Genomic DNA, 461,373 nt, shown 5'->3' with positions numbered 1-461,373 from the left:
TCGTTCGGTAGTTGCCAACGGCGGTATTTATAGCTGGAAAGATGGTCGTACTAATGCTGATACGTTCACGGCGGTATTCGACTACGGCCCGGACAACGATAAATCGAAAGGTTTCCAGGTATTGTATTCATCCCGGATGAACAACGAAGCCGGTGGCGTAAAAGAATACTACTACTCAAACGGCGGTATGATCAATCTTGACACCAACAAGATTTCGCCCGAAGGTGGCCTGGAAGAAAAATATGCGAAAGACATGGGCATGAAAGCGAATCTGCTTCCCTCCATGTCGCTTGGCGAAGCCGCAAAAATCGAAACATCGGCCAATACCGGTGGCGACCCAATGACCTCATACCATATGCTCAACTGGATGGAGTGTGTGCGTAGCCGTAAAGAACCGAATGCTCCTGCCCGGGTTGGTTTCAATCACTCGGTGGCAAACATCATGGCTACAATGGCGCTGCACACAGGCAAACGCGTAACCTGGGATGCTACCAAGCAGGATGTGGTGGTGAGCTAGGTTTTAATTTAGTGAAGAGCTTTATTAGTGAAGAATGTAGAGTGAAGAATAAACTAGAGTGTCAGACCTATTCTTTACTTTTCACTCTACATTCTTCACTATCTTAAGATTGCCGCGCCAATCTGGCAATTAAGGCATTTTTTAACCGAACAGAATTCATTATAGAGTTCAATAGCGGCCTGCGAATCGAAAGCGGTCTGTATGCCTAACCCCAGTTCATCCCAAAGTTCAGTGAGTCGGTTGGTTTCGGCTGGCAGTTGCTCCAGTAACCCAATAGCCCGATCCAGAAAAGCGGGTTGCCCCCTATGATGGGCATAGGCCGCCAGCAACGGTACAACGGTATTAATAATGATGTTATTGGCCGAATTCATGCCCAGTGCTGGTGCGGTTTTCTCACTTACCTTACCAAACCGATAATGCATGTGCCAGTAATCGGATGGCGAGACCTGAAGCGATTTCTGTAAAACATGCACATCGCTATTCCCCACAAACAACGAAAATAAACTCGCATGATGCGTCAGTAATCGGGCCAGTTGAGCCAGCCGTAAGGTAGGGAAATTAGCGGGACGGAGCCTCCCCCATTTCCAGGCATAAGCCGCCACCTGTTTATCGACAAGATTATATTTCACAGCCAGAAAACGATACTCCCGTTGTAAGGTCGCAATGTATTCATCGGGTGGCTCCTGGCTGTCCAGCAAGCCCGCCGTTCCAAAAAGCATGGCTTCGGCCTGGGCCAATACATCTCTATGCTTCAATAGCGCTTTCAGCGGAACAGCACGACTTAACTGCGCCATTGGCTCGGCGTTTAGTTTAAACCCCATATTGACAGCCAGTAATCGATAGGCCGCTTCTTCCCAATCGCCATTAGCCTGTTCAACCACCGTCCGAACTCCTGCCGATTTGCGTTCGAGCCGTTGTAACATAGCCTTATCGAGCATGGCAGTCAGCCGCAATGGGTGTACGTTTCGAAACAGACCAGCACACGGAATGGCATCGGCAGAATCGGCCAATAGAGTATACCGGTCAATCAGCATCGGATCGGTAATTGGCTCAAGTTCGAGAGTGGGCAAACGCGTTCCGTCGGGCCGGTCAACGCGTATTCCTGTCGTTACAAAGTCATCTTGCCAGACTATGTGCAGAATAACATTGTCGTAGGCCCGGTCGTCCTGATGCCGGTGCGCCAGCCAGTCTGATGTTCGAACGTGCATTTCCACCGTTCCTCCCCATTCAACCTCATTGATCAATAATCGGGCATTGAAAAAATCAGGGCCCGAATCGAGGTTCCGAAAGCCAGGATGAAGCACCTGAACCGGCTCTCCGTCGGTCGTGAGCAGTTTTTTTGTAGAAAAATATTGGTATTGCCAGAGAAAATACAAAAACGCTTCGGGCACGATAAAAGCATAAAACGGTGGTTACTACTCAGTATCGTTTTCGGCCAGGAGGAATATTCAAAAATAGAAAAACAATGTTTAGATTCCTGTTCGCTACGAAACAATTCTGCACATCGTACTTTTACATAACCCTCCCTGATTGACGTATGTCTGAATTTTTTGAGAAAGTAGTCTGGATTACCGGAGCCTCATCGGGCATTGGCGAAGCACTCGCCATCACATTAGGAAAAGCAAACGCAAAACTGGTGCTTTCGGCCCGACGGGTTGATGAGCTGGAACGGGTAGCCGTTCGAACGGGACTTCCAGCTTCGCACCTGCTGGTTTTACCAATGGACATGATCGCTACCGACAGTTTCTCTACGCAGGTAGACTTAGTAATCAGTCGCTTTGGTCGTATCGATTATGTGTTCCAGAATGCCGGACTTACCCAGCGCAGCGCCGTTATCGATACCGATCTTTCGGTTTATAAGCGGCTGATGGATATCAACTTTTTTGGAACGGTTGCTTTAACAAAAGCTGTCTTGCCAACAATGTTTAGCCAAAGAAGCGGGCATTTTGTGGTCACAAGCAGTGTAGCCGGAAAGATAGGAACCAAACAACGGTCGGGCTATTGTGCCAGCAAACATGCGCTGCATGGCTTTTTCGACTCGCTCCGGGCCGAAACGTATAAAGAGGGTATCCGCACTACTATTGTTTGTCCGGGCTACATTAAAACGCCCATTTCGCTTCATGCCCTACGGGCCGATGGCCAGCTTCATGGTCAGATGGATACCAATCAGGAAGAGGGTATGCCCGTTGATGAATTTGCCAGACGATTGTTACGGGCTGTAGCAGCAAAGAAGGAAGAAGTCTACATCGGGGGCAAGGAAATCTTCGGCATTTACCTCAAACGGTTCCTGCCGGGCTTACTATCCCGAATCCTGCGGAATCGGGAAGGGGCGTAGAGCGTTTATAGTCTATGGTTTATGGCTGCTCCGCATCAAAGCAAGCTAACAGGCGAGCAACCATAAACCATGAACCTATTTCCCACTCACGGCTAGCCCTTTTCCAAACTGGTCCATATAGTCTACCGTTAAGTGGCAAAGCGACTTCATACCTAACACAAAGCAGCTTTCGTCGATCTGAAAATCGGGCGTATGATGCGGGGCCGCTTCTTCCACTTTTTTACCTTTCGTCATTCCACCCAGGAAGTAGAAGAAACCGGGTACTTTTTGCTGGTAGAATGAGAAATCTTCAGCACCGGTCTGAGCAGGAGTGATTTTTACGTTATTTTTTCCGGCTACAGCTTCGAGCGACGGCACCATCTGATCTGTCAGTTTTGGGTCGTTGTAGGTAACCGGATACATTACGTCAATTTTCACATCGGCTTTTGCACCAGCACTTTCGGCAATGTTGGTTGCAATTTCGTTGATCCGGCGGTGAATCGTTTTCTGCATTTCAACATCCAGCGAACGAATTGTACCAATCATGTTCACTTCTTCAGGAATAATATTCTGCCGAATACCGCCATGAATAGCCCCAACCGTAACCACAGCCGCATTTTCGGTTAGGGGTAAATTCCGGCTCACAATGGTCTGCAACCCCATTACGACCTGAGCCGACGTAACAATCGGGTCGACACCCGACCAGGGAGCAGCTCCGTGCGTTTGTTTGCCTTTAATCTTGATCGCATACGAATCGACGGCGGCCATGGTAGCACCAGGACGATACTTGATCGTGCCTACCTCGGTCTGGGAGTTAATGTGCAACCCAAAAATGGCATCGACTTTAGGCGATTCGAGAACGCCTTCTTTCACCATCAGGTAAGCGCCCCCTTCTTCACCTTCCGGAGCGCCTTCTTCGGCAGGCTGGAAAATGAATTTCACGGTGCCTTTCAGATCATTTTTTACGGACGTCAGCACTTCGGCTACGCCCATCAATATGGCTACGTGCGTATCGTGACCACAGGCATGCATAACGCCGGTTTGCTGCCCGTTATACTCCGTACGAACTTCCGACTTGAATGGTAAATCGACGCGCTCCGTTACTGGCAACCCGTCCATGTCGGCCCGTAAGGCAACAACCGGGCCAGGCTTACCGCCTTTCAACAAGCCAACCACACCGGTTTTACCAACACCGGTTTTTACTTCCATCCCCAGCGATTGCAGGTGTGCCGCAATTTTGGCCGCTGTCTGAAACTCGCGGTTGCCCAGTTCCGGATGCTGGTGAAAATCGCGACGCCAGCTAACCACTTTTTTCTCAAGACTTTCGGCGGTTTTATCCATGCGTGCATTTAGCGTTGCCGACTGCGCAACAGCGTGGTAGGTCAGGCAGTTTCCTAGCAGGAAACTGGTAGCATATAATAAAGGCTTGTTCATCAAAATGTTCAATTCAGGTTATAAGATAAGTTATCAGCCAATTTACACAGACTTAAGCATTTACCCAAAAGAGTCACGTATAATAAAGGATCTATAGGTAAACTAAAAAGTAGTTTTTAACTATAAAGTATTTAGTAAAGTAATAAATTTAGTTATATTAATGTAATTATATGCTCAATAGCAATTTTCTATAACTTATATTTAACTATTTTTACAATTCTTTATTTTTTTTATTCTATTATTATTCATCACAACAACTTTTATGAAAAAACTTCTATTTGGAAGTTGGCTGCTGACTGTTTTCTTATGTTTGCCCGCGTTGGCACAGGATGTGACAGTAAAAGGCCGTGTCACTTCATCAGATGATGGCTCTACCCTACCGGGTGTGAGCGTACAAATTAAAGGGACAACGCGAGGTACCTCCACAGATGTAAATGGACAATACCAACTTAGTGTACCTCCTAATGCCCGACTCGTTTTTAGCTTCATTGGCTATACTAGCCAGGAAATTGCAGTTGGTAATCAGTCTACACTCAACGTTTCGTTAGTCGCTGGATCGCAAAGTCTGGATGAAATTGTTGTGACGGCTCAGGGTATCGAGCGCGACAAGCGTTCTCTGGGTTACGCTACGCAGGAAGTAAGTGGTAATATTCTGGCCCAGCGCTCAGAACCAAACTTGCTGAATGCGTTACAGGGAAAACTGGCAGGCGTACAGATCAATACCCAAAGTGGAGCGCCGGGTGCTTCAACCAACATTAATATTCGGGGTATAACCTCCTTCAATGGAAGCAACCAACCCCTAATTGTGGTCGACGGGATTATTTTCAGCAACGACGTCAATAATACCCAAAACACTTTATTTGGTACGCAACCCTCCAACCGTCTGGCCGACATCAACCCCGAAAGTATTGAATCGATCAACGTATTGAAAGGGCCAGCGGCTGCTGTGCTCTATGGGTCAAGAGCATCAGCGGGTGCTATTGTGATTACTACCAAATCAGGTCGGAACAACAACAACAAAACGGAGGTTACTGTCAACTCATCCTACAACGTACAGAACGTATACGGTATTCCTAAATTCCAGAACGACTACGGTCAGGGAACAAATAACCTGTTTAACTCTACTTCCAACCAATCCTGGGGACCACCTTTTGCAGGAGGGCCAACCTCCGTGACAAACACCCAGAGCAATGTAGTTCCTTATCAGGCCTATCCTAACAACGTAAAAGACTTCTATAGACAGGGGAGCATCATCCAGAACTCCGTCAACATTGCATCGGGCGATCAAACCCGGAATTATATTATTGCCATAGGGAATACGTTGCAGAATGGTGTTGTGCAGAACACAAAGTTTAACCGGACTAACATACAATTGGGTGGTGAGTCTAAACTTCAGAATGGGTTACGTATCAGTGGAACAGGCACCTATGTTCAAACCGTATCGGCCGGGATTCCGGGCGGTAATGGAGCCAGTGCTTTCGGTCAGATTACCCGTATTCCTCGCAGCTATGATCTGGCAAATGAGCCTTATCAGGATGCCAATGGAAAAAGCATTTACTTTACGCCATCAACAAATAGCCCTCAATGGAGTGTTAACAATGAGCGGCTCGATGGGCAGGTAGACCGCTTTTTCGGTAATTTCCAGCTAAGTTATGACATCACCAGCTGGCTTAATGTAGCTTACCGCGTTACTGGCGATACCTATACTGACCGTCGTAAGCTGACATTACCAATTGGCGCGGGTCGTGCTCCACTGGGCGAAGTTTCGCAGGACAATTTCTTCCGGAATGAGCTGAACGGCGATCTGTTAATCAATGCCCGTAAAGACAATTTGTTTGTAGAAGGTCTGAACGCAAGTTTGCTGCTCGGTAATAACATCAACCAGCGTAAAACGCAGGAAGTTTTAGCCGATGCGGCTTCGCTGACTATTCCGGGCTTCTACAACGTCAGCAATGGTACGGTATATACAGGCACAGCCGAAAGCACCACACTCCGTCGGCTGGTAGGTTATTACGGACAATTATCGTTGAACTACAACAATTATCTGTTTCTCGAATTGTCGGGGCGTGCCGACCAGTCGTCTACGCTGCCTAAAGCGAACAACACCTATTTTTATCCGTCGGCTTCGGTCAGCTTTGTACCTACCGATGCCTTTAAGTTTGATTCAGATATTTTGTCGTATGCGAAAGTACGGGCCAGTATTGCGCGGGTTGGTCGGGATGCAGACCCCTATTTGCTTAATTCAGTCTATACGACGTCAAGTTATGGGAATAACGTAGCCAGCATTACGTTCCCGCTGCAAATCAGTGGAGCCAGCATTCCTGGCTTTGGTATTAGCAACCGAATTGGCAACAATAACCTGACTCCCGAATTTGTTACGTCCTACGAAGCAGGTATTAACCTGGGTTTCTTCAAAAATCGCCTGAGTATCGACGCCACCTACTTCAATTCGCGCAGTACGAATCAGATCTTTAATGTCGCCATTTCTAACTCGTCGGGTTATGATACTCGTACGACCAATGTTGGTGAACTGCGGAACGAAGGGCTTGAACTCGTACTAAACGCAACTCCCGTACGGGCAGGGGGCTTTAAATGGGATGCTACGCTGAATTTTACCCTCATTCGAAATAAGGTCGTATCCATTGCACCAGGAGTTGTTTCGTCAAATATTTCGGGTAACTCCTTCATCGGCATTGCTCCATCTATTTACGAAGGCTATCCCTATGGTGTAATTGTGGGTACGGCTAACTCCCGCGTTCAAAGCACAGATCCTAATGGTTTGTATTACGACCCGACAGGAAAATATGCAGGGCAGTATCTAATCAACGGTACTACAGGGCTGTTTGCGCCGGGTGTTGCCAATTCTGTGATTTCAAACCCACAACCTCGTTACATTGCTGGTTTAACCAATACCTTTAGCTATAAGGGAATATCGTTGTCGGTTCTGGTCGATACACGTCAGGGCGGTCAGATTTACTCTTTCCCGGCAGTTGATGCCCGCTCGAACGGTACACTTTATGTTACCGGTATCGACCGCGATCAACCGCGTATTTTACCAGGCGTAATTCAGAATTCCGACGGTACGTTCCGGCCTAACAACATTCAGCTACCGGCCCAAACATACTGGGGCTCGCTGGGTGGGCTGGCTTCTGAAGCTGCCGTTTTCGATGCCACCGTCTATCGCCTGCGTGAGGTAGCACTCAACTACACCTTACCCAAAAGCCTGCTGGGTAAAACTCCGTTTGGTTCCATTACAGTAGGCGTTAGTGGGCGCAACCTGTACTTCTACGCACCAAACTTCCCGGCCGATCCAGAAATCAATACACAAGGCGCCGGTAACATTCAGGGACTTGACCTAAACGGACCACCTAATACCCGCAACTTTGGTGGTAACATTCGGCTCACTTTCTAACAACTTCTCATCGACTTACTCATGAAATTCATAATTCCAAAAAGCTACCTGTTGATTCCTGCCTTTCTGGGAATGGGAGCATGTAGCAAGTATTTAGATGTTAACATTACTCCCAATAACCCTACGTCTGTTACACCAGCCGTGTTGTTGCCGGGTGCAGAGGCTGGTTCGGCCTTTGCCAATGCTAACGAACTGAATCGCTTCTCATCCGTTCTGGTACAGCAACTGACCGGAGCAGCTAACAGTCCCGCCACCTACGATATTTACCAAACCAATGGTGCCGATTTCGGGAACCAATGGGCGGGTGAATTATATGATGGCGCGCTGGTCAACTACCAAAAGCTGATCGAATTAGGGGATGCCGTTAATGCCAAAGCCTATTCGGGTATTGCCAAAATTATGAAAGCCTACACATTCAGCATTGCAACCGACGTGTGGGGCGATGTACCTTATTCGCAGGCTCTACAGGGCGAAGCGTTTACAACTCCTCGTCTCGACAAGCAGGAAGATATTTACAAAGGAAATTCATCTTTGGCTATTCAGAGCCTGTTCGATTTAGTTCGTGAAGGCATTCAGGATCTGGATGCTACTTCGGCCGTTAAACCAGGTAACGACGATATCATCTATAAGGGCGATCTAACCAAGTGGAAACAGGCGGGGAATACGTTGTTGTTAAAATTTGCGACAACAATCAGCCGCAAAGAACCCGCACTGGCAACCAGTGTGATCAACGAAGTCCTGACAGGTGGCACCTACATCAAGGCAAACAGTAGCGACATGAATTTTACGTTCGGGGCCAGTGTTGGTAGCCAGGACCCTCGCTATACGTATACGTACGTAAGCACATTCCAGAACGATCTGATTCTGAGCACCCGCTATCTGAACTTACTAAAAAGCCTGAACGACCCGCGTCTGCCCATTTTCTTTACCAAGCCAGGTACTGATTATGTTACCCTCGACAACGGATTTCGCGGTACATTGCCCACTCCTACTGCCAACTGGTCGCGTTATAACAAATATGTTGTTGGCAATTCGGGCGAAGGTCCGGTTCGGTTGGTTACAAACTTCGAGCGGGCTTTTATGCTGGCCGAAGCCGCAATCCGTTTAGGAACTCCCGGTGACCCACAGGCCCTCTATACCGAAGGTATTACGGCTTCCATGACGCTGGCCGGGCTAACAAGTGACCAGATCACAGCCTACCTGAACGCTAATCCAAGCGTGGCAACGCTAAGCGGAACCCCAGAGCAAAAAATCGCCCAGATCATCACTCAGAAATACATTGCATTTACGGGTAATGGACTGGAAATCTGGAATGATTACCGGCGCACAGGTTACCCAACACTTCAGCTTTCTCAAAATGCAGCCGGTATCGATGGCACGTTGCCAGTTCGTGCCGTATACATTAACAACGAAATTCAGAGAAACCCCAATTTTCCAAATCCAGCTCCTCAATCCAACGTTCGTGTTTGGTGGGATGTAGACTAATTGTTAACGATTTCAACCACGTAAGTGATGAAAAATATACTTATTAACCTGTTTCTGCTTGTCTTAGTAGCTGGCAGCAATATCTCCTGTAAAGACGATCTGATTTACAGCGATCTGGTCCGCGATAATCGTCCGGACATCCCAGTAACATTCCCCGGAACCGATACGTTTGGGTTCAATCCATTCATTGTAAGTTCGCTGGCATCGGGCGGTCCTATTCAATTTACGTTGTCGATTCCATCGTCGAGTGGCCGTACGATTAAAGAAATCACCAAAGTTGTTGGTGGGGCCACGAGTATAAACGTGGGCACATTGAATTCGGCTACTTCGACGTCAGCCTATAATCCAGCACCAATTGCGGGTAGTGGCACAACAGCCGTTTTTACGACAACCATTGCCGACTTTAAGAAAAAATATCCGAGCGTGTCGACTACACCGGCTGCGTTACCAAACTATACAGAAATTCAATTCCTGTTTTTGGTAACTCTTGACGACGGTACGCAGATTGTTCCTGAGCCAGTTCGCGTTCGCATTGTGAACTAACTAGCTCTACCCGCAGGTTCAAAAAAGCCCTTCAGACGGATGTTTGAAGGGCTTTTTTTGAACCTGCGGCAGTCTATTTGATAAATCGGATTGAAAACGGATACCGATAATACTCGCCATTATTGGCCTTAATTGCGGCAATGATGGTAAAGATCAGCCATACGGTTCCCACAATCCAAAGCAGAAAAACACCAATCAGCAACAGGAACAGAACGAAGCAGATTGCGGCAGCAATGGCCACTGTAATATTGAAATTAACGGCCTCTTTGCCGTGAAAATCGACAAAGTCCGATTTTTCTTTTTGAATTTGCCATACAATAAGTGGCCCAACAAGGCTACCAACAATTGTAAAGAATCCCGTTAATGCACTCAGGTGGGCGAACATAGCCCACATTCGGGCATCCGATTCGCTGAGAGGAGCAGGAGTTGGCGACGATGGCGGAATGGGGGGCTGGTTTTCCATGATAACGGTTGTTCTGTTTAGACTATGTAAATTGGTATAATTTTTCATCTGACACAAGGTTAATGACTAACTCTCAACAGGTTACCAGACAACCATTTATACCAAGAAGCGAAAGGAGTAAACTGATCCCAATGCCAGTTGACAATTCCCTGCTTTCTTAAACAACACATATTATGGAACAACTGTTAGCAATTATTTGCTCGCTTTATCCAGTTTCTGATTCACTAATAGCTACCCTGGTTATCATGCTTCGGCGCGATAAGTTTCCCCGCAAACACTGGCTCCTGCAACCAGGGCAGGTATCGGATCGATTATATTTTATTGAGCAAGGTGTAGTAAGAGGCTATTATCTGAAGACGCGCTCATCGCAACCCGACGGACGCGAAGTTACTTCATGGTTCATGCGAGAGGACGATTTTGTATTTTCGATCATCAGTTTTTATACACGGCAACCCGCCCGCGAATATATTGAACTGCTGGAAGACAGCATTGTATGGTCAATTTCATATGCACAGTTGCAACAGCTTTATCACGATTTTCCAGAGTTTACTATCATTGGTCGGCTACTAACCGAAAAGTATTATGTCCTTAGCGAAATTCGCGGCCAGAATCTGCGTATGCAAAGTGCAAGCGAACGCTACGAGCAATTATTAATCGACTTTCCTGCCATTTTTCAGCGGGTTCCGCTCAAGTATATTGCTTCTCACCTTGGCATTTCGCCCGAAACACTTAGTCGTTTGCGGGGGCAGGCAACCCATAGCCGCCGAAATTGATATTCGTCAATGTTTTAGCCATAAGGGGGGTGTTGTTTTAGGGGTAATTCACCCAATCTGCTATTGTTATGCTCCCCATTATTTTTGCCGTATTTGGCTTTTGTTTCATTCTTGAACGCCTGATTCCAGGCTGGAAGCTCCCGACCGTCCCAACCTGGACCATTCGTGTACTAGCCATCAATTTTGTTCAACTGATTGTGGTTGTTGTGGCCGGTTTTACGTGGGAAAAGTGGTTATCAAAGCATTCGTCCTTCCAGTTGTGGGCGTATGTTGGCAATGCTGGCGGAGGAATTATTGCATATGTAATCGCCACGTTCATTTTTTACTGGTGGCATCGCTGGCGTCATACTGTCGATTTTTTGTGGACGCATTTCCATCAGATTCATCATAGTCCCCAGCGACTGGAAGTCATAACGTCGTTTTACAAACACCCGCTAGAAATGATTGTCAATTCAATTATCGGCAGTTTGCTGGTTTATACCTTGCTGGGACTAACGCCAGAAGCAGGTGCTATTTATACGCTCTGTACGGCTTTAGGCGAGTTTTTCTACCATACCAACGTAAAAACTCCACAGTGGATCGGCTACATTTTTCAGCGACCGGAGATGCACCGAATTCATCACGAATACGAAAAGCACACATCCAACTACGGCGACATTGTCTGGTGGGACATGCTATTCGGCACCTATCAGAACCCAAAAGAATTTTGCTCGATCTGTGGTTTTGATCAGGAGAAAGAACTACGGCTAGGTGATATGCTACAGTTTAAGGATGTCTACCGGGAATAAACAAATTGGGGAGGCCAATGCACTGGCCTCCCCAATTTGATCAGAGTATGCTTATTTACTTACTCAAGCTCCATTACCCAGTCATCCTGTTCAACAACGGTACCTTCTTTCAGTACGATTTTGACAATTTTACCGGCTCTGGGCGCAGCTACGATACTTTCCATCTTCATCGCTTCGATTACGAAGAGCGGTTGATTCTTTTTCACCTCATCGCCCTCTTTTACCAGAATTCGCGTCAGACGACCCTGCAGAGGTGCACCAACATCCTCAGCCTTATCAACCTTAGCATTCATGGCTTTCTCCACTTTCGACGCTTTGTCGCGAACCTGCACCTGGCGGCTCTGTCCGTTCAGTTCGAACGTGATTGTCCGCATCCCAAACTCGTCGGGTTCAGATTTAAACAGCAACCGTACCAGAATATTTTTCCCCTCTTCAATGTTGATCAGGATTTCTTCATTCTCCTTCAGTCCATAGAAGAATGCCGGAGTTGGAATGATGCTCACATCGCCATATTGCTCATTGGCCTTGTAGTATTCGTCATACACCTTTGGGTACATCTGGAACGACAGATAATCTTCAAAACCAGCATTGAGCGGATACTTCTTCTGAAACACGTCGAAATCGGCGTCGAAGTCAATTGGTTTCAAATGCTCATTGGGACGGTCTGTAATGGGTTTCTCCCCTTTCAAAACTACGCGCTGAATGTCTTCGGGAAACCCTCCAACGGGCTGCCCCAGAATGCCTTTCAGCAGGTCTTTTACCGACTCTGGAAACGACAGCGACTCGCCCCGGTTCAGCACGTCGTCGGCGGTCAGGTTGTTGGCTGTCATGAAAATAGCCATATCGCCCACCACTTTCGACGAAGGCGTTACCTTCACAATATCGCCAAACAATTGGTTCGCTACCGAATAGTTCTTCTTGAGGGTTTCAAATTTGTCGCCCAGCCCCGTGGCAATGGCCTGCGGTTTCAGGTTCGAATACTGCCCACCCGGAATTTCGTTGTCGTAAACTTCGGCACTACCGGCTTTCATACCCGATTCAAACGGATAGTAATATTCACGAACATCTTCCCAGTAGTTCGAATAGGCATTCAGCGATGCCAGATCAACCGGGCACTCGCGCTCATGACCCTGCATCATGGCCACAACGGAGTTGAAGTTTGGCTGCGATGTTAGCCCCGATAACGCGCCCAATGCACAATCGACAATATCGACACCGGCATCAATCGCTTTCAGATAAGTAGCGGCCTGAATTCCGGCTGTATCGTGCGTATGTAAATGAACCGGAATATTTACCGCCTGTTTCAATTCGCGAACCAGCACCTCAGCGGCCATTGGTTTCAGCAAACCAGCCATATCTTTGATGGCCAGTAACTGAGCCCCTTCGTCTTCAAGCTGGCGAGCCAGATCGAGGTAATATTGCAGGTTATACTTCTGCTGCCGGGCTGGGTTGAGCATATCGCCCGTGTAGCAGATAGCCGCTTCGCAAAGCGCATCGGTTCGTTCGCGAACGGCCCGAATGCTCACTTTCATGGCTTCGATCCAGTTCAGCGAATCAAAAATCCGGAAAACATCGATTCCCGTTTCCCACGATTTTTCAACGAATTTCTCGATCAGGTTGTCAGGATAAGCCGAATAACCAACTGCATTCGACCCACGGAACAGCATCTGTAAAAGCATATTCGGCATAGCTTCACGCAGGGCAGCCAACCGTTTCCAGGGACTTTCATACAGGAATCGCATGGCTACATCGAACGTAGCGCCACCCCAGACCTCCATCGAAAACAGTTCGGGGTGATTTTTGGCGAACCCTTCGGCTACTTTTTGCAAATCCTGCGTCCGAACGCGCGTAGCCAGCAGTGACTGGTGACCGTCGCGGAAGGTCGTATCAGTATAGAGTATGCTCTTCTGATCAATCACCCACTTCACAAATTCATCGCGACCCAGTTGCTTTAGTCGGTCACGATTGCCAGCCGGATAAGGTGCATATGTATCGTAGGGCGGCACAATTGGCGTTCTGAAAACCCGTGAGTCGTCTTTTTTCTTAACCTCCGGATTTCCGTTTACAATTACTTCGGACAAATAATTCAGTACACGAGTCGAGCGGTCCTGCGGTTTCCGAAACTTGAACAATTCGGGATGATTTTCGATAAACGAAACCCGCGCTTCGCCCCGCTGGAAAATCGGATGGCTGATTACGTTTAAGAGGAAGCCAATATTGGTTTTAACGCCCCGAATTCGAAACTCCAGCAGCGCCCGTGTTAACCGTTGGCTCGCGCCTTTCAGCGTACGCCCACGCGCCGATACTTTCACGATCATGGAGTCGAAGTAAGGCGAGATTTTCATGCCCGCATAGCTACTTCCCTCATCGAGTCGAATACCAAATCCGGCAGCATTCCGGTAAGCGATGATTGTACCGAAATCGGGTTTGAAGCCATTGGCAGGGTCTTCGGTCGTGATCCGGCATTGAATCGCAAACCCATTGAGTGGCACCTCGTCCTGATGATGGATATAGATTCCATTGTCGGACAGTTTGTAGCCCATCGCGATCAGGATTTGAGTCCGCACAATGTCGATACCCGTTACTTCCTCCGTAATGGTATGCTCAACCTGAATCCGTGGATTTACCTCAATAAAGTAGATATTCTCGTGCTTATCGACCAGAAATTCGACCGTACCCGCATTCGAGTAGTTAACGGCCCGGCCCAATTGCAGCGCATAGTCATATAGTTTCTGCTTGGTCTCCTGACGCAGGCCAAACGAAGGGGCAATTTCAACAACTTTCTGAAAACGCCGTTGCACCGAACAGTCGCGTTCGTAGAGGTGAACGATATTACCATGCTGATCGCCAAGCAATTGCACTTCAATGTGCTTGGGGTCTTCAATGAATTTTTCCAGAAAAATGGTATCGTCGCCGAACGCATTACGAGCTTCATTTTTAGCTTCGGCAAACGCTTTTTCAAAATCTTCGGCCTGCCGAACCACCCGCATTCCGCGTCCGCCACCACCGGCAGCCGCTTTCACCATAACTGGAAACCCGATGCGTTTAGCCTCCGAGAGGGCGAATTCGGGCGTCATATTTTCTTCGCGAGAATCGGGAATAAGCGGAACTGCCGCTTTGGTTGCCAGATTCTTGGCCCGCACTTTATCGCCAAGAGCATCCATAGCTTCGGGCGATGGGCCAACGAAAATAATGCCTTCTTCCCGACACCGCCGGGCCAGTTTCACGTTTTCAGACAGGAACCCATATCCGGGATGAATAGCATCGACCTGATGGCGTTTGGCCAGCAGAATAATGCCTTCTACATCCAGATAAGGTTTGAGCGGATCTTCGTCGCGCCCTATCTGATAGGCTTCGTCGGCTTTGTAGCGGTGGAGTGAGTAGCGGTCTTCATAAGTGTAAACGGCAACAGTCGTAATGCCTAGCTCGGTGGCGGCCCGCATAATACGGATGGCAATTTCGCCCCGGTTGGCGACCAATAGACGTTTGATAGGACGGATGTATTCCTTCATAATTCTCAACAAAAGCAGCTTAAGGCTATGAGATTGTCGAACGACAAAGCAAGATTGTTGAAAATTTTGAAAAACCCTTGCTTCTCTGCATGATCATTGGATAAGACAGATTTTTCAATGAATAGTACAGAAAGAAGCTTGTCTATTTGTCAACCCCTAATAAGTCACCAAAAACAAACATTAGCAACAACAGAATCGACTTACTAGTCAAGGCTTCTCAAGCTGACGGGCCGTTTGATAGACAAGTAGTCCTACGCCAATTTTGTTAGCAATGTCGGCCAGCGAAAACGCCACATGAATCCAGTTCAGATCAAGCGAAGTTGTGGTTAGAATATAACCGATTGGATAAACACCCCAGCCCGTTACGGTAGCCAGCGCCATCAGCCGAAAAGCGTGTCGTTCTTCAGGACGAGACTGACCGGAAACCTCTTTCCAGAGTCGGTATAAGGTTATAGGAATAAGAACGTAAGCGAGTGCGGCCACTGCGCCCCAGATTAATTTAGGTCCTGTCAGAATTTCGTTATCGAAACCAAGTTGTTGCTCGCCAATGTAGCCTGCGAGGATCATAAAAAAATCGGCCAGCAGCATAACCGTTAAAGGTCGCCTGAGGGTTGAAAGCCGAACACCAAGTATAGAAACTGTTTGAATTAACAGCAACGGAGTCGTTACAGCCCAGTCCATATAGCGGTATTGCCCAATGGCGCTATACGACTCACGAATCAGTATCTGCCGGTTATCGGGGTCGGTTAGCGTTGCCAGTTCGGTCAGCATGTCGTGGTAATAGCCCTGAATCAGAAAATACGAAAAGCCAGCAATGGCCGAAATACTAACCGTTAATGAATGCGTCCGGCGGTATTCGGGTCGAATGGTCTCGCGCGCGAGGAGAGCAAATAAGAAATTAGCCAGAAACGCATATAGGGTCACGAGCAGAAGAAAATACGTGACCATTGGCAGCAGGCCAACAATGCCCGCCGTAGGCAAAAAAGTATCGGATAACTTCATAAAAAAAACAGTACTGCCGAATGGATAACCCCAATCGGCAGTACCGCTAAATGGCGAATACGGTTTAGTTCTGCTTGGGCAACGCAGCTTTAGCGTTGGTCATTTCGGTTTTTGCCTGCGTCACCAGTTTCTGGGCATAATTACGCAATGTATCGTTTTTACCGTATTGCAAATACGTAGTAGCCATATCAATAGCGTTCTGGCGATGATCCAGCAGGATGGTAACGAAATTTTTATCGAAGTCGCTGGTCAGTTTATCAGCCGTTCCGCCCTGCTGTAATTTAAGTGCCATAGCCTGCACATTCTTACTCTGCTGCTGTACAAAAGCCTGGTTGGGGCGTGTGGGCTTAAGCTGACGCATGGTTGCGTCGACCAGCGACAGGTCGGTTTGTGTTCCGGTTAACATCGTCTGTGCCATTTTTTTCAGGGTCGAATCTTTTCCATTCGCAATTTCCTGTTTCAACAACTCCTGTTCGCCCTGCAAATGCGCCTTGGCCTGAAATGAATAGTCAAAATCAGGATCGCCGGTTGGTTGCAGTTTCTTAAGCGTCTGCATCATCTGCTGCATGGGCTGCAGCAGTTTTGTTTTGGCCGGATCGATAGTATCCTTAGTTGCCGCAGTAGTGCCTGTAGTTGCCTGCGCACAGGCAAGCATTGAGCTTCCCGACAGGGTTATGGCTAATAACCAGCCAAAAATATTCGTATGTAGGGCCTTCATAGTGTGTTGGAAATTGGTAAGTACAATAAACTAATTAACTAAGCGCTGGCAAGATAAGCAGCTCCAGACTAAAGACAAATGAGTTTACAAATGGTTTAAATTGATTTTACCGGACTGCCCACGGTTGAAACAGAACCGTGTTGGATAGGCATTAGAACCGACATTGCTGGCCATTTTTCATGAATTAAATCGGCAAGCATACGCAATCCATATGCTTCACTTCGCTGATGCCCAACGGCAATTACAGCGATTCCGGTTTCATCGACCACCTTCTGCGTCATTTTCCGGTATTGTCCGGTCAGATAAAGGTTTGCACCCCGGCTATGCGCTTCCCGAATTAACGATTCGTTCATAGCACCTACTACCGCAATTCGGCTAATGGCATGTTGTCTCGTCTGGCAACGTCCCGCTTCGGCCCGATCATATCCGTTAAACAACTGACTAACCGCTTGTAGAACAGCATCGAATTCTTCGGTAACTACATCGACCAGCATTCCAATGGGCCGTTGCGGCAATGCCTTGTCCGTATCCGACTGCTTAAACCCAAGTGGTTCTGGCTGCCCCACAGCTCCCAAAAGGTTCGCCAATAGCAGGTTATAACCCACTGTAAGATTTTCATCGAATGGCAAATGGCTATACAAAACACCCAGATCAGCCGGTATCGACGAAAAATCGACAGCCCAGGGTCGGTGAATCCAGAGGGCGTCAAGCTGGTTGTCAGAAATCCAGGTTGGTAAACCTGACCAGGAGTGGAGCACCAAACCAAGGCGGGCAACGGGTTTCGGCGAAGGGCGATATATTCCACCCTGTTCATTGCCTGGATAGCGCTCCGACAACAGTTGATGTTGCAGAAAGGCAGCTATTTCATCCAGGTCACATGCTTGCTTATTCATACTAAAAAGGCCTTGTCTGGTTTCTCCTGAATGCAATAATCCAGACAAAGACGAAAAATTAATACTCAGATTATCAACCAACTAACTTTAATATCTACGATCATGTTTGATCTTTTTATTAACCGTTTACTCAAAGCGGTTTGATTTTCTCAAAAAGATCATTGTAACTTTGCGTTCTTAAACGTGTTCGCACTGGCGGCCCCTTAATGCCCATGAAGTTCCTCGGATAAAAACCCTACGCAGGTTTTTCTTTTTTCTCTCCTGATTTGCACCCACCTGGGTGGCGATTCCTTTTTTCATCATTCATCTGTTGTCATGAGCCGTTGGGCTATGGCCTAGCCTTTTCTATCCAATGACCAAATTTTTTCGGTTATTTCTGGCCGCATTGCGTGGTACAGAAACCAATTTCACGTCTGGCAGTATTAACCGGGCCATTTTTCTGCTTTCGGTTCCAATGATTCTGGAAATGGTCATGGAGTCGCTGTTTGCCGTAGTGGATGTCTTTTTTGTGGCCAAAATCGGTACCGAAGCCGTTGCCACCGTTGGCCTGACCGAATCAGTATTAACGATTGTGTATTCGATAGCGATTGGCCTCAGTACGGCCGCCACGGCACTGGTAGCCCGGCGTATTGGCGAAACCAATAAAGAGGGAGCCAGTCGCACAATTGGGCAGGTTATTCTGGTATCGATTCTGGTATCAATAGTATTGGGGGTGCCTGGCTTTCTGCTGGCAGAAGATATTCTTCGGCTAATGGGTGGCGACAAGCATCTGATCAGCAATGGAGTAGGCTTTACCCGCCTGATTTTTGCCAGTTCGCCAGCTATTATGTTGCTGTACACCCTGAGTGGTTGCCTTCGGGGAGCGGGCGAAGCGTCAATTGCCATGCGCTCGCTGTGGTTAGCCAATGGTGCCAACATCATACTGTGTCCGGTATTTATTTTTGGCCTTGGCCCATTCCCAGAACTTGGGGTTATGGGGTCGGCACTGGCTACAACAGTAGGCCGAACCTTAGGTGTCGTATACCAGCTTTACTCGCTGACCCGCCCGAAGGGTAATGTACAGGTTCGCCAGACCGATATTATGCCCGACATCGCTATCGTTCGTAACCTGCTCAGTCTGGCCGTTGGCGGTACCAGTCAGTTTCTGGTTGGTTCGGCCAGTTGGATCTTCCTGACACGCATCCTGTCGGAGTTTGGCAGCGACGTTGTTGCGGGTTATACCATTGCTATCCGGATCATCGTCTTTACCATCCTGCCTTCATGGGGAATGGCTAATGCAGCCGCTACACTCGTGGGGCAAAATCTGGGAGCCGGCCAACCCGAACGAGCTGCCACATCGGCCTGGCGGGCTGCGTTCTGCAATATGCTCTTTCTGGTAGCCGTTGGCATCGGTTTCTTCATTGGAGCCGCTGAGATCGTTGGCTTCTTCAACCACAACAGTCGCGTGGTATCGATTGCGGTAGAGTGTTTGCGCGTATTTTGTATTGGCTATGTTTTTATGGCCTATGGTATGGTACTGAGTCAGGCACTGAACGGTGCTGGCGACACCCGGACGCCAACCTTCATCAATATCGTTTGCTTCTGGGTTATCGAAATTCCGCTGGCCTACATACTGGCAACGATGCTCAACTGGGGCCCACAGGGTGTGTTCTGGTCGGTAGCCATTAGCGAATCGCTACTGGCCGTTATCGCGATCTGGGTGTTCCGAAGAGGACGCTGGAAAACCGTGCAGGTATAGTGCAGGGCTACAATTTCGCTTGCCTGACACTCAGAAACTTTTATAAAAATCGAGCCGTTATCTAACATGGGAGAAGAGTGACTGGCTATTGATCGTTGGTTAATTGGTTATTAGTTGTTAGCTAATGACAACACACTAATGGCCAATATTCAACATCTGCGATCTAACAGCCAATCACCCTCCTCCCCAATCCATAATTTATGATCGAAACAAATAAACAGACACCCGGCGGCCCAACTGAAACCGCAGTTCTGGTCGCGCTGGTTACCCAAAAGCAAACCGCCGACCAGACTAAAGAATATCTGGACGAACTAGCGTTTCTGGCAGAGACATCGGGGGTGCAAACGATTAAAACGTTTACCCAAAAACTCGACCGGCCCGATACCCGAACCTTTGTGGGCAAAGGAAAACTGGAAGAGATTCAGACGTTTATTCTTGCCAATCCAGTCGATACCATCATTTTCGACGATGATCTTACTCCGGCGCAGGTTCGGAATCTGGAGGCAGAGTTTAAGGAAATCAAAGTCCTTGACCGTAGTTTGCTTATTCTTAATATTTTCTCGATGCGTGCCCAAACCGCGCAGGCCCGTGTGCAGGTAGAGCTGGCACAATATCAGTATCTCTACCCGCGCCTGACCCGTATGTGGACGCACCTTAGCCGTCAGAAAGGCGGTACGGGTATGCGTGGCCCAGGGGAAAAAGAGCTGGAGACCGACCGCCGAATCGTGAAAGACCGAATCGCGTTTCTGAAAGATAAACTGGCCAAAATCGACAGGCAGAGCATCACCCGCCGGAAAGAACGCGACCGGCTGGTTCGGGTTGCCCTGGTGGGTTATACGAACGTGGGCAAATCGACGCTGATGCGAACGATGGCTAAGGCCGACGTATTTGCCGAAAACAAGTTGTTTGCAACGGTCGATTCAACGGTTCGGAAAGTAACGCTGGGCAATATTCCCTTTCTGCTGACCGATACGGTAGGTTTTATCCGAAAACTGCCCACTACGCTGATCGAATCGTTCAAATCGACCCTCGATGAGGTTCGCGAGGCCGATATTCTGGTGCATGTAGTCGACGTGTCGCACCCGAATTTTGAGGAACAGATTGAGGTAGTTAACACTACACTGGCCGACATTAAAGCTGCCGACAAGCCAATGGTGCTGGTATTCAACAAAATGGATCAGTTTGTTCCAAAAGATGAATGGACCGGGCACAGTAATGAGTCATTGAGTGAAGACGACGAAGATCATGAGCCTCTAGCGATTCCGATAGCCGTTCAGAAGAAAACGGCGCTTGAGTATCTAAAGAAGACCTATCTGACTCAAAAAGCCGACTATGTTGCCTTCATTTCGGCACAAACCGGCGAGAATGTTGGGGAGTTACGCGAAATACTATTTAACCTGGTTAAAGAAAAACATTACCAGATTTACCCGAACTGGTTATACGTTCCGTTAACCGAAACAGCCCAATATGGCGACGGTTTGGCAGGTTGATGAAAATTCGTCAATTTTGTAAATAACAAACCTATAGGGTCTCTGAGATCTTATAGGTTTTTACTTTCTGGTCCCGTAGTTCAACGGATAGAATAGACGTTTCCTAAACGTTTGATATGGGTTCGATTCCCGTCGGGACCACACTTATTATATATAATTAACTAATAATCAGCATATTACTCTTTGCATTTTAGAGAAGGGGACGGTATAGGGGACGATTTAATAGTAAAACTCGCTTTTGTAAGCGGCTTAGAAACTGTGGTAGCCTGATCTCTACCTATACCTGTTCTATAGCGACTTTCGGATTGGGAAAAGGTGGAGAATCATTTTATTTCGACTATTCGCTCTACGTGGAGGTTATACGAACCACTACTGCCTTCTACAATTACTCCCCTTTGAGCATATACAGTGCCCCATATCAGATAGGGATACTTGTAATGCCGTACGGAATCGGCAAAACGAGGCACATTGGGTTGATCAAATACCAAATTATTGAATAGGTTCAAATTCTCGGTTGCCTGCAGATCATTAGGACAAACAAGTAACCAGTCAAGCTTTTCCTTAGGCGGAGGCAGTTGGAGGGAATCTTTGAAGAAAAAGCGGTAAGCCCCATAGTCTGCCCTCACGGAATCAATGTGCATGACATAATCAATAGGCTGGCCTGTATAGCAACAGCTACCGTCTTCACAAGCAAGGTTTTCTTTAGGCTTACACTCAAGGTTGAGCCAGAATACCGCGACTAAAGCAGTACTTCTAAGAAGATTGAATCTCATGGTGTATGGATAATAATATAGTTGCCTTGCAACTAAGTGTATTTTTAAAATAGAGTAACTCTAACTTACCCTATTTCAACTAGTATCAATAAATATATGACTTTAAGTTCATTCAGAAATTATCAGATACTTATTATTTATTATTTACTATTTGGCATACTTGCTCATATTAACTGTAACAGCGGAATGATTCCGGATTAATAATGCCCCAAATTAACCAGGCCTAAAACAGAAAGTGTCCCAAATTAACCGGGGTAGAGGCTAATCGGTTTACAGTCTGAACTTGACTAAACCAACTGATTCAGAACGGGTAATAAGATAATGTGTCCTAAATTAACCGGGTTTGATAATCGAGATCAATAGCCAAAACTGCCCCAAATTAACCGAGGTACCAGAATGATTATTGACCAAAACTGTCCCAAATTAACCGGGTCTACACATAAAAAGTGTCCCAAATTAACCCTTTAAGTATAGTGTTAAATTGGGACACTGGCGGGGCGTCAGAAACGAGCCTTGATTCTAGCCGTGGAACACCGAATGTAGGCGGTATTTTAACACAATCAGAAGGGGAGAAATCCTCCCATGTTTCAGCTCCCTCGCCCGGCTTACTTTGGCAGCCGCTGCGGCCGCTTAAGGCTGCCTGGCAGAGGAGTTTAGCTAAGCCATCGACGAGCGCTGGTTAACGAACAGAGATTACACTCATTTTATAGATGCAATCTTTATAACCAACAAGGAGAAAGTATTACCCCCTCTGCCATATCCACACTATACTTGTAGTAAAGAGAAGCCCCGAATTTGGTAAATTCTCCCTCATATTTTAGCAATTGAGCGCCTGACTGTAACATTGGAAAAGGAGCGTCCTTGTCATCGGGACAAGCAGGAGAGGGAAAAATAAAGATAGGTAGTATGCAATCAATTGAGCGTCTTCGCCGGTTGGTCCAGTGCCCTTCCGTTTTTTTAATGGCTTGTTGAAGCGGTTCGACTAGTGAAGTTGGCACGCCTACCGAGGCAAGAATGTTTTCAACTTTACCCCTTGGCGTAACCGTAAATTTCATTGAACAGAGGGTGATTTCACAGATCGTTGCCATCAAACTGACGGACGTCTTTTGCATCTGCTCACGCGAAATTTTGCCAAACTCCCAGTTAATGAACTGGGACACGCTCATGCTCGAATCCTTGAAAGACAAACTAGCCGTTTGCTGCCCTTTGCCAATGAAGCATACAGCAAACAAAAGAATTACTACGAGTCGGTATCTCATGGGCTTACTACTGATTTTAGCCCACACTACAGTTGTGCAGTATGGGCAGGTTATACGTTGATTAATTGCAGGGAGTTCCTTTTCCGCCCAGAGCAGATGAACTGGCGCGATAACTTAAGCCAGTATTTAAAGCTTGCTGCATGGTCATGCCATATTTATCGGACGCTATCGGATCTAAAGCTGTATTTGCAGCTGTTTGTCCAAATTTACGGACATATAACTCCTTCACGGTAGATAATGCCAGTGCTCGGGCATCATAGCCCAGTCCATTTCCATCAGGTTGAGCAGCTAGATTAGGATAAATCTCCTGAAGTAATCGAGCCATTCCGATTATAGATTGATTAAACATAGAGTTATGGTGCCGGTTGTTGTTATTCGTAAAGTTATCCATACTAGCCCCTGCTAAATTGGTCATTAAACCATGAATAAATTCATGAATAATAATCGCAGCCATATACTCCTGGGAAGAGGATTGTTGCAGAGCTGTATTAATGTAGATGAGGTCTGAATTAGGGACTGGATTATCATCTCTTCCTGAACGAAGGAATTCACCATCATTCCCCTGGCTTTCTAAGTCTTTTAGTCGAAGTGTCACCTTATAGGTAGCACCGGGTGTCCCATACATATCATAAATCAGCCGACCGTAATAGCTTTTGAGTTTATCAGCAGTTATCTTTTCAGAAACCAGTTTAGCACACCCCGTCAACTCATTAGTAATGTCGCTGGCAAAGTACTGATATAAATCAGGTTTGGTACTGTATTGAAGCACATGTTGTAACACCTTATCCCGTACATAGGAATACTCATTGAGGATCGTCACCTCTTCATCAGTAAAAGAAATACCCCGTGATTGCATGACGTTGAAAAACTGTTGCTTAGAGGAAGTCTCGGAAGAGGGAGGCTGTGGGCTGCTGGGATTGGTCGGACTGGCTGGACCACCCGGTGGAGGACTACCGGGTGCAGGGCCTACAGGACCCGAGCAGTGACGACTCACACTGTAAATCACCCCACTGGCGCAACCATAGTAAATATCGGTACACAACGTCGAAATGATGCACATTGACTCTCGCCAGGACGTTGGAGAGGAGTAACTCACACCGCTGAGGGGGTAAAGCCGACAGGCGGGTACTAGTTGCATACTTTGTCCAGGATACTCCCAATACAATTGTGCCTGAGCATCGCCCCCTAAATCAAAATAATCCAGAGCGATCTCATACTTCTGCCCTGCTGTAAGGTAAATACTCCCCTGTTGCCAGCTGGCCGCATGCCCATTCCAGTCGTCGATGAGTAACTGCCCATTTACCCATAACCGGGTGCCATCATCATTATTGGTTTTGAAGGTATAATTTCCACTTACGGGAGCCTCAACCTGCCCCAGCCAGCGAACGGAAAAGCCGTCGGCATTGACAACACCCGGAATGGGGGAGCCACTCCAGGTGAAATTGATCTGGGCATCGGTTCTGGAATTGACCATGTTTTGGGAAAGGTCGGTGCTATTGGTGTAGAAGCCACTTAAGCCACTGCCATTGCCGCAGCCGTTGGGGTTAGTAGTACCGTTTCGAGGGTCGTCTTCGGCAAAACAATTGCTTGAGTTAGCATCGTAACCCGCTGCTACCAGCCAGTGGCGAGGCTTGAAGTTAGACCCATCCTGATAAGCCGCATATAGGGTACCGTTCGAGTAGTGGGCATAGATCGCTTCCCCGTAGAAGTTGAGCAGGAACTGCCCCTCACTGTAGGTACAGCCACTGCTTGGAGGATTAGGGTTGGTGGGTGGATTCGGATTGGTGGTCATATCGCACCCATTGGTAAAGCTGATACTGATCTGATTGCCTGATTGAGTCGCATACCCCGATGTCGTCCGACCCACTCGTCCATCACTAGGGAAGGTGTAACTAGCCACTGTGTTGGGACTCATCGTGCCTCCGAAAACACCCGGTAGTACCACATCCACCGGAGCTGAGCTACTACTGCTGAATTGATACTGCAAGACGCCACTGTTACAATCATAGCTAACAAGCTGAAAGGCTAAGCTGCCACTGGAAGTTGGCGGATTGGGATTGGTGGGCGGATTAGTCGTACCACCCGAACAACTAACCAATACGCTGGCCGAGTTCACTTCATTAGCATCGTTATTTACCTCACGTACCTTGGCATAGTAGGTACCCGATCCACTCAGTGGAAAGCTCTTCGAAAAGGAAGAGGCCGGTAAGTCCGAAGCCGAACTGACAATGGCGCCATCCTTGAAAAGTAAGATACCGACCTGGTTTGAGTTAGTTGTCAGCACACCATTCACCGTCAGGGTCGAGCTGTTACAGTCCACACTCAGGTTGGCGTAGTCGCTGGCTAGTCGAGCCGCCTGTCGGCCATCGAGTTGAATCCACAAAGCGGTTTTCTCGATGAACAGACTCGTTTCGGTGGCCTTAGCCCCTCCCCGTAGCAGCCGGAACTGAGCCCGGCCGGAATTGGTATGACTGGCCGCCTGAGAAAAGTAGCCTTTGAGTGTATAGGAGACCAGCGGATTCGCTTCTGATAACTCCGTTCCAACGAAGTCGGCATAACTGCCACCGGTCTGAACGAACCCCTCCGGCAGCAGCAGTTTGAGCCGAAAGGCATTGGCCCCTGGCAGGATAAACAGTTGCGAAGCGAGGATCTTGATATACTCAGCGGTGATAGTCAGCTCGAGTTCTTCACCGGGTTTAACGATGGATTTGTTGGCCCTTAGGCTAAAGCGGATCGGATCGGTGTCGAAGGCCGGGGTTGTTTGTTGGCGGGGTAAGGGAGGTCTATAGAGTCCCGTTAAGCGGGAGGTGAAGGTTTGGGGGCGATGGGGTGGGTAATGGGCCTGGAGCGAACGGGGCCAGGCCAGCAGGGTCAATAGCCAGAGTAGCGCCAACACAACAGGCACATGATACTTTTTTGTAAAAGTATGCATAACTTGAAGCAGGTTTAATGAGAATTAAGCTGAATAAAGCCCTGCTACTAGTTTGCCGACCGGAGCAGGGCTTTTGCAATTTTAGAGGGGGAAAGGGCCAAAAGTGACCAGGGGGGTAGGGCCTTTCTGCGTGAAATCACCATTTTTCCGGACGAAATCACCCAAAAAGTAGCCATAATAAGCATGCTTTAGTTAGACTAATTAAAAAGATTCTGTTAATAAAGCATTACTTATGAACAGAAGCCAGTATTAAAAGTGTCCCAAATTAACCAGGGTAGCCGGTTAATTTGGGACACTTTTAGTCAATAATCATTCTGGCACCTCGGTTAATTTGGGGCAGTTTCGGCTATTGATCTCGATTATCGAACCCGGTTAATTTGGGACACTTTATCTTACTACTCGTTCTTTATCAGTTGGTTTGGTCGAGTTCGGGCTGTAAACCGATTAGCCTCTACCCCGGTTAATTTGGGACACGTTTAGCCTTCCCTAGTGTAGATATGGCAGAAGGTGTAATACTTTCTCCTTGTTGGTTAGAAAGATTGCATCTATAAAACGAGTGTAATCTCTGTTCGTTAACCAGCGCTTGCCGATGGCCTGGCTCAGTCCCGAAAAAATAAACTCATCCGCCAGGCAGCCTTAAGCGGCCGCAGCGGCTACAAAAGTAAGTCAATAGCCGATCCTCTTTTAATGATACCTATTCATAGCGAGTGTTGCTTTGTCTCAGGCAGGAATAATTTCTGAGATTTTGCCCCTGAAACAAAAATTTCGGTAGATTAGCTAACATATAGGTGATTATATCACAGTAATACAACTATTCCAACTGATTTGGAATCAGCTATATATCACTTATAAGAAAATGGGTTGAGTTAGACGCACAGTATATGAAAGGTTCTCTTTTAAATCGGCCAACTTCAACCCTATTGATAGGCTGTAGCCTAGCCTTAAGCTTACAGGCTTGCCCAGGTCTTCCGCCCGTAAATAATGCTCCCGCTAACTATGCCTATGGAACTCTTGTATGGGATAGTACCACTACACCCACCCGTGTACTGACTCCTTACAGTGTTGGTTATTCTCAACAAATTAAGGTTCGTAGGGATGGCTACGGTGACATTACTCCTGCTAGTGTTTCTTTTTATCGTAATGACACGCTTCAACGACGATATTTTGAACCGTTGGGAGATAGTGCTGAAGTTAAGGAGTTGGATAATAAAAATGTACTTATCAAGTATAGTCTTCCTGGACCTGGTTCGACTTCTACGACGGCCTACATTCACTATAGAGTTGAAACAACAGACAAAGCGACCTCATTAATAGTCAGTGAATTTCTAAAACCTTATTTGAAACAAGCTGATACAGTTCATCATTATTACCGGATGGTGGTTCCTATGCCAATTACATATCCTCTTAATAATTAACTGCTTTTAGACTCCACTTAACATATCGGCAGTGGCTGTTGCAAAAGACTTATGAATAAACGCGCGTTAACCGTCTTGTTTGAACAGCAACAGATTCCAAAGGATATGTATAGCCTAGCGGGAGGCTTACCCAACGACGCTTACTGTCTACAGCAAACCAGTCAGGGCTGGGAAGTCTACTACAGTGAACGAGGCATTAAGTCTGGCTTAGTATTCTTCCCAGACGAAGAAACGGCCTGCTCTTATTTGTACAGCTTAATTCTTTCTGAGGTCAAGAAGTATAAATAATGGAGTTTTGCAACAGCCACTCATTTTATGTTAAGCTGTACTCTGCAAAACTTCTGATTTGATGTTCGCTATCTAGCAAAGCATCAACCAGAATACTATGCGCTTGGGGCAAATCTTTAAAAAAGGATAAGCTGTAAACAGCCCAATAACGAGTCCCATTGCGAATTGACTTGTAAGCCTGTACTGCGTAATGAATCACCTTCTCTTCGTCTCTACTAGCTATATCGTAAACGCTATTTTTAAAAACTCCTCTAAGTATCTCACCGGGATCTCCATAACAGGCTTTCTGATAAAGGATTGGAATCACTGACTCGAGATGGTGTCTTGCTGCATAATTAACGTCGGCTAAAAATACTTCTGCCTCGTACCAAGTCTTGGTGTAATCCCAAAGATTATCGTCTTCATCAGGCATAGGTGGCAAGGCAAGTAGTTCATTGATAACTTGTGATACTGTCCACGACTCTCTTTCTAAATGGATTTGCTTTGTTATTTGAGGCCAATTCTCCTCATCCCATATATTCTGAGCCATCTATTCTGTTGTATAATCACCTATATGTTAGCTAATCTACCGAAATTTCTGTTCCAAGGGCCAAATCTCCGAAAATACTCCTGCCTGAGACAAAGGAACGCTCGCTATGAATAGGCATCATTAAAAGGGAATTCGGCTAGATCAGCCCCTGAAACCCCTACTGCAAGTGGCGAAAAATGACCCTCAGCAGCCCTTAAGATGGTAGACGAATACAAGTTGATCCAGGCCCGTAGAACAATAGGTTGGCATTGGTAAATAACCTGCACAGGAAGAAACACCACGTTTACCCTCCTCGCCCGGCTCACTTTTGCAGCCGCAGCTTCTTCGGCAATAAATAGCGGTTACGTAGCTAGTTGGTTACGTCCTAGCAGCCGAAAACTTATGGCTTATTACTTGGCTGGTAATCTCAGTAATGCCGCCAAGCGGGTAAAGGTCAATAAACTACCGTAAAGTATAGTAAAAGAACGAGATCTACTACCGGCAAGTAGTTGATCACCTTTTATTGCCTTTAACGTATAGTCACATCTTGAACCTTTTCCCGCCGTATGCCTAACGTTTACTGTGTTCGTGCCATGTACGGCCAATACACTAGTCATTTCTTGCAGGGAGCGTATGTTGCTATTGGCTGGCTAAACGGCCAGGACTTGTCCCAGGTAAACGATCGGGAGGAAATTCGGCAGCGCTGTAGGGACGCCAATCCGCAACTGACCAGTAATCTTGTTCTGGGTCAACAAGCCGGTCAGGTATCCCGCTTTCTGTTTGACATTAAACCCGGTGATTATGTCATTACGCCCGCTGCTGATACAAGTATCCTGCATTACGGCCAGGTTGAAGCGAACCCTTATTTCCTGGGAACCGATGCCGACGGATGCCCTTTTACGCAGCGAAAGCGAGTCAGGTGGTCGCCGGGGGTGCTGCGACGTAGTACGCTATCTATTCCCATGCAGAATACGCTTGGCTCCAGCCTGACGGTATTTCAGATAAGTAACGATGCCGAGTTTTTCGAAGCCATTAACCGGAGCGATCTGGCCTCACCAGTCGTCCTGGAGCAAACGCATGACCACACCGAACAGGTCCTAAAGCGCCTGCTTGAACTCGATCCCACTGAATTTGAATTGCTGATCATGCACTTACTGACAGCCATCGGTTTTGAGGCTCAGCATACCGGCCAGCCGCACGACGGCGGAGTTGATGTACGGGGCCTGCTCAACGTGGCCAATATGGCTCGCATTCAGTTAATCGTTCAGGTCAAACGCTACCAGCTCAGTGCGAAGATCAGTGCCAGAGAGGTAAAAGCGTTACGCTCGAGCATACCGGCCGGGGCGCAGGGGGCGTTTGTGACAACCGCTACTTTTCATTCCTCCGCTTTGGATATAGCGACCGAGGCCGGTTTTCCCCGCATCGGTACCGTGAACGGCCGTCAGTTGGTCGACCTGCTCACCGAGCACTGGGCCGACATCCCGGATGAGTTTAAAGAGCGGCTGCACCTGAAAGTAGGCTTGATTCTGGCTTGAGGAAAATGCCAGGCATTGCTTCTAACTAGCACACATGGCAGGTTACTGAATCCGTATTGCATATTGTTGGAAAGAGCTAGAACTTGTTAAAAGAGGAGGTTTTATGATCTGGACAGCTCACCAAACGGGGTAAGGACATAGTTTGTAAACATAAAATGCCCCCTGAATTTTGACAGCGAGTTTTTGGGCTAGGTCAGCGGTTCATAACGCTCTTGCCTTCGAGATTTTACCACCCCTCCCCAAGACAAACAAATGACGTTTGTTTGATTGCCTGACTGTGCGTTAATTGCCTGTCCTAACAGCAATACACCATGCACCTTAAAGCCCTCACACCTACCGAATCTCTTGAAAAAACCTACCGCCTTCAACCAGCTCCCCGCGAACAGATTGAACACTTTAAGGCTCAATTTCTCAAACTCTTTAACCACATTAACGAAAAGGAGAGTGAGGAAAACGTAAAAGATCATTTGATGGACTTTCTGAAAGAAGTCTATTACAAAGATGCTCACGTAGTGGCCCCAAAAGGCAAAACAGATTTTGTCATTCACTTAGGCAAAGACGCGACCACACAGGCAGGCGTCTTATTTGAGATGAAACGCCCCGCCAACAAAGGCGAAATGATTACGCGCCAAAACCTCAACGCTAAAGCCTTTCACGAACTTCTACTATACTACTTTCAGGAACGGGAACGGGCCAAAAACAGCGATATTCGGCACTGTGTCATTACCAACGTGTATGAGTGGTTTATTTTCGACGCGGCACTGATTGACCGTCTATTCTACCGTAACAGCCATTTAGCCAAAGAATACAAAGCCTGGGCATCGGGTCAAAAGGTCAGTAAGAACAATGAGTTGTTTTACAATGAAATTATTAAACCGTTCCTGGCTGAACTAGCTAATAAACCTGATGCTGACGAAATAGCATTCACCTACTTTGACCTACGCAACTTTCAGAAAATTGTAGCCGATGCCGACAAGGTTAATGATAAGGGGCTATTGTCGCTCTATAAAGTTCTTTCGCCTACGCATCTGCTGAAACTGCCAGCGGCAACCGATAGCAATAAACTCAATCCAAAGTTCTACGCCGAACTATTGCACCTCATCGGGTTAGAAGAAATAAAGGAGGGTGGCAAAAAAGTAATTCGCCGTAAAGAAGTGGGCAAGCGGGATGAAGGCTCATTGCTCGAAAACACGATCATTGAACTAGATACGGCCAATAAACTCGCTCATTTACACGACAAAGCACAATACGGCGCAACTAAAGAAGAACAATTGTTCAGTGTTGCGCTGGAACTCTGTATTACGTGGGTCAATCGGGTTCTGTTTCTGAAACTACTGGAATCGCAATTGGTCAAGTATCACAATGGCAACCGTGATTACTCGTTTTTGAATCCTGATGCGCTGACCGATTTTGACGAACTCTATAAACTGTTCTTTCGCGTACTAGCTAAGAAACCACAGGAACGGCAAGCGTCTATACAGGCTAAGTTTGGGCGGGTTCCTTATCTGAATAGCTCCCTGTTTGAGATTACCGAACTGGAAGACGCAACGATTAATATAAACGGTTTAGATGACAGCCTGAACTTACCGTTGTATCCGAAAAGCGTCCTGAAAGATAACCCGGCCTATAAACGCACGAGCGAATTAGGTACGATGACTTACCTGTTTGCCTTTCTGGATGCCTACGATTTTGCGTCTGAAAGTCGGGAAGATATACAGGAGAAAAACCGGACGTTGATTAATGCCAGTGTGTTAGGGTTGATTTTTGAAAAGATTAACGGCTACAAAGATGGTTCGTTCTATACGCCCGGTTTCATCACTGAGTATATGTGCCGCGAAACCATACGAAAAGCCGTAGTGCAGAAGTTCAATGAGGCAAAAGGCTGGATGTGTGAGGACTTTGCCGATCTGGAAAACAAAGACCTCGACCGTGACGAAGCCAACGCCCTTATTAACAACTTACATATCTGTGATCCGGCCGTTGGTTCAGGGCATTTTCTGGTATCGGCCCTAAACGAAATCATTGCCATTAAGTCCGATTTGCGCGTATTGCAGGACGAAACCGGCAAACGGCTCAAAGGCTATACCGTTAGCATTCTGAACGATGAACTATTGGTGCAGGATGAAGACGACGAACCTTTCGTTTATCAGTTACAGGCGGCAACCAGCAAACCAACCGCCGAACGCCAACGCATACAAAAAACGCTGTTTCAGGAAAAACAGACCATCATTGAAAATTGCCTGTTTGGAGTTGATATAAACCCGAACTCGGTTAAAATATGCCGGTTGCGGCTCTGGATTGAGCTACTGAAAAACGCCTACTATACCGACGAATCAGATTTTACGGAACTGGAAACGCTACCCAACATTGATATTAACATCAAGCAGGGTAATAGTTTGTTAAGCAAATTCAGTCTGACCGAAGACCTTAGCGACGTATTCAGGAAACAGAAGTTCAATATTCAGACCTATAAGAATACAGTTAAAGCCTACAAAGACGAACGTAGCAAGGATGCCAAAGCCGAACTATTACGGTTCATTAACGAGATCAAAAACCAGTTCCGCGAAACCGTTATTAACCGCGACCCACGCCGTAAGAAACTGGCTGATTTACGGGGCAAACGGGCCTTGCTCGACATCAATACTGATATTTTCGGCAATGCCATTAAAGACCCAAAACTGGTTGAGGTTGAAAAGAAACGGTTCGATAAGTTGATTGAACAGGCTGAGGCCGACATTGCCGACATTGAAAACAACGCCCTGTATCGGGGCTCGTTTGAATGGCGTTTTGAGTTTCCCGAAGTGCTGGACGAAAAAGGTAACTACATTGGTTTTGACGCTGTTATTGGTAATCCGCCGTATATCCGACAAGAAGAACTAGGTGAATCGAAAGAGCTACTGAAAAAAGACTTTCCAAAGACTTATGCGGGGACGGCTGATTTATACGTCATGTTTATTGAGCATGGATTACGCATTTTGCGGCCAAACGGTCAGTTCGTTTTCATTATTCCTAACAAATGGATGAGAGCGGGGTACGGGTTAAGTCTGCGTAAATGGCTCAAAACCCTGGCAATTGAGCAAATTGCTGACTTTGGCGATCTAGCCGTTTTTGAGGAAGCTACGACCTATCCAAGTATTCTGAGTATACGTAATACGTCGGTAATGGCTTCGTTTCAAGTAGCGCAAATTGATACGTTAACTTATCCTGATGGATTAGCGAATTACATTCTGAGTAATCGTTTTGGGGTCAGCAACGATACATTACAGGATGAAGGTTGGCAACTGACCAATCAGGCCACCCTACAGCTTATGGACAAGCTGCGGGCAACGGGTAAGTCTCTTGGTGACTATGTGAATGGCAAAATTTATTATGGGATTAAGACTGGACTCAATGAAGCCTTTGTGATTGATGCCGCCACGAAAGACAGATTGATTGCTGAAGACCCACGTAGCGCCGAGATAATTAAGCCATTTCTGGCAGGACGAGACATAAAACGGTATCAAACGCCTACTGTTGACAAGTATTTAATACTTCTTGAAAAAGGAATTACCAACCAAAAGCGACAAGGTATAGAGCCGGAGTTATGGTTTAAAAATAATTATTCAGCCATTTATGAATGGTTAAAACCCTTTGAAGCAAAAGCAAAGATTCGATCTGATAAGGGTGAGTACTGGTGGGAGTTACGAGCCTGTGATTATTACAATGAGTTCGAAGTGAACAAAATCACTTTTCCTGACATAGGTATCAGAGTGCAAGCCATCTATGATGAACTGGGTAGTTATTGTGTAAATACAGCCTACTTTATACCAAAAGACGATAAGTACTTATTGGCTTTACTGAACTCGAATACTGTTTTACACTTCTATATTAACCTCTCAACAGCAATTCGCGGAGGGTATTTAAGGTTTTTTAAACAGTACGTTGAGCAAATTCCAATTCCTTCTGCTACAAATGCTCAAAAAGTAAATGCAGAATGTTATGTCGATCAAATTCTAACCGCCAAAGCCGTCGACCCTGCCGCCGATACGTCAGCCCTGGAATCTGAAATTGATAAGTTAGTGTATGAACTGTACGGGTTGACAGATGAAGAAATAGCTATTTTGGAGGGGCGGTAAAACAAGGTAGCAGTTAGTTATTTCCGATTTCGTAGCGCTCAGTTCCGGCTATGTTAGAATAAATTATAAGCTCAATATAGGGTCAAGAGTCTTAATTTAGCAGTTGAATTGGTCATAAGGTATAATGTCGTTCCCAGTTCCTGAACCTGTCTGGATACATCGTATAGTGCATGAACAGAATTTACCTGACATAATACGTCACGGTATGTTTTGCCGCCGTACTATCCCAGCAGACCCCAATTATATATTCATTGGTGATAGCCAATTAACTCAGGATAGGCATGAGTACCCAGTACCATTGGAAAACTACGGCAATTTGGGTGACTACGTGCCGTTCTACTTTGGTCCTTTGTCGCCAATGTTGTTGAACATTAAAACGGGATATAGAGGCATTACAAAACGACCACAGGAAGAAATAATTTACATAAGCTGCAAAGTAGACAGTATAGTAAAGGCCGGACTACGTTTTGTATTTACCGATGGACAGGCTAAAGACAGGCTAACCGTTTTTTATCAATCGCTCGACGATTTGGACAAGATAGATTGGGAGGTTGTCAAAGCAAAATATTGGCATAATATAGAAGACGATTTTGACCGGCAACGACGCAAACAGGCTGAATTTCTTGTTTATGAGCAAGTTACGGCAAACCTGATTGATGCAATTGTTGTTTTCAATAAGGAAAAAGCTGATTTTGTAAACGGATTCTTAAAACAGGAAGGGCGTTCCATTCCCGTGTATATCAACCCAGGTAACAGGTTTTATTACTAATGATTCATTTTATAACAGGCGATCTATTAAGCTCCGATGCTCAGGCACTCGTTAATACCGTTAATACGGTGGGGGTCATGGGGAAAGGTATTGCCTTACAGTTTAAAGAACGTTTTCCGCTCAACTTCAAACGCTATAAAGATGCCTGTAAGACGGGGGAACTTCAGCCGGGGAAATTATTGGTAGTACGGGAAACCTCAATCAATGGTGAGAAGATAATTATCAATTTTCCTACCAAGACCGATTGGAAACAGCGTTCGAGCTACGCATACATTGAGGCCGGTCTACAGGAATTGGTTCGTGTTATTGAACAGGAAACGATTCAACGTATTGCTATTCCGCCGTTAGGATGTGGCAATGGTGGATTAAAGTGGGAGAAAGTACGCCCAATGATGGAACAATACTTAGGTAGTTTACCGATTGAGGTATTTATTTTCGAGCCAAACGAAGCCATTAAACAGGTTTTACAGAAACAGGAAACTAAAAAAACGGTCCAACTCTCGCCCGCACGGGCCATGTTGCTCTATGCGCTGTTTGCGTATGAAAGTATGGGAGAACACGCGAGCCTGTTTGTCGCCAACAAATTAGCCTATTTTCTTCAACGGCTAGGCGAAAATTTGCGGCTCAATTTTAAACCTCATCACTACGGGCCTTATGCCAGTGAAGTAGGGCACGTATTATACAAGTTGAATGGGGTTTACATGATGGGTATGGAGCAAAACGAAATAAAGGCGTTTGAATCGCTCCAGCTACGCTATGATAAATTAGATGAAGTAAGGGATTACGTTAATAACAGCCTACAGCCCGAACAGCGTCAACGGCTCAAGAATCTACTGACGTTAATTACTGGTTTTCAGTCGGCCCTATCGCTGGAAGTATTAGCGTCGGTCGATTTTATTCAGGCACAGGAAGGAATTACATCGGTTGAAGACGTGTTTGCACGTCTACAAAATTGGTCAGACCGTAAGAAACGATTAATCAAGGAACGCCATGTGGCCATAGCCGTAGAACAGTTGAACGCCTATAAACAGCATCCTGCATTTGCTTGATTTGGGACAATAGCTTAAAACTCTACTTCGTGCCACGTTCCTTTCCGGTACTCAATCCCCGCCTGTGTGTTGTCAGTGAGTTTAACCATCTGACTAACGGGAAAGAGCAACATTTGTCTTGACTCACTACGCTGATACTTCTTTACCATTCGTAGCGGATTATTGAATTGATTGGTGTAGGTGTTGCGGTTGTTATGAGCCATGTAATAGCATTGGTTGTCGAGCTCGGCCCTGGCCTGTTTGTCTGTCAGAAACCGCCCTGCTAAGTTGTCGAACGATTGGCGGTCGGTGTTATACAGATTTTTTAGCTGCGTAGCCGAAACAAACCGTTGACGCGGACACGGTGAATCAATAACCAGACATACAACCGAACAGGCAATGCCGCGTCCTCTGGTTGCAGTTAATCAGTAGTTTCTATTGCCCTTTTAGCTGGTTGATTACTGTCATAGGGTAACCCGGATCCGCTTATTACCTTAACGGTTATTTATTACTGACAAATGATAAATTTCGCCAAAAACTAAAAGAATTCACATATCTATTAGAAAACCGAATGTATCTTGCCATATATAGAAGCCAGAATACTATCTTTATACCCGTAATCAACTCGAATGGCAACCTTTAGAAGCGAAATAGGCAGTTTAATCAGGAAGGCTCGAATGGAACAAGGGCTCACCCAAAAAGAATTGGGTGAGAAAATAGGAGTTGGTGAACCTACGGTCAATAAGTATGAAAGCGGTAAGCAAAACCTAACAGTTGAAACTTTAAAAAGAGTAGCGGATGCGTTGGATATGCAGATAAAAGTGACTTTCTATAAATAGAATATTTTTTTGATATAACACTTGCTATAAATAGAAAGTTAGTGTAATATTGTACTATCAATGAGTGGCAGAAAAGCTACATAGTACCTTAAGCAGGTTGTCTAGCGAAGTAAGCAAACTGATTGATAGCCCAAATAAAAACCCCAATGCTGAGAATCCTGGCAGACGACAGCAGAGGGGCGATGTACAACAATCAAACTTTCGTTCTCATGTTTACGGTGCAAAAGTACACCGCCAGCTTCGGCTGCGCAACAAATTGGGGCCAGACGGCTCAAAACACCCCTGCGGGCTCACTTGTCGAGTACGATCGGCAACCCAACAGCGCCCGGCCGCTGATCTCCGCCGAGGAGTTTATTATTCAGTACGCTGACCTCTTCGGGCTTTATCCCGCCGATCTGGCCGCTCAGTTAACCCAGCGCCTACAGGCCCAGCCCGTACACTACAACACGGTGCTTGACGGTATCGCCCTGCTTAGAGCCTTCACGCCCAAAGTTGCCGCTTACCAGGAGACCCATTACGGTTTGCTGCTGCGGGGCGAGGCCATCGTGGGTTTGGTCTGGCTAGCGGCCTACACCGACCGATTGGCTCCCGAAGAATCGACGCTAGTTTGCTATGAGTCGGAAACCCGGCCCCTGATGCAGCAGGCACTGGCGCTGAATGCCGACCGGGTTTTGCTAGCCTCCACCCGCCACTCAAGCGAGCATCATCTCGGCAAGCTCGAAGCGCAGGAAATGAACCGACTGGCTGCGGGGTTAGAGGTGTTTGGCGTAGAGCTACTCGATTACCTATTGTTCTTCGATGATCTGAATATGAGCTACGCCTACTGGAGTCACGGCGAGCGGGGTCTGGATGATGGCGTAACGAAGAGCGAGCTTGACCGGCACTATCTGGATTTTCCTTCTGCAATAACCTTTTCCCTGGCTCATTAAGTCATGCAGGAACTAATCACCATTACCACCGGCGGCCAAGGCTTGCCGGTGGTATCTGCCCGTGAACTGCACGCTTTTTTAGAGGTCAGAACAAAGTTTGCGAGTTGGATCGAACGGCGCATCAATGAGTTTGGCTTTGTGGAAGGTCAGGACTATAGTTCATTAACCACTCTAGAGGTTTTTCCCAAAAATGGGAAAAACCCATTAGGGGGCCGCCCTGAATTGGATTATGCTTTGACGTTGGATATGGCTAAGGAGCTATCAATGGTCGAACGCAACGCCAAAGGCAAACAAGCCAGGCAGTATTTCATCGATGCCGAAAAAAAGCTACGTCAACTAACGGCGTTACCGAGTGATTATATACGTCATCAAGAACAGCGCCTTGCCGATCTGGAGCAGCAACTCAAACAGGTGCTCGATGCCCAGCAGCAGGCCGCCCGCTCGCTGCTCGACGTGCCCCGCTCCACCGAGCCGCTGCCAATCGAAACAACCCGCATCAAGATCCAGCGCATTGTCAATGGCTACTGCCGGGTCAACAACCTCAAACAGCAGGACATCTGGCGACGGGTCTATGACCGACTTTTTTACCTGTATCGGGTAAACATCCGGGCCCATAAGCGATCGGATCGGGAAAGTTGGCTGGACGTGGCCGAACGCAGCGGCCACCTGGAGAAGATCTACGCCATTGTGAGCGCTGAGCTTACCTACCGGGAGGAGTAGCCAACACTCATAGCCTCCTCGTACCCTGCCTGATGGACGGCTTTGCCAGTCAGGCAGGGAGACTATAAGCCATTTCCTGATAGCGCTGCCAGACTATAAGTGAATTCCTGATAGTACCCGCTGCCCCTATAGGGGAATTCCTTATAGTCCTGGCTGGGCTATCCGTCAATTCCTTATAGTATCTGATGGGCAATGCTTTACGGAAAATCTCAAGTCGAAAACAGCCGATAACCCTCCATTTTATGATCGATCATGCCACACGCCAGCGGCTAGCGGCCGGTCTCTGGTTCTTACTGGCGGCTATGACGGTACAACTAGCCGCCGTCCATCGGTCGCCAAAAGCTTACCCCAATCTCAATTTTTCAACCAACCGGGCCGGGTTATTCCGGTCCTTAAAACCCCCTGTTTATGCCCATGGAAAATCAACACGCATCCGCTCCAATCAGTCCGCTCGAATTAAACCAGCGTCAGCTAGCCGCCTGGCAGGAGCTAAAGCAGCAGCTAGTGGCGGCTAACCCGGATGATTCTCGGATCGGCTACTGTGACCGGCGCATTGCCAATATTGAGGCTGAAATCGTTCGGCTGGGTGAGTAAGCCGTAGCTTGTCGGCCCAGGGACGGTAAAGGAATAAGGTCGTCTTTGGGCCGACGGCTCTGGCTGACAGATTGCCCCCAAGTCGGGGGTATACCGGCCAGAAGGCTACCCGATTAGAGCACTAAAAGTGTCCCAAATTAACCGGCTACCCTGGTTAATTTGGGACACTTTTTATGTGTAGACCCGGTTAATTTGGGACAGTTTTAGTCAATAATCGTTCTGGCACCTCGGTTAATTTGGGGCAGTTTCGGCTATTGATCTCGATTATCGAACCCGGTTAATTTGGGACACTTTATCTTACTACTCGTTCTTTATCAGTTGGTTTGGTCGAGTTCGGGCTGTAAACCGATTAGCCTCTACCCCGGTTAATTTGGGACACGTTTAGCCTTCCCTAGTGTAGATATGGCAGAAGGTGTAATACTTTCTCCTTGTTGGTTAGAAAGATTGCATCTATAAAACGAGTGTAATCTCTGTTCGTTAACCAGCGCTTGCCGATGGCCTGGCTCAGTCCCGAAAAAATAAACTCATCTGCCAGGCAGCCTTAAGCGGCCGCAGCGGCTACAAAAGTAAGTCAATAGCCGATCCTCTTTTAATGATACCTATTCATAGCGAGTGTTGCTTTGTCTCAGGCAGGAATAATTTCTGAGATTTTGCCCCTGAAACAGAAATTTCGGTAGATTAGCTAACATATAGGTGATTATACAACAGAATTTACTCCTTAACGACGATGAAAACATGGATCTACCTTGGCATTACCGGATTCCTTTTTCTGGGAACCATCAATTCAACCTTTGGGCAAACCAAATTCGCTTTGTCAATCAGCCTAGCCCCCATTTACACCCATACGGATTATAGTTCGACTCTACCTTTCCCCGACTCAAACACCCAATCACCAAATACAGTCGTTACCGCATCTTCGCATGGACTTAACTATATGTTAGGTCTGTCAGCTCGGTATAACTTTTCTCCAAAATGGTCTGCTTCGACAGGTATCTGGGCCACTCATGGCTTATCGGGTACAACTCATTTTGATATAAATGGCATTGCTGCTCAGATACCTTATCACTACAGTCATCCCTTGACCAATGCCTATAAGGTGCCTTTGTTGGTGAATTATCAGTCGTCTACTGGCCGGCTCTCACCTTATTTTACGATTGGTACTTCACTAGACTTTAGAAGCGTTAGTTACGTTGATTTAGAAGGCAATGGCCAAGAAGTGCCGGTTAAGTTTGGGAAAGCTTTAATAATTACACCCTTGGTTGGAATCGGAGCCATCTATAATCTAAAAAGCCATCTGTCAATTGTTGCTCAGCCAACAATCCAGTACAATGTACAATCTCACCCAACCTATTCGTATTATCATTCTTATCAAATAGGCTTACAAATGCAGATAATGCATCGGTTTTGATAGATTGGGTTAACATAACATTCACTTATACAACATGCGATTCATTGTAATATCATTGTTATTCTTATCATTCGTCACTTTAGGTTGTGATATTGATGGGTATCATAGTCTTGGTTATTTTCCTAGTCGGCTTAGTGCTGAGCAAGAAGTATTAAAGCTTATACTTAGTAAATACGACGAGATTGATAAAGGTTATTATAAAGTAGCTTATCAGTTTCCCGAAGCCGGTAAAGAGTTAAAGTATGCCATCTGGTACGGGAAAGATGTACATGAACTAGGGATCGAAAATGACATTTACAGCGGTATGATTTGTACCTGGAAGAATGTTGACGAGTCAGTGTTGAAAGTCCTAGTATCGGAAAAGAAAGGTATTCAGAAAGCACGGATATCGAAATCATTAATTCACCCAGATTGGGGTAATTGTCCATATTAAACTTTGGATAAAAGACAGTTGAGCAGCCGGTTACACAGATACCCCATTGGCAATTATTTCACATAACATAAGTGTGGTGGCTGTTGCAAAAATCGGTACAGGGTTGAAAAAACAATTTCGGTGGGCTATTTTCGAGACAAAACCTGGCAGTATGGGCCACGTAGGTTGAGCTTAGCAACCCACTCTCAGACTTTTGCAACAGCCACCTCACTTATACAACAGTTTATCATGAGACCTTTTCTACTGATTTCATTGCTGCTTACTTCGTCTCTGCTTCGGGCTCAGGGTAACGTATACAAGATTGAGGGAAAACTAGGAAAGGTTAACCCAACGGCCACGGCTTATGTGCGCTATATCGTGGGGAAGACCGTACATTCCGATTCCGCCCAAATCCAGAATGGGCGATTTCTCATCACTGGAGCAATCGATCAACCCCATTATGCTTGGCTATTTATTGATCGAACAGCGATCCGTTTCTATTTGGAACCCGGTACTATTTCGGTGACCAGTCCTGACTCCATTCAAAATGCGGTGGTTAGTGGATCACCAATGAACAGCGATCATCTGAAAATCAAAAAATTACTCAAATCTACGGATCAGCAGATGGCTATGCTACGCAAGGAGTACCAAGCAGCTACACCAGAGCAGAGAAAAGAGAAGGACTTTGAAGAGCGTTTCGAAAAGCGCAGTGATGCGATCTCAGCTCAGGAGCGTAAACTGAAAGCCCAGTTTATTCAAGAAAACCCTGCGTCTATGCTAAGTCTGTATGTGTTGAAAGACTATACAGATTGGTTTGCTCCAGAATTTTCGGAAGTGGAACCTCTGTTCAGCCGACTTCTAGAGACAGTCAAAACCAGCAAACCAGGCCAAGAGTACGCTAAAACCCTGGCTGTTCTTCAAGCCACTTCGGTTGGGGCAACGGCTCCTGAATTTGTTCAACCTGATACTTTGGGCAGAGCCATCTCTCTAAGTGGCTTCCGGGGGAAATATGTGCTGATTGATTTTTGGGCGAGTTGGTGCGGTCCTTGTCGGGCTGAAAATCCGAATTTAGTCAAGACATTCCAGCAGTATAAGGACAAAAATTTTACCATATTAAGCGTTTCCTTGGATAAGCCCGGGGGTAAAGAAGCTTGGCTAAAAGCTATCCATAAAGACCATCTTGACTGGACTCATGTCTCGGAGTTAAAACAATGGGACTCAGAAATTGTAAAGCAATATGCCATTCAAGTGATTCCTCAAAACGTCTTAATTGGTCCTGACGGAAAAGTTCTTGCCAAAAATATTCGAGGTGAAGCGTTAGGAATAAAATTGGCCGAACTATTGACTAAGAGGCCCTAATAATTGAGAAGTTTAGTTTGAGTTGTAGAAAGTGTAACAAGCTGCTAGCCTAATTCAGTTTGATTTTCAGCTTGTTGCACTTTTCTACTTGTTAGAATCAAAGCAGACTCAGGCTATTCTTCTAATATTTCATTAACATATTCATAGTGGCTGTTGCAAAAATTGGTAGAGGGTTGAAAAAACAATTTCGGTGGGCTATTTTCGAGACAAAACCTGGCAGTATGGGCCACGTAGGTTGAGCTTAGCAACCCACTCTCAGACTTTTGCAACAGCCACGCCACTTATACAACAAATGAAATCTTTGACAACCAAGTACCTGCTTCTGACGACTTCTTTAATTTTATTGTCAGCTTTTTGTCCCTCAAAAGCCCAGACAGTTGAAGCCAAGCAAATCCTGAACTATCATGAGTTGAAGGGACTACTCTCAAAGCATAAAGCAACTGTGGTGAGTATACTTGGTATGGAACGATTTAAAATAACGTCCAGCAAGGAAAGACCTGAAAGCACCATTTACGCTTTTGGAAGAGGCAATGATAGCACACAGATTCTCATTCGGGTACGTAAAAGTGATGAACGTGTTAGTGAGATCGCTTGGGATGAGCGTCCATCAACACTTGGAAACCTAACTCATGAGGCTATTAATGATGGCTTCGTACCAGTAGGTGGCAACAGCCGATACTACAATCGCTTCCAGAAGATGGCTCTTTTTATCAACTATAAGTTGGCAAAGGATAATGGTATTCTCCCCTGCATTTTAAGAACAATTGAGTGAAATTTTTGCCCACTATATAAAGCTTTGTAGTTATAACTTTTACAAGACTTGATGTCTTCATTCCCTTCTTACAAAAGAATCTTTTTTCATATAAAATAAGATTAGTTATAAAACCAAACCTAGAATAATACTAATTCAACCAAGTAGGCTCATTGTAATATTTTTGAATTATAAATATACACTCACCAATACTGTAACGTTACCGTTTTAAATAAACTCTTACCAACGTGAACGCCATCAAGTTATTGGTTGCCTTCCTGCTTTTTATAGGGATAGGCTCTTGTCGTAAAAAGGAAGTTTTTCCTGATTTAGCAAAGCAAATAGAAGGAACCTATGCCATTACTGAAGCAAATCTTACGTATTACAGCTCGGGTAAAACAACGGGTACATATAACCCAAAAGACTCAGCCCAAATAGGCCAAATAACGATTCAAAAGCTTGATGCCCTTAGTGCCAACATCCATACTGTGCTTAGAAAACAAAGTGGAGAAGTCTTCTTCGACGATACCTTTTATTGCGAATTGTCTCGCGACATAAGCAATAAAGGCTTTATCAAATTCACGGCACTTGAAAATAAAGGAGGGGGATATATTGTCAATGACACTCAAGCGGCATATCCCAATTATATCAGTGTAGGTACCTACTCAACATATCAAGGTCAAAAGGCTGGCTTAAGCGGAAGTTTTACGGCAAAACGTTAAGTGTACAACTATAAAAAGTACAAACCTTGTCCATTTATAAAGGTGGATGGTATTTGTACTTTTTATAGTCAGTTTTATAACTATGAATTATGTTATGAGATAAAAATAAGCCTTATAACTATGCTTTTAAAACATATTTCTAGCAAAAGTTTAATTAGAGGACTTTCGGAGTGTGTAACTATCGGGACCTTTAGCAGAGTTAATTCCTACCGTCAAGACAAATTCTTGTTCGGATATTTTAGCTACTGTAGGAAGCGTACCATTACATTTCTGAGCTATGAAGTAATGCTGAGTTTTGGGAGAGAAATGGACAAAGTAAGTCTTGTTGTTAATAGCAAATCCTAAGCTATCACCAGTCAGTTGAATGATAGCCCACGTATTAGGCTTTACTACTATAGGCTTTTTCTGATTAACGCTCGTCCGTATTTCTGTTTCTAAAAGAGCTATTGCATTATAAAAATGAATTTTAGTTGAAGGAACTAACTGAGCATTGGTCACATGTGTAATCAAACAAATCGTACATACTAATATTAGTATCTTATGCATATATCCTGTTGTATAAGTGGCGTGGCTGTTGCAAAAGTCTGAGAGTGGGTTGCTAAGCTCAACCTACGTGGCCCATACTGCCAGGTTTTGTCTCGAAAATAGCCCACCGAAATTGTTTTTTCAACCCTCTACCGATTTTTGCAACAGCCACTGGCAATATGTTAAACTAAAACAAATAACATCAGTTAGTCAATTCTTTTTACAGCTTGACTTTTCCGCTGTAATACATAATGGCGAGGAGCATCATGAAACTGGCCAGGAGCATTAGGGGATGGTATATACACGTTTACTAACTCCCAGCCATTTTTATAAACATAGTTCAGCGCTTCAACGACAGAAGCAAAACGTACCCTTTCATGATCGTTAATGGGCTTCAAAAACTCGCTTGATTTACTAGCATTATAATTCCGGCCGAAGTCAATCCAGACACTAGCTTCCCAATTAGATCGATTAAAGCCAATTAACTCAATGTACTGAATATCCAGACTGTCAACATTAATGCTCCCTACCATAATTTGAGCTTTCGCGGCCCGTTCGCCAACCAACCAGCAGGTTAAAATGGCTAAAAGTATTTTCTTCATTCTCTCGTCACAAACTAGATCTGACCAGTTGTATAATTTTCTATATGATAGCCAAAGTACGAAACGTCAGGCTAACTACCGTCTTTTTAAACGTCCCATTGGAGAAGCAGATTCATGAAAGCTCCCCGTCTCAAGTTTGAGCCTTTTTCTGAGACTGTTCATAGAAGGAGAACAACCAATTAACCAATCAATTTGATACCGGACGGAATCCCCAACCCGTCCAGCGTATTTACCAGGTCGAAAATGGGAAATATAAGGCAAGCCACCTGGGCGCACCACCCCTGGTTAGGCCAGGGCCTTTTCACGAGCCAGCCGTTGGTACTTCGCAACGACCGACTCTTTCCCAGCCTGAAGTTCTTCCAGCAAGCCAGCCTCGACAACGCTGGGCCCATGCTGGCTTCCCCACAATAGGAGTTCCATAAGAATGGGAATCGTATCAACTCCTTTTTCGGTCAGGCGGTAGGTGAACTTCGATTTCTTATCCATAGCCACAGCCTTGCTTAAGAGGCCTTGCGACTCCAGCACCGCCAGGCGGTCGGCCAGCACGTTAGTCGCCATTTTTTCCGCTGACTGTTGAAATTCCCCATAAGTAGACTTCCCCGCAAACACTATATCCCGCAGAATGAGCAGGCTCCATTTATCCCCCAGCACATCGAGTGCTGTGCTGATAGGACAAGTAGACCTCTGTTTAAATGCTTTCATAATAAATAGATTGTGTCATTACTTGCTATTCGCAAGTGAATTAGATTACATTTGCACTTGCAAATAGCAAGTAAATATACACGGATTTTTATTTCATTTTACTATGATTCTAGTAACGGGAGCTACTGGTGGGCTAGGCCACCAAACCATCGACTTTTTGCTCAAAACCACCCCAGCCACAAAAATTGCTGCCCTGGTGCGCAATCTCAGTAAAGCCACCGATCTGATGAAGCAGGGCATTGACGTGCGGCAAGCCGATTATGTTGACTACCCCGCGCTGGTGCAGGCCTTTCAGGGCATCGAGAAGGTGCTGCTGGTTTCGGCCGTGGCCTTTACCGACCGGATGCGCCAGCACCGCAATGTTATCGATGCTGCGGTGCAAGCCGGGGTGAAGCATCTTTTTTACACTAGCATCCAGCGCAGCACTGATTTTGTCATGCCTGAGGTTACCGAAAGCGACCTGGCCACGGAAGCCTACCTCAAAGCGTCTGGCTTGGTGTATACCATTCTCAAAAACGGCTATTACTTTGAAGGTCTTGGATACTTGATTGGTAACGAGGTGCCGGACACCGAGATCCGTTTCCCGGCGGGCGATGGCAAGATCGCTTTCGTTAAGCGGACCGAGCTAGCCGCTGCCACAGCCTCCCTGCTGACCAGCGAAGGACACGACAACCAGGAGTATACTCTGTCGGGGAGTGAAGCCTATTCGTTTGCCGACATCGCCCGTGAATTCTCCTCGTTAGCGGGCAGGCCTATCGCCTACCAAAACAGTGAGCTAGCGCCTTACATCGCTCAGAAAGTAGCCGCTGGCTTCCCTGAAGTCGTGGCCACCTTCTTAGCCCAGTGGGGTGCGGCCGCCAAAGCGGGCATGCTGGCTGGCACGAGCGATACCCTCGAACGTCTACTGGGTCGCAAGCCAACTTCGCTACGGGAGTACCTGCAAACGACTTATTTCTAGGTCGCTAATCGCTGGTAACAACGGGTAATACTGCCTTTACTTATTTATCAGGCGGTTTCCCGCTTTCTAGCCAGCGAGTTCACCCTGCTTCAAGACACCGGCCCGGCACTCATACCCGAACGACCGATCCCATGCGCAATCTGAATTTTGCGAAAACAGGGTCTCACTGATGAGTAGAGTTGATACTAGTTAATTGATCTATACAGTTGCTTTACCGCCCTACTAAATGCCGGTTAATTTGGGACACGTTCGGTCCTGGCTCCCCTTTATGACGAGAGTGACGCCAGTGACAGCAAATCGACAACATTTTTAAAACAGCCGCTAAGCTTAGCCACAGGCTAGTAGCGAAACCGGATTCCGATGAGGGCCTAAATTCGTACCACGCTACGAATTTTAACTCAACCGCCCGGCCCCAATAAAGCAGCTACGAATCAGGCTTAATTACTATTCAGCGGACGGTGGCAAGCTGGCAAAACGGTTTGCCACCGTGTTTTGCCAGCTTGCCACCGTCGCTAAGGCCAGGCAATTTACCGCAGGGTACTACAGGGGCATTCATGGCCCGGAGCAGCGATCTAGAACATGGTCATTTGAGGAGGCCGATACCTTCGATTTACCATAATTCGTCTCCCTCGCTGACTTGCTTAAACGATTCGGGGACATCAAACAATGGCCACTGCTCCGGCCGCGCCAGGTAGACTTCGTAAATGATGTGATTCCGGCCGGGCATTAAAGCATCAGCCTCCTGTTTCAAATGAAGCAGATGGGCCACCACGTACTCGGGCCAGCGGGCCGGATCCTCCCCCTCATCCCCTACCCGAACCGGTTGCCCATACCCCAGAGCGGGGGCATCAGCTACTTCGATGTCGGCATGAAGGGGGGAATAGTGGCTACGGCCGGGGTCGCCGTAGAGTTGAAATCGCAGAAAACGGGCCATAAAAATCCGGGTTGTTTACTGCCTTAAGGTACCCAATTCCGAGCGGATTGCCTAGCCCCCATCCGCATGCTTTTTTGTGGCCCCTGCCGCTGCTCAGCCGCAAACCGAGCGCAACCCCTCCAAGCCTTTCCGTAGTTGGTACGACAGCACCAGACCCGCCCGCAACTGCGCCCCAAAAGCCTCCGCGCTTTGGCCGCTGGCGTCGGCCAACAGCCCCAGCGTGCCCGGTAGCAGCCCCTCCAGGGCCAGTAAATCCGCTTCCCTTACCCGCTCCTGGGCTAGTAGCTGGCTCAACACCCGCCGAAGTTGCCCCACCGTCTCCTGATAAGCGGCCCGCTCTAGCCGCGCCCCCTCCTGCTGACCAAACTGGTCAATCACTTGCATCGCTGATTCACTGATCATGTACATTGTATAGTTTATGTGAGTTAGTTGCTGTTGGGTTTATGTAAGGCCGCCTGCTGGCGTTCGTAACGTTCTTCGAGTACTTCGATCCAGCCGTAGAAGGCATAGACCGATAGCTGATCCGGGGCCGGACAGCCGCTTTCGGATAAACTCGTGTAGAGCCGAAACTGCGACTTCTCCAGGCTCACCAGCCCGTTGCCCGGACCGTCCAGCAGGTTAACCGGCGGCTCCGAACGGAGCACACTTAGCAGCGCCCCCTCCAGGGCCTGAACGGCCGCTTCACTGGCTGACTCATAGTAGGCCGCCAGCGCCAGGGCGTAGCTCTTCTGCCGCTGAAGCTGGTTGTAGTGACCGCTGCCCAGCCGACGGGGATAATACCGTTTGGTTTCGACCAGCAGCCGCTGCTTAATCGAAGCCAGCGAGGACTCGATAACCGAGCCAGCAAGCCCCTGCTGCTTCAGCCTCGTTAGGCGCGCCACCAGCTCATCCTCCGAATAATCCCCAAGCGGGCTGTCATTGATCGCCTGCAGGTAGCAGGCCCATTCCAGTTCGTAGGGGTTGTAACCCTCGGCCAACAGCCGCGCCGAGAGCTGGTAATTGTAGCTTTCTAACTGGTGCTCGGCCTTCAGCCCGTACTGCTCCAGCAGGGCCAGCCGCTCCCCACGGCGGGAAAGTTCCTCGGCCGTGGTGGCCAGCGCCGACTGGAGAATGGCGTACTGCCGCGCTTCCAGGTGCAGCCAGGTAGGCAGCTCTTTAATCGAATCATACAAGCGAAGCGTCAGCGCTTCACTAACCGGTAGGGTAAGCATAGACTAGGGTGATTAAGTTACCAGAAACGATTGCGTTTTTCAACCCGTTCCTGCCAATGCAGGTGACGGCGAATGCCCTCTTTCATGCCCTCGAAATCGATATGGGTTTCCTGACGGGGGGCCTGTTCCCAGGCCGCCAGGAAGGCCGCCTGAAACTGCCGGGGCGTCATGGCGGCCGGAGCCGTGGCCATGGCCTGCTGTACACTCAACTGAGCCCCCGCCTGGCGGCTGCGCTGAAGCGTATCGGCCGTCTGCTGATTCCATTGGATGGCCTGCTGCCAGGAATCCCCCATCGCCGGTTGCCGCCAGGAGGCCATCAGTGCCGCCGTTTCGGTGGCCGTGAAGACCCGGTCCCCCGGTTGGGTGGTAAACAGGGTCGGTTTGTCGAAGACCTGGCTATAGCCTTCCCGGTCGATGAGCAGCTCGGCCCCGGCCTCCCCCGCCAGGGCCAGACCCGAATAGGTATCGCTGGCCAGCTTGCCGTCTTTGTAGGCCGGTAGCGGTTTGGCCAGCACCGCAGCGGCTTCCAGGGCCCCCGTGGCAATAACGAACGCGGTCAGAATGCCCGCCGAAATACCCAGATCGGCGTAGTGGGTGCCGCCACCGGTCGACAGTACCGAGGCTACCCCCATGGCCGTCGACAGGGCAATGTTGAACAGGGCCTGCTCCCGGTCGGCAATCGCCTGCTTGCGGGCTAGTTCGGCTTTGCGTTTGGCGTAGTTCTCCTCAATCTTCTGCTTGGCATCCGCATTGTCCCCCGCCAGCTTTAGCTCGTTGTCGTGCTGGGCTTCTAACTGCTGGCTTTCCCGTTCGTAGTTGCCCGAAACCAGGGCGAAGGTCGTTTCTCCCAGTTTGCTGGCGAAATCAGCCCCCAGCTTCAGTAGTTCATCCCGTTTCTGTTTGGCCTTCTCGATGTTTTTTAGCTCATGATCCGTTTCCAGATCACTCTGCTGCATGCCATTCTCGGCCTGCTCTTTGTTGAACTTCTTTTTGAGCTCCAGTTGCTCAGCGTCCCGCGCCTTTTCCAGTTCGGCAATGGCCTTGTTAGCCGCTTCCATCTCCTGGGCATTGAGCATGGCATAATCCCGATAGTTTTTAAGCTGCTCGATCTTACTATCGTAGAGACCCTTGCTCAGATCACTGTCTTTGTGGTAGGTTTCCTCCGTCACCCGCAGCGATTCCTGCAACTGCGCCAGTTGCAGGGCATAGAGCTGGGCTTCCCCCTCGGTTGGCGTCAGCTTGCCTTTGGCCACATCCAACTGAACCGTACGCTGCTTTTCGGCATAATACCGCTCCAGGGCCTGGAGCTTTTCTTGGTAATCGGCCCCCAGTGTCGCATTGACGGCCTTAACGGCGTCTTTGGTCTGCTCGAGCTCCTCGTTCCAGGCTTTCTGCTCGGCTTTGAGCCGTTTGCGCAGATAATCAGTCTGTTCCTCGGTCAGCCGGGTTTGGGTATCCCGGTAGAGTTGACTTTCCGCCTGCCCTGCTTCCTTCAGAATCGCCAGTTCCCGCTCCAACCCCGCCTGAAGCGCCTTATGCCGCTGCTCGACGTAATCCATCGCCGATAGCCCCCCTTCACCATGCTGCACCTCGATCGCCGACACCTGGGCATCGGTATTGCTTTTGCTCGTCTTCAGATCAAGCTGGAGCTGAGCCCGTTTGTAGTCGGTATCGGCCTTGAGCTTGGCCTGCTGAATGGCCAGGTAGTCTTTGGTCTCCTGTTTGCCGTATTTTTCCAGTAACGCCTGCCGTTCAGCCAGGCCCTCCAGGGTCAGCTTGAGCCGCTGCTCAATAAACGTCTGCTCATCCAGCAACCCATCCTGCCGCTGGTTACTCAGACTGGCCAGCGCTTGCTCCGAACCGGCCTGCGACTTGCCCAGGGCCTCCCGCAGCCGCTTGTCGATTTCGGATTGTTTGACCTGGGGCTTATCATTGGCGGTAGACTGGGTGGCCGTTGTCGGATAGAGGATCTTGTTGAGTTGATCCTTGAGTTTGGTGGCTTCCTTGATGGTAGCCTCCCATTTACTCTTCTCTCCCCGCTGAAACGCTACGGCCGCTTCGGCCTGCTTTTGGGCGATCTTCTTGTTGTAGTCATCGATGAGCAGCAGTTGTTTGGCTTCAAAATCGCCCGAACGTTCAATGAACCCTCGCAGTGCCCCATCGACCTCACCCCCCGCAGCCATCAGCTTCCGGGCCGAGGCAATCGCCTCCTGGGTGTATTGCTTATTCTGGTCGGCCAGTTGCTTGGCCCGCTGCGGGTTGACATTGGCCTCAATGTTGACCCCCATGCCGATGTGCTGAGTTTCTTTGCCGCGCTGAAGCGTGAGTTGATTGGCGTTGATACGACCAATGTTCTTGTAGGCATCGGTTTTCAGCTCAGCAATGACCTGCTTGTTCAGCTCGGCATTCAACTCACGCTGGGCCTGGGCAAAGGCCATCACTTTGGATTTGTTAACATCAAGCGCATTGCCGTACTGATCAAAGCCCGTTGCCGCAGCGGGCACGATCCCCGCCATCTCATTGACAATCCCCTGTAGCTCCTTCTGCTCTTTGGCTGTCAGGCTTGACTTCGATTGGAGTTCGTCATAGCGGGAAAGCAAAGGCGCTAAACTGGATTCGAGACTGTTCACCTTATCGGACTGATCAGCGAACGCCTGCGCGGATAATTGCGTATCACTAAACAGGTTGCGAACCGAGCGGGAAGCGGAAGTAATCAAACCAATGAACTGACCGAGTTTATCCCCGATATCAAGGCTTTTTACCCATTCGACCCCTTCATTGCGAAGCCGGGCCAGATTAGCCGCCAGGCCCTCTACCCGGCGTTCATGATTGGGGTTAAAGGTCTTTTCTAGTTCAGCGGCAAACTTAGGCAGAGCCTCGGAGGCCAACACTTCCCCGTTCTTGAGCATATCCCCTAGCTTGGTGGTGGTTACCCCCAGCGCGCGGGCCATGATGTTGAACGCCCCCGGTATGCGTTCACCCAGTTGCCCCCGCAGCTCTTCGCTCTGAATGGTGCCCTTGGACATCATCTGGGCAATGGCCAGCAGGGCCCCGTCGGTGTCTTCGGTGGACTTCTTGAGCCGGCCCATCGTGCCGACCACCGAGGTAAAAATCTTGTCAGTGGCCTCCCCCTCCAGCCGCGTGCCTTTGCTGGAAGCCGTCAGGTTGGTGTAGCTTTTTTCAACCACCGAGAGGTCCTGGCCCAGATCATCCGAAACCCGCTGGAGCATCGCCTGCCGCTGGGTAAAGACGGCCGTGTCATTGGAGACCACTTTCAGGGCCGAGTCCAGCGAATCGAACTGAAGCGTTACCTCGCCAATTTTTTGCAGGGCCGCTACACCGGTATCCAGCCCGGCCAGCGCCAGCGTCGTACCGACGGCTTTACCGGCCAGACCGCCTACCGCCCCGCCCACCGAGGGGTAATTGCCCACATTGCGGGAATAGACCCGCTGGCCCTGCTCAATCTTGGTCAGCAGGCTGATATTCTTCTGGTACTGCTGATTGAGGGCCACCGCAGCCCGGTTGTTCTGATTGATTTTGCCCGTGGTTCGGTCGTAGGCATTATCCAGCGAGTCGAGCTGTTTTTTGAGATCGGCCGTTTGCTTCTTGAGACCCAGGTAGGAATTTTCGGCGGCTACGATGGTCGATTTCGCCACCTGGAGGGCTTTGCTCTGGGCATCGATGGCGCGGGTCACGGTTTTGACCTCCTGGAGAATGGCTTTTTGCTGCTTCTGGTAGTCTTTCTGGGTGGGGTCCAGGGCCTGATAGCGTTGGAAGAGGCTGGCCAGTTTAGCCGTCAGCTCGGTGACCACCTGCCCGTTGAGTTGCTGGGCCTCGGTCAGGTCTTTTTCGGCTTTGCGGGCTGTTTCCAGTTTGGCACCGACCTGGCCGATTTTCTGGATATAGTCGACAAGCTGGCGATCGGCCCCGTCTTTGGTAACGCTGAGTTTGGCTAAATCCTCCTTGAGGGGAATGAGTTGGCGGGCGGCCTCCTGATAGGCCGCTCGGATGCGCTGCAACCAGGCCAGCGTATGCTGGGCCCAGTCGGCTCCGGCGGCATCGAGGGCCTGGAGTTGGGCGTGATAGCCCTGGAAATCAAAAATGTCTTCGGGTTTGATAATACCGGGCATGGCACAGCGAATGGTTTTGGTGCATGCAGTCGGCCCCGGGGGTAGTGTCAGGGGTAAAGATAAGCAAACGAAGCGAGTTTCGGTAGTGTCATTGAGACCCAAACGGATAGTCTCCGCTCGGGTAGATTGCTCCTATCGGCACAGAATCTGAGCCTACGGTTTATATAGGTATATTTTTACTTGCCAAACTAGTTGAGGGACAGTTTAACTATTATGCCGATGCGAATACAGGGGCAAAGTGTATAAGAAAATCATAGCTCTTTATAAGCTTTACCAAGTCGTAACCTATTAGCGCCTTCAATTACCTCTGTTTCTGTGCTATACGGGTCAAAACTTTTATAAACTGGCACTGTCTAGCCCAGACTAGCAACCTATTATCATCATTGTAATTTTAGGGTGTATTTCCCGGTTAATTTGGGTGTTTTTCGCCGTTTACTTGCGAAGACAATAAGTATCTTTGACTATTATGACTACACACACCTCCCAGGAAGTTACGGCTGAGTTCGAGCCTTTATTTGCTCAATATATCCATGCTGTCCAGGCCCAGTTCAATCATATCCCTCGTCTTCAACAGGAGATTCGAGGGTTAGCCAAGCAATTGGCCATTGAACCCCATACAAGAAAAACCGAGAAATCTTCCCCATAAGAAGGCTCGTTTTAACCGAATAGGTTCTCTTTGGGCTTATCATTGGCTAGCCAATGTCATAAACGACAATTGGGCATTGTTGACAACGAGTCCGATGGTCCCGAAAGAGCTTTGCTCCCAAACGCTCAGATGAGTTAAAAATCGGAGACTATGCCTGATTAATAATTACTTAGCTCCCTTTGTCCGCATAATAAATTGACTTGCAATCTCTCTATCGAGCATAAGTAGTTGTTTGGGCTAGAGGCTATTTTTAGGTGGATTCCTTTGCTGGTCACACCTTACAATTCGTCCTTACACCATGAAAAAGCTCGTCTACCTCTTACTGTTTTCGTTTAGTTTTCCGCTTTGGGCGCAGACTAATTATATTGTCAACACACCCAATTCTACCACTCCTGGCTACAATAATACCTTTGTCGGAGCCTCTTCTGGGGTTAATACCTCGACCATCGCTTCCGATAACACCTTCCTTGGTACGCAAAGCGGGAACTTTAATACAACCGGTCGTGAAAATACTTTTATCGGTAGTGGGGCAGGATTGAGAAATACCACCGGAAACTTAAATACATTCATTGGGGCAAGTAATGGTATTAACACAAATACTGGGCAGCTCAATACATTCCTGGGAGCAGAGGCCGGATCGTCCAATACTACTGGAAGTGGAAATATGTTTGTTGGTGCGTGGACCGGCTTTTGGAGTGCAACTGGCAATGAGAATGCTTTTCTGGGGACCTATACGGGTTACAATAATTTGACGGGTAGCTCTAACACGTTTGTGGGCAATAGCGCCGGATTTAATAACACGAGTGGGAATGCGAATACGTTTATTGGAAGGAACACAGGCACCTTCAGTACAACGGGCTCAAACAATATCTTTGTCGGTTATAACACAGGGTCAAATAATAAAACAGGGTCTGCCAATACCTACTTAGGCACCGGTGCCGGATTTAATAATCAGGACGGGCAAAAAAATGTAATCATTGGCGATTCTGCTGGCTACGAAAACCTTGTCTCCAACAATATGTTTGTCGGTTCGAAAGCAGGCTACAGCAATAAGAATGGGCAGAAAAATACGCTTTTGGGTTATCAAGCTGGTTATTATTCTGTGGCGGATTCCAATACATTTATCGGCTACCAGGCGGGTTATCAAACCACTTCTGGCAAGGGAAATACATTTCTTGGCGTCAATGCTGGGGGAAGTATTTCCGAAGGTTCACATAATACGATCATTGGCACGAAAGCAGGCCCTTCATCGATTGACTCAGATGATAATGTCTACCTTGGCTTCAATTCTGGAGCCCATGATAGCGGCTCTGGCAACACGTTGCTCGGTACGGGATCTGACGCCATTGCTCAGCATTTAACCAATGCTACCGCCATTGGAGCTGGTGCTACGGTTGCCGTCAGTGACGCCGTTATCCTGGGTAATCAGGCCAGCGTTGGTATCGGTACCTCAGCGCCTACGGCTCGACTCGAAGTTAACAGCGGAACCGATAATGAATCGGGTGTTCGATTAAGTCGACTTACTGCTAATAGCCCGGTTCAATTAGCTACAACAGATAAACTGCTCACCGTTGATGCCACCGGCAAGCTAATACTAACCTCAGCAGGGCATTACTCAGTTCGGAGCGTGGCCGACTGGTCGGATAAAGTGTTTATGGCTGGTTATAAGCTACGGCCGTTGGGTGAAGTAGAAAACTATATTCAAACTCATCAACACTTACCGGGTGTACCGTCAGCGGTTGAGGTCGTTGAGCAGGGTATTGATGCCGCCAGGATGGATGCCAAACTGCTGGAGAAGATAGAAGAATTGACGTTGTACAGTATTCAACTGGAAAAGCGGCTTGCGGAAAAAGAACGTATACATCAGCAAGAACTACAGACGATAAAGCAAAAACAGGCTCAACTAGAACGGCAACTCAGGGAGTTATTGAGCCGAAAGTAGCGAACCGATTCTATCATTCGTCGGTGTCCTTGATGGCCAGTCAATGAATGAGTCGATCATTAGTTGGCAGCAGGAATGGGAAAGCTCACTTGGGGCAATATCGTTTTCTATTTTTTGCGCCTGCAAGAAAGCCGCTTTTACAAATGGCTTTCTTGCCATTTTAACGTGCCGTCCTAATCAGATACCCCTTCGTTATGATTTCCCGAATGACCGTCAAATAATCGGTCTTGCTGGTTACACTTAGCTCGGTCAGGGGCCCCAGCCGTTCCTGAATAGCCTGGGGAATCGCCGAAAAATCATTGGGCTTTACCGTGTAGCGAACCAGCACTTCACTTTTTTTATTAGCCGAAACATATACCCTCAAATTCATCTGTAGTATATAATCATCCTCCTCAAAAGACACGTCGTCCACTTCGTGAGACTCGTGCAAGGTGTAACCAAGCAGGGTTAATACCTCTGCCGAATATGAGTTTAAATGCCTCCACTTAGGTATGGTAAAAAACATGGCCTTGTCTGGAGTTACATAGACGATCGCTGGCGCTGTAGTCATGGCTGAGGTTAATTTTTAAATCTAAATGAATCCGTTCAAATTTATCTTTTAAGTAGTCATACCCCTACCTCTTCAATACACCCTGCTATCTTAACAACCCAATCCTGATTATATCTACTGAAGGCCATGAATGAACAACACCTCCCTCCTGTCAATGGGCCCGCCCTGAAAGAGGCAATTGGGGCAATGGAAAATGTTGGTTTTATCGAGTTTGCGGCCTTCCTGATTTATTGCCAGGAATTAAAACTACTTGGCTTTAGAGAAGCTCCCCTTTGGAGTAAACTGGAAGACAACCAAAAACAGAAGTATTTACGAATCGCTGACAAACAATTTGTGAATTGGAAACTGAATGAGTTGGAGGCTTTACAAAGTCAGCTTGAACGCTATGAAAACTGGGTCAACGAAGGGCTCGGCGAGTGAGCAATGACCATAAAATTGCCAAGAAAACGACGCCTGACCTCAAGATGGGCCAGGCGTTCCGTATATCCACACCATTAAATTAGCCCCGGATCGCCTAACGAGACAGGACTAATGCCCTCGACGCCTTTCGGCAAACCAGTTCTACCCACGCCCTGTTTAATTCTCATGGATGCGAAACAACGTAGCCCGCTCCTTGAGCGCCTGGTAAAGCTGATCAATATTTTCGTTGAGGTAATCGATCTCTTGCTGGTAGCGCTCATCCCTGGCTTTCTGTTCCGATCGAAAGCGTTTGAATTGCCTCTCAAGGCGAATAATGGCTATCAGCGAGAAGCCAACCAGCAGGACAAGCATAGAAAGCAGTAATTCCATTACCAGGTACGGTTTAGGCCCGTGAAGGTATAGCCTGGAAGTGTAACTGTCAAGCCGAAAGCGTATCTCGTTGTTGCTGCTTGTGGTGCAGCAGTTCCATGTTGTTATCGACCAGTTCGCTGAGCAGTACCATGTAATGGCGCTCAAAGACCGTCAGCGTCTTGATGCCCATGATTTTGCGAACTGCCTCAGCCTGATAGCCCCGCAGCAAAAACAGCGCCCCGGCCGTCTTGCGACATACTTTTGTGGTGAGTCGGAAGGGGAGATTGAGCCGCTTTTCCAGTATGTGCAGGTTCTGATTAACCCGCTGGTTACTGAGTCTGTCCCACTCACTGACCTGGGCCAGTAGCCGCCTGGCTTCGGGCAGCAAAGGGATATGACAAATGCCCCATTCGGGATAGGCTCCCTTGACCTGCTTGAACTTTAAGCGGCTCCAGACGATCTTTCCCCCAAAGGGAAGCTGATGGATATGGGGCCAGGGGTCACGGGCAAAGGCGATAGCATCGGTGTAATCCAGTCCGGTGTAACAGCACAAAAGCGCCCACTTACGGACCTGATCGAGTAGCGGTGTCAGATCCTCCATTTTTTCTAACTGCTCCAGTTGTTGGGGCGTTAGGCAAACCACCGTTTTAGCCGCTTCCCGAGCGATGGTCAGGCTTTGGAGTTTGTTGTAGGCGATCAACTCATGCTCGACGGCATGGTGCAACATTTCCCGAATAAAGCAGATGTAGCGGGCTGATGTATCCACTGAGAGGGGAATTTCCCGCAGCCACTGGTAATAGGTGCGGGCCCAGCCCATAGTCACCTCATCAATGGTTAGCTCCGGTTTACAAATAAAGGCCAGATACTCTTTCAACTGCTTATGAGCCAGATACCATTTATGGAGCGTTGAGCGGGTTTTACGCTCGGAAAGCGGCATGCGGCTTAACTTGTTGAGATACTCTTCAAAAAAATTGATGAGCCGGGGTGAAACGGACTCCCCGGCATACCAGTAGTGCTGTACTAACTTGGCAGTCGGCTGGATGTCGGAGCGCGTTAGATCGTGCAGGAGCTGTCGATGCTGGGCGCGAATCTCCGAAAGGGTTCGATTGATGGTAAGCGCTTCCGTCTCCTGCCCCTGGAGTTGCTGCTGGTCCTGGTTCCACATCGCAGCCAGCACAAAGACGCCTGACCCGTAGAGGGGGCATGTGGTGGCGTTGACCCGCAGGCGACACTGCAGTTCAGCAAGGCCCTGCTGGCGGGGAGGTAGTTCAAAGAATAGGGCTAATTCGGCGCGTTGCCGTCTGATGGAAAGCGAAGAAGTAAGGTTTGCGTTCATGAAGTAAACCTAGCGCGAAATCAACCATTCTTGCCTCAATCAATTTAATCCCTCCACCGGGAATGGACTACCGACTATGAGGTAAGTCTGCTTCACGAATGGGTCTTTTGTGGCTTACTTGTTCCACAGATTGACCATTTTTCAATCCTTGTTTTCGCGGCCGGTTTTAAGAAAGCATTTGATTATTGGATTGGGAGCGATTATTTTCCCTCATTCTATTCCATAAAAAACCCTGCCATCAAAAGAAGGCAGGGTTTCGGTCGGCGAACACTATCTATTGATAGATCGATATTAGTTACCTTGCCAGGCAACTGATTCCTTATTTTTCTTCTCAACTGCACCTGATTGCCCGTTCCATTCAAGTAGTGAATGGCTTTCGGGCTCCTCTGTAAATAAATTAAAGACGTAAAATCGATGGCGGCAAGCAGGACAAAAGTATGCTTTTAGAGGAAGCCTTTTCATTAGCCCCTTTCGAGGAATACGATCCGGATCGTCATACCCGCAGGAAGGGCACTGCTTGAAAAAGCGAAACTTACGATAGAGTATGATCATCATGATCAGGCCTGCGATGCCACAGCCTAGATAAAACAGTACGGCTCTCATGGTTTAATTAGGGAGATAAGTTAAGTCGCTCCCAAGTTATGCCGACTGACTATCAAATTCACATTTATTAATTTATTGGTCTAGCTACATTAACAATAAAAAATTATCTTTTCTCCTCTTTATAAGAAACATATTTGCCTTTCAATAAATAGACCATAACGGTAATCTTACTGGTAAGATTATTGATTATCATTAACCAACAAAATTTCCATTTTAATAAAATAACTCTTGGCGTTTTTGTTACTGAAACATAATATCAATACATTTATGTATAATAGTTAACTAGGTGAAGAAGGAAAAAGAAAATCTGAAGTTGGAACTAGTGGAGCTTGTTCAGAAATGGGCACAAAGCATAAGTCTGTATGACCAAAATTACCGGGTGCTTACCCTACTAATTGAACGGTATAAGACAGATTCTTACTTCTCTCAGGAGAAAACAAACAATCATTCCTTTGATGAATGTTGCCAATTGCTGTTTCGAATGCAGCACAGCCTGGTTGAACTTGAAAGAGAATGGGACCAGTTTGATAGCCAATTACCTACTCAGGAAGCCCTACTTAACCGGCATATTGCCATCATTCAGGACTTAAATCACCAAATGGAAACAGCAATAAGTCATTTTGGGCTTTATCATTCGTAGCTTCTGAGCACCCATTGGTAGGTACTGAAGCTACGCTAATGGAACGAAAAAGTTCAATTAGGCTATCCTGTAAATGTGGATCAATCTGATCGATGCAACGATAGGCAACTTTAAATACGTACCGCTCCAGAGTATCCTCCATCGCGCTTGTGTTGGGGTGCTCAGGCTGTTCCATAACAAAATGATAAACAGAGTCTTTAATCGATCAACTAGTCAGTATCGATTTCAGTCAAAACTAATTCATTTTTTATGTCTTCTTAATACCAATACAACAAACCCTTTAAAAATGTTACATTAGTAGCAAGCTAATGGTGATTTTAATGAAGATTTACTCTATTACTACACTAAAATTGTTCTTATATAACTTATTATTCAGTATTTCTGCATTTACCCGTATTGGGCTGGATTGCCGGAAGTAACCTTAAAACTTTTGATTAGTACGTAGTAGCCCATTGAGGTGGTCATGTTTATCGGCACATTGACTTTGTCAGATTTGTATAATACTCTTGTTTAAATTGTTCAGGGCTTTTGTAACCCAGCGACGAATGCTTTCTCTCCTGGTTATAATAGACCTCAATATAGTCAAGAGTTCAGTGCGTGTATCATCTACGCTCAGAAACGCTCCGCCTTCAGGCTGCTCCAATGAGTATGCGAGACAATACGTACGTAGATTTTAAATGAGGGCAGCGAATAGTCCCGTGGCGGCCGCAGCGGCTAGGGCTTCTGCCAATTGGTTTCGGCGGCTGCTTTTAACTTCAAATACCGCTGCATCGGCCGGGTCAGCTTGCCTTGGTAACTCCGCTTGCTATGCGGCTCAAAGAGCCACTGACGGGTGAGTTCTTCTAATCGCTCTAACTCCTCCAACCGGCGCATCACTGCCCGAAAGGCCCGATCCTCCTTACTCATCTGCTGGCTCCGGTAAAGTGCGCCCGCAATGCCCCAGCGCGAAACAAAGTAACGACTGCCCAGATACAGCCGTCGGCACCGACGACCCGTGATCGGACACAGGGCATACCAGATCCCACCGCCCCGCCCTAAATTACTCGCCTGCCGAAGCAGTGGAATCACCTGATCGATACGACCGCCAAAATGATCATAACCCAGCCGCAACCAGCCACGGGTGGCCTCCTCGATGGATTCCTCATCGAAGGTGATCTGTAGCTCTATTACCCGAACCGGACAATAGTGCTGGTTGCTCACGAGCCGCCCACGACTGCAGCCGCTGAAATAGCCCTCCTCTTTGAGCCCCTGGAGGTCAATACTGAGCCGATCGTCGAAGGATGGAATTCTCGTTTTCTGCCGGGCCATGGAACCAATACGATTTTTAAAGGCAAACCTAACACGCTAAAGAAACTTTTTCACAAAACTATCGTAACCACCTCTTATACAGCAATATGATAGTTTCTTTATATTAGAATAGCCACTACGCAGAAACCTATTTTTCAGGGGGCTATGAGCCGCTGCTGCTTCCTTTGGATAGGGTCGTTTCTGGCGGCTCTAGCTGACTACCTGTTGAGCTACCCTAAGCCGCTGCTGCTGCCGCTAAAGACGGGGGACAATAATATCCGGCTTACCTCTCGGGGAAGGCACGTCGGCTACAATTCATAGGCAATACGCAAGGCCTGCTCATCAACCGCGCGTTGATAGTAGGTTCGAAAGGGTAAACGGCTTAGCTCATAGGCCATACCATCCCTGCCCAGCGGTAGCGGCCGCAGCAAGCCCGCCCGGCGTAGCTCGGTAAAGAGAACTCCATCGGTCGGCGTGAGCGTACTTTCCTTTAATAAAGGCTGTGAGTACGATTCCTCCCAGGCTAAACCGTACTGCTGGCAGTCGCTGGCCAGCGCAATCAGAAACGTATCACTGCCCAGGTAGGAATTCGACAATAGGATAGCAAAGGGAATCTCCAGATCAAGAAGTTGCTGGAGCTGACTCGGTACATTCATCAGATCGTTTGGGTTGGTATAAGCGGATTAATCAGGTAAGTGAACTGGTAAGACGCTACTGAGAGAAAAACAACCGGGCCCTGCCAGGAAACAGGGATGGTAGTTAATACCCATGGGCAGTGACGGTTGAGGTTGGAGATGAGCGAGCCGCTAGCTGGCGGATGGTCCGGGCGATTAGATAACTACGAACCGTATCAGGTTGCTGCTGTTGCTGAGGTGGCAGAAAACGAGTGACCAATACCGTAAAAGCGGTCGGTTCCATTTGTGCCAGCCGCAGCAGCGTCATTCGAGCCGCAAAATGCACATCGGCGCGCTGGTGAGTAATATCCAAGCCGGTGATAGGGCACAAACGAATTAAGCGCTTCTCGTGCTGAGATCTTTTCTTGGGGGTACGATGAACGTTCCTGGCTAGTTGTCGAACCTTCAAGGCAAGAGTAGCGCTTTGTCGACGGACATCTAGCTTACGCTGCTCTTGCGTCAGGTATCGCTTAGCAAGCTGATCATAAATCGTTCGATTCGTCGTATAAAACTCCTTCAGCGTTTTGGCTGTGATCAACCAGGTGTCTGCCCGCTGGTGCGAAATATCCAGCCCTGTGATTAGGCATAGACGCGGACTGGCAACTTCAGTTTTTACCGGCTCAGAGAGAACCGATCCATCAGGCTCAGGTTGCGCTGATAGGGCAAGCGGTTCGCCTGATTTGAAGCTTACCGGCGGGTCAACCCATAGCGGCTGCAGCGGCTGCCAAAGTAAGCCGGGCGAGGGAGCTGAAACATGGGAGGATTTCTCCCCTTCTGATTGTGTTAAAATACCGCCTACATTCGATGTTCCACGGCTAGAATCAAGGCTCGTTTCTGACGCCCCGCCAGTGTCCCAATTTAACACTATACTTAAAGGGTTAATTTGGGACACTTTGCCATTTTCAGACCCGGTTAATTTGGGACACTTTTTGACGGACTGCACAGCTGTTCCACGGACTGCCGTAAACCCGATTACCCCGGTTAATTTGGGACACTTTCGGTGTAGTCCCGGCTCGGTCACCTCGGTTAATTTGGGACAATTACCCGCTGTCTCAAACTGACGCTGCCAGGCCATCCTGTAGTCATCGATCGTCACCTGTTGCTGGGCTGATAAGCTCGTTAACTGCTGCCACTGCTGATCAATCAGCGTTGCTACCTGATCGGGCCAATCAGCCCCCTGGCGCAACTGAGCCGCCAACTGGCGAAAGCGTCGCTCCATTCGCTGCAAGCCTTTTCGCTGTCGCTCGTATTGCTTGCCTGCTACTGAATCCGGCATGAGCCAGTACCTGGGATTGCGGCCGTTCTGATAAAGGTCTCGCTGGCGAGCACTCAACCGGGCCGTGTTGAGACTGGGCTCATCAAAAAGAATATCCTGGAAGGTAGCCACCAATAGCTTACCTAAAGCCCCATAGAGCTCTGTGTTGAGCAGATCCGCTAGCCAGGTAAGCCGAATATTTTGCTGAGTCAGGTATTCCATCTTGAGAACCTTTACCTCTATACGTAGTACGTTAGGCGCTAGGCCTGGCACCTGCTTTCGGTATTGAGCGCCCTTGTCGTATAACTTGACGACATAGCGTTGGGTGTAGCATTGGTAATAATCAAAGCCCTCCCCCGGCTCTTTGGTAAAGGGCCGGTATTTATAGCCGACGAGATTATTGAGGACTTGCTTAACGGGAAAAGGTAGGACCACATTAACGCCAAACTCAAGGTTATTGAGTCGGGAGGTGAAGGGGTTTATAGCCAATCGAGTCACTAACTCATCGATCGTTGTCGCGAGCTGGGGTAACGAAAAGGTGTCGGCATTGTGCCGCCCCTGGTTGTGGTAGCGGTGCAAGCTACCTTTTAGCTCGCAGCGAATGGTATCGCTTTGCCTGGCCTGCACTAATGTAAAGGTCAATCCCCGATCATTGGCTTGACGGGGCCGATCGATCACAGCACCGGTTCGTTCATCGACAGCCAAGGGGAACAGCAACTGCTGATTCGCCAATAGGTCGTTCGCTGCTACGGACAGGTTGAGTATTTTGATGCCGTCAATCATAGCAAAAATATTGAGGCCAGTTGACCCTTTCGAGTTAGATAAGAATTCCGTAAGTGCTAAAGCTTTCACTCATATCCATTGCTTGGTAGCTATTATTAATAATTAGCTTATACCTTCCGCTGCCAACGTAGTATTCTTGTCGAAGACATCATGTGAGCTTTGGCCTCTTTAGACATCAAACCGTAACAAGTAGGATAGACTAGCCATGCTTATAATAAGATTGTAATCGTAGCAAGAAAGGATCAACGTTTGGTCCTACCATTCTTAACTTCTTTCATTGCTTCTACTACATCCTGCCGACGGTAGCGTACATTACCATGAATAGTTAAACTCTGTAGAATACCCTCAGTTGTTAGTTTGTGGAGCGTTACTAATGAAATGCGTAACAACTTGGCCGTTTCCTTCCGAGTGAGAAAGTCCGGATGTTGAATCTCGTCAACCATTTGAATGGACTTAGTCATTCCGCAACTGTCTAATTCAGAACGAACAGCCTGGCGAACGACTTCGTTAAGCTGCTCAGGAGTAATATTGGCTATTTGGATGATTTGCTGAATCATAGTTTAATTTGAGTAAGATCGACACAAATAAACAAACAAATTACAAATCATTCGTCTTTACTGGAACAAAAACACAATTATTTTTCCAATTTATGCGTACCAATAAGATAATCTCAACAAGCAAGATACTGTAAATCAGAAGAAAAATAAGAAAATCACTTTATTGCATTATTGAAATTAAAATTTCAAATAATACTCACTAGACGGTACTTATCTACCTGATTTGCAAGAAAGGCTTTAAAGGGGGATTCAAAAACGGGCTATCTACAGATAAAATTCTCCACCATCAAATTCGCTTATCGAACTACTTTGATAGCCGAATCCGAAAAGAACGAATGCCCCAATAAACGAATAGCCGTTTCTTCACTCGACACTTTGATATACTTCATGAATGATGTTTCGGTTTTGTGTCCAGTCATCTTCATAATATCAATGGTCGACACACCAGCTTTATAAGCGTTTGTTGCGAACGAACGTCGAGCCGTGTGGGTAGTCACAAGTTCCCACTTCTGGAGGGTTCGGGTAACGCGTACCCCTCCCTGTGTTCGGGCAGTCTGAACCAATTCAGTTAAGCCCGCTAACTTAGCTAGCTCCTTAAGATATTCGTTGAACTTCTGATTAGTTATAACACGGGGCGTTTGATAGTCATACTTAGCTAAAATGGCCATGACTTTCAGGCTAACTGGAATTGATACTTTGGCACCGGTTTTCTTCGTGAATACGGTAAGGATGTGGCCACGGAGTTCACGAATTAAATTTTGGGGGCTCAGTTGGATGAAGTCCGAGAACCGAAGGCCAGTATAACAACCGATGAGAAAGGTATCTCGAATCAAATCAAGTCGGGGCTTTGTACTTAGATCGAGTTCGTATAGCTTTTGTAGATCCTCCTCGTTTAGATAGATCGTTTCAACTTCTTCCTGGATTTTTTTAAAATCTTCATGGCGAAATATTTCATTATCGGTTATACCATCACGGTGAGCGCGCTTGAGAATTATTTTCAAATTCTTAATCAAATTGCCGATAGTGTTAAGAGAGTAATTATTGGCTGTCAGGTGTTTCTTGAACTTCTCATAAAAAACCATCGTAAATGCATCAAAATCAATTCGTTTGGGGTACACTTGTTGAAAGGCAATCAGATGGTTTATCATTGTCCTAAAACTTTTCACCATAGCATCTGAATACCTGCGGTTCGCCGAAGTAAGTTGCTTTCCAGCTTTACAGTCATTAAGAAACTGTTCTGCAAACTCAAAAAACGTAACCATTTTAAGCTGGTCGTTTTCCGGCTTAGTGGGCCTTTTTTTAAACTCTTTGTCAAGATACAAACGTACTTCTTCTACAGTAGGCGCTAAATCTGCTAAACTGAGTTGAGCCAAAACTCGGTTTAACGTTGAGCGATATCTAGCTAGCTGAGCATTTATCACTAGATAGGGCTCCCGATCTTTTCGATTTTTCTGGTCAGTACGAGCGAGTTGAGTAGTTGCATCCCACTGGCTTGGATGGATTGATTCACCTGTCGAGTACTTTAACCGATCATTTTTGTAGCGGTAGAGAAGCATAATAAGAGTCGTTTTATCCCCATTTGGCTCCTTGAGCACAAATCGTGACTTTTCAGATCGAGTCTGCATTTTCCTTGATCGGCCGTTAATTCGTATACTTAATCGCTGAATACAGACGTAAATATATTACCAGGGGACGGTATAGGGGACGGTATTTCTTTATTTCTTTTAACTAATCCGAACTGCCACGAGGAAAATAAGCCATGTAACTATCTATAAATCAGTAGCTTTTAGTACACATAAATAAAATACGATAAATATATTGGTATTCCCGTCGGGACCACATACATTACACACAAAAAACTAAAAATCAGCATATTACATCAAATTGTGCTATATAGGTAAAACATAAGTAAAACTTTCCGCGTCTTACTATATTTCTAGCTAGTTTTAATTTCTTATATTCATACATGTAACCATAAACAGAGTAATAATCCTGGCATAATCTCTTCTACTTCCTCCATTTCTGTTTAAGATTAATAATTTTTTAGTGCGTCAATCAACCGTTCCCTGATCTTTTCCCTAAACTCCTCAGGTTCTAAAACTTCTACGGCTTCTCCTAGCCTGAGTAGCTCAGCTTCAAACTCGTAGTTTGGAATAATATTGAACGTAAAGATCGAATGGTCGTCTACCTTTATTTCTTCCTGGGATGTATGAATAAGCTTTGTTCGGACATACGGTGCAGAAATTGAGGATACTTTGATTTTGATCGTTTGTAAACTTCCTCCTTCCTGAAGGGTAACCCCTACAATGGGTCCGAAATAGGTAGCTGGATCAAAATCAGTGTTATGCCGGTAGGCTTTTCGGCATGGAGTCATTTTATCTACTCTGTCAAGAGCCAAATTGGCGACTTTGGTCCACTCTTTAATCCAGCCGAATACATACCAACGCCCTCTGTATTCCTTTAAATAGTAGGGGTGTGCTTCCAGTCGTAAAGACTCAATTGCTTGAAAGGGTAAGTAGTCAATAATCAATGACTGCTGGTCCCGAATGGCTTCATAAAGTTTAGGGATATGCTCAGAGCCTTTCACGAGTTCGATTTGTTCAAAAGCAATAATTTCCTCACCAGGGTCGTAATAACGCACTTTACCTTCCATTTTCAACAAAATGCGTTCAATATCCCGAAAGTGTGGAACACCTCTGAATTGCCGTAATAAGCTTAAGGCCTCTCCCAAGTGGTTCATATCCTGGGTGTTCAATGCTTTTTTCTCTATGCTGAACGTGGGATCGGAATAGAAATAGCAGCCATTCTTACAGTCAATCGGCGCTTCATAACCCAGCGGTGGATCACTGCGCATTATTCGAATGTCGTCTTGTATCTGGCGCTTCTTAATTCCTTTACTGATGTTATGATGGTCTCTGAGTTCATCAGATACTTTCTGAACAAGCGCTTCTAAAGTCCATTGTCGGAATCGATTCTGGAAACAGTGGTCTAACACCCTGTACCGGAAACTGGCATTTTTATTTGTGGGCATTTTTTTAGGCTTTCTGTAAAAATGCAGAAAGACTGCATTTCATGCAACGAGCTTTGACCTATTCTTAACAATCGTAGGATCAAAGCTCAATATGGCACTTATTACTGAAGAACAACTTAGGGCAAGGGTTCAGAGTCAACCCGTACAAAATCGGTCTGGTGACCGGATTTATAATGTCCACGCTAAAGCGGAAACATTGCTGTCAGAGGCTCGAAGCTACCAGAATTCTACCAAAGCTACTCAGGACACATTCGATATCTTTCTGTCGCATAGCACTAAAGATGCTGAATTGGTGGCCGGTTTAAAACTACTCCTTGAAGATCTAGGCTTTAAGGTCTACGTTGACTGGATCGAAGATCCACAGCTAAGCCGTGCCCATGTAACCAAGAACACAGCCAGGGTCTTGCAGGGGCGAATGCGGCAATGCAAAACGTTGATCTACGCCTTTTCCGAAAACTCTTCAGAATCACGGTGGATGCCCTGGGAGCTGGGGTACTTTGATGGTATCAAAAACAAAGTTGCTGTCATGCCAATCGCTAAAGGCTCCCGTTCAGACGATTTTAAAGGAACGGAATATCTGGGGCTGTACTACTACATCACGATCGATAAAATCCAGAATAGTACGCAGGAGGCTATTTGGGTACACGAGAGCACTAAGGTGTACGTAGCGTTCGACAACTGGTTTAAGTTCAATTCTCAACCCTATCAACATTAACTATAAACAACTAATGAACACGTCACCTGAAATTGAATCCTTTATTCGGGATTATGTAAAGCATTTATCGGAAGGTAATGCCGCTATTTTCGCGGGAGCGGGCCTTTCACGCGGAGCTGGCTTTGTCGACTGGAAAGAACTGCTGCGGGAAATCGCTAAGGACTTAGGTCTGAATATCGATGACGAATACGATCTGATTTCCATCGCCCAGTATCATGTGAATGACCGGGGCCGGGATAAGATTAAAAACAAAATTCTGAGCGAGTTTTCGGACGAGGAAGACTTAACACCCAATCATAAGATCCTGGCTAGGTTACCGATCAATACGTACTGGACAACGAACTACGACCAGTTGCTTGAACGAGCCTTGAAAGAGGAGCACAAGATCGTTGATACGAAGTATACGATTGACCAACTCCTTACCACTCGCCCGCGCCGGGATGCTGTGATCTATAAAATGCATGGCGATGTCAATCACCCTGCCGATGCCGTAATAACGAAAGAAGATTACCAGGTCTACCACTATACCCATGAACCGTTTATTACCCTGCTAAACGGTGATTTGCTATCCAAAAATTTCCTGTTCCTAGGCTTTAGTTTCACTGATCCGAATCTGGAATATGTGCTGAGCCGCGTAAAACTCAGACATGGAAAGCAGGCACGAACGCATTATTGCTTCATCCGAAAGCACCGTGCAAGTGATTCCGACTGCCCAAATGAGGCAACGCTGGCTTATAAGCTACAGAAGCAAAAATTGTTTGTAGATGATTTACGGCGATACCAGATTAAAGCCTTGCTAATCGATGATTATGACGACATCACTGAAATCCTACGGGAAATAGAGACACGTTTTAAGAAACGTACGGTCTTCATTTCGGGCAGTGCTGCTGATTATGGGCGAATGGATCAGCAACAGGCCCAGGGGTTCATTCATAATTTGAGCAAGGCGCTCATCAAAGCTGGCTATCGCATTGTGAATGGCTTTGGTTGGGGTGTAGGCAGTGCGGTTATCAACGGGGCCCTTGAAGCAATCTATGAACGCCCAGATAAGTACACCGACGATCAACTGATTATGCGGCCATTTCCCCAGTTTAAAACGGGCGCTAAGGAATTACCCGAATTGTGGACGGAGTACCGGCAACGAATGATTGCGGAAGCGGGTGTGGCGGTTTACGTGTTCGGTAATAAACTCCAAGACGGTCAACTTATTGACGCACCCGGCGTTCATGAGGAGTTTGAAATAGCCAAAGCACAAGGCGTAACGGCAGTACCCATAGGCTCTACTGGCTTCATGACGGAGCAAATATATAGGGAGGTTGTCAGCGAGTATTCGGCCGCTCTTTTCCAGCAACATTCGGATTTAGCGGCTATGTATTCGGAAATCGGTGATTCTGACCGTAGCGACGCAAAAACGATTCAGTCGGTAATCAATATCATAACTAAACTTCAGGACTAATGGCACGAAAAGTATTTTTCAGTTTTCACTACACGCGTGATTCACACCGGGTAGCTCAAATCCGCAACTGTAACGCGGTATCGCAGCACTTCGAACGGACGCCTTTTCTGGATAGAGCCCAGTGGGAATCCATCAAACGGCAAGGGGTAGCCGCCATTCAGAAATGGATTAACGACAACATGAATGGAACTTCGGTGGTGGTGCTTTGCTTCGGTCTGGAAACCTATAAACGGCCCTGGGTAATTTATGAGCTGGAAAAAGCACATAGGGAGGGCAGGGGCATTGTAGCGATTGATATGAGCGGTATGAACAATATGCTGAATCAGTATGACGGCCCCGGACCTAATCCACTCGTTTATGCAAAGGATGCCTTAGGCAACCGCCTATCATCGCACGCCAAATACATCACTTATCATTGGGGGCGTGATAATGGTAGGCTCTATATCGATAATTGGATTGAAAAGGCGGCTCAACTGGCTGGCCGATGAGTCGGGTAAATAAAAAAGCCCTGGCAAGCTGCCAGGGCTTCAATTATAGCTGTTTCGTTAAAATACGCACACGTAATTACTTATCTGAACGGGCTTGATTTCTTTCACCCCGCTTAGAAAGGTTTGCACATCCACCTGCTTAACGGTGGGCTCCTCAGTTCGAACCGTGTTGTTATGGTGCTTCTGAGGCTTCAAAGACTTTACCAAAGATTCGCCCATAGTCTGCTATTAGTTTATCCTTCTGTTCTAAGAATCGTTTTTGTAGTACAAAAATATAGCTGTTTTGAGAATATCCAAATGCCTGCCATCGGCTATTTTGAGCACCCGTAACCAGTTGCATCATAGCCAGATAGGCCTTGTATCTCCGGTTGTCATCGTCGCTATTCTCGTTAAACATGGTTGCTGCCTGAAAGCCAAAAGTCATATCAGGAAACTGCTTACTCATATCAACAATAATGGCAAGAATTGTACCAGCTACCCGATTTGCCTTACCGACTTTAGTTAAATAACGGTAGACACTAATCGTTTCGTTCCTGATCTTACGCTCTTTGTTTGAGGTAGTTGCGTAAAAATCTACCTTAAAAAGCGTGTCGGAGTACTGCTTTACCTGGACAATTATTTTTCGTCTACAGTTCGAATTGCGAACAAAGAACTTGTAGATGTATTCGTATTGATAATACTTTTCCGGGTCGCTTTGTTTCCTCCAATCGCCGAGTTTGTTTCTGTTTCGTTGGACAAAGCGAAAGGGTAAAGGGCTATCAAACATATAAAAACGCTTCGAACCATAATAAGAACCCAAACGTCTGGGCTTACTCCTCCATAAACGCCAGCGACGTTTGTCTGGTCTTTTTCTTCCCGGCGGTGTTGGCTGCGGCTTTGATCTTTTCCAATAGTACCGAAGCGGGTTCATCGGTAGGGTCTTGCGGGACCAGCTCACCCCGGAAGGCTTTGGCCAGCAGCGCCTGCGGTAGCTTGTCGATTTTCTCTTTCAGCGAAACATACTGCGCTTCGAGCGCATCCGCTTTGGCAAATAAGGCTTCAACACACCGGACAATTTCTTGTTGTTCTTCGAGGGGTGGTAATTGAATAGGTAAGCTAATTAAAGTAGGCTGATTAATCTTTGGCATATTACCTGTTGTTCCAGTTGCTCTTTCTCTTAAATAATTTCTTGATTTACTACAGGAAAGAACAAAATATAAATACTGGGTAAGTATTATGCTTTGATTAGCCCTTACTTTTATCATTAAGTCAGGATATATAAATTCATTGGGTAAATTGTCGTATATTGCTGATACACCTACATAATCGATTGTGTTTCCGCGTTGGATTAGTATGTCGTTAGGTTGCAGCCAAAAATGAGAATCTTTGCTTATAGGTTCATCAAAATATTTATAGTGATTTGGGGAAAATTTTCCTAAAGTTGTAGAACTTAATGTTAATACTTTAAACGGAGTTTCGTAACTAACAGGATTTGCCGAATAGCCATTTTTAGGCTTACTTTCAATTATATCCGCTAACGTAGTTTCTTCCCATCTCTTAATATCTGCCTCCGTCAACTTCCCCGTTACGGCTTGGGTAAGAACGGTTTGGCGGAATTTCTTGAGCAGTTCAGGAATGCGGGCTAAGCTCGTTTTCAGTGTTCCCAAATGCGCAAAGGCCGCATCTAATTTGGCCACAATGCGGGTTTGCTCGGCAAGGGGAGGGAGGGGGAAGGGGAATTCTCTAAGGTATCCTAAACCAACGAATTTTTGAGTGGTTCCTTTAGCCTCTTTTAGCATTTTATCTTTAACCAAAGGGCTATTTAAATAGTAGGCTAAAAAGTTAGCTAATACCTGACTTTTAGGTTTAAATAGAGCTACGTTTTTTATAGCAAATACTGGCTCTGCGGCTACAATTGCTGAATTCCCAATTGTACCAATCATAGAGAATAATAAATCTCCTTTATCGACTTTACTCCTTTTATTAATTTCTAAAAAGTCTTTTTCAGATATATAGTTTATATCATTTACATCAATTTGACCATTCTTTATATTTTTGGAAGTCACCAATTGGTATCCTGATTCAGTATACTTGGGGGAATCGTGAGTTCCATCTCGAACATCAAAAACTTCAGTCAGGGACGTTTCAATCCACCCTTCCGGCAATTCGTTTTCCATTATCCCAGCAGTTCAATAATTTTTTCTAATTCGAGGTGCATGGCTTTTAGCTCGTTGGCAGCTTCGCGGGCTATGTCGAGCGGGTCGTCGTCGTGCGTGCCGTTGGTGTGGCTGTCGTCGGCAATCAGGCCCAGGTCTAGTGAGTCATTCTTTTGGGCAATCTGCTCGCGGGTGAGGCAGCTAAAACGCGGGTCGGTGATGGCGGCTCGCTTAGCCGTGTCAACCGTGCCGTCGTACTGCTCGCTCAGGTCGGCCAGGTCGATGCCACCCGTGTAGGCCCGCACAAAATCGGCAAAGGCCGCGCGCGTAAAAGGCGTACGTTTGCCGTAGCTGGGCATGTTGGTCCGCATGTCGTAGAACCACACCTGCTGGGTGTTGCCCGTTTCGGTACTGCCGCGCTCAAAAAACAGTACGTTGGTTTTTACGCCAGCCGCGTAGAAAATGCCCGTCGGCAGCCGCAGAATGGTGTGCAGGTTGCACTTATCCATCAGGTCGCGCCGGATTTTGCGGCCATCACCATCTTCAAACAGCACATTGTCGGGCAGTACTACGGCGGCACGCGCTCCCCCGCGTTTGTGCAGCGAGCGGTAGATGTGTTGCAGGAAGTTGAGCTGTTTGTTGCTGCTCAAAAACGTCAGGTCGTCGCGCGAGGGGCGTTCGCCACCCTGCTTGGTACCAAACGGCGGGTTGGCTAGCACCCCATCGAAATTCCGAAAACCTTTACCCAGTTCGGAAAGCGTATCGCCCAGGTAAATGGTGCTTTCCATTTCGTGTAGTTTGGCGTTCATCAACGCCAGCCGGTGGACATCCTGCACCAACTCGCAGCCACTGAAGGCGTCGTACTTCTGAAAATGCCGGTCAGCGGCATTGAGATCGTAATAACCGTCGTGTTTCAGGCGCAGGTACTGGTCGGCGGCAATCATAAACCCAAACGTACCAGCCGCTGGGTCGTTCCAGCGTTCACCCAGGCGCGGGGCTACCAGTTCTACCATTACGTTGATCAGTGGGCGCGGGGTAAAGTACTGTCCGGCACCGGATTTTTTTTCCCCGGCATTTTTCTCCAGTAGCTCTTCGTAAATCGTTGCCAGCTTGTCGTGTTCGTGTTCATCGAACCAGTTCAGGTTATCGATGCTGGTCACGAGCGTTTTGAGATTGACGGGTTTGCGCAGTGTGGTAGAGGCATTGGTGTAGATTTCCTTCACCGCTTCGTTGGGCGACTTGGTCGAGATGGTCGCCAGCAGTTCGCGGTAGGTATCGAACAGCTCTTTGTTGTCGGCAATGCGGGTCAGTTTCGACCAGCGGTACTCTTCGGGAATATCACTCTCAAAGGCTTTCAGCTCCGACAGGCGTAGAAACAGAATGTAGGTAAGCTCGTTAAGGTACTGGTGATAGGTAACGCCATCGTCGCGCAGCACGTTACACAGCCCCCAGAGTTTACCAGCAATATCTTCGGCACTCATTTGTTACGCAGTTTGTGGGTATAAGTTTTGATTGATGGTTTGAATAACCTGACCAAGCTGGTTGTTGAAGACCTTGTTGATCACCGAAAAACCGCCCTCATCCTTAAACGGCTCTTCATCGAGGTTTTCGACCTGGAGCACCGTTTCGGCCAGCAGTTGTTTTTCGAATCGATCAATCCACTTGAGTTGTATCCGATTCCAGTTCTGCATGGACCGTACCTTCCCAACCGCTTTTTTGATCCGTTCTTCGTGCGACTCCAACGCGCTCCCAACAGCCAGCGTCCGAATCATCGAGATAATATCGGCACCAATGTCTTCATTCCGGGCTTCTTTCCAGGCCGTCTTCAGGGCTTTCGGGTCATAGCCTTTCTGCGCCAAAGCTATCAATAATTCCTTTAGGGCGCTTCGGGTCAGTTCAGTCGGTCGGGTACAAACAATGTTCAGCGCAGTGATGGTATTCTGATTGTCGCGTAGAAACTGGGCAAAGCTATCGAGGTAATCGGCTGGCTTACTGGCAATCCCGTACCCGGTTTCCATCGCCACAAACTCATCTTCATGATTGGAAAAATAAATCGGATTTCCGGTAAAGGTCAGGCTATCGAGGTATCGCCAGAGGGCGGTAAATCGGGCCACCTGGCTACGGCTCTCGGTCAGCGGCTGCTCCCGAAAAGCCTGGATAAGCGCATCGGGGCTTTTGCCACCTGCTGTGTAGGTGAATTGCTGCACTTGTGGGTCGGTCATATTATGCTTCTTCCGCTGGATTTTGGCAATGATCTGTTCCAACTGCATCTTAGCCCGCTCGTCGGAATCGATTTGCGGCAGTTCGGTAGCAAGTTGATCAAATGTAGTGGCCGGATTTACCACCACCGGTTTCATTTGAGTGTAGTTTTCCAGGGCTTCGTAGAGCCTGACCGCGTCATAAATGCGGAAAGTTTCCTTCTTTATTTCATCGCATCGACGGGTGGCCCGACCCAGCATTTGCTCATACAGAATCCGGGATTTTACCCGGCGCAGAAACACGATGTTACAAATGGCCGGTACATCAATACCCGTGGTGAGCAGATCGACCGTAACGGCAATGGTCGGGAATTTCTCGTTTTTATAGCGGTTCAGTTGTTCCTGTGGATTATAGGATTTGCCCGTAATCTTCTGGATCGCATCGTCGGACACGCTAACGCCAATTTCCCGGAATTCCTCTTTCAGCAGACGAACGACTATATCGGCATGATCGTCGGTAGCGGCAAAAATCAGCGTTTTTTCGTCGCCATCCGGGTCCAGTTGCTGAACCAGTTGCTTCACCACAGTTCGGTTGAAGTTTTCGGTAATCACCTGTTTGTTGAAGCCCACGATGTCGAAATGCAGCTCATCTTCCAGTTCGGCCAGTTCGATCACCTCATTCGTTTCAGGATCGTAGACGGAGGGCTTTTCACCTTTATCCCACTTGATACCCTCCTGGCTCAGCTTCGTTTTGATCAGAAAAGGCGGGTCATGGTCGATCAGATACCCATCGATCACAGCTTCCCGGTAGGAGTAGGTATAAATGGGTTTGCCGAAAATCTCGGTTGTATGCAGGGCAGGGGTAGCCGTTAGCCCAATGGCATAGGCATCGAAATAATCCAGCACCTGCCGGTATTTGCTGACATAGTCCTGCTGATTTTTGAAATTGAGCCCTTCCTCGTCAATTTCCCGGTCGAGCAGGTAACCCCGGTGGGCCTCGTCAATGATGATGCAGTCGTACTGATCGACAGCGGGAATGGCATCGTCGGTATCGTTCTCGAACAACCGTTTAACCATCGACTGTACCGTCGCAAACTGAAGACGGGTGTCGGCCGCTGGAAGTATATGTTTTAGCTCCTTTACGCCGTAGATGTCGGCAAAGGTGTTAAGGTCAACGATCTTGTTGTCTTTAAAGGCATTGATGGCCTGGGTACCCAGTAGCGTCCGATCAACCAGAAACAGGATACGGTTAAACCGATTGGTCTGGATCAGGTGATAGCATAGTCCGATGATCGTTCGGGTTTTGCCGGTACCAGTCGCCATTGCCAGTAACGCTCGTCGGGAATCGGGATTCCGAATGATCTGATTTTCGACGGCCTGGATCGCCTTAATCTGGTAGTTTCTGAGATTAAGCCCGCTTTTACTTTCCAGAAAATCGAGCGGTGAAGCAGCCAGTTTCTGATTGGCTTCCAGAATGTCTTTCTCCCGAAGCTTCACCAATCCCTCCGGTGAATACCAGCCTTGTAAAGGACGTGCCGAATTGGTCGTTTTCCGAACATCCAGAAACCAGATACCACTTTTGGTTTTGATCTGTTCCAGATAGGGTCTGCCATTGGTGGAAAACAGGAACGGCACCCGGTAAGTATCCCACTCGCCTAACAGGGTAGCCCCGTTGGTTGCCTGCACATGTTGAGCATACAGTTTGGTTTGCCGTAGATCGGTAGAGATGTCCTGGGCGTATCGCTTGGCTTCGATCAGGCCATATAGCTCCGTACCCACAAACAGCGCGTAATCCGCCCATAGAGACCCGGCTGGCCATTCAGCAATCGCCCGGTTTTTTCCTTTCTGGGGCAGGGATTTATGGAGTTTAAAATTGAGGGTAGGCGTATCGACTTCCCATCCGGCTTTACGAAGCATCTCATCAATCAACTCGCGGGTCTGAGCCTCGGTCATTTCAATCCGACGGGCAGCCTGTTCGGAACGCTGTTGAATCGCCTGCTGCTGCTGATCGGACAGCCCGTTCGTTTGTCGTTCAGACAGTAGTTCAGACAACCTTTTCTCCAGAGCTTTATAGTCTTCTTCCAGCTTTTTACGTTCGGCCTTATCATCAACAAACTCCGGCTCCCGAAACACCAGCATGTAAATATTCCGGTTTTCCTGCGAATAAGTTTCATAAAACCATTTGGCAACCGTAAAAGCCGCCTGTAGTACCTGGTTGGCGTCGGCGGCTGAGCCCAAATTTTCATGCACAGCCGGATTTCCTTTTTTCTTGATTAGAAATAAAAGGTCTTTAATAGCAAAAGGCAGTAGCTTTTCGTCAACCAGGGTAACAAGCCGATTATGAAAAGAATTGTCATAGGGGAATTCTAGTGCATGTTCCTTAAACAGAAATTCGGTTAATTTTTCGCCAAAAGTACGCAACCGGGTTAGGCAATAGACAGGATCTGGATGGTAATATTGTTCGGCCGTACTGCCAATGTTAAAAAGAATAGGAAACTCCGACTCTAGAAACGTAAAATTGGAAGGCATAAACGGTGGATTACTATGTGGATAATCACTAAAGCTAATGTTACTATAAAGCTGGCCTATAACCTATCCTATCTATTATAGAAATAAAAAAATCTATCATAACCCTTGTCTCCCCTACACTAGATAATAGCCTGGAACTCCCAAATGACATTTTTATAGTAGATTCATTCACTTACTGGTTTTGAAAGCTATGGTGTCTGTGCCGAAATTCGCAGCTACTTCATAAAACCAGCGCAGAAAACCTTACTCCGATGAAATTACTATACACCTTTCTACTCCTGATAGCTATTAGCAGTTCTGGTTTATTCGCCCAATCGTCGCCAAAAGGGAAAAGCAAACTCATTCGAACGCTCATCGTCGATGGCCAGAACAACCACGATCAGTGGCCTAAGATTACGTTTATGATGAAGCGTTATCTGGAAGAAACCGGTAAGTTTTCGGTCGATGTGAAGCGAACCTATTATACCTGGAACGGCGACAACCTGATTGACAAATATAAAATTCCGGGTACGGAGGGTACCAAAGCCCTACCGAAATCAAAAGCCGACTCCAGCTTTCACCCCGATTTCTCAAAATATGATCTGGTCATCTGCAATTTTGGCTGGAATGCCGCCCCCTGGTCCGACGAAACCCAGGCCGATTTCGAAAACTTCATGAAAAAAGGGGGTGGTCTGGTCGTAGTTCATGCAGCCGACAACTCGTTTCCGCTCTGGCCTGCCTACAACCGAATGATTGGCCTCGGTGGCTGGGGCAACCGTACCGAAAAAGATGGGCCTTATGTCTATTACGACAAGGAGGGCAAACTAATTAAAGATACACAACCAGGAAACGCCGGATCGCACGGTGCGCAACAGGAGTTCCTGATTACGGTTCGGGATGAGAATCACCCTATTACCAAAGGTATGCCGCTCACCTGGATGCACACCAAAGACGAGATGTATGACCGGTTGCGCGGCCCCGCCGAGAATATGACCGTGCTGGCAACTGCTTTTTCGTCGAAAGAAAACAAAGGTACCGACCGCAACGAACCGATGCTGATGACGATCAACTACGGAAAAGGCCGGATTTTTCATACGCCAATGGGCCACGTCGATTATTCCGTCGAATGTGTGGGGTTCATTACCTGCCTGCAACGGGGTGCTCAGTGGGCCGCAACCGGCAAAGTCGACATTCCGATTCCTGCCGATTTCCCAACGCCAACGGCTACCAGCAAACGGAGTTTTACCGAGTAGTAAACTACTGCATTCGCTCTAAAAGGTTTTTGAAACCTTTTAGAGCGAATGCTGATCTGGTATTAATAGCTTTCGTTCTGAACCAGATAACCGGGTAAGTTCGACGCGCCATCGATAGCCGTTTGCGGAATGGGGAAAATCCGCTTACGGGGATTGCTATCGGTCTTTTCGGTCCAGGTGCTTTCGTATTTACCAAAACGAATCATATCGGTCCGGCGTAGCATTTCCCAATACAATTCAAAACCACGCTCCCGATACAACAGATCAAGGTTCATGGTTGTCAGTGCAGGTGGTGCCGTGGTGAGCGAACGAGCCGCCCGAACGGTGTTCACATCGGCCAGCGCACTGGCGGCATCATTGCTTTTTCGAAGTTTGGCTTCGGCCCGCATCAGGTACACATCGGCCAGACGAACAATGGAAATGTCGGCATCGCCGAGGTTACGGCCGCTGGTCGATTTCTTGCTGAACTCATATTTCTCGACCCGATAACCAGTGCTGTAATCGCTCCCGGCTACCGTAAAGTTTACCTGCTCCGTAAAGTTCACCGGAACCGTTGGCCTGTTTCGGGTTACGTTGTATAGTTTACCAACCTTGTATTTACCGTCGGGACACTTCAAAAACGCACCGTTAACCCGAAGCAATCCATATTGCTGGCCGCGCAGTATTCCCCGATTGATGTTGAAATCGGCTTCGGCTACGCACGAATCGGCCGGATTCGAATAAATCGACAGGTTTTGCCGATAAAATCGCGGATCGACCGATGGGTCCTGCGGGCTGTAGGCGCTAACCCAGGTCTGGTAATAATCGGGCGTAATGGCCGGACCATCGGTACCGTTAGCCGCCGGATAGGCCGGAATCGGAAACTGATCGCCCGAGAGCGAGAAATAGGCCAGACGGTTGTTTCCGTTGAGCTCAGCTCGCTGATCGACAGCGAAAACCAGCTCTTTATTAGTGTGATTGTCCTGATTGAAAATCGAGAAATAATCCTTCGATAACTGATACTGCCCCGAGTTGATAATTTTATCGCAGTATTCGACCACCTTGTCCATATCGGCCGACTGGAACGTAAACTGGCTGGCATAGCGGTCGCGATACACAGCCGCGTTTAGATACAGCCGGGCCAGCAGCCCCCAGGCAGCGCCTTTGCTCAATCGGCCAGGCCCAACCGTTGGCAGCAGCGTAGGTTCAACCGCCAGCAATTCGCTCAGTATGTAGTTATAGGCTTCTTCTCCGCGCAGAATGGTTGAATTAGCCTGTGGATCATCCTTCACAAATACAACTCCGAACAGATCGAGCATTAGCATATTGTAGTACGCCCGCATACCCCGCGCTTCGGCCAGATACACCGGAGCATTGGCATCTTTCAGCGTAGGAAGCGTGTTGATGGCCGAAACCGAACGTGAAATGCTTTGTACAATAAAATTCCAGGTATTCAGCAGATTAGGATCAGTGCTGGTATAACTGTGCTGGTGCATGGCCAGATAAATACCATTATCGCCCCAGTCGGTCCCCCCTCGATACGGCAGAATAGCTTCGTCGGTCGAAATTTCCTGAATAGCAAAATAGTTGGTATGCAGAAAAATATTGGGCAGCAAGGCATACACAGGAGCAATGTTTCCGTCGGCGATCTGCTTATCCGACAGGCCCGATACCGATGCTTCGTCCAGCACGTTTTCGTCTAGCTTGGTACAACTGTAAGTACCCGACAGACCGATCAGTGCCAGTATAGAGAATACTATTTTTTTCATGTCGTTTTAGAATGTAAGATTCAGTCCGAAGATGATAGAGCGTGCTTTAGGGTAGCTGAGGTAGTCGATACCGTACGACGAAATACCGTTGATGGTTCGGTCGGTGTTTACCTCTGGATCGTAGCCGTCGTATTTGGTAATTACGAACAGATTTTGCCCCGTAACCGACAGCCGGATACCATTGATCCAGCGCCCCATCCCAATTAACTTCGGACTCAGGTTGTAGCCCAGCGATAGGTTATTTAGCCGGAAAAAGCTACCATCTTTCAGGAACCGGGTCGATACCGGTGCCGAGTTATTGACCGACTCCTGCGGGTATTTGATGGCTTCGGCCGTGGTGTTCAGCCCTTTCGACAGGCGCAGCTTATAGAAGTTAGAGTTGGCCGTATTGTCGTACACCTTGTTGCCCGACACACCGTTGAAGTTGACCGCCAGATCGAAGCCTTTATAGGCTACATTTCCGTTGATATTGAACTGCTTTTTGGGCAATGCGCTTCCGGCCGCAATCCGGTCTTTGTCGGTAACCAGTCCATCGCCGTCGACATCGCGATAGGTACTGATGCCCTTCTCATCGAAGCCGGTAAAATCTTTCAGGAAGAATGTACCGATGGGCTGGCCGTTTACGTAGCCGTTGATAGTAGCCGACGTCAGACCCGAGCCCTGCGCTGATCCCGATGTAATAACCGAATAGGGCGAGTTACGGACAACGTTGTCGATAAACGTAATATTACCGCCAATATCGAACCGGAAACCGCTCAGAGCCGCGTAGCGATACATCAGATCGAGTTCAAGGCCCTGGTTAGTAATGCTCATGTTGGGCACATTGGTCCAGTAAGTACTGGCTGGCTGAACCGGATCGGCCGGGATTACTTCCAGCAGAATTTTGTTCGACACTTTCCGGAAATAGTCGATCGACCCCGACAGTGCCCCTTTCAATACCGCAAAGTCGAGACCAATATCTGTCTGCGACGACACTTCCCACTGAATGTCGGGATTGGCCAGACGCGTGTAGGAAATACCAGCCGGGTAGCTGTTGGTGCCATCGAGCGGATAGCTGGTCGTCGACGATACCTGTGCCGTATAAAGCGCCTGCGTAATTTTGGCCGGAATCTCCTGATTACCCGTTTGGCCCCAGCCCGCCCGCAGTTTCAGATCGGTGAACGGTCCCGACTTCAGGAACCCTTCTTCCGACAGTCGCCACCCGGCCGAGAACGACGGGAAAACACCGTATTTGTTGTTCGAACCGAACTTCGACGAGCCATCGGCCCGCACAGTGGCCGTTACGAGGTATTTGTCTTTGTATTGATAGTTGATCCGGCCAAAAAACGACTGCAATTCGTTTCGGATTGCCGATCCCGTTGGGCGGTTATTCGCCAGCGTCAGATCCTGTCCTAAACCCGGATTGTAAATTGGCTCAACGGGTGTAATCGGGAACTTATTGATGCTCCAGTCGCGGGTCTGAATAAAAAACTTCTGATACGAATGCCCCAGCAAAGCCGTCAGGTTATGATCTGACCGGGTCAGTGTATACGTGAAATAGTTCTCGATCAGCGTGTTGCGATTTGTGGTGTAGATCGTTTCCAGACGACCATCCTGTTGCGGCACCGCATTGGCCAGCGATTGCAGGTCGCGGGTCGAGTTCGAATAGTCGACGCCCAGGTTGAGTTTGTAAACCAGATTTTTCAGAATCTTGAACGAAGGCGACACGTTGCCAATAACCCGTGTGGTGGTGGTGATGTCTTTCTCCAGTTTCAGCGTAATCAATGGATTTACACCGCCCTGATATTGATACGGATTGCCGGTCGAATCATAAGCCGGATAGGTGGGATTGGCCGAGATAGCGCCCCCAATCAGGCTTCCAATAGGCGGACGTTTGTTTTCGGTATATGATGCATTCAGGTTTACATCCAGCGTTAGCCGATCGTTCAGCATCCGTTGCGACGCATTGATCCGGCCCGTATAGCGGTCGAGCTGGCTGTTTTTCAGAATGCCCTGCTGATTCTGAACGCCCACCGAACCGTAGTAGGTCAGTTTGTCGGCTCCACCGCTGAACGATAGATTGTGGTTCCAGGTATGTGCGGTTTGGCTAACTTCTTTCTGCCAGTCGGTCGAAGCGCCCTTATCGTCCAGTACGCCACCGACGGCTACAACTTCCTTTCGATACTGATCGGCCGAAAACACCGCCAGTGGCCGCGCCATTTTCGAAATACCCAGGCTCGACGACAACGTCAGCGAAGCCGCGCCCGATTTCCCTTTTTTGGTCGTAATTAGCACGACCCCATTAGCTCCTCTGGCACCATAAATGGCCGTTGCCGACGCATCTTTCAACACATCGATCGACTCAATGTCCTGTGGATTAAGAAAACTCAACGGATTTGTTGCTCCACCTGTGCTGGAGTTATCGAGCGGTAAACCATCGAGCACAAACAGGGGCGTACTGCCGGTTCGAACGCCACCCGGCCCCCGAATGGTAATGGTTTGTGAGCTTCCGGGCTCACCACTTGCCGACGTCACGTTTACGCCCGCCACTTTTCCCTGAATCAGTTGCTCCGGCGAATTTATTATTCCCCGGTTAAACTCGGTTCCTTTGATCGATTTCACGGCACCGGTCATGTCTTTTTTGGTGGTGCTTCCATAACCGATTACGACTACCTGACTCAGTTCGGCTGCCGATGTTTTCAGGGCTACATTAATGGTCGTGCGTGGTTGGCCGTTGCCAGTGTTAACCGGCACTTCCTGCGAATCGAATCCGATAAAGCCGAAAACCAGTACCGCCGAATTGCCATCGGGAATGGCAATCTGGTATTGCCCATTGGCATCGGTTGTGGTTCCACGCTGCGTTCCTTTCAGCACAACGCTACAACCCGCCAACGCTTCGTTGGTGGTGGCATCTGTAACACGCCCGCTAATGATGATATCAGCCACCGTGTTAGAACCTGCAGAATGAGTAGCTATTACTGTTGTTTTTAACGAATTATTGGCCATTGTTCTGAATGATATGGTGGCCAGTAATAAAAACAAGAGTATACCCAAACGCTTCATTAAATGATGAAATAAGTAGTAATGAGGCATACAGATGAGTGTAAGTTTAAGGGTACAAAGTTCAGGATAACGCCTTATTGCGAAGGAGTACCTGCTTAAAATTAAAAATATCTTAACCTGTATATTCTACTTATTTCTATAACAAAACACTTATCCCATAAGCACCACAAGCCAAAACGAAATCAATACCCTAATAATCAACAATATATACAAGAATAAATTTAATTTAACAGACAGAAAACGACTTAAAATGAGCTTAACTTATGCGTAAAAATAGCTACTGGAAATGCTCCGCATTTTCAGTAAACATACTTATGTTCTACAAAATCGTCGATAGGGAATATATGGAATAGTACCGCCTTTAATCATTTTTCCGATGCCAGCATTATCCATTTATTAAGTCTATAGCCCGTTGCCGGTTAAACGTAACAAAAGCTTAATTCAACGGCATCTATTCAATCCGTAAAGCTGTATTAGTTTTACCGCGCTTCCCTGCACAAAAGAGCGATAAAAGCATTTTTTTTATTTTTACCCGACAGGAACCTCAGCAGCTCTTTTTAGTTTCGTTCTCCAGAAAACCTCCTCGATGATTAATCGTTTTTCTTCCCTTTTTCTGTTCATTTTTGTAATCAATCAGTATAGCCAGGCTCAGCCAACTGGATTTTACACAACGGCTCAGGCGCATTCACACAACGACTACGAACAGAACGTTCCGTTCTGGACGGCTTATTATCAGCATTTTGGCTCCATTGAAGCCGATGTTCATGCCCATCAGGGTAAGCTCTACGTTGCCCACGATGCATCGGCTATCGATAGCAGCCGGACGCTGGAGCAGTTGTACCTCCAGCCTATTCTTCAGAAAATACGGGAAAACAACGGCCGGATTTATAAGGATGGCGCTCCGCTCCAACTACTGATCGACCTCAAAACACCAGCCGCTCAAACGCTTCCTTTACTGATAAACGAACTGGCTCGTTACCCATCGGTATTTGGCACGAACGGTCCCGTAAGCGTGGTCGTGAGTGGCAACACGCCTGCTCCCGACCAGTTCGGGCAGTATCCCAACTGGCTGCTGTTCGATGGCCGGCCGAACGTAACCTACACACCCGATCAGCTTCGGCACGTTGGCCTGATCAGCCAGTCGTTTCTGGCGTTTAGCCGCTGGAATGGAAAAGGACTTATTGTCAGAAAAGAGTCGGATAAGCTAAGGGCATTTATTCAGCACGGGCATCAGTTGGGTAAAAAGATCCGGCTCTGGGCTACTCCCGATAATGTCAATACCTGGAAAGCACTGATCAACCTGGGTGTCGACTATATCAATACCGATCAGATTAACGAACTTGCTCACTTTTTGAACGCTCGCCCTAGCGCCGAATTTCAGAATTCATCGTTTCATACGGTTTATAAACCCACGTATCGGAACAACGACGCCCGCAGTCAGGTCCGTCATGTGATTCTGCTGATTGGCGATGGCATGGGACTGGCTCAGATTTATGCCGGACTGACTGCCAACCGGGGCAACCTTAACCTGAGCCAGATGCTGAACATTGGCTTTTCGAAAACCAACGCTGCCGATACCTACATTACCGATTCGGCGGCTGGCGCAACGGCCATGGCTACGGGGCAGAAAACCAACAACCGCGCCATTGGCGTCGATTCGCTCAATCGACCATTGGCCGCTATTCCGGCTCAGATCAGGAAATGGCGCATCAAAAGTGGCTTAATAACGGCTGGCAGTGTGACTGATGCTACGCCTGCGGCTTTCTACGCCCACCAACCCGACCGGGCTTTCGAGCGCGACATTGCAGCCGATTTTCTGGCCACAAAACCCGATATTCTGATTGGCGGTGGCCTTCGGCATTTTCAGGAACAACACCTGCTCGATTCGCTACGGCGCTTTGGCTATGGCACCGGCACCCAGTTTCGCGACCTCAACAAACTGAAAGCGCCGTTTGTGTTGCTCGATGATAGCGCCGTTGTCTCCATCGAAAAAGGCCGCAGCGATTTTCTGACCACGAGCCTGCAAAAAACCATAGCTGAGCTAAAACCCAATCCGGCAGGCTTTTTCATTATGGCCGAAGGTGCGCAGATCGACTACGGTGGCCATGCCAACAACATGGGCTACGTTGCCCGCGAGATGCTCGACTTTGACAAAGCCATTGGCGAAGCGATGCGCTTTGCCGACGCGGATGGGCAAACGCTGGTGATTGTAACCGCCGATCATGAGACGGGCGGCCTCTCGCTGCTCGACGGCGACCTCCGCAAAGGCTACGTCGATGGAAACTTCAGCACCAACGATCATACGGGGGTTATGGTACCGGTGTTCGCCTATGGCCCTCACTCACTCGACTTCCGGGGTATTTACGAGAATACTGAGATTTACCGGAAGATCATGGCCGTTTTGCGGAAATAAAAGTTAGTTGTTCACATCGGTACGCCGAAGCAGAGGCACAGAGATCACACAGGCTTTTGAATACGCTCGTCCGGGATTATATTGCGGATGAGTGCGGGCCACATCTCTGACGCAACGATGGACCAATGCGCGTCGCAGCCGCGAGCCTCAACCATCCGCGATACAATCACGGACGAGCACTTTCGCTTACATCAGCTTAATCCCGGCTTCGCGAAACTTGACATTTAACCGCTGCAACAACTCGCTTCGGACGCTGGCTTCGGTGTAGATGTTACTGATCCAGACCGTAGCTTTCAGTTCAAGCGTATCGGCACTGAGAGCCGTCACCAGCACCTCGGGTGCCATCGATTGTATTGTACCATCTAACTGCCTGGTTTCCTGCTCAATAATTTGCTGGATAGCCTTTAAATCGGCATCGGCCCCTACCTTAAAAATCAGTTCTGTTTTCAGGTAGGTATCGCTGGACGTCCAGTTTACCAATCGATTCGACAATAAGTCGCCGTTTGGAATAATTACCTCCGAGCCCTGCACGGTAATCATCTTGCTCGATCGAATGCCGATGTCGCGAATACGTCCTTTTTTATCGGCCAGTTCCACATAATCACCAATGCGGAATGGCTTTTCGAAGATCAGAATGATTCCCGACACAAAATTGCTGACAATGGTTTGCATACCCAGACCAATACCCACACTGAGTGCTCCCAGCACCACCGTCAGTTTATCGATCGAAATACCCGAAGCCGCCACCGCCAGCAATACGCCCAAAATGACAATCGCCAGTCGAATGAGCGTCAATACCGAACTTACCTGATCGACATCGCCATTAGCTGCCGACGGAAGCTGGCTCTCGCCAAAAAATAAACCAATGTTTTTTTGCAATAAGCTCGACAGATAGACGATGATGGAAAACGACAGAATACTGCTCATTGTGAACGTTATGCTGCCAAATGTACGTGGCTTAGTAAGAATCTGAGCGAAGAAATTGTATACGCCATCGGCTATGCCCAGGTTGATAAAAAACACCAAAAACCATAAGGCAACCGCTAAAAACACCAGCCCCTTTTTAAACGACTGCCGGGTGTGATTTACGTTCACCCGCGAGAAAAGGCCTTCCGAACAGGCACTTATTTTGATCTGCAATTCCAGCGCTTCGAGCAGAATGGCAATCAGTACGCCCAGACCCGTAATCTGAACAAGACCAATAACAGCCGTAATACTGAATGTTTTAGCCAGACTGATACGACCAAAAATATTCAGCAAAATAGCCAATACCTGGAGCACCATATACAGCTTTACAACGGGCCGGATAATGCGTTCACTAACTTTCTGACGTTGCAAACGACCCGAGAAAACGAACCCGATGTAGAGGAAGCCAGCATTAAGCAAGATGAACCAGAGCCGAACAAAAATAGAATCGCCCACCAGCACACCCGTCACAATCAGCAAAATGTACATAACTCCATTCAGCAACCACATACGTCGGTCCTGTTCCGAAAAGCGTTTCCAGAGATGAACCGTTAGAGCAATCAACAGCAGAAATTGTGTAATCTCGATGTATAACGACGGCGATTCGGGCTCAAAGAGTGGCGTCAGATTAAGCAACACGATCAGTGAGGCCACAACTGGCACAGGCCGTAAGTTCTCGAAATTCAGGTCGCCCATCTTCTCTTTAAGAGCAGGCTCCTGCGTCTTTTTATAATTAGTAAACACCCAGACAAAAAAACCAACCGACAACAGCAGCAGCAGAAACCGATTATCCCAGGTCGATGAAAAAAAGTATTTGAGAATTTTATCCTGCCCCTGAAAGCTCGATTTCAGTAACATTCCGACGTTATCGGCGCTAAGTGTTGCCGGGGCTTCCCACAAGTAAGGAGTCTCTTTCTGAAATACAGTCTGGTTCGATTGCTGGAGCTGTTCACTAATTGAGGTTTGCAGATTACTGATCGTGAGCGAAGTACCCGACACATCGGCCAGCAACCGCCCAATTGTATCGAGCCGGGCGCTTGTGCGCGTCCCAGCCTCCTGCAATTGTACCTTAAGATCGCCTAACTGGCCAGCATAAAATTTTTTCTCAGTGGTATCATTACCGGCTACGGTCAACAGCGAATCATTACTCAGTGCCAGCACTTCTTCGAGTTGACGCTGTAAGTCGTTGTTCGATTTGGCCAGAGTAGTCCGCCAGTTAGCTAATTTTTCGAAAGCATCATCGAGTATCAGCCCGTAGTTCGAAAGATTTTTCGCATTAATTGATCTCCGACGTGCCTGCACATCCGTAACTATTGGTGCAATGTTAGCTTTTACGTCGGCCAATCCGGCCCGAATACGGGCAATAGTAAATCCTTTTTTACTAGTTGCCTTAATTTCGGTAATGATCGACTGAGCCCGCTGAATTTTGAATAGTAAGGTATCGGGTATAGCTGGCCCAGATGTTGCGTTCTTAACGCTCGCAGTATCCTGAGCCAGGGCCGAAATGCTTACTATAGCTATCAATAATACCAGCAGTACCCGAATGAAATAATTTTTACTAAACATGCCTTCTGAATAGCTGTCCAAATAACCAGCCCGATAAACAAATTGGTTGTAAAAAAAGTGAGGCTCTTAAGCAGCCCGTCAGTTGGGTTAACCAGACTACGCCACGGCCTTTTCTAATAATGGAATTTATCAGATGTAACTCCTAAAACGCAGAGCTGTTGCAAGAGTTGATTATTCGACCTGCCAGACACAGACCTAATAAATTGACTTCCAAACACTTACCCAGGACAGATATATTCTCTGCCAGCTAAGCCTATCAGTAATCAATTGAAGACGTTCGCCCGAAGCTGTCGCACCGTAGTTTATTGGCGCGTAATGAGAGAACCGTGGTACGCTTCAGGCGGAAATCCTACAATGCTTACAACCCATCCGTTTACTAAAATTGATTTTCATTTGGTCTAATTGATCATTGTCGATCAGAGGCTGGCTGATTTAACTAATCGGCCTACTGATGCTAACGAATTCAGTCCTGAATAGTAATGCCCACAACCTGCTCCATTTACTAAATACGTTAAAACAGGCATCAAATTGGCACGCCAAAGGCCCACAACCTGCTTAAAAATTCATTTTAATGAGTTCAAAGGCTATATTAACAGATTGTATTTAATAAAAACAACAAAACAACACTACTGAAACTATGTAAATTATATAAATCAACCAAACCTTGTAAAATATTAGATTAGAATCATTTCTTCCATATAGACTCTATAAACTATAAGGTTTGGTACAGATTTTGATAAATCCAGAAACAAAGCTAAAAGCTGATTTTTAAAGTCTTATCTGGCTAAGAATTTCTGTCTGAACAGTTGGTTCATACGCATCGATTCGGTCGGAGAACGCATTTAGGCAATCGGCGTAGCAGACATTTTTAGTAAATAGATAAACGCTCGATAACTACAAAACGTCATCATCATGAAAATTAACTCAATATGTATATCTTTAACTATTACATTGTTCGAGTTAATAATACGTGAAGGTGTTACTTTTGTTTAACTACGGTAATACAAATGACTCTTTTTCGCCAAACACCAACATATTACTCAAATCAGCTAATGAAAACACGAACTACAGGTTTAACAGCCCAGGAGCTGGCTCGGTACTTAGGTGGACGAGTACAGGTTCTGGCTGAAGGCAACGATGTGCAAAGTCGAAATGCCAAACTGGTAGCAGTGGATATTCTGAACGAAGAAGCAAAAGTTTGCTACGACGGCAGTCGGATTGAATATAGCCTGTCTTCCGAATTTATTCGGCCTGTGCTACGGAAACTGGTCACTATCAACAACGAAGAAGCCAGCGAGTGTTTTAAAACGGCTTACTCGTGGGAAGAAGATATCGACGTAGTGGTCACACGCGGCAATGATTATATTGAATTATACGCCGATCCGATTACACTCATCATTACTGCCAAAGGGGTGATTGCCTCAAGTAAAGATAGTGGTTATCGGGTAGGGCCCGCCCGCGTGAATGCTCGTGCCATTCTGAACTACCTCGACGCGCAAAGCTTCGATCTGGATGGATTGATTGAGTCCGGTTTTGCCATTGACGACGAAATCCTAACTGACTAAACCCAACTGTAGTTTACTGCCTTACGCTTTCCGGGGAGTTAATTGCGAGGGTTATCGGGGTTAATCAGCAGCAAACCGAACATTCGACCCTATCTTTGCACTATCGAATGTTCGTTGCCCTGAATTAATGATCGATCAGAGTGAATTGTCATTAATTCAGGCACAATCCGTTTGGCTCTCTATGAAGGTTCTTCTCTTTCTCTTCGTACTCGTTTCAACACCGCTGCTGGCGCAGGTGAAACTCCCTTCTAACGAACTAGGGCAAGTACAATATCAGGAAATTGTTCGTTTGCCCGACAGCAAGCGTCCTTCCCGCCAGATTATTACGCAGGCACGCGCCTGGCTGGAAACTCAGTACCCCAATGAGGGCGATGCTGAGCAACAGTACGATCAGGAACATGCTATTCTGTTTATCAAATCAGCCTATAGAATCAACGAGCAGGATATTCGGTATACGCTCACTATTGAAGGCAAGTTTGGTCGATACAGAGCAACGATAACCGATCTGGTTGCCGAAAGCGATGGCTTTGCCTCTCCTATTCTGTCGACAAGCCCAAGTGCAGCCGAATTGAGCCGGGTTGCCGATAACAAAGCCAAAAACTCAGACGTAATTAATCAGACCGTTAAACAACAGGAAGATCTGTATCGAAAACTGGATCGGCAATGCCGATTAACCCTAAACAGTCTGAAAGAATATCTCGTATCGCAGGCCGACAATCAAACCAAATAACGTTGTCGCATAGTTGGCTTACCGATGGCGCTCTACACCCACCTGTTCGCACCACTCCAGCACCGGGCAGGTGGAGCACCGGGGCGCTGTGCCGGTACAGATGTGTTTCCCAAAGGGCATCAACAAGCGGTTAATGTTGACCCATTGGTTCTGTGGCACCTTATTTTCCAGCACTTTCAGCGTTTGCTCGGGTTGTTTTGTCTGCACGAAACCCCAACGGTTAACTACCCGATGTACGTGAATATCGACACTAATAGCGGCCTGACCCGTTGCTACACCAAGCGCCAGATTCGCGCATTTAGGCCCCACACCTTTAAAGGAAGTAAGGGTGGCAAAATCGGCAGGTAAGTTGCCATTAAACTCCGTCAGGATGCGCTCGGCAATTCCCCGCATGGTATACGCTTTCTGATCAGGATAGGTGGTACCATAAAGCAACTGCGTAAGCGCAGGTATATCGAGTGACAGAAGCTGTTCGGGCGTTCGGGCTACCTCAAAAAGCCGTAATGAAACCGGAATGGTTGTTTCGTCGAGCGTGCGAATTGAAACAATGCATGAAATCAATTGCTCAAACAAGCTATTGTATCCCCGCTCGGCTAATTCAAACATTGCCGCTTTAGGATAGGTGCGAATAGCTTCTTCAATATGACTGAGTACAATGCTCAGATCGAAGTTGGGTTTCATAGAAATTCAGTTTATGGTTTACGGTTGCCTCGCCTATTAGCACACATCCTTCTGTGGCAGCGCAACCATAAAGCATAAACCATAAACTGAACACCCAAGGTTTTAGACATTAACAATCACCATTTCTACCCGCCGGTTTTCGGGCCGTTCTTTCAGGCTTTTGTTTTTGTTGATTGGTCGCGAAGGCCCATAGCCAACCGTATCGATCCGATCAGAATCGATTCCCTTGGCAACCAGATAACGCTTTACTTCGTTGACCCGATTGCGCGAGAGCTCAACATTGGCGTCGAACTCACCAACCGTATCGGTATGCCCTTCCAGCCGAATGGTCATGGTTGGATTTTCGAGCATCAGCCCGGCTAGTCGATCCAGTTCGGGATAGGATTCGGGTTTAAGATCGTATTCAGATGCGTTGAAATAAATATTTTTCAGCGTTACAGTTGCTCCTGCTTCGATAGGGATCAGATCGAAATCCCGATTTACGCTGACCCGGTTCGTTGCCAGTGTATCGCTCTGGCTAAAATACCCTTTGGCCGAAACGGTAATAGCATATACTCCACGCTTGCTAACGGGAATGCTATAGTTCCCCGATGGCTTGTCGCTACGTACCGAATCGGCTGGGGCATCGCCCGCCGATTCGGCCCCAGAAATCAACTGATATGAAATCGTAGCCGATACGGTTTCTTTGGTTTTGGCATTACGTGTCACGCCATTGATGGCAACGGCCACAGGAACCGGTTCAACTTTCGGCGCTGTAGCGGGTGGCGTTACCTCAGGTTTGCCAACGCCGGGCGACGTACGGGGCTGATAGCGGGGCTGCTGAGGCCTGGTCTGTGGTTTTGGCGTGCGTTGTGAGTAGGTTTTCTTCGCCGGATTTATGATATGAACACCCCAGAAATTGAAGCAAACGTAGCCCCCACCATCTTTACATTCATACAAATCGAAAACCGTATAACCCGGATCAATTCGTTCGAAATAGGCAACAAAATCGACTCGCTCACCCGGCTGAACCCGTCGACGGGTTTCGGCAGGAATATTTTCGGCCCGGATAAACTTATAGGATCGTTCGCCCTGGTTAACATACAGGCGCGATGTTGGCTGAAACCCAATATTGCTAACCGATTCCAGTTGTCCACCAGGAGCGTTAGGCATTGGAATTGAGAATGGCCATCCCCGATTCGGAGACCGACGGAGATTAGACTCAAATTTCATGTAAATAATTGTGTACTGAGCCGTTAACTCAACACGCTGAATCGACACGTCGGTATCGTTAATATCGTCTACCCGTGGCGACTCCGTCGTATACTGCACCTGCGCCCGAAGCCCCGATGCAGTTAATAGCAGAAAGAGGAACAGAAGTAATTGACGTTTCATGGCTGTTGTTTACGCAGTTGCATACTATAAACGTTTGACTAGGTGAGGTAGTTTATGGTTTAATCAACCGCAGCCACAACTTTGCCTTTATCTTACTCAACGAGTTAGTGTAAGGCATACGCCCAGACGCTCCTCATAAAAAATCGGCTGCTTCGCCGTAAATTATTTACAGCAGAAGCAGCCGATGGTTAGTCTGGCCGACTAAATCAGTAGCCTTCGTTCTGAACCAGCTTTGGGTTCGTTGTTACTTCGCGCAGCGGAATCGGGAAAATCAGTTTAGGATCGTTATATGCCCAGGTTCCAACACTAGTTTTTGTACGCTTCAGGTCATGGATATACGTTCCTTCGAAAGCCAGTTCGAGCCGACGTTCTTTCAGAATAGCATCCAGCGTTAGTTCACCAGCAGTCAATGGCGTTGCACCGGCTCGTTCACGAATGAGGTTAACATCGTCCAGCGGAGAAGCGCCTACCGATGTGCCTGCCCGGAAATTGGCCTCAGCCCGAGTTAGGTACATTTCGGCCAGCCGGAGTACCTGAATATTACCATATTGATTCCGGAATTTTATGGTTCGTACCGCGTCGACGGCATCGAGATAAAACAACTGCGACCGCTGATCATTTGGCTCAAACTGGTCGAGGAAATTCTGCGTGATCTCAATGTCGCCCCGGCCACCTTCGTCGGTTGAACCATAGAACGTGTTCAGGTCGTTGGTTCCGTCCTGATCGGTAATCTGAATGGCAAAAATGGTTTCGTCGGTATTGACACCGTTCTGAAACTCACGCGTATCAAATACATTTTCAATACTAACTAACCGATAGTCTCCGCTTGCAATGACCCGGTCGGCTGCGGCTGCGGCACTCGGATAATCGGCCTTTTGCAGATAAACCCGCGAAAGTTGTGCCGCGGCAGCTCCCTGCGTGGCAAAGAAACTGTTGGATTCGGGAAGTTTGGATTCGGCATCGACCAGATCGTTCAGTACCTGATTATAGACATCGGCCACCGAACTACGAGGCACGTTTGAATTTGCATCCAGATTGGCCGTGGGTGTTGTCACAATCGGTACGCCCGGATTAGAACTGGCATCGCCATCACCCCAGGTTCTCGCATAAAAGCGTACGAGTTCAAAGTATAGCGATCCACGAATAAACTTGGCTTCGCCTTCAATCCGATCCCGATCGTCGGCCAGCGCCAGATCCAGATTGGCCAGCACCGTATTGCAGATGTTAATGGTCCGGTAGGCATTGGTCCAGGTTAAATCAGCCTCATCGTTATTTACCAGAATTTTTTTCGTATAAACCTGCTGAGGGGCTACAAACGTTCCGGTCCAGAGCACATCGCCTGTGTTCGGAACGTTACCAAACAATTCGCCGTCGCGAATAATGTTCCCTCCATACAGATTGACATTGCTTAAGCCATCGTAGGCACCGACCAGCAGCGCATCCAGATCGGCGGCCGTACTTAATGCCTGACTTGTGGCCACCGAATTGAGCGGCTTAATATCCAGTTTACTGTTACACGACGTTAGCCAAAGACCAATCGACAGAGCCGACGCCAGTAAGATTGTTTTTTTCGTTGTCATGAGTGTATGTGTCGTCGATTAGAAGCCAATTTGTATTCCTCCGATAATGGTACGCGGCTGAGGAGCCGAGTAAAAATCGATACCCAGGTTAACCGGATTCGACGAATAGGCATCGGAGTTAACCTCTGGGTCCCAACCCGTATAGCTCGTGAAGGTCAACAGATTCTGAGCCGTCGCATAAAGCCGAATGCGGCTCAGTTTAAGTCGATTGATCAGACTTTTAGGCAATGTATAGCCCAATGTCACAGTCCGCAGGCGTACGAAATCGCCTTTTTGCAGATACCTCGACGACTCGCCCGTTCCGTTACCGCCGAGTAGCCGCGCCTGTGGTACGTCGGTAATATCGCCCGGTTTCTGCCAGCGTCTCAGCTGATCGACCGATTGGTTATCGAAGAAATCGCCATTGGCCGACTGGAATTTACCGCCACCATTGTAGATGTAGTTTCCAAACTGGCCATTAAACAACACGCTCAGGTCGATGCCTGCAAAGCTGAAGGTATTGGTAATACCACCAATAAATTTAGGTGTTGGGCTTCCCAGCGGCACATAAGTTGCATCGTTATAATTGTTCGTTGTCGTACGATCGCGCGAACCATCGCTGTTGAGTGTGTTGCGGTAATAGAGCGCATCACCATTCTGTGGATCAACACCCGCATATTCGGGCCCAACAAACACCCCTAGTGGTTGCCCTTCCTGCGCCCGGTTCAGGAAACTTCCGGTAATGGTGGTGCCACCCAGATCCTTAATTTTATTTTTGTTATACGCCAGATTGAACGACGTAGTCCACTTGAAACGGCCGGTCAGGTTGTTGGAATTGAACACGAACTCAAAGCCCTGATTCTCCAGTTTACCAACGTTGCGCAACTGGGTACGGAAACCCGACGAGCCTGGCACGTTCACGTTCAGCAGCAGACCACTCGTATTTTTCAGGTAATAGTCGATTTCGCCGGTGAAGCGGTTGTTCAGGAAACCAAACTCCAGCCCAATATCGGTTTGCAGGGTTTTTTCCCAGGTCAGATCGGGGTTAGGAATCTGCGACGGAGCCTGCCCCGGCACACCCACATAGCCCGTTGCCGAATACAACGCCAGCGAACTGAAGTTCCCAATCTCAGCATTCCCCGTCAAGCCATAGCTGGCCCGTAGTTTCAGCAGGCTCAGCGCTGCCACATTTTTCAGGAAAGGCTCTTCGGTCACGATCCAGCCCACCGAGGCCGCCGGGAAGAAGCCATATTTGTTGTTGGTTCCAAAACGCGACGAACCATCGATCCGGCCCGATACGCCGACCAGGTATTTATTATTGAATCGGTAATTTACCCGCGCAAAATAGGACAGGAAGCTAAACCGCGACTCCTGACCGTCGCCCGCCGTAATTTTTCCGGCCGATGTAATTTGCTTGTAGGCATCGCTCGGAAACTGCTGCCCCGTAACCGAGCTAAAGTTATTTCGCGACTCCTGATACGACATCCCTAACGTTCCATCGATATCGTGTTTTTCCTGGATTGTCCGGCCAAATGTGAAGTAGTTGTTAGTCGTATAGTTAGCAACCTGCCGGAACGTATTGGAGCCTAAACCATTCGGTGCCCCGGTATTCCGGGCCGTTTCGCGACCGTAGTATTCATCTTCCTGCTGGCTAAGCAGATCGGTACCAAACTCGGTTCGGAACGATAAACCAGGCAACAATTTATAATCGGCATAGGCATTTCCGATGATCCGATACACCCGAGCCTGCAAAGCAGCAAAATCACGGTTCAGCAAGGGGTTGTAATACAGCGTATAATCGCCACTCAACTGGTTAGTGCGCGGATCGATAACGGGCGTCATTGGCGGCAAGGCAATAATCTGCATTGGCGTCGAAAAAGCATTATCGTTCGAAACGCGGTCGTTGATCGAGTGCGACAGGTTGAAGTTTACGCCCAGCGTCAGCTTGTCGGTTGCCGTATGATCCAGATTCACCCGGCCGCTGAGTCGACGGAACCGGTTTTTGATGATAATCCCGCTCTGGTCGAAATACTGCCCCGAAATGAAGAAACGGGTTTTGGCATCGCCCCCGCGTGCGCTAATGTCATACTGCTGCGTAGGTGCTTTCTGAAAAGCCTCCTGCTGCCAGTCGGTATTATATTTTGGGTTGTCGCCCTGCCAGCCAGCCGGATCGCCAGCCGCATAGCGTGTAAACCGGTTCGTAAGCGATGTTTGGGAATAGACCGGAATCTCCAATGCCTCCGAGTTGGCCCGTGCTTCCTGAAATAGGGCAACATATTGCTGGGTATTAAGCCATTGACGCAGGTGGGTTGGCTTGCTGGCTCCGGCCGATGCCGATGCTTCGAAAACAGTTTTGCCCGACTTCCCCTTTTTGGTCGTAATCAGCACAACCCCGTTCGAAGCACGGGCTCCGTAAATAGCCGCAGCCGACGCATCTTTCAAAATTTCGAGCGACTCAATATCGTTCGGATTCAAATCGGCAATGGGGTTGGTAGGCGCCGTAGTCGACGACTGGTCAGACGATGTCATAGGAATACCATCGATCACATAAAGCGGTTGACTGCTGGCCGTCAGTGACGACGAACCCCGCACCCGAATTTGCAGTCCCTGCCCTACTTTACCGTTCAGCGATGTAATCTGCACACCGGCTACCTTGCCCTGAATAGCCTGCTCTACGCTTGGGACGGGTATGTTTTCGATGTCTTTCGAGGCTACTTTGGCAATATTGCCAGTTAGGTTTCGCTTCGATTCGGAGCCATAGCCCGTCACAACGACTTCGTTCAGTGAGCGGGTATCGCTGCTGAGCGACACATCGACGACCGACCGATTGCCAACAGCAACTTCCTGCGTAGTAACACCTACGAAGCTGAACACTAACGTGCCGATGTTGGCTGGCAGAATGATGGAATAATTTCCTTCGGCATCCGTTTGCGTACCACGCGTTGTGCCTTTGGCTACAATAGAAACCCCAGGTAAGACGGTTCCCTCTTCGGCAGAGATGACTTTGCCGGTCACTCGTCGCTCCTGTTGAGCAACAGCAACGGCGCTTACTGCACAACATCCGACTACCAGCAGAAGTAGTAGAAGATTTCTCATTTGTTGATATTTTGAATTGTCAAATCACAAAACTACTTATTAATATTTTACTAATATAGGATATTAACATAAAGCAATATCTCTCCAGGGGTAGTATAATTTAAATTTTTATATGCAAATAATTCAACTTAACACATTACCTCATCAGCACACAAAACAGACAAAAATGTATCTTTATCATTAGTAACCAACTATTTAACAGGCCCGTATATGCTATTATGAGTATTTTCCTTTCCTTGCTGGACCAATGTTAATTCGACTTCTTATACCTTTTGTGAGCAGGTTTCTGTAAGAAATACGTCGTAAATCTGACTACGTTTTTTTTAGCTTACGGTACAACGTAGGGGCCCGCTATCGGCCGACTACTTGCCACCTCAATGAGTATTGCTTTTCAATTATCACCTTGATTAATCTATAAATTATTGGGCACTACCCTTAAGAATACTATAGTCAAATTTATATGTCTCTATTAGTAATCATTTAAAATATTTTACTATAATTACAGTACACATCAAAATCAACTATTCATAAAAAAAAATCTACTTATACCCATTTCATGGCTATTTATTACTTTGTTGTTAGCCAGCGCTTTTACTGTATTTAAAAATAATGAGCCTGTAAAAAAAGCATAAGGCCTAATTGTCTTGAACCCATGAAAGTGAGCCAGTGAAAAGTAGAGTAAAAAATTTAAATTTCACTGGTAAACAAAGGGGAAATGAAACAGGCACGATTTACCGAATCGCAGATCGTGGCGATTCTTAAGAGTGCGTTGGGGAATTACATTTGGTAAAACGTCTCGATTCGTTGTAACATGATCTGACTATTGGCCAGATAGAGCCAACTGACCGAAGAAGATACTGTATGCTCATAATCCTTAGCGATCCGCCGGAAATAATTCGTCCAGGCAATGCTGCGCTCCACCACCCAGCGTTTGGCTACCGGCACAAAACCACGCGCTGATTCAGGCCGGGAGGCTTTTTCAAACCGGGACGCCGGAGCGTTCGATACTCCACTTAGCCAGCTCACGCCCAAACACTCCATTGTACGCTTGGTCGCCAAAAATCTTTTCCAGCCGGTCGCCTGCACGCCAAAGTATCGATTCAATAAGTTGTTTAGCGAGTGGGCCATCGGCTTGATTGGCCGCATCTACATCCGCCACCCAGAGTCGGCCTTGAGTATCAACGACGAAAGTTCGTTTGCGCCCATTAACGCGTTTGTGTGGGTCGGTACCGCGGTAGCTGTCAATCATTGGTGATAGCTTAACCGATTGTGAATCAATACATAACGCCGAGGGGTAGGCTTCTCGATTGGCGTTGACTCGATCCAGTTGGTTTAAGGCCGCATTCATTTGCTCGAAGGTGCCCTTAGCCTTCCACTGCTCAAAGTAATAGTAAACAGCTTGCCAATGGGGCCAGTCAGGGGGCAGATTTCGCCACTGACATCCTGTACGGAGCAGCCATAAAATCGCATCTACCATTTGTCGAAGATCATGTTTACGCTTGCGCTGAAGATCAAAAAAAGGCGATATTGTTGCCCACTGGTAGTCGGTCAGTGGTTGCCACTGAGAAGTCATACATTTGTTTCTTGGTCGATACAAAGTTGACTCGACTACCAGCCTTTCTCAATTCCCCAACAACTTCTAAGCAACAGAATAGCGGACAAACCGTCGCTCAAATTACTCGTGAGCATGGTATCAGTGAGGCCACCTTTTACAATTGGCGAGCCAAATATGGCGGTATACAGGTCTCAGAAGTGAAACGGCTCAACGAGTTGGAAGAAGAAAACCACCGACTCAAAAAGATGTATGCTGAGCTAAGTTTGCAAAACGAAGTCATCAAAGAGGCACTGGCAAAAAAGTGGTGAGGCCCGCCGAGCGTCGAGGGGTAGTCAGGTGGCTGATTGATCATAAACAGATTAGTCAGCGTAAAGCCTGTCGCTGGGTGGGTCTGACGGGGCCGCCCGTGCAACCGTAACGCTATCACTGAGCCAATAGGCATTAAAAATAAGGACGAAGTACTGGCAAACCGGATCGAACAGTTAGCTAGACGACATAAGCAGTGGGGTGTACTGAAGATTTATCGCCGGTTACGCAAGCAAGGAGAGTTGGTTAATCATAAACGAGTTAGACGTTTGTATCAAAGTTTAGACTTAAGCTTGCGTCGAAAGACGAAGAAGCGGCTACCCGATGCTATCCGTAAGCCGTTACCGAAAACGGCTTGTAATCAGTGCTGGTCGCTGGATTTTACATCGGATAACTTAAAGGGTGGGCGAAAGTTCAGGACCTTCAATGTGGTCGACGACTACAATGGCACCGGCCACCCGGCGGGAAGCTTTGGGTATTGAAGTAGATTACTCGTTACCTTCACGCCGGGTCATCCGACTGTTGGGTCAACTAGTGGAACGATATGGTAAACCCGAGCGGATTGGGAGTGATAATGGTCCGGAATTTATTAGTCAGGGTTTGCAAGATTGGTGTAAAGATCAGACAATCGAGTTGTGTTGGATTGAACGGCAGCGGCCGACCGTCGGGCAAACCTACTCAGAACGCTTATATTGAGCGCTTTAATGGGACCTTTCGCCGGGAGATTTTAGACGCTCATATATTTACGAGTATCCGACAGGTACGCCAAACGGTTGAGGCATGGTTAGTGGAGTATAACACGGAACGGCCCCATCAGGCCTTGCAGTTCATGACGCCGGTTGAGTACCGACAGGCGGCTTAAATTCCAGTCAAAACTGGCTCACCGAACGGGGTAAGGACATTGTCACCCACTCAGTTTGCTCTTAAGAATAAGATTGCACTTCAAACTTGAATCCAAAGTATAAAATGTAAATGACTGAGTGCTCAATTGTTATTCAACAAAATATAAGTAATTCTACTGGATTTAATTTAAGACTCTGATAGACATATGAAAAAGTTAGGATTATTTCTATTTATTTCCTTATTTTCACTACAACTATTGGGACAAAGTCCTCAACTTGAGTTTACAGATAAAAAATTTAGTCCTTCTCAAGCTATTCACCGAGAATTATTTAATGTTATAAATGAGCTATACTCATCAAAGCTTTATGGCCCAAGTGATTCTATTTGCGTCTTTAACTTCAGTACGATTAAGTTTACGGTCACCATTAAGGGAACTATTTCACAAATTATTCCTTCGGTGGGCTTACCATCTTCATTAAAGGAGTACATAGGCAAAGCAATAAAAAATACAGAAGGTCGCTGGATTAATCATGGGAAAAATGAAATTGATTGCATTCTTCCTATCATTATATTACCAGCATTAATGTGCCCAGAAGACAAACGCTCCTTTGAGGTACTCACTTCTGGCGCACAAATGCTAAAATATCAAGGTAGTTACGCCAAGTTTCACATTACTGACTTCAACAAGTTTAATACGAATATGGTAGCAGGAGTTATTCTCTCTCCCATAATGATACAAAGTAGTAGAGTACATTAATCATATTCTCATCACTATATGAAATAATAAGTAATTCCCCTAAATCTCAATTCTTTACTACCCGCTTACGGAATACTTGGTCGCCAATACGAACTTCTACGAAGTAGACGCCCCCCGCTACCGATTGCAGGTTTAAACTCTGCTCAAAAGTGTCGGTGTTTTTCTGATGGGTCTGCCGGACAATCTCAGCACCGTTGAGGTTACGTATTGCCAGCGTCAACGCGCCACGCAACGGACTGGTAAAAGAAACCTGCATTTGCCCGTCGCTGGGGTTAGGTGTTATAATCATAACCTGCTCGGCCAGGGGGTCGTTGGCTGTAACGGTTCCTGCCCGCACATACACCTGCACCACCGCCTGCGCCGTACACAGATCGACACCGGAGCCCGTCACTGTATAGGAGGTTGTTTGGGTGGGGCTGGCAATAAAATATAAACGCATTATTGATGCATGAGTAAGTTCGTAATGTCCGTCCACTTGCAAGGTCCTGTTAATCAGTAGACTGAGTAAGTAAAAATATTACAAACTTATTTACGCATCTATAAGCCGTCAGTATACACACAGGTTGACGGCTTAATACAAAATTAAAGCCATGAAAATAACCTTTTTAGCTATAATATTTAGCTTAGCTATATGCCCGAGTTATTCGCAAAATAATCTTAGTTTAAAATTCGTAAATTCTACATTAAGCCCAGCTCAGTTTATCCATCAAGAATTCATTAAAATAAGCAATGGAAAGCTTACGGATACTTTATGTTTCTTCGGTCTTTATTCAGTACGATTTACAGTTACAGCCAAAGGCAAAATTCTTAACATCATCCCCAGTGTAGGCTTCCCCAACACCTTAAAAGACGCTATAACAAAAAGTATAAAGTCTTCTGAAGCAAATTGGAGAAATTTAAAAAAAGCAAATATCAATTGCATATTACCCGTCATGGTTTTACCAGCATCTGAATGCTCTGGCGAGCGACCTTTTTTAATGCTTCAGTCAGGAGCACAAATGTTTAAATATGAAGGAGACTACATCAATTTTCAATTCACTCAGTTCTATAATTATAATATTAATATGACAGAAGGCGTCATATTGCCTCCGATCCTATTACATAATGGGGCAATTAATTAAACCCCATATCAATTACAAATATTTTAGTATAGTTTAAAGACAAATAAACTACTCCTTTTAAGAGAATATAACCCCATTAGAGTAGTCTATCTAGTCAATTTAGACCGCAGAGACTGCAAAGGTCATCCGCAAAGCCCTAGCATGCGCACAAGAAAAACGCTGATCATCTGAAAGATAAATAGGTGAATGGCCATTCTTCACGTTAAGTAACCAGTATTGGCTTTGTCAAAGTTCTGTTTAACTGTAATAGTCAAGACTTAATCTAAAAACTCATGAAAATAGGGCTCCTTGTTCCGGTTGTAATATCTTCCATCCTGTTATATAACAGGATGGAAGATATTACACCTTGTATAATTACAAAAAATTATGCTAAATGCAGAACAACCAAACGGAAATTTCCTAACAGCCGAAATGAGGCTGTTTTATCAGGAGTAGCCATCGATTGTGAAACTCAAACGCCCTTAAAGCTAGTTGTGCTGAACATTAATGACAGTATCTTTTATTCGGACAAGGAAAAACAAGGGCGCTTTCATAAAGTTTTGCCGCCAGGTCGCTATTCCATTTCTATTGGATGGCCGGGTTACAAGCTTCAAACCATTAATACCTACCTAAAAGCCCAGGATTCATTATACGTTGTTGCTTATCTTAAAGAGATTACAACACCTTTAGAATAAGCAACTTAAAATCGCAAAGGTCATTCGCAAAGCTCGCCAGGAAAAACTTCTCTGTGAACTTTGCGAATGACCTTTGCGGGATCTGCGGTTTAAAGAAACTTGCTTGTTCTAATTCTTCACGACCCGCTTTCTGAATACTTGGTCGCCAATACGAACTTCTACGAAGTAGACGCCCCCCGCTACCGATTGCAGGTTTAAACTCTGTTCAAAAGTTTCAGCAGTTTTCTGATGTGCCTGCCGGACAATCTCAGCACCGTTGAGGTTACGTACTGCCAGCGTCAACGCGCCACGCAATGGGCTGGTAAAGGAAACCTGCATTTGCCCGTCGCTGGGGTTAGGCGTTATAACCATAGCCTGCTCAGCCAGTGGATCGTTGGCCGTAACGGTTCCTGCCCGCACATACACCTGCACCACGGCCTGCGCCGTACACAGATCGACACCGGAGCCAGTCACTGTATAGGAGGTTGTTTGGGTGGGGCTGGCAACTACCTGTGGGCCCAGGGTCGTATTAAGACCTGTACCGGTCCAGTTGAAAACGCTGGCTCCCGACGCATTCAACGTAACGGTTTGTCCTGGGTCGATGAAGATCGACGAGGTCGCTACCTGCACAGAAGGCTTCATACCAATACGTGGGGAAATGTTGTGCGCTGCATTTATGCCCAGGCTATCGGCATACCGTAGCCAGTCGCCCTGCTGGTTTTGTCGCCACGATGTCGCCTGAAGCGATTCGCCGTTTTTCGTGGTTATGAGCGCTACCGTATCGCCCGTTGCATAGGGCAGCATAATACCCACGTGATACGACAAGCCAAACAGTGGTACGTTCTTATCGAACGTTACGGTTGTTGGCCGGTTGTTGGCAACATCGTTGAGGATAACCCGCAGCGGCACATCTTTCTGACCCAGAATAGCACCGGGCCCGCTCTGAAAACCACGAGCGTTCCAGACCGTTACGGTCACAACCGATTCTGTTGCTGCTCCTTTGGCGGCTTTGGCTACCCCAAACTTGAGTGTAGCGCCAGCCAGGTTTTCATAACTCAGCGAATTGTCGAAAAACTCCGATACAGCCTGCGCGTGTTTGCTATTCTGCCCCGCTAGATAACCAGTACCATTCGGTTCTGGAATAATTGTAGGCGTTCCGCTAAAATTGGTTATTTCGGCGCAAAGTCCCTGATTCAACACCTGGACATATTGAGTTCGAACCAGTGTATCCGACGTTCCGATGGCATTTGATGTGACAAGCGTTACTTTAAACGTACCCGGCTGATTATACGTAACGGCTGGGTTCTGTTCCGTAGAGGTACTGGGTGTTCCGCCTTCGAACGTCCATGACCACGACGTTGGGAAACCGCCCGACAAATCGTTATAGCGAACGGTTCCGCCTAACAATACCTTGCGGCTATTGGCCTGAAAATTGGGCGTTGGCACCGTGGCCACCTGCGTACCGCATACGTTTGACGTCAGCAGCGTATTGCGACGTGGACTGATTTCCATAACGGCCCGAATCCGCGCTTTCTGATCGAGCGTGAAAATATTCATACAGGCATCGTTGGAATAGTCCATGTAGTTCTGCACCATGTTGGTGCTTCCGCAGCTTACCCGACCCGTTGGGCAGCCACTACTGGCCGACGCCTGCGGAGGTGTGTCGGCGCAGAAATCGTCGCCACAGTTGGCATCGCCCCAGATGTGCCGCAACCCAAGCCAGTGGCCAGTTTCGTGCGTAAGCGTACGACCCAGATTATACGTCTGCCGCATGGTTGGGAAATTGCCTTTGCTGGCATTACCGAACGAACGATAGTCGATCACAACGCCGTCGGTGCTGGCCGGACTAGTGGTCGGAATACCCGGCAAATTCGACTGGCTCGGAAACTGTGCATAGCCCAGCAACTGACCGCCACCGGCCACAACTTCGTTCAAATCGACCACCCAGATGTTGTAATATTTATCGGGATTCCAGTAGGTGCTGGGTTTCAGAATGCCGTCGATGTTGCTCGTGTTCCAGTTGGCGCGGTTGCCGTTATAGCGGTGAATACCCGGTTCGGCCATTGCTTTCCCCTGCGGATCGAGCACCGCCGAGCAGAATTCGATTTCAATATCGGCCCCTACCGGGTTGTTGTTATAGCCGGGGGTTCCCAACTTTCGGCGATAGTCTTCGTTGAGTGTTTCCAACTGCGCCTGAACCTGTGCGGCACTGATGTTGCGCCCCGTACCGGCCGGCTCGCCATTATGCACCACATGAACAACCACCGGAATAGTAATGACCGTTGCTGCCTGTCGGCTGGAAGCCATCCGCTTTTTAATGTCAATCATTTTCAGTTGCAACTCCCGCTCAAAGTCTTCGAGTTTGCCCAACTGTGGATTTCGGGCACGGAGCGCACTGTCCATTTCCATGGTAGCACATTGGCCCGCAATGGGCTGTTGCGCCTGTGAGGGTCGGCACAAAAGAGACAGGAACGACAGGCAAAGTAATAATCGAAACATACGCCTATTGAACAGGATTGAATGTAAATCGGTAACTCGCGTCAATATCAGGGAAATAATACTCCACTGTAAAGGTTCGATCAGTGAGGTTCTTAAGCGTCCAGGGAACCTTCGCATTTACTGCTGGAATATAAAACTCCAGAGTTGCGGTTGCATTCACAAGATTCCAGTTATCAGTGACGTAGATATCGGGGTCTTGCGGATTGCACTTTGTGGCTCCTTCGCTCGCTTCCAGCTTATGCTCGGCATCGGCATAAAAAGTCAGTAAGTCATCGGCAATGCAGGACGCTACGGCACTCTGAGCCGGAATTACGCCGGAGCCTTGCCCATTATCAAATACCTGTATGGAAACCATCTTCCAGGTTTTTTTGTCGGTACCGGTCAGTAATTGACTATAGGTAGTTGGATGGGGTTCAATTTTTTCAGTACAACCACCCAACAACCAGCCAAGCACACCGGGAATCAGCAGTAAGCGTATAAACTGTCGCATAATTCAGATCGTTCAGGGAGTTATTGGGGTGTATAGGTTTGTGAGAAGAAGAGCGTTGTATCCCGGTATGTGGTAACCGTATCACGAATCATAGCTATTCGTACCGTTGCCTGAAGATTCAATGAGATCTGTCGATTACGCGGATTCCAGGCTCCTGTTCCACTCAATGAACCGTTTGATCCAAGAGCAGCATTGCTTTGAGCAGGAACGGTCAATGAATTATCGCCATTGTCTGTAAACGTTAACGTGGGTTTTTCGGCATTGAACGAAAACAGCGTGCTATTGCCAACGACAACAAAATTAGACAACCCAATATTCCAGTTGCTGAGCGTATACTGCTTACAGTCTGTACTGGTTATTTCTACATCAGCTACAGACACTGCTTTATTGTCGACAACACTACTTCCCGTATAAAACCCGCCAAACAGGCAATCGTCGTTGAGGTTGAGCGTAAACGATTTGCCAATTGGGACTTCGCCCGTTCCGAAGCCAACCTGCAACGTACTGGGATCAACACTGGTGAGTGTAAACGTCAGCGACTGCGAATCCAGAATGTTGTTAGCATTGTTGATCAACTTCACCATAATTGAGCCCTTGCTCTGATTGGCCGGGATAACTACGGTACCTTTCGTGCCAACAATGGTATAATCTTTTCCTTCGCGTGCGGTGCCACTGACGGTATATTTAATGGTGATCGGCTGGCTCAACTGCGGTCCGGCGTTATGAACCTCAATGGCAATGGGTTTGCTGTAGCTTTCCTTATAGGTTGCCGACGTATCGGTGAACTGCACAAAATACGGTCCCTGAAACGTGCGCTCGACGTCGTACTCCTGACAGGCACCCGCGCCCCAGCCAACGACAACGACCGTCAGCAAGGTAATCAGCCAATGACGGCCGCGACCATTTTTCTGCCGAATCAATTGGTTATATAAAGTCTGATCGCTCATGGTATAGCTTTCACTAAATACGTTTAGATTCTATTAAGAAACCTTTTAGGTTTAATCTAACTGCTTGACGAAACCTAAAGGGTTTTGAAAACCTTTTAGGGTTTTTAATCTGACTCCTACTTAATACCCTGGGTTTTGTGTCAGGCTTTTGTTCTGCTGAATTTCGCGCTGCGGAATGGGCCAGAGCTCCAGACGGCTGCTCCAGTTGGGCGAGAAAGCCGACATGACGGCCTGCGCCCGACCCGTACGCACCAGATCGTACCAACGCTGCCCTTCAAACGCCAGTTCGTAGACACGCTCCCGCTCAACAGCCAGCAAAACGTCGGCCTGCGCCGTAGCCGTCACCGCCGGAGCTTTCGCACGTGTGCGCAGTACGTTCAGGTCGGCAATGGCCCCATTGGCACCGGTGAGGTTTCCCTGCTGCGCCCGCGCTTCGGCCCGAATCAGATACATCTCGGCCAGTCGCATCAGCACAATGTTGTTGTTGTCTTCAGAAGCCGTACCATACTTCAATACCGTCCAGCCATTGTCGTTTCCTTTCAGATTTTGGGTGCTAAAACCAATCGTTGCACTGCGCGTCCCCGATTCGGTAGAGTTAAGCGCAGCCACGACCTGGTTCGACGGAATAACCTCCCGACGGCTTACGTACAGGTTGTTTAAGCTATAAGCGCTGGTCCCCGGATCGTCGGAAAGGTTATAGCCAACTTCCAGAACCGACTCGGTCGTAAAATCTCTCAGCACTATGTCAGCGTAGTTTGTCACCATAGTATAGACACCCGAAGAGATTACCGTAGTCGCATATTTCTCGGCATTGACCCAATCTTTCATGTACAGATAATACCGGGCCATGGCTGCCTGGCAATTGATCTTATTCAAATAAGTCGCATTGGTCGTAATGTCGGTTGAGCCAGATGCTACAGAAGGCAAATCACCCAAAGCCGCCGTATAGTCAGCAATTACCGAAGCCAGAATATCGGCCCTGGGCGTTCGGGGAATATTCGTGTTGGCAACCCGGTCGATGGTTGTCACTTTCGGAATATCGCCATAGGTATAGGCCCCAATAAAATTAGCCCAGCCGCGCATAAACCGGGCTTCGGCCATCACCTGTTTTCGGGTTGCATCCGTGACACCACTCACCTGTGGCAGTTTTTCAAGGATAAAATTGGCACCGTAAATTGTACCGTAAAGGGTAGCCCATAACTGATCGACGGCACCATTGGTAGCAGTAAGCTGCTTGGTTGCCAGTTCGCGCTCGTCGGTGAATGTTCCATTATGCTGGATGTAATCGGCCGTAAAATCACCGGCAATCATGTTGGGGGCTGCCATGCTCCGAAGCGCGCTGTATAAACCAATCCGAACAGGCTGCACATCGTTGGGTTCGTTCAGCACCAGATCGTCGACCAGCAGGGCTACCGGCTCCTTATCAAGAATCTGGTTGCAGGAGGCCAGGTTGAGCAGAACGATGAGTACTAGAATATTTCGGAAGAAACGAGTCATATCAAATATCAGTAATTACCAAGTCGGTTTTAAATCAGAAGGAGAGCGAGAGCCCTACCAATACCGTTTTTACCTGCGGGAACGTAAAGAAGTCGATCCCCTGCGCTGTTGTCGAGCCATCGAGTGTACTAACTTCCGGATCAGGCCCTGAGTAGCGGGTCCAGGTTAGCAGGTTGGTGGCCGATGCATACAACCGCGCATTGCCCACTTTATACTTGCTGATCCACTTTTTGGGGAAATTATAGCCCAGTGACACATTTTTCAATCTCAGATACGAACCATCTTCGAGGAAGCGGCTGCTCAGATAATCGTTATAGGTATTCTGATATTCATACTTGGGAACGCTGGTAATATCGCCCTCTTTCCGCCAGCGTTTCAGCGCCAGCCGCGACTGGTTGTTCTGAATATCGGCCCCGGAGTTCATGAGCGCCGTGGCATTTGAAAAGTTCAGGATACTATTGCCATACGAGAACTGGAAGAACACACTCAGATCGATACCTTTCCAGGAAACCCGGTTCGTGAAACCGCCATATAACTTTGGCTGGGCGTTGCCAATAACCTGACCATCGTCGGGCGTGATGCGGCCATCGCCGTTTTTATCGTCGTAAATCGCATTGCCCGTTGCGGGGTCAACGCCCAGAAACTTAAGGCCCCAGAAAGTCCCTAAGGGTTGCCCCTGCATGATCACGTTGGTGCCGCCCACGCCATTTCCGGTATAGCCTCTGAACAGCGGCTCGGTACTGGCCAGCTCAACTACTTTGTTTTCGTTATGCGACAGGTTCAAATCGGTACTCCAGCGAACAGCCCGGTCAATGTTTACCGTCGATATAGTCAGTTCAACACCCCGGTTACCCACCTTGCCAATGTTACCCTGCACGGTACTGAAACCCGTTGTCTGCGGAATGGGTTGAGCAAACAGCAATTTATCGGTCAGGTTATCGTAGGCGTCGACCGTCAGGTTGAAGCGACCACTCAGAAACGAGGCATCGAGCCCTACGTTTGCTTCGCGGGTGCGCTCCCACTGGAGCAGTGGGTTAGCCAGGGCCTGCGGTCCTACGCCGGTTGCACCACTGTAGGTTACCGACGACCAGGTACCCAGAAACTGATAGTCGCCAATTCGTTCGTTACCTGTGTAGCCAAAGCTGGCCCGCAATTTCAGATCGCTTAGGAAACGAAATTTTTCCATGAAGTTTTCGCTCGATATGCGCCAGGCCAGCGAAGCCGATGGAAATATTCCAAACCGACGATCCTGCCCAAACCGCGACGAACCGTCGTAACGGGTTGTTATAGTTGCCAGGTATTTTTCATCGTAGTCGTAATGTACTTCACCAAACGTTGAGAACAGGCCGTTATTTATAACATCCGACGTTCCCTGATCGACAATACCAGCCGATGTGATATAGGTAAAATCATTACTAGGGAACAATCGGCCCTGCACATTGCCTGACCGTTGTGTATGCTGTAGAATTTCCAGCCCTCCAAGCGCCGTAAAGCGGTGTTTTTCGGCTATCTGAAAATTATAATTCAGCGTGTTGGTATTAATGAATGTCGATAAACTCGTGTTTGTAAAATCGCCGTAGCCCTGATACCCCACACTCGCAAGATAACCGCCAATGGCCGTTGTCGAGGGTTCGAAATTATCTTCGGTTACGTTGTTGTAATCGATACTCACTTTCGAGCGGAAACGCAGGTTCTGAATAATTTCATACTCGGCATATAAACCAGCCAGCAGTTTAACCGTCAGTGTGTTGAAGCGGGGAAGCACCGCCTGCCCTACCGGATTAAAGTTCGGGAAACCCGGATAGTCTGGATCGTTCGGCACGGTTAGCTTACCCTGGTCGTTGTAGGGCGAATAATACGGCAAGCTTTTCATAGCACCCGAATAAACACCATCCAGAAAGTTATCGCCTTTCACCCGTTTGTTAAACGCCCGCGAAAGCGTCATGTTGGTTCCGAACGAGAGCTTCTGCGTGGCTTTATGGTCGAACTTAAACTGGCCGGTATACCGTGTAAACTGGTTGTTGAGCTGAACGCCCTGCTCATCGCGATAGCTACCACTCAGGTAGAACTGTGTTTTGTCGTTGCCGCCCTGGGTCGATAGCTGATATTGCTGATAGACTCCTTTCCGAAGCACCTCATCGACCCAGTTGGTATTAACGCCGTCCGTAACGCCTTTGATCAGGCCGAGCTTATCGGGATCTAAACCGGCATTGGTTACGGCTTCGCGTTGTAAATCCAGTAGCTCGGACGAATTCAGCAGGTCAGGCCGGCGCACAATGTCGGTCATGCCGCGCTGCACATCGGCCGTAAACGTTGTTTTCTGATTGGCTTTACCACGCTTGGTCGTTACGAGCACCACACCATTAGCCGCCCGCGATCCGTAAATAGCCTTGGCTGAGGCATCTTTAAGCACTTCGATGGATTCGATGTCATTGGCATTGAAGAGCGAAAAGGCATTATCCTGCTGGCCACCGAAATCGCGGCCAGTCAGGGCACCATCTTCTACCGGAACACCATCGACAATAAACAACGGGCGGTTGCTGGCCGAAATCGACGTGTTCCCCCGAATGCGTACGGTCAGGCCGCCACCCGGTGTTCCCGACGACTGCGATACCTGCACACCTGCCGCCTGGCCCTGAAGGGCCTGGTCGAAACTGGCGACGGGAATGTTCTTAAATTTTTCGGGCGATACGGAGGCAATAGAGCCCGTAATATCTTTCCGCTGAGTAGTATTATAACCCGTTACGACAACCTGGGTTAATTCATTGATGGCTTCCTGCATCTGCACATTGATTACCGTTCGGTTGCCAACAGTAATTTCCTGCGATACTAATCCGATAGAGGTTAGCACCAGAACGGCCGAACTACCCGGAACCGTGAGGCTGTAGTTACCGTTCGCATCGGTGCTGACGCCGGTTGTTGTGCCTTTAATCTGAATATTGACTCCAGGTATTGGGAGGCCATCCTGAACTGATATGACCCTACCCGTTATTCGCTGCCCCTGAGCCCATAGCCGAACTGGCAACAAAGCCAGTAAGACTCCGCAAATAATAATCCCGTAATAGTTCCTCATGTATACGTTATAATCCAGGCAAAATCAGTTAAGGTTGTTACTAGTTTTTTCAGAGCAGCGTTTCACGGGTCTGTGTTCCGTATAAATAAACCACATTGCATTGCTACGCTGGGTAAAACTTCTTCAGACAGCAAAACAATGTACTGAAAATCCAGCAGGATGCTACCGCTTTTAACGAAAAAAAAACGCTCGTCGTATAAATCTATAGGTGAACTAGCCACAGAATTATCGGCTTTTTACCCTAAAAAATGGCATTAACAGTTGTATTTGAATCAGTTATTCTAAAATTCATGAATACCGCAGTAAATCCTGATTCAAACGACCTTGCTAATCAGCCGATTAATACGCCTTCATTCATAACCACATTCCCCGTACTGGATTACGCAAACTAAAGCCAGAACGTTGCCCTTACATACAGAAGAGGCTCACCTTACAGATGAGCCTCTTCCCAGAAATAAATGATTGGTTTCTACAAATCCATTAATAATTCGGATTTGTCGTTGAAACGCCGGATGTAGACGGATTCAGAACCGACTCATCGGCCGGTACATCCCAGTAATCCATGAAGTTGTAGCTAATGGTTACGTTCTTATTGATGGCACCGGCCGTTGTAACAACGGTGTTGCCATAGCTTCCGCCACCCACCGATACATCGTAGGTCCAGCCCCAGCGACGGCTATCGTAGTAGGCCAGACCACGGCCAAACAACGACACACGGCGTTCTTTGGTTAGCTCAGTCAGTGCTTTGGCCAGCGAAAGGCCCGTACCAGCTACGGGTGCAACACCGGCTCCCTGATAGGCTCGCACTGCATCGATATAGCCTAACCCTTTTTCAATGTTACCCAAACGGATATTTGCCTCGGCAAGCATCAATTGGTTTTCCTCGTAGCTACCCGCAATGTAGACTTCATACTCACCAACAGCCTTGGTTCCATACACATATACGCCAGGCTCGCCATTACCCCCATCGGTAATGCTATAGCGCGTTGTAAACGTATAGTTGTTTTTGTAAGTGGTGTTGGTATTGAAGTTGTTGGTAAACCGCTTATCGCCCGCGTTGAACGACTGAATAAACCGCTCGCTGATTTTGAACGTAGTGGCCGTATTTACGCCCGTTGTCAGAGCCGCAACCGTACCCCCCGAAGCCGAGAAGAAGTAGTTAGAGGCTACACTCCGTCCCGTAAATACGATATCGCCTTTCTGAATACCCGCAGTAGCCAGTGTCAATACACTATTCCAGTCGGCATCGGTCATGGCCGTTGTCGACGACTTAGAGATCGTGGCGCTCGGATTGCCATTGACAAACGGCGACAGCTTGTTCACCAGAATATTGCGAGCCAGCATGGTGTTAATATTCCGTTTCCACATATCGATAGTTGGAATACCGCCATTGCCAACCTGCGTAAAGGCGGGAATCAACTGGCCCAATACTTCTTCATAGTCCGACTCGCTGCTGATAGTTCCTAATGTGGTAGCCGCCTGATTGAAGAAGGTATTCGACTGGTTAATAATGGCATCATGGAGTACATAATTACCATCGGTCTGCCCCGCTTTATCTTCGATCAGACCCGAATAATACATCGATCCGATTGAGGCATAGGCAAACCCTTTCCACCAGTAACACCAGGCTTTAATGGTATTGGTCCGGCTGGTAGCATCGCCCGAAAACTTAATACCATCAACAAGCGCTAATACTTCGTTACAGGCATTATTCAGCGCATACATATTTAACCACTGGTAATAGATGGCGTTGTTACCAGCTCCCGTGGCCGCCCGGCTGTTATACGAACGAATAATGCTTATCTGCGGAGCTGAGTTTGTCACCTTCGTACCGTCGTCCAGAATAATATAGTCGGGCACCCCGATTGTGGTGATCTGGTTGTTCGAGGCATCGGCACCGAGGTTGTCGGCCATCAATTCCTGATAGCCCAGCGGCAACGAGAAGTAGCTATTTCCCAGCCAGCCATCGCCATTATAAAAACCGTTGATATACACGCCACCCTGGGCCAGCGAAATAAGACCGCTTTCGGTATTCACGTTGGCTGCAACCGTCGGTGCGTTTGGGTTGCCTACATCCAGTTGATCCTTACAGGATACCCCTCCAAGCAAAATGGCTGTTAATGAAGCCGTATAGATGAATTTATTTTTTATAGAGCGTTTCATGTGTAAAAGACGTTTACGATTAGAACCCGATGTTCAGACCAACCTGATACGACTTGATGTTTGGCAGCGTACTGTGGTCTACCCCTCTGTCGAACGATGAGTTCGAAGAACCTGAGCTGATTTCAGGATCATAACCGGTGTACTTCGTGATAGTGAAGATATTCCGTCCGGTCAGCACCAACTGGCACTTGTTGAATGGCAGTTTGGCAACTTTAGCCAGATCGAACGCCAGCGAAATGTTCCGCAGCCGGGCAAACGAAGCGTCTTCAAGATAGAAGTCTTTCGTAGCATTGTTACCAGCACCCCGCAAACTACCCCATAGGCCATAATAAGCACTCGACCAGTAGGCCGTATAGGCACCGGTTTTGCCATCGATCGTAACGGGCTTGGCAAAATCGCCACTGATCCCATCGCGGTACATCCATTCTTTTGTCTGATTGTACAAATGGCTTCCATACACCCAGTCGATCTGGAAATTAAACGTCAGGAAATCTTTAAACGTAAAGCCATTGATGAACGAAACGTTGAATTTTGGGTTTGGGTTAGCCAGTGGGTATGTTTCGTTCGTAAACTGAATCTGATAAGTCTTCTTGTCCACTACCCGACCATCGACCATGGTGTAGTTCGATTCGTTGCCGGGTGTAATGTAGCGTTGGCCTTCCTGATTGGTATAGTCCAGGCTGGTCATCGCCTTATAGCCATAGATTTGGCCAATTGGCTTGCCCGGCGTCAGTACCAGCGCCGTGCTGCCCGCGTTCGAAGTCAGAATAATATCGGCACCACCCGAAATCTTATCGATCATCGAGATCTGATGGCCAAAGTTGGTTGTGAAATCCCATTTCAGGTTTTTCGAGTTATAGACCGGAATATTCAGCGAGAACTGTACGCCATTCGACGACATATCGATAGCGTTCGTTAACTGCCCCGTTGACCCGAGCGAAGGCGGCACGCTAACCGTATAGATTACATTCTGGCTTTTCCGTTTCCAGTACGTAAACGAACCATTAATAGCGCTAAGCCACGTACGTCCCGAATTGCCACTGATCGTAAAGTCGGTACCAATTTCAAGTTCTTTCGATACTTCTACCTGCAAATTTGGGTTGTTGCTGGTGGTCGGAACGGTATATACAAGACCAGGTCCGAGGTTTTGCTGGTTCAGAATTGGGTAGCGGTCAAAAGCACCTGGCTGAATACCCGCTTCGCCATAAGCAGCTCTGAGTTTGAAGTACGAAAGCGTGTTCGCCAGTTTACTGTTCTTAAAGAAAGCCAGTGGCGCAATACGCCCATCGAAGTGCGGGAATGTAAATGGTGTTGAACCACCACCGAATGCCGACGACCAGTCGCTCCGGAAACCAGCCGTAATACCACCATAATCGCCAAAGTCGATTTTCTGGTTAACCAGATAGCCATACGTTACAAATGGCTCTACATAATCACGATAGACAGCCTGCGATGAGGTCGATGAGATATTATAAGGTGGTGCCAGGCCCAACCCTAAACCATAGGTATCGTATTCAGTATATTTCTTCTTACGATAATCGAATGTGATTTGCGTACTGGTCTGGATGGGCAGTTTCGAATGGAAGTCATCCTGAAAATCGGTACGAATGAAGGCTGTACCCAGAAAGTTCTGGAATGTAGTGTTGTACTGCCAGTTGTCGATTTCCCCCTGTGCATCCGGCGCAAAATTGCTGATCCAGGTCGGATAGTAGTTCGAATTAATATTCTGTGTCTGGTTGTAATAGGTCCAGCGGGCTGTTTCGTTTCGGTAGTTGATACCATATTTCGCGTCCAACTCCAGGAATTTATTTACCTTATAGTCGGCATCAAAATTTTGCACTACGTCAATTTTATTATCCAGACCACTGGTGTACTCCTGCTGATAGTATGGATTCCCAGCATTCACACTCAAAAAGTCAGCCGTCTGGTATTGCGGATAGGTACCATCGGCCAGTTTACGGGTCAGATCGAAGAATGGCGACGTATTCAGAAAGCTAAATACTGTACCAACGCTACCCAATGAGTTACCTTTACCATAATCATAGCCACCGGGCGCACCTAAACCTGGGTGGAGTGTGTTTTTGGTGTAGACCAACTGGGTGGTAGACCGTATGGTAAACCCTTTGAACAGCTCTGTGCCGAGGTTGGCCGACAGGTTGCTTCTGTCGACATAGCCGTTTTTCAGAATTGGAGTAAGCGTATGGTTGTTAGATGCAGCAATTGAAAAGTCGCTTTTTTCCGATGCGCCTGAAATATTGATGCTGTTGTTTGATGTGCCGCCGGTCTGGAAAACCTGCTTAAAGTGATCGTAATATTTCAGGTTCGCATTATAGGGTTTATCGGCCACGTTGCGGATATCCTGAATTCCGTAGCGAGTAGCGCCACCGTACTGATACGAGATTCCTTCAATAGAACCAACTTCATTATAATCCAGTGGTTTTCCTGTATTAACATCAATGATGTTGTTGTTGGCATCCGTCATATAAGGATGCAACTCTGCCTTATGCACATTGCCGGTGTTCAGGAATTGGTTTGAAGCATAGCTACTGGAAACATTCACCGCAATCCGGCCTTTTTTTCCGCGCTTGGTGAACACCTGAATTACACCATTTGCACCCTGCGCACCGTAGATAGAAGCCGAAGCAGCGCCCTGTACTACCTCAACACGGTCGACGTTGCTCAGATCCAGCGAGTTGATATCGGTAGCCGCAACCTGCACACCATCCACCATGATCAGCGGCTTGGTACCACCCTGTACGGAGTTGATACCGCGAAGCAGAATGTTGACCGGGTCGCCAGGGTTACCACTAACGGACGAAATCTGGGCACCGGGAATTTTACCGATCAGGGCCTGGTCGATCGACGCAGTGGGGGTTTGCGGCAGGTTTTTCCCCGAAACACTTTCTACCGAAATCCCTAGTTTGGCTTTACTGGTTTCAACCCCACTACCTGTTACAACGACTTCGGTAAGCAACTTGGAATCAGAGACCAGACTCACATTCAATTCCGACAGATTACCAATTGCGATTTCCTGGGTTACTGTACCGACAAAGCTAAAGACTAACGTTGTCCCTTTGGCATTGGGTACTGCAATGTCATAAAGCCCAGTTGCATCAGTTACGGTGCCTTTTGTTGTACCTTTTATTAATACAGAAACGCCCGGTAAAGGAGAGCCATCTTCGGCCGACGTCACCTTACCAATAATCCTTCGCTCCTGAGCCCAGGCAGCGCTCCAGAGTGAGCATACGAAGAGTATACTCATACATAGAATTTTCCTCATATAAGTTTAGTGCTAGGTTAAAAAAACGTTTGTTTACGGCAAAGCTAGATCTTAGAAAAAGACAATACAAATTTTTTGTTGTGCGCAAGCATCGTAAATATTAATTCTATCCTATCCTAAGCATACAAAATATTATTTTGATGATTAAAATTCAATTAAAACAAAAACAACGTCTATTACTCATTAAAACAAACTTAACAAAACTGAAATGATCGAGTAATAAAGCTTAAAATAATTACTCATTCTCCCAAAAATACAATGCGTATATTTACACAATTAATATACTCTGCCATTTTTAAGGCATAACCAAATGAGTAAATCATAGAAAAATTTATATTCTTATAACAAACGCAGGGTATGCCAATGAGCAATTATCAACCACCAGTTGACCAACAAAAAATTGGTATTCAACCGTGTCAGCCTTATCTGGATTGGGTTTTGATACTACTGCTGATTCTCTGCCTTAGCGGGCATCAATCGGTATCGGCCGCAAGGAAAACATTGACTGTATATGTTTTTCTCAATACCGAATGCCCAATTAGCCAGCAATACGTAGTCCGGTTGGCAGAAGTCTATCAGCATTTCAGCCATTCGGATGTTCGGTTCATTGCCGTGTTTCCATTACGGACCGATACGCCAGCAGCGATCCAACGCTTTCGGGTCGAGTATAAACTACCTTTTGCCGGAAAACCCGATATCAATACGCAACTTGCCCGCCATTTCAGGGTGCGTGTTACGCCAGAAGTAGTAGTAATGCAATCGGATGGAAAAGTGAGCTATCAGGGAGCAATTGACAACTGGTATGTCGATTTGGGAAAACATCGGCCACAGGCTACCCAGTACTATCTAAAGGATGCATTGACCGCTCTATTGGCAGGAAAGTCGGTTGTTCAGCCGCGTACCGACGCGGTAGGCTGCCTGATTGAATGATTGAATGATTGAATTGTTGAATTGTTGAATTGGTAAGTTATAGGTCATGTGTTTTTAACCGCAACGGCGTACCATTATTCAGTCATTCAACAATTCAACAATTCAATCATTCAACAATTCAATCATTCAACAATTCAATCATTCTATTTAAGATAATAGAAAACCAGATTCATCATCTCGTCGGTAGAGTTCCAGCCATAGCCAACGGTTTTGGCTGGTTGGTTCGGATTCAGTGGATTCTGATCAGTATTATCGTAGTGGGCTTCGGCAATAATGGTTGAGCCTTTTGGCAAAACGAGTGGCTGTTTAAAGAAATAGCTCAACTGCCAGTTATAATCCCAGGCCGGTATATTAATCAGGTTAACCGCATCGCCATCGGGTGTAATGGCAAACGCCCTGATCGACTGTCCAAGCCGGTGCATATGGGGCAACACTGATAATAGATACACCGTATCGGGTAGAGGGCCATAATTCATAAAAAACGCAGGTCGAGTGGCCGAAGGCAACAGAAAAGGCTGATTCGTGATATTATTTTCGGTTAACGTAAGGGTATATACTGGCCGTGTTACGGGCTTTTTGGCAAAATATAGCCGCACTTCCGATTGGTCCTGATCGAGCCGGGCCGACGGCGAATAGTGAATATTCAGAATAAGATCACTGCCCGCCCGAATACGCTTGGCAGCTCCATCTGGAAACGTAACCCGATCATTGCCTGGTACCCAGCCATACAAAAATTCGTCGGCAAGGGGAGTTTTCTGAAATTCCTTCAATCGAGGGTCGTCTTCAGCAATGCCATCAATGGCGGCCATTGTCCCGGTCGAATCGACCATGATCCGACTGTGGTGGAGCAACTTCCGATTTCCGGGCACAAACTCAATTGCTTCGACCCAAACGTCCTGTTTCAGGTTCATGGGCACATGAAAATACCGAAAATCCTCCCGTCCATCACCCTGAATTGCGTAGGGTTTCATCCGCAGCACAAGATCTGGCTTAGCCCCCTGCACCACGCCCTCAGCCCCTGGCCCCACGCTCTTAGCCTCCTGCCTGTTGCCCGGTTCTCCCTGCACCATTCCTCCGTTCACCCATTCCTGAATCGTATTAATTTCCGTTTCCGAAAGCCCCCGTTCGTTGGCATACTGCTGAAACTGGCGGTCGGCCGGGAAAGGCGGCATATAACGGCTTTGAGTTACTTTGGCCACAAACTTTCCCCGCTTGGCAACGTCTTCGTAGGTAAGTAGGTTAAACGGCCCTACGCCACCGGGATGATGGCAGGGCACGGCGCAATTACGGAGAATAATGGGCCGAATGTGAGTAGTATAGGTCACTGGCTGGGCTATGGCGTTTGCCCAAATCAGCAGCACTAAAAAGGTACAGAACACGCCCTTCATGCCTCCAATATAGAAAAAATAGCGAACCTCAACTGAAGTTCGCTATCAATATTATATGATTACAACACTAGATTAACGAGCACTCCAGGTCAAACTACAGTTGGCACTCGCTTCTGAAACGGCCGTTGGATCGGCGCAAATGCTACTCGGCTCCCAGGTCTTAAACACCAGCCCATCGGTAGTTGTCAATCGCCAGGTCAGCACAAATTTATCAGTTTTGTTAAACCAGGCTCCTGCCGGACGTGGTGTAGCCGGATTATTAAACACTGGCACCGCATTCACCTTGTCGTATTTAACAGTAGCATCTTTAAAAAGATTGTATACTTCCGTTGGCGACAAACTAAACGCATTCCACTGCCGGTTGCCAGCAGCTGGTGTTATGGTCTTTGCCAAAACCCCACCACTTCCCAGTGAAGCCGTTTTAGGGTTACCATCGGGATCGGTATATGACTCAATCATGTCGACGTAAACCTCAATTTTGCTGACCGTTAGCTTGTTGTCGAGCGATACCCAGCGTAGTTTAAAGTTTACTTTGGCGGCATCGGCATTCTGCGCCGAAAGTGGGAAATTTTTGCCATAGTCGGCAATGTTCGCCTTGTTGCTTGATCCAACAGCTCCTTCGGTTATGTCGGCAAATACACCAAACCCATGAACACCTGGTTCCCAATCAGGGATAGGGTTCAGCGACTCATCGCGACAGCCAATCAATGTCAGAAAGCCAATTGTAAATGCGTAAATTATAGTCTTTTTCATATAAGTTTTCTAATGTTGGTGAGCTCGTTTTATCGTTTAGTTTGTCTACATCTGACAAAACGAGCGACAGGTTTTAGAATTCCCACTTAACCTTTACCTTATCCCAGAATACAGGGTCACGGTCGAAAATAATATCCGACACATATTTAGCCGCGTTGCTGTTCAAATTACCCTCCTGAGCCGGATAGGGTAACCGAAGTGCATATTGACGACCGGGTTTCAGAATAGGAGACTGAATACCTGTTGAGAATTGTTTGAATGGCCCCTGCACCGGGTAGCCGGTCCGACGCATCAGGTTCCAGATTTCCTGACCTTGCCCCCACGAACAGAACCAGATTTGCTTGGCCACAACGTTTAATTTACCCTGATTGCTTGGAGCAGCGTCGTAAAGTGCCAGCCAGGCATTTACGTAGGCCGTAATGTCGGCCGCTGCCGGTGCTGGCGTTTTTGGATCGGCAGCCTGTGCAAACTTGGTTACCGATGCAATCTGTTCACGCATGGCGGTTTCGAAAATAGCGCGGGCGTCGCCCGTTACACCGGTTCCGTCCAGAATAGCCTCAACCTGATAGAACTTCACGTTCCAGCTCATAATCAGTGGCCAGATCCCGTTTCCGGTGGCCCCATCTTTCGATCCGGTCAGTGCTTTGGGTGCAATTTCGCGACCACCATACAAACCGCCCGCTGGATACGCCCCAGGAACGGTGCGCAATGTGCCATCGGCAGGAGCTCCTGTATTATCGCCCCGGTCGCGACCGAAGATTCCGGCCAGGAACTTGATATCGTCGGTAGTTGGGTCCTGCTTATCGTTATAGAACACCCGTTTGTATTCGGCCAGAAACGCCGGGCGCGTTGGTATATACGTACCACCGTATGGAATAGTACCCCGGTCAGTTGGGTTGCTGGCATCCAGGACCTTATCGGTCTGGCGGAAGAAATACATACCAAAGCGTGGATCTTTATTGAGGATCATTTCGCCCATCAACTGATGGTTGATGTAGGTAAAACCGTTACCTGCGTTGTAGGTGCTAATGGCCCACGGGTGCCGGTCGTCCTGCGGAGAAATTTGCTTGGAATACTGATAGTAAAAATCCTGCGACGAAGTAGTGATGAATCCGCCTGCATCAAAAGCCGCTTTCAGCTCGGCATTGCCGTTGGCGCGGCCTTTCCGCGAATTCATCAGCAGCCGCAGTTTGATGGTTTTGGTTAACCGCGTCCAGGTAGTAGCATTTCCATTCCCAATAAAATCGCCCGAGACCGATACAGGTTGCGCCTTGGCAAACTCAGCCAGTGCCTGATCGCAAAGTTTCAGCAGATCTTCATAAATTTCTGAATCTTTGTCGAAGGCAACATTTCGGTCAGTGCCATCCACGTTTCCCTGCCAGGCCATCGAATATGGCACATCGCCAAACATATCGACCATATTGCCCATGGCGTAAGCTTTCAGGGCTAGTGCGATTCCCCGATAATAGGGATTTTTGCCATCGGTAGTTGCCCGCAGAATCTGTTCTACATTCTGCATATTCCGATAGTAGGCGTTCCAGGTGCCGTTGTAGGAGTTGTTGGTCAGGTTATAATCGTCGGCACTGTTCATATGGCCGACAAATCCTGATGAATTATCAACCACACTACGAAAGTTGCCCGGTGAGTAAGTAGTACTGCTTGAAGTAATACCTACCACACCGATGTTTAATGCCCCCAGTTCGGCAGGTGGCAGCAGCAGGTTCAGAGCAGCAGAAGCCGGTTTATTGGGATCTGTGTTGATGTCGAGATTGGTAATATCACAACTCGTCAGCGACAATGTAAGGGCCGTAGCCAATAACCCCTTACCAATATGTATGATTGAAATTTTCATATATCCGATCAAGAATTAGGTAAATGAATCAGAACGATGCCGTAATATTCAGGCCAAAGCGCCGGGTCGATGGAGCGGCACCAAGGTCGAAGCCCTGAATGTTCGAATCAGCATAGTTCGACAAAACTTCCGGGTCGAAATTGAGTCCTTTCAGCATGTTGGGTGCGTAGAACCACAGGTTCCGTCCCGAAGCCGATATCCGCAGGCTGCCGAATACTTTCGTATATTTTCTCAGTAAATCTTTGGGGAAGGTATAACCCAATGTGATTTCGCGCAGACGAATAACGGTAGCATCATATACGTTGGTCTCGTCGGCTCCATAGGCCCCAAATCCGTTGGAGAAGTGGAACTGGAAGGCCGTCATCGGAATAGTGTTCTTCACTTCCTTACCATCTTCCAGAATAGCCTTATAGGTAGCCGGATCGCCCAGTACGCCCGGAATCACGCGCATCGCTTCCCGGTCTTCCGACGACTTGAGCTGACCGCGTAACAACAAAGAAGCTGCTGTTGCCGAGAAAAGTTTACCCCCTGCCCGGTAATCCATCAGCGCCGATAGTGTAAAGCCCTTAAACGAGAATGTATTGGTCCAGCCCAGGGTAAACTTCGGAGCAGGATTGCCCAGCAACTGCGACTGCGGCAGCGTAAAAGGCAAGCCGGTGGTTGGGTTGATCAGCAGTTTCCCCGATTCACTGCGGGCATTTACCGTACCATAGATCATGCCGTATGGATTGCCAACCCGGTGCATGGTGCCGAGCGATGATAAACCAGAGCCGCCAAGGAAAATTTCGTTGGCTGGTCCGGCATCGACCACATTTGACCGCAACCGGGTGAAAGCCGCCGTCGAATTCCACTCGAAGCCATTCGATAACCGAATTGGAACGACCGTAAAGGCAATTTCAAGCCCTTTATTGTCGATCTGCCCAGCATTTGTCACTTCGTTGTAAAAACCCGTTGACGCCGGAATACGGCGCGAAACAATCAGGTTCGTCGATTTGCGATAGAAGTAAGCCAGATCGATATTGATCCGATTGTTGAAAAACTGTAACTCCGTTCCAATTTCAGTTTCGGTCGTAAACTCAGGCTTCAATTGAGAGTTGTTCAACGTCGACGGCAGAGTAGCTAATGAATAGGCCGTTCCGTTTACATAATCGCGTCCAATGTTGTAGGCCGTTAGTACCTGATAGGGATCAGCATCTTTACCCACGGTGGCATAGTTGGCTCTGATCTTACCAAAGTTGAGAATATTCTTTGGCATGTTGAAGGCCTGCGTGAAGATAAACGAGCCAGAAATCGACGGATAATAGTAGCTGTTTGTCGATGTTGGCAACGTTGATGAATGGTCGTTACGAACCGTAGCCGTCAGGAAAGCAAAGTCGTTGTACGACAAACCCAACTCGCTAAAAACACCGTATAAACGACGCTTCCGGCTGTATTCGGTGGCGTTCTGGCTCAGTGTCCCCGAAACAGTCAGCACATTGGCGTCGATTACCTGATCGCCGGTTTCAACGGCTTCGGTATAATACCGCTCGTTGGCATTGAAACCAACCAGCAATCGGGCAGAAAACCGCTCCGAAAAATCGTGCGATGCTGTAGCCAGGAATGTCAGATCCGTTTCGGTATTGGTCAGTTCTGTACGAGACACACGTCCCAGAGGAACAGTTGTTCCGCCCGGCCGGATTTTATTTGTTCGGGTTTCGTGATAGGTGTTCACCCCACCGCGTGCGGTCAGGTTCAGCCAGGGAGCTACATCGTAGCTGAGGGCCATGTTTCCAAACACACGATTTACGCGCGAGTTATAGAGGTTGTATTTGGCCGTCCAGAGTGGGTTATCCAGCGCACGATAAAATACATTCGAACCATCGACCGGGTTTTCGAACGGATACCCATTCAGGTTGTAGTTACGAGGCAGGTAAAACAAACGGTCATAGATAGAACCGGTCGAACCACTACTATAATCCGTAAAATAGGAAGCGCCCGACTGTGGACTCTGCTGAGTCGTATTGACATAATTGACATTGCCAGATACGTGCAGCCCGTTAATGAGTGTTGCCGACCCGCCAAAGTTCAACGAAGTCCGCTCCGTATTCGAGTTCGGAATAATTCCGTCGTTCTTCATCCGGGATATACCCGCGTTCAGCGTTGTCTTGTCGCCCGTAGAGCTAATATTCACGCCATTCTCAAATACTTTACCCTGACGAAAAAATCCACCAATGATGTCGTATGGCTGCAAGGGAACCGTTTTCCCAACCAGGTCAGGGAATACACTCAGGTATCGGTTATAGGTATACGAAATATAAGGCGAGGTAAGTGGGTGATAAATCTGGCCTTCGGGCGCTCCGGTTTCAATGGTCTTCGAATAGCGTGTAAAGCCCAGCTGTCCATTAATCCGATCCACTTCCGATGGAAACACCGTTCCCCAGTTACCAATAAATCCCCCGTTATACTGCTGGTTCGAGCCTTGTGTATAGGTATCCTGATAATCGGGAATCGACGAGATTTTCTCAACTGAATAGGAGCCGTTGTAGGTTACTTCCAGCCCTTTCTTGGCCGATTTACTGCCCGATTTGGTCGTAATGACAATAACCCCATTAGCTGCACGCGACCCATACAGGGCCGAAGCAGCCGCACCTTTCAGCACAGTCATTGCTTCAATATTGTTGGGATCAATATCGTAGGCCCGGTTCGAAACAACGCTGTTGCTGTTGAAATCAGATCCAGCTGCGTTGGAGGAATTGTCGAACGGAATACCATCAACAACAAACAAGGGCTGGTTATTTCCCGTAAATGATGTATTTCCGCGAATATTAATCTTGGTAGCCTGGCCAGGAGCACCGCCACCAGCCGTAATATTAACGCCGGGTACTTTACCAGAAAGCGCCCGAAGTGGGTCAGGCTCGGAGCGTTGCTGAAGAAGATCACCTTTAACATTCGAAACAGCATAGGCAAGCGCTTTCTTTTCGCGCTGAATCCCAACGGCTGTCACTACAACTTCACTAAGCTGTTTAGAATCGTTAGCCAGTTTAATATCGATAACTGACCGGTTACCAATTTCGACTTCCTGCGAAGCAGATCCTACAAAGCTGAAAATTAGCTTACCTCCCTGATCCGGGACCCCAATCGAATAAGCCCCATTAGCATCGGTATTGGCTCCGCGAGTCGTGCCTTTCAGAACAACAGACACTCCAGGCATCGGCGTTCCGTCTTCCGACGCTACAACCTTACCCGTAATTACTCGCTCCTGCGCCCATGCCGGAACCCATATTGAGCATACTATGAGTATACTCACTAGTAGAATTTTCCTCATAAATTAGTTTGAATAGGTTAAGAAATATGAGTATTAACAGCAAAATTAAAAAAGCATTAACAAATTGCAAATTATTTATCAAACACCATTTATATAGAATATAGATTGGCATTTAATGATTTTCATAAAAGCTTATTCTACAAATTCATATCTGTTCATTTATCACAAGAAACACCTAATTGATAATACACGCTAAGAAGGGGGCAAATAATGGTTACTTATACCTATAATACATAAATTACACCAGGGCTTATAAGTGCTAAAAAATAACGGAAAACTACTCAGGAAAGGCTATCTAATATTTCCTCTCAATAAATACATCTAATCTATAAAATAAGTAAACTTTACTTCCATAACTACAAACAAAAGCGCCAGGCTTATAGGCCTGGCGCTTTTGAAGACGACACGATTTTGGCACTCATTTATGAGATCTCAACAGGCGGGACTTTTAGGCTTTTTTCAATCTGAGCCGCCATTGACCGGGTATGCTGATACCCGATCCGAAACAATTCCCGTGCTTTTCCAATATCCGCTGTGGTATACTGAGCCAGTTGGGGCGGTTCGATCAGCACATTACATCGGGCAAAGCGCTCTTTCGTTTTACTTTGCACGGCCAATACCAGGCTCCGCTCGATTACCCCCCGCATCGAGGTTATCGGTTTCCGCGGGCCCAGCACATTGCAATGGGACCCAATCAGCACATCGACTTTATTTTCGATCACATCGACCGGCAGGTTATTTAACACGCCCCCATCAACATACTGTTTTCTGTTGATTAAGAATGGTTCGAAAATGCCCGGCAAACAGCAGGACGCCAGCACCGGCCGAATCAGTTCACCTTTGTTGAACACCACCTGTTCGCCATCGTTCAGTTCAACGGCTACTACATGCAATGGAATTTGTAGTTCTTCGAACGAGTCGTGGGGTATATACTTCCGATAAATATCGACAATCGTATCGAGTCGAAGTAATCCCATACGGCTCCAGGCTGGCCGCAGCCGACGAAGAAACGGCGACGACTCGATTATTTTAAGACTTTCTTCGGGCGAATAACCCTGAGCCAGCAAGGCCCCGGTTACGGCCCCGGCACTGGTTCCGGCTATCTGATCGAAACCGATTCCCATCTCGTTCAATGCCTTGATAACCCCCAGGTGAGCGATACCGCGTGCTCCGCCACCCGATAACACTAATCCAATTTTCATTGTCTGACAATACAATATAATTGCATAACGGCAGGTTTACGCTTTTGGTTTAGAGTCGACAACAGGCTATAAAAAATCGACAAGCCGTCCAGTCGCATTCACCCGAACTCCTCGTTCTGTCATTTCAACCGTGGCAGCTTCCGTTATCGGATCATGCTCAAATACCAGAATCCAGTTTTCGTCGGCGGCTTTTTGCAGCAAGCGGGCTTTTTCGTCCATAGTCATCAATGGCCGTACATCGTAACTCATTACGTAAGGCAATGGCACATGTGCCGACGATGGAATCAGATCGGCCATAAAAGCAACCGTTCGGCCATTGATGGTGAAGATCGGTAAGGCCATTTTTTCGGTATGGCCATCTACATAAATTAATTCGATGTCAGGTATAGGAAACTCGCTTTTGACCAGAAACTGCAACTGACCACTCTCCTGCAAGGGCATGATGTTTTCGCGCAGAAACGAGGCTTTTTCACGTGGGTTCGGGTTAACGGCCCATTGCCAGTGGGCCGAGTGAACCCAGTAGGTAGCATTCGAAAAAACGGGCAGCAATTGACTGTCCACTCGTTTAACGGCCCCGCCAACGTGGTCGAAATGCAGATGCGTAAGCAGCACATCGGTTACGTCGGCAGTAGAATAGCCCGCCTGCTCGATTGATCCGATCAGCGAAACATCGGCAGGGTGCAAATCGTAATGACCGAAAAATTTAGCGTCCTGCTTGTTGCCAATTCCCGTATCGACCAACAGCAATCGATTGCCCGATTCGTAGAGCAGGCAACGCATCGCCCAGGTGCATCGGTTCTGTTCATCGGCCGGATTCAGCCTGTTCCAGAGCGGTTTGGGCACAACGCCAAACATAGCGCCACCATCCAGTTTAAACAGGCCCGTATCGAGAGTTTGTAGTGTCATATGCGGTTGATAGTTATCGGGCAAAAGTAATAGTTCAGGCAGTAAGACCAGTCGATTACTCCCCTGTTACTTTTTCTGTAAAAAATATGTTGCCTTCCGTAGTAATTCGCCAGCCGTATGCTCTATTCGTATCAAGAGCCCAAAACAGAGGGGGTTCTAAAGTTATTTTGCCAGGAGCCGACTTTTAGCCGCCATTTCTTTCGGGAACGCCATCATCGGTTGCTCACCATTGCCTGGAACCGGGGAGATGATCAGAGTGTCGTAATTGACGGCATTGAGTATGTATTTCCTGCGCAGTCTATTCTGCCACTGATGGTTAATCAATCGTTCGATTTTGAGCGTCCTGAAAATATCGTTGCCTGGCAGTTCGACCGCGAATTTTACTGCATTATCGATCATGACAAAGAGGTATCCTGCGTAGGGCTTTTGTTTTATGGCTCCAAAGGGTCGCTATTTCTGGATGTAGATACCGACGAGCAGCGTAAATTCGGTGCACTCCTGACGGTTTTTGAAGACGAATTCACCACGCACGATTCCGTACAGGGCGAAATGCTGCGGATGCTTCTCAAACGGCTGATCATTAAACTGACCCGGCTGGCCAAACAGCAATACATCGACCCGGAGCTTTCTGACAATGATCTCGACATTGTTCGGCAATTTAACCTGCTAGTCGAAAACAATTACCGTAAGCTACACGCCGTAAGCAACTACGCCGACCTGTTGAACAAATCGCCCAAAACGCTATCGAATCTGTTTGCCTTGTATAACCAGAAAAGTCCGCTGAGCATTATTCATGAGCGCATTGCCCTCGAAGCCAGACGGCTGTTGCTCTATACTGATAAGTCGACAAAAGAGATTGCCTACGAACTAGGTTTTGAGGAAGTCGCTCATTTCAGTCGCTTTTTCAAGAAAGAAACGGGCCTGCCGCCGTCGGAGTTTAAGGAGCACCTTCGGCTAAAACTGGCCAGCACCTGACGAGGGTTCGGGAAGAATTGGTAAGACAACGGGAAATACTGCCATTTTGGAGCACGTTTGTCGGCTGCACCTTTGCAATGTCAATCAGACAAACAAAACTAAACGCAACAATGGCAACCTTCACTGTACCGACCCGCGACGAGGTTTCGGCTCAAAATCAGCAACTTTTCGATAATTTACAGAAAGGATTAGGTTTCGTTCCTAATTTATATGCCACCTTCGGGCTTTCAGAAAACGGATTGGGGGCTTACCTGGCCTTCCAGCAAAGTCAGACCAAAGGAGCTTTCCGGGCCAAAGAACGCGAAGCCGTCAATCTGGCTGTTTCGCAGGCGAATAACTGTATCTATTGTCTGGCAGCTCATACGGCACTAGGCAAAATGAATGGCTTTACCGACGAGCAGATTCTACAACTTCGTGCAGGTTATGCCGATTTCGATCCCAAGCTGGATGCGCTTGTCAAACTCACTAAAGCCATTACCGAAACCAAAGGGCATCCGGCTCCCGAACTAATCGACAATTTTATTGCGGCTGGCTACGCCCAAAGCGCACTTGTCGATCTGCTATTGCTGATTGGCGATAAGATTATTTCAAATTATCTGCACAGCACCACCCAAATTCCGGTCGATTTCCCGGCCGCTCCTGTTCTTGAAACCGTAGAACTGTGATCGCCTAAGGTTCTGCAACATATTGGTTCGGTTGTAAGACAAGTGTTTTTTTCTGACAGGATGAACAGGATTTTCAGGATTAATTGGCTAGCTATTATCAAAAATTAATCCTGAAAATCCTGTTCATCCTGTCAGAAAAAAACTTTATCATGCAAATTGACGGCTGGGCGACAAATTAGTAGCCGGATTTGTTATACTATCGTGTTGTCATTCCGGAACCCTACTGATAAATGAAACGAATCGTACACAAACACCCACTGGCAATTCGGTGGTTTCACTGGATCAACTTTCCGGTTCTGTTCGTCATGATCTGGAGCGGATTGCTCATTTACTGGGCTTATGATCCTTACAAAATCCAGATTGGCGACTATACGCTGATATCGTTTTTCCCGGATGGATTCTATAAATTCCTGGGCGTATCTCGTCGATTGGCCGAAGGTATGGCCTGGCATTTTGTATTTATGTGGATTTTTCTGCTGAACGGGCTTTTGTATGTGAGTTATACGTTTCTCTCGGGCGAATGGCGTCATCTGGTTCCCGACCGGCATTCGTTTCGCGATGCCATTCAGGTAACGCTCTACGATCTGGGTCTGCGCAAAACACAGCCGCCCTTTGTCAAATACAATGGCGCGCAGAAGATCGCCTATTTTTCAATTATGCTTATGGGAGCCGGATCGATTCTGACCGGGTACGCTATCTATAAACCAACCCAGTTTGCGTGGCTAACGGGCCTGCTTGGTGGCTATAAAGCGGCCCGGATGGAGCACTTTATGCTAACCATTGGTTATGTACTGTTCTTTCTGGTTCACATTGCACAGGTGATTCGTGCTGGCTGGCAGAACTTCCAGTCGATGGTAACCGGCTTCGAAGTGTTAAAGCCCACCCCGGTTCAACCCGTAGCGCCAGAACCACCCACCCAACCCGAAGCGACTCCTAACCCCAGCTTATCATGAACGCATCCACAGAGCCTAAACTTCCCGAAGAAGATCTTCCCGAATCGATTGTTCGTCGTCGAATGCTCAAGTCGTTTGGCTGGTTTGCCGTAGCGGCTGCTGTGCCGTTTGGGGTTTATAACTGGATCACCCGCAGTCCGAAACTGCTGGGCATCCGCAGCCCCTTACGCAAGGTTCTGTTCACTAACGAAACTATTGCCCGTACCTATTTCAGCAACACGCATCTGGTAAAAACATTCCCGGTTGAAGCTGCCGCCAAAAAAGCACGTGTCAATGGGTACGATGGTCTAAAAACCCCAATTCCCGAAGACTGGAGCTTACAGGTAGAAAGTCCCGGCAAACAGCCGTTAACCCTATCTATCGACGATATTAAAGCATTGCCCAGGCACGAAATCGTTTATGAATTCAAGTGTATCGAAGGCTGGAGCCAGGTTCAGCACTGGGGGGGCGTTCGTCTTTCGGACTTTATTGCTAAATACAAAATTGGCACTCATAGTGGAACCGAAATCAGTGCCGACAATACCGACGATATGTATAAGTACGTTGGCCTCGAAACACCCGACAAGGGCTACTATGTGGGTATTGATATAGAAAGTGCATTGCATCCGCAAACGTTGCTGGCCTATGAACTCAACGGCGAACCCATTACGGCTCCACACGGTGCCCCCCTGCGGTTGATTATTCCAGTCAAATATGGTGTCAAGAATCTAAAACGGATTGGTCGGCTGTTTTTTACAGATGAGCGTCCGCGCGATTTCTGGGCCGAACGTGGCTACGACTATTACGTTGGCCTTTAGGGTTATACGCATCTGGCAAACAACCCTAAAAGGTTTTGGAAACCTTTTAGGGTTTAATTAAAACTCACGCATCAACATGAGCTATTCGTTTTTATCGCTCTTCGTAGCAGCCGCTATGCTCTACGGGGCCGTTCCTTCAACGACCGAAAAACCACGTAAACCCATACCGCAGCCCGTTGTAGTGCTTGAGTTATTTACATCGCAGGGGTGCTCCAGTTGCCCACCAGCCGATCAGGCATTGCAGGAGTTGACAAAGCAGGCTGCGCAGGCGGGCCAGGCGGTGTATGGCCTCTCGTTTCATGTCGATTACTGGAATCGACTGGGCTGGCAGGACCCATTCAGTAACAAACAGTTTACCGATCGTCAGCGCCAATATGATCGGGTATTACACTCGCAAACCTATACGCCACAAGTAGTTATCAATGGGCAGCAGGACGTAATTGGAGGGCAGCGTGGGCGCATTCAGCAGGCTGTTCAGGCCATTCAGAAACAACCCGCATCGGCGTTTGTTGGGGTTGATGGCAAACTGACCCGAAACGCCAAACAGGTAACAATCGATTATGAACTCTCATCAACGGGGCCGTATCGGGTTAATGTAGCATTACTGCAAAAAGAAGCCCGGACGGCCGTACGAAATGGCGAAAACGGCGGGCGAACGCTGGTTAACACCAACGTAGTTCGTCAGTTCAAAAGCCTGGATTCGCCAGGTACTTCAGGCCATGTAAGCCTCGACTTACCCGACAAGCTGACGGCCGACCAGACGGCAGTGCTGATTTACGTACAACGAACTGATACGCAACAGGTTGTTGGTGCCAAACAATTGTAAGTATTTCCTTCATAAACAAATAAGCGGTGGCTTTTTAGCATTAAAAAGCCACCGCTTATTTGTTTATCTATACCGGTTATTAACTACTTCTGGCAACTTCCTGGGCTACCGCTTACTTTTAGTAGATTCGAATCAGATGCCGTAGTCTATGCACTCTTTTCTGTTTTTCTGTAGTCTACTGATCCTTTCCGGCGTGTACGCATCGGCCTATACGACCCAGAACACTCCCCAGCAGTCGCTGAACGCATACGTTGCGTTTCTGAATCACTCGGTCGATGAAGTTATGACTCGGTTCCACCAGATTCAGACCTACTACGCCGATGCGGAGTATTATCGAAAAAATCCGAACAACCACCTCCGATTAGCCTCGTCGGGGCCGCTGGACGAGTTCTATTATACCAAAGCGCTGGAAACCGACGGCATGACGCCAGCCGAAAAACAGCGTCTGGATGCGGGCACCAAAGCGCTCTGGCAACTACTGAATAAAATTGATCAGACCGGCAAAAAGCTCGAAACTTACGTTCGGCTCAACGATTACCAACGCGACAACCTAAAACAATCCGACGCTCTACTGAGCGAATTTCAGATGCTTTTCAATCAGTTCAGCCAGGATAAAGATTCGCTTTTCAAGCAAATTCAGCGGGTATACAGGCGCTACCAGCCCTACCTGCCCAACGACGCCTACCTGCACACAGAAAAGGAAATGGAGCAGGTCATTCAAAGTCAGTTCAAACTACTCGATACGCTATCGTACTACCTCAACGAAACTACCCAGCCCAACTGGCCCGCCGAACTCGTACAACAAAGTATGCTGGCCGACTCCAAACGTATTTCGGCTTTTGGTCAGGCTCAGTCGGCTGTGGGATATCCGGCGTCGAGCATGGTTTCCTCCTTTAGAGAAGGATTACAGGGAATTCTGGATATTAAAAAACGGGGCCTTGACGACAATACGTTTGCAGCTCGCCAAAATGCCCGTCATAACAATGAAGTTTATCTGTCGCTTATCAACCACATCAACAACGATCTGATTAGCTGGCAACATTCGTTCGTGAGCTACAGCACTTCGGTTAAACAACTGTTAACATACCCGAAATTCTGCCCGAAATTTTTCTTTGACGCTCCGCAACAAACAACCTCAGCCCAGTCTCAAACAGCACCGTTCATCGACAGCACTCCTATTACCTTTACGGTAAAACCAGCAACCGCACCAGCCACCGACGCACTGTTTATGGCGCTATCGGCCTATGTGGAATTTATTAACGAATCGCTGCGACAGATGAATCACCTGCAGGTAGTGCTGCGAAACTATCAGTCGGCGGCCGAATACTACCGAAATCCTGCTCCTAACCGGCGCAACAACCTCACCTATACGCACGACGAGTACAAAGTACCGGTTTCGGAGTACCAGCTTCTCATTAGCAACAGTCAGCAACTGCCGCAACCGTACCGCAACCCAATCAACAAACAGGCCGAAGTACTACTTAACATACTTAAGGAAATGGATGGTCTGAGCATCGAATTGATCGACTACACCCACCAGAAGCACTATCTTCAGGATCAGCTAAAACGATCGGATGCAATTCTGGACCGCTATACGTATTTGTTCGATACTTTTGATCGAAAAAAGGAGCGTCTCTATCAGGATGTTCGACGGATTCACGAAAGTTATCCGCTCAAAAACCCTGGCGACTCCTGGCAGGTAGCCGGGAAAGCCCTCCAGCAGATGCTCGACAACGATAAAGATGTACTGTTTGGTGTTAAGGCGTATCTGAAAGGTGAAGTCAATCAACTACCTCAAACCGAAAAAATTCAGGACAATGCCCGAACGCTTATTCAGGACGAATACCAGAATCTGAAAGGGTTGAAACGGCTTGGTCGCAACAATGGTCTGTGTCCCTACTCACCCTACGAAGACATTGCCGATAATTCTTTGAAACTGGCCGAAAAGGTGCAGCACGTTAAAACAACATCCAACTCATACGCAAACCATCCTTACGAAGAGTTTTATTATTTCTTCAACAACCAGCTCGTTTACGAGTACAACAAATTCAGCGAACTGGCCCGCGTTGGTGTGCTCAAGGCGATTAACCAGCCTAATCTGTTTGTCTTTCGGCGGGCAGTTCCTCCCCAGTCGAAACCACCGGTTTCGGAAGCAACCACACCTCCCGAAAAACCAGCCCCTACCCCTTCCAACCCTGTGGTTACGGTTGCTGCAACGAAACCCGTTAGTGGGTCGTCTACTGAATCCTGGCCCAATGTATCCAATCAGGCCAGGATTCAGCACGATACGGTGTATGTAGATCGATCTCGGGTAGACACGGTTTATGTTGACCGGGGTGGACGGCAGGAATACCCAAATTCGCTGAACGGTTTTGCCGCAAACAATATGGTGTTATTACTCGATGTATCGGCTTCGATGGATTCTCCGTATAAATTGCCATTGCTAAAAAAATCTATTAAATCGCTGCTGGCGCTACTCCGTCCCGAAGATCAGATCTCAATTGTGGTTTATTCGGGGAAAGCGCGGGTGGCACTCAAACCCACTTCGGGCGCCCGCGCCGATGAGATCGCCCAGGTGATTGACGGGCTTCGTTCTGATGGTGACACCGATGGCAATGGAGGTATCCGGCTGGCCTATAAAGTTGCCAACAAACAATACATTCGGGCCGGAAACAACCGCATTGTTCTGGCTACCGACGGCGAATTTCCAATAAGCGACGATATATACCAATTGGTTAGTGCATCGGCCAGTCAGGATGTTTATCTGACGGTATTTACAGTTGGCCGTAATGAGATAAAAGGCAATGTGTTGAAAAAATTGGCCCAATTAGGCAAAGGCACTTATACCCACGTCACGCAAACGAACGCCAATGGTCAGTTGATTCTGGAAGCACAGGCAAAAAAAGTCAAGTAGTCAATTTGTCATTTGGTATTGGAATAAAACAAATGACCAATGATTAATTAACCAATGACGCCGACGGCAAATGGCCAATTTCAATCCGTGATTTTTACTTTATAAAAGGTTGAATGCTCACTGGTAATGGCACTACCGGTTCGGAATGTACCATCGGGCTTAACGGTTCGGATGGAGGTTAGCAACAGGCTCAACGCATTGAAATCGGCCAGGGGCTGCTGAAAATAAGTAATCGGAATCGTGTAGGAATCACTACCTCTCCCCACTTCAACAGTCAGATAATCGGCCTCGTTGGCACTGCTTTCGTCCTGAATGTCGTTTCCCCACTTGTCTTTCTTTTCGTTGACTTTCGAAATTGTCAGTTGGCTATGCGACGTTTCGCCCTGCCACCGTTTTTGAAAGGCCGTCCAGAAATTGCCGGGTTCAACCTGCTGCCATTGCACCGCTAACGGTTGTTTACGAGAGTGTGATGGCGGCAGCAAAATCTGCTGACTGGTTAGATCGGGCTGCGTCTGAATACGGCCAATGTTGTATTCGTTCCCATCCGTCAGGACCATCGAAAAGGCATAGGTAGCGCCCCCCAGAACGGTTTCCGGCGAATCGGCCAGGAGTTCGTAATAGGGAAAAGCGCCATAATAGTTCGACGACCCATTGTTGAGTCGCATAGGCTTTCCGTTGACCCGGATCTGAATGGCTTTGTTGGCAATGGTCTTCCCGGCTCCATCTTTCAGGAAAGCTTTTATACTACTGCTATTTCCATCATAGCATACTCGCCGATGAACCTCTATAGTCACCTGGATCAGGGCAGGATCGGTCACCGATCCGGTCGATAAATCAGATCGTCCGCAGCGCATCATCAGAAAAGCCAGTGTAAGAAAAACACAGGTTCGATAACGTAGTAAATGTGAGGGTATCATAACAACCGTTTGTTGGGCTGATTGTCAGATTTTCTCCAGCAGGCTTAGAAATTCCTGTTTTTTATTTCGCGAAACAGGCAATGTTTTATTGTTGTCCATCACAACCTCACCCCCATCGCCACGAATGTACCGCTGTACATAGCGCAGATTGATCAGAAAGCCATGATGAACCCGGCAAAACCCCTTGTGTTCTAAAACCTCTTCCACCTCTTTGAGCGTCTTGGATATCAGAACATTTTTTCCATTAGTCAGAAAAAAGTGCGTATAGCCCCCATCCGATTCGCAATAGTAAATGTCATCGGCTTTCAAAATCTGAAGCCCTTCCATGGTTGGAAGGGCAATTCGATCGCCCAGTTTTTGCCGTGTAAGGTATTCGACAAACTGGTCGACACTGGCCGCCGATCGATGCTCCCGCTCCTGAATGGCTTTGCTAACTGCCTGAACCAGTTCATCCTTATCAACTGGTTTCAGAATGTAATCCAGCGCATTATGCCGAATTGCCTGAATCGCATACTCATTGTAGGCCGTTGTAAAAATCACCCGGAAACTGGTAAACCGGCAAGCTGCCAGCATATCGAATCCACTCATGCCCGGCATTTCAATATCCAGAAAAACCAGATCAGGCCGATAGCGTTCAATGGCTTCCAATCCTGCCCGTCCGTCGGCACAGGGAGCCAGCAAATCAACCGTTGGGCAATATTTGGCCAATAATAAGGCCAACACATCCCGGCAATGTTTTTCGTCGTCAACTAAAATGGCGGTCATCAGAAAGAGGTTAATTTTTGGGTAAAGCAAACGTGCGTTCCAGTGGGTGTACTCCCTGCTTTATAGCGATCACAAATCGTAATTCGGGCATCGGCCCCATACATCTCGTTGATCAGGTTCAGACGTTCTTCCGTAATGGCGATGCCATGTGTTTTATGCGCCGTCAGGCTATTGGCCTGAAGCCGGGCCGAAGCCGCCCGGCCAATACCATTATCTTCTATATCGATTATTAATCGGTCCTTTTCCTGCCGACACTGGATCTGCAATTGGGGCTTTCCTCCCTGCATGGGCAGCAATCCGTGCCAGATTGCATTTTCGACATAAGGCTGCGTAATGAGCAACGGTACGTGAACCATGTCGAGATTCAGATCGTCGCTAATGCTGAATAGAATATCGAATTTATTATCGCTCCGAAGGCGCTCCAGTTCCAGATAAATCTGCAAAACGTTCAGTTCATTGCGCAACGATACCCATTCTGCTCGGGAGTTAATGAGCACCTGCCTGATCAGCCGCGAAAATTTAGTCAGCAGATCAGATGCTCGCTCGCCATCGTTCTGCAAGATAAACTTATTGATTGAATTGAGGCTATTGAAAATGAAATGCGGATTCATCTGCATTCGCAGCGCGGTTAGCTTGGTTTCGGCCACCCGTCGGTTGGTTTCCATGAGCTGGCGTTCGGCCCGCCGGTAGGCCTCTTCCATTTCTACCTGTTTAATTTTCTGCGAGCAGAGAGCTGCCACGGTTGTCAGAATCTTCAAATGCTGGGGCTGAAAAAAATTCGCCTGTGGATGTTCGGCATCCAGCACTCCCCACACCTGGCCATTAACCCAAATCGGGACCGTAATCTCCGAATTCCGAACGGCGTCGTCGGCAATATAACGCTTATCAAGTGCCGTATTACCAATTACCTCGGGCTGACCCGTTCGGGCAACTTCACCAACAATACCAACACCGGCTGGAATTTCGATTGGATGTAAAATAACATGACCTGTCGGGTTTTTTGGGCCGTGAGCCGCTTTCTGCACCAATACATTGCGTTGACGATCGAGCTGATACACCACGCAGTCGACAAAATGCAACCGGGCAATACAGTTTTTAGCGACATCCCAAACGACTTCATCTACCGTGCTCTGTTCAAGCAGCGACATTGCAAATTCATTAATAATACGTTCGGCTTCGAGTTCACCTTTCAAAGATTTCCAGAGACTGGTTGATCGACGTATTGTTTCTTTACTCGCCACACCTGCATGGATTAGATCAAGGTCAAAGAAAAACCATGAATAACGAACAAAGTAGTCTTAACCTGTAACTGGGTGTTTTGAGTGAATAACTGGGCGACTGGGCCGATAACTACCGGTTCTGAACGCTCTTTAGCAATTGTATCGCTGTGAGTTCAAGGCTCATTCGGCATCCTGCTAAAAATAGCACTACCGTTCCATCAACCAGAAACAGGCTCAGTTGAAATAGCCTTTATCTTCGCTTCGCCGGTATTAGAAGATACAACGGGCAGCTTTTCCGTATGATCAGTAGTGAGCGTAATAGCGGATCAAAAAAGGTATTCGGGTTGAGCGGCCTTTCCCCAAACGGCCAATATCGAGGCTATCTGCTGCTATTTTTGCTGGTGATTTTCCGGGGAAATGCACAGTGCCAGTCATCCACCATACTGTTCCAGCGGCTGACCTTACAACAGGGACTGGCCACCAATTTCACTACGTCCATTACGCAGGATACGCTGGGTTTTATCTGGCTCGGCACCGTTAATGGTCTAACCCGTTTCGACGGTCAGCGGTGTGTTACCTTCGCGCATCAACCCGGAAACCCATATTCGCTATCGAATCGGCTGGTGCGCAGCATTTTCCGAGCCCAAAAGGGTACACTATGGATAGGCACTCAAAATGGGCTGAATCGTTTTCTGCCTGAAACGCAACGCTTTCAACATTACTCCTTTGCTTCATTGGGGGCAGGCTGTAACCTGATTCGGCATGCTGCTGAAAGCCCCGATGGTCGACTTTGGTTTGCTACCAGTGGTGGAGTAGTTGTCTTTAACCCGGCAACAGCCAAAGCCAAATTACTGGTTATACCGTCAGATTCGGCCTCCCATCAGGCGGCCAATAGCATTCGTCGCGTGCTGATGGATGGGACCACGCTATGGATTGCGACCCAGTCAGGATTATATGCCTACAATCGACAGAACCGGCAGTTTAAATCCTTTCGTCACAACGTATCAATCGCCACTTCGTTGCCGTATGATTATGTATCGGCACTGACGCTTAACCCACAAACGAAAGAGATTCTGTTAGGCACTCGTATGGGCCACGTTGCGGTTCTTGATCCTGCATCCGGTCAATTCCGACAACTCCCTCTGGACGCTACGAATCAGGAAATAGGGTCATTGTTATATACCCGAACGGGCACTTTATGGGTAGGCGTTACGGGTAGAGGGCTATTCCGCTATGATTCGGCTACTAGGCGATTTTCGTCGTATACCAACAATGAAACAAATCCCAGAAGTCTGGTCTCAAACTCGGTAAAAGCACTTTTTGAGGACAACAGTGGCGTTATATGGGTAACCACCGACGATGCGGGCGTTAGCTGGTTTAATCCAACCGTCAGTAAGATCAATTCGCTTTTCGACGATGTAGGCTACCGCCCAACCTCCACTCTGGGACTGGATGCCTGCGGGCTGTCGTTTGACCAGAAAAATTGCCTTTGGGTAGCAACCCGCGATGGCATTGTGTGGATCAACCCCAAAACACAGACGTATCGGCTGTATCGGCACGACACCAAAAATGCGGCTAGCCTACACAATAACTTCACCTATTCGATCCTGGCCGACTCGCAGGGAGCTGTTTGGATAGGTAGCCCAACGGGACTCGATAAACTTAATCCAACTACAGGACAAGTTGAACAAATCCTGTGTTTACCCCTACCCGAACATCCTGGTATCTATCCTGAATTCAATTCTGATCGACACAATTTTGTGGCCGGGAGTCAGGTATTTAGTGTGGTTGAGGGACCCGACAAACGTTTATATTTCGGCACGAACGAGAAACTAACTGTCTACGACCCACAAACCCATCTTTTTTTCAACCGATTCAACGACGAACGAATTCGAAAACTCCCCGGCAAAAATTACAATACACTTTGTTTTGACCGACACAATAATTTATGGGTTGGCGGTTTAGGCCCCGTATATAAAATCAGCCCTGATCTGACCCTACTAGCCGAATATACGCATCAGGAAGACAACCCAAACAGCCTGCCCGACGACGGCGTTACCGATTTTGTCGAAGATCGGCACAACCGTATCTGGATGAGTACCGACAATGGCCTTGCCTGTTTGAACCAGCACACGCAACACTTCACAATTTATACGACCCGACATGGCCTGCCCAACAACGACATTGCCGCACTGCGGTTAGTCGGCGATACGCTTTGGGTCAGCACCAGTCGGGGTATTGTCAGCGTCGATACCCGCCGGTTAGCCTTCACGGTTTTTGATGAATCGGACGGCAGTCCATCGGCAGAGTTTGAATCAGGAGCTATGGCATTCAACTCAACAGGACGGCTCTATTTCGGAGCCATGCGGGGTTTGGTCTATCTGGAACCTAAACACATACAACTTAATTCGTTTGTCCCGCCGGTCTATATTTCTTCGTTCCGAACCGTTGATCGGGTCTGGCTATCCGGCCCCCTGGCCAATCCGCCGAGTCTGGTGCTGGGTCCGGCGCAAAATGCTTTTTCCTTCGAAATGGCTGCGTTAAGCTTCGATCATTCATCTGGTAATCAATATGCTTACCGACTCGAAAATTTTGAAGAGCAGTGGAATCAGACCAACGACCGGCCCTTTGCCAGCTATACCAATGTACCTCCTGGCTCCTATGTGCTGCATGTGATTGCTTCGAATAACGATGGCGTCTGGAACCGGGAAGGCTACCGATTAGCCATAACCATTCAGGCCCCTTTCTGGCAAACCTGGTGGTTTCGACTAATTGCCCTAACAACGCTTCTGACTATTGCCGTAACTCTGGCCCGCTGGCGCGAGAAGCGGGTAGCCAGCGAGCAACAGGAAAAAAGCGAACTCCGCGAACGTATTGCCGCTTCGGAGATGAAAGCGCTTCGGTCGCAGATGAACCCGCATTTTCTGTACAATTCGCTAAACGCTATCCGGTTGTTTATTCTGCAAAACGACAGTGACAATGCCGACAAGTACCTGGTTAAGTTTGCCCGACTGATGCGCCTGATTCTGGATAACTCCCGCCAGGAGTGGGTCACATTGAGCAGCGAGTTAGAGCAATTGCAACTCTACCTCGAACTCGAACAGTTACGATTCAATCATAAATTCGACTTCACATTGGGCATTGACCCGGCGCTATCGCCGGAAAAATTATCTATTCCTCCCATGATTATTCAGCCCTATATCGAAAATGCGATTCTGCACGGTATGGCACATAAGAAAACCGGTGGCACAATAACGGTAGCTATTTATCCCAAAAACGACCATCTGGAGTGTATTATAGACGACGATGGTGTAGGACGACAAAAAGCGCAGGAGCTAAAAAGCAGAACCGTTTCGTCGCATAAGAGTGTAGGGCTGAAAGTAACCGAAGAGCGCCTTCAGCTCATCACCCAACGAACAGGTAAAGAATCGGGCGTTGTAGTTATTGATAAAACAACCGATCAGCAGGAACCTGCCGGTACGCGTGTCATTGTTCAACTGCCAGCACTCGACGGGCAAAATGAATAGTCATTCCCCCTAAGGAAGCCACCTGAAAACCAATGATTAACCCGTTAAAACGCATGATTGGCACTGAGCCAGGCCTGAATGCCGCCAATGGTCAGCGTAAGAATGAGCAACACCGCAAAGGCCATCAGGCCAACGCCAACAATGCCACGAACCTCCCAATTCGATCGTGAGCCGGGGAGTGGCTCATCCAGCTCGTCGGGCACATAGGTAAGCTGCGTAGTAGTGCCTTCAGTTACCTGCGCCCAAAGCCTTGAGTGCATATACACATCGACCTCACGAGGCTGCCCCGCAGCGTCGTGAAACAGACATTGAGCATAATAACTTTCCAGATTACCCCAGGCTCCCTGATCCGCTTTCCGAAATTTTTTCAGAATGGTTGCTGTCACCGTAAGCCCACTCGTGCGAAGATCACGGCCATCATACCACAGGTACCAGCCGACGAAGAAAAACAAAGCCCCAAAAAACAAGCCGCCAAAAGCGATTAGTAACGGAAGAATTGTTGCCATTTTCTAAATAGTAAAAAGAGGATAAACAAAAGTGAGGCACATATACTGCGCAACCTAACCCTACTTACTAATCGGTAGCTATGACTTTACAATCGGTCAATATGGCTTAATAACTGGCAGACTGGCCCAATACTGGTTATACAAACTAGCCGATACACCATTTGGCCGGAAATTGTCGCAACTTCATGGCTCCTCCGCTGAGAGACCACAATCTGCCGCCATTGGTTTAAACGATTAACCGATTTAGTCGATAATTACGTGTTCTTAGTCGTAGATTCTGGCTTACAGGCAAACACCGTTCGGAGAGGTGTTTGTCGAAAGGCGTATAGTTGGGCCGCCAATCGGTTATTCCCAGGAAAGTTTAAGAAGAGAAACGCCCTGTCGCGGCAACGAAAACGATAAGGTTGTAGTCCCATCTTTCACGTTGATCCACTCGGGCGACGTAAGCAGTTGAAGCTGGCCCGCTTTTTCGAGGGCAGCAATCTGTTCGGCTGTTGGATTCTTTGGTGACCCCATTGCTTTCCAGACCTCATAGGAGTTACTAAACTGTTGATCAATGCGATAATGTTGTAGCAACACTCGCTGGCCCGGCACGCCCTTAACCTGAACAGTAACCGACGATGAAGCCACCAATTTATTGTCGTCGTGATAATTCCAGACCATGATAGCTGCCTCCCTGGCGTCTTTTGCGGCAAAGGCATTGATATCGGGCTCGCCCCGAACACTCTCATTTTTGATTTTGCGGTAATCGTAGGCCAGATTTTGCGCAACTTCTACTCGGTTGCCCTGCATCATGCCAAACATTCGGAATACATTCAGTACGGGTTTATCGACTCCATTGGTAGCCAAATCCCGAAATCCACGAAACCAGGGTTGATCTTCGAACTCAAAAGCCCACGTAACGGCTCCAAGCAAATTCACGCCCCGCGCCTGGGCCAGATCATGTTTACGGGCAAACGAAGCTGCGGTATAACTGGAGTACATAGTACCGTTGCGATAGGCATTTTGCGGGTGCAGATCCTCCGAGCAGGCTGCACACCCTTCAGGGTCCGATTCGCCAATAATAATCGGGAGTTTTTTGAGAGTTGGGTACGACGCCACAATCTCGAAACCTTTGTCGATGTCGCGAAGCTGCGTACCCATGTTCATCTGCACAATGCCATCGACAACTTTTGGTGCTCCTTTGGCGTGAAACGTAATGAAATCGAGCGGAGTCCCAACCTTACCTGTCACGTAGTTTTTACCGTTGACCACATGATCCAGAAACGCCCGGAAGAACTTTTCCGACACATCCCAGTTAGGCCCTGTCACTTCGGGGCCGCCAATACGGGCCGTTGGCAAGGCCCGTTTGACCGCATCGGCCGTATAATCGTAGAGTTTGATATATTCCTCCGTTGTGCCTTTCCAGTAGCTAATATTCGGCTCGTTCCATAGCTCCCAATACCAGCTTTCAACTTCTTTTTTACCGTAGCGGGCTATCGAATGATTTACCCATTCATAAACAAGCGTAGCAAACTTCGCATAGTCTTTGGGCGGGTAAGCCCAACCCGTGTAGATGTCGTTGTAGTTATCGCCGGGTTGCCAGTGGTGCCGATAGGGTTGCGGCTTCGACGACAGGGCTTCGGGCATAAACCCAATCTGGGCCAGCGGTTTCATACCACGTTCGATGTAGGTGTCGAAAATTTGGTCGACGATTGTCCAGTCATATACCGGTTTCCCCTGGGCATCTTCGGTGTAGGCATTGGTTGAACCCCACTTCAGCGCAGCCGTACCGTCGCCCGTTACCAGCAGGCTATGCGCTCGCACAAAGACCGGAACCCGGCTCAACTTCGCGATTTCGGTGAGCAGTTTTTTGCCGTCCTTCATGTAGGTGTAGTTAGGTTCGTCGTAGCCAAACCACGCCCATATTGGCCGAAGCGGCCCCTGGCTCTTCGCCAGATCGACCTGAATAGAAACGGGTGAAGGCGATTGGGCAAAACAGGCCGTACTAACCGACAGAAAAACAAGGATTATCTGGCAAACCGAACGCAGCATAATTCAGCAGAAGAGTATGACGAACTAAAGCATTACCGGGAATGGTTCTACCGTGCCATTCTTTTTGCCACTTATTTATCAACCAGTGTCGACGTAGCAAATAAAGTAATTTGCATCCCATCGGGAGCCTGAACTCTTGCTACGTCACTCCACGGTGCCGTTGTAGGCGGTGCTACCGACGTAGCGCCCCCACTCGTCAATATGTCGGTAGCAACGGAAATAGGTTCGGTTACGCGCAATGCTAACCGAACCGGCCCAGATACCCGGCTCCCGACCTCGATCTGATCAATTCGTGCGGCATGGTTAGCATCAATTAGTTCGATAGATGCCCGGCCTGCATCCAGAATGATCCCATTACCCGTTTCTTCGTGCCATTCTTTCGACGTTTCCAGACCAACCGTGTCGCGGTAAAATGCGATCAACTCATCCAGATTATCGACGGTCAGAATCAGGCGCAGTTCTTTTACTGTAGTTTTCATAATGATTTTAGGAGGGTTTGTAAGTAGGATTACAACAGTCATAAAGAAGCCGCAAAGAAGCCCGCGTTTACTTATTCTGTGCGGCTTTATCCGTTTCTCTTTGTCTTATTGCTGAACTCGGACTGATATTTACTGAATTTTTGGGTCATCCTGACCGTTCTATTTCCAGTTATTGTCGGCACCTTTTCTGGCCTGACGAACCGAACAACATCATGAAACAATACGACCACCCCACGGTCGACCAGATTACGCTAACGGGCATTCTACATGCGTTAAGTGATCCGGTACGGTTAAACTTTGTCAAATGTCTCGCGAAACAGACCTGTGAGCAGCCCTGCGGGTCTATACCTACTCCGGTTGCCAAATCAACCATGTCGCATCATCTTCGGGTGTTGCGCGAAGCGGGCATTGTGCAGATTCGGACGGAAGGCACACAAAGTCTCACTTCACTACGGTCGAACGAATTACAGCAAAAGTTTCCAGGACTGCTCGAATCGGTACTGAAAGCTGCCGCTACTGTAGATCGTTGATAGCTGCCTGAGCCTATCGCATTGGGAATTCGATTGCATTCCTATCGGTTTCCGATTCATCCGTTTCACCCATTCGTCTAAACAGTTCAGCACACTCTTTAGGCAGTTCAGGCAGTCATGTCTGGTTTAGCCGATGGTCGGCGATATAAGTTTGTATCGTTCCTCAAGCAACCAGAAACAACAAATACTGTCATGAAAACGTCTACAAAAATTGCAGCTCTGGCGTTTGCCCTTGTCTGCTCAGTCAATTTTGTTCAGGGCCAGCAGGTTCACCGTCCGGCTGCCAAAACCGCTTCAACTGCCAAAAAACCAGTTGTTAAATCAGCACCGACCAGCGCAGTTCGCAAGCCCGCAGCAGCCACACCAGCCAGTAAACCTCAATCAACAGCTCCGGTAGCCAGTCAGGCACCAGCCCAAACGCACCAGGCATCCCCCGTCCAGCAGCCTCAATCGCGCCCGCAGGCCGCAACTCGTCCGGCCGTAAGCCACACAGGCAGTCGGTCGTCGCACCGCACTCGGCCGGTGTACCTGAATGCTGGCCTGGGCTTGGCAACGTACTATGGTGGTGGACTACCACTCGGAGTTTCGGTTGAGGTAGGAGCCAAAAACAATTTTTCGGTAGGCGGCTCCATTGATTACTATCACTACAACTACGGCTACTATTCAGGTGGATACAATTTCATTTATGCCGGAGCCCGAGCTTCGTATCATTTAGGCGAAGCGCTGAACGTACAGAACAATAACTTTGACCCATACATTGGTGCATCACTTGGGTTTCGGTATGCTGGCTATAACGACTCCTATGATTATGGCTATTATTATGGCAATAGCTACAATAGTGGCCTATTTGTGGGGCTACACCTGGGGTCGCGGTTTATGTTTTCGCCCAAAGTTGGTGCCTTTGCCGAAGTAGGCTATGGTGTATCGGCCATAAAATTAGGCATCACCGCTAAGTTCTAATTGATTGCATCGACTCAACAGGTACGCATCATGCCAGCCACGCTTAATGATGACGCTAGCTTAAGTATGGCACGGTCTGGTGCGTACCTGTTGAAAATAGAACCATACCCATTAGTATCCTCTTCCACCCTACCGTCTACTAAACAGCCTGCTCATGCAGTAAAACAATCCCTTCCCTCTCAATCAGATACCTACTGCACGCATAAAATTCCCGTTTTCAGGCAAATATCCAATGCCATGAAAACAGCCTTACTCATGATTCTGCAACAGCTGGCATAACCATCGCCCAGGGTCACTCTGCTCTACCCGTTTATTCTCGTTTGCTTACGGCCAGTTTAAGCATCGGCTCAGCAGACCTTCCGTGCTGATATTGGCCTTAAGTGGCAGGATATAATTCGGCCTGCCATATGCAATGCGCAACAGTTTGTGGCAGCCTCAAGTGGGCATCAAGTCCATAACACCAGAATAATAAGCCTCCTACAGATTCAGCAATCGTTTCAGTTTGTCGTAGAAACCAGTATTGCGAAACGTGAATTGTTTGTGCAGAACGTAGTTACTGATAAAGCTCAGTCCCATTCCCGATGTGTGCGCTACCAGTTTATTCACATTCACTTCTTTTGTTGAAGCAGGAATGGTAACAATAACCGACCGGAACCAATCGACAGAAAGGCTGTAAAGCAGCGAGGAGCCATATACCGTGATAATACAGGATATAATGGAAACGAGCGTAAACTTAGCTATTTCCCGGCGGGTTTTGGCCGAGTTTTTAGCGTTGAATGCGAAGAGTTTGGTAAGGTAAAAACCTACGAAAAATGAAGCTATATAACCCGCCAGTAAAGCCTGTTCATACGTTACCGGAAACCATTCCTGAAGCAGTGTACCCACAACCAGTTGTAAGGATGCTCCAATGGCTGCAACAATAAAATAAGCAATTAAATCTCTTCTGTTGAATAGTTGACTATCCATAATGACGATAAAAGCGAACGGCAAAGATAGGAAAAGCCCGGTGCGCATCGATGCCGTTCTATAAACCCCTCGCCGATTTGGCAGTTACTGTAGTTATACGCTTCGGCTTATAGCTATTTTACCACAGTTCCCGGTTCAACTGGCTAAGTGAGTATCCTCTCCAAGGCGCTTTTTAAACCAGTCTGATATGGATCAATCGCAAATTGAACAGTTTATTAACGATGGATTCCTGCGTATCGACAATGCTTTTCCGGAAGAGCTGGCCGAGCAGGGCCGGGCTATACTGTGGAAAGACACAGGCTGCGATCCAGATAAGCCTTCGAGCTGGACTCAGCCCGTTATCCGCCTGGGCGACTACAACCAGGAACCGTTTCGACGGGCAGCTAACGCCCCTACCCTTGTCGATGCTTTCGATCAACTGGTGGGTATAGGCCGTTGGCTACCCCGCGGCAGTCTGGGTACATTTCCCATTCGCTTCCCGAGTCCCAACGATCCGGGTGATACCGGATGGCATGCCGAAGCTAGTTTTCAGGGAGCCGATGGTTCCTGGCGACTCAATGTAACCTCAACTGGCCGTGCCTTGCTGTTGTTGTTCTTATTTTCCGATGTTGGGGTCAATGATGCCCCAACACGCATTCTGGCTGGCTCTCATCTGGACGTACCGAAGCTACTCGAACCGGCAGGTGCCAACGGTCTGTCGTTTATTGAATTAGCCCAACGGCTGGATAACTCTTTTGAGCGCCCCATGACGCTGGCTACCGGCAAAGCAGGTACGGTCTATATCTGCCATCCGTTTCTGATTCATGCGGCACAACCCCACCGGGGCACAAGCCCTCGTTTTATGGCGCAACCGCCTTTGCTTCCGGCCACACCCCTTCAGTTATACCGGCAAAATGGCAGCTATTCGCCGGTAGAAACCGCAATCCGGAGAGGACTATTTTCCTGACAAAAAATAAGCGGAAGAATTGAAAACAGATACTGATTTGTAACAGTTTTCTTTCTGAATATTGCGTTATCCAACACTTGCTCCCAAACGCATCATGGCTCAGCTAACTTACCAGCATTATATTCTGTTACCTAAAACAGAAACCCGACTCTCTGCTCCGCAGCTTCAATCGGAAACGCAGGCGACTTTTGCCAAACTAACGGTCAATACTCATCTGAACGATGTGCTGAACACCGATCTGGCCGACCAGGCTATTGTGCTTGATTCAACCAGCCAAACGGGCACAAAGCTTATCAGCATTCCAGAAATAGCCTTGCCTGCACTCCGGGCAGAATTAGCGGGCCTACGCATTGTGCCCGAAGTGTTCTATTATCCACAAATCTGGCGGCCCGAAGTGCGTCAGAAACCTTCGGCGCTGGCCGCTCAGCCCCGCGTTAGTGTCAGAATTCAACTGAAGGATGCTAAATCAGGGAAGCCTATTATTGGCGCTACGGCGGTTGCTTTCACGGATTTCGAACAGCGGGCGGGCGAACAGGGCACCTCAAATAGCCAGGGCATTGTCACCTTCAAAAGCATAGGCAATCGCATCATCGATCAGCTATACATCTATCCGAAGGCGGGTTACTGGAGTTTCTGGAAACAAAACCTTACGCTCAAAAACAACGATACGTTTGCCATTCAGCCCATAAAGCTCGATTATCAGGACGCCAGGAACTTCTTTTATCCACCCACCACCGATAGTATGCCTGCTGGCCAGGGCGTAAAGGTTGCCGTCATTGATACGGGGGCTGGTCCGCATCCTGACCTGACCATAGCCGGAGGAGGCTGCACCGTTACGGGCGAAGATCCCACCGATTTTGCCGATGTCGACGAGCACGGTACTCACGTATCGGGTATCATTGCGGCACATGGCACACCCCCAACGGGCGTTCGGGGCGTAGCGCCCCATGCCGAGCTTCATGTATACCGGGTGTTTGGGAAAGGCAGCGAGGGGGCATCAAATTTTGCTATCGTTAAAGCCATTGAGCAGGCTGTTGCGGATGGCTGCGACCTTGTGAACATGAGTCTTGGCGGTGGCCCTCCCGACGAAGCTACACAGCAGGCCATTACTTTTGCCCATGACCATGGTACCCTCTGTTTTGTAGCAACCGGCAACGATGGTCGGCAACCGGTTAGTTTTCCGGCTTCGTTTTCGCTTTCGCTGGCCGTTGGTGCTATGGGACGCAAAGGCACTTTTCCGGCTAACACAACCGATTCACCCAATACCGCTGCCCCCTACGGCATCGATAAAAAAAACTTTGTAGCGGCTTTTTCAAACATCGGCCCCGAAGTCGATTTCATTGCTCCCGGAGTCGGTATTATATCGTCGGTGCCGGATGGTTATGCTCCGTTAAGCGGCACGTCGATGGCCTGCCCTATGGCCACCGGAGTTGCGGCCCGGCTTCTATCGTCGCAACTGGATATACTCAATATGCCCCGCAATGCAAGCCGTTCCGAAGCCATGATCCGGTTTCTGGCTACCAACGTTCAGTTGTTGGGTTTCGGGGCTACTTTTGAAGGTACGGGGATGCTGTTTACGTCGTAGTAGGGCAATTGCCTCAACCAGCATCCACCGAAAAGCAATTCACGCATTACTAAAGCTATGAGTCGATATATTTTAAACTTTCAGGGCATCTCGCCGTTACCAGAAGATGACCTTCAACTTATTCGAACAAAAACGCAGGTAATCGATACAAGCCATCAATCGGTGCTGGTAGAGGTTACCAGCGAGCAGGTAATGCATGAGCTAGCAGGCCAGCTCCCCAACTGGACTGTTAGCCAGGAAACCAGCTATCCAATTCCTTCGACACGTCCAACCATCCGAAAGCCTCCTGATCGCTAACTGTCAACATTCGGCTAACACAAACGCCAGTAAAGCTGTTGTATATTCAAGAAATTTTTGACTTAAAGCGAGCAAATGAGTCTATTTGCACATCAGATCTGTCTTCATGCCTACGATTCAACCAATTATATCGCCAACTGCGTGGTCATCCTCCCATACAATTGCGTCCAACCCTGACTTTTGGAAAGCATTGGCCCAGACAGTACTCCCTTCGTATGTCAATACCTGTCGCTGGTTTGCTGGTAAAGCACGCTCTCAAACGGGTTTCTCTGTCCAGACAATTCATACACTGCCCCTGGAGGATGGCGACGTTGCCTATCTGCTGATCATAGAAGCTACCTATACCGACGGTGCGCCCGAAAGCTATCAACTCCCGCTGTCGTTTATTACCGATGCCATTGCCGATCGGGTAGCGCTGGCAGACATTCCAGACAAAGGCCGTCTGGCTAAAGCCAGGTTGGCAGGTGAAGCAGGCATATTAGTCGATGCTATTTACGACGAACGATTCCGCCATACTTTATTTACGAATATTTATCAGAATCAGGCACTTCAACAACCTGATGGCCAACTTTTGTTTAACAAAGGCAAAGGCCTGGAGGATGGCGACAACAGGCTGCCGTCGCGCGTGTTGCCCGTCGATTCGAGCAATTCGGCTATGGTATTTGGCGAAAAATACTTCCTGAAACTCTACCGAAAACTCTTCCGCGAAACCAATCCGGAGGTAGATATGGTGGCATTTCTGACCGACGAAAGCAATTTTCCGCATATTCCGGCTTTTGGTGGCAGCATTGTCTGGCAGCGCGACAATAGTCCCGACATAACCCTGGGTATGGTGCAGCGTATGGTTCCTAACGAAAAGGATTCGTGGATGCAAACCGGCGACTATCTCAACGATTTTCTGTATGCGGTGCCACAGCGGTTATTTGCCATTCGCGAAGATGTTTTTGAGAAGGTGGAACTACTGGGCCGACGAACTGGTGAAATGCACTGTGCACTCTACAAACCCGATGCCGACGCATCGTTTGCTCCCGAACCCTTCACCGACGAATATCGTGAGTTTTTGATCAAACGTTTCGAGGATTTGCTTGAACGACGGTATGCGTTGCTCATCGACAATTATACCAAACTCGATCCGCTCGCCCAGCGGCTGGCCTGGATTTTTATGGAAGCCCGCGAAATGATTGAAGCCTTCATTGACGATTTCCGGAAGCGCCCGCTCGATTCGCTACGCATCCGTATCCACGGCGATTATCATTTGGGGCAGGTGCTGGCCACCGGCAACGACTTTGTTATGATCGATTTTGAAGGGGAACCCGAAAGCAGCATTTCCGAACGAAAAATAAAGCACTCTCCGCTCAAAGATGTGGCTGGCATGATTCGGTCGTATCACTACGCTGTTTCGGCCAAACTCTTCAATTCGGTAGAAACCGATGGATTAACCTCAGAACACCTGCAGCGGGTTTCGGATCGGTGGTTTTACCTCATCCGCGATACGTTTATGAATGCGTATCTCGATGTGTTTGGCACCCCACATGCACTGTTTAAGAACAATTATGAAATTAACTTTCTATTGCTGGTTTATTTGCTCGAAAAAGCCGTTTACGAACTGGGTTACGAAATCAGTTATCGACCATCCTGGGTAAAAATTCCACTCCGGGGTATCTTCGACGTCATTCGCGAGATTGAGAAAATCCGTCTGAGCAATGGCGATTATGTACCCGAGGTGCCCATGCTGCAAACAGCTTTGCTAAACTCGCAACGACCCTAACCACCGACAGCCCTAAACGATTTTTGAAATTGTTTGGGGATACATTAACCCATCGGTCGGCTTACTGAGCTATACTTTCAACCAAATTGCCACAACTTTCCGGCAGAACGGAAGGGAAATTTTCTAACTTTCTGGCACCGATAACGTTCAATAACGTAGCTATACTAGTCCTAAACAATGGCAAAACGCAAAACCACGACATCACCGTCTACTAACCCACCGGCTGAAACCGAACAGTCAGCACAACCTATGCTAACCCAACAGCCGATGACTGAACCGACGCCCGATAATGCTCCCGTCCAGACGGATAGTGGGCCATACAGCCGCTTTACTGAATTCGACATATATCTGTTTCGGTCCGGCAAGCACCAGAAACTCTACGAGAAATTTGGTTCGCACGTTGTTGAATATAACGGCGTTGTCGGAACGTATTTTGCCGTCTGGGCGCCTTCGGCCCGCTATGTTGCAGTCATCGGTAATTTTAATGGCTGGAATAAAGGCAGCCATCCGCTCAACGTCCGCTGGGATTCGTCGGGTATCTGGGAAGTCTTTATTCCGCATATTGGTCGTGGCGAAACCTATAAATATTTCATCGTTCACGAAGGCGGTCGCCAGCTCGAAAAAGGCGATCCGTATGCCCACTGGTGGGAACTGCCTCCCAAAACAGCTTCTGTTATATGGGACACCTACTACGAGTGGCAGGATCAGCAGTGGATGACCGACCGAAAAGCCAAAAACTCACTTAACGCACCGTTTTCGGTCTACGAAGTACATCTGTCGTCGTGGCGTCGCGATCCATCGAACCCCGATCGTGAACTAAGCTATGGCGAAATTGCCGATGCGCTAGTTCCCTATGTGCAGGATATGGGCTTCACCCATGTCGAATTTATGCCTGTGATGCAATATCCCTATGAACCTTCGTGGGGCTATCAGATCACAGGCTATTATGCACCCAGTAGCCGATTCGGAACTCCGCAGGACTTTATGCGCCTGATCGAACGGCTTCACCAGGCAGGCATTGGCGTATTGCTCGACTGGGTTCCTTCGCACTTCCCCGGCGATGCCCATGGCCTCTATGAATTCGACGGATCACATCTGTATGAACACCCCGACCCACGTAAAGGCTATCATCCCGACTGGAAAAGCTATATTTTCAACTACAGTCGACCCGAGGTGCGTTCGTTCCTGATTTCGAATGCGTTGTTCTGGCTCGATCGTTTCCATGCCGATGGCTTACGCGTCGATGCCGTAGCATCGATGCTCTATCTGGATTATTCTCGGAACGCTGGCGAATGGGAGCCCAATATGTTTGGCGGACGGGAAAATCTGGAAGCCATTTCGCTCTTCAAAGAAATCAATGAAGCTGTCTATCTGCATTATCCTGATGTTCAAACCGTTGCTGAAGAATCGACAGCCTTTCCGGGCGTGTCGCGGCCGGTTTATACGGGCGGGCTTGGTTTCGGCATGAAATGGATGATGGGCTGGATGAACGACACACTTCGCTATTTCGAACGCGATCCATCGTATCGGAAATATCATCAGGACAATTTTACCTTCAGCACGGTGTATGCATTCACCGAAAATTTTATGCTGCCCCTTTCGCACGACGAAGTGGTGTATGGCAAACAGTCGCTGGTAGGTAAAATGCCCGGCGACGAATGGCAGCGTTTCGCCAACTTACGGCTCCTGTTTTCGTATATGTTTACCCACTCGGGCAGTAAACTAGTATTTATGGGGGGCGAATTTGGGCAAACATCGGAGTGGAAATACGACACCAGTCTCGACTGGCATTTGCTGCAATTTCCACCGCATAAAGGTGCAGCCGCCTGTGTGAGAGCGCTGAACAACCTTTATCGCTCCGAGCCTGCTCTCTATGAGCGCAGCTTTACCGCTGATGGATTCGAATGGATCGATACATCGGATCGCGAAAATAGTGTTCTGACCTATCTTCGAAAAGGGAACCAGCCAGAAGATACCCTGCTGATTGTGCTCAATATGACGCCCATTCCACGTAGTGGGTATCGGATTGGCGTACCGGCAGCGGGCAATTATCGCGAAATTTTCAACAGCGATTCCAGCGAATTTTACGGTAGTGGAATCGGCAACCCGCACCCTATGCACAGCGAGGATTCGGCCTGGCACGGCCGTTCGCAGTCGATCCGTTTAAACATACCCCCACTGGCTGCTATCGTACTAAAAATGGAATAACAAGTTGTTAACTCCTGGGCTATTCACCACAAAAAGGCGTCACATCTGAAAAGGAGGACGCCTTTTTATTACCCATTGTTTTAGCTATCTGGGCGCAGTGACGTCCTTTAAGTAACATCTTTTTATTAAAAGGCAATGACTGCATAATCAGATTAATCGTTAAGACAGTAGAATCCCGGCTTTGAGCGTATCTTTGCCGGCTCGTACATCCTGATTAGTTTGCATGAAGAGAACCATTGTTGCGCTACTAACTCTATTTTCTATTCATAGTTTTGCCCAATCGCCCGTTGCGGCTCGTCTGAAAAGTGGTTTCGATGTGGGCATGTCATACAGCAAGAGCAATTACAATCCATCGATAGCTTATTATCAGCTTATTAATGTTGGCGAACGCAAGATGTTTTCGCTCGGCTGGACGGTGCGGTTAGGTGCTTTTTACGGCGATAATCTCAATTATTACACCGCCCCTTCCCGGCTTACTCGTGGCAAAACCGGTTTTGGCGCCTTATCGGAGCCGCTGCTTGTGCAAAATATTGATACCGTCCGGTTCGATTATGTCACCATGACATCGCTCAGTGCAGGCCTTCGGGCGCAGGTCAATCTGGGGATTATCGATCTAGGTGTCAGCGCCGATCTTCTGGGCGTAACCATTGGCCGAAGCCGAACTGGCCGCTACACATCATCGACAGGCTACTATAACCTCAAAACAGCCGCCAGCCGCGATTCGTCCGTTTATTTTCAGGGAAACAACGTTTTTCAGCAGACTCATCCGAGTCGCCTTAATGTCCGTTTATTGGGCGATAACGACATCGGCACGCTATCATCGGAAGTATATGCCCGTTTGCACCTTAATCAGCGCATGTCCGTCAAATTTGGTTATCAGTGGTTAACAACTGAAATTACAGTTAATAACCGCGATGTTGAAGCCGACAACAATCGCTTTCGCCATCGCTCAGGCCTAGCCTATCTGGCCTTAACATTCCCTATCTTTTATTAATCAGGCATCGGCTGTTGCTCATTGGTCATTTGTTAGTTTACCAATGAGCAACAGATAACGAACCTACACCTCCACAGGTTTGAGATCGAAATAGGTCTCAAAAATAGCCGCGCCAATTTCGTTCGTTCTTGTTTGAAAACTGTCGAGATACTGATGCAGGCCTGTTTTAAAAATATCGGTAGTTTCGGTAAACTCGATTTCTGCCCGTAGTTTCGACAGCGTTCGCTCTGCAGTATTGCCAAATCCGTGAGTGATATTGTTGCCCGAAATTTCATACAGCGACAATTCGGCCTGCCGTATGCAATGCGCAACAGCCCTCGGAAACATCTTATCCAGAATCAGAAATTCGACAATACTGGAAGGTGTCAGCGCCCGATATTGCTGACGATGCATGTTGTAGGCACTAACAGATTTGAGTACGGCCGACCAAATCATCAGATCGAGTGTTGAGCCAACGGCTTCTACTTCGGGAAGCAGCGTAAAGTATTTTACGTCCAGAAACCGGGAAGTCTTATCGGCACGTTCCAGAAACCGCCCCAATCGCCCAAAGTGCCAGGCTTCATTGCGGGTGATGGTGGCATCAATAATGCCGTAGAACAGTTGAGTGTCGTTACGAATTTCGGTAAAAAAATTCTGGGCCTGTACCTGTCCACGCTGCTGTTTTGGCGACGTTTCGCGTACTTTCAGATAAAACTGATTCAGGTGCTCCCACATTTCTTTTGAGATAACCTCACGGATTGTGCGGGCATTTTCGCGGGCGTTGCTCAGACACGACACAATGGAATTAGGATTCCGCTTATCGAACGTCATAAACTGAATGACATTTTCCCGCGTTGGCTGATCGTAATATTTGGCAAAGAGAACATCATCGGCCGTAGCAATCAGCAACGGTTCCCATTGTTGCTCTACATTTGGTGGCAGATCGAGGGCCAAATTAAAGTTAACACTCATAAAACGAGCATAGTTTTCGGCCCGTTCTATATAGCGATGCATCCAGTAAACAGAGTTGGCAACGCGGCTCAGCATAGTTGAAAAATTGGGTTAGCAACGGAGGGAGACTAACAAAAATAGGTGTTCGTTCGCTTTTTACAAGTAGATAAAGCCCAGTCTCTATTTTTTACAAAATAATCATCTAAAAATAAAGTAATTTACCACTCAGTCATTCTCCGAATTGTTATCATGTACAAATTCTATTCTCTACTCGCGTTTAGTTTGTTCGTAGGCACGGCCGTATTCGCCATTGTTAAGCCAGGCAAACCCAGCTCAAAATTTTATGAAATCCGAATCTATCATCCAATGCCAGGCAAGTATGCCGAAATTGTAGATCGGTTTCGGCAATACACAACAAAGATTTTTGAGAAACATGGCATGGAGAACATTGGCTACTGGACGCCAACCGACACTACGAACAAAGAACTGATTTATATTCTGGCTTATCCAAGCCGCGAAGCTCGCGACGCATCCTGGAAAGCGTTTGGCAGTGATCCGGAATGGAAAGCAGTAGTGGCCAAAACTGAAGCCAATGGAAAACTCGTTGACCATGTCGATCAGATTTTCATGACCGAATCGGACATTTCGCCTAAAGTGAAAACCGGAACAAAATCGCCGGAACGCACTTTTGAATTACGGACCTATACCCCCGCTCCTGGTAAACTCGATGATCTGCTGGCTCGTTTCCGCGATCATACCATAAAACTCTTCACCAAGCACGGCATGACGCACATCGGTTACTGGATCACGCAGGAAAAAGATGGGGGCCAGCCCAAACTGGTTTATATTCTGGCTCATCCCAGCGAAGCCGAAGGAAAAGCTCATTTCGATGCATTCCGTAAAGATCCAACCTGGATCAAGGTAAAAGAAGAATCGGAGAAGAACGGTCCCCTCACCACAAAGGTTGAGTCTATCTACATGAAACCAACCGATTATTCACCCATTAGGTAATCTGAACCTGGATTTATAGGACTGACTTTGATTTTGTTTGGTTTCGCTTCTTTGAAGCGCTTTTCTAGTTTCAAAATCAAAGTCAGTCCTATAAATCCAGGTTCAGATAAGTTTTTCAAAAAAATACGACCGACGTTCGCCTTCAACGTCGTCGTAGGTATAAATAATACGCTGGCGGTTTTTGAGGTAATAGCGAATCAGGGCAAAATCGCCCAGGCACCCTACCGTATGGATTAGGAGCAGGGTAACCCAGAAAACAGTATAGGCTGGCCAGATAGCCAGGGCACCCAATCCGGCAACGGTAAGTACCACAAAAGGCATTGCCGCCACAAAGGCAACTTCGCCCATGGTTGTTGGAAAGAGTTGGCTATAGGCATACACCATCAGGCTTTTCAGCGACCATCCATAGTGCACTTCGGGCGAACCAATGTATCGAAAAGCCAGCCCATGAATAAATTCATGAATGGGTAAGATCAGAAAGAAAGCTAAAAAACCAGCCCCGGCCTGCACCAACAAAGGCGACATACCCTCTCCTGATACTAATTTTATAAGCTCAGTGCTAATCAGATAGCCTACACTAGCACCGAATACCATTATTACGACCAAGCGTAACCAGTTTTTCCAGCCACGTTTGTTCAACGATTGAGGAGGTTGCCTAGCCATTCCCAGTTCACGTGCCACAAACTGATTCATCTCATCAATAGCAAACGACTCAATCAATAGATACTGTTCGGACTGGTGAAGTTCTTCGACGGTTGGTCGCATAGCAGCATTCGATTGGTTTTTGGAACAAAGCACAAGTAAGCCGGTTTTCAGAACAAAACTACAACGTTATGAAACCGATTGTTCGTTTGATGAACTTGCTCACAGACGGCACAGCTCCCGAAGGACTGTCGCGTCAGGAGTTTTTAAAAACTACCGGTCGCGGTTTGGCCCTTGGTGCGATTAGTAGTGCCTTTGCCGCCTGCGACAATCCATCAGAAACCAAAACATCGACGGCGGCTAAAACGGGCGCTTCTGCCCCCAAATTACCTGCTGGTTCTCCTCCTGCTGAAGTTCCCGATGAAGTTAGCAAACCCATTGAGCTGGAGCAAATTAAAGCAAAAACAGAACAACAGGAAGGCCCAACCCCTACTCCCCTGCCCGAAGATATGCGCGTTGGTTATGCGGTGGTAGGTCTTGGGCATCTTACCTTAAATCAGATTCTACCCGCTTTTGGGGCCTGTAAAAAATCGAAAGTAGTGGCACTGGTTAGTGGTAGTCCCGACAAGCTCAAGAAAGTAGCAGCTCAATATGGCATAAAGCCCGAAAGTTGTTACAGCTATGCCGACTACGACAAATTGCGCGATAACCCCGAAGTGAAGGCCATTTACATTGTGCTTCCGAATGGTATGCACGCCGAATATACAATCCGAGGGGCCAAGGCAGGCAAGCATATTCTGTGCGAAAAGCCAATGGCCAACACAGCTCAGGAGTGTCAGTCGATGATCGATGCCTGCAAAAAAGCCAATCGTAAGCTTATGGTCGCCTATCGGATTCAGTATGAACCCCATCATCGGATGGTGCGCGACATGGTTCAGAAAGAGGAATTTGGTAAAATCAAATCCATTGTGGCCAACAACGGTCAGAACTCCGATAACCCAAGCCACTGGCGCTTTAAGAAGGCACTGGCAGGTGGGGGCTCGCTGCCCGATGTTGGTCTCTACTGCCTAAATACGATCCGGTATCTGCTGGGCGAAGAACCTACCGAAGTAGTTGGCTATGTCCACAGCACGCCTAACGATCCGAGATTTAAGGAGGTTGAAGAGCAAGTCAACTGGTTAATGAAGTTTCCGAGTGGCGTTCAGGCCAGTTGTGCCACAAGCTATGGCCATCATGAAGACAGGAACTATAAGGTGCTGGCCGAAACGGGCTGGATCAGAATGGACCCAGCGTTTCCATATACGGGTCTAAAACTGGAAACCAGCCAGGCGCAGGGTAAAGAAAATCAGCTTACTCAGCACAACATAGCCGACAAAGATCAGTTTGCGACCGAAATGGATCATTTTTCGGAATGCATCATGGAAGATAAGGTTCCCTTTACACCTGGTGAAGAAGGGCTTCAGGATCAGAAAATTATGGAAGCCATCTACCAATCGGCCCGCGAAGGAAAACCGGTAAAGCTGGAATCCGTCAGCAAAAAAGATGCGTTCCGGGGCGAATTGCCCAAAGAAGTTTAGCAATGCCGCTGGTCATTAGTCTTTAGACTAATGACCAATTAAAGCACTACAAATTCGACACGGCGGTTTTTCTTCCGATTTTCTTCATTGTTGTTAGGAGCTACCGGATCGAGCGGCCCCCGTCCAATGGCTTTTAGTCGATTGCGTTGAATTCCTCTCTCGGTCAAATAATCGATAACGGCCTGACAACGATCGCGTGATAGCTTTGTGTTAAGATCAAAATCGCCCTGATTATCGGTATGGCCCCGAATCTCAATCCGAATGGATGGGGATTGCATGAGTAAATCTGCAAGCTGATTGAGTTCAGCATACGATTCGCTCCGAAGGACAGGGCTACTCTGATCGAAATAAATTCGATTTAACCGGATTGCCTTGCCTTTTTCAACCCGACCAAACGACTTTGTTGTTACGGCCGAAAGTGACCCAATGGATGTTGGTAACGATGAAGCAGGTGTGACGTTTGGTTTGGTTGCGGTCACCTCTTTCGTGTCGACCAGCGACTTTATGGGCTTAAGTCGAATCGTAATATCGCCCTTACCGTTCTCCGTCGAGAGGGTTCCTATTGCCTCTTTGTAGTTCCTGGCATCAACAGTAAACTGGTATCGTTCGCCTGCTGCCAATTGAACGGTAGTAACTCCTTTAACTGCAAAAAACATCATGGCTTCAGGTTTTATACCCGATGTGGCCAGCAGTGTAAATCGGGCATCGGCAATAGGCTTACCCGTCAGGCTGTCGACAGCTCGTAGGTTTGTTGAAGCTGTTATCTTATCCAGTTCTACATCAAATTCGTAGACCTTGCCCGACGGAAGTACCTCCACTACCAACTGTCGATCAACGGGTTTGTGGCCTGCGGCACTGACCCGAATCGTTAACTCATCAGATTCCGTAAAGGCGCGCACCAGTATCCCATTGGTCAGCGAGAAATGCGCTGTCTGCCCGTTCATTCGAGAGGTTATAGTCACCACTGCCGAATTCAGTGGCTGGTCGATTTTCTCCGAAAACACCTTAATTGTTAAAACACTGGGCTTACTTTTCAGCAGCTTCATTGTAATCTGCCGCGCACTGCGCAGATCGGGCAGTCGAACCTTCGTGATTAGATAGTCCTGCGCAGTGGCCCGAACAGTCAGTGAAGTGCCGGGCAAGGCCAGTATGGTATGCTGAATAGCCGCGCGATCAAAATGGGACTCAATCGTTTGTTGAGTCTGCTCATCGACGGCGCTAACCTGCGCCATCGATACAACATTGCCTGTTTCGGCATCAACAACCCGAATCACTATCGCTAGTGCGTTTGCTCTGGGGATGGTGTCTGAGCGGGTAAATCGCTTAGGTTCTGAGCAGGTTCTACCGAACGTCAAAGCAGCCAGCGAATGGGAGCCGATGAGCGCAACGACCAGTATAGATCGGGTAAAATGGGCCGATAGACCTGGTCTGCTCATTGTTTGATCATCGTTTTCCTCTGCCAATTCCGACTTTTAGCCCTGATACCAACGCGTCGGCACGAACGTCGGCTGTAAATCGAAAACGTTGAAGTCCTCTGAAATATGCGACTAACGGGTTCTTAAAACGTGTTATGAGTGACATTGGCTACTTTTGATCGGCCAGCCGTTTAGGAGCAAGCGACATAGTTACGCCCATAAACAGATGCGACGACAGCCCATTGTTAGTAATAAAACCCAGCAGGTTGTCGCTGCCGATTGTGAATACGCCAAACCGGGCATGAGCGCCGATGGATACTTTGCCCAATGGCTGCCAATAGTTGATCATTGCCGAATATTCACGCTTTTCGGATTCATAGCGCGGACCAATCGTAATGAGTTCGGCCCGATGCTGGGCGGCCGCCGATGCATTGGCAGGTTTCCACCAGGCAGCGCCTACAAACCACCCATCTTTCAGTTGAGCATCTAACTGAATCGATAGTGTTTGCGGCAATTTCATGGACAGGTCTCCAATGGTACCTTCAGGTACAATACCTAGCGAGCGGGCCACAGCATCGCGCACCTGTGTGGGAGTTCGTGGCGGTTGAACGTCCGATTGAAGCAACGAACCATCGCGCGGTTGAACAAACCAGGAACTCGCATTCTTATACCGAATACTACCAATATCGAGCAGCGCCACCCCCAGCCGGAATTTATATTTCGTTATCGATGCATCGGTCAGCCGTTTACCATCCTTTTGATACCGAAACGATTCAGCTTCCGGTCTGAATTCATACGTAAAGCCCAGATCGAAACCGTGTCCAATGCCCGGAACACTCCCAAGCAAAGCATCTGAAAACGTTAACTTATTCAGCGTGACTAAATCAGAATATGTTGTTTGCAGACTATTCAGCGAATAATTCAGTTGGTCGGTGGGTGCACCAAAACGTCCGGTTGCGTTTAACTGAGTTGTTTGTAGCCCCCGTATGTATTTATATGTACCTCCCACCTTAATAAAATGCTGCTCCTGATCTAACACAGGCAACGCATACGACAAAGCAAGTTCACCAAAGGCATCCGACGTTAGCTGGGCCGTTCGGACCGCATCGGGCAGGGCTGCCAAATCGCCCTGAAACCAGTTGATCAGGTCATAAGCTCCCGTCAGATTAAGATCGGATCGATACCGGGTTGTTATGGCAAACGAGTGATTATTGGGCAACTGATACATTGCTCCCGGCCCCCGCACATCGGCGTCTTTGATAGCTAACGGATCGCCATGCAGTTTTATGTTTGCCCTGGCAAATGGAAGGGTGGCCAGAGGCAGTCGTGGTTGCGCAACTGCCTGTAGCGATAGTGTCGTAAAATTTATGTGCGTTCCCCAGCGCGAATCGGCAATTGATGATGGATTCAGATAAAGCCCGTTGGTACCCGCATAATTGCTAAGCAAACTGCCAGTCATGCGCTGCGCATATGCAGAACCCATAAATAGCCATAAAATCCAAATAAATACACTTTTTAGCATAATGGAGGGGCGAGATACCAGCAAAAATGCTAAATGTGTACTCCCTTTCCAATACCAGCGTTCAGAGATTTAGTGCACGGTAAAATCGGCTAAAAAGCTATTCATACTTTTTTGTAGGTAAATAAACACTAATGGTGATCTGATGACGATTCTGGCGGGTTAATCATAATATGGGCGCGGTGCGTACCCGCATCCATAAGCCACGGCATACCAGGACCTTCGGGCTTAGTAGGCAAACCCGTACTTTCGGCAGTAGCATAGGGTATGTATACCACATAGCGCAGATAGCCATCTTTTACATCGCCTGTCTTGGCGTTATAATTTTCGTCTTTAGCTCTGTAGACGAATAATGTTGATGGGTGTTCGGGCATCAAAAGTATCTTTCCCTTTACTTCCTCTTCACGAATTTTCAGAATTTCATCAGCTTTTTTACCTTCTTTTTTCAGCGCACGTCCACGCGCCATAAATGGGTCCAGATCCTTATGATAACAGGCTACATTAAGCCCTTTCTGAGCAGGATCGTCGGCCAGACAAACCAGTTCGTTCGTTCCCTGCCGAAGCAGCACAAATTCATTTTTGGGTGAATACCCATATACTGTGGCGCTGTCTCGCTTGTTGACGGGAGCGGCCAGTACTGCTGTTTTGATTTGTATGGCCGCCGGAGGAATTGTAGGCGTCTGAGCCAGAACAGCCGAGGCACAACCGAGCGCAGTACTAAAGAAGAGAAGTGTTTTCATGCTTGACACGTGTTTAGATAATATCGAACCCGTTTAAACAGCTTCAGGCGAAAGGCCTACTTAAATAAGCATGGTATCAGTAAGTACTACTCTATCTGGGCCACTGGCCATTCCCGGTTTACTGATAGCCACGTGCCTGCAACCCAAACAACTCAGCATAGCGACCGTCTTTTTCGAGCAGTTCATAATGACTACCGATTTCAAGTAAGGTACCGTTTTCCAGTACCAGAATCCGGTCGGCCATACGAACGGTGCTGAATCGGTGCGAAATAATTACCGACGACCGGCCTTCGGTAAGTTTGGCAAATCGCTGAAAGACTTCATATTCGGCACGGGCATCGAGAGCGGCTGTTGGCTCATCGAGAATAATGAGCTGGGCATCGCGCATATAGGCCCGTCCCAGCGCCACTTTCTGCCACTCTCCGCCCGACAGTTCAACCCCTTTGCCAAACGAACGACCCAGTTGCTGATTATAGCCTTCGGCCAGTTTGGCAATCACCGTGTCGGCCAGGCTTTGCTGAGCCGAGGCTTCAATGCGTGGTTGATTGGTTCGCTCATCGATGTCACCAACGGCAATGTTGGTTCCCGCCGACATTTTGAAACGGGTATAATCCTGAAAAATAACGCCGATATTCCGTCGCAGTTCGATCAGATCATATTCGCGCAAATCGTACCCATCTAACAGAATTCGGCCTTCGGCAGGATCATACAGGCGGGCAAGTAGTTTAACGAGCGTTGTTTTTCCGGCACCATTTTCGCCTACCAACGCCAGTTTTTCGCCCGCATGGAGCGTGAACGACAAATTACGCAGCGCCCAGCGTTCGGAGCTGTTCGAATACTTAAAGCCAACATTTTCGAAGACAAACCCTTCCCGAATTGGTTTTGGAAACGGGCGTGCCGTACCAGGAGAATGAATAAGCGGCTGAATGGCGAAATAGTCGAACAGATCCTGTAGATAGATTGCTTCCTGCGTCAGACTACTGAATTGCAGCAGAATTCCTTCGAGTGATCCCCGAACCTGCCGGAACGAACCCGCCAGAAAAGTCAGATCGCCCAGCGAAATCTGCCCATTTACGGCTCGCAACACAATCCAGACATAGGCACCATAATAACCGGCTGTGCCGAGAGTGGTCAGCAAGGTTCCCCACCCAGCCCGACTAATGGCCAGCGATCGGTTTTTGCGGTAATAGTCCCACGAAAGCGTTTTGAATCGGTCGATCAGAAAATCGGACAGGCCAAAAATTTTGACTTCTTTAGCGGTTTCGTCGCTGGCACCAATGTAGCGCAGGTAATCGAGTTCGCGCCGTTCGGGTGTCCAGGATCGTGAGAGCGAATAACTACGCTGATTAAAATAATTATCGCCAATGAACGAAGGAGTTACCGCCACCAGAATCAGCAACAACAACCAGGGGTTGTATACGGCCAGACCAGCCGCCAGAAACCCGACCGAAATCAGTTCCTGAACCTGCCCAAAAACGCCCGACAGCAACACAGTTCGCCCGGTAGTTTGCCTGCGGGCCCGTTCGAGCTTATCATAAAACGTAGCATCTTCAAACTGTTCCAGATCCAGCGTGGCTGCGTGTTCCATCAGCCGGATCGATGTTTTGTTAGCAAACAAATCGCCCAGCAAACTATCCATTAAGGAAACCGCCCGCCCGAGCGCCGTCGAGATTATAGCCAGACCAAATTCTGCGGCAACCAGCCACCATAAGTAGTTTACATTGTCGGGAGCATCTGTATGTTTAGAAAGCGCGACAACCTGATCAATAATGAGTTTACCAATATACAGTGTTGCTGCAGGAATAGCTGCCCGAATCAGTCGCAGGGAAGCATTGCCGATGAACAGACCCGGAGAGGTTTCCCAGACCAGGCGAAAGAAGGCAGGCAGGTTTGCCAGGGCCGCAAAGCGTTCGCGCCAGCTTATTTGTTCCTTAGTATCAGTAGACTTAGCGTGTGGAGTTACGATTTTTGCCATATACCCCAAAGACAAGAGCAGGGGTGTATTAGTTCATTGGGGTCAATTGCCAAACGATAACACAATTAGCTATAAAGCTGTTAGCTCCGTCACCAGTTTTTGAAATACCTGATAAGCCGGTTTTTGTGAATAATCGTCGCGCAAAATGCCGAACTGATAGAAAATATCGTCCTGCGAACTATCGGCATCACGAAGATTAAAAAGTTCGTAACGATGGATATTGAACGTTTGCCGCTCGTCATAGATGGTTCGGATAATGGTTTCGAGCACTTCGGCTTGCCGCTCGCAGGAACGATTAGCACTTGTTGGCCAACCATTTTCGCCGATATAAATCGGTACGGTAGCCGGAATTTGTGCCTGCGCCATACTGACGTTTCGAAACTGGTGTAACACATGGCGCACAGCTTCTTCTAACTGCACGTTGGGCGGTAACGGAATAAACACATCGGCAAAAAAATCGAGGGCTACATAATCGAGGGACTCCACAAAAGGTTGCCCACCAATTTTGAGCAGGTCGGTCCAGAAATCGTCGGCCGGATTGAAGTTGATTGTTGCGCTGAATCCAATCCTAATCGTAAGCCCCAGCCGCTGTACTTCAGCTTTTGCGGCCAATACACCAGCCACCAGCGCAGCCCGCACGTTTGGTGTTATGCCATCGCCACCGGGACCGGTGGAGTTTGCTTCTTCGGTAATCTGGAGAGTTGTCAGATCAGCACCATATTGCCGAATAATTGATCGGACAAAATTGGTCCATACCTCAAATGGGTCGTCGATAGCGCGGTAACACAAAACCAGATCGAGTTTACGATTGGGAGCCAGGTATTGTAGAAAATTGCCGGGTGTTATAGCTTCTACCTTTCCGGCGCCAATATAGCCCATATAAGCCCGAACAATGAATGGCTTTTCAACTGGTTGTAATTCATTCAGAGCACTTATAATTGCTTCGGGCCGATCGGGAAGGCCCGTCAATAAACCGCTTTCGGCTCCGGTTGCACTACCGGGATAAATACCAAATGAGAATGGTTGCATCTGTCTGTGTGTTAAGTTGAATGCAAACGTATTTTCTTCGTTTTTGCCTCTTGCCACGCAAAGCGGATTTTATGGCCCGCCAAACGGATTAGTTAACAGAATCTGAAACTTGGGCAGTCCATGCTTTCTGCGTAGTTTCGTTACATGAAAATTTTCGCAAGCAATCATGGCCATTACTTCGATGAGTTTCATCAGACTTATCCGGCCGAATTTCACGGAACGATGGGTTATTCTGAAACCCGCACTCCGCTGGCCGATGAGGTTGCTCAGGGCGAACTGGTAGAGATTTGTTTTCAGGGAGTACGTATTCACTACGGGCAGTTCCAGATTTCACAATCGGACGTTATTCGAACAATGGAAGATTTCCCATCCGTCGAAATGCTGTTTCAGTTACAGGGCCATCGGTCATGGCAGTCGTCGGTATTGAGTGAGTTGGCTCCTAAGCAACACAATCTGAGTTATCGCCCCTCTGCCGATGTCTGTAGCCGGTTCGAAACGGGTCATCATCAGTATGTTGGTATTCAATTGACCGAAACGTTCTTCTGTCGATTTGCCGACGAAAGTTCGCCAACACTCGCTCAATTGTTTACTCATCTTGTACAGCAGCGGGCAACAGCGGCTTCGGTCCGAAACCTGCCTTTTACGGCTAGCTTGCAAACTGACCTGATTCATCTGACCCAGATTGGTCATCGACACCCTCTTAAGCGACTCTACCTGGAAACGGTCGTAATTGATTTATTACGTCAGCAAATCGGCCAGGCAGATGCTCAATACAGCCATCGGCCGACATCGCTCAAAGCCAGCGACATCGACAAAGTGTATGCCGTTAAAGAACTTCTTGATACAGATCCTCTTGCACCTTATTCGTTGTTACAACTCGCCCGAACAGTTGGTTTAAACGATTATAAGCTCAAAAAAGGTTATCGGGAGTTGTTTGGCACCACCGTATTTGGTTATCTGAACAGCCTTCGGATGAACTATGCCCATCAGTTATTGCGCGACACCGATAAAACCATCTACGAAGTTGCCATGCAGCTTGGCTATAGCGAAACTCACCATTTTTCGGCAGCTTTTAAACGTACTTTTGGCTACCTTCCCAGCCGAATAGCTCGCAGATGATAAGTCAATCTGCGCTATTGCCCTTAAAACAGAATTGAATGAAACGGCTCCTGCCCCGGCTCTTTCTGGCTATGTTACTGATCCTCAGGATACCGTCTGGATTAGTTTTTGGTCAACCCAGCCATCAATCTGGCGTAATGTTCTTCAAAGGCTCCTGGAATGCTGCACTGGCCGAGGCCAAACGTCAGAACAAACCTATTTTTCTGGACGTCTACACAACCTGGTGTCCGCCCTGCAAACGTATGGATCGGGAGGCTTTTCCGAACCCCAGGATTGGTGCATCCTATAATGTTCATTTCATTAATTACCGGCTCGATGCTGAGCTAAGAGAAGGGCACGAAATTGCGAAACGGTATGCGGTAGCCAGTTATCCAACGGCTCTGTTTATCGCTTCCGATGGTCGACTGATTCACCGCGCTGTTGGCTACGGAGGTGTGAATGCTATGCTGGCGCAGGTCGATCATGTACTATCGATGTCGCCATTTAAGGGAACAATAGCCAAAGGCGATAGAGACTACGCGAAGGGCCGTCATGAACCGGCTTTTCTTAAAAAATACATAGCAACCCGCCAGTTGCTTAACCGGCCAGTGAACGATGTATTGGATGCCTATATCGATGCACTGACCGAAACGGAACGCACAAGTCATGAGATAGTAGCATTCATAGCTGAAAGCCTTCAATCGTCAGACACGAGAGCCTTTTCTTATCTGCTTCTGTATCGTTCTTCGCATACCCACGCGGATCGGGCGGATGAGCACCTGAATGCGGTTGTATCCGACGCGCTGGATCGGGCAATTACTAATGATTTTGAGCAGGCCAGTTTAACGAACGATGCCATTCTTCTGGAAAAAGTGATAGTTAATAGCAATCGTAAGTCAACTACAGACATGCCAGCCATTGCCCGTACGGATGCGGAACGACAGGCAGCCGCCAACAATTATCGGCTCCGGTTTTATAGACAGACTAAAAATGTATCGTACCAGGCATTAGCCGATAGCCTTAGCCATCAGTAAACTTCCAGGAAGCACATGGCGCAGAGCAATAGAACAGCCCCAATAAATACATTAAAATCATTTAATCTCACAAATTCCTTACTAATCCGTTTAGTTTAAGCTAACTATAGCTCCCTCTCATGGAAACGAATAAGTTCACTCGCTTTTTCGAAAAATTTGCGTCAAAAGCTACGCAGGCAACTGGTTCATCGACTGCTTTTTTGCTGGCTTTATTAACCGTAATTATCTGGCTCATCACGGGGCCAATTTTTGGTTATTCAGACACCTGGCAATTGGTAATTAACACCGGCACAACCATTATCACCTTTCTGATGGTATTTTTAATTCAGAAATCGCAGAATAAGGATTCGCTGGCGATGCAAATTAAACTCAATGAGTTAATAGCCGTAAACCGAAAAGCCAGCAATCGTTTGCTGAATGTTGAAGATCTCACCGAAGCCGAGCTACATGCCTTACACCAATTCTTTGGCGTACTGGCCGAACGGGCCAAAGCCGAATCGAATTTGTCGGAGTCGCATTCGATTGAAGAAGCCGAAGAGATTCACGAAGATAAAATAGAAGAACTGGAACAACGCCGACAAGAGCGCAAAAAATCGAACCTGCATCAGCCCAGAGCTTCTAAAGCGAAGCCTTAGCTCTGGCTTTAGAAGCCCATTTTAATTTCTTGCCGCTCGCCCGAAATGGTTTGTTCGTCGATGTTGAAAATGTCGGCAAGAGTCATTGGTTCTTTGGTTCGATACTCGACATTCAAATGAGCCAAAAGCTCGTTGGCTTTGGAAGGCGATAATTTACCAAACGCATAATCGACCATCAGGCGACCTTTGCGGAGCAGTGCTTTATCTAACAGATGTTTGCTGGCATTGAAGGTAGCAATTACCTGAATGTGCATACAATCGGCCAGTAGACCGTCTGTCAGGTTAAGAATATTCGAAACACTATTGGTATCGCCCCCGGCTTCGCGAGCCTGTAGAATACGTTCGGCATCTTCGATAATCAGCACTGAATCCTTATTATCGAGCAAAAACGGAATAATTTCGGGCGATGTCAGGTAATTGGTCATATAAGGTGGCAAAATCAGCATATCCTTTTTGACCAGCGAACTCAGGTATTTAATATAGGTTGTTTTGCCGGTGCCGGGTTCGCCATGTAGCAGAATCAGGCCTTTGCTTTTGGGTTGAGCCAGCAGGCTAACCAGCCGTTCATGAACCGGACCAAAGTCGTCGTTATAATATAAATCAAGATTGATTTCGGGCGGAACAATGTCGACTCGCTCGGTATGCAAGCCACCCAGTCCGCTCTGAATCAGATAGATATGCGTCTGATTTTCTTCATGGACGTATTTATGTTCTTCAACTCCGGCCAGAAGCGCTTTAGCCGAAGCTTCGTCGCGGTAGAATCCATATAACCGAAAAAAACGCTCGCCCACAAACTCGGCTTTCAGTATGATACCGTCGCTGTGTTGATAGATCCGCTCAACGGTGTGCCAGCCGTCGTCGTTAACCCGCGTCGAGTGGTTAATCAGATCGAAGCCGCGCTCAATCAGCAGTTCACGGGCCGACATCTTGAAATCATCGTTAAAATGCAGGTAATTCGGATAGCTCCCAAAAGCCTGCACAAAGTGTGGGGCCATCGGAAACTCCCGATCCAGATCGCTGGGGATATACAAGTTCTGAATAATTTGATGACTAGGCATACGACTTTCAGCCGTCAGGTAGCGCAACATTTCAGTTTTAGAAAATTCTTCCTGAGGTCTCAAGTGAGCTTTAGATTACGTAAAACGCTACTAATTTACCTTAAAATTAATAAATAACGTAAATCTGGAATTAGTTTAACCGACAGATCGAATATTGCGGCTTACATAGTCTTGTTGAGAACAGGTTAAACCGTTTTCATATCTATACATTATAAGAACCGGATAACAGCAGGCTGGTAGGCTCTTATTGCAACAGCCCGCAAGTTAACACCCTAAAAATGAACGTATAACAACTTACAAGCACTTTTCTGACCTGTTATTTACACTAATCCGGGAGCTCCATTTGACAGCTATAACAGCCAGTACTAAATAAACTATAAGAACAGGCAACGGTAGTCGCTCCCGAATGCGTAAGTATACTATAGAACGTAACCACCTCTATCACTTGTGCTATTCCGGAGAAGCAGATCATTAGCCTTGCCCGAGATTCTGGACGGTTGCCGCCATCAGAAACCGGCTGCTCAAAAGCAGCTATTTGAAGCGTATTACAGTTTTGGGGTGAACATTTGTTTACGGTATGCCGACAGTCGGGAAGAAGCCGAAGAAATGTTTGACGATGGGTTCCTTCGTGTGCTCAATAAAATTGCCTACTACGATCCGGAACAGCCTTTCGATGCGTGGTTTCGGACGGTAATGGTTCATTCGGCCATTGATCATTACCGACGCTATAAAGTAAAGCAGGTTTTTACCGACATCGACGAACTCTATGATGTTGGAGAATCCGATAATTTACTGGATCGGCTGGCGGCCGACGAAATTCTGGCTGTTGTCCAGCAACTTCCTCCTGCCTATCGAACTGTTTTTTCATTGTATGTTGTGGATGGCTACTCCCATCCCGAAATTGCCCAGATGCTGGGCATACATGAAGGTACGTCACGTTCTAATCTTGCTAAAGCACGCCAGAAACTTCAGGAATTGCTTATGACATGGACTTCTAATAACGCAGTAAATCGACGAAACTATGTCTAACGAACGTTTCGACAAACTAATGAAGAAAAACCTGGAATCGGTCAGGCCAGCTTATCAATCGCAGGCCTGGGATCGGTTTCGAAAACGACTTCCTGTTGGTGGCTTGTGGTCGTGGGTTTTGCCCTATGGGGGTTGGGTAATGAGTGGGCTAATGCTTATGGGCTGGCTTATGACGCTTTATACCCTACGCGAAAATCAGCAGATTATTCAGCAAATAAGTCCATCGCTGGCCAAAACGGCTCCTGTCTCGCCAACAAGCCCGGCTACCCATTCAGTACCTGAGGCTATTGCTTCGCACCGCATCGACACTGTCTATATCGTAAAAAAAACCATAGTAGAGCATCGGCATTATTATGACCCAACTTTACCGGACAAAAAACAATTTTCGGAACATCCGAGTCGGCAGCAATCTAACCCCGAAGCCGGTAGTCGGCCTACAGGAACCGGTCTGTCCACACTGAACGAAGCGGTGACACTACAGGAGCGGTCTGGACAAGAGCAATCGGTGCCGGTTGCCAGCCTGGCAACTTCATCTAAACAGCCTAAGCAAGCCAGTAAGAAATCCTCTGTACGGAATTCACCCACTGACCAGCCAGCTAGAAACGAAAGGGACTCGATCCTGCAAGCACCCGCCAGTACTGCACTGGTAGCAGAAGAATCGGTAACAGATCGGGGCTCATCACCTGCCGCCGATTCAATAGACCGGCAACCGACCAAATCGGCGGGTGCTGTTGATCAATTACCTACGCCCAAAACCGAGACCCAGGCCAGGGTGGAACCAGCATCGCAACATCGTTCGCCATTTCGGTTATCGTCGTTGAAGCCGCGTTTGGGTATTGAGTCGATTGCAACTGCGAATAGTATTGGTATCGGACCATCCATCGAAGCATTTCCTATGGATAATTTAGGTATTTCGGTAGGGTTACGAGCTTCGCAGCTTCGCACCCAATCGCATCATGGTCCTGACGATTTCAATGCCGCCACTGGCAAGGAATTTATCGACCAGTATAAGCCCTATTTACCAGCCAATTATGACCGAATCGAAGACATTTCGGTTCGAACGTCGTTGATCAGTCTACCCGTTTCGATCAATTATTATGTGCCTTTCCACCGAAAGTGGTCTGTATTGGTCAAAGCTGGCACCCGTTTCGATGTGGCAACGTATCAACAGGTCTACTACGAAAGTTACCTGAAAGGCGACGAACAGCATCATTCTTTCGACACCAATGTACAATCGCGCTTTTTCCACAATTTTATGTTTGGAACAGGGCTTCAGTATCGAACATCCCGATTTTCGGCACAGCTCAGTCCATACTATCTGTATGATTTCCGCCCTACAGCCAGCACCCCATCTGGTAATAATTTCGGTTTGCAGGCATCTGTATTGCTTGATTTATTCAAGTAGTGGCGATGCCTGTATATGCTAGTGTAGAACTAAATTTCTTTTAAAGGCAGGCAACGGTGTTTACAGCAACTCTCGTAAGTTAAATCAAACACCGTATGTATGTCGAAGCAACATATCAATGAGGCTGTCAGCCGTCACCAATTTTTACGTCAGTTAGGTTTGCAGGGAGCCGCCCTGATGGCTGTCTACTGCGCCGGACATTCACTAACTAGCTGTAGCAAAGGAGCTGATGTAACTCCCGCTCCTCTTAGCAGCTCAATAACAGTCGACCTAAGCAGCTCGGCCAACGCAGCCTTGCTCAAGCAGGGCGGCTATATCGTTACCAACAGTGTTGTTGTGGCCAATACCTCAAAAGGTTATGTTGCCGTAACGGTTGTCTGTAGCCACGAAGGCGAACGACGAATTGAACTGCTGAACGATGAGTTTTATTGCTCTGCTCACGGTGCTCGCTACGATTTGAACGGCAAAGGGCTCAACAGCAACGGTAGTCGTGGTTTAACAACCTACACAGTTGCCCAGTCGGGTACTATTCTGACAATTTCTTAATCTACTATACTTTGGGTTTTGTGGCTCAGGAAACAGTCTGCGTCAAAGCCTATTCTTGTACTAACCTATGAAACTGATTTTAATAATCTTCTGTATTGCCACAGGGCTTTCCAGCACGGGTCTTGCTCAGGTTACGCCACCCGATTCGGTACCAGCCAGTAGTGGAGCCGATAGCCTGTTGACCAGTCTGATGAGCGATTCGTCAGTATCTGCCCAACCGCTTCTTCCCTCAAAAATGATTTTTACGCAACGGATCTTCTGGGGGCCAAAGGGCTTATTACGGGTTATGAACCTTGCTCCGTTAACGCCCGAAGGCCGCGAACATGAACTAAAAATTCGGCGAACCATGCTCGTAAGCCATCAGGTGATGGGCTTTGTTACGCTGGCAGGTTTCATTGCTCAGGGAATTGTTGGCGCAAAACTCTATAATGCAACGGGCGATCAATATTCCCGCCTGTTGCGAACTCATGATGCACTGGCCACGGGCGTCAATATTACCTACACAACCACCGCTGTTCTGTCGCTGGCTGCGCCACCTAAAATGCTTACCGAACGCAAAGGGCTGAGTTCCATTAAACTTCATAAATATTTGGCAGTAGCTCACATTGCGGGTATGATTACAACCAATGTGCTGGCGGGTATGCTACACGCTCACCCCGAACTAAAACCCTACCACCGGGCGGCTGCCTACACAACCTTCGGTGCTTTTGCCTTATCCATCGTTGCCATAAAATTCTAAACCTATGCGCTATTCTTTTTTGCTGCTGAGTTTGCTCACCACACTGGCGGGCCAGGCTCAATCCCCATCGGCAACCCGGTATAAATTGCTTGTTGACAAGGGACATTCTACCGTAACGTATACCATGAAACATCCCATGCACACCTGGGACGGCGTTAGCCACGATGTAAATGGAGCGATGATTTACAATTCGGCCAACAAACAGGTTGAAAATGTGGCGCTCGTAATCAAAGTTGCGAGTTTCGACACGAAGAATGCCAATCGGGATTCGCACGCCATCGAAGTGCTGGATGGTATCAAATACCCCACCGTAACATTTACCTCACAAGACATTCGCCCGAATGCATCGGGCGGGCTAACGGCCAAAGGAAAGCTCACGTTCCACGGCGTCACACGCCCGCTGCAAGTTGATCTTACCCGGCAAGACACCAATGATGGCTTTCTGTTTGATGGCACTTTTCCGGTTAGTCTAACCGATTATAAAATCGAAAAACCATCGTTAATGATGGTCCCCGTAGAAGATGTAATGACCATGAAATTTAGTCTCTATTTCAAGAGCACGACTCCAATGACGAATTAACGGTTATTGGGTTTTAACCAAAAAGCCGACCTTGCTAATGTTCAGCAAGGTCGGCTTTTTTGATTGTAGAGATCAATACGAGAATTTGAGCGTACCCGGCGAAAATCGAAACATGATCTCATGAACGCTCTTTTCGTAATACTGATTAGACAGCGGGCTTTCGGGAGTTTTCGAATTGAAAATATATCCTAGCCGAATCGACTTTGTTAACTGGTATTCTGCCAGCGCCTGAATATAATCGGTTTGTATTAGCCCAGGACTATTGTGTCGATACGAAGCGCCCAATCCAAACTCTTCGCCAAACCAGATCCGCGCATTGACATCGACACCCAACGGCCGGTTCTCAATTTTAGAAACCAGCACCGACGGAATCAGCACGGTACCTTCATCAATTTCTATTTTCGTACCAGCGTTTACCATAACGGGTCGCACTGCCGGATAGAGCGACTGCCCTGCCAGACTTACCCCTCTCGATATAACTTCTGGCATCGATACTCCTCCGAAAAAATGCTCGGCCTGATAATAGATTCCAACCCCAAAACTCCCAACTGCCCGGTTCAGGCTTGAAGCGCTCGTAAAATCATAGACCGGCAAGACGTTGACACCACCCTGCACCCCTATCGACAGCTTTGCCAGTGCAGGCAAATTAAACCGATAGGCAACACTACCATAAACGCCCGTAGCTGCCAATAGCCCCATTCGGTCGTTAAGAGCCTGAAAACCTAGCCCAATGCGCCCATTGGATATAGAGCCATCGCCAGATACACTTTGCGTAATGGGCGCGTTTCGGGCCGTAATCCACTTACGACGCAAAAAGGCCGACAGATGGAATGTTTCACGGCTCCCGGCATAAGCTGGGTTTATACTAAGAGGGTTGACGAGGTACTGCGAATAGAGAACTTCCCGTTGCGCAAATGCTATACGAACGGAGAATAAGAGACTAGCAGTAATCAGAAAAAGGCATCTTCTACGAAAACTAACAGGCATACGGCATTCAGGAATAGAGAACCAAATTGCAGGGTTTTCCCATAAAAACCTAATCGGGATCGTAATTAACTACAAGCCCCAGCCGGTTTGGGGCTGGGGCTTGCGGCAAAGAAATCAGTGGTATTTCCACATCGATCAAGCTCTGGGTAATTACTCCAGTGTCAGAATCTTGATCTCGGTCCGGCGGTTCTGCTGGTGTTCTTCTTCCGGACAATCGACACCATCTTTACACTTGTTCAGCAGCTCGGTTTCACCATATCCTTTCGCTACCATTCGTTTGGCCGAAACGCCTTTCTTTTTCAGATAAGCCACTGCCGCTTTGGCCCGATTGGTCGATAAGGTATTGTTATATTTAGCCGTTGCCCGGCTATCGGTATGTGATCGCATTTCGATTTTCATGGCCGGATACTTTGCCATCAAGGCTGCCACTTTATCGAGTTCAAGAGCAGCATCAGGGCGGATCGTCGATTTATTCAGATCGTAATAGATGTTATCAATTTTGATTACATCGCCTTTTTTGAACATGGTTAGATCGGGCGTTTCGGTTGCATTTTTTGCAATTCGAACGCCGGTAGTTCCCATGCTGTCTTTTATGGCTTCGAGTGAATAATCACAACCGGGCTGAACCGTAAATTCATAACTACCATCATCGCCCGTAATTGCCTCCTGCGATGTGCTGTCGCATTCACTGGTTAACACAACTTTCACACCAGCGATAGGTTTCTTATCGGTCTGATTTCTAACAATTCCGCGTAATTTTCCGGACATCAGTCCCTCCTTCGGCTTGCTTAATGGAATTTCCAGCAGCGACGGTTGATCATCCGAAAAATCTCTTGTCGAAAAACCAATTTTATTATCCGTATATCCTTCCCGACTGGCCAGAAATCTGAAATCACTATCAGCATCGAGGCAAACCCGCATCAGGCCACCCGCGTCTGTTTTGACCTGCTTGTCGCTTCCTTTTCCTGCATCAACAGATACGGTAGCTTCGGCCAGGGGTTCTTTAGAGTCGGCATCGACCACTTTAACCATCAACTCCCGACATGGGTACATTGCGCCTTCTCTCGTAAAACGGTATACGTCGTCATCTGCACCGCCATTTTTTCGGTTGCTACTAAAATAGCCCGATTTACGGTCGGCATCGGTCACAATTCCGAAATCATCCTGTGCTGAATTTAACGGGGCTCCTAAATTACGTATCCCTTTGGCATGGAGGCCGTCGTCGGTAAGTAACACATAAAACATATCCAGCCCACCCAGCCCTGGCTGCCCGTCCGAGGCCACATATAGATTCCCTTTCTCATCGGCGAATGGGAACATCTCATTACCTGTTGTATTAACGTCTTTCCCTAGATTAATGGGCTCAGACCATTTGCCATTTTCATACTTAGCGACATAAATATCGGTTCCGCCAAAACCACCAGGACGATCCGAAACAAAGTAAAGTAGCTTATTATCCGGCGACAATGTTGGATGGCCGGTCGAGTATTCATCGCTGTTAAATGGCAGTTCCTCAACCTCGCTCCAATAGCCATTGCTCTGAGTAGCAGTGTATAACTTCAGTTTATTTATCCCGTCGGAGCTTTTGCGGTATTTGCCATTATTGAAGTTGTTCCGGGTAAAAATAATCCGGCTACCATCCTTCGAAAAGGTAGCAGGGCCCTCGTGGTATTTTGTGTTTAATGTCCGGCTAAACCGATCCGACTCACTTATGGCTTCTTCCGTATAATCTGATCCGGCATTAATATTAGTACCGCCAAAAAAGCCAACTGTTTTCGAATCATTTGGTGTCTGCGCGGTATAATCATCACTTCCTAAGGGGCGAATAAGATTTGTCTTTTGTACCCGTTTTTTAGGGACAGAACCGCCAACACGTGAGGCTGTAGCCTGAATTTCTTTTTCTTCGGGCTGGTAATATAAATCCAGAAAAGGGCTACTATTCCACTTGAATACCCGCTTAATTCCATTTGGCTCACCCGTCGAAACAAATACCAACCCTCCTTTATAGAGCATTGGGCTAAATTCGGCTTTTCGGGTATTCAACTTCAGAAATTCAACTCGATAACTATTGGCGTTGTTAGTCAGCGGAGTAACATCCCGATATAGTTTAGAAAATTTAGGGCCGCGGGAATCGGCGGATTGTACTTTGGTGTACTTATCATACATTGCCTGAGCTTCCTTATACTTGCCATTGCTGGCCAATGCCTGAGCATAGTAGAGATAACTTTGCGAATACTCGGCGGGCAGTTCACCATCTGTCATTAAATCACGATAAACGCGTTCAGCATTTTTAGTATCGTGCATCTGATGATAGCTATAGCCTAATTTAGCTTTAGCGGCCCGGCGTTCGGCATCCGATAGCGCCGTCGACGTTGTCAGGGCTTTTTCGTAAAGATCGACAGCCTGTGCATAGGCGAGCTGATCAAACTGGCGGTCGGCCTGTTTACTGAGCGACTGCGCTAGAATCTGTCCGGTAAGTAGCCAAAATAAACTTAAAAGCGAACAAATGCGTGCCATAAACGAAGGGTGTTATGAGGCTGTAGTTTGTGCTAACCAGCACAGAAGATATGCTCCTAGCCTAAAATCGAAAGTGTCTACTGAGTAATAGAGCAAATACTGGGCCGAAATTACCGGCATATAATTAAAAAGACGTAAGAGAAAGACTATTGAAACAGTCTGCTCTTACGTCTCTTAACTACTTAATCACTATTAGAAATATCGGGGTGTGAGAATGCGGTTTTTACCGAATCCAAACTCATACCGCAACATGATCTCATGTGAACTGGGAGCAATGTCCTTAAAGTTATTCATCGTCCGGTCGTAGGCATAGCCAAACCGAATTTGATCCGTTAGCTGTAACTCCAGCATGCCAATCACCGCATCTGTACCGACGCTGCTCCAGTCTGAAAATTGATTCCGGCGAATAGAGGCTCCAATGGCAATCCGGTCGGCGAACCAGAAGTTGATATTTCCATCAAATCCCAGCGGTGCGCCCTCGGCATATTTCACCAAAAACGATGGTTTCATTTTCACTACCGGGCTGATTCCTACGACAAAACCTCCTGCCAGATATGCATGCCGACGCTGAGTAGAGATTACGCTGCCTACATTGTATTCGGTCAGCTTATTCTTAATCAACCGGGGAACCGACAAACCAATATACGACCGGTCGTTGCTCAGATAGATTCCGGTACCAAAGTTGGGCAGAATCTTCGAAATATTGTTGGCGAAAGCCGGATCGAGTTGACCACCATCTGGGCTCGTTTTAATATCGGCCAGATTCACATTATAGCTGGCAGCACCTGCCTGCAAACCCAATGCAAGTGTGCTACGGGTTCCTACTTTAATACGAAACGCGTAGGAAACAAACCCGCCTGCTTCCTGAACAGGGCCATATTTATCGCCATATAATTGGAGGCCAATGCCCACCCGCTCCCGATTCAGGGGCATATCGGCGGTGAAGGTTGCTGTTTGGGGAGCACCCTCAACTCCCGTCCACTGGTTGCGGTACAGCGCCGACATGCTCAGAACATCGCGGCTTCCGGCATAAGCTGGATTGAGAGCCATCATGTTGAACATATACTGAGAGAACATTTTGTCCTGCTGAGCCCGCAACGGGCTGGCACTGATGCAAACCACCAGTACCAGGCCCACTGCCCACTTTGTCATTAAACTCTGCTTTGCCATCGGTATTAGCGGTTAATGGTCATGTATCGAACAAATCTGCGGCCATCGCTGGTGCGAATGACGTAGTAGTAAGTACCATCGGGCAGGCCATCAGCATCCGATCCGGCCATCACACCGGTGTTAGCTTTGCCATTCCAGTCGTTTTTGTAGTCGTCGTTTTTATAGACCAGACTGCCCCACCGGTTGTATACTTCCAGACTTACCGTTACGCCCGCAAGCCCACGGATAACGAAGGTATCGTTGATGCCATCACCGTTTGGCGAGAAGCCTTCGGGGATAAACACAGTCTGGTTGCTTACTGGCAGGTTCAACGGAGTAGCCTCACGCTCGTTGAGGTCCGTTGGGTTGAGGTTGCCGTTGAGGTCTGGAATCAGTCCATTGGTCGACACATCGGAGACGATTCCTGTAGAGGCCCGTGCCTGAGCATACACTGAATTCAGGAATGTGGTAGTAGAGCCGTTAGACGCTACATTAATCACAAGCTGGAGTGTATCGGTCTGGCCGGCTGGCAGGATACTGGTAGAATCGCCCAGAACAATCAGCGGCTGAGTATCACCGTCGAAATTGTTGTTGATCACCAGGCTACTACCGGTTGAGGTAGTGGTTGGTGCCTGTACTACCGAGTAGGTCGCTCCCGTCTGGTTATTAAAGACTTTCGAGAGTGAATCACTGACTATCACCATCTTCAAATCTTCGGGACCAAAGTTCTGCACGACAATTTTGTAGGTAACGTTGTAGCTACCATTCGGCTGACGTGCCGTATCGGATACGGCCATGGCTACACCAATGTAAGAAGCTCCTGTCAGGTTATTGAGTGAAATTGGCGTTGGTTCGCTGTTGTTACGCGGATCCAGGTCATTATCTGGGTCGTTGTTTGTACCTGCCGTTGAGGTATCAGCTACCATTACATTTCCATCCGCCAGGGCTGTTGCATAGGCCGTATTGTAGAAGGTTAACGAATCCGCGTTTTTCACATCGACCCGGACAGTAAAGTTCAGGCTACGTGTAGCACCAACTGGCAGTGTACTCATCGAATCGACCAGCATATTGGTAATCATGCCCTGTCCCGTATAGAGCGTATCGACAGCCAGATCAGCATCGGCCGTAACAGGAACCCGATTGCTTACAATCAATGCCCCATGGCCAAATGTTTCTGACAGATTATCGACTACCTGTACCTTCGTCAGTGGCACGGTTCCCAGGTTGCTCAGCTTGATCGTATAAGGAATGTCATAGACACCCGTTTCGACCATTGTGGGTACACCAACAGATTTAGCAACGCCTAACAGAGCGGATGGCAGATCGAAACGAACTCCGGTAGCCACAGCTCCCTCTGGTTGCGGATCTAGTCCATTATTGGAAATATCCATTACTGTCTGTGTAGAATCTGCTGTGCGTCCCTGCCCAACAACAGTTGAGTAGAATGGCCCCATCTGACCGTTTGGCTTAACATTTACCGTAATCAATACGGTATCCTGCTCACCAATATTCAGATAACTACCCGATTGCAACAGGTTGGCATCCGTGTTGCCATCGAATCCAGCATTAGCAACCAGATGGCTTCCAGCTCCAACAACCGGCGCACCCACTACCGAGAACGAGGTCGGGGCAGCAAAGGCATTTACCAGACTATCGGTCAGGCTCAGGCCATACAGAGCAACGTCGCCATAGTTTTTCACCGTGGCTTTGTAGGTGACGTTGTAGCTGCTGTCGGCCTGAAGCTGAACGCTCACAACAGCCAGCGCAACTCCCAGACTAGGCCCTGTTGGCGCATCTTCACCCAGCGTAAATGTTGAGAAGCCTGTGTTATTGGTTGGGTCGCCATCACCATCAGGATCGACATCACCGCCATTGATTGACAGATCTTCTACTTTCATGCCATTACTCCAGGCCGATACACTGGCAATATTCCGGAATGTTTTGGTCGTATCGCCATTTGTCCGCTTCACCGTCACATCCAGGAAGAATGTTTGCGAACTGTTGGGTGCAATATAGCTGCTGGTCGAGTCAAACAGTTGGGTATTGCCTCCCATACCCGTAAAGGCGGGATTCTGATTCAGACTAAAGTCAGCATTTGTCGAGCTAATTGTAACGTCCTGAACGGCATTGGGTGAGAATGCATAGGCCAGATCATCTGTTAGCTGCACATGGCTCAGCGTATCGTCACCCATATTGGTTACGACAAAGCTATAGCGAACCTTAATCAGTGAGTCGCCAACAGCCGCTGGGGTTCCAACAACTGCTTTTGCCAAACCAATAACCCCTGCTTTTGCGGTCGAGGTATCTTTCACCGTAACACTAGAGGTGTTATTGGACAGGTTCGTATCCTTGTTATCCAGGTAGGTAATTTCAGCCGTGTTCACGACCTCACCCCGCGTCAGTAAGCGAGCGCCAAATACGATCGACTTCGTTTTACCCGCTGGTAAGCTATCAATATGAGCCTTCAGTACACCATTGGTTATTGTAAGATCCGATGACAGATTCACAACATCCAGCTCTTTCGGTAATACATCACGAACATCGATATTGTGTGCTGTGTGGGGGCCGTTGTTACTCACGGTCAGTGTATAGGTCACGGTTTCGCCCCGTTTCACCACACTCTTGTCAGCCGTCTTGGCAATGCTCACATCCGTATCCAGTGTGTCGCTGGCACAGTTGAATACCTTCACAACTACCTTCGCCGGAGCACTCAAACAACCCGTTGGCCCTTTGGCCACAATCCAGTACGTACCTTCACAAACTGAATCCGGACGAATCACAATGTTCGAAGTATTGCATTCGCAAATTCGATAGATATATGAGTTTGATGGATCGGGCGACGAAATTGCTTTGGTCAGGTCCACAATTTTCGAAGGACAACTGTTGCGCAGGTTCGACACTAATGGTGGCAACACCGGATCGGCAACATTTACTGCTACAGCATCCGATTTAACCGAACTGCAACCGTTACCATCCAGAAGTTGTACACTGTATGAGCCACTCTGTTTCACCACAATCGACTGGCTGTGCGCATTGTTACTCCACACATAGCCACTTGCTCCATCGGGCGCTTTCAACGTCACCGAATCGCCATAGCACAGGTTGATATTTCCCTGAATTGTTACGACAGGAGTTGTTTTACCACCCTGAATTGTCAGAACCATATCGTCTGTAGCAACCGGGCAACTGGCATTGTTGGTACTCACCGACAGTGTCAGCGTAACCTTACCTGCCAGAATATCCTCTGCACTAGCTGTGTAAGTAGCATTCAGGGCATAAGGATTATCAAATGTACCGTTGCCACTCGATTTCCAGTACGCCACTTTTCCTGCACCACCCATGGTGCCATGTACCTGATAAGATTTGGAAGCGCATATACTGGCATCGGCACCGGCATCGGCCGTGGCAGGATTCTGAGCGTCACAAGGCGACTGCTCTTCGCAGGTCGTGATCTGTACATGAATAGCCACTGGGAGGCTCACACAACCGGCAGAGGTTCGTTCTACTACGTAGTAGGTCCCCGTGCCAACTGCCGACGGATTAGCCACTTTAGTGCTCAGTACCGCATCGTTGTAGTACTCAAACACGCCACCAGCCGTTGAAACGGCACTCGTCACAGCGGTACTCAGATCAACTGTTGTGAATGGGCAACTATTGGTCTTATCGACCACCAATGGTTGAGCAACTTTCGGTAGTACTGTCACCGCTACACCATTCGAAGCCGCGCTCTTACATTGTGTAGATGTACAGCATTGTGCCGTAATGGTTGTGCTGCTCGCCAGCGAAACAGTGATCGATTGACCCACCTGATTATTCGACCAAGTCACATAACTATTGTCGGAACAACCTTCAGCTACCAGCGTTACCGGCGTACCAAAGCATACGGTAGTGCTGTTGCCGCCACCCGACACCGCGATTGTTGGAGCAGCCGGTGCACCTACCGTAATGGTATTGTAAGCCGACCATTCACTCTCGCAAGCGCCAATCACACATTTCACACGATATTGTACAGTCTGAGTTGGACTCACCGTTAGCACACTACCCGTTGTGCTGGTCGGATCTGACCAGACATAGGTTCCGCCTACACAACCCGTTGCAGTTAGTGAAACCGTTTCACTGGTACAGATAGCGGGTTTATCGACAACAATGGCCGGTATGGCTGGGCTGCTCAAATGAATCGCCACTGGCGTTGATGCGCCACTGGTACAACCATCCATCCAGCAACTTGCTGTCAGAGACAGATCGTTGTAGATGATTTTACTAATCGTTTGTCCTACACTACCGTCGCTCCAGGTTACCGTACCGCTTTCGCAACCAGTAGCTGTCAGCGATACGGTTGAGCCGTAGCAGACAGTTAGCGATGAGTTACCGCTAATGCCCGGAGCCGGTATGGTTTGTAACGTAATGGCGGCTCCTGTCAGATCCCAATCGGCACAGACATGCTCATCCGCTATCAGTTTCAATACATCCGTAGCGCTAGTAATACCCGATTTAATTAGCGACAAATCCAGATAGTTTGCATCGGCTGGGTTAGCATTGTATACCAGCGTATGAATCTGGTATTGACCCGCCTGGGCAGCCACAACAAAGTTAGGTGTAGCACTGGTCTGGTCGACCAGCATACCCGCTCCCTTCGTTAGCACATACAGTACCGAATAGCCATTTGGCTGTACTAGCCCACCATTTGGCGTAGCACCTATTGTAGCAGTTGTACTGCTGCCAATGCATATTGCTGGATTTATGGCGACAAGCGTCCCTGCTTTAGCCACACAATCGCCTTTGTTAATGGTGATTGTATTGGAAGGATCGCTTAGACAATCCCGGAATTTACATTGAGCATAATAGGTCTGAATACCATCTGGCTGAACCACCAGTACCGAACCTTTATTGTTGCCATTTATATCGTTAGCAGACCAGATTACGTCGCCCGAACAACCTGTTGCACTCAGCGACACAGTACCTCCTGGCTCAACGCTTGTGGCAGAAGCGACAATTGTTGGAGCGCCTACTGGCACAACCGTCACCGTATACCCGGCAGAGACTTCGCTCTGACAGACTCCATCCTTACAGTAAACCGTATAGGTTGTTGTAACGCCTGGCGCAACAACAATACTGCTGGTTGTTTCCTGAGTACTCCAGTACGGCGTTCCCTGACAGTTCTTCACATCGAGTTTCACCGACTCGCCGGGGCAGATCGTATCGGAACTACACACGCAACGAACAATAGTTGGTCGTGGTGTTGGGGTCACGTCGATACTGATGATATTAGAACGGCCGCTGGCGCAGAGTGTACTGTTAGTTGGGCGACAAACAGCGTAGAACGTTTTGTTTTCAGGAGTAGCTGTGACCGAAACAACGGCCCCGGTCTGACCATCCGACCAAAGAACGGTACCTGAGCAACCCGTTGCTGTCAGCGAAACTACACTATTACTGCAGACAGCCAAACTCGATGCGGTGATCGTTGGAGCGGCTCCCCCTGAAGTAGTAACCGTTATGCGCACCTTGTTAGAAGCATCACTCACGCAGTTACCCACTTTACAAGTTGCATAGTATTCTTTGGTTTCTCCCGGCAGAATCTGAATTACAGCCCCTGTTTTGTCCGTACCTGGCCAAAGCACCGTACCGTTACAACCAGTAGCCGTCAACGATACAACTTCACCACTACAGATCAGCGACTTATCTGCTTTAACAATTGGAGCCGATGGGCTTACCACCGTAATATCCACTGAGGTGGATGGATCGCTCAAACAGTTCTGACTGGTTTTGCACTGAGCATAATAGCTGGTACTGGCGGCAGGATTAACCGTAATGCTGGCTCCCGTCATACCATTGTTCCAGACAATTGTACCGCCATCGCAACCATAAGCCGTCAACACAACGGGGGCATTCGCACAAACCGAATCTACATCAGCACTGATGGTAGGAATGGCAGGTGTAATAATGGGGATGGTGAGCGTTGGCGAAGCCTGGCTTGAACAACTTCCATTAGCACAGTAGACACTGTAGCTGTTGTTGCCCTGAGTGGGGATAACTACAATGCTGCTGGTAGTGGCCGTCGTGCTGCTCCAATGTGGTGTTCCAACACAATTATTGACAGTCAGCGTTATCGATCCACCAGGACAAACCGAAGTAGCACTGGTAGCGATGGTTGGCGTAGGCAAGCCACTGCTAACATCGATTGTTTTGGTTGCTGGTCCACTGAGGCAACTACCAACACGGCATTGAGCCGTATAGGTGGTTTTGCTGTATGGATTCACCACGATAGATGCACCGGTCTGTGCACCTTCCGACCATTCGATAGTGCCACCTGTGCAACCCGAAGCTGTCAGCGTAACCGAAGCGCCTGGACATACCGTGGCAGACGATGCTACAATAGTTGGTGGCTGTGGATCATGAACGGTAATAGTAACCGAGTTAGAGGCCGCACTGGTGCAGCTTCCGCTAACGCAACTAGCTGTGTAGGTTGTGGTCAGAGTTGGCTTAACAGTAACGGAGAAGCCAGTCTGTCCATCCGACCACTTGATAGTACCGCCATCGCAGCCCGTTGCTTTCAATGTAGCCACATCGCCTTTGCACATATCCGTAATAGCACAGGCTATGTAGGGAGGCTGCACATTGCATTGTTCTACTGGTATAACAACCGACGATGTATCATTCTGAGGGTAGTTTGGATCGTTGTTAGATCCACTTACGATTGCCGTATTCTTAATTGATCCCGTTGCATTGATCGTCGCTTCGACAAATAAGTTACGATTCGATCCTTGCGTTAGCGTGCCAATTGTCCAGATACCCGTTGCGGCACTATATTCACTAGAAGGTGTTGCGCTATTGAATGTTAATGTTGAGGGCAATACATCACTAACCTGAACATCTGTTGCGGTAATCGGGCCATTGTTGGAAACCGTTATCGAGTAAGTGATTTTCTGACCTACACTATATGGTCCTGCGGTAACGATTTGTTTTACAACGGCCAGATCTGCCAGACAAGTACCTACCGTAACGGTTACCGATGTACGACTTGAACTTGTACAGTTATCGGCACTAACCGCTTCTGCATAATAAATGTTTGCGCCCGATTTGGATGGCTTAATTGTTAGTTTACCACCGCTTTCGGTTGTCATCAACAACTGACCATTCTCATCATACCAGTTGATTTTTGAACCAGGAGCGAAACCAATCAATTTAGTAGCTCCTCCCTGACACACTAATGTATCGTCGCAGGCAACTCCAACTGGGGCATCCGGGCGCTTGTTTATTTTCAGAATTAATGAGCTCGAAGAGGCATTACATACACCACCCGGACCATCAGGATCATTGGTAGTGGCAGTTAGCACTACCGTACCGCTACTGACGTCAGCCAGCGACGGTGTATACGTTGTAGTTAAGCTACTAGGTGCACTAAATGTACCAGTTCCGGTTGATGTCCAGGTAACACTGGTAGCCGATCCCGAAATTGTTGCCTGAAGCGTTACCGGATCAACCGAACAAGTTGTTAAACCAGAGCCAACCTGTACTTCAGCCAGATTCTGACAACTACAGTTAACAATTTCGACCGTCAGAATTGCTGGATTACTGTAGCAAGCCTGCGCAGAACGAGCAAATAAATAATACTGCCCAGCGCCTACTGCCGTCAGGTTAGTTACCATAGTGGCCTGCGAACGATTGGTACTCGTATACCATTCGTAAGTCAGCAATGGATCATTGTTTGTAATTGCTACAGTCGTCAGATCTGCTGTTTGTGCAGGGCAAGTATTTTTAAGTGTACTGGCAATGACCGGCGTATCTACTGAATTGACGGTGATTACAACCTGTTTCCGTTCACTATGACACTCTTCAGCCGACCCCTCTATAGACGCTTCTACATAATAAGTCGTCGTCTGACCGGGCTTAACCTTTAAGAGTTGGCCGTTTTCTACAATAGCAAATGGTATTTCATCATCTGGGGTCAGGAACCAGCATATCTTCACATTAGGCAGACAACTGGAAGCCGTTATATCGACCGAATCACCTTTACAGATGCTGGCATTGTTCGATGTTGCTAAGCAGAAATCTGCTGGACACGAATTTATCGGTGTCACAGCCGTGCTGCTGTCATTATTCGGATTGGTGTCGACCACACCCGATGGCGGTGCCACGCTGGCCACGTTGACAATGGTGCCACTGGCCCCAGCCGTACCCGTCACCACCAGCGTCAGACTGCCGCCCGAAGGTAAAGTCGGTATCACCAGACTACCACCCTGTAAGCTAGCTATCGTCGGAGTAGTCGGACAGGCCGCTCCGCCACCTGAACCCAAACAACTCACCGTTGTGGCGGTGAAGTTTGCCACCGCCGGGTCGGATACCGTAGCTCCGTCAGCCCCCGATGGGCCGTTGTTGGTGATCACTACATTATAGCTCAGTGACTGACCCGCTGTTACACTCGATGGACCCGTTTTCACAATAGCCAGATCCGTTGTCGGGGTCACTGGCGTAATCGGTGTCACAGCCGTGCTGCTGTCATTATTCGGATTGGTGTCGATCACACCCGATGGCGGTGCCACGCTGGCCACGTTGACAATGGTGCCACTGGCCCCAGCCGTACCCGTCACCACCAGCGTCAGACTGCCGCCCGAAGGTAAAGTCGGTATCACCAGACTACCACCCTGTAAGCTAGCTATCGTCGGAGTAGTCGGACAGGCCGCTCCGCCACCTGAACCCAAACAACTCACCGTTGTGGCGGTGAAGTTTGCCACCGCCGGGTCGGATACCGTAGCTCCGTCAGCCCCCGATGGGCCGTTGTTGGTGATCACTACATTATAGCTCAGTGACTGACCCGCTGTTACACTCGATGGACCCGTTTTCACAATAGCCAGATCCGTTGTCGGGGTCACTGGCGTAATCGGTGTCACAGCCGTGCTGCTGTCATTATTCGGGTTGGTGTCGATCACACCCGATGGCGGTGCCACGCTGGCCACGTTGACAATGGTGCCACTGGCCCCAGCCGTACCCGTCACCACCAGCGTCAGACTGCCGCCCGAAGGTAAAGTCGGTATCACCAGACTACCACCCTGTAAGCTAGCTATCGTCGGAGTAGTCGGACAGGCCGCTCCGCCACCTGAACCCAAACAACTCACCGTTGTGGCGGTGAAGTTTGCCACCGCTGGGTCAGATACCGTAGCTCCGTCAGCCCCCGATGGGCCGTTGTTGGTGATCACTACATTATAGCTCAGTGACTGACCCGCTGTTACACTCGATGGACCCGTTTTTACAATAGCCAGATCCGTTGTCGGGGTCACTGGCGTAATCGGTGTCACAGCCGTGCTGCTGTCATTATTCGGGTTGGTGTCGATCACACCCGATGGCGGTGCCACGCTGGCCACGTTGACAATGGTGCCACTGGCCCCAGCCGTACCCGTCACCACCAGCGTCAGACTGCCGCCCGAAGGTAAAGTCGGTATCACCAGACTACCACCCTGTAAGCTAGCTATCGTCGGAGTAGTCGGACAGGCCGCTCCGCCACCTGAACCCAAACAACTCACCGTTGTGGCGGTGAAGTTTGCCACCGCTGGGTCAGATACCGTAGCTCCGTCAGCCCCCGATGGGCCGTTGTTGGTGATCACTACATTATAGCTCAGTGACTGACCCGCTGTTACACTCGATGGACCCGTTTTTACAATGGCCAGATCCGTTGTCGGGGTCACTGGGTAGAAGCCAGCATCTAATGTTAGGTTATTTTCTCCCGGCGCTAATGTTACTGACTGTGTTTGTCCTGTTATTGGATTAGCATCACTATCAAAAGCGTCGCTTCCACCTGCATCGGCTATCGTTGCAGTAAAACTTGCCGGTGCAACAAAGCTTACGGAGTAAGGTATTCCGGGAGTAAGTCCTGTAAAACTGTAAATCCCGCTGTTGTCAGTAGTTGTTGAGGCAATTGGTGTATTGTTTCCATCCAATAATACAACGACAACATTCGGTATACCTGGCTCCCCTGAGTCCTGAATACCATCTTTGTTATTATCGACCCAGACAAAATCCCCTAATGAAGCAAATAACTGAATAAAGCCAGCATCCACATTAGGATTGTTCCGAGCCGTATCGTTTGCTGGTTTGCTTGTGTCTATTGTATATATACGTGTAAAGCCGTCCGACCCTACATCACTATCCAGTGAATCGGTAGGAGTAGAGGCTACATCCTGTTGTGTTAGCGTAAAATTGGTTGGCGCAATAAATTTAATTTTATAGCTACCATCGGTTAAGCTATCAAACAAATACTTGCCTCCACCAGCAGTAACAGTAGAATCTAATTTTACAGCCCCCGTTGCATCATACAGATAAACTTTTACGCCATCTATTCCGGTAGAGCCATCGTCCTGAAGGCCATTTTTATTTGTATCTAACCAAACATAGTCTCCGAGGCTTCCATATGGCCCCTGAACAACCTGAATATCACAGCAGTTTAATGCCGGGCACCCATTAAGCGTCATAGTAAACCGATACGTACCAGGACTCTTAATGGTTAAAGATGAATCAGCATTGACAACAGCGGAGTCGGCCGATAGGGTAGTTACATCCTGATTATTGCGATACCAGACTATATTTTCATATCCTGTAGGCACGCTAACCGTAAATTCATCGCCCGGATACCAATATATAGGTACAGAAAAGCAAACAGCCGCATAATCATCTTCTACTAAGCTCTGATTATTTGGTTGCGAGTCTGAATCGGTTTGATCAGCAGACATTACTTCAGCCGTATTGAACCAAACCCCCCGTTCTAAAACGGTAGCATTCAGCGTAAGAATAGCTGAATCGCCAGGGGCAATAGCACTTAAACTCCATAGCCCTGTTGCCGAAGCATACGTTCCTGTTCCACGAAGTGTAGAAGCCGACGAGGGCACATAAGAGACGCCCCCAACTGGCAATTGATCCTTAATAACTACATTAGTAGCCGTTGCAGAACCAGGTTCATTCTTTACAATAACAGTATATGAAAGAATATCGCCAAGCGCTGGATTCTGATTACTAACTTTTTTGGTAACGCTTAAATCAATAGTTGGAGTAGTTTGCGCATGGGCAGACATTGCCAGCAAACTCACCAGGCTGATTAAGGTGCAAACCGTTTTGAATGAATATAGCAGCGCAGAAAGAGCTTTAAACGAGTTTACAGGCTTTTGCAAGCCGCTCGTTTCCCAAGTGTCTATCCCAGCTAAAGTCGAGTTTTCACCCGCATTAGATACCAATCTGGAACTGGTGGAAGGATATGACTGATTTAGTAGAGTTTTCTCATTCATTTGCTGTTGTACTAAAAAGGTGGATGCTTGGTGCAGATTGCGATAAAATCGCCTTGCTAAGCCAGGAGGGCCGATAGTTGAGCTGTCAGGAGGTCTAAAGAAAGTAGTAAAGAATCCTATCCTGGTTATTGATGGCAGCCTGTGGCTTTCGCTTTCAGATGGTGGATGCTTGTGTCGCCTATGGGCAGGTTTATAATTTTCTGCCGGCAAAAGATGCAGAAAGTAAGTAATAAGCCGGTCTCTGAGGGATGTCGTTTGAACATTATTGCCCATAACATCACTAGCTTTCCGTCTAAGAAAGAAATCCGTCAAAACCGTAAACCAAACTGTGTGTAGCGTATAAATTACTTTCATCTGCAACCTTATTTGGGGCGATACACTCTATCGCAAAGGGACCGACTTAGCAATTATTCAGACACATAAACCGCTCATAAGTCACGGTTAGCGACTGAATGCTAAAAGGCACTTTTTGCTTTTTAAAATTGAACGAAAACTATGCCAATTCATAAGTCTACGTTATTTATTCTATTTAATAACTAGCCAAATAGCAGATTTTGACTAGTTTAATTAAACAAAACCCAAAAAACGTTTATCCTTTGTTTGACAATAATTCGTCTGGTCCTGTAGCGCCTTTAACTATACACAGGGCACTATAAGGTAGCGAAAATTATGCCAATCATTGAATAACGACTTACAGAAATTATTTTACTTGATTAAATATTCGTCTATAAACAGATATACATCTCTGGCGAGTAAGTATCTAAAGACGATAAAGGAGAGAGAATATGCCGAATGGCGATGCTGAACCTATAATAAAGATCAGTGGAGCAAATATATGCAGCAAGCTATTACTAACCAAATTATTTATAAAAAAACAAAAAAAGTGTGACTATAAATCAGTCACACTTCTACTTTTCATCCACTTAAGGTTAGAAATCATACCCTAAGGTCAGATAAGCGATGGGTTTACTGACAACTTTATTTTCGAGCCCCCACCCATAGTCGAATTTAACATAATAGCCGAACAGCATCGTACGAGCCCCTGCACCATAACCGATCAGGAAAGGATTCTTGAAATTCGTGACAACTGCTCTGAACGGAATATTACCTCCCCCTACAACTTCAGTATTTAAGCTATTCTGCTGACTAAAAGGCCCTTTACCCGACCAGGCTGTCCCAATATCGGTAAAAGCAACCAATTGTAGATTTCGCAAAAAGTTGGAAGTAATATTGCCGCGATAGAGATACCGAATCAACGGCAACCGAAGCTCAGCATTGAATAACATATGGCTGGTACCGGTTAGCTTACCCTGCCGAAAACCACGCAAAGGGGCAGCAAAATCAAGGAAGAAAACATTCCGGTAATCGTACGGGATTTCGGCAGGTATCGGATTCGGAACCAGCAATGGGTTCGAGGCAACCTGTTCTTTTATCGACGAATTGGCACCAATCCAGTTATCCATACCACCTAACGTGCTCTGCTTAGGCGCGGGGCCACCCGACTGACTGAACGAGAAACGCGTAGCTAATACCAGATCGCGATGAATTTTCTGATAATGCCGTAAATCAATTGACAATCGTCTGAAGCTTTCGGCCGATGACCGCAATCCGGCATATTCTTCGAATTTGATTTTCATTTTGGTGCCGATTGCCATATTCATTCCATTGACCTTAGTATTATCGAACACAAACTCTCCCCGCACTCCGGCATAGTCCGATACACGGTCAGGTTCACTAAATGATGAGAAATCGATCAACCGGGTAATGGCATAGAATGGCGAAACCGTGAAGCGGCTATTTACCGAAATCGGATAAGAGGCCGAAACAGCAACGCGGTTGTAGCGATATTTTTGGCTTAATCCGCTATTATCGACAAACAGGGTGCTCCGGTCTACCCGAGCACCAAAGTCAATCCGATGCGTTAAGTTTGTGTATTCGGCAAACAAATCGCTGTTGCGCAGCGTCGTTGTAATGAACAATCCAGCGCGAAGAACATGGTTTTCGAGCAAGTCAGTTAAGGTAACATCCTGGGAATACCCAAACCCTTTGGCCGAAATTGGGTCAATACGCCAGTTTGAGTTGGCATCATTGACCGTAAACATACCTTTATAAGTAAAAGGCCCTCTGATGGTTATGTTCTCCCGGCGCCGGTTGCGTGGTAAAGTAGTCGTTAATGTAGGCACACCACCAGTTATCGAACGACGCTGTCGGTATTCGGTAGCTTTCAGAACATCAGGATCAAACTGATAGTTGTCCGTGTCTACTTCACCTGGCTCCAGCGCCATTTGACTCACCGAATCCTTGCGAACCACCGTTTCCGCTTGTTTTGCGGCCACGGTATCGGTTTTAGCAACACTGGGTTTTCCGGTTGTATCCGGTTTTGCGGCTCCTGTGCGCCCGGCTATACCCTGAACTTTAGCGTTTCCAGCACCTAAACTCAGGCTGCGTGGCGTAGGCTGGGCATTAACGGTCTGATTTAGATTTAACTGCGATCTGAACCCTATGTATTCTTCGCCATCCTTGAAGCTACTATAAACGAACCCGCCATTGGCCGGATTCAAGTCATATAAACGGATATTTTGCGGAAATGCTGTTACCTGAGCTGTTGCCCCCGACTCTGTATTGAGTCGATACAGGTTTTGAATACCATTGACATCGTTCAGAAAATAGACTACTGTTTCACTGGCCGGAATGGGTTGAACAGCGTGAGAAAGCGAATCAGTAAATCGAACCAGCGATAAGTCGCGGGCACCCCCTTCATGCATGAAAAGGCTCAATCGGTCAGAAATGGCCTTATATGACCCTTTGTCGACACCCAGCGTATCGAGCTTTCTGTTCGAACTAAATACGACCTGCCGCGCCGTACGACCAATAAATTGTGGATCCAGATCGTCGTATAGATCGTTTGTCAATTGCTGATACGAACCTCGATTGATGCTATATAAAAATAAGTCGTTTTGACCACGCCGATCGGCACTCAGAATCAGACTACCACCATCGTCCGAAGCATCGGCAGCAATCACCTGAGTGAGTCCATTTATCTGCCGCTTGAATTGCCGTTTCGGTCGTTTTTCGAAATCGCTAAACTGATACAGATTTGTTTTTCCCAGCTCATCGGTAATGATAAGCAGATTATTCCCTCGTTGCCAGGCTACCAGTGGGGTGCTGGTACGCGCTACCTGCCCATCAAGGCGATATCCTCCCTGCAATACGATTGTTTTCTTACGGTTCGATGTGTTCACTACTTCTACCCGATATTTACCATCGTGTAATGTAGCATAGGCAATGTATTGTTTGTCAGGACTTAATTTCAGACTAGTCAAAAGAACTTCGTCGTCGGTTGAGTTTACTTTAATTTGAAAGTCATCACTTCCTGCTCGGTATGACTGTGCTACGGTATTTGCCATACCAGCATAATAATCACGCCATTCACGCAGGAAACGAGTGTAGGGGACTCCCAATGTGCTGGAGATGCTACTTTGTTCATTGCGAATAATACGGGTCAGATTCAGAATGTTCGACACATTATCACGCCCATATTTCTGCACGATATAGTTCCAGATCGAATGCCCTACCCGCTCAGCTTCTCTCCCACTCAATAGCGACGGCTTTTTAACGGGTCGATTCAATGAAATATCCCGCATATAGTCGTCAAGTTCAACGCTATTCCCTTCAGCAATGTAAGAGGCAATACCGGGCATGAACCAATCGGGCAGCGTTAATAACAGCGAGCTCTGAAGTGCATCTTTTAAACTACCGCCATAAAGCATGTCATAGACAAACAGCATCGACACATCATGAACGATCTGGCGCCGGAAGCTGATCTGATCGCCGGTGAATGCCAACTCCAGACGCGATTTCGACAAATCCTGTTCGCGTCGGTTCAGCCCGCCCTGCGTATTCAGACCAATATTGCTCTGGGCCAGTTCTGACGGTGAGTTAAATAAGAAGATTTTGACCCGGTTATAGGGCGTGTAACCTAACAACTCCGTAATACGATCGAACTCCGACTCGGCATATTGCGCAGTCAGGTTTGCGATCTGGGTGCCATCCTGATAGTAATAAATTTCAAAGTTCGAGGTACGGATAATTTTCCAGTCGAAGGTGCGGTATTGAATCCGATTTTTTCCGAAACGCTCCAGTGCCGGATAGTTTTGTGCAGAGGCCATGCTCAAAATTCCCAGCCACAGCCCTACCAGCAGAATGTATTGATTTCGCATACGATCAAAACAACATTTGACGTCCGATAAAATGACACTGGAAAATAGCCCCAAAAGTCTAAAATCCAATACGTAATCGGCAACGTCCAGATTAACGCTATAATAACGAAACATATCGGCTAATATTCGCTTCTGGCTCAATTTCTTCGCCGTCTAATAAATAACGGGCAAATTGTTCGGCCAGATAGGGAGCCAGCGAAACACCTTTGGTTCCTAAGCCGCCAAAAATCCCTATTGAAGGGTAATTAGGGTGCATACCTACAAAAGGCCGACGGTCTTTTGTGGATGGGCGAATACCGGCATGCTGCCCTACAATTTGATACGGAATTTTTAGAAGAGCCTGAACCTTCGACTCTAAAAACGAACGACCGTCGTCAGTTGTTTGCCAGTCCAGGTCGTGCCAGGAATACGTAGCGCCTACACGCAGCAGCCCATCCCGTATTGGTAAAATAAATACACCTTGATTTACTATAGTCTTAATAGGATAATTTTCAACAACGGCCGTCAGAATTTGTCCTTTCACAGGATTGTAAGGAAGCCAGTTAAATAACGGATTCTCGCGCCCCTGAACCCCATCGCAGAATATAACATTTCCAATAGAAATATCTTTCCACAAAATATCTTTATCCCTAATTATTAAATCATTATATGAAACACTCCCTTCAAAATATTGACTTTTACGAATAAAATATCCTTTTATAATTCGAACAAACTCATTTAAATCCAGCCAACCAGCCTGCCTAACTTCAAGGCCACCATAGGGGTTGTTTATATAGGCACTATATAGCTGATTATCAACACCATGACTTACATAAGGCAGTATTTCAGGCGTAGTCGTGATTGCCAGATAATCATTTTTTTCAGCCTCAGATCGAAACGGACGGTAAATATTCTTAGGATAAAAGAACCGAACGCCCAGTTTCTGCTCAATATCAACATAAAATTGATGGAGAAAGGGGAATAGTTCATCGGCTTTCCAGGTCTGGACGAGTTTACGGCCGGTAAGTGGATTTACAATGCCGGCGGCAACCGACGAAGCCGATGGTAATGCGGGGTCATCGGCCAACAGCACTGAGCAGCCGCGCTGATCCAGAATCCAGGCCAACACCGATCCGGCAACTCCCTGACCGATTATCAGAAAATCAGCAGTCATTCAAGAAAATTTTTAGGTAGCCTAGCATGTACGAGCCGTAGTACCGCACACGGTTGCAGCAACAAATGTAATGGACTTACTGAATTACTTTCCGGCTCTTTTTGCGGTGCAATTCGGCCAGGCGACGGTCGGCCAGTTCGATCACCCAATCGACCTGCTCTTCGATGGTCATGTGCGATGTATCGAGCAGAGTAGCATCAGCGGCTTTTACCAAAGGACTTTCGGAACGAGTTGTATCGATCAGATCACGTTTCTCGATATTTTTTATAATCTCATCCATATTGACCAGCTCGCCTTTTGCGAGAAGCTCCTGTTGACGGCGTTGCGCCCGGATGTACGTTTCGGCTGTCATAAATACTTTTACCTCCGCATCCGGAAATACAGTTGTGCCAATATCCCGGCCATCCATAACAACGCCACGTCGGCGTCCCATTTTCTGTTGCTGCGCTACCATTGCCCAGCGTACTTCCGGAATGGCGCTAACCTCACTGACCAGGTTCGAAATATGCATGGTACGAATCTCATCCTCAACATTTAAACCATTCAGGCAAGTTTGATTTTTGCCCGTCTGATTACTGTAATTGAATGTAATGTGGATTCGTTCGAGGGCCAATTCTACCTCTTTCTGATTAGTAAATGCGATTCGCTCCTGAATAAAAAACAGGGTTACGGCGCGATACATGGCACCGGTGTCAATATAACCATAGCCCATTTTGGCGGCTACAGCTTTTGCGGTTGTACTTTTCCCGCAACTAGAATATCCGTCTATAGCAATTACTATCTTCGGCATGAAGCTTGGTCCGCCGAAGCGGTAATAATATCGGCAAAATAACCACAATTTAGAGGCATAATCAAATTGATGCAGGCGATTCGTACTTAGCAAACTCTAAACTTCTGAGTTAGCAATAGTCTTCTTCCGGAATAAGTTGGCACCTTGCTTAGGCATTCATCTGCCGAAATTCGGAGCGAAGCATGGCAAAAATATGCTCGTCCAGATACTGGTTATTCTTAACAGCCGCTTTCCGGTGTATCGCTTCGTGCCGATAGCCCGAGGATTCCAGAACGCGCATTGAGCCAATGTTGCCTTCGAGCACACAGGCAAAAATCCGGTTCACCTGAAAATTTGTAAAAATATAGTCGGTCATAATTGGAACGGCTTCGCTCATAACACCACGTCCCCAATATTCTTCGCTCAGCCAATAACCGATTTCGGCATTATAGCGATAAATATCATCTTTCACCGTAAAACCAATATTACCAACGGCCTGACCATCTATCTCAATGGCCAGATTATTAGGCTGTTGATACGATTTATTGGAGCGAACCCACGAATGAGCATCGCGAGGAGTGTAGGGGTACGGAAAAAAATCCCGAACATTATTCCAAATGCGCCGATTGCTGGCATGTTGAGATAACGAATCCTCGTCGCCCTCGCGCCAGGGGCGAAGCCGACCAATAGAAAGTTGAAATGTGATCAAAGTAGTGGTCAATGGTGCGCGCGTTTTCCTACAGCAGTAACACTGAAAATTAATAAATGTTAAGTCAAATTTATCCTTATCCTACCGGATTTCACTCCCTGCTTTTCTGAGTTCGTCGGAAAAAATGAGTTGTTGGGGATTGAGTGCGGTAGTTTTGAGCCATCCGATCCGTTACCGCACTCTTATGAAGCTAATTTACATACTTTTTGCACTTCTACTTTCCTAACTATCGGCTCCGAGCAAAACATACTGATGCCCATAGCAATCACCTAACGTACGCTACAAACAACGCATGACTATAGCTTATCAACGAATTGTAAAAAACAGCTAATCGCTCACCCTATGGAATCTGGCAGAACAGCAAGTAAATCCGTTTTTATCGCTACTGACGAGGCTGCAATTCGGCACATATTCGATCAACTGGCCGATGCCTGGAATGCGGGCGATGCCAGTAAATTTGGCAGCTTCTTTACGGACGATTGCGACTATGTCACCTTTGCGGGACAGCACATAAAAGGCCGGCAACAAAACGAACAGATTCATCATGATCTGTTCAATGCCTGGGCGCTCAAAGGCTCAACGATGCACACAGGCCCGGGGTTGGCAACCATAACATTCCTGAGTCCAACCATCGCCCTCACACACTCAACAGGCACCATTCAACTACGGTTTCAGAAGAAACCGCCACCAGATCGGCTCTCGATCCAGACGATGGTCCTGGTTAAAACAAACGGCTACTGGAAAATTCGTGCTTTTCACAATTGCCGTGTTCAGCAACCGGACTTTCTCCAGCGCTTATTGATGAGTTTTAGCAAAAAATAATTATCCCAAAACCAGACAAACCATGAAAACAATCATCATCCTAATTATTGTTGCTTTATTGGCCAGTTGCCCGGTATGGGCACAGTCGGAACAGTATAAACAATCTATGAATCAAGCCATTAGTACGATGCAGACACACAACGAAAAATCGACACCTGCCGATATTCTGGCATCTGCCAATCAGTTTGAACGCATTGCTGGCACAGACCCGAAAGAGTGGTTACCCTACTATTATGCAGGATTAAATTACGTTTATCTGGGTTTTATGGGCAAAGACGAAACCGAGAAAGATAAATACCTCGATCAGGCCGATGTTAATCTGAAAGCGGCAGAAGCTCTCGCTCCCGAAAACGACGAACTAGCGGTTTTGAAAGCATACATTGCACAGGCTCGCATGGTGGTCGATCCCATGAACCGCTGGCAACAATATGGCCCGCTTTTTCAGGCGGGGCTGGCCAAGGCCAAAAGCTTAAACCCCAATAATCCCCGCGCATTTGTACTGGAAGGCTCATCGCTTATGTACACACCGGCGCAGTTTGGCGGTGGGCCCGATGCAGCCTGCCCGGTATTGAAACAGGCCAGCGAAAAATTTGCTAGTTTTAAACCCGCCACCAATCTGTCGCCAATGTGGGGGCAGAAGCAAATTGAGCCCCTGCTAGCCAAGTGTAAATAGCCTTTGCTGACGATTGTTTTTCAGTTGAAAACCCACCTCGCTGAAAACTGCAACCCGAAAAATCGAACCTAAATGACTCGTGAACAATTAATCGGCACCATTGGCAAAAACGGTCGGAGGCTCAATATGCGGGCATCCGAGTTATCCGATTTCGATTTCAGCGGCCTCGACCTTACCCAGGCCGACCTCCGCTTTTCGAACCTGAGCAGAGCCAACTTCAGGGGTGCTATTCTGCGTCAGGCCAATCTGAGCTTTTCGGAACTTAACGGGGCCGATTTCACTGATGCCGATCTCTACGAAGCCAATCTGAGCTTTTGTGGTCTGGTAGATGTAAACTTAACCGGAGCCAATGTAGAAGGGGCAACCTTCAATTTTGCAGGCCGTAGTAAATACGTCCCCGAAAAAGTCAAACCAGAGCCTATTACCTTAACCACCCTGCTCAACAAACCAGGCTGGGGTCTTTTGATCGGTATGTTTCTGGGCGCTCTGCTCATCTATGGAAGCAACGCTGTCATTTATTTTACTAACCTGATCTTTACCGCCAAAGACCCCATATCCGCCGGGCTATACCGGTTTCTGATTGTGCAGAATATGACCGACGGCGCCGTTGTTTTTCTACTGACATGGACACTGTTAGGCTGGCTCACCCAACAGTTTCGGGTTATCTGGCATCGGCATATTATTCTTAGCCTGGCGGTCATCATTAGCTTTGGCGTTGTTAATATGGGGCTCTATTATTTAATGGGTAAACCCTACATCGACGAATTAGTAAAACGGCCAACCGGTATTGAGCAAACGGCTCCCTGGTATATTTATGTAATGGGCAACCTTCTGATTTCCAATATTTTCCTATATGTTTTGCAACAGGGTCGCCAACTAACCCGCAAACTTTCTGAACAGGAAATTCAGCTACTCAATCTCGAAAAGTTGAAAACTCGTGCCGAACTCGATGCATTACAGGCCAAAATAAATCCGCATTTTCTCTACAATGCCCTCAACAGTATTGCCAGCCTGGTTCACGAAAACCCCGATCAGGCCGAAGAAATGACCTTGCTGCTGTCGAAATTATTCCGGTATTCGACGGGCCGAACGGGTGAATTATTTTCGACCCTGGCTGATGAACTCGAAATGGTCCGAACGTATCTTCAGGTCGAGCAAGTGCGCTTCGGGAGTCGACTAACGTTTAGCGTTGACGTGTCTGACGAGTCGCTAAACGAACTACGGCTCCCTCAGTTTCTGTTACAACCCATTGTCGAAAATGCTATAAAACACGGCATTGCCAAACGGGCCGATTCGGGCCGGATCGACGTTCGTATTTATGAGAAAAATGGAGAGTTGCACCTGTGTGTCCACGACAACGGCCCCGCTTTCCCCGACGATATGGAAGGTGGCTATGGCCTGCGTAGTATTCAGGATAAACTCAAGCTCCTCTATGGCGACGATGCACGGGTTGAATTACAAAACTGGCCCTTAAAACAGGTTTTACTCTCTATTCGGATCGCACGGGTGCGCCACGAGCACCCTGTTATGAACTCCAGTACCGACGCTCAACTTTAATACTGATGACTCTTCCGTTAAGAACTATACTTGTCGACGACGAACCACTGGCAATCAGCCGGTTGCGTCGATTATTAACCAAACACCGCGATATATTCGAGGTGATGGGCGATGCCTCGAATGGCGCTGAAGGCTTAACGCTAATTGAAGCGGAACGCCCCGACGTAATTTTTCTCGATATTGAAATGCCACTACTCAACGGTTTTGAAATGCTCTCGCGACTAACGGCAATGCCTATGGTTGTGTTTGCTACGGCTTTCGACCAATACGCTATCCGGGCGTTCGAAGAAAACTCTGTCGACTATCTGCTCAAACCTGTTGAAGCCGATCGATTGGCTCGTACAGCCAAAAAAATTCAGGCAGTAGTGGAACGAAACGATCTGGCCAAAATGGCCAGTAGCCCAATGTCCGACAACCTGATGCGGTTGCTGGCTCAGATGCAGCCAAAGAAAGAAATTTACTCCATTTCGGTGAAAACTGGCGAAAAAATCATTCTGATTCCGCTCTCCGACATTGCTTACTTCGAAGCCGAAGACAAGTATGTCTTTCTGGCGACAATGGATGGGCAAAAGTTTCTGACGACTTATACGCTGACAACGCTCAACGAAAAACTCCCCGATATGTTCATTCGTGTGAGCCGGTCAGTAATGGTCAATCGTCACAAAATAGCGGAAGTCCATAAGCACTTCGATGGCAAATTTATGCTGGCATTGAACGATAAAAAAGGCACCAAACTAACCTCAGGCAGCACATACGGCGAAGCGATCCGACAACTGCTCGAACTTTAACCGTCAATGCTATGAAAGCCTCCACCGAACGAAAAATCATTCGCTGGTTTCATATTCTGGCAAGCGTTCCCATCCTTGGCTATATCTATGGTCCCGTGGCATCGTTGCCCCAACCGGCCTTTGCCGTCAGGTTTGTTATTCTTCCGGCAGTTATTCTTTCTGGTTTTTGGCTCTGGCTGGGCCATTACGTTCGCAAATGGTGGCGCAGCAGTCGCTGGCAAATGCATTAAGGTTGTACTTTTGCCAAAACGTAAGCGTCTATGAGCAAGAAAAATCGCATGGGTGTTGTCTATTCGACCAATCCGGATTTCGCTTATCAATCCGATGAGTCGTCAGAGGCCGAAACCCTGCCCCCAGCACAGCAGAACCTTAAAATATGGCTGGTAAAACCAGGTGGCAACAAAGTAGTTACAACCATTCGTGGTTTTGTTGGAACCGATGTCGACCTTGCCGATTTAGGCAAACAGTTAAAGTCGGCCTGTGGCACTGGCGGCTCAACCAAAGACGGCGAAATCCTGATCCAGGGCGATCATCGCGACAAAGTACTTACATGGCTTAGCAACAAAGGTTATAAGGCAAAAAAAGCAGGAGGCTAAGCAGCTTATAGCAATCCCTGATCAGCGCAAAAGGCTTATGTGCGAATCATTGAATACCACCCATCCATTTTTTGAGCGGCTTTGCTAACAGCAACAGCAGCATGCCAAAACCCAGGCTGAAGTAGGCTACATTCTGAAACATTTGTGGCATCTGCCGGATATTTTCCTCATCGAACCCACCCGCAAATAAGCCCGCGATCAGGTTCCCTAACGATGTACCCACAAACCAAAGGCCCATTAACTGGCTTGTGTATTGTTTAGGAGCCAGCTTGGAAAAAGCACTCAATCCAACCGGGCTCAGAAACAACTCGCCAAGTGTAAAGAACAGGTAAGTAAACGCCAGAAACAAAGGCGATGTTCGCACGCCGGTCAGTGCCAATCGCGATGCTACTACCATGACCACATACGCCAAACCAAGTAAAAGCAGGCTGGTGGCAAATTTGGCCGGGACCGAAAAATCGATCTTTCTGTTTACCAGAAAAACCCATAAGGCCGCCAGAACTGGCGAAAAAATCAGAATGAACGCTGGATTAAGATTCTGAAACCAGCTCGATGGCATTTCCCAGCCAAAGAAATTCAAATCGGTATAGCGGTCGGCAAAGATTTGCAACGATGAGCCCTGCTGCTCATTCCCGGCCCAGAACAGTGCCGATGCCAGAAAAAAGACAAATAGTACGCCAACACGCTTTTTTTCAACGGTATCCAGACCGCCCGCCAGCAGGATATATAAAAAGTAGACGACTGCGGTCAGCGAAATAATGGTGCCCATTGCTTTCGCTAATCCCTGTGCCGTAGTCATATCGAGCACACCCGTCAGTTGCAAACCAGCCAGCAGAGCTACTAGCAATGCCACAAGTACTAACATCGAACGATTACGGCTCGATGAAGCACTGCCTTCCATAGAGGTTTGAACTATGTAATTCCCCCGATCGCCAAGATATTTTTTTCCTAACGTCTGGAATGTGACAATTCCTAAAGCCATTGCTACAGCGGCTGCCCCAAAGCCATAATGCCAGTTAATTTTCTGTCCCAGATACCCAACAATTGAGATGCCCAGCAGTGAACCTGTATTAATACCCATGTAAAAAATAGAGAATGCTGCATCTTTGCGAGCCCCGCCTTCAGGGTAAAGTTCACCAACCAGACTACTGATGTTTGGTTTAAGCAGCCCCGTTCCCATGGCTACCGTACAAAGCCCCAAATAGAACACCCCCGGCCCACCCGGAACCGCCAGAATGATATGGCCTAGCATAATAATGATTCCGCCATAGAAAATAGACTTACGCTGACCCAGCAGGTTATCGGCAATCCAGCCGCCAGGTAATGAGAGCAGATACACTGATGCCGTATAAATACCATAGATTGCAGCTCCGTCAGCTTCGGTCAGGCCAAGCCCTCCCCGAACCTTGTCGAGCAGAAACAGGAGCAGGATGGCCCGCATGCCATAGTAGCTGAAGCGCTCCCACATCTCGGTAAAAAACAAAACGAAAAGGCCCATCGGGTGGCCAAAAAGTGTGGACTCTTTGATAGGCTTCTCAACAGTAGCATCCATGCAGTTAGGTTAATTGGTCTCGTTTGCTGACAAAAAAGTTGTTGAAACAATGCTTCGCTATGGCCTAAATAACGAAAAAATAGTGGTAAATATACTTTCACCCCCTCAAACCCGCAAGAATGCCGGGTTTCAATCTGGCATAAAAACCCATAAATCATCGAACGATTTTTTGCCATTAATTCCCGTAGCGACGTATCCAGTAGAACCAATAGCAAAGCCAACGGCTTTTGTCCGCGATATTCCTTCAAATGAGGCTTTCAAATTCCACGAATCGCCGACCGGGTCATAGGCCCAAAAATCATAGTCGCCCGATCGCTGTGCACAGGCACCCGTCACAAAATATCCTATATTATTTATGGCAAAGCCAACCCCATTAGAACGGGCAATGGATGTTCGTTCGAAACTATGCCGTTCAAACCAGCTATCTTTTGCCGGATCGTACATCCAGAAATCGGTCTGATTTACGCCATTCGTACTACCTGTCCCTAAATACGCCTGGCTATTGACCACAAATGACGCAGCTCCTGTCCGTGCATTTCCACTGAAGTCGGCTTTGCGTTGCCAGGAATCAGAAGCTGGATTATAAGCCCATAGGTCTCGCTGTTCGAGTCCATCAGAGCCGGTTGCCACATAGCCCAAACTATCAATAACAAAACCAACGGCCGATTGCCGCGCTGAGCCACCAAAATTGGCAATCTGCCGCCATTGGTTCGTTAGCGGGTTATATTCATAAAAATCCCGGAGTAAACTATCTTTTGCATCAAGGCCTGTTCCAACATAACCTTTGTTGCCGATAGCAAACCCAACAGCTTCGCTCCGTGCCTTGCCAGGAAAGTTAAGGCCCTGTGTCCAGGTATTGGCGGCATCATCGTATATCCACAGGTCAGCCAGTGCTTCATCGGTCAAATTTAATCCGGTGGTGATATAAGCTTTATGACCAATCACAAAAGCCACCGCTCCCCGCCGGGCCGGACCTTCCAGTTCGGACCGGGCCCGCCAGTCGCCCGGCAAACGCAAAACTTCATTTGGCGTACACCCTATCAGAAACCAACCACACAAAAACCACATAAGACATGCGATTTGCCAACCCTTCATACGCTTAAACCACAGTTAATTGTTTTTATAGGACTCAAAAGCATACGATATTGGTTTCTTAATAGTTTTAAGAAAAGATTTCTTATTTCTGAATACAACCTCGACTTACGAATCATGCTGTTGCCTTTCGATTTCCGGAAAGACCCGTATGTGCAGCTCGATTTTTCGGCTACCAACCCTGATCTGGCCACGCTCGATCTGACCAATACCACAGTCTTTACCGATTATGTATTCAGTAAATTACAGGCTGCCGGTGCGCAGGTGGGCGTTGGCGGCTATAACGAACACCGGGTCATTTATCGACGGAGCAACCATTTTAATACCACAGCAGAACCTCGCGAAATTCATCTTGGCATCGATTTCTGGACCGCAGCCGAAACACCCGTTTTTACGCCAATGGCCGGCGTAGTGCACAGCTTTCGGGACAACGCCAATTTTGGCGATTATGGCCCCACTATCATTCTGGAGCATGTTGTTAGTGGTAACCCACTGTATAGTTTATATGGACACCTGACACGGTCGTCGCTGGATGGCTTGTATGTTGGTAAATCGTTTAGTGCTCATGATCAGATCGGTGCCATTGGCCCCTATCCCGAAAATGGCGACTGGCCTCCACATCTGCATTTTCAGCTTATGACCGATATGCTGGGCTACAAAGGCGACTTCCCCGGCGTTTGCTCACTGCGCGACCGATCAACGTATTTGGCTCTATGCCCTAACCCAAACGACATATTGAGCATTCAGGGGTTATAAGCGTCAAGCGTTTTAGCCAATATTTATAATCTTTTTAGCCCCGTACGATTTCCAATCCTATATATTTGGCTTTCATTCTTTCTTTGCCCTGATTAGGCTGTTTCAGGCAACCCATCATAATCAGACGGTTATTTAGAGGAGATTATTTTCAACACACAATGAACGAACACAGTAAAAGTTTCCTGTATCGGTATCTAAACAATGCCTCACCAACAGGCTTCGAGTCGTCGGGGCAGCAGATCTGGCTCGATTACCTCAAGCCCTATATCGATGAGCATATCGTTGACACCTATGGCACTGCCGTTGGTGTAATAGGGCCCGGCAAAGAGTATAAAGTAGTCATCGAAGCACACTCCGACGAGATTTCGTGGTTTGTGAACTACATTTCCGACGACGGCTACCTGTTTGTTCGGCGCAATGGCGGCTCCGATGCTCTCATCGCTCCCTCTATGCGCGTTAATCTGCACACTAAAAAGGGAGTAGTGGAGGGTGTATTTGGCTGGCCTGCCATTCATGTCCGCGACCTATCGAAAGATACGGCACCTAAAGTTACCGACCTGTTTATCGACGTGGGTGCCGCTACCAAGCAGGAGGTGCTGGATATGGGAATTCACGTCGGGACTGTCTGCACATTTTCAGATGGGTTGACGGAGTTAAACGACCGCTACTTTGTAGGGCGTGCGCTCGATAACCGGATGGGCGGTTTTATGATTGCCGAAGTGGCCCGGCTACTGAAAGAGAATACTATTGAACTTCCATTCACACTCTATGTTGTGAATGCGGTACAGGAAGAAATTGGGCTGCGTGGTGCCGAAATGATTGCCCGGCGGCTTCGGCCCGACCTTGCCATCTGTACAGATGTTACGCACGATACGCAGTCGCCGAAATACGACAAAAAAGAACAGGGCGATCTGAAATGTGGAGACGGTCCCGTACTTTGCTATGGCCCGGCAGTGCAGAACAATGTGCTCGATTTTATGATTGATGTAGCCGAGCGGCAAGCGATTGCGTTTCAGCGACAGGCTGTAAGCCGTTCAACCGGCACCGATACCGATGCCTTTGCTTATGCCACCGAAGGCATTGCCTCTGCCCTGATTTCGCTACCACTAAAATACATGCATACGACAGTCGAAACCGTTCATAAAGACGATGTTCAGAACGTTATTAAGCTCATGTACGAAACATTGCTCGCCCTCAAAGGAACAGAGGATTTTCGGTATATAAAATAACAAACGAGTCGCCAAACGAGCAAAAGATCCGTTTGGCGACTCGTTAATAGGCTTCGTACGTATAGACCGTTACATCATCGATATAATTTCCCTTTTTAACCCGCTTCACAAGCAGTCCACGCTCGTCGTGAACCATTGTTGTATTGGCATTAATCACATTGTTTTTGTTGAAGGAAGTGATACCGGGGTAAATTGCAAAAAAGTTAGTATAAACGCCGGGCGCATCGTCGAACTGAACATCTGATTCTGACACATTCGGCGTCGAAGATTTCGATGTCGTTAGCGAAAGCTTAATGTGTACCGCATTGCCGTTAACAAACGTATAGGAGTAAATATCCCGCTCCAGCAACGGTGGCGGCCCCGACACAATTAACGTAACAGGTAAGTTATCGGCACCGTAGTCGTACTGAAAAGACTGCACAAACTTCAGCGTATTGAAATCGCCAACTGCCTTCGATTCACTGATATACGATAAGCGTCCCTGGCTATCGTAATTAAAAATACGCCGACTGCCAACCACTGCACCACTTGCATCATTGACAGATTGAGTTAATCGCCGGTCGACGTAGTCGATCTGGTTGGGTGTTTTGGCCGAATAATAAACCGTCGTTTGAGCCGAAGGAGTCACTGTCGATAGGTCATCGGCTATGGAGTTGTATTCTTTTACGGATTTCAAACGTCCCAGACTGTCATAGGCATAGAGCATACTCACTTCAAAATCCAATGCCGTTTCCGATGCTCTTATAACACGATACGTCACAATTGGAGCCGGGTCTTTGGAGCCACAGCCAAAAGTTATTCCCGCAACAACAGCCAGAATATACCAAATCCGAATAATCGTTGATGACATGGGCTATGGAGTAAAACAATACGTACTCATTAAAAGCTATAACTTTCTCTACCCTACCTGCTTATCAGTATTCTGACTAGAATATAATTCGCCCGGCAACGTCATCAATCTCCAGCCGAACGGTTCGGCCGATAGGTAATGCCAGATTATAATCCACATGACCAGCCGGAAAATCAAACAATACAGGATAGGTATACCCAGCTATGGCCTCGGCAATTATTTCGAGGGCGTCTTTCCCAAACGGAAGCGATGAACTACCCCGTATGTCCGTAAATTGCCCAACCACCAAGCCCGCCAACTCGGCCAGCCGACCGGCCCGTCGAAGTTGTGTCATCATCCGATCGATTGAAAACAATGTTTCGTCAATATCCTCAATAAACAGAACGGCTCCCGATAAATCCAGATCAGTGGGTGTACTCAGCGAATTAACAAGCATGGTTAGGTTACCGCCAACCAGTGGCCCTGTAGCCCTGCCATATCGGTTCTGCCGATGGGGCGAGACAACATAGTAATCGGGACTTTCGCCAAACAACCACCGACGCACCGATTCGAGCGATTCGGTCCGATTGGGGTGTCCGTATTGCCGGGGCATCAGCCCATGCAGGCTCTCGACACCATGTTTATAAAACTGACTCAATAACACCGTTACATCGCTAAACCCAATTAGCCATTTGGGTTGTTGCTTTAGCTGAGTTAGATCTAACTGATCAACGATTCGATAACAACCATATCCACCACGGGCGGCAAATACAGCCTTTACGGCCGGATCGTCAAACAACCGTTGCAGGTCGTTCCGCCGAAGATCGTCGGAACCGGCAAATGGCCCATCGACAGCCCGTAAGCTATCGCCTTCAATAACATTCAGTTGCCATTCTTCGCGCAAAATGCGCAACCCTTCGGCAACTTCATCGTAAGGGAACCAACTGGCAGGCGCTACCACCCCAACCGTATCGCCGGGGCGCAAAAAAGGAGGAGAAATCAATTTGGTTTTCGGTTTATGGTTTATGGCAGACAACCGCCTTTCTAATTAAGAAAGGCCTCTTCGGTATCGTCCAGTTTTTCCAGATCTAGTTCAACCATACCACGCTGGCCTCCATCGAACATAGGCCTGAATTTTTGCCCCCAAAGCACTTCATCGTACCGATACGAATAACGCCGGTGTACAACCTGCGAAAATGTGTCGTCCATTGCCTGAAGCAAAATTAGAAATTCGGTGTCAGATTCGGCCAGGTCGTCGGGCGTGCAGCCGTGCAATGGACTTTCGTTGGTAATTGGATGCACGAGCGTCCAGTTGGTTGGGAAAAAGACAACTTTGCTCCGTTCCAGTTTCAGATTATAGTACCGGCGATGCCGCGAACCGTCGGCCCGCGTTTCTAACCGCGACATGGTCACTTCCACCTGCACATCGATCAACTGATTGGAGCGGGCATTTATGATCCGAAACATCCAGCCATTTACATCGAGGTAAGGCGAAAATATGGCCCGGCGCGAAAACTTAATATAAGCCGATGGTCGCGAGAAGCGGCCATAGAGCAATCCTGTCACCAGCGCAAACGACAGCAAACCTAGCATCGACTCGAAAGCAGCAACAATACTGGCCAGAAAACTAACCGGAGCAATATGCCCGTAGCCAACCGTGGTTAAGGTTTGCGAACTAAAAAAAAAGGCTTTCCAGAAAGGGCCATAGAACATCTGCTCGGCTGAGCTCTGCAGGTTTTCGGCACCAACCAGCAAGTATAGGCAGGCAAACAGTCCATTAGACACACAGTAGAATAGCAGCACTAATACTAAAAACTTCGCCCAACTCATTGTAATGAGCCGGTTATATAGGTTTAACTGATCCCAGAATGAGCCATTTCTTCGGACCAGATTAAAACTACCATCTCTGTTGATCAACCTCGAATACGTATCGTTGAGTTTTGTTCCAAACCCAAGATCCCGCCGTTTCTCTTCCTGGTCAACCAACTGACTATTTCGACCATGCAGGTTTTTGGGCTGAGTATCAGGTATATTCATGTGTATTCCTAAGTACGTTAAAAAAAATAGATTACCTATCGAATAAGATTAAGAAAACTTTAATTCCCCGGCAGTAAATCGATAAGTATAATTACTTATTTTAGCGGAAAAATTTATATCTACCGACCGTAACGACTTTTAATTAACGAAGATACAATGAAATCACCGGACGGTATGATTAGTATAGTCGTACCAGCATACAACGAGGAGGAGAACCTGCCCGTTCTGGTTCATCGTCTTATGGCTGTAATGGAGCCTTATCCATCATTTGAACTATTAATAGTTGACGACGGGAGTTCTGACCAGACTCGGTATGTGTTGCGGCAACTGAGTAAGGAATATCCAGTTGTTCGATTCATATCGTTTTCAAAAAACTTTGGCCATCAGATGGCCTTACGGGCAGGTTACGAAAATGCCCGTGGTAAAGCTGTTATTTGTCTGGATGCCGATCTTCAACACCCACCCGAACTAATTCCAACCTTAATCCAGAAATGGTGCGAAGGCTACGACGTTGTCTATACCGTTCGTCAGCCTGATCCCAACTTATCGTGGTTTAAGCGGAATTCATCAAAATATTTTTACACGCTACTCCGCAATATATCGGGCCTGACAATTGAAGATGGTGCAGCCGATTTTCGATTACTCGACCGAAAGGTAGTTGATACGCTCAATCAGTTTAAAGAAAACGATCTTTTTTTGCGGGGGGCCATTTCGTGGGTTGGTTTCCGGCAGTGTCGGATATTATATGAACCGGCTGCCCGCTATGCTGGCCGCTCGAAATACTCGCTCCGGAAAATGATGCACCTGGCAGCCATGGGAATTACGTCCTTCTCGACTAAGCCACTCTATCTGTCGGTGCTGCTGGGGTTCGGCATGTTTTTGTTCGCCACTTTGTTTGGAGCGGAGGTGCTGTATGAGAAATATTTTACCAACACAACCGTATCGGGCTGGACATCACTGATCTTATTAATGGTGCTCATTGGCGGTGTTCAGTTCATTATTATTGGTATTATTGGTATTTATTTGGGAAAAACATTCGTGGAGGTTAAACAACGGCCTGCTTATATCATTGGAGATACGAGTGAAATTGAAGAGACGGAAACAACATGGCAGAGTTCAGCTACCGACAAAGAACAATTTTATTTACCGTTGACGTAGAAGAATTCGACACTGCTGTTGAATTCGGTCATACCATTTCACTAGCAGAACAAATTGCCGTTTCAACGCAGGGTCTGCGCTTATTATCCGATCGATTCGATTCTGTAGGTGTCCAAACTACGTTATTTACAACAGCCAACTACGCTCTGCACGAACCAGCACTAATTCGGGAATTAGCCCAAAAACATGAAATAGCTTCTCACGGCTATTTCCATACAACATTCGAACCGGCCGATTTGCTTAAGTCACGACTGGCTCTGGAAAAATTGCTCGGGCAGCCCGTTACCGGATTCCGCCGTGCCCGCATGGGTTTTGTTGACCCAACAGACATACAACAGGCTGGCTATCAGTATAACTCATCACTTCATCCGACCTGGCTACCGGGTCGTTATAATCATTGGGGTGAGCCCAGAAAGCCTTTCGTTGAATTGGGAGTCTGGCAGATACCCGCGTCCGTAACGCCAACCCTACGGCTACCGCTGTTCTGGCTGAGTCTGAAAAATTTTCCGTTTTCGTTCTACAAACAGCTTTGTTTGCAAACCCTAAAAGCCGATGGGTTTTTAAATCTGTATGTCCATCCCTGGGAGTTTACGGACCTGGCAGCTTACGAAAAGATTCCGGCCTACGTTCGTCGGTATTCCCGCAATGAGTTACTGAATCGGGTGGAGAACTTACTGCGGTTTCTGCAACCACATGGAGATTTCAATACGATGAGCGAGTTCACAGCATCACTCACTCAAACAGCATCAGTTAAAGCCTGAAGCTGTTTACAAACACGAAGGGGGCCGTTGATCAACGGCCCCCTTCGTGTTTGTAAACATAGCTATCAAATAAATATAACATCGTCAATCACATCGGCTCCCATGTCTTTATTGACTAACTGAATAAGTTTCTGTTTGGCATTAACAAGTTCGTTGCGCAACGGAGCAGAGGCAATTTCAATGTGCAGTTTACGATCACGAACATAGAGCCGATTTGTACGGGAAGCAATCGATGTACCCATCATACGCCCCCAGAAAGCCTCCAGATACGTTTCATTAAAACGTGTTTGGAGTTGGTATGCTTTAAGCAGTTGCCCGATTGCATCCTTTACGGTTGTAGTGCCGGCTGTTCGGGTAGCATTCTCGCGGTTATAACGGTAGGTCTGGCTCATTGTGAGGTATCTTACGCACAAAAGTACGCAACGATAAAACTAAACAAATATACCGTCCTAAAATGAAATTGAAAAAATAAGGTAACGGTTAGAAAATAGCCTTAGGGTTTGGATTGGCGCCGTCTGCCTATTATACTTGCGTTATCAAGTCAATTACCAGATGTCAAGTATACTACCATTGGCATCAATTGATTTATACAGAAGCGAGGAGAGAACAGGCTCTTAGAATCGCTGGCAACCTACCACACGGCAAGGTGCTAACTCCTGCCTAAAGCAACCGCAGTGGCGGACCGTTAGGGACTATAAATCGTTAACTCACATGTTCTACAACCAGCGTTGTATGCCCAGAGAGGCCTACTAAGCAGCACTCACCTCTTCGCACGGCCAAAACCGGGAGTGGTTTTCGTGTATTTATCTCTTTCATCGTATTTCAGCCATATTGCTCCTGCAGTGCTGAAAATTCAACCGAATCAGCAAACGCATTATCCTTTGGACCTCCATTATTTCGATTATAAATACTCTTTCCCGCTCGAATCGGGTAGCAGCCTGCCCGGCTTTCGGTTAGCATATACCACCCGTGGCACCTTAAACAGCGAAGGAACCAACGTTGTTTGGGTGTGTCATGCCCTCACGGGCAATGCAGACCCTGGCGACTGGTGGGGTGGCATGATCGGGACAGGCAAGTATTTTAATCCAGACACCCATTTCATTGTTTGTGCCAATGTGCTGGGCTCCTGTTATGGCTCAACGGGGCCCTTATCCATCAACCCGGCTACGGGCCAGCCGTTTTACCATGATTTTCCATCTGTTACCATACGGGATATGGTCGAAGCACTGGACTTGCTTCGGCAAGAACTTGGCATCGAAAAAATTCAAACCTGCATTGGCGGTTCGGTAGGTGGTGAACAGGCCATCGAATGGGCTATTATGCGCCCTAACCTGATCGGAAATCTGGTTCTGATTGCTGTTAGCGCCGTAGCATCGCCCTGGTGTATTGCCTTCAACGAAGCTCAGCGAATGGCCATTGAAGCCGATCCGACCTGGCTGGAACAACGCAACGACGCAGGGGCTTCGGGCATGAAAGCAGCCCGCGCTATGGCCATGATCTCCTACCGCAACTACGACACCTATGGCTTTACTCAGGCACTGGATAACAATGAGCAGCTAGATGGCTACAAGGCGGCCAGCTACCAGCGTTATCAGGGCGAAAAAATAGCCGAACGATTTAATGCCTTTACCTATTGGACGCTTTCGAAAGTAATGGATTCGCACAATGTGGGCCGGAATCGCGGAAGCATTCTAAACGCATTGGCTCAAATTAAATCCAGAACCCTCGTAATTGGTATTCGTTCAGACCTGTTGTTTCCTCCCTCGGAGCAACAGTTTCTGGCCCGGCATATTCCCGATGCGATTTACGAAGAAATCGACTCACTGTATGGCCATGATGGCTTTTTGATCGAATTCAGGCCTCTGGCGGCTATTCTCCGAAAATGGATGGCAACTGAAAATGGCCCTAAAAAAGCCATTGAAGAACTTAAAAAATAACTATTTACCAGAATTCCCCCTTAACCAGATGATCTGGTACGAAGACGAAGTTCGACAACTCGAAGCAAAGCTAAAAGCAATTCCTCCTACCCCAAACCGGGTTGTTTTTTATGGAAGTTCATCCATCAGGCTCTGGTCGACATTAGACCAGGACTTTCCACAAACTAACCCATTGAATCTGGGATTTGGCGGTTCTACTCTGGCAGCGTGCGCCTGGTTCTTTGAACGTTTGCTGATGCCAACATCTCCCAAAGCAATCGTATTTTATGCGGGTGACAATGACTTGGGCGACGGCCGACACCCCGAAGAAGTTTATTTGTTTTTCCGTGCCTTTGCCGGAAAAATGAGCCAATATCTGCCCGATATACCGGTGGCTTATTTATCCATAAAAATCAGCCCAGCACGCTGGAATATTAAAGATAATATCCGTTTTACGAATAAACTGATTGCCGACGAAGTCAGTAAACTACCTGAGTTCCGAACAATTGACATGACCACTCCCCTACTGGGAGCTGATGGCAGACCGCGCCGGGAGTGTTTTGAATCCGATGGTCTGCATTTAAGCCCTCTGGGCTATCAGGCATGGCAACGCGTGCTTCGGGAGTCGCAGTTTTTTTAATAATTTATTTACTTAGAAGTTACTAAAGTTTGCCGTAAAGTCCGCAATTTCACTGGCGTTTACAACCATATCTATGCAGCGTAAGTATCATAAATGGTTTAGCCCGAATCTAAACCGCGATATGGAATTGCTGATCTTTGGCCATACCGGGGCTCGTGTATTGGTGTTCCCTACGCGTCGCGGGCGATTCTATGAGTATGAAAATATGGGGTTGGTCGATGCCTTGTCCGATCGGCTGGAGAACGGCTGGCTTCAATTGTTTTGTGTTGACAGTGTTGACCGCGAAAGCATTTATAATCGCTATATTTCTCCGCAGGATCGTATCCGTCGACACCGGCAATATGAGCAGTATATCCTGAACGAAGTGCTCCCCTTTTCCCGACTCCAAAATCCACAGCCGTTTATGATTTCGCACGGTTGCAGCCTGGGAGCCTACCACGCGGCCAATATTGCGTTTCGGCATCCGCAATGGTTTGGCAAACTGGTCGCTCTAAGCGGTCGATACGATTTATCAGCACCTGTTGCCGAGTTCCGTAGCCTATTCGACGACTACTACGACGAGGATATTTACTACAACAATCCTAATCATTTTCTACCTAATCTGGAAGATGCCAGTATTCTCAACAAGCTGCGTCGTATGCAGATTGTGTTAACCGTTGGCGCTGCCGATCCGTTTTTGAGCAGCAATCTTGCTCTTAACGAAACCCTGCAATTGAAGAACATACCCCACGAATTTTATATTTGGGATGGCAGAGCCCACCAGGCCGATGATTGGCACAAAATGGTGCAAATCTATCTGTAAATCGTGTTTTTGAGGCCTACAGATAGCCTAGCCCTAAGGTAATTTCGCGGCTAAATCCAGATAGGGCAACAGCAAATGATGCACAAAAATTGTTTTTGGGTTATCGGGATACTTCCTGAAATAATCAGCATCGGCCAATAAAGTCACAAACGTTCCCGTCCGAACGTAATCGCTCGATTGGTAAAATGTTGGCGGAACATACTCTTTCAAATTCGTTTTAACATAGCGCCCGGCAAAGTCGCCTAAATATTTCAGATAATACTTACGGGCCTTTTTCGCAGGCTTTGAGAGTTTATTATAGACGTAACGAAGGGCCAGATTCTTCGGAAATTTCTGTTTTTTGGCCAGCGCCGGAATATTGGCAAAGGGATTGGTAGTATTGAAGTCGTCGAGTGTCTGGATGCTAATGGGTGTTTCGGGCACCCAATCGGCCGAATTAACGACAGTGAAGCTCCAGCCGCCAAATGTCATAGCTTCGTAGGTATAGGCATAGTAGAGATTGCCAGGCTTAGGCGCAGCACTACAATACGTTTTAAAATGAATTCTTGACGGAATCCGCCCCTGCTGCTGCAACTGCCGCAGGTGCGACGTCACCAAATACGAAATTGCCCCTCCCTGGCTATGCCCCATGATATAAAAATCTGAAATACCTGCCCGAACACACGAATCAATTTTTGGCAGAATAGTCTGCGCCAGAAAAGCGGTTCCAATTAGCCAGCCAACGTGCACAGCAGCCTGCGGATGTTCGGCCAGTTGGTAATCAAATTGATAATTGTTCGACAAAGTCAGGTGACCTTTTGCCGGCACCATGGCCGCATAGAAATTCTCCAGCCATCCGGTAGCTTCCAGCGTTGTTCCCCGAATGCAGATCACAGCTAACGAATCGGGCGAGGTCCATAAATCCCAGCGATTGTCGAGTCCGACAACGGGCGAGCGATAGGCAAACGCAAAACGTTTAGGTTTCGGAATTGGACTATCCGGCGGTAAGGTATCGACCTGACGGGCAAATACACTCATTAGTTCAATATATTCTGCCTTGTCAAATCCGGGTTTAAGTTTCTGGCCATAGATGGCAGTCGACAGTGTGATTAGTGCAAGAAACGCAGCAATTTTTTTCATACAAGTCTAAAAAGAGGTCAGGAAAACATTTAGACTTTTGCTTTTATGGAAAGCAAAAGTCTGAGTATAACTACTCACTTACTAGTTAGATACGGTTGCGATGAACTAACCTGCTCAACAAGGTTTTCTGCGCGTAACAAGGCTTCGGCATATGGTTCATAAAGTATTCGACCAGGAGGTTTAACGGACAAATCGGCATCCCATAAACCCGAATGATGCCAATGTTCGGGATGATCCCAATCGGGCCGGTCAATGATTGGATACAGGCAAATACCCCAAAGGGGAATACCCAATTCCAGAATTTTGGCACACTCCCGCCCAATCATTTCTATCCAGACCGGTCGATCGATACCCGGATGGCTGGTTTCGGATAATACAATTGGCCTCTTGTAGCGTCGATAAGCTTTTGTAAGCAATCGACTCAAAGGAAACCAGCGAGGATCAGGAACCGCGTCATTCCATCCTAAAAACTGGTCAGTGTTATTAATCCACTGATTATTGTAGTAATAGTTGAAACCCAGTATATCGAGATATTCGGGCATCCCGCCCAGTTCGGGAGCAACATAGCCTGCCAGCATGTCAACCGATTGAAACTGGTTTTCGTCGGCAATGGCCGCATCAATAAGTTCCTGCTCGGTTGCATTTAAGGGTGGAACCATCTGTACCAGAGGCTCTGTAGTCAGGATTCGAATAGACGGATCGATCTCACGCATGGCCGCTACGCCCTCAATGTATGCACGCATCAGCCCGATTTTCACTTCCCAGCCTTGTTTGGTGCAGTAGGGCGATGTGCCACAGGCATCGCCACCCAGCCACGACATAAAGCTAACTTCATTGATAGGTGTTACAATCAGTTCCTCGTCGGGATAGCGATCGCGGTAGAAATGCACAAATGCGCGGCAGAACGCTGCAAACCGGCGGGCAAACATCGGATGCAGGGGTGTCAGATCGTCGGGATAGCCAAAGTGGCACAAGTCCCATACTTGCTGAATCCCTTGCCGATGCCCTTCCAGCAACATCTGTTCAACATCGTTCCAGTTGTATTGATAGGCCGTTTTTTCGACCTGACTCCACCGAAGCCCTTCCCGAACGGTCTGAATAGAAAACGGTTCAAGGCGCCGATAGTCGTCTTTTAGCAACTGCAAATGGCCCGTCATGGGTAGAAAATCGACCCGGTTTCCAAAGCAATTGAGTTGGTCTGTACACTCATAACCGGCCCACCAGACCGACCGAAACGGATTATTGGGCAACTGTGCAGGCAACGTTAGCATCAGAAAATAAGCCTTCTGGCAGGTAGTGTTGTTCAATATGGACAAAAACTATCTGGCAGGCAAAAAAGGCCCAATTTCATGAGGGAAAGGTATTTCGGGATAATGCAGCCTACTTAAAAATTACGGTAACGCCTGAACGATGGCAATGACCAGTTTGGCCGAATTCCGGGCGGCTGTTGGATAAAATTTGTCGTAGGCAATATGAGCTTCGGCGTCGGCCCTGTCGCTCAGGCTACGGATAATCAGATGAGGAACCTGAATCTGATAACATACCTGCGCAATAGCAGCCCCTTCCATCTCCGTCGCATCGGCCGCGAAATCGGAACGGAGACTACTCACTTTAACAGGAGACGCTACAAATACATCGCCGGTAACCACTGTTCCGGTCATGACCTTAACCGGTCGGTCGGATACCCCACCCGATGCAAGTGGTATTCCCTCCAGTTTTAAGCCTCCTGCAACCAATTCTGCTAACCGAAGCAAGGCCGAATCAGCAGGAAAATAAACTGGATTAAACTGTTTGGTAATGGCATTTCGCGTCTGACGCGTCGGTGTATTTTTATCAGTAATCGAACTATAGTCATGATGCGCCGTTCGACCAGCAATCACAATATCGCCGGGTTGCAAATCAGGATTTGTTCCACCCGCAATCCCCGTAAAGAGTACCCGCTCGGGTCGAAAATGATCGAGGAGCAACGTGGTAGTCATAGCTGCATTTACTTTGCCGATACCCGTTTCGGCCACTACAACCTTATGGTTTCCAATGCGACCGGTTGTGAAGGAAACCCCGTCGATGAGGACTGTCTTTGGTTTTTTCAATGTTTGCTTCACCAATTCGACCTCCGCTCCAAATGCACCCAACAACCCCGTAACAGAACGAGCTTTATACCGTTGAGCAAATACAACCTGGGAGAGTAGAAGTAGTACGAAACAGAGTTTTTTCATAGAATTTGGCAGAACTTGCCCGAATTGACGCATTTAAATGGGTATTGAAGCCCATTGAGCATCAAGTTACAGCAAAAATCTTTGCCAGAAGCCGGGAAAGCGGCAACAAACAGAAAACCAGCAGAGCTAGCGGAAACGAAGCAAAAGCAGCCACCCAGGCCGCATTCATAACAATGAGCGACAAAACGCCCGCCCGTACGGCCAGGCCAATATTCCGACCAACCGGTTCCCGAACGGCACGCCAGAGTGGCGGAAAAATATAGTATCCGAACAGTACCAGAAAGGGAAAAGCAGTTCCTAACTGCTGCCGTTGCTGGGCCAATGCCGCTACGCACCCAATTACCAGTGCATATAACAGTCCGGCCGAACGCAGTGTAGCAACATTACCGCCATGCACTTCGCCCCGGCTGATCATGGTTATGGCCGCAATGTAGGCAATCGGCACCAGACCAACCCAGGCCCAGGGTAGCACCTGCTCTGGAATGATACTTACGCCCAAAAGCAGATTCAGACCGCGACATAAGCCCATATTGACTGGCCCAAGAATGTTGTGATGTTTGCCAAACCGGTCATAAACCAGCGAGGCAATGGCAATAGCAATTGCAAGTATCCCCGCCGTCTGATTAACCAGAAACGAGAACACTATGCCCAGCATCAGCAAAATAACACCTAGTGCTGCGGCCGTATTCTTACTGACAACGCCACTCGGAATTGCCCGTTCGGGCCGCTCAATCGCGTCGAGGTCGGCATCAAAAACATCATTAAAAACGACTCCTCCCCCATACAGGCAAACCGTTGCCAGCGACAACCAGCCAACAGCTGCCGGCGGTGGATTCGGAATCAGAAAATAACCGGCTATGGCCATACCCGCCAGCACATCGGCAATAGCCGTAACCAGGTTGGCAGGACGCATGAGCGAGAGGAGTGCTTTTAACATGTGCGAGGAGAGCGGGGTGTTGCGGGGAAGGCGGGGTATTGCAGGGAATAGCATATCCATGCAATACCCCGCCTTCCCCGCAACACCCCGCTATTTCCCCGCCTTATTTAATAATCGTTGATTCTTTATCGACTCGCGGAGCCTGTCCACCGCGTAAAATTGAACTGCCATTATACCGCTGGCTCTGGTCAATCTCTAATGGCTGAAGCAATTCTTCCAGATTAAGCTGGCCACTTTGCGCAAAAGCCGTTACGGCGTTGGTGAAGGTTACCAAGCGTATGGCTTCGTCCGATATTCCACGCTCTTTCATCAGCGCGGCCGTTTTCGGAACGGCAAGTGGATCGCTGATGCCCCAGTCGGCAGCCGAATTGATCATAATATGGTCAGGGCCATATTGTTTCACAACCTCTACCATACGTTCGTTACCCATTTTTGTAAACGGATAAATCGTAAACCCGGCCCAAAAACCCCGATCCAGCACTTCGCGCACCGTTTCCTCATTGTTGTGGTCAACAATTACCATACCGGGGTCTATGCCATGCTCCAGGGCAATATCCATGCTCCGGCTCGTTCCCTGCTTTTTGTCGCGGTGTGGTGTATGAATCTGCACCGGAAGGCCAGCTTCTCTGGCCAGTTCGAGTTGCGCCCGGTAGTATTTTTCTTCGGCCGCCGTCTGATCATCGAAGCCAATTTCGCCAACACCCACTACGCCTTCTTTATAGATGAATAATGGCAGAATTTCCATAACCTGCTCGGCCAATTCTTCCTGATTAGCCTCTTTCGAGTTAAGGCCAATGGTACAATAGTGCCGAATACCAAACTGCGATGCCCGGAAGCGCTCCCAACCGACCAGACTGGCAAAATAATCCCGAAACGAATCAACACCCGTACGCGGCTGACCGAGCCAGAAGGCTGGTTCAATCAGTGCAACAACGCCCGCATCGGCCATGGCCTGATAGTCGTCGGTAGTCCGGGAAGTCATGTGAACGTGCATATCGAAAAACGACATACCACGAATCGAGTCCATAAAATTCATGAGTAATTCAGCGTTAAAGGCATTCTAATAAAATCCAAATCAGGGGGTAAAGTTCCACAAAAATCTGTCTTCATCCTGCATGAATTTTTAGCCGTATTTTAATCGACTTTTTCCAAACCCTTAATTACCTCATTCGTTTTATAAATAGATATAAAATTTTAATGCCATACTGGTGTTATATAATTAGTCGAATACTTATTCGACAGGTATGCCAAACAACAAATAGACCTATGGTACTCCAACAGCTAAAAAAGGACCGATGGATACTTTATGTGCTACTTCTGCTAACAATTGGCGGAGGGCTTACGGCCTGTAAAGAGAACGCCATCAACGATTTAAGCCCCGCCGATAGTCCGGTTTATATCACAAATTACGATCGGAATATTAATTTCAGTCAGTATAAAACCTATAGCCTTCCCGACTCTGTTGTGACCGAATCGAATACGGGCTATGAACCTACCCTGGGGCCGCTCGAAAGCCGGTTTGTATCGAATGTCGCGAGTGCCCTAACGAGTCGTGGGTTTCAACGGGTAGCTCGTGGCGACACCGCCGATTTGGGCGTTGCCATTATTAGGGTTAACAATCTGTATACGGGTGTAGGATTAAATCCCTACGGTTACTATGGCGGCTATTGGGGCGGCTATTATGGTGGGTTTGGTGGCTATTATCCGTATTATCCGAGCTATTATACCTATCAGGTTGCCGATCAGTACTGGGAAATTCAGATAGTAGATCTGAAAAACCAGCCCGCTACGACTCCAGGCTCAGAACCTCAACTCACTGTTATTTACGATGCTACCGTTCGTGGTGCCGACGTTTCTACCCAACAGGATGTAGATGCAGCAACCACCGCAATTTTCAATCAATCGCCATACTTACAGGCAGCGAACTAAACCGTATGAAATCGATCCTAGCTTTGATAGCCTTGCTTGCCTTTTCGACGGCAACATGGGCCCAGAACAATCGCGACGACTATGCAACGGCATTTCCGTCGATGTATCAACAATATGTTACCTTCAATATTGCAGCCCGGTATGGGGTTTCGATGCCACTTGGCGGTCAGAAAGGCTATATTGATCGGGTTTCGCCAACCAATTTTGCGCTCGAAGGCGAATGGCTTTTCCCGCAACGATTTTCAATCGGGCTAAAAACGGGTTACCAATACACCCAGCAACGATTGGGGCGCCAGGTTTATAGCTACTCATCCGACAATTCTGGTCAGGATGTTTCGGCCGTTCAGACCCGTACGTTATCGATGATTCCGGCTATGGCTTCGCTTTCGTATTACTTTGCCGATAATGCAGCGGCCATTCGCCCCTATATCCAGTTTGCGGGTGGTGGTGCTTTTGTTGACTATACTAACTATTTTGGAACGCTCGCCGATCAGAAAAGTGGCTTTAAGGGCGCTATTGCACCGGCAATTGGCCTGAAATACTATGGCAAACGCGAGCAGGGCTTAGGTGCTGAAATTCAGGCCCAATACCAAAATGTGTTTTTCAATTACGATTTTCTGAAAAACAGCAGTCCATCGCTAATGTTGTCTGTCGGCATTTCGTATCGGTGGTATTAGGTTTATGGTTGCTCTGCGGCAGGCTGGCTCTACCAAGCGAAGCAACCATAAACAATAAACCCTGAACCGGTTTTCCTACATTAACTCTTCAATATGCGGGGGCAAACTACGCCCGGCAGCCCGACGTTCGGCAGCATAATCGGCCAGCGTGTGAGCCAGTCGGGCGTTTTTGCGCTCGGTCAGGCCGGTAATCTGAGTAACGTCTTTATCCGTAAAAAAAGCTTTCAAAATCAACTGATTCCAGGCTGCTTCGTCGAAGTAGTCGGCAGGGTAAGGATTATGCAACATGATGGCCGATTGTACGTCGGCAATGTTATTACGAATACCTTCTGTTGCCTGAAAGCGCCATGCTTCCGGAAAAGCCAGCACCGGCAAGGCCGAATACAACGCAACCAATTCGTTTAATTCACCCGCCTTAAATAATTCCGTAATTGTTTTTACATAGTGCGCTTCATCATCGGCTGGCAGTTGAAGCAACCACCACACCCGCGCCAATCGGTCGAGTGTCCAGTCGGTCACGGTAAATCCCGGACGAAGGCGTTCCAAAGCAAACGCCATATCGGATGGTACCACAATTAGTTGTTTGCCAACAAAACGCGGCATTGCCGTGAAAACACGATAAAATACGGGAACCTGCGGCCCCGCCTGTAGGGCATCGGCTTGTTGGCGAAGGTAGTTAACCGCTTTTTCAGAATTGGGTTGCTGCTCAATCAGGTAGAACAGCGTCTGGCTCATTTCTAAGATATTCATGGCGATAGGTAGCCGGAACGATCGCATTCGGGCAAACCGGAATTTGACTCGTCCAGACCTGATAAAGTTACTTTTTCGCCTTGGGATGCGCCTGATCGTAGGTTTTCTTCAGTTGCTCAAGGCTTGTATGTGTATAAATCTGTGTTGCGGCTAAACTACTGTGCCCAAGTAAATCTTTTATGGCATTGAGGTCGGCTCCCCGGTTGAGCAGATGCGTTGCAAACGAATGACGCAGCACGTGCGGGCTTTTCTTTTCGAGGGTGGTTACTACGTTCAGATGCCGCTTTACGATCCGCTGAATCAGCACTGGATAGGCCGGTACGCCTTTATCGCTCACAATCAGGTAAACTTTGTCGGCCTGCCCGGTAAATGTTTCGTCTTTGAGCTGGTTGTATTGCTGAATCAGCTCGAACAAAGGTTGGGTTAGCGGTACGATCCGGTGTTTGTTTCGCTTCCCCAGAACCGTAATATGCTTCTCATATAAGTTTATATCAGCCGTTTTCAGACCAATTAACTCACTCAATCGAATACCTGTTCCGTAGAGTAGTTCGAGCACCAGTTTATCGCGAATACCGTCAAACGTGTCGGTAAAGTCGACATCGTTCAACAACATTTCCATTGGTTTTTCTTCCACATATACCGGGAGTTTTTTGCTGGCTTTCAGCGCCTGGACCTTTGTCATGGGGTCTATGGAAATCACTTTTTGGCGCAGCAGAAAGCCATAGTAGCTACGAAGTGTCGCAATTTTTCGGTTTACCGACGATTTATCCAGACCACTTTCAACCAGACTTACAATCCAGGAACGAATTTGCCGAAAATCGGCCAGTTCGGGCCGATCGAGATTACACTCCGTTGCCATAAACACGCCAAATTGCCCCAAATCGTTCGCATAAGCCGTCAGCGTATGATGGCTCAGGCGTTTTTCGAAACGGATATGCTGAAGGAAGTCTGAACAAAAAGCGGGATTATCTGGACTGATCGGATTCATTTTGCTCTTCTGATTTTGCAGACCAAAGCTAATCATGTTAATTATGGGATTTAGCAACATCACAAAAATCAACGTCACAAAAAAAGCAGCAAACATCACTGCCTGCTGCTTCTATTGTCTTGATTGGCATTCCGAGGATCGCTGACTGCGCATTCAGCAATTCCGACTATCACAGCCGAACGCCAACTGCACCCCACTGGCTAGATTTTCAAATCTATTGCTCGTTGTGGTTGCCGTACATTCTTTCTTTGTAGGCGGCTTTGATAATCTCAGTACGACGCTTTACCGACGGTTTTTGGAAAGCCGTCCGCGACCGCAACTGCCGTAACACGCCCGTTTTTTCAAACTTCTTTTTGAAGCGTTTGAGGGCCTTGTCAATCGACTCGTTGTCTTTTACGTTAACAATAAGCATGTTTTAAATATTGTGTTTTAGCTAAAACCGGACGGCAAAGGTAATAGATTTGCGACTATGAAACAAGCTATTATTGATTTAGGAACCAACACTTTTCACCTGCTTATTGTCGAAAAAACCGGCAATTCGTACAAAACGCTCTTCAAAGAAAGTCGTCCGGCTAAAATTGGGCAGGCCGGTATCAATCAGGGGCTTATCACCGAAGAGGGTATCGGTCGTGCGTTAACGGTTCTAACCTATTTCCGACAAATCCTCGACCAACATGCTGTAGTGCCCAACCAGGTGGTAGCCATCGGAACGAGTGCCATTCGGGTTGCCCGCAATCAGAACGAATTCGTCGATCGGGTTCGGCAGGAAACCGGCATCCCGATTCAGGTTATTTCGGGCGAAACGGAAGCCGAGTATATCTACAAAGGCGTACGAGCCACTGGCGTGCTGGATAACGAAACCGCACTCATTATGGACATTGGTGGCGGTAGCGTTGAATTTATTCTGGGAAATGAGAATCGGATTTTCTGGAAGCAAAGCTTTGAAATTGGTGGTCAACGGCTTCTCGAACGCTTTATGCCCGGCGCGCCCGACCGTTCTGATCCAATTAGTCCAGCCAGTATGCGCAAGCTTTATGATTATCTTCAGGAGCAACTACTACCGTTGGCGAATGCCATTCATCAGTATCAGCCAACGGTTCTGGTAGGGTCGTCGGGGTCGTTCGATACGCTGGTCGATATGTGGTATATGCACGAACTTGGTCATTTACCCGATCCTGCACAGAATGCCTTTCAACTTCCTGTCAACGAATTTTACCGGGCTTTCGAATTACTCATCAGCCGATCGCATGCGGAGCGGATGCAAATTTCGGGCATGATTGAACTACGGGTCGACATGATTGTTGTAGGCGTTTGCCTGATCGACTATGTATTGAAAACCTACTCAATTTCGCAGATCAGAACCTCAACCTACTCACTGAAAGAAGGCGTTTTGGCTTCGCTTAGCCAATAAGCAGGAGCATCGGGAAGCGAACAGGTAAGTTTCGGCATAAATTGACTTTTAAGGCCAGTAGTCTGACACGCTACCGTCTATATCCTCGTTGTTCCTTATTCCTTTTACCCAATGAAAGCTGAAACAAACGCTCGTTCGTCGTACAGCAACCTGATTTATACTGCTCTGATTATTATGGCCGTAGTGGTGGCCCTGTCATTTCCGGGTCTGTTTACGCAGGTTGGCGATTTTCCGCTAAAGAAACTCATTGTGCCCTTGCTTCAGATCATTATGCTGGGTATGGGTACAACTATGGCAATCAAAGATTTTGAGGGCGTTATTCAGCAACCCAAAGCCGTTTTTATAGGCGTATCCTGCCATTTTCTGATTATGCCTCTGCTGGGCTATACACTGGCGAACGTGTTTAAATTCCCACCCGAAATTGCAGCTGGCGTTGTCCTGATCGGGTGCTCACCGAGTGGCCTGGCCTCTAACGTGATGTGCTTTATCGCCAAAGCGAATGTACCATTGTCCATTACGGTTACTACCCTATCGACCCTGCTGGCCCCTTTTCTGATGCCTGCCCTGATGAAACTGCTGGCCGGGGAGTTTATTGAGATCTCGTTTCTGAAAATGATGATCGAAATCATGGAAATCGTTATTCTACCCGTTATTGTTGGCCTGATTCTGAACCGTATTTTCCATAAATCGGCCGTGATTATTAACCGGGTGATGCCGCTGATCTCGATGGGCGGTATTGTTCTGATTGTAGCAATCATTACGGCCGCCGGACGCGACAGTTTGCTCACTGTAGGCTGGACACTGGCCCTCTGCGTGCTGATTCATAACCTCACTGGCTTTACGCTCGGCTATTGGTCGGCCCGGCTGTTTGGCATGGACGAACAAAGCAGCCGAACCGTTGCAATTGAAGTTGGCCTCCAAAATGGCGGTTTAGCCTCTGGCATAGCGGTTCAAATGGGAAAAGTAGCTACGGTTGGTCTGGCTCCTGCCCTGTTTGGTCCCATCATGAACACAACAGGTTCGTTACTGGCTACCTACTGGAGCCAAAATCCGCCCAAAGAAATAGCTCCCCAGGCCACCCCTGCCGTGAAAACGCAGGACGTATAAATAAACTTGACTAACCCAGCCATTGCTTCTTACCAGGTGGCCATTTTTAGTTGAAAGACTGCCTGAATTCGAGGGGCGATAGCTGTGTCTTGGTCTTGAAAAGCTTACTGAAAGATGCCAGGTGCTCAAAGCCGAGTTCATAAGCGATCTCACTGACCGACAAATTTGTAGTCGATAGCTTTTCCTTCGCCAGTTCAATCAGCTTGTCATGCAGATGCTGCTGCGTACTTAGCCCCGTGAGTGACTTAAGAAGTCCGCTTAAATAGTTGGGAGAGATATTCAACGATTCGGCAATGTAAGCAACTGTTGGCAAGCCCTGTTCGGCCAAAGCACCGCTAGTAAAGTATCGTTTCAGTAACTCTTCCAGGCGGGTCAATATCTCGTGGCTGGATGCCTTTCGGGTAATAAACTGGCGCTGATAGAACCGGTCGGCATAGGTTAATAGCAATTCCAGTTGTGCAACAATTACACTCTGACTAAACCGGTCGATATGGGTATGATATTCCTGTTCCATATTTTTGGCTATAGCTGTCAGCATCGTTTCTTCCTTATCTGAAAGATGCAATGCCTCGTTGGCAACATACCCAAAATAACCGTACTGTTTAATGGTTTTAGCTAGTTGTGTGTTCCACAAAAGATCCGGATGGAATAAAATCATCCATCCGGAGGGATTATGAACCTGATCTTTTTCAAACTCAACAGTTAGCACTTGTCCCGGTGCCATAAAGTGAAGCACGCCATCATCGAAGTCATGGGGCTGCTGGCCGTATTTCATTCTAACATGAAAATTCTTCTTCAAGGAGATTGAATAAAAATCAAAGGCCCTTGTAAAAGACCCTTCTGCCAACGGACGGTTCAGCTTTTCGAGGTCAATGACACTGATAAGGGGATGAGCCGGACTGGGCAAACCAGCCAGTCGGTGAAACTCGCCAATCGACTTGATCCGGATGATTTGCTTGTTCATGACACCACAAGATAGCGTAATTAGTTGAAGTAGATATCAGTGGCAAGGTCATCGGGCAAGGATGGGTGCTCCGGATGCCAGTTCAGGCGTTCCTGGGTGAGCTTACTGGAAGCCGGGCAATCGATGGCCGCAAACGCAGCAAACGGGCCAAAATGAGCAGGAGCCTCTTCGGGTGCTATGGATACCACCGGAATGTTCAGTTTTTTACCGATCGCTTCTGCAATCGTTTTTAAGGTAATGGCTTCATCGCCAACGGCATGATAGCGGGCTCCCGTTTCTCCTTGCTCCAGCGCCAATCGATAGAGACGGACAGCATCCAGACGATGGACGGCATTCCAGCGGTTGAGCCCTTCGCCAATATAGGCCGCTACCCCTTTCTGACGAGCAATGTTAATCAGCATCGGCACGAACCCATGATGATCGCCCTCACCATGAACCGACGGCGATAATCGGATTGCTACTGTCCGAACGCCCTGATCGGTAAACGAAAAACCAGCCGACTCCGAAACGCGCGGAAATTTATTGGGATCATGCTGGCTCTTCCTATCTTCGGTAGCCAGGATGCCAGGGCTAACCAGTGCCGTACCAGAAGTAACGATAAACGGACGGCCTGAGCCGGCCAGTGTTGAACCCATGGCTTCGATAGCCAGTCTGTCTATTTCACAAACCTCCTTGAAGCGGGAAAAATCATGAACAAAGCCAGCATGGATTACGCCGTCGGCAGTTGCGGCTCCCGTTTGCAAACTAGCCAGGTCCTGAAGATCACCCCGATGGACGGCAGCTCCCATGGCCAAAAGCGAATCGGCAGCCGCCTGCGAACGTGCCAGCCCTAACACCTGATGACCAGCTCCTATCAATTCTTTAACAAGGGCAGAGCCAATAAATCCTGTGGCTCCGGTAATAAATACGTTCATCTATGTCGCTGTTTTAGTAAGACAAAGGTCAGTAGAAGCAGGCTGCTCTATTTTGCCGGATCTCAGGTTTGTTTAGCCAAATCGTGGTCGTATCGAGCGATTAACAGTATAGAGCAATACGCCTATGCTCCTAATCAGTCTGCCATGAAACAATTATGCTGACATGGGTGAGGCAGAGCAACTAGCCCATCGATCGATTCTGCTATGGCTCAATACTTTCACCACAAAAGTTGCATATACAACTTTTGCAAAACATATTTAGGGTATGGATACCGAAACGTACTGTATAGCGGGACGGCTGCGAATGCAGGCACGCATACTAACCAGCCGTTACAACGGAGCTTTCTTACCATTGGGCGTAACCTTTACCCAGGCAGGACTGCTTATGCACCTGTTTGCTCAACCCGGTATTAGGCAGGCCGCCTTAGCGAAAAAGCTGCAAATCGAAAAATCAGCCATGAACCGGGATGTGAAGCTTCTGCAAAAAAACGGCTGGTTAACCAACGATCTGCGACATGGCTTGTTTTTAACCGACCATGGCACCAGCCTGGCTAAACGCTGCCACAACATCTGGAAAAGCCTGAATCAGCAGGTTTACAACGAGCTTGGGCCCGACATTGTAGGTGGGCTAACGGCTCTTTCACAAAAATTGATTTTCTGACTTTTTACTGACGGCTCATTCAGAGGCCAAACTCCTGCAAACAGAGTTAACATTTGACTATGAAACCCGATTTTCTACAAACCAACCGCCAGGAATCGGCCAGGTCGTGGTGGTTTCGAACGGTGCTCAACTGGTATCCGATGTATTTCGGAACGGGTGGCCAGATTTTATTCTGGTCGGCCGACTGGCGGGAAGTACACATTCGTTTACGCCGAAACATCTGGACTTATAACTATGTAGGCACCATTTTTGGCGGCAGTCTGTTTTCGGCCACCGATCCGTTTTACATGGTCATGCTACTGAAAATTCTGGGCAACCAATATGTTGTCTGGGATAAATCGGCCAGTATTCGATTCCGCAAACCAGGTCGGCAAACGTTATACGCCCGCTTTGCTGTGACCGATGAACACCTCGAAACCATCCGCCGGGAGGTAGAAACCCATGGACAAACCGAGCACGTTTTTACGGTTCAATGGCTCGATAAACAGGGAGTTGTACACGCTGAGCTTGACCGTTTATGCTACATTGCCGAAAAAGGCCATTACGAACAGCGAAAAAAAGACCGGCAACAATCGCGATTTCAGCGGTAAGCCCCCAACACTACCTGCTGCATGCTTGAAAATCATCTTATAGTCCAGCGTACTGCTCGTTATTATACGATTGGCCAATTGACCGAACAAACCAGATCGGTCTGGTTTTGCCTTCACGGCTATGGTCAGTTAGCTCAATATTTTGGTCGGAAATTTTCAGAACTCGACGATGGCCGAACAATGGTTGTGGTTCCAGAAGGATTATCGCGTTTTTATTTGAATAACGAATACAAACGAATTGGTGCTTCGTGGCAAACACGGGAAGACCGGGAGCACGAAATTGAGGATTTAACAGCGTATTTGAATTCTCTCTATGATCGGATACTCTCCCCAGATCTCAACCTCCACATTACCGTATTAGGCTTTTCGCAGGGGGCAGCCACGGCCTGTCGCTGGCTTAACCATGGCCATATTCGAATCGATCGGTTGATTTTATGGGCTGGATACTTTCCGGATGGTCTCCAAAATCTGGTCGATTTACCCCGTTTGGCATCGGTTGAAACGCACTATGTATATGGCGACCAGGATGCCTACCTCCTTACACTCAACAAAGAGACTTTTCTGGCCCAAATTCAGACTGACATACCAGCCGTAAGCATAACTGAGTTCAACGGTGTACATACAGTAGACACCGGCGTTTTAAAGAAATTTATATAAAATATAGAATAGGCACTATTTTATCTATAAATACTATAGAAAAAGACACCTTATAGTCAATTTTAGAATGAGCAGTCTCTTAGAGAGAAGAAATACCGATACTTTCATGCCAGTGATCCGTAATTTTTTCAATAAATTTCGAACACAATACACCATCAATTAAACAATAAGTATAAAAAATATAAATTCAGAAAATAAAACTAAACTTATTTCATGTCGATCCTTGCTCGAAATAATGTTCGTCTGGTCGGTAATCAGCAAGCAGACAAGACACTGGTTTTTGCACATGGATTTGGCACCGACCAGAGCGCCTGGAAAGAAATCATTCCGGCCTTTACCGATGGTTATCGGATTGTTTTGTTCGATTATGTAGGTGCTAACGAAGCCACTACCCCCTTTTTCAACCCACGTAAGTATAAGCAGCTTTATTCATATGCGGATGATATTCTCGACATATTTGAAGAGCTCAAATTGGAGGATGTCATTTTTATTGGTCACTCAGCCGGTGGTATGAGCGGAACACTGGCCGCCATTCAGGAGCCCGATTGGTTTTCGCGGTTGATTCTTCTGAACGCTTCGCCCTGTTACACCAACGAAGAAAGTTATGTAGGGGGTTTTAGTCATGAAGTGCTGGAAGATCTGTTTGCGCAAATGGAAGGTAACTTTCATGCCTGGGCCAGCGGGTTTGCCCCCATGGTGATGGCCAACCCAACTCGTCCTCAATATGCCCAGGCTTTCACCAAAACCCTATCGGCAATGCGGCCGGATGTAGCACTGGCCATTGCAAAAGTTATTTTCTATTCCGACCACCGTACCGATATTACTCAGTTACCCCACCAAACCCTACTCATTCAGGCCAAAGAAGACATTGCTGTGCCGAATGATGTTGCTTATTATATGGAAAAGCAGATGCCTAATGCTATTCTCGCCTTTGTCGATACCGAAGGGCATTTGCCACACATAAGTGACCCTGCCAAAGTAATCAAAGCTATCCAGCCTTTTCTGAGCTAAGTTAATCATATTCCACATCGCATGATGTGCGGCCCACATGCTACTGGCAAACAGGTGCCAGTTGTGTCTCCTACCGACATGGATTTTAAAACGCTAGAAAAGCGATTCCGTATTATTGAAGCGACAGAAATAGGCCCGAAGCTACAGGAAGCTTACATTGCCGAAATGCTGGCTTTTCTGAAAGCCGACAGTTGCTATATTGTTCAGGAACGCGACGAATGGACCGCCACGGTTCCGTTTTCCAGTTCGCCTATAAAAACATCAAGCCTGCTCAACCCTGCTCAACTCAACGATCTGACTCAATCAACACCATTCTTTTTCGATCAGAACTTTGTGCCACGCCGGGCCCTGAAAGGAATATTGGGCAATTTTAAACAGGTGGCTGGCTTTCGGTTAACAAATTATACGTTTAAAGGCTGGATACTGATTGGCTGGGAAATGCCATCCGATGATTCGGTGGATGACATTGAAGATGCCTTATATCGGTTTAGCGATAAAGTATTGATTAGCAGCTTATCGCTTCAGCGCATTGCCCTGGAACAACAATATCGGTTTTTGTTTGGCATTGTTCCTCAGGCCGTAATCCTGATCAACGAAGACGAAGAAACAAGCTGGGTAAATCAGGCCGCCGTTGAATTACTAAATCTCGAACCCGGCGAACTTCGTCCATCACCTGCCAACTTATCGGTTGGCATGATGCAACTGCGAAACCGGGCTCAGAATCTGGACGAGATCAACCAAACAGCCTCCAAATTTATTCATGATCCGAATTTCAGCATTAAAGAATGGATCTGGACGTTCAGCGACCGAATTTTATCGGTACTAACACGACCTATTTTTTCTCCTTATTTTAAGGGCCGAATCTGGCTATTCAATGATGTAACGGAGCTTTATCAGAAAAATCAGCAACTCTTTGAGGCCAATCGCGAAATCGAAAACTTAATCAGTGTTATTGCCCATGACCTTAAATCGCCCTTGTCGACCTTAAGTTTTGTGTTCAGTTTTCTGCCGATGAATGGTCCGCTCAATGACGAACAGACCGAGAACATCGAATATGGTCAGAAAACCATTAAACGTGGGCTTAATCTAATCGATAGCATTGTTTATTTCAACCGGCTTATTACCTCCAATCTACCCATAAATCGGCAGGACATTGAGCTCGACGATCTGATCGCTGTCATTGTCGATGGTTTTGCCGCACAGGCTTATCAGAAAGATATTCGCATTCATGTTCGCAATCTGGAACGGCCGGTAATACTACACACCGACCCCGAATCGCTGGTACGCATTCTTGATAACCTGATCAGTAATGCGCTTAAATTCTCTCCGTTTGGCCGAAATGTATATGTTCAGACAGCTCTGCGCGGCCAGCAATTAACCCTTTCTGTTCAGGACGAAGGGCCGGGTATTACGCCAGCCGATCAGGAAAAACTGTTCAAGCGGTTTCAGCGGCTGTCGGCTCAGCCAACCAACAACGAAGGCTCGTCGGGCCTGGGCCTATCGATTGTAAAAGCATTGGCCGAGAAATTAGGCGCTACCATTGAAGTTGACAGTACAGTAAATATCGGTACTACCTTTCGACTCGTATTCCCGGCCGAATATGTCCACCTGAGCGATCAGTTGGCCAGTAAAAACCCTAACACGCTGTAGAAACCAACTGGTTCATCCGCAAAATGCTGTTACATTTCGCTCATAATTGAGGACCTTTGCCGTATTATTTCTACCGATATGACCCGGTTCATTGCCTTCGCGTTCTGGAGTTTTCTGGTTTATTATTCTAACTACAAAGCGTTGGGCCAGGCAACGGTAAAAAGCAAGGCAGAAGCAAAGTACCCCTATCTGCTGTATTTACCGAACGACTATGCTACGTCGAAGGGCTCTTACCCGCTGGTTATTTACCTGCACGGGGGTTCACAGCGTGGCAACGACCTGAACAAACTTAAGGTATACGGCCTGCCCTCTCTGGTTGAAAAAGGAAATCATTACTCCTTTATTATTGCTTCGCCCCAATGCCCCGATGGCAAATTCTGGTCGACCGACAACTGGTTTGAGCCACTTTATGCTGAGTTAATCAACCGCTACCGCATCGATACGAAGCGAGTGTATCTAACGGGCATCAGTATGGGTGGGTACGGTGCATGGCAAACCGCGGTAGCCTATCCCGACAGGTTTGCGGCTATTATGCCGCTCTGTGGTGGCTGCGACGATTCAACGCAAATTTGTAAACTCCAGAAAATACCAATATGGACTTTTCATGGAGTTGCCGACGATATTGTGCCCATCAGTGAAACCGAACAATTGGTTAAACGGCTGGCCCAATGCAATGGTCAGGTTAAATTTACCCGTCTCGAAAATCAGGGGCATAATATACAGTACCTGTTCGACGACAAAACACTCTACAACTGGCTCCTGAAACATCATAAATGAGCTGAAAGCGACCGGGGGTCATGGGCGGATTGATTGCCCATGACCCCCGGTCGCTTTCAGCTCATAAACTGTCTACACTGCGGTAGGATCCGGATGTATCCAGGGTTGGCGGTAGGGCCGTGCCAGCAGGGCGTTGGCTTCAGAATCGCCTACGATCTGGCGTTTCTGTGGATCGTAGATAAGAGGCCGTCCTGTTTTCATAGACATATTCGCCAGAATACAACTGGCCGTAGAAATATGTCCCTCTTCAATATCGGCCACCGGGCGGGAGCCCTTATCGATTGCATCCAGGAAATTGAGCATATGCAGCCGGGTTGCCGGTGCAGCATTCAACTCAATTTTAGGCTCAGTTGGTTCGGTCACATCTTCCGGATACTTCTCTTTTTCATAGACAACATCCAGGTGAATTTTTTCGCCCTTCCCATCCGGAATGAAATCACAAGCCATCGTGCTGGCCCAGAGGGTTCCTTTTTCACCATACAGCGTAAATGACCAGGGATAAGCAGGATTGTTGGGCGTTCCCCAGGTCCGGTGCTGCCATACGCAGTTGAGGCCATCGTATTCGAACAGAGCAGACTGTGTATCGGAGATGTTAGACTTGCCATCTTTCTGAACATAGATACCGCCCGTTGAGCTAATTCGGTTGGGCCAGCCTAGTTTCAGCATCCAGCGAACAGTGTCGAACATATGCACACACATATCGCCCGTTATACCATTCCCATACTCCATAAACGTCCGCCACCAGCGCACATGCGGCAAGCCATCGTAGGGGCGCATAGGAGCCGGACCAGTCCACATTTCATAGTCCAGAAAATCGGGGACAGCTTGCACCGGTGGGTTACCATTGTTGCGCATGTGCAGATAACAACACATTTCTACATGGGCAACTTTACCCAGCAAACCAGCATCGACAATTTTTTTCTTGGCTTCTATCAGGTGTGGTGTGCTTTTTCGCTGCGTACCTACCTGCACAACCCGGTTATATTTACGAGCGGCAGCCACCATCGCTTCGCCTTCAATGACGTCGACACTAATGGGTTTCTGCACATAAACATGAGCGCCAGATTTGACTGCATCAATCATTTGCAACGCATGCCAATGGTCGGGTGTACCGATCAGCACAATATCGAGTTGGTTATCGGCCAGCATTTTCCGGTAATCGCCGTAGAGCTTAGGTGTCTTACCGGATTTCTGGCGCTGACTTACGAGCTTGGCCGCATAGGCAAGCATATTTTTATCAACATCGCAAAGCGCAACAACCTCTACAGGTGCCACCTGAATCAGCCGAAATAAATCGCTTTTTCCATACCACCCCGTACCAATTAACCCAACGCGCAGGGTTTTTGCAGGATAGATTAAATCCAGCCCCCGTTCGCCAAATGTCGAAAGGGCAAGTGAAGCCGTAGTTCCCTTAAGGAAATGGCGTCGGTTAATATTAAAATTATTCATGCAAGTTGAGGGTTTCGGGTGGTATTCCCGACGTTATAAGGACTGAATTAGAGTACATTTCCGGTATCGGCTCCTGCTAACCAGTACACCGACCCTTTCTATAGTAAAAGCAGAAAACTCCGGAAACTACCAATCTGAGCCGTCAACAATACGGCATAAATCATCGTAAGCAGTAAGCTTCTAAACTACGTGGGGCAAAAAAAGTACCTGATGCACTCCTGTCAACTACTAGCAGGCACTAGGGCACGGAGCTGCTTTCGCTTTTGGGGACAGCAAAGGAGGTTGTCCGACCTGGCCGTTTAGCCGTACTGGCAACCGATAATAGTGCCTGTTCGATTCGGTCAATGGCCTGGTCAATTCCCCACCGATCGGCTACCATTTGCCGTCCGTTCGACGAAAGGCCCTCAAAGAGATTTCGATTAGTCAGTATCCGCAGAACGGCTTCCGCAATTTCGGATGGCCGCCGACTGGTCAGCAGGCCATTATAGCCATCGTTGATTGTTTCCCGCACTCCGCCTTCGCCAACAGCTACTACCGGCAATCCGCAGGCATTGGCCTCAAGTGGAGCCAGACCAAATGGTTCAAGCGCCGACGTATAGAGCAGACAGGAAGCCGTATTGAGTAGTTGGAGTAACTCCTGGTGAGGTACGTATTGGCGAGGCTCAAAAACAACACCAAGCTGATCGCTCAGAGTGATAAGCTGAGACAGGTAATCCTGATTGCCAATATTACCAACCCAAACGAGTTTAGGCCTTTCGGCAGCATCGATCTGCGCCAGAGCTTTAATAGCCAGATCGGGTTGTTTAGGCGGATGAAACGATCCTAATCCCATTACGAAGGGTTCGCGGGGCAGGTCCATAAATGAGAACATGTCCATGTCAATTCCCAGATAACAGACATCACCGCCCCCACCATAAGCCCGAAGCAGGCTCTCATTACTATAAAATGAATTTACGAGTACTTTAGTATAGCTCTGATAATTGGCCACCTCCTCCCGAACAAGAACACGGGCCCGATGAGTCCTGATCGTATCACGCCATACGTATTTGTAATACGACAGCGAATACCAGTATTTGGGCCAGCATGGCGGAGCGGCCCAATTTTGTTCGGGGTAGGCTTCGTATAGCGATCGGTTTGGCTCGCCCAGATAAAGTACTTTCGGAATGCTCTTGATGAACCTCCCAATAAAAGGCATGTTAAAATAATGACAGGAGTTGGCAAACAGTACATCAAACTGCCCTGCTTCGATCTGCTGAGCGCATTGCTGACAAAACGCCAGCATCCGTTTAACTCGTGTGCTATTCTGATAAGCCAGCGAGCGAATATCGTCCAGATAATCGATGCGCACCCGCGTTGCTATAGATAATGGAATAATATGTGTTTTCGCAACGTAGGAATCGACATCCAGAAACTGGCTGTCGGCCAGCGATGAGGTCCAGACTTCAATATAATGTCCTCGCTCTGCTAATCCTTTGATATGCTGATGTAATGCTCTGCTAGCCCCTCCACTGGGCAGATTATGCCATATCGCTATCTTCATTATTGTATGCTTATCAACCTAAAAAATTAGATTTGATATAAGTATTTCCAGCAGAAAGAGGGCATCGAACAGGCATTACGTTCTTTGAGATACAAATTCAGTTAGCCAATTCTGTCATAATAATAAGACTTAGGGCGCATTTACCCCAAATTAGTATAGTAAACGGTAGCAAGTTGCCCAAAAGCGCGAGGTTGATTGGATTGCCTTTTTTATTTGACAGATTTAGAACCAGACTACCTCCATTCGGTTTTCACTAGCCCCCGTTCAGGTAGTTAACCTGGAGAAATATGGGAACACGGCGCAATCAGAAACTTAACGGCACTAGAAATATACGGACTTACTTTTCCATATTGACCTTATTTATTAATAAATATAAAAGAAAAATGCTTTCACTAAAGAAAAACCATTACTAAACTATTAGTATACACAAATTTAAATACCTGCTAATAGCCATGCCATTCATGGACTAATACTACCATTCGACCTAATTAATCAAACTTACCATTCTGGCTCTTCTCTTTATACTGCACTTCTAAAAGCAACATCAGGCTCGTTAGTTTTTCCTTTTCTAAACTACATTGTTATGAATGCTTTTTCAGGTTTTCTGCCAGTAAGTCTCACCCTGGTACTCTCGATGATGGTTTCAATTGCGCCGACACTGGCCCAGAAAGCACGCCCAACCAAACTCGCTCACTACGAAATAGGATCGTATATCACCGCCGATAGTACCCGACTCCGGGTTAATGTCAACAAGGAACTAGGTGGCGAAGTACATGTTCATCTGGTCGATATTACCGGGCATGTTCTGTTTGAACAACTTATGGACCAGGCCGATACAACCGTCCGACTGAGCCTGAATCTGATGGAATTAGCAGCAGGAAACTATGCACTTAAAGTATCCAATGGGCTTGATGTCACCATACGTGAATTTCAAATTATCTCCCGAAAACCGGTTCGGCCCAGTAGAACAATTACGCTATTGTCGCAGAAATCAGATCATCTCAATTAACAGCTCTCAACCCAGGAAAGTTGTTCCCGCGTTTATGTATGGCTCCCTGGCTAACACCGTCGACCCATCAGGCGGTGACCACCCTGGCTATGGTCGACACCATTGTTTTGAACCCCTCCAGATCGGTAGGTTTCGTTAAAAAATCGGCTGCTCCGGCTTTTTTGCAATATTCTTTATCTTCCTGCTCCGAAGAGGTTGTTAAAATCACAACCGGAATTGCCTGTAGCTCTTCATCTGATTTTATTTGCTTCAAGATATCCCGCCCATGCACCTTAGGTAAATTAAGGTCCAGCACAACCACATCGGGTCGTTTATTGCTCTTGGTCAAATATGGTAGCACCTGGTCGCCTTCTTCCAGAATTACGACATCGCATAACAGCTCATTGACCCGAAAAGCATATTCGAACAGGTCAATATCGTCAGGATCATCTTCAATTAATAAGATTTTCAGCGGGCCGGAAAGAGCCTCTGGCTTTTTTGCCATAACCGTAGTAATTAGCAAGAAAGATAGTCAATAGTTGTGTTTTGTGGTGCCCCGACAGACTGGTTATACAACAACTCAACCTGGCATGCTGGCCATACTAAACCCAAACAATCTATCTTGCTTTTTTTACTGATTCGCTATTCTACTCGCGTCATGAATAATAAAATCACCCACTCAGAAGACTTTCTCAGTAGTGAAGGAGAAATGGGCGAACGGCTACGGGCTATAGATTGGTCGAAGACCCCGCTAGGCCCAATCGACCAATGGCCTCAAAGCCTGAAAACATCCGTTAATCTGATGCTTAACTCGCAGCATCCGATGTGGATTGGCTGGGGCCCCGACATTACTTTTCTCTACAATGACGCTTATATTCCGGTTCTTAGTCTGGCCAAGCACCCTCGGGTTCTGGGTCAGCCAGCCGCTCAGGTATGGGCCGAAATCTGGGATTTTTGTGGTCCGTTAGCCAATAAAGTTTTTCAGGAAGGAAAAGCAACGTTTGTTGACGATGTTCGCCTGTTTATGAGCCGGGGAGATTACCTGGAAGAAACCTATTATTCGTTTTCATACAGCCCAATCCGCGATGAATCGGGTAACGTAGCCGGGCTTTTCTGCCCCAGTAGCGAAGTAACGGAAAAAAATCTGGCTACCCGACGCTTACGGACCTTGTCGGAACTAGCCGCTAAGGCCCTCGTTGAAAAAGCTGCCGACGCAGCCTGCGCATCCGTAGCCGATACGCTTGCCAAAAACCCGGACGATATTCCGTTCGCCCTCCTGTATGTACTCGACCCGATCGGAAATCAGGCCCGGCTGGAACAGGCTATACGACTAAATGCCAGCCAGGAGGCCATCAGCCCACTCCATGTAAATCTGGAAAACCAATCGACCAACAGTGTGCTCTGGCCACTGGCCGACGTTATCAAAACAAGTAAATCTACAGTTGTATACATACCCAATCATACCGACCTTCCCAAAGGACTGGCCGATCAGCCAGTCCGCGAAGTAATGGTGATGCCCCTTATTTCGCCCGGACAAAATCATCCGCTGGGCGTTTTAATTGCGGGCGTAAACCCCGGACGGCAACTCGACTCGGATTACCGAACTTTTTTTGAACTGGTAGCCAATCAGGTAGCCAACGCTATTCAGAACGCCAGAGCCGCCGAAGAAGAGCGAAATAGACTTGAGATGTTAGCCGAAATAGACCGGGCGAAAACCGTATTTTTTAGCAATGTTAGTCATGAGTTCCGTACTCCTCTGACGCTTATGCTGGGACCATTGGAAGAAGCATTGAAGCAACCCGACTCAGCCCTGTCAACCTCTCTTCACGGCAACATCGAAACGGCTTACCGCAATGCCGTTCGACTACAAAAGCTGGTCAATACCCTACTCGACTTTTCCCGCATTGAAGCCGGCCGGATGCAGGCTCATTTTGAAGCCCTGGACCTGGCCTTATTAACCGAAGAACTGGCCAGCAGCTTTCGCTCGCTGGTCGAAAGTGCAGGCATGAGCCTATATATTCAGTGCAGTCCGGTAGCCATCGGTAGCGTATATGTCGATCGCGAGATGTGGGAAAAGATTATTCTTAACCTACTCTCGAACGCCTTCAAGTATACGTTGGCAGGTTCGATAACTGTTCTGTTGAAATCACTGGCGAACGAAGTGATCCTACAAATCAAAGATACCGGTGTTGGCATACCATCTGAGGAAATGCCACGCCTGTTTGAACGATTCCATCGGGTAGCGACCACCCGTGGCCGTACATACGAAGGCACCGGTATTGGTTTATCATTGGTTAAAGAACTGGTCCTGATGCATGGCGGCACCATAACCGCCGAGAGCCAGCCTGGTGTGGGCACAACCTTTACGGTTCATCTTCCGATAAGCAACGTGTCGGCTTTACCCTCTACGCCACCCCCCAGTCAGCAAGTATCGGTTCGCAACTCTCAGTTGAAAGCCTATTTGACCGAAGCCCATCAACTTCTTTCCGACGATCTACCCCAACAGCCGTTAGCACAAGGCAGCCCGTCGGCAACTAGCTCACCCGAGCTAGTTGCCCCATCTAAAGATGTCAGCAAATGCCAAAAGATTCTGGTCGTTGATGATAATGTCGACATGCGAATGTACATCCAGCGGCTTCTGGAACCCCTCTACCAAATTAAAACTGCACCCGAAGGCCGATCGGCCCTGGAGTTGATCCAATCGGAACCGCCAGACCTGGTATTGAGCGATATTATGATGCCCATCATGGACGGCGAACAGTTATTAAGAACCCTAAAAGCCGATCCAGTAACGGCCCGTATTCCGGTAATGCTTCTATCGGCACGAGCTGGCGAAGAAGCTAAAATAGATGGCTATACGGCAGGAGCCGACGATTATCTGATTAAACCTTTTTCGGCCAATGAGCTGCTGGCCCGTGTGCGCGCACAACTCAGCCTCTCTCAAGAGCGCAACCGCGCTTCCGAACAGCTAAGGAGCCTATTTGAGCAGGCTCCGGTAGTGATGGCTATTTTAGGGCTGGGTCCCGATTTTGTTTTTGAACTGGCCAATCCACATTATGCCGAATTGGTTGACCGATCTCCTCAGCAATTGCACGGCCAATCACTGCTTAAAGCATTACCTGAGCTGGCAGGCCAGGGCTTCGATCAGTTGCTTGCGCAGGTCACAACAACGGGAGTTCCTTATCATGCCAATGAAGCTCCGGTTCAATTAATTCGGAATAGCGAATCGTATACGGTTTATTTGAACTTTGTTTATCAGCCCCGGCGCGAAGCCAATGGGAACATTACGGGCGTGCTGGTACTGGCCACTGATGTTACGGAGCAGGTACTTAGTCGGCTAAAAATAGAAGAAAGCGAGCAACGCTACCGAAAACTAGCCGACGAGCTCGAAATTCGGGTTCAGGAACGAACACAGGCACTCAGTCGCAGCAACTCAGCACTCGAACGGTCTAATTTCGATCTGATGCAATTTGCATCGGTTGCTTCGCATGATCTGAAAGAACCCCTGCGTAAAATTCAGGCTTTTAGTAATATTCTTCAAACGCAAATTGAGGACAAGCTTAGTACCGACGAACTATCGTACTTCGGCCGGATCACGAGCGCTGCCAGCCGAATGCAGGCGCTCATCGATAATGTACTGACACTCTCCAAAATTTCGCAATATGACCTCCCATTCGAACAAACTGATTTAAATGCCCTGCTGAATCGAATCGTTGAAGATCTTGAGATTACCATTACTGAGAAAAACGCCCGTATTTTCCGCGAACCGCTCCCGCTCCTCGAGGCTATTCCTGGCCAGATGCACCAGCTCTTTCAGAACCTGATCAGCAATGCACTTAAGTTCAATCAGAGCAACCAGCCAACGGTTACCATTAAGGCAATGCCACTAACCGCACAAGACCGGCACTTGGCGCATTTAGAATCAACAGATCTTGTTAAAATAAGAGTTGAAGACAATGGAATCGGCTTCGACAAAACCTACGAAGAAAAAATCTTCGGACTGTTTCAACGGCTGCATGGTCGAATATATCCAGGAACGGGAATTGGGCTGGCTATCTGCAAAAAAATTGTTGAAGGTCATCATGGACACATAAAAGCAGAATCGAGGCTGGGACAGGGAACGGCTTTCGACATTCTGCTACCCCGCAAACAACCTATACAGGAATAGCGACCCAGGAACAGATTATTTCCTGAGCCAAACTAAATTAGCTAAGTAAATTCCCGATCATATTCTCTTAACTGATAAGCGAACTCATCCGTACAAGAAAATTATCTCTATGAACACTCAACGCAGACTCTTTCTGCAACAAACCGCTGGTCTGCTTGGGCTGGCAGGTTTGTTGAGCCTGACAAAAAATAAAACCTTTGCAACCTCCCCAACAGCCGCCAAACCCTATGTTGTGTTTGTTACCGGCGACCACGAATACAGTGGCGAATTAACATTGCCTTTCATTGCTGCCGAGCTTGAGAAAAACTATGGCATGCGAACCAAAGTGCTGAAGTCAGTTCCCGACTACAACGGCGAAAAAGACATTCCCGGCCTGGAAGTACTCCGTGAGGCCGATCTGGCTGTTTTCTTTCTGCGTTGGCGTCAGCTACCGCAAGAGCAGTTAAACTACATCGAAGAGTACCTCAAATCGGGCAAGCCGGTTATGGGATTTCGCACAACCACGCATGCCTTTAATTATCCCGATGGCGATCCCCGGCAAAAATGGAACGCTTTCGGCGAATTTGCACTGGGCAGCCCTCCCGGATGGGGTGGTGCAGCCAAACATACGCACTATGGCCATAAAAGCACAACCGACGTCACGATTATTCCTGAAGCCGCTAAAAACCCTATTCTGACTGGCGTTGCCCCTTCGTTCCATGTAGCCTCGTGGCTCTATCGCGTTCTGCCCGACTATCCGGCCAAAGGAGCCGTTCCGCTGCTGATGGGCAAATCGGTCAATCCCGACAAAGAAGCTATCGACAACCCAGTTGCCTGGACGTGGCAGAACCAGTGGGGCGGAAAAACATTTATGACAACCCTCGGCCATCCCGAAGATTTTCAGGTCGAAGCGTTTCAGCGCCTGGTCATCAACGCCATTCACTGGGAACTTGGCAAACCTGTTCCCAAAAAGTGGAAAGGGAAAATAGCTATTAATGTTCCCTACGGTCATCCAAAATAATGTTGGATGCTGGATAGTAAACGTTTCTCTAAAACCCAACATCCAGCATCTCATGTCCAGACATTTTCCCTAAACGCCTTCCATTAATCAAAGAATGACTAAATCCAGAATCATCGGCATCGTTGGGCTGCTCAGCACAGTTGGCTTAGCCCTGATCGCTTTTAGTGCTTTCCATTCCGGCCAGCCCCAATCGCTTTCGGTCAGTAAGGGAGCCCATATTGTACTGATTGGCAACAACCTGGGTTCTCGTATGTTGTTCTACGACAACTTCGAAACCGAAATGCAGGTACGTTATCCGGAATCCATGCTGTATATCCGCAACATGTGCGATCCGGGCGACACGCCTGGTTTCCGTCCGCGTTCCAGCCGCAATCTGCCGTGGGCTTTTCCGGGTGCGGAGAAGTTTAAGGAAGGGACCGAATATGCCAACAATTCACACAGCGAAGGGCATTTCGATACACCCGATCAATGGTTAACCCGTCTGAAAGCAGACGTGATTGTCGCCTTCTTCGGTTATAACGAATCATTTCAGGGGAAAGCCGGGCTCGATAACTACAAAGCCGAACTGGATGCGTTCGTAAAATGGACGCTCAATCAGAAATACAACGGATCAACAGCCCCCCAACTGGTGCTGGTTTCGCCCATTGCCTTCGAAGACTTGTCGGACAAATATGACCTACCGAACGGCAAAAAAGAAAATGGTAACCTGGCCCTGTATACTAAAGCCATGCAGGAGGTTGCCCAGAAAAACAACGTTCGTTTTGTTGATGCATTTACGCCTTCTCAGCAATGGTATGCCGCCAGCACCGAACCGCTCACCATCGACGGCTCCCAACTTAACGAGGAAGGGTATAAGCGACTGGGTATTTTGCTGGCCGATCAGGTATTTGGCAAAGCATCGCCCAAAGCCGATGCGAACCGCAAGCTGGTTCACGATGCCGTGATGGAAAAAAACTGGATGTGGCATAACGACTTCAAAATTCCAAATGGCGTTCATGTCTACGGTCGTCGGTACAATCCGTTTGGCCCCGACAACTACCCGGCCGAAATTGAGAAAATTCGCGAAATGACCGCCATTCGGGACACGGCCGTTTGGCTGGCAGCCTCGAAGGGTGAGAAAATGGATCTGGCGGCCGCCGATAAGAATACCAAAAAATTACCGCCCGTTAAAACCAATTTCAACCCGGAAAAGAATGGGAGTCTTACTTATCTCTACGGCGAAGAAGCGCTCAGCAAACTGAAAGTACCACCGGGCTATAAAATCGAACTGTTTGCGTCGGAGCAGGAGTTTCCCGATCTGGCCAAACCCATGCAGATGTCGTTCGATAACAAAGGGCGGCTGTGGATTGCTACGATGCCCAGTTATCCGCATTACAAACCGGGCGATTCGAAACCCAACGATAAAATCATTATTCTGGAAGATACCAACAACGATGGCAAAGCCGACAAACAAACCGTCTTTGCCGATGGCCTTCACCTGCCCCTTGGGTTCGAAATTGCCCCGGAAGGCGTTTATGTATCACAGGGGCCTAACCTGAAATTTCTGACCGATACCGATGGCGATGGTAAAGCCGACAAAGTAGAAATTCTGCTGAGTGGATTCGATGACCACGATACGCATCACAACAGCCACGCCTTCACGGTCGATCCATCGGGTGCCATCTATTCGGGCGAAGGGGTCTTTCTGCATACCAATGTCGAAACGTCGTATGGGCCTGTTCGTGCTACCAACGGCGGATTTTATCGGTATGCCCCTCAATTGCACAAGCTTGAGCGGACGGCCCAGCTATCGATTCCCAACCCCTGGGGTATTGCATTCGACGATTGGGGTCAGCCTTTTTTTGCCGAAACATCCAGTCCCGACGTTCGCTGGATGATGCCGGGATCGGTGTTGCCGCGCTATGGCGAGTTCACTCATAAATCGGTTCAACTGGTTGAAGAGGCTCACCGGGTTCGGCCAACATCTGGTCTCGAATTTGTATCGAGCCGACATTTCCCCGACAACATTCAGGGTGATTTTCTGATCAATAATACAATTGGTTTTCTGGGCACCAAAGAACACACACTCGTCGACGATGGTACGGGCTACAAAAGCCATCATCGGGCCGATCTGATTGTGAGCGAAGATCGAAACTTCCGCCCTGTCGATATGGAATTTGCCCCCGACGGTTCGCTCTATGTGATCGACTGGCACAACATCCTGATCGGGCACATGCAGCACAACGCCCGCGATCCGCTGCGCGACCATTCGCACGGGCGGGTGTATCGGGTTACGTATCCGTCGAGGCCACTAGTTAAACCAGCAAAAATCGACGGAGCCAGTATCGACGAATTATTGGACAACCTGAAACTTCCTGAATATCGAACACGATACCGCACTCGCCGTGAACTACGGGGTCGCGATGCGGCCCAGGTACTGGCCAAACTGAATACCTGGGTTGCCAAACTCGACAAAAATGACCCGCGCTATGAACACCATTTGCTGGAAGGGTTGTGGGTAAGCTGGGGGCTGGATAAGGTCGATCAGAAGTTGCTGCGTCAGGTACTTAAGGCAAAAGATTATCATGCCCGCGCTGCTGCGGTTCAGGTGGTGCGGTATACGGGCCATCAGGTTCCCGACCAGGCCGACCTGCTGATGCAGGCCGCTCGCGATGAAAACAGTCGTGTTCGACTGGCGGCTATTGTTGCCGCTTCCTGGATAGGTCCGGAAAAAGGGTTGCCCATTCTGGCAGAAGCCGCGAAAAAACCGCTGGACGAATGGATGATCCATGCTCATACAGCCGCCGTTGCTCACCTGAAAGATGAGAATGTAAAAGAAGAGAAAGAAGATGCCACCAAATCGACACTGAAAGGTGCCGAACTGGCTTTGTATAATAAAGGGAAAGAGATTTATGCTCGTGAAGGTTATTGCGCAACCTGCCATCAGCCCGACGGAAAAGGGCTATCGGCTTCTGGGTTTCCGCCCCTGACTGGTACCAACTGGGTGCTGGGTAACGAAGACCGTCTGATTAAAATTGCGCTGAAAGGCCTGCTGGGCCCTATTGAAGTACATAATCAGAAATATCCCGGACAAGTGCCCATGACCCCCTTTGGTGGCTTGCTGAAAGATGATGAAATAGCGGCCGTACTGACTTACGTACGCAACTCATTTGGCAACAACGCTCCAGCCATCAGGCCCGAAAAAGTAAAAGCTGTTCGAACGGCAACGGCGGGCAAAAAAGATTTTTACTCACCCGATCAGTTGCTCAAACAGCATCCGATGGAAAAATAATAACACTAACCTTACCCGTATGCCTACGTTACAATCTTGTCCGGTTGGTTTCAATTTGCTGGCCTGGTCAGCGCCTATATCCGAAAAAATGTATCCAATGACGGAGCGCCTGAAAAAAATCGGTTACGATGGCATCGAATGCTTTATCGATTATCAGGACGCTTCGGCCTATAAACAGTTTGGCGATCATTTACAGCAACTGGGCTTGCAAAGTACCGCCGTAATGGTCATGAGTCCCGAAGAAAATCCGGCCAGCCCGTCGCAGACAATTCGTGAGCAGGGGCTGAACCGGCTTAAGCAAGCCATCGACCAGGCACATGCCATGGGCGCTACGGTCATTTGTGGCCCCATGCATTCGGCTTTTGCTACGTTCTCCCGGCGCGAACCGCAACCCGACGAATATGCATATAGTGCCGAAGTGCTCCATGCCGCTGGCGACTATGCCCAACAGGCAGGTATTGTACTCGCTCCCGAAGCCCTGAACCGGTTTGAATGCTATCTCTGCAATACAATGGCTCAACTGGCCGAACTGATTCGCCAAACCGACCACCCAACTGTTCGGGCCATGTTCGATACGCACCATGCCAACATGGAAGAGAAGCGGTTCCCGGATGCGATACGCACCATTGCTCCTGTACTGGCACACGTTCATATCAGCGAGAACGACCGCGGAACGCCCGGTGCCGGACATATCCCCTGGGACGACACCTTCGCTACACTGGCAGAAATCAACTATACCGGCTGGATGACCATTGAAGCCTTCAGCCGAAACGACATCGATTTTGCCAACAGCATCAACGTCTGGCGCGAATACAACGATCCGTGGGACATTGCCGAAAATGGCTATACATTCATAAAAACCATGCAGGCTAAATATGCTGGCCAACTGGTTTAGAGGCCAATACCTTTGACAAAGGTCGACCTTTGTCAAAGGTTAATACTATGTAGCAGGGCTTTTTCATAAAACAGTATCACCCCCCGGAGTGGTGACATCTTAGAATAGCTACTACGATGACATGCCTACGGCATTGTTATGAAAAAGCCCTATACTACGTAGCAATAAGCAGACTTTTGCCGTCGGTACTTAACGTAACTTTATACTGCGTAAGCGCACGGCTGGCCGGAGCGCCCGTAACGGCTCCGGTAGTGCTAAACGTAGCGCCGTGGTTAGGGCAATAAATATTGTTGTTCTTAGAAACGTACTGTACCGTCGAGCCTTCGTGTGTACATATTTTCGACAGTGCAATATAGCTTCCATCCTTAATATGCGCCACCAGAATATTGCCGGTATAGGCATAGTTGCCAACCGTTGTCAATTTCGAATACGCTGCCGATGTTAAATCGAGTGTAATACCCGACGATGTAGTGCTGGAACCCGTGGTTGTGCTACCCGATGAACTGGACGAAGAAGCTGGAGCAGGATCATTACTGCCCGATTGCGTACAGGAACTTAACGTCCCGGCGCAGTAGAACGCAACCAAAGCGCTTCCCTTTAAGCCTAACTGTTTCAGAAACGTCAGTCGATCAATTGATTCGGTGGTTTTATGCATCATTTTACTAGTTAAAAGGTAAGCTTCATTGCAATTCCTGTTCCCTGAAGGCTAGGTGCCCATTCCATTCCGACCGTGCGTTGATGTTGGTTATACCGAAAAGCGGCCCGGCGAAACAGGCTATTGGCCCGATAGTTAAGCAGTAAGGCAGCAGCACCCATTATCAGGCCACTTCCGCCCAATGCAATACCCAGATCTCTACGAAAACCTCTGCGGTCGTGATCTCGGTCATTGACCGGAGTAGTATTTCCGGTCTGGGTTGTGAGTGGTCGGTTTTCTGACCGCCAGTGATCATACTGAAAGAGAAGCAGCCCGGTGCCTGTACCAATCAAGGCCGCTGATGATAAAGCTGCAACCCACGAAAACCGACGCAGTGACTGTCCGTGCCGATAAGCCAGTAAGGCATCATGATGGTTGGCCAGTTGTGTCCGTACTTCTGTGCGGGGCAACGGTTCGCCATTATCATCAACAAAATATTGCTTAAACAACCCACCCCGGTAGCGAAGGCCGGATAGCCCCGGCTGCGGCATGGGACTTAATTCGCGAGCCGTAGATTCAGGTTGTCTGGCAACGGTGTTGCCGGTTCCGAACACGTCTTTTGTCCCGTTTGCATACTTGATCAGCAACACATCATCAATGGTGATGCTATACACGGGGCCATTTGGGTTGTCCTGCCGTCGATACTTAAGCTGCGAAGGCGATACTTCCAGCACCTTTACGGACAATTCTGTTCCGTTTCGAAAAATGAGGCTATCCTGAGCATTAACGACCAACGATAGTAAGCAACTCAGGCTTAGAAGAATGATTCGCATTGTTACAGTGGTTTTAGAGCCATGACCGAACTCTTTTACCACACAATACGGAGACGGAGAACAAGGCCGTTGCCTGACTACTGAAATTTATTCGAACGTGATTGCAGCGTTTCAGTTGTCTGCCCGAGGCTTCAGCGAGCATCTAAAAAAATCGGTCATCTGCCTAGTGACAGATGACCGATTTTCAGGTAGACAAAATCATGGCGATAATCGAAATTCTCTAACCAGCTATTCTCCTTGTTTACTTTTCTTCTTTCGTACGAAGTGTAACAATCACTTTACCGTTTTCGATAAGTCGGGTTTTTAGTACTTTTTGGGCAGGTATGGCCAGCAAAAGCGTCGGCTGAACGGGCGTGACCAATGGGGTCTTATTGCGGGTTGTATCTTTTATCCGAATGTAGCGGACATTGAGTACCGAGTCTTGCACAAATACCCGGCTAATTGAAACTCTGGGCGGCTTTGTCGACGGAGGCAATACGATTCCAATGGCTGTTTCCCGCGCAAAATTTGGCACATCCGGCCGTTTCCCACCTACTTGTGCTGGTTTAAAAACCTTCTCAAACGCATCGGCCTGATCGAGAATAAACATTGTTGGTTTCCCTTTAGTAAGCGGAGCGTCGTCGCTCAGGGCATAGCCATTCAGCATTCGATATTTCAGCGTTACCTGCGCAACAACAAGCAGACTAACCAATAAACCAACAAACAGAAAGAGTACGCGTAATCGGTAATGAGAGGAAAAAAAAGACATACTTACACTATCAACTAAATACTGCTACTCTTTCTTTAACGACGATAGCCGCGTATCAGTATCCAGTCTGCGCTTTAAAGCGCTATTATCTCGGTTATGGCGTATGGGGTTCGGCAGGGTTTTCGATTTTTATCGCTGCCACATTGAAGCAGGAATTTTCGTTATCGCTCTTACATTCAAACAGATCGAAAGTTTCAATGCCTTTGTCGAGCCGTTCGAAATAGAGCACAAACTGAAGCTTTTCGTCACTTTTAATTTCCAGTGTTTCGGGCGATAAAGGGATGCCTTCGGTCTTCAGCAAAGCAAACGTCCGCTTGCCATCCAGCGAAGCTAAAACTGCTTTGGAGTTAAAGGAGATGCTGCTCGCACTATTGTAATTAAAGTACCGATCCTGCTTATCCTTCGCATACGTCATATACACTACCGTATAGGAAGCTGTCAATCGAACGTCTGTAACTTTAATATCAGGGTCCTGCGAATGCCCCAAACCGCCCTGTGGGTCAGGATAGAGCCGCGACTGAAGCGCATAGGTCGGCTGGCCGGGCTGGTAATATTCGGCACCGTCGACTGGCGCATTCACTTTCGGCAGTCGGTTCGATGTACAGGCCGAGACGAGAAAAAGGAGGACGACGAGAGCTTTCATAGAGTTAAATTACGACCTTTCGTCAGAACAACCAAGAAGTTAGCTCGTCTGTTTTTGACGCACTTCGGCCGAAAGCGTATTCCAGATCTGATCGTATACGTCTGTAGCCATCAGGGAGTTACCAACGTTTCGGCTACTCACAAATACCGGATGGTGCTCACGTGCCGTACCAATGCGCCCATGTGAGCCTTTGACGAGTGTAGCATCCAGCGAAATTACATCCATCAGGTAGCGGAAACCAAGCAGTTTACGTCCTAGCTTATAGCCTGCTCTGAGCTTTATGAATGGATTGGTCTGATCCATAAACATCTCAACCGGGTCGTAGCCGGGTTTCTGATGAATCGCCACCAGCCGGGCATAATCCGGAGCGCGGGCATCGTCGAGCCAGTAGTAGTAGGTAAACCAGCTATTGGCATCGGCCACAACAACCAGATCGCCGGAGCGTTCGTGATCGATGTGATATTGTTTCTGCTGTTCTTTGTCCAACACGAGTTCGATACCCGGTGTATTTTCCAGCATTGTCCTCACGTTATCGAACACCGACGGATCGTTGATGTAAACGTGTGCAATCTGATGGTCGGGCGTAGCAAAGGCGGGCGATGCACCGGCATCGAACATTTCAAGCCCGCGTTCTTCGCGATACCGGATCAGCCCGGCTTCGCGGAACATCCGGTTAATGTGAATGGGGTTGCTTACGTTGGTGATGCCGTACTCAGACAGCACAATAACTTCGGCTCCTTCTTTTTCGTAATACTGAATCAGGTCGCGGCAGACCTCGTCGATTTCGCGCAGATCGTTGGCAATTTTCGCAAAATCCTGCCCAAATTTTTGCAGGCAATAATCCAGATGCGGCAGATAAATCAGCGTGAGGGTGGGATGGTGCCACTTGTCGACCAGCATGGACGCATCGGCAATCCAGCGCGAACTTTTAATGGTTGTTGCTGGCCCCCAGAACTGAAACAGCGGAAATGTGCCAAGCTCTTTCTGCAATCGATCGCGCAGGTCGCCGGGGTGGGTATAGCAATCGGGAATTTTCAGGCCATCAGACGGGTATTGTGGGCGTGGGGTAGCCGAAAAATCAGCAGTCGAGTACATATTGTACCACCAGAACATTTTTGAAACCGTAAAATTCGGATCTACTTTTCGGGCACGCTCCCATATTTTTTCACCGGCGACGAGCTTATTGGACTGTTTCCAGAATTTCACTTCCGAATCGGTCCGATCATACCAGCCATTGCCAACAATACCGGTTTCGCTGGGCCATTTTCCCGTCACATACGTAGACTGTACGGACGTTGTCAGTGCCGGAAGCATCGGATCAATGGTTGCCTGATGTTTATTGGCAAACCATTGTTTCAGAAAGGGCGTGTGCTCGCCAATCAGCGAGTACGACAATCCAACAACGTCGAGTACTACAGTCTTTTGCATAAGTTTAATTAGTCTAGCTGATCGATCACCCACTTCATTTCCCGCTCAATTGAATCGACCAGATTCAGTTTCAGTTCGTCGGGCAAGACACCCCATGTATAGGTTTCAACTTCCAGTTGGTTCGTAAAGTGTCGTTCGGCCTGCAATTGCAATACCTCCCGAATATCATCCTGCGTCGATTTCAATAGGCCATAATCAGCAACAAACAGGGGGACATGGAAATGAGCCCTCCACTCGGCCTGCGCATCAGTAAAGCCCGCCAGTGCTTCGGGCAAATCCGGAAAACGCAGCAGGTCACCGGCTTGTGTCCGGGCTACAACCTGGTGCAGATAGGTAGATTCGTTAAATTGCTCAAAGGCTTTCCGAACCTGTTCTTTTCCGGCCTGGTCGTTGGGAAACTCAGCTTTTAAAGCCGCGCTCACCTGAATTTTACCAACCCGAAGGCCATATTTTTTGAGTTTATCGAGCACTTCGGCAGGGCGCTCATATCCAACCGCAAAATGGCACACGTCGTAACATAAGCGCACATGTTCGCAAATGCGGGCTTCGGCCTCTTCGTCGGTGAGGCCGAATTGAGCGGTCAGTTGTTCGATACCCATCGGCAACAGATAATCCGTAAACCAGGCAATAAACTCGTCGGCCGTTTCAATAACTCCATCGGGTTCTGGTTCCAGATCGAGGTGCATAAGTCGGTCGGTCTGTTTGCGGAGATGAATCAGTTCGGCAACGACTTCGAGAACATTCTGGGTTGTCAGCGAAAAAATGTAATCGCGGGCAGCAGGTTGCTCCCACTCGAACCAATGCCGATAGGACAGGGGCGATGTTGACACCCCACCCTGAATGGCATTGCCTAGCTCATCGACGGGTAACAGTACCGACAAAATCCGGAACAATCGTTTTGTGTACTCGACCCGTGCTTCGGTAGTCCAGTCGGGCGTATGCACCTGATCTTTCACAACCGTATTGTGGAAACCGCCGAACGGAAAGCCATTCATGGTAAACACATAGCAATCGTTTTGCGTCAGCCAGTGCTGAAAGGCAACCAGGTTTTCGGGTTGTTCGAGTTCTTCACTGGCAATATCCGACAGGCGCAGACCAATGCCGAGGGGAGCCTCGGGCGACAGTCGTTGTTTCAGCGCCGGAATTGCCTGTTGAAGTGCCGTAAAGTGATCGGTCCAGGTTTCGCCCGTATGGATATTGGTGCAGTAACCGAGGTGTCCAAGCGCTGTTTTCATACCAGTTGAACCGATTGCTCCTGTTCTTTCAATGTAGCAATGGAGCGACGCACGCGGTCGGCATCGATTTCGTGCACTTCTACTCCTTTCCCGATTCCCTGCAATAACATGATGGTAAGCTGTCCACCGAGGTGTTCACGAAATTCCGAAAGCCCTTTCAATATGCCTTCACTGTTGTTCGCATCGAGCATAGGCTGATAAAGCGAGAAACCAAGTGTACGCAGTGTAGTCAGAATCCGGGTGGTATCAGCATCGGTCAGCCAGCCAATCTGCTGCGAATACAGGCTATCCAGTGCAATACCGATGGCAACGGCTTCGCCATGACGCAACTCAAAATTGGTGAGCTGCTCCAGTTTGTGAGCGCTCCAATGGCCAAAATCCAACGGACGCGACGACCCCATTTCAAATGGGTCGCCACTGGCAATATGCTCAAGGTGCATCTGCGCACACCGGTGAACCAGATACTGCATGCTTGTCATATCGCGCGCAGCCAGTGCTTCGGCATTCGACTCAATCCAGCCAAAAAACGCAACATCTTTAATCAATGCTACTTTGATAGCTTCGGAAATACCCGACCGCCAGTCGCGGTCATCGAGCGTAGTCAGAAAATCACTGTCGTTAAATACGGCAACAGGTGGCACAAACGTACCCAGGAAGTTTTTCTTGCCCCGGTAGTTAACGCTGTTTTTAACGCCAACGCCCGAATCGTTCTGCGACAGAACGGTAGTCGGAATCCGGATATGACGAATACCGCGGTGCGAAATAGCGGCTGCAAATCCCACCATATCGAGCACCGAACCACCCCCCAGCGCTATCATATAGGAATGCCGGTCGACTCCGTATCGGTCAACGGCATCGACTAGCTGATCGACCAGAGCAGGTTCATTTTTAGAAATTTCCCCTCCTGGAATCACGATCAAATCAGGAATCAGATCAACCAGATCGGCATATTGCGCGAAATACGTTTTAATGTCGGATAGCAGGTCAGGATGGGTTGCCACAACGCCCGAATCGATCACGAACAGAATTTTTTTTCGGGTTTCGCTGGCCTGTTGGGCAAAAAAATCGGCAAGTAGCGGATTGGTTGTATTAAAAAGCTTTTCGGTAAAGAAAACGTTATACTCGAATCGAACCGAAAAGGACTGTTGCAAATGGCTCATCTCATTAGTAATTCACCCTGACTGTAAAACTCAAAATTACCCAATAAACAACAGGATTGCTACAAATGTGCCCATGAGCATCAATTATTGCTTAACCTTAGCGGACAAGTGGGTAAAAAGGGCTGTCGACCATACTCTTAAGTGCTGAGATGCGTTGGTATACTTAGTGTAGGCAGATGGTTTTCCAGTTGAGAGCTAATACCATTGGCGCAGCAGCCCTTACTATTCATACAAAGAAGCCTGCCCACCAGGCTGTCTGGTACGGAGTAGGTACTATACAGACAACATAGTGAACAGGCCCTTTGGCGACTCAACTTTTATTAACCTCCCGCAGCAAATTCTCTGAAAATCTATGACTTAGCGAGAAGAATACTGATCGGCACGATAGCCAAATTTATCGAAGATCAGATTTACCGCCTGCTTGATTTTGTTTTCCTGCCGATCGAACCCGTTATCATTGGTCAACCCTGAGGCCAGTCCACGCCAGACAACCCGCCCCGTTTTGGTATCGACCAGATTCAAAATCAACGATCCGGCTTTTACATTGAACGTGGTTTGATCTTCGGGTTCCCGTACTTCATTTGTCCCAAAGTAGGTAGTCCCGTAACCGGTATAGCCTTTAATGGTTGTTGGTTTTTCGAATACACGGAAATTAACCAGCAAATCGGGCGACTGACGCGAGAATTTATACCCACGACCGTCCATAGCAAAGCGTACGGCATTGCGAATTCGGTCTTTAAGGACCAGATCATTCAGAAAATAATAGCCTTCATCCAGTTTACTATCGACCTGCGATGTCCAGGCATACGTTTTATATTTACTGAAATCAGTGTTTAGTTTTTTGTCGGCGTCGACTGTAACATTCTGTGCTTGCGCCAGCCCTGCCATCAGTAGCAGCGCACTGACCATCATTAGTTTTTTCATATCGCGTTGAGTTTGTTTATGCGGCAAAACTCCCGCACAAGCCTGAGAACCAGCTTAAAAGCCCCTTAGAATTTTCTTAGAATGCTCTTACCATCAAGTATTTACGTAACTCTCAGCTCGTGGGCTATTGCATTTCCAGCCAGAAGCGGATCGGGTTAGGGTCCATATTCTCACAACGCCGACTTTTCCGGGCTAATTTCTGCTATTGGTCGTTTAAAGCACACATATGACTTACTCTCAATGCTATGAAAAAGGGAATGATTGGAGCTATGTTGCTGATAGCAACCAGCTTTGGAGTACGAGCGCAAGGCCACAGCGGAACGGGCAATGGCACCAATGGATCGGCCAGGCAAAATGGTACATCCGCTACCTCAACGGGTACGGTCGATTCTACGAATGGAACCTCTTATGGTATGCAAACGACAGGAGCCAACCGCAGAAGTGACATGAAACGGTCGAACGGTATGAACAAGGCATCGGACAAACGGAATCGAAAAAACCGACGTAACAACATGAGCCAGGGCGACACTACCACCAACGGCAATCCGCCCCGGTAGTAAATGACAGCAAAGCGCCCTGGTAGAAGATCAGGGCGCTTTGCTGTCATTTACTACATCTTTCAGGCCTTTCAGAATCGTATCCCATCCTTTTTCGGATCGACGATAGCGTTCTTCGGCTCCTTTACCCTGGCCAACATTATCCGTAATACGGAGAATAGTTTCGCCATTTTCATAGGACAACGTATCTGTAACAGTCGAAAAATTTGCCGGATCATCGCTATCATCCGCATTTGTCAGACTATATTTCAACAGCCGATTCGGTTCAATTTCCAGAATAATCCCGTTCATCTCGATTTTCTTAATCAGCAGTACCGTACCAATAAATCGTATTGCACTGCCAACTTCCCAGTCGGAAAACACTTCACAGTTAAAGAAATATTTTTTTGTTTTCGCCGGATTTGTCAAGGCATCCCAAACCTGCTCAGGTTCCGCGCTGATTCGTATTTCCTTCCTGACAACAAACTCGTCCATAGTGGCTGCCTGGTTTATTTCTAAAACAAATGGTAACACTATATTGCATCAACCCACCTAAGGCAATATAGTTTCCAGCGCAAACCAAACGATTATTTATCAGCAAGTTACCTTATATATTTTCGTTAAGAGTAACTTTCAACTCCTTATATAAAGGTCGTAGCTGCTGTTTTTCATAATCGGTGGCAAGCGTTTCATTAGCCAGATCCATCAACAAATCGGCCTGTTCACGCAGCACTTCACTTCGGTCGGCTTCGCAAATTGCTTTGGCAACCAAGACCAGCGCCCGCAACAACCGCCTGAACACCGCATAATTGCCTTTTGCATTGATGCGTGTCAAATCGAACATCAACCGCATGTATTTATTGAAATCGGTGGCCCGGACCAGTACCCGCAAATGTTGCCCATCGGAACGAAGACGGGCCGGAAATTCGCGCCGGGCCAGTAGCTCCCCAATAGCACCCAGATAGTCGACTGCCATGATGGCTGTGGTGGTATCGTTGATGCCGGGCGAAAGTGCTTTCAGGGCAATATCGACCAGTTGCTGAATGCCAAATCCAATATCCTGCTCAATATTGCGATGACGGCCAATACTCACATAACTTACCAGATCGTCGGGCCAATCGGCTTCGGCCGGATCGGGGCGTTCCATATCGCTGCGAACGCTAAACAACACGGTTCCTTCGCCCACAAAAGCGCCCATTGGCTCCTCAATGCGCAGCACAACCTGGTGTTTTTTCGCCCAGTTGAGCAACCCATCGGTATTGATTTGTTGCAAATAACCGACCTGATGACTCAGGACGGGCTCCCAACCAGTTTGTTCATCGGCATAGCGCAAGGCCGCTTCGGCTTTACGGGGATCGTCGATTGGTTCGCCAAAACGGTCGGGAAACATTTTTTCAATGGCGTTTGTGGTTTCATAGAAAATATGCTGAACGATGGTTCCAGTCTGAAGCGACTCGGCAATGTGATGAATAAAAAAGATGAGAGCCGCCACGCCCCCCAGCGCCAGCACCAGGCCAACCAGCACCGCCGTTGCCGGAACAAACTTCTGTTCGTCGGTGCCCCGAATTGTGCCCAAAACAACCAGGCAGTAGGTAAAAACGGCAATGAAATAACCCATTACGACCTGGTTGATCCGGTCGCGCATAAAATTTCGCAGTACCCTTGGCGAATACTGACTACTCACCTGGGTAATGGTTGCCAGCGTCAGTGAAAAAGCCAGAGCTGCCACTGTAAGCATAGAACTGGCAATGGCGGTTAGCATACCCCGTGAACCTTCGGCACCTGTGCCAAATAATAAGGGAAACTGTTTTTGCCCCTGCCAGGCCGTATGGGCGTCAAACTGGATAAGTGCGTAGGCTAATCCGAACGAACCGAAAACCAACAGAGCTGGTACAAACCAGAGCGATTCCCGTAAAAGCTGCCAATATTCACGAAGACGGGTTGTCATTATAATGTAAGTATCTTGTCTGATGTCAAACCGGAAGCGCTACAAATAGTTACAGAAAGATACCGGACGCCGGACATCAAATGCCGAACTGCTGCATTGCAGTATCTAACATTCAGCATCCAGTGACCAGTATCTAACCTCTAACATCTAATTCTGAGCATTATATGGCTTATTCCCCCATCGAAGATTATGGTATTATTGGCGATCTGAACACGGTTGCCTTAGTGAGTATGAAAGGCTCCATCGATCATTTGTGCTTTCCGCGTTTTGACTCGCCATCTGTTTTTGCCGCTCTGCTCGATGACCAGAAAGGGGGATGTTTTCAGATTTATCCGGTTTCGGAGTCGGTCAAAAACAAGCAGTTGTATTTGCCCGATACAAATGTGCTGCTCACCCGCTTCCTATCGTCGGAAGGAGTGGGCGAACTAACCGACTTTATGCCCGTCGAAAGCGAATATCCGGGCAATGCCATTATCCGGCGCATCACAACTGTGCGGGGGAAACTAACCTATCGAATGCGCTGTATACCCCGGTTTAATTATGCCCGCAGCACTCATAAAACCGAACACCATTCGCACGAACTGATTTTTCGTAGCAACGGCGACGACAAAACGGTTCTTCGTCTGGTGAGCACCGTACCCCTTACATTACAGGATGGCGATGGGTATGCCGAGTTTACCCTGGCCAGCAACGAACACGCCGATTTCTCTCTGGAGTTGGTTACCGAAACCAATACACCACTCGACAACCTCGACAAATTTGTTGAAAAGCGGCTGGAAGAAACGGTCACCTACTGGAAAAACTGGATCGATCAGTCCACCTATCGAGGGCGCTGGATGGAGGTTGTCCACCGATCGGCCCTGGTGCTGAAGCTCATGACTTCCTCCGAATATGGCGCTCCCGTAGCAGCACCTACCTTCAGCCTGCCCGAAGAAATTGGTGGAAGCCGCAACTGGGATTATCGCTATACCTGGATCAGGGATGCTTCTTTCACGGTCTACACGCTGATTCGGCTAGGCTATCTGAAAGAAGCCGGTCAGTTTATGGCCTGGGTTGAACGTCAGTGCAACGACATCAATCAGGCCGGCCTGTTGAGACTGATGTACACCATCGATGGTCAGAAAGACCTCCAGGAAATTGAGCTGTCCTCACTGAAAGGCTACAAAGGGTCTTCGCCGGTCAGGATTGGCAATGCAGCTCATAAGCAGGTTCAGCTCGATATTTATGGCGAACTACTCGACTCCATCTATCTGTACGATAAGTATGGCGAGCGTATTTCGTATAGCTTCTGGCAGGCGATTTGCCACCAGGTCGAGTGGGTTTGCGACAACTGGCAGCGTCCCGATCAGGGCATTTGGGAAGTACGGGGCGGGCAACGTGAATTTATTTACTCCCGGCTTATGTGCTGGGTAGCCATCGACCGGGCCATAAAAATTGGCAATATGCATTCCTACCCGTTACCTCCGCTATGGGTGGATGTACGCGATGACATTTTCCAGTCGATTCATCATGATTTCTGGAATGAAAAACTTCAGGCTTTTGTGCAATATAAAGGAGCCGAAACAGTCGATGCAGCCACACTGCTGATGCCGCTGGTCCGATTCATTAGCCCCAAAGATCCTCGCTGGCTTTCTACACTGAAACAGATTGAAGAACAACTCGTATCCGACTCGCTCGTTTATCGGTATCGCCCCGACTCAAAAATTGATGGCCTAAAAGGGGGAGAAGGTACTTTTTCGATGTGTACGTTCTGGTACGTCGAGTGCCTGTCGCGTTCGGGGCAATTATATAAAGCCCGGTTGTATTTTGAGAAGATGCTGGGCTATGCCAATCACCTTGGCCTTTATGCCGAACAACTGGGCTTTTGTGGCGAACATCTGGGCAATTTTCCGCAGGCATTCACGCATCTGGGCCTGATCAGTGCCGCCCTGAATCTGAACGATCAGCTCAACGACGAACGTAATCAGCAAATAGAAGATTGAATGATTGAATGATTGAATGATTGAATTGTTGAATTGTTGAATTGTTGAATTGTTGAATTGTTGAATTGTTGAATTGTTGAATGATTGAATGATTGAATTGTTGAATTGTTGAATTGTTGAATTGTTGAATTGTTGAATTACAGCGAATCATTCAACAATTCAATCATTCAATCATTCAACCAGTATGTCAGAGCAGATCGGCCGGGTCGAGTAGGCGATTCTTGATCGCGAACAACACCAATCCGGCCGTGTTGCGGGAGTTGGTTTTTTCGAGCAGGTTGGCCCGGTGCCCGTCTACCGTTCGGATACTCACGCTCAAGCGTTCGGCAATTTCGGGAGCCGTCAGTTGTTTGCAGATCAGATTCAGTACCTCAATTTCGCGGGCCGTCAGCGTAGCCGGTAAGTCGTCGGTAAGCAACCGGCGGGGCTTTTTTACGAGCATTCGGTTTTTAAGCGCCGATAGAAAGGCTTCGTTGAAATAAAAGTCGGTTTCGATCACCGCCCGAATCGCCCGTTCGACTTCGAGCGGTTCGGCGTTTTTAAATAGATACGCATTAACGCCCAAATCCATCAGATGTGTTACGAAGCGATCTTCGCCATATACTGACAGAATAATGATTTTCAGCGTCGGGTAGTCTTTATGAATAAGTTTGGTGGTTTCGACGCCATTTAGCTCCGGCATCGACAGGTCGAGCAGCACCACATCGGGCAACGGATCGACCGTTGCCAGTGCATCGAGTAGCATACGGCCATTGTCGGCTTCGAGCGTAATGGCCATTCCGTCGAAGGTATCGACAATGGCCATCATACCTTTTCGGAACAATACCTGATCGTCGGCAATAGCTACTTTAATCAGACTCATAGTTAATTTTTTACGGGAATAATAGCCGTTACGCGTAAGCCCTGCCCCGGTTGTGTATCGAACACCACCGTTCCGCGAAGCATCTGCGCACGCGTTTCAATATTTTTCAGCCCCAGGCTCCGTTTCTGGTAAGCCTGCTCATAATTAAACCCTTTACCATTGTCGGTATAGAGCAGCATTAGCCGATCATTTTGCTGACTCAGACTAAGTTGAATATCGGTAGCGTCGGCATGTTTGATGGCATTGTTGAGCAACTCCTGCACCAGCCGGTAAACAATCAGGTTGGCGCGGGCCGGGAGCACAATAGCCGGATCGACGGCCAACTCTACATTCATGTCGGCAATATCCATTGCATTCTCGCACAGTCCTTCGAGGGCATAGGTCAGTCCCAGTTCGTCGAGCCCCTGCGGTAATAAGTCGTTCGAGATACGCCGAACGCTATCCATCGTATTGTCGATAACGCCTTTGAATCGGGTAGTTAGATCGGTTGTTTCGGCGTTGGGCGGAACAATCTGCGCCAGTTGCCCTACCAGCAAGCGCATCGCCGACAGAGCGGCTCCTACTTCATCGTGAAGGTCGCGGGCCACCCGCTTTCGCTCGTCCTCTACGGCATCAAGGGTCCGGTAAACCACTTCCTGTTGATAGTTCAATTCCATTTGCTTAACGAGCAACTCCTGTTCAGAAACCCGTTTCTGGTACAGAAGTACAAAGCCAACAACACCTGCCACCAACAGCGAAAGCGCCAGCGCTCCGCCAAAAACAAGCACGTATAAATCTACCGAAGCCTCGGACTGAACCATAAACCTACGCTAATCAAGAGGTGCATCAGGACCATCAGAAACGAATGTAGTCCGAAAACCATCAATATAAGCGCTCGATTCGAATCTGTAATTACGGCATTGCTCAGAATCAGAAAAAACAGGCTTCCGGCAAAATAAAGCAGGTAACCCGTATTGATCCAGAAAACCGGATGTTTGTCGAGTCGTTTGGCCGATAGTTCCGTGAGCATCTTATAAAAACACAGCAGCGCCATGGCCATCACCAGCAGGGCTTCTAACCCGCGTGCGTAGGTATTGTACCGGTTGAGCGGCTGTAGTAACAGGCTATTCAGAACAGCAAATCCTGTGAAACCCAGCATCAAGGCTGGCACCAGCCAACGCGGATAAAACTGACCGAAAAAGCTACGGTAGAAGAGAGCAATCAGGTTAAATTCGAGAATGGTGTATACGTGTAAAATGTGCAGATTACGAATGTTTAATTCTGCCGTTATGAGCGAAACAATTTCCCCTAAAGCCGCCAGCCCCACAAACAAACCGACATACCGCAAACAACCGGTCAGGTAACGTATCCGAATGAGCGTAATTGTGATAGAAACCAGCAGGAAATAAGACCCGTTGCGGAGCATCCAGTGAAAAAAATCCTGCATAGATGTTCGTTTCTTACGAAAGCTGCCTGCTTTCTAACAGATACCCATTAGTAAACAGACAGCCTTCCAGTCATGGAGTAGATAGAAGAATTAAGAACAACGTTCATCGGCTGGGCCAATAAACAAATCACTTCCCGGATCGCAGTCGGGGGGGCAACCATGCGAGAAGTCGAATACCTGATAAGTTTCTTCTGACATTTCTTCGCCTGTGGCTACGGTCATGGTTCCGACCAGATCGACAATAAGGTCGGAATCTGGTTTATCAGGGTTTATATCTCTTTCATAAGCAGCCGATACCAGTAACAGACAGGGCCGCATTCGGCCTGCATCTTTCTCTTCTTTCCGCCCTACATACATTCGAACAAACTCGGTATCCTGCTGCGCTAACAGTTCCACAAAATCGGCCCGACGCACAACAAAAGCACGCATTTCGGTAGGGTCGAGCGGTTTGCCGGTAGGGTCAGCATCGATCCAGTTTGAAATCCAGGTTTGAGCAGTTTGGAGCGGAACGGAAAAAGGCACCCAATCGATGCTATTTGTATCAGTGGTCATTGTTGTATAATTAATTGATTGAGATAAACACAAAACAAGGCAATAAGGTAAGATCATACACCCGTAAAACTACCTGTTTTATGAAAACAGGCAGAAAAACCCGGAAGTCCCCCTATAAACTACCCATATTTGAGAATAGGCTATTATACTAATTTATAAACTGACAGAACCGTACACTTTTGCATCGATAATTTTCTCTCTTTTTACCTGTTTCTAAACAAATAACCCCATGATTCTCGATGCAGTAACCTTCTCTCCAACCGTAACGCTCCCCGATCAGGATCGCGACGGACAAGCCATTCAGTACTTTCTGGTATGGGCTTCTATTCCAGCCAACGACGACAAAGGAATCGTTATCGACAACGTGCTGGAAGGCGACGAAATTGAGGTATACAACACGGCCGGTATTGCCTCTTTCGACAAAGTGAACATGGAGCCCATAAAAGGCATTGTGGGTATCATCAACGCCGTGGCGGGTGGAGCTATCGTACTGGCCCAGCCCGAAATGGCTCCATTGGTAGCCGGTTTCACAGCCGGTGTAGAAGCCATTATTGCGGCCGTTCCAAATGAACTTGGCAATAAACGCCGTACAGCCTATGGTTTAGATCCCGGCACAGGCGACTATGCCAAAAATGAAGGTGGTTTGATTGTTTGCATGCCCGAATCGAACGGAGCTATTTATGCCACCGACAAGTATCACCTCACGGGCGACACCAAAAATGATGGCCGACTCTATAAGTATTATAGTGATGCCACGAAAGATGTGAATGCGTTTTTCCCATGCCCGGTTGTGAATGACACCAATGACCCAACTAGCCCTAACAATGGCCGCATGAGCGCAACGTCAGGAAAATCGGGCCGGGGTGCAGTCAATATCCTGGCATTCGATGAGCGGTTCGACGATAATGCTGGCTACTACAATGTGGGCATCATTATTACGCGCCACAAAAATCTCGACCAGAGTGTGCAGCTCAAGGAAGAACTGATTCGGAGCGTCCCTGGCACGATTTTCTGATTGCTGCCCTGAGAACACTATACGAGAACATATATTTCTCAACAGCTATCGTGTCTTCTTTCCCGGTTTATGTGATAGGTCGGCCATTTAACGACCGGCCTATTACGCAATCGGTGCAACAACAGCTACCCGAAAACCAATTGTGCCGAAACCGATTTACGCAGGCAATGGATGATACTAAAGTTTGTCCTCACTAGCTTGTTGACAGTGACGTTGGTACTAAATCAGCCATTTTTTAGTGAAATGAAACATATGTGGTAATCAATGAAACATATGTGGTAGCATTTGATAATAGCTCAGCCGTATTTAGCCCCTCCAATCAACGAGTCGTTTTTGCCTTGTATCTGCCCATGTCAATAGCCATCGGCTAAAGCATCAGGAACGCACTCAGCGAACCACATCACCTTCCCTTTTTAACCTTTTAACCACAACTAAGCATGGAACCCTACATTGGACAGATTCAACTCTTTGCCTTCAATTTTCCGCCTAAAAACTGGGCCTTCTGCGACGGAAGGCTCCTATCGATTGCACAAAACCAGGCACTTTTTTCGCTGATTGGTACTACCTACGGTGGAGATGGCATTACGACCTTTGCGCTGCCCGACCTGCGCGGGCGTACACCCATTGGTTTTGGACAGGGGCCAGGGCTTACTTACCGGGAAATGGGAGAAACCTCAGGTTCTGAAACAGTTACGCTCATCTCCACTCAGATGCCTATGCATAATCACCTGCTGATGGCATCGGCTCAGTCTGCTAACCAGAACTCACCCGAAAATCATTTTATGGCCGTATCGAATGGCGTCGACTCTAACTCAGAATCGCCCGTCAGCGTGAACACCTATGGCACTACTGCCAGTACCACCGCCAACCCGATGTCAATCAGCACGAGTGGAGGTAGTCAGCCGCACAACAACATGCAGCCATATCTGACCATGAACTACTGTATTGCACTGTATGGCATATTCCCTAGCCGGAGTTGATCCGTGTTTTTTTAGTTCCAACCAATAGGCAGATCTATTTATAGGAACTGCCTATTGGTTGGTTTGTTCGTTTCTACCTGACGTTTTGTAACCTTCTCTTAGCACTCTACGTATGACTTCTCTTTACTCTTTTCTCCCCTTTCTTCCGTCGCGACACCTTCACCTGTCAGCATTCAGAGTAGCAGGGTTGCTGCTCGGATTCATTTGCATCGCAACCCTAGCCAACGGGCAGTTATATTACGTATTGAATGATGGAAGTGCCTCTACCCGAAACGATCAGCTACGAAAACGAAACGCCGACGGAACAGGCGAAGCCTTCGTTATCTCTGATTTTGCCGATTCGCCTGGTTCGATGGCTATCGATAAAGCAGGCAATAAGGCTTATATAGTCGAAAATCGGGTTACCATTACGCCCCGGATTTATGCGGTAGACCTCACAGCCGCCACTTCGACAACCTTTCTAACTTCGACCAGTATTGCTACTGGTGTAGCAATCGACAAGACCAACAACTATCTGTATTATACGGCCAGCGATGGATCAGGCAGTACCTATAGTGACTATTTACGCCGGATTACTCTGAACGGTACCGGCGATGTGGCTGTTGGATCAGCATTTGCCTATTCGACTGGTAATATTGAACTCGACCTGGCAAATAATCGGATGTTTGTGGCCGAGCGCCGGTTTGGGAGTTCCCAGATTTATGCGGTTAATCTGAGTAACGGCTCCGTTTCAACTTTTCTAACGCCAACACCACCGGCATCAACGACCGTTACGGTACGCGGTATGGCCGTTGATGCGGCTAATAATTATCTGTATTATGCCGTAAACGATAACGACGGCACCCGCACCGACGATGCCTTATGGCGGATCAATCTCGATGGAACCGGCAACACGAAACTTGCTACTGGTTTTGTTTACAGTATTGGTGATATTACCCTGGATAAAGATAACAATCGGTTATACATATCCGACCTGCTCGCTACCGATCCGAAAGTAGCCTATATCAATCTCAATACGAACGCAACGGCGACCTTTCTGACGCCCTCCAATACCTCGCAGATAACGGGGCTTTCGTATTTATCGTCGTCATGCCCCACTAGTTTCATTGTGAATAACCTCGGCGACGGCACGGATGCCAATCCGGGCGATGGTGTCTGTGCCACTTCCGGCGGGGTCTGTACGTTGCGGGCAGCCATACAGGAAGCGAATGCATTGACCAGTTGCCCTGGCTCATTAAGTATCAGCTTTAGTGTAACGGGAACAATAAATACATCGTCGGCACTTCCCAACATCACCCGCGATTTAGCCATTACGGGGCCGGGGGCCAGTCAGCTTACCATTAGTGGCCAAACAAATACACACCAGCTTTTTATTATACAAGGGGACAATTTATCGAACTGGTTTTCGGGGCTAACGCTTACAAAAGGAGGGAGTGGTAGCGGTAATGGAGCAGCTATCGATGCAGGTTCAATTAGCACAACATCTGTTTCATCGCTGTCGGTGGTAGCCTGCAACCTCGATAATAACTCGGCGTCGCTGGGGCATATTTATGTCTATAAAACTAATCTGTACATTCTCAACTCAACCATCAGCAATAACTCGGCAGGCGATGGCATTGACACTGAATACGGAGGGGCAACCGGTTTTTTACTAGTCATTCAAAACTCGACCATTAGCAATAATTCGTATGCGGGTATTTATATGAATGGTAATAATACCGGTACGATAACGACTACCAACTCGACGTTTTCAGGCAACCAAATTGGTTTTTATATAGGCGTTAATTGTTCAGCCACGCTAAATTTCAAGAACAGTATTCTGGCCAATGGCACTCAATTCGATGGGTCTGGAACCAAAACCATTCTATCGCAAGGCAATAACATTTGTACGGATGCTTCGCTAACGCCTACTTCTTCGGGCGACCTGATCAATACCAATCCCCTACTATCTTCTCTAGGCAATTATGGCGGTACTACGCTGACCCATGCCCTATTACCAGGTAGTCCGGCCATCAATGCCGGGAGTAGTTCGGGCGCCCCTTCTACCGATCAGCGCGGAGTAGCGCGCGTGGGTGCTACCGACATCGGTTCGTTCGAATCGAGGGGTTTCACGATGGGTGTCACTAGTGGCAACAACCAGAGTACCGTAGTCAATACGGCCTTTGCCAATCCGCTGGTGGTATCGGTCAGCAGTAGCAATAGTGAACCCGTTGATGGAGGAGTCGTCAGTTTTGCCGCACCGGCCAGCGGAGCCAGCGCCAGCCTGTCTTCGACCGCTACAATCAGCGGTGGGCAAGCCTCCGTCAATGCCACGGCCAATGGCACAATAGGTGGGCCTTATAGCGTTACCGCTTCAGCTCAGGGAGCCAATAATTCGACCTTTTCGCTAACCAACACCATTGGAGCACCCACTATTGCCAGTTTTTCGGCAGTAGTCAGCAGCGTTTGTACGGGTAGCCCAATCAGCTTCACCGCTACCGTAGGCAACGTGACGGGTAATTATAACTATACCCTTACCAATGGCAGCAGTACGTCCGTAGCAGGGAGTACGTCCAGTACTGCCTTTAGTCAGGCACTAACAGCCAGCGGAACCGGAACACAATCGTTCTCACTGATTATCAGCGACAACAGCCAGACTACCCGAGCGGCCACCACTATAACAGTAAACAGTCTGCCTACGGCTGGCCTGACCAACAACGGCCCGCTAAGCTGCACCCTGACCAGTGTTACCCTGACCGCTACCGGTGGCACAAGCTATACCTTTGCAAACGGCAGTGGTGTGTTAGGCACACCGGGGCCGACCAACACACTAACCGTAAGCAGTCCGGGCACGTATTCGGTCACGGTGGCTAATGCCAGTGGGTGTGTTAGTAGTACCAGTACGACAGTTGCCAGCAACACCGCTACGGTAACAGTCACTAATCCAACCACAACAACGGGCGTTATAGCCACCGCTTTTAGTCAGACCTTTACCGCCAGTGGAGGCACAACACCTTACAGCTACAGTCTGGCCAGCGGTAGCCTTCCCACCGGTTTGAGTTTAAACAGCACTACAGGCGTTTTGTCGGGGACACCTACCCAGAGCGGCAGTTTTCCGATAACGGTTCGGGCTACCGATGTCAACGGTTGTTCGGGAACAGGCAGCACTTACTCGCTAAGTATAGTGTCTCCTCCAACAGTTTCTGTCCAGCCCGTTTCTCAAACCGTTTGTGAAGGCACTGTGGTTAGTCTTTCCGTAGCAGCTACCAATGCCACCAATTATCAGTGGCAATTATCATCGAACAGTTCCTTTAGCTCACCGGGAAATCTGGGTAACTCAGCTCAGTTTGATGGCGTAACAACACCTGTATTAACCGTTTCAGCAACATCGTCGGTGTCAGGTTATTATTTCCGCTGTGTTGTTTCGGGGCCGGGTGGCAGTGTCAATTCAGAAGGGGCTCAGCTCATTGTTAATCAACCTGCTTCGGCCAGTATTGTCTATTCCAGCACAACGCTTTGTAAATCCACTAATGAGACAGCATCTCCAACCATTTATGGACAGGGTGGCGGTATATTCACCAGCAGCCCCACTGGACTCTCAATAAACGCATCGGGACAGGTTTTATCCAGTTTCAGCACACCCGGCAGCTATACAGTCAGCTACACAGTAGCCGCCAGTGGTAGTTGCCCGGCAGTCGTTAGTACGTCCCCAATGACTATTGTTGATGCGCCTACGTTTGTGTATGGAGGAGGCTTCCCAAATGTCACCCAGCCCACCTGCGCCACCACAACAGGAACGATTAGTGTAAGTGCCACCGGCAATGGACCAATTGAATATTCTATCAATAATGGAGCCTCATGGCAGAGTAGTGGCCTGTTTAGCAATTTAGCGGCTAATCAATCATATACTATTCGAGCACGCTCGACTGATAATCCTAACTGTACGCGTAATTTAAGTTTTTCCATCAATGCGGCTCCTAGTCCACCCTCGGTGAGCATCAGTCCGACATCGGCTACGCTAACCTGTAGCAGCCCTATAGCAAGCTTATCTGTCATCGGCACTGGCTCTATCCACTGGAATACAGGCGCGACCAGTTCCGTTATCTCCGTCAGTACAGCAGGCACTTATTCCGTGACATTAACGACTGCTGGCAGTTGCACGGCTTCGGCTAGTGTTACTATTGATGCCGATCAGACACCCCCATCGGTGAGCATTACGCCCACAAGCACCACATTGACTTGTGCCAATCCGTCGGCTACCCTGACAGCTAATGGCACCGGTTCGGTGCTATGGTCAACGGGTGAAACCACATCCGCCATCACCGTCTCCGAAGCAGGTACCTACTCGGTGACCTTAACCAGTGGCAGCGGTTGCACCGCCACGGCCAGTGCCAGTGTGCAGGCTGACCAGACGGCTCCATCGGTGAGCATCACACCTTCGTCCACCACGCTCACTTGTGCCAACCCATCAGTTACCCTGACGGCCAACGGCACCGGTTCGGTCTTGTGGAGCACCGGTGAAACCACTTCGGCCATTACTGTCTCCGAAGCGGGCACCTACTCGGTGACCCTCACAAGTGGCAGCGGTTGTACCGCCACAGCTTCGGCATCGGTGCAGGCCGACCAGACGGCACCATCGGTGAGCATCACCCCAACCTCGACTACGCTCACTTGCGCCAATCCATCAGCCACCCTGACGGCCAATGGCACCGGTTCGGTCTTGTGGTCAACGGGTGAAACCACATCCGCCATTACCGTCTCCGAAGCGGGCACCTACTCGGTCACCCTCACAAGTGGCAGTGGTTGCACCGCCACAGCTTCGGCAACGGTGCAGGCCGACCAGACGGCACCAACCGTCAGCATTACGCCTTCGTCCACTACGCTCACTTGCTCCAACCCATCAGCCACCCTGACGGCCAATGGCACCGGTTCGGTCTTGTGGTCAACCGGTGAAACCACATCCGCCATCACCGTCTCGGCAGCGGGCACCTACTCGGTGACCCTGACTTCGGGCAGTGGTTGTACCGCAACGGCCAGTGCCAGTGTGCAGGCTGACCAGACGGCTCCAACCGTCAGCATTACGCCTTCGTCCACCACGCTCACTTGTGCCAACCCATCGGCAACGCTGACGGCTAACGGAACCGGTTCGGTATTGTGGTCAACCGGCGAAACCACATCCGCCATCACCGTCTCCGAAGCGGGCACCTACTCGGTCACCTTAACCAGTGGCAGTGGTTGCACCGCCACGGCCAGTGCCAGTGTGCAGGCCGACCAAACGGCCCCATCGGTGAGCATCACACCTTCGTCCACCACGCTCACTTGTGCCAATCCATCGGCTACCCTGACGGCCAATGGCACAGGTTCAGTCTTGTGGTCAACCGGTGAAACCACATCCGCTATCACCGTCTCCGAAGCGGGTACCTACTCGGTGACCCTCACAAGTGGCAGCGGCTGCACTGCAACGGCCAGTGCCAGTGTGCAGGCTGACCAAACCGCCCCAACCGTCAGCATTACCCCAACCTCGACTACGCTCACTTGCGCCAACCCATCGGCCACTCTGACGGCTAACGGAACCGGTTCGGTCTTGTGGTCAACCGGTGAAACCACATCCGCCATCACGGTCTCCGAAGCGGGCACCTACTCGGTCACCTTAACCAGTGGCAGTGGTTGCACCGCCACGGCCAACGCCAGTGTGCAGGCTGACCAAACGGCCCCATCGGTGAGCATTACCCCAACCTCGACTACGCTCACTTGCGCCAACCCATCGGCAACGCTGACGGCCAACGGAACCGGTTCGGTCTTGTGGAGCACCGGCGAAACCACATCCGCTATCACCGTCTCGGCAGCGGGTACCTACTCGGTGACCCTCACAAGTGGCAGCGGCTGTACCGCCACGGCTTCGGCATCGGTGCAGGCTGATCAGACAGCCCCATCGGTGAGCATTACCCCAACCTCGACTACGCTCACTTGCGCCAATCCATCAGCCACCCTGACGGCTAACGGAACCGGTTCAGTGCTGTGGAGCACCGGCGAAACCACATCCGCCATCACCGTCTCCGAAGCGGGTACCTACTCGGTCACCCTCACAAGTGGCAGCGGCTGCACTGCAACGGCTTCGGCAACAGTGCAGGCTGACCAGACGGCACCATCGGTGAGCATCACCCCAACCTCGACTACGCTCACTTGCGCCAATCCATCGGCTACCCTGACGGCCAATGGCACCGGTTCGGTCTTGTGGTCAACCGGTGAAACCACCTCCGCCATCACCGTCTCCGAAGCGGGTACCTACTCGGTCACCCTCACAAGTGGCAGCGGCTGCACTGCAACGGCCAACGCCAGTGTGCAGGCTGACCAGACAGCACCAACCGTCAGCATTACGCCTTCGTCCACCACGCTCACTTGTGCCAACCCATCGGCTACCCTGACGGCCAATGGCACCGGTTCGGTCTTGTGGTCAACAGGCGAAACCACATCCGCTATCACCGTCTCCGAAGCAGGCACCTACTCGGTGACCTTAACCAGTGGCAGTGGTTGCACCGCCACGGCCAACGCCAGTGTGCAGGCTGACCAAACCGCCCCAACCGTCAGCATCACCCCAACCTCGACTACATTGACGTGTGCCAACCCATCGGCAACGCTGACGGCCAACGGAACCGGTTCAGTGCTATGGTCAACCGGTGAAACCACCTCGGCCATCACCGTCTCCGAAGCGGGTACCTACTCGGTCACCCTGACTTCGGGCAGCGGCTGTACTGCAACGGCCAACGCCAGTGTGCAGGCTGACCAAACTGCCCCATCGGTGAGCATCACCCCTTCGTCCACCACGCTCACTTGTGCCAACCCATCAGTTACCCTGACGGCTAATGGCACCGGTTCGGTCTTGTGGTCAACCGGTGAAACCACCTCCGCCATCACCGTCTCCGAAGCAGGCACCTACTCGGTGACCCTGACTTCGGGCAGTGGTTGTACCGCCACGGCCAACGCCAGTGTGCAGGCCGACCAGACGGCACCAACCGTCAGCATTACCCCAACCTCGACTACGCTCACTTGCGCCAATCCGTCAGCCACCCTGACGGCCAATGGCACCGGTTCGGTCTTGTGGTCAACCGGTGAAACCACCTCCGCCATCACCGTCTCCGAAGCGGGTACCTACTCGGTCACTCTGACTTCGGGCAGTGGTTGTACTGCAACGGCTTCGGCTAGTGTGCAGGCCGACCAGACGGCCCCATCGGTGAGCATCACCCCAACCTCGACTACGCTCACTTGCGCTAACCCATCGGCTACCCTGACGGCCAATGGCACTGGTTCGGTCTTGTGGTCAACGGGTGAAACCACATCCGCCATCACCGTCTCCGAAGCGGGTACCTACTCGGTCACTCTGACTTCGGGCAGTGGTTGTACTGCAACGGCCAGTGCCAGTGTGCAGGCTGACCAGACGGCTCCAACCGTCAGCATTACGCCCACAAGCACCACGCTCACTTGTGCTAACCCATCGGCTACGCTGACGGCTAACGGCACCGGTTCGGTATTGTGGAGCACCGGCGAAACCACATCCGCCATCACCGTCTCGGCAGCAGGCACCTACTCGGTGACCTTAACCAGTGGCAGCGGTTGCACCGCCACGGCTTCGGCAACGGTCATTCAGGATAACAACCTGACGGCACCTGCCTTAAGCCCAAGTATGCTATCAACCACTAATCAGCCTATATCTGTAACTGCTACCGGATGCAGTGGAACCCTTAACTGGATCTCAATCGGCGGATCGGGTTCGGCGGATGGCAACCTATACACTTATTCACAACCGGGCAACTACACCCTAAGCGCTACCTGCACTGTGAATAGCTGTACAAGCCCTGCTTCGTCGCCAATTGTGTTGACCATTCAGCCAGGCGGCTTTGCTATCATCAGCGTCACAATGGTTGATTGCCAACTGGTTAACACCGACCGAGGAGAATACTATGTCACGTTTACGCCAGCTTATAGCGGATTGAATAGCAACCCGCTTACGTTCTCGGTAGTGAATGAAATGGCTCCAACAACCGACCCAGCTCCTTACACCCTCCGGTTGTACAACGACAATCCGACTATTACATTGGTAGCTAATCAGTTAGGTAATGGAACAACCCAATTTAACTATAATTGGCTGGCTTCCTGTGGGTCGGGCCATACCGACAATCATCCGCCTACGACTACAGGAATTGCCAGCCAGACAATTCTCCAAAATCAGGCGTATCAACTCGAACTGACTAATTATTTCAATGACCCCGACCAGCAACCACTTAGTTTTTCGGCAAACAATTTACCAGCAGGGTTAAGCCTGACGGGTAGCCTTATCAGCGGTACGCCTACGGTTACGGGAGTCAATTCGGTATCGGTTACGGCCGTAGACCCAGGCGGGTTAGCGGTAGGAACGTCGTTCCTGCTCACGGTAACACCGACTCCAAACACCCCGAACTTTTCGATTGTGGACGTGACTACGCTGAGTTGCGAAGCCCTATCGACCAATCAGCGTCGGCTCAGCTTTACCCCCCAGTACGGTGGTACCAATGGGTCGCCTATCAGTTTCTCGGTGGTTAACGAATTGGCACCAACCACCAACCCTGGTCCGTATACGCTGACTTTATACACCGACAATCCGGTAATTACGCTCAAGGCGACGCAGGTAGGTAGTGCAGGTGAGGCTAGTTTCAGCTACAACTGGTTAGCTGCCTGTAATGGCACTCCACCGGGCAATGTGGCTCCAATTGTATCTAATCTGATTCCGAATCAGGTAGCCACAGTCGGCCAGGCGTTCAGTTATGCCATTCCTGCCAATACCTTTACCGACAGCAATGGCGATGCACTAACGCTATCGGTGACAGGATTGCCATCAGGGCTGAATTTCAGCGGCAATACGATCAGTGGTAGCCCCTCGGCAGAAGGAACCGCTACCATAGTGGTAATAGCTACCGATCCGGGCAATTTGTCGGCCAGCACGAGTTTTATGCTGACGGTGAATCCAGAACCACCGATTTCAAGCCCCGATTTTTCAATTACGGCCGTTAGTACCGTAAGTTGTCAGGTCGTAAGTGCGGGCGAACGGGTGGTAAGTTTCAACCCGCAGTATGCAGGATTAAATGGTCAGGCTGTTACATTTTGGGTAGTGAACGAGATGCCTCCAACGACTACAGCAGGCCCTTATTCGCTGAAGCTCTACACCGACAATCCGGTAATCACGCTCAAGGCGACGCAGGTGGGTAGTACAGGTGAGGCTAGTTTCAGCTACAACTGGTTGGCTGCCTGCGCAAATGCCAGTAGCCGTATATCGGCTGAGGCTAAACCCACTATTAGCCTACAGGTATTTGGTAACCCAACCCAGGAAGAAACGGTAGACGTCGAAATAAACGGATTAAACGGCCAGGCCGTACAACTCCAAACGGTTTCTGAACAGGGGCACCTTGTAGACAAAAAAACCATTCAGCATCCATCGGCGGTTGAGCGGATTCGCCTTCGGATAGGTCCGGCGGCCGGACTATACTTACTCCAGGTCGATACAGGTCTGCAACGCCAAACAATTAAAATCATCAAGCAATAAGCTTGGATTTGTTAAAAAATGAAGGGTGGAGAATTCTCCACCCTTCATTTTTTAGTATCGGTTACCAATACAACACCTTATATTTAACAGCGCCATACAGTCGCCAATAGACGGCTACAAATGGTGTAGCTAACGCCGTCAGCATTGTTTGCTTAACACTCGTACCAGTAACCTTGTCAGGTAGTTGATTGATAAACAAATTAGCGGTTAAAATGCCCCATATGCCAAAACCAACCGCCGAGGTAATCGCACTTCCCGATAAGGCACCAGCAAGACCGATGGTTGCCCCAAACACGGTACTATAATACTCAATTACCAAACTGCGGTCGGCAGCAATGCGCTGTCTGAACAAATCGGGGTGGCGTTTATATAGCAGTGCATCATACCGATTTTTTCGTTCATTCGATAAAGACGTATACCAGGGATCTTCCTGCATGGGATGAATCACTACAGCTTCCGGACATTTGCTGATGGGAATACCGGCCTGAATAAATTTAAACTGCAGATCATTGTCCTCACGCCAGGCCAGATCAAATGCTTCTTCAAAACCACCTACCCGTTCCAGCGCCGATTTCCGACAAAAACAATTGGCCGAAATGAACTCACTCATTTCGAGATAGGGTGTGGCAGGATTATAGAGTGTGGCATTATCAGCTAACGTTAACCGCAGTTGCCCCGTCATAACCTGGGCTCCGCGCTGAAAACTGGTTAAGGCAGCAGCCAGCCAGGTAGGTTGTGGCAAACAATCGTCGTCGGTGAAGGCTACAATTCGTCCTCTGGCAGCCCGCCATCCGCGGTTTCGGGCAGCAGCCGGTCCACGCCACTCAGGTTGTCCTAAGTACCGAACTTCGAGGGGGCCTCCCGTTTGCGCAATCTGTTTCGTAAAAAGAGCAACCGCAGCCGCTACATCCGGCGAATTTCCATCATCGACCACGATAATTTCGTACTGATCCCTGGGAATCCGTTGCTTTCCCAAAGCATCCAGACACTTTAGTAGTTGTGCCGGTTGCCGATATGTTGGTATCACTACTGAAAAGTGCGGTATCATACAATAAAGCCTGTTTATCTTCTCTAGCGCTAATTCAAAGCTTCCCTGAGCAAAAGACAGCGTCAAATGCCCATAAAAAATGTGAGTCACTGGCTCTCAGCGCATAACGTTTTTAAAACTCAAGACGTTTAGAAACACCAGCCAAACTGAGTTAGCGGCAAAAGCCTATCCGTCTATCCAGCTAGTGTTGAGCCAATTGGCTTTCCGTCTGGTTTTCTCCTGTATTAAAAGCAAAATCCGCGCCGATTCGGTGACTTTATACGATTAGATGCCAGCATTATGGATCTTTTTTTCGTTTGAAGACTCAACATAGATTCTATTAGTTTTGTGGGGTATGTACACAACCTGACTTTTTATGATTGCACTTATCACTGGCGCAACATCGGGCATTGGGCGCGCCACCGCCGAGGCATTTGCCGATCTGGACTATCGCTTAATTCTGTGCGGCCGCCGTCAGGATCGTCTGGTCGAACTCGAACAGGAGCTTGGCGCACAAATTCCGGTTATAACGTTAAACTTCGACGTACGTATCCGGGACGAAGTAGAACAAGCGATTGACAGCTTACCCGATGACTGGAAAGCAATTGATATATTGGTTAACAATGCGGGTAATGCCCATGGGCTCTCTTCTATTCAGAATGGCGATCCTGACGACTGGGATCAGATGATTGATGGAAATGTTCAGGGCCTGCTGTATGTATCTAAAGCTGTTATTCCGGGCATGGTTGCCCGAAAACGAGGTCATATAGTGAACATTAGTTCTATTGCCGGAAAAGAAACCTATGCTAACGGTGCGGTTTATTGCGCCAGTAAAGCGGCCGTTGAGGCCTTAAGTGCCGGTATGCGGCTCGATCTGACACAGCATGGAATTAAAGTGACGAATGTTGCTCCCGGCGCGGTAGAAACGGAATTTTCGGCAGTCCGGTTTAAAGGTGATACCCAACGGGCTGCCAAAGTTTATGAAGGATTCACACCCCTACAGGCCGAAGATATTGCCGACGCCATTGTTTATGCTGTTTCGGCACCTTCCCGGGTTACAATTGCCGATATAACAATTCTGGCGGGAGCCCAGGCAGCAGCCACTACAATTTATCGTAAATAGCTACCCGTTTGCCTATGCGCTTCTTTTTGGGGCTACTCTCTTGGGGAGTAGCCTGTTTTTTTACCCCGGAAACGCTTAGTTCTCGTGTAGAAAAACCAAAAGCCCGGCATAAACCGGGCCTTCCTTGGTAGTGTACTTTAACACAGTGCCTGCGTTCTGACAGACACTCATCAGTAACTTAGTGTATCGGGGAAGTGTTTAGCACTATTTTTGACCAGGGCTTATTAGGGCACATTATAGTCGAGCGTAGCCTGGTCAAGCGTTTTAGCATATCGGGTAATTATTTCATTGATCAATAAAAATTCCCCATCAGTGTCTTCTCTCCGATAAACAACTGGTTTGGCTTCCGATAGGCTGTTAACATCAGGGGCTTTTGCCTGTCCTTTAAACAAGACGACACCGTCTTCCAGTGTCGCCAGTATGCGTATCTGTACGGGGTTCTGAATCGTCTTGAATTCGGTTATGGTTTTGTATTCCGTAACAACCGTTCCTTCTTCTTCATTGGCCACATCAATATCGAAGCCAGCCTCTTCCAGAAATGCCTGTACTGACTCGAACAGTGCCGAATCGGCCAGGGTGGTGGTCAGCTCAATCGCATTGGCTCCCTGCGGAATAGTTTGTGCGGTTGCCGCCATCAAACAGCCCGCCGTTAGAACGAACAACCAGATACTGAATTTCATAACGTACCAGAAAAGTTCATGTCGAATACAGCCGAACAAACCGATCAACAATTTCAAAAAGTTAACCGCATGGTTCATTCGTTCACGCCATAAAACAAAAAACGCCCGAACAATCTGTCCGGACGTTTCGATACCCACCGTAACTTGTAAGACACAAAAATACAAAAAACGTCTTACACAATACAGGTCTGCACAGCAAACGATTTGTTTAAAATCTTTTTTTATAAGAAATAAATAACATCACCGCCACAACAAATACACCAAAATAAAAAAACAATACACTTCAGGTCTAACTACGTTACAGATTCACTGTTTGCTTTCCAGCTTTTAGCAGCAGAGATTTCCCTTTCCAGCGGAGGGTTCCTGTCAGATTTCCAGGCATGATAACTGTACCCGTCAACTGGCCAGCCGACGTTTTCCTGAACTCAACACTAATGATGCCCAATGGATGTGGCATCTGACCGCTTACGGCTGTCAAATCGCCCAGATAGGGCTCAATCCGAACGGATTTAAAACCGGGTTCAGCCGGGCGTATGCCGCAGGTCATCGATAAAAACTCGTATAAAGGCGATGCGCTCCAGGCGTGGCAGTCGGATCGGGTTGGCTCAGGATTTTCGGCAAAAGTAGTCAGGCCAATCGCCAGCATGTCGCGCCAGGGTTTGAGCTGAGCAACCAACTGATCACCAAGTTTTGTTTTTTTGAGCGCTTCAAACAGGTAAAATTTAAAGTAAAACGTAGCCTGTGTGAGTGAGGTATCGGCCATTACTTTTTGCAACAACGATGCCTGCTGACTGGCAGGAACGGCATCAGTCAATACGGCAAGGATGTTGGCATGCTGACTGAATATTGCTTTGCTGGCCGAGGAAACAGGCACATCGGCTATTAGCCCCCGGGAAGCATCCCAGCACTGAGCATAAACGGCCCGATTTAGCCGTCGACCCAGTTCACGGTAATGTTCGGCGCGTTCGTTTAGTCCATAATGCGCCAGCAAATCGCCCGCCCGGAAATAGGTATATGCCTGCTGCAACGACAGAATGCTGGACCCGCCTTTTCGGGCACCGGCCGGAACGCCCCCCGCAATTTCATCGGTAGCGTTCTGCCATTTGGCCCAGTCGACAAAATTCCACCATTCGAGCGGTCCATTCAGGCCGGTCGGAGCAATGCGCTGTTCGTGCCAGTTCAGCACGCCCATAATGCCGGGTAGCAGTGATTTCACAAAAGCGTCGTCCTGCCGATGCATCCAGTAGTCGTGAATCATACAAACCCAGAACAGCGAAAACGTAGGGATAACCTGAAAATCGGCTGATGGATATCGGCTCTGCGTAAGTCCGTCGTTAAACCGGCTATGGTCATAATCCATAATCGCTTTCCGCATCAGGCGATCGTCGCCCGTTACATAGAGCGAAATCATCGACTGAATGCGGGTATCGCCCGTATACTGCAACTGCTCGTAGTAGGGGCAATCGTAGTAATTTTCGCCAGCGCAAAGTTGGGCCGTTCGCCAACCTACGTTCCAGATGGCTTTCAATGTAGTGTCGCCAGGTGCATCTACACCTGGTGTGGCTGCGTTGGCAGAAAACCGGGCTTTCTCTTCGAAGGGATAGGCTGTATATTGGCCAATCAGATCATCGAGAACAAGCGGATCCTGTTTGGTTTCGACCGTCAGTTGCAGATACCGGTACGTTCGAAACCAGAGTGGCCGAAACGTGCGTTTGCTACCACCATCGGCCATAAACTGATCTTCGAAACCGCGTAAGGTTCGCCCTTCAATCTCGTTCCGGTTCCCTTTCCGGCCTTTAGCATCGATTAAGGCTTCGGCATAGGCAAGTGTTATGGTTGCCGCCTTACCCTGGCTAACGGTTAGCTCTGGATAAGCGTTGGTCAAATAGCCCTGATCGAGCAGAAACACGGCTTTTGTATTGGCAGGAACCGTTACGGGGGCATTTCCCTGCAAAAAAGCATTCTCCATTTTGCCGTTTTCGGTCCGCCGAACCGTTGACAACCGAAGTGGTTTTTCATCCATCATCGGAATCATACGCGGCACCAGCCCCCAGTTACCGTCTGTTCCCAGACCACGTGGCTTAGTTGGAAAATTTAGCGGTTTAGCAGCCACCCAATGAGTGTCGTCGAAACCAGGTTGCTCCCACCCCCATGGATACTGAGCGGCATCGACCCGATCGCCATCGCCCACAACAATGTAGGTACGTAGTTTCGGTATATCGTTTTTAATGGGCGAGTAGGCAGGGTTATGAACTATTTTCCAGCTAGCGTCGGTATTGGCAACTTTTTCGACTGGCCCATCGCCCTGCAACAAAAAACCGAACTGATAGCTCATCTGAGCAAACGGCGCACCTTCGCCCATATACCAGGCCTGTGCGGCCAGCACATTCCGGCCTGCCTGTAGGTAAGGAGCCAGATCAATGGTTTCATAGTTCCAGTTTTGCGTGTCGCTCCGGGCGGGCCCTATGGCTACGGCTTTGCCATTTACAAACAACCGATAACGATTATCGGCCGATACATGCACAACAAATCGGTTTGGTTTCTGCGCCAGATCGAATGATTTTCTGAAATGATACACACCATACTGCCGGGCTGGAGCCGTTGGGTGGAGTATCCAGCGGGCCGTCCAATACTGATTGGTCCAGTCGGTGGGTGTAGAGGTTTGGGCTAACGAAAGAGAAGAAAAAAGACCAAGTATAAGCAACAGACGAATCTTGCACATAAAACAGGATGGGTCAGGTAATAAGTGTGCAAGTTAAATCTTATGCCTGTTTTCTGTTCTATGCTACCGTGTATTGCCTAAAATAGACTGCCGATTGGGCTAATTAGCGTGTAAAAATCATCCCAATCGGCAGTCTATTTTAAAAAAGGCAGGGTCTTACGGTTAAATCCGCTGAATCAATTCTTTAACCTTATGCACTTCGCGGCCCATAATATGGTCGATGATCGACTGCGCATGTTCGCGGCCATTTTCGATAAATACTTTTTCGGTAAAAATTCCGGCCATCACAGTTCCACAGACATAAAGCCCCGGCACGGTGGTTTCGAATGTTTCTTTGTTATAAACAGGCACCTGCGTAACCGGATCCAGTTCGATTCCGCACCGGCGCAGCAGTTCGGCATCGGGTATGTAGCCGGTTAGCACCAGGACAAAATCGGCGGGGAGCTGGCTTTCTTCTCCCGTTTTCAGGTTATTGACCGTTACAGTTTTGCTGCCAATCTGCGTTACGACCGAATCGAATACGGTTTTAATTTTACCTTCTTTCACCCGGTTTTTCACATCGGGAACGAGCCAGTACTTGACCGTGCTCCTAAAATCCTCTCCCCGATGCACAACGGTTATGTTTACATCGTGCCGATAGAGTTCCAGAGCCGCTTCGACCGCCGAGTTTGATGCGCCCACAATGACTACGTTTGTAAACGAATACTTAAAGGGTTCATCGTAGTAGTGCGACACGTGCGGCAGATTTTCGCCGGGAATACCAAGCCAGCGGGGCCGGGTAAAATAGCCCGTTGCCATAATTACTTTTCGGGCCTGATACTGCGCGCCCGATGTTGTCGATACAGTAAACAGCTCGTCGGTTTTCCGAACATCCCAGACCTCCTGAAAGAGTTTAAAGTTGAGGTGATAATAAGCCGCTACTTTCCGGTAGTACTGAAGTGCTTCGTCGCGCCCGGCTTTTACGCCTGAAATGGGAAACGGAATACCACCAATTTCGATATTCTCGGCGGTCGAAAAAAAGCGCATCCGTCGCGGATACTGCCGAATAGATTCTGTCAGACTCCCCATCTCCAGAATCAGATGGCTCAGTCCTGCTTTGGTTGCTTCAATTCCGGCAGCCAGCCCACAGGGCCCACCACCCACAATAATAACATCAACTACTTCCATAGACAGTAACGAAGGCGAAAACCGCACCACGAAATCCTAACACACAAAAAGCCCTCAAAGGTTGCGTCGTTGAGGGCTTTCGCGGAATATTCCCGTCTATCGTTTGATCCGTACTATTAACACTGGCAAACAAACAGGTCTGGCATTCAGGCAAGGATCCAGATAAGGCCAGACCACAACCCGAACGACGGTTAAACAGCCGTTGGTTCCGGTAGCCATTACGGTATACTCGCCGGGATCTTTCGCTTCGGGATCGGTTTCGCTACTCGAAAAGCCATTGGGACCGGTCCAGGTCAGTGTTGCGCCCGGTGCATCGGCATGTAGTTTGATCGTACACCCTGTACAGGGCAACGTTCCGCCGGTAGCCATCAAGGCAGGCTTAGCCGTATCGGCCAGTACTTGGGCAGTTGTGCTAATCAGCGAAGCCTGGCAGGCAGGGTCAGTAACGGTCAGCGTATAAGTTCCCGGCTGATTTACGACGGGATTTTGCCCTGTGCTGCTAAAGCTATTGGGCCCATGCCAGGCATAACTGGCTCCAGTAGCTTCCGTGCCATCAGGGTTCTGCGCTTTGCCCGTCAGCGTAATGGTTGTTGTTGCGCAGGTCAGTGTTCCTCCGGTAGCTGTAGCGGCTACTGACGGCTTAACTTCCAGAACCGTATAGCCCGATTGCCGACAGGCGGGGTTTTCGGGAGTGGGATAAATAATGGCATATACATACTGATTTTGTACCGAGGCATTGCCAGTTGTATTGATAAGCGGACTATATAACACAGCCCGATTGCTGGCATCTGGTTTTACGGTGCCCAGCACAACGCCCGAATTTTCGTACATGGCCGTTCCTGATTGCGGGCTACTAAACAAGACGAACCGTACAGAATCGGCACGACTCAAATAATAGCCCTGAGCCGCAACCGAATCAACGGTAGCGCCAGCGCATAGCCGAATGGTGTCGCGCTCGGTAGTTAGTGCCGGACATGAATAGACCGACAGGTCGTACGTAAAATCATTCTGCCCGGCATCCATCGTTTTTACCGACATAAAGGCATACGTACCATTCATCTGCGCATCTGAATCGCGCAGGTCGCCGTCCTGGAAATCGGAGCGGTTAGCTGGCGAGAGGAAATAGAACCGAGACGGGGCTGCTTTACGGGCTCCTGCGGCCCGGGCCGCTAACCGCCCACCCGATGCTGCTGGCTGAGCATTCGGGGCGCTTAAATTTAACTGTGCCAACTGTGCCGTATCCATCCGAACTTCATAGGTATGACCAAACTGTAGTCCTCCCGGCACGGTAGCATTGTTGAAATAATATTGGCCGCCGTTGTGAGTTGTTTGCGTGGCAATTTGCGTTCCGTTGGCTTCCATATCGTGTAAGGTTAGCACAAGCCCATCAATTCCGGGTTCGTATGCATCCTGAATCCCATCCCGATTATCGTCATACCAGACGCGGTTGCCAATTTCAACCGGAGCAGGGTCGCACAGGGCCTTTACGTCGCCCAGGCCCGATGCCTTCCCAAATGACCCGGGACTGTTGGTATACAAAACAAAATTGCGGGCGCTTTGGCCAGTGTGGTTATTAAACACTTTCAAGCCACCCGACTGGAAGATATTCTCGATTGGATCAAAAGCCGACGTAAGAATTTCATTATAGCCAGGCACCAATGCCAGCGCCCCATTCGTTACTTCCGAATGGCCATAATGATCGATAAAGAACCAGTTGTCTTTCCCGTAAAATTCGCCACCGCCCGGCCCTTCGTTGTTACCGACTCCACTACCGGTGCGCGTGCCTGAATGCCCATTGCTTTCCAGTACATACGTACCATTATCATTAAATGCTCTTAGAAGATCTCCGCCCGTAAAGCCATCATAAAAGCCATTACCCTGAGGGTCGTGATTGGCAACTCCGGCCAGGTGGCCAAAGCGGTCCAGGAAGCCGATGATCATTGATCCGTCATCATCAAATTCCAGATCAGAAACGATCGGTTGTGGATACATCACAAAATAAGGAGCAACCCCCTGCCCACAAGGCGCAGGCCAGGCATCGGTCCAGGGTAACCAGTGGTCATATTTGGTACAGGCCTGATCAGGGAAAGCCGGATCGTAGGTAGCATCGGCTATACCCCGCCGGAAATCCAGTGGAAACGACAATACTGTCTCAAAGACAGGGGAGTTTGATGTGGGATCGAAGCGATAAATGGTTGCTTTCAGATCGCTCTGTTGCTGCGATGTTTCGGCCGAGCACACCACCCCAACGTACACCTTACCGTGGTGTACCTTTACGGCCCAGGGCCGGAAATCGCCATTTGAGCAGCCCGGATCAGGAATAGCCCACGATTTAACATCGGCAGCCGTTGGAACGTGTGCTGGTGTGTTCAGAAAAACGCCGTAGAGCTTTCGATCTTTCAGGTTTATCAGATATAGCGTTTTGTCATCTTCCGACATATCCATGCCGCCAATGCTCAGCCGTCCCATCGCACCCATCGTTCCGGCATCCGTGCTGGCCTGGGTTTTGTCGCCAAATAAATCACTGTGCGGATCGTCGCCCGTATCAATACCAATGGTTTTCAGGTCAATAAAGTTACTGGTTGCACCAGTAGCCATATCCGTCACATAAATTCCGCCTGTTCCGAGAGGGCCAAAACTCATATGGCGTTTCACGACGGCTGCACTAAATAGTTTTTTTGTACGTCGCTGATAAGCCAGCGCCCATATAGCACCAACCTGCCCGGCCGTGGCCAAATGATCGGGAGCGAAGTTCGAGGCACCAGCCATACCATTGGCTTCATAAGCCAGCCCAACAAGCGCATCGCCCAGGCCCGATTGTTTGTCAGCAGGAACCGGATTGCCATTAGCATCCGTTGTAGTTTGTGAATTGCCATTGATGTAGCACGGAACGGCTAACCGGACGCCTGTTGGCTGGCAATAATCGGATGGATAGTTAATGCCCAGATTTACACGACTGGCGGGTGTTCTAACAAATTGAACGCTTGTTCTGCTATTGGCTCCGTAGGGACCATTATAGTAACCAGACGGTAAATTTTCAAACTCGATCCGAACCTGTTTTCCGGCTGGAATGTCTACATCAGAAAAAGAAAAAGCCCCGGCATTATCGGTTAGGGTTATAATTGGTGTTTTACTGGTTTCGACAAAAGCGCGAACAAGAACCCCGGCGATACCGACTTCGATAGGTAACGTATCAGAACGAATTCCATTCAGGTCAAAATCCCGAAAAATGGTTCCCTGTATCTGAGCCTGTGCAGCCGACACACACATGGAAAACACAATAACGGCCAGCAGGCCATTTCGAAAGCGATTCGTGAAAGTTAAGTACAGGTGAGTCATGGATAAGGCTGGTTTTATGTAAAATTTATGTTACTCTGCATTTGCCCATCAAATAAACTATATACCATGTTTTATATACATAGCTTTTTCTATAGTTTCCTTTGGTCCATTGGATAAGTTTATTCCGGCGAATGGACAGGCCTCTATTAGACAAATCCTTTGCCAGCAAGTGCCTGTTTTCTGGCTATCTTTACCTATCGTACTGTTTTGCTTGTGGAAAATCAGCCCTACTCTCTCTTTTCGTCATTTTCGGCCGAAGAAGTTACATTCTTTGCTGATTTAATTTTACCGATACCCGTACCCCGGTTATTCACCTACAGGGTTCCGCGAGGAATGGCCGATATTGTCAAAATTGGTGCCAGAGTAATTGTGCCTTTTGGAAAAAAGAACAGTAGAGTATATACAGCAGTAGTAGCAAGGTTACATAATACTCCTCCGAGCAACTATCAGGCTCGTTACATCAGTGAAATACTTGACGAGTATCCATTAATAACAAGTTACCAATTAGAGTTATTTAGATGGATTTCAGACTATTACATGTGCAGCATTGGCGATGTAATGAGTGTAGCCCTACCGTCGGGCCTGAAGATTTCCAGCCAGTCGAAAGTGCAGTTTAATCCAGATTTCGACTATCCGGAATTGCTTACGGATTTCGAATCGACCCTACTGGCCGAACTAAAAAAACAACCGGCTCTATCGTATGACGAACTGGGTCGGCTGGTTGGCGAAGGCGGCAATGTGCCAGCTCTGATCAAATCACTGATTGGCAAAAAAGCCGTTATTGTGTTCGAGGAAGTAAAAGAAAAATACATCCCGAAAATGATACGGAAGGTACGGCTGCATCGCAATTATGAAGAAAAAGAGCAGTTGCTGGCCCTACTACAACGGCTCGAAAAACTCCCGAAACAACAGGAGGTGGTGATGCGTTACCTGAGCCACATTCCGATGCAGCGCAACCCGGCTCTTAATCAGAAAGGGCTCGACAAATCCATCCTCAACCAGGACGAAGCGCTCTCACAATCGTCGTTGTCGACGCTGATCAAAAATGGCGTTTTCGAAACGTTTGAGGTTATTCAGCCTCGTTTCTCCGACAATTCACCCGTTTCGCAGGTTGAGATTAAACTGACCGAGGCTCAGCAAACGGCTTCGCAACAGATCATGGAACAGTTTGCTACGCAAAATATTGTATTGTTTCATGGCATCACGGGAAGTGGCAAAACGGAAGTATATATCCAACTGATTCAGCAGGCGCTCGACAGTGGCTCACAGGTGCTCTACCTCCTGCCCGAAATTGCACTTACGACCCAGATTGTTGTTCGTTTGCAGCGAGTGTTTGGTGATAAGATGGGCATCTATCACTCCAAATTCTCGGACAACGAACGGGTTGAGGTTTGGAAAGGTGTAGTTTCCGGTCAGTATCAGTTTGTTGTGGGCGTTCGGTCGTCGATATTTCTGCCGTTCGATAACCTGGGGCTCATTATCGTCGATGAAGAACATGAAACATCATACAAACAGCACGATCCGGCCCCGCGCTATCATGCTCGCGATGTAGCCATGATGCTGGCTCACTGGCAGCAGGCCAAAGTATTGCTTGGTTCGGCAACGCCCTCGCTCGAAACCTACTACCAGGCTAAACAAGGGCGTTATGGGCTGGTTGAGCTATTTCAGCGTTTTGGCGAAGCCACCCTGCCCAACATCATGCTGGTTGATACCCGACAGGAGAAAAAGCAGAAAACGATGAAAAACGAGTTTTCGTCGGCCCTGCTGAATGCACTGGAAAACAATCTGGAGCGCAAAGAACAGAGCATCCTGTTTCAGAACCGGCGCGGCTATTCGCCCTACATCCAGTGCGAAGATTGCGAATGGACCGCCGAATGCCCCAACTGCGCCGTTAGCCTGACCTATCATCAGCGCGATGCCGAAGTTCGGTGTCATTACTGCGGCCACAAAGAACAGGTGCCACGCCTTTGCCCAACCTGCGGTTCAACCAAAGTGCGAACCATTGGCTTCGGAACCGAAAAGCTCGAAGATCAGCTACAGATTTATTTCCCCGGATCGCGGGTGTTGCGGATGGATTTGGACACAACCCGTGCGAAAAATGCTTACCAGCAAATTATTCAGGAATTCGAGAGCGGACAGGTGGATATGCTTGTTGGCACGCAAATGATTACGAAAGGACTCGATTTCGACAATGTCAGTCTGGTGGGTATTTTCGATGCCGACCGACTCATTCGCTTCCCCGATTTCCGGGCCACCGAGCGGGCCTTTCAGATGCTGACCCAGGTTAGCGGGCGGGCCGGACGCCGGGCGGGTCGGCAGGGAACCGTACTGATTCAGACCAGCAATCCACAGCAAAGCGTTCTGCAAAAAATTATTGCCAACGATTATAAAGGGCTCTATGAAGAAGAAATTCAGGAGCGGCAGGATTTTAATTATCCTCCCTTTGCGCGGCTCATCAAGCTAACGGTACGCCATCAGGAACGGCACATCAGCCATCAGGCCGCCGAACGATTAGCCGCCGAACTGACCGATGTGCTGGGCAGCAGCCGTGTGCTCGGCCCCGAAGAACCACTCGTAGAGCGAATCCGAAATCAGTTTCTGTTCGATATTCTGATCAAACTAGAACGCGACAAAGTAAATGTAAAGGCCGTAAAGGCTTATATTCAGGAACGGATAAACGATATTCTGATCGATAAAGGCCTGCGACAGGTTAGTATTGTGGCCGATGTCGATTGTTTGTAAGGAACCCTAACGGCCTTTTCTCCTGTTGACTTGTAGACTGAACGCCACAGATCGGTGTTCGCGACCACTTTTTTCAAACGTATGGCCCGAGTACTGATCCAGTTTGCCCACCCGGCATTAAGTAAATCGAATGTACATAGTGCACTCATCAACTACAGCCGCAATCTGAAAAACGTAACGTTTAACGATCTGTATGAGCGCTACCCCGATATGTTCATTGATGTCGCCTATGAACAAAAGCTACTTCTTCAGCACGACATCATTGTTTTTCAGCATCCGTTTTACTGGTATAGTAGCCCGGCTATTGTGAAACAATGGCTCGATCTGGTACTGGAACATAACTGGGCTTATGGCACCCACGGCAATGCGCTGGTGGGCAAAAAACTGATGTGTATGATTTCGTGCGGTGGAGGCCCTGAAGCCTATACCGAAACGGGGCGCAATCGTTTTCCGGTCTGCGAATTTCTAACTCCGCTGGAGCAAACGGCCCACCTCTGTAAAATGGAATACCTCCCTCCCTTCGTTATGTATGGCACGTATCGGCTCACCAAAGAAGGCATTGAGCAATATGGGCAACAATATCAGACAATCCTGAAAACTCTGGCCAGCGATCAGTTAACGACACTGAACTATAAAGAAGCAACCTATTTCAACGACCTACTGCCTGCTTTGCAACTACCTCAACAAGCCTGACGAAGATCGTCCACAAGCTACTCAACCACCATGCAACACTCTTTTTTCTTCCAGGCGATGGTTTATCTGGCCTCCGCTGTCGTAATGGTTCCTATTGCCAAAAAGCTGGGCCTTGGCTCCGTACTGGGCTATTTGCTGGCTGGCATTCTGATTGGCCCCAGTTGTTTGGAGTTTATTGGGCAGGAAGGCACCGACATTATGCACTTTGCCGAGTTTGGCGTTGTGATTATGCTATTTGTTATTGGTCTGGAACTGGAACCATCGCGGCTGTGGCGGCTGCGTAAATCCATTCTGGGTATGGGCGGTGTGCAAGTTGGTGGCACCTCGGTTGTGGTTGCAGGCTTAGCCATGGCGTTTGGCATCGACTGGAAACAGTCGCTGGCCCTGGGCATGATTACGGCCATGTCGTCGACGGCTATCGTACTCCAGTCGCTAAACGAAAAAGGGCTCATGAAAACCCCGGCGGGCCAAAGTTCCTTTTCGGTATTACTCTTTCAGGATATTGCCGTCATTCCTATGCTGGCGCTGTTTCCGCTATTGGCCACTCAGCCAGCAGCACATGGCGAGGGCGGTGAGCATGGTGGCGCAACACTGGTTGCATCGCTACCATCGTGGCTTCAGCCAATTGTTGTGCTGAGTTCGGTGGCCGCCGTGGTTATTGCCGGACGCTATGCAACTCCTCCCCTTTTCCGGATCATTGCCCGCACTGGTATGCGCGAAATGTTTACCGCAACGGCACTCCTGCTCGTTGTTGGCATTGCAGTTCTGATGACAACCGTTGGTCTGAGTCCGGCACTGGGTACGTTTCTGGCAGGTGTGGTACTGGCCAACAGCGAATATCGCCACGAACTCGAAAGCGATATCGACCCCTTCAAAGGCCTGTTGCTAGGCCTGTTTTTCATTGCTGTTGGGGCTTCCATCGACTTCTCGCTGGTACTGGCGAATCCGTGGCTCATTCTGGGGCTAGTGTTCGGTATTATGCTCTGTAAGCTGGCCGTTCTGTTTGTGCTGGGCAAATCGTTTTCGCTCTCCAGCGACCAGAATGCCATCTTCAGTTTTGGTCTTTGCCAGATCGGCGAATTTGCCTTTGTATTGTTCAGTTTCTCCTCGCAGGAAGGGATTCTGTCGAAAGAAATCACGGATACGATGACGGCTGTTGTTGCTATCAGCATGGCCTTTACGCCCCTGGTTATGCTCATTAACGAAAAACTGATACTACCTCGCCTGGGGCTCAAGGAAGCTAAAACCGAAGAGCCCGAAAGCGATATTGTTGAACAGGACAACGAGGTTATTATTGTTGGCTATGGGCATTTTGGCAGTACGGTAGGTCGTTTTCTGCAAGCCAACAACGTCGGCACAACGGTTCTCGACAGTAATGGCGAGAATGTGTATCGGCTCCGAAAAATGGGCTATAACGTGTTTTATGGCGATGCCAGCCGCCATGATTTGCTCGAAATAGCCGGGGCAGCCAAAGCAAAAGTCATTGTAATTGCCATTGCCGATGAAGAAAAACGGCTGGAACTGATCGAAACCGTAAAAAAGCATTTTCCCGAATTACACATCCTCGTTCGGTCGACCAACCGCTATGATGCCTACGACCTGATGAATGCGGGTATGCTGCATATATACCGGGAAACCTTCGACACCAGCCTGCGGGTAGGCGTCGATGCGCTTACGCTGTTGGGGCACCGGGCTCATGAAGCCAACCGTGCAGCAAAAATGTTCTTCCGGCACGATGAACGCACCCTGAAACGCCTGTCGGCCATCCGTAACGATGATGAATATTTCGATGCTGTCCGGCAAAATCAACAGGAACTTGATCGCGTTATCCAGGCCGACCGCAATGCCACTACCCTCCGCGTCGACGAAGGCTGGGACGAAGACAGTTTAATTGCCGAAAACAGAGCAGCTAGTTAAATAATTGATTAATCACTTGCTCCCGGGTAATTCCAAAATGGCTAGCAACATCCGATAAAATTTTATTCAATGTTCCCAGGCGTACAGGATTATGCCTGGGAACAGTTAAATGATGTATGCCGTTTTGCGCAGTCGTTAAGCGGATATGACTTCCTTCCTGACGAGTTTGTTCATAGCCGAAATGCTTTCCTAATAATTTAACGAGTGATTCACCTTTGAGGTCGCGCGGGGTTTTCATTTCACAAAACTAAAGCGGAGAGAAAGCGCCCCCACTACACAATCAAAATTAAGCGACATATTTTTTTTTTCGGTCACTTTTCTATAGCAAGCTCAAAACTTCATCTTTCACGAAATGAAGGTGTGCAACTTTCGGCGCTTGTCCTTCTTCAAAATGACAGATTGTCGCTTCCTTAATATTAGCTTTAAGTTCGTCTAATGTATCGGCTTCGGTGATAATAGACTCACCGATAGCCGATGCAATATATCCGCCTTCTTCAGCTTCTTCAATCAGAAAAAATATCTCTTTCATTGAACTTCAGAGCGGGTGTCCGTGCGGCCCGATTCTAAAACAAAGATAACCAAAAACCTCATTACACCGCAGGGCTGTTAAGTGCTAATCCCGAAGGGATGAAAGGATTATAGTATAAAGGCATATTTTATCCATTTTAGCCCCGAAGGGGTGACATTCTTTCACCCCTTCGGGGCTAAAAACAGATTCTTACAGTCTCTTTTACTATAATCCTGACACGCCTTCGGCGTTGAAAAAGAGCACTTAACAGCCCTGCCATTATACCGGATACTGCCATTCGCCCCGATAGGCACGGCTCAGGAGTTTATTGGCATCAGAATCATTCACGATCTGGCTACCATCCCATTCCACGCTCCGGCCCAGTTTCATCGATAGCATACCCAACAGCGCCATGTTGGTGGAGCGGTGCCCAATTTCAATATCGCAGATAGGTGTTTTGTTGGTTTTGATACTATCGAGGAAATTAGTCCAAAGCTGCGCAATGTTCTGATCGTCGGGCTTGTTTAGTTGCGCATCCTGATGAATCACCGGCTTTTTCGGGTCGGAAGGGTAGAATGTCCAGCCGTCGAGCCAGCCCATATGGAACGTTCCTTCGGTACCGTAGAAATAAACCCCTACGGCTTGTTGAGGGTGCGTTTTTTCGGCAAAGTTACCGGCAAAGTTCCGCTGCTCCCAAATGGCCGTAAAGCCTTCAAATTCGTAGGTAGCAACCTGGTGGTCGGGCGCATCGGTGCTGTCGCGACGAATAGGCCGCCCACCAGTCGAGTACACTTTGCGTGGATGTTTCTCGTCGGTCCACCACAAAATCTGATCCAGCCAGTGAATGCCCCAGTCGCCCAGTGTACCATTGGCATAGTCCAGAAAATTACGCCAGCCGCGGGGGTGCATCGCCGGATTGTAGGCCCGTAATGGCGCGGGGCCGCACCACATATTCCAGTCCATTTCTTTGGGTGCTTCGCCATCGGGTGTTGGCTGTCCGGCCCCACCAGCATAGTAGACAAACGCCCGTGCCATCCCGATTTTTCCGGCTTTCCCCGATTTCAGAAACTCCATACCCGATACGTTATGGGGCGACACGCGCCGGTGCGTACCGACCTGACAGATACGTCCCGTTTGCCGAGCCGTTTTTACCATTGCCTTTCCTTCATTGATGGTATGGCTAATGGGCTTTTCTACATACACGTGCGCTCCGGCCTGCATCGCTGCAATGGCAATGAGCGGGTGCCAGTGGTCGGGCGTAGCGACGATAACGATTTCGGGCTTTTCGGTCGCCAGCATTTCCCGATAATCGCGATAGATTTTGGGTTTATCGGACGTCAGTTTGCTGAGTTCTTCGCTGGTTTTCTGAAGCTGACGCGTATCGACATCGCACAGCGCGACAATTTTCGACTCGCCCGCCTGAACAGCACAGCGAAGGATATTGCCCCCCCACCAACCAGCGCCAACCAGCGCCGTACGGTATTTCTGAGCAGGTTTACGCGTAATAAAAGCCCGAACCTGAGCAGGATCGGTAATCAGCGAAGCTCCGGCAAGAGCCGAGGTTTTCAGGAAGTCGGAACGGTTCATGCGAACGAATGTTGCTTTTTACAACAAAAGGGCACGAAGCCCTTTCTTTACCGTTCTTACTGGTCCATTTATCCAGGATTACTCCACCTTCGCCTGGCCCAATACACGCAGCAAATTACCGCCCCAGATCTTGGCAATGTCGGCTTCTGAGTAGTTCCGGCGGACCAGTTCGGCGGTCAGGTTTTCGATCTGGCTCACATCTTCCAGCCCATTAACGCCACCACCGCCGTCGAAATCAGAACCAATACCCACATGGTCGATACCGACCAGTTTGACAATATGATCGATGTGATCGGCAATGTCGGACAGGCTGGCCCGTTCAGAAGCATATACTTTTTCTACCGAATCGCTCTGCGCCTGAATGCGGGCTTCCATTTCAGGTGTCATCACCTTGCCAACCCGCGCCATCCGAATTTTGGTTTTAGCGGCCCGGTGTTCGTCCGACGGTTTTTTCAGGTAATCGCTCACAAAATTGACCTGCACAACGCCCCCTTTGGCCGCCAGCGCCTTAATCATATCGTCGGTCATGTTGCGTGGAAAATCGCAGATGGCCCGGCAGTTGGAGTGCGACGCAATCATGGGTGCTTTCGAGAGGGCCAGCGCATCATAAAACGTACTGTCGGCTACGTGCGACACATCGATCAGAATGCCGAGCCGGTTCATTTCGGCCACGACTTTTTTGCCAAAATCGCTAAGGCCGCCGTACATTGGCCCATCGGGATCGGTCGATGAGTCGCCGATTAGGTTGTTGGCAAAGTGTGTAAGGGTAATGTAGCGAGCGCCCAGGTCGTAGTATTTCTGAAGCATCGACAGATCGTCGCCCACCGGATAGCCATTTTCCATACCAACAAACACCGCCCGTTTTCCGGCTTTCTGAATCCGGTAGGCATCGGCTGGGGAGGTGGCCAGTTCGGCCAGGTTCGGATACTTTTTGAGAGCCTGGTGAATTAGGTCGAACTGATTCAGCGCATCACGTTTGGCATCGGCATGGCCTTCGGGCGTGCGCGGTCCCTGTGAGGTATAGACCGCAAAAAACATAGCATCCATTCCTCCCTGTTTCATCCGCGGAAAATCGATCTGCGACTGGTCGCGTTTGGTATCGTGCGCTACTCCCACATCGAATCCCTCTTTTTTCATCATAATAGGCGCATCGGCGTGGGTATCGAGCGTGAGTACACGCTGGTGGATTTTGTGGGCTTTTTTAGCCAGTTTATCGTCAATAGGCGGCTGTCCGGCCCATGAATGGATCGCCAGCAAAGCAGATACAAGAAGGGGAAGCATAACGGATTAGGTTGTATGAAATGAGTAGCACCAATTGGAAATCTACACATAACCAACTGAAATATCAAACTTTCGCCCAAAACGTACTGTTATCGCACTACCTTTGTAATGAGTGAATGAGCGAATGAGTGATTATTTGATGGCTAATCTATTCGCTCATTCACTCAATCACTCATTCGCTCATTGAAAGATGGCTGTTGTTCCTTATAAAGATAAAGATACCTCCAAGCGCGAGCAGATTGCCGAAATGTTCGATAGCATTTCGCCTAAATACGACCTGCTGAATCATGTTCTGAGCGGTGGCATAGACATTCTCTGGCGCAAACGGGCCATTCGGGAATTAAAACCATACGCGCCCAAAACGATTCTGGATATTGCCACCGGCACCGGCGATTTTGCGCTGGAAGCGCTTGCCCTGAACCCCGAAAAAATTGTTGGTGTCGACATCTCGGAAGGCATGCTCGCCGTTGGTCGGCAGAAGATGCAGCAACGCGGTGTCGACAATATTATTGAGATGCGGACGGGCGACTCAGAACGTTTACCTTTCGGAGACAATGAATTCGATGCTGTCATCGTTTCGTTTGGTGTACGTAACTTTGAGAATCTGCTGAAAGGTTTAACGGATATGAATCGGGTCATTCGTCCCGGTGGTGTCTGTGTGGTGTTGGAGTTTTCGAACCCGCGTCAGTTTCCTTTTAAGCAGCTATACAGCTTTTACTCCCGCACTATTCTGCCGCTTATTGGGCGCGTGGTGAGCAAAGATGCATCGGCCTATACATACCTGCCCGAATCGGTGCAGGCTTTCCCCGATGGATCTGACTTTCTGCGTATCTACGAAACGGCTGGATTTACCAAGACTAAATGGATACCCCTTACTTTCGGCATCGCATCGATCTACATAGGCCACAAATAACTAACCGAACGGCAATGCGGCTATTGGCGGGTTTGCTGCTGTTCTGCACACTGAGCACGCAAACGCAGGCGCAGGGCTACAAATATGTACGTAAGCACTTGGAGCGCTACGATGATAAAGAGCTTCACTACGGTTTCTTTTTTGCGGCTCCCATTACCCGATTCAGCGTCGGCTACAGTCCATCCTACCTAACCGCCGACTCAGCCTATCGCATTTATTCGCCCAACAAGGCCAGTTTTCGGGTTGGTTTTGTACTAAATGCCTTTCTCAACGACCGATTCGACCTTCGGCTGACTCCGGCCGTATCGCTCTATAGCCGGGAAGTTCACTACGATTATCCGGGCGGTAGCCAGCGTACCGAAACCCGCGAATCGACCTGGGTCGATTTACCACTTCTACTAAAATATAAATCCGAACGGCGCAATAACAGCCGGATGTATTTGCTGGCGGGTGGCTCATTCAGTATCGAAACAAATGTCCGACGGAAGGAACTTCAGGGTGCGAGTCGACTCAGTACGGGCAACATGGATCTGTCGGTTGAATACGGGATTGGCTTCGAGCAGTTTTTCGAATTTTTCAAGTTTGCGCCCGAACTTCGGTTTTCCCATGGTCTGCTGAACCTCTACCGGCCCACGTCGAATACGGCTGGTATTGGCATCAATCGACTAACGACACACTCAATAACCTTATATCTAAATTTTGAGTAGCTACTCACTACTGGCTATCAGCGGATTAGAAAAAAGTTTATTTTTTTTCATAGAAATGCTTGCATAAAGCCTCAAAACACCTCTATATTTGCACTCCCAAACGACAACAATCGGGCGGCAAAAAATAAAAACACGGGAGTTTAGCTCAGTTGGTTCAGAGCATCTGCCTTACAAGCAGAGGGTCGGGGGTTCGAATCCCTCAACTCCCACTAAAAAAATAAAACCTTTAAAACGATAAGTTTTGAAGGTTTTTTCACTTTACAGCCTTACTTACATTTGTAAATTCAACTGGGGATCAAGGTCAAAAGTTTGGAGAGCGTTGTATTTATCTAGGTTTGATTAAGGATCAAACCGACTCGCTTCGGAAAGCTTCTTGCCCTTAGTCGAATACCTCTTACCGGAGTTTATCCTGACTTATTACCAATTGACTCGTATCGAGCAATCAGCGGATACGAGTCATCTCTATTTAGAGGAGAAAACTATGAGGAGTTGGCTAAACCCAAAGGTGAGTTGCTTTCCAAAGATTTTCTACCCGAAATCAGAAAGTGTATAATAAAGTGCGTCAGGCTAGCAAATCATAACCTGACGCACTTTATTGTATATTCCCAAATTAGCAGGGCCCTAAACAGAAATTGATTGTCTAAAGGCTTCATCCTTACTATTACGTTCAGGAATTGGGTTGAGCACTAACTTGTTGCGAATTAAAAACGCCAGCCCTTTTCGGAGCCAGCGTTTTTTTCATTTATGCGTTGCGGTTCTATCAGGGTTTGAGCAGTTTGATCACCTGTTGCTGAGTACGTGTACTCACCTGGAGGATACACTGACTGGGTAATGAACCGGCCTCTAGCTTGATAAGCTCTACCTCGGTAGCCTGCCCGATGGAATGAGCTTGTAACTGCCGTCCTTTCAAATCAACCAGTTCGAGCTTCACTTGCTGGCCTCCTACACCTCGAATTTCTACTTCTACCGATGGACCAGCAATCGGATTGCCAAGCACCTTCACCTGCAAACCTGTACCTGACTCAGTGGCCGCCAGACGTGGGCTGCCACAGCCCGACAACCAGGTATAACTGAAACTAGCCTCCCCCACAGTACCCACCTGAGTGGCCTTCAGAGTGACCACTGGATTGTCGGTGTACAAATTCAGCGTGTAGGGGCCCGGTGCCGTAGTAGCCGCCAGTTCATTGACTACCTGGAAGTTGATAGGTTGCCCCGTCACACCGCCATATTGAGGCTGGAAGACTACTGATCGTAGACCGGCACTTACTACCACACAACTCAACGTCTGTACTCCCGTAATTACAAAGGCGTCTGAATCAGGCACAACCGTCAGGCTAAAACTGGTACTAGCCGAAAGACCACCCGGATCAGTTGCCGTTAGCACCACCGTTGATACCCCTGTCAGGCTTGGCGTACCGCTCAGGGTCATGCCCGCCAGGCTCAAACCCGAAGGAAGGCCACTAGCCGTTAAGGTCAGACTGTTAGGAGTTTCCTGATCGAGAAATGTATTGATCAGGTTCAGGCTGTAACTCATGCCCACCGTAGCCGTCTGACTGGCAACAGGACTGTTGATGCGGGGAGCCGTATTGTCCTGCCCCACGGAGGCACAGGCAGCCAGCCAGTTGTAGCTGAAACTGGCCACATCAGCACTGCCTGTCTGCGTAGCCTTAAGGACAATAATCGGATTGTCGCGGTAGAGTGTCAGCGAATAGGGGGCCGGGTCGGTGGTCGGTGCCAACTCATTGACTACCTCAAACGCAATCGGCTGGCCGTTCAATCCCACATACTGAGGGCTAAAATTGATATTGATCCGGTCAGCCACGGGGGTACAACTGTTGGTTGTAACCCCCGTAATGGCAAAGGGGTGGGTCGGGGGTGGTGTGGTCGTAACTGGTAGTATAGTGAGCAGAAAAGGACTGTTCGCCGAGAGATTGCCCGGATCGGTGGCTGTAACAGTGACCGAAAAAGGCGAGCCAACCGTAGTGGACGGCACCCCGCTCAGCGTAGCTCCTTCAAAGTGTAGGCCAGCCGGTAGGCCGCTGGCTGACAGGCGAAGGCTCAACGGAGTTTCGGTATCTGTGAAGGTCCCATCGGGAATCACAAAGGTAAAATAGGTATCCACTATAGCTGTCTGACTGGCAATAGGTGTGACCAGCCTTGGAGGAGTATTTGTAGCCTCAGAGGTCTGGCAAGCGGCCAGCCAGTTGTACATATAGCTGCTTTCGCTAGAGTTTCCCGATTGAATCGCCGTCAGGGTAATGGTCGGATTATCGGTATAGAGCTGTAGCGTATAAGGCCCTGACTCGGTGGTCGGAATCAGTTCATTGACCACCTGAAAGCTAATCGGTTGTCCATTAAGGCCCGAGTAACGTGGAGTAAAGCTGACGCTGAACCGATTGGGAACAATAGGCGTACAGCTCACGGTAGTCACAGCAGTAATAGCAAATGGGAGCGTCTCAACTGGGGTTGTCACCGACAGACTAAAGGCGTTTGACGTAAGGCTATTGCAGGTTCCGGTAACGACTACTGAATAGCTGCCCGCATCTGCCAGTTGAACATTGGTCAGGTTAAGAGTAGCCGAAGTCTGTCCTGTTACAGGACTACTCAGGTTGTCTTTATACCATTGATAGCTGGTTGGCTGACCACTCACCGAGACACCGGTCATTACCGCATTTCCGACTGTGGCGCTGGAAACCGAGGCCGGTTGCTGGACAATAGCGACGGTCTGATCAGGCTGTTTGTCAATGGTGACGCTGGCCGTGGCGGTACAACCACTACTGTTAGTCAGCGTCACCGAGTAGGTGGAAGCCGTGTTGACGGTGATCACCGGCGTAGCAGCTCCCGTGCTCCACAAAACACTGCCCGTACCCACCGCCGTTAAGCTCACCGATGAGCTGGCGCAGGTTAGCGTCGCACTCGATGGGGTAATGCTGACCGAGGGCGCATTCTGATCAGCCGATATCACTGCACTGGCCGTGGCGGTGCAACCACTACCGTTGGTCAAGGTCACCGAGTAAGTACCTGCTGCCGATACGGTGATAGCCGGGTTAGTTTCGCCCGTTGACCATAATACCGAACCAGTGCCGTTAGCCGTCAGGATTGCCGATGGATTGGCGCAGGTCAGCGTCGCGCTGGAAGGTGTAATGCTCACCGAAGCCGCTGTCACATCCTGATCCACGGTTGTGCTACTCGTACTTACACAGCCATTTCCATCACTCACGGTAACCGAATAGGTCCCAGGACTACTCACGGTGCGCATATTGCCACTACCCGGCACTGTCTGCCCACTGCCATTGGTGAAGCTATAGCTAGTCCCACCCGAAGCAGTCAGCGTTACGCTGGTCTGGGCGCATGTTAGCGGACCGTTGTTGATCAGGGTAGCTATCGGTAAGGCGTTCACGGTTAGGCTTGTGGTGGCCGTAACCCGTTGTCCTCCGCTGTTCACTGTTAACGTAAAGGTTTGCACACCCGACCCTAATGCTGTTAATACTACACTAAAAGCTGTGGCAGTAGTAGGACTTGGACTACCAATTGGAGGCCCACCATTCTCAAGCGACCAGCTATAGTCGCCAGCTATATTCCCTATCGTAGCCGTAAACGTGATGGGGCTACCGACACAAACCCGATTGGGTGCCACCGCAAAGCCCGTTATGGTGGGCGTAGCATCAGTTACCACCAGATTATAAGCGGTACTGGCTATCCCCACGCAGCCGTTGGCATCACTCACCTGCACCAGCACTGAGTAGCTGCCCGCCACCGTCGGTGTGCCATTCAGCACACCATTGTTTGACAGGCTCAAACTGGAGGGCAGGTTGCTGTTAACGACACTAAAGCTGTACGTTCCACTGCCACCACTGGCCGTAAAGGTCTGGCTGAACGCCTGACCTACCGTAGCCGTCTTAACAGCCGGGTTGGTTACTGCTAGTGTAGTGGGGTTGCCCTGATACTCGTAGGCACCCCGGTCGATCAAGCCACCATTATACTGACGGTCGTTACCGGCCAGATCCGTAGCCGGGCCGCTGACCGCGTTGTAAGCCTGGTTGCTGCCGGAGTTGATGGCCACTGAGCAGTCACGCAGTTGGGTAGAAGTGGTACTCACAAAGGGGGTCAGGGTGGTGGTGAGGTTGTTGCCCCCATCAATATAGCCCGTTACCGAGGGCTCAAAGAGACTGTAACTGATCGATAGGCTAGTTCCACCTGACAGCGCAACCGTGTTAGCCCCGCCGTTGTTGAACAGCGCTGAGTTGACCAGTTGAGCCGGTCCGCCATAATCGCTGTAGTAAGCTCCTCCCTGTGGAGACTGATTGCCCTGGAACGAACTGTTGGTAATTTGTAGGGAGTTGGCGGCATTGTAGATAGCCCCGCCCTGCTCAATAGCTACGTTGTTGACAAAGGAGCAATTGGTTACCTGATAATTGTCACTATAGAACAATACCGCTCCTCCATTGGTAGCCGTGTTGCTCACAAAGGAGGTGTTAATCAGGCTGGCCGAACCACCGTTGACTTCAATCGCCCCGCCCCCGTCTCCTCCTCCCCGGTTATTCTCAAAGATACAGTTGGTCAATTTAAGCGAAATTCCACCAAAAAAAACAGCTCCCCCCTCCTTTACGGCCGAGTTACCCGTAAATCGGCAATCAGCAGCTTCTAAACTGCTGTCTTGCCCATACACCGCTCCGCCTTCTTGCTCCGTAGAGGAATTATTAACAAATTGGCAACGAGTCAACTTGACAGCCCCCTGGCCGGAATGATAGATTACGCTACCTATTCCAGCCGTATTGTTTTCCAATAGGCAGTCAGTGAGTTCCAACTGTGTATTACCATTATCATAGAAAACCCCACCACCATTACCCGAGTTCTGGCGAAACGTGCTGTTACTGACCACTAACTTAACGTTATCGGTGCTATAAATAACCCCGGCATATTTTGTGTGTTTTTCAAATAAGCTCCCGGTGATCGTTATTGTTCCTGTTCCTAGATTGTAGATCGCCCCACCGTCAGTGGCTGTATTGAACGCAAAACGACAGTTAACGATTGTAAGACTACTGTTTTCATTGTAAATTGCTCCTCCCCAATTATTTCCATAATTATTAATGAAGAAGCAGTTGCGCACTGTTGGGCTAGCCTCTGCATTGCGCATCCCTCCTCCATAGAGAACAGATCCATCAGAGCCTCTTCCTCTAGTGATGATAAAGCCATCTAGTACAGCACTGGCAGTGAGACCCGGTCCATTGCTAATCACATGACCCGTGTTATCGCTATCCTCTCCAGAATCCCCCAATGTGCCAATGTCTCCCGAGAGGGTACTGCTGGACGGTTGGCCCGTGACGGGGTTGACCTCTGGCCGATCACTCAGTTGCCCTTCAGTACCCACAAAGCCTCCGTAGATCGCTACGCCCTCTTTCATCGAAAAGCTGATGGTGGGGTCAGTGCCGGTGGTGGGTTTGTAAAGGCCCTGCGCCACCCAGACCTGCGCCCCACAGGTGGCCGCCGTGTTGATGGCCGTTTGCAGGGCCGTGCCGCTGAAGGCATTGGTCCAACTGCTGCCATTCTGCAAACCCGCTCCGGCTTCGGTCACAAACACCACTGTGCCACAGGGAGGGGTTGGGTTCTGCACTTCCAGGGCACCCATGTCTACCCGACTACCCACAATACGAGGGTTGGCAGCCACATCGGTTTGGGGCAGGCTGGTGGCAGAGTAAGGTCCACTGGCTATAGTTACACTGGCGGGGTTACCGGCGTTAACGGCGGGCGAGGTGTTAGGCAGGCTGATATCGCTGGTCGAGACAAACGGCAAACTGGTAGCGGTCAGGTTGCCAGGGCCGCTGGTGTAGCCAGTGATGGCCTGGTCCAGTAGACTGTATTGAACCGTTGTTTCACTGGTAATAAAGCTACCCTCTTCTGTCTTAAAGGTGGCATTTCCTCCTGTATTCCACAGCACACAGTTGCTCAGTTCAACGTTGATAGGTGTACTGCTCTGATAACCGCTATTCTCTAGAATACCATCGGCCAGACTTAGGAACGAGCAGTTAAATAGGTTCGTCTGTATTTGTCCGGTCTGAATCTGATAATTTTCAATTTGTGGACCTGAGCTATTTGCAAACACACACCCCATAAACGTCACATTAGCTTTAGACCCAGACGTAACCCGCGTATAAACACTTCCGCTAGTATTACCTCCTCCCTGGTTGTTGAGAAATACGCAGTTGATAAAAACAGGGTTCAGTTCACCTCCACTATAACCTGCATTTAATACATAATTTCCACTATTAATCGGATTGAAATAATTGACGTAAACAAAGCCTGTGAACAACAGATTGCGAAATTGTGGACTACATACCATCCCATAACGTGTATCGGTGAAAGTACCACTAGAATTTGTAATAGCCCCCAACTGCTCGTTACTGCTGGCCTGCGTACCAATGATGACAACCCCATCCAGAATAGCTGTATTGGTGAGCGATGACGTATTGTTAATCAGATACATACTATTATTCGCCGAAGTACCATCACCATCGACGTCCGGCGACAACGTTGTCGAAGAGGGATTGCTTAAGGTAATGGCAGGGCGTTGACTTAGTTCAGTTTCGGTACCTTCGAAGCCACCGTAAATAGCTACGTCCGGCAGCATCGAAAAGGCATCGTTGACGTCACCCGACCTGGGTTTATACACGCCACGGGCAATCCAGATTTCGCGCAGGCTACCCACGCAGGGATATTTTAGCGCCGACTGTAAATCGGTAAAGGCATCCTGCCAGCTCAGACCCGTGTTGGCTCCGGTAGCGTTGGCCTTTACGTACAGCCGCGTTACGCCCGAAGCGAGTACGGTCAGGCTGGTCGTGGCGCTGTTCGACTGCCCAGCACTGGTTACTGTGAGGGTATACGACCGTACACCAGAGCCACCTCCTGGCAGCAGGCCGCTGAGCGTTGTGAGACTATCTGTGCTACCGATAATAATACTTTCGTTGGCAAGTACCCAATCATAACTACCAGAGAAATTACCAATAGTAGCCGTGAACGAAGCGGGGCTGCCTGAGCAAATGGTGCTGGAGGTAGCCGCAAATCCGGTAATAGTAGGTGTTTGAGCGAGGGTAAATCGGCCCGAAAGAACGAGCAACAACAGGCTGGTCAATCCGATGACGGATCGCAGGGAATAGATGTTTTTCATGCGTGAGTTGTCTAAGAAAGGTAGTTCGGACACCGCCCGTCAACCCCGCAACGAAATAGCCGCTTTGCTGCTGAATGCGCTAACGCTGAGGTCGCATCGTTTAACACTATGGTCGCATCGACATAAAAAAAGCCCGCTCCAGCGGGCAAGTAGACCTGTTTAGGAGGTTACTAAACAGGTCCTGACGGGCTTTTTCCATACTGGGATGGTGAAACGCCGTATCGTTCCTGAAATACTTTGGCGAAGTAAGACAAGCTTTCGAACCCAACGGCATACGCCACCTGGGTGACGGTTTGCGTTCCCTCTTTTAGCAGCTCGGCCGCAGATTGTAGCCGAATCTCCCGAATCCAGTCTGTTGGCGAGCTATTGGCAATCGCTTTCAGCTTCCGATGGAGCTGCGAACGGCTCAGATTGACCGCCTGAGCCAGTTCTTCCACACCGAAGGCTGAATTATCCAATTGCTGAAGTATAGTATTCGTTAACTGATCGATAAAGCGTTGCTCAATCGCGAGCAACGGTGGCATCGCTACCGGTGCTTTCTGATCGACCCGGTTGGAACTGAACCACTGGTAGAGCCGCTGCCGCTGCCGGATCAGATTCTGGACCCGTACCCGAATTTCGGCCTGATTAAACGGCTTGGTCAGGTAGTCGTCGGCACCCAGTTCGAAGCCCTCGATACGATCCTCTACCGTTGCTTTAGCCGTCAGCATCACAACCGGAATGTGGCTGGTCGCGTCCTGGCTCTTCAAGGCACGGCAAAAGCCAAAGCCATCGAGCCGGGGCATCATCAAATCGCAGATGATCAGATTGGGCAGGGTCGCCGTGGCTTTTTCCAAACCCTCCTGTCCGTCTTCCGCTTCGATGACCCGGTAGTCGGCAGCAAAAATGCTGCGGACATAAGCCCGGATGTCGGCATTGTCGTCAATAATGAGCAGAATAGGTTCGGAAGTAGGTTGCAGAACGGGATCGGCGACTGAGTCAGTTTTACCAGTAACTGATCCCGTTCTGCAACCTACTTCCGTTGGAGGGGTTAAGTCGGTGGGTGCAGCCGTGGCCTGTTTGTGCGGGTTGATCAACCTCGTTGGGTCTGAAACATTGATCAGGGGGAGCACAACGGCAAAGGTAGTGCCGACACCTTCATTACTGGATACGCTGATCGTACCGCCCAACACCTTAACCAGTTCATACACTAAGGCCAGTCCAATACCCGTGCCTTCATAAGCTCGGTTAGCCTTACCGTCTGCCTGATAGAACCGTTCGAAAATGTGGGGCAGATTTTCGGGAGAAATACCAATACCTGTATCCTCAATCGTACACTGCAACGTAGCTGCCTGACCAGTAATGAGGTAATGAACCCGCAACCTGACTTCGTTGCCGCTGGGTGTAAATTTAAAGGCATTGGCTAGTAGGTTTGTAACGATTTTTTCCAGCTTATCGCGGTCAAAATCGGCCAGGTAGTTTACGTCATCCTGCAGGAACCTAAACTGAATCTGGCGCCCCTCGGCCAGCGACGTAAACGAACTGGCTATTGTACGAAAAAAAGCAGCTATGTTACTCCGCTCAAGCTCAGGCCGAAGCTGTTCCGCTTCGAGCTTCGACAGATCAAGTAGCTGATTGATCAAGCCCAATAGCCGATTTGCATTCCGCTGGAGTATTGAAAAACGGCCGTCATGGCTATACTCCTGCGCCATCTGTTCAACCGGCCCCAGAATCAGCGTAAGCGGAGTACGGAATTCATGGGAAATATTAGCAAAAAACTTCGTTTTCAGTGCGTCGAGCTCAGCCAGCCGGCTCGCTTCTTTCTGCTCGAATCTAACCTGCTGCTGGAGTATGAACCGTTGTTTCTGGAAGCGGTACAATTGCCAGCCAACCAAGACGAAAATACCCAGATAAAGGACATAAGCCCACCAGGTCCGGTAAAAAGGCGGATGAATCTGGAGATGAAGTTCGACCGGTTTACTCCAGTTTAGCCCATCGGGCGAGCCCATCATGTGCAGGGTGTACTGACCACTGGGTAATTGTGCGTAATTGGCAAAGTGGTTCGTGCCAGCCTCTACCCAGGTCCGGTCAATACCCTCAAGCTGATAGCGAAAGCGATTCTTAGCGGGATTGGTGAAATTCATCACCGCAAACTCAAGCGTAATTAAATTCTGGTCATGAGCCAGATCGATATGCGTTATATTCTCGATACTCTGGGGTAAAATACCATCAGCCCCCCCAACGACTACAGGCTCATTATTGATTTTCAGACTGACCAGATGCGCTTGCGGAGGAGCCATCACCTTACCCACTACATCCTTCGCCCGAAAGATCGTTAGCCCATTAACGCCACCGAACAGCAGCATACCGGAAGCCGTTTTGAAGTAAGATCCGGTATTAAACTCATCATCCTGCAGGCCATCAGCTTTAGAATAGGTACGAAACGTGAAGGTTCGGGGATTAAACAGAGCCAGCCCCCGGTTGGTACTCATCCAAAGGTTGTTAAATTCATCGGTCAGGATACCATAGACCACTTTGTTGGGTAGCCCCTGCGCTTCGGTGAAGTGGCGAAACTGCCCCGACTGTTTATCCAGTCGTTCTAATCCCCCACCTTTAGTTCCGACCCACAGGTATCGGTTTGGCTGGTTCGGATCATCAACCATACTCGACACAACATCGTGGCTCAGACTCTGCCGCTCCAATATGTTATTTTTGTAAATAGCAAAGGCGGGTCTGGTCTGAACGTGGTCGGCCCTGACCAGACCTCTGGTCGTACCGATCCAGAGCGTACCGACCCGGTCGAAATATAGGGCCCCTACTTCTATGTCGGCTCCACGTTGGGGAAGCAGGTGTTTATAGCTAAATACGGCGAAGGTTTCCGTTTCAGGATCGAACCGCAGAAGTTTCCCATTGATAGCCCCCAGCCAGAGCTGGCCCTCCTGATCTTCTACCGTCTGATTGAGATACGTACCAAAGGCGGTTTGGGCAGGAAGCTTGTACGCCTTCAGTAATTGCCCGGTCGATGTGTACTTGAGTAGCTGATGTATTTTTTGGCTGTAATCGATACCCGACACCCATAGAAATCCGGTTTCACTCTGCATCAGATAGTTATGATGCAGATCATTTCCAGCGTTTGTTTTAGTCAGAAAGGGAACGAGCCCATTGCTGGCCTGGTCAAGCCGGGCATAATGCTGGAAGTGGCGGACATCTATGTGTCCTGCCTGGTCCTGCCAGAGATAGGTAAGGGAAATTTTCGGCAAAAAGACCCTGAACTGGTTGACCTTAGGATTGAACACCCGTATGCCATAGCCGAATGTTCCAAACCAGATCGAACCGGTCTGATCTTTCATCAATGTTGTCAGACCCATTGCGTCGGGCGGTATCGCCGTAAACATAGTTCGGGCCGTTAAGCTATCCTGCGCAAAAAGTTGTTCGGGCCTCATTAACCAAAGGTGTTGCTGGGTGGCCACCGCTACAGTAGATGCATCAAGAAATTCGACTAACGCCCCCGTCGCTTCACCAGGTAAACTGATGACTTTATGGATTCCCCGCTGCCAGCCATGAAGCTGATTTCGTTTTGTTGAAAACCAGTAGTCGCCCTGAGCGGCATCATCGCTTATATTCCACGCTTCTACGGCCAGCTTGACTGGGCGATTGTCAGGTCGCATGTCTCGCACCTGTCGCCAATTGAAAGAACACATACCGTAGGTGGTTCCAACAGTTGCTGTGCCATCAGGCCGAAACTGAATATGATGGGCGGAGGCAATAGTGGCCATACCTACCAGTGTAATGGAACTAAATCGAGCCTGACTGGTAAAATTGGCGCTATCCGGGAAACCGGTTTTCAGATAAGCGGGCAGGGTAATTCTGAACAGTTTGTCCTGATCCGTATTGACCCAAATGTTGCCATCCGGGTCTTCGGCCAGTAGCCGAACTTCGTGATTGCCTGCGTCGGGCGAATTATCATCCCGGATATCGATATGAAAGAATTTCCGGGTTCGGGCATCATACAAATTCAGCCCTTGACTGAGCGTGCCAATCCAGAGCCGCTGTTGTCGGTCAATCAACAAGGCCGAACAACTGTTGTCGGAGAGGCTATAGGGGTTGAACGGATCGTGGGTGAACACCGAAAAATTACGCCCGTCATAGCGATTAAGTCCGTCTTTGGTAGCGACCCAGATAAATCCTTTGCTGTCTTGTTTAAGATCATAAATCATCCCCTGCGATAGACCATCGGAAATGGTTAACGTTTGCCAGCCTTTGCCAATCGGATCAGTTGATTGGGCTAGTAGACACCACGGAATCAGAACGAAGAGTAAGTAAAGGATGCGCATTGACCGGCGAATTAGCCTTTAAAATACGTAAATTTGATCATATTCGATTTAATTCATTACGGTTAAACAGGGCTTTTTCATAAAAACGTATAACCACGTAGTAGTGGCATCTTAGTAGTGCTGGCCGGATCGAAGAAGACCTTGCAAAACCATCGATTCCAGATTACCTGTACACCAGTTTTCCGTCGAGCTTTCAGATCATACAACAGATTGGGGTCTGTGCTTTCGGTAACGGTGGTCAGTATGGTTCATTACTACCCGCGTGTGTGGACTATGGCCTGTACGTCGCCCGCTTTTACGGGAAATGCGGTTCATCCCCACATGCGTGGGGAATAGTATCCCAAAGACTCGATTTTATCGCGTATTAACGGTTCATCTCCACATGCGTGGGGAATAGTCCTTTAAACTGGCTTCATATTGGGCCAATTTCGGTTCATCCCCACATGCGTGGGGAATAGAACTCCACTCCGTCCTGCTGGCTTCGTTTTGTCGGTTCATCCCCACATGCGTGGGGAATAGCCATTCCACTTATCGTTTCTGATAGAAAATTTCGGTTCATCCCCACATGCGTGGGGAATAGGCATTGTATAAGACCGTATCCCTGCTCGGAGACGGTTCATCCCCACATGCGTGGGGAATAGTTAGTAGTCTTTATCGAACGATTCGCGGAAGGCGGTTCATCCCCACATGCGTGGGGAATAGTTGATGGCGTAATCGTAATCATACACCCCGTTCGGTTCATCCCCACATGCGTGGGGAATAGAGCCCACGTATCGAAAGCATTTCCCTATACTGCGGTTCATCCCCACATGCGTGGGGAATAGGTAAGGCGTAGGTCACTGTTAACACGTGCATCCGGTTCATCCCCACATGCGTGGGGAATAGACCAGCATCGAGCTTGTTGTTTGCATAGCCGCCGGTTCATCCCCACATGCGTGGGGAATAGTTTGTGTCGAAAAGAAATGATTAAGCCGGTTCCGGTTCATCCCCACATGCGTGGGGAATAGAGTTTACTGGTTAGTTTGCCCAAAGGCCAATACGGTTCATCCCCACATGCGTGGGGAATAGGCAGTATTGAGAAATTTGGATCTGGCACGTCTCGGTTCATCCCCACATGCGTGGGGAATAGACTAGATAGGCCTTTTAAAATAAAAGATTTATCGTTCATCCCCACATGCGTGGGGAATAGATAAATTCAGCAAAACGCTCCATGCAGCAATCCCGTTCATCCCCACATGCGTGGGGAATAGTTTTTTCGCAATGTTTACATAATGGTTTTTGTCCGTTCATCCCCACATGCGTGGGGAATAGTGGCAGTACTAAGGTCCTATCTGCCTTGTTAACCGTTCATCCCCACATGCGTGGGGAATAGTTATGGTGATAGTTATAACAATAATTATCCAGCCGTTCATCCCCACATGCGTGGGGAATAGCCTTCCGAAGTGTAACTTCGCTCAAAACCGGTACGTTCATCCCCACATGCGTGGGGAATAGTATTTGGATCTGGACGCAGTTCCAACAATTACCCGTTCATCCCCACATGCGTGGGGAATAGAGCTTCAGGAAACATCGTGCCCAAATCGATCTCCGTTCATCCCCACATGCGTGGGGAATAGGGTCTGACCATACGTTGCATGTTTAAAATAGACCGTTCATCCCCACATGCGTGGGGAATAGATCGGCCTGCACAACACAGCTATCAAAATTACCCGTTCATCCCCACATGCGTGGGGAATAGTCGGTGTAAGCCTGATGCAACGTTGCATCTTCCCGTTCATCCCCACATGCGTGGGGAATAGTCCGTTGCATTGACAGTATAAAAATACGTATACGGTTCATCCCCACATGCGTGGGGAATAGGAAGCGTTTCCCCGCTTCGTCACAAGCCAGATCGGTTCATCCCCACATGCGTGGGGAATAGAGTGACGGCCGCCATAGGATCTACTTCCACTACGGTTCATCCCCACATGCGTGGGGAATAGTCGGATTTGACTTTTTTTGCGCCTTCCTGGCCCGGTTCATCCCCACATGCGTGGGGAATAGTGGTTAGTTTCTTACTTTTAGGAAGTGCCAAACGGTTCATCCCCACATGCGTGGGGAATAGAATCTATTTATATGAAACACCCACTACTCGCCCGGTTCATCCCCACATGCGTGGGGAATAGGATTTCGGTGCCATCCTGTTCGGTTACCTTAACGGTTCATCCCCACATGCGTGGGGAATAGTTTTTGCCCAAGCTCTTTTTGGGTTAGTCCAGCGGTTCATCCCCACATGCGTGGGGAATAGGTTGCCAGTTGTCCGACTGCATTGCGGGCTGACGGTTCATCCCCACATGCGTGGGGAATAGCGATACGAGCAGCAGCATGGGCATTCGCTACCCGGTTCATCCCCACATGCGTGGGGAATAGGCTGAATAATCGAATGGCTTATCGGTTGAGGTCGGTTCATCCCCACATGCGTGGGGAATAGACTGAAAATTTTCGCAATAATGCGGTTTTTGCAGATCAAAGAGCATTGATGTCATGACGCAGACATGGGCATACGAAACCAGCCACCACGATGATATTCATACGGGATGGCTGGTTTGATTGAGGTATCTTATTGGGGTCTTGCTACCGAAAGAAGGCCAAAACCAAATGCCTTGGCTGGGCCAATACCACTCGCCAACGCCTGGCTCATTAGTTCAGGTTGGGTTACCTGCAAAAGACCGTCGAAACGCACTCCATAAAGCGGAATCGAATTTTTACTCCGACTTCGGCGGTCGGCACCCAGCCAGAAATCATCGGTGGTTGCATACAAAACCTGAAAGCCATGCTGCTCTCCTTTTCGACGTAGCCAGGCCCCGACAGGTGTTGTACCGTCGTCATGTTCGGTGTTGGTCAGAGCAACTCTACGGCCCTGATCTTTACCAGCACGTTTCTCCTTTTTGGTCGGATTAGCTACCAATCGAAACGCCAGCGTTTGCCCTACCGAAAAAGCAGGCGATATACGTTTCACCAAAGGTTTGTCCAGAAAGTACACTTCGGGCAACTCGTTCCAGTCTGGCTCAGTCTGCGACTGAACCAGTACCGTTGGCAGGGCTGCACTGTATCCGATTGATTCCAGCCGAAACAAAACGTCGTGTTGAGCACGGTAGTCAACGCCCGATTCGGTTCTGAACGCATGAGACAATGTCCGGTGCAGTTCATAGGGGGCACTCACGTCGCGCAGGGCTTCCCGGCAACGTGGATTTAGGGTTAGTTTAGACAGGTACATGGTCGTGGTTAATGGTATAGATCTGTACATCACGAGGAGAAAATCGCCGGGGCTCGAAGGAAAGCGGCACATCGGCACGCTGTACCTGCCGAACAGGTGTAAGCGTAAGTCCATTGACGACGGGAGAAGAGCCACCTACATCGGCTATATACCGAAGGGCAGGCATTTCCGGCACAGAACTATCGCCCGATGGCCCCTTAAGCTTCTTTGCACGCTGGCTTAGGGTTAGCCAGGCTACATCCTGGGCAGTTAGTAATGCCTGCGCCAGTGGCAGATTGACCACACTTGTCTGGGCTGGTTGTTCCGAAGTCGAATCAGTAGCATACCGAATGGGCAAACTCGGCAAAAATGCCTTTCTCCCTAGTCGCAAAGGCCAAAACGGGCGGCTCAGGGCATCGTCCAGTGCCTGTAAAAGAGCTTCGTCGTCACTCTCCAAACCCACCAGAAAATAGGCATCAGCAAGGTAATAGCGTTCGGAAAGGACAGTTTGTTGCAGGTCGCCTTCCGGTATGGGTTTGCCAGGCCTTAGTTTGGCTTTGGCTCGTAACACATTCTGGGCCGTATGGTAGTCGCGCCGAACTACGCCTTCCTGCACAACCCGTACCCCAAAATGCAGTGCCGACAGGTCGGCTAGGGTATGGGTTTGCCCGGCTATAAGATGAGTCTGTGCGGCCCTGTCCCAACCGAGAGCCGCGCATAGCAGCCCAATTACGCCACTTTTGGATGGCTCAGTTAGGGTTTCGCGAATGCCAAATCGGCTGCTGACTCCCCACGACTGCATAGGCCCGGCCAGCCGCATCAATAACGTATGTGACATAAACAGACGAATTAGGCGTTGATGGCCTCGTTAAGCGATTGAATCAGCAACGGAACATCTTCCTGTACCGAAACACCTGCCCCCTCAAGTACTTTCACGGCAGCATCGGCATCGTCAAGCAATACACAGGAGGCTGTACCATTGAGTCCATACATCTTTTTGAGTTTGGTGTAATGCTGGCTCAGAGCATCGATTGCCCGCTCAGTCAGGCTTTGGTCTTTTGAGGGCTGAATGGGTTTTTCAAAAGCATTAGCCAGCGACACCGGCTGGCCACTTTCCCGAACAATGACCATAATAAAAGCAGGTAACGAATGAGCGGCAAAGGTGTTTTGCTTCCCGGACGGACGCGCCTGAATAAATGCTTCGGCAAACGCAATTACGCCTTCGCGGGCGGCAGCGGCATCTCCTCCCAAATTGCCGACCAATTTATCCCAGTCCACGCAGGCAAAGCGGTAGAAACACGATGAGGCAAAACCTACGGTACCAATCATTCCGGCTCCGGCATTGTCTTCTGGCTGGAGGTCGTCAACGGCCGTAAAGTAATCGAACTCCATATTCATGCGATTAACCGAAAGGGCATGGCTCACCTGACAGGCTGCATCAATGTTTTCGGTGGGACTATCGGCCAGCATCCGGCCAAACAGGGCTACATCTACCGACCGCACGTGTTTGGGATACGTTTTCTTGTATTGGTCAGCCAGAGCTGTAAATGGTTTGGCGGCTTCGTCGATTTCTTTTTGCTTCGCGTCTTTCTCTTTCTTCTGAAGTGTAGCATGTGCGGTTCGGAGCGTAGCAATTTTTTCGGCTACGGCAGCTATTTCTTCACCGGCTTCCAGCAATAACGTAGCGGAACGTTGCAACTCCTCTGCACCGATATACAGCAAATAATCAGTCATGCCTTTATCGTTTACGCCGTAAAGAGCCTCAAAAAACTCTTCAGCCATTGCTTTGGCCCGTGCTTCGGTTTGGTCACCCCGTACAAGCAACTTAGCCACTTCGATAGGTGCCCGCTTGGTGCGTTTACCAAGCCGGTCATGCATCAATGTCTCAAATACTTCCGACGTTCGCACCGAACGTTTCAGACATTGCGACGAAATACGTTGCCGCCGATAGCCGCCAAAGTCGCAGTCTTTGGGTGCTCCGCTGTCGTCGCGGTTCAGGTTCGAGGGCGGAAAGTTTTGAAGGATGTGAAATTCAATGGTTTTCATAGAAAGAATTGATTTGTGGTTTATACGTTGGTTTGGTTGATAACTTCGGGCGTTTCAGTGGCCGACTCGGTCAATTCGCCACCAGCGGCCTGCCAGTAGTCCCGTGCCCAGCGTCGGCGGGTGTCGTCAGTGTCCCAGTATAATAGATCAGCTAACAGCACCGAAAAATCAATAGGAATGCGTTTATCGGCCGTAGCAATCCGCTGAATGATATTCCTAAGCGGCACGGCTAAATCTTCGGCTGGTGTATCCAATAGGGAAGAAAAACGCATATCCAGACTCTCCTGCCCCACACTAAGCCCATTTCGTAACAGCCGAAGCGAAGCCCCCATTGACCGTTTTTTCGTGTCTCCGTTAAAGCGAGGCAGTTTTAGCTGGTTGCTTTTATCCCAGAACTTGGTGGCATAGAGTGCGAATAGAGTGGCCATAAGCCGATAGGTGTCAAATACGATCTCGTTGCCGCTGGGCAGGTGTTGGCCCAGAATACGCACATCGCGGAAATCACCCAAAGGGTCTGTGGCAGCCCGGCGTAGTTCGGCCAGATTAGCGCGACCAGTGGGGCCCTGCTGTCGTTCCAGAAAGCTGATAAAATCAGCCTGTTCTTTCGTAAATTGATTCATACTGTTTCGGGTTTATTGCTTTTATCGGATTTAGGGTAAAGCGTTCCAAGCCTCAGCACCAGTTCTGCTTCGGCCTGAGCCTGTAGTGTACGAGCATCCTGCTGGAACGACTCCAGAGCCTGACGAAGGGCCTTTTGTGCAGTCTGCCGAAGCGTTGTTTGCCAGCGGTGTTGTAGATTTTGTAACTCCTCACCTTCGACAGATAGTGTAGCAACCTGCCCCAGAAAGGTATCGAACACACTGCCCAGTGCCAGCCAGTAACGACTTTCGGCATCAATCATCTGTACGAAGGCATCGCGGTCAGACTGCTCTGCTCTTTGTAACCTTGTTCTTTCAACCTTACCATTTTTATTCGACTCATATGGCTTATTGAGCCGACTACGATTTGCAAATGCACGTACAGCCTCACGTAATTTAAGTGCCATCTTTTTAGCATCATTGATATGAGGATTCGGTGTGTCAAGCATCTCTTGAAGAGCGTTCCATCGACCGACTTCATTAATGATGCTTGGATAGATTGTTACACGCTCCTGCCGCCACATATGTATTTTACCCGCTTGAGTATCATCATTGATGAGTCCAAATACGTCTACCAAAAAAGGCGTATCTGTAGTCAAATCTAGTTCCACAAGCGTAGATGGGTCGGAAAGCCATTCAAATGTCCGAGGGGGATGATCGTTTGAACTAGAGGACATCATATATATGATGCTATCACGCCATAATGCTCTAGAAAGAGAAAGCCTTAATGGAGTAGGACCATTATCCGTTTTTCGATATGCAAGGTACGGGTCATGAAAGAGGAGATTCATTGTACTTCCTTGATTGCATCGAACACCGGTAACTATGCTTAAATCACTAACTACTAATTGAAAACGACGGCTTTGAAATGTAAACAAGTCGCTAATTCCAGCAACTTGTCGGTTTTGAAGAGGTGCTGGTGCAGTATCTGCTACCCACGTTGCCAAACCTTGTCCGTGTCGCGGGTTCCCCCATACTTTTTCAGTGGGTGACAGGTTTAGCAAGAGAGTTCTAAAAAGGCAAAAATCAGTGTCTTTTCGCCCTCGTATCCAAAAAATTGCCTTTGATATTAATGGGCCATGACTATAGTAGAAAGGTTTGGCAGCCCCGCCACTCACCGCGAACGCTTGTGATGCAACTAATGCTCTTGCCACTTCGGCAAACGTCATAGTTTGAGAAACGCTGTCGAGGTCATGGCTAAAGAGTAGGGCGTTGTTGCCACTCGTGGCTGCGTGTTGTAGCCGCGATAACGGCGAAATCTCTTTGGCATCAGTTTGCGGATGGCCGAAGAAGGGTCGCACCGGCGACAGCAAATCGAAATGCGTAGAATACTGACGTAAATAGTCATCAACCCTATTGGCATCGAACTGTCCGGCATCCCAGGCTTTAAACCAGTCCGTTTCGTTAGCCAGTTCGGGAAGGGCCGAGGCTACCAGCGCGGCCAGTAGCCGGTTGAGCGAAATGGTCTCCAGTGGGTTGTCAGTAGCCAGTTCGGCAATATCGTGCGCCCGGATAAGGGCTTCGCGTAACCCCACCGCTGATGGTGGAGCCGTTCCGGCGTATCGGCCCCCGCGCCACCTAACTGGTAGCCAGGGTTCATCGAGAAGGTTATAAGTGGTCATGATTGGTATTAGGGTTTATCGTAAATCAACCCCAGCCGGTCATTCAATTCGATGTGAATACCACCGACCGTGGCTGTGTAATCGGTAAGCTCGATAAGTTGAAAGCGTTTGAGTAGCCGGTTTTCTTCCTGTTGTTTCTGCCAGTCTTCGTTAGGTTCCTTCCACAAGGCCGAGATAATACCACCATGACTAATTCGGACGGCCGCACCGAAAATAGACCGGAGCAGATCAACAGGCATGTACTGTTTTTTGCCACGCCGAATCAACGTGTCACCATTAGGCGTTAGGCTCCAACCGTCGTTAGTGCGGTGTAGTAGCAATACTTCGGCGTTAACGCCTTCGGGGTCGCGGGTAAATGCCTGCAAATGGGCGGGCACGTTGCCGTTCGGATTGTCTTCGTCTTCGGTCAGCAGGTTCTCTTTCGCCTGAAATAAATCCTGCATGTGATTTGGCGGAGGAATCAGTCGTCCATCGGCATCAGCCTGCTGCCGTCCATTCCGTGCGCTCCAATCTTCATTGGCCTTTTCGTAATCAGCCTGAGTCGCAGGGGTTAACGGGTAAGGAAAGCTAAATTCCTGGTCATAAACGCGCTCAACCAGTTCACGATAACCGGGTAGCGTTCCATCGCCCAACGGCAACGCCCAGCCTTTGCTTTGCCGTAAGACTGACCAGGTTTGCCACAACAGCTTACGGCCATAAATGCGCCCCTTAGCCGACAACTCATCTACATCAGGCAGGTCGCCCGACTCGGCTTCCGGGCAGGCAATGTACAGCATAGGGCTTTCGTAGCCTGTGGGTCGGTTGTCGCGGTGATGGCGGTGTAGCCGCCCGGCCCGTTGCAACAGCAAGTCCACCGGGGCCAGATCAGTAATCATGGCATCAGCATCGAGGTCCAGACTTTGCTCGATTACTTGTGTTCCCACCAGCAAGCCAGAACGGTCGGGACGTTTGGGGCCAAATCGTTCGCGAGCTTTTTCTTCCCGCTGCTGCCGCCATGCCTGTGGCATACGGGCGTGAAGCAGGAGCCGGTCTTCTGGCGGCAGCAACGTATCGTTATCTAACAGATCGAATAATTGCTGCGCCCGATCTACTTTATTACAGATAATCAGCACCGTAGCCCCTTCGCTAATAAGTGTTCGCGCCAGATTAGCCATTGTGGCAATTTCCTCTGAACACCACTGAAAATGGAGCCGTTGACCTCGTCGGCTATCAGGTTTAAAGGGATGAACGGCCATCTTGCCCCCAGCCGACTGCCAGGTAACCGGATAAGGAGCCAATGATGTGTCACTTTCCAAATCGGGCGGTGTACCCCAGGCGGTGAGCATTTGCCGACGCGCTTCACCGGGCAATGTGGCCGACAAGACCACTACGTTGATGTCCAACGCCCGAAGCCACGGTAGCAATCGCCCAAAAAGGGTGTTCATGTAGGTATCGTAGGCATGGACTTCATCGAAAATAATGGTCTTACCGCAGAGTGCGAAGAGCCGCAGAAAGAAGTGTTTGGCGAATAGAACGCCCAAAAAAAGTTGATCTACCGTACCGACGCCATAAGGCACCAGTAACGCCCGCTTTTTGGGCATAAACCACGAGAGTAGCCGGTTTTTAGCCCCTGTGTCGCCCGGTAATGTTCGTTCGTCATCATCGTCATCTACGATGGAAGCGGTCAGGTTTTCCACGTCTAACAGGGAAAGGGCATCGTCGCGCAGCAGGTCATTTCCGTGTACGAGCCGCAAGGCTGCAGCCTCCTCCCCTACGTGTGCCCCCAGCAATTGTTGTTCCTTATCCCCCTTCAGAAAAGTCGCCAGCCGAGGAAACAATCCATCGGAGGTCGATTGCGAAGGCATAGCGGCATAAATACCCTGGCCGAATCGCCCGGCCAGATAAAAAGCTGCTTCGGTTTTGCCCTCGCCGGTGGGTGCTTCCACAATAAGCAAATTAGGAACGTTGGTATCTAAAACCACATCACGGGCAATTTCCTGTAATGGTCGGGGCTTGTTACCAAAATGTGCTTCAAACGATTCGACTCGAAGCCCGGCCTGATGTTTCAGACCGGCCACTTCATACGCCTTCAGTGCGCCTTCATGGCTACTTTTCAGGTAATTCGCCAAATCGTCGTCGGCCTGTACTTTGTGGTCATAGCAGGTTTGCATAGAACCCAGCCAATCGGCCAGGGTCGCCCAGCCTGCAAACGCCATCATCCAATCGGGCCAGCCTGTTCCTGAACGGCGATCAATGGCCTTTTGGTAACGGATCAGGGGCCAATCGGCATCCCATGCGTTGAAAACGGCATTCGCTAAATCAAGCTGTGTCTGTTTCCAGTGACTGTCTCCCAAAACCGCTACAATCCGTCTGTCTTCTGCCACCCCATCGGTGATTCGCCGTAAGCTTAACTTACCATGATGAATACCTACACAGGTAGCCAGCGCATCGAGCAGAAATTCGGGCAGTGGTTTACCCATACGGTCTTCATCAATATTAGGGTGCAACCAACGGCGAACAATGGCGATGGATGCATGCCCGTGATGCAGTCGATTCGCTTCGGGGTGAATGTGCAGCCCAGCATCAGCTAACTTTTTAACAACTTCCGGTGCTGCGCCCGGTATGCCCTGAAAACTTGGAATGCCCTTGCCAAGATCATGTAAACCAATCCAAATGCTGAGGAACCGGCCAGCATCGTCCAGCGACATACCGAGGGCGTCGGCCATTTTTTGTTTGAGCGAAAGGGGCAGAAAGTTGTCCCAAAGTATCTGGGCGGCACTGCCTACGTCAATGAGGTGCGCCCAGAGCGGGTGGGTCCAATCGTCGGGCAACCCGTCGATTTTTTCCCGGTTGGTTTTGGCCCAGAAGAGCCGCCAGGTTTCCATAAAAAAGGGAGTTGGTTGATACGGCGGGAAAGCTACGTCGGAACCGTGCCGTGAGTGGACATTTTCGTGTCCACTAATCGTTCTGATAGCGGGCTAGCAACTCTTCGGACTCTTGCCGGAGCCGCACACGCAGTTCGGCGGGTTCCAGCACGGTAACACCTACGCCCCAGCTCTGACAGAACGCCCGCACTTCTTCAAACCCCTCGAGTTCATAGGAGACCACCAGCCGACCGTCGGGGCGTTCGGTTTCGATCTGCTGTGAGCTATGGTATTGTCGTTCGCGGAAGTAGCGGGCTTTCTCGGGTTCTACCAGCAACCGAAGTGTATAGACTTCGCCCGAATTGATAGCCCCCATCGATGCCCAGAAGTAAGTATCCGGATCGAAGTCGCCTGGTATCTCAAAATAGTCTTCGGGGCAAGGCTCAACCTGGCTGATTCGCGTTAAGCCAAAGTTACGAATCGCCTGTCGCTCATGACACCAGGCAATCAGCAGCCAGGCCCTTCCGCGTTTCACAAAACAGTAGGGGTCAATCTTTCGACCAATCGAATCGGTACCGGTTTTAGCCGTGTGGTAGTTAACTCTGACAGACTGTCGCTCATCCATAGCGGCTTCCAGCGCCCGGAAATTTTCGAGCGCTATGAGGTCAGTAGGTGAATTGTCGAAATGCCATTCCTGTAAGGGTTCTTCCAGGTCAAAGACATAGGTAACTGGTCGTGCTCGCTCCAGCAATTTGTCGAAAGCCCGTTTGAGGGGTTCAAAGTGGGGCGTTCCGGCCAGAACCGACCGGCTGGCTTTGGCTGCAATGGCCAGTGCCCGGAGTTCACTATTATCGAAATCAAGGGCGGGAATCTGAACGTGCTGGCGGTCGGTAGGGAGCGAGAAGATGCGTTCTCTTCCGCTTCGGTGTTCCTGTATAGGCAATCCCTCCTGCTTTAATTGTCTAAGTAGTCGCTGTACTTGTTTATGACTTAAGCCAGTAAGATCTCGAAGCTGGCTGTAGGTAGGTTGCTGGCCGCTCTGTAAACAGTGGCGAATGACCGCAAGGGATGAGGTGGGTTGAGGCATGGTATGGTTTAGGCGTGTGAATAGGCGAATATTAGGAAAATGTCTTCATATTACAAATAGTCTGTTTTGAGTAAGAGGTGGCTGGACACGCAGATGTCCACTCAGATGGATGGGTGAATACAACTTTGGGCGCACATCTTAAACTTTTTGTATGAAATACAAACATGCTATGCGCGATCTACCCAAAATCAGGGATTCACTGTCGCACCTCTACTTTGAGTATGGCCACCTCGAACAGTCGAAGCTGGGCGTCGAATTTGTCAATAAACAAGGGAGCATTCCGGTGCCAGTGGCCAGTCTGGCCGCCTTGTTGCTGGGCCCCGGCACAACAGTAACCCACGGGGCCATCCGAACCGTTACGGAGGCTGGTTGTTCCATCGTTTGGTGTGGCGAACAGGGCGTTCGCTGTTACGCACAGGGCGTTGGCGAAACCCACAAGGCATACCGACTGATGCGGCAGGCCGAATTATCAGCGACTCCCGAACTGCGCCAACAGGTTATCGAACGCATGTATCGGGCACGTTTCCCTGAGCCACTGCCGCCAGGGCTACGAATCGAACAGATTCGGGGGCGGGAAGGCATTCGTGTTCGGCAAGCTTACGCCGATGCCGCCCGGCGGTTTGGCGTAGAATGGAATGGGCGAAGTTATAACCGAACAGATTGGAACGATACTGATCCGGTAAACAAAGCTCTTTCGTCGGCCAATGCCTGTTTACATGGGTTAGTCCATGCGGCCTTACTTTCTTCGGGCTACTCTCCGGCACTGGGTTTCATTCACCAGGGCAAACAGTTATCTTTTGTGTATGACATTGCCGACCTATATAAGATGCAGGTGACGGTGCCGGTGGCGTTTTCGGTGATTGCCGAAGGAGTCTCTAAGCCGGAAACGTTAGTTCGTAAACGTTGCCGGGATGCGTTCACGAATTTGAAACTGCTACACCGTATTGTTCCCGATGTTGACAGGCTATTACGTCTGGATGTAGAATCGGAAACACCCGACGGCTTCGATCCCGATGATGATCCCGCTTTGCCAACTCCCTGGTGGAGTACACCGGATTCTAAAGACCGCCATATGGCCGGATTATCGGATCAGAAACCTACTAAACATCTAGAACTATGATGGTGTTGATTGTCGAGCGGGTTTCGCCTTCGTTGCGGGGCGACCTGGGGCGATGGCTGATTGAAGTTCAGGCAGGCGTGTTTGTTGGTCGAGTAAGCGAATTAGTTCGTGAGGCACTCTGGGAGCGAGCAACCAATCGAGTCGACGAAGGAACGGTTACAATGCTCTGGCGAACTAATAACGAACAGGGCTTTGATATGCGGACGTGGCAACCTAAACAATATGTACCAATTAATATTGAGGGCATCTGGTTAACTTTGCGTCCGGTTGCCAACACATAACGTTCGTTCGGGCCATAAAATCGGCATATACGCTCAAATTTTCAGTATTTTCCCTACACGCGTGGGGATGAACCGATCATTTCTTACATGCGCAAGGATCTGGATGCATTTTCCCTACACGCGTGGGGATGAACCGAGTGTGGCTTTAAGTTCATCGGTTTTGCTACTATTTTCCCTACACGCGTGGGGATGAACCGACCACAGGTCCGGGCTGAAAGAGCATAACGACATTTTCCCTACACGCGTGGGGATGAACCGGCCCTGTTTGTTATCGTCTGCCCACGGATCACATTTTCCCTACACGCGTGGGGATGAACCGAGTGGATGAAAACGGATACGTTACCCTACAGAATTTTCCCTACACGCGTGGGGATGAACCGCAAAACTAGACAGTCAGGAACCCATCAATGCCATTTTCCCTACACGCGTGGGGATGAACCGGGCTATTCTCGAATAACTCTGCCATTAATGCCATTTTCCCTACACGCGTGGGGATGAACCGTAGCGACCCCACCACCGGACAAACGACAATGTATTTTCCCTACACGCGTGGGGATGAACCTGCTACGAGCATGATTTTAATACACGGGTATTTTCCCTACACGCGTGGGGATGAACCGTCAAAGAAGTAGGAGCAAACAAGCGCGTTAAAATTTTCCCTACACGCGTGGGGATGAACCGGTATACTGTCTGTCCTATCTTGAATTTATGGGATTTCCCCTACACGCGTGGGGATGAACCGATCTCAGAAAACAGTGAGAGCCACGGCGGAGCATTTTCCCTACACGCGTGGGGATGAACCGTCTGTCGATATTAACTATTCTCAACGAGACTTATTTTCCCTACACGCGTGGGGATGAACCGGTGAATTGGGCCAGCTTAATCGAGTCGCCCAGATTTTCCCTACACGCGTGGGGATGAACCGCTACTCGATAGTGGTCAACTACCTATGAGCTTATTTTCCCTACACGCGTGGGGATGAACCGAAGCGGACTGGGTTTTTCTTCAGTTTGCGTTGATTTTCCCTACACGCGTGGGGATGAACCGTGCCATAGGTTCAGTCGTTATGGTGTGCAGATATTTTCCCTACACGCGTGGGGATGAACCGCCGAAATGAACAAGGCCGGTATTCAGGGGATTATTTTCCCTACACGCGTGGGGATGAACCGGAATAGACCTGACCACCAGAAGGGAATGAGCACATTTTCCCTACACGCGTGGGGATGAACCGCCTTAAAGGGAGACTGGAAGTTAGTATCTTTTATTTTCCCTACACGCGTGGGGATGAACCGTTGGACTATTGCATTTAGGTGGTGCTCAATACATTTTCCCTACACGCGTGGGGATGAACCGAGCGAATCGAAGAGCTTGAGCGGGAGAATGAAATTTTCCCTACACGCGTGGGGATGAACCGCCCTTCGGCATTCTGCCGGGGCTGTGGGTTCGATTTTCCCTACACGCGTGGGGATGAACCGATAGGATCGACACCGCTAGATCCTCTATTGAGATTTTCCCTACACGCGTGGGGATGAACCGGATGCCAAGCAGAGCGAAATCGACGCGGCTAAATTTTCCCTACACGCGTGGGGATGAACCGTACTCGGCTCTGCCTGCGTCGTCGCTCATGAGATTTTCCCTACACGCGTGGGGATGAACCGCAATGGGGGTTTCGGAATCGAAACTCAACAAAATTTTCCCTACACGCGTGGGGATGAACCGTTGCTAAGCAGATATTCCAGGCGTTCGATTGCATTTTCCCTACACGCGTGGGGATGAACCGATCAGTAGTTTTTTCATGGTTAGAACAGGGGGATTTTCCCTACACGCGTGGGGATGAACCGCCCTACAGCAATTACCAGAAACAGAGCGAAACATTTTCCCTACACGCGTGGGGATGAACCGGTGATTCGAATGGCTGTGTTATGCAGGCCGATATTTTCCCTACACGCGTGGGGATGAACCGGAAAGTTGGTATAATGAAACGGTCATACCGGAATTTTCCCTACACGCGTGGGGATGAACCGATCTTTAGAACACATAGAGTAATCAAACTTAGATTTTCCCTACACGCGTGGGGATGAATGCGCGGTGTCTTCCGGCGAACCCACTACCGGCAAATTTTCCCTACACGCGTGGGGATGAACCGGGCAGCGGCAAGCGGCTCAACTGGCCGTTACGATTTTCCCTACACGCGTGGGGATGAACCGACTACCCGCAGTACCCCTACGAGGCTAACGATATTTTCCCTACACGCGTGGGGATGAACCGGTAATTGGGCTGCTTAAGATGCTGCTGACCTAATTTTCCCTACACGCGTGGGGATGAACCGACATGGAAAATCCGGTAAAAGTTGGGGAGCTAATACAAGACATAGTCTTCCCGGTAGCGCCCCATTTTAATGCTCATCACGCCAACCTCTAAGCTAGCTTTTGTTTGAAAAAGTCGATGGTTCGCTGCCAGGCTAGTTCGGCAGCCGCTTTGTCGTAGCGCGGGGTGGTGTCGTTATGAAAGCCGTGGTTGGCGCCCGCATAGGTATATGCCTGATACGACTTGTGGTCCTTCTTCAACGCTTCTTCGTAGGCAGGCCAGCCCTGGGTGATTCGGGTGTCGAGTTCGGCGTAGTGCAACAATAAGGGCGCTTTGATTTTAGCGACGTCCTCAGCCGACGGCTGACTGCCATAGAAAGGAACGGCAGCCGCCAGATCGGGCATCCGCACAGCCATCATGTTGGATACCCAGCCGCCAAAACAGAAACCGACAACGCCTACTTTTCCATTACAGTCGGGGCTGTTTTTCAGGTATTCGGCAGCGGCAATGAAATCTTCGAGCATTTCGTCGCGGTTGCGTTTGCTCTGCATTTCCCGGCCCGCATCGTCGTTACCCGGATAACCGCCCAGCGGAGTCAGCGCGTCGGGAGCCAGCGAAACAAATCCGGCCAGGGCCGCCCGACGACCTACGTCTTCAATGTAGGGGTTGAGTCCTCGGTTTTCGTGAACGACAACGATCCCCCCCAGTTTGCCTTTCGCATTGACGGGTTTCGACAGCAAGCCTTTGATGGAGCCTCCCCCTTTGGGCGACGGATAATTAATAAATTCAGATTTCAGACGGGGATCGTCGGATTTGACCTGAAGGGTGTTTTTGTAGTCGGGCATCAGAAAACTCATCAGTGCCGTAACCGTAAGACCGCCCACAGCATAGGCCGACAGTTTCTGGACAAAGTCGCGCCGGTCGATCCGGCTGTGCGCGTAGTCGTCGTAGAGATCGAAAACCTCCTGTTTAATGTCTTCTTTACGAATTGTAGGCATGTCGATTTAGGATTGACTGGTTTTTAAGAGAATGTATAGCGCCTAACGTTCCGTATGAAGCTGAAATTGAGCTTACATTCGAATCAGGCTGCTATTTTGACTTGATACCGAAAGCTATCTTTTTTTTGCTGAAATAGCCAGTTTCGACTACCGCCAATATAGAACAAATGTGGTTGTGAGCCCTGTTTACCAGCCATTGAAACCGTACCTCCCCTTGCGGCACACCTGATCATAAGCCCATTGCCCTATACTGGCAGATATACGCAAAATGTAGCGCCTTTGCCCGGTTGGCTTCGTGCACTGATCCAGCCTCCGTGATTTTCGGCAACCCGTTGACAAATGGCCAGGCCGATGCCGGAACCCGGAATTTTGTCGCCCGCATGTACCCGTTGAAACACCAGAAAGATACGATCCAGATACCGCTCATCGAAACCAATACCCTGGTCGGTAATGCAAATGCAGTGAAATTGCGATGCGGTACTGGCTGGCCGACTTTCGGCGGGTAATTCGTCTCGTTCCCGTAATGCATAATCGATCTGAATATACGGTTGCCGATCGGGCGGGGTAAACTTAATCGCATTCGACAGCAGGTTCTGGAGTAACTGATGCAGTTGTGTTTCGTCTCCTCTAACAACGGCCAGTTTATCGGCCCGAACAATGGCATTGCGTTCCTGAATAGCTAACGCCAGCGAATCAAATACATTGGACAGGATCGCATCGAGCGAAACCGCATTAAAGGCTTGCTGCCGGGTAGCAATCTGCGAATAGGCCAACAGATCCCTGATCAGCGTCGACATTCGCGAACCGGCTGCGTTGATCCGGTCCAGATAATGCGTTGCATCTTGGTCTAACCGACCGGCAAACCGCTCGGAAAGTAGTGTGGTAAAAGATTGTATTTTCCGTAATGGCTCCTGCAAATCGTGGCTGGCGATGTAGGCAAACTGTTGCAAGCTGTTATTGGAACGTTTAAGATCCTGGTTTGCCCGTAAGAGTTCCTGCGTCCGTTCCTGCACGTGCAAATCTAATTCATCGACCAGATCCCGGTATCGTTGCTGGCTGCTTTCCAACTCCTGCCGGGCCAGATAGCGATCTGTTACGTCGACGGCCATATTCAAAATGGCATATACCTGTCCCTGTGCATCGAACAGGGGCTGATAGACGAAATTAAACCAGGAAGTTTGCAGCCGACCATTAACTACCAGACTGGCAGGCTGCTCATTGCTCCGGTATGCCTTACCGGTACTATAAACGACATTCAGCAGGGGAATAAATGGTTGACCTTCCAGTTCGGGCAACGCATCAGCCAGTTTCTGCCCAACAACGGTCGGGGTTTTCCCCCAAAGCTGAATCATGGCTTCATTAGCTACCGATATGATCAGATCGGCGGTTTCGTAGACGGCAATGGCAAATGGCGCATCCTGAATGAGCCCCCGAAAGCGGGCTTCACTTTTTTCGATAGCCCGACGGGCCTGAACCTGCTCCGTAACTTCAATGGCCAGAATCATGATTCCCGTAATCTGCCCATCCGAATTTCGGACGGGGGTGTAGCTAAAATCAAAATAAGCTTCTTCCAGTTGGCCCTGCCTCACCAGTTTCGCCAACACGCCACTCCCGTAGTACGGTTTACCAGTAGCATATACATCTTCGAGTAGTTGGATAAAAGGCTGATTTTTCAATTCTGGCAGCGCATCGATCAACCGCATCCCGGTTATAGACGGATCTTTTCCCCATATATCAAAAAGTCTTGCATTACCAATTTCAATAATCATCTCGCTGCCTTTCAACTGGCCAATAGCCATTGGAGCCTGCTCCACAATAGAGCGAAAGCGGGCTTCACTGGCCAGAAGTTCTTGCTGGGCCTGGAGCTGCTGCGTTATTTCCAGGCTGAAATCGACAATACTGACACTTCCATCGGGTTCCTGCACAGGCTCGAAACTTGCATAGAAATAAGCAGTTTCCAACTGATTGTTGCGCAGAAGTGTAACCGGTATTTCGGGGGCTACAAAGCGCTGCCCCGTCTGTCGCACAGCCTCAAAGATTTCGCTAAGGCCTTGCTGAGCCAATTCGGGCAACGCTTCCAGGAGTGGCTTGCCCTGCATTTGCTCAACCCGACGGCCCGCCATTTCCGCAATCCGATCGTTAACCAGTTCAAACACATGATCGGGGCCACGGAGTAAGCCTAACCCAATGGGGGCATGGTTAAAGAGGGTCTCAAATCGTTTTCGATTCGTTTCCAGGGCTATTTTTTCAAGCCGATGGCGCTCTTCGGCCAAGTGCAGCTTCCCGGTCAGTTTTCGGAGCTCTACGAGTCGAACAATTTGCCGCGACAGCGTTCTGAGGGACAGAAGCTGCCTGTTGGTAAGTTGTTTGGGTTCAGTATCGATAACAGCTAATACGCCCAGGGCAAACCCATCGGCATCGATCAGCGGAACACCCGCATAAAAAACAATGTGTGGCTCACCCGTCACCAGCGGATTATGGGCAAATCGTTCGTCGTAGCGGGCATTGGAGATAATAAGCGGCTGGGCCAAGCCGATAGCCTGAACGCAAAACGAGTCGTTGTAAGGCATTTCCCGCAGAGAAAGCCCATAGCTCGATTTAATCCACTGGCGCTTATCATCGATAAAACTAATGAGAGCAATTGGCGACTGGCAACTATCGGCGGCTAATTGAGCAAGATCGTCATAGTCCTGTTCCGGTAATGAATCGAGGATGTCGTAGCTTTTTAGAGCCGCCATCCGATTTGTTTCCTCTGACATTGAGGGCTTCTTTCCTGGATTCGTAAAGTTCAGAAAGCTACTACTCTTTTCTGAAAAAAGAAATCCGTTTGAAAGGCCATGCTATAAACTTCCTCAAAAAATTATCGATGTTGCAACTACTGCCCGCTTAATCAAAACAACTGGGGTTTGAAGCCCTCCCTTTGTTGGGCCAGCCGACAAAGGGAGGCAAACTACCAGCCATTGCCTCAGAAAAAATCCGGCTGCGTAGTATGATTCTGCCGATGTGCAGTACTACAGCTATCTAGGTAATAAGAATTATGTTTAGAGAATGAACAAAGCCTGCATCTGTTTAGATACGGGCTTTTTAGTTTTCAGGGCTGCTGCTGATGGTTCAGCAATTGGAGCAACGATCGGTATGAGCTTTCGGTACGAGAGTAATAAAAAAATGGTCGGCTCTTTTAAAAACCTATAGCCGAACGAAATCCTGCCCCTATCCAACAGAACCATCGCTCTGCTATCAGGAAGCAACCGGCTTCCGTGAAACAGTCTCAGTACTATGAGAGAAACAAAACATTGGTTAGCAACGGCAGGAATTAGCTGTTTCCTGCTCATCAGCATCATCGGACTAGGCCAAAAACCAACCCCGCCCAACATTATTTTTCTGCTCACCGACGATCAACGCTGGGATGCTTTGGGAGCCATGGGAAACCCCATTATTCAGACACCCAATCTGGATGCATTAGCTCAAAACGGAGTTCTGTTTAAGAATGCGTATGTAACTACGTCTATCTGTTGCGTAAGCAGAGCCAGTTTACTGAGCGGTCAGTACATGTCGCGGCACAAAATCAATGATTTCGATACGCCATTTAGTCCCGAAGCACTGGCACACACTTACCCGCTGCTGCTCAAACAGGCTGGGTATAAAATTGGGTTTATTGGCAAATATGGGGTGGGCACCCAAAACCAGCCCAGTCATTCATACGATTATTGGTCATGCACCCAAAAAGGGCAACCCGACTACGAGGTTCTGAATGCGGAAGGTAAGCTTATTCACGACACCGACACCATCAGCCATGACATTCAGACGTTTCTGGGACGATTTGCCAATCAGGCGGCACCGTTTTGCTTGTCGGTGAGCTTTAAAGCACCGCACGAGCTCGACGGCAACCCGCCTACTTACGTAGTCCAATCGCGTTTCAGGGATTTGTATAGCAACGTCGATATTCCACAGCCACTCACGGCCGATCCCAAATACTGGAACAGCTTTCCCGATTTTTTTCGTACTGATCAGAACATTGCCCGCGCCCGCTGGAAACCGCTGCTGTCGACGCCCGATCGACATGCCGAAACGGTGAGGAATTACTACCGGCTAATTACGGGCGTCGATGAAGCTGTTGGCAAGCTGGTTGCGCAGCTAAAGCAATTGGGATTGGACCAGAATACGATTATCGTTTTCATGGGCGACAACGGTTTTTACCTCGGCGAACATGGTATGGAAGGCAAGTGGTATGGCCATGAAGAATCGATACGGGTGCCGCTTATTATCTATGACCCTCGCTTACCAGCAAAATTCAGGGGGAGCAAACCGGCGCAGATTGCCCTCAACATCGATATAGCCCCCACTTTGTTATCGCGGGCCAATGTGCCCGTTCCGGCCCGTATGCAGGGCATTGATCTGATCGGTAGCCTGACCCATGGCACATTCAACCGGTCCGATTTTTTCTACGAACATACGTTTATGGGCAGTCCCCGACTTCCGAAAGTAGAAGGCGTTGTGAGTCCAAACCTGAAGTATATGAAGTTTATTGAGCATGGTTATGAAGAACTCTACGATACGGCGCACGACCCGCATGAAACCACCAATCTGGCGCAGGATGCCCGCTATACTCAGGCGCTAAAAAAAATGCGAAAGCGGTATGAAGTGCTCAAACGAGCTGTGCTATAATGGCTGAATATACATGCGGATCACGATGATCCGCATGTATGGATAACTACGTAGGGCAAGCACCGCGCCCGCTTCTGCATGAACAAGCTGTTCATACAGAATCAGGTCCATCAGAAGCATATCGTCTATAGCCCTGGATTAGCCAGTTCTTAGTCTATCAATCGGTGTGGAAAGCAGCGGAAAGCAGTGTTCTGATCGAGGATCGGAAAGCACTTTTACTACGCTCGGGTTAAACTAGCTACACATGCTTCTGTTTGGGGAGAAACCTCCGCCAAACCTTACTTTTTCATCTATCCTATACACCCAGGCGACCGCGTTCAAATCTGAATACGAAAAAGCAATTATTTTAACTCAACCGCGCATAAACCTTCCCAATCCGGCTTTATTCCTCACGAATCCCTGCTTTTTTCGAACGGGATAATCATCTATACCGTTGCGTCCGGTTCGCTATAGCAGAAGTTGCCGTTTTGTTGTATCATTACACAAAAAGGATTCCCGCTTACAAAAAAATACGTCTCTCAATAAATGTCATCGGTTAGTCCGTTTCGATCGTCAGGCCGGCCGGGGTGCCATAAGCTACTTACGTTCCTGAGTGTGGTTATGGCATTGCACACGTCGGCTCAAATTCCTCCTATCGGGAAGCACCTGTACGATAAGTTAGCCCAAACCCAGCAGGAGTATCGGGCAACGATGGCTACCGGCGACTCGATGCAGGTAGCTGAAGTCTGCTATCTGATGGGGAAACGGTATAGCGCTCTGGGCGACTACGTTACGGCTCAGAAATGGTTTATCCGATCGCTACGGATTCGGGAACCTCGTGGGCCCTCCGAAGCTATTGGTAAGGTTTACCTTCGGCTGGCCGAAAACCAGTTCATCCAAAACCAGCACGAGCTTTCGGTACACTATACCCGGCGTGCGATAACTAACTTTCAGCAGGTACGTTCGCTGCACGGCATGATGAGTGCCTACCTTATGGTAGGTGGCCTTTATAAACCCGATTCAACCGCGCGAGCCAAAGCCGGGGTCGCCACGTCGTTCGATAGCACGTTCTATTATTTACGAAAAGCGGAACACATAGCCCTTACCCTAAAGAAGCCGCTGGATATTGCGAACATATCGCTGTTGCTGGGCAAAGCCCTCACCGAACACGATAGAACTCAGGGACTGTCTTATCTGAAAAAAGCCTATACGATTAACCTTCAGATTGGCCTCGCCTACGGCATTATCAACAGTTCGCTGGCTCTGGCAAACTGGTATGTGGTAGCCCGGCAGCCTCTTCTGGCAAAAAAATGGCTGGACTACGCCACCTTTGTGCGCGATACGGCTCAACATGGCGATTACAGTCAAAATAAAGAACTGCACGAGTTATACTCCAGCGTCTATCGACAAACGGGCCAATGGAAATTAGCTTTTGAGCACCAGCAGAAATCTTTCCTGTTGCGTATTGAAGCCCTGAATGCCGACCGTGAAGGAGCTATTGCCCGGGCGGGTTTCCAGTATGAAAACGAAAAGAAAGAAGCACAGCTAAAAACACAGCAGAAAGAACTGGCACTTCGGCAGGAGAACCTGAAGACACAAACACTCCTCACAGTACTCATTATGGCGTTGTTTCTGATAACAGGCATTGCCTGTGCTGTTTATTACTGGCTATTCAGAAAGTATCGGCGACTTAGCGAACAAAATGCCAAACTGGTGAAAGAACAAAATCACCGGGTTAAAAACAACCTGCAATCCATTACAAACCTGCTTGGTTTACAATTTAACCGATTGACCGATGAAACTGCCCGCAAGGCAGTAGAAGAAAGTTTACTGCGGGTAGAAGCCATGGCCCTGGTGCACCAGCGCCTGTACGACGGCGATCGGCTGGTTGAAATCGATCTGGTTCAGTACGTTCCCGAACTGGTGGGGGGCGTTCTGCGCAGTTTCAGCTATGGGTATGTGCAACCTTTCTACACGCTGCCCCCGCTGTGGCTCGATGCCGACAGTGCCATCAACCTGGGGTTGCTGTTGAATGAACTGGTCACCAACGCGTGCAAATATGCATTCCCGCTTTCTAACGATCCTGCTCTGAACATTGGCTATCAGGAAGACAATGGAAAGCTGCATGTCTGGTTCTCCGACAACGGTCCCGGTTTGACGACACCTGTCAAAAAGAATTCATTTGGGATGAAGCTGATCGACATGGTCACTCAGAAACTAAAAGGCCAGAGCCAGTTCAGCTCTGACAACGGGTGCTCTTTTTCATTAACCTTCGAACTGCCTGTTATAGCTCACCCATCATAGACCACCCAGCCCCTCATGGAAACACCATTGCGTATTCTCATCGTTGAAGACGACCTGTTCATGGCCACCGATATGGAAGAAAACCTCGTTGGGTCGGGTTACCTTGTCTGCGGAACAGCAACCAGTTACGATAGTGCGATCAAACTAATGAAGCAGACCCAACCCGATCTTGTGCTGGTAGACATTACGCTCGATGGGCCAGCCGATGGCATTACGACCGTAAAAGAACTAATGCGTATTAAATGGGTACCCGTGATTTACATAACGGGCAGTTCAGAAACCGATACCTTCCATCGCGCTAAAGGAACCTTTCCGGCTGCGTTTCTGCACAAGCCGGTTCGGGTTCGGGAACTGGCTGCCCAGATCGATCTGGCTATGCATAATTTTTATGCGGGTAATATTTCGGGAGCACCCGAGCTGCCCGAACATACCTTTCTGCCAACCGGCAGTGGGTATATCCGCGTGGTAAAATCCGAAATTCTGTTTGTAAAAGCCGACCGGGGCAATAGCGAACTCCTGCTAACCCAGGCAGGCTTCCACCGAATTTACCCAACCAAACCCTATCATGCGATCAGTATTTCGCTGAACCTGGGTCGCCTGCTGCCCTATCTTTCAACGGGTTTTTATCAGCTTTCGCGCTCGCTGGTTATTAACCTCAACTATCTGGACCGAATCGAATCCAATATTCTTTATGTGGGCTCGCACGAAATCAGCATTCCCGATGGAGCCCGCAAACCACTGATCGATCATTTGCAGGTTGTTAGAACCCGATAGCAATCCGGGTGACCCCCACCCAGCGGTAGGCAACGTTTTTTTCCGGATATTGCACTGGCTCCAATCTGCCACATTGGGTAATTAAACCTGTTCTTTCGCTTTTTTCACTATGCGCCAACTTACTCTACTCGTCAGCTTTTTGCTGGTTTTCTCTTTAGGGCTAACTCAATCCAGCACCCGAGCGCCCAAAGCGGGCAAATGGATCGAACTTTTCAACGGAAAAGACCTTAAAAACTGGGCTGTCAAAATTACCGGACACCCGCTCAACGATAATTTCGGCAATACCTTTCGGGTCGAAGATGGAAAGATGGTGGTTCGTTACGACCAGTATAAGTCGTTTGATGAGCAGTATGGCCACATTTTCTACAAAAAACCTTTTTCGGCCTATCTGCTGGTGGTTGAATATCGGTTTGTGGGCGAACAGGTGAAAGGGGGGCCTGGCTGGGCTATCCGAAATAGTGGTGCCATGCTACATGGTCAGGCTCCCGAAACAATGGGACTAAAACAGGATTTCCCGATATCGATGGAAATGCAACTGCTGGGTGGCGATGGAACTCACGAACGACATACGGCCAATTTGTGTACACCCGGCACAAATGTCGTGCTCAATGGCAAGCTATTTACACCGCACTGTATCGATTCGAATTCAAAAACCTACGCGGGCGATCAGTGGGTTCATGCCGAAGCGTTGGTGTTGGGCGATTCGCTGGTGAAACACATTGTGGAAGGCGATACCGTGCTGACCTATTCAAAACCACAGATTGGTGGGGGCAACGTTATTCATTATGACCCGGCCGTAAAAAAAGAGGGGCAACTGCTGAGTTCAGGCTATATTTCTCTCCAGAGCGAAAGTCATCCGGTTGAGTTTCGTAAGGTATCGCTGTTCGATCTGTCGCCTTATATGCATAAGCCCAAACAACTGACCGCCATTCTGCATCAGTTACAGACCCGGAAATGAGGTATTTGCCACAGTACGTGTATTCGCTCATTGCCGCCTTGCTGCTGCTAACCACAACCAGTTATGCCCAGCGGGCACCAGTAGCCCAATCCGATACGGCCTGGCGGCTGGTCTGGTCCGACGAATTCAATACTAATGGGCCGCCCAGTTCTCAAAACTGGACCTTCGAAACGGGTTTCGTGCGTAACCACGAACACCAATGGTATCAGCCTCAGAATGCCCGTTGCGAAAATGGGTTACTCATTATTGAAGGTCGTCGCGAGCAGCGCCCCAATCCAACCTACCAGCCCGGCAGTTCGGACTGGAAAACCAGCCGACCAACCATTGAATACACAGCCGCCAGCCTGAAAACTCAGGGGTTGCATAGTTGGCAATATGGACGTTTCGAGATGCGGGGTCGCATCGATATCCGCCCCGGTCTGTGGCCCGCTTTCTGGACATTAGGTACGGCTGGCGAATGGCCATCCAACGGCGAAATCGACATTATGGAGTATTATCGGGCTATGCTGCTGGCCAATGTTGCCTGGGGAACCGACAAACGCTTTACGGCAAAATGGAGTACAACAAAGAAACCCATTGCCTCTTTCAACGACCCCGATTGGGCAACTAAATTTCATGTCTGGCGAATGGATTGGGACGAACACGCCATTCGGCTATCGGTTGATGGGCTATTGCTTAATAGCGTTAACCTGAGCGAAACTATCAATCAGGACGGCTCAGGCAAAAACCCGTTCAGGCAACCGCACTACCTGCTCCTGAATATGGCCATTGGTGGTGACAATGGCGGAGATAATACTAAAACCCAATTCCCGGCCCGCTTCGAAGTCGATTACGTAAGGGTATATCAGCGCTAGTTTTGAACTAGCAGGTAGCCTATATAACAAGGAAGGTCTCCGACAGCGCCAAAGACCTTTACCATACCAACCTATGATATATTCTATTTGATGTACTCAATACGTCACTCATCAATAGCCAGTTCTAAACCAACAACAGGCAAGAGCTGGTATTTATGACTGTAAAAATGTGGCATTTATTAGAACTGGCTGTCCTGCTGTCACCTGCTCGGAAGCACTTTTCTGTACATTTTTGTGAAATATTTCACTTTTCCGCTAAAAAAATTGCCCACACAGTCATTATTTGGTCTTTCCAGACACTTTCACAGCGTTCCGCACCAGCATGGGCAACAGCGGGCTGGCATAAAAGGCATTGAAGTGGTCTTTTACCGCCGGTCCATTTACGTCGACATGAGCCAGAAAAAAGCCATAAATATGATTCGGTTGGTCGATCCACGGGTAAGCTCCCGCCCAGCTTGGGCTGGTAATCAATGTGGGTTTTCCACGGCTGTCTATTTCAGCCCGCCATTCGCCCAGGCCGTATATGCCGTTGTGTTGCTGGTTGTAGGCTTTCTTCAGATATGGTTCCTGCTGCGTATTAGCTTCACCTACCTGGTCGGCCTGCATTTCGGCAACAGCCGTCGACGATAAAATGCGTTTGCCTCCATAAACGCCATTATGATAAATCATGTCGAGAAAATGAGCATAATCGTGCAACGTACTCCGCGCTCCTCCCCCCAGCATAGGGTTATGTCCACCTGTTGGATCAACCGGAGTAAAATGCGTCGCGGTCATGCCCAGAGGCCGGGCAATTTTAGCCTGAAATAAGTCTTCCCATTCCTTACCCGAAGCCAGTTCAGCCATGCGTCCGGCAACCTGCATAGCCAATCCACCGTATCGAAACTGGAGACCTGGTGTTGCATCGGCAGGTAGGGGTTTAATGTGAGAAACCGCTTCGGTCAGTGACTGATAATCGTCGGGATGCCGCCCTTCTGGCTGATAATCGGGGTAACCCGCCGTGTGCGAAAGCAATTGCCGAAGAGTCGCCTGTCCTTTCACATCGGTCCAGCCGGGGAGCCACTTCACAACTTTATCATCCCAGGATAGCTTGCCCTCGTCCACAACAGCCGCAATGGTCGCTGCCGCAAGCCATTTTCCTGCCGACGCAATAAATACGGAAGTTTCGGATGTGTAGTTTCCAAAATAACGTTCCAAGACAAGCTCATTATCTTTTACAAGCAATAGGGATGCACCCGAATAATAGCCCTTATCGACCCACTGCTGAATCTGCCAGTCAACGGGTTCAAACGGATTTTGTGCTACCGAATGCACCTGAGCCTGTGCCGCATACGATGCTATTGTACAGATCCATACCGTCAGCAGCCGGGCGCTCATCGTATTTTGGAGAATTTTGCACCAAACAGAAAAATGATGACGTAGCAGATAATGGGTAGGTAGTAGGCTGCGGCCACATCCTTATCGGCCACTAATCCCATAACAGGCGGAAAAAGAGCACCACCCACTACGCCCATCACAATAAACGACGAAGCCTGTTGCGTATGTGTTCCCAACCCTTTCAGGCCCAGACTAAAGATGGTTGGGAACATGATGCTGAAGAAAAAGTTGAGCATCAGCAACGCAATAAACGATGGCCAGCCGAAGCCTTGGGTAATGAGCAAACACATGGCAATACTGCCGAGCGCAAATCCTGCCAGCAGTTTATTAGGTGCAATAAACCGCATCAGATACGTGCCAACGAACCGGCCAATCATCATCATGACCATGCTCAAGGCAAAATAATAAGAAGCCTTTTCGGCTGCAAAACCCATCTTCTCAACACCATAGTTGATAAAAAACGCCCAGGTTCCACCCTGTGCGGCCACATTGAACAACTGCGCCACAACAGCCCACACAAAATGACGGTGCTGAAAAAGTGTTTTGGGCTGTTGCAAACTCTCAACAGTAGTTGGAACGGCATAGGCGTCGGCCTCCGCGTCAATGCTATGCGCATCCTGAACAGGCGGCACTTTCACAAACACGAATGCAATGGCAATAGCCAGAATAACCGCCCCGATAACCTGATATAGTAATTTGACCGACTCCAGATCGTTGGAATGCTCCTGGCCAGACCGCAGAATGAAGTAGCCACCAATCAATGGCCCGATAACGGCCCCTAACCCATTGAACGACTGAGCAAAGTTGATTCGCTGGTCGCTGGTACGCTGGTCGCCCAGTCCAGCCACAAACGGATGCGCAACGGTTTCGAGAGTAGCCAGTCCGCAGGCCAGCACAAATAAAGCTGCCCGAAAAAAACCAAACGATTCGGCATTGGCGGCCGGAACAAACAGAAAGGCCCCAATGGCATATAAGCCTAGCCCGAGCAGGACGCCGTTTTTATAGCCAAAACGCTTCATGAATAATCCGGCCGGAATACCCATGACTGCATAAGCGCCAAAAATAGAAAACTGAACCAGCCCCGACTGCGACTTGGAAACGTGCAAAACGTTCTGAAAATGGCGGTTCAGCACATCGCCCATTGTAATGGCAATACCCCACAACATAAACAGCGAGGTAACGAATACGAGCGTAATGAGGTATTTTTTTTCGGTAAAGGGGGCTGAGGCCGTTGGCCGGGAAGTATCAGTAGCCTGCATGGTCAGGAAAATAAATCAAGATGGTGTATTGGTTAGCAACCGTTGCTTCTAGTTTGTAAAGAGTCCATAATGCCTCGGAAATACCCGTTTATGATCACTTTATTGTCCTAAGATACCACGAATATGCTATAGCGGAGCTTGCACACGTTTCCCTACTCTCACTTTCTTCAACCGCAGAAGAGCCTCGATATAATAGTAATCGGCATAATTGATCGACGCATCGACTTCGCTGTTGTTCGGTTTATGGCCGGTGCTGTGCAGCAAAAATGCGCTGTTTACGTTGCGGCTCTGATACTGGGACGAAGACAGGGTCTCCAGCATTTGTTCGGCCCTGGTTCGATACGTAGCTGCTTTGGTTTTGTCTTTCATCAGCGTTGAAAGTTCCAGCAAGGCCGAAGCCGTAATGGCTGCCGCGGATGCATCTCTGGGAGCATTTGGAATGTCCGGAGCATTGAAATCCCAGTATGGAATCAAGTCCTTCGGCAGACGTCCCAGATACACGTCGGAAACCTTCTGAGCAAAGTCCAGAAACGTTGGGTCTTTGGTTTCCCGATAGACCATGGTGTAGCCGTAAATGGCCCAGCTTTGGCCACGCGCCCACATCGAGTTGTCGGCATAGCCCTGATGGGTAACACCCTTAATTTTTTTGCCGGTTTCGCGGTCGTACACGACGACATGATATGACGTATAATCAGGGCGAAAGTGATTCTTCATGGTTGTGGTCGCGTGCGAAACGGCTATATCGTAGAGTCGTTTACTACCTCCGTTTTTCGAGGCCCAGAACAGCAGTTCGAGGTTGATCATGTTGTCCATGATGGTGTTGTGCTGCGGCCATTCCATGTTCGGCACCGGGCGCGGCCACGACAGGATGGTACCCACTTCTGGATTGAATAGGGTCGCTAATGTATCGGCAGTAGCCAGCAGGATCTTTTTGTATTCGGGATTTCCAGTAAGCCGGTAACCATTCCCAAAACTGCAATACATTTGAAAACCCAGATCGTGGTCAATGGCTTTCTGGTACGCTAGTGGGGTCAATTCCTGCGAGAACGAATCAGCCTTCGCTTTCCATTTTGGATCTTTGGTGTACTCATAGACATACCACAACGTACCGGGCCAAAAGCCACTCGTCCAGTCTTTATAGCCGACATAATTCCAGGTGGCTTTGCTATTCAGAACATTACGGGGCAAATTAGGTTGAGCAGCGGGAATCGAAGCAGCCGTTTGGGTGGCCTGCTCAACACAGTAATCAAGTTGAGTATCAATGTTAAGCTTTGGCACAAACGCCAGTAATAGAATCAGGAGATAGCGCATAAGGGCAGAATTATTTTTTTCATGACAGGATTTACAGGATTGTATCAACATAAATAATCCTGATAATCCTGTAAATCCTGTCGAAAGAACCTATAACCCAGGTGTCAGCCAAATGGCCTGACCACCTCGGGGTAACAGATTCATATCCAGCAACTGACCGGCTTTCACGGTTTTGGCCGTTACCCGAACCTGCGTTTTCGTCGGCACTGTCGGGTCGTCGGAATAGATATGGGCCGTGTAGGTTTTACCTTTCGGCAGAAAATCCAGCGGGAGTTTCAGTATGCGCCCGTCGTTGTTGGTAATAGTGCCAACAAACCAGTCGTTGCCGCTCCGACGGGCAATGGTCACGTATTCACCAATGGCATCGTGAATCACTTTGGTATCGTCCCAAACGGTTGGCACCTTGGCGAAAAACTCAATTTCGGGTTCGCCCTCATAAGCCGACGGTTTGTCATACCAAAACACCGACTGCAAGGGACTATATGAGATGACGTTCATCGCCAGTTGATGGGCGTGGGTATTTTTCAGCCGCTTGTCATAATAGCAAATGGTGTAATCTCCCGCACCGGCCAGGTAACGCGTAAAGGGCAGAATTGTGTTGTGCGTCGCATCCGGGAATTCTTCATTACCACGAATGCCTTCCTGCGTCATCACGTTTGGATAGGTTCGGCTGGTACCCGTTGGGCGGTATTCATCATGGATGTTGACCATCAGATTATTTTCCAGCGCTTTACGTTTGGCTTCGGTTAGCCAGGTCATCCAGCGGTGCGACCCCACTTCGACAAACCCAAACTTGACGCCCTTAACACCCCATTTTTTGTAAAGTGGGAAAATCTCATCCATCTGTTTGTAGAGCGCCTGTAGGTTTACATACAGAATGACGCCCACGTTTTTTGAATTACCATAGGCAATGACCTTCGGCATGTCGATGGGCGCAACCACCTGTCGGGCATCGGAATGGAACGTAAAGGCCGGGCCATACCATTTCCAGTCGAAGAGAATGTATTGCAGATTATGCGCTGCGGCAAAATCGATGCACGAGATGGCCCCTTCGGTCGTCAGCGTCACTTCCCGCATCATCTTTCCCGGCTTAATCCAGTCGGTATTGCTGGCAATTGCGGGTGGATTAAGATTCAGCAGAATATCATTGTTTTCGAGCAGCTTACCCGGTCGTTCAGCCACCATTACCACCCGCCATGGCGTACCCACATCCGACATCAGGTCGGCACTCTCGTACATGGATGTAATGACCGTGTTCGGTTTGTTCGGCGAAAGTTTGAACTTGGTCATGGCGTAGTCGGCCAACTCAGCTTCGGCCAGACTGGCATAGAGACCATTCGGTAAGGAAAGCGTCAGTGGCCGCTCCGATGTTTCGGGCCAGTCGGCTAACGGTAGCTTCTGATACGCTCCCTGCGCCCAGGCGGTATACCAGGCTTTGGTTTCGGCAGGCAGCGTAAACTCGCTGTTTTCGGCCATCACCCGGTAGTACAATCCTTTAGGATGTTCGGGGAAGAAATACCGAAAAGCAATGCCTGAATCATACGCCCTGAAAATCACGTGAAGCTCATAGTCGGGGCTGTCTTCTTTCTGTAGTTGAATCTCAAGCTGATTGTAGTGGTCCCGAATCAGGCTCCGTTCGCCGTAAACCGGTTTCCAGGTCGTGTCTTTTGCCATCCGGACCACGTTTTTGATGACCAGATTATCACACCAGTTTACACCCAGCGTTCCGGGTGGTGTGGTAACCGTATGCGCCATCGCGTGCTCGAATACATGGTTGTCGATCTGTACGCCTAAACCCGATTCGAGAATCACCGGGTTTTTCAGATAATCGACACGGTAGGTCATCTGCCGTTTGCCCGGACTGATTTCCTTATGCGTGAAAACGACTTCCAGCTTACCATCCGGCGATTGCAAGCGATGTTCTATCGGTTGACTGAAGGCAACCTGAAAAAATAAAATGGAGAAAATCAGTAAGCTAACGTGTTTCATGTAGCAAAAAATTCTGACAGGATTATCAGGATTGGATTGTTTTGATTCAATCCTGATAATCCTGTAAATCCTGTCGAAAAACAACATCATTATTTCGTTTCATCGACCTCGATCCGCAGCAACTTGTCGGAGTTATATCGCACAGAGACCGGTTTGTTATTGACCATCAACTTGTTCACCTTGTCAAAACCCAGTGATGCTTCGATCAACGGTTGCCCCTGTAGCTGAACATCCAGTTGATTACCTGATTTTGCTGCGTACATAAACACTTTGGAGAGTGAGCTTAGCAGTGGTTTCCCATTCCGGCGTAGGTAACTGCCATTACTGATGAATATTGAGTTCAGTTGGGTCGGGTCCTGTCGGTCTGCATGTTCAGGAAAGGTTACTGCTGCAAGGTACGCGTCGGTCTCCCAGCCATTGATCATGTTATTGGCATTGCGATGCATCAGTCGCCCATCGGCCAGCAGATTGATATACACTTCCGTGACCTGACCGTTTTGGGTGATCCGTACACCGATGTAATTGGTACCTTCAAATTTTTCGATGATGGGCAGATTGCTCCGTCCGGCGGCTCCGCTGGCCCCCGACGACCCCGTTGCAGTCTGGATCGACCGATTGGTTTCGTCGAGCAACAGGATGGCATTAACAAACTTGATTCGGTCGGTCTTCTCGGGTGGCGACAGCACATAGTAGGGAATCTGAACGTTAGTCGTCCGATCTTTCAGTCCGTACTCGGTCCGAAATTTCATCTTTTCGGGCAAATCGTGCGGATAACCCAGCGGAAGCATTTCGGGGTACAACGGCCGGAAGAGGATAGCGGCACTGTCTTTGGTAATTTCGAAATCGGGACCGCGTTTCGTGGCTTTATCGTCATAATGCAGCAGGTAATCGAAGGTGCCGATGTCGTACGTTTTTACGTCGTCGATAATCAGAATCACGTTGCCAATCCAGAGGAAGTTGCGATAGTTACGCAGGAAGTTGCGGGAGGTCGGTCCGGTTGCATCAGCCAGAATGTACTTCAAATTACCACCATCGATCAGATTGTAGAGATGACCCGGATTCTTTACAGCGCTGTACTGATCACGCGGGTCCTGCGCTGTCCCATTGAACATGAGTACGTTGTGCGCCCGGCTCGTCACGAAATAGCTGCTGTATTCCGGGTTACCGTACCCAACATCACCGCCGTCGATGAGCAGATTTTCGCCTTTATGATAGAGGACAAACGAACCTGCATCGGCATGTGCGTGATTCCAGGTAAAGCCGCATTTTACGCCCAGCATCGTAGCATCGGGTTTCCACGAATTGCGGAGCATCCCCCACCCCATAGCTCCATACAGTGCCGATGTGGGTAAAGATGGCGAAGCGGGGACGGGCTTATTTTCAGGATGGTACAAGAGCCCCATGGGCGTACTCACGCCCAGATCCTCCCGAAACTGGTTGCGAGCTGTGTGCTGTAAATACCAGTAGTAATCGTCTTTCCCCAAGCCCAGCGCAATCAGCAATTTGGCCGGTCGGTCACCGTTGGCGAAATCGTTGCTGTCGCCAAAGTTCAGCGACATAAGGGGCTTATCCATGGAGCGTGGATATGACGCCTGAATAAACCAATCGACTGTTTTTTGCAGCAACGTATCGTAAGGCATTTTGATCGCTCCCAGTGCGTTGGTATATGCCAAACGAAACAGCAGGTATTCCGATACGCCATAGTTCGCATAGCTGACGCTTTCGTAAAAGCCTCCGGTAGGGTCGAAATTGGATGGTTTGTTTTCGAGTACGCTACCCGCAAAGGCAAACCACTGACGGCTGTCCTGCATGATGTCGGCGGCCCATTGTCTGGCCTGCGGTACTTCGTTCATGACGGCCAGCGATGCCACGCCCGCTTCAAAAACGATGGCGGCCCACCAGTTATGCCCCATGTTGTTAAGCGACTGAATGCGCTTGTCCTTCGATACCCAGTCGGCAATTGACGGCTCGATGCCCAGCTTGACGATTTTACCGGCAATATCTTTCCGTTCGTCTTTGGTTAGCGAATTATAGATGGCATCGAACGTAACCGAAGCTACCCAGTTATTATGACTGGTTCCCAGTCCGGCGTTCCAGCGAGGACTACGGTCATCCATACCATCCCAGAACGGACGCCCCACCAACTCGTTGAGTAGCGTCTTAGCTCGGTCCGCATAGCGTTTATCGCCGGTTATGGCGTAGGCCAGCGCCAGTTGTTCCATATTCCCGCCTTTAGGCTCCGACAGCCACCTGTCGCACCGCTGCCGAATGGCATTCCAGCGATTCGCCAGCAAGGTGTCGGTTTTGATACGTTCTTTCAGCCGTTCGGTGCGCTGTGGGGTGTAGAACAGATACGGGTGAGCTTTTTGCGCCTGCACAGCGAGGTTTGTACAAAGCAGGCCGAACAGGATAAGAGTAAGCTTTTTCATAATTCTTATTTTTTAACCCCTAAATCCCCTGAAGGGCAGGGCTGTTAAGTTCCAATTCCGTATCATAATTCAAGAAAAAATGTCCGTTCAACGGGTGCCGCCGACTGCACCTTTTGCCCTACGCTGGTGCCGTATTGCCACGCGACAACGGTTACTTTCATGGGCATCTGGCTCCGGGGTGGAATGGGCGTAAAAACGATTCGGTTTCCGTCAATCACCGCCGGGCCCTCCTTTACGTAATAGTGTATCGGCAATCGGGAATCCGAAACGGCCGTTAACGGAAGCGACTTTAGGCCCACCTTCTGGTTTTGAATAACCGGAAACGTAATGCTTTGTGGTTGACCTTCCTTATTGGCAATGGGGAAGCGCATAGCAGCCTGCTGAACGATGCTTTTGTAGCTTTGGTCGCCATCATTCGACGCTAATAACCAGATGTCGTTCGAGCGTTTGGGATTACTAAAGCCTATTCGGTAAAAGCTGATCTGAAACGTACTGTCATTTATCTTTCGAACGGGTCCACAGATGCGGTCGATGGAGATGGGCGTGTGCGCGTGTTCCGTCGTTGGCCGGATGCCCGATGTATCGGTAAATGTGCTCTTCAGATGGAACCTGATGCCGTCAGCGTCGGGCAGAAATTGTAGTTGATAGTTAAGGTTCGCTTTCGTCGGTTTCAGCAACTGGCCCTTCTGAATATAGCCCAGATGTTGCGGTTTCTTTCCTCGGGCCTGACGGTAAATGGCTTCGGTGGCCTCGGCCATTTCTTGATCGAAACACCAGGTAGCCACGCGCTTATCGCCCGTATAAGCGGCATACGGGGCCGGTTTTGCCATTGGTAAGCTATCCTTCCGCCAGCGATCCATCAGCCAGCCTTTTTGCGGGTCAATGGGTTTCAGCACAACAGTATCTTGCTGCCCTACCGATTCAGGCAACCGATAGCGGGCGGCTTTTTCAATGTAAAGTGTCAGAAACCGGACCATGCTATCGGAATTATCAAAGTGACCCCGACCTGCATCGGCCAGTAGACTGAACGGCGTTTTAGGGTGTTTCGCCACGTAAGCCAAAGCCGGACTTAGTCGATCTTCCCACCATTCGTATTCACCCATAACCATCAGCCCTGGCACACTGTCGATGGTACGCCCGGCCCAATCGGGATTAGGTCGTCCACTGCCGGTCAGGTTGGTTAGTGGGGCATCGCCATGTACGGAAATAACGGCCAGCGTTCGGCCGGGATTCCAGGCGGCAAAATTCCAGGGATAACTGGCCAGGGCCGAATGCCCAAGCGGCACGGCGGGCGCAATTTTCAGTTCAGCATAGCCCGATACGGTGGCCAGTCGGGTCATCATGTCATTGAATTCGACGCCAGCGCCTTTCGAGGAATGAGATGGGTTCCAGTCGAAGGTCTGGTTGAACATGGGCGTTACCCAAACGATGGCCAAACCCAGTCTGGTCATCGTTTTGCGAAAGTCGGGGTGCTCAAAAATGCCTTCTTCGAGCATGTTCTGCTGACCGACCACAACGCCCCGCACATAGCGACAGTTGTCGGGAATCCACAAAAACGCCTGCGGATGATCGTTCGTTTCGGGGGAGCTTACCGATTGGACTGGCACCGACCATTGCCACACCTGTGCCCGAGCAGGCTGGTATAGACTCAGTACTATCCCAAAAAAACTAATTACGACATTCCTGACAATCATACTCCGCTGTGTGCTGTGCTTTCTGTTGGCGCTCCGAATGGTCCAACCTACGCCAGATCAATTATTGACGGCTTTCTGCGAGGAAATAGACACAGCCCGGCAACTCATACCCTTGGTAAGTTCAATTAGTTTTTCTCCTCAATGATCATCGCCTGACCACCTTTTGCCTTTATACTAACCGGAAGCGTATCGCCCTGCTTTACGGCCACAACCCGTTTCTGAATCCCAGCCGACGCATCATCTTCGTAAATTGTGGCCTGATATTGTTTGCCCGATGCCAGAAAATGAAGCGGCAGTGATCCACTCCAGTCTATCAGGCCAGCCGCCGAACCGACGTACCACGTTGTACCCTGCCGCCGGGCCACGCTGATATACTTCCCGATCTCGCCCGCCAGATAATGGCTTTCGCTCCAGACAGTAGGCACACGTTTAAAGAATTCAATTTCGCCCTCATCATTGTAATCTGTTGGATTGCCATACCAGAAAATAGCCTGCAATGGACTGAAATACACCACTGAAAGTGCCAGTTGCTGTCCTTTGCTGACCTGTAACTTGGTCTTTAACAGGTTGTCGCTAAAGTAGCGGTTGGTATTCGGGTAACAGAAGGTATAGTCGGCGGCCCCAGCCAGAAAGCGGGTAAACGGCAATACGGTGTTATGAAATGCATCAGGATTATTCTCGTTCCCCCGAATACCTTCCTGGGTAAGTAAATTCGGATATACCCGGCTTAGGCCCGTTGGTTTGTAATTGTCGTGAATATCAAGAATAAACCCGTAATCAGCTACTTTTTTAATCGCTCCGGCCAGCCACGTAATGCCTTCCTGCGTCTGGCCGTCCACGAAACCGAATTTGAGTCCAGCTATCCCCCATCTTTTGTACAACGGCAAAATCTCATCCAGCCTGGCCCGAAGGGCAACACGATTTACGTACAGAATCACGCCAACCGGAGCGCCGGACCGCCCTTTCTCTTTTCCATACTGGATCACTTTCGGCATATCGATGGCTGGAATCACCTGCGTTGGGTCGGAGGTGGTGCGAAACTCGGCTCCGTACCAGCCCGCATCGAACATAATGTATTGCAAATTATGGCTGGCTGCAAAGTCGATGCAGTCCAATCCGCCCTGTGTGGTCAATGACGAACGGATCAGTTTTCCGGGTTTAATCCAGGTCGGAACGGTTTGGGCAATTGGTGTACAAAGCCGCAAAGGGAGGTCGCTAAACTGATGCAAACCGATGGCGGAAGTAGCCACGCTGACAGTTCGCCAGGGCGTTTGAAAATCCGCCGAGGTCTGAACGGAATCCTTATGAAAGGCAATCGCCAACGAATTTGAGACGCCCCCCTTCATCAATACCGCTTTTGTATAGCTTTGATTATCGGCTTCCCCAATCGACAGAAAAAAATGGCCGTTGGTCAGCGTTGCCGGGAAATCGCAGGTTTTCTGAAGCTCAGAAACGGCAATTGGTGTAAAAACGGACTCTTCCTTGTACTGGTAAATCGTATACTGATCCGTCAGGGCGAAGGTTGTATGTTCCTGACGGATGAGCCCGGTTTCAGTCGTTTTCTGCTTCGATAACCTATATCGAAATGCCACGCTGCCGTCGAACACACGAGCAATAACCTGAAACGGTACGGCTCCTGACTGGCAATCGAGCATTAGTTCGTTGTAGTTATTTTGAATGACATCGTTTTCGCCCAATGGCCACGCAAACTGTTCCTTATGGGCACTTTGATTCGCCTTTTTGATTACGGCATGTTCCCCAACGTTCTCCCCGTTCAATTGAAACCCAAGTACCGACCAGTTCAGTAGGGGCTCATTAGCGAACGAAATCCGATAAACCAGTAGGCCCCGCTCACTAACGGTCAGCTCTATACGCATTTTCCCGTCAGGTGAATTTGCCTGATAGAGTTTAGGTTTTGGCGCGGCCGTTGTTAACGAACTAGCCAGCAGCACAATCGATATGATCTGATAAAAGGTCGCGGTCATTTTATTTGAGAGGAGATAGACCTGCATCGGCGGACTGATGCAGGTCTATTCATTTAGTTTAAATCCCAGCAAACTACATACATAGCTAGTAGGTTGTTTTTTCCTGAAATAGTCGGTCTGCCATTACGCATACTCCTTTTTCAGGAAAATAACCAGCCAGGCTAAGAAGACTTAATAAAAACGGAGAAACCAAAGTTGGCCTCTCCGTCCTGGGCTGAACGCTGGCGGCAGTTGACAATCCAGCTTATGGCTTAATCAATTTGACACGTGCATTTTCGTTATCGGTTATTGCCCGCAGCAAATAAACTCCAGCCTGGCGACGCATTGGAATTGCCTGAGTCTGGCTACCCGCAGTTGGCTCAAGGACCTGTTCATACAACAGCTTACCATTCATGTCGGTCAACGTTACGGTAAGTTGTTTACCAGAAGCTCCGCCAATATGTATGATGGCTTCGTCTCCAACCACTGGGTTGCCCAGCACCGTCAGCGTCAGCGGGTCGTCGGTACGTTCGGCCGCGAGACGTGCACCCGATGCAGGTTCCGCTCCATAGATCAGTTGCCCTTTGTAGTAGATTGTTATGTGATCATTCTCAGCCACCGGACTGGCAGGCTTGTACGAATAATCGTTCGTTTCATTAAAGGTAGACCAGTCGGCTTTGGCAATCCGGTATTGGATATTTCCGGTAGTGGCCAACGGATACAACGTGCCAGCGCTCGGGTTTACCAACAGTTCGAAATAGGTATCGGCATTGGTACGGCTCAGATTTCGAACAAATTGCCCCGTTACATTGGAATTACCCAGCTTAGCATAATCAAGCCAATAATTTAGGCTCTGCGTGCCTTCTGCTGTGAACCAGTACCGAACCGACACCTCGCTATAAGCTACTGGTACGTTGCCTTCATTGTTAATTTTCAGATAGGTACTGATCGAGTTACTTGCCGTATTGGTGTTCTTATTTTCCGAATACACCTTTAGCTTAACCACCGGCGTAACGGCTTCGGGCTCCGTTCCCCAGATGAGATTACCATTACGGTAAAGCGTGATACGGTCGTTATACCCATAGCTCATCTGCACTTTATAGGAATAATCGTCGGTTTCGGTCAGAGCCGACCAATCCGTATTGGCAAAGCGTGTCTGAATCGGCCCTGAATTACCACCCGGCGCAAATGTCCCTGTTGCGGCAGTAAAGCTATATTCAATATAGCCGAAAGCGCCGTTACGAGGTTGATCCAGCGCCACGTATTTCATCATTACATTGCTGTCACCTAACTGTGCATAATCGACCCATGTATTGATTCCCGCATAGTTTTCAGCCGTAAACCAGTACCGAACCGTCAGTTCGTTGTACGGTACAGCCGTTTGGCCTTCGTTAACCAGTGTCAGATATGGTCGGACTACGTTATTAACAGTCTGGCCGTTATCACCATCCAGGTATTTCACTTTCACCAGTGTCGGCAGCGTCACAGTCAGCGGCTGATCAACCGACGCAGCAGGCGCATAGGTCGCATCACCACCCTGCAATGCCGTAATCGTCGTTTCCCCTGAACCTACCAGATGAATTTTCCCGTTGAAAATGGTTGCTACCGTCGTATTTGAACTGACGTAACTAACCGTCAGCCCGGAACTGGCCGTTGCACCCGGCTCGAAATCGGCCTCGCCTACTTTCCTGTTGGCCAGCGTGTTGAACGTAATAGTTTGTGAACGTTTCGGTATAACCAATGCAATATCATTACCAGTACCGCCTTGATACGTAATCTGGAAGCGTATATTCCCGACCTGAATACTACTACCTTCAGGCAGGTTTTTAAACGTTCCTGCTATGGGCGCATCAGATGTATTGTCGACGATAATGTAACTCGCTCCTATTGGTAGTTCGCTCGCCGTTCCCAGATCCCTGATACTTAATTCTGCACTGTTACAGGTGAACCCATTAGACACCAGTTTGTCGAACGTTTTATCACTGCTGTTTAATTCGAGTTTGTACGTAGCATCCGCGTTCAGTAGCATAGTGGCAGCGTTTGTAAATATACCGATTGAGCTACCCGGAGAAATTGAAGCGCCTTGACCTGTTCCACTACCAATCGTCACCGAAGCGTTCGTATTGCCGGTACCTGTTAATACACCATTTACAACCGAAATCGGACTGGCTAGTGAACCGTTTACTACCAGCGTACCGTTATTTACGGTTGTAATGCCTTGATATTCGTTTACGCCATTCAGCACCAGTTTTCCATCAACAACCGTTACGGTCGAATAATTAGGCGTTCCATTGATCGTCGTTGTGCCATTTTTAATAGACCCTGTAATGGTTTGAGTTCCTGTACCAACTTTTTCGAGGTTTACGCGCCCCTTATCGACAGCATCGGCAGTTGGACCCGAACCGATTGTTCCGTCAAACGTTCCGTCCTGATTATCGGCGCCAACCGCCAACGTAGAGGCTCCATTTGTCAGGTTGCTGCGCGAGATGATGTATGCGTCGGAGGTACCATCGAGCGCCCCGATAGTCTGCTTGTTGGCGTATAAATTCGCTCCATTGTAGACAAGAACGGCAGTAGCATCCGTACCCATCGTCAATCGGGTTGGAGGTAGCAATACGTTGTTCGCATCCGTCAGGCTGTTGGTTGTGTTGTGCAGTTCAATGGTTCCCTGGGTCAGATTGATGCCCCCCTGCAATCCGCTCCAGTCCATAGCCGCCTGTATGCGCAAGCCTGCATACGAACCGCTACCGCCGTAGATGGGTGTCATGATTTTCAGCCCCTGCGTGCCCATAATTTTCAGGGGAACACGGGAGTTATTGACAGCATTGCCTAAAAATAGCTTTCGGCCCCCTGTATTGATCATGTTGATCGTGGGCGTTCCCGATAAGGTCTGAAAGGTCAGTGTACCACCGTTCAATCCACTGGCCAGCGTCAATTCCGATGTACCGTTAGCCGCATACGTCAACGTGCCAATCGTAATGTTACCGTCGAGGGTTACCCCCCCAATATTGCCAAAGCTGCTGCTGCCAAAGGTAGCATTGGCCTGAACACCACCCGGAATCACTGAATTGCTCCAGTTGGTAGCTGTCGACCATTTCAGAAACCGATTGCCGGTTCCGTTGGCGATTGAGGTAGTGGCAACCGTGGCCGTTCCCCCTGGCCGCTGCGAAAGCTGAATCGTCGTCCCGTTGACCGCCACGACCGAATAAATAGTGTTCGCAACAAACCCTCCCGGAACGGTTCCCGTTAACCGCACCAGATCACCGACCACGAAGGTTTGTCCCGGCCAGGTCAAACTGGTACTGCCGGCGGTGGATGAAATCGTGGTTGTGGTGATACCGGCGGTATTTGTCCAGGTACCGTCCGTTACACCCGGGATCTGATTGACGGTTAGTGTTTGGTACACAATGGGAGCCAGATTGTACTGACTATTGCCCATCTGCTGCGCGATGATGGTTGTTGTTCCGGGCTTCGACACATGGATGGTACCGTCGGCATTGACAGACGCAACGACTGGGTTTGAACTCGAATACACGACGGGTAATCCTGAACTGGCGGTTGCCGCCGGGTCAAAGTCAGCGGCTCCAAATTCTTTGGCTGGAATTGCCGGAAATGTAATCGTCTGCTCATTCGGTTTTACAGGCTCATCGAGTGAGAAGGTCAAGGTACCAAAGCCTAACTGGTCGTAACCACCACTGTTAGGACCGAAATTGCCGCCACCGCCTTCCGGGCGGACAATTTGCGCAAAACGAGCTGAGTAGGGAGCCAATAAGCCTTTCCGATTGACATAGTGATTATAGACCAGTTCCCACACCGGTCGAAGATTACCGCGCCCATCTTCTGACACAATCGGCTGAACAACCCCAATGCAGTTGCTATAGGTTGTATAGGGCACTTCGTACCCCAGGTTGTATCTGGCAATGTATTCGAACCCTTTCAGGAGTCGGTTGTCGTCGTAGCCATACAAATCGTCGCCCTGGTTCCAGGCCATTTCGCAGAATGTTCCCGCCAGCGCTACACCCAATACCGTATGCCCCTGATCGCGGCCACTTTCCTGCCATTGACCCAACTCGCCAAATACATAAGGCACAACATTCTTAATTGACCCCATTCCGGCGCCATTTTTAAAATAGTCGACAGCTTCGTTGTAGATCTCGCGACGGTCGCAGAGCACCCCAATGCTGAGCATAGAGGCCATGTTACACAGATCCCAGTTCGCCCAATAGTTGCTGATGCAGGCTCCGTTGTGGTTGACCAGAAAATCGTGATTCATCGGATACCATACCGTCAGCATCCAATTCTGAAACCGCGCAAAATCGGCAGGAGCCCAGCCACTGTAGGAGCGCATAATTTCGGCAGCATTGGCCAGTTGATAACCCTGAATACCTGCCAGCAGGAATTTATCGGATGTACCGCTGATGGTTGTCATGCCTGCAGCCCAGGCGTTCAGAATGGCAATTGACTTTTCGGCGTAGGCATCATCGCCCGAGATTTTCCACCGTAACGCCGTTTGGTAAGCCGCAGCCGCATCGCGAAAAATAGACGCATAGTTTTCAGGGTTTGTCCCATCAAACCCTCTGTAGACTGTGGAAGGAATCGGATTGGTGAATGCCCTCGTCAGCGATGAATTCGAATTGGCTACCAGCACATCCCAACCAGCTTTCCAGGGCTGCGTCCCAGCTGTTACTTTACTTTTCATTCGGTCGAAATCGCTTTGTTTGTGCAGTAGCCCTGGGTGCACAAACGACTGTGCGTGAAGTAAGCTAAACGATACAAAAACCAGTACTAAAGGAATAAGAAACTGGCAGACAATACTAGGCCTGCCCCAACCAATGGGGAATAGAGTTAGCTTCATAACGATTTAGGATTTTTAGGAATGAAAAGGCAAAGACATAGCCAGGAACCACTTCAACCAAAGTGGTCCTGACAATACATCGAAGCAAAGGGGCCGATTTACCAGCCTGGATTTTGCTCCAGGTTCGGATTCAATTGCAATTGCTGTGAAGGAATGGGCCACAGGTAATTTTTCTCGCTGAAATTACGAGCGGCATCTACGATAATAACGCCATCGGCATCTTTAGCTGCCGACGCTCCCTGCGGATAGGTCGTCATGTATTCGGTACCGGCCCACTTAACGCCCAGCTCGGGTTTACCCAGTAGCTCAACGGCATTATGCCACCGCTTCAGGTCATCAGTACGGAATCCCTCTGCAAACAGCTCAACTGTCCGTTCCCGTCGAATTTCCGTGCGCATATCCAGGCCATTGGCCTGCACAAACTGATTGCTCAACGGCGGCATCGATTTATTGATACGCAGGCGCGTCAAATTCAATGACTTATCGAGGTCGGCATCGCTAATGCTACCGTTGCGTTCGAAAACAGCTTCGGCATAATTCAGCAATACTTCGGCATAGCGGATAACCGGATAGTCGTAGCCTTCTTCATAATCGGGTACCTGCCGTTCGGCAATCCATTTTAGAGCACCATAGGTAGCATTTGATCCGTAGATGGGTTTGAGCGCGTTTGCCAGATCGGCCGGGCCACTCACCCAATCGACCCGGTAATTGGCATTTCCCTGCCAGAACGGTGCTCCCGGTAAACCCATTGTGTAGCGCATCCGGGTCTCACGGTTCTGGTATTCGGAATTTACTTTGGCATAGCCCTGAAACAACGGCGACTTTTCGATTGGCAACCCATCTTTGCATAAATATAAATTAGCAAACGTACGGGTCGGGCTACCGGGCCCCGAGTGCGAAATATTGGTTCGGGTTTGTCGTAGCGTCTGGTCGTATCGATTCATCAGAATGTATTCGGTATTGGCCGATTTCTGAATATTGGCCGGATTCGATTTCTGGTTTTCGAGAATGAACATATACTTCTGTGCCGAATCGCCGAGCGCTGCGGGAGCAAACAACCGATACTGAGCACCAGTAATAACGGCCCCACTGGCCGAAATAGCAATGTCCAGCAAGGTATTGGCCCGCGCTCCATTGTTGCGAAATTTCTGCCAGGTACCTTCATACAATGCCACCCGCGACAGAAATGACTGAGCCGTTTCTTTATTGATCCGGCCTAGTTCGGCCGAGGTCTGGGCGGCTTTTGCGGGCAAATTGGCAATGGCATCGTTCAGATCCTGAATAATAAAATCGGCAACTTCGTCGCGGGTGTTGCGCGGAGCCTGTAGCTCCGACGAAGATGGGCCCAAAATTTTATTGACAATAGGCACACCACCGTAGAGTTCAAGGAGTTCAAAATAAACATAAGCCCTAAAAAACTTAGCTTCTCCAACGTATTTGGCAATATCGGCAGGCGTTGAATACGTAGTGGCTTTGTCGAGCAGGTAATTAATGACCCGAATGCGACTCCAGGCCCCGGTCGGAACACTGCCACTATAATTACTATTCCAGACGCCATCGGTGGTAGGCACCGTATTGGTTCCGCGGCTAAAGGGGTTCTGCCCACCTACAATATCGGAACGTACATCGGCATGAGGAGCATCGAAAATCACGTCGCTGAAGGTTCGCAAAAACAGATAATACTGATTGGCGGCCAGCATGAAATCGTTCGGAGTTTGCCAGTAAGCAGCATCCGAAAGCTGATCGAGCGGGTCTAATTCCAGTACTTTATTACAACTGGTTTGGGTCAGCGTCAATACACCAGCCAGCGATAATGTATAGAGAATTCGTAAGGGTTTCATAAACGAAAAATTTGGTCAATTAGAAAGTGAGATTCACACCTACTGTATGCAATCGATAGAAAGGATAGCGGCTTGTGGTAGCATCACTATTCGCCCGGCCAACGTTGCGCGTTGCTTCAGGGTCCCAGCCGTCCTTGATGTGTGAAATCTCCCACAGATCGTTACCTGAGTAGTAAATCCGAAGCCGATCGACCCGAATCTTTTTAATGATTGCCTGGGGTAGCGAATAGCCCAGCACCAGGTTTTTCAGACGCACGTAAGCGCCATTCTGTACCGACCAGTCCGAAATCTGATAGTTGTAGTTGTTATAAGTCGTACCATTCTGACCTGCCGACAGCACCGGATAATAGGCATCGGTATTAGTTGGGGTCCAGGTTTTGCCCACCCAGAAATCGGTTTGCCCCTGATAGATCGAGCCGAACGGTACGCGCCAGTTGCCCTCGCGGAAAATGGTCCGCTGGCCTACACCCTGAAAAACAGCCTGAAAATCGAAGCCTTTCCAGTCGGCCCCCAAGTTCAGGGCAAAGCTATAGCGTGGATCGTCGCGGCCCAGGTATTTCAGATCGCTCGGCGTAGTGAGTTTACCATCGCCATTCAAATCCCGGAACATGTTATCGCCCAGCCGTACACCGGGCACTTTCACGCTACCATCGGCATTAAAAGAACCAATTGGCATATTGATGTTGTTTCCGGCAGCCATTGCTCTCGTAGCGGCCAGTTGCTCTTCGGTCTGAATTCGTCCGGCATACTCCAGACCGAAATAAGAGCCGATTGGATACCCTTCAACCGCCGTGTTATAACCAGGGTTAATGATATTGGCCCCGCCATAGCTCAGCAGACGGTTCTGGTTGTCGGTCAAACTTCCTCCAATGCGGTAGTTAACCGATCCAACATGGTCGCGCCATTGAAGCGACATTTCCCAGCCCCACGTTTTCAGATGACCAATATTCCCGGCCGGCGCCGTTGCGCCAATAACAGCCGCATAGGTCTGTCCCAGCAGCATATTTCGGTTGTGCTTGATGAAGTAGTCGAAACTACCCGACAGCCGCCGGTTCAGCAAGCTAAAGTCCAAACCAGCATTCGACGTTTCGACGCGCTCCCAGGTTCGGTTCTGGCTCACCAGACTAGCTGTTGGCCCTACGTATACAACTGGGCTGGAGCCAATGATGGGAAAGCCCGAACTCGTTGCCCCCGATGTAGCAGCCACGTTGAGGAGTTGCACATAATCGTACAACCCAATACCGCTCTGGTTTCCTACACTCCCCCACGATGCCCGCAGCTTCAGATCGTTCAGGAAGGAAAGATTTTGCATAAACGACTCCTGCGATAGTCGCCAGCCCCCCGAGAATCCGTAGAAAAGCTGCCAGCGATTGGCCGCACTGAATTTTGACGACCCATCGTAACGCGCCTGGGCTTCGAACAGGTATTTCTGATTGTAGGCATAATTCAAACGCCCGAAGTAGGAACCAATGGCGTAATGACTCTTCGATTCCGAAACGGTTTTAGTTGTGTTATCGCCAATACCCAGATTCAGCGAGGGAACATTATCGTTGGCAATATTGGTTGTTTTGGCCCAGTATAAATTGGTTTCGTCACGCTCGTAGTTAGTACCCAATGTTACCGACACATCATGGCTCTGGTGGAAGGTTTTCTGATAGTCCAGATAGGCATTCAGGTTATAATAAGCATCTTTATTAAGTTGCCGCTGATAGTAGGAATTCGCCTGCGTTGGGTTGTCGGGGGCCTGAATTGTACCCAGATAGTTGTACCAGTGAATGACTTTCTGCTGAATTTTGGAATCCTGTGATAGCCAGTTATAACCGGCGGTCCCGATCAGTCGCAGGTTTTTGGCCAGGTTATAGGTCACCCGAAAATTGGTGTAGACCCGCGTGTTATACTCTTTGTTGTCGCCCCCATTCTGAGCCTGCCAGTTCGGACTATATTGAGTACCCCACGAATAGGGCTGGCCATTCTGACTAGACACCGGGAAACCCGGCTGTTGATACTGCCCCAGCACATTCCCCAGCAACGTTGGCTGAATGATGTCGTTTTTTTCGAGCGAAATATTGGTTTCCAGTTTAAGCCGGTCCGTGAATTGGTAATCGTGCGTAAACCGAAGGTTATAACGGCTGTTGGAGTTATTCCCCCATTGCAGCAAGCTACCATCGCGCAGATAACCGGCCGAAATACGATAGCCAGCTTTATCGCTCCGGCCCGATACGCTCAGGTTATGTTGTGTAGAGGTAGCACTTCCCCACAATACATCGACCCAGTTGCTGTTGAAAAAAGTCAGATCTTTCACATCTCCGAAACCAGGGTTCAGCGGGTTCGACGAAGGGGCAACGGTCTGACCATTGTAGGTCGTTAAGTCAATATAGCCGCTGGCAGGCGGATTAGCCATCAACAGGCCCAGCTTATACCACAAATTCGTAACGGGCGGCACGCCATACCAGTCGTTGGTGGTAGCATCGACCAGGCCCTGGCCAAACGTTTTCACATCAATCAGGTGCGGCTGTAAGCCGATGACTTTTTGCGAAACCGAGCCGTCGTACTGAATGGTAACTTTTCCGCTTTTCGCTCGTTTGGTTGTCACCAACACAACCCCACCAGCCGCCCGTGCTCCATAAATGGCAGCAGCGGCATCTTTCAGGAACGACATATTTTCAATATCGTTGGGGTTGATGGAATTCAGGGCACTGGAGCTGCTCACTGGCACACCATCGATCACAATAAGCGGTTCGGTACCATTGGTCGATGTGGCTCCCCGAATAGCGAAATTCCAGTTGGCTCGCCCCGGAGCAGCCGACGAACGGGTTACAATAACGCCCGGAACCTGTCCCTGCAAGGCCGACAGCGGGTTATCGACAACCCCGCGATCCTGAAACACCTTGTTGTCGATGGTTGCAACGGCGCCCGTCAGGGTGGCCCGCTTCTGCGACCCATAACCGACCACGACTACCTCGTCGAGGCCACGGGCTTCGCCTTTCAGTTGAATGTTGAGCGATGTTTGTTTGCCAATGACAATTTCCTGCCGTTCATAACCTACGAAGGAAAAAACCAGAATGGCATTTTCGTTGGGTACGGCAATTGTATATTTTCCGCTGGCGTCGGTGGTTGTGCCACGGGTGGTGTTTTTGATAGCTACCGTTACGCCCGGTAACGGACTATTTTTTTCATCTGAAACAACCCCACTTACCTGAATATCGGCAGGAGCCGAAGCCTGTTCCCGGACGGGTTCAGGAACTGCGCTTTGTGTGGCCGAACTCTTCAGAATAATCTGAGAACCCACTACTTCGTAAGTCAGATGCAGTGGTGTTAAAAGTGTGGTCAACACGTCTGAAAGCGGATGGTTCTGCACGCTTAAACTCACTTTCCGATCAGACCGAATCAATTGCGGACTGTAAATGAATTTTACGGAAGCCAGCTTTCCAATTTTACGGATAGCCTGCTCCACCTGCTGATTCTCGATCGTAACCGAAATTGGCCGGTTTAAGATCTCCTGTCCTTTTCCGTCGAAGGCCAGCACCAGGCTCGAACACCAAGCCAGTATGAAGACCTGATAAAATGCTGTTCGCATGATTTTTTCAAAAACCACCCGTGGTTTTGTATTGATTATCATAGATAAAAGAAGAACTAATTAAAAGTTTAGCAATAGCATTCCCTTACCCAGTCAATTGCTGGATTCCGAAACGGCTGGAATAAGATGGGAGATATAAAACGGCAGCTATGCGAAGGCGTTAACCTGCCTGACCGATAAAACTAGTGGCGTTTACGCCGACCCGATTGGTAGTAGTTGTTCATGCTGGCAATAGGTTAGTGGTTGCTTAATTCGGCTGTCGACAGCCTTTACTGTAAATAACAATCTGCGCATCAATCACCTCATAACGAGACTCTGTAGCCCGACAAATGAGATCCAGTCGTTCGAACAGCGACTCGTTGCTAAAATCAGCTGTTAGCTCGCATCCGGTAAGTAAATCAGCGTCGTAGTTAATCAGGATGCCATAGGTCGATTCGAGTTTTTTAAAAACGCTCACGACTGGCGTATGCTCAAACACCATCGTTTGTGTTTGTTCGGTAGTAGATGGCAATGGTTCAGGTTCCTTTACCAGAGCCCGCTTTAGTTGCTTTTCGTCCCGATCGAAGGTTACTTCCTGATTTGGGGTCAGGATAACGGCCGGGCTTTTTGTGTCGATAGCATCAGGTTTTCCGCTGGCAGGTGTCGTAAAAACCGATACTTTCCCCGTCCGAACGATCACTTTAGCTTCTTTGTCATTAGCATAAGCCCGCACGGTAAAACTGGTTCCCAGCACTTTGGTCGTTAATTGATTCGTATAGACCATAAACGGCTGTTTAGGGCGCCGAACAACATCAAAAAAGGCTTCGCCAACCAAAAACACATCGCGTTGGTGAGTCGTAAACGTAACCGGATAACTAATGCGACTACCGTTCTGAAGCGCTACCCGGCTACCATCGGGCAACCGAATCAACTGAGTTTTTCCGGTTTCGTTGCTAACTTCCCGTAATGGACCAGCCTGCTGCTCGGCCAGTTGCTCGTAGGTTTCGAGCGGAGTTTTCGCCGAATGATTTCTCAGATAATAGAAGGTACCCATACCGACCAGAATAAGAACCGCAGCAACCCGAAGCAGATTTCGGAGCAGATGCCATTGGGGTCGCCTTTGGTCATCGTCCTGAAGTTGTTGACGGGCGACTCGTAACCGAATTAACTCCTGTTCTAGCTCATTATCGGGCAGTTCTTCGTGTGCCTGGCGCATTTGAATCACAAACTGCCGAGCCGCCAGCACCAGATCGAGCTTATCCGGATTTTGTTGTAGCCAGTTATTCCAGAACTCCCGGTCGGGTGGCGAATCGGTCAGAGCCCACTGCCGGAATCGGGGGTCGTGGACAAGATCATCAAACGTATACTGCGTATAATCAGGCATGCTGGAGTCTGATAGTTGCCTCTTTGCATGAAATAGACAGTAGTCGGCTGGCAATACTCTTACTGACAGAATTTTTTTGCGTTTTTTTGAGTAATACCCGTGGAAGCCAGGCGCCGGAAAACGGGCAACGCTCTAAGCCGTTAATAAAACAAAACCCCGATATGCTCTTTGTTTCGAACCAAAGAATCATACCGGGATCTGCACTATTGACTGAGTATTGATTGAGCGAATTGATTAAGAAAAAATACGGGCAGGTAAATAATTTCGTAGCTGGGTCATGGCTCGGTAGAGAAAGTTAGCAACTGTTTGCTTTTCAACCTCCATTACCTGCGCAATAGCATCATTCGAGAGCCCTTCATAGAATTTCAGGAAAACAACTTCCTGCTGTCGTCTGGGCAACTGCTCCACTGCCTGCCGCAAACTTTGTTCGGTTTCGGTTGAGGCCTCGGCCGCAATCCATTCATCCTCAATGGTATGCCCATCCGATAATATGAATTCTGGCTCAATTCCTTCTTCGGTAGCCGATCGCCATCCCTGCTCTCTGCGTAGTTTGCGAAGCAGATTATTACGTAGAGCCTTAATTAAATAGATGGTCACATAGGGAGTTTCAACAACGCTGTTTCGCCGACTCCATAGTTCCAGAAACAAATCCTGCAAACAGTCTTTAATCAGGTCCCGATCTTTCGTAAAGCGGGTTGCATAGTTAAACAACAGCCGATAACGCGCTTGAGTCAGTTGATCAAACGCATTTTCATCTCCAGCCTTAAAACGAACCCAAAGTTGTGCCATCAGCACTTCATCGGAAGGAATCAACGTGGATGCGGCCATATCCAGCTAAAAAGATTATATCAACAATTTGTGTTAACGCGACACATTCGGCAAGAGACACAGAAATTAGTCGAATACATACATATTACGAACGCCGTCTTTTAGCCCAAAACCCAATAAAATACAATTAACCTAGCTATACTCAGAAACAAAATAGCTCATCAGACAGATCTGTACTACAAGCCTTCACTGGGTATTTTACACTAATATACAGGGTAAATACAATAAGAAAAGGAAATTTAAAAAGGAAGAAGTAATTTTTCTCTGCAAACGTTTGCGGTAACGTTTGCAGAGAAAATAATTTCATAGAAAACTTTAATTTTTTCTTTATACACTCAAAAGATACCGGTTTGTAGCTACTCTCGAATCGTAACAGCGTTAAAAGCCATTTCGGGAAAAAGTTCTATTACTGACAGTTAATTCCGGCAGTAGGATTGATCGAACAGTCAATATGTGCTGCTGCATACCAAGTCGTCGGGCATACCTCTCAATTGAACCCCGTCTTTTACAGTTTCAATCGGCAAAAGAGGCACTTGAAACACCTGATATGTGCCAGGCTAAAAGGTTTGTTTAACATTTGCACTGGCGCTAACCTGAATTTGCCTTTTCCTTTCACTAAAAACCCTCTAACGGGACAGGCGAAAATGTAAATCGTTAGCAGAAAAGCCATTAACTTGAATCGTCTGTCTGATGACTAAACCAGTAATACTCATGAAAGCATTTTTTTCACTAATCCTGCTGGCTTTTGCTGCAACAACTACGTTTGCTCAAATAGCCAACGACAACACGTTTGAGGCACAAATCAATGGGAATAAATACCAAACCCAACCCCGCCGGATTCGAATTGGTAATTATTGGTGGGTTACGGCCAATACCGTTAAGCCCGACAAATCGCTCCGTATCTGGCTGGGCAGCTACGATAATAAGGACATTATTGAAACAGGGACTTATCTGATCGTTGATGCCGACAAACCCGACACGAAGGAGAACAAAAAGAAAGTTCAGGATCTGGGTAAGTATAAAGGTATTGCCGTAGTGAAATACGTTGAAGAAACGAAAGAACCCCGCATGGAATATCATGTGGGCAAATCGCAGAACAACGACGAAACCATTTCTGTAAAAATGGGCGACAATGGCTTTCTGGAAGCAACATTCAGTTGTACACTGGCCGGGTCGTACTGGAAAGAAAAGGCCACAGCCACTGTTTTTGGGGGCGTTGGGCGGCTAATTAACAAGATGGAAGATAAAGCGATAACTAAAACAACGGGCTACGATTCGTCGATCGACCCAGAAGGTAACGGTTATAGCAGGCAAAGCAAAACAGATGCGATAACCGTTACTGACGGCGCATTTAAATTGAAAATGAACTGATTGTGTGGCCATAAAAAAGCGGTGGTGCCTGTGCAGGCACCACCGCTTTTTTATGGAGTTTCACAGGTTTCCGGGCCCGACAAAACATCTTCGCATTACCCAAAAGAGTCTTAGCTGGCTTATGCTTCCAGGCCAGTGCACACGCTCAGGCTCCCAATCGTGCCGATCAAACTCTACCCACCTGCTTCTATCTGATGCTAGTGAGCGAGATCATACGATTCTTCGGCATGTTCGTGAAGTTGATCCAATTCATCCAAAACGGCTCGGGCAAATGACGTTTTATCTGATTTGCGGTAGTTTTCTTTCATCTGAGCGCCAGAAGGTGGTGTAAAATCCTGACTAACACGCTGGCAGACCTCCCACAATTCAGGATTCAATTTAATCTTATAGTGCTTGATTGGTGTGTCAGCCCCAAACCACAGGCGGATAATATTATTTACTGTCGGCTTCATAATCGTCCCCATACATTACATATCATATAACAAACGCAAATGTTTAATTATTCTACTAATAAATTGAATATTAATTGAAAATTAATTCCACATTTAGCATTTTTTAACACATATATATACATCTATAGAGTTGATCCACCAAATAATATCATCGAAAAGAGGCTTTTATCGAACGACTTTTCTGAGCCTGATCACCCAGCAATTGTAGTCGAATTTGTGCCCATTGCCTTCGAGAAATGGCCAGTTGCTGGCCATTTCTCAGTGTAACCTCATAGCTGTTGCCAACATAGTCTATTTGCTGAATGAACCGTCGGTTTACTACTATGCTCCGATGAATCCGGACAAACCACGTTTCGGGCAACAGAGCGCAATGCTGTTTTATTGTTTTTGTGGTGAGCAGCCGTTGGCCATTTTGCAGAAGTACCCAGGAATAGTTCTTCTCGGCTTGAAGACTCACAATTTCGGCGGGTGCTATTAGCTGATAGCCACTGTTTCGGATAAATAAATTTATAGGAGGACTCGTCTGCAAGTCGGCAGAGTCGGCCATTGCCTGTTCAAAAAAAAATGTCATCTATCGGTTGTTTACTCCACATTATATACGAGAATCAACCGGTAGACAGATTGCCGCTCATTAACATTATCCTATTAAATATATAGTCTAATATCCATACAATAAACAACCCCAGCCCGTGTCTACCGGCTGGGGTTAAGGTTATTTGTTTATTGAATTAGTTTAGAGCAACAACCCGATCAGGTGCCGATTGCTGTTGGGTCGAAATAGTTACATCATGCGTAGTAATATCGACACCATTTGTAATTTCAACCAGGTAGGTACCATCCTGCAGTTCATCGAGGTTTAGCCGAATGCGTGATGTTTTCTCTTTTTTGCCTATGTGCTCAGCAAACAAAATCCTGCCATTTGCATCTTTGAAGCGGATATCCACAGCGCCACCGGTTGTTTTGTCAAGTGCAATGTTCAGCTTGCCATCTACTGATGAGTAAATACCGGTTTTGTAGCTGGCCGTTGCCGATGCAGGCTTTGTGATTGGTTTTGCATTAACCGATGCAACTGATGTTAATACGGCGAAAGAAAGAGCCAGAGCGAAAGATTTGATGATCGTTTTCATGTGTATGTTGTTTTTGTCTGTTTATATTTTGAGTCGGATTATTTCCGATTGGTGAAACAAAGATATAGGCTGTAGATAGTACTATGCATTACAAACTACCGGAACGGTTATAACACTGGATGAGTGGTTAGAAAATCGGGATGATTGAGCAGCGGGTTTTAGGATAGACCAGGTTTTGATCGCAAATTTGTTAGTACTACAACCGTTGTTGTACGCAAATACACCCTCTCGAATGCCTCTCTATTTAACACCTGACCTATTTTCAGCCTTTACGAAGGTGATTGCAGCCGAAAGTACCCGACACGGCGGTGTTAGCCCTGCCCCTTTCTCATCGCTGAATCTGGGGCTGAATACAAACGACGATGCCGACAATGTGGCTGAAAACAGACGGCGATTTTTCCGGGCATTGACTGGCGATGAAACCGAACGTATGGTTGCCTCATCACATCAGACTCATGGAACAGATGTTCTGCTTGCTCAGCAGGCAGGTCGTTATTCGGGCTACGATGCGTTGATTACCGACACACCAGGTCTGCTACTAACCGTTACGGTGGCCGATTGTGTACCTATTCTTATTTACGACAACGCTAATCGGGCCGTAGCGGCTGTTCATGCCGGATGGCGGGGTACGGCAGGGGCTATTGTGACGAAAACACTGGCTGCCATGCAACAGCAGTTTGGCACTACAGCCAATGAGTGCTATGCCTATGTGGGAACCTGCATCGATCAGACATCTTTTGAAGTAGGCCCCGAAGTAGCCGGGCAGTTTGCGGCAGCATTCAGACAGGTTGATCCACAAACGCAAAAAGACTGCATCAATCTAAAAGGAGCCAACAGGCAGCAACTTCTTGATTTCGGAATTCCAGCGAGTCAAATTATGGTATCATCGTTCTCAACGGTGCTGAACAATGATGATTATTTTTCGTACCGGGCCGAGCACGGTCAAACTGGCAGAATGCTCGCAGCGATTGGACTACGTGCTTAAACAAAGCACAGAAAAAGACGGTTATGTATCTGTTTTAACGTTGATTTTTCTAAACAGTCTATAACCATGGGAATCTTAGTGTCAATATTAGTAGGTGCGGTTGCCGGATGGCTGGCTGACCTGGTGTTTAAACGGTTTTCGTTTTCGCTCTTTGCCGAAATCCTGCTGGGTATAGCCGGTGGGTTTGTTGGCGGCTGGATATTTGGGCGGGCAGGTGGCGTTGTCGATCAGATTCTGACGTCGTTTGTCGGAGCCGTTATCATTCTGGGAATTGCCGCACTCATAAAAGGTTCGCGCCGAACGGTGTAGTGAGAACCGCCCGGCGGTCCTGCATGCAGGCCTGCCGGGCGGTTCTCACTATTTCAATAGCTGTCTTGCAATCACAATTTTCTGAATTTCGCTGGTTCCCTCTCCAATTGTGCACAGTTTGGCATCCCGATAAAATTTTTCGACCGGAAAATCTTTGGTATAGCCATAACCACCAAAGATCTGAACAGCTTCGTTTGCTACGCGCACAGCCGTTTCCGATGCAAACAACTTAGCCATTGCCGACTCTTTCGTTACGGCCTTACCCGCATCTTTTAAATCAGCAGCCTGATAGGTCAACAACCTGGCTGCTTCAATATCTGTAGCCATATCGGCAAGCTTAAAGCTTATTCCCTGAAAATTAGCAATGGGCTGGCCAAACTGTTCCCGCTCTTTAGCGTAGGCTATTGCCGCATCATAGGCACCTATGGCAATTCCAACACTCAGCGCAGCAATCGATATGCGTCCTCCATCGAGCACTTTGAGCGCCTGGATAAAGCCTTCACCAACGTCTCCCAACCGTTGACTATCGGGTATTCGGCAATCCTGAAACAACATCTCGGCTGTTTCGGAGGCACGCATACCTAGTTTATCTTCTTTTCGGCCACCCGAAAACCCAGGCGTTCCACGTTCAACAATAAAAGCTGTGGCATTATGTGCCGAGTTAGGTTCGCCCGTACGGGCAATCACAACTGCTATATTACCACTACTACCGTGCGTAATGAAGTTTTTAGCACCATTCAGCACCCAATCGTTACCTTCCCGAACTGCTACGGTACGCATATTACCGGCATCAGATCCCGTATTCGGTTCAGTCAATCCCCAGGCTCCCAGCCATTCGCCAGTTGCCAGTCGGGGCAGATAGGTTTGCTTCTGTATTTGGTTGCCGAATAATAAAATATGATTCGTACATAACGAATTATGCGCAGCCATCGACAATCCCACAGCTCCATCAACGCGAGCCAGCTCGATAATGGCGGTCACGTATTCGCGATAGCCTAACCCTGTTCCGCTATACTCCGTTGGCACCAGCATTCCCATCAGTCCCTGATCGCCCAACTGCTTAAACAGGCCGGGCGGCAGAAGCTGTTCTTCATCCCACTGCCGTACATTAAAACGGATAAGCCGTTCGCTCAACTCCCGAACAGATTGCGCTATTAATTCTTGATTTTCTACAATTTCATTCAACATAAAAGGGCGTAATTCGATGAAGCGTGTGAGTAGTAATTTAAGATTATTTACTCAGACCTCCAATCTTTTTTTAGGACATTATATAGACTAAAATACCTAGGTAAAAGTTTAAACCCAGGCATCATTTGTTACCAATAAGAAAAAAATAAAAATTTAATGAGGACTATCGGCGAAGTAAAGTATATTTGTTAGCCTGTTTCCTGTTGATTCAGGCTAATGCTGATTAAGCAGACGAATTCATTACCGCTAAGTCACTATTGTTTTAAGCAATTAGGCCTTTATTAAAAAACTCCTATTTTTGTGGCATTAGACCTTCCAGATTAATAATTACCATTTACCATAAGGATTCATAAATTCTATTTGACATTTTTATATGAAACTGGCAGTTGTAGGAACCGGATATGTAGGGCTTGTTACAGGAACTTGTTTCGCCGAAACCGGAAATGAGGTTACGTGTGTCGATATTGACATACGCAAAGTAGAGAAACTGAATAATGGCATCATTCCTATTTATGAGCCCGGACTAGATGTTCTCTTTCATCGGAATGTTGAACAGGGCCGTCTGTCGTTTACGACCAACCTCGAAGAAGGCATCAAGGGCGCCGAAGTAATCTTTCTGGCGCTGCCAACCCCGCCCGGCGAAGATGGGTCGGCCGATCTGAAATATATACTGAAAGTAGCCAGCGATCTGGGACCGATCCTGAGTCAATATGCTGTTATTGTCGACAAGAGCACGGTTCCGGTCGGAACGGCCGAAAAAGTACATGCCCATATTGCCGATAACGCCAAAGTCGATTTCGACGTCGTATCGAACCCCGAGTTTCTGCGCGAAGGTGTGGCCGTAGAAGACTTCATGAAACCCGACCGCGTTGTAATTGGTACTAAGTCGGAGCGGGCCAAAGGTGTTATGAACCGACTGTATGCACCGCTGGTTCGGCAGGGCAATCCAATCATTTTCATGGACGAACGTTCGGCCGAAATGACCAAATATGCCGCCAATGCATTCCTGGCTACGAAAATTACGTTTATGAACGAAATTGCCAATCTGTGCGAGCAGGCCGGTGCCAATGTCGACGACATCCGTCGGGGAATTGGTACTGACAGTCGCATCGGTAAACGCTTCCTGTTTGCTGGTATTGGCTACGGCGGTAGTTGTTTTCCTAAGGATGTGCAGGCATTGGCCAAAACAGCCTCCGATTACTCCTATGATTTCAAGGTACTGAAGGCCGTTATGGATGTTAACCATAGCCAGAAAACCAAGCTCTTCCCCCAAATTATGGATTATTTCGGGGGCGACCTGAAAGGCAAAACCATTGCGGTTTGGGGATTGGCCTTTAAACCCTATACCGACGACATTCGGGAGGCTCCGGCTTTATACAACATCAAGGCCCTACTCGAAGCAGGTGCTAAAGTAACGGTCTACGATCCAGAAGCTATGGATAATGTACGCGGGCAACTTGGCAATACAATTACCTACGCACATACGCAATATGCTGCTCTCGACGATGCCGATGCACTAATGATTATCACCGAGTGGCCACTGTTCCGTACGCCCGATTTTGCCAAGATGAATCTGCTTCTGAAGAATAAGGTTATCTTTGACGGCCGAAACGTATACGAACTCGACCAGATGCGCGAGATGAACTATACCTACTTCAGCATTGGCCGGGAAGCTATTCTGGCCCCAGTCGAACAAAAAGCCTGATGTGGTTTGTGGTTTACGGTTGCTCGTTTAGTAGCATATATCCTTCCAGGGTAGCGTAAACGATAAACCGTAAACCATAAAACCGAAAATCCTATACTGAATGAAGCGTGTCTTAATTACCGGCGGTGCCGGATTTCTGGGATCGCATTTATGTGATCGGTTCATCAAAGAAGGCTATCATGTGATAGCCATGGATAACCTGATTACTGGCGATATCCGTAATATTGAACACCTGTTCCACCTGCCGAATTTCGAGTTCTATCACCACGACGTTTCAAAGTTTATTCATGTTCCGGGCGAACTGGATTACATTCTCCATTTTGCTTCGCCAGCGAGCCCAATCGATTACCTCAAAATCCCGATTCAGACATTGAAAGTAGGGTCGTTGGGTATTCACAATTGCCTGGGACTGGCACGGGTCAAAAAAGCGCGGGTGCTGATTGCGTCAACATCCGAAGTATATGGCGACCCCACCGTTCACCCACAGAATGAAGAATACTGGGGCAACGTAAACCCCGTTGGCCCACGTGGTGTATACGATGAAGCAAAACGCTTTCAGGAAGCCATGACAATGGCCTACCACACCTACCACGGGCTGGAAACGCGTATTGTTCGTATTTTCAATACCTATGGTCCCCGAATGCGCCTGAACGACGGGCGAGTATTGCCTGCTTTTATTGGCCAGGCGCTCCGGGGCGAAGATCTGACGGTTTTTGGCGATGGTAGTCAGACCCGTTCGTTCTGCTATGTCGATGATCTGGTTGAAGGTATTTATCGCCTGCTCCTGAGTGATTATGCTTATCCGGTCAATATTGGTAACCCATCGGAAATTACCATCCGCGAATTTGGCGAAGAAATCATTAAGCTGACGGGCACCACGCAAAAGCTTATTTTTAAGGATTTACCCAAAGACGACCCGAAACAACGGCAACCCGACATCACAAAAGCGAAAGCCATTCTGGGCTGGGAACCACAGGTATCGAGGGCCGAAGGTCTGCGAATTACCTACGACTACTTCAAGAGTTTACCGGAAGAAGAACTCTACCGAGCGGCTTATCACCGCGAGTTTGTAAAGAAATAAACTGAATCGTTACGTTGCCGTTCACGGAAACGTTGCGTAGTTTTACTTCCGTAATTGCCTTGTGCAGTACACCTTTAGCTGTCTGATAAAAACCTGCGGACCCTATTGTGCGCAGGTTTTTTGTTTCTATACCTCAGCGGCTTATGCTACTTCCCCCTACCCTAAGCCTTAACTAAGCCGGTCCTTAAAGCTCTCGTAGCCATAAGAACGCACGTGCAGAAAGTGCTGATCTTCTTTCCAGATTCCAATACTCGGCAGGTTAACCCCATTAAAAGTCGTGGTCTTCACCATTGTGTAGTGAATCATGTCTTCAAATACAACCTTATCGCCAATAGAAAGCGGTTTATCGAACGAGTAATCGCCCATGAAATCGCCAGCCAGGCAAGTCATTCCACCCAGCCGGTAGGTCGGTTTCCCCGCCACGGGTTCATGATACGAATCAGTAATCCGTGGCTTATAGGGCATTTCGAGCGTATCGGGCATGTGTGCAGCAAACGACGTATCCAGAATAGCAACCTGAATGCCCTGGCTATCGATCAAATCCAGCACTGTTGAAACCAGCACGCCCGTTTGCCAGGCAATGGCAGAACCGGGCTCCAGAATTATGTCGACATTGTATTTCTGCCGAAACGCCGACAGCAAGCCAATCAGATGCTGAGTATCGTAGCCTTCACGCGTCATTAAGTGGCCTCCCCCAAAGTTGACCCACTTTACCTGATGCAGCAGATCGGCAAATCGGCCTTCGAGTGCCTGAAGCGTACGTTCGAGCGTAAACGAATCATTTTCGCAAAGCGTATGAAAATGAATTCCCTCCAGCCCATCGGGCAGTTGGTCGGGTAGCTGGTCGCGGGTGACGCCCAACCGCGAACCGGGCACGCAGGGGTTATACATATCCGTTGCTACCTCCGAATATTGCGGATTGACCCGAATACCACACGAAACCTTACCAAGGGCCCGGTCTTTAAATCGCTCCCACTGGTTCCATGAATTGAACGTAAGATGGGTACTACGGTCAACGATTTCGTCAAACTCATCGTCGCGATAAGCCGGAATATAGGTATGAGCCTTTACGCCCATATAATTGTTTACGAGTTTAATTTCGTTGAGCGAACTGGCCGTAGCACCGCTGAGGTACTTATGCACTAGTGGGAAAGCACTATACATCGAAAAGCCTTTCAGGGCCAGAATAATGGTAACACCAGCTGCTTTCTGGACCGAATCGATCAGTTCTAGATTTCGGCGAAGTTTAGCTTCTTCGAGAACAAAACAGGGCGATGGAATGCTATCCAGATGTTGATAGAGGTTCGAATTCATACTACAAAGGTATGCCCTTTTGTGATGCTTACCAGCGCCGGAATCCGGTTGTTATTGTGCGAACCCCCCGAAGGCTATTCGGCAATCCGAATCACATAACCCATGCCTACTACGGTATGAATGAGCTTGATTGTAGCCTGACTATCAATCTTTTTGCGTAAATAATTAATGTATACCTCTACCGTATTTGGGCGAATTTTATCGATTTTACTCCACACATTCTCAAGAATTTCCTTTTTCGAAACAACCCTGCTCCGATTTTGCATAAGAAAGGCCAGCAGATAATATTCGCGCGGTAATAAGTCGATTCGCTTTCCTGCCCGGTATACTGTTTTATGAATCAGATTAATTTCCAGATCATCGACGCGTAGACTCGACAATGTAGGAAAAGTACCAAATTTACGTCGGTGAAGCGCATAGAGCCGAGCCATTAATTCCCGGCTATCAACCGAGTATCCAACACAATCATCGGCTCCCGACTCTAATCCCCAGGCTTTATTGGCAGGCGTATCGGGAGATATGAGAAGAAAAAGAGGAACCCGATAGCTTTCGGCCTGCCAAAGCTGAAGCAAATGATTTTGATTGGATTCCGACAACTGAATGGCCACGACTACAATATCAAATTGCGATTCATGGGCCATTAGCCAGCCAGTTTGCCAGTCGGGACTCGTTGCTACCTGATTGTTTTCAAGCTCCAGCCGCCGACGTAGCCAATCAGACTGCTTCAGTTCATCAATTATCAACAAAATTTTCATAGAGATCTTTGCCCATTGCTCTATTTCTGAATTATGTTCAGCAAGAATTCCTGCTAAGAATAGTCAACTATGAACCTGATTTTTATCTACATCCAGCCATTGGAATGGTCACGGTTCCCTTTATCAGGAAAACAGGCTGGTTCTGGATAAACGAAACCAAACTGAGCGTAACCAATTGCAGTACTACAAATGTTGTATTGAATTGAAGAGAGAAAATTAAATTTCGCTTATATTTTAGGTTAAAATACTATTAATAGAAGGCCATAAGTAAACCTAAATACATATAAGGGAAATAAAATCAGTATTTGACTGTATAAACTGAATACGTATTCAGCTACCAGGAAAATAGGGTGCACCTCAGTATATTGGGCTACCAGCAAGGAAGCGGCATAAAAAAGCCCAGCCAAAATGGCTGGGCCCGAAGTAATTTTTGGCTAGTAGAGGGGTATTTATCTTTTAGAATATAGTTTTTCTATTCGGTCACTTTGCCCTATAAAAACTCTTTTCGCAACTGGGTTACTGATTATACTGACGCTCATATAACTGATGAATTTTATCACGGCTACGCTTAAGACGCATTTTGACAGCACTGGGTTTTAAATCGTACAGGTCCGCAATTTCATTAATACTCATTCCATCTTCATATTTAAGCCGAAGCAGGTTGGTCTCCTCGTTCGATAAGGTTTCCATTGCCCGCTTCACCATATCGAGGGTTTCTTCATGAAGCAGCGCATCCTGCGATTCTGGAATATCGAATTCCCCGCTTTCATCCATAGCAATGGTAGTGATCCGTCTGGAAATCCGAATCTGATCCAGGCAATAATTATAGGCTATCGAATAAAGCCAGGTAGAAAAACGAGCACGCTCCTGAAAAGCATCAAGTTTATTAAATACCTTCAGAAAAATGTCATGCGTAAAGTCTTCGGCTTTGGCCGAGTCGTGCGTTAACGACAGGCAACGCCGATAAACCTTAGTTACATAGCGCGCATAAAGTGTTTCGAAACATTGATTAGGCTGATCGGGTAAATACAGGCGAATTAGTGTTTCATCAGTTAATGAAGTGTACATACTTTTCTACTTGTGCCTTCAGGTTGTATATTATTTACAATTCACACGATTCAACAATCGCTTGTTTATATTAGACTCGATATAATAAATTAAGGCACTAAAAATATATTAAAAGGCGTATTTACCAGTATATCCAATGTACTACATCAACCTAAATCGGTTATTCTGCCGACTCTCATTGAAATCTGGCCATACTTGTCAGGTTCACAACTGCTCGTTCTGTAGCTAGACATCGATTGGCTACTTGTAGCAAAAATGGTAAAACTGTTGTATGCTCTAACGAGTTGATAGTAGGCAGGGGCTGTTCCCGGTTATATTTTACTCAACAAACTTTCTTTTCCTATGCGTCCGGTCTTATTAATAATATTTCTTACCCTATACGTATCGGTCTGTAGAGGGCAAATCGATACGACCAGGGCAAGGCGGGAGCCATCGCCTTCGGCTCAGGTTCCGATTCCAGGCATCGATACGCCACTCTCGGGGCCCGGTACATTATTGCAGTCGTCACCACAACCCAATGCCGTAGTAACACCACAGAATAGCCGAAAAAAACGAAAACTTAAGACGATGCCACCAAGCGACCCAAGAGCTTTTGGGGTTGCCATTCCGATAGAATCGACGAAAAAAGATACAATCCGCTGAAACAGCAGTCTTTATTTACCCATCCAGGTCTTAAAATCACTTACTTTCTCACGACTTACCAGCGCTTCCTTATCAAAAGCGGGGCGCAACTGCAAGACCAGCCGATTACCAAAATAAGACTGTATCTGATCAACCGACTGGTGTGTAATCAGCACACTCCGATTAATGCGGAAGAATTGGCCAGGGTCGAGGCTTTCGGCTAGTTCATCCAATGTGTAGTCGACCAGAAATTTCTGCCCCCTGTGCGTAGTAAAGAAACTATATCGTTCCTCGGTATAGAAATAAGCGATTTCACTCACTTCAATAGACAGCAGGCGCTGGCCCTGACGAACAAGAAACCGTTGGCGGTAGTCGCGCAGGGACTGGCGTTGCAGTTGCTGCACTAGTTTTTCAATATTCCGAACCGGATCGTTGGTCGCCGACCGCCCCCGCAACGCTTCGTATTTTTGGAGGCTTCGTTCGAGGTCGTCGCGCTGAACAGGCTTAAGCAGGTAATCGATACTATTGACTTTAAAAGCCTGCAAGGCATATTCGTCGTAAGAAGTTGTAAAAATAACAGTGCTACGAACCGGTGTTCGCTCAAAAATTTCGAAACTTTGCCCATCGGCCAGTTCAATATCCAGAAAAATAAGATCAGGCTCCGGCAGGCCGCTCAACCGGCGGTTTTCCAGCCATTCAACGGTATCTTCAATACCAGCCGTAATACCCGTTATGGTTAGGGCAGGGGCTACATCGTTCAGTAATTTCTGAAGTTTGCGGACAGCCAGTTCTTCGTCTTCAACAAGCAGTGCGGTCATTTGTTGGCAGAGGATTTTATCTATAAAGGTAAGGTAACCGTAAACTAGTTGGGGCCTGTTTCAATAAGCAGTTGAGATAGCAGCCTTCTTATAAACAAACGGGGTAATTGCCCTGAGTGGCGTATAGAAGCTACTCAGGGCAATTACCCCGTTTTAACGAGGCTGGTTGGCTCTTACTTCTGCGGTGTAGCTGTTGTAGCAGACTGCGCTTTCTGAGCCGTTACACCGCGCTGAGGTTTATAAATTGCGCCGGTAGCGAAATCGACAATAGTGCCAGGCCAGAAAAGCAGGATATCGGCAATCAAAGCACCTGTCCGTACCTGACGCTGCGCTTCGCCCGGCATTGGTTTACGCTTCTGATAATCGGTAACGCGGCCACCAAACACGGTAGCGCAACTAGTGAGTGAGCCCGCCAATGTAATAGTAGCCAGGGCCATAAGGGTAAATTTTTTGAATGAACGCATTGGTTTGTCCGCCAGAGCGGGTTTAGAAGAATAAAAGAGGAGTTATTTAGTGGCCGAAAGAGTCAACTCAACACCGTTGTCGTCTTCGCCCGTAATGCTGAGTTTACTGGTTGTGCCTTTAGCAATCAGATTGCCATTCAACCGGTATTCAATAGAGCCACTGCCAGCATCAACTACCGTAACGTCATCGGCCGAATCCTGTAGGAAAACTTCATTCGTTGATTTAATTCTAAAATCGACGACAATCGACACGGTTGTTGCCGACTGGCGGGTTACCTTCATTGTGCCTTTTAGGTCGGTTTGACTGGCCGGATATGTTTGGCCACCCGCTACCAGTTCAGAATAGCTGTAGGTACCGGCTACACGACTAGCCAAGTCAGGAGCAGGATCGGAATTGTTTTTCTTACAAGCCGAGAGCGATGCCACAAACAAAATTGCCAGCAGCACCGGGCGATAAAATGAAAAATAAGCCTTCATGATGATCAATAGTATTTTTGGTAAAAAAGAGGACGATTGACCGAGCTATGTCGGTTTTGTTAGATCAAAATTGGGCTTTAGGCGTAGCAGAATAAAGAAGATTTTGCCCCAACTGACAAAAGAGCAGAACCAAAAGGAATAAGTGCTGAATGAACTGACCATAGCTCATTGGCAGGCGCCAACCCTAGTGGTGTATGTATTAACTTCGGGGCTGCTAAAGCAGAAAAACAGCCTTTAGACAGTAACAAAATCAGAAAGAAGTTATTTTAATACAGAAATCATCAATCACGTATTTATATATTAAAGATATATAGTTACTTTGCATATGCTTTTATTAAAAATACGCAACAAAATTTTTCAGACGTAATGCCTGATTATTCGAGTCCGCTTATTTATGCTGTTGATGATGATGATGATGACCGATATCTAATACAGCGTATTTTCACAACTCATTTTAAAGAATGTACCCTGCGTTTGTTTGAGAGTGGTGCAGTTTTACTAACTTACCTTACGCATCTGATCGACGGCCAACTACCCGATTTTATTATTCTTGACCTGGAAATGCCCGTTTTCAGTGGCTTCGAAATTCTTCATTTTTTGAAATCCAATGAGGAGTTTCGGCACATCCCGATCAGCATTTTATCAGCAGTGCATCATAAAAATGATATACAACGCTGTTTCGATCTGGGAACAACAAGCTATCTAACTAAGAACCAGAGCTATATACAGTTGGTATCTAGTATACAAAAACTGCAACCCTATTGGCAGGAAACGCATCGCTTGAAGACAGAGATGCCCAATGCAGCAACTGATTTGCCAGGAATATTTGGTCGAAATGGCCTTCCACTTAATTAACAGGCGAATTCGTTTACTATTAGCAAGTTTTTTTTAACTTGCATCAAAATCGTTGATCCACAGGACTTGCTAGGATATGGCTGAACGCTCTCAAAATTCGACTGAATTAGAATCCAGCACCGAAGAGAACTTCTATCGTATGCTGGAGGAATATACGCAGCAAGTTCGCCTTCGGTATCATATACCTGTTCGTCTGAACCTTCCTCGTCTGGCGAGGTCAGTAAAAAAAACCAGCAAAGGCTCATTCGAGGAAAAATAAAGCAAATCCAAACGGGCAATTTTTCGCTGAAAAGTTGGGGTTCTTTATCAGTAACCACCGATAGTTTTACCCAGTCAGGATTCCCAGTGGAGTTCCTGGGCTAAAAAAGCCGTCAATTCCTGAGCCATAAGTGCGTGTTCGGCCAGTGTAGGATGGTCTCCGCAACCGCCATGGTATCGTTGGGAAAAGAAAAACAGGCCAACATTCGGCATTCGTCGGGCATTGGCATACTGCACAATACTGGTCAGGTATTTTTTTAACACTGGTGCCAGTAAAGCATTTGCCATCGGGCTGGCTACACACACAATATATGCATTTGGGTAATGACTGCGGATGGTTGTTATAAACTTGATATACGCACTACAAAACGCGGTTGAATCCTGTATACCATCGTTTTGCCCCAAACAAATGCTTACTACATCGGGTACATACTGGTTAAAATTCCAGTTTACATAATTGCCCCACATATTAATTTTGTCGTAGACCTGAGGCATGGTAATTGGCAATGAGCAACAACTTCGGATCAGGCCGATGCCCGATACCGACGATAACTGCCATTGCGCATTAAAGGCACGGGCAACAGTAGGGCCATACGACAAATAGGCATTGTGTTTATCGTACCAATTTCCGTGTCCACACTGCGAAATAGACAAGTCGCTACCAGCTCCGCACGTTATTGAGTTTCCGATAAACTCCATTTTGCGCATTGGTTTAGGTGGCAGCGGAAGCAGTTCCTGGCAGTAGAGCCCCACAAACTCCAGATAACCAGCACTCGCTTCAGTATCCTTACAGATCGTGAGCATGTGTTCGCCTTCTGGCAGATTTCGAATCACTTTTATTGTATCCGTTTTTGACCGGGTCTGTATGCGAACAGGCGCGGCATTGTCGACAATAATGGACAGATAGTTGTGGTTTATTTCATCGTGCAATTCATCATTGACCACTATGTCGCAGAAACTACCCGTAAACTTTGCTTTGATATAGACTCCCGAAGCCCAGAATCGGGGCAGTAATGGGTTCGAAAAATCGATGCGGCCTATATACTGAATAGTTGGATTATCAGCCGACTTGAAACTTGGTTCAACGGGCACTGTTCTTTTGGGCGAACAACTCAATATAACCACCAGTAAAACCCATACTATACTACAAAGAAATCCCAGCCTTACTATAGCAGTGTTGTAGCTCTCCACACGCATATCTTTCCTTATTTGTACAACTAAAAAAAGGCAGTCCTTCAATGAAGCAACTGCCTTTTTTGGCTTTATTGTACACCACAAGATAATATTTCAAATTTTCGGTAACATATCACAACAATTACTTACTTTCAGACAATTCGAGCACCACGCTGGTTCGGCGCGTATCCACAGTTGGGTTGAAGCCAATCGTCATCAGGTAGTTGCCTGAATAAACCTGTGGGGTAGCATTGATGGCCGACTTTGTTCCGGGATATACATTCAGTTCCCGAATCGCATAGTTTCTGGCCGGATCAAGCCCTTTCAAACGAATTGGAGCTACGCTACCAGCTCTATATCGATTTTTGATCAGGTAAGAGAACCAGACGGCCTTATCCTTAGCATCGTTCACATACATCAGCGATGCCAGATCAGCTTCATAGGGCGAAACCAGCCGGAACAGATCGCCATGCCATACCACGTCTTTGATCTGGTCGTAGGTTTTCAGGGCCTGCTGGCTGAACTCCAGTTCTTTTTCGTCCAGTTTGCTAACAACAATATCGTAGCCAATTTTACCCATCATAGCTACATCCGTTCGAAACTTGATTGGTTGCTTACCCCAGTCGGTTACGTGATTGCAGGTGGCAATGGCCGGAAAGAAATACGAATAATTCCACTGAATGAACACCCGCTCCAGACCATCGGTATTATCGCTGGGCCAAAATTCGGTAAAGTATCGCAAAGCACCATAATCGACGCGGCCCCCTCCACCCGAACACAGCATCATGGGTAAGGCTGGATATTTCGTCCGCAGTCGCTCCATCACCTTATAAAGTCCCCGAACGTAGTCTACATACAAATGCGATGGATTCGGATTGGTGGCCGAAAACGCATTATAAATAACAGCATTGCAATCCCACTTGATGTAGCTCAGCGTTGGATTCTTTGTCATGATATCGTCAACGACACCATAGACAAAGTCCTGCACTTTCGGGTTCGTGAGATCGAGCACCAACTGATTTCTGAAATAATACTCCTGCCGATTAGGCAGCTTCAGCACCCAGTCGGCATGTTTTTCGTACAGTTCACTTTTGGGGCTTACCATTTCGGGCTCTACCCATATCCCAAATTTAATGCCAGCCTCTTCGGCCTGCTTCACCAGATAGCCCAAGCCGTGTGGAAGTTTTTTGACATTCTCCTGCCAGTCGCCCAGCGCGGCCCGGTCGTTGTTGCGTGGATATTTGTTACCAAACCAGCCATCGTCGAGCAAAAACAGATCGACGCCCAGTTTCTTACCATCTTTGAAAAGTTCGGTCAGTTTCTCTTCATTGAAATCGAAGTAAGTAGCTTCCCAGTTGTTGAGCAACGTTAGCCGATTGCCTTCGCCCTGCGGAATGCGAAATTTCCGCGCCCAGCGGTGCAGATTCCGGCTGGCAGTGCCTTTGCCCGTATTGGAGTAGGTGTAGAGAAAGGCGGGCGTTGCAAATTCCTTACCCGGAGCCAGCGTATAGGCCGACGCGTAGGGATTTATGCCGGCCATCAGTCGCAGATTATGTAATGGATCGACCTCAAAGGCAATCTGGTAGTTGCCCGACCAGGCCAGGGTTCCGGCCACGACTTCGCCTTTATCTTCTTCAGCAGGCTGGTTCAGCGCCACCAGAAACGACGGCGGCTGAAACAGATCGGCACGCGTGCCCAGTTTTGTATCCAGCACCTTAAGGCCTTCTGTGAGCGGTTCTTCAACCGGGTTCATCTCCTGCGCCCAGTCGCCGTGAAAATGCGTCAGGTAGTAGTGCTGCGCCGGAATGTAGAGGTTGGCCGACGCATATTTGTGCAGTACAACGCTGTTCTTTTCGGTATGCCGGATAACCGACCACTGTTCAATGACATCTTCGAGCAGATACGCTTTGTAATGCAGTTCAACTTCAAACGGATACTGCGGATCTTTCAAAAAAACGGTTGTTTCTACGATGCCCTCTCCAACAGGTTTACGTTCATGGCGCACATACCGCAGATCGAGCGACGGATTGCCATCGGCGTGGGTTACCTGAATGGCGGGTTCGAGCAAATTTCGGCTCCCAGCCGGTGTATATGCCGAATTATACAAGCCTGTATAATCTTCACCACGCTTCCCATTTCCCGAAATTTTTGCGTATTCGTCGGCCCGGTCGAGTTTAGGGCCAACGTGAACAACAGTTGGATTTTGATCTTTATCGACCAGAATGACCAGCGCCGTTCGCTTGGTTTCGATGGCAATATGGATATCGCCAGGCGCACTCCAGCCGACTGACATGGTTAGTGAAAGCAATATCAAAAGAGGAACAACTAATCGAAGCATGGTTATGGGATACTGGATGTTAGCTATTGGACGGCTGGACATTAGATAATCAATCACAAAACTAGCGTCAATATCCAACATCCAGCGTCCACAATCCTAAATCTGCGAATACTCCGTCGGTTCCAGAAATACCCGAATAATGGTTGAAACCGTATTGGCATATTCGGGAGCCTGCGACACGCGCTTCCAGTCGGGATCAGCGCTAAACTGCTTCCAGTTGGCATCACGCTCTGCCATATCCTTAAACGTGAGCATATAAGTCAGGCAGGGCATATACTCACCCGCCACCACTTCTCCGAAAAATACGGCGTGCAAGCCCGTCTTATTGAAGATATTGATCTCTTCCACATTAAACATTTTAATTTTCCGTCGAACGGCGTCTTCTGAGTAGCCTTCATAGGTTCGCAGCTCAAAAATGCGCGGTTCTTTCTGAGGCACAACCAACTGTGGCAATCCTTCAAAAGCACTCAGCAACGATGTTGTATAGCGCGTATAGGGTGCTTTATCGGGCAACAGGGCAGCATAGGTCTGGCTCGCCTGGCTAAATGCCTGATCGCTGGCTAGTCGGCTGGCCGATGCTGCGTAGGTTTCCCAGGACGAATGCGGAATAAGAAGGCGCAATTTGGCCGGGTCTGATTTTCCCATTTCCCGGAAAACACCAACCGTTTTCACTCCTTGCCGGTTCAGGGCCGGAATCAGCGCATCTTTAAAATAATTCTCAAGATTCGATTGCGGAGAACCAAACTTCAGTTCATAGGTTCGCAATTCATACACCGCCTTTTGGGCGTCGGGTTTAGCAGAGTCTGTGGTTGCTAATGCAGGTACTGCCAGCAACGAGGATGCCACAAAATTTCGTCGTTTCATGAGAATAAGAAAGCCTCACCGCCATCCTTTTGCCAAAAGGCGGTGGTGAGGCAATTGAATAGGGTTTATTTATTACACACTGATTTTGCTCAGGTTCCGATAGCTGATCGCAATCGACTCCAGTGGAGGGCGTTTGCAAACATCCTGCTCAACAAAGTAGTGAGTCATGCCTGCAATTTTCTTGGCGTCGAAAATGCGCTGAAAATTGATAGATCCCATGCCCACTTCGGCAAATTCGCGCTCTTTGGTTTTGGCCATATCTTTCACGTGCCACAGCGGGAACCGACCGGGGTGTTTCTTAAATAAGGCCACAGGGTCCTGTCCGGCAAAGCTGGCCCAATACAGATCCAATTCCATCTTCACCAGGTTCGGATCGGTTCCTTTCAGAATCATGTCGTAGGGCAACTGACCATTCATGGGTTTAAACTCGAAATCGTGGTTGTGGTAGGCAAACTGAATGCCGTGGGCCTTACAAACCTCTGCCGATTTATTGAACAGCTCAATATGCCGTTTGTAGTCGTCGGCTTTGCGTTCTTCGGGAAACAGATAAGCACAAACCATATATTTCTGACCCAACGCAGCCGCATCATCAACCGCCCGTTTCCAGTCGTTTGTGAGGGTTCCTTTCATCTTCGGCATGGTATTGCCGGTTGTGTAGTGGCCACTGGGAGCCGACAGGCCCAGACTCTTGAGCAACGCGCCAAACTGCGCGGGTGTTTTTCCGAAAAACTTACCGTCCGAATAGCCAAATAGCTCCACCTCCTTGTAGCCAATTTCAGCTACTTTTTTCAGCGTACCTTCCAGATCTTTCGGCAATAAATCACGCAATGTGTATAGTTGAAGACCAACCGTTTTTGCTGGTTTGGCCAATACATCGAGGCTGGGAATGAGCGCGGCCGTTACAGCCAGCGCACTTGTTTTAAGGAAATCCTTACGGGATATTTTCAACGAATTATTCATACGAATGGGATTTATTTTTCTACTATAGCAATAAGAGTCAGATATAACCTGCCTACTCTTTACTTGTTAGAGACCGATGCTTTATCCACCGAATCGGTATTGCTGATAAAGGCAATTTGTTTGCTATCCGGCGACCAGGAAGGTGTATTGATGGTCCCCTGACCACCGTATACGTAGGCAATTACCCTGGCTGGTGTTGTCCCCGAAACGGGCAGTAGCCGCAGATAAACCTGCTTATAAAACGGATGGTCGTCGGGCGATACGTCTTTTCCAAACGATAGAATCACTATCCATTTGCCATCGGGCGAAATATGCGGAAACCAGTTGTTGAATTCATCGTTTGTAACCTGTACCTGATTGCTGCCATCGGCATTCATTCGCCAGATCTGCATGGTACCGCTCCGGGTTGAGTTGAAATAAATAAACTGGCCATCGGGCGAATACTCCGACCCATCGTCCAGCCCTTTTGCCGTCGTTAGCCGAACCTCCTGACCACCATTGGACGGTATCCTGTAAATATCGAACTCACCATCGCGCTGACCCGTATAAATCAACGACTTCCCATCGGGCGACCAGCTATGCAGGTACGAATGGCCAAGCGGAGTAATTCGTTTGGGCGTACCGCCTTCAACCGGCATCGTAAACACAATAGACTTGTTCCCTTCTTCCTTCACATGGTTGCTGATGCCCAGCATTTTACCATCGAACGATAAAACATGGTCGTTGTTGTTGTTCACGGCAAAATCGGTATTGATCACCGACGGCGTCTTTTTAGCCAGATCGAACCGGTATAGTTTGCCGTTGTGATTATAAATCAGCGCTTTATTGTTCGGAAGCCAGTTTGGCGCCTGAATCGACTCGGGCGAGTGGTAAATGATTTTCCGATGACCGGTGGCTACATCCATCAGTTCGAGGTCGCTGCCGATATATTCGCGATAGGGCACAAAATTGTCGCGAGCCGGAATAATTAGCCGTACGTTGTGAAAAACGGCTTTTTCGGATACATTCGGATTGTGCGAGCAGACGAATAAACCAACATACACCTCATCGCCCAGATTCAGATCCGTTACCTGTTCCGTAACAAAAAGCTGCCCGTTTCGAGCCACCGACATGGTATACGTATTCCCTTTTCGGGCCAGTTGGATCACATCGGCCGAAGTCAGTGACGATTTCTGTTCCTCAGTAGCAGCGCCTTTTGTCCGACGAAATTGCAGCGACGTAAGGCCGTCGCCATGCACCACCGCATTGACATGAGCTGAGTTAGAATCCAGCGATGAGCGAACCATCCAGCCCAGTTTCCGATGCGGATCGACGCCTTTGCCGAGCAGTTTGCCATTCGTTTGCAGAATGAAATCACCTTTCATTCGCTTCCACACAAAATGGAATTCATCATGGTCGAACCAGATGTTTGTACCCGACCCCACAATGGTATATTCCTGCCGGGCCGGGTTGTAGGTGGCCGAACCGGGGTGTTTAACCTTGCCAACATCTGCCTGCCCATCAAACTGGCCGATACGGTTTTGAGCATGAACGGGCAAAAACGCCGTAACAAGCCAGGCCAGCAGCAAACCGGCACGTGCATATTCTGAAGTCATAGGTTGGTTGTGTTTTTCAGAAAAACCGCATTTCTGGCTTTCCTACTAACTCCTTTTTTTGTGAGTCTATACCTTCGGCACCCGGTAGAGCCCAATCGTTTTACGCTTTCCCTCAATCGTCTGCTTTTCTGAAAGCCGTGGCAAAAATCCTATCATTTTATCCACAAAATCACGTTATTCACATACTACTTAACCCTGTTTCTATGTGGCGTTTTTACCCGCTGTTTCTATGTGTTGGTTTGCTTACTACGGCTCTTCGGGCCGAACCAATCGCTTTTGTTCAGAACCGGGGGCAATGGGCCGATGAAGTACGTTTTCGGGCCGAAATTCCGGGAGGGTACCTGTATCTGAAAGCCAATGCTCTACACTATGTTTTCTACGATGGAGCTACGCTGGCCAGCCATCACACGCCCGACCATACTAAACCATTAAGCGATAAAATACCGGCCCATGCGGTTGAAGTACGTTTTAACGGCGCTAACGAACGGAGCCAGATTGAAACCAATCATCTATCGACACTAAGCCGTAATTACTTTTCCGGCAAGCACCCGGTTGGTAACGTGCCAGCCTATGGAGAAGTGATTTACCATGACCTGTACCCCGGTATCGATTTGCGCCTTTATGCCTATTACCAAACGCTCAAGTACGAATTCATTGTACAACCCGGCACCGATCCGTCGGTCATACAGATGGTTTATAAAGGAGCCAATCGGGTATCAATAACGGACGAAAAACTTACCATTGAAACCAGCATCCAGCCCCTAAGCGAAAGTCGCCCCTATTCGTATGTTAGCCAGAATGGACGAGCCGTTGAGGTAACCGCAAAATGGCAGCTTATAGCAGGTAGTGCGCCCGGAACACAGACCGTTGGCTTTCATTTTCCAAATGGTTATGACCGTACACAAACGTTAACCATCGACCCGGAACTGGTTTTCTCTACCTATTCAGGTTCATATTCCGACAACTGGGGTATGACCGCTACCTACGACTCCGACGGGAATCTGTATTCAGGCGGCATTGTTTTCGGGCCTAATTTTCCGGCAACAACGGGAGCATTCGAAGCCAAATTCAGCGGAGAAGTCGATGTAGCTATTCTAAAGTTCAGTCCTGATGGCAGTAAACTTCTGTTTGCATCGTTCCTCGGTGGCAAAGCGGCCGAAGTGCCCCATAGCCTGATCGTGAATAATGCTGGTGATCTGGTTGTGATGGGGTCTACGTCGTCGCCCGATTTTCCGGTTACGACGGGGGCTTTTCAAACAGCTACCCAACTCGGAACCCCTGCTTCACTATCGCTAACAACCACCACCAGCATCGAATACATCAATGGCAGCGACATTTTCGTGTCGATTATCAGTCCCGATGGCAAGCAACTAAAAGCCAGTACCTTCGTTGGCGGAAGTGGTAAAGATGGTGTAGGTGCCCGGCACACTACCGGCTTCGAATCAGACGGAATCAGCCTACGCAACTATGGCGACGATTTACGGGGCGAAGTGGTTGTAGGTATCGACGACAACATTTACGTTGCCAGCGTGACCGAATCGGCCGATTTTCCCATTAGCGACTTACCGGTCAAAGGCACTTATGCGGCCGATGCGGTTGTGTTTCGTTTAAGCGCCAACCTGAGCAAGCTGGTCTGGGGAGCGCGCATTGGTGGCTCTGGCTACGACAAAGCCAATAGCCTGAAAGTCACGGCGTCGGGCACGATCTACGTATGTGGCGTAACCACCAGTTCCGATATGCCAGTTAGCACCAATGCCATCAAGCCAACGGCAGACCCAACCTCACCAGTCGATGCCTTTGTGGCCCGCTTCGACAATCAGCAACTGAGTCGTTTAACCTATCTGGGTACCAACAATGAAGATATTGCCTATCTGCTGGATGTCGATCCGGACGGTAACCCGTATGTGTTTGGGTCAACCTTAGGTAAGTATCCCGTAACGACGGGGGTTTATCAGAACGCAGGCAGCAAACAGTTTATTCATGCGCTGAATTCGTCGCTGTCAGCAACGCTGTTTTCAACCGTTATTGGTTCCGGTCGTAGTGCCCCCGATATTGCTCCGACGGCCTTTCTGATCAATGAATGTGGTAACATTTATCTGTCGGGCTGGGGCGGTGCCGTCAATGTGCGCACCGGCTACAACATTAGCAGCAGCACAAGCGGATTGCCCATCACGAGCGATGGCTATAAACGAACAACGACGGGCAGCAATTTCTGGGTAGCTTTGCTCGAAAAAGGGGCCAAATCGCTACTCTACGCCACTTTTGTCGGTAGTCCAGCCGTTGGCCGGGGTGATCACGTCGATGGAGGCACCTCACGTTTCAACAAACAGGGAGTTATTTTTCATGCCGTCTGCGCCTGTGGTGGCACCAACTTTCCGGCAACGGCTCAGGCCTGGTCGCAAACCAACAACAGCAGCAACTGCAATAACCTGGCGTTCAAGTTTGATGTAGACCGGCTTCGGGCGGGTTTCGACACGTATCGGGGAGTTGAAAAAGGTGTTGTTACAGGCTGTACACCCCTGACGCTGACCTTCCAGAATACCAGTATTGGCGGTAAACAATATCAATGGCTTATCGACGGTCAGGTGATTTCGACCGACACAGCCAAAACCAGTTATGTGTTTACCAAATCAGGCCAGTATACGGTTAAGATTCGGGCTTATAACCTACTTACCTGCCAGCGCATTGACTCCGTAGAGCGGGTAATTACGGTCAATCCGGCAAATTTTTCGATCAGTCCCGATACAACCATCTGCCCCGAATCGTCGGCTTTGCTTAGAGCTGGAGGAGCGGTAAAATACGTCTGGTCCCCCGCCAATGGTCTGAACAGTACGACCATTGCCAGCCCAATGGCTACGCCAACGAAAACCACTACCTATACGGTCAACATGACCAACGAGTTTGGCTGCACCAGCCGCCAGCAGGTAACCGTCAGTACCGACGATTCTTTCCGGCCCGACTTTTCAGTTCAGGTGGGTGAAAATTGCAGTGAAGCCGCTAAGCTTACCTTTACCAACAACACTCAACATGCCGACCAGTATGTCTGGCAAATGGGCAATGGCGACACCGTTCGAACAGCCATCCCGGAAAACTATAAATACGATCAATCCGGGCAGTATACCCTTACCCTGACGAGCTACCGAAATGGCTGCTCGCTGAGTGCCGTTCAAACCGTTACCATCGAAAATCTGGATAACATCCCGAATGTGATCACCCCAAATAACGACGGCAAAAACGATGTATTCAACACGGGACTATCGGATGCGCAAATCATCATCTACAACCGATGGGGCCGGCGTATTTTCGACGCATCACCTTACCAGAACAATTGGGGCAACGCCATTGAAAACGGCGTATATTACTACCTGCTAACCACACCGACAGGCACAAAATGTAAAGGCTGGATTCAGGTGATTGAATGATTGAATTTCTCACAATTCAATCATTATTCAGGTATACTGATATGCCCACCAGATCAGCACCGCCTGTAGTGGCAAGCGGGCCCAGCGCAGCCAGGCCGGAAATCTGGCGAACCGGTTCGATGTGGCCATATACACATTGGCCGGGAAGACGGCAATCAGCAGCAAAATGAGTCCCCAGGCCGATAGTGAGCGGGTAGCCGGAAAAAGCAAGCCAATACCTAAACCGATTTCAGCAATTCCACTTAGGGAAACCATCAGACCAGGGGCCGGTATATAAGGCGGCATAATAGTCTGATAGACTTTCGCGTTCCAAAAATGATTTATTCCCGAAGCCACATAGATAAAAACCTGCACATACAGACTTAGATTCGTCATAAAAGCACGTTAATTTAGTCAATAATCATTGGCCCGTTGTCATGGGTTTTGTGGAAAACTCTTAGAATCACATTCCTAACGCAAACAGCTTCCTGGTTAACAACCAATAACAAGTGATTAATGACTAAAAAAGTTGGGTATTGATTAAACCTTTCTGGCAATGCAGCATCCAACAGACAAAACAACAAGACTAATGAACGTAAAACCAATGCTGGTGGCTGTTGCGGCTGTATTGCTGTCGGTAGGTGCTTATGCACAAAGCCAGACTCAGGTATATAAAGTAAAGCCAAAACTTACGCCTGAACAACGCGAAGCCAAACGGGCCGAAATGAAAGCAAAAATTGCCCAAATGACGCCCGAAGAACGAGCCGCTTTCAAAAAAGCCCGCCATGAACAAATGCAGGCCCGGCTCAATGCCATGACACCCGAGCAACGGGCCAAATTTCTGGAACGTCGGCGGCAACATAAAGCCCAGCACGATCAGGAAGGAAAGTAACAGAATTAAAGTTGGTTAGGTTTGCCATTACCCCACCGTGACTGAAGCGTGGCCTGCTACCATAGCAGGCCACTTTTTTTATTCAACCAGGTGCCCAACAAATCCGGCACCATTGTCGAGAATGAGTCCGCCCCGCCGAAAACCAAGCCCACAGGCATCGCCCGCATAGAATACGCCAGCCTGATATGAGTACCCATCCGAATCTTTCGGAAAATCGACGTATTCCTGATACACTTTCGCGTAGTGACTATACTCGCCATCGACGGCTTGCTGCTCGCTACCATCGGCATTCAGAATGCGCACGTTGGCCCCTTCCCTACCAAACAAAACTTTTTCAACGCAGGCCCGGCCAGCCAATGGTTTCGTATCTGTTTCGAGCAGCAACGGATGATTGGGGTACAATTCCCACAGAATTTTCAGGATATATTTCGACTGAAACAGCAGCGTGTAAGCCGGATTGAGCACTACGGCCAGCCGTTTCCGAACCAGATCGGTCAAAATGGTGGCCAATTCAGGTTCGTCTTCGGCTATCGATTCCCACGGCACTAGCTTGAACCAGAAATCCAGCTTCTCGAACTGGCCATTTTTAGGATTTTGCCAGAAAATACCCTCATCGGCCGAAAACTCAACATTGTCGATAAAATCGAACTCCACCTCAAATCCGGCTTCGCTGGCGGCTTCGCCCAGCAGAGCAACATTGGCATCGTCTTCCGGAAAATCGCGCATGGCCGATAGTAGCAACGTAGGCTGAAGGTCGGGGTTAGCCGCCAGAAGTTCTTCAAACTGCCCCGTCAGGGTTTCGAACACCGAATTGAACTGGCGACTTTCATCGAGCTTATTGGCTTTCAAATGCGCAAATTGCACAACAGCCGTTTCGGGTAAACAGGTAGCCGTATCGGCATTGAATTCGATGAGCTTTATCGATTTCCCATCAATTCCGCCCGTCAGGTCGAAGCGTCCGTAGAGATGAATATTCCGGTCGTCGTCCCACGATAGTTTAATAAGTTCGATCAGGTTGGCCGGTATACCCAGTTCAGCAAAACGATTGTTGTCGATAACGTGCTGGCCAGCCGTCACAAACATATCGAACAGTTCGTTGGCAGCTTCATAGTATGCCTCTACTTCCTGGGGGCTAACGAGTACAACTTCATTGGTCAGATAAGGCAACGTATCCTGACCCAGCATCCAGTCCCAGCCGAGGTTACGGAGCTGTGTGTCGGGCGATGTGCGAAGTGGTTTTAGTGAAATCATGTGTGGCATAGTATTTTGGCGAAAGAGTGTGCTTTCTCTGCAAAAGAAGCTTCATTATGACCCGCCTGCACCTTATTTTGGTTGGATTGCTCCTGACGCTGACGACCGGTAAAACTCTAGCACAATCAATGCCAAAACTGGCTCCTGTTTCGGTTATTTTTGATACCGACATGGGCCCCGACTACGACGATGTCGGTGCCATTACAATTCTACATGCGCTGGCCGACAGTGGACAGGCAAACATTCTGGCAACCATTGCCAGCACCAAATACCCGAAGGTAACCCAGGTACTCAGCGTCCTGAATACCTACTTCGGACGGCCCACGATTCCGATTGGTGTTCCCAAAGGGGAAGCCGTTACGGATAAGGATACTCAACACTGGTCTGATACGCTCGTAGCCCGCTACCCGCACGCTGTTCGGTCGAACAACGACGTACCGGATGCCGTGGCCCTATACCGCCAGATTCTGGCCAAACAACCCGACCGCAGCGTAACGATCATCACGGTCGGCTTTCTAACAAATCTGGCTAATCTGCTCAACTCTACACCTGATCAGTACTCAAAACTTTCGGGCCACGATCTGGTAGCGAAGAAGGTAAAAAAAGTAGTCAGCATGGCGGGTAAGTTTCCAGGCGGCAAAGAATACAATGTGTTTAGAGATACGCCCGCATCAAAAACCGTATTTGAGAGTTGGCCAACACCCATGCTCCTGAGTGGCTTCGAAATTGGTCAGCAGATTCACAGCGGCCTGCCCCTTATAAAAAACGCCCGAATTACTCACAGTCCTGTTAAAGACGTTTTTCGTATTTCTATCCCTAAGGCCAAAGAAGACCAGGCCGGGCGTATGAGCTGGGACCAAACCGCCGTGCTGGTAGGAATTAAGGGCTATGCTCCCTATTATACCGTCAAAACCGGACGCTTGACCATGAATGCAGATGGCTCGAACGGCTGGGACGAATCCGGCAAAAAACACCAGCATCTGGTGGTAAAAATGCCAGTAGCCAAAGTCGAAAAAATCATAAACGATCTGATGCAGCACCAGCCTATGAAGCATTGAGTTGCCATTTATTTTGTATGCTCAAGGCGATCTTTTACGTATAGTTCGTCGACAATAATGAGCAAAACAGCAATGATTGGCGAAGCAAACAAAACGCCTACCAGCCCTACCAGGAACCCCAGCAATACCTGCCCAAACAAAAGCAAAGCTGGCGGCACAGACACAAACCGCTTATCGAGCAAAGGTGTGAGAATATATCCCTCCAGCGATTGGATGCCCATGTAGAGCGCAAAGACATATAGCGACAGACTCATACTCTGCGGAAAAGCCACCAGCATGGCCGGAGCCACGGCCAGATAAGGCCCCAGGTTTGGTATAAAGTTGAGCACCCCTGCCAGAATGCCTAATATAATAGCAAAGGGTACACCCATAATGGCCAGTCCCACACTCGTAGCCACGCCCACAACCACCATGCTGATCGATCGGCTAATGAACCAGTTTTTAATGGTTTCGTAGCACTTATCCATCACCTCCCGAATATGATTGCGGAAGGAAGGCGTAAACAACCGGACAAAGCCGTCGCGATATACGGTAGGGCTCGATGCCAGATACAACCCCGTAATGATCACGATCAGCACATTGACCAACGCTCCCAGCGTAGACGACACAATGCCGGTTAACTGCGACAACACACCTTTGCTCGAACTCCCCGAAAACAGATCGGAGGGTTGCTGAGGTATACCTTCCAGCAGGCTCTGCCCCCAATCGGTTGATGCTATTGACGTTTTCAGCCGGTCAAATGATTGGGGGAGCGACTGACTCAACTGATTGGCCTGTCGGCTAACGGTTGGTGCCAGCAGCCAACCCGTTGTACCTACCAGCAGCAGAATCAGTACGGCTACCAGGGTCATGCTGAGCGAATAGCTCAAGCTCGTTTTATGGCTCACAAAGCAGCTTAAGGCATTTATGACGACGGCAAACAGAATACCGCCAAACACCAGAAAAAAGAATTGGGCCGCATAGCCAACCAGTATGAATAAGGCTGCCACAAGCAGGCCTACAAACCAGAATACTGCTACTTTTCGGGCATAAGGTCGTTGTTTCTCTTCTGATCCAGCCATATTTATCGGTGTACTACCTGACGACATACGTTTATCTACCATTATTGTTTGGCAGTGAAACCGGTTGGCTACTGCGTTGAGGTTGCCAATTAGAATTAGAAACGGCATCACTATCCATCATAACCACCGTATGCGGGTAAGGCATATCGATATTGGCCTTGTCGAGGGCGAGCTTAATGCCGGTTACTACCTGATCGCTGACTTTCAGCACATTCGCCTGATGTGATTCGGTCCAGAAATAAACCGTCAGGTTTACCGAGGAGTCGGCCAGTTCGGATACATAAACCCAGGGGCCAGGGTCCGACAAAACGCCGTCGATACTCGCCAGCACCTGATGAATCACCCGCCGGGCCTCTTCAAGTGAATCATCGTAGCCAATGCCTACCACAAACTTAATCCGACGCTTATCGTAAGCCGTTCGAACCAGAATGGCACTCGTATACACATCGCCATTGGGCAGAATAGCCCGTTCGCCATCGTAGGTTTTCAGGCGGGTCGATCGGGTGTTGATAACTTCAACGGTTCCTTCAAACTCTTTCACCCGAATCTGGTCGCCTACCACAAAGGGCCGACGCCACAGAATCAGTAATCCTGCGAAGAAGTTTTGCAGAATATCCTTGAAGGCGAACCCGATGGCAACGGAAGTAATACCAAGTCCAGCAATAACATCGCCGGGTTTGAACGTGGGAAAAATAACTACACAGGCTGCCAGAAAGCCAAAAATTGTTATGAGCATACCCATAATCCGGCTTAACAGATTGGCCAGCGAGCTATCGATCGTATGAGCAGCCACTTTGGCAATGAGTTTTCGAAGCAGTTTAGCCAGTAGCCAGAAAAACAGGAAGACAACGATACCAACCAGTAAATAAGGCAAATGCGACACTGTTCCTTTCAGAAAGGACCGCACTGTTCGCCAGAACAATGTCAGAGCATCATTGATGGTAAACGGCGGTTCATTCAGCCCTCCTGGCTGCAGAAAAGTAAGCAGTGTTTCCATAATGTTATGCGAGTAGGTCCAGATTCTGCAAGTCTCTGCCGGTTAACCACCAGAACAATTGCCATTGGCTCTGAAAAGAATAACCCCTAAACCCTTAATGAAACCTTAATAAAACCTTAGAATTTGGTTAGATCATAGCATGAAAAGAATCGCGATTCGTCAGTCGGAAATTGGCACTTACTTACTCATCGGCCTAACCCTTACCCAGGTTCAGGTGTTATTAGTCTACTATCCCATATTCTGCTCTAAGCAACTTTTAAGCAGATTATAAGCGGATTCTTACCTCAACGGTGCATGTTAACGAACCCATTGCTGGCAGTGCTTTCGAAAACACTACAGAAAAGGGGGCTTAATCAAAAAAAAACATGACAAACAATAACGTAGAACTCGATGATAACCTTCACTGGTATAAAGATGCGATTATCTATGAGCTACACATCAAGGCCTTTCACGACGGTAACGGCGACGGAATCGGTGATTTTCAGGGCCTGCTCGAAAAACTGGACTACCTTCAGGAACTAGGCGTAACGGCCATCTGGCTGCTGCCCTTCTACCCCTCTCCACTACGCGACGACGGGTACGATATTGCCGACTATTATACCATCAATCCGTCGTATGGCAACATCGAACAGCTTAAGATACTTCTGCAAGAAGCCCATCAGCGCAATCTGAAAGTGATTACCGAACTGGTTATTAATCACACATCTGATCAGCATCCGTGGTTTCAGCGGGCCCGAAAAGCGCCCAAAGGTTCACCCGAGCGCGAATACTATGTCTGGACCGACGATCCGACTCAATACAAAGATGTACGGATCATTTTTCAGGATTATGAAACCTCCAACTGGACCTGGGACCCCGAAGCCCAGCAATATTACTGGCATCGTTTTTTCCATCATCAGCCCGACCTCAACTACGATAGCAAACTGGTTCAGGCAGAGGTTTTTAAGCTCATCGACTACTGGTGTGAGCTTGGTGTCGATGGGTTCCGGCTGGATGCCGTACCGTATTTATTCGAACGTGAAGGCACCAACGGCGAAAACCTGCCCGAAACGCATGCTTTCCTGAAAAAACTACGGAAGCACGTCGATGATCATTTTCCGGGAATTGTTTTTCTGGCCGAAGCCAATATGTGGCCCGAAGACTCAGCTTCCTACTTCGGCGATGGCGACGAATGCCACATGAACTACCACTTTCCGGTAATGCCCCGCATGTTTATGGCATTGCAGATGGAAGACCGCTATCCGATTACGGATATTTTCGATCAGACACCAACCATTCCGCCAACCTGCCAGTGGGCCATTTTTCTGCGTAATCACGACGAATTAACCCTCGAAATGGTTACCGACGAAGAGCGGGACTATATGTACAAAACCTACGCGCAAAACCCCAAGGCTCGTATTAACCTTGGCATTCGGCACCGATTATCGCCCCTGATGGGTAATAACCGGAAGCGAATCGAGCTGCTCAACAGCCTCTTATTCTCACTGCCGGGTACGCCTGTTATCTACTATGGCGACGAGATCGGTATGGGCGACAACGTATATCTGGGCGACCGCGACGGTGTTCGCACGCCTATGCAATGGTCGCCCGACCGCAATGGCGGCTTTTCAAGTGCGAATCCGCAAAAACTCTACCTGCCCACCATTCTCGACCCCGAATACCATTTTGAATCCGTGAATGTTGAAACCCAGCGACGCAACACCTCGTCGTTACTCTGGTTCATGAAACGCATGATTAACCTGCGCAAAAAATATAAGGCGTTTGGGCGGGGCGACATGACCTTTCTGAATGTTGAGAACCCTAAAGTGTTGGCTTTTACGCGTACCTACGACGGCGAAACCTTGCTCATTGTAGTTAACCTGTCGAAATATGCACAACCAGCCGAAATTGAGTTGCCCGGTTTCAAAGGGTATGTGCCTATAGAAGCGTTTAGCCACAACGCCTTCCCGCCTGTTTCCGACAGCGAAACCTATTTCTTCACGCTGGCTCCGCACGATTATCAATGGTTTGTGCTTGAGAAAACCAACACCGAAGCCGTGAGTACCTATGAGTTACCTTACGTTCGGATCAATGATTGGTCGAAGCTGATGGCCAGCCGAAATCGGGAAACGTTGGAAACAAAAATAATACCCGAGTATCTATCCCGTATGGACTGGTTTAGCGAGCGCAAGCAAACCATGCGCGGTATCGTTATCATGAACCATGCGGTGCTTCCTGTAGCCGATAGTACTGCCTATGCCCTTTTGCTGGAGATTTCATATGAGCGCGGCCTGCCCGAAATAGTTCAGTTGACACTTTCTTTCGCAACTGAAACACAAGCAACTAAACTAATCGAAAACTGCCCTCAGGCCGTGCTGGCAAATATCCAGGCAGGCGACCAGACGGGTATTCTGTGCGATGGGCTATATGTTACCGAGGTGCAACTGGCACTGCTGGCCCAGATGGTTTCGAAAGAGCCTCATCAGGCCGACCAGCTACTATTCCAGAGTAGCGCGACCCTTGATGCCTACGTAGCCGAGCACCCCGAAATCCGGCCAAAACTGATTCCCGACAGCAATGGCTATGTATCCATCAGCTACGATTATTATTTCCTGCTGAAGCTATACCGAAAAGTCGATCTGTCAATCAATCCCGACGCGGAGCTTACGCGTTTCCTGTCCGATACGGCTAACTTCTCCTATGTTGCCACCCAGGCCGGAACCATCGAAATGGCGTTGGATGGCACCACCATTCTGCTGGGCCGTATGGAAGAAATGGTTGCCCGCCACGGCGATGGAAAAAGTTATGTGCTGGATCGGATTAACAACTACATCGAACGGATTCTGGCCCGCGATCAAAATCAACTGACGTGTGCGCTATCGGCCCCGCGAGGGACCCTAAGTCAGCCCGTTTCGTTCGAAGAGCTACCTGCCGAGGCACAGGAACTAATTGGCCATCGGGCGGCTGAACAGGCCCGGGTGTTAGGTACCCGAATCGGGGAGATGCACCTGGCATTGGCGTCGAACAAAACACACAAAGATTTTGCGCCGGAAGAGTTCTCGCTACACTATCAGCGCTCTCTTTTTTCGGGGCTTCAGTCGCTGGTTCGCGAAAGCTACCAGAGCCAGAAACGGAATCTTCAACGACTTTCGCCCGAGGTCCGACAGGATGTGGAGCAGATGCTGAGCCGAAAAGATGACGTACTGACCATGCTCAAGCGTATTTACAACAAAAAATTGAATACGACCAAAATTCGTATTCATGGCGACTTACAACTGGAAAAAATTCTGCTAACGGGCAAAGATCTCGCCATTCAGGATTTTGGGGGCGATCCGAACCGAAGCTACAGTGAACGGCGACTAAAACGATCGCCCCTGCGCGATGTGGCCGCTATGATCCGTTCGTTCTATTATGTTGGCTACGAGGGTTTCCTGAAAAATATTCAGGTTCCAATCGACAAAACGCTGACACTAATGCCTTTTGCTGAGCTTTGGTCTTATTTCATGAGTGGATTTTTCATGCAGGCTTATTTGCAAACTGTTCAGGGCAGTTCGTTCATACCCGACGACCCTAACGATCTGCAAATGATGGTTGAAACCTATCTGCTCGAAAAAGCCATTGCCGATCTTAACTATGAACTAAACCACCGCCCCGACTGGGTAGGCGTTCCGATGCAGCTCATAAAATCGATCATTGATTAGTTAGTCGACGGGTATTTTAAGGCGGGTCTTGTTCGTTTGCAATCGTATTGCCAACGAACAAGACCCGAACCTATCTAGCAAAAGTCCCGTGCCCTTCCTTTTCTGGGTATTGCAGACGCGCACTTAGCCATCCGCGATTGTATTTGCGAACGAGCACGGACATCAATTAATCAATGCGAATCAACCGCCTTGTAAACAACAATTGATTCGGGTTGGAGCAGAAGCAGGTTAGTATCTGAGATCGACAATGCAGAGGCTCGTGGTCCATACCACGCCGGATCAGCAGAGTCGAGCAATTTAGTCCATGCGCGGCCAACCCGCGGAATGGCAATCGGTTCAGTCTTGTCGGAAAAATTCATCAGACACAGCACATGGTTTTCATTATACCAGCGATGCAAAACCATTGTTGGATGACCGCTCTGGTGAAAAACCTCCATTTGTTTCTGATTCAGATGGTTCAGGGCCGGTTGTTCGCGACGCAATGCCGTAAGCGCCTGATAGTATCGATACAGTGTATGGCTCGTATGATCTTCCAGCAATGCCGACATCAGCATTGGCTCTCTATCCATTAAACAGAATCGTTCGTCGGTCGAATAGCCGGGCTCCACCTGGCTTAAACCCAGAAACGGGTTTGTTGCGCCCCATTCTTCACCCATGAACAGCGTAGGAACATACGGACTCACCATAACCGAACCGGCAATGAGTTTAAGTAGCTCCATATCGATCCGTTCGTCCGATGGCTCATCCAGCAGTTGATCATACTTTTGCGAAATCATGACAAACGGTTTTCCGAACGCATTCTCGGCCTTCCGGTCAAACAACTCCTGTAGTATGCCTGAAAAGTTTTTATCGTACAAACAGTCTTCCCGGTAAACTCTGGTCTGATGTATAAGTGTACCATATTCTTCATAGCAACTATGATAGCCACCTCCGGCGGTCATTTGCCGGGTGCCGTTTATTTCATAGTCGTTCTGATCCTGCGACTGTATGGCAGCAGGCTGCATATCCTGCTCAACAAGCAGGTAATACTGACGCCCCGTAATTGCCGTTAAGGCATTGGTGTAGCTTCGAATTTCCTGTAGAAGATTTTCTGAACCGGGTATGGTATGTGCAATTTCGAGCCGAAGTGCATCGATGTGAAAATCCCGAAACCACATCAGCACATTTTCGAGCAGATACCGGCGATAGGCTTCCTGCTGAAGCCTGTTTGTCCGCGTTGCTGCTCGGTCGGCGGGTTGCCGACGGGTTTTGGAAACCCCCAGGTTACGGGGCGAGTTCTGTTGAGGACTGCCCTGATGATAGGCCATATCCATAATAACGGCAATACCTTCGTAGTGGCAGGCATTGATCAGATGCTGTAGTTGGCCAGGCCCTCCATACGAGGCCTGTACGGCATACATAAAAGCACTATCGGTCTGGCTGCGCACTTCCGGAAAGGGCGTAACCGGCTTAATAACAATGGCATTGACACCCAGCTCTTTCAGATACGCTAATTTCCGGACAATGGCCTTAAAGGTACCTTCGGGTGTGAAATTGTAAATATCGAGTTCATAAACAATAAACTCATCGAGGGGCGGGTTAATCCAGCACGAATCTTCCCAATAGAATGCATTAGTATCAAAAGCCTGCGAAGGTCCATACAACCCCTGCGGCTGAATAAGCGATGCCGGATCGGCGCTTTCTTTTTCGTCGTCCAGAACAAAAGTATACAGATCGCCTGGCTTAATCTGATCTGTTTCTGCCGACCAGTAGCCTGGTTCTTCCGGGCTTAGTGGTATACTTCCCGAATGGTTGTTTGTTGAAATAGCTGCCTGCTTTGCAAGAGGAGCCCATACCCTAACATTCGCTTTTCGATCGGCAGTAAACGTTACGCCGAGTGTTCGTCTGTCTATCTGTATCTGGCTCATCATAGGTAGTGTTGCCGCCGGAAACAGTGTTTAAAGTCATTTTATGAGCAAACCTCAGTCACCCAGTTTCCGGCAGTTGTTTTTTATTTAAACGAAATAAACGACCGAACGTTAACCCGCCTTCGCAATCTCAAGGCCAATCGCCAGGCTTCAAAAGCCGACATTGTCAGAGTTACCAGTGAGATTGTAATTAACGACTTCACAATCGGAGTAATAATGCTCATTCCTGTAGGCGGTTTATGGTCGAATAATAACAAACTACGTTTTGCTAGCTTAGAATATGCTTAAGAAGATCTTAGAAACACCTTAGAAACTTAGGAAAACAATCCCCATGTCTCCGTCGACCTATGCCTCAGGTCGGTACATACAGCAGATTAGGAGCTGTTCATTCATCAGCCTACTTACTGGCACAGGCGATTTGAACCAGCCAGGATGACCTTTTACGAAAAAGTCGGGAAAGCGCTGGCAGGTGCCGACAAATGGCCGTATACTTATAACTCCCTACTACTCAATATCATGAAAATCTCAGCGAGTATAAAAAGCTCTTACAACCAACAGGAAACGGTTGTGCAGACAAACGATTCGGCCAAGGAAATGCAGATTACCACCAAACCATCGGGTTTTGGATCGTCGATCAATGGTGGCGAACTCCTGCTTCTGGCCCTGGCAACCTGCTTCTGCAACGACATCTACCGCGAAGCCACTAAGCGAAACCTTACTGTATCGGGCGTTGAGGTGCTGGTTACGGGAGAGTTTGGTGCCGACGGCGAACCTGGATCAAACTTTACGTATAAAGCCAGTGTTTCATCAGACGCCCCTCCGGCCGAAATCGATGCGCTAATCAGACACACCGACCAGATTGCCGAAATCCATAACACCCTGCGACAAGGGCTTAGCATCACACTGGCTATGTGACATTGATTCACCAGACTCAGGGGTTTACGGTAAAAACAGCTTCGGCACGAACGGTATTGCCACTGCTGGTAATACCCTCAACAACAACCCGATAGCTACCAGACACATCGCCCGTAAAAAACGAAAGGTTAGTTGCACCTTGTTCCGAGCTAACCGCAACGCGCGGATTCCAGTAGAGCGTTGAGCGGTAGTCGCTCATGGCTGCATTTTCAACGGGCCTCGTATAGTCGGGCGATTGAAAAGTTATTTCCTGATCAAACCCACGTGCTTTTACAAATGATACTGGTTTCGAACTGGCTTCGGCAGGGCGTTTGGTATAGACATTGATCAATCCATTCGACCCATTGGCTCCCTGATTAGAGGTGATCATTCCATTGACTTCAATATGATCGATCATGGACGGCGATAACTGCATTAACCGATCGCCCGTGCTTTCGCCCACAACCAGTACGTTGTTGATATACAGACTAGGTTCATGTGAGGAGAGATTCGACTGGCCCGACAGGTTACTCCCCGTAGGAACACTCGCCCGGCCCCAGATCAGGAACCAGTTTGTTTGATCATAAATTAGTTTAAACGTTGGAAGTTTAGCTGCTATGGCATCGGCCATGCTAGCATATCCCTCCAGATTTTCCCCTTTCAGATATACATCGGGCGTACCATAGGCACTCTCGCTCCGAACTAATTTTCGGGCCGATACGCTAACAGTCTGCAATAGCTTTGCCTGAAGTGTATCGCCACTATAGACAGGATGGAGCGTATTCGCAGAAACAATACGCATAGGAAACTCGGGCAGTTTATCGGGCAAAAGAGGAGCAACTCTATCGCTCAGAATCACACTCCCTTCTGGCTGAATAACAAATTTTGTACTATCGTAAAAGACCAGATTCGGCAGCGAAAATTCGCCATTGTTCAACGTATTAATGGAATAAAACTGATCGAAATGTTCGGGAATGAGCATTAGGACTGTTTTTTTCGTTCTGCCTTTTTTGTCTTTATAAAGTCCCGATATACTTACCCCTTTTTCAATGGCATACCTGAAAGGCAGATCGCCGGGCGGTTCAGGCAGGTCGAAACTGGTTTTTATGGATGTTGGCCCCACTATCGGCACCGCAACGGCTTCATCGAACACGGCAACCGAAAAACTACCATTTATACGCTCTGTTAGTCCTGTGGTGTCGAAGCGAAGGGTCATGCTGACTTTATCTCGTTTTTTATACCCAGCCCGGTCAACCCCAACAGTCAGGAGGCTATCGGCCACCGGTTTAGGAGCAACCGCATCAACCTGCTCATTCAGCGCCAGAATCGTAATGGGTTTGTAGAAAAAATTGGCTATCCCATAATTTCTCATCCACTGTGTATAGGCCCTCAGCACATACTTTCCGGGTTTTATGGGTACAGGCAAGCGGAATGCACTGGCCGCCCGCCCACTGTTGATTTTCAGGACGCACTGCTGAGCAAGCTGCCTTTCCGAATCGATCAGATCAACATACAGCACCTTGCTTAAGGTATCTCTCAAACCCGGAATTCGGTAGTTCATAAATGCACTAAACCATAACTTATCGCCCGGATAATAGTAAGGTTTGTCGGTATGCAGATAGGCTTTTTCCTGAAGCCGTCGAACCAGAAAGTTGGTTGGGGCTTTTGTTACAACAGGGTTACCTGGCTGATAATTGAGCGGTAACATCCCCGACACGCGCGCATCGGCCATACTACCCGACACTGCCACATCGGTCGGATTCAGCATCGTACCCTCCTTATTTACCACCACATACCCCCCTCTAACGTCAAGCCAGCTAACGGGGTGGCTGATGTCTTTATAAAACCCTCTGTTCGTGAAGTCGTTGAGATAATGGATTTCCAGCCGATCTTTTATAGAAAGCCGATATTCGTTCAGGCCAGCCGCCGAAACAGCCAGCGAAGAGGTATCATAAGGTACCAGGTTATATTCAAGCTCGGCACTAAAGTTATTACTGCGCCCCCGCCCTTTCGTCTTATCGCCATAGAGCAAAAAGCCCTGTTGTTTCAGCCGTCGGTCGAGTATAGCTTTCATCAGGTGTTTTACTGAACCGTGGTAAGCGCGTTCTCTATTTTTAGTCCAGGCAGCGGCCTGCGAGGTACCTGAAGCATCAAGCTCTGTAAACCGAACATTACCAACAATGGCAAATGTTGTTGACGAATAGGCAAATTTCTTTAACTGAAAATAGAGCTTATAGCCCAGTTGCTTATTCTCAATCTCTAAAAGAACAAGGGCAGTGGCCGTAGTCTGTCCGTTTCCGCTACCAAAGTCGATAATCCAGGGATTAATGATCTTACAAGTAGCGGTGTTTCCCAGAAAAACCTTCTCAAATCGTTTAAACTGCCGCTCCCAGTCTTTGTCACGGTTCGATTTTACACCCACTTCCACTAGCTGCTGTGCATCAGGATTGAGTCGGATCGCTACTGGCGTATTTCCGGTTTCACGAACCATCACCTTCAGTTGTTGGGAAACATACCCAATAAATGAAACCACAATGTCGGCCGAACCCAGCGGTAGATGCTGCAACAAAAATTCGCCATTGGCATTTGTTGTAGCTCCAATGGTCGTATTGTTGAGGTAGACATTGGCGAATGGCAACGGTTGCTGAGTACTACTATCAATTACTCGTCCTGACAATTTTCCGGTTTGTGCGTATAAACCAGAACAAGCGGTAACCCAGAGAAGAAGCGTAATACAATAGTTCATACGGTCAGAAGGTCGATACGAATATACTCCATAATGCCACATTCTGAGTGCCTTATCCCAGGCTTATTTGTTACGACATTTCAACAGCTACCCGTTCGTTCTTGTGTTTAGCAATGAGTCATACGTTCACAGGTGGGTATTTCTTACCGTTGGTTCTTCTGAAGCCGGATCAATGAACTGAAACAATTTCCAGACTTTTCCAGACCAGATCGCCCATTGTCTGGCACCGCATAAAGTCTGGATTGCGATACTGTCGGGCCAGTGCCAACCGAAGACTTTCGACATTGGCTACCGGTGCAATCTGATCGCCACGCATGGCTTCCATCAGATCGCGGATACGAATATTTTCGACCCGAATCCGACTCGCAATCAGGGCTCGCTCTTCAATCTGATACTGCCGAACGCTCTCGGGGGTCATATACCGAACACCAAGGTCGATAATCGGGCGATTTTGTTTATAATATTGCGGCATGTAGACCGACCGGCGCCCTTCATACGATTGCTGATCGAAATCAATAGCCCGAATCCGGTAATATACCTCATCGAAGTCGGGGGTAACATCGACCACAAAATTGCTGGAATGCATATCGCCCAGTAGACGAACAAAACATCGCTCATTGAATTTAATGAACTCCTTACAGAGTCGAATGGGGTTAAGGTCGGGGTCGGTCAGTTGATTTTCAAAGAACATATCGCCCGGAATTCCGGCAATGTGTTCTTCAACCAGGGTTTGGCCCGTAGTCAGGTAATTGATGCGATTGGGTGATAAGATATGCTCCAGTTCGAGGCCATAAATCCGCGAGGCATCGGCCCGCTTGATGTAAAAATAGTCGAAGTTATCATTGACAATGTTGCGTATGCGCACCCGAAACGGCTTTGTATTTCCATACATACACAAATCGACCCGATCGACCGTCAGGTGATTGGTGATCGACAGGTCGCCATTGGCTTTCAGTTGCGCATAGATCGACTTCAGCGAACGCTGCATTTCTTCGGCTTCAGCTCCTGCATAGAAAGTTGTTTCCCAGAGCGTGTCGCGCCCACGTTTGTCGAAAAGCGTAATGGCATTGGTATACCGAAGCAGATCTTCGTATTGGGTAGGCAGCAACAAATCCCGGTCATACTGAATCAGGTATGATCGTAGCCGATCCTGAATCGGATAAACTAGCTTTTTTCTGGATATAACGGGCATAAGTAGCGAACCGCGAAGCAAGTCAGCAAGATCGCTGTTTTCGGCAAAAGTTAGGCAGGAAATCCTTGTTTGCGGTATTGAGCTGGCGAAATGCCCGTTTCCCGACGGAACAGCTTCATGAAATAAGTCAGATTATTAAACCCACATTCGATACTGATATCGGCTAGCCCCCGGCTTGTTGTCCGCAGGAGTTTCGACGCCAGCGAAATCCGTTGCTGATTGATATATTCGACCGGTGTCATACCAAATGTATGCTTAAATGTCCGATAGAAATTGGGTTCACTCATGCAGGCTTCGTCGGCCAGTTCTTTAATTTGCAGGCTTCGGTTCAGATGCCTGTTAATATACTGAGCAACGTGTGCTAACCGGTTCACATTGACGAACGTTGTTTCTGGGCTCAAGAGTAAGGTTCGGGCTTGGGTTTGCATTAATCGAACGACCAACTCCTGTAAGACAAGGTTGGCAAATACTTCTTTGGCCTGGTTGTTTTCCGTAAAAATGTAGATCAGGCGCGATATGAGTTGATGAATGGGCTCGTCGTTGGTCAGAAAAAAATTGTGCTGCCCAAACTGCCAGCCCTGTGCATTATCGATCAGTGGAGTCCGGTCGTTCAATAAGTCGGTTACCTGCCGCACCTTATCGGGCGCAATAGCCAGGGCCAGACATTGAGTAGGATTCTGGCTTTGCGCTTCAGGAAAATCGATACACATGGTTTCCTGGCCCGGTACAATAACCGACTCGCCCGGCAAAAAGTCGAATGAAGGTGTTCCAGGCAGGTGCATGATTTTTTTACCCCGAATCATGCTGGCCAGCACAGGGCTGGCAAATGTCAGTTCTACTTTTTCGGCAACGTGCTGTGTTTCATAGATATTTAATTCGGCGGTGTCGATCGTGTAAGCCGTTCGGTTTTCTACTTCCTGTTCCAAACGTCGGGACTGTAAATGCCTTGAGATGTCAAGTGAGGCCGTCTGTACACGTTTCATAGCAAATGGTCAGTTAAGCCGTGCCAGGTGATTAAAAGTTAAAAGCAGGCTGTAAAGTAATCAAATTTAACTAGTTGCGTATTGATAATGTTATAAATTTTATTGCTATTTCAAAAGTATCACCGTTCGCAGCCGGGATGTATAGAAGCTGTTTGAAGGCAGGGTGTTTTATGCAAAAAGAGACTGTCTCTTTTCTTTCTCCGGCGTGTTTGCATTGATTGACCGCAAAAATGATTCACACAAAAACCCGCTTTATTTCCCGATCGGGTATCGAAAAGTTGATAGGATAGTGCAAGCAGACGATAGGTTTGATGAACTACTGTTTGAATAATTCGCACAAACTTTGTAACAAATCCAATTTAACTGTTCTGCATTTATGGAAGTTCTGGAAGCCCCTAACAAAATTTTACCCCGTCCCCAGTTTAAAACGCAATATGAAAACTACATTGGCGGGAAATGGGTAGCCCCGGTAGATGGCGAATATTTCAACAATACGTCGCCTGTCGACGACAGTCTGATTGCCCGTGTGCCCCGCTCAAAAGCTGCCGATATTGAACTGGCGCTCGACGCAGCCCATAAGGCCTTCTCAACCTGGTCGAAAACGTCGGCTACCGAACGGAGTAATATTCTTCTGAAAATTGCGGATCGAATTGAGCAGAATCTGGAGTTTCTGGCCCGTGTTGAAACCGTTGAAAATGGCAAGGCCGTTCGTGAAACAATGGCTGCCGACCTACCGCTCTGTGTCGATCATTTCCGCTATTTTGCGGGCGTAATTCGCGCCGAAGAAGGCTCAGTAGCCGAACTCGATGCCACCACCGTATCGATGATCATTAAGGAGCCCATCGGCGTTGTAGGTCAGATTATTCCCTGGAATTTCCCGCTGCTAATGGCAACCTGGAAACTGGCTCCCGCGCTGGCAGCAGGCTGTTGCGTAGTAATGAAACCCGCCGAGCAAACGCCAACCAGTATTTTGGTGATGATGGAACTGCTCGAAGGCTTAATTCCACCGGGTGTCATAAACATTGTGAACGGATTTGGGCCAGAGGCCGGAAAACCGCTGGCTCAATCGAAACGGATTGCGAAAGTGGCCTTCACGGGCGAAACCACAACCGGGCGTCTGATTATGCAGTATGCGTCGGAAAACCTCATTCCCGTAACGATGGAACTGGGCGGCAAATCGCCAAACATTTTTATGGAGTCGGTTGCCGATGCCGATGATGAATTTTTCGACAAGTGTGTCGAAGGTGCCGTTATGTTTGCCCTGAACCAGGGTGAAGTTTGTACCTGTCCATCGCGAATGCTGGTTCATGAACGTGTCTACGATCGGTTTATGGAGCGCGTTATTCAACGCACCGAAGCCATCAAACTAGGCCACCCACTCGATCCGGAAACGATGATGGGAGCCCAGGCCAGCAATGATCAATACGAGAAAATTCTGTCGTATATCGACATTGGCAAGCAGGAAGGTGCCGAAGTGCTAACGGGTGGCGAACCGGCAGGTCTGGTTGGCAATGGCCTCGAATCGGGCTACTACATTAAGCCAACGATCTTTAAAGGCAACAATAAAATGCGGGTTTTCCAGGAAGAAATTTTCGGACCGGTGGTATCGGTAACGACGTTCAAAGACGGCAACGAAGCCCTGGAAATTGCCAACGACACGCTCTATGGCCTGGGTGCGGGTTTCTGGTCACGCGATGCGCATGAGCTGTATCAGATTCCTCGCCAGATTCAGGCAGGGCGCGTCTGGGTGAACTGCTACCATCAGTATCCGGCTCACGCACCATTTGGTGGCTACAAGAAGTCGGGCTTTGGTCGCGAAAATCACCACATGATGCTCAACCACTATCGCCAGACCAAAAACCTGCTCATTTCCTATAGCAAAAATAAACTTGGGTTCTTTTAAGTAATGAGCGAAAGAGTGAATAAGCGAAGTTGCTCCGCTTACTCACTCTTTCGCTCTTTCTCATTTTCGCCCCATGAATCGCATCGACGTTACTCCCGCTGCAGCAGCGGTCATTAACAAACTCCGGACTCAACACGGCCCGCTTATGTTTCACCAAAGCGGAGGTTGTTGCGACGGTTCGTCACCGATGTGCTATGCCGAAGGTGAATTCATCGTGGGCTCTTCCGACGTATGGTTGGGTCAGATTGAAGGCTGCGATTTCTGGATGTCGGGCGATCAGTTCGAATACTGGAAGCATACACACCTGACGGTTGATGTCACACCCGGACGCGGTGCCAGTTTTTCGCTCGAAATTCCGCTGGGCGTTCGTTTTCTGATTCGATCACGGCTGTTTAGCGACAACGAACTGGAACATCTGACCCCGGTTCGGGTAGGTTCGTAATGCCAAAACAAACAATAAAGGTGTAGCTGTTTAGTTAATTTCAATTGTAGCCCTTGCTAAACGACAGATAATCCATCTGACCGTAAGGCAAGGGTTATTTGCGTTTTCACCTCCGCGCTAACAACAATCAGTTTTCCACCTAACCATTGTCATGTGCCAGCAGCGGCAACGATTGTTGTTTTGTGCTATCAATTAAATGCACAACAACAATGGCTACCCTCACACATCAGACAACAGCATATACAGATTCGCATTCGACCGGTTGGCTGAGCGTTTATAAAAATTTTGTAGAAAAAGCGGAGTTTAATCGCATTGGCTGGGCCATCACCGCACTGGCTATTCAGGGATGCATTTTGTCGCCAGTGCTATTGCTGACAATGGAATATTTCCGTGGTGGCGACTGGCAGTTTCTGGTTAGCATGTTTGGCTTTCTGTCGATACTGGTTCCGGTTTTATCGGCTATGCCGGTGAAGTATATCTTCCCAGCCTTTGCCCTCAGTGCCGTTATTCATCTGCTGATTATTCTTATCAATATCCTTTAGTTTTCTGTTCTCCGACAAGGACTTGTTAGTCCACCGTAATCGTTAAAATCACTATCGGGAACCGAAAACGCAGCCTGCTCAATTGCCATGAAAACGATTATTCTTGCCACCGATTTTTCGCACAATGCCAATCTGGTTGCCCGGTTTGCGGCTCAACTGGCCCGCACCTGGAAAGCGGAGTTAGTGCTGTTGAATACCTATCATTTCTGGCCTGACAATCCGGCCAAAACGGGCAATTTTCCGTTGAGTGCTGAAGCAATGGGCGACGATAGCCGAAAAGAGCTTAAACACCTGGCTCATGCATTGAGTGAAGACGGCTATTCGGACGTGCCGATCCGGTATATTGCCAAAGAAGGACACACCAAAGAAGCAATTACGGCGGTTGCCAAAGCCGAACAAGCAAGTCTGCTCATCATGTCGACAGTGGGTTCGGCACCACAAAGTGCTCAGTTAATGGGCAGTACAGCAACAGATATGGTTACTGAAACCACCGTACCTCTGCTGCTGGTGCCACCCGCCATTAAATATGCCAGTGTTAAAAATCTGGTTCTGGGAATCAATCTCGAAACACCCCCCAATGCCATTGCCCTGGATACAGCGCTACGCTTTGCCCACGACTTCCAGAGCGTTGTCAATATTCTATGCATCAACGATAACCCCAGCGACCCAACCGTACAGCACCGGGCCGAACACATCCGCCGAATGATGACGGATGTGCCACATACCATAACCATTGTGGCTGGTCGGGAAATTTATGATACAATGCTAACATTCGCGCACGACAATAAAGCCGATCTGCTCATTATGTTCCCACAGGAGCATTACTGGTTTGAGCAATTATTTGCCGAGGGCGAAACCCAGCGAATGGCTCGCCTGACCGATATTCCACTACTGGCAGTCGTATAGATCGTACCCCACCGAATCCTGTTTCGTAACTATAATGTCCACATCTAAAGTGCCTGTTTGGCGGCTAGCCCGATTTTTCGGGCTAGCTTATTTTATATCGTGGCTGGCCTGGTCGCCTTATTACCTGCCCCTGAACACGCCCCCGTCATGGCTACCTTATGGGCATCTGCTGGGCAGTCTGGGCCCCATGCTGGCATCACTGATTTTGCTGTATCACGAACGGGGCTTCGCCGGTATCCGAGCACTGGCGGGGGGCCAACGGCCAGGATGGCCATCCCTTAAGTGGTTACTGATTGGCGCAGGCGCTCCTATTTTACTTCTACTGATTCTGATAGGAATCGGCCTTCCATCTCACCCAAAAGCGCCAAACTGGCAAGGTCTGTTTTTAGGTCAGGAGTTCAAATTTCTATCTCCTGTTGCGTATGTACTGGTCAACTTTTTTTTCTTCGGTATGGGTGAAGAAATCGGTTGGCGCGGGTTTGCCCTACCACGGCTCCAAACCCGTTTTTCGGCATTTACGGCCAATCTGGTTCTGACAGGCTTCTGGGCTCTCTGGCACTGGCCACTTTTTCTGAACCCTCTGGGCGGTTATATCCATATGGACATTGGCGGCATAGTGGGCTGGCTATTCAGTCTCATTACGGGCGGTATTTTGTTTACGTGGCTGTTTAATTCTTCACGGGGAAATGTGCTGGCCTGCGCTTTGTTCCATAGTATGATGGACGTGGTATTTATGGCCGATCTGAATCTGCCCCACATCAGCACGTATGCGGGTATTCTGGTAACCTTATGGGGCGCGTCGGTATGGCTGATTTACGGCCGGGTTACATTATCGCACTCACCGAAAGTAACAAGCAATTACTAGTTGCTACGCAAAAAAGCAGTCCGTCTTACCCCAACCGATCAACGGCCTGTTCCAACTGAATTGAGCGACCCGATTTTTCGGTAATACGAATTCGGTAAACAACCGTTGCGGGCGGCTCGTGTGCTGAATCTGGCTGTCCAATTTCGGAAGCCGGTATAGGCATTTCGTTCGGAAAGAGAGGAGCCAGTCGTTGTCCCAGTCGTTGCAGAACCCAGGTTCGTTCGTCGCCGGTTAGTTCTTCAAACTGTCCATGAACAAGCACACTCTGCCAGAATGTGGGCGATACGACCTCATCGACCTCAAGGCAAACATTCGGATTTTGCCGCATAAGCCGGGTTTTTGTACCCTCACGCGTATGACCGTAGATGTTATGACCATCGTAAAGGTAAGTTACCGGAACAACCAGTATTTCATTATCGGCTGCACAACCTAGCCGGCCAAACCACTGGTTGTTGAGCATGTAGTCTATCACTTCGTCGCTTAGGTGATGCAGCATAGTTGTACAATTTTCAGAGAAGAACTTATATGGTTTGCGAAAACAGGCGGGTCTGCGGCTGAGCATAATTAAGCCGCTCATCGAATGCCATACATATATTGCGCAGGAAAGGGCGGCCTTCCGGGCGCACCCATAAACCTTCGGCATCAAAATCCAGCAAGCCGTCGAGCCAGAACGATTCCAGTCGCGCACTCAGCATTTCCCATTCAGACTTCGACCAGCTACTCAAATGCCATTGGGTTTTTCCCTGACACATAATATTGAGAATCTGTCGACGCAGAAACTGATCCTGATCATCCAGAACATGGCCACGCAACAACGGCAACTCGCCCGCCAGGACCCGACTCATATAAACATCCAGCTCTTTTTCATTTTGGGCAAAGGCAGTCCAGACATCGCCAATAGACGATGCTCCCAAGCCGATCAGCACCTGTGTTTGCGTAGTAGTATAGCCCATGAAATTGCGATGCAATGTGCCATTTTCGAGCGCGCTGTATAACGAATCGTGCGGAAGCGCAAAGTGGTCCATACCTATCTCTACGTAGCCCGCCTGTTCGAGCAAATCCCGCCCGGTTTGGTACAGAAGCCGTTTCTGGTCGGGAGTCGGCAAATCGCTCTCCCGAAACCCCCGCTGCCCATTGATTCCTTCAATCCAGGGAACATGAGCGTATGAATAAAAAGCAATACGATCAGGATGAAGCGTCAGGGTTTTAAAGATTGTATCGACAATGGAATCAGTGGTTTGGAAGGGAAGTCCAAAAACCAGATCGTGGCTGATGGATGTATAGCCGATCTGGCGAGCCCATTCGGTCACCTTCCGTACATTCTCAAACGGCTGAATCCGATGAATGGCCTGCTGCACAACGGGGTCATAATCCTGTACGCCAAAACTCACCCGCCGAAACCCAAAATCATAGAGAGTCTCCAGGTGCTCGCAGGTTGTGTTATTCGGATGCCCCTCCCAGCCATAATCGGGCGATTCGGAGGGCGTGGCTCTGCTAAACAGTCCGTTCAACAGTCGCCTAAGCTGTTCAGGAGAAAAAAAACTTGGCGTTCCTCCTCCCAAATGCAGTTCGGCAATGCGTGGCATTTCGGGCAACAAATCACAATACAGGCCCCACTCAGCCAGCAACGCGTCGATATAGGGCGATTCGACGCCATGATTTCGCGTAATGCGTTTATTACAGCCACAAAACGTGCAAAGGCTGTCGCAATAGGGCAGGTGGATATATAGGCTAATACCCGATGTATGGTTGCTGACGGAAAAGGCCCGGCGCAGGCTGCGAACCCAGGCCGTTTCACTAAATGTGCTATTGTCCCAGAATGGCACCGTCGGATAACTCGTGTACCGTGGCCCAGGAACGTTGTATTTCTGAATTAATGTGTTCATGGTTAATGCGGGGTTGCTTCGCGCAGGGTACTTCGCGCAGGGCAATAGCGGGGTTGCTTCGCACAAAGTACCTCCGCTTTTCGCAAGCAAAAATGAACGGATAATCAAGCACACACACTGAGTGGTATCAGCGGAAAGACTGACGATTGTCAGGGTTTTGAGAATCAGGCCTTGCCAACTTGCCACAAATTTTTGAGGTATGAGCACGGCAACGATTTCGAACATTCAATGCTATCACTGCGGCAATGATTGCACCGACCACGATATTCTCTACGAAGACAAACATTTCTGCTGCGAAGGCTGTAAAACCGTTTACACTATTCTGAGTCAAAACCAGCTTTGTCACTATTATTCGATTGATCAAAATCAGGATAAGCTCCGGCCCGGCAATACCATTAAAACCAGTGAAACCGCTCCCACTGGCTCCGACAGCGCACGACTGGCTTTTCTGGATCATCCCGACATTATTGCGCAACTGCTGGAGTTTTCCAGCGACTCGGTTGCCAAAGTCACCTTCTATGTTCCTACCATTCACTGTAGTTCGTGCCTGTGGTTGCTCGAACACCTATATCGAATCAATTCGGGCATTCAACAATCGCGGGTCGATTTCCTGAAAAAGCAGGTACATATCAGCTATCAACCCGATAAACTCAGCCTTCGTCAGGTTGTTGAATTGCTTGGCTCAATTGGCTACGAGCCATTGATTAGCCTGAACGACGTTGTCAAAGAACAACAGAAGCCATCCTACCGCCCCTTGCTGTATCGGCTGGCCGTAGCGGGTTTCTGTACGGGCAACATCATGCTATTTAGCTTCCCCGAATACCTTGGTCTCGATGATCCCGCACTTAAACACGTCTTTGGTATTCTCAACTTTCTGCTGGCTATTCCGGTCGTTTTCTATTCGGCATCGGGCTATTTCGAATCGGTCTGGACAAGTCTACGGAAAGGCATTATCAATATTGATTTCCCTATTCTATTAGGCATTCTGGTTGCCTTTTTTCGCGGCACCTACGAAGTGTTCGTTCTGAACGGAGCCGGTTATTTCGATTCGCTGAGCGGGCTGGTCTTCTTCCTCTTATGTGGTAAATGGTTTCAGGAGCGCACCCACGAATTCCTGTCATTCGAACGCGACTACAAGTCTTATTTCCCGCTGGCCGTAACGGTGGTGAAGCGCGGAGAAGCAGCCCCGCACAAAGTAATTCCCGTAGCGCAGCTCCGCAAAGGCGATCATATACGGATTCGAAACCATGAACTGATTCCGGCCGATGGCCTTTTGTATAAAGGGCAGGCTATGGTCGACTATAGTTTTGTAACGGGCGAATCGGAACCGGAAGCCAAAGCCCCGGGAGCCTTGCTCTATGCGGGTGGCAAGCAGATTGGCGAAGCGATTGAAATGGAAGTAGTCCGCGACGTGTCGCAAAGCTACCTGACTCAACTCTGGAATAACGACGCTTTTCGGAAAAGCGACACGTCACGGATGCGAACCTTTGCCGATGTAGTAGGCAAATACTTCACTATTACGGTTGTTATTCTGGCCACACTGATTGCCCTGTATTGGTATGCCCACGACCCATCGCGGGCGCTCAATGCATTTACGGCGGTGCTCATCATTGCCTGCCCCTGTGCGCTGTCGTTGTCGTATCCGTTTGCGCTGGGCAATGGCCTCCGAAAACTCAGCCAGCAGAAACTATACCTCAAAAACGCCGAAGTACTTGAAGAAATGGCGGGCTGCGATGCTATTGTTTTCGATAAAACCGGTACGCTCACCACCAATTTGCAAAATACGGTTCAGGAGTCATTCACAACGTCGCTTACCAACTACGAACGCGCGTTGATTGCATCGCTGGCAAAACAGTCGGCACATCCCCTTAGCCGTAAGCTAACCTCCCATCTGGCTAATGCCCAACCGCTGCCCATCGATGGGTTCACCGAACTACCCGGCCATGGCATACAGGCTCTTGTCGACAACTGGGTTGTTAAACTAGGAACCCGTGCGTTCGTTGACCCAGATGCCAATCCATCAGCCAATCAGCAGGCAATTGCGGGCGCAACAGTTCATGTTTCCATCGAACATCAATATCGCGGCTATTTCCGGTTTGCCAATCTATACCGCCCTCAGCTCGACGCTATCTTAACAGAACTAAAAAGTAAGTATGCGCTCTATCTGCTTTCGGGCGATAACGATACCGCACGGGCCGAACTGGCCCAATGGTTCGATAACGATAAGATGACCTTTGCGTGTCAGCCGCAGCAAAAGCTCGACATAGTTCGCCACCTCCAGGATCGGGGGCAGCGCGTACTGATGGTTGGCGACGGGCTCAACGATGCCGGTGCGCTCAAACAAGCTGATGTAGGCATTGCCATAACGGAAGACACCATCCAGTTTACACCTGCCAGCGACGCTATTCTGGAAGCATCGACCCTACAGCAATTGCCCGCCATGCTTCGCTATAGCCGGTTTGGTATGCGTCTGATTCGGTTCAGCTTTGTGGTTTCGCTGCTATACAACTTCATGGGCCTGACCTATGCCCTAACGGGTCATCTGTCGCCCATTGTAGCTGCTATTCTGATGCCCATCAGCTCGGCAACCATGCTGGCTATTGCCACCATCGGAATGCGGAACTGGAACCGCTGGGCTACCCGTCCCTGATTTTATTCTCCAATTTAAGTCATCATTACATCCATGAAAAAAGTTGCTGATTACCTGATTACACTGGAAGGCCGTCTGGAAAACGGCGAGATTGTTACCGAACTGCCTTACGAAGAAGTGATGCAACTGGTCAACGAACCTAATGTAGTTATTGTCAAAAACATTTTTCCCGCCGACCTGCTGAAACGGGTTATCAACGAAACACTTAACTGGTCGAACCAGGAACCATTGCGTCAGGAACCTGACGATTTTATCTCGAATGCCCACAAGCATCGACTCCATATCAGCAATATTCAGCAGGCACCACAGCTTTTCCACGATCATACGTTCGATAATATTCCGGCGCTGGAACCCGACTTTCAGCAAACGCTCCTATCGGTATTTACACCGATGACCCGCTTCTGGAATCGGCTCACGGGCAATGCGGTTCCGCTGGGTATCCGGGCCAAAGGGAAACCCTATTTCCATCCACAGATTACGCACTATCCGCTAGGCGGCTCTTTCTTCGGGCGGCACTGGCATCCGCTTAACCCGCAGCAGGTTGGCGTAATTCTGGCACTAAATCAGTATGGGCAGGATTACCATTCGGGAGGCACGGGCTATATTATCAACGACACGATTATAGAAACTGAAGGGCATCAGAATGTGGGCGACATGATTCTGTTCCGCTACGATCTGCCGCACTGGGTTAGCCCGTCGAGCTTTGCCGACCGCTTTAGCTGGGACGATCCGAAAGGCCGCTGGGTGGCCATTATTCCGTTCTACGATCCGTGGGGAACGCCAGCTCCCAGCCAGGAACCACAAGGCTGGAAAACCCAGATTACGGTTACGGAACCACAGCTTACCGAAGCTGAATAAACTTTATTAGCCGCCTTTCAATTCTTTTATCTTTTAGGCCTGGGTTTCCTGGCAGGAAACCCAGGCCTCTTCATGACTAATGGTCAACGAAACGATTCCCACCTAATCACTTTCGCCACTATTTTCTGGCTGACATAAACATTATCTGGCTTCGGATGTAATTCTACTAATCCTACAGAATAAAAACTAACAACAAAGCCAGACGAGTATGAATGACAAAGTGAATGAACTGGACATGAATCGGGAGGATAGTAAAGACCAGTTCTTAACAACCAACCAGGGGCTTCGGGTAAACGACGACCAAAACTCACTAAAGGCCGGAGATCGGGGGCCAACCCTGATGGAAGATTTCATTTTCCGTGAGAAAATTACCCATTTCGACCATGAGCGCATCCCCGAACGAATCGTGCATGCCCGTGGCGCAGGCGCTCACGGTTACTTTCAGGTTTATGAACCACAGGCCGAACTAACCAGAGCCAGCTTCTTGCAGGACCCCAGCGTTAAAACGCCGGTTTTTGTGCGTTTTTCAACCGTAGCAGGCTCACGGGGTTCAACCGATCTGGCGCGCGATGTTCGTGGTTTTGCCGTAAAGTTCTATACAGAAGAAGGCAATTTTGATCTGGTCGGCAACAACATACCGGTTTTCTTTATTCAGGATGCTATCAAATTCCCCGATCTGATCCATGCGGCCAAACCCGAGCCACATAATGAAATTCCACAGGCAGCCACTGCTCACAATACCTTCTGGGACTTTATTTCGCAAACTCCCGAATCAATGCACATGATTATGTGGGCGATGTCGGACCGGGCCATTCCGCGTAGTTATCGGATGATGGAAGGCTTCGGAGTGCATACATTCCGGTTTATCAATGAAGCAGGCAAAGCCCGCTTTGTTAAATTCCACTGGAAACCCCTGATGGGTGTCCACTCGGTAGTTTGGGATGAAGCCCAACTAATTTCGGGCCGCGACCCGGACTTTCATCGCCGTGACCTGTGGGATAGCATCGAAAGCGGAGCTTTTCCTGAATGGGAACTTGGTGTACAGATCGTAAATGAAGAAGACGAGCATACGTTCGACTTTGATTTGCTGGATGCAACAAAAATTATTCCGGAAGAACTGGTTCCGGTCAGGCGAATCGGGAAAATGACCCTCAACCGCAATCCAGACAACTACTTCGCCGAAACCGAGCAGGTTGCATTTCATCTGGGACACGTCGTTCCGGGTATCGATTTCACCAACGATCCACTCCTGCAGGGGCGTTTGTTTTCCTACACCGACACACAGCTAAAGCGACTAGGCGGTCCTAACTTCCATGAGATTCCGATCAATCGGCCAATTGCCCCGGTCCATAACAATCAACGCGACGGGCACATGCGGCAGATGATCAACAAAGGGCAAACAAGCTATAGTCCTAATTCCATAAACGGTAATAGCCCGGCCCAGGCCCGGCAGCAGGAAGGAGGCTTTGCCAGTTATGCCGAACGGATCGATGCGCCCAAAGTTCGTGCCCGAAGCAAAAGCTTTATGGACCACTATAGCCAGGCAAAACTGTTCTGGAATAGTCAGTCGGCTACCGAAAAAACGCATATCGTTAAAGCGCTTCGGTTTGAGCTAGGTAAAGTAGCCATTGAAGCGATTCGGCAGCGAATGCTCATGCATTTGTCGAAAATTGACGCGACACTGGCAAAACTTGTTGGCGAAGGTTTGGGACTGGATGTGCCATCGACAGAGGGCGTTCAATTGAACATGAGTGTTCCGGCCGATGCAAACCCTGCCGATTACCAATCCGGGCCAGTCCAGTTGACCCTTGATCGGTCGGAAGCCTTAAGTATGGCTAACACCATCATGGACTCGATCAAAACCCGGCAGGTAGCCATTCTGGCGGCCGATGGCGTCGATGCGGCTTCGCTGGAAACCATGCAGAAAGCGCTTGCCGCCGAAAAAGCAGTTATTGCTATTGTTGCTCCTCATCTGGGCATGCTCAAAACATCGGGTGGCCAATCGGTTAAAATTGACGCAAGTTTACAAACAGTTGCTTCGGTTTTGTTCGATGCGGTTTATGTTCCGGGAGGAAAACCCAGTGCCGATGCACTTGCTCAGGAGCCCGATGCTATTCGGTTTGTTCATGAAGCATTTATGCATTGCAAGGCCATTGCAGCCACCGGCGAAGGAGAAATACTGTTGAAAGCAGCTTTGCCGCCTGATAGGCTTACCAGCGACGGCATCATCAGCGGCTCCAATGGGGCAGCCGACAAGGTGGCAAAAGACTTTATCAAAGCTATTGCCCAGCACCGGTTCTGGAGTCGGGAAAAATCATTGGTATAAACGCTATCGTTTATTCAGTCTATGTCAGGGATCTGACATAGACTGAATAATAGTACTTTACACCGCCCCCCGAAAAAAGATTGAATACGTATCTTTGGGAATGCTCGCTTCCTCACGTGTCAATCGTCAGTTACCAGTTGTTGTGTTTGCTCAATTTGCCGGAACATCGTTATGGTTTGCCGGAAATGCCATTTTGCCCGAGCTTCAGCCCCTGCTGAAAACCCCCGCCCTGACCAGTTGGATTACGTCGTCGGTTCAGCTTGGCTTCATTACGGGAACACTTTTGTATGCGGTTCTGGCGATTCCAGACCGTTTCCCATCGACCTACGTTTTCCTGACCTCTGTTATTCTAGCCGCTCTAGTGAATCTGCTCTGGTTATTTTTGCCCATTCAGGCTGGCACAATTCTGGCCAGCCGGTTCCTGACGGGCTTCTTTCTGGCAGGAGTGTATCCCGTAGGCATGAAGATTGTAGCCGATCAGTTTAAGCCGATTTTAGGCAAAGCAATGGGACTTTTGGTAGGGGCACTGGTAGTTGGAACAGCCTTTCCGCACCTTATTCGTGGTTTGGGCAGTAGTTTGCCATACCGAACCCTACTGCTATCGGTTAGTTTGCTGGCGATCAGTGGTGGGGTTTTACTGACCATAACGGTGCCGGCCAATCCCGTTCAGAAAAGTCGTAGTCTGTTTCGTTTTCAGGCCTTATTCTCACTTTGGAAACCCTCGGCTTTCCGGCCCGCCATGCTAGGTTATTTTGGCCATATGTGGGAGCTATATACCCTCTGGGCATTCCTGCCCCTGCTCATTAACTACTATAAGCAACAACACCCCGGTGTCGTTTTCCCGACGTCAGTCTGGGCCTTTGGTGCCATTGCTGCCGGAGCCGTCGGATGCATTGGAGGAGGCTATCTGGCCTTACGAATTGGCAGTATGCGGGTAGCCCGTTATTTGTTGGTCATTTCAGGAATTTGTATTGTACTGACTCCGCTACTGATAGCAGCTACCCCTTTTTTGTTTGGGTTCTTTCTGCTGATTTGGGGCGCATCGGCCGCTGGCGATTCGCCCCAGTTTTCGACTGTTGTAGCCAGCCGGGCAACCACCGAAAACCGAGGAAGTATTCTGACTCTTGTTACCTGCTTTGGCTTTCTGCTAACGGTACTGTCGATTCAGTTTATAGCCTGGCTGGTAACCACAACTGGCACTACCGAATGGCTGTTTTATGCACTACTTCCCGGACCAATAGCTGGTCTTTGGGCCATGCATAAAACAGCCTAACGTTCAGCTACATATAGGCTTCATCGCGCCCTACCCTCAGTTTTATTACGTGCAGTGCATTCAGGAGTTTCAATAAGGGGTACGCCGGATCGAACTCGTGCCAGCGGAAGCCCCCAAAGTTGGCCCGCCCACCGTATTTGTGGTGGTTGTTATGATATGACTCGCCCATCATCAGGAAATCGAACGGAAGCAGATTTTTGGCCGTATCGTTCACTTTAAAGTTCGTATAGCCATACCGATGTGCATACCAGTTGATGATCGCTCCATGAACCGGTCCCATCAGAAAATGCACCGGAAGCAGCATAAATAACCAGGGGGATGTGGCAAACTGAATGTAAACTAGCGTATAGATCGTGCCCCAGGCCAGTCGCACCGGCCAACGATCGCCAAAACGCTCCATCCATTCCCAGTTGGGTACCCCCTTTTTGAACTTAGCCGGAATCGAATCCCGGTTGTTCAGGATATCGTTGTAATACAACCGGGTTTTCCACATCATATCGAACAGGTTTTTGGAAAACTCGGGCGAATGCGGGTCCTGCTCAGTGTCGGCATGGGCGTGGTGTAGCCGATGCATGATTCCATACGCACGGGGGCTAAGAAACGATGAGCCTTGCCCAATAAAGGTAAGAACGTAAAAAACTTTTTCCCAGCCCTTGCTCATCGTGAACATCTGATGGGCGGAATAGCGGTGCAAAAAAACCGTCTGCATCAATACCGACAGGTACCAATGCGCAAGAAAGAAGGAGAGAATAATCATTCAGAAACAGGCATTGGGTTATCCAATACCATCAAGTATTAAAGCATATTGAGCGTCACCATCACCGAAAGGAACTGATAGCAACCGGCTTTGACCCGGCTGAACTCATCCGCCAGTGCCCGTAAATGTGAGTCGACGAGTGTATATAACCCAAAGCGAGGCTCCCTGCACACCTGTTGATCGGATGGCATACAAACCCGATTTTCACAAACCATATCGAGTCGTAATCGCTGAAAACGGCTCTTCACCTGATTCAGCGTACCATAATAGTCGATAGCACGCAGGCGTAAATTCTGATAGGTAGGGTGTTCGAGCAGATCGGCTAAGAGTGCCAGGAGATTATCAATTTCCTGTTCATACTGGACAATCGCAGTGGTCCATACCTGATTTTGACTTCGGCAGGCCTGAATCAGAGAGGACTCTTCTCCCTGGGGCGGGTTGGTCAGTGTGTCGGTCATGACGTAGATAAAAATAAACTTCTGGCAGTAAAAGTACCGCCCTGGCCAAAGCCACTTCCTGACGTTGGTCAGGCGTTTTGATGACTTTTATCAGCTTTTTCTACTTCCTGAATTCTATCAACTATTTGGCTGACAAAGCTCATATATCGTCCATGAGATAACCTGCATTTTTGAGCCGTCAAACACTTACGGGTATGTACATCATCTTCTTCATGATTGGCATCAGCCTGCTACTGGCTCTGGGGTTCCTTGCTGCATTCTGGTGGTCGCTCCGCTCCGGCCAACAGGATGATTTGTACACTCCATCCATGCGCATCCTGCTCGATGACAATGAACCAACAACTTCTACCGATACCCCCGAATAACAGTCCGTTACTATTATGATTTCTCAGAAACCGCCCACAATTATCTCGTCTGACCGAACTACGTTAGGGCAGACAAACTCTCCAGGTGTAGAGTATTTCAGTTACGACAACCGTATCGTGCGCAACTTTGCCATTGCAACCATCGTTTGGGGCATTGTTGGTATGCTGGTTGGCGTAATCATTGCCAGTCAGTTGTTTGCACCAGCCGCTAACCTCGGCACGCAATACACTACCTTTGGCCGAATTCGTCCGCTACATACCAATGCGGTCATTTTTGCCTTTGTTGGCAATGCCATTTTCATGGGAGCTTATTACTCGCTGCAACGGCTCTGCAAGGCCCGGATGTTCAGCGATTTGCTAAGCAAGATCCACTTCTGGGGCTGGCAGGCCATTATTGTCGCTGCCGCCATTACGTTGCCACTGGGTTTAACCACATCGCACGAATACGCTGAACTCGAATGGCCCATCGATATTGCCATTACGCTGATCTGGGTCGTCTTCGGTATCAATATGTTCGGTACGATCATCAACCGACGGGAGCGCCACCTTTATGTAGCCATCTGGTTCTACATAGCCACATTTGTTACAGTGGCCGTTCTGCATATCGTCAACTCCTTCGAAATGCCGGTGAGCCTCTTCAAAAGCTACTATATGTATGCTGGTGTGCAGGATGCGCTCGTACAATGGTGGTATGGCCACAACGCCGTAGCCTTTTTTCTGACAACGCCGTTTCTGGGGCTGATGTACTATTACCTGCCCAAAATGGCCAATCGCCCGATATATTCGTATAAACTCTCAATTCTGCACTTCTGGGCGCTGATTTTCATCTACATCTGGGCCGGACCTCACCACTTGCTCTATAGCTCCCTGCCCGACTGGGCGCAATCGCTGGGTACTGTTTTTTCGATCATGCTCATTGCGCCATCGTGGGGTGGTATGATCAATGGTCTGCTCACCCTGCGGGGGGCCTGGGATAAAGTACGGGAAGATACACTCCTGAAATTTATGGTTGTTGCCATAACCGCCTATGGGATGGCAACCTTCGAAGGCCCAATGCTGTCGCTGAAAAATGTGAATGCCATTGCGCACTTCACCGACTGGGTTGTTGCTCACGTTCACGTTGGTGCGCTGGGCTGGAATGGTTTCATGGCTTTTGCCATTCTGTACTGGCTCATTCCGCGCCTGTATCGGACACCACTCTATTCGCAAAAACTATTAAATATCCACTTCTGGATCGGTACGCTGGGCATTCTGCTCTATGCCATTCCGATGTATATCTCCGGTTTTACGCAGGGGATGATGTGGAAAGAATTCACACCTGAAGGGGTTCTGAAATACCCAAATTTCCTCGAAACAACGCTGCAACTATTGCCCATGCACCAGATGCGTGCGCTTGGCGGAGCGTTCTATCTGGCAGGAGCTATCCTGATGGCTTATAACCTCTTCAAAACAATGGCTGCTGGTAGTTTGCTTGCCAACGAATCTGCCGAAGCCCCTGCTCTGACCAAAGCCTATACCCCAACTGGAAGCGACACCTACTGGCACCGTTGGTTCGAACGCAAACCTATTCCGCTACTGATTGGCTCACTGGTGGTTATTCTGATTGGCTCGCTGGTGGAACTGATTCCAACCTTTATGGTTCGCTCCAATGTGCCTACCATTGCCGTTGTTCAACCCTATACTGCTCTTGAAGTGCAAGGCCGTGATCTATACATCCGCGAAGGCTGCGTAAACTGCCACAGCCAGATGGTTCGGCCATTCCGCAGCGAAACCGAACGCTATGGCGAATACTCGAAAGCAGGCGAGTTTGTGTATGACCACCCATTCCTGTGGGGTAGCAAACGTACGGGGCCCGATCTGCACCGCGAAGGGGGTAAATATCCTGATTCCTGGCACTACCATCACATGCGTGACCCAACATCCATGTCGCCCGGATCGATCATGCCTTCGTATCCGTGGCTGCTGACTCAGCAACTCGACATTTCAACTACGTCGGATAAACTGAGAGCCCTGCAAAAAGTAGGTGTTCCCTACGACGAACAAACGATCAGCTATGCCAACGCCGACTTGCAAAAACAGGCACAGGACGTAAGCGCCCGACTGGCTAAAGATGGTATCAGCGTAAAACCCGATCGCGAAATTGTAGCGCTCATTGCCTATCTGCAGCGGCTCGGAACCGACATCAAGAAAATGGAAACAGCGAGTAAATAGCGGGGGGCAGGGAGTGCGGGGATTGCAGGGTTATTCCCGCACTCCCCGCCTATTCCCCCGTGCGAAGCCAATTACAACTATGTTCAAGCAATTCATCTCAAAAATTCCCGGTGCGGACATCTATATGGTTGGATCGTTCCTCACATTCTTAGCCTTCTTCGTGCTGGTTGGCCTGTATTTGCTGCTAGTCGACAAAACATATATTCAGAAAATGGGTCGGATGCCGCTCGATGAATCGTCAACCGATTAACCTCTATCACTTACCATGAACCTATTTATCTTATTCCATAGCGGTCTGTTTGCTCCGGAAACCAGCCAATCTGTGCTGTCTATTTCCTCGGGTGAAGACTTATTATTGCTCTCTCTGGCTCTGCTCCTGCTGGTAGGGCTGGTATTGGTAGCTGCCATGGCGATTTATCTGCTGTTTATCCTAAAAAGAACACTGAATCCTACGGCAACCTCGCAACCCGCTGAACCACGCACACTCTGGCAACGCATAACGGGGCTTCGCCCACTAAGTCAGGAAAAAGACCTGATGATGGAACACGCCTACGACGGTATTGTTGAGCTGGACAACCCTACTCCACCCTGGTTTATGTGGTTGTTCTATAGCACAATTGGGTTTGCAGCCATCTATCTGCTCATCTTCCATGTTATCGGTTCGGGCGATATTATGGCTCAGGAGTATACCAAAGAAATGGCTATTGCCGACCAGCAGCGGGAAGAGTACATCAAAAAAGTAGCTGGCTCCATTAACGAAAATACCGTTACGATGCTAAAGGATGCTAAAAGCGTCGATGCCGGAAAAACGCTCTTCACCCAATATTGCACCGCCTGCCACGGAGAAAAAGGCGAAGGAAAAGTTGGACCTAACCTGACCGATGTTTACTGGCTACACGGGGGCAATGTGAAAGCCGTCTTTCACACCATTACCGAAGGTGTTCCCGAGAAAGGGATGATTTCCTGGAAAAAACAATTGAATCCTCTTCAGATTCAGCAGGTAACGAGTTATGTGCTGTCGCTACAGGGAACCAACCCTGCCGGAGCAAAAGAACCCCAGGGCGAAAAAGAATCCTCTTCGGTAGCCATGGCTAATTAATAAATCCAATGAATACGAACGTAGCCCCACAAACGAACTTTCGCAATGTAGTGCCTACCGCCAATGCATCGGGCGGGCGTCGATGGCTCTACCCGCGCAGTATTACGGGGCGCTTTACCCGCTGGCGTACCATTGTTGCCGTGGTACTGCTGGTTGCCCTGTTTGCTGGCCCCTTTGTGTGGGTCGATGGGCATCCGCTTTTTATGTTCAACGTGCTCGAACGGCGGTTTATCTTCTTTGGCGTACCTTTCTGGCCACAGGATTTCTACCTGGTTGCCATTGGTCTGGTCACGTTTATCGTATTCATTGCCCTGTTTACGGTGGTCTACGGCCGCGTCTGGTGCGGCTGGGCCTGTCCACAGACGATTTTTATGGAAATGGTTTTCCGTAAAATAGAAGTCTGGATTGAAGGCGACTCCAATGCCCGGATGCGGCTCGATGCCAGCCCCTGGACCACCGAAAAAATCTGGAAAAAGGGACTTAAACATGGCGTTTTCTTCCTGATTTCGTTCATGATCAGCAACACGTTTCTGGCTTATCTGATTGGCCGCGACCAGTGGTTGCTGCTCATTACCGACGATCCGGCAAAACACATAGCCGGTCTGTCGTCTATGCTGGTTTTTACGGGCGTTTTCTATCTGGTATTTGCCCGCCTGCGCGAAATTGTCTGCACCACCATTTGTCCATATGGCCGACTTCAGGGTGTATTGCTCGATAAAAACTCGCTGATTGTAGCCTACGATTTTATCCGGGGAGAACCCCGTGGAAAGAAAGAGCGAGGAAATGCAGGGGTTGCGGGGAGAATGGCCTCCATTGTTAATGACACCACGCACCCCGCCATCCCAGCCCTCCCCGCATTTCCTGCTCACAAAGGCGACTGCATCGATTGCAAACTTTGCGTGCAGGTATGCCCAATGGGTATCGACATCCGAAATGGTACGCAGTTGGAGTGTGTAAACTGTACACTCTGCATGGATGCCTGCGACGATATTATGACCAAAATCGATCGTCCGCAGGGATTGATTCGGATGGACTCGCTACGCGGCATTGAAGAAGGAAAACCGTTTCGTTTTACCAGTCGGATAAAAGCGTATAGCATAGCCCTGCTTGCCTTGCTGAGCATACTGGGCTTCCTGCTGATTAGCCGCCCGGTCATCGACGTAACGGTGTTACGGGCACCGGGGCAACTGTTTCAGCGCGAAGCCAACAACAAGGTTTCTAATCTGTATCTGATAGAGGTTGTCAATAAAACGTACCGAACCCTACCCGTTAGTTTCCGGCTGAATCGGCCCGATGCACAGTTGACGTTCGTCCAACCGCTCACCCAGGTTCCGGCAGGAGAATTAACCAAAAGTATGTTCTTCATTAGTCTGCCCGAAAAAGCGATTCATGAAAACAGTACGCCCCTCCAGATCGATGTACTGGCGGGCAACAAAGTTGTAGAACAAATCAAAACCACCTTCTTAGGACCGGTGAAACCTTAAATGATTGAGTTGCTGAATGATTGAATTTTAAGTGAAAGTCCTGATTCAATCATTCAACAACTCAATCATTCAACAACTCAATACTATGAACTGGGGACAAGCCATCGTACTTACGTTTATTCTCTTTGCCGGATTTATCGGCGTTATGGTCTTTCGGATGAGCCGCCAGCGTGTCGATCTGGTACGTGATGATTATTATCAGACCGAAATCGCCTTCCAGCAACATATTAATCAGGTTGCCAATGCGCACAAGAATCCAGCGGTTGGCATCAACTACCAGGCCGATCGGCAGCAGGTAGCCTTCACGCTGCCTGCATCATTAAACAAAGGTGAGATTTTATTCTATCGCCCTTCCGACCGGCAACAGGATTTCAATGTACAGATTCCAGCCAATCACCAACGTCAGCAAACCGTGTCGACAGCTCCTTTAAAGAGAGGCTTCTGGCGGGTCCAACTTACCTGGTCCGACGGGCAGCAGGATTACTATACAGAACAGGATCTATTCCTTTAAAAGCCATGAATCTGCAATCAATCTGGTGGACAGCGGCCCTGACAACGGGCCTGGTTGGTAGTTTACACTGCGTAGGCATGTGTGGGCCGCTGGCTATGGCGCTACCAGTTGGCCGGTTGCCACGTTCGCAACGCGGATTGGCAATGGGACTTTATCATGCCGGGCGAGTAACTGCCTACGCCAGTCTGGGCCTTCTGATGGGTAGTATTGGACAGGGGATTCTACTGATCGGCCTTCAACGGCCGGTATCGATTGCAGCCGGTTTGTTTTTATTACTCTGGACTCTGGTGAATCGCGGCAAACTACCGGGTTTGCCAATGACCCGCACAACAGGCTGGATCGTACAGCCTCTTACCCGCTTTCTGCAACGTCCGACATTAACCGCGTTTGGAGGGCTGGGTTTTCTAAATGGATTACTTCCGTGTGGATTTGTTTATGTAGCCCTGGCGGGAGCCATTACAACCAGCAATGCGCTGACCGGCACGCTCTATATGGGCTTATTTGGACTAGGTACGATTCCCGCCCTGCTGACGGTCCGCGTTGTACCCAATTTTTTCCCGCCAACGCTCCGCCGACGCTTTACGTTGCTGATGCCCGTTGCGACGATTGTACTGGCCTTACTACTTCTCGTTCGGGGACTTTATAGCCCGGTATCCTCTGGCAAATCACAGCACGAAATTCCTCTTTGCCACGGAAGTCAGATCAGTCTGACACGAGTTGACTACTAACGGATTAGTAACTCAATGGTTACCAATCCGTTCCAATAGATTCGGCATCAATGTTCGCTCTGCCTCAGCCGTTGTAATACCCTCCTGACGCCACAGTTCTACTCCCTGCTGCACGAGTACAACAGCAGGAAATTGCTGTACATCGAAGCTCCGTACAACGTCGGGATGCACGTTTTCATCAATCTTCAGTACGCGCACGGTATGGCCAAGTTCTTGCTGCCACGACCCAACAAGCTTTGTCAAAGATAATCTCTGACCAATCGTATCACGACTGGCTGCCGACGGCAAAAAGACCAGCAACACGGCCGTTCTGGCAGGAACCAGAATAGGATGTTGAGCTTGAAATTCCATAATACATACTAGCCGGGTGACCGGCCATTAGAACTGGCAGTAAAATTCTCCTTTTGACGAGTCGATCTCCATGACGTTACTCAAAAAATCGATTGATATTTAACAGATTTCGCCAAACTACTAGTAGTTTAGCGGTAAGCAACAGAAGTTGCAGGCAACTGCACTCTAAAGCGACTCCCTATTATGCTTTCAACGCTCTTTTCGACCCATTTAACGGATCTTCTTTTTGAAGAAAGTGATGACTTTATTGGTGTATACGACATTGCTTCTGAGCAATTTATACGCATCAATCAGGTTGGAGCACAGATGCTCGGCTTCCATACAGAACAGGACTTTCTGACCGATTCCAACTGGTCGAAATCGCTGCTGATCTGTGCCCAAACGAAAGAACACCAGCAGCAACTCATTCAGAGCGTTTTGCAACAGGGGCGTCTCGAACGGGAAATTGAACTGACTCACCAAAATGGCACGCAACTATGGTGTAAGCTGGTTATTATACACTTACATAACGATAGTAAGGATTATTTTCTAATTCGGCTCCGGAATCTGGTGCGGCTTCACCAGGCCGAACGCGAACTCGAACAGAGCGTTTTACGCTACGAAGCCGTATTCACCAATGCAACCATCGGTATCATTGTAGCCGACCAGCGAGGTCGGGTAGTGTCGGTAAACCGGTTTGCCAAAGAACTGTTTGGCTATCCAGACGACGAATTACTCGGGCAATCGATTGATGTGCTGGTGCCAACCAGCGTTAGTCATTACCACGAACGACTCCGGGAATCGTTCATGAAAAATCCGCAGGTGCGGGCTATGGGCCACAATCGCGACCTGCACGCCCGGCGCAAAGACGAATCGGTATTCCCGGTTGAAGTTAGTCTGAGCTATTTTCGGCTGGATGACCAGCTCTATACGGTTTCGTATATAATTGACATCACCTTCAAAAAAGAAGCTGAGCGGGAGCTATTAGCCCACCGCGATCGTATTGAGCGGTTAAATGCGGATCTGGAACAGAAAGTGGCCGACCGTACTCATGCGTTGATGAACACGCTCGAACAACTGGAACGATCGAAAGATGAACTAGCCATTGCCCTGACTGCCGAACGCGAACTGGGCGAACTAAAATCGCGCTTTGTCTCGATGGCTTCGCATGAATTCCGTACTCCGCTTACTACCATTCTCACGTCGGCAACACTCATCGAAAAATATCCCAACACCGACCAGCAGGATAAACGCCATAAACATCTGCAACGTATACACGCATCAGTTAATCACCTGAACGATATTCTGGAAGAGTTTCTGTCGGTAGGTCGGCTGGAAGAAGGAAAAATTACGGCCAATCCAGTAGCTGTCGACTTGTCGGCGCTTCTTCAGGATATACTGGGCGATATGCAGGGTATGCTAAAGACTCAACAAACGATTCAGATTGATCTGAACTGCACCGGCAAAATCTGGGTCGATCCGTCGTTATTGCGCAAGGTGATTGTCAATCTGCTGTCGAATGCCATCAAATATTCGGGTGAGCGCTCAGTTGTTACGATAACTGGCCAGTGTACGGCACAGTCCATAATGTTAGCCGTTTCTGACCAGGGTGTCGGCATATCGCCCGAAGATCAGCAACACTTGTTCGAACGGTTCTTTCGCGCCAAAAATGTTTCCAATACACCCGGCACGGGGCTGGGCCTGCATATTGTTGCCCGATATATTGATCTGCTGGGCGGAACTGTTGCTCTACAGAGCGAATTAAATAAGGGTACTACCGTTACATTAACTCTCCCACATGAAAACTATTCTGCTGATTGAAGATAATGACGACATTCGGGAAAATACGGCCGAAATTCTGGAACTTACCGGCTACGCTGTTCTGACGGCGGAAAATGGCAAAGTAGGCGTCGAAAAAGCACTCGCTACCCGTCCCGATCTGGTCATCTGCGACATTATGATGCCTGTTCTGGATGGCTATGGTGTGCTGCATATTTTCAATAAAAACCCTCAATTGGCAGGCATTCCCTTCATTTTTCTGACGGCAAAGACTGAGCGCACCGATTTCCGAAAGGGCATGGAATTAGGAGCTGATGACTACCTGACCAAACCCTTCGACGAATCGGAACTGCTGAGCGCTATTGAAGGTCGGCTCAATCGGTTTCAAAACATCAACCCCTATCAGCTCAAGGGCGATTATGATCTACAACACGAAGGCTTAAATCAGTTTCTGGACGATGCCCGGAAAGCCGGAAACCTGGAAAGCCTGTCGGCCGACCGTAAGGTTCATCAGGTTCACAAAAAGCAGTATATCTATACCGAAGGCGACGAGCCCACCCGGCTGTATTTTCTTAAATCGGGCAAAGTAAAAACCGTTCGGACCAATGCCGATGGGAAGGAGCTGATTACGGGCCTTTACAATGCGGGCGAGTTTTTTGGCTATCTGGCTCTACTCGAAAATACCGAATATACCGACTCGGCCGTAACGCTCGACGACTCCGAACTGATTTACATTCCGGACGAAGATTTCAAACAACTCCTACTGGCCAACAACGAGGTAGGCCAGCAATTTATTAAACTGCTGGCAGGCCGCATCAGCGAACGGGAACAACAACTGGTTACAATGGCCTACAGTTCGCTACGCCGACGCGTTGCCGATGCAATTCTGCGATTACATGAACAGCAGGCGCCTAATCACCCACAGGGTCTTATTCAACTTTCGCGCGATGATCTGGCTTCCATTGTGGGCACAGCTACCGAATCGTTGATTCGAACGCTGAGCGAATTTAAACAGGATGGCCTGATTGAGCTGGTTGGTTCGGCTATTCGTGTTCTTCAGCCCGAAAAACTCCGCCGGGCCAACTGGTAGCTGATAATAATCAGGCGAATGCCTAAGCTGGCTCATCGGCTATGGTAGGGCAACGGTCTACCTTTGAGATACAAAAACGTCTCAATTCGTGTCCATGAAAACAGCCTGTTTCCCTACCGATTGCTCTGTCGACTCAGCATTGGCGCTGCGTGGCTGGCTCACAACTCATTCATCGGAAGCCATTCGGCTAACGGTTGTGCATACCTACGACATTGAAGTAAGCGATAGGTTAACGAAAGAAAGTTATCGCATAGCCAAACAACAGGCACAAAGCCGCCTGGAGCAATGGCTCGATATGCTTCCTCAATCGTGGGCGGGTGCCTGCAAACCCGAGACGTTATTTTCGTCGCCCGAACTGGCTCTGAAAATGCACCTGCTGTTACGCTCTTACGATTATTTGCTTGTCGATGATCAGCTAGCCAGCGTATCGGCCGATGTCGATGCCTTGTTGAGTCGGGCGTCGGCAAAACTGTGCCGGTTAACAGATTATGACTTCTCCCGACAAATTGCCTAATCGCCATGAAAATCGCCTTCTTTAGTTGTCATCCCTACGAGCAGTCGTTTCTGGAAGCGGCCAACGCCAATCATCGCCATCAACTGACCTTTTTATCGCAGTCGCTATCGCCCGAAACGGCTCCGTTGGCAGCTGGGCATCAGGCCATATGCGTTTTTGTCAATGATCAGCTCAATACACCAACCCTCCAAACGCTCGCTAATCTGGGTATTCGGCTCGTGGCACTCCGCTGCACCGGCTACAACCAGGTCGATATACTGGCGGCTCAACAACTGGGGGTTCGTATTCTGCGCGTTCCAACCTATTCTCCTCACTCCGTTGCCGAACATGCCGTAGCCTTGTTGCTGGCACTGAATCGGAAAACACACCTCGCCTACCAGCGAACCAAACGAAACAATTTCACGCTCGACGGGCTGATGGGTTTCGATTTATATGGCAAGCGGGTTGGTTTGATCGGTACGGGTAAGATCGGAACTGCATTTGCCCGCATTATGCTCGGTTTTGGCTGCCATGTGCTGGCCTACGACAAAGTACGCTCGGCCGTTTTACAGCAACTTGGCGTGGAGTATTTGCCTCTGAACGAATTGCTGGCAGAAGCCGACATATTGTCGCTACACTGTCCGCTAACGTCCGAAACGCACCATATCATCGACGCATCGGCGCTGGCACGTATGAAGCCGGGAGCTTATCTGATCAATACCAGTCGGGGTGGACTGCTCGATACGCCTGCCGTACTGGCAGCGATCCACAGTGGAAAACTGGGCGCTCTGGGCGTCGATGTATATGAGCTGGAAGATAATTTCTTTTTCAGCGACTGGTCGGAAAAAGAATTGCCCGATCTGGATCTGAACGTATTAACGCACCTGCCCAATGTGATTGTAACCTCTCACCAGGGTTTTTTCACCCGCGAAGCCATGCAGCAGATTGCCAATACTACGCTGAATAACCTTACGTATGTAGAGCAGCAACATCTGCCCGAAGATTGTGTTGTAGTTGGATAAATAAATGGAACCTCTGTCCATTAAAACAAACCAGCCCCGGTTTCCAGGGCTGGTTCTTGTTTTCTTATTGACAAATCAACGCAATGGATAACATCGAGCCGCCTGTTAATCAGGCTCCTATACTGTCTGCTTATTGGGCCATACAACCTGATGAGCTATTGGCACAACTTCATACAACAGCATTAGGGCTTAGTTCTGATCAGGCCGATTTAATTCGCCAGTCTGCTGGCCAGAATCAGCTACAAACCAAAGGCCGGGCGTCGGTAGTTGGGTTGTTTCTCAATCAGTTCAGAAACCCCATTTCGCTCATTCTGCTGGTAGCGGCTGCGCTGTCATATTTTCTTAACGACACCACCGACGCTATTATCATCTTTATCATTATTCTGGTAAGCGGATTGCTCAGCTTCTGGCAGGAAAAAGGCGCTTCGGATGCCATGCAGCAACTCCAGTCTATGGTAACGGTAAAAGCAACCGTTTACCGCGACGGAAAGGCATCCAGTTTGCCGGTTGAGCAGGTTGTCCCTGGCGATATTGTCGGCCTTTGTGCAGGCGACCTCGTCCCCGGCGACTGCTACCTACTGACTTCCAATGAGTTATTCACGAATGAAGCGTCACTAACGGGCGAAACTTATCCAGTCGATAAACAGCCGGGCATACAACCTGCCGATACGCCAATGGCCAAGCGGCAAAATGTTCTCTTTCTGGGTTCGCATGTGGTAAGTGGCAGTGGTCGGGCAGTAGTAATCAGAACAGGCCCCCAAACAGAACTGGGCCATATTGCCGAACGAATTGGCAACGCAACGCCCGAAACGGATTTCGAGCGCGGAATCCGGCAGTTTGGGTATATGCTGATGGAGGTGACACTGGTGCTGGTGATTCTGATTTTTGCCATTAATGTAGGGCTTCATAAACCCGTTCTGAATGCCTTTCTGTTTTCGCTGGCCATTGCGGTTGGGCTAACACCTCAGTTATTACCAGCCATTATCAGCATTAATCTGGCTAAAGGTGCAAGCCGTATGGCCCAGCAGCAGGTCATTGTTAAACGGCTGTCGGCTATCGAAAACATTGGTAGTATGAACCTGCTGTGCTCGGATAAAACCGGTACCCTCACCGAAGGGCACGTTCGGGTCGATCGGATTATGGATGTTCATAAGCAGCCATCCGTACGCGCCCGGTTGCTGGCTCAGATCAACGCCCAGCTTCAGCAGGGATTCCGCAATCCGGTCGACGAAGCTATTCTGGCATTCAATCCTACCGATGTGTCGCTCTATCCGCGTGTCGATGAGATTCCCTATGATTTTATCCGAAAACGCCTGACCATTCTGACCGAAATCGACGGACAAACCGTGATGAGTACCAAAGGGGCGCTACAGACTATTCTGGATGTGTGCCGTTATGTAGATACCGGTACCGACGAACTGGCGTTATTGACAGCATATCGGGAACAGATTGAGCAAACGTATCAGGAACTGAGCAGCCAGGGGTTTCGTACGCTGGGGCTTGCTACCAAACAAACGAACGGCAAACGCGACATCGATAAATCCGACGAAGCCGATATGACCTTCCTCGGATTTATTACACTCTTCGATCCTCCCAAAACGGGCATTGCCGAAACATTGGCCAGCCTCAACGAACTCGGCATTCATCTAAAACTAATTACCGGCGACAATGCGCTGGTTGCTCAATCGGTAGCCCAGCATATGGGTATCGACTGCCCGGAGGTGCTTACGGGTTCGGCCATCCGCCAGCTTAGCATTGAAGCCCTGCGGCAGAAAGCAATGCACACCCACGTGTTTGCCGAAGTAGAACCCAATCAGAAAGAAAGTATTATCCTGGCGCTTCGAAAATCGGGGTTTGTGGTAGGCTACATGGGCGATGGCATCAACGATGCCAGTGCGCTGCATGCAGCCGATGTAGGCATCTCGGTCGACTCGGCCGTTGATGTTGCCAAAGAATCGGCCGACATCGTGTTGCTTCAGCAAAATCTGAATGTGTTGATCGATGGAATTCGCGAAGGTCGCCGAACGTTCGCCAACACCATGAAATACATTTTTATGGCTACCAGTGCCAATTTTGGCAATATGTTCAGCATGGCCGGTGCATCGCTGTTCCTGCCGTTTCTGCCTCTGCTTCCTACCCAGATTCTGCTTACTAATCTGCTCACCGATCTTCCCGAAATGACAATAGGCTCCGACAATGTAGCACCTGAAACCATAAAACGACCTACTCAGTGGGACTTACGTTTCATTCGCCGGTTTATGCTTACGTTTGGGCCCCTTAGTTCTTTTTTCGACTTTGTCAGTTTCGGCTTGTTGATTGGCGTATTCAAGACCAATGAAAGCCTGTTTCAAACCGGCTGGTTTGTCGAATCGGTTCTGTCGGCATCCATCATTGTGCTGGTAGTTCGTACGCGTCGGGCATTTTATCGCGCCCGACCTGGTCGCTGGCTTATCCTGGCTACCGGTTTTGTAGCCCTGTTTGTGTTGTTACTGCCATTAACGCCTTTAGCTGCGGTATTTGGATTTAGCCCATTACCGCTGGCCTTGTATGGGGCTGTGGTGGGTATTGTTGGTGCCTACGTGATAGCGGCTGAACGTTTAAAACGGTGGTTTTACCGAACATACGCACCAAAAGCAAATTCACACCGCCGTTTGCAGCTTCGGCAATTGGTTAATTACTCGGCGATTCGGTAATGAAAAACCGGAATGCAGCCTAAACGGTAGCACTCCGGTCTGTTTTTTTATGTGCAACCCGGCATCAAGCCGTCAGCACTTCGTTTTCCGAATTAACGGACTGCGGCAAGGAATAGAGTTTTTCGTAGTACTCTGCGGCCATACGATCCGAATCGAAGTAAGGCACAATGTCGTGCATACTGTTTTTCATCATCAGAAGCCATTGGTCCGGTTGTTCGTAATACATAGGCAGAATGATCGTTTCGAGGAGTGTGAAGAGGTTTTCGGCATCGAAAGCGTCCTGTTCATGAGCCGGAGCCTCTACGTTTGCCTCTGGGAGTACGAACGCGTTGATACCATTCCGGGCAAACTCAGGAACCCACCCATCATTGGTCGAGCAGTTGACGGTTCCATTCATGGCTGCCGTCATACCACTTGTTCCAGAGGCTTCGCGCGTTAGTCGGGGGGTGTTGAGCCATAAGTCGGCACCTTGTTTTAGTTGTTTGGAGAGACGTATTTCGTAGTCGATCAGAACGGCACAGTTGGTATATTGTTTGGCTACATGCACCAGCCGGTCGAAAATACCAATGCTGGCATAATCGAAGGGGTAGGGTTTACCGGCCCAGATCATCTGAATCGGATAACGCGAATTTTTCAACAGCCGGTCAAATCGGTCAGGGTCCGACAGCAAGAGTTCAGCGCGTTTATAGCCCGCAAACCGACGCGCCCATACGATCGTAAAAACCGCCGGATCGTAGAGGTCGCCCGTCTGGTTGGCTACTTCCTCGAACAAGTCCTGTTTTTTCTCCTTCTTCCAGGCCAGTATTGCCGTATCATCGTTTGCTGTGGCAGCACCGAGCAGTTTTGGGTCAGCCCAGAATGCCTGGTTTTGGGCATTCGTAATCGAAACCAGCGGAGCGGTACCTGCAAACCCTTTCCACATTTGTTCGCTTACTTCTCTATGTTTTTTAGACACAGCATTGGCCCGTCCCGAGAGTCGCAAAGCCCCCAGCGCCCAGTTAAACAGATCGTCGCTGATGTTTGTAATACGCCGTACGTCATCCAGAGGCAGGTAATCGAAAAAGCCCATCCGATCGAGCAGCCTGATATCCGTTCGTGGATTACCGGCTTCTTCGGGTGTATGGGTCGTAAAAACCAGATGTTCCCGAACCATTTCGACGCTACCGTATTGACGATAGAGATGAAATGCCAGCGGTAACGGATGGCTTTCATTCATGTGATAGACGTCGGGAGTTATCTGTAACTTTTCGAGCAGTTTAGCCCCACCGATACCCAGCAAAATACTGGAAGCAACCCGCGTTTCGGGGTTAGCATCATACAGTTTATGGCAAATGGTTTGCGCCAGATAATCATTTTCGGGCAACTCGGTCGACAGGAAGTAGGCTGGCACAGTACCAAACACCGTTGGGGGCAGATAATAGGCCGTTACCCAAACGGGCGCGTGATTGACCCAAATCTGAAATTTCAGATTCGTTGGCTCCAGAAAGCTATATACTTTCTCCATAAACAGCACATCCATGGTCTGATCGGCCTTACGCACCTGATCATAATACCCATATTTCCAGAGAATTCCGACGGCTACGATAGGCTGTTTCAGTGCATAAGCGGAACGCATATGCGATCCTGCCAGAAATCCCAGACCGCCCGAATAGGTTTTAAGAGGCTGGGCAAAAGCAAATTCCATCGAAAAATAAGCCACTCGTCGCTGAGCCAGCGTGTTGGTTGAAGAAGAAGCCATGAAAATACGTGTAGTGTTTCAATTGGTTGTATGCCCGAAGGTCTGGAATTAAGCCCGACCATAGATTGAGAATCATCAGCAATTGGGGTGATTCTTATCGATGCTGATTATTAATAGTCTACTGCCTGAGTCTGGTCAGGGTTTTCCAGTGCCAATCTGGTCAATTTTACATGGTGTTTACAAGTCCCCATCCCCTCCCTCTCATTAGTAACGCTGTCATGGACAAAAAGTTAAGCCCGCCGACCCAACATATACTTGTGCTAAACAGTGGTTCATCGAGTCTGAAGTTTGCGGTCTATGCGTGGGGAGCCAATGATCGATCCTGGCTCTCCGGGAAATTGGCGCGCATTGGTTTACCAGACGCTTACGTTGAACTGCGCGATTCGGAACACAACCTGCATAGCAGTCAGCACAACCTGCCCGACCATTCGGCAGCCTTAACCGTTTTAGTTGACTGGCTCGGGCAGCAACCAGAGTTGCAACTTAAAGCCGTTGGGCATCGGCTAGTCCACGGGGGAGCTAACTATCAGACACCCCAACGTGTTACGGCGAAGCTGTTAACTGACCTTAAACCACTAATTCCATTCGCACCCGACCATCTGCCAGCCGAAATTAGCCTGATTGAAGCTGTCGATCAGTTATATCCCAATTTACCCCAGGTCGTTTGTTTCGATACGGCTTTTCACCAAACCATGCCCGATCGTGCCCGGCGGTTGCCCATTCCGCGCCATCTGGCCGAAAAAGGAATCGTTCGCTATGGCTTTCATGGACTTTCGTATGAATATGTGCTCGATCAGCTTGCCCAGCAGGCGGGCACACAGGCCACTCAGGAACGGGTCGTGCTGGCGCACCTCGGCAATGGGGCCAGCATGGTAGCTGTTCGGTCCGGAAAAAGTATTGACACAACAATGGGTTTTACGCCTACAGGCGGCCTTATGATGGGCACCCGCTCTGGCGATCTCGATCCGGGTGTTTTGCTTTATCTACTCGCCAATGGCTATGCAACTAGCGAAACACTTAGTCACTTACTCAATGACGAATCAGGATTACGGGGCGTTTCGGGCATCAGTTCCGACATGCAGACACTGCTCAATCAGGCTCCTAAGCATCGGCATGCCGCCGATGCCATTGATCTTTTCTGTTATCTGGCTCAAAAACAGCTTGGCGGATTAGTAGCCGCACTAAATGGCCTCGATACGCTGGTTTTTACGGGTGGAATTGGAGAAAATTCGCCCGAAATCAGGGCTCGAATCTGCTCAGACCTCCAGTATTCAGGCATTGGGCTCGATGCAGAACGAAACCGGACCAATGCTTCCATTATTTCGCCCGAAGGCCAACGTCCTGTGGTTCGGGTCATTCCTACCAACGAAGAATACATAATTGCGCAGCAGACCCAACAGCTCTTATACACTGAATACAAACCGATTAACCATTAATATCATGACTCAGTCTATTGAATCTTCTACCATTCCTCAGATCGACCGTCTGGATCAACTCCATCGCTACTGGCAAGCCACCAATTATCTGGGGGCGGCTCAATTATACCTGCGCGACAACTTCCTGCTGGAACGCCCGTTGCTACCTTCCGACATTAAACCACGATTACTGGGGCACTGGGGCACCCAACCTGGTTTGAACCTCATCTATACGCACCTCAATCGGCTTATTCAACATACCGATGCTCATGTACTGCTAGTGGTTGGGCCAGGACACGGAGCGCCTGCCATTCTGGCCAATTTGTATCTGGAAGGTACATTGGGGGAATTTGATCCTCAGTATAAAGTAGGCCTGAAAGGAATGCGTCATCTGATCAGTGAGTTCTCGTGGCCCGGAGGGTTGCCTAGCCATCTGGTGCCAGGTACTCCTGGCCAGATTCAGGAAGGGGGAGAGTTGGGTTATAGCCTCTCTCATGCCTATGGTGCAGCACTCGACAACCCCGATCTGCTGGTAACCTGCGTTGTTGGCGATGGCGAAGCCGAAACCGGGCCGCTGGCAGCCGCCTGGCATTCGAACAAATACCTGAATCCGGCCACATCGGGAGCTGTTTTACCGATATTACACGCCAATGGCTACAAACTTTCGGGCCCAACAATTTATGGCCGAATGAGCCATGACGAGCTAGTTCACCTGTTTACAGGTTACGGTTATCAGGTCCGAATTGTTGGCGGCAGCGATCCTATGCAAGTTCATGTAGCTATGTGGAAAGCCATGAACTGGGCTTATCAGGAAATTCAGGAAATTCAGCAACAGGCCCGTGCAGGTATGCTGACGGGTGTTCCGGCCTGGCCAATGCTTATTCTGCAAACCCCCAAAGGCTGGACCTGCCCTCTAACAGTTGATGGGCAACCCATCGAAAATACTTTTCATTCGCACCAGCTTCCAGTAGCCGATCCGGCACACAAATCGTCGCAGCTTGCTTCGCTCGAACACTGGCTCCGCAGCTATCATCCCGAAAAGCTATTCGATGAACTCGGACGGCCTTTTGCCGATGTGGTCAATAGTTGCCCTACGGGTAACCTACGCATTGGCATGAATCCAAATGCCAATGGGGGCGAACGGATCGTGCCACTCAATCTTCCCAATTTTGCCGATTATGCGGTTTCGGTACCATCGCCGGGAGCGGTGTCGGTTGAGGGTACGCATACGCTGGCTACGTTTTTAGCTGAGGTGTTCCGGCAGAATGAGTCGAACCAGAACTTCCGTATTGTTTGCCCGGACGAAACGACCTCTAACCGCATGACGCCCCTCTTCGACGCAACCAGTCGGGCCTGGATGGGCCCAATGGTCGAAACAGACGAATACCTTTCGCCCGAGGGTCGGGTTATGGAAATTTTGAGTGAACACACTTGCGAAGGTTGGCTGGAAGGCTATCTGCTTACGGGACGCCACGGACTCTTTGGCTGTTATGAAGCGTTTATTCCATTGGTAGACTCCATGCTTAACCAGTATGCTAAATGGCTGAAAGTAAGCAAGGAAACAGCCTGGCGAAAACCGCTGGCATCGTTAAATTACCTACTCACATCGCACGTATGGCGTCAGGATCACAATGGTTATACGCACCAGGTACCCAGTTTTATAAATTCAGTAGTAGCCAAGAAAAGCTCCGTAGCGCGGGTATATCTCCCACCCGATGCCAATTGCCTGCTCTCCGTGACTGATCATTGCCTCCGCAGTCGCGATTACATCAATCTGATTGTTGCCTCTAAAGCCAGCCAAAAGCAGTGGCTAACCATAGACGAGGCCAAAGCACACTGTAGCCGGGGAATGTCGGTCTGGCAATGGGCGAGTCATGAGTTAGGCAACGAACCCGATGTGGTGATGGCCTGTGCAGGCGATGTTCCGACCAACGAAACGGTGGCAGCAGCCGCTATTCTTAAAGAGCATATGCCCAATCTGAGCGTACGGGTAGTGAATGTACTGGATTTGCTGACCATAATGTCGCCCGAAGATCATCCGCATGGTTTTCGGGAATCGGCTTTCGATCAGCTTTTCACGCCCAACAAACCCGTTATCTTCGCTTTTCACGGCTACCCAACGCTGATTCATGAATTACTACACCATCGGACCAATCCTAACCGATTCCATGTCCGGGGTTATATGGAAGAAGGGCGTACAACCACACCTTTCGATATGCTAGTACTCAACAACATGAGTCGCTATCAGCTAGTGCTTTCGGCATTGGACCGTATTGAAAAACAGCCCGGCATCCAGGCATTAACCCTATGGTGCCAAAACAAACTCCATGAACATGGGGTCTACATCCGGCAAAATGGTCTCGATATGCCTGAAGTTCGTAGTTAAGGGTGATTTATGGTTTACGATTGCTCTGCTTATCGGCATACATCCTACTCATGCAAAGCAACCGTAAACCATAAACAAACCATCTTACAAATCCAGCCGCCACCAGTGGTACACGTCGCGATATACCTGAATAGCTCCGGCATCGTCGACATCGAGAATGTTGTAGGAAACAATTACCGGAATTGGCTGAGGCAAGGTAATGGTTTTAGGGCTTGCCTGCTTTTGGCATCGATTCATAAACGACGCGTCGAACCGATTGGCTCCCAGCAGCAAATTAGCCAGTTCGGTTGGTTTCTCGACCCGGATACAACCGTGACTAAGCCAGCGCGATTCATTTGCAAACAACGTCCGCTGATTAGTGTCGTGCAGGTAAATGTCGTACGGATCATTGATTGTGAACTTCAAAAGGCCCAGCGCATTATCGCAGCCGGTTGATTGCCGTAGGCGATACGGAAAATTCTTAACGCTAATCGACCAGTCGATTGAATCGGGTGACACGATACGGCCATTGGTATTAATGACCTGTAAGTTCATATCGGCAAGCGTAGTGGCCGGATTTTTACGAATTTTAGGTAGCAGTTCATTAACCGCAATCGACCGGGGCACATTCCAGTAGGGATATGTTATAACATTGAGAATCTGCGCTGTAAAAACGGGAGTGGGCGTTTTGGGTTTACCAACAATGACACGGCTACTGAGCAATGTTTCGCCCTGGCGGTCGATAACCCGTAGCGTTGCCGAAGGAATATTTATGACCACTCGTTTGTCGGCCGAAAATCGGTTTAGCCATCGGTAAAAATTCAATGTCGTTTTCACCTGTTCGATGGTTAATGAATCGGCCATATAATCATCGAGCAAACAACGCATGCAATACTCTTTTAGCTGTCGGTAATTTCGATCATGCGATTCGAGCGAATCGAGCAGCGGACACCAGTCGGCTCCGGCCAGGAACTGACTGGTCAGGCGGTTTATACGAGCAGTGTCAATGTGTTGAGCCAGTCCCTGATAACCCAATCGCCGACTCGGCCTTCCATAAACAATCTGGGTAAAATAGGTTTTCAGACAGGTAGCGTCGGGCGTTGAGCATAGGCTATCAACGCCGATTTCGTCGGCATACTGGCGTAATCGGGTCCAGTCGTCGCTGGTCTGTGCTATAGCCAGCACCGGACCTAATAACAGGAAAATCAGGGAGCGTACCATTTTCTGGCAGGGGTTTCTGGGTGTTTGATTGACTCTCCAAAGATGGCCATTCGTTCAACGACACGGGGTAAGGCTCATCAACCGACTACCTGAAACCAATCAGCTCATTTGCTGACCGCCATCATGGCCAACCGGTTACTCAACAATCATCTTTGCCGGGGAACTTCGGTTTCCGTTACCAATTGCCCACAATTCATTCCTCAACAGCCATGACATTCGAACCTACTTCTCAACTGCTGGCCTTTGTGCTCCCCACATCGTTCCAAAAAGGTGATCTGATTTTCAGTCAGAGTAGTAACGCTCAGGATACTATCCAGATACCGGTTAAACCAACCGAAAAGCCCCGCCATGTGATCTCAACGGCTCAACTGGCCAAAGGTATCTGGCGTGTATGCCTCAACTGGTCCGATGGCCGTCGGCAATATCACGATGAGAAACAGATTAATATTCGATAAGTATCAAAACCATTCTCTACCCTATCGCCCATAATGAACACGCTGTTTTCTTCTTCCACGTTCTGGATTGCCTATACTCTAACGAATCTGGTGGCTGTTTTGCTGGTAACGGCCTGCTACCGGCGTCCTGTACTTGCCCGGTTCAGTCTGGCTCTGCTGTTTGGCTGGGCCGGTTGGTTCAATATCATCACCGTGCTGGAAACACCCTGGGTCTACGCCGATTTTGCCGACTATGTCGTGTTTCCGGTTTACCGATGGTTTATTCTCGGCCCTTTCGAGAAAATAACGGTTCCGTTTATCCTGACCATTGCCGCCGGACAACTTTTCATTGCAATTTCGATGCCTATGACCGGTCGATTGTTTCGGGCGGGTTGCCTAGCCGGTTTTTTGTTTTCGCTGGCTATTTTGCCATTGGGTCTGGGCTCTGCTTTTCCGGCCATGCTTTTTCTGGCGCTTGGCTTTTATAGGCTTAGTGAGCATCCGGGTGATCATTTATTGTGGAAACGCAAAACCAATCGACGTAATCAGAAACACCTACAGGCAAATTAGCTATTGGTCATTGGTTAAGTAGGCATTGGTATTATTTCTTCTAATGACTTAATGACTAGCGCCTAACAATCTTATAGGCTTCCAGCCAGATAACACTCCCCAGCGACACCAACAGGCAACGGTTGAATTCGGCATGGCTCAGTGGGGTGAACTGAGCCAGTTGTCGAACCACCGGGATTGATAAAGCAGCAACGAGCATGAGCGCGGTCAGAGCCAGCATTAACCACAAAATGGGATTAGGCCGACGGATAGTAGTCAGAATCGACTCCTGGTTCGAACGGTTCGCCAGCGTTAGCCAAATATTACTCAGCACAAGCGTTACAAAGGTTGTGGTTCGCACTCGATCCAGCGAAAGCCCCTGTTGCATAGCATAATAATACATCCCCAATGTAGCCACGGCAATAACCACACCCTGACTAACACGGAAGCCCAGTTCGCGGGTTGTAAAAAACGTGTCGGTCATATGGCGGGGCGGCTCATTCATCAGATTACGCCCAGCGGGTTCATTCTCGAAGGCAATGGAGCAGGTTGGCCCCATAACCAGTTCCAGAAAAATAACGTGTATCGGACTAAACAGGTTAATGAACCGCCAGCCCAGAAACAGCGGCAGCGTAACGGTCAGAATGATCGGGATATGAATAGAAACGATATAGCCAACGGCCTGTTTCAGATTCTGGTAAATCCGACGTCCCTGCGCAATAGCCTTTACCATTCCACTCAAATCGTCATTGACCAATACGAGCGATGCGGCCTGTTTGGCCAGTTCGGTACCGCGTTTTCCCATAGCGACGCCAATATGAGCTGCTTTCAACGCAGGTCCGTCGTTAACACCGTCGCCGGTCATGGCAACAACCTCACCAATGCTTTTGAGCGCACGAATTACCCGTAGTTTGGCATCAGGAAACATCCGGGCAAAAATATTGACTGCCCCTACCTGATCCTGTAACTCAGCATCTGCCATACTCATTACCTGCTTCCCCGTCAGAATCCGGTCGGCATTGGGCAAGTCTACCTGCCGGGCAATGGCCTGAGCCGTTTCGGGCGAATCACCCGTAATCATTTTCACGGTAATACCGGCCCGGTTGAACTGATGGATAACTGACCTGGCATTGGCTTTGGGTGGGTTTTCCAGCGCAACCAGTCCTTTGAAATCCCAGTTAAAATCGTCCTGTTTCAGGGGATAGGTTTCGCCCTCCCAATCGCTTCCCGCAACGCCCAGAACCCGATAGCCCTGTTTGGCCAGTTCAGTAGCCTGTTGGAGTATTTCGGCGACCTGGGTTTCTGGCAATTGGCATACCCGCACAATTCGTTCAACCGCACCTTTACCCGCTACCCGCACTCCATCGGCCTGGGGTGCATACACATGCGTCATCATAGGCGGGACGCCTTCCAATGGGTATTCGTGCTGCAATGGCCGGGGAGCGCTCTGCGGAAACTCCCGCCCGAACGCATCAATAATGGCTCGTTCCATCGAATCGAACGGTTTGGGCTCGCTTGCCCAGCGTGCATAGGCCAATAGCTGCCGCTCCGAATGGGACAAGGCGCGGGTAAGGTCGATTATTTTGTGAGTTTTCGCATCGTAGAGTTTAGAAAGCGTCATGCCTTCTTTGGTGATTGTACCTGTTTTGTCGGTGCAGATCACCGTAGCCGATCCAAGGCTTTCGACCGTTTGCGGTTGTTTGGTCAATACGCCAAAACGAACCATACGCGCAGCGCCCAACGCCATAAAACTACTGAAAGCCACCGGAATTTCTTCGGGCAGCACCGACATGGCAATTGTAAGGCCAAGTAGTAATGATGTAGCCCAATTGCCGGATTGGGCAAAGTTGACACCCCAAACCAAGGCAAAAGCGCCAAAGCCAACAAAGGCCATTCGTTGCACAAACTGACCGATCTGCTGCTGTAAGGGTGTTTTTTCAACCTCAATATGCTGAAGCGACTGACCTAACCGGCCTAGCTCGGTGGTTGCACCAACGCTTGTAATGCGCACATAGGCACTGCCCGAGGTTAACCAGGTACCGGCAAAGAAAACATCCGAGTTAGGGTTTGTTTTGGCAACAGGTACCGACTCACCAGTCAGCACAGCCTCATCGACAGAACAATCGTTAGCCTGCACCAATACACCGTCGGCAGGTATGGTTTGCCCTTCCGTTAGCCAAACCAGGTCGCCCACTACAATTTCTTCGGTGCCAACTACCGTAAGGCTTCCATTACGCAGGACGGATACACTGGGCTGAGTAAGTCTTCGAAGGGCCTGTAGGGCATGGTCGCTCCGAATCGTCTGAAACAAAGAAATTCCCGCTACTACTCCCATCGCAATACCCAAAACGACACCTTCTTCCCATTCGCCCAGCGCAACATATAGCCCACAGGCAATGGCCAGCAGAATGAACATGGGTTCGGATATAACCTCAAGAACCATTCTCCAGACAGACCCCGAATCGGATGTTGCCAGGCGGTTTGACCCATGCTGACGCCGGGCGGCTTCGACCTGTGCAGACGACAGGCCCTTTTCGGGATGATCCTGAGACAGACGGGAAGGCATAGGATTTTGCTTAAAAATAGGTTACGAACACACTCAAAAGTAAGCAATCAAGGCAATATTCACAGGAAAGAATGAGTTCTTTTAGGATGATAAAAATAGACGCCACACCGACTGGCATGGCGTCTATCCAAACAACAAACACCCTCTACTAACATCAATAATTTACTGCGCCAGATACCCCCCATCGACCGGGTAATACGAACCCGTCACAAACGATGCTTTATCCGACGTGAGCCAGATAACCAGCTCGGCCACTTCTTCCGATTTGCCTAACCGCCCAATTGGATGCAAGCCAATAATTGCCTGTTTGGCTTCGTCGGGTAAAATTCGCAACAACGGCGTATCGATATAGCCGGGGCCAACCGAGTTAATCCGAATCCCTTTCGATGCATATTCAATAGCCGCCGTCTGCGTAAGGCCAAGCAAACCATGTTTCGCCGTCACGTAGCCAGGAGCCTGTGCCGTACCAACCTGCCCCAAAATTGAAGCCATATTAACAATCGACCCGCCGGTGCCCTGTTTCAGCATGGCTTCCAGCTCATATTTCAGGCAATAGAAAACACTATTCAGATTAACGTTGATAATCTTATGCCAGCCTTCCAGCGAGTAGTCGGCCGTTGCATTCATTTCGCCACCGATTCCGGCATTGTTACAGGCCATATCCAGCCGGCCAAAGGTTGCAATTGTTTCGTCAACCAGTTTCTGACACTGGGCCGCATCACTAACATCGGCTTTTACGAATTTGGCCTCTACACCGGTTGCTTTCACTTCTTCGGCCACTTCCAGCCCCTGCACTTCGTCAACATCCGACAGAATTACATTAGCTCCGTGCTGACCGTATAAAATTGCCGTTGCTTTTCCGATACCCGACGCAGCACCCGTTACCAGTGCTACTTTTCCTTGCATGTCTTTATCCATAATAAATTCAGTATTAACTATTGAGTAAACTATAAGAGAATTCGTTAGAGCCGCATGATCAGAACTGGTATCTGCGAATGATTCAGAACATCTTCGGCCACACTGCCCTTCAGCCAGTGTTGCAAGCCTTTATGTCCATGCGTGAAAAGTACGATCAGATCGGCCTTAACCTCATCGGCATAATGCAGAATACCGCCAGAAATCGTTTTGTCATGCCAGATATGGAGGTTGTATTCTTTCATCCCATTTATTGCCGCAAACTCATCGACCCACTCCCGTACTCCTTCGGGGAGTCGACCATCGCTGGGTGTCATCACGTAGAGAAACTGTCGGCGTTTCGAATCGGCCAGCGAGAACGGATAGGTATGGGGTTTTTTCAGTTCCTTTTCCAGATCGATTCCGTAAACGATTCGTTCGGGTTTGAAATGCCCGACGGGTTGCTTAACAACCAGCACCGGGCAGGTTGCATGGCGAACAATTAATTCAGCGTGTGATCCTTCGAGCCACTCCATCAACCCCGAAGATCCCTTAGAGGCTAATACGATCAGATCGGCAGGTTGCTCGTTGATGCAATGGATGAGCCCATCCAGATTACTACCCAACTGTGTTTTGATGGTAACATCGGCATACCTGGGATTAGCAGCCAGCTTATGCAATTCCTGATCGGCTTCTTTCCAGGCTTCTTCATAAACAGGTCCAATGTCGAACGATAGGCCCGTAACGCAATCAGCGGGTGGTATATACTCGCTCAGAACCGTATGCAGCAGAATAATTTCGGCCTGATATGTACGCGCCAGATCGACAGCCACGTTGAGGGCATATTCTGTTATGGGGCTCAGATCGGTAGGAACCAGAATCGTTTTCATGATGACCATCGGCTTGTTCACTACAAAACAAGTCAATTCGTGAACCGCCAGCTATGAGCTAGTACAGGAACCGTACTGATTAACATCAGTTTAGTTCATATGTTAAGAGTCAATGATCATTAGAAGAAGAGACAACCAATGCCCAACTTCTTAAACGCTGGCAACATTGGTTGGTGTAGTGGTCAGACCAGCCTTCACAAAGAATGAGTGAAGCAGTGCCCGATATTCTTCGATCTGTTTTTCACGAACCTGATCGGTCCAACCTAATTCAGTAGCCATCAGGCTGGCTACGGCTGGTGTTAGTTGTGCGGTCAGTTGCCAGTCGGCCAGTTCGAGCCGCCACCGACGAGCCAGCACATCCCGTGGGCGAACGGCCAATTCTTCACGTACCTGATGCATAACCTCGGCTTTGATAAACGGCTGATTTTCGGCAAGTCGTTCCGACAAATCGGAGTTGGAAAGCGTAAGTTGCGCCACTCGTTCGGCCCGAGTACCATAAGTTCGCATCAGATGCTGGCAAACATCGGCGGGCAGTTTATAATGTTGCTGGAGTTGTTGCCAATCACTAAAACGATAGTTTTCGCCACCGACCAGATAGTGCGACTCTGTTTTGCCCGGCATTGATTTACCAAGCAGTTCGCCCGCCCGATCAATGGCATCCTGCGCCATCAGCCGGTAGGTTGTCCATTTGCCGCCCAGCAAGCTCAGCAGACCCGATGTAGCATCATACTCGACTTCATGATCCCGCAGCAGTGTCTTGGTCGTTGCCCGACTACTCACAATAAGCGGGCGAATACCACCAAAGCCAGCCAGAACCTGGGTTTTATCGGGAGTTTTGGCCAGATAAGGCCGTAAGGTTTCGAGCAGATAATCAACTTCTGCAGGTTCCAGAACCGGTTCGTGGCTCAGGTCTTTGTAATCGTCATCGGTTGTACCAACAAACACTTTATCGCCGAATGGGATCGCGAAAACCACTCGCCCATCCGACGTTTTCGGAATTAGCATCGCACAATCGCTCTGGAGCGTTTCGCGGGGCAGCACAATATGAACGCCTTTGCTGGGTCGAATGCGCGATTCGAGTGTAGAACTAGCCAGTAATCGAATGGCATCTGAATAGGGGCCGGTGCAGTTCAGAAACAGGCGGGCACGAATCCGAAAGGTTTCACCCGTCACCTGATCCTGCACAACAGCGGCCGTTAGCCGATTGCCTTCCCGGTCAAAATCTTGTACGGACAGGTAATTGACAACAACAGCCCCCGCTTCGTCGGCCGAATGCGCCAGCGCCAGTGCATAGCGGGCATCATTTAACTGCCCATCATAGTAAAGTACGGCACTATGCATATTGGGAGTCAGCGTCGGCATCTTTGCCAATGCCTGCGCTTTGGTCAGCCAGCTTCCTTTAGGAAAACTGTCGTTACCCGCAAAAAATGCGTAGAGCGCCAGACCAACCGACATATACATGCCTTCAAACCAACTGAATACGGGTGTCAGCAACGCCAGCGGATGGGCCAGATGCGGAGCATTTCGGATTACGGTTCGCCGTTCGGCCAGCCCGTGGCGCACCTGTTTCAACTGGGCCAGATCGAGCTTTTTGATCGCTTGTTCAAGATACCGTACTCCACCATGAATTAACTTGGTCGAACGCGATGAGGTTTCTCCCGATATGTCGCCCCGGTCGATGAGCGCAACCCGATAGCCCCGCAGCGCAGCATCCAGCGCCGACCCGGCTCCGCTGGCTCCGGCGCCAATAATACAAATGTCGAATGTCTCCTGCTGTAGCCGCTTCCGATTGTCGTCCCGATTCATAGATCAAAGGTAACAGGTTACTGGTAATTAGTCATTTGTCATTGGGGATTAGTCATCGAAAGACGCTGCTACCACTGACCAATGACCGAATGAGGCTCAACGCTACACTTCGGTATAGTCTAGTTCCTTGCCGAAGGTTTCTTCCATCGTTAGCAACGACCAGAAACCCAGCGCAAAGCAAGCGAAGGCCACAATGGCTCCGGCGCCAATTACACCCAGAACTGGTTTCATGGCCTGAAAAGCCGGAATTGTCAGCAAGGTTGTGGCCCGAACATTATTGGCCACTGAGGTAGTGGCCGTAGCCCGGAGATTGGTACCAAAACTTTCGGCCGTAATGGTCAAAAACATGGCGATGTAGCCAATACTGAATCCCATGCAGGCACAAAGTGTATAAAAAGTAGTAGCCGACGAAATCCCACCGTATAAATACAGAATGACAAAAATGGCGGTCATGCCCATCATGAGACCAATGGCTTTTTTCCGCGAACGCATCCATTGACTCAGGAATCCGCTCGTTAAATCACCGAGCACGGTTCCTATGTAAGTAAACATGACGCACCGGCCAGGTTGAATAGCCTCTGGAATACCCAGTGCCTGCCCGAACTCATTGCCAAACGTAGTGAGAATACCAATGACCAGATAAGTAGGCAGGGCAATACCCATACATCGCAGGTAGCGCAGGACACGCTTACTGCCGTTAAACAAGGCCCAGAAGTTACCGCGCGACACATTCGCTTCCAGGGTCTTCTTAAACATACCCGATTCCAGAACACTTACCCGCAGTATGAGTAAACCAAGCCCTAACCCGCCCCCAACCAGGTAGGTGGTGCGCCAACTGAATAGAGTAACGGTAAAATATGCAACCACAGCGCCTAACAAGCCAACGCTGGCTACTACCGATGAACCATAACCACGCAGTTCTTTCGGCAAAATTTCGCTCACAAGGGTGATCCCCGCTCCTAACTCACCCGCCAGTCCCAAACCGGCAATGAGCCGCAGGATGGCATATAGCTGTGGGTCATGGACAAATCCACACGCGATGTTGGCCAGCGAATAGGTAATGATGGAACCGAATAATACCGACAGTCGCCCGCGCTTATCGCCCAGAATGCCCCACAGAATACCACCGATTAGTAAGCCTGCCTGCTGATAGTTCAGAATTTTTCCGCCGATAAGCGAAATATCGGCATCCGCAAGCCCCAGATCTTTCAGGCTCGGAACCCGAACAATATTAAAAAGCAGTAGATCATATACGTCTACAAAATAGCCCAGCGCAGCCACAATAACGGGCAGGGTAAGCACAGAACGAATAGTAACAGAAGCAGAAGAAGGTACGGTTGTCGATTGCATGACAGTCAGGAATAGCAACGGCAAGTTAGGAAAGAAGTTGCAAGGTTATACGAAAAAAGGCACGGAGTAGAGCCCCGTGCCTTTCCTGTACCTAACTTCCACTATTTGTGTCCCTATTTATCCTAATTTGTTGTTCATTAATCGTTGTTGTTTCACTACTGGTCCTGGAAATTGGCCTATCGAATTGCCTAATGACCAATTGCTCACGACTACTAATTATTGCTTAATTCATCGAGATTAACCGTACGGGCATTTGTTGTTCAAGGGTTGGGGTCGATAGTTTGAACGTACGCTCTTCCACCTGATTTCCGTTCGAGATCCGGAATGTGTAGTTACCATCGCCAACCTGGCTCAGATCAAACTGCTGGCGGTAACCATTTCGTTTGCCACCTTTCCCCGGAAGAGCTTCATGAAACATGACCTGCCCTTTTTCATTGACTAATTCGACACTGATCTTATCATTGGCTTTGTATTTTTCCAGACAAAGCCAGACTTTAGATTCGCCATTGGCCGGAAACATGGCGATGGCAAATGCTTTTTCCTGGGGCTGATCGCCCTCCGTAAAACCAAACGATACCGATACGCTTAAAAGAAACGCAAATGCACTGGCGAAGAATTTGAGTGAAGTTTTCATTGTGTTGAAGATTTCGTTGTAGAACCTTTAGCTGTCAACACAATGATGCAGATAAAGCCGCTAACCGCTCAGCTTCGTGAGCAACGGCTTCAGAAAAGGATAAACGGTTCGAGAATAAAGACTGGCGGTCGGCCTGAGTCTAATCCAAGTAAATAGATAAATAGTTTAATTTTCCTGAATTTTATGGGATTTTCAGACAATAACCCTACTCCACATAATCCAGGTCCTTGCCAAATGTTTCCTCCATTTGGCTGAGTGACCAGAAGGCCAGACCATAAACAATAACGCCTAACATACCAGCGGCCACCAGAGCACCTAATGAGGGTTTTAGGGCCTGAAAAAATAAGGTCATCGGAATCAGTGTGCCCCGTACCACACTCGGCACCGACGTAGTTGCCGTATTGCGGAGATTAGTTCCGTAGAGTTCGGCGACCATCGTCAGAAACATGGCAATATACCCCGTACAGAAACCCGCCAGCAAACAAACCGTGTAAATTCCATTTGCGGTTTTGATGCCGCCAAACAGGTAAACACCACTTAGCAATGCGCTGAAAATCAGCAGGCCCGTAATGGCTTTCAGTCGCGACCGTAACCAGTGGCTTATAGGGCCGCTCAGCAAATCGCCACCGGCCAGGCCAACGTAAATCAGCATCACGCACCGACCGGGTTTAACGCCTTCGGCAATATCCAGCGCCTGCCCAAACTCATTGGCAAACGTTGCCAAAATGCCTACAATGAACCAGGTGGGCACACCAACAGCCACACATCGTAGGTATTTGATGGCTTGTTGCCAACTGCTGAAAAAATACAGAAAATTGCCCCGGCTAATGGTTTTATGTTCAACTTTCGAACGGCTGAACAGCCCCGACTCGAATACGCTGACCCGAAGTAACAACAGAATAAGGCCCATGCCACCACCAACCCAGAATGCTGTTCGCCAATTGAAGTATTCAACGGTCAGGTAAGCAACACCGGCACCCAGATAGCCAATACCCGCCACCATCGACGAGCCGTAGCTCCGAATTTCTTTGGGCAGAATTTCGCTCACCAGCACCATAGCTGCGCCAATCTCACCCGATAGGCCAACACCCGCCACGAAGCGTAGAACGGCGTAGGTATTCACATCCTGAACAAAGCCGCAGGCAATATTGGTCAGCGAATAGGTCAGGATACTCCCAAACAAAACCGACATACGCCCCCGTTTATCGCCCAGAACACCCCATAGAAAACCGCCTATTACTAGTCCTGCCTGCTGAAAATTCAGAATGAAGGTTCCGGCCGACGATACTTCTGCCTCCGACAACCCCAGCGATTGCAGACTTGGAACGCGCACAATGCTGAAAATCAGCATATCATATACGTCCACAAAAAAGCCCAGCGCCGACACAATGACGGGCAAGGCAAACAACGGTCGAAACGATGTACGCGCCGGAGGTGTTGAAACGGTTTGCATAAATAGGCGTCTGAACCGGGATTATTCTTCCAGATAGTCCAGGTCCTTGCCGTGGGTTTCGGGAATGGTCAGAATGGAGTAGAAACCAAGAATAAAGCTAATCAGGCCGACAACGGCGGCCGCATTGATGACCTCCAGCGAGGGTTTAAGCGCCTGATAGGTAATCGTCATCGGGATAACCAGTCCACGCACCATATTCGGTACCGTTGTAGCAGCCGTAGCTCGAAGGTTGGTTCCAAACTGTTCGGCTCCAATTGTAACGAACATAGCCCAGTAGCCGATGCCAAAGCCCATTGCCAGACACAGACTATAAAGTATGGTTGCGCTTTTAATACCAAAAAATAAGTATACCAAGCTGAATAACAGAGCAATACCCATTAGCAGTGTTACCGCTCGTTTGCGCGACGAAAGTTCATGGCTAATGAAACCACTGGCCAGATCGCCAGCCGCCAGCCCTACATAACACCACATAATGGCCAGCCCTGGCTGGATTTCCTCCGCAATACCGAACGCTTTGCCAAACTCGTTGCTGAACGTAGCCAGAATGCCAATCACAAACCAGGTTGGAATTCCGATACCGATGCACTTCAAATAGCGTTTTAATCGACTCCCATTTGTAAAAAACGACAGAAAGTCGCCCCGGCTAATATGTTCCTGTTCGGTTACGTTTTTAAACATACCCGACTCAACAACCCCAACCCGCAACAACAATAGGCCAATACCCAATCCGCCACCAACGAAAAAGGCCATTTGCCAGTCAAAATAGATTACGGTAAAATAGGCAACTACGGCACCCGACAAACCGATTCCGGCCACCAGTGATGTACCGATAGCCCGTTTTTCTTTCGGCAAAATTTCGCTCACCAGCGTGATGCCCGCGCCCAACTCGCCCGCCAGACCAATACCCGCCACAAACCGCATAAGCGCATAGTAGGTGACGGGGTCCATAAACGTGACGTTTTTGATGAAACCACAGGCAATGTTGGCAATGGAATAGGTAATGATCGACCCGAACAGTACCGACAGGCGGCCCCGTTTATCGCCCAGAACACCCCACAGAATGCCCCCCAGCAACAAGCCCCCCATTTGCCAGTTCAGAATACTGGCTCCAACCGTCGATATTTGGTCGGGCGTCAGGCCAAGATCTTTCAAACTGGGCACACGAACAATGCCAAATAGAAGCAGGTCGTAGATATCGACAAAATAACCCAGCGCGGCAACAATTACCGGTAAGCTAAACAGCCCGGGTTCAGTAGATTTAACTTTTGAAGGGAGAGTAGGAACAGCCATACGGCAAAATCAGCAAAGAAAGTCAGAACAATTCTGCAATAATACGAAATGCCCAAAGAAGATTAGGCTTTGAGGGAGTGTTTATTAACCTAATCTCCCCTAAATCGCAGGAATTAGTTGTCTTTCCGCTCGTACTGATCCGGTTTATCGTCGGTAGGTGGGTTTGCATTTTCGTCCTGAACCAGAATTAACTCAGGAGTTGAAACCGGTTCTGGCATTGGCGATGGCCGAAGGGCGGGAGACGGTTTTGGTAACAGAGCGTAGAGGGTGTAGGCCGTTCCAAGCGACCACACTTTCAGCAGAACACGAGCGAAAATAAACGATTGCTGCACAATAAGCATCACTAAAATAGTAAGCCAGTTGCTCATCGTAATGGCAGCGTCGATCAGGAAATAGATACCAAACAATATTGTTCCGATCCCAATAAATAACCAGTATACACCATAGGTACGTCCCAAATTTCGCAGAACAAGTCGGGCTGCCCGACCAAAGGCCCGAAAAGCCCCCTGTTCATCTTCCCGAAACATCAGCACTTTTGCATAGTCGCCAATGCAAAGGACGAGCGTTACGGTCAAAGCAAAGAGTCCGAAAAATCCCGCACCAAGCCAGAATTGACCGCGTTCGGTTAGTGTATCGTTGAGCAGAACGGCCAGCAGCGAACCAATTACCAGCCAGATGCCTCCCCCCACAACAACAAACAGAACCGACACGCCAAACAGCCGACCAAACCGCCCAAAGTAATGGCTACATCCCTGCAAAAATGCACCAACGCTGAAGAGCGCTTTAAACTGCGAAAACCGGAGCAGAATTCCACCAGCAACAAATATGCTAAGGAAAAGATACAGTAGCCCTAACCAGCGCCCTGCACTAAAAAGAGGGCTAATGACTCGTTGGCTACGGTGCATAAAATCGGAGTAAACGGTGTAGTCGAAGCCATTGAGCAGTTTCAGAAAAGCCAGCGAATTCTGGTCTTCAATTTTCAGGGTCGTATAAAATGGCAAGGCCACTACTAGTCCTAAAACCAGGGTGATGCCATAAAGCAGCCACAGCAACCGTAGCGATTGTAGGGTTTGTCGCAGGGTAACAAGGATAGTACGCATCAGGAGCGAGTCGGAAAGTCGTCAGATTCAGCGGGTTTGTCTGCCGAAAGTACAACTTCTTTTGTTCCGAGCAACGGGTGTTCCTGTCTGATTTTTTCCTGCAATTTCAGAAAGCCGTCGATCAGCGCTTCGGGGCGGGGTGGGCAACCGGGCACGTAAACATCAACCGGAATAATACGGTCGACGCCTTTTACCACATGATAGCCATGCTGCCAGTAGGGGCCACCGCAATTGGAACATGACCCCATCGAAATAACATAACGCGGCTCAGGCATCTGTTCATAGAGTCGGCGAATACGGTCGGCCATTTTATAGGTAACGGTTCCCGACACAATCATAATATCGGATTGCCGGGGCGAAGGGCGCGGAAAAATGCCAAAGCGGTCGAGGTCGTAGCTGGAAGCAAAAGCCTGCATCATTTCGATAGCGCAACAGGCCAGCCCAAAACTCATTGGCCAGAGCGATTTCTCCCGCGACCAGTTCAGTAACTCTTCGGACTGCATCAGAATAACGCTTGCTTCACCGGATTTATCTGAGAGTGATGACATATCAAATAGAGGTTATTATGGCTTTACTACGCCACTTACCGAGACTTGGGCAACCGATTCAGTAAATCCTGTTGATACCGGATTGAAAACGGTTCGAGTTGCCGCCGTAGACTAAGATCAGGATTGGCCGGATCGAGCGGCCGAATAATCCGGCTGGTTAGATTACCAATAGCCGAACTCAAGATCAGGCCACCCGTAGCGCCACCAGCGGCAGCAAAGACTACCGTTAATCCATGCAAAATCGGGCTTCGGGCAGGGCTGTTTTCCAATGATTGATTGGCAATAAAACCAACCAGTAACCCACCCACAATGGCACCGGTTATTTGGACAGTCTTTTTATTGGCTCGCCGAAGTACCACTTTACGAACGTTTTCTAAGGGAACGCGCTCCGTGCCAACATACGAATACATTACGGTGAGATGGCTTTCGGTTACGTCATCCAATATTCCACGCAACCGCTGTCCTGTTTTGGTAATGACCCGTACCCGATATTGTTCGATAACTGGTTTCTGCGCGAATGACTCTATCGACACCAGCAAAAACAGGCAGGCCGATAGCAACCGGCCACAACTCAGTAGTAACGTCAACGCTTATAACGCTTATTTACTTCCTGATACAAATCAGCAGGCACTTTCGTTTCCACGGTCGGAATTTTCGGTTGAGGCTTCACCCAGTCCAGATAACCCTTCACCCAAACATAGGCCAGACCGAGTGCCAGAATCAGCACAAATACGGTCATTTCGGCCAGCGAAAACCAGCCCCAAAGGCCCTCGGTTTCATGAATAAGCGATTCCTGACCAAACACGGTTGCCCAAGGAAACAGGAACACCAGTTCGACATCGAAGAGCACAAACACCAGCGCTACCACATAGAACCGGATATTGAACTGAATATTGGCATTACCAACCGGCTCTTCGCCAGATTCATAGGTGCTGTTTTTCTCAACATTCGGGCGATTAGGGCGCAGCAACCGGGCGCCGAACAACACCAGACTGATAAAGGCAAAAGCCCCCAGAATAAACAGCAATATGACGCCAAAGTCGGAAAGCATAAAGAAATTGAGTGATTGAGTGATTGAGCAAATGAGTGAATACTGATCTGACTTACACAAATTTATTCGCTCAATCACTCAATTATTTCTGGCCCGGCTTTTTCTTTTTCGGATATAGGTTATAGACGATCGATGCCTGAAAAACACGATTCTGATAGGTTGCTCCGGCCTCTGGCGACACGTTCATAAATCCGTAGATATAGCGCAGGTGGAGACTAAACTTATCGAGCATATCCAGAAAATCGTAATGGACACCCAGAACCGCGCCAAGGTCGCTTTTGCTGCCTGGCCCGTTAGATGAACCCTGGTTTAATGCATAGCTAAATTCGGGGCCCGCCTGAATGGTCAGTCCTTCCGTCGGAATATAACCCAGCAGAATTGGCGCGCTCAGATAAGTGTACGTATTGTTGATTGTCTGGCGAACACCACTTGTCTGTTCAACCTGAAACGAGCCTCCCTTAACGTTCAGAATCATTTCGGGCTGTAATACCAGTCGATGATACCGATACCGATACATAACGCCGATGTGCGGATCAAGATTCTGCTTCGGGATGTTGACACTGGTACCGGAAAGAGACAGCTTGGTTAGCGATCCACCTACCTTTATACCAAAATGACCGCCAACCGGCTTATTACTTTGTGCCTGTAAGAACAGAGGAGCACTTACCAAAAACGAAAAGAGTACTAGTCGGGAAATCTGCATAAAAACTCACGGGAGGAAGTCAAGCTTCCAGTAACGGCTGCTTACCTGAAACGTCAGATTGCCAGCAAAATTGGCAAAAAAAGTTAAGATATTGCCGTTATCAGTCCCGGATTTAATTCAATCGTGGATCAACGGGATAGTGTGCGATGGATTTAAACTCTCCGCCCATGCGTTTCAGCACACCGCGCCAGAACTCTTCAACTGGTGTTTCAAATAAAAAATTAGCATCGGCACGGCTCACAATCCAGGCTTTCTGATCCAGTTCTGTTGCCAGTTGGCCCGCATCCCAACCCGAATAGCCAACAAAAAACCGAATATCGCGTTCAGAAATTGTACCAATATTCACGGCTTGTTTTACCTGTTCAAAATCGCCACTCCAGTATAAGCCATTGGCTACCCGAATCGAGCCATCGATCAGATCGGGCCGTCGGTGAATAAAATGGAGCGTATTTTGCTGGACTGGCCCCCCTACAAATAAAGCCTGCGACGAATACACGTCGTCGATTACATCGCCAAGCTGGATATCCGTTGTTTGATTAAGTACAAGCCCGAAGGTACCCGCCGGGCTATGTTCGCAAACCAGAACGACACTACGATCAAAATTGGTATCGCCCATAAATGGTTCGGCAATCAATAGACTGCCATTGGTGACAGGTAGTGTATTGGCGTTCATGGTACCAGACATATTAAAGCGTGTTACGTAAAAAACGGCATATTAAAGATGATGTTACCAAAATGATGCCGAAATTTAGCGTAGCTACCCCTAAAGATTTTTTATACGGATATTTTTCCAATTAAGATTTCTCTCCATCGTTTTCGGGTTATAACCAATGGTTAGCGATCAAATGCAAGCCGCACGTGCCGCCCCGAAACCCGTTCGAGCAGTGGTTTTACTATTCGGTCGGCATTTTGACGGGTCTGAACAAGAATACCACTATTGAGCGCCGACTGCCTGATTTGCCGCTCGGCCTGCCGATAGGCATCACTCACAAGCTGCGATTCGTTCAGAAACGAAAAGTGTGTATCATAGACTCTCGACCGATCGTGGTTAATTTTCCAGCCGCACAGTTCAGGTTTGGGTAAATGAATAACGATCGAATCGTCATCGACGTCAATATCGTCGGCGTTAATTTTCGTTAAATCGATACAGCCCGTTGCCTGTCCTTCTACAATCAGGACGGCATTTGAATTGGGCAGAAACATATTGGCCTGCTCGTGCTCGACAATGTCTTTGAACGTATAACTTACCAGTTCGAGCTTACCGAGTGTCGTTATTTCTTTAAGCACCACGCTCTGGGTGGTTTTGTCGCCCCGTCGGAAACGGCTCATCAGCTCACTGCTCCGAATCTGCTCCCAAAGGGCAATCAATCCAACCACCAAAACAGCAATCAGTAACAACCGCAAAACGGTATTAATCAAACGAGTCATAGCCAGCGTGGACCTCCTTATCAGCAAGAATTTGTCCACTTATGATAACGATAAACCGGGGGAAATAATTACGACGACCGACCTGAACCTTAATCGCGCCAGCCATTGGGTTTGTAGGGTGTTTTTGAATCGCTGGGGGCACACACCGCCGTTGGTGGCCGCGATGCAATGGGCCATATTCTGACTTTAGGTTCATTACGTTCCCCAACATATGGGGGCGAAGGCTCTGGAAACGGCCGACGTATGTTGAGCGCATAAAATAAATCATCCCCTGCGTTTTCGTGCGGTCCTGTGGGGTCGGTAGCGCCAAACGGAATGCCTTCCGTATCTTTTCGGTCGAGCCAATGATGATATAACGATACTGCCGATGCGGTAAAATAACCGGCTACTACCTGCTGCCGATTCGATGCATTATATACATTTCCGGCCAGAATGGTTGGTGGCGTATCGGCCAGCCCGCCCGTATTCTGCGATTGATCCTGAAAACGTTTAAAGTACTGATAGGCATCCTTTGTCAACGATCCCTGTCGTATATCGACCAAACAGGGGGCACGCTGGTAGAAAGGTATTTGTGCTACTTTCCGTTTAGCAATCAATCCACCATTGCTGTACATATCATCGAAAACGTTCAGGCTATAGTTATGGAGAATTTCCCAACAGTCGGTCCGGCACGGATAGTCGTAAAACCAATCACCTGCCGGAACCTCGGGCGCATCATAATCTGCTTTGCCGGGTGGCGGAGTAAAACAATCTTCATATAGATCGTTGCCCGATACAAAATAATAACTGTACAGATAGGTATGTGGCACAATCGCATTCACCGCATACACGCCTTGTTTGCAGGTTCGGCACCAATACTGGCGTTCGTATAATGTCCAGTCCCAGCGGTAGTAATCGTGCCTGTCGGCCGGGTCCTGACTGGTAACAAAAACATCATGCCCTGCCGTATACCCCCCTAATTGATTTGCCGTCAAACACGCCGGATTAAAAGCCGATTCGGTACTACTGATTTCAGCAACGGCAGGCATTATCTGCTGATCAGACACATAGCGACTACCATCACTGAGCGTAAAGCGAAGTTGGTAGCTATGGCCAACCTGCCCCCGAAAATCGCTGGGCAACTGATAGCTGCCCACTTCGGTCTCATGAGCGACCACCACTTCCACCGAATCGACTACCACTTCAACTGCGGCTTTGGTGATAGGCAACGTACCAAATCGACCGGTCAATCGGTCGGCCTGCGACCGGTTGAGCCGAATGAGTTGCGGTTCGACCAGATTGGTGATTGTTCCGTCAACAACAAGCAGATCCACTGTGCCATGCAACACCAGATTTTCGGGATCAACGCAGGCCGTTGCTAACAGAAGCGGAAGGAAGGTGCTCCAGCATAGATAAAGTCGAACATGACGCATAGCGTTGAGCTGTTTATTTAAACTCGAAATTGTAGCTTAAACTAGGAATCGGAGCGGCAAAAATGCTCAGCCGGTACGGGTTTGTGGTTTGCCCTTCTGTCCGATAGAAAATCGAATACACATTCCGACGGCCATATAGGTTGTAAACCGTAAAGGTCCAGTGCCCTTGCCAGCGCCGATTCTTCAGACTGGGATTATAGATATTCCAGGCAAAATCCAGCCGGTGATAGTCGGGCAGTCGATACTGATTTCGTTCGTTATAATACGGATACGTTCGACCCTGATACCGGATAAAGCCTTCGGGAGCCGTATAGGGCCGCCCCGTACTGTAAGCAAAATTGAACGAAAAGCTATGATGGCGCCCCTGGTTGATATTCAGGCTGATATTGACACTGTGCGGACGGTCGTAATTGGCCCGATACCAGTTGCCATCGTTAATTTGTTGTAGAAAATCGACACCCTGATTTACCTGATTCAGGGTTCGGGCGTAGGTGTAATTGATCCAGCCTGTTAGCTCGCCTTTCTTTTTGGCCAGCATTACCTCTACCCCATATGCCTTACTGCGCCCCGGCAGTAATTGTGTTTCCGGATAGGGTTGCAGCAAAAAATCGGCTCCCGGCTTATAGTCCAGAATGTGCTGCGTGCTCCGCCAGTACACCTCGGCCGACAGTTCGAAGATGTTGTTTTTCGAATTATGAAAATAGCCAGCCGACCACAACTGACTAACCTGCGGCTGAATATGCGCATCGGCCGTTTTCCAGCGGGCAGTAGGCAATGGTGTAGTGGTGTTGGTAATTACCTGCATGTATTGCCGCATCAGGTTATAGCCTATTTTGACCGACGAATTTGCACCAATCGCATACCGCAGTCCCAGCCGGGGCTCCAGGCCACCATACTGCTTACTAATCTGGCTGGCCCCGTACACAGTTGAGTCTACTACGGTTGTGGCATCAATAACCTCATCAGCAGCGTATTGCCGAACTACCGACGGGCCTAAGGTCAGAAAATGCGAATAGCGCAACCCGACCGAAAGAGCCAGATTGTCGGACAAACTGATTTCGTCTTCGGCATGAATGGCAAGTTCCAGAGCATTCTCGATTGGTGTTTTCTGGTAGTTGACTGCCCGACTGTTATTAGGGATCAACTCACCCGGATTAAGTCGGTAATGGGTTCCGCTGATGCCTACTTCAATCTTCTGATTGTCGAGTTGATAGTTAAGGTTCGATTTGATCTGTCGCTGCAACACCATCTGTTTTAGTACCACTTTGTTGTTCGTGCTGTCTTCTATAGACAGAATCTTCGGTACATACTGAGCGACCAAAGCGGTGGTTTGCAGATTAGTTCGATCATTGAAGGCATGAAACCAGCGCACCATACCGTTGGCGGTCTGCTGAGCATATTGCGTACCTACGGCATTGATATTAGCCAAACTTCCCAGCAAATTGGTCTGAAACAAATCCTGACTGTAATAACCCATTGCCGTTACGGTGTTCCGATCATTTACCCGCCAGAAGAGCTTGGTTGCCCCATCGCCAAACCTGGCCCGGATATCGTTGAACCGGTCGGATACTAACCGCAGTAGAAAATCATTGAAAGCCCCCCGTCCCGACACCAGGATGCCCAGTTTGCCTTTTATAATCGGCGCTTCGACCGTCAGCCGATTTGCTACCAGACTGATGCCGCCATTGAGCCTAAACTGATCCAGACCAGGATTCCGTAAACTGATGTCGAGCACTGAAGCCGCCCGGCCGCCATAACGAGCGGGTACGTTACCTTTATACAGATCGAGCCCACTAACGGCGTCGGGTGGAAACACCGAAAACAACCCGAACATATGCGTAGGATTAAAAATGGGCGTATCGTCCAGCAGAATCAGGTTCTGATCGGTGGTTCCGCCCCGAATGTTGACCCCATTGGCCGCTTCGCCTACGCTGGTTACGCCCGGCAGCATTTGCAGACTACGCAGAATGTCGACTTCGCCCAGGGCGGCCGGCATTTTTTTAAGTGTAGCAATATTGATCTGACTAACGCCCAACAGAGGCTGTCGAACAGTACGGTCGTAGCCTTTGCTGGTCACAACCACTTCTTCGAGCTGGCTGGCTACTGATGGGAGTAAAACGTTGAGCGTTGTGTTACCCCGAACCTGAAGAGTTGTTCGGAAAGGAACATAACCAATGTTTCGAACCACAATAATATGTTGTCCTGAACGAAGCTGAATCGAAAATTTGCCCTGAGCATCGGTATAGGTTCCTTTCGCTGTCTTTTCGTAATCGACCACAACAGCCGCCCGAACAATAGGTTGCTGATTGGCCGAATCGCGCACGGTTCCCGAGAGCGTATACAGTAGTTGAGCCCGTAGTGTTGTTGAGAGCAATAGGCAAAGACCCGCAATGAGTAATGATCGATTCATGAAACGAACGGTGTGGTTTAATTTCGACACTTTCACTACCCATTACGAAGTAGTCATTGATAGCTTAGTTAGTATCCGGCCAGCTTATACCTTTTAGGTTTGTTTGCCAATGACAAGTGGCTCAGGATATGACAACTAAATCATTTCTATTCGGGAATCTACCTATGCCCTGAGCCGCAAACGGCCTTTCATTTATTATACGAAATTCGGGCTATATATCAACTAAATCTCGTTAAATTACCGTCTTATAGTAAGTATATGCGTTTTGTTTCGAGTATTGTCGGATTGCTTTTTGCACTGGTAGTAAGTAGTTGTACTGACCCTTATGATTTGCCTATCTATTCGACAATTGATATTATGGTTATTGATGGAACCATTAACAACCTGCCCGAGCCCCAGCTTATTCGCCTGAATCGATCAAAAGCTGACCCACTAACTGGCCGGTTTGGCTCGACTCCTATCACCAACGCCACAGTTGAAGTAGTAGTCGATTCGGTGGAAGTGGTGATCGCTCATGAGACCGAAGAGGGCAGCTATCAGTTGCCCAGCGATTTTCGGGGGCAGGTTGGCCATAGTTACCAGCTTCGCTTTACGCTCAGTGATGGCAGCCGTTATAGGTCGGCAACCGAAGTAATGCAGGCCGTCCCGCCTATTGCTAATGCAACCGCCCGCTTCAACCTGAACAGTTTGCCCGTTGGGCAGCAGTTGCCAGGTCAGTTTCGGGCCGGGCACGATGTGTTTATTGATGTTAATGACCCAGCCAATCAGCACAACTATTACCGCTGGGAATGGAAACTCTGGGAAAAACAAAGCTGGTGCCGGAGTTGTCTGCAAGGAGTTTATGCCGTCAATAATATTCTGCCGCACGTTTACCAAGATGCCACCTTCTACGTTTCCGGCAACGACCTTTACGAAGACTGTTTTGTGCCCATCAATTACCGGGAATCGGGTCAGCCACCCTTCATTCAGGGATTATATACCTACGACTATCCCTGCCGCACCGACTGCTGGGAAATTCTATATAGTAGCGCTATTGATGTGTTCGACGATCAGTTCAGCAATGGTAATTCCATTCAGCATCGAAACGTTGCGCAGATTCCGTATTACGACAGTACGGCCTGTCTGGTAGAAATTCGGCAGATGGCGCTGACTCAAAACGCTTATTCCTATTTCAAACGGTTTCAGGACCAGACCCAGAACGTAAACGGGCTTACCGACTCTCCCCCATCGGCTCCGGTTGGCAATGTGTTGAACATTGCCAATCCACAACAACGAATTATTGGCTACTTTACGGCATCGGCTATTGCAACGCTCCGGTATTGGATCGACCGCACGGATGTGCAGGGGCTGCCGCTGGGGCAAACCGATCCTGATGGACCATCTACCCAAAAAGGTTCTGAGTTGTTTTTCGCACTCAATCAACGGCAACCCAACCCGGAGCCTATCTACCCTTATCCCAACATTCGAATTTTTGGCGGACCACCACGACCGCCCACGGCAATTTGCGTTCCGGGTAATAGCAGAACCCCTTTCAAACCCGATGGCTGGCGCGATTAGCTAACATAAAAAACTCCCGGATCAGTATTGATTCGGGAGTTTGACTACTAAAACCGTTTAGATTCAAAGCATTAATAAGAGTGTTTTGGATCGTCGGCCGTATGTTTTTCGAGATCGAATAAATCGTTTAGCACATCGATCAGTGTTTCGGCCTCACCGCGTTTGCAGGCTGCTTTGAGCTGCAACACAGGTAGTTTAATAATTTTCTGCATGATACCCCGCGTAATTTTGTCGACTTTTTCCGACTCGTCGGGGGTCAGGTGCTTCATGTGCCGGGCAATTTCTTCCTTACGAATCTGCTCCAGCGCATTCTTGAGTTTGTTGATCGTGGGCGAAACGACCATTTCTTTCGACCAGTCGCTAAATTCGGCTACGGCTTGTGCCACAATGGCTTCAACCTGCGGAATAGCCGCCATCCGCTGATTCAATGCTTCGTCGGCCCGGTTTCGAATATGATCAATGTTATAGACCAGCACACCCGGAATCTGCTCAACGGCGGCATCGACACTGCGCGGTACCGAAAGATCAATAAAATATTTGTAGGTCAGTACGTTCAGGCCCTGTAGCAACGTGGGCGTAATCAGCGGCTCATCGCGCATTACCGACGAGATGATAACATCGGCCTGGCGAATTTCGTCGGTCAGGTTTGCAAAATCGGCCACCCGAAAACCATATTTTTCGGCCAGGGCTTCGGTTTTAGCCTGCGTGCGATTGCAAAGTGTAATATTTTTCAGATTGCGGTCCTGAAGGTTCAGGCACACATCGGCTCCAATTTCGCCCAGGCCAATCACCAGCACACTCGGATTCTGATTGTTGCCAACCAGTTCTTCGATCAGCTCAACGGCCGCATAGGATACTGAAGCAGCACCATCGCGGAAGGGCGTTTCCTGAGCAACCCGCTTGTTTGTAAAGAAAATCGTATGCATCAACCGATGCAGGAACGGCCCCGCCATACCCAGATCGGCCGACCATTGGTAGGCCTGTTTCACCTGATTTGGAATCTGCATATCGCCAACTACCTGCGAATGCAGGCCAACGCATACTTCAAACAGATGCGTAACGGCATCGGTATGAACATCGAAAAACTGGAAATAAGGCAAATATTGGTCAGTGTCGGTCAACCCTTTTTCGATCAGTAGCAACCGGGCAATTTCTGTATTCAGATTCGAGCCAATACTGGCCTGATCTAACGCATAGTAGATTTCTGTACGGTTGCAGGTCGATACAACCAATACATCTGACAACCCAAAAAAATCACGCAGCCGAAGCATCAGATGCTTTGCTTCATCTTCGCTAAGTGCAATTAGCTCCCGCACCCGAAGAGGGGCTGTTTTGTGGGATAAACTAATTGATTTAAAAGTCTCTAACATTGTTGCGAATCACACTAGTTGGCGCTAGCCAGCACAAAATTACGGTACAATTACCGGACATGGAAACAGACTGTGTAATCGGTTGCTCTATTTAGAATTTATCCAAATAGAATCTATGTTTCTTTGTTGAATCCTATTTGATTTCCTAACAGATGCGGTAGAAGAGTCGTTCAGTTTTGCACAATTAATACTCTTTTCCCGTTTATAGATCAAATAGGTTCCTACTAGTGAGTTAAATACGGACCAATCACATAATCCGTTGCTTATTGATCTATTTTTATACTATTATGAAGGTTCTTTGCAGAACAGAGTCGTTTGGCGAAATCTGTAAAGCGGCTCTCTAAAACCATGCTGAAATCATTTGATATTTATAGTCAGAATAATATTCTGAAAATTATAGTCGCTCTTAACCTGCTTTTGGTAGGAACGGCATCGTTGCTCTATACAGATCGACTAATTACCAAGCTGGAAGACCGGGAAGAACATTATGTGCAGCTATACGCCAAAAGCATAGCCTATTTAGTTGATCCGGCCCACTTCGATTCGGGAGATCTTACTTTTGTGACGAGTGAAATTCTGGAAGCCAACAAAACGGTTCCTGCCATTTACCGCGACCCGAACGGGCAAATTTCGAAGCCGTTGAACATTGAGTTCCCCGAAAATTTAACGGACGATCAGAAGCTGCAATTTCTTCGGGATAAGATCGATGAAATGCGCAAGCGGCATCCGCCCATTGTGGTTGAAATTGGCAATGGCGAACGCGGTCTGGTTTATTACGACAACTCAAAGCTGCTGCGGCAGTTAACTTATTTTCCGTATGCGCTGCTTACCATCCTGACCGCTCTGGGCGTTCTGGCCTATCTGGCCTTTAGTTCGTCGCGCCGGGCCGAACAAAACCGCGTCTGGGTTGGTCTTGCCAAAGAAACGGCCCATCAGTTAGGAACGCCTATGTCGTCGCTGATGGCGTGGATTGAGTATATGCGCTCCGATCCGGGCCAGTTTGATCCATCTATTACCGATGAAATCGAAAAAGATGTTCAGCGGCTCGAAACCATTACGTCGCGTTTCTCCAGCATTGGCTCAATACCGACCCTGAAAGAAGAAAATATCAACGAAGTTGTAAGGCAGTTTACCGGCTATTTGTCGAAACGCATTTCTACGAAAGTAAAAATGAGTATGACGAGTCAGTTGCCGCCCAATCAGATGGTTAAGATCAATAAGCTGTTATTTGAGTGGGTTATTGAAAATATCTGCAAAAACGCCGTTGATGCCATGAAAGGCGTGGGTGAACTGAAACTGAACATTCTACCACTGCCTACCAATGAAATTGCCATTGATATTACCGACACCGGTAAAGGCATTCCAAAGGCCAGCATGCAGAAGGTTTTTTCGCCGGGATTCAGCACCAAAAAACGCGGTTGGGGGTTGGGTTTAACGCTGGCCAAACGAATTGTTGAAGAGTATCATAACGGCCGACTGTTTGTGAAAAGCTCGGAAGTTGGCAAAGGTACCACCTTCCGAATTGTTCTGCATACCGATAAACAAGCAAAGGCCGTGGAACCACAGCCTTCAGTAAAAGCAGCCCAACACTAACGATTATTATTGAACCGGGAAGGGCACACTTACGGTATCGGTCTCAATCACATTGCTCTCATTGAGGCTACGATCCCGAATTTTGATCATGAATTTTGTGGGATAAATCTGCACGGTGGTTCCGTACGTAAAGATCTGGTTAAAATCCAGCGTTCCTTCAATAGCGCCTTTGGGCTTTCCTTCGGTCAGATCAGGAAAAATCAGGAAATTATTGACCGTTTGCGGATATTCGACATACTGTTTGTTGATATAGCGAAACGTGCGGATCTGATAATTGCCCCATCCCCCATTCTGAGCGTAATGCACCGAATCGGTTTTATAGGTAGCCGAACTGGTGTTGGTGCCCAGATTTCCGTCACCATCTTTAAAACCAACAGTAATAACGACCGAATCTCGCTTCGATTTACCAACCCCTTGTCCGGCAGCGATGGTGTATTTAAAAATACCTTTAAACTCAAGCGAGGGCGTATCGGAGTAATTCGGTTCATTAAAACAGGACGACAGCGTCAGGGCAATTCCTAACACCACAAGATATGATTGAATTAGTTGTCGTTGCATACTGTTGTACTCGTATTGCAGATAAACGTTTTTATTACTCTATTTTAAAATGCTTTTGCCAGAAGCAGCTTCACTTCGTCAATCGTTACGCCAGCAGGTATTGACTCTTACTACACAAACCATCGATCAGTCGTTTTTTGAACCATTGTCGCTGGCTATTTTCCGTTACCAGGCCGCGTTTAATCCGATCTATCGAACCTATCTGCACTACCTGGGCATTCAACCCAATCAGATTACTGAACTAGGCCGGATACCGTTCATGCCGATCGGTTTCTTCAAAAAACACCAGATTCTGACCGGCTTCGAAACCGGCGCTAAGCTACCTTCCAACACGGTTACGTTTGCCAGTAGCGGTACCACGCAGGCCGACCAGACCAGTCGTCATTATGTGCCCGATACGGATCTGTACGACGCCATCAGTACGCATATTTTCGAGCAGACCTACGGTCCACTCAACAACTTTCATATTCTGGCCCTGCTACCATCGTATCTTGAACGAAATAACTCATCGCTGGTGTATATGGTTCAGCGATTTATGGCAAAGACCGGTTCCGAAAAGTCGGGTTTTTTTCTACACAACCACACTGAACTAACCGAACAACTCCGGCAACTTACACAACAACCCGATCAGAAAAAAATTCTGCTCATTGGAGTTACGTTTGGTTTGCTGGATTGGGCCGAATCGGGGGAGGACTTATCGTTTCTGGGACAGGCCCCAAACCTGATTGTTATGGAAACGGGTGGTATGAAAGGGCGTCGGCAGGAACTCCTGCGAGAAGAAGTACACACGATATTGACCCAACGCCTAAATATCCGGTCCGTCCATTCTGAATATGGTATGACAGAACTACTTTCGCAGGCCTATTCGCAGGGGAATGGCGTGTTTGGGGTGAGTTCGACGCTTCGTATTTTGCTCCGCGACATTAACGACCCATTTCTGGTTTACCCTAGCAATTATAAACGAAGCGGAGGAATTAATGTAATCGACCTTGCTAATCTGGATTCCTGCTCCTTTATTGAAACGCAGGACTTAGGCCAATATGTGGGTGAAAACGGAGACTTCCGCGTTATCGGCCGTTTCGACAACTCCGATGTGCGGGGGTGTAATTTAATGATTGAATGATTGATATTTTAAGCTGACAATTCAATCATTCAATCATTAAATCATTCCTTTAGGCATATGCTTTTACGTCATCGAGTGTAATTTCGTCACCACACATGATAACCAATCGTTCGACTACGTTTCGAAGTTCACGTACATTTCCCGTCCAGGGCAACGATTGCAGATACACCATTGCATCGGGAGTTAGTTCTTTAGGTGGTGCGCCATACTCAGTGGCTATATCCTGCAGGAATTTATCGGCCAGTAGAGGAATATCGGAACGACGCTCGGCCAGCGGTGGTACGTGAATAACAATAACACTCAGACGATGGAATAAATCTTCGCGAAAATTACCGTTCGCTATTTCCTGCCGGAGATCTTTGTTGGTAGCCGCAATAACCCGAACGTTAACCTTAATTTCCTTGTCGCCCCCAACGCGGGTAATTTTATTTTCCTGAAGCGCCCGGAGTACTTTTGCCTGAGCCGACAGGCTCATATCGCCGATTTCATCCAGAAACAACGTTCCGCCATCTGCCTGTTCGAATTTACCGACACGGCGGGCGCTGGCTCCGGTAAACGCTCCTCTCTCGTGGCCAAAAAGTTCACTTTCAATCAGCTCACCCGGGATAGCGGCACAGTTCACTTCAACCAGTTGCTGATTCGACCGATTGCCTTTCTCATGAATTTGCTTGGCAACCATCTCTTTCCCGGAACCATTGGCACCTGTAATCAGCACCCTGGCTTCGGTTGCCGCCACCCGATTGATGGTTTCTTTTACCTTCCGAATGGGCTCTGAATCGCCAACAATCTCGTTGAGTTTATAGATTCTCTTTTTAAGGGTTTTGGTTTCCTGAACGAGCTTGGCCTGCTCAATAGCATTCCGAACAGTAATTAGAAGTCGGTTCAAATCGGGTGGTTTTGTGATGAAATCGAAAGCTCCCCGTTTAGTGGCTTCAACGGCATTTTCCACATTACCATAGGCAGAAATCATAATAAACTGGGTGCCCTTACTTGCTTCGTGAGCCTTTAGCAGCAACTCCAGCCCGTCCATTTTAGGCATACGAATATCGCACAACGCTACATCGTAGTTTGTGCGCATAATCATGTCTAATCCTTCTTCGCCGTCTTTAGCCTCGTCTACCTCGTAGCCTTCGTACTCTAAAATATCACGTAGAGCTGCCCGAATGCTCTTTTCGTCATCTACGATAATCAGTTTGGCCATGCGCGTGGGTATGATTTTTGGCGTGCTACAGCACCGGGACGAAAATAGTCATTTTGCGTCCACAACTGCAAACCTAAGTAATAAAGCCCTTTCAAAATAGAGACACAAAATATATTGATGATCAAATTAATATAATTAAAACAAAAAATTTGATCATCAATTCTATTAATCGATACATCTTAAACGGGTTGGTCGCCCATTCGCTTTATGACGTAACACATCCCGAAACGCCACTTAATTAGTTAGTTTGGAAGCAATAAACCTACTACTTCATTGATATTGGTTCGGGCATCAACCGGACGCATTCGGAATGAATAGCTATACGCTTCCGTTGCGGGCAACTGATACTCGGGATGCACACGCGGAGACCAGCTATCATCCCCGCCTAAACCCATTTGTGCCAGATCGATGTTCACAACCGTGATTTTCCCTCGTTCCAGTTCCTGGCTATTGGTATGTTTTGCTCGAAGTAAGGCTTCATCTGTATAATCACGAGCATTTATAGTAAGCCAGGCACCCTTACTTATATCGCTCATAATTAGCAATCCAAGTCCTGCATCATCGGTTAGTTCGGCCCAGCGAACGTCGGTTTTATTACCATTTTCCTGTGCCATCGTGTATGGAAAAAACTGATCGGCAATTTTCCCATCATACAATCCAATTTTTGCCGCGTCTTTTCGATCGGCATAGCTTTCAAAGGGGCCACGTCCATACCATTTCAGCATCGACATTGTGGCGGGTAATTGCAGTTGCATACCTACTCGTGCCAGCGGAGGCAACGAACCAGAAGGGGTATAAGACGTTGTCACCTGCACATCGCCCGTACCATAAACGACATAGTCGGTTTGTTGAAGAATGCTCCCCCCATTTCCGACCAGTTCGTTCGTGCAGCTAACCCGAACCAACTGCGGGCGCGACTCCACTTTGAAATCTACCGGCCGGGCCCGGATGGTATCCAGGCCAGCCTGCCGCCAGCGAGCTGCAAACGAACGCTTCCCACCCCCTTCGTCATTATCCGTTGGCACGCGCCAGAAACTGGGTTGAAGCCCCTCCAGCAGCAGGTTTTTCCCTTTATAAAACCACTGATTCAGCGTACCGGTAGTTTTGCTAAATACAACAGCAAAATCTTTGCCACGCACAGTTAAGTCAGTAGCAGTTGGCGTAATTTTCAGAGTTCCTAGGCGATTTAGTCCGATTACGGGTGGTGCAGGCGTATTTATTTCTACTGGAAACTGGCCCAACGCTACTTCATGATTGGCCCCCGCCCAATCGGTCGCCTGTTTCAGGCATACGCTGACATTCAGAAAATATTCATTAAGCAAGGGAGACTGATCGGCCGAAACGGCTCGTGCATTACCCGTAATCTGGCGAAGATCAACAACTGCGTCGATGTGGACAGGTAGTGTTAAAACCTGAGTCTGGCCAGGTTTGGCAACCAAATTATTTTCCCGTCCGCGCTGCACAACTTCGCCATTCCGTATCAACTCCCAATCCAGCCGGAATGGCTCAAGCGACAGAAAACTATATGTATTTTTGAGATAGATTTTAACTGGCTGGCCCGCCGACAAGGCGGTTGGAGTGGTGAGCTTTACGTATTGATAAACCTGTTTTACTTCGTTGATTTCGGGTTGGGGCGTTCGGTCTGGATTAACGAGGCCATCGCCCGCATTGGCCCCATCGATATGATTGATATGATCGGTAAATTCATTCCCGGCCTTGTCTCTTAGCCGCAACCCCTGATCGACCCAGTCCCAGATGAAAGCCCCCTGCATCCGGGGGTATTTGTCAATAACAGTCCAATAGTCTTTTAAATTACCGACGCTATTGCCCATTGCATGGGCATATTCGCAGATAATCAGCGGGCGGCTGGGGTCTTTTTCCGTCAGCTTAACCATGTCGTCTACCGATGGATACATGGTCGAAATAATATCAAAACTGGTCAGCGAGGTGCCATTGTAAGGTTGTCGTCCTTCGTAGTGGATCGGTCGTGTCTGGTCGATCAGGCGCATAATATCGGCCATGTCCCGAAAATTCTGACCCATTCCGGTTTCGTTACCAAGCGACCAGATTACGATGGATGGGTGGTTTTTATCCCGCTCGACCATAGCCCTTCCACGCGCCACAAACGCATCGCGCCATTCGGGCTTAGTGGCTGGCGATTGTCCTTTCGACCACAGTTCGTGGCTTTCTATATTGGCTTCGTCAATTACATACAACCCATATTCGTCGCAGAGGTCGTACCAATCCGTTACGTTCGGATAGTGCGACGTTCGAACAGCATTGATATTATGTTGTTTCATGAGTTTTATATCCCGAACCATGGACTCACGACTGATTACGCGTCCCGTATTCGGGTCAAACTCATGTCGATTAACCCCTTTATAAACAACAGGCTTGCCATTTAGCAACAGCCTCCCACCCGTTAGCGTCATTTCCCGAAAACCAAGTCGCTGGCTGATCGCTTCCGTCGGTTGTCCATTAGTACCAATCAGTTGGATGGTTAGCGTATAGAGGGTTGGCAATTCGGCACTCCAGAGCGCGGGCGCTTTTATGAGTTTATTGAGCCGAAAAATTGCTTCCTGTCCTACTTCCGTTGCATTTTCTGAGTTGATAGTTTCTGAAAACAGAACCGTTTTTTTCGGATCGTAGAGTATTACTCGAAACCGGTAAGCTGGTTTTGCACCGGTTGACGACAGATTCCGAACACTGGCTGTTAGTTTAAGGGTAGCATCCAGATAGTGTTCATCCAGATCCGTTGTTACATACAGATCGCGCAAATAAGTTGTGGGCGTAGCGTACAAAAACACATCCCGAAAAATGCCCGACAACCGCCAGAAATCCTGATCTTCCAGATAACTACCGTCCGACCAGTTGATTACTTCTACCGCCAGCAGGTTTTCGCCCGGTTTTAATTTATCTGTAACCAGAAACTCAGCCGGTGTCATGCTATCTTCATGATACCCCACAGGCTCTCCGTTCAGATAAACCCGGCACGTTGACTGGACCCCGGCAAAATGCAGAAACACATTTCGTCCCTGAAAATTATCGGGCACTGTAAACCGAACCCGGTATAACCCTACGGCATTCGTGTCAGATGTGATACGGGGTGGTGTGGCCGGAAAGGGATGTTTGATGTTGGTAAAAATAGGGCGGTCATATGCCCGCCCCTCTCTGGCGCCAACCACCTGCCAGTTTGATGGAACGGGCAGGTCGTCCCAATTTCGATCATTAAGCGCTGGTTGAAAAAAATCGGCAGGAATCAGTTTCGGATGTTTCAGCCAATGGAACTTCCAGGTACCATTCAGCAATTTTACATAAGGCGATGTTCGCCAGTCGGAAGCCATCAGGGCCTGCTGTTCGGAGGCAAACGGAATCAGGATTGCGTGCGGCTTTTCGGTATTTATACTAATCACCTGCGGGTCTTCCCAGTCGGGTAACGATTGAGAATGGGCCTTAACAGTAAAAAAGAGAAAGAGTAGTAAGTGTTTGTGCATACTCAATAGTTTATTTCGTTACACAAAAGGAGAGTTCTTCTTTAGGAAAACGGCTACAAAGCACTCCTATTTCCAGGACTGGGTAAATTTCTTACAAATTTATTCGCCTTATAACCAGAAAGCCCATGACATTCCGCACTTTACTGTTTTCTATTTTTTTGATTGTCCCCCTGCTTAGTTCAGCTCAATCCCGACGGCGGGCCCAATTGACAACACCCCAGTCGAATGGCCCCGTTCCGGTTGTATCGGCCCCCCAGACCCGCCTGCTTGAAAGCCTGATCTGGAACAGTTCGATGCTCAACAGGGCCGTGAAATTCTCGGTCTATCTGCCACCAGATTATTATACCTCTAACCGGCGCTATCCGGTGGTGTATTTGCTGCATGGCTATGGCGATAACGAAACCAGTTGGATACAGTTTGGCGAAGCAGATCGTATTGCCGATGCAGGCATCCGCTCCGGCGAATTACCCCCAATGATTATTGTAATGCCCGACGCCGGTACAACCTTCTATATCAACGACTACCAGAATAAAATTCGCTACGAAGATATGTTTGTGCAGGAGTTGATACCGCACATCGATTCAATGTTTAGAACCCGTACTCAACGCGAATTCCGGTCGGTTTCGGGCTTGTCGATGGGTGGTTTTGGGTCGTTAACGCTGGCCATGCACCATCCTGAACTATTTAGTGGTTGTGCAGCGCTAAGCGCCGGGATTCGCACCGATGAAGCGTTTGCCAGTATTCCTGATGAACGATACGATGCGGTGTTTGCTCCCGTTTTTAGCGGGCCAGCTAAAGGAGAAAACCGACTGACTCTTACCTGGAAGCGTAATAGTCCAATCACACTGGCCCAATCGGCACCGGAAGGTGATCTGATAAAAGTACGGTGGTATATCGACTGTGGCGACGACGATGCGCTATCGGCAGGCAATGCAATGCTACACCTGGCTTTTCTCGATCGTAAGATTCCGCACGAATACCGCGTTCGCGATGGTGGGCACACCTGGAACTACTGGCGTTCGGGTTTGCCCGATGCGTTGAAGTTCGTTAGTGAAAGTTTTCATCGGTAAGCCCACCGCCCTATTGCTTCCGAATAGGTACTACCACTTCGGTTTGGTCCCAGATCAGAAGCATGTCTG

350 protein-coding genes, 2 tRNA genes, 2 CRISPR repeat arrays and 1 riboswitch (2 of these 355 only partly in view) are annotated in these 461,373 nt (G+C 48.6%); of the genes, 155 read left to right on the top strand and 197 right to left on the bottom strand.

Features of this window, described 5'->3' with window-relative positions; all coding sequences use genetic code 11:
- Nucleotides 1-517, top strand: the final stretch of a protein-coding gene (locus WBJ53_RS04985) for a Gfo/Idh/MocA family oxidoreductase (RefSeq protein ID WP_338874956.1). Its footprint begins 809 nt before the window's first position; 517 of the gene's 1,326 nt are visible here — the last part of the coding sequence; its start codon lies off the left edge, out of view; its stop codon occupies nt 515-517.
- Between the two features lie 98 nt (nt 518-615).
- Here WBJ53_RS04985 and WBJ53_RS04980 read toward each other — a convergent pair whose 3' ends face one another.
- Nucleotides 616-1,908: a DUF2851 family protein gene (locus tag WBJ53_RS04980; RefSeq protein ID WP_338874955.1), complete on the bottom strand. Its 1,293-nt coding sequence runs from the start codon at nt 1,906-1,908 to the stop codon at nt 616-618.
- Between the two features lie 146 nt (nt 1,909-2,054).
- Here WBJ53_RS04980 and WBJ53_RS04975 point away from each other — a divergent pair, with 146 nt between their 5' ends.
- Nucleotides 2,055-2,852 carry an SDR family oxidoreductase gene (locus WBJ53_RS04975; RefSeq protein ID WP_338874954.1) on the top strand — a complete coding sequence of 266 codons (798 nt, stop codon included), beginning with the start codon at nt 2,055-2,057 and terminating at the stop codon, nt 2,850-2,852.
- Between the two features lie 75 nt (nt 2,853-2,927).
- Here WBJ53_RS04975 and WBJ53_RS04970 read toward each other — a convergent pair whose 3' ends face one another.
- On the bottom strand, nt 2,928-4,265 hold the full coding sequence (locus WBJ53_RS04970; protein WP_338874953.1) for an amidohydrolase: 1,338 nt from the start codon (nt 4,263-4,265) through the stop codon (nt 2,928-2,930).
- Nucleotides 4,266-4,527: 262 nt separating this feature from the next.
- On the opposite strand from WBJ53_RS04970, the gene WBJ53_RS04965 reads away from it, so the two are divergent.
- The 3 genes from WBJ53_RS04965 to WBJ53_RS04955 are packed head-to-tail and all read left to right on the top strand — an operon-like array spanning nt 4,528 to nt 9,705.
- Nucleotides 4,528-7,677 carry a SusC/RagA family TonB-linked outer membrane protein gene (locus WBJ53_RS04965; RefSeq protein ID WP_338874952.1) on the top strand — a complete coding sequence of 1,050 codons (3,150 nt, stop codon included), beginning with the start codon at nt 4,528-4,530 and terminating at the stop codon, nt 7,675-7,677.
- Between the two features lie 21 nt (nt 7,678-7,698).
- On the top strand, nt 7,699-9,162 hold the full coding sequence (locus WBJ53_RS04960) for a SusD/RagB family nutrient-binding outer membrane lipoprotein (RefSeq protein WP_338874951.1): 1,464 nt from the start codon (nt 7,699-7,701) through the stop codon (nt 9,160-9,162).
- 27 nt (nt 9,163-9,189) lie between these two features.
- Nucleotides 9,190-9,705: a hypothetical protein gene (locus WBJ53_RS04955; protein ID WP_338874950.1), complete on the top strand. Its 516-nt coding sequence runs from the start codon at nt 9,190-9,192 to the stop codon at nt 9,703-9,705.
- Nucleotides 9,706-9,778: 73 nt separating this feature from the next.
- On the opposite strand, the gene WBJ53_RS04950 is transcribed toward WBJ53_RS04955, so the two are convergent.
- A complete protein-coding gene (locus tag WBJ53_RS04950) occupies nt 9,779-10,168 on the bottom strand; it encodes a DUF4870 domain-containing protein (protein WP_338874949.1) in 390 nt (129 codons plus the stop codon).
- 173 nt (nt 10,169-10,341) lie between these two features.
- Here WBJ53_RS04950 and WBJ53_RS04945 point away from each other — a divergent pair, with 173 nt between their 5' ends.
- Nucleotides 10,342-10,941 (top strand): Crp/Fnr family transcriptional regulator, encoded by a 600-nt coding sequence (locus WBJ53_RS04945; RefSeq protein ID WP_338874948.1) that lies wholly within the window; start codon nt 10,342-10,344, stop codon nt 10,939-10,941.
- Nucleotides 10,942-11,009: 68 nt separating this feature from the next.
- Nucleotides 11,010-11,729 (top strand): sterol desaturase family protein, encoded by a 720-nt coding sequence (locus tag WBJ53_RS04940; protein ID WP_338874947.1) that lies wholly within the window; start codon nt 11,010-11,012, stop codon nt 11,727-11,729.
- A gap of 59 nt (nt 11,730-11,788) precedes the next feature.
- Here the strand turns inward: WBJ53_RS04940 and WBJ53_RS04935 are convergent, their stop codons facing one another.
- From WBJ53_RS04935 to WBJ53_RS04920, 4 genes are all read right to left on the bottom strand, one after another.
- A complete protein-coding gene (locus tag WBJ53_RS04935) occupies nt 11,789-15,241 on the bottom strand; it encodes a pyruvate carboxylase (protein ID WP_338874946.1) in 3,453 nt (1,150 codons plus the stop codon).
- 207 nt (nt 15,242-15,448) lie between these two features.
- Nucleotides 15,449-16,243: a bacteriorhodopsin gene (locus tag WBJ53_RS04930; RefSeq protein WP_338874945.1), complete on the bottom strand. Its 795-nt coding sequence runs from the start codon at nt 16,241-16,243 to the stop codon at nt 15,449-15,451.
- Nucleotides 16,244-16,307: 64 nt separating this feature from the next.
- Nucleotides 16,308-16,961, bottom strand: coding sequence for a DUF305 domain-containing protein (locus WBJ53_RS04925; protein ID WP_338874944.1), 654 nt, complete (start codon nt 16,959-16,961; stop codon nt 16,308-16,310).
- Between the two features lie 95 nt (nt 16,962-17,056).
- Nucleotides 17,057-17,854 carry a Nif3-like dinuclear metal center hexameric protein gene (locus tag WBJ53_RS04920; RefSeq protein WP_338874943.1) on the bottom strand — a complete coding sequence of 266 codons (798 nt, stop codon included), beginning with the start codon at nt 17,852-17,854 and terminating at the stop codon, nt 17,057-17,059.
- Nucleotides 17,855-18,206: 352 nt separating this feature from the next.
- Between WBJ53_RS04920 and WBJ53_RS04915 the strand changes: the two genes are divergently transcribed.
- The 3 genes from WBJ53_RS04915 (at nt 18,207) to WBJ53_RS04905 (ending at nt 21,223) form a co-directional block, all read left to right on the top strand.
- The gene (locus WBJ53_RS04915; protein WP_338874942.1) at nt 18,207-19,592 is read left to right on the top strand and encodes an MATE family efflux transporter; all 1,386 of its coding nucleotides are present in this window, start codon (nt 18,207-18,209) and stop codon (nt 19,590-19,592) included.
- A gap of 200 nt (nt 19,593-19,792) precedes the next feature.
- Complete coding sequence (gene hflX / locus WBJ53_RS04910) at nt 19,793-21,082, top strand: GTPase HflX (protein WP_338874941.1); 1,290 nt, start codon at nt 19,793-19,795, stop codon at nt 21,080-21,082.
- Between the two features lie 69 nt (nt 21,083-21,151).
- Nucleotides 21,152-21,223: transfer RNA gene (locus tag WBJ53_RS04905), tRNA-Arg, on the top strand.
- Nucleotides 21,224-21,405: 182 nt separating this feature from the next.
- On the opposite strand, the gene WBJ53_RS04900 is transcribed toward WBJ53_RS04905, so the two are convergent.
- The 3 genes from WBJ53_RS04900 to WBJ53_RS04890 form a co-directional block, all read right to left on the bottom strand.
- On the bottom strand, nt 21,406-21,855 hold the full coding sequence (locus WBJ53_RS04900) for a hypothetical protein (protein WP_338874940.1): 450 nt from the start codon (nt 21,853-21,855) through the stop codon (nt 21,406-21,408).
- Between the two features lie 719 nt (nt 21,856-22,574).
- Nucleotides 22,575-23,114, bottom strand: coding sequence for a hypothetical protein (locus tag WBJ53_RS04895; protein ID WP_338874939.1), 540 nt, complete (start codon nt 23,112-23,114; stop codon nt 22,575-22,577).
- Nucleotides 23,115-23,175: 61 nt separating this feature from the next.
- Nucleotides 23,176-26,046, bottom strand: coding sequence for a PA14 domain-containing protein (locus tag WBJ53_RS04890; RefSeq protein ID WP_338874938.1), 2,871 nt, complete (start codon nt 26,044-26,046; stop codon nt 23,176-23,178).
- An 881-nt stretch (nt 26,047-26,927) separates the two neighbouring features.
- Between WBJ53_RS04890 and WBJ53_RS04885 the strand changes: the two genes are divergently transcribed.
- Complete coding sequence (locus WBJ53_RS04885) at nt 26,928-27,461, top strand: hypothetical protein (protein ID WP_338874937.1); 534 nt, start codon at nt 26,928-26,930, stop codon at nt 27,459-27,461.
- Nucleotides 27,462-27,512: 51 nt separating this feature from the next.
- On the top strand, nt 27,513-27,749 hold the full coding sequence (locus WBJ53_RS04880; protein WP_338874936.1) for a hypothetical protein: 237 nt from the start codon (nt 27,513-27,515) through the stop codon (nt 27,747-27,749).
- 25 nt (nt 27,750-27,774) lie between these two features.
- Here the strand turns inward: WBJ53_RS04880 and WBJ53_RS04875 are convergent, their stop codons facing one another.
- Nucleotides 27,775-28,278, bottom strand: coding sequence for a hypothetical protein (locus WBJ53_RS04875; RefSeq protein WP_338874935.1), 504 nt, complete (start codon nt 28,276-28,278; stop codon nt 27,775-27,777).
- A gap of 545 nt (nt 28,279-28,823) precedes the next feature.
- Between WBJ53_RS04875 and WBJ53_RS04870 the strand changes: the two genes are divergently transcribed.
- The 4 genes from WBJ53_RS04870 (at nt 28,824) to WBJ53_RS04855 (ending at nt 35,725) form a co-directional block, all read left to right on the top strand.
- Complete coding sequence (locus WBJ53_RS04870) at nt 28,824-29,792, top strand: restriction endonuclease (protein WP_338874933.1); 969 nt, start codon at nt 28,824-28,826, stop codon at nt 29,790-29,792.
- A gap of 311 nt (nt 29,793-30,103) precedes the next feature.
- Entirely contained in the window at nt 30,104-33,907 is a 3,804-nt protein-coding gene (locus WBJ53_RS04865; RefSeq protein WP_338874932.1) for a TaqI-like C-terminal specificity domain-containing protein, read from the top strand.
- A 205-nt stretch (nt 33,908-34,112) separates the two neighbouring features.
- Nucleotides 34,113-34,676 carry a DUF4433 domain-containing protein gene (locus WBJ53_RS04860; RefSeq protein WP_338874931.1) on the top strand — a complete coding sequence of 188 codons (564 nt, stop codon included), beginning with the start codon at nt 34,113-34,115 and terminating at the stop codon, nt 34,674-34,676.
- Nucleotides 34,676-35,725 (top strand): macro domain-containing protein, encoded by a 1,050-nt coding sequence (locus WBJ53_RS04855; RefSeq protein ID WP_338874930.1) that lies wholly within the window; start codon nt 34,676-34,678, stop codon nt 35,723-35,725. The genes WBJ53_RS04860 and WBJ53_RS04855 overlap by 1 nt, the downstream gene beginning before the upstream one ends.
- A gap of 14 nt (nt 35,726-35,739) precedes the next feature.
- On the opposite strand, the gene WBJ53_RS04850 is transcribed toward WBJ53_RS04855, so the two are convergent.
- Nucleotides 35,740-35,928: a hypothetical protein gene (locus WBJ53_RS04850; RefSeq protein WP_338874929.1), complete on the bottom strand. Its 189-nt coding sequence runs from the start codon at nt 35,926-35,928 to the stop codon at nt 35,740-35,742.
- Between the two features lie 405 nt (nt 35,929-36,333).
- On the opposite strand from WBJ53_RS04850, the gene WBJ53_RS04845 reads away from it, so the two are divergent.
- The 9 genes from WBJ53_RS04845 to WBJ53_RS04805 all read left to right on the top strand — a co-directional run bounded on the left by WBJ53_RS04845 (nt 36,334) and on the right by WBJ53_RS04805 (nt 43,438).
- Complete coding sequence (locus tag WBJ53_RS04845; RefSeq protein ID WP_338874928.1) at nt 36,334-36,543, top strand: helix-turn-helix transcriptional regulator; 210 nt, start codon at nt 36,334-36,336, stop codon at nt 36,541-36,543.
- A 218-nt stretch (nt 36,544-36,761) separates the two neighbouring features.
- On the top strand, nt 36,762-37,472 hold the full coding sequence (locus tag WBJ53_RS04840) for a hypothetical protein (RefSeq protein ID WP_338874927.1): 711 nt from the start codon (nt 36,762-36,764) through the stop codon (nt 37,470-37,472).
- A gap of 3 nt (nt 37,473-37,475) precedes the next feature.
- Nucleotides 37,476-38,192 carry an antA/AntB antirepressor family protein gene (locus WBJ53_RS04835; RefSeq protein WP_338874926.1) on the top strand — a complete coding sequence of 239 codons (717 nt, stop codon included), beginning with the start codon at nt 37,476-37,478 and terminating at the stop codon, nt 38,190-38,192.
- Nucleotides 38,193-38,606: 414 nt separating this feature from the next.
- Nucleotides 38,607-38,786 (top strand): hypothetical protein, encoded by a 180-nt coding sequence (locus WBJ53_RS04830; RefSeq protein WP_338874925.1) that lies wholly within the window; start codon nt 38,607-38,609, stop codon nt 38,784-38,786.
- Nucleotides 38,787-39,513: 727 nt separating this feature from the next.
- A complete protein-coding gene (locus WBJ53_RS04825; protein WP_338874924.1) occupies nt 39,514-40,194 on the top strand; it encodes a hypothetical protein in 681 nt (226 codons plus the stop codon).
- Between the two features lie 34 nt (nt 40,195-40,228).
- Complete coding sequence (locus WBJ53_RS04820) at nt 40,229-40,627, top strand: hypothetical protein (protein ID WP_338874923.1); 399 nt, start codon at nt 40,229-40,231, stop codon at nt 40,625-40,627.
- Between the two features lie 228 nt (nt 40,628-40,855).
- Nucleotides 40,856-41,965: a TlpA disulfide reductase family protein gene (locus WBJ53_RS04815; protein WP_338874922.1), complete on the top strand. Its 1,110-nt coding sequence runs from the start codon at nt 40,856-40,858 to the stop codon at nt 41,963-41,965.
- A gap of 292 nt (nt 41,966-42,257) precedes the next feature.
- Complete coding sequence (locus WBJ53_RS04810; RefSeq protein ID WP_338874921.1) at nt 42,258-42,737, top strand: hypothetical protein; 480 nt, start codon at nt 42,258-42,260, stop codon at nt 42,735-42,737.
- Nucleotides 42,738-42,964: 227 nt separating this feature from the next.
- Nucleotides 42,965-43,438 carry a hypothetical protein gene (locus WBJ53_RS04805; RefSeq protein ID WP_338874920.1) on the top strand — a complete coding sequence of 158 codons (474 nt, stop codon included), beginning with the start codon at nt 42,965-42,967 and terminating at the stop codon, nt 43,436-43,438.
- A gap of 150 nt (nt 43,439-43,588) precedes the next feature.
- Here the strand turns inward: WBJ53_RS04805 and WBJ53_RS04800 are convergent, their stop codons facing one another.
- The 3 genes from WBJ53_RS04800 to WBJ53_RS04790 all read right to left on the bottom strand — a co-directional run bounded on the left by WBJ53_RS04800 (nt 43,589) and on the right by WBJ53_RS04790 (nt 45,267).
- Nucleotides 43,589-43,984 (bottom strand): hypothetical protein, encoded by a 396-nt coding sequence (locus WBJ53_RS04800; protein WP_338874919.1) that lies wholly within the window; start codon nt 43,982-43,984, stop codon nt 43,589-43,591.
- Nucleotides 43,985-44,169: 185 nt separating this feature from the next.
- Nucleotides 44,170-44,565 (bottom strand): hypothetical protein, encoded by a 396-nt coding sequence (locus WBJ53_RS04795; protein WP_338874918.1) that lies wholly within the window; start codon nt 44,563-44,565, stop codon nt 44,170-44,172.
- 285 nt (nt 44,566-44,850) lie between these two features.
- Nucleotides 44,851-45,267, bottom strand: a complete 417-nt coding sequence (locus tag WBJ53_RS04790) for a helix-turn-helix domain-containing protein (RefSeq protein WP_338874917.1) — start codon at nt 45,265-45,267, stop codon at nt 44,851-44,853.
- A gap of 103 nt (nt 45,268-45,370) precedes the next feature.
- Here WBJ53_RS04790 and WBJ53_RS04785 point away from each other — a divergent pair, with 103 nt between their 5' ends.
- The gene (locus WBJ53_RS04785; RefSeq protein ID WP_338874916.1) at nt 45,371-46,225 is read left to right on the top strand and encodes an SDR family oxidoreductase; all 855 of its coding nucleotides are present in this window, start codon (nt 45,371-45,373) and stop codon (nt 46,223-46,225) included.
- A 610-nt stretch (nt 46,226-46,835) separates the two neighbouring features.
- Here the strand turns inward: WBJ53_RS04785 and WBJ53_RS04780 are convergent.
- From WBJ53_RS04780 to WBJ53_RS04765, 4 genes are all read right to left on the bottom strand, one after another.
- The gene (locus tag WBJ53_RS04780; RefSeq protein WP_338868506.1) at nt 46,836-47,159 is read right to left on the bottom strand and encodes a hypothetical protein; all 324 of its coding nucleotides are present in this window, start codon (nt 47,157-47,159) and stop codon (nt 46,836-46,838) included.
- A 93-nt stretch (nt 47,160-47,252) separates the two neighbouring features.
- Nucleotides 47,253-47,561, bottom strand: a complete 309-nt coding sequence (locus tag WBJ53_RS04775) for a hypothetical protein (protein WP_338868508.1) — start codon at nt 47,559-47,561, stop codon at nt 47,253-47,255.
- Nucleotides 47,562-47,584: 23 nt separating this feature from the next.
- Nucleotides 47,585-48,370 carry a hypothetical protein gene (locus tag WBJ53_RS04770; RefSeq protein WP_338868510.1) on the bottom strand — a complete coding sequence of 262 codons (786 nt, stop codon included), beginning with the start codon at nt 48,368-48,370 and terminating at the stop codon, nt 47,585-47,587.
- 17 nt (nt 48,371-48,387) lie between these two features.
- Nucleotides 48,388-52,500 (bottom strand): tape measure protein, encoded by a 4,113-nt coding sequence (locus WBJ53_RS04765; RefSeq protein ID WP_338874915.1) that lies wholly within the window; start codon nt 52,498-52,500, stop codon nt 48,388-48,390.
- A 944-nt stretch (nt 52,501-53,444) separates the two neighbouring features.
- Here WBJ53_RS04765 and WBJ53_RS04760 point away from each other — a divergent pair.
- A complete protein-coding gene (locus WBJ53_RS04760; protein ID WP_338874914.1) occupies nt 53,445-55,088 on the top strand; it encodes a hypothetical protein in 1,644 nt (547 codons plus the stop codon).
- Nucleotides 55,089-55,248: 160 nt separating this feature from the next.
- Here WBJ53_RS04760 and WBJ53_RS04755 read toward each other — a convergent pair whose 3' ends face one another.
- A complete protein-coding gene (locus tag WBJ53_RS04755; RefSeq protein ID WP_338874913.1) occupies nt 55,249-55,638 on the bottom strand; it encodes a hypothetical protein in 390 nt (129 codons plus the stop codon).
- A gap of 126 nt (nt 55,639-55,764) precedes the next feature.
- Here WBJ53_RS04755 and WBJ53_RS04750 point away from each other — a divergent pair, with 126 nt between their 5' ends.
- Nucleotides 55,765-56,058: a hypothetical protein gene (locus tag WBJ53_RS04750; RefSeq protein WP_338874912.1), complete on the top strand. Its 294-nt coding sequence runs from the start codon at nt 55,765-55,767 to the stop codon at nt 56,056-56,058.
- A gap of 156 nt (nt 56,059-56,214) precedes the next feature.
- Here the strand turns inward: WBJ53_RS04750 and WBJ53_RS04745 are convergent, their stop codons facing one another.
- The 3 genes from WBJ53_RS04745 to WBJ53_RS04735 form a co-directional block, all read right to left on the bottom strand.
- A complete protein-coding gene (locus tag WBJ53_RS04745) occupies nt 56,215-56,427 on the bottom strand; it encodes a hypothetical protein (protein WP_338874911.1) in 213 nt (70 codons plus the stop codon).
- Between the two features lie 49 nt (nt 56,428-56,476).
- Entirely contained in the window at nt 56,477-57,745 is a 1,269-nt protein-coding gene (locus WBJ53_RS04740) for a site-specific integrase (RefSeq protein WP_338874910.1), read from the bottom strand.
- 291 nt (nt 57,746-58,036) lie between these two features.
- Nucleotides 58,037-58,348, bottom strand: a complete 312-nt coding sequence (locus tag WBJ53_RS04735; RefSeq protein WP_338874909.1) for a hypothetical protein — start codon at nt 58,346-58,348, stop codon at nt 58,037-58,039.
- Between the two features lie 286 nt (nt 58,349-58,634).
- Here WBJ53_RS04735 and WBJ53_RS04730 point away from each other — a divergent pair, with 286 nt between their 5' ends.
- On the top strand, nt 58,635-58,988 hold the full coding sequence (locus WBJ53_RS04730; protein ID WP_338874908.1) for a hypothetical protein: 354 nt from the start codon (nt 58,635-58,637) through the stop codon (nt 58,986-58,988).
- Between the two features lie 714 nt (nt 58,989-59,702).
- On the opposite strand, the gene WBJ53_RS04725 is transcribed toward WBJ53_RS04730, so the two are convergent.
- The 6 genes from WBJ53_RS04725 to WBJ53_RS04700 all read right to left on the bottom strand — a co-directional run bounded on the left by WBJ53_RS04725 (nt 59,703) and on the right by WBJ53_RS04700 (nt 66,575).
- On the bottom strand, nt 59,703-60,296 hold the full coding sequence (locus WBJ53_RS04725) for a hypothetical protein (RefSeq protein WP_338874907.1): 594 nt from the start codon (nt 60,294-60,296) through the stop codon (nt 59,703-59,705).
- A gap of 287 nt (nt 60,297-60,583) precedes the next feature.
- Nucleotides 60,584-60,931 carry a hypothetical protein gene (locus tag WBJ53_RS04720; RefSeq protein ID WP_338874906.1) on the bottom strand — a complete coding sequence of 116 codons (348 nt, stop codon included), beginning with the start codon at nt 60,929-60,931 and terminating at the stop codon, nt 60,584-60,586.
- A 103-nt stretch (nt 60,932-61,034) separates the two neighbouring features.
- Nucleotides 61,035-62,987: a hypothetical protein gene (locus WBJ53_RS04715; protein ID WP_338874905.1), complete on the bottom strand. Its 1,953-nt coding sequence runs from the start codon at nt 62,985-62,987 to the stop codon at nt 61,035-61,037.
- 242 nt (nt 62,988-63,229) lie between these two features.
- Nucleotides 63,230-63,544, bottom strand: coding sequence for a helix-turn-helix domain-containing protein (locus tag WBJ53_RS04710; RefSeq protein ID WP_338874904.1), 315 nt, complete (start codon nt 63,542-63,544; stop codon nt 63,230-63,232).
- A 296-nt stretch (nt 63,545-63,840) separates the two neighbouring features.
- Nucleotides 63,841-65,100, bottom strand: a complete 1,260-nt coding sequence (locus WBJ53_RS04705) for a site-specific integrase (protein ID WP_338874903.1) — start codon at nt 65,098-65,100, stop codon at nt 63,841-63,843.
- Nucleotides 65,101-65,576: 476 nt separating this feature from the next.
- Nucleotides 65,577-66,575, bottom strand: a complete 999-nt coding sequence (locus WBJ53_RS04700; RefSeq protein ID WP_338874902.1) for a WYL domain-containing protein — start codon at nt 66,573-66,575, stop codon at nt 65,577-65,579.
- A gap of 91 nt (nt 66,576-66,666) precedes the next feature.
- Here WBJ53_RS04700 and WBJ53_RS04695 point away from each other — a divergent pair, with 91 nt between their 5' ends.
- Genes WBJ53_RS04695 through WBJ53_RS04685 form a run of 3 tightly spaced genes read left to right on the top strand, consistent with a single transcriptional unit; the run spans nt 66,667 to nt 69,234 of the window.
- Entirely contained in the window at nt 66,667-67,290 is a 624-nt protein-coding gene (locus WBJ53_RS04695; RefSeq protein WP_338874901.1) for a toll/interleukin-1 receptor domain-containing protein, read from the top strand.
- Between the two features lie 13 nt (nt 67,291-67,303).
- Nucleotides 67,304-68,746 (top strand): SIR2 family protein, encoded by a 1,443-nt coding sequence (locus tag WBJ53_RS04690; RefSeq protein WP_338874900.1) that lies wholly within the window; start codon nt 67,304-67,306, stop codon nt 68,744-68,746.
- The gene (locus tag WBJ53_RS04685) at nt 68,746-69,234 is read left to right on the top strand and encodes a TIR domain-containing protein (RefSeq protein ID WP_338874899.1); all 489 of its coding nucleotides are present in this window, start codon (nt 68,746-68,748) and stop codon (nt 69,232-69,234) included. Before WBJ53_RS04690 ends, WBJ53_RS04685 begins: the two co-directional genes overlap by 1 nt.
- A gap of 172 nt (nt 69,235-69,406) precedes the next feature.
- Here WBJ53_RS04685 and WBJ53_RS04680 read toward each other — a convergent pair whose 3' ends face one another.
- From WBJ53_RS04680 to hsdR, 4 genes are read right to left on the bottom strand one after another with little or no spacing between them, the layout of a single operon-like run.
- Nucleotides 69,407-70,033: a hypothetical protein gene (locus tag WBJ53_RS04680; RefSeq protein ID WP_338874898.1), complete on the bottom strand. Its 627-nt coding sequence runs from the start codon at nt 70,031-70,033 to the stop codon at nt 69,407-69,409.
- Between the two features lie 10 nt (nt 70,034-70,043).
- Nucleotides 70,044-71,390, bottom strand: a complete 1,347-nt coding sequence (locus tag WBJ53_RS04675; protein WP_338874896.1) for a restriction endonuclease subunit S — start codon at nt 71,388-71,390, stop codon at nt 70,044-70,046.
- On the bottom strand, nt 71,390-72,850 hold the full coding sequence (locus WBJ53_RS04670) for an N-6 DNA methylase (protein WP_338874895.1): 1,461 nt from the start codon (nt 72,848-72,850) through the stop codon (nt 71,390-71,392). Before WBJ53_RS04670 ends, WBJ53_RS04675 begins: the two co-directional genes overlap by 1 nt.
- Before the next feature lie 3 nt (nt 72,851-72,853).
- A complete protein-coding gene (gene hsdR / locus WBJ53_RS04665; protein WP_338874894.1) occupies nt 72,854-76,096 on the bottom strand; it encodes a type I restriction-modification system endonuclease in 3,243 nt (1,080 codons plus the stop codon).
- A gap of 251 nt (nt 76,097-76,347) precedes the next feature.
- On the opposite strand from hsdR, the gene WBJ53_RS04660 reads away from it, so the two are divergent.
- Nucleotides 76,348-77,328, top strand: a complete 981-nt coding sequence (locus WBJ53_RS04660) for a ThuA domain-containing protein (RefSeq protein ID WP_338874893.1) — start codon at nt 76,348-76,350, stop codon at nt 77,326-77,328.
- 62 nt (nt 77,329-77,390) lie between these two features.
- Here the strand turns inward: WBJ53_RS04660 and WBJ53_RS04655 are convergent, their stop codons facing one another.
- Together WBJ53_RS04655 and WBJ53_RS04650 are read right to left on the bottom strand one after the other, a co-directional pair.
- Complete coding sequence (locus WBJ53_RS04655) at nt 77,391-79,076, bottom strand: RagB/SusD family nutrient uptake outer membrane protein (RefSeq protein ID WP_338874892.1); 1,686 nt, start codon at nt 79,074-79,076, stop codon at nt 77,391-77,393.
- Nucleotides 79,077-79,082: 6 nt separating this feature from the next.
- Nucleotides 79,083-82,061 (bottom strand): TonB-dependent receptor, encoded by a 2,979-nt coding sequence (locus tag WBJ53_RS04650; RefSeq protein ID WP_338877154.1) that lies wholly within the window; start codon nt 82,059-82,061, stop codon nt 79,083-79,085.
- A gap of 643 nt (nt 82,062-82,704) precedes the next feature.
- Here WBJ53_RS04650 and WBJ53_RS04645 point away from each other — a divergent pair.
- Nucleotides 82,705-84,531, top strand: a complete 1,827-nt coding sequence (locus WBJ53_RS04645) for an alkaline phosphatase (protein ID WP_338874891.1) — start codon at nt 82,705-82,707, stop codon at nt 84,529-84,531.
- Nucleotides 84,532-84,717: 186 nt separating this feature from the next.
- On the opposite strand, the gene WBJ53_RS04640 is transcribed toward WBJ53_RS04645, so the two are convergent.
- Entirely contained in the window at nt 84,718-87,063 is a 2,346-nt protein-coding gene (locus WBJ53_RS04640; RefSeq protein WP_338874890.1) for a mechanosensitive ion channel domain-containing protein, read from the bottom strand.
- A gap of 1,052 nt (nt 87,064-88,115) precedes the next feature.
- On the opposite strand from WBJ53_RS04640, the gene WBJ53_RS04635 reads away from it, so the two are divergent.
- Nucleotides 88,116-88,628: a hypothetical protein gene (locus WBJ53_RS04635; RefSeq protein WP_338874889.1), complete on the top strand. Its 513-nt coding sequence runs from the start codon at nt 88,116-88,118 to the stop codon at nt 88,626-88,628.
- 181 nt (nt 88,629-88,809) lie between these two features.
- The gene (locus WBJ53_RS04630; protein WP_338874888.1) at nt 88,810-89,358 is read left to right on the top strand and encodes a hypothetical protein; all 549 of its coding nucleotides are present in this window, start codon (nt 88,810-88,812) and stop codon (nt 89,356-89,358) included.
- Between the two features lie 18 nt (nt 89,359-89,376).
- On the opposite strand, the gene nth is transcribed toward WBJ53_RS04630, so the two are convergent.
- From nth to WBJ53_RS04600, 6 genes are all read right to left on the bottom strand, one after another.
- Nucleotides 89,377-90,039 (bottom strand): endonuclease III, encoded by a 663-nt coding sequence (gene nth / locus WBJ53_RS04625; protein ID WP_338874887.1) that lies wholly within the window; start codon nt 90,037-90,039, stop codon nt 89,377-89,379.
- A gap of 102 nt (nt 90,040-90,141) precedes the next feature.
- Nucleotides 90,142-91,413, bottom strand: a complete 1,272-nt coding sequence (locus tag WBJ53_RS04620; protein WP_338874886.1) for an OmpA family protein — start codon at nt 91,411-91,413, stop codon at nt 90,142-90,144.
- A gap of 206 nt (nt 91,414-91,619) precedes the next feature.
- Entirely contained in the window at nt 91,620-92,993 is a 1,374-nt protein-coding gene (locus WBJ53_RS04615; protein ID WP_338874885.1) for a RagB/SusD family nutrient uptake outer membrane protein, read from the bottom strand.
- Between the two features lie 18 nt (nt 92,994-93,011).
- On the bottom strand, nt 93,012-96,068 hold the full coding sequence (locus WBJ53_RS04610) for a TonB-dependent receptor (protein ID WP_338874884.1): 3,057 nt from the start codon (nt 96,066-96,068) through the stop codon (nt 93,012-93,014).
- Between the two features lie 777 nt (nt 96,069-96,845).
- A complete protein-coding gene (locus tag WBJ53_RS04605) occupies nt 96,846-97,094 on the bottom strand; it encodes a hypothetical protein (protein WP_338871319.1) in 249 nt (82 codons plus the stop codon).
- Nucleotides 97,048-97,641, bottom strand: coding sequence for an IS5 family transposase (locus WBJ53_RS04600; RefSeq protein ID WP_338871321.1), 594 nt, complete (start codon nt 97,639-97,641; stop codon nt 97,048-97,050). Before WBJ53_RS04600 ends, WBJ53_RS04605 begins: the two co-directional genes overlap by 47 nt.
- Nucleotides 97,642-97,667: 26 nt before the next feature.
- Here WBJ53_RS04600 and WBJ53_RS04595 point away from each other — a divergent pair, with 26 nt between their 5' ends.
- The 3 genes from WBJ53_RS04595 (at nt 97,668) to WBJ53_RS04585 (ending at nt 99,529) form a co-directional block, all read left to right on the top strand.
- Complete coding sequence (locus WBJ53_RS04595; RefSeq protein ID WP_338874883.1) at nt 97,668-97,931, top strand: transposase; 264 nt, start codon at nt 97,668-97,670, stop codon at nt 97,929-97,931.
- Nucleotides 97,932-98,222: 291 nt separating this feature from the next.
- Nucleotides 98,223-98,411: a hypothetical protein gene (locus WBJ53_RS04590; protein ID WP_338874882.1), complete on the top strand. Its 189-nt coding sequence runs from the start codon at nt 98,223-98,225 to the stop codon at nt 98,409-98,411.
- Nucleotides 98,412-98,977: 566 nt separating this feature from the next.
- A complete protein-coding gene (locus tag WBJ53_RS04585) occupies nt 98,978-99,529 on the top strand; it encodes a hypothetical protein (RefSeq protein ID WP_338874881.1) in 552 nt (183 codons plus the stop codon).
- A 46-nt stretch (nt 99,530-99,575) separates the two neighbouring features.
- Here the strand turns inward: WBJ53_RS04585 and WBJ53_RS04580 are convergent, their stop codons facing one another.
- Nucleotides 99,576-99,968, bottom strand: coding sequence for a T9SS type A sorting domain-containing protein (locus tag WBJ53_RS04580; protein ID WP_338874880.1), 393 nt, complete (start codon nt 99,966-99,968; stop codon nt 99,576-99,578).
- A 151-nt stretch (nt 99,969-100,119) separates the two neighbouring features.
- Here WBJ53_RS04580 and WBJ53_RS04575 point away from each other — a divergent pair, with 151 nt between their 5' ends.
- Both WBJ53_RS04575 and WBJ53_RS04570 read left to right on the top strand, forming a co-directional pair.
- The gene (locus tag WBJ53_RS04575) at nt 100,120-100,650 is read left to right on the top strand and encodes a hypothetical protein (protein WP_338874879.1); all 531 of its coding nucleotides are present in this window, start codon (nt 100,120-100,122) and stop codon (nt 100,648-100,650) included.
- Between the two features lie 329 nt (nt 100,651-100,979).
- Entirely contained in the window at nt 100,980-101,324 is a 345-nt protein-coding gene (locus WBJ53_RS04570) for a hypothetical protein (protein ID WP_338874878.1), read from the top strand.
- A 108-nt stretch (nt 101,325-101,432) separates the two neighbouring features.
- Here WBJ53_RS04570 and WBJ53_RS04565 read toward each other — a convergent pair whose 3' ends face one another.
- From WBJ53_RS04565 to WBJ53_RS04535, 7 genes are all read right to left on the bottom strand, one after another.
- Nucleotides 101,433-103,802: a M43 family zinc metalloprotease gene (locus WBJ53_RS04565; protein WP_338874877.1), complete on the bottom strand. Its 2,370-nt coding sequence runs from the start codon at nt 103,800-103,802 to the stop codon at nt 101,433-101,435.
- Between the two features lie 4 nt (nt 103,803-103,806).
- On the bottom strand, nt 103,807-104,292 hold the full coding sequence (locus tag WBJ53_RS04560; protein WP_338874876.1) for a hypothetical protein: 486 nt from the start codon (nt 104,290-104,292) through the stop codon (nt 103,807-103,809).
- Nucleotides 104,293-104,312: 20 nt separating this feature from the next.
- Nucleotides 104,313-105,239: a Calx-beta domain-containing protein gene (locus tag WBJ53_RS04555; RefSeq protein WP_338874875.1), complete on the bottom strand. Its 927-nt coding sequence runs from the start codon at nt 105,237-105,239 to the stop codon at nt 104,313-104,315.
- Nucleotides 105,240-105,359: 120 nt separating this feature from the next.
- Nucleotides 105,360-106,736, bottom strand: a complete 1,377-nt coding sequence (locus WBJ53_RS04550) for a RagB/SusD family nutrient uptake outer membrane protein (RefSeq protein ID WP_338874874.1) — start codon at nt 106,734-106,736, stop codon at nt 105,360-105,362.
- A 34-nt stretch (nt 106,737-106,770) separates the two neighbouring features.
- Nucleotides 106,771-109,809, bottom strand: coding sequence for a TonB-dependent receptor (locus WBJ53_RS04545; RefSeq protein ID WP_338874873.1), 3,039 nt, complete (start codon nt 109,807-109,809; stop codon nt 106,771-106,773).
- 480 nt (nt 109,810-110,289) lie between these two features.
- On the bottom strand, nt 110,290-111,972 hold the full coding sequence (locus WBJ53_RS04540; protein WP_338874872.1) for a RagB/SusD family nutrient uptake outer membrane protein: 1,683 nt from the start codon (nt 111,970-111,972) through the stop codon (nt 110,290-110,292).
- Nucleotides 111,973-111,991: 19 nt separating this feature from the next.
- Complete coding sequence (locus WBJ53_RS04535) at nt 111,992-115,252, bottom strand: SusC/RagA family TonB-linked outer membrane protein (protein ID WP_338874871.1); 3,261 nt, start codon at nt 115,250-115,252, stop codon at nt 111,992-111,994.
- A gap of 363 nt (nt 115,253-115,615) precedes the next feature.
- Here WBJ53_RS04535 and WBJ53_RS04530 point away from each other — a divergent pair, with 363 nt between their 5' ends.
- Complete coding sequence (locus WBJ53_RS04530; protein WP_338874870.1) at nt 115,616-116,182, top strand: redoxin domain-containing protein; 567 nt, start codon at nt 115,616-115,618, stop codon at nt 116,180-116,182.
- A gap of 143 nt (nt 116,183-116,325) precedes the next feature.
- On the opposite strand, the gene WBJ53_RS04525 is transcribed toward WBJ53_RS04530, so the two are convergent.
- From WBJ53_RS04525 to WBJ53_RS04500, 6 genes are all read right to left on the bottom strand, one after another.
- Nucleotides 116,326-117,507 carry a hypothetical protein gene (locus WBJ53_RS04525; protein WP_338874869.1) on the bottom strand — a complete coding sequence of 394 codons (1,182 nt, stop codon included), beginning with the start codon at nt 117,505-117,507 and terminating at the stop codon, nt 116,326-116,328.
- Between the two features lie 135 nt (nt 117,508-117,642).
- Complete coding sequence (locus WBJ53_RS04520) at nt 117,643-118,323, bottom strand: hypothetical protein (RefSeq protein ID WP_338874867.1); 681 nt, start codon at nt 118,321-118,323, stop codon at nt 117,643-117,645.
- A gap of 73 nt (nt 118,324-118,396) precedes the next feature.
- Nucleotides 118,397-120,175: a SusD/RagB family nutrient-binding outer membrane lipoprotein gene (locus WBJ53_RS04515; RefSeq protein WP_338874865.1), complete on the bottom strand. Its 1,779-nt coding sequence runs from the start codon at nt 120,173-120,175 to the stop codon at nt 118,397-118,399.
- 28 nt (nt 120,176-120,203) lie between these two features.
- A complete protein-coding gene (locus tag WBJ53_RS04510; protein WP_338874864.1) occupies nt 120,204-123,479 on the bottom strand; it encodes a SusC/RagA family TonB-linked outer membrane protein in 3,276 nt (1,091 codons plus the stop codon).
- Between the two features lie 422 nt (nt 123,480-123,901).
- Nucleotides 123,902-124,681 (bottom strand): patatin-like phospholipase family protein, encoded by a 780-nt coding sequence (locus WBJ53_RS04505; protein ID WP_338874863.1) that lies wholly within the window; start codon nt 124,679-124,681, stop codon nt 123,902-123,904.
- A gap of 66 nt (nt 124,682-124,747) precedes the next feature.
- Entirely contained in the window at nt 124,748-125,587 is an 840-nt protein-coding gene (locus WBJ53_RS04500) for an MBL fold metallo-hydrolase (RefSeq protein WP_338874862.1), read from the bottom strand.
- Nucleotides 125,588-125,704: 117 nt separating this feature from the next.
- On the opposite strand from WBJ53_RS04500, the gene WBJ53_RS04495 reads away from it, so the two are divergent.
- The 6 genes from WBJ53_RS04495 (at nt 125,705) to WBJ53_RS04470 (ending at nt 132,717) form a co-directional block, all read left to right on the top strand.
- The gene (locus WBJ53_RS04495) at nt 125,705-126,562 is read left to right on the top strand and encodes a helix-turn-helix domain-containing protein (protein WP_338874861.1); all 858 of its coding nucleotides are present in this window, start codon (nt 125,705-125,707) and stop codon (nt 126,560-126,562) included.
- Nucleotides 126,563-126,672: 110 nt separating this feature from the next.
- Entirely contained in the window at nt 126,673-127,227 is a 555-nt protein-coding gene (locus tag WBJ53_RS04490) for a carboxymuconolactone decarboxylase family protein (protein WP_338874860.1), read from the top strand.
- 230 nt (nt 127,228-127,457) lie between these two features.
- Nucleotides 127,458-128,180 carry a cytochrome b/b6 domain-containing protein gene (locus WBJ53_RS04485; protein ID WP_338874859.1) on the top strand — a complete coding sequence of 241 codons (723 nt, stop codon included), beginning with the start codon at nt 127,458-127,460 and terminating at the stop codon, nt 128,178-128,180.
- Nucleotides 128,177-128,977, top strand: a complete 801-nt coding sequence (locus WBJ53_RS04480) for a molybdopterin-dependent oxidoreductase (RefSeq protein ID WP_338874858.1) — start codon at nt 128,177-128,179, stop codon at nt 128,975-128,977. The genes WBJ53_RS04485 and WBJ53_RS04480 overlap by 4 nt, the downstream gene beginning before the upstream one ends.
- A 76-nt stretch (nt 128,978-129,053) precedes the next feature.
- Nucleotides 129,054-129,803, top strand: a complete 750-nt coding sequence (locus WBJ53_RS04475; protein ID WP_338874857.1) for a DUF1223 domain-containing protein — start codon at nt 129,054-129,056, stop codon at nt 129,801-129,803.
- 148 nt (nt 129,804-129,951) lie between these two features.
- Nucleotides 129,952-132,717 carry a VWA domain-containing protein gene (locus WBJ53_RS04470; RefSeq protein WP_338874856.1) on the top strand — a complete coding sequence of 922 codons (2,766 nt, stop codon included), beginning with the start codon at nt 129,952-129,954 and terminating at the stop codon, nt 132,715-132,717.
- A gap of 80 nt (nt 132,718-132,797) precedes the next feature.
- On the opposite strand, the gene WBJ53_RS04465 is transcribed toward WBJ53_RS04470, so the two are convergent.
- Genes WBJ53_RS04465 through WBJ53_RS04455 form a run of 3 tightly spaced genes read right to left on the bottom strand, consistent with a single transcriptional unit; the run spans nt 132,798 to nt 135,592 of the window.
- A complete protein-coding gene (locus WBJ53_RS04465) occupies nt 132,798-133,634 on the bottom strand; it encodes a hypothetical protein (RefSeq protein ID WP_338874855.1) in 837 nt (278 codons plus the stop codon).
- 24 nt (nt 133,635-133,658) lie between these two features.
- On the bottom strand, nt 133,659-134,399 hold the full coding sequence (locus WBJ53_RS04460; RefSeq protein ID WP_338874854.1) for a LytTR family DNA-binding domain-containing protein: 741 nt from the start codon (nt 134,397-134,399) through the stop codon (nt 133,659-133,661).
- The gene (locus WBJ53_RS04455; protein ID WP_338874853.1) at nt 134,399-135,592 is read right to left on the bottom strand and encodes a histidine kinase; all 1,194 of its coding nucleotides are present in this window, start codon (nt 135,590-135,592) and stop codon (nt 134,399-134,401) included. The genes WBJ53_RS04460 and WBJ53_RS04455 overlap by 1 nt, the downstream gene beginning before the upstream one ends.
- A 326-nt stretch (nt 135,593-135,918) precedes the next feature.
- On the opposite strand from WBJ53_RS04455, the gene WBJ53_RS04450 reads away from it, so the two are divergent.
- Entirely contained in the window at nt 135,919-139,146 is a 3,228-nt protein-coding gene (locus WBJ53_RS04450) for a two-component regulator propeller domain-containing protein (protein WP_338874852.1), read from the top strand.
- Nucleotides 139,147-139,190: 44 nt separating this feature from the next.
- On the opposite strand, the gene WBJ53_RS04445 is transcribed toward WBJ53_RS04450, so the two are convergent.
- The 3 genes from WBJ53_RS04445 to WBJ53_RS04435 all read right to left on the bottom strand — a co-directional run bounded on the left by WBJ53_RS04445 (nt 139,191) and on the right by WBJ53_RS04435 (nt 142,165).
- On the bottom strand, nt 139,191-139,652 hold the full coding sequence (locus tag WBJ53_RS04445) for a hypothetical protein (RefSeq protein WP_338874851.1): 462 nt from the start codon (nt 139,650-139,652) through the stop codon (nt 139,191-139,193).
- 345 nt (nt 139,653-139,997) lie between these two features.
- A complete protein-coding gene (locus WBJ53_RS04440; protein WP_338874850.1) occupies nt 139,998-141,686 on the bottom strand; it encodes a beta-xylosidase in 1,689 nt (562 codons plus the stop codon).
- 71 nt (nt 141,687-141,757) lie between these two features.
- Nucleotides 141,758-142,165 (bottom strand): VOC family protein, encoded by a 408-nt coding sequence (locus WBJ53_RS04435; RefSeq protein ID WP_338874849.1) that lies wholly within the window; start codon nt 142,163-142,165, stop codon nt 141,758-141,760.
- A 212-nt stretch (nt 142,166-142,377) separates the two neighbouring features.
- Between WBJ53_RS04435 and WBJ53_RS04430 the strand changes: the two genes are divergently transcribed.
- Both WBJ53_RS04430 and WBJ53_RS04425 read left to right on the top strand, forming a co-directional pair.
- Nucleotides 142,378-142,695 (top strand): helix-turn-helix transcriptional regulator, encoded by a 318-nt coding sequence (locus tag WBJ53_RS04430; RefSeq protein WP_338874848.1) that lies wholly within the window; start codon nt 142,378-142,380, stop codon nt 142,693-142,695.
- Between the two features lie 192 nt (nt 142,696-142,887).
- Nucleotides 142,888-143,655: a hypothetical protein gene (locus WBJ53_RS04425; protein ID WP_338874847.1), complete on the top strand. Its 768-nt coding sequence runs from the start codon at nt 142,888-142,890 to the stop codon at nt 143,653-143,655.
- A gap of 477 nt (nt 143,656-144,132) precedes the next feature.
- On the opposite strand, the gene WBJ53_RS04420 is transcribed toward WBJ53_RS04425, so the two are convergent.
- On the bottom strand, nt 144,133-144,621 hold the full coding sequence (locus WBJ53_RS04420; RefSeq protein WP_338874846.1) for a GtrA family protein: 489 nt from the start codon (nt 144,619-144,621) through the stop codon (nt 144,133-144,135).
- Nucleotides 144,622-144,808: 187 nt separating this feature from the next.
- On the opposite strand from WBJ53_RS04420, the gene WBJ53_RS04415 reads away from it, so the two are divergent.
- The 6 genes from WBJ53_RS04415 to WBJ53_RS04390 all read left to right on the top strand — a co-directional run bounded on the left by WBJ53_RS04415 (nt 144,809) and on the right by WBJ53_RS04390 (nt 152,419).
- A complete protein-coding gene (locus tag WBJ53_RS04415) occupies nt 144,809-145,567 on the top strand; it encodes a phytanoyl-CoA dioxygenase family protein (protein WP_338874845.1) in 759 nt (252 codons plus the stop codon).
- A gap of 94 nt (nt 145,568-145,661) precedes the next feature.
- Entirely contained in the window at nt 145,662-147,152 is a 1,491-nt protein-coding gene (locus WBJ53_RS04410) for a S8 family serine peptidase (RefSeq protein ID WP_338874844.1), read from the top strand.
- 57 nt (nt 147,153-147,209) lie between these two features.
- A complete protein-coding gene (locus tag WBJ53_RS04405; protein WP_338874843.1) occupies nt 147,210-147,449 on the top strand; it encodes a hypothetical protein in 240 nt (79 codons plus the stop codon).
- 106 nt (nt 147,450-147,555) lie between these two features.
- Entirely contained in the window at nt 147,556-149,217 is a 1,662-nt protein-coding gene (locus WBJ53_RS04400; RefSeq protein WP_338874842.1) for a putative maltokinase, read from the top strand.
- A gap of 177 nt (nt 149,218-149,394) precedes the next feature.
- The gene (gene glgB, locus WBJ53_RS04395; protein ID WP_338874841.1) at nt 149,395-151,425 is read left to right on the top strand and encodes a 1,4-alpha-glucan branching protein GlgB; all 2,031 of its coding nucleotides are present in this window, start codon (nt 149,395-149,397) and stop codon (nt 151,423-151,425) included.
- A 223-nt stretch (nt 151,426-151,648) separates the two neighbouring features.
- On the top strand, nt 151,649-152,419 hold the full coding sequence (locus WBJ53_RS04390; RefSeq protein ID WP_338874840.1) for a hypothetical protein: 771 nt from the start codon (nt 151,649-151,651) through the stop codon (nt 152,417-152,419).
- 63 nt (nt 152,420-152,482) lie between these two features.
- On the opposite strand, the gene WBJ53_RS04385 is transcribed toward WBJ53_RS04390, so the two are convergent.
- Nucleotides 152,483-153,445 carry an alpha-E domain-containing protein gene (locus WBJ53_RS04385; RefSeq protein WP_338874839.1) on the bottom strand — a complete coding sequence of 321 codons (963 nt, stop codon included), beginning with the start codon at nt 153,443-153,445 and terminating at the stop codon, nt 152,483-152,485.
- Nucleotides 153,446-153,595: 150 nt separating this feature from the next.
- Between WBJ53_RS04385 and WBJ53_RS04380 the strand changes: the two genes are divergently transcribed.
- Nucleotides 153,596-154,360: an NIPSNAP family protein gene (locus WBJ53_RS04380; RefSeq protein ID WP_338877153.1), complete on the top strand. Its 765-nt coding sequence runs from the start codon at nt 153,596-153,598 to the stop codon at nt 154,358-154,360.
- A 102-nt stretch (nt 154,361-154,462) separates the two neighbouring features.
- Here the strand turns inward: WBJ53_RS04380 and WBJ53_RS04375 are convergent, their stop codons facing one another.
- Nucleotides 154,463-155,125: a DUF3267 domain-containing protein gene (locus WBJ53_RS04375; protein ID WP_338874838.1), complete on the bottom strand. Its 663-nt coding sequence runs from the start codon at nt 155,123-155,125 to the stop codon at nt 154,463-154,465.
- Nucleotides 155,126-155,193: 68 nt separating this feature from the next.
- On the opposite strand from WBJ53_RS04375, the gene WBJ53_RS04370 reads away from it, so the two are divergent.
- Nucleotides 155,194-156,579, top strand: a complete 1,386-nt coding sequence (locus tag WBJ53_RS04370; protein ID WP_338874837.1) for a Gfo/Idh/MocA family oxidoreductase — start codon at nt 155,194-155,196, stop codon at nt 156,577-156,579.
- Nucleotides 156,580-156,617: 38 nt separating this feature from the next.
- Here the strand turns inward: WBJ53_RS04370 and WBJ53_RS04365 are convergent, their stop codons facing one another.
- From WBJ53_RS04365 to WBJ53_RS04345, 5 genes are all read right to left on the bottom strand, one after another.
- A complete protein-coding gene (locus tag WBJ53_RS04365; RefSeq protein WP_338874836.1) occupies nt 156,618-158,015 on the bottom strand; it encodes an OmpA family protein in 1,398 nt (465 codons plus the stop codon).
- A 148-nt stretch (nt 158,016-158,163) separates the two neighbouring features.
- Nucleotides 158,164-159,477 carry a DUF5723 family protein gene (locus tag WBJ53_RS04360; protein WP_338874835.1) on the bottom strand — a complete coding sequence of 438 codons (1,314 nt, stop codon included), beginning with the start codon at nt 159,475-159,477 and terminating at the stop codon, nt 158,164-158,166.
- A gap of 167 nt (nt 159,478-159,644) precedes the next feature.
- Nucleotides 159,645-160,253, bottom strand: coding sequence for a hypothetical protein (locus tag WBJ53_RS04355; RefSeq protein ID WP_338874834.1), 609 nt, complete (start codon nt 160,251-160,253; stop codon nt 159,645-159,647).
- Nucleotides 160,254-160,371: 118 nt separating this feature from the next.
- Nucleotides 160,372-162,228, bottom strand: a complete 1,857-nt coding sequence (locus WBJ53_RS04350) for an ABC transporter ATP-binding protein (RefSeq protein WP_338874833.1) — start codon at nt 162,226-162,228, stop codon at nt 160,372-160,374.
- A gap of 69 nt (nt 162,229-162,297) precedes the next feature.
- Nucleotides 162,298-163,257, bottom strand: coding sequence for a hypothetical protein (locus tag WBJ53_RS04345; protein WP_338874832.1), 960 nt, complete (start codon nt 163,255-163,257; stop codon nt 162,298-162,300).
- 144 nt (nt 163,258-163,401) lie between these two features.
- Between WBJ53_RS04345 and WBJ53_RS04340 the strand changes: the two genes are divergently transcribed.
- The 3 genes from WBJ53_RS04340 (at nt 163,402) to WBJ53_RS04330 (ending at nt 166,024) form a co-directional block, all read left to right on the top strand.
- Nucleotides 163,402-164,376 carry an AraC family transcriptional regulator gene (locus WBJ53_RS04340; protein WP_338874830.1) on the top strand — a complete coding sequence of 325 codons (975 nt, stop codon included), beginning with the start codon at nt 163,402-163,404 and terminating at the stop codon, nt 164,374-164,376.
- 38 nt (nt 164,377-164,414) lie between these two features.
- On the top strand, nt 164,415-165,389 hold the full coding sequence (locus WBJ53_RS04335) for a thioredoxin family protein (protein ID WP_338874829.1): 975 nt from the start codon (nt 164,415-164,417) through the stop codon (nt 165,387-165,389).
- A 119-nt stretch (nt 165,390-165,508) separates the two neighbouring features.
- On the top strand, nt 165,509-166,024 hold the full coding sequence (locus WBJ53_RS04330) for a low affinity iron permease family protein (RefSeq protein ID WP_338874828.1): 516 nt from the start codon (nt 165,509-165,511) through the stop codon (nt 166,022-166,024).
- A gap of 8 nt (nt 166,025-166,032) precedes the next feature.
- On the opposite strand, the gene WBJ53_RS04325 is transcribed toward WBJ53_RS04330, so the two are convergent.
- A complete protein-coding gene (locus WBJ53_RS04325) occupies nt 166,033-167,082 on the bottom strand; it encodes an AAA family ATPase (protein ID WP_338874827.1) in 1,050 nt (349 codons plus the stop codon).
- Nucleotides 167,083-167,529: 447 nt separating this feature from the next.
- Here WBJ53_RS04325 and WBJ53_RS04320 point away from each other — a divergent pair, with 447 nt between their 5' ends.
- The 5 genes from WBJ53_RS04320 to WBJ53_RS04300 all read left to right on the top strand — a co-directional run bounded on the left by WBJ53_RS04320 (nt 167,530) and on the right by WBJ53_RS04300 (nt 171,381).
- Entirely contained in the window at nt 167,530-168,111 is a 582-nt protein-coding gene (locus tag WBJ53_RS04320; RefSeq protein WP_338874826.1) for a sigma-70 family RNA polymerase sigma factor, read from the top strand.
- Nucleotides 168,104-169,516: a hypothetical protein gene (locus WBJ53_RS04315; RefSeq protein WP_338874825.1), complete on the top strand. Its 1,413-nt coding sequence runs from the start codon at nt 168,104-168,106 to the stop codon at nt 169,514-169,516. Before WBJ53_RS04320 ends, WBJ53_RS04315 begins: the two co-directional genes overlap by 8 nt.
- Before the next feature lie 99 nt (nt 169,517-169,615).
- Nucleotides 169,616-170,062 (top strand): Rieske 2Fe-2S domain-containing protein, encoded by a 447-nt coding sequence (locus tag WBJ53_RS04310; RefSeq protein ID WP_338874824.1) that lies wholly within the window; start codon nt 169,616-169,618, stop codon nt 170,060-170,062.
- A 67-nt stretch (nt 170,063-170,129) separates the two neighbouring features.
- A complete protein-coding gene (locus WBJ53_RS04305) occupies nt 170,130-170,801 on the top strand; it encodes a hypothetical protein (protein WP_338874823.1) in 672 nt (223 codons plus the stop codon).
- Between the two features lie 4 nt (nt 170,802-170,805).
- Nucleotides 170,806-171,381 (top strand): YceI family protein, encoded by a 576-nt coding sequence (locus WBJ53_RS04300; RefSeq protein ID WP_338874822.1) that lies wholly within the window; start codon nt 170,806-170,808, stop codon nt 171,379-171,381.
- 72 nt (nt 171,382-171,453) lie between these two features.
- On the opposite strand, the gene WBJ53_RS04295 is transcribed toward WBJ53_RS04300, so the two are convergent.
- The 8 genes from WBJ53_RS04295 to WBJ53_RS04260 all read right to left on the bottom strand — a co-directional run bounded on the left by WBJ53_RS04295 (nt 171,454) and on the right by WBJ53_RS04260 (nt 194,155).
- On the bottom strand, nt 171,454-172,368 hold the full coding sequence (locus tag WBJ53_RS04295; RefSeq protein WP_338874821.1) for a PorP/SprF family type IX secretion system membrane protein: 915 nt from the start codon (nt 172,366-172,368) through the stop codon (nt 171,454-171,456).
- A 150-nt stretch (nt 172,369-172,518) separates the two neighbouring features.
- Nucleotides 172,519-174,885, bottom strand: coding sequence for an OmpA family protein (locus tag WBJ53_RS04290; RefSeq protein WP_338874820.1), 2,367 nt, complete (start codon nt 174,883-174,885; stop codon nt 172,519-172,521).
- 192 nt (nt 174,886-175,077) lie between these two features.
- Nucleotides 175,078-176,055 (bottom strand): type IX secretion system membrane protein PorP/SprF, encoded by a 978-nt coding sequence (locus WBJ53_RS04285; RefSeq protein WP_338874819.1) that lies wholly within the window; start codon nt 176,053-176,055, stop codon nt 175,078-175,080.
- Between the two features lie 5 nt (nt 176,056-176,060).
- Nucleotides 176,061-187,190, bottom strand: coding sequence for an SdrD B-like domain-containing protein (locus WBJ53_RS04280; RefSeq protein WP_338874818.1), 11,130 nt, complete (start codon nt 187,188-187,190; stop codon nt 176,061-176,063).
- A 1,043-nt stretch (nt 187,191-188,233) separates the two neighbouring features.
- Entirely contained in the window at nt 188,234-191,524 is a 3,291-nt protein-coding gene (locus WBJ53_RS04275; RefSeq protein WP_338874817.1) for a hypothetical protein, read from the bottom strand.
- 97 nt (nt 191,525-191,621) lie between these two features.
- A complete protein-coding gene (locus WBJ53_RS04270; protein ID WP_338874816.1) occupies nt 191,622-192,677 on the bottom strand; it encodes an FAD-dependent oxidoreductase in 1,056 nt (351 codons plus the stop codon).
- Nucleotides 192,678-192,753: 76 nt separating this feature from the next.
- Entirely contained in the window at nt 192,754-193,467 is a 714-nt protein-coding gene (gene cmk / locus WBJ53_RS04265) for a (d)CMP kinase (RefSeq protein WP_338874815.1), read from the bottom strand.
- Nucleotides 193,468-193,615: 148 nt separating this feature from the next.
- Complete coding sequence (locus tag WBJ53_RS04260; protein WP_338874814.1) at nt 193,616-194,155, bottom strand: GNAT family protein; 540 nt, start codon at nt 194,153-194,155, stop codon at nt 193,616-193,618.
- Nucleotides 194,156-194,497: 342 nt separating this feature from the next.
- Here WBJ53_RS04260 and WBJ53_RS04255 point away from each other — a divergent pair, with 342 nt between their 5' ends.
- The 6 genes from WBJ53_RS04255 to WBJ53_RS04230 all read left to right on the top strand — a co-directional run bounded on the left by WBJ53_RS04255 (nt 194,498) and on the right by WBJ53_RS04230 (nt 198,591).
- Nucleotides 194,498-194,977, top strand: coding sequence for an SgcJ/EcaC family oxidoreductase (locus tag WBJ53_RS04255; RefSeq protein ID WP_338874813.1), 480 nt, complete (start codon nt 194,498-194,500; stop codon nt 194,975-194,977).
- A 22-nt stretch (nt 194,978-194,999) separates the two neighbouring features.
- The gene (locus tag WBJ53_RS04250) at nt 195,000-195,650 is read left to right on the top strand and encodes a hypothetical protein (RefSeq protein WP_338874812.1); all 651 of its coding nucleotides are present in this window, start codon (nt 195,000-195,002) and stop codon (nt 195,648-195,650) included.
- Nucleotides 195,651-195,722: 72 nt separating this feature from the next.
- The gene (locus tag WBJ53_RS04245; protein ID WP_338874811.1) at nt 195,723-197,207 is read left to right on the top strand and encodes a histidine kinase; all 1,485 of its coding nucleotides are present in this window, start codon (nt 195,723-195,725) and stop codon (nt 197,205-197,207) included.
- Between the two features lie 5 nt (nt 197,208-197,212).
- Complete coding sequence (locus WBJ53_RS04240) at nt 197,213-197,995, top strand: LytTR family DNA-binding domain-containing protein (RefSeq protein ID WP_338874810.1); 783 nt, start codon at nt 197,213-197,215, stop codon at nt 197,993-197,995.
- Between the two features lie 11 nt (nt 197,996-198,006).
- Nucleotides 198,007-198,225, top strand: a complete 219-nt coding sequence (locus WBJ53_RS04235; RefSeq protein WP_338874809.1) for a hypothetical protein — start codon at nt 198,007-198,009, stop codon at nt 198,223-198,225.
- A 30-nt stretch (nt 198,226-198,255) separates the two neighbouring features.
- A complete protein-coding gene (locus WBJ53_RS04230; RefSeq protein WP_338874808.1) occupies nt 198,256-198,591 on the top strand; it encodes a translation initiation factor in 336 nt (111 codons plus the stop codon).
- A gap of 46 nt (nt 198,592-198,637) precedes the next feature.
- On the opposite strand, the gene WBJ53_RS04225 is transcribed toward WBJ53_RS04230, so the two are convergent.
- Nucleotides 198,638-200,143, bottom strand: coding sequence for a peptide MFS transporter (locus WBJ53_RS04225; RefSeq protein WP_338874807.1), 1,506 nt, complete (start codon nt 200,141-200,143; stop codon nt 198,638-198,640).
- Between the two features lie 129 nt (nt 200,144-200,272).
- The gene (locus WBJ53_RS04220) at nt 200,273-201,211 is read right to left on the bottom strand and encodes a kelch repeat-containing protein (protein ID WP_338874806.1); all 939 of its coding nucleotides are present in this window, start codon (nt 201,209-201,211) and stop codon (nt 200,273-200,275) included.
- Between the two features lie 141 nt (nt 201,212-201,352).
- Here WBJ53_RS04220 and WBJ53_RS04215 point away from each other — a divergent pair, with 141 nt between their 5' ends.
- Nucleotides 201,353-201,991 carry a peptidoglycan DD-metalloendopeptidase family protein gene (locus WBJ53_RS04215; protein ID WP_338874805.1) on the top strand — a complete coding sequence of 213 codons (639 nt, stop codon included), beginning with the start codon at nt 201,353-201,355 and terminating at the stop codon, nt 201,989-201,991.
- A gap of 158 nt (nt 201,992-202,149) precedes the next feature.
- Nucleotides 202,150-203,220 carry a M42 family metallopeptidase gene (locus WBJ53_RS04210; protein ID WP_338874804.1) on the top strand — a complete coding sequence of 357 codons (1,071 nt, stop codon included), beginning with the start codon at nt 202,150-202,152 and terminating at the stop codon, nt 203,218-203,220.
- A gap of 43 nt (nt 203,221-203,263) precedes the next feature.
- Here the strand turns inward: WBJ53_RS04210 and WBJ53_RS04205 are convergent, their stop codons facing one another.
- The 3 genes from WBJ53_RS04205 to WBJ53_RS04195 form a co-directional block, all read right to left on the bottom strand.
- Nucleotides 203,264-204,070 (bottom strand): hypothetical protein, encoded by an 807-nt coding sequence (locus WBJ53_RS04205; RefSeq protein WP_338874803.1) that lies wholly within the window; start codon nt 204,068-204,070, stop codon nt 203,264-203,266.
- Nucleotides 204,071-204,146: 76 nt separating this feature from the next.
- Complete coding sequence (locus WBJ53_RS04200) at nt 204,147-205,052, bottom strand: LD-carboxypeptidase (RefSeq protein ID WP_338874802.1); 906 nt, start codon at nt 205,050-205,052, stop codon at nt 204,147-204,149.
- A 41-nt stretch (nt 205,053-205,093) separates the two neighbouring features.
- Nucleotides 205,094-206,086 carry an ion channel gene (locus WBJ53_RS04195; protein WP_338874801.1) on the bottom strand — a complete coding sequence of 331 codons (993 nt, stop codon included), beginning with the start codon at nt 206,084-206,086 and terminating at the stop codon, nt 205,094-205,096.
- 156 nt (nt 206,087-206,242) lie between these two features.
- Here WBJ53_RS04195 and WBJ53_RS04190 point away from each other — a divergent pair, with 156 nt between their 5' ends.
- Together WBJ53_RS04190 and WBJ53_RS04185 are read left to right on the top strand one after the other, a co-directional pair.
- On the top strand, nt 206,243-207,244 hold the full coding sequence (locus WBJ53_RS04190) for a glycosyltransferase family 2 protein (protein ID WP_338874800.1): 1,002 nt from the start codon (nt 206,243-206,245) through the stop codon (nt 207,242-207,244).
- On the top strand, nt 207,193-208,005 hold the full coding sequence (locus WBJ53_RS04185; protein ID WP_338874799.1) for a polysaccharide deacetylase family protein: 813 nt from the start codon (nt 207,193-207,195) through the stop codon (nt 208,003-208,005). Before WBJ53_RS04190 ends, WBJ53_RS04185 begins: the two co-directional genes overlap by 52 nt.
- Nucleotides 208,006-208,070: 65 nt before the next feature.
- Here WBJ53_RS04185 and WBJ53_RS04180 read toward each other — a convergent pair whose 3' ends face one another.
- Nucleotides 208,071-208,397 carry a DUF721 domain-containing protein gene (locus WBJ53_RS04180; protein WP_338874798.1) on the bottom strand — a complete coding sequence of 109 codons (327 nt, stop codon included), beginning with the start codon at nt 208,395-208,397 and terminating at the stop codon, nt 208,071-208,073.
- Between the two features lie 190 nt (nt 208,398-208,587).
- A riboswitch (SAM riboswitch) is annotated at nt 208,588-208,706 on the top strand.
- Between the two features lie 180 nt (nt 208,707-208,886).
- Between WBJ53_RS04180 and metX the strand changes: the two genes are divergently transcribed.
- The 3 genes from metX to WBJ53_RS04165 all read left to right on the top strand — a co-directional run bounded on the left by metX (nt 208,887) and on the right by WBJ53_RS04165 (nt 211,363).
- Nucleotides 208,887-209,942, top strand: a complete 1,056-nt coding sequence (gene metX, locus WBJ53_RS04175; RefSeq protein ID WP_338874797.1) for a homoserine O-acetyltransferase — start codon at nt 208,887-208,889, stop codon at nt 209,940-209,942.
- A gap of 28 nt (nt 209,943-209,970) precedes the next feature.
- Nucleotides 209,971-210,561, top strand: coding sequence for a GDSL-type esterase/lipase family protein (locus WBJ53_RS04170; RefSeq protein ID WP_338874796.1), 591 nt, complete (start codon nt 209,971-209,973; stop codon nt 210,559-210,561).
- Between the two features lie 73 nt (nt 210,562-210,634).
- A complete protein-coding gene (locus WBJ53_RS04165) occupies nt 210,635-211,363 on the top strand; it encodes an alpha/beta hydrolase-fold protein (RefSeq protein ID WP_338874795.1) in 729 nt (242 codons plus the stop codon).
- 33 nt (nt 211,364-211,396) lie between these two features.
- Here the strand turns inward: WBJ53_RS04165 and WBJ53_RS04160 are convergent, their stop codons facing one another.
- From WBJ53_RS04160 to WBJ53_RS04140, 5 genes are all read right to left on the bottom strand, one after another.
- A complete protein-coding gene (locus WBJ53_RS04160) occupies nt 211,397-212,482 on the bottom strand; it encodes a lipase family protein (protein WP_338874794.1) in 1,086 nt (361 codons plus the stop codon).
- Between the two features lie 74 nt (nt 212,483-212,556).
- Nucleotides 212,557-213,753 (bottom strand): amine oxidase, encoded by a 1,197-nt coding sequence (locus tag WBJ53_RS04155; RefSeq protein ID WP_338874793.1) that lies wholly within the window; start codon nt 213,751-213,753, stop codon nt 212,557-212,559.
- Between the two features lie 120 nt (nt 213,754-213,873).
- Complete coding sequence (locus tag WBJ53_RS04150) at nt 213,874-214,698, bottom strand: 5'-methylthioadenosine/adenosylhomocysteine nucleosidase (RefSeq protein ID WP_338874792.1); 825 nt, start codon at nt 214,696-214,698, stop codon at nt 213,874-213,876.
- Nucleotides 214,699-214,759: 61 nt separating this feature from the next.
- Complete coding sequence (gene eboC, locus WBJ53_RS04145; protein WP_338874791.1) at nt 214,760-215,635, bottom strand: UbiA-like protein EboC; 876 nt, start codon at nt 215,633-215,635, stop codon at nt 214,760-214,762.
- Nucleotides 215,636-215,738: 103 nt separating this feature from the next.
- Nucleotides 215,739-216,671, bottom strand: a complete 933-nt coding sequence (locus WBJ53_RS04140) for a TatD family hydrolase (protein WP_338874790.1) — start codon at nt 216,669-216,671, stop codon at nt 215,739-215,741.
- A 230-nt stretch (nt 216,672-216,901) separates the two neighbouring features.
- Between WBJ53_RS04140 and WBJ53_RS04135 the strand changes: the two genes are divergently transcribed.
- Both WBJ53_RS04135 and WBJ53_RS04130 read left to right on the top strand, forming a co-directional pair.
- Nucleotides 216,902-217,564: a DUF4136 domain-containing protein gene (locus WBJ53_RS04135; protein ID WP_338874789.1), complete on the top strand. Its 663-nt coding sequence runs from the start codon at nt 216,902-216,904 to the stop codon at nt 217,562-217,564.
- Nucleotides 217,565-217,569: 5 nt separating this feature from the next.
- On the top strand, nt 217,570-218,241 hold the full coding sequence (locus WBJ53_RS04130) for a hypothetical protein (RefSeq protein WP_338874788.1): 672 nt from the start codon (nt 217,570-217,572) through the stop codon (nt 218,239-218,241).
- Nucleotides 218,242-218,316: 75 nt separating this feature from the next.
- On the opposite strand, the gene WBJ53_RS04125 is transcribed toward WBJ53_RS04130, so the two are convergent.
- The 3 genes from WBJ53_RS04125 to rpsU form a co-directional block, all read right to left on the bottom strand.
- Entirely contained in the window at nt 218,317-218,991 is a 675-nt protein-coding gene (locus tag WBJ53_RS04125) for an EboA domain-containing protein (RefSeq protein WP_338874787.1), read from the bottom strand.
- 67 nt (nt 218,992-219,058) lie between these two features.
- Nucleotides 219,059-219,979, bottom strand: a complete 921-nt coding sequence (locus WBJ53_RS04120; RefSeq protein WP_338877152.1) for a tyrosine-type recombinase/integrase — start codon at nt 219,977-219,979, stop codon at nt 219,059-219,061.
- Nucleotides 219,980-220,193: 214 nt separating this feature from the next.
- Entirely contained in the window at nt 220,194-220,391 is a 198-nt protein-coding gene (gene rpsU, locus WBJ53_RS04115; protein WP_338874786.1) for a 30S ribosomal protein S21, read from the bottom strand.
- 57 nt (nt 220,392-220,448) lie between these two features.
- On the opposite strand from rpsU, the gene WBJ53_RS04110 reads away from it, so the two are divergent.
- Together WBJ53_RS04110 and WBJ53_RS04105 are read left to right on the top strand one after the other, a co-directional pair.
- Nucleotides 220,449-221,390 carry a Ppx/GppA phosphatase family protein gene (locus WBJ53_RS04110; protein ID WP_338874785.1) on the top strand — a complete coding sequence of 314 codons (942 nt, stop codon included), beginning with the start codon at nt 220,449-220,451 and terminating at the stop codon, nt 221,388-221,390.
- Between the two features lie 111 nt (nt 221,391-221,501).
- Nucleotides 221,502-222,497, top strand: coding sequence for a bile acid:sodium symporter family protein (locus WBJ53_RS04105; RefSeq protein ID WP_338874784.1), 996 nt, complete (start codon nt 221,502-221,504; stop codon nt 222,495-222,497).
- A 46-nt stretch (nt 222,498-222,543) separates the two neighbouring features.
- On the opposite strand, the gene WBJ53_RS04100 is transcribed toward WBJ53_RS04105, so the two are convergent.
- On the bottom strand, nt 222,544-223,461 hold the full coding sequence (locus tag WBJ53_RS04100; protein ID WP_338874783.1) for a helix-turn-helix transcriptional regulator: 918 nt from the start codon (nt 223,459-223,461) through the stop codon (nt 222,544-222,546).
- A 20-nt stretch (nt 223,462-223,481) separates the two neighbouring features.
- The gene (locus tag WBJ53_RS04095; RefSeq protein WP_338874782.1) at nt 223,482-224,375 is read right to left on the bottom strand and encodes an SDR family oxidoreductase; all 894 of its coding nucleotides are present in this window, start codon (nt 224,373-224,375) and stop codon (nt 223,482-223,484) included.
- Between the two features lie 265 nt (nt 224,376-224,640).
- Here WBJ53_RS04095 and WBJ53_RS04090 point away from each other — a divergent pair, with 265 nt between their 5' ends.
- From WBJ53_RS04090 to WBJ53_RS04065, 6 genes are all read left to right on the top strand, one after another.
- Entirely contained in the window at nt 224,641-225,036 is a 396-nt protein-coding gene (locus WBJ53_RS04090; RefSeq protein WP_338874781.1) for a MarR family transcriptional regulator, read from the top strand.
- 59 nt (nt 225,037-225,095) lie between these two features.
- Nucleotides 225,096-225,626 carry a DUF4442 domain-containing protein gene (locus tag WBJ53_RS04085; RefSeq protein WP_338874780.1) on the top strand — a complete coding sequence of 177 codons (531 nt, stop codon included), beginning with the start codon at nt 225,096-225,098 and terminating at the stop codon, nt 225,624-225,626.
- Nucleotides 225,627-225,647: 21 nt separating this feature from the next.
- Nucleotides 225,648-226,283, top strand: coding sequence for a phospholipase (locus WBJ53_RS04080; protein ID WP_338874779.1), 636 nt, complete (start codon nt 225,648-225,650; stop codon nt 226,281-226,283).
- A gap of 213 nt (nt 226,284-226,496) precedes the next feature.
- Nucleotides 226,497-227,294 (top strand): alpha/beta hydrolase, encoded by a 798-nt coding sequence (locus WBJ53_RS04075; RefSeq protein ID WP_338874778.1) that lies wholly within the window; start codon nt 226,497-226,499, stop codon nt 227,292-227,294.
- Nucleotides 227,295-227,315: 21 nt separating this feature from the next.
- Nucleotides 227,316-228,944 (top strand): HAMP domain-containing sensor histidine kinase, encoded by a 1,629-nt coding sequence (locus tag WBJ53_RS04070; protein WP_338874777.1) that lies wholly within the window; start codon nt 227,316-227,318, stop codon nt 228,942-228,944.
- A gap of 78 nt (nt 228,945-229,022) precedes the next feature.
- Nucleotides 229,023-229,721: a PHB depolymerase family esterase gene (locus tag WBJ53_RS04065; protein ID WP_338874776.1), complete on the top strand. Its 699-nt coding sequence runs from the start codon at nt 229,023-229,025 to the stop codon at nt 229,719-229,721.
- Nucleotides 229,722-229,793: 72 nt separating this feature from the next.
- Here WBJ53_RS04065 and WBJ53_RS04060 read toward each other — a convergent pair whose 3' ends face one another.
- Nucleotides 229,794-231,170, bottom strand: coding sequence for a Gfo/Idh/MocA family oxidoreductase (locus WBJ53_RS04060; RefSeq protein ID WP_338874775.1), 1,377 nt, complete (start codon nt 231,168-231,170; stop codon nt 229,794-229,796).
- 238 nt (nt 231,171-231,408) lie between these two features.
- Entirely contained in the window at nt 231,409-232,710 is a 1,302-nt protein-coding gene (locus tag WBJ53_RS04055; protein ID WP_338874774.1) for a glycosyltransferase family 4 protein, read from the bottom strand.
- Between the two features lie 583 nt (nt 232,711-233,293).
- On the opposite strand from WBJ53_RS04055, the gene WBJ53_RS04050 reads away from it, so the two are divergent.
- Complete coding sequence (locus WBJ53_RS04050) at nt 233,294-233,719, top strand: hypothetical protein (RefSeq protein ID WP_338874773.1); 426 nt, start codon at nt 233,294-233,296, stop codon at nt 233,717-233,719.
- Between the two features lie 67 nt (nt 233,720-233,786).
- Here WBJ53_RS04050 and WBJ53_RS04045 read toward each other — a convergent pair whose 3' ends face one another.
- Nucleotides 233,787-234,203 carry a response regulator gene (locus WBJ53_RS04045; protein WP_338874772.1) on the bottom strand — a complete coding sequence of 139 codons (417 nt, stop codon included), beginning with the start codon at nt 234,201-234,203 and terminating at the stop codon, nt 233,787-233,789.
- A gap of 153 nt (nt 234,204-234,356) precedes the next feature.
- Here WBJ53_RS04045 and WBJ53_RS04040 point away from each other — a divergent pair, with 153 nt between their 5' ends.
- The 4 genes from WBJ53_RS04040 (at nt 234,357) to WBJ53_RS04025 (ending at nt 243,032) form a co-directional block, all read left to right on the top strand.
- Entirely contained in the window at nt 234,357-237,866 is a 3,510-nt protein-coding gene (locus WBJ53_RS04040; RefSeq protein ID WP_338874771.1) for an ATP-binding protein, read from the top strand.
- A gap of 109 nt (nt 237,867-237,975) precedes the next feature.
- On the top strand, nt 237,976-238,866 hold the full coding sequence (locus tag WBJ53_RS04035; protein ID WP_338874770.1) for a ThuA domain-containing protein: 891 nt from the start codon (nt 237,976-237,978) through the stop codon (nt 238,864-238,866).
- Nucleotides 238,867-238,960: 94 nt separating this feature from the next.
- On the top strand, nt 238,961-242,137 hold the full coding sequence (locus WBJ53_RS04030; RefSeq protein ID WP_338874769.1) for a PVC-type heme-binding CxxCH protein: 3,177 nt from the start codon (nt 238,961-238,963) through the stop codon (nt 242,135-242,137).
- A gap of 19 nt (nt 242,138-242,156) precedes the next feature.
- The gene (locus WBJ53_RS04025) at nt 242,157-243,032 is read left to right on the top strand and encodes a sugar phosphate isomerase/epimerase family protein (RefSeq protein WP_338874768.1); all 876 of its coding nucleotides are present in this window, start codon (nt 242,157-242,159) and stop codon (nt 243,030-243,032) included.
- A gap of 154 nt (nt 243,033-243,186) precedes the next feature.
- On the opposite strand, the gene WBJ53_RS04020 is transcribed toward WBJ53_RS04025, so the two are convergent.
- The 8 genes from WBJ53_RS04020 to WBJ53_RS03985 form a co-directional block, all read right to left on the bottom strand.
- Complete coding sequence (locus tag WBJ53_RS04020) at nt 243,187-243,690, bottom strand: Rieske (2Fe-2S) protein (RefSeq protein ID WP_338874767.1); 504 nt, start codon at nt 243,688-243,690, stop codon at nt 243,187-243,189.
- An 8-nt stretch (nt 243,691-243,698) separates the two neighbouring features.
- Nucleotides 243,699-244,499: a hypothetical protein gene (locus tag WBJ53_RS04015; protein WP_338874766.1), complete on the bottom strand. Its 801-nt coding sequence runs from the start codon at nt 244,497-244,499 to the stop codon at nt 243,699-243,701.
- 241 nt (nt 244,500-244,740) lie between these two features.
- Entirely contained in the window at nt 244,741-245,247 is a 507-nt protein-coding gene (locus WBJ53_RS04010) for a hypothetical protein (RefSeq protein ID WP_338874765.1), read from the bottom strand.
- Nucleotides 245,248-245,341: 94 nt separating this feature from the next.
- Nucleotides 245,342-245,890, bottom strand: a complete 549-nt coding sequence (locus tag WBJ53_RS04005; RefSeq protein WP_338874763.1) for a hypothetical protein — start codon at nt 245,888-245,890, stop codon at nt 245,342-245,344.
- A 39-nt stretch (nt 245,891-245,929) separates the two neighbouring features.
- Entirely contained in the window at nt 245,930-247,318 is a 1,389-nt protein-coding gene (locus WBJ53_RS04000; RefSeq protein ID WP_338874762.1) for a nucleotide pyrophosphatase/phosphodiesterase family protein, read from the bottom strand.
- Nucleotides 247,319-247,326: 8 nt separating this feature from the next.
- Complete coding sequence (gene eboE, locus WBJ53_RS03995) at nt 247,327-248,553, bottom strand: metabolite traffic protein EboE (RefSeq protein ID WP_338874761.1); 1,227 nt, start codon at nt 248,551-248,553, stop codon at nt 247,327-247,329.
- Nucleotides 248,550-249,713: a 3-dehydroquinate synthase gene (locus WBJ53_RS03990; RefSeq protein ID WP_338874760.1), complete on the bottom strand. Its 1,164-nt coding sequence runs from the start codon at nt 249,711-249,713 to the stop codon at nt 248,550-248,552. Before WBJ53_RS03990 ends, eboE begins: the two co-directional genes overlap by 4 nt.
- Nucleotides 249,714-250,070: 357 nt before the next feature.
- Nucleotides 250,071-250,637, bottom strand: coding sequence for a DUF4136 domain-containing protein (locus tag WBJ53_RS03985; protein WP_338874759.1), 567 nt, complete (start codon nt 250,635-250,637; stop codon nt 250,071-250,073).
- Nucleotides 250,638-250,882: 245 nt separating this feature from the next.
- Between WBJ53_RS03985 and WBJ53_RS03980 the strand changes: the two genes are divergently transcribed.
- Nucleotides 250,883-251,194, top strand: a complete 312-nt coding sequence (locus WBJ53_RS03980; RefSeq protein ID WP_338874758.1) for a hypothetical protein — start codon at nt 250,883-250,885, stop codon at nt 251,192-251,194.
- A gap of 30 nt (nt 251,195-251,224) precedes the next feature.
- On the opposite strand, the gene WBJ53_RS03975 is transcribed toward WBJ53_RS03980, so the two are convergent.
- Both WBJ53_RS03975 and WBJ53_RS03970 read right to left on the bottom strand, forming a co-directional pair.
- The gene (locus WBJ53_RS03975; protein ID WP_338874757.1) at nt 251,225-251,668 is read right to left on the bottom strand and encodes an SRPBCC domain-containing protein; all 444 of its coding nucleotides are present in this window, start codon (nt 251,666-251,668) and stop codon (nt 251,225-251,227) included.
- A gap of 112 nt (nt 251,669-251,780) precedes the next feature.
- Nucleotides 251,781-253,121, bottom strand: a complete 1,341-nt coding sequence (locus tag WBJ53_RS03970; protein ID WP_338874756.1) for a DUF2254 domain-containing protein — start codon at nt 253,119-253,121, stop codon at nt 251,781-251,783.
- Between the two features lie 164 nt (nt 253,122-253,285).
- Here WBJ53_RS03970 and WBJ53_RS03965 point away from each other — a divergent pair, with 164 nt between their 5' ends.
- The gene (locus tag WBJ53_RS03965) at nt 253,286-255,103 is read left to right on the top strand and encodes a glycoside hydrolase family 15 protein (RefSeq protein ID WP_338874755.1); all 1,818 of its coding nucleotides are present in this window, start codon (nt 253,286-253,288) and stop codon (nt 255,101-255,103) included.
- 187 nt (nt 255,104-255,290) lie between these two features.
- On the opposite strand, the gene WBJ53_RS03960 is transcribed toward WBJ53_RS03965, so the two are convergent.
- From WBJ53_RS03960 to WBJ53_RS03945, 4 genes are all read right to left on the bottom strand, one after another.
- Complete coding sequence (locus WBJ53_RS03960; protein WP_338874754.1) at nt 255,291-255,965, bottom strand: response regulator transcription factor; 675 nt, start codon at nt 255,963-255,965, stop codon at nt 255,291-255,293.
- A gap of 2 nt (nt 255,966-255,967) precedes the next feature.
- Complete coding sequence (locus WBJ53_RS03955) at nt 255,968-256,765, bottom strand: sensor histidine kinase (RefSeq protein ID WP_338874753.1); 798 nt, start codon at nt 256,763-256,765, stop codon at nt 255,968-255,970.
- Nucleotides 256,741-257,391 (bottom strand): hypothetical protein, encoded by a 651-nt coding sequence (locus WBJ53_RS03950; RefSeq protein WP_338874752.1) that lies wholly within the window; start codon nt 257,389-257,391, stop codon nt 256,741-256,743. Before WBJ53_RS03950 ends, WBJ53_RS03955 begins: the two co-directional genes overlap by 25 nt.
- A 90-nt stretch (nt 257,392-257,481) precedes the next feature.
- Nucleotides 257,482-257,943, bottom strand: a complete 462-nt coding sequence (locus WBJ53_RS03945; protein ID WP_338874751.1) for a hypothetical protein — start codon at nt 257,941-257,943, stop codon at nt 257,482-257,484.
- Between the two features lie 229 nt (nt 257,944-258,172).
- On the opposite strand from WBJ53_RS03945, the gene WBJ53_RS03940 reads away from it, so the two are divergent.
- From WBJ53_RS03940 to WBJ53_RS03930, 3 genes are all read left to right on the top strand, one after another.
- Nucleotides 258,173-258,958, top strand: coding sequence for a hypothetical protein (locus tag WBJ53_RS03940; protein ID WP_338874750.1), 786 nt, complete (start codon nt 258,173-258,175; stop codon nt 258,956-258,958).
- 437 nt (nt 258,959-259,395) lie between these two features.
- Entirely contained in the window at nt 259,396-259,938 is a 543-nt protein-coding gene (locus WBJ53_RS03935; RefSeq protein WP_338874749.1) for a tail fiber protein, read from the top strand.
- A gap of 112 nt (nt 259,939-260,050) precedes the next feature.
- Nucleotides 260,051-269,491, top strand: a complete 9,441-nt coding sequence (locus WBJ53_RS03930; protein ID WP_338874748.1) for a putative Ig domain-containing protein — start codon at nt 260,051-260,053, stop codon at nt 269,489-269,491.
- Nucleotides 269,492-269,552: 61 nt separating this feature from the next.
- On the opposite strand, the gene WBJ53_RS03925 is transcribed toward WBJ53_RS03930, so the two are convergent.
- A complete protein-coding gene (locus WBJ53_RS03925; protein WP_338874747.1) occupies nt 269,553-270,539 on the bottom strand; it encodes a glycosyltransferase in 987 nt (328 codons plus the stop codon).
- 355 nt (nt 270,540-270,894) lie between these two features.
- Here WBJ53_RS03925 and WBJ53_RS03920 point away from each other — a divergent pair, with 355 nt between their 5' ends.
- Complete coding sequence (locus WBJ53_RS03920; protein WP_338874746.1) at nt 270,895-271,641, top strand: SDR family NAD(P)-dependent oxidoreductase; 747 nt, start codon at nt 270,895-270,897, stop codon at nt 271,639-271,641.
- Between the two features lie 224 nt (nt 271,642-271,865).
- On the opposite strand, the gene WBJ53_RS03915 is transcribed toward WBJ53_RS03920, so the two are convergent.
- The 4 genes from WBJ53_RS03915 to WBJ53_RS03900 all read right to left on the bottom strand — a co-directional run bounded on the left by WBJ53_RS03915 (nt 271,866) and on the right by WBJ53_RS03900 (nt 279,549).
- Entirely contained in the window at nt 271,866-272,321 is a 456-nt protein-coding gene (locus WBJ53_RS03915; RefSeq protein ID WP_338874745.1) for a hypothetical protein, read from the bottom strand.
- Nucleotides 272,322-272,619: 298 nt separating this feature from the next.
- Entirely contained in the window at nt 272,620-275,043 is a 2,424-nt protein-coding gene (locus tag WBJ53_RS03910) for an alpha-L-rhamnosidase N-terminal domain-containing protein (protein ID WP_338874744.1), read from the bottom strand.
- A 162-nt stretch (nt 275,044-275,205) separates the two neighbouring features.
- Entirely contained in the window at nt 275,206-276,210 is a 1,005-nt protein-coding gene (locus WBJ53_RS03905; RefSeq protein ID WP_338874743.1) for a YpdA family putative bacillithiol disulfide reductase, read from the bottom strand.
- Between the two features lie 96 nt (nt 276,211-276,306).
- Nucleotides 276,307-279,549 (bottom strand): SdrD B-like domain-containing protein, encoded by a 3,243-nt coding sequence (locus WBJ53_RS03900; RefSeq protein WP_338874741.1) that lies wholly within the window; start codon nt 279,547-279,549, stop codon nt 276,307-276,309.
- Nucleotides 279,550-279,882: 333 nt separating this feature from the next.
- On the opposite strand from WBJ53_RS03900, the gene priA reads away from it, so the two are divergent.
- From priA to WBJ53_RS03885, 3 genes are all read left to right on the top strand, one after another.
- Nucleotides 279,883-282,291: a primosomal protein N' gene (priA, locus tag WBJ53_RS03895; protein WP_338877151.1), complete on the top strand. Its 2,409-nt coding sequence runs from the start codon at nt 279,883-279,885 to the stop codon at nt 282,289-282,291.
- An 81-nt stretch (nt 282,292-282,372) separates the two neighbouring features.
- A complete protein-coding gene (locus WBJ53_RS03890) occupies nt 282,373-282,984 on the top strand; it encodes an NAD(P)H-dependent oxidoreductase (protein ID WP_338874740.1) in 612 nt (203 codons plus the stop codon).
- 30 nt (nt 282,985-283,014) lie between these two features.
- On the top strand, nt 283,015-284,901 hold the full coding sequence (locus WBJ53_RS03885; protein ID WP_338874739.1) for a monovalent cation:proton antiporter-2 (CPA2) family protein: 1,887 nt from the start codon (nt 283,015-283,017) through the stop codon (nt 284,899-284,901).
- On the opposite strand, the gene WBJ53_RS03880 is transcribed toward WBJ53_RS03885, so the two are convergent.
- The 4 genes from WBJ53_RS03880 to WBJ53_RS03865 all read right to left on the bottom strand — a co-directional run bounded on the left by WBJ53_RS03880 (nt 284,894) and on the right by WBJ53_RS03865 (nt 288,277).
- Nucleotides 284,894-285,139: a type II toxin-antitoxin system HicA family toxin gene (locus WBJ53_RS03880; protein ID WP_338874738.1), complete on the bottom strand. Its 246-nt coding sequence runs from the start codon at nt 285,137-285,139 to the stop codon at nt 284,894-284,896. The genes WBJ53_RS03885 and WBJ53_RS03880 overlap by 8 nt on opposite strands.
- 81 nt (nt 285,140-285,220) lie before the next feature.
- Complete coding sequence (locus WBJ53_RS03875) at nt 285,221-285,430, bottom strand: 2-oxoisovalerate dehydrogenase (protein WP_338874737.1); 210 nt, start codon at nt 285,428-285,430, stop codon at nt 285,221-285,223.
- A 258-nt stretch (nt 285,431-285,688) separates the two neighbouring features.
- The gene (locus tag WBJ53_RS03870; protein WP_338874736.1) at nt 285,689-286,996 is read right to left on the bottom strand and encodes a Gfo/Idh/MocA family oxidoreductase; all 1,308 of its coding nucleotides are present in this window, start codon (nt 286,994-286,996) and stop codon (nt 285,689-285,691) included.
- Nucleotides 286,997-287,074: 78 nt separating this feature from the next.
- Complete coding sequence (locus WBJ53_RS03865; RefSeq protein ID WP_338874735.1) at nt 287,075-288,277, bottom strand: dipeptidase; 1,203 nt, start codon at nt 288,275-288,277, stop codon at nt 287,075-287,077.
- 190 nt (nt 288,278-288,467) lie between these two features.
- Here WBJ53_RS03865 and ubiE point away from each other — a divergent pair, with 190 nt between their 5' ends.
- From ubiE to WBJ53_RS03850, 3 genes are all read left to right on the top strand, one after another.
- Entirely contained in the window at nt 288,468-289,190 is a 723-nt protein-coding gene (gene ubiE, locus WBJ53_RS03860; protein WP_338874734.1) for a bifunctional demethylmenaquinone methyltransferase/2-methoxy-6-polyprenyl-1,4-benzoquinol methylase UbiE, read from the top strand.
- A gap of 14 nt (nt 289,191-289,204) precedes the next feature.
- Complete coding sequence (locus WBJ53_RS03855; RefSeq protein ID WP_338877150.1) at nt 289,205-289,897, top strand: outer membrane beta-barrel protein; 693 nt, start codon at nt 289,205-289,207, stop codon at nt 289,895-289,897.
- A 134-nt stretch (nt 289,898-290,031) separates the two neighbouring features.
- A tRNA-Val gene (locus WBJ53_RS03850) sits at nt 290,032-290,106 on the top strand.
- A gap of 551 nt (nt 290,107-290,657) precedes the next feature.
- Here WBJ53_RS03850 and WBJ53_RS03845 read toward each other — a convergent pair.
- The 9 genes from WBJ53_RS03845 to WBJ53_RS03805 form a co-directional block, all read right to left on the bottom strand.
- On the bottom strand, nt 290,658-297,062 hold the full coding sequence (locus tag WBJ53_RS03845) for a putative Ig domain-containing protein (RefSeq protein WP_338874733.1): 6,405 nt from the start codon (nt 297,060-297,062) through the stop codon (nt 290,658-290,660).
- A gap of 170 nt (nt 297,063-297,232) precedes the next feature.
- Nucleotides 297,233-301,375, bottom strand: a complete 4,143-nt coding sequence (locus WBJ53_RS03840) for an ATP-binding protein (protein ID WP_338874732.1) — start codon at nt 301,373-301,375, stop codon at nt 297,233-297,235.
- Between the two features lie 309 nt (nt 301,376-301,684).
- Nucleotides 301,685-303,845: a CRISPR direct-repeat array (repeat unit 27 nt; unit sequence GTTCATCCCCACATGCGTGGGGAATAG).
- Between the two features lie 129 nt (nt 303,846-303,974).
- On the bottom strand, nt 303,975-304,631 hold the full coding sequence (cas6e, locus tag WBJ53_RS03835) for a type I-E CRISPR-associated protein Cas6/Cse3/CasE (RefSeq protein ID WP_338874731.1): 657 nt from the start codon (nt 304,629-304,631) through the stop codon (nt 303,975-303,977).
- Nucleotides 304,618-305,448, bottom strand: a complete 831-nt coding sequence (gene cas5e / locus WBJ53_RS03830) for a type I-E CRISPR-associated protein Cas5/CasD (RefSeq protein WP_338874730.1) — start codon at nt 305,446-305,448, stop codon at nt 304,618-304,620. The genes cas6e and cas5e overlap by 14 nt, the downstream gene beginning before the upstream one ends.
- Before the next feature lie 11 nt (nt 305,449-305,459).
- Nucleotides 305,460-306,656, bottom strand: a complete 1,197-nt coding sequence (cas7e, locus tag WBJ53_RS03825) for a type I-E CRISPR-associated protein Cas7/Cse4/CasC (protein ID WP_338874729.1) — start codon at nt 306,654-306,656, stop codon at nt 305,460-305,462.
- A 20-nt stretch (nt 306,657-306,676) separates the two neighbouring features.
- Nucleotides 306,677-307,276, bottom strand: coding sequence for a type I-E CRISPR-associated protein Cse2/CasB (casB, locus tag WBJ53_RS03820; protein ID WP_338874728.1), 600 nt, complete (start codon nt 307,274-307,276; stop codon nt 306,677-306,679).
- Nucleotides 307,273-308,916 carry a type I-E CRISPR-associated protein Cse1/CasA gene (gene casA / locus WBJ53_RS03815; protein WP_338874727.1) on the bottom strand — a complete coding sequence of 548 codons (1,644 nt, stop codon included), beginning with the start codon at nt 308,914-308,916 and terminating at the stop codon, nt 307,273-307,275. The genes casB and casA overlap by 4 nt, the downstream gene beginning before the upstream one ends.
- 8 nt (nt 308,917-308,924) lie before the next feature.
- Nucleotides 308,925-311,780, bottom strand: coding sequence for a CRISPR-associated helicase Cas3' (gene cas3, locus WBJ53_RS03810; protein ID WP_338874726.1), 2,856 nt, complete (start codon nt 311,778-311,780; stop codon nt 308,925-308,927).
- A gap of 73 nt (nt 311,781-311,853) precedes the next feature.
- Nucleotides 311,854-312,846 carry a WYL domain-containing transcriptional regulator gene (locus tag WBJ53_RS03805; RefSeq protein WP_338874725.1) on the bottom strand — a complete coding sequence of 331 codons (993 nt, stop codon included), beginning with the start codon at nt 312,844-312,846 and terminating at the stop codon, nt 311,854-311,856.
- A 151-nt stretch (nt 312,847-312,997) separates the two neighbouring features.
- Between WBJ53_RS03805 and cas1e the strand changes: the two genes are divergently transcribed.
- Nucleotides 312,998-313,966 carry a type I-E CRISPR-associated endonuclease Cas1e gene (gene cas1e, locus WBJ53_RS03800; protein ID WP_338874724.1) on the top strand — a complete coding sequence of 323 codons (969 nt, stop codon included), beginning with the start codon at nt 312,998-313,000 and terminating at the stop codon, nt 313,964-313,966.
- A complete protein-coding gene (cas2e, locus tag WBJ53_RS03795; RefSeq protein WP_338874723.1) occupies nt 313,963-314,247 on the top strand; it encodes a type I-E CRISPR-associated endoribonuclease Cas2e in 285 nt (94 codons plus the stop codon). The genes cas1e and cas2e overlap by 4 nt, the downstream gene beginning before the upstream one ends.
- A 46-nt stretch (nt 314,248-314,293) precedes the next feature.
- A CRISPR array of direct repeats spans nt 314,294-316,576; the repeat unit is 29 nt; unit sequence ATTTTCCCTACACGCGTGGGGATGAACCG.
- Nucleotides 316,577-316,664: 88 nt separating this feature from the next.
- Here cas2e and WBJ53_RS03790 read toward each other — a convergent pair.
- Both WBJ53_RS03790 and WBJ53_RS03785 read right to left on the bottom strand, forming a co-directional pair.
- Nucleotides 316,665-317,552 carry a dienelactone hydrolase family protein gene (locus tag WBJ53_RS03790; RefSeq protein WP_338874721.1) on the bottom strand — a complete coding sequence of 296 codons (888 nt, stop codon included), beginning with the start codon at nt 317,550-317,552 and terminating at the stop codon, nt 316,665-316,667.
- 245 nt (nt 317,553-317,797) lie between these two features.
- The gene (locus WBJ53_RS03785; RefSeq protein ID WP_338874720.1) at nt 317,798-320,311 is read right to left on the bottom strand and encodes a PAS domain-containing protein; all 2,514 of its coding nucleotides are present in this window, start codon (nt 320,309-320,311) and stop codon (nt 317,798-317,800) included.
- Nucleotides 320,312-320,828: 517 nt separating this feature from the next.
- Here WBJ53_RS03785 and WBJ53_RS03780 point away from each other — a divergent pair.
- Nucleotides 320,829-322,217 (top strand): sulfatase, encoded by a 1,389-nt coding sequence (locus tag WBJ53_RS03780; protein WP_338874719.1) that lies wholly within the window; start codon nt 320,829-320,831, stop codon nt 322,215-322,217.
- Here WBJ53_RS03780 and WBJ53_RS03775 read toward each other — a convergent pair.
- Nucleotides 322,212-322,337 carry a hypothetical protein gene (locus WBJ53_RS03775; RefSeq protein ID WP_338874718.1) on the bottom strand — a complete coding sequence of 42 codons (126 nt, stop codon included), beginning with the start codon at nt 322,335-322,337 and terminating at the stop codon, nt 322,212-322,214. The genes WBJ53_RS03780 and WBJ53_RS03775 overlap by 6 nt on opposite strands.
- Nucleotides 322,338-322,817: 480 nt before the next feature.
- On the opposite strand from WBJ53_RS03775, the gene WBJ53_RS03770 reads away from it, so the two are divergent.
- From WBJ53_RS03770 to WBJ53_RS03755, 4 genes are all read left to right on the top strand, one after another.
- Nucleotides 322,818-324,500 carry a sensor histidine kinase gene (locus tag WBJ53_RS03770; RefSeq protein WP_338874717.1) on the top strand — a complete coding sequence of 561 codons (1,683 nt, stop codon included), beginning with the start codon at nt 322,818-322,820 and terminating at the stop codon, nt 324,498-324,500.
- 15 nt (nt 324,501-324,515) lie between these two features.
- Nucleotides 324,516-325,274, top strand: coding sequence for a response regulator (locus WBJ53_RS03765; RefSeq protein WP_338874716.1), 759 nt, complete (start codon nt 324,516-324,518; stop codon nt 325,272-325,274).
- A gap of 109 nt (nt 325,275-325,383) precedes the next feature.
- On the top strand, nt 325,384-326,232 hold the full coding sequence (locus WBJ53_RS03760) for a DUF1080 domain-containing protein (protein ID WP_338874715.1): 849 nt from the start codon (nt 325,384-325,386) through the stop codon (nt 326,230-326,232).
- The gene (locus WBJ53_RS03755) at nt 326,229-327,086 is read left to right on the top strand and encodes a glycoside hydrolase family 16 protein (RefSeq protein WP_338874714.1); all 858 of its coding nucleotides are present in this window, start codon (nt 326,229-326,231) and stop codon (nt 327,084-327,086) included. Before WBJ53_RS03760 ends, WBJ53_RS03755 begins: the two co-directional genes overlap by 4 nt.
- Before the next feature lie 279 nt (nt 327,087-327,365).
- Here WBJ53_RS03755 and WBJ53_RS03750 read toward each other — a convergent pair whose 3' ends face one another.
- The 12 genes from WBJ53_RS03750 to WBJ53_RS03695 all read right to left on the bottom strand — a co-directional run bounded on the left by WBJ53_RS03750 (nt 327,366) and on the right by WBJ53_RS03695 (nt 351,570).
- The gene (locus tag WBJ53_RS03750; RefSeq protein ID WP_338874713.1) at nt 327,366-328,460 is read right to left on the bottom strand and encodes a serine hydrolase domain-containing protein; all 1,095 of its coding nucleotides are present in this window, start codon (nt 328,458-328,460) and stop codon (nt 327,366-327,368) included.
- Entirely contained in the window at nt 328,457-329,719 is a 1,263-nt protein-coding gene (gene fucP / locus WBJ53_RS03745; RefSeq protein WP_338874712.1) for an L-fucose:H+ symporter permease, read from the bottom strand. Before fucP ends, WBJ53_RS03750 begins: the two co-directional genes overlap by 4 nt.
- A 126-nt stretch (nt 329,720-329,845) precedes the next feature.
- Nucleotides 329,846-331,030, bottom strand: coding sequence for a glycoside hydrolase family 88 protein (locus tag WBJ53_RS03740; RefSeq protein ID WP_338874711.1), 1,185 nt, complete (start codon nt 331,028-331,030; stop codon nt 329,846-329,848).
- A gap of 90 nt (nt 331,031-331,120) precedes the next feature.
- Entirely contained in the window at nt 331,121-333,019 is a 1,899-nt protein-coding gene (locus WBJ53_RS03735) for a glycoside hydrolase family 97 N-terminal domain-containing protein (RefSeq protein ID WP_338874710.1), read from the bottom strand.
- Nucleotides 333,020-333,108: 89 nt separating this feature from the next.
- Nucleotides 333,109-335,448 (bottom strand): heparinase II/III family protein, encoded by a 2,340-nt coding sequence (locus tag WBJ53_RS03730; RefSeq protein WP_338874709.1) that lies wholly within the window; start codon nt 335,446-335,448, stop codon nt 333,109-333,111.
- Nucleotides 335,449-335,510: 62 nt separating this feature from the next.
- A complete protein-coding gene (locus WBJ53_RS03725; RefSeq protein WP_338874708.1) occupies nt 335,511-337,142 on the bottom strand; it encodes a hypothetical protein in 1,632 nt (543 codons plus the stop codon).
- 125 nt (nt 337,143-337,267) lie between these two features.
- The gene (locus WBJ53_RS03720) at nt 337,268-339,127 is read right to left on the bottom strand and encodes a glycoside hydrolase family 97 catalytic domain-containing protein (protein ID WP_338874707.1); all 1,860 of its coding nucleotides are present in this window, start codon (nt 339,125-339,127) and stop codon (nt 337,268-337,270) included.
- A 244-nt stretch (nt 339,128-339,371) separates the two neighbouring features.
- The gene (locus tag WBJ53_RS03715) at nt 339,372-343,961 is read right to left on the bottom strand and encodes a cellulose binding domain-containing protein (protein ID WP_338874706.1); all 4,590 of its coding nucleotides are present in this window, start codon (nt 343,959-343,961) and stop codon (nt 339,372-339,374) included.
- 98 nt (nt 343,962-344,059) lie between these two features.
- The gene (locus tag WBJ53_RS03710) at nt 344,060-345,802 is read right to left on the bottom strand and encodes a RagB/SusD family nutrient uptake outer membrane protein (RefSeq protein ID WP_338874705.1); all 1,743 of its coding nucleotides are present in this window, start codon (nt 345,800-345,802) and stop codon (nt 344,060-344,062) included.
- A gap of 19 nt (nt 345,803-345,821) precedes the next feature.
- Entirely contained in the window at nt 345,822-349,379 is a 3,558-nt protein-coding gene (locus WBJ53_RS03705) for a TonB-dependent receptor (protein ID WP_338874704.1), read from the bottom strand.
- Nucleotides 349,380-349,626: 247 nt separating this feature from the next.
- Entirely contained in the window at nt 349,627-350,742 is a 1,116-nt protein-coding gene (locus WBJ53_RS03700; protein WP_338874703.1) for a FecR domain-containing protein, read from the bottom strand.
- Between the two features lie 234 nt (nt 350,743-350,976).
- Nucleotides 350,977-351,570, bottom strand: coding sequence for a sigma-70 family RNA polymerase sigma factor (locus WBJ53_RS03695; RefSeq protein WP_338874702.1), 594 nt, complete (start codon nt 351,568-351,570; stop codon nt 350,977-350,979).
- Between the two features lie 711 nt (nt 351,571-352,281).
- Between WBJ53_RS03695 and WBJ53_RS03690 the strand changes: the two genes are divergently transcribed.
- Nucleotides 352,282-352,941 carry a hypothetical protein gene (locus WBJ53_RS03690; RefSeq protein ID WP_338874701.1) on the top strand — a complete coding sequence of 220 codons (660 nt, stop codon included), beginning with the start codon at nt 352,282-352,284 and terminating at the stop codon, nt 352,939-352,941.
- Nucleotides 352,942-353,138: 197 nt separating this feature from the next.
- Here the strand turns inward: WBJ53_RS03690 and WBJ53_RS03685 are convergent, their stop codons facing one another.
- The 3 genes from WBJ53_RS03685 to WBJ53_RS03675 form a co-directional block, all read right to left on the bottom strand.
- A complete protein-coding gene (locus WBJ53_RS03685; RefSeq protein WP_338874700.1) occupies nt 353,139-353,393 on the bottom strand; it encodes a hypothetical protein in 255 nt (84 codons plus the stop codon).
- Between the two features lie 148 nt (nt 353,394-353,541).
- Nucleotides 353,542-353,964, bottom strand: coding sequence for a LytTR family DNA-binding domain-containing protein (locus tag WBJ53_RS03680; RefSeq protein WP_338874699.1), 423 nt, complete (start codon nt 353,962-353,964; stop codon nt 353,542-353,544).
- Nucleotides 353,965-354,121: 157 nt separating this feature from the next.
- A complete protein-coding gene (locus tag WBJ53_RS03675) occupies nt 354,122-354,520 on the bottom strand; it encodes a T9SS type A sorting domain-containing protein (RefSeq protein WP_338874698.1) in 399 nt (132 codons plus the stop codon).
- A 232-nt stretch (nt 354,521-354,752) separates the two neighbouring features.
- On the opposite strand from WBJ53_RS03675, the gene pgeF reads away from it, so the two are divergent.
- Together pgeF and WBJ53_RS03665 are read left to right on the top strand one after the other, a co-directional pair.
- Nucleotides 354,753-355,505, top strand: coding sequence for a peptidoglycan editing factor PgeF (pgeF, locus tag WBJ53_RS03670; protein ID WP_338874697.1), 753 nt, complete (start codon nt 354,753-354,755; stop codon nt 355,503-355,505).
- A 66-nt stretch (nt 355,506-355,571) separates the two neighbouring features.
- A complete protein-coding gene (locus tag WBJ53_RS03665) occupies nt 355,572-355,814 on the top strand; it encodes a GlsB/YeaQ/YmgE family stress response membrane protein (protein WP_338874696.1) in 243 nt (80 codons plus the stop codon).
- Nucleotides 355,815-355,862: 48 nt separating this feature from the next.
- On the opposite strand, the gene WBJ53_RS03660 is transcribed toward WBJ53_RS03665, so the two are convergent.
- Nucleotides 355,863-357,002 carry an acyl-CoA dehydrogenase family protein gene (locus WBJ53_RS03660; protein WP_338874695.1) on the bottom strand — a complete coding sequence of 380 codons (1,140 nt, stop codon included), beginning with the start codon at nt 357,000-357,002 and terminating at the stop codon, nt 355,863-355,865.
- A 373-nt stretch (nt 357,003-357,375) separates the two neighbouring features.
- Between WBJ53_RS03660 and WBJ53_RS03655 the strand changes: the two genes are divergently transcribed.
- Nucleotides 357,376-358,707: a UDP-glucose/GDP-mannose dehydrogenase family protein gene (locus WBJ53_RS03655; RefSeq protein ID WP_338874694.1), complete on the top strand. Its 1,332-nt coding sequence runs from the start codon at nt 357,376-357,378 to the stop codon at nt 358,705-358,707.
- A 100-nt stretch (nt 358,708-358,807) separates the two neighbouring features.
- On the top strand, nt 358,808-359,788 hold the full coding sequence (locus WBJ53_RS03650; RefSeq protein WP_338874693.1) for a UDP-glucuronic acid decarboxylase family protein: 981 nt from the start codon (nt 358,808-358,810) through the stop codon (nt 359,786-359,788).
- Nucleotides 359,789-359,956: 168 nt separating this feature from the next.
- Here the strand turns inward: WBJ53_RS03650 and nspC are convergent, their stop codons facing one another.
- The 3 genes from nspC to WBJ53_RS03635 form a co-directional block, all read right to left on the bottom strand.
- A complete protein-coding gene (gene nspC / locus WBJ53_RS03645; RefSeq protein ID WP_338874692.1) occupies nt 359,957-361,102 on the bottom strand; it encodes a carboxynorspermidine decarboxylase in 1,146 nt (381 codons plus the stop codon).
- 74 nt (nt 361,103-361,176) lie between these two features.
- Complete coding sequence (locus WBJ53_RS03640) at nt 361,177-361,857, bottom strand: response regulator transcription factor (RefSeq protein WP_338874691.1); 681 nt, start codon at nt 361,855-361,857, stop codon at nt 361,177-361,179.
- A gap of 516 nt (nt 361,858-362,373) precedes the next feature.
- Nucleotides 362,374-362,925: an RNA polymerase sigma factor gene (locus tag WBJ53_RS03635; protein ID WP_338874690.1), complete on the bottom strand. Its 552-nt coding sequence runs from the start codon at nt 362,923-362,925 to the stop codon at nt 362,374-362,376.
- A gap of 342 nt (nt 362,926-363,267) precedes the next feature.
- Here WBJ53_RS03635 and WBJ53_RS03630 point away from each other — a divergent pair, with 342 nt between their 5' ends.
- Nucleotides 363,268-363,567 carry a hypothetical protein gene (locus WBJ53_RS03630; RefSeq protein ID WP_338874689.1) on the top strand — a complete coding sequence of 100 codons (300 nt, stop codon included), beginning with the start codon at nt 363,268-363,270 and terminating at the stop codon, nt 363,565-363,567.
- 11 nt (nt 363,568-363,578) lie between these two features.
- Here the strand turns inward: WBJ53_RS03630 and WBJ53_RS03625 are convergent, their stop codons facing one another.
- The 3 genes from WBJ53_RS03625 to WBJ53_RS03615 all read right to left on the bottom strand — a co-directional run bounded on the left by WBJ53_RS03625 (nt 363,579) and on the right by WBJ53_RS03615 (nt 365,305).
- Nucleotides 363,579-364,364, bottom strand: a complete 786-nt coding sequence (locus tag WBJ53_RS03625; protein WP_338874688.1) for a LytTR family DNA-binding domain-containing protein — start codon at nt 364,362-364,364, stop codon at nt 363,579-363,581.
- Nucleotides 364,365-364,537: 173 nt separating this feature from the next.
- Nucleotides 364,538-364,828, bottom strand: coding sequence for a hypothetical protein (locus WBJ53_RS03620; protein ID WP_338874687.1), 291 nt, complete (start codon nt 364,826-364,828; stop codon nt 364,538-364,540).
- A 42-nt stretch (nt 364,829-364,870) separates the two neighbouring features.
- Nucleotides 364,871-365,305, bottom strand: a complete 435-nt coding sequence (locus WBJ53_RS03615) for a hypothetical protein (RefSeq protein WP_338874686.1) — start codon at nt 365,303-365,305, stop codon at nt 364,871-364,873.
- Between the two features lie 366 nt (nt 365,306-365,671).
- Between WBJ53_RS03615 and WBJ53_RS03610 the strand changes: the two genes are divergently transcribed.
- Nucleotides 365,672-366,160 (top strand): response regulator, encoded by a 489-nt coding sequence (locus tag WBJ53_RS03610; RefSeq protein ID WP_338874685.1) that lies wholly within the window; start codon nt 365,672-365,674, stop codon nt 366,158-366,160.
- A 333-nt stretch (nt 366,161-366,493) separates the two neighbouring features.
- Here the strand turns inward: WBJ53_RS03610 and WBJ53_RS03605 are convergent, their stop codons facing one another.
- The 5 genes from WBJ53_RS03605 to WBJ53_RS03585 form a co-directional block, all read right to left on the bottom strand.
- Nucleotides 366,494-367,510 (bottom strand): SGNH/GDSL hydrolase family protein, encoded by a 1,017-nt coding sequence (locus WBJ53_RS03605; RefSeq protein ID WP_338874684.1) that lies wholly within the window; start codon nt 367,508-367,510, stop codon nt 366,494-366,496.
- A gap of 223 nt (nt 367,511-367,733) precedes the next feature.
- Nucleotides 367,734-369,929 carry an alpha-galactosidase gene (locus tag WBJ53_RS03600; RefSeq protein WP_338874683.1) on the bottom strand — a complete coding sequence of 732 codons (2,196 nt, stop codon included), beginning with the start codon at nt 369,927-369,929 and terminating at the stop codon, nt 367,734-367,736.
- A 96-nt stretch (nt 369,930-370,025) separates the two neighbouring features.
- On the bottom strand, nt 370,026-370,793 hold the full coding sequence (locus tag WBJ53_RS03595) for an NIPSNAP family protein (protein ID WP_338874682.1): 768 nt from the start codon (nt 370,791-370,793) through the stop codon (nt 370,026-370,028).
- Nucleotides 370,794-370,865: 72 nt separating this feature from the next.
- Entirely contained in the window at nt 370,866-371,753 is an 888-nt protein-coding gene (locus tag WBJ53_RS03590) for a sugar phosphate isomerase/epimerase (protein WP_338874681.1), read from the bottom strand.
- A gap of 59 nt (nt 371,754-371,812) precedes the next feature.
- On the bottom strand, nt 371,813-373,348 hold the full coding sequence (locus tag WBJ53_RS03585; RefSeq protein ID WP_338874680.1) for a biopolymer transporter TolR: 1,536 nt from the start codon (nt 373,346-373,348) through the stop codon (nt 371,813-371,815).
- 203 nt (nt 373,349-373,551) lie between these two features.
- On the opposite strand from WBJ53_RS03585, the gene WBJ53_RS03580 reads away from it, so the two are divergent.
- Entirely contained in the window at nt 373,552-376,770 is a 3,219-nt protein-coding gene (locus WBJ53_RS03580) for a gliding motility-associated C-terminal domain-containing protein (RefSeq protein WP_338874679.1), read from the top strand.
- A 27-nt stretch (nt 376,771-376,797) separates the two neighbouring features.
- Here WBJ53_RS03580 and WBJ53_RS03575 read toward each other — a convergent pair whose 3' ends face one another.
- Nucleotides 376,798-377,145, bottom strand: coding sequence for a DoxX family protein (locus WBJ53_RS03575; RefSeq protein ID WP_338874678.1), 348 nt, complete (start codon nt 377,143-377,145; stop codon nt 376,798-376,800).
- 193 nt (nt 377,146-377,338) lie between these two features.
- Between WBJ53_RS03575 and WBJ53_RS03570 the strand changes: the two genes are divergently transcribed.
- Nucleotides 377,339-377,641, top strand: coding sequence for a hypothetical protein (locus tag WBJ53_RS03570; protein WP_338874677.1), 303 nt, complete (start codon nt 377,339-377,341; stop codon nt 377,639-377,641).
- A gap of 78 nt (nt 377,642-377,719) precedes the next feature.
- Here the strand turns inward: WBJ53_RS03570 and WBJ53_RS03565 are convergent, their stop codons facing one another.
- The gene (locus tag WBJ53_RS03565) at nt 377,720-378,892 is read right to left on the bottom strand and encodes a glutathionylspermidine synthase family protein (protein WP_338877149.1); all 1,173 of its coding nucleotides are present in this window, start codon (nt 378,890-378,892) and stop codon (nt 377,720-377,722) included.
- 56 nt (nt 378,893-378,948) lie between these two features.
- Here WBJ53_RS03565 and WBJ53_RS03560 point away from each other — a divergent pair, with 56 nt between their 5' ends.
- On the top strand, nt 378,949-379,950 hold the full coding sequence (locus tag WBJ53_RS03560; protein ID WP_338874676.1) for a nucleoside hydrolase: 1,002 nt from the start codon (nt 378,949-378,951) through the stop codon (nt 379,948-379,950).
- A gap of 8 nt (nt 379,951-379,958) precedes the next feature.
- On the opposite strand, the gene WBJ53_RS03555 is transcribed toward WBJ53_RS03560, so the two are convergent.
- Together WBJ53_RS03555 and WBJ53_RS03550 are read right to left on the bottom strand one after the other, a co-directional pair.
- Nucleotides 379,959-381,011 (bottom strand): AI-2E family transporter, encoded by a 1,053-nt coding sequence (locus WBJ53_RS03555; RefSeq protein WP_338874675.1) that lies wholly within the window; start codon nt 381,009-381,011, stop codon nt 379,959-379,961.
- A 31-nt stretch (nt 381,012-381,042) separates the two neighbouring features.
- Nucleotides 381,043-382,008, bottom strand: coding sequence for a mechanosensitive ion channel family protein (locus tag WBJ53_RS03550; protein WP_338874674.1), 966 nt, complete (start codon nt 382,006-382,008; stop codon nt 381,043-381,045).
- 365 nt (nt 382,009-382,373) lie between these two features.
- On the opposite strand from WBJ53_RS03550, the gene treS reads away from it, so the two are divergent.
- Nucleotides 382,374-385,688: a maltose alpha-D-glucosyltransferase gene (gene treS, locus WBJ53_RS03545; protein WP_338874673.1), complete on the top strand. Its 3,315-nt coding sequence runs from the start codon at nt 382,374-382,376 to the stop codon at nt 385,686-385,688.
- A gap of 170 nt (nt 385,689-385,858) precedes the next feature.
- Here the strand turns inward: treS and WBJ53_RS03540 are convergent, their stop codons facing one another.
- A complete protein-coding gene (locus WBJ53_RS03540; RefSeq protein ID WP_338874672.1) occupies nt 385,859-387,598 on the bottom strand; it encodes an alpha-amylase family glycosyl hydrolase in 1,740 nt (579 codons plus the stop codon).
- Nucleotides 387,599-388,027: 429 nt separating this feature from the next.
- Between WBJ53_RS03540 and WBJ53_RS03535 the strand changes: the two genes are divergently transcribed.
- On the top strand, nt 388,028-388,510 hold the full coding sequence (locus tag WBJ53_RS03535) for an OsmC family protein (RefSeq protein ID WP_338874671.1): 483 nt from the start codon (nt 388,028-388,030) through the stop codon (nt 388,508-388,510).
- A 16-nt stretch (nt 388,511-388,526) separates the two neighbouring features.
- Here the strand turns inward: WBJ53_RS03535 and WBJ53_RS03530 are convergent, their stop codons facing one another.
- From WBJ53_RS03530 to WBJ53_RS03520, 3 genes are all read right to left on the bottom strand, one after another.
- Complete coding sequence (locus WBJ53_RS03530; protein ID WP_338874670.1) at nt 388,527-391,235, bottom strand: carboxypeptidase-like regulatory domain-containing protein; 2,709 nt, start codon at nt 391,233-391,235, stop codon at nt 388,527-388,529.
- Between the two features lie 169 nt (nt 391,236-391,404).
- Nucleotides 391,405-392,427: a hypothetical protein gene (locus WBJ53_RS03525; RefSeq protein ID WP_338874669.1), complete on the bottom strand. Its 1,023-nt coding sequence runs from the start codon at nt 392,425-392,427 to the stop codon at nt 391,405-391,407.
- A gap of 50 nt (nt 392,428-392,477) precedes the next feature.
- Nucleotides 392,478-393,410: an AraC family transcriptional regulator gene (locus WBJ53_RS03520; protein ID WP_338874668.1), complete on the bottom strand. Its 933-nt coding sequence runs from the start codon at nt 393,408-393,410 to the stop codon at nt 392,478-392,480.
- 376 nt (nt 393,411-393,786) lie between these two features.
- Here WBJ53_RS03520 and WBJ53_RS03515 point away from each other — a divergent pair, with 376 nt between their 5' ends.
- The 5 genes from WBJ53_RS03515 to WBJ53_RS03495 all read left to right on the top strand — a co-directional run bounded on the left by WBJ53_RS03515 (nt 393,787) and on the right by WBJ53_RS03495 (nt 398,068).
- Nucleotides 393,787-395,313 carry an aldehyde dehydrogenase family protein gene (locus WBJ53_RS03515; RefSeq protein WP_338874667.1) on the top strand — a complete coding sequence of 509 codons (1,527 nt, stop codon included), beginning with the start codon at nt 393,787-393,789 and terminating at the stop codon, nt 395,311-395,313.
- Nucleotides 395,314-395,386: 73 nt separating this feature from the next.
- Nucleotides 395,387-395,755, top strand: coding sequence for a DUF779 domain-containing protein (locus WBJ53_RS03510; protein WP_338874666.1), 369 nt, complete (start codon nt 395,387-395,389; stop codon nt 395,753-395,755).
- A gap of 209 nt (nt 395,756-395,964) precedes the next feature.
- Nucleotides 395,965-396,297, top strand: coding sequence for a hypothetical protein (locus WBJ53_RS03505; RefSeq protein WP_338874665.1), 333 nt, complete (start codon nt 395,965-395,967; stop codon nt 396,295-396,297).
- 87 nt (nt 396,298-396,384) lie between these two features.
- A complete protein-coding gene (locus WBJ53_RS03500; RefSeq protein WP_338874664.1) occupies nt 396,385-397,203 on the top strand; it encodes a universal stress protein in 819 nt (272 codons plus the stop codon).
- 34 nt (nt 397,204-397,237) lie between these two features.
- Nucleotides 397,238-398,068 carry a type II CAAX endopeptidase family protein gene (locus WBJ53_RS03495; protein ID WP_338874663.1) on the top strand — a complete coding sequence of 277 codons (831 nt, stop codon included), beginning with the start codon at nt 397,238-397,240 and terminating at the stop codon, nt 398,066-398,068.
- Between the two features lie 25 nt (nt 398,069-398,093).
- On the opposite strand, the gene WBJ53_RS03490 is transcribed toward WBJ53_RS03495, so the two are convergent.
- A complete protein-coding gene (locus WBJ53_RS03490; protein ID WP_338874662.1) occupies nt 398,094-398,564 on the bottom strand; it encodes a pyridoxamine 5'-phosphate oxidase family protein in 471 nt (156 codons plus the stop codon).
- Between the two features lie 25 nt (nt 398,565-398,589).
- Nucleotides 398,590-399,954 carry an oxygen-independent coproporphyrinogen III oxidase gene (hemN, locus tag WBJ53_RS03485; protein ID WP_338874661.1) on the bottom strand — a complete coding sequence of 455 codons (1,365 nt, stop codon included), beginning with the start codon at nt 399,952-399,954 and terminating at the stop codon, nt 398,590-398,592.
- A 199-nt stretch (nt 399,955-400,153) separates the two neighbouring features.
- Here hemN and WBJ53_RS03480 point away from each other — a divergent pair, with 199 nt between their 5' ends.
- The 4 genes from WBJ53_RS03480 to WBJ53_RS03465 all read left to right on the top strand — a co-directional run bounded on the left by WBJ53_RS03480 (nt 400,154) and on the right by WBJ53_RS03465 (nt 407,061).
- Nucleotides 400,154-402,604, top strand: a complete 2,451-nt coding sequence (locus WBJ53_RS03480; RefSeq protein WP_338874660.1) for a heavy metal translocating P-type ATPase metal-binding domain-containing protein — start codon at nt 400,154-400,156, stop codon at nt 402,602-402,604.
- Between the two features lie 33 nt (nt 402,605-402,637).
- Nucleotides 402,638-403,462, top strand: coding sequence for a hypothetical protein (locus WBJ53_RS03475; protein WP_338874659.1), 825 nt, complete (start codon nt 402,638-402,640; stop codon nt 403,460-403,462).
- 235 nt (nt 403,463-403,697) lie between these two features.
- Entirely contained in the window at nt 403,698-405,788 is a 2,091-nt protein-coding gene (locus tag WBJ53_RS03470) for a catalase (RefSeq protein ID WP_338877148.1), read from the top strand.
- 100 nt (nt 405,789-405,888) lie between these two features.
- Nucleotides 405,889-407,061: an MFS transporter gene (locus WBJ53_RS03465; protein ID WP_338874658.1), complete on the top strand. Its 1,173-nt coding sequence runs from the start codon at nt 405,889-405,891 to the stop codon at nt 407,059-407,061.
- A gap of 7 nt (nt 407,062-407,068) precedes the next feature.
- Here the strand turns inward: WBJ53_RS03465 and WBJ53_RS03460 are convergent, their stop codons facing one another.
- Nucleotides 407,069-407,818, bottom strand: a complete 750-nt coding sequence (locus tag WBJ53_RS03460; RefSeq protein ID WP_338874657.1) for an acyl-CoA desaturase — start codon at nt 407,816-407,818, stop codon at nt 407,069-407,071.
- 38 nt (nt 407,819-407,856) lie between these two features.
- Complete coding sequence (locus WBJ53_RS03455) at nt 407,857-408,276, bottom strand: hypothetical protein (RefSeq protein WP_338874656.1); 420 nt, start codon at nt 408,274-408,276, stop codon at nt 407,857-407,859.
- A gap of 194 nt (nt 408,277-408,470) precedes the next feature.
- Between WBJ53_RS03455 and ccoS the strand changes: the two genes are divergently transcribed.
- From ccoS to WBJ53_RS03420, 7 genes are all read left to right on the top strand, one after another.
- Entirely contained in the window at nt 408,471-408,641 is a 171-nt protein-coding gene (gene ccoS / locus WBJ53_RS03450) for a cbb3-type cytochrome oxidase assembly protein CcoS (protein ID WP_338874655.1), read from the top strand.
- Between the two features lie 15 nt (nt 408,642-408,656).
- Nucleotides 408,657-410,852 carry a cytochrome-c oxidase, cbb3-type subunit I gene (ccoN, locus tag WBJ53_RS03445; RefSeq protein ID WP_338874654.1) on the top strand — a complete coding sequence of 732 codons (2,196 nt, stop codon included), beginning with the start codon at nt 408,657-408,659 and terminating at the stop codon, nt 410,850-410,852.
- A gap of 79 nt (nt 410,853-410,931) precedes the next feature.
- A complete protein-coding gene (locus WBJ53_RS03440) occupies nt 410,932-411,102 on the top strand; it encodes a hypothetical protein (RefSeq protein WP_338874653.1) in 171 nt (56 codons plus the stop codon).
- A gap of 15 nt (nt 411,103-411,117) precedes the next feature.
- Nucleotides 411,118-411,951 carry a cbb3-type cytochrome c oxidase N-terminal domain-containing protein gene (locus WBJ53_RS03435; RefSeq protein ID WP_338874652.1) on the top strand — a complete coding sequence of 278 codons (834 nt, stop codon included), beginning with the start codon at nt 411,118-411,120 and terminating at the stop codon, nt 411,949-411,951.
- A gap of 8 nt (nt 411,952-411,959) precedes the next feature.
- Nucleotides 411,960-413,435 carry a cytochrome c oxidase accessory protein CcoG gene (gene ccoG / locus WBJ53_RS03430; RefSeq protein ID WP_338874651.1) on the top strand — a complete coding sequence of 492 codons (1,476 nt, stop codon included), beginning with the start codon at nt 411,960-411,962 and terminating at the stop codon, nt 413,433-413,435.
- An 85-nt stretch (nt 413,436-413,520) separates the two neighbouring features.
- A complete protein-coding gene (locus tag WBJ53_RS03425) occupies nt 413,521-413,946 on the top strand; it encodes a FixH family protein (protein WP_338874650.1) in 426 nt (141 codons plus the stop codon).
- Between the two features lie 5 nt (nt 413,947-413,951).
- The gene (locus WBJ53_RS03420; RefSeq protein ID WP_338874649.1) at nt 413,952-414,674 is read left to right on the top strand and encodes a sulfite exporter TauE/SafE family protein; all 723 of its coding nucleotides are present in this window, start codon (nt 413,952-413,954) and stop codon (nt 414,672-414,674) included.
- Between the two features lie 12 nt (nt 414,675-414,686).
- On the opposite strand, the gene WBJ53_RS03415 is transcribed toward WBJ53_RS03420, so the two are convergent.
- Nucleotides 414,687-415,025, bottom strand: coding sequence for a thioredoxin family protein (locus WBJ53_RS03415; protein ID WP_338874648.1), 339 nt, complete (start codon nt 415,023-415,025; stop codon nt 414,687-414,689).
- Between the two features lie 183 nt (nt 415,026-415,208).
- Between WBJ53_RS03415 and WBJ53_RS03410 the strand changes: the two genes are divergently transcribed.
- From WBJ53_RS03410 to mgtA, 5 genes are all read left to right on the top strand, one after another.
- The gene (locus tag WBJ53_RS03410; RefSeq protein ID WP_338874647.1) at nt 415,209-416,825 is read left to right on the top strand and encodes an ATP-binding protein; all 1,617 of its coding nucleotides are present in this window, start codon (nt 415,209-415,211) and stop codon (nt 416,823-416,825) included.
- A complete protein-coding gene (locus tag WBJ53_RS03405; RefSeq protein WP_338874646.1) occupies nt 416,803-417,873 on the top strand; it encodes a response regulator in 1,071 nt (356 codons plus the stop codon). Before WBJ53_RS03410 ends, WBJ53_RS03405 begins: the two co-directional genes overlap by 23 nt.
- A 94-nt stretch (nt 417,874-417,967) precedes the next feature.
- Nucleotides 417,968-418,387: a hypothetical protein gene (locus WBJ53_RS03400; RefSeq protein ID WP_338874645.1), complete on the top strand. Its 420-nt coding sequence runs from the start codon at nt 417,968-417,970 to the stop codon at nt 418,385-418,387.
- A gap of 5 nt (nt 418,388-418,392) precedes the next feature.
- Nucleotides 418,393-419,388: a 2-hydroxyacid dehydrogenase gene (locus WBJ53_RS03395; protein ID WP_338874644.1), complete on the top strand. Its 996-nt coding sequence runs from the start codon at nt 418,393-418,395 to the stop codon at nt 419,386-419,388.
- A gap of 83 nt (nt 419,389-419,471) precedes the next feature.
- Nucleotides 419,472-422,081: a magnesium-translocating P-type ATPase gene (gene mgtA / locus WBJ53_RS03390; RefSeq protein WP_338874643.1), complete on the top strand. Its 2,610-nt coding sequence runs from the start codon at nt 419,472-419,474 to the stop codon at nt 422,079-422,081.
- A gap of 64 nt (nt 422,082-422,145) precedes the next feature.
- Here the strand turns inward: mgtA and glgP are convergent, their stop codons facing one another.
- The gene (gene glgP / locus WBJ53_RS03385; protein ID WP_338874642.1) at nt 422,146-423,819 is read right to left on the bottom strand and encodes an alpha-glucan family phosphorylase; all 1,674 of its coding nucleotides are present in this window, start codon (nt 423,817-423,819) and stop codon (nt 422,146-422,148) included.
- A 218-nt stretch (nt 423,820-424,037) separates the two neighbouring features.
- Between glgP and WBJ53_RS03380 the strand changes: the two genes are divergently transcribed.
- Together WBJ53_RS03380 and WBJ53_RS03375 are read left to right on the top strand one after the other, a co-directional pair.
- Nucleotides 424,038-425,255: an acetate/propionate family kinase gene (locus WBJ53_RS03380; protein ID WP_338874641.1), complete on the top strand. Its 1,218-nt coding sequence runs from the start codon at nt 424,038-424,040 to the stop codon at nt 425,253-425,255.
- 4 nt (nt 425,256-425,259) lie between these two features.
- Nucleotides 425,260-427,620, top strand: coding sequence for a phosphoketolase family protein (locus WBJ53_RS03375; RefSeq protein WP_338874640.1), 2,361 nt, complete (start codon nt 425,260-425,262; stop codon nt 427,618-427,620).
- Nucleotides 427,621-427,704: 84 nt separating this feature from the next.
- On the opposite strand, the gene WBJ53_RS03370 is transcribed toward WBJ53_RS03375, so the two are convergent.
- On the bottom strand, nt 427,705-428,820 hold the full coding sequence (locus WBJ53_RS03370; protein WP_338874639.1) for a L,D-transpeptidase family protein: 1,116 nt from the start codon (nt 428,818-428,820) through the stop codon (nt 427,705-427,707).
- A gap of 209 nt (nt 428,821-429,029) precedes the next feature.
- On the opposite strand from WBJ53_RS03370, the gene WBJ53_RS03365 reads away from it, so the two are divergent.
- Together WBJ53_RS03365 and WBJ53_RS03360 are read left to right on the top strand one after the other, a co-directional pair.
- Nucleotides 429,030-429,275: a hypothetical protein gene (locus WBJ53_RS03365; protein ID WP_338874638.1), complete on the top strand. Its 246-nt coding sequence runs from the start codon at nt 429,030-429,032 to the stop codon at nt 429,273-429,275.
- A 33-nt stretch (nt 429,276-429,308) separates the two neighbouring features.
- Nucleotides 429,309-429,824, top strand: a complete 516-nt coding sequence (locus WBJ53_RS03360) for a hypothetical protein (protein ID WP_338874636.1) — start codon at nt 429,309-429,311, stop codon at nt 429,822-429,824.
- Between the two features lie 55 nt (nt 429,825-429,879).
- Here the strand turns inward: WBJ53_RS03360 and WBJ53_RS03355 are convergent, their stop codons facing one another.
- The 17 genes from WBJ53_RS03355 to WBJ53_RS03275 all read right to left on the bottom strand — a co-directional run bounded on the left by WBJ53_RS03355 (nt 429,880) and on the right by WBJ53_RS03275 (nt 449,338).
- A complete protein-coding gene (locus WBJ53_RS03355; protein ID WP_338874635.1) occupies nt 429,880-432,369 on the bottom strand; it encodes a cation-translocating P-type ATPase in 2,490 nt (829 codons plus the stop codon).
- Nucleotides 432,370-432,531: 162 nt separating this feature from the next.
- On the bottom strand, nt 432,532-433,287 hold the full coding sequence (locus WBJ53_RS03350; RefSeq protein ID WP_338874634.1) for an SDR family oxidoreductase: 756 nt from the start codon (nt 433,285-433,287) through the stop codon (nt 432,532-432,534).
- Between the two features lie 44 nt (nt 433,288-433,331).
- Entirely contained in the window at nt 433,332-434,153 is an 822-nt protein-coding gene (locus tag WBJ53_RS03345; protein WP_338874633.1) for a universal stress protein, read from the bottom strand.
- A 150-nt stretch (nt 434,154-434,303) separates the two neighbouring features.
- The gene (locus tag WBJ53_RS03340; protein ID WP_338874632.1) at nt 434,304-435,959 is read right to left on the bottom strand and encodes an FAD-dependent oxidoreductase; all 1,656 of its coding nucleotides are present in this window, start codon (nt 435,957-435,959) and stop codon (nt 434,304-434,306) included.
- Between the two features lie 102 nt (nt 435,960-436,061).
- A complete protein-coding gene (locus WBJ53_RS03335) occupies nt 436,062-437,309 on the bottom strand; it encodes an MFS transporter (protein ID WP_338874631.1) in 1,248 nt (415 codons plus the stop codon).
- 223 nt (nt 437,310-437,532) lie between these two features.
- The gene (locus tag WBJ53_RS03330; protein ID WP_338874630.1) at nt 437,533-437,943 is read right to left on the bottom strand and encodes a hypothetical protein; all 411 of its coding nucleotides are present in this window, start codon (nt 437,941-437,943) and stop codon (nt 437,533-437,535) included.
- A 205-nt stretch (nt 437,944-438,148) separates the two neighbouring features.
- On the bottom strand, nt 438,149-439,396 hold the full coding sequence (locus WBJ53_RS03325) for an MFS transporter (protein WP_338874629.1): 1,248 nt from the start codon (nt 439,394-439,396) through the stop codon (nt 438,149-438,151).
- Nucleotides 439,397-439,417: 21 nt separating this feature from the next.
- Entirely contained in the window at nt 439,418-440,686 is a 1,269-nt protein-coding gene (locus WBJ53_RS03320; RefSeq protein ID WP_338874628.1) for an MFS transporter, read from the bottom strand.
- 113 nt (nt 440,687-440,799) lie between these two features.
- A complete protein-coding gene (locus WBJ53_RS03315) occupies nt 440,800-441,786 on the bottom strand; it encodes a hypothetical protein (protein WP_338874627.1) in 987 nt (328 codons plus the stop codon).
- On the bottom strand, nt 441,786-442,334 hold the full coding sequence (locus tag WBJ53_RS03310) for an NADH-quinone oxidoreductase subunit B family protein (protein ID WP_338874626.1): 549 nt from the start codon (nt 442,332-442,334) through the stop codon (nt 441,786-441,788). Before WBJ53_RS03310 ends, WBJ53_RS03315 begins: the two co-directional genes overlap by 1 nt.
- A gap of 35 nt (nt 442,335-442,369) precedes the next feature.
- Nucleotides 442,370-442,921: a hypothetical protein gene (locus tag WBJ53_RS03305; RefSeq protein ID WP_338874625.1), complete on the bottom strand. Its 552-nt coding sequence runs from the start codon at nt 442,919-442,921 to the stop codon at nt 442,370-442,372.
- Entirely contained in the window at nt 442,918-443,385 is a 468-nt protein-coding gene (ndhC, locus tag WBJ53_RS03300) for an NADH-quinone oxidoreductase subunit A (protein ID WP_338874624.1), read from the bottom strand. Before ndhC ends, WBJ53_RS03305 begins: the two co-directional genes overlap by 4 nt.
- Nucleotides 443,386-443,467: 82 nt before the next feature.
- Entirely contained in the window at nt 443,468-444,088 is a 621-nt protein-coding gene (locus WBJ53_RS03295) for a porin family protein (RefSeq protein WP_338874623.1), read from the bottom strand.
- A 112-nt stretch (nt 444,089-444,200) separates the two neighbouring features.
- Nucleotides 444,201-444,773: a YqgE/AlgH family protein gene (locus WBJ53_RS03290; RefSeq protein ID WP_338874622.1), complete on the bottom strand. Its 573-nt coding sequence runs from the start codon at nt 444,771-444,773 to the stop codon at nt 444,201-444,203.
- Nucleotides 444,774-444,922: 149 nt separating this feature from the next.
- Nucleotides 444,923-445,516 (bottom strand): DUF4230 domain-containing protein, encoded by a 594-nt coding sequence (locus WBJ53_RS03285; RefSeq protein WP_338874621.1) that lies wholly within the window; start codon nt 445,514-445,516, stop codon nt 444,923-444,925.
- Between the two features lie 89 nt (nt 445,517-445,605).
- Complete coding sequence (locus WBJ53_RS03280) at nt 445,606-446,928, bottom strand: DUF4249 family protein (RefSeq protein ID WP_338874620.1); 1,323 nt, start codon at nt 446,926-446,928, stop codon at nt 445,606-445,608.
- Between the two features lie 13 nt (nt 446,929-446,941).
- On the bottom strand, nt 446,942-449,338 hold the full coding sequence (locus tag WBJ53_RS03275) for a TonB-dependent receptor (RefSeq protein ID WP_338874619.1): 2,397 nt from the start codon (nt 449,336-449,338) through the stop codon (nt 446,942-446,944).
- A gap of 258 nt (nt 449,339-449,596) precedes the next feature.
- On the opposite strand from WBJ53_RS03275, the gene WBJ53_RS03270 reads away from it, so the two are divergent.
- Nucleotides 449,597-450,895 carry a DUF4249 domain-containing protein gene (locus tag WBJ53_RS03270; protein WP_338874618.1) on the top strand — a complete coding sequence of 433 codons (1,299 nt, stop codon included), beginning with the start codon at nt 449,597-449,599 and terminating at the stop codon, nt 450,893-450,895.
- Between the two features lie 71 nt (nt 450,896-450,966).
- Here the strand turns inward: WBJ53_RS03270 and hemA are convergent, their stop codons facing one another.
- Nucleotides 450,967-452,265: a glutamyl-tRNA reductase gene (gene hemA / locus WBJ53_RS03265; RefSeq protein WP_338874617.1), complete on the bottom strand. Its 1,299-nt coding sequence runs from the start codon at nt 452,263-452,265 to the stop codon at nt 450,967-450,969.
- A 348-nt stretch (nt 452,266-452,613) separates the two neighbouring features.
- On the opposite strand from hemA, the gene WBJ53_RS03260 reads away from it, so the two are divergent.
- Complete coding sequence (locus WBJ53_RS03260; RefSeq protein ID WP_338874616.1) at nt 452,614-453,858, top strand: ATP-binding protein; 1,245 nt, start codon at nt 452,614-452,616, stop codon at nt 453,856-453,858.
- A gap of 6 nt (nt 453,859-453,864) precedes the next feature.
- Here WBJ53_RS03260 and WBJ53_RS03255 read toward each other — a convergent pair whose 3' ends face one another.
- Entirely contained in the window at nt 453,865-454,416 is a 552-nt protein-coding gene (locus WBJ53_RS03255) for a hypothetical protein (protein WP_338874615.1), read from the bottom strand.
- Between the two features lie 49 nt (nt 454,417-454,465).
- Here WBJ53_RS03255 and WBJ53_RS03250 point away from each other — a divergent pair, with 49 nt between their 5' ends.
- Nucleotides 454,466-455,539, top strand: a complete 1,074-nt coding sequence (locus WBJ53_RS03250; protein WP_338874614.1) for an acyl transferase — start codon at nt 454,466-454,468, stop codon at nt 455,537-455,539.
- Nucleotides 455,540-455,588: 49 nt separating this feature from the next.
- On the opposite strand, the gene WBJ53_RS03245 is transcribed toward WBJ53_RS03250, so the two are convergent.
- Together WBJ53_RS03245 and WBJ53_RS03240 are read right to left on the bottom strand one after the other, a co-directional pair.
- Nucleotides 455,589-456,740 carry a sigma-54 dependent transcriptional regulator gene (locus WBJ53_RS03245; protein WP_338874613.1) on the bottom strand — a complete coding sequence of 384 codons (1,152 nt, stop codon included), beginning with the start codon at nt 456,738-456,740 and terminating at the stop codon, nt 455,589-455,591.
- A 242-nt stretch (nt 456,741-456,982) separates the two neighbouring features.
- Nucleotides 456,983-460,234, bottom strand: a complete 3,252-nt coding sequence (locus tag WBJ53_RS03240) for a glycoside hydrolase family 2 TIM barrel-domain containing protein (RefSeq protein WP_338874612.1) — start codon at nt 460,232-460,234, stop codon at nt 456,983-456,985.
- A gap of 125 nt (nt 460,235-460,359) precedes the next feature.
- On the opposite strand from WBJ53_RS03240, the gene WBJ53_RS03235 reads away from it, so the two are divergent.
- On the top strand, nt 460,360-461,304 hold the full coding sequence (locus tag WBJ53_RS03235; RefSeq protein ID WP_338874611.1) for an alpha/beta hydrolase-fold protein: 945 nt from the start codon (nt 460,360-460,362) through the stop codon (nt 461,302-461,304).
- Between the two features lie 10 nt (nt 461,305-461,314).
- Here the strand turns inward: WBJ53_RS03235 and WBJ53_RS03230 are convergent, their stop codons facing one another.
- Nucleotides 461,315-461,373, bottom strand: partial view of a DUF2911 domain-containing protein gene (locus WBJ53_RS03230; protein ID WP_338874610.1) — the 3' end only. The gene runs 469 nt beyond the window's last position; only the last 59 of its 528 coding nucleotides appear in the window; the start codon falls outside the window, past its right edge — the gene reads right to left on this strand; its stop codon occupies nt 461,315-461,317.

The sequence above is a fragment of the Spirosoma sp. SC4-14 genome (assembly GCF_037201965.1).
Classification (GTDB): Bacteria; Bacteroidota; Bacteroidia; order Cytophagales; family Spirosomataceae; genus Spirosoma.
This window is presented reverse-complemented; position numbering and strand designations above follow the sequence as displayed.

Bases quoted from the DNA above. Each gene is read 5' to 3' on its own strand.
- WBJ53_RS04975 (WP_338874954.1), top strand. From the start codon at position 2,055: ATGTCTGAATTTTTTGAGAAAGTAGTCTGGATTACCGGAGCCTCATCG.
- WBJ53_RS04970 (WP_338874953.1), bottom strand. From the start codon at position 4,265: ATGAACAAGCCTTTATTATATGCTACCAGTTTCCTGCTAGGAAACTGC.
- WBJ53_RS04965 (WP_338874952.1), top strand. From the start codon at position 4,528: ATGAAAAAACTTCTATTTGGAAGTTGGCTGCTGACTGTTTTCTTATGT.
- WBJ53_RS04960 (WP_338874951.1), top strand. From the start codon at position 7,699: ATGAAATTCATAATTCCAAAAAGCTACCTGTTGATTCCTGCCTTTCTG.
- WBJ53_RS04955 (WP_338874950.1), top strand. From the start codon at position 9,190: ATGAAAAATATACTTATTAACCTGTTTCTGCTTGTCTTAGTAGCTGGC.
- WBJ53_RS04950 (WP_338874949.1), bottom strand. From the start codon at position 10,168: ATGGAAAACCAGCCCCCCATTCCGCCATCGTCGCCAACTCCTGCTCCT.
- WBJ53_RS04945 (WP_338874948.1), top strand. From the start codon at position 10,342: ATGGAACAACTGTTAGCAATTATTTGCTCGCTTTATCCAGTTTCTGAT.
- WBJ53_RS04940 (WP_338874947.1), top strand. From the start codon at position 11,010: ATGCTCCCCATTATTTTTGCCGTATTTGGCTTTTGTTTCATTCTTGAA.
- WBJ53_RS04935 (WP_338874946.1), bottom strand. From the start codon at position 15,241: ATGAAGGAATACATCCGTCCTATCAAACGTCTATTGGTCGCCAACCGG.
- WBJ53_RS04930 (WP_338874945.1), bottom strand. From the start codon at position 16,243: ATGAAGTTATCCGATACTTTTTTGCCTACGGCGGGCATTGTTGGCCTG.
- WBJ53_RS04925 (WP_338874944.1), bottom strand. From the start codon at position 16,961: ATGAAGGCCCTACATACGAATATTTTTGGCTGGTTATTAGCCATAACC.
- WBJ53_RS04920 (WP_338874943.1), bottom strand. From the start codon at position 17,854: ATGAATAAGCAAGCATGTGACCTGGATGAAATAGCTGCCTTTCTGCAA.
- WBJ53_RS04915 (WP_338874942.1), top strand. From the start codon at position 18,207: ATGACCAAATTTTTTCGGTTATTTCTGGCCGCATTGCGTGGTACAGAA.
- hflX (WP_338874941.1), top strand. From the start codon at position 19,793: ATGATCGAAACAAATAAACAGACACCCGGCGGCCCAACTGAAACCGCA.
- WBJ53_RS04900 (WP_338874940.1), bottom strand. From the start codon at position 21,855: ATGAGATTCAATCTTCTTAGAAGTACTGCTTTAGTCGCGGTATTCTGG.
- WBJ53_RS04895 (WP_338874939.1), bottom strand. From the start codon at position 23,114: ATGAGATACCGACTCGTAGTAATTCTTTTGTTTGCTGTATGCTTCATT.
- WBJ53_RS04890 (WP_338874938.1), bottom strand. From the start codon at position 26,046: ATGCATACTTTTACAAAAAAGTATCATGTGCCTGTTGTGTTGGCGCTA.
- WBJ53_RS04885 (WP_338874937.1), top strand. From the start codon at position 26,928: ATGAAAGGTTCTCTTTTAAATCGGCCAACTTCAACCCTATTGATAGGC.
- WBJ53_RS04880 (WP_338874936.1), top strand. From the start codon at position 27,513: ATGAATAAACGCGCGTTAACCGTCTTGTTTGAACAGCAACAGATTCCA.
- WBJ53_RS04875 (WP_338874935.1), bottom strand. From the start codon at position 28,278: ATGGCTCAGAATATATGGGATGAGGAGAATTGGCCTCAAATAACAAAG.
- WBJ53_RS04870 (WP_338874933.1), top strand. From the start codon at position 28,824: ATGCCTAACGTTTACTGTGTTCGTGCCATGTACGGCCAATACACTAGT.
- WBJ53_RS04865 (WP_338874932.1), top strand. From the start codon at position 30,104: ATGCACCTTAAAGCCCTCACACCTACCGAATCTCTTGAAAAAACCTAC.
- WBJ53_RS04860 (WP_338874931.1), top strand. From the start codon at position 34,113: ATGTTTTGCCGCCGTACTATCCCAGCAGACCCCAATTATATATTCATT.
- WBJ53_RS04855 (WP_338874930.1), top strand. From the start codon at position 34,676: ATGATTCATTTTATAACAGGCGATCTATTAAGCTCCGATGCTCAGGCA.
- WBJ53_RS04850 (WP_338874929.1), bottom strand. From the start codon at position 35,928: ATGGCTCATAACAACCGCAACACCTACACCAATCAATTCAATAATCCG.
- WBJ53_RS04845 (WP_338874928.1), top strand. From the start codon at position 36,334: ATGGCAACCTTTAGAAGCGAAATAGGCAGTTTAATCAGGAAGGCTCGA.
- WBJ53_RS04835 (WP_338874926.1), top strand. From the start codon at position 37,476: ATGCAGGAACTAATCACCATTACCACCGGCGGCCAAGGCTTGCCGGTG.
- WBJ53_RS04830 (WP_338874925.1), top strand. From the start codon at position 38,607: ATGGAAAATCAACACGCATCCGCTCCAATCAGTCCGCTCGAATTAAAC.
- WBJ53_RS04825 (WP_338874924.1), top strand. From the start codon at position 39,514: ATGAAAACATGGATCTACCTTGGCATTACCGGATTCCTTTTTCTGGGA.
- WBJ53_RS04820 (WP_338874923.1), top strand. From the start codon at position 40,229: ATGCGATTCATTGTAATATCATTGTTATTCTTATCATTCGTCACTTTA.
- WBJ53_RS04815 (WP_338874922.1), top strand. From the start codon at position 40,856: ATGAGACCTTTTCTACTGATTTCATTGCTGCTTACTTCGTCTCTGCTT.
- WBJ53_RS04810 (WP_338874921.1), top strand. From the start codon at position 42,258: ATGAAATCTTTGACAACCAAGTACCTGCTTCTGACGACTTCTTTAATT.
- WBJ53_RS04800 (WP_338874919.1), bottom strand. From the start codon at position 43,984: ATGCATAAGATACTAATATTAGTATGTACGATTTGTTTGATTACACAT.
- WBJ53_RS04795 (WP_338874918.1), bottom strand. From the start codon at position 44,565: ATGAAGAAAATACTTTTAGCCATTTTAACCTGCTGGTTGGTTGGCGAA.
- WBJ53_RS04790 (WP_338874917.1), bottom strand. From the start codon at position 45,267: ATGAAAGCATTTAAACAGAGGTCTACTTGTCCTATCAGCACAGCACTC.
- WBJ53_RS04785 (WP_338874916.1), top strand. From the start codon at position 45,371: ATGATTCTAGTAACGGGAGCTACTGGTGGGCTAGGCCACCAAACCATC.
- WBJ53_RS04780 (WP_338868506.1), bottom strand. From the start codon at position 47,159: ATGGCCCGTTTTCTGCGATTTCAACTCTACGGCGACCCCGGCCGTAGC.
- WBJ53_RS04775 (WP_338868508.1), bottom strand. From the start codon at position 47,561: ATGATCAGTGAATCAGCGATGCAAGTGATTGACCAGTTTGGTCAGCAG.
- WBJ53_RS04770 (WP_338868510.1), bottom strand. From the start codon at position 48,370: ATGCTTACCCTACCGGTTAGTGAAGCGCTGACGCTTCGCTTGTATGAT.
- WBJ53_RS04765 (WP_338874915.1), bottom strand. From the start codon at position 52,500: ATGCCCGGTATTATCAAACCCGAAGACATTTTTGATTTCCAGGGCTAT.
- WBJ53_RS04760 (WP_338874914.1), top strand. From the start codon at position 53,445: ATGAAAAAGCTCGTCTACCTCTTACTGTTTTCGTTTAGTTTTCCGCTT.
- WBJ53_RS04755 (WP_338874913.1), bottom strand. From the start codon at position 55,638: ATGACTACAGCGCCAGCGATCGTCTATGTAACTCCAGACAAGGCCATG.
- WBJ53_RS04750 (WP_338874912.1), top strand. From the start codon at position 55,765: ATGAATGAACAACACCTCCCTCCTGTCAATGGGCCCGCCCTGAAAGAG.
- WBJ53_RS04745 (WP_338874911.1), bottom strand. From the start codon at position 56,427: ATGGAATTACTGCTTTCTATGCTTGTCCTGCTGGTTGGCTTCTCGCTG.
- WBJ53_RS04740 (WP_338874910.1), bottom strand. From the start codon at position 57,745: ATGAACGCAAACCTTACTTCTTCGCTTTCCATCAGACGGCAACGCGCC.
- WBJ53_RS04735 (WP_338874909.1), bottom strand. From the start codon at position 58,348: ATGAGAGCCGTACTGTTTTATCTAGGCTGTGGCATCGCAGGCCTGATC.
- WBJ53_RS04725 (WP_338874907.1), bottom strand. From the start codon at position 60,296: ATGGCCCGGCAGAAAACGAGAATTCCATCCTTCGACGATCGGCTCAGT.
- WBJ53_RS04720 (WP_338874906.1), bottom strand. From the start codon at position 60,931: ATGAATGTACCGAGTCAGCTCCAGCAACTTCTTGATCTGGAGATTCCC.
- WBJ53_RS04715 (WP_338874905.1), bottom strand. From the start codon at position 62,987: ATGATTGACGGCATCAAAATACTCAACCTGTCCGTAGCAGCGAACGAC.
- WBJ53_RS04710 (WP_338874904.1), bottom strand. From the start codon at position 63,544: ATGATTCAGCAAATCATCCAAATAGCCAATATTACTCCTGAGCAGCTT.
- WBJ53_RS04705 (WP_338874903.1), bottom strand. From the start codon at position 65,100: ATGCTTCTCTACCGCTACAAAAATGATCGGTTAAAGTACTCGACAGGT.
- WBJ53_RS04700 (WP_338874902.1), bottom strand. From the start codon at position 66,575: ATGCCCACAAATAAAAATGCCAGTTTCCGGTACAGGGTGTTAGACCAC.
- WBJ53_RS04695 (WP_338874901.1), top strand. From the start codon at position 66,667: ATGGCACTTATTACTGAAGAACAACTTAGGGCAAGGGTTCAGAGTCAA.
- WBJ53_RS04690 (WP_338874900.1), top strand. From the start codon at position 67,304: ATGAACACGTCACCTGAAATTGAATCCTTTATTCGGGATTATGTAAAG.
- WBJ53_RS04685 (WP_338874899.1), top strand. From the start codon at position 68,746: ATGGCACGAAAAGTATTTTTCAGTTTTCACTACACGCGTGATTCACAC.
- WBJ53_RS04675 (WP_338874896.1), bottom strand. From the start codon at position 71,390: ATGGAAAACGAATTGCCGGAAGGGTGGATTGAAACGTCCCTGACTGAA.
- WBJ53_RS04670 (WP_338874895.1), bottom strand. From the start codon at position 72,850: ATGAGTGCCGAAGATATTGCTGGTAAACTCTGGGGGCTGTGTAACGTG.
- hsdR (WP_338874894.1), bottom strand. From the start codon at position 76,096: ATGCCTTCCAATTTTACGTTTCTAGAGTCGGAGTTTCCTATTCTTTTT.
- WBJ53_RS04660 (WP_338874893.1), top strand. From the start codon at position 76,348: ATGAAATTACTATACACCTTTCTACTCCTGATAGCTATTAGCAGTTCT.
- WBJ53_RS04655 (WP_338874892.1), bottom strand. From the start codon at position 79,076: ATGAAAAAAATAGTATTCTCTATACTGGCACTGATCGGTCTGTCGGGT.
- WBJ53_RS04650 (WP_338877154.1), bottom strand. From the start codon at position 82,061: ATGGCCAATAATTCGTTAAAAACAACAGTAATAGCTACTCATTCTGCA.
- WBJ53_RS04645 (WP_338874891.1), top strand. From the start codon at position 82,705: ATGATTAATCGTTTTTCTTCCCTTTTTCTGTTCATTTTTGTAATCAAT.
- WBJ53_RS04640 (WP_338874890.1), bottom strand. From the start codon at position 87,063: ATGTTTAGTAAAAATTATTTCATTCGGGTACTGCTGGTATTATTGATA.
- WBJ53_RS04635 (WP_338874889.1), top strand. From the start codon at position 88,116: ATGAAAACACGAACTACAGGTTTAACAGCCCAGGAGCTGGCTCGGTAC.
- WBJ53_RS04630 (WP_338874888.1), top strand. From the start codon at position 88,810: ATGAAGGTTCTTCTCTTTCTCTTCGTACTCGTTTCAACACCGCTGCTG.
- nth (WP_338874887.1), bottom strand. From the start codon at position 90,039: ATGAAACCCAACTTCGATCTGAGCATTGTACTCAGTCATATTGAAGAA.
- WBJ53_RS04620 (WP_338874886.1), bottom strand. From the start codon at position 91,413: ATGAAACGTCAATTACTTCTGTTCCTCTTTCTGCTATTAACTGCATCG.
- WBJ53_RS04615 (WP_338874885.1), bottom strand. From the start codon at position 92,993: ATGACAACGAAAAAAACAATCTTACTGGCGTCGGCTCTGTCGATTGGT.
- WBJ53_RS04610 (WP_338874884.1), bottom strand. From the start codon at position 96,068: ATGAGAAATCTTCTACTACTTCTGCTGGTAGTCGGATGTTGTGCAGTA.
- WBJ53_RS04600 (WP_338871321.1), bottom strand. From the start codon at position 97,641: ATGACTTCTCAGTGGCAACCACTGACCGACTACCAGTGGGCAACAATA.
- WBJ53_RS04585 (WP_338874881.1), top strand. From the start codon at position 98,978: ATGAAAAAGTTAGGATTATTTCTATTTATTTCCTTATTTTCACTACAA.
- WBJ53_RS04580 (WP_338874880.1), bottom strand. From the start codon at position 99,968: ATGCGTTTATATTTTATTGCCAGCCCCACCCAAACAACCTCCTATACA.
- WBJ53_RS04575 (WP_338874879.1), top strand. From the start codon at position 100,120: ATGAAAATAACCTTTTTAGCTATAATATTTAGCTTAGCTATATGCCCG.
- WBJ53_RS04570 (WP_338874878.1), top strand. From the start codon at position 100,980: ATGGAAGATATTACACCTTGTATAATTACAAAAAATTATGCTAAATGC.
- WBJ53_RS04565 (WP_338874877.1), bottom strand. From the start codon at position 103,802: ATGTTTCGATTATTACTTTGCCTGTCGTTCCTGTCTCTTTTGTGCCGA.
- WBJ53_RS04560 (WP_338874876.1), bottom strand. From the start codon at position 104,292: ATGCGACAGTTTATACGCTTACTGCTGATTCCCGGTGTGCTTGGCTGG.
- WBJ53_RS04555 (WP_338874875.1), bottom strand. From the start codon at position 105,239: ATGAGCGATCAGACTTTATATAACCAATTGATTCGGCAGAAAAATGGT.
- WBJ53_RS04550 (WP_338874874.1), bottom strand. From the start codon at position 106,736: ATGACTCGTTTCTTCCGAAATATTCTAGTACTCATCGTTCTGCTCAAC.
- WBJ53_RS04545 (WP_338874873.1), bottom strand. From the start codon at position 109,809: ATGAGGAACTATTACGGGATTATTATTTGCGGAGTCTTACTGGCTTTG.
- WBJ53_RS04540 (WP_338874872.1), bottom strand. From the start codon at position 111,972: ATGAAACGCTCTATAAAAAATAAATTCATCTATACGGCTTCATTAACA.
- WBJ53_RS04535 (WP_338874871.1), bottom strand. From the start codon at position 115,252: ATGAGGAAAATTCTATGTATGAGTATACTCTTCGTATGCTCACTCTGG.
- WBJ53_RS04530 (WP_338874870.1), top strand. From the start codon at position 115,616: ATGAGCAATTATCAACCACCAGTTGACCAACAAAAAATTGGTATTCAA.
- WBJ53_RS04520 (WP_338874867.1), bottom strand. From the start codon at position 118,323: ATGAAAAAGACTATAATTTACGCATTTACAATTGGCTTTCTGACATTG.
- WBJ53_RS04515 (WP_338874865.1), bottom strand. From the start codon at position 120,175: ATGAAAATTTCAATCATACATATTGGTAAGGGGTTATTGGCTACGGCC.
- WBJ53_RS04510 (WP_338874864.1), bottom strand. From the start codon at position 123,479: ATGAGGAAAATTCTACTAGTGAGTATACTCATAGTATGCTCAATATGG.
- WBJ53_RS04505 (WP_338874863.1), bottom strand. From the start codon at position 124,681: ATGAAAATTGGATTAGTGTTATCGGGTGGCGGAGCACGCGGTATCGCT.
- WBJ53_RS04500 (WP_338874862.1), bottom strand. From the start codon at position 125,587: ATGACACTACAAACTCTCGATACGGGCCTGTTTAAACTGGATGGTGGC.
- WBJ53_RS04495 (WP_338874861.1), top strand. From the start codon at position 125,705: ATGCTCTATTCGTATCAAGAGCCCAAAACAGAGGGGGTTCTAAAGTTA.
- WBJ53_RS04490 (WP_338874860.1), top strand. From the start codon at position 126,673: ATGGCAACCTTCACTGTACCGACCCGCGACGAGGTTTCGGCTCAAAAT.
- WBJ53_RS04485 (WP_338874859.1), top strand. From the start codon at position 127,458: ATGAAACGAATCGTACACAAACACCCACTGGCAATTCGGTGGTTTCAC.
- WBJ53_RS04480 (WP_338874858.1), top strand. From the start codon at position 128,177: ATGAACGCATCCACAGAGCCTAAACTTCCCGAAGAAGATCTTCCCGAA.
- WBJ53_RS04475 (WP_338874857.1), top strand. From the start codon at position 129,054: ATGAGCTATTCGTTTTTATCGCTCTTCGTAGCAGCCGCTATGCTCTAC.
- WBJ53_RS04470 (WP_338874856.1), top strand. From the start codon at position 129,952: ATGCACTCTTTTCTGTTTTTCTGTAGTCTACTGATCCTTTCCGGCGTG.
- WBJ53_RS04465 (WP_338874855.1), bottom strand. From the start codon at position 133,634: ATGATACCCTCACATTTACTACGTTATCGAACCTGTGTTTTTCTTACA.
- WBJ53_RS04460 (WP_338874854.1), bottom strand. From the start codon at position 134,399: ATGACCGCCATTTTAGTTGACGACGAAAAACATTGCCGGGATGTGTTG.
- WBJ53_RS04450 (WP_338874852.1), top strand. From the start codon at position 135,919: ATGATCAGTAGTGAGCGTAATAGCGGATCAAAAAAGGTATTCGGGTTG.
- WBJ53_RS04445 (WP_338874851.1), bottom strand. From the start codon at position 139,652: ATGGCAACAATTCTTCCGTTACTAATCGCTTTTGGCGGCTTGTTTTTT.
- WBJ53_RS04440 (WP_338874850.1), bottom strand. From the start codon at position 141,686: ATGCTGCGTTCGGTTTGCCAGATAATCCTTGTTTTTCTGTCGGTTAGT.
- WBJ53_RS04435 (WP_338874849.1), bottom strand. From the start codon at position 142,165: ATGAAAACTACAGTAAAAGAACTGCGCCTGATTCTGACCGTCGATAAT.
- WBJ53_RS04430 (WP_338874848.1), top strand. From the start codon at position 142,378: ATGAAACAATACGACCACCCCACGGTCGACCAGATTACGCTAACGGGC.
- WBJ53_RS04425 (WP_338874847.1), top strand. From the start codon at position 142,888: ATGAAAACGTCTACAAAAATTGCAGCTCTGGCGTTTGCCCTTGTCTGC.
- WBJ53_RS04420 (WP_338874846.1), bottom strand. From the start codon at position 144,621: ATGGATAGTCAACTATTCAACAGAAGAGATTTAATTGCTTATTTTATT.
- WBJ53_RS04415 (WP_338874845.1), top strand. From the start codon at position 144,809: ATGGATCAATCGCAAATTGAACAGTTTATTAACGATGGATTCCTGCGT.
- WBJ53_RS04410 (WP_338874844.1), top strand. From the start codon at position 145,662: ATGGCTCAGCTAACTTACCAGCATTATATTCTGTTACCTAAAACAGAA.
- WBJ53_RS04405 (WP_338874843.1), top strand. From the start codon at position 147,210: ATGAGTCGATATATTTTAAACTTTCAGGGCATCTCGCCGTTACCAGAA.
- WBJ53_RS04400 (WP_338874842.1), top strand. From the start codon at position 147,556: ATGCCTACGATTCAACCAATTATATCGCCAACTGCGTGGTCATCCTCC.
- glgB (WP_338874841.1), top strand. From the start codon at position 149,395: ATGGCAAAACGCAAAACCACGACATCACCGTCTACTAACCCACCGGCT.
- WBJ53_RS04390 (WP_338874840.1), top strand. From the start codon at position 151,649: ATGAAGAGAACCATTGTTGCGCTACTAACTCTATTTTCTATTCATAGT.
- WBJ53_RS04385 (WP_338874839.1), bottom strand. From the start codon at position 153,445: ATGCTGAGCCGCGTTGCCAACTCTGTTTACTGGATGCATCGCTATATA.
- WBJ53_RS04375 (WP_338874838.1), bottom strand. From the start codon at position 155,125: ATGCGACCAACCGTCGAAGAACTTCACCAGTCCGAACAGTATCTATTG.
- WBJ53_RS04370 (WP_338874837.1), top strand. From the start codon at position 155,194: ATGAAACCGATTGTTCGTTTGATGAACTTGCTCACAGACGGCACAGCT.
- WBJ53_RS04365 (WP_338874836.1), bottom strand. From the start codon at position 158,015: ATGAGCAGACCAGGTCTATCGGCCCATTTTACCCGATCTATACTGGTC.
- WBJ53_RS04360 (WP_338874835.1), bottom strand. From the start codon at position 159,477: ATGGGTTCTGCATATGCGCAGCGCATGACTGGCAGTTTGCTTAGCAAT.
- WBJ53_RS04355 (WP_338874834.1), bottom strand. From the start codon at position 160,253: ATGAAAACACTTCTCTTCTTTAGTACTGCGCTCGGTTGTGCCTCGGCT.
- WBJ53_RS04350 (WP_338874833.1), bottom strand. From the start codon at position 162,228: ATGGCAAAAATCGTAACTCCACACGCTAAGTCTACTGATACTAAGGAA.
- WBJ53_RS04345 (WP_338874832.1), bottom strand. From the start codon at position 163,257: ATGCAACCATTCTCATTTGGTATTTATCCCGGTAGTGCAACCGGAGCC.
- WBJ53_RS04340 (WP_338874830.1), top strand. From the start codon at position 163,402: ATGAAAATTTTCGCAAGCAATCATGGCCATTACTTCGATGAGTTTCAT.
- WBJ53_RS04335 (WP_338874829.1), top strand. From the start codon at position 164,415: ATGAAACGGCTCCTGCCCCGGCTCTTTCTGGCTATGTTACTGATCCTC.
- WBJ53_RS04330 (WP_338874828.1), top strand. From the start codon at position 165,509: ATGGAAACGAATAAGTTCACTCGCTTTTTCGAAAAATTTGCGTCAAAA.
- WBJ53_RS04325 (WP_338874827.1), bottom strand. From the start codon at position 167,082: ATGCCTAGTCATCAAATTATTCAGAACTTGTATATCCCCAGCGATCTG.
- WBJ53_RS04315 (WP_338874825.1), top strand. From the start codon at position 168,104: ATGTCTAACGAACGTTTCGACAAACTAATGAAGAAAAACCTGGAATCG.
- WBJ53_RS04310 (WP_338874824.1), top strand. From the start codon at position 169,616: ATGTCGAAGCAACATATCAATGAGGCTGTCAGCCGTCACCAATTTTTA.
- WBJ53_RS04305 (WP_338874823.1), top strand. From the start codon at position 170,130: ATGAAACTGATTTTAATAATCTTCTGTATTGCCACAGGGCTTTCCAGC.
- WBJ53_RS04300 (WP_338874822.1), top strand. From the start codon at position 170,806: ATGCGCTATTCTTTTTTGCTGCTGAGTTTGCTCACCACACTGGCGGGC.
- WBJ53_RS04295 (WP_338874821.1), bottom strand. From the start codon at position 172,368: ATGCCTGTTAGTTTTCGTAGAAGATGCCTTTTTCTGATTACTGCTAGT.
- WBJ53_RS04290 (WP_338874820.1), bottom strand. From the start codon at position 174,885: ATGGCACGCATTTGTTCGCTTTTAAGTTTATTTTGGCTACTTACCGGA.
- WBJ53_RS04285 (WP_338874819.1), bottom strand. From the start codon at position 176,055: ATGGCAAAGCAGAGTTTAATGACAAAGTGGGCAGTGGGCCTGGTACTG.
- WBJ53_RS04275 (WP_338874817.1), bottom strand. From the start codon at position 191,524: ATGCGAAATCAATACATTCTGCTGGTAGGGCTGTGGCTGGGAATTTTG.
- WBJ53_RS04270 (WP_338874816.1), bottom strand. From the start codon at position 192,677: ATGACTGCTGATTTTCTGATAATCGGTCAGGGAGTTGCCGGATCGGTG.
- cmk (WP_338874815.1), bottom strand. From the start codon at position 193,467: ATGCCGAAGATAGTAATTGCTATAGACGGATATTCTAGTTGCGGGAAA.
- WBJ53_RS04255 (WP_338874813.1), top strand. From the start codon at position 194,498: ATGGAATCTGGCAGAACAGCAAGTAAATCCGTTTTTATCGCTACTGAC.
- WBJ53_RS04250 (WP_338874812.1), top strand. From the start codon at position 195,000: ATGAAAACAATCATCATCCTAATTATTGTTGCTTTATTGGCCAGTTGC.
- WBJ53_RS04245 (WP_338874811.1), top strand. From the start codon at position 195,723: ATGACTCGTGAACAATTAATCGGCACCATTGGCAAAAACGGTCGGAGG.
- WBJ53_RS04240 (WP_338874810.1), top strand. From the start codon at position 197,213: ATGACTCTTCCGTTAAGAACTATACTTGTCGACGACGAACCACTGGCA.
- WBJ53_RS04235 (WP_338874809.1), top strand. From the start codon at position 198,007: ATGAAAGCCTCCACCGAACGAAAAATCATTCGCTGGTTTCATATTCTG.
- WBJ53_RS04230 (WP_338874808.1), top strand. From the start codon at position 198,256: ATGAGCAAGAAAAATCGCATGGGTGTTGTCTATTCGACCAATCCGGAT.
- WBJ53_RS04225 (WP_338874807.1), bottom strand. From the start codon at position 200,143: ATGGATGCTACTGTTGAGAAGCCTATCAAAGAGTCCACACTTTTTGGC.
- WBJ53_RS04220 (WP_338874806.1), bottom strand. From the start codon at position 201,211: ATGTGGTTTTTGTGTGGTTGGTTTCTGATAGGGTGTACGCCAAATGAA.
- WBJ53_RS04215 (WP_338874805.1), top strand. From the start codon at position 201,353: ATGCTGTTGCCTTTCGATTTCCGGAAAGACCCGTATGTGCAGCTCGAT.
- WBJ53_RS04210 (WP_338874804.1), top strand. From the start codon at position 202,150: ATGAACGAACACAGTAAAAGTTTCCTGTATCGGTATCTAAACAATGCC.
- WBJ53_RS04205 (WP_338874803.1), bottom strand. From the start codon at position 204,070: ATGTCATCAACGATTATTCGGATTTGGTATATTCTGGCTGTTGTTGCG.
- WBJ53_RS04195 (WP_338874801.1), bottom strand. From the start codon at position 206,086: ATGAATATACCTGATACTCAGCCCAAAAACCTGCATGGTCGAAATAGT.
- WBJ53_RS04190 (WP_338874800.1), top strand. From the start codon at position 206,243: ATGAAATCACCGGACGGTATGATTAGTATAGTCGTACCAGCATACAAC.
- WBJ53_RS04185 (WP_338874799.1), top strand. From the start codon at position 207,193: ATGGCAGAGTTCAGCTACCGACAAAGAACAATTTTATTTACCGTTGAC.
- WBJ53_RS04180 (WP_338874798.1), bottom strand. From the start codon at position 208,397: ATGAGCCAGACCTACCGTTATAACCGCGAGAATGCTACCCGAACAGCC.
- WBJ53_RS04170 (WP_338874796.1), top strand. From the start codon at position 209,971: ATGATCTGGTACGAAGACGAAGTTCGACAACTCGAAGCAAAGCTAAAA.
- WBJ53_RS04165 (WP_338874795.1), top strand. From the start codon at position 210,635: ATGCAGCGTAAGTATCATAAATGGTTTAGCCCGAATCTAAACCGCGAT.
- WBJ53_RS04160 (WP_338874794.1), bottom strand. From the start codon at position 212,482: ATGAAAAAAATTGCTGCGTTTCTTGCACTAATCACACTGTCGACTGCC.
- WBJ53_RS04155 (WP_338874793.1), bottom strand. From the start codon at position 213,753: ATGCTAACGTTGCCTGCACAGTTGCCCAATAATCCGTTTCGGTCGGTC.
- WBJ53_RS04150 (WP_338874792.1), bottom strand. From the start codon at position 214,698: ATGAAAAAACTCTGTTTCGTACTACTTCTACTCTCCCAGGTTGTATTT.
- eboC (WP_338874791.1), bottom strand. From the start codon at position 215,635: ATGTTAAAAGCACTCCTCTCGCTCATGCGTCCTGCCAACCTGGTTACG.
- WBJ53_RS04140 (WP_338874790.1), bottom strand. From the start codon at position 216,671: ATGAATTTTATGGACTCGATTCGTGGTATGTCGTTTTTCGATATGCAC.
- WBJ53_RS04135 (WP_338874789.1), top strand. From the start codon at position 216,902: ATGGTACTCCAACAGCTAAAAAAGGACCGATGGATACTTTATGTGCTA.
- WBJ53_RS04130 (WP_338874788.1), top strand. From the start codon at position 217,570: ATGAAATCGATCCTAGCTTTGATAGCCTTGCTTGCCTTTTCGACGGCA.
- WBJ53_RS04125 (WP_338874787.1), bottom strand. From the start codon at position 218,991: ATGAATATCTTAGAAATGAGCCAGACGCTGTTCTACCTGATTGAGCAG.
- WBJ53_RS04120 (WP_338877152.1), bottom strand. From the start codon at position 219,979: ATGAATCCGATCAGTCCAGATAATCCCGCTTTTTGTTCAGACTTCCTT.
- rpsU (WP_338874786.1), bottom strand. From the start codon at position 220,391: ATGCTTATTGTTAACGTAAAAGACAACGAGTCGATTGACAAGGCCCTC.
- WBJ53_RS04110 (WP_338874785.1), top strand. From the start codon at position 220,449: ATGAAACAAGCTATTATTGATTTAGGAACCAACACTTTTCACCTGCTT.
- WBJ53_RS04105 (WP_338874784.1), top strand. From the start codon at position 221,502: ATGAAAGCTGAAACAAACGCTCGTTCGTCGTACAGCAACCTGATTTAT.
- WBJ53_RS04100 (WP_338874783.1), bottom strand. From the start codon at position 223,461: ATGAACAAGCAAATCATCCGGATCAAGTCGATTGGCGAGTTTCACCGA.
- WBJ53_RS04095 (WP_338874782.1), bottom strand. From the start codon at position 224,375: ATGAACGTATTTATTACCGGAGCCACAGGATTTATTGGCTCTGCCCTT.
- WBJ53_RS04090 (WP_338874781.1), top strand. From the start codon at position 224,641: ATGGATACCGAAACGTACTGTATAGCGGGACGGCTGCGAATGCAGGCA.
- WBJ53_RS04085 (WP_338874780.1), top strand. From the start codon at position 225,096: ATGAAACCCGATTTTCTACAAACCAACCGCCAGGAATCGGCCAGGTCG.
- WBJ53_RS04080 (WP_338874779.1), top strand. From the start codon at position 225,648: ATGCTTGAAAATCATCTTATAGTCCAGCGTACTGCTCGTTATTATACG.
- WBJ53_RS04075 (WP_338874778.1), top strand. From the start codon at position 226,497: ATGTCGATCCTTGCTCGAAATAATGTTCGTCTGGTCGGTAATCAGCAA.
- WBJ53_RS04070 (WP_338874777.1), top strand. From the start codon at position 227,316: ATGATGTGCGGCCCACATGCTACTGGCAAACAGGTGCCAGTTGTGTCT.
- WBJ53_RS04065 (WP_338874776.1), top strand. From the start codon at position 229,023: ATGACCCGGTTCATTGCCTTCGCGTTCTGGAGTTTTCTGGTTTATTAT.
- WBJ53_RS04060 (WP_338874775.1), bottom strand. From the start codon at position 231,170: ATGAATAATTTTAATATTAACCGACGCCATTTCCTTAAGGGAACTACG.
- WBJ53_RS04055 (WP_338874774.1), bottom strand. From the start codon at position 232,710: ATGAAGATAGCGATATGGCATAATCTGCCCAGTGGAGGGGCTAGCAGA.
- WBJ53_RS04050 (WP_338874773.1), top strand. From the start codon at position 233,294: ATGAATGCTTTTTCAGGTTTTCTGCCAGTAAGTCTCACCCTGGTACTC.
- WBJ53_RS04045 (WP_338874772.1), bottom strand. From the start codon at position 234,203: ATGGCAAAAAAGCCAGAGGCTCTTTCCGGCCCGCTGAAAATCTTATTA.
- WBJ53_RS04040 (WP_338874771.1), top strand. From the start codon at position 234,357: ATGAATAATAAAATCACCCACTCAGAAGACTTTCTCAGTAGTGAAGGA.
- WBJ53_RS04035 (WP_338874770.1), top strand. From the start codon at position 237,976: ATGAACACTCAACGCAGACTCTTTCTGCAACAAACCGCTGGTCTGCTT.
- WBJ53_RS04030 (WP_338874769.1), top strand. From the start codon at position 238,961: ATGACTAAATCCAGAATCATCGGCATCGTTGGGCTGCTCAGCACAGTT.
- WBJ53_RS04025 (WP_338874768.1), top strand. From the start codon at position 242,157: ATGCCTACGTTACAATCTTGTCCGGTTGGTTTCAATTTGCTGGCCTGG.
- WBJ53_RS04020 (WP_338874767.1), bottom strand. From the start codon at position 243,690: ATGATGCATAAAACCACCGAATCAATTGATCGACTGACGTTTCTGAAA.
- WBJ53_RS04015 (WP_338874766.1), bottom strand. From the start codon at position 244,499: ATGCGAATCATTCTTCTAAGCCTGAGTTGCTTACTATCGTTGGTCGTT.
- WBJ53_RS04010 (WP_338874765.1), bottom strand. From the start codon at position 245,247: ATGTCTTTTTTTTCCTCTCATTACCGATTACGCGTACTCTTTCTGTTT.
- WBJ53_RS04005 (WP_338874763.1), bottom strand. From the start codon at position 245,890: ATGAAAGCTCTCGTCGTCCTCCTTTTTCTCGTCTCGGCCTGTACATCG.
- WBJ53_RS04000 (WP_338874762.1), bottom strand. From the start codon at position 247,318: ATGCAAAAGACTGTAGTACTCGACGTTGTTGGATTGTCGTACTCGCTG.
- eboE (WP_338874761.1), bottom strand. From the start codon at position 248,553: ATGAAAACAGCGCTTGGACACCTCGGTTACTGCACCAATATCCATACG.
- WBJ53_RS03990 (WP_338874760.1), bottom strand. From the start codon at position 249,713: ATGAGCCATTTGCAACAGTCCTTTTCGGTTCGATTCGAGTATAACGTT.
- WBJ53_RS03985 (WP_338874759.1), bottom strand. From the start codon at position 250,637: ATGAAAAAACTAATGATGGTCAGTGCGCTGCTACTGATGGCAGGGCTG.
- WBJ53_RS03980 (WP_338874758.1), top strand. From the start codon at position 250,883: ATGAAAAAGGGAATGATTGGAGCTATGTTGCTGATAGCAACCAGCTTT.
- WBJ53_RS03975 (WP_338874757.1), bottom strand. From the start codon at position 251,668: ATGGACGAGTTTGTTGTCAGGAAGGAAATACGAATCAGCGCGGAACCT.
- WBJ53_RS03970 (WP_338874756.1), bottom strand. From the start codon at position 253,121: ATGACAACCCGTCTTCGTGAATATTGGCAGCTTTTACGGGAATCGCTC.
- WBJ53_RS03965 (WP_338874755.1), top strand. From the start codon at position 253,286: ATGGCTTATTCCCCCATCGAAGATTATGGTATTATTGGCGATCTGAAC.
- WBJ53_RS03960 (WP_338874754.1), bottom strand. From the start codon at position 255,965: ATGAGTCTGATTAAAGTAGCTATTGCCGACGATCAGGTATTGTTCCGA.
- WBJ53_RS03955 (WP_338874753.1), bottom strand. From the start codon at position 256,765: ATGGTTCAGTCCGAGGCTTCGGTAGATTTATACGTGCTTGTTTTTGGC.
- WBJ53_RS03950 (WP_338874752.1), bottom strand. From the start codon at position 257,391: ATGCAGGATTTTTTTCACTGGATGCTCCGCAACGGGTCTTATTTCCTG.
- WBJ53_RS03945 (WP_338874751.1), bottom strand. From the start codon at position 257,943: ATGACCACTGATACAAATAGCATCGATTGGGTGCCTTTTTCCGTTCCG.
- WBJ53_RS03940 (WP_338874750.1), top strand. From the start codon at position 258,173: ATGATTCTCGATGCAGTAACCTTCTCTCCAACCGTAACGCTCCCCGAT.
- WBJ53_RS03935 (WP_338874749.1), top strand. From the start codon at position 259,396: ATGGAACCCTACATTGGACAGATTCAACTCTTTGCCTTCAATTTTCCG.
- WBJ53_RS03930 (WP_338874748.1), top strand. From the start codon at position 260,051: ATGACTTCTCTTTACTCTTTTCTCCCCTTTCTTCCGTCGCGACACCTT.
- WBJ53_RS03925 (WP_338874747.1), bottom strand. From the start codon at position 270,539: ATGATACCGCACTTTTCAGTAGTGATACCAACATATCGGCAACCGGCA.
- WBJ53_RS03920 (WP_338874746.1), top strand. From the start codon at position 270,895: ATGATTGCACTTATCACTGGCGCAACATCGGGCATTGGGCGCGCCACC.
- WBJ53_RS03915 (WP_338874745.1), bottom strand. From the start codon at position 272,321: ATGAAATTCAGTATCTGGTTGTTCGTTCTAACGGCGGGCTGTTTGATG.
- WBJ53_RS03910 (WP_338874744.1), bottom strand. From the start codon at position 275,043: ATGTGCAAGATTCGTCTGTTGCTTATACTTGGTCTTTTTTCTTCTCTT.
- WBJ53_RS03905 (WP_338874743.1), bottom strand. From the start codon at position 276,210: ATGGAAGTAGTTGATGTTATTATTGTGGGTGGTGGGCCCTGTGGGCTG.
- WBJ53_RS03900 (WP_338874741.1), bottom strand. From the start codon at position 279,549: ATGACTCACCTGTACTTAACTTTCACGAATCGCTTTCGAAATGGCCTG.
- priA (WP_338877151.1), top strand. From the start codon at position 279,883: ATGGCCGATATTGTCAAAATTGGTGCCAGAGTAATTGTGCCTTTTGGA.
- WBJ53_RS03890 (WP_338874740.1), top strand. From the start codon at position 282,373: ATGGCCCGAGTACTGATCCAGTTTGCCCACCCGGCATTAAGTAAATCG.
- WBJ53_RS03885 (WP_338874739.1), top strand. From the start codon at position 283,015: ATGCAACACTCTTTTTTCTTCCAGGCGATGGTTTATCTGGCCTCCGCT.
- WBJ53_RS03880 (WP_338874738.1), bottom strand. From the start codon at position 285,139: ATGAAAACCCCGCGCGACCTCAAAGGTGAATCACTCGTTAAATTATTA.
- WBJ53_RS03875 (WP_338874737.1), bottom strand. From the start codon at position 285,430: ATGAAAGAGATATTTTTTCTGATTGAAGAAGCTGAAGAAGGCGGATAT.
- WBJ53_RS03870 (WP_338874736.1), bottom strand. From the start codon at position 286,996: ATGAACCGTTCCGACTTCCTGAAAACCTCGGCTCTTGCCGGAGCTTCG.
- WBJ53_RS03865 (WP_338874735.1), bottom strand. From the start codon at position 288,277: ATGCTTCCCCTTCTTGTATCTGCTTTGCTGGCGATCCATTCATGGGCC.
- ubiE (WP_338874734.1), top strand. From the start codon at position 288,468: ATGGCTGTTGTTCCTTATAAAGATAAAGATACCTCCAAGCGCGAGCAG.
- WBJ53_RS03855 (WP_338877150.1), top strand. From the start codon at position 289,205: ATGCGGCTATTGGCGGGTTTGCTGCTGTTCTGCACACTGAGCACGCAA.
- WBJ53_RS03845 (WP_338874733.1), bottom strand. From the start codon at position 297,062: ATGAAAAACATCTATTCCCTGCGATCCGTCATCGGATTGACCAGCCTG.
- WBJ53_RS03840 (WP_338874732.1), bottom strand. From the start codon at position 301,375: ATGCGCATCCTTTACTTACTCTTCGTTCTGATTCCGTGGTGTCTACTA.
- cas6e (WP_338874731.1), bottom strand. From the start codon at position 304,631: ATGTACCTGTCTAAACTAACCCTAAATCCACGTTGCCGGGAAGCCCTG.
- cas5e (WP_338874730.1), bottom strand. From the start codon at position 305,448: ATGTCACATACGTTATTGATGCGGCTGGCCGGGCCTATGCAGTCGTGG.
- cas7e (WP_338874729.1), bottom strand. From the start codon at position 306,656: ATGAAAACCATTGAATTTCACATCCTTCAAAACTTTCCGCCCTCGAAC.
- casB (WP_338874728.1), bottom strand. From the start codon at position 307,276: ATGAATCAATTTACGAAAGAACAGGCTGATTTTATCAGCTTTCTGGAA.
- casA (WP_338874727.1), bottom strand. From the start codon at position 308,916: ATGACCACTTATAACCTTCTCGATGAACCCTGGCTACCAGTTAGGTGG.
- cas3 (WP_338874726.1), bottom strand. From the start codon at position 311,780: ATGGAAACCTGGCGGCTCTTCTGGGCCAAAACCAACCGGGAAAAAATC.
- WBJ53_RS03805 (WP_338874725.1), bottom strand. From the start codon at position 312,846: ATGCCTCAACCCACCTCATCCCTTGCGGTCATTCGCCACTGTTTACAG.
- cas1e (WP_338874724.1), top strand. From the start codon at position 312,998: ATGAAATACAAACATGCTATGCGCGATCTACCCAAAATCAGGGATTCA.
- cas2e (WP_338874723.1), top strand. From the start codon at position 313,963: ATGATGGTGTTGATTGTCGAGCGGGTTTCGCCTTCGTTGCGGGGCGAC.
- WBJ53_RS03790 (WP_338874721.1), bottom strand. From the start codon at position 317,552: ATGCCTACAATTCGTAAAGAAGACATTAAACAGGAGGTTTTCGATCTC.
- WBJ53_RS03785 (WP_338874720.1), bottom strand. From the start codon at position 320,311: ATGTCAGAGGAAACAAATCGGATGGCGGCTCTAAAAAGCTACGACATC.
- WBJ53_RS03780 (WP_338874719.1), top strand. From the start codon at position 320,829: ATGAGAGAAACAAAACATTGGTTAGCAACGGCAGGAATTAGCTGTTTC.
- WBJ53_RS03775 (WP_338874718.1), bottom strand. From the start codon at position 322,337: ATGCTTCTGATGGACCTGATTCTGTATGAACAGCTTGTTCATGCAGAA.
- WBJ53_RS03770 (WP_338874717.1), top strand. From the start codon at position 322,818: ATGGCATTGCACACGTCGGCTCAAATTCCTCCTATCGGGAAGCACCTG.
- WBJ53_RS03765 (WP_338874716.1), top strand. From the start codon at position 324,516: ATGGAAACACCATTGCGTATTCTCATCGTTGAAGACGACCTGTTCATG.
- WBJ53_RS03760 (WP_338874715.1), top strand. From the start codon at position 325,384: ATGCGCCAACTTACTCTACTCGTCAGCTTTTTGCTGGTTTTCTCTTTA.
- WBJ53_RS03755 (WP_338874714.1), top strand. From the start codon at position 326,229: ATGAGGTATTTGCCACAGTACGTGTATTCGCTCATTGCCGCCTTGCTG.
- WBJ53_RS03750 (WP_338874713.1), bottom strand. From the start codon at position 328,460: ATGAGCGCCCGGCTGCTGACGGTATGGATCTGTACAATAGCATCGTAT.
- fucP (WP_338874712.1), bottom strand. From the start codon at position 329,719: ATGCAGGCTACTGATACTTCCCGGCCAACGGCCTCAGCCCCCTTTACC.
- WBJ53_RS03740 (WP_338874711.1), bottom strand. From the start codon at position 331,030: ATGCGCTATCTCCTGATTCTATTACTGGCGTTTGTGCCAAAGCTTAAC.
- WBJ53_RS03735 (WP_338874710.1), bottom strand. From the start codon at position 333,019: ATGAAACACGTTAGCTTACTGATTTTCTCCATTTTATTTTTTCAGGTT.
- WBJ53_RS03730 (WP_338874709.1), bottom strand. From the start codon at position 335,448: ATGAAAAAGCTTACTCTTATCCTGTTCGGCCTGCTTTGTACAAACCTC.
- WBJ53_RS03725 (WP_338874708.1), bottom strand. From the start codon at position 337,142: ATGATTGTCAGGAATGTCGTAATTAGTTTTTTTGGGATAGTACTGAGT.
- WBJ53_RS03720 (WP_338874707.1), bottom strand. From the start codon at position 339,127: ATGACCGCGACCTTTTATCAGATCATATCGATTGTGCTGCTGGCTAGT.
- WBJ53_RS03715 (WP_338874706.1), bottom strand. From the start codon at position 343,961: ATGAAGCTAACTCTATTCCCCATTGGTTGGGGCAGGCCTAGTATTGTC.
- WBJ53_RS03710 (WP_338874705.1), bottom strand. From the start codon at position 345,802: ATGAAACCCTTACGAATTCTCTATACATTATCGCTGGCTGGTGTATTG.
- WBJ53_RS03705 (WP_338874704.1), bottom strand. From the start codon at position 349,379: ATGCGAACAGCATTTTATCAGGTCTTCATACTGGCTTGGTGTTCGAGC.
- WBJ53_RS03700 (WP_338874703.1), bottom strand. From the start codon at position 350,742: ATGCCTGATTATACGCAGTATACGTTTGATGATCTTGTCCACGACCCC.
- WBJ53_RS03695 (WP_338874702.1), bottom strand. From the start codon at position 351,570: ATGGCCGCATCCACGTTGATTCCTTCCGATGAAGTGCTGATGGCACAA.
- WBJ53_RS03690 (WP_338874701.1), top strand. From the start codon at position 352,282: ATGAAAGCATTTTTTTCACTAATCCTGCTGGCTTTTGCTGCAACAACT.
- WBJ53_RS03685 (WP_338874700.1), bottom strand. From the start codon at position 353,393: ATGAAGCCGACAGTAAATAATATTATCCGCCTGTGGTTTGGGGCTGAC.
- WBJ53_RS03680 (WP_338874699.1), bottom strand. From the start codon at position 353,964: ATGACATTTTTTTTTGAACAGGCAATGGCCGACTCTGCCGACTTGCAG.
- WBJ53_RS03675 (WP_338874698.1), bottom strand. From the start codon at position 354,520: ATGAAAACGATCATCAAATCTTTCGCTCTGGCTCTTTCTTTCGCCGTA.
- pgeF (WP_338874697.1), top strand. From the start codon at position 354,753: ATGCCTCTCTATTTAACACCTGACCTATTTTCAGCCTTTACGAAGGTG.
- WBJ53_RS03665 (WP_338874696.1), top strand. From the start codon at position 355,572: ATGGGAATCTTAGTGTCAATATTAGTAGGTGCGGTTGCCGGATGGCTG.
- WBJ53_RS03660 (WP_338874695.1), bottom strand. From the start codon at position 357,002: ATGTTGAATGAAATTGTAGAAAATCAAGAATTAATAGCGCAATCTGTT.
- WBJ53_RS03655 (WP_338874694.1), top strand. From the start codon at position 357,376: ATGAAACTGGCAGTTGTAGGAACCGGATATGTAGGGCTTGTTACAGGA.
- WBJ53_RS03650 (WP_338874693.1), top strand. From the start codon at position 358,808: ATGAAGCGTGTCTTAATTACCGGCGGTGCCGGATTTCTGGGATCGCAT.
- nspC (WP_338874692.1), bottom strand. From the start codon at position 361,102: ATGAATTCGAACCTCTATCAACATCTGGATAGCATTCCATCGCCCTGT.
- WBJ53_RS03640 (WP_338874691.1), bottom strand. From the start codon at position 361,857: ATGAAAATTTTGTTGATAATTGATGAACTGAAGCAGTCTGATTGGCTA.
- WBJ53_RS03635 (WP_338874690.1), bottom strand. From the start codon at position 362,925: ATGTACACTTCATTAACTGATGAAACACTAATTCGCCTGTATTTACCC.
- WBJ53_RS03630 (WP_338874689.1), top strand. From the start codon at position 363,268: ATGCGTCCGGTCTTATTAATAATATTTCTTACCCTATACGTATCGGTC.
- WBJ53_RS03625 (WP_338874688.1), bottom strand. From the start codon at position 364,364: ATGACCGCACTGCTTGTTGAAGACGAAGAACTGGCTGTCCGCAAACTT.
- WBJ53_RS03620 (WP_338874687.1), bottom strand. From the start codon at position 364,828: ATGCGTTCATTCAAAAAATTTACCCTTATGGCCCTGGCTACTATTACA.
- WBJ53_RS03615 (WP_338874686.1), bottom strand. From the start codon at position 365,305: ATGAAGGCTTATTTTTCATTTTATCGCCCGGTGCTGCTGGCAATTTTG.
- WBJ53_RS03610 (WP_338874685.1), top strand. From the start codon at position 365,672: ATGCCTGATTATTCGAGTCCGCTTATTTATGCTGTTGATGATGATGAT.
- WBJ53_RS03600 (WP_338874683.1), bottom strand. From the start codon at position 369,929: ATGCTTCGATTAGTTGTTCCTCTTTTGATATTGCTTTCACTAACCATG.
- WBJ53_RS03595 (WP_338874682.1), bottom strand. From the start codon at position 370,793: ATGAAACGACGAAATTTTGTGGCATCCTCGTTGCTGGCAGTACCTGCA.
- WBJ53_RS03590 (WP_338874681.1), bottom strand. From the start codon at position 371,753: ATGAATAATTCGTTGAAAATATCCCGTAAGGATTTCCTTAAAACAAGT.
- WBJ53_RS03585 (WP_338874680.1), bottom strand. From the start codon at position 373,348: ATGACTTCAGAATATGCACGTGCCGGTTTGCTGCTGGCCTGGCTTGTT.
- WBJ53_RS03580 (WP_338874679.1), top strand. From the start codon at position 373,552: ATGTGGCGTTTTTACCCGCTGTTTCTATGTGTTGGTTTGCTTACTACG.
- WBJ53_RS03575 (WP_338874678.1), bottom strand. From the start codon at position 377,145: ATGACGAATCTAAGTCTGTATGTGCAGGTTTTTATCTATGTGGCTTCG.
- WBJ53_RS03570 (WP_338874677.1), top strand. From the start codon at position 377,339: ATGAACGTAAAACCAATGCTGGTGGCTGTTGCGGCTGTATTGCTGTCG.
- WBJ53_RS03565 (WP_338877149.1), bottom strand. From the start codon at position 378,892: ATGATTTCACTAAAACCACTTCGCACATCGCCCGACACACAGCTCCGT.
- WBJ53_RS03560 (WP_338874676.1), top strand. From the start codon at position 378,949: ATGACCCGCCTGCACCTTATTTTGGTTGGATTGCTCCTGACGCTGACG.
- WBJ53_RS03555 (WP_338874675.1), bottom strand. From the start codon at position 381,011: ATGGCTGGATCAGAAGAGAAACAACGACCTTATGCCCGAAAAGTAGCA.
- WBJ53_RS03550 (WP_338874674.1), bottom strand. From the start codon at position 382,008: ATGGAAACACTGCTTACTTTTCTGCAGCCAGGAGGGCTGAATGAACCG.
- treS (WP_338874673.1), top strand. From the start codon at position 382,374: ATGACAAACAATAACGTAGAACTCGATGATAACCTTCACTGGTATAAA.
- WBJ53_RS03540 (WP_338874672.1), bottom strand. From the start codon at position 387,598: ATGATGAGCCAGATACAGATAGACAGACGAACACTCGGCGTAACGTTT.
- WBJ53_RS03535 (WP_338874671.1), top strand. From the start codon at position 388,028: ATGACCTTTTACGAAAAAGTCGGGAAAGCGCTGGCAGGTGCCGACAAA.
- WBJ53_RS03530 (WP_338874670.1), bottom strand. From the start codon at position 391,235: ATGAACTATTGTATTACGCTTCTTCTCTGGGTTACCGCTTGTTCTGGT.
- WBJ53_RS03525 (WP_338874669.1), bottom strand. From the start codon at position 392,427: ATGCCCGTTATATCCAGAAAAAAGCTAGTTTATCCGATTCAGGATCGG.
- WBJ53_RS03520 (WP_338874668.1), bottom strand. From the start codon at position 393,410: ATGAAACGTGTACAGACGGCCTCACTTGACATCTCAAGGCATTTACAG.
- WBJ53_RS03515 (WP_338874667.1), top strand. From the start codon at position 393,787: ATGGAAGTTCTGGAAGCCCCTAACAAAATTTTACCCCGTCCCCAGTTT.
- WBJ53_RS03510 (WP_338874666.1), top strand. From the start codon at position 395,387: ATGAATCGCATCGACGTTACTCCCGCTGCAGCAGCGGTCATTAACAAA.
- WBJ53_RS03505 (WP_338874665.1), top strand. From the start codon at position 395,965: ATGGCTACCCTCACACATCAGACAACAGCATATACAGATTCGCATTCG.
- WBJ53_RS03500 (WP_338874664.1), top strand. From the start codon at position 396,385: ATGAAAACGATTATTCTTGCCACCGATTTTTCGCACAATGCCAATCTG.
- WBJ53_RS03495 (WP_338874663.1), top strand. From the start codon at position 397,238: ATGTCCACATCTAAAGTGCCTGTTTGGCGGCTAGCCCGATTTTTCGGG.
- WBJ53_RS03490 (WP_338874662.1), bottom strand. From the start codon at position 398,564: ATGCTGCATCACCTAAGCGACGAAGTGATAGACTACATGCTCAACAAC.
- hemN (WP_338874661.1), bottom strand. From the start codon at position 399,954: ATGAACACATTAATTCAGAAATACAACGTTCCTGGGCCACGGTACACG.
- WBJ53_RS03480 (WP_338874660.1), top strand. From the start codon at position 400,154: ATGAGCACGGCAACGATTTCGAACATTCAATGCTATCACTGCGGCAAT.
- WBJ53_RS03475 (WP_338874659.1), top strand. From the start codon at position 402,638: ATGAAAAAAGTTGCTGATTACCTGATTACACTGGAAGGCCGTCTGGAA.
- WBJ53_RS03470 (WP_338877148.1), top strand. From the start codon at position 403,698: ATGAATCGGGAGGATAGTAAAGACCAGTTCTTAACAACCAACCAGGGG.
- WBJ53_RS03465 (WP_338874658.1), top strand. From the start codon at position 405,889: ATGCTCGCTTCCTCACGTGTCAATCGTCAGTTACCAGTTGTTGTGTTT.
- WBJ53_RS03460 (WP_338874657.1), bottom strand. From the start codon at position 407,818: ATGATTATTCTCTCCTTCTTTCTTGCGCATTGGTACCTGTCGGTATTG.
- WBJ53_RS03455 (WP_338874656.1), bottom strand. From the start codon at position 408,276: ATGACCGACACACTGACCAACCCGCCCCAGGGAGAAGAGTCCTCTCTG.
- ccoS (WP_338874655.1), top strand. From the start codon at position 408,471: ATGTACATCATCTTCTTCATGATTGGCATCAGCCTGCTACTGGCTCTG.
- ccoN (WP_338874654.1), top strand. From the start codon at position 408,657: ATGATTTCTCAGAAACCGCCCACAATTATCTCGTCTGACCGAACTACG.
- WBJ53_RS03440 (WP_338874653.1), top strand. From the start codon at position 410,932: ATGTTCAAGCAATTCATCTCAAAAATTCCCGGTGCGGACATCTATATG.
- WBJ53_RS03435 (WP_338874652.1), top strand. From the start codon at position 411,118: ATGAACCTATTTATCTTATTCCATAGCGGTCTGTTTGCTCCGGAAACC.
- ccoG (WP_338874651.1), top strand. From the start codon at position 411,960: ATGAATACGAACGTAGCCCCACAAACGAACTTTCGCAATGTAGTGCCT.
- WBJ53_RS03425 (WP_338874650.1), top strand. From the start codon at position 413,521: ATGAACTGGGGACAAGCCATCGTACTTACGTTTATTCTCTTTGCCGGA.
- WBJ53_RS03420 (WP_338874649.1), top strand. From the start codon at position 413,952: ATGAATCTGCAATCAATCTGGTGGACAGCGGCCCTGACAACGGGCCTG.
- WBJ53_RS03415 (WP_338874648.1), bottom strand. From the start codon at position 415,025: ATGGAATTTCAAGCTCAACATCCTATTCTGGTTCCTGCCAGAACGGCC.
- WBJ53_RS03410 (WP_338874647.1), top strand. From the start codon at position 415,209: ATGCTTTCAACGCTCTTTTCGACCCATTTAACGGATCTTCTTTTTGAA.
- WBJ53_RS03405 (WP_338874646.1), top strand. From the start codon at position 416,803: ATGAAAACTATTCTGCTGATTGAAGATAATGACGACATTCGGGAAAAT.
- WBJ53_RS03400 (WP_338874645.1), top strand. From the start codon at position 417,968: ATGAAAACAGCCTGTTTCCCTACCGATTGCTCTGTCGACTCAGCATTG.
- WBJ53_RS03395 (WP_338874644.1), top strand. From the start codon at position 418,393: ATGAAAATCGCCTTCTTTAGTTGTCATCCCTACGAGCAGTCGTTTCTG.
- mgtA (WP_338874643.1), top strand. From the start codon at position 419,472: ATGGATAACATCGAGCCGCCTGTTAATCAGGCTCCTATACTGTCTGCT.
- glgP (WP_338874642.1), bottom strand. From the start codon at position 423,819: ATGGCTTCTTCTTCAACCAACACGCTGGCTCAGCGACGAGTGGCTTAT.
- WBJ53_RS03380 (WP_338874641.1), top strand. From the start codon at position 424,038: ATGGACAAAAAGTTAAGCCCGCCGACCCAACATATACTTGTGCTAAAC.
- WBJ53_RS03375 (WP_338874640.1), top strand. From the start codon at position 425,260: ATGACTCAGTCTATTGAATCTTCTACCATTCCTCAGATCGACCGTCTG.
- WBJ53_RS03370 (WP_338874639.1), bottom strand. From the start codon at position 428,820: ATGGTACGCTCCCTGATTTTCCTGTTATTAGGTCCGGTGCTGGCTATA.
- WBJ53_RS03365 (WP_338874638.1), top strand. From the start codon at position 429,030: ATGACATTCGAACCTACTTCTCAACTGCTGGCCTTTGTGCTCCCCACA.
- WBJ53_RS03360 (WP_338874636.1), top strand. From the start codon at position 429,309: ATGAACACGCTGTTTTCTTCTTCCACGTTCTGGATTGCCTATACTCTA.
- WBJ53_RS03355 (WP_338874635.1), bottom strand. From the start codon at position 432,369: ATGCCTTCCCGTCTGTCTCAGGATCATCCCGAAAAGGGCCTGTCGTCT.
- WBJ53_RS03350 (WP_338874634.1), bottom strand. From the start codon at position 433,287: ATGGATAAAGACATGCAAGGAAAAGTAGCACTGGTAACGGGTGCTGCG.
- WBJ53_RS03345 (WP_338874633.1), bottom strand. From the start codon at position 434,153: ATGAAAACGATTCTGGTTCCTACCGATCTGAGCCCCATAACAGAATAT.
- WBJ53_RS03340 (WP_338874632.1), bottom strand. From the start codon at position 435,959: ATGAATCGGGACGACAATCGGAAGCGGCTACAGCAGGAGACATTCGAC.
- WBJ53_RS03335 (WP_338874631.1), bottom strand. From the start codon at position 437,309: ATGCAATCGACAACCGTACCTTCTTCTGCTTCTGTTACTATTCGTTCT.
- WBJ53_RS03330 (WP_338874630.1), bottom strand. From the start codon at position 437,943: ATGAAAACTTCACTCAAATTCTTCGCCAGTGCATTTGCGTTTCTTTTA.
- WBJ53_RS03325 (WP_338874629.1), bottom strand. From the start codon at position 439,396: ATGCAAACCGTTTCAACACCTCCGGCGCGTACATCGTTTCGACCGTTG.
- WBJ53_RS03320 (WP_338874628.1), bottom strand. From the start codon at position 440,686: ATGGCTGTTCCTACTCTCCCTTCAAAAGTTAAATCTACTGAACCCGGG.
- WBJ53_RS03315 (WP_338874627.1), bottom strand. From the start codon at position 441,786: ATGCGTACTATCCTTGTTACCCTGCGACAAACCCTACAATCGCTACGG.
- WBJ53_RS03310 (WP_338874626.1), bottom strand. From the start codon at position 442,334: ATGTCATCACTCTCAGATAAATCCGGTGAAGCAAGCGTTATTCTGATG.
- ndhC (WP_338874624.1), bottom strand. From the start codon at position 443,385: ATGCTTTCCGACTTTGGCGTCATATTGCTGTTTATTCTGGGGGCTTTT.
- WBJ53_RS03295 (WP_338874623.1), bottom strand. From the start codon at position 444,088: ATGCAGATTTCCCGACTAGTACTCTTTTCGTTTTTGGTAAGTGCTCCT.
- WBJ53_RS03290 (WP_338874622.1), bottom strand. From the start codon at position 444,773: ATGTCTGGTACCATGAACGCCAATACACTACCTGTCACCAATGGCAGT.
- WBJ53_RS03285 (WP_338874621.1), bottom strand. From the start codon at position 445,516: ATGACTCGTTTGATTAATACCGTTTTGCGGTTGTTACTGATTGCTGTT.
- WBJ53_RS03280 (WP_338874620.1), bottom strand. From the start codon at position 446,928: ATGCGTCATGTTCGACTTTATCTATGCTGGAGCACCTTCCTTCCGCTT.
- WBJ53_RS03275 (WP_338874619.1), bottom strand. From the start codon at position 449,338: ATGAATCGATCATTACTCATTGCGGGTCTTTGCCTATTGCTCTCAACA.
- WBJ53_RS03270 (WP_338874618.1), top strand. From the start codon at position 449,597: ATGCGTTTTGTTTCGAGTATTGTCGGATTGCTTTTTGCACTGGTAGTA.
- hemA (WP_338874617.1), bottom strand. From the start codon at position 452,265: ATGTTAGAGACTTTTAAATCAATTAGTTTATCCCACAAAACAGCCCCT.
- WBJ53_RS03260 (WP_338874616.1), top strand. From the start codon at position 452,614: ATGCTGAAATCATTTGATATTTATAGTCAGAATAATATTCTGAAAATT.
- WBJ53_RS03255 (WP_338874615.1), bottom strand. From the start codon at position 454,416: ATGCAACGACAACTAATTCAATCATATCTTGTGGTGTTAGGAATTGCC.
- WBJ53_RS03250 (WP_338874614.1), top strand. From the start codon at position 454,466: ATGCTTTTGCCAGAAGCAGCTTCACTTCGTCAATCGTTACGCCAGCAG.
- WBJ53_RS03245 (WP_338874613.1), bottom strand. From the start codon at position 456,740: ATGGCCAAACTGATTATCGTAGATGACGAAAAGAGCATTCGGGCAGCT.
- WBJ53_RS03240 (WP_338874612.1), bottom strand. From the start codon at position 460,234: ATGCACAAACACTTACTACTCTTTCTCTTTTTTACTGTTAAGGCCCAT.
- WBJ53_RS03235 (WP_338874611.1), top strand. From the start codon at position 460,360: ATGACATTCCGCACTTTACTGTTTTCTATTTTTTTGATTGTCCCCCTG.